Consider the following 459,244-nt stretch of genomic DNA (forward strand, 5'->3'; position numbering starts at 1 on the left):
TTGAATTCCTGCATCAGGAAATCGAGTTTGCGACCAACCGGGCTGCCTTGGGCAATCAATCCGCGTGCGGCCTCAACATGGGCGCGCAGCCGGTCCAGTTCTTCCATCACATCCGCTTTCACCGCCAATATGGCCAGCTCTTGCGCCACCCGGGTTTCATCCGCACCTTCGGTGTTTTCCAGCACCCGCGCCAAATTGCTGCGCAACGCATCGGCACTCTCTGCCCGCCGCGCTTCCGCCGCCGTCGCGGCCTGCGACGTCAGCGCATCGATTTGCGCCAACTGGTCAAGCAGCACCGTTTGAAGCGCTTGTCCTTCTTGCTGGCGCATGGCCGTAAAACTTTCAAGCAACGCAGGCACCTCTGCCATCAAAGCCGTCAAAAGCGCCTTTGTGTCGGTGTCCTCAGAGGTGGTTTCCATCATGCCACGCAACCCCAAGAGATCGCTCGCTTTAGAGGGCGCCAAAGCGACACCTGCGTCTGCCGCCTGTGCTTCCGCCGCCTTGATCGCCCCCAGCACCGCGGCCAGTTGGCCAGCATTCACCGACAAAGTGCTCTGTTCCTCATTGCGCTGAATACGCAATGACAGGTTCACACTGCCCCGTGCCAGCGCTTTGGACAGCGCCGCTCGCAAAGCAGGCTCAAGCCCCTCAATCCAGTCAGGGAGACGCAGGCGCAGATCCAGCCCCTTCGCATTCACACTGCGCAGATCCCACGTCCAGCTGTGCCCCAGTGCATCACCCTTATGTGACGCGTATCCAGTCATCGACTCCAGCATCTGCACCCTCCTGCGGCTAAGCTGTTGACGCAGCTAAATCTATTCTACTGCGAAGCGCAATGTTAACGCGTTAAAGCGTTAACCATTTCTCGCATTTTTTAGCGCAAACAAAATAAAATATGACATAAGTGATTTACGAGTTGTAAACACTCTCTGTATCGTCAGATAAAATATAGCGAACGAGAGCTTCTACGTACGAGTGCAGACCAATACGAAGGTTTACGGGGAGAAGGTTGTGAGAATTTTTGGAGACGGGAAATCAGGCGCGGCCAAAGTGCACAGCATTGAGGTCATGCAAGAGGTGAAAACCTACTGGGAAAGCCTGCGCAACGGCCACCCAATTCCTTACCGCAGCGATGTGGACCCACGCCGCATTCAGAAGCTTTTGAAACATGCTTTCATTCTGGAACGCATCGCACCGGGCATGGCACGCCTGCGTGTCTCCTGCAACACCCTGTCTGATGTGATGGACATAGACATGCGCGGCATGCCGATGTCTGCGCTGATCAATGGCGCCTCCAGAGACAGCTTTGCCGAGGTGCTGGAGCGCGTCTTCTCCGCCCCTGCGGTTGGACGCGTGGAGCTGACAACACGCCGCAGCTTTGGCCGCTCGGGCCTTCAGGGTGAAATGATGCTCCTGCCGCTGCGCAGCGACTCTGGCGAAGTGAACCGCATTCTGGGCGCAATCACGATTGATGGTGAGCCGACACGCAGCCCACAGCGCTTTGATATGGAAGGCAGCTTCTTGCGCCGCATCGAAATGGGCAGCGAAAAGGCATCGGATCCGATCGCAACAATCTTGCGCCCACAGAAAGTCTCGATGCCGAAATTCGATCCAGCCACGCATTTTGCGCAGGCAGACGAAACACCAACGAAAACAACTTTGGAACCCACCAAACATGCCCATCTGCGGCTGGTGGTCTCCAACACCTAAATCAGAACAAACCGCAGGAGAGCGCTCCTGAGGTTACGGAAAAGGCGGGGTCTACTGGTCATGGCACCTCGCCTTTTTTCGTGTTTTACCCAGAAGAAAACTGCCAAATTCGTCCGCGAAAACCGCAGGTTCATGTAGGTCGAGTGTCGGTTGGGCCTTAGCCCTCCAGATGCAAATACACCCGCCGGTTCTGCCGCCCTTTTTTCTCGATCTTCCCAATCCGCACACGCCCAATCTCGGCGGTGCTTGCCACATGGGTGCCGCCACAAGGTTGCAGATCGACCTGCTCATCGTTTGAGCCAATCCGCACCAGACGCACACGACCCGCACCTTTGGGCGGGGCAACAGACATGGTTTTCACAAGCCCCGGATTGGCCTCAAGCTCCGCATCGCTGATCCAGCTTTCCGAAATCGCAAAATCCTGATCAATCAGCGCATTCAATGCCTCGGTCAGCGCCTCTTTGTCTTCAGGCGCCTCTGGCATGTCAAAATCAAGCCGCCCTTTCTCCGTGCCGATAGAACCGCCCGTGACAGGCAAAGGGATCACCACGGACAGCAGATGCAGTGCCGTATGGACTCGCATGTGACGATGACGGCGCGGCCAGTCGAGCACCTGCATCACCTGCGCCCCAACCGGCGGCAGTTCAGAGGGCTCCGAAGGCACTAGTGCAATGCCGCCTTCCGGCACTTTCACTGCGGTGGCAATCTTCAGGCTTTTGCCATCCCAGCGCAACATGCCGCTGTCACCGGGTTGGCCTCCGCTGGTTGCGTAAAACAGCGTGCCATCCAGCAACACCCCACCCTCAGGTGTGTGCCCCACCACCTCTGCAGATGCCTCTTTCAAATAGGCATCTTTCAAAAACAGCAGCTCGCTCATCGTGCATCTCCCCCATCTGCATCGCCATCCGCATCCAGATCTTCGAAATCAGGTGGTGTCGGTGACGGAATGTCCTGTCCCTTGGGGAGAGCCGCCGCCGTTTCGGGCGATTTGGGTGCGTCACTCTGCAGAACCTCAGGGTTGCGCAACCAAACATCACGCTGCGCAAAGGGAATTTCGATCCCTTCCTCGGCAAACCGCCGCGCGATTTCATGATTCATATCGCTCTTGACGGTCAACACCCAGTTTACATCCCGCAGGATCGCACGGATCTCAAAATCAAGCGAGTCCGCACCAAAACCCTGAAACACCACCGCAGGGCCGGGATTGGCCAGCACCATTGGGTGGGCTTCTGCAATCTCGCGCAAAATGCCCTCAACCCAACGCGTATCCGTGCCATAGGCCACACCAACCGGCACAATCACACGCCCAACCGTGTTGCCGCGTGTGTAATTGGTGACCGTGTTGGACACGAGGTCGGAGTTTGGCACCACAACATCTGTGCGATCAAAGGTTTCAATGCGCGTTGCCCGCACCGAAATATCGCGCACATAGCCCATCTGGCCGTTGACCTCGATCCAGTCCCCTTCGCTCACAGGGCGCTCAATCAACAAAATGATGCCACTGACAAAGTTGGACACAATGGTCTGCAACCCAAAACCAATGCCGACAGACAGCGCCCCGGCAAACAGCGCAATGTTGCTCAGGTTGATGCCAGCAACGCTCAAAGCAACCAAAGCCGCAAGGAAGATACCGACATAGCCCGCTCCAGACACAACTGCGGTCTGGCCGCCGACATCAAGCCTCGTCTTCGGCAGCACATTGTCGCGCAGAAAGCTCTGGATCAGTCGCGTGATCGTATGACCAATCGCATAGACAATGATCAGCAACAGAATGGTTTTTGGGGCCAGCACCAAGTCGCCAAAGGCAAATCCTGTGGTCAGCGCCTCCCAGCCCTGCCGCAAATGCGTGATTTGCGCACCCCAACACAGGGCAAACACAGGTAGCGACAAAATCGAAAGTGCTACGCCCGTCAGCACCGAGCCAAGGGAGCCCTCGTCATCGGAATCTCGTCCACTCAGTGCGGCAAATATTTTCTGGATAACGCGTTGTGCCACCAACAGAAACGCCACCAGAAATACCGAGCGCACACTGGAAAACACAATGTAGCTCGCCCCACGTGTCAGACCACCAAGCGACAGCAATGTCCCGGCAATTGAGACCAGGATCATGTAACGGCTCAGCATATAGATGAGCTGCCCAACGGCGGACAGCGGTGCATCCTCTTCCTTGCGCATCGTTCGGGCATGCCGCGACACCAGAATGGCCAACCGAGACAGAAACAAACCAGCGGCAATGGTGAACAGACAGAACACAACCGCCTCAGTTCCAGCCGTCCAGTTCTCATAACGTGACAGCTGTTGCAGCATTGTGCTCAACGCCAGAATGGCCCCAAGGCCGACACTCGCACGCCGCCCCTTCGCTTTGTCCGCGGCGGTCAGGTTCAATGAGAGCAGCGGGTGCTCAACACGGGAGAAAACACGCTCTCCCAACCACCGCGCTGTCAGCAACTCAAAGGTCATGATCGGCAGGTTCGCCAAAATCACATCGCCTCTCAGCCCAGGCAAATCCGTCGCATAAACCGCTTTTGAAAACGCAAAAACGCCAAGCATCGGCAAAACGACCTGCCCATAAGACAGCAGGAACGCAAAAACCCAGCGCATCGCCGACAGCTCCGGGCGCTGGCGCATCACCAAATTCAGGGCGGCATCGGTCCATTTTGTGCCACGCGACAACAGCACGAAACTGATCGCCAGATAGAACAGCATGGTCGGCAATGAGTGTCTCAACTCATGGCTTTGGCGCTCATGTCGCCAGCCCGACTGAAATTCCAGTGCAACAACCCGGAATGTGTCCAGCACCTGATCTAAGGCAGGCCACCACAATTGCGGATTCAAAGGAATTGGACCAAGCTCCAGCAACATCGCAGCCTGGCGCCCCCTAAGGAGCACATCAATCGATCGGATCAGCTGTTCCGCCTCGCTTGAGGCCAACTCTGCCCGTCGCACAGGCGCTTGAGCCGATGACAGATCCAGCTGCAATTGCCGTCGTTCATCTGCAATATCGTCGGCTTCGCCGCCTTCAGGCACCGGGCCAAGTCGATTGAGTTGTGCTTCAAGCGTGGAGACGGAAATGCGGGTCCGCGAACTCTCCGAATTAAAGGTATCGCGCCACCCGACCAATTGTTCGCGCAGCGTATCCATCGCCGCTTCAGAGGCGCGGTCATTGTCGATCGCCTCTGTGGCGCGGTCCACGACCTTGCGCCACGCATCGTAATCCGGCTCTTGCGCGCCCTGCGCCCAAGCCATTGAAACAAAAAGCGACAGACAGGTCAGCGCTATTGCAAAGTATCGGCTCAGTGCGCGCATGTGCTTATTACGCTCTTAAACGTCTTCAAATACACCCGGAATGCTGGAAGGGCCTGTGTTGCCCAGCCATTCCGGTGTTGGCAGACCTTTTTCTTTCAGGAACGCCGGGTTGAACAACTTGGACTGATAGCGTGTGCCATAGTCACAAAGGATCGTCACAATGGTGTGGCCCGGGCCCATCTCTTTGGCCATGCGCACCGCGCCCGCGATGTTCACACCAGAGGAACCGCCAAGGCACAGCCCTTCTTCCTGAAGCAGATCAAACACATAAGGCAGCGCTTCCTCATCAGAGATCTGATAGCTCATGTCCGGCGTGAAGCCTTCGAGGTTCGCGGTGATACGTCCCTGACCGATGCCTTCGGTGATAGATCCTCCTTCGGATTTCAGCTCACCAGATGTGTAGAAGCTGTGCAGCGCGGCACCCATCGGATCTGCCAGACCGATTTTCACGCCTTTGCCCTGAATGGCTTCCGCCACACCGGCCAATGTGCCGCCTGACCCAACTGCGCAGATAAAGCCATCCACCTTGCCTTCGGTCTGGGTCCAGATCTCAGGCCCAGTGGTCTCGACGTGCGCCTGACGGTTGGCGACATTGTCAAACTGGTTCGCCCAGATCGCGCCATTTGGCTCCGTCTTGGCCAGCTCCGCCGCCAGACGCCCGGAATACCGCACATAGTTGTTGGGGTTGCGATAGGGCGCGGCTGGCACCTGCACCAATTCCGCACCTGCAAGGCGCAGCATGTCTTTCTTTTCCTGAGATTGCGTCTCTGGGATCACGATTACGGTTTTGAACCCCATTGACGCACCAACAAGCGCAAGGCCGATGCCGGTGTTGCCCGCCGTGCCTTCCACAATGGTGCCGCCCGGCTTCAGATCGCCGCGCGCCAGCGCATCTTTGATGATATACAGCGCCGCGCGGTCTTTCACCGACTGGCCAGGATTCATGAATTCCGCCTTGCCGTAAATCTCACAACCGGTCGCCTCGCTCACCTTGTTGAGACGGATCAAAGGGGTGTTGCCGATTGCTTGGGCAAGATCACGGGCAATATGCATGTTGCGCGGTCCTCTTATGGATGTTTGAGAACCTGTGTAGGCAAGGCCGCGCCGGAACTCAAGCGGTCCCGCGCAGGCGATCACGATGCCGTGCCAGCCAAAGCGCCGCCAGCACCAAAGGCGTGTTCACCAATTGCATGGTGTCGACCATCTGCATCAGTTCCTCATAGCTGAAGAGAAACGAGCGGATGTCCTCGGCCTCATGCGCCAGACCTGACACACCCGTGACGTCATCAGGCAGATCTGCAATACCGACATAGATGTCATAAAACTCCGTCGTACACCCGGGCGAGGCGTAGGCATGCGCAACCTCATGTATTTCACCAATCGTCAGCCCCGCTTCTTCCTCCGCCTCCCGCCGCGCCGTATCCTCCGCGGTTTCCGCCGCATCAATCCGCCCTGCAATCGGCTCAAGCTGCCAGGGCAAGGCATCCCCCCGCAAAAACGGCCCCATGCGGAATTGCTCGATCAGCAAAACCCGGTCGCGCACCGGATCATAGGGCAGCAGGATCACCGCATCAGTGGCCACAAAAACCGCACGTTCTACCGGTTCGCTAAAGCTGCCATCGTAGCGCCGAAAGCGCAGGTCCACCTCTTCCAGCGCAAAATACTTGGCATAAGGACGCCGCAGGGACACATCGGTCACATCCGTGCGGTGCATGCCGCCCGGGCTCAGCGCCGTATTGCGGGCCTGTGCGGCCGCCTTCGCCATCGCCCGCGCGCGGATCATTGGCAACATGCGGTCCACTTCGGCCCGGCCGCGCGTGCCAAAATAGCTCATTTCCTCCACCGCGCCAAAAACCGCGGCAACGCCATAGGTGTTCTGCCAATCTGCCAGCGACCACGGCCCATCTGGCGCCCATGCGCTGTCTTCGCTCTTAAACACCTCAGCCGGCTTCAGCACCGCCGCCCCCTCAAGGGTGACATGCACAGGCGCAAGGTCATAGTCAAAGCCGCCTTCGTAATACTCAAGCCGCGCCACATCCGCCTCTGTCAAACCACCCAGCCACAGCCCCTCCGCCGCACTGCCTGCCTTTGATTTGATGATTGGAAAATCCTGCCCCTGCACCGCATAGACCGCGTGGTCCCGCAGGATTGCCGGCGCAATCTGCAAAGCGTCAGAAGGTTTCCCCAGCACAGCCTCAAGCAAAGGCACGTGTCGCAACGTACCATAAACAAAAAGATTTTTCATATGTCAGCCCCAGCGTCGATGCGCAAAATTTGTAAGATATCCACTCACGATCGCCCCAACCACAAGTGTGATCAAAATTGGCGTCGCGCTCAAATACAGCCCATAGTCCAGCGCAATCGTGACCACAGCCTCCATCGCCTCAACAGGCTCATCAAAATGGCGGCGCAGCGCCAGCCGCAACATTTCGATCAATCCAAACAGCGCAAGTCCCCAGAACACGAGCCAGAACACGCCAAGGATACCAAGTTCCAGAGAGCCAACCCTGCCCGCACGGCGCCCCATGATCCGCCATCCAACCAAAACACCAACAGCGGCAGCAATCAGGGTCATATGGCCCGGGTCAGATCCTTCGGGCATCTGAGGCTTTACGAATTCGGCCACCAGCCCGCCAATGAAGGCAAGGCAGATGGCCGCAATCAGTTTGTTAGATGTTGTCATGTACTCGGTTTGGAAATTGTGATCTGTGTTACGTCACAACTTCCACTGTGAAACGCCGCCGCACAAGAGGTTAGATAAAAATTCCACATCCGGCGGAACCTGTCATCAAACCCCATGGGCTGAATGCGATCCCATTGCGCATTAAACGTGTCATACCAGCGCCGCAGCGTTTGACTGTAGCTTTCACCAAACTCAATCGACCCTGACAGAAGAAGCCCCGCCTTGCGCACCTCTTCCTTAAGCGCGGTTGGACTTGGCAACATGCCGCCCGGAAAGATGTATTTCTGAATGAAATCAACACCTTTTCTGTACTCTTCAAAACGGCTTTCGGTGATTGTGATGATCTGCAAAGTCGCCTTTGCACCGGGCTTCAGACGGTCGCGCACCGTTTGAAAATAGACCGGCCAGTACTTCTCTCCGACGGCTTCAAACATTTCGATGCTGGCAATACCATCATAGTGCGCGGTTTCATCGCGATAGTCTTGCAGCTTGAAATCCACCAGATGTGACAGCCCCGCCTTTTCAATGCGCTCCTGCGCATATTTCAGCTGCTCTTCTGATATTGTCAGCCCGGTCACACGCAGCCCGCGCTCCTTGGCGGCATATTCCGCAAAACCGCCCCAGCCACAGCCAATTTCAAGCACATGATCGCCGGGTTTGACGCCCATCTGATCCACCATAGACGCATATTTGGCAATCTGCGCCGCCTCCATGCTCTCTTGCCCGGTTTCAAAGATCGCAGAGCTATAGGTCATCGTGTCGTCCAGCCAGAGCCGATAGAACTCGTTGCCCAGATCGTAGTGATAGCTGATGTTTTTCTTGGCCTGAGATTTGGAATTGTTGTTCATCCAATGGCGCATGCGCTCATAAGCACGCACGAAGAACATACCGGGAAACCCATCATAAAGTGCGTCATTGTCCGCGCGCAGAAAATCGAAAAACGCCTGCAGATCCGGACTGCTCCACCAGCCTTCCAGATAAGCTTCAGAAAACCCAAGTTCCCCCTCGCGCATCAGGCGGCCAAAGGTATCTCCGTTGTGAACATGCATCTCACAAACCGGCCCGGGTTTGGGGCCCTCTGCGCGGAACACGCGGCCATCCTCCAAAACAAAATCAATCCGGCCGTGATTGATCTTTTGCGCCGTGGCAAAAACGGCTGAAAAATAGCGCGGTAAGTTGGCCTCACCTTGTGTCGAAGTCAGGATCATCGTTCCCCCTCCCCTTTTGTGTAGTCTGAATCCTAGGCGCAGAAACCGCCTAGCGGCAAGAAATTATTGAGTTTTGAAAGCCTCATACGCGGCCAAGGCGCGCGCACGCCCTTCGGGCAGGCTGACGATCGGTTGCATCTGTGGGCGCGTAAAACTGGCTTCCCAGCTGACGGGCATGGCCTGAAAAAACGTCTGCGCTGTAGCGCTGCCTTCACCGTCTTTGTGGCTGAACCAACGCCTGCGATAGGTCTTCTCAGGATCAAACTTGTCTGCCTGCGTGTCAGGGTTGAAGATCCGAAAATAAGGCGCTGCATCGGGCCCACAGCCCGCAACCCACTGCCACCCCATCGCGTTTGACGCAGGATCCCAATCGATCAAGCACTCGGCAAACCACTTGAGGCCAAGCTTCCAATGCATCCGCAAGTGCTTTGTCAGATAGCTGGCCACAATCATCCGTGCGCGATTGTGCATCTTTCCGGTGATGTAGAGCTCACGCATGGCTGCGTCCACCACAGCCACGCCTGTACGGCCCCGGCACCAGGCCTGAAAATGCGGATGATCGGGATCCTCAGACCATTCAAACTGATCCCAGCCATCGCGCCAATTTGCATGCGGAAGCTGCGGAAAATGCCACAACAAGTGCCAGGCGAATTCGCGCCAAACCACTTCTTTGAGGAAATGTTCCGCCCCTACTGCCCCCTGCTGCATCGCCCGGTGCCCACCATGCCAGAGCTGCGCAGGGCTGACCTCGCCAAATGTCAGCGCATCTGACAAATCCGAGGTCGCCGCACGATCCAGAAAATCTCGTGCCACTTGATACGCGGCGACCTTTTCTTCCAGAAACGTCGAGAGTTTGGCCTGCGCGGCGGCTTCCCCAGCCTGCACATGCGCCGCCACAACCGCAGCACCACGTCGCATGTCTTTTGACAAACCCCACGCGCTCAGGGTCTCACTCTGCGGCCAAACCGATGGTGCCTTCAGATCAGGGGCACGCAATGGCGCGTCCACCACACGGCTGCGCACGGCCTTCCAAAATGGCGTATACACCCGATAGGGCATGCCCTGACCTGTCTGGACCGTCCACGGCTCAAACAGAAGGGTCCCTTCAAAACTCTCAGCTGACAGACCTGCCTGTTTGAGCGCGGCTTTCACCTCGGTGTCACGCGCCACCCAATCAGGTGCATAGGCGCGGCTCCAGTGTACTGATTTTGCGCCCACCTCTTGGGCAAGCTGCAACAGAACGTCGGTCGCGCGCCCACGGCGCAGGATGAGCTGCATCCCACGCGTTTCCAGATCCGCGGCCAGCGCTTCTAGTGACATCTCAAGCCGCTGCTTGGAAGCCGCGCCGAGCCCGCGCACCTCGTCATCCAGCACAAACACTGGCACCACAGGCCCCCGTTCCGCCGCGGCTGTCAAAGCGCGGTTGTCACTCAGTCGCAAATCGCGTCGAAACCAGTGAATCGTTGCCGTGTCTTGGGTGTGGTTCTGCGCCAAAGTCTTGAGGTCCTGTCCTGTATTCTTCTGATTTTACGGGACATTACCAAAGTCAGATCACACTTTGGATCACAAAATCGCGTCCAATGCCTCAATCAGCTGCGCCACTTCTTCTTCTGTGGTGTAATGCACAAAACTGACCCGCAGCACGCCGTGCTCTGCATCCACATTCATACCCTTCAGCGCCCGCACCGCGTAAAAGTCTCCGCCCCCAGCCATAATACTGTGCTGCGCCAGACGCTCTGCCAGAGCCGCACCCGGTGCCTGCGCCACCAACGCAACAGTGGGCGCCCGGTCTGCTGCAACATCCGGCCCCAGCAGACGCACAGAGTTGCGCGCCGATGCAAAGTCCAACAAAGGCTGCAAAAGTTTGGTCTCATGGCTGCGCATCAACCCATGCACCGCTGCCCCGGTTGCCGCCATCGTCTCGCCCAGCACACCATGATGCGCCGCAAGTGCTTCAAAATAGTCCACCATACCGGCGCAGGCCGCAACCTGCGCATGATCGGGACCGGCCGGTGTGAATTTCTTATAAAGCGTATCGGCGTTGAAGTAATGCGCCTGATTGGGCAACAGCTCCCCAAGGCTGCGCCGCATCACCATGATCCCCTGATGAGGGCCATAGGTCTTATAGCTGGAAAACAGATAAATATCAGCGCCCAACGCCCCCACATCTGGCAAGCCATGCGGCGCATAACTCACGCCATCCACGCAGACAAAAGCACCAGCCGCATGGGCCAGCGCCGTGATCTCCGCCACCGGATTGATCTCTCCAATCACATTGGAGCAATGCGGAAAACACACCAGTCGCACCCGGTCATCCAGCAGCTCTGCCAGCGCCTCAAGATCCAGATGCCCGGTCTCAGGATCCACACGCCATTCGCGCACGTCGATCCCCTCGTCCGCCAGCCTGCGCCAGGGGCCACTGTTGGCCTCATGATCTTGATTGGTCACAACGATGGCATCGCCGGGATCCATCCATTTGCGAAATGCCTGCGCTAAAACATAGGTGTTCTGCGTGGTTGAGGGCCCGAAAGACACTTCATCGGTGCCAACCCCCATCAGGCCCGCAAGACGGCTGCGCGCCTCATCCATCTCTGCCCCAGCAAGCTCAGAGGCGCGGTATGGCGCATAGGGTTGCACTTTGCGCTCGCGGTAGAACCGCGTCAGACGCTCAATCACCGGGGCACAGGTATAGCTGCCCCCGGCGTTCTCAAAAAATGCCTGACCGCGCAGGGTTTCCTCAGAAAACGCCGGGAATTGGCCGCGCACAAAATCGATATCAAGCATCTGTTGTCTCCTCCATCACTTAGGGCGGAGAAGAGCGCTGATGTAAGGCGAGGTCAAGCGTGGAAACACACGCAATGGCGTCGCTTAGGCCAAGGCTGCCCGGATCTTGTCTGCCTGCGCCTTCAGCACGTCAAAATCCGCCATCGTGCCAGGCGGGCGCAAGCCCACACCCTCATGACGCGGCAACACGTGGTAATGCAGGTGGAACACCTCCTGCCCACCGGCGGCTTCATTGAACTGCTGCACCGTGACCCCTTCGGCGTCAAACGCCTTCATCACCGCATGTCCCATCTTCTGCACCGTGTTCAGACAGGCCGACAGCTGCGCAGGCGTCGCATCCAGCATATTGCGGCAAGGCGTCTTGGGGATCACCAAGCAATGGCCATCCGCGCGTGGCATGATGTCCATGAACACATAGGTGTCTTCATCCTCATAGAGTTTCTCGCTTGGGATCTCGCCCCGCAGGATCTTCGCAAAAATATTGTCGGTGTCATAAGCCATGGCCACGCCGCTCCGCTGTGGTGGTGTTCGTCGGCCGCCAAGGTGCCTTTGCCATTCCCGGAGTGCAAGCCGAATTGCAGCGACCTGCACCGCCGGATCTGGTCCGTTTGTCACGCCCGATGGTCAGAAACTCATCCGAGCATCCGCCGCCATCATCGCCGCCGCCATCGCACCGGGTTTGGCCACACCAACCCCCTCCAGAAGGATCTCCGGCCCCTGCCCCCGTCCGGGCAGATACAGGGCGCAGACCTCAACCCTTGCACCGGGCATGGTCATGATCTTTTGCATCAGCCCCTGCGGGCTCACATCCATCGGCGGTTGCCCCGCTGTGGCGCTCTTCGGCGCATCTTTCAGCGCCAAATCGCCCCCGGCATCACACAACAGCACATGCGGAGCTGCCCCCTGTTGCGCCGCCTGCAACGTCAACACCATCGCCATCAACTGCGTCTGCGGTGCGGCCTCTGTCAGAATCGTCACCAGCTTGGGCGCCTCCTGCGCTGAAACAGCCCCGGCACAGAGGCAGAGCGCAGCGGCAGTATTGGCGAGTATGGTTTTCAATCGGGTCACAATGGCATCCTTTCATCCATAAATCAGATAGAGGCCCGCAGCGGAATGTTGCGGTGGCCTCTCTGGATGTCACAGCACCACAGGGCGATCTCAGCGCCTTTGATCCAAATCATATACATTCACTTAAGTGAATATGATTCTCCCTAAAAAAGAAAAGGCACCCCCGAAGGGATGCCCAAAATGATCAAACTTCGCGTGTGTTAGGCGTTTACGTCCACCACGACACGACCCTGAACCTGACCTTTCAGAATATCTGCGCCCAATTGCGGCAGATCCGACAGGGTTGCAGGCTTCACCATCGCTTCCAGCTTCTCCATCGGCAGATCGCTGGCAATCCGCTGCCAGGCGCGCACGCGGTCTTCATAAGGGCGCATCACAGAGTCGATGCCCAAGAGGTTCACACCGCGCAGCAGGAAGGGGATCACGGTTGCAGGCAGACCTGCGCCACCAGCAAGACCCACAGCAGCAACCGAGCCGCCATATTTCATCTGGCCCAGCACCCGCGCAAGCATTTCGCCCCCAACGGCGTCAACACACCCGGCCCATGTCTCTGTTTCCAGCGGGCGTTTCACGGTTTCATTTAGCTCTTCGCGGGCCACAATCTGGCTCACGCCCAGCGATTTCAGATAGTCAGCTGTTTCCGGACGCCCGGTGACACCGGCCACCTCATAGCCGAGGTTGGCCAAAATCGCGACCGCCACAGAGCCAACGCCGCCCGCCGCACCGGTCACCAGAACCGGGCCTTTGTCTGGGCTGACCCCATGATCTTCCAGCGCCATCACCGATAGCATGGAGGTAAAGCCAGCGGTGCCCACAGCCATGGCCTGTTTGGTGCTCAACCCTTCAGGCAGCGGCACCAGCCAATCCGCTTTTACACGGGCTTTCTGGCCATAGCCGCCCCAGTGCACTTCGCCCACGCGCCAGCCGGTCAACACCACCTTGTCGCCAGGCTTGTAGCGATCATCCTCAGAGCTCTCCACAGTGCCTGCAAAGTCAATGCCCGGCACATGCGGATAGTTGCGCACCAGCCCGCCACCTTTGGCTGACAGGCACAGCCCGTCTTTGTAGTTCACCGTGGAATATTCCACCGCAACCGTCACATCGCCGGCTGGCAGCTGGCTCTCGTCCATTTCCTGAATGGCACCGCTTGCAAGGCCATCTTCGCCCTGTGTCATCACCAATGCTTTAAACATCTCATCTCTCCTAACGTTCACATCAAGCGCCCAAGGCGCATGTCATTTCCGGTTTCTCATTCTCAAAATATCCCCGCCGGAGGCATCTTTCCCCGCCGCGGGCGTCAGTTCCAGAAGGCTTCCCAGACGGTTGCCGCGCGCACCCCATCCGGCGTCACAACATCCAGTTCCGTGCCACTGTTCCAATGGGTCATGCGGATCATGCCAATGGCCACATTGGTGTTGAAATCAGGCGACCAGGCTGCACTGCTGATATTGCCGACATGCTGATCTCCATCCATCACCGGCCAAAGCTGATCACACCGTGCCACGGCATCACCGTGAATTTCCACCGGTCGGATCTGGCGCACCGGCCCTTCCTGCGCCACCCGCAACAGCGCATCACGCCCGACACAGCCAATCGCGGTGTTGGTGTTACAGAACCGCCCAAGCCCACATTCATGGGGCGTGTTGTCGTCCGTCATGTCATTGCCATAACTCAGCAATCCGCCCTCAATCCGCTCAATCAGATTGGGACAGCCCGCATGCACATCCAGATCTTTGCCCGCTTCCATCAGGGCGTTCCACAGCGGCATGCCGATGTCGCTGCCGTCGACGTAGATTTCAAAGCCGCCCTGTTTGGAGTAACCCGAACGTGCCACCACCAGATTGCGGCCCTGAAAATCAAACCAGCCAAAACGGAAGAATTTCACGTCGCGGATCTTGTCGCCAAACACCCGCGCCATCAGCTCTTCAGCCTTGGGACCTTGCACCGCCAGCGGGCTCACATCTGGCTCATCCACCAGCACATCCAGACGATAGCCATAGGCAATGCCCTTGACCCAGAACAGCAGATCGCTGTCCGCAATCGAAATCCACCAGCGGTCCTCGGCCAGCTTGACCGCCACCGGATCATTGAGCATGCCACCGGTTTCATCCACGATTGGAACATAGAAACACTGCCCCGGCAGCATCGCCCGCAAGTCGCGCGGGGTCAGCATCTGCATCAGGCGACCGGCATCCGGCCCACGCAGCTCCACCTGACGCTCACAAGCCACATCCCAGACCTGCACAGCCGTCTTCAGGTGACGATAATCTTCCTCAACGGAGCGAAACACCGTCGGCAGCAACATCCGATTGTACACCGTATAGGCTTTGACTCCAGCGGCCTCGACGCCTTCAGAAAACGGTGTGCGGCGCAAGCGCCGAGATGGGGAAATCAAAGCCATGCCGCACCCTCCGGCAACAACGCCACATCTGTATCGCCAGGATCATGTCCAATGCTGGTCAGCATGGCATGGATTTGGCCACGGTGATGGGTCTGATGGTTGAAAAGCTGCACCACACATTGTGCAACCGGTTTTTGCATATCCGCATTCAGCATCTGTGCATGCCATTTCAGATCGCCTTCCAGATCCTCCGCGCGCAGCGCCTCGGCCCACGCGGCGATCCGCCGGTCCACGGCCAATCGCTCCTCAGACCAAAGTACATAGGTCGCGCAGAGCTCTGCATGCTGCTTGGCAGCCACTTTGGGCCCTGCGCCCCCATCCAGACGGCTGATCCACAGAGTGTCAGCCCACAGGATGTGGTTCAGCGTCGCCATGATCGAGCCAAAAAATGCCCCGCGATCCTGACGCAGCTCTGCATCGCTCAATCTGTCGCAAACACCGCGCAGCTGACTGTTTTGCCAAGCATTATAACGCGCCATCATCTGACAGTACGCAGGCGCAATCATTACCGCGGGCCTTTCCAGTCAATCGGGCAGATCTCTGCGGATTTGCCGCCAAAGTCCCAGACCCGACCAAAGTCACGCACCTTTGATTTCGTGCCCACAGCGGCAATGATGTCTGGCCCCATCCAGTATTTGGAGTTGGAAATCATCACCGGATGATCCGGGCTCGCGCCCTCCAGCATCTCCACCTCGCCCTGAATTTTGCGCCCCACATAAAGCGCGCGCTTTTTGCCGTCTCGAACGATGTCGACCTTTTCACGCTCCGCCGAGAAAATATCGCTCACCAGCATTGTAAACAGCCCCGTAGTGCCGCCCGCTTGCCCCGAGAAAATCTGCAGCAGGCCATTGTAGGCCTTGCCGCTCGCGCGCTCATCCACATAAGCCGCGACCCGCCAGTCGCCTTCCGCCATCTTGCCGGGAATATAGACCATCAGGCCCACATTCAGCCCGCTCAGGTCTTCGCCCTCATAATGCCCCTCATCAATGGCAATCGCCATCCAGGCCTTACAGTCGCCTTCGGTGGGCGGATGCTGGCCCAGCGACACCACGCAGGGGCAGAACACGGTGCAGGAACAATTCAGGATCAACTCGCCTTTGATCGCCCATTCCGTCGGCGTCATCTTGCGCCGCTTGGGGTTGCTCATCCGGTTGTCGATCCGCTGTGACACCGGCAGTTTCTCTGCGTCAGGTCTGCGTTCCAAAGCCATGATTATCCTCCATAAAACAAGCTTGGCATGACGATCAAAACGCCACCCCCGGCAATCAGCGCCACCCCCATCGGTTTGGTCACCCGATGGCCAATCTGTGGCAGTTTCTCCAGCACCATAAACAACGTGGCCAGCCCCATCCAAAGAAGGCTCATCACGCCACCGACAAATCCCAGCGCCATAAAGCCCCAGCAGCACCCGACGCAAAAGGCGCCCAGTCCCAGCCCCATGCGCAGTCCACCACCAAAACCGGTGCGCCAATGGCCCAGAAAATAGGTCATCGGGCTGTGACACACTCCATGACACACTTCTTTGGCACGGGTGAACTGAAACGCGCCCACCACAATCAGCAGGCCGCCAGACACCCAGGGGCTCTTGGCAATGCCAAGCATATCCACCACGCCGCCAAACAGCAGCGCAAGTTGAACCCCGGTGATCACCGCCGCAAAGGCCACCCAAACGATCAGATAGCCGAGCAAAACGCCAACCCAGCCGCCCCAGCTGCCATCCGCAGAACTCATCAGACGCTGATAATTGGTCAGTGTGGGCACCATGGTTGGCAGCATCATCGCCGCCATCATCACCGCCCACATCACAAACAGCGGGCCGAAATTGGCCATCGGCATATACATCGGCATGCGTGGATCCATCGCTGCCATACGCGCGCCCATCTCGCCCGGGCGCCCGATCAGATCCACATCCATAGACATGGCCATGTCATACATCATCCACCACGCGCCAAGGATCGCGGCAAAGAAACTCAGCCACAAAAGGCTTCTTATGGAAAGAAAATCAAAGCGCGACATCTCCCCTCCCTTGGCGACTCGTGCATTTCCCTATTTAATGTCAGACAATTGAAGGTGCAGCAAACATTAAATGTCAGACAAATGAAAATTGACCCAAAGAGCTCCGCCGATCTTTCGGCCCAGATTGCCAAGGCAATCAGAGATGCGATCATTTCCGGCGATTTGATCGTGGATGAGCGCCTGCCCTCTGAGTCTGAGCTGGCCGACCAGTTTCAAGTCTCCCGTCCCACGGTGCGCGAAGCGCTCAAACGTCTGGCCGCACAGAACCTGATCCGCACACAACGGGGCGCGTCTGGTGGGGCTTTCGTGCGCCGCCTCAGCTATGATGAGGCCGCAAGCCAACACATCACCACCAGCACGCTTTTGCTGTCCATGAACGCGGTGGATTTTGAGACCGCCTGCGAGGCACGTTTTGCGCTCGAACGCGCCTGTGCGCCGCTGTCCGCCAAACGCCGCACCCCCGATCATCTCGCCACCATGCGCGCCGAGATCCATCGCCAAGCCCAACCGGGCCTGTCTGATGAACGCTTCTGTGAGTCTGATGTGGCCTTTCACCGCGCGCTTGTGGACGGGGCCGCAAATCCGGTGCTGTCTTATCAGCTTGCCGGCGCGGTGGAGGCCATGCAACCGCTGATGAATATGATCACCTTCACCCAGCGCAACCGCGACGTCATCATCGGTCTGCACACCCGCATCGCCAACGCGCTCGACGCACAGGACAGCGCCGCCGCCGACACAGCGCTGGCCGAACTCACCGCCTACACGCTGACGCTTGGCGAAGAGGCCATGGCCGCTCGCGCCGCTGCCAAGGCGCAATCAGAACGATAGACCTTTTCTAGCTCCCTTTTAAGGCGCCCCGAGATCGCTCACGAATTTGTGTGCACTGCCCTTACAAGGCTGTGGCACACTTTCGACGACCGCACCTGTTCTTTCCGGGAAAGGAGCCACCTCATGTTTACCCCCTCTTACAGCCGTCGTCGTTTTATCGTCGGGGCTGGTCTCACCGGCACCGCACTGGCGACAGGCCTAGTGTCCCCTGCGCAAGCCGCAGGGTTGAAGCCCACTCAAACCATGCGCGGTGGCTCCAACAACTATCGCCCCAACGCACCGATGGTTGACCGCCTCGGCACGGGTTTCTTTGTACACGGTACGGTCCTGCGCGCAGGCTCGGGCGCGCCCATTGCCAACACCCGCATTCAAATCTGGGCGGCAACCACACTTGGCGGCGAACGTGAGCCACGCAATCATGGCTCGGTGCTGACCCGCGCGGATGGCACCTACAGTCTGGAGATGGAGCAGATCGTGCCAAACTTCGGTCAGCCCCATGCCCATCTCGCCTATGACGATGGCGCTTACAAAACCCTGTTTCTGCGCCCAGTGATGCCAAGCGCTCGCGATACCTCGCTCCAGGTTGATTTTGTCCTCGCCCCCGCATGAAGCCATGGCCGTGACAGAGCGTAGTGCATCACAGCCCAACAAAACCGCGCTTGTCTGGGGCGCGCTCGCGCTTTTGATGCTCGCCCCTCTGCTGATCGCCTCTCAAAGCCCCTACCTCGCCTATCGCAACCTTGCCTATATTCTTGCCGGGTTTGCAGGCATCATCGCGCTGCTGCTTTTGTTTGTGCAGCCTCTTCTCGCCGCGGGCCACCTGCCCGGTCTACGCCCGCGCACGTCGCGCCTTTGGCACCGCGCCACCGGGAGCCTGATCCTCATTGCCGTGGCGGTCCATATCGGCGGGCTCTATCTCACAAGCCCGCCTGACACTCTGGATACGCTCCTGCTGGTGGCTCCGACGCCTTTCTCTGTCTACGGCGCCATCGCGTGCTACGGGCTGGTCATCACAGCCCTGCTCGTCACGCTGCGGCAACGCCTGCCTCTGCGCTATCTGCACTGGTCAATTTTGCACAACACACTGGCCTTGCTCATCGTGATCTCCACCGTAATGCACGCCTTGCTGATAGAGGGCACCATGGGCCCGCTGTCCAAATGGCTCACCTGCGGCGCTGTGCTTTTGGTCACGTCCTGGGTGCTCTGGGACATACGCGTGCGCCGCCCGCGTTGAACTTCCTGAAACCTGCTTGAAGTTTTTGTCCGCAAAGGTTTTTCTCCGCGCAACTTGCCTCTGGTCGCAGACAGCCGTCAAACCAGAAGGCCAACCCGTTAGGAGAGAGACCATGCGCCCAACTGACCATCTGCGCGACCTTGCTGGCGAAGACTGGATCGCAGCCACAACCCACCCGTTCTGCACCGAACTGGCGGACGGCACCCTGCCGTTGGACAAAATGCGCTGGTATCTTGCGCAGGATTATCAGTTTGTCGGCAACTTCGTTCGGCTGTTGGCAAGCGCCATCGCCCACGCCCCAACCCTGGCAGATTCTGTGCCAGCCGCGCAGTTCCTCGCGGTGGTCACTGGACCTGAGAACACATACTTCCTGCGCTCCTTTGAAGCGCTGGGCATGGACGCCGCCGCGCAAACGCCGCCAGCCGCATCTCCAACCGAGGGCTTCAACGCACTGATGGCAGAGGCCGCCTCATCAGGCCGCTATGAATTGATGTTGGCCGTGCTGGTTGTGGCAGAGTGGGTCTATCTCAGCTGGGCAACCCCAGTGAACCCACCCAAAGAAGACCTGCCGTTTTATTTTGCAGAATGGATCACCCTGCATGCGGGCGAAGGCTTTGAGGGCGTCGTCGCCTATCTGCGCAGCCAGCTTGATGCCGTTTGGCCCGATCTGTCTGACGCCGCGAAGTCAGAAGTCGAGGCAATGTTCCTGCGTGCCGCAAAGCTGGAGCGGCAATTCTGGGATGCCGCATACGCGTCCTGATCACCAACACCTGAACGCAACGCGCGGTTGGATAACACATTTCAGCCGCGCGAAAATGACACCGCCGCAATACCGTCGCATTACAGACGCAATACCGACGTGCAAAAAACCGGTTAACATCGACTTGCACCCGCAACACTTGCAGACTATCTATAACCTGTCTCTTCGGGGACTATGGACATAAACGCGCTTGTAATAAACGGATCGGACCCGGGGGCGGTACCCGGCGTCTCCACCAAACATCCTTCATTTGGGGATCATGGGGACGAAATAGGATCGACGGACGTCTAAAGAAGTTAGCTTTGTCTCGGCTGTCTGCCACCGTTATCGGCGAAAATAGTACAATTGCAAATGACAATCGTGCACCGGTAGCAGTCGCTGCGTAAGCAGTGCCTAACACCGAATCTTAAGCCCTGACGCTTGCAGCTTCAGGCGGGGTTCGCAGGTACCTGGCAACAGAAACCTGCACTTCCTTAACGTTAATACTTAGCGTCCATGAGTGGGCATACGCGTTAATTTCCGCCCAAAATTGGTTAACACATCTACCTGAACGCGAACTCACTAATTAATTAGTTCGCAAAACAATACCTAAGTGCCAAAAAACACAATTCCGACAAGATTTGACCTTATTTTTTAACCTTTCACTTACTCTTTCAGACATAGCTTGCTCGTGGGGATGACAACAAGGAAATGAACAATGACTGTGGATAAGCAGCAAATCATCGAGGACTGGTTTCGGCGCGTATGGGTCGAACAGGACATGGACGCAATTGATGAAATGTTCCGCCCAGACAGCAAAGCCGAAGGCGTTCTGCCCGGTTTTGGCGTTGGGCCTGAGGATTTTCGCGAAATGGCAACCATGTATCTCGCACTTGTCGAAGACCCGATGGTTTGCGTAGAAAAAGTAATGGTCGATGGCGATTGGGCCGCCGCACTTTGGACAATGAGTATTCTCAATCCACTTAACAACGAACGGATCACTGGTTTTGGCCAACTCTTCGTGCGGTTTGATGGGAACATCATGGTCGAAGCCTACAACAACTTCGACATGGTGAGTTTCTTCCAACAACTGGGGCTCCTGCCTGAACAAACGATGGCGCTCTGTCTCACCGGCCAAAAAGTGGCCTGACCGGCCCCGAATCTCTTGCAAATGAGACATGCTGCGATAGCCATGAGCACATGTCTCAAACGCCACATATTTCTGAGCTTTTTCGCGTATTTGGACGCATCGGACTGCTGTCGTTTGGCGGCCCCGCCGCCCAAATAGGCTTGATGCATCAAGAACTTGTCGAACGTCGACCTTGGCTGAAAGAGAAAGAGTTTCTCGGCGCCCTATCTTTTTGCATGTTGTTGCCGGGCCCCGAAGCAATGCAACTGGCAACGTTTTGCGGCTGGAAACTGCGCGGCACACTTGGTGGAATCATAGCAGGCACACTCTTCGTACTGCCTGGCGCCGCTCTTATCTTCTGCCTTGCAGCAGGCTATGCAACCTATGGCAACCTCCCTTTGGTGTCAGCGGCGTTTGTCGGCGTAAAGGCGGCTGTGGTCGCGATCATCTTGCAAGCCTTGATCGGACTGTCGCGCAAGGTGCTGACAAACAACATCAATATGCTTATTGCCGCTATCAGCTTCGTGGCGCTGTATTCCGACACGCTCGCATTTCCTGTAGTAATACTGCTGGCTGGTATCTTCGGACTGGTTTTTCAGGGGTCCGACAGCACACCAGCTTTAGAGGATCAACCAGCGCAAACACCCAATCCGCTCAGCTATTCATTCAAGGCCATTTTCATCTGGGGCGCGCTCTGGGCGATACCGGTTGTCTTGTTGCTGAGGCAAGGCGGTTTTCTCAGCGACGTCGCATTGTTTTTTTCCAAGCTGGCCATCGTCAGTTTTGGCGGCGCCTACGCATTGCTGGCCTATATGGTGCAAACCGTTGTGCAAGATTTCGGTTGGCTTTCCACAGATCAAATGATGGATGCGCTTGGGCTGGCTGAAACCACGCCGGGCCCCCTCATCCTGGTCACACAATTTGTCGCCACATTGTCAGGCGCTCTGCAAGGCGGCCCATGGCTGGCCCTCGCAGCGGGTGTTACGGCGCTTTGGTGCACATTTATTCCCTGCTTTTTGTGGATCTTTGCGGGCGCACCCCATGTCGCACGTATCCTGTCGTCACCTCGGCTCAATCACGCACTCCGTTCAATCGCAGCGGCCGTTTTCGGCGTCATTCTGAATCTGAGCGTCTGGTTTATGCTCAACTTGCTCTTTGAACAGACACAAACAACAGCATTTGGCGCCCTCCCCGTTCTTTCAAGCTTCGACTGGCGCGCCGGCTTCCTCTGTGCGGCTACAATCCTTGCCCTCCTCACCTTAAGGTTGCCACTCTTGGCGACACTGTTTATCAGCGCGTCAACCGCGGCAATTTTGGGGGCGATGTGATGCAATTTTTGAGCCGCATCATCTTTCGTTTCCTGCGCAATAAGCTATTGTCAGAAGTGTAGACTATCGGAGCAAGCTCATGTCTGGAACCATCGACTACGGAAACTTGATGCACCGCGCCATGCGCAGTCTGATCCAGACCGTTCTAACAGACGTGCAAACCAATGGATTGCCCGGCGAGCATCATTTCTTCATCACGTTTGACACACAGCACCCTGATGTCGAAATCGCCGAATGGCTGGCAGATCGATATCCCGGTGAAATGACTGTTGTGATGCAGCATTGGTATGACAATCTGACCGTTACAAATGAGGGTTTTGCCGTCACGCTGAATTTCGGAGATTCTCCAGAGCCGCTGTACATTCCATACAACGCCATCAAAACCTTTGTTGATCCCTCAGTTGAATTTGGCCTGCGCTTTGAAACGCAGGAGGACGAACTTGACGAAGAAGCGCTTGAAGATCTCCCAGAGGAAATCAACCTCGAAGAGATCGTAGAAGAGCCGCGCAAAGACGCCGAAGTGGTCTCTCTGGACAGCTTCCGTAAGTAGAAAATTCATCAATCGGCGCAAAGCGGTGTATGCGACATACATCGCTTCCGGGTCTCTACTTCATGGCTGTTAGCGGTATCCCACGGTATACTGTATTGCACTTTGGCCCCAGTCCGTTATGACACTCCTGACATATTTTACCGGAGGTCACGATGGCAGATACCCGCACCGAAACCGACAGCTTTGGCCCGCTGGAAGTTCCTTCAGATAAGTATTGGGGCGCACAAACTCAGCGTTCGATCATGAACTTCCCGATCGGTTGGGAAAAGCAGCCCGTCGCCATCGTGCGTGCGCTCGGCGTGATCAAACAAGCCTGCGCCATGCAGAACAAAGCCACTGGCAAGTTGGACGCTAAAATCGCGGATGCGGTCATCCAAGCTGCATCCGAAGTGGTCGCAGGCAAATTTGACGACAATTTCCCGCTGGTTGTCTGGCAAACCGGTTCTGGCACCCAGTCCAACATGAACTCCAATGAGGTGATTGCAAACCGCGCGATCGAAATCCTCGGCGGTGTGATTGGCTCCAAAGATCCGGTGCACCCCAACGATCATTGCAACATGGGTCAGTCTTCCAACGACACTTTCCCAACCGCGATGCACATTGCGGCCGCGATGACCGTGCGCGATGTACTGCTGCCCGGCCTGACAAAACTTGCAGAAGGTCTTGAGGCAAAAGCCGAAGAGTTCAAAGACATCATCAAGATCGGCCGTACCCACACCCAGGATGCGACTCCGCTCACTCTGGGTCAGGAGTTTGGCGGCTATGCACACCAGATCCGTCAGGGCATCGCGCGTGTTGAAGCAGCCCTTCCCGGCATCTATGAGCTGGCACAAGGCGGCACCGCCGTTGGCACCGGCCTGAACACCCAGAAAGGCTGGGGCGAAGCTGTGGCCGCAAACATGGCCGAAATCACGGGCCTGCCCTTCGTGACTGCGCCCAACAAATTCGAAGCACTGGCGGCGCATGACGCCATGGTCTTCATGTCCGGCGCACTCGCAACTGTTGCTGGCGCAATGTACAAAATCGCCAACGACATCCGCTTCCTCGGCTCTGGCCCACGCTCCGGTCTCGGAGAGCTGATCTTGCCGGAGAACGAGCCAGGCTCTTCCATCATGCCGGGCAAAGTGAACCCAACACAGGCCGAAGCGATGACTCAAGTTGCCGCACACGTGATGGGCAACAACGCTGCGATGACCTTCGCTGGCTCTCAGGGCCACTTTGAACTCAACGTCTATAACCCGATGATGAGCTACAACCTGCTGCAATCCATGCAGCTTCTGGGCGATGTGGCCGACAGCTTCACCGAACGTATGCTCAACGGCATCAAAGCCAATGAGCCACGCATCGACAAGCTGATGAAAGAGAGCCTCATGCTGGTGACCGCTCTGGCGCCAACCATCGGTTATGACAACGCCACCACCGTTGCCAAAACCGCGCATAAAAACGGCACCACCCTCAAAGAAGAGGCCATCGCGCTTGGCTTTGTGGACGCGGAAACCTTTGATGCCGTTGTGCGCCCAGAGCAGATGATCGGCCCCAAAGACTGATCTCCCAGACCTAGCAACATCAAGGCGGTCCATTTTGGGCCGCCTTTTCTTTTGCAAGAAGTCAAATATCAGCGACGGAGTTCATAGTCTCATCCGTATCAGCTTCATATCCTGACCAACGAGTGCCCTATGAAACGTCAATTTCTTCCCCCACTGTTTCTGCTGATCATCTTTGTGCTTGGCGGGCTGTCCCTCGCCTCTTCGCCGGTCTTTGCTAACGATGGCGGCTTGGCTTGCGCAAAATCTCTCGAAGTGATGATCCTCTGATAGGCTCGCAAAAAGCGTTTCGGATCAAATGCAAAGGCCTCTATGCAAATCAAGCACACCGCGATACCTTGGGGTCATGGCAGAGATCATCAATCTGAACAAATTCCGCAAAGCGCGTGCACGCGCCGACGAAAAAGCACAGGCAGAAGAGAACGCCGTGAAATTCGGACGCACCAAAGCGCAGAAGAAATTGGAAGCGGCCCAAACGGAGAAATCTGAGCGGGATCTGGACGGCAAAGAACGCAGCAAAGATCCGGAATGAGCCGCCCTCAAAAACGCTCTCTGACCCTGCGCGGGCATCGTACAAGTGTGTCCTTAGAAGACGAGTTCTGGCGCGCCTTTCGCGATATTGCAGAGGAAAAATCAATTCCAATCAACGAATTGGCAGCGCAAATTGATGCAGCGCGCGACCTTGACGCCGGGCTGGCCACTGCCATTCGCCTGTTTGTACTCCGCCACTATCGCGACAAAGCGCACGAGGGCGCAAACGAGCGCCAAACCTTCCTCTTGCCGTAAATATCCCCGCCGGAGGCAACGCCCCATCGGGCGTTTCACAAGGTGTGATCAGGCGGTTTCGCTGGCAACCAGACGTATGCGCTCAATCATGGCCCGCAATCCATTTGAGCGCTGCGATGAAAGATGTTCATTCAACCCCAGGCGCTCCAATTCCGCCCGCGCATCCACCGCCAGAACCTCTGCAAGTGACAGCCCGTTGTAGAGTCTGCGCAACACAGCAATCAGCCCACTCACGATCATCGCATCGCTCGCGCCTTCAAAACTGAACACGCCGTTGTCGATTGTGGGATGCAGCCAAACCTGGCTCGCGCACCCGTCAACCTTGGTGGCTGGCACACGCAGCGCTTCATCCAAAACGGGCATATCTTTGCCCTGCTCAATCACATAACGATAGCGGTCTTCCCAGTCCTCGATAAACTCAAAGTCTTCGACAATCTCTTCAAACGCCTGCGCAGCCATGGTTTCGGCTCTCCTTTTGTGTCCACTCCACCTAAGCAGGCCTGCAGCAAACGTCCACCCCGCGATCGGCGCTTTTCAACTTCATACGAATAGGATAACTCAAAGGCACAACGAATGAGGCTTTCCGATGCGCACTTCCGTCCTGATCTTGTTGACCTCCACCCTGGCGCTGTCAGCCTGCCAATCCCGCGTGAACCCGGTGAATTGGTTCGGAAATGATCGGGCAGATGCCGTGATCACAGATAGCAATCCTCTAATTCCTGAAGAAACCGACGCGGGCCGTTCCTTTTTTGCACAGGAACAGGCGGTTGCCTTTGTCGGGCTGCCGATTTCAAAGGTCACCAACCTTGAGGTGCACACTGTGACGGAAGGCCAGCTGGTTGTTGCGGTTGGTGTGTCTGCCGTGCACGGAACCCACGATGCACGTCTTGTGGCCCGTGGGCCCGCGGAAAACGGAGTTTTGACGCTTGATTTCATGGCAATTCCCCCAGCAGATCCCATCACCGGTGGTTCAGACCTGACACGCGAGATCACCGCAGCCTCAGTCCTGACGGACCAGCAAACGGCCGGGGTGCGGACCATTCGCGTTGCCGCCTCAGGCAACACCTTGGAGCGGCGCGCGCGCTGAAAATCCGGCGCGATACAGGGCTTTGATCACAGCTTGAATTGCGGCGTAGACGTCTGCGATTGCGCGCAGATACATCACGTCTGCACACTGGTTTATTCAGCGCAGAAACAGTTGGTCAGGCCGCAAGTAGCCAGATCTTGACATGCATAGAAAGTGTTTGGCGGAAGATGGTAGGCCCGGCAGGATTTGAACCCGCAACCAAAGCGTTATGAGCGCTCTGCTCTAACCGTTGAGCTACAGGCCCGCCTGACGCTTGGTTATGAAATGCTGCTGATGGCGTCAAGCGGTCAGTGCGCGATTTCTGTCGCAAATAGTACTAAGTTTCCACACCAGCACTCTTGCTGTATAGTACATTGGAGCAAAAACATTTTATGCGGGGCAGCAGCGCTGCCGTCAAAGGGCTCTCCCCCCGAACTCCCTCGAAGACGTCCCTTTTAAGCATTTAGACTGCAAACCCGCAGCTCCCAACGGCTTTTTCAAGTAGCTGTCAGTAACAAAAAGTATATGGTTCAAGGGTTTAAAAATTGAAAAATGCTATCATCGATGTCGTTGATCGTTTTGTCGGCGTTGCTTCCAATCAACGCACTTGGGAGCTTGCCGAAGCGTCCGCTTCCGACTGCGGTTTTGACCATCTGTTGGTGGCCAAAGTCTCCACCGCGACACGCGATATCGACTGGGTCAACACAAATATGCCCGACTGCTGGATGCAAGAATATCTTGTTGAAGATTACATTAGTTCCGACCCAATTATCAGCCTGTTGGAAAGTCATGTGGGAAGTCTGTTGTATCACGCTGGAATGATGCGTGCGGACGAAATAACCGATCAAAAGGCCTACGCGGTGAGTCATGGTCTGAGGCAGCACGGCATGTCTCACCTTCATTGCTCACGCTTTGAGTCTCATAAAAACAACAGCGTTTTTGTTACCTTGTGTTCTGAAAATGAGGCGCATTCAATTCTGAAATCGCCTGACATCGAAGCCGACGTTTTTGCGGCGTTTTTGGCAACGGTGATAACCTCCGCCGCAGATGTCTATTCCAATCGACGCCTAGGGCACGTCTTCCTATCCCAGAGGCAACGGGAAGTGCTTTCCCTTCTCGCCGAAGGTCATCAAACAGGCAGGATTGCAGAGAAACTCTGTATATCTGAGGCCACCGTTAGCAAGCACTTTTCTGAAGCAAGGCTGCGACTGGGGGCCAGCACACGGGAGGAAGCGCTGGCAGTCGCTCTCCTACGCGAACTCATTGAGCTGTAAAGGTAGCAATCTTAGCACCTTCAAATTTCGCGACCGAGCGCGCTAGAAAATTCAGCGTGAAGTGTAATACGTCCTTCAGCCAATTGTATTATTAAAGAGTCTAAGGATAAAACCATGAAAACAATGTCAGCCATTGCGATTATTCTCTTTGCTATTCCCCTGACAGCACATGCTGCGACATGGGAACGTATCAAAACCAAAACACAGCTACTCGAAGTGGTCGCAGGAAAACAGTTTTCGACCAAGAATGGTTCGTGGGAAATACGCTCAGACGGGTCCATGGTTGGTGTCTTGAAAGGTGACGAGTTGCGCGGTGCCTGGAAATGGCACAAAGGTGCATGGTGCCGAAATTATGTCTTCAAGGGCAAAGAAAAGAAAACCAACTGCCAACACGTCTGGAGCAGCGGCAACCAGGTCCGCTTTAAGAAAGACCGAGGACAAGGGGACGAAGACATTCAAACTCTGGTGGCGAAGTAGTCAAAGAGACCTCCGAAGCAAACAGGCTACTGAACTCTGTCGCCCAGAAATTTTGCATTTACGGAATGCACTGACTTAGGAACAGCGCAGTTAGCTGAGGCGCGAAGCTTGTCGCTGCCTACAGTTATCTTTCCGCAGACGGTGCAATCCATGGTTCCCTTTGGTGAAACGATCCTTTAAGCAACGCGCCAAGCATTGATTAAGAGGACACGCCCCATGAGCGACGGCAAAAACGGCATCACTTACGCGGATGCAGGTGTGGACATCGACGCAGGAAACGAACTCGTTGAGCGCATCAAACCTGCTGCCAAGCGCACCACGCGCTCAGGCGTTATGGCTGGTCTGGGTGGATTTGGCGCATTGTTTGATCTCAAAGATGCAGGCTACACCGATCCTATTCTCGTCGCGGCGACCGATGGTGTGGGCACCAAGCTGCGCATCGCCATTGACACTGGCAACGTAGACGGCGTTGGCATTGATCTTGTTGCCATGTGTGTGAACGATCTGGTCTGTCAGGGCGCTGAACCTCTGTTCTTCCTCGACTATTTTGCCACCGGCAAGCTTGAGACCGAAACCGCGGCACGCATCATCGAAGGCATCGCCGAGGGCTGCTACCAGTCTGGCTGCGCTCTGATCGGCGGCGAAACCGCAGAAATGCCTGGCATGTATGAAGCGGGCGATTTTGACCTCGCGGGCTTCTCCGTTGGTGCAATGGAGCGCGGTGCCGATCTCCCTGCTGGTGTGAAAGAAGGTGACGTACTGTTGGGGCTCTCTTCAAACGGCGTGCACTCCAACGGCTACAGCCTTGTGCGCAAACTGGTTGAGGTGTCCGGCCTTGGTTGGGATGACACCTGCCCATGGGATGACAGCCAGACCCTCGGCGCAGCCCTGCTCGCCCCGACCCGTCTTTATGTGAAACAGGCGCTGGCCGCCGTGCGCGCAGGTGGCGTACATGCGCTGGCCCATATCACCGGTGGCGGCCTCACTGAAAACCTGCCGCGGGTGCTTCCTGAAGGCCACGCTGGCGCGATTGATCTGTCCTCATGGGAGCTGCCTCCTGTGTTCCAATGGCTCGCCCAAACCGGTGGCATGGATCAAGCGGAGCTGCTGAAAACCTTTAACTGCGGTGTCGGCATGATCCTGTCGGTTGAGGCAGAAAAGGCTGATGAGCTGGCGGCGTTGCTTCGTGAACAAGGTGAAACCGTCTACACACTCGGCACCGTGACCAAAGGCGAAGGCGTCACCTACGCCGGATCCCTTCTGTGAAGAAACGCGTTGCGATTTTCATTTCGGGAGGCGGATCCAACATGGTCCGCCTGCTGGAGGACATGGCCGCTCCCGGTCATGAGGCAGAGCCGGTTCTGGTGCTTGCCAACAGTGCAGATGCTGGCGGGCTTGCCAAAGCTGCGGCAATGGGCGTGGCCACTGTTTCCGTGGACCACCGTCCTTTCAAAGGCGATCGCACCGCATTTGAGGCCGCCCTGCAGGCGGAACTCGACAAGGTTCAACCTGATATTCTGTGCCTTGCCGGTTTCATGCGGGTTCTGACAGAGGGTTTTGTCGCGCCATGGGAAGGTCGGATGCTCAACATTCATCCGTCCCTACTGCCCAAATACAAGGGGCTTCACACCCATGCCCGCGCCCTTGAAGCTGGCGATGCAGAACACGGCTGTACCGTGCACATGGTCACACCTCTGCTGGATGACGGCCCCATTCTCGGCCAGGCCCGCGTGCCTGTTCTCACAGATGACACGCCAGATACCCTTGCCGCGCGCGTTCTGGAGCAAGAACACCGCCTTTACCCAGCCGCTTTACGCCGGTTTGCCGCCGGAAATACCACACCCTTCACGCTTTAAGGGTTGGTGAATTGCTTTCCCTTATGTTTGTGCGTAGTGCTGATATCACCAAAACGTCACAACGGACGAAGAAGACACGCCACCTATGAAGACCCTCACAACCACCGAAGAGCTCGCGCAGTTTTGCGCCATGGCAAGTAATGCCCCTTATGTCACCATAGACACAGAGTTTTTGCGGGAACGCACCTATTACTCCAAACTGTGTCTTGTGCAATTGGCGGTGCCAAGCGAGATGCCCGGTGAGGAAGAGGATAAGGCCGTTCTGGTGGACCCGCTTGTTGATGGGATCTCTTTGGAGCCACTTTATGACCTCTTCCGTGATACCGCTGTGGTCAAGGTTTTCCATGCGGCCCGTCAGGATCTGGAAATCTTCTTTGTAGAGGCAGGCGTCTTCCCAACACCGCTGTTTGACACACAAGTGGCTGCGATGGTCTGTGGTTTTGGTGAGCAGGTTGGCTATGAAACGCTGGTGCGCAAGATCGCCAAACAAGGTCTGGACAAAAGCTCCCGCTTTACCGACTGGTCCCGCCGTCCGCTGACGGACGCCCAGAAAACCTATGCGCTGGCGGATGTCACGCATCTGCGCAAAATTTATGAGTTCCTCGCCGCAAAGCTCAAAGAAACCGGTCGCGCCCATTGGGTCGAAGAGGAGCTTGAAATGCTCACGCGACCGGAAACCTATATCATTGATCCAGAGCACGCATGGAAACGGGTCAAAACCCGCACAACCTCTCCGAAGTTTCTCGCGATTGTGCGCGAACTTGCCAAATTTCGCGAAGCCTATGCGCAAGAGCGCAACGTGCCACGCAACCGCGTGTTCAAGGACGACGCGTTGGTGGAACTGGCCTCGACCAAACCGGGCAATATGCAGGATCTGGGCCGCTCTCGTCTGCTGCTGCGCGAAGCGCGCAAAGGCGACATAGCAGATGGCATTCTTACGGCTGTGAAAGCGGGGGTCTCCTGCCCCTCTGAAGATATGCCCCGTCTGCCCAAACGCGATGATAAGCAGCAGGTCAACCCGGCCTTGGCTGATCTTCTGAGGGTTCTGCTGAAAGCGAAAACTGAAAGCTCAGGTGTGGCGCCAAAACTCATCGCCACCTCTGCAGATCTTGACACTTTGGCCTCCGGCGGACGCGACGTGGCCGCACTCCATGGTTGGCGTCATGAAGTGTTTGGTGCGGACGCCCTACGCCTGTGCGCCGGCGAAGTCGCCCTTGCGGCGAAAGGATCCTCAATAAAGATTGTGAAGCTCTGATCCCTGATTTTCATTGCGGCCGCAGTGATTTATCTATGGCATCACTTTTCAGGAGAAACCGGACAATTTGTTCGGTTTCCTTTTTTTGCGCTCAGCGCAGTGGTCATTCCGCGCTCAAGATTTAAACAAATCCATCGAAAAGGGCATGATTTTGCCTCAAAGCGCTCGCTTTGCCTGCGCAAAATGCGGTGACGGTAGAGTCTGTTTACGCACGTGCTGATCATGGGATCACAGGCACAACCGCAAGATCAAAGGAGCAGGACAATGGCAACCGCAAAACCAGAGCCGCTGGAACACACGCCAGCAAACGCAGCGCAGCCACAAAACGCCAAGCCACCATCACAACAAGCACCAGTAAATGATCCAAAATTCACGGATTGGGCAATGATCTGAAATCCCGACTTGTTCACGATTTGGTCCCACCCTATGCTGGGGCCATGTCGAGTCCGATTTCATCCATCCGCAACCTAGGCCCCGCCTATGAAGAAGCCTGTGCACGCGCAGGCATTCACACCGCAGAGGAGCTGCGTGACCTAGGGCCTGATGAGACCTATGCGCGCCTCCTGAAAACGGGCACAAAACCGCACTTTATTGGCTACTATGTACTGGTGATGGGCCTGCAAGGTCGCCCGTGGAACGACTGCAAAGGCAAGGAAAAGGACGCCTTGCGCGTTCGCTTTGACGCCCTCAAGGCCCGCGCGCATGACAAAGGCCGCTCCGAGCTCGAAGATATGCTGAACAAAATTGGCGTGATCGAAAAACGCTAAAGTCGTAGACGCGCCATGCCCCAGGCAGCCACATGATGGATCACAGCCAGATCACCCGCCATCATCGCATGATCAAGGTCTTCTGCTGTCCAGAACTCTTCCTGCATGTCTTCAAGGTCACCGGCATTGGGCTCTGCCACTCTCCTGCATCCATGGGCCAAAAAGTAATGCCCTTCACAGCCGCGTTGATTGCCGTTATCCACAAAGCGCCCCATCGGCTCAAGCGATTGCGCCTCAACGCCCGTTTCCTCCATAAGCTCCCGACGGGCTGCAACGTCCGGCGCTTCACCCGGATCGATGAAACCAGCTGGAAACGTCACCGAAACTCTGCGTGGCCCATGTTTGTACTGGCGCAACATCAGGATTTCACCGTTTTCCATCACCGGCACCACCAAAGCAAAAGAGCGCAGATCAACCTGATAGAAATCCTCGATCAACCGCCCATCAGGCAGCTCTACAGTCTCTTTTGAAACACTCACAAAAGGCGCGGCTTCAAAAATCGTCTCACGCGCCCGTGTCTTCCAGATATCCATGTATCACCTCAACAAAAAAATGGGCCCCGGAAATCCCGAGACCCATCCATGATATCACTGTGGCGAAGTTTCCTTCGCAGGGCAATGCTTAGCCCACCAGCTCCAGACCGGAGAAGAAGTATGCGATTTCTACCGCTGCGGTTTCTGGTGCGTCAGAACCGTGTACGGAGTTTTCGCCTACAGATTCTGCGAACTCGGCGCGGATGGTGCCAGGTGCTGCGTCTGCTGGGTTGGTTGCGCCCATAACTTCGCGGTTTTTCGCGATTGCGCCTTCACCTTCCAGAACCTGAGCCACGATTGGCGCAGATGCCATGAATTCGCACAGTTCGTCGTAGAAAGGACGCTCTGCGTGCACAGCGTAGAACACACCGGCCTGCTCTTTGGTCAGGTGGATGCGCTTTTGCGCAACGATGCGCAGGCCAGCTTCTTCGAATTTGGCGTTGATTGCGCCGGTCAGGTTGCGGCGGGTGGCATCAGGCTTGATGATCGAGAAGGTGCGTTCCAGAGCCATGTCTCTTTTCTCCATGTAAGATTGGGGCCAGCACCACGCTCGCCCCGTATTCGAATTGTCGCTCCGATACCATGCGCATACCGACTTGAAAAGCGATGATTGACGCCGATGCAATACTGGGCCAAACCCGCTTCATGCTAAAGATCTCAGACATCTCTTATTCCGTCGAAGGCCGCCCTCTGTTTGAAGGGGCCTCCGCGACAATTCCCACCGGCCACAAAGTGGGTTTGATTGGCCGCAACGGGGCCGGGAAAACCACCCTGTTCCGCTTGATCCGCGGAGAGCTGTCTCTCGAAGGCGGCAGCATCACCCTGCCCAACCGCGCCCGCATCGGCGGCGTGGCGCAGGAAGTACCCTCCAATGAGGTGTCGCTGATCGACACGGTTCTGGCCGCTGATACCGAACGCGCCGCTTTGCTGGCGGAATCTGAAACCGCGACCGACTCAAATCGCATTGCCGAAATTCAAACCCGTCTCAGCGATATTGACGCCTGGAGTGCCGAAGCCCGTGCGGCCTCCATCCTCAAGGGTCTTGGCTTTGATCACGAAGATCAACTGCGCCCCTGTTCGGACTATTCCGGTGGCTGGCGCATGCGAGTCGCCCTGGCCGCCGTGCTGTTTTCACAGCCGGATTACCTGCTGCTGGACGAGCCGACCAACTACCTCGATCTTGAAGGCGCGCTGTGGCTGGAAAACTATCTGGTCAAATATCCGCACACTGTTCTGATTATCTCGCACGACCGCGAATTGCTGAACCGCTCAGTGGGCGCGATCTTGCATCTGGATGAACGCAAACTGGCCTATTACACTGGGCCATATGATCAATTTGCCCGCCAGCGCGCCGAACAACGCGCGGTTCAGGCCGCCGCCGCCAAGAAACAACAGGCGCAGCGTGAACATCTGCAAGCCTTTGTGGATCGTTTTAAGGCCAAAGCCTCTAAGGCCAAACAGGCGCAAAGCCGTGTGAAAATGCTGGAGAAGATGACCCCAATCACAGCGCCTGAGGATGCGGCGCGCGTGGTGTTCACTTTCCCAAAACCAGAAGAGCTGTCGCCCCCGATCATCGCAATTGAGGGCGGCTCAACCGGTTATGACGACAAGGTGGTTCTCAAAAACCTCAACCTGCGCATTGATCAGGATGACCGCATCGCCCTTCTGGGCAAAAACGGTCAGGGCAAATCCACGCTCGCAAAACTCCTGTCCAGCCGTCTGCAGCCTATGGGTGGCAAATTCACCACCTCCTCCAAACTGCGCATCGGCTTCTTCGCCCAGCATCAGGTTGACGAGCTTTACGTCGACGAAACCCCAATTCAGCACCTGATGCGCGAACGGCCTGCAGAAGGTCAGGCGCGTCTGCGTGCACGCCTCGCCGGGTTTGGCCTTGGCGCCGCACAGGCAGAAACCGAAGTGGGCCGTCTGTCAGGCGGTCAAAAAGCGCGCCTGTCACTGCTGCTTGCCACGCTCGATGCGCCGCATCTTCTGATCCTTGACGAACCGACCAACCACCTCGACATCGAAAGCCGCGAAGCCCTGGTTGAGGCGCTGACCGCCTACACCGGCGCAGTCATTCTGGTCAGCCACGACATGCACCTGCTCACCTTGGTGGCCGATCGCCTCTGGCTGGTCAAAGACGGCACAGTGAAGCCTTATGAGGATGACCTTCAGGCCTATCGCAAACTTTTGCTGACAGCAGACAAACCTGTTGGGGCGAAACCCAAAGCCAAACCCGTCGCCAAAAAGGCCAGCCGTGATGATATTCTGGCCCTGCGCGCTGAAGTGCGTAAATCAGAACAGCGGGTCGAGAAACTCAATGAAATGGCGGACAAGCTCGCAACAAAGCTGGCAGATCCGGCCTTTTATGAGGGTGAAAAACTTGGCGAGATGGAAGTCTGGCAAAAGAAATACGCCGAAGTCCGCGATGCCCAAGACCGCGCAGAAGATCTCTGGATGAAAGCGTTGGAAAAACTGGAAAAGGCCGAAGGCTGACCCTAGCCTAGGATCCACCAAGAGGGAGCCCCAAAACCATGGACAGCGCCGCCTTCATCACGGCCTTTGTGACGCTTTTTGTCATCATCGACCCGATTGGCCTCTTCCCAATCTATGTGTCGCTCACGCAGGGCGTTCCCGCACGCGAGCGCCGCGCGATTGCCATTCGCGCCTGTGTCACCGCGTTCGTAATCCTCGCGGTCTTCGCCTTCTTGGGTGAGGCCGTGCTCGGCGGCATTGGCATCTCTATGCCTGCGTTCCGAATTGCCGGCGGTATCCTGTTGTTTCTGACTGCACTGGACATGCTTTTTGAACGCCGCACAAAGCGCCGCGAAGATCAGGCAGAAGAAGCCGAAGAAGACTACCCGGATCCCTCAATTTTTCCGCTGGCCATCCCGCTGCTTGCAGGTCCCGGCGCGATCACATCCGTGATCCTTCTTGCCGGACAGGACAGCGGCGTACAGTCCACACTCGCGGTGCTTGGTGTGGCGCTTCTGGTGCTGATCATCGTCTTTGGCCTGTTTCTGACCGCAGGCTATCTGGAGCGTCTACTTGGCCGTACCGGTATCACAGTGATCACCCGGCTGTTGGGCATGCTGCTGGCCGCGCTTGCTGTGCAGTTTATCCTTGATGGCCTGAAAGATTTTGGGCTTGCTGGATAAGTCATCACTTCAGGAGACCTCCACACATGAGCGAATTTGAGATCGGCCACTTGGCATATCTAAGCCTGCTCTTGGTCATGGTTTTGATGTGGTACATCTCCTCCGGTCGTATCGCGCTTGGCCAAACACTGCGCAATGCGGCTATTTGGGTTTTGATCTTTCTCGGCGCCATTGCCGTGGCCGGTATGTGGGATGATATCCGCACCAGTGTGCGCCCTATGCAGACCGTACTTGAAGACGGCAATCGCATCGAAATTCCCCGAAGCAGCGATGGCCACTACCACGCCACGCTCTCGCTCAACGGTGCCGATGTCGCGTTCATCGTCGACACAGGGGCCTCCGAAATTGTGCTCTCGAAAGAGGACGCACGGCGCGCCGGACTGGATCCTGACAACTTGGCCTATTGGGGCCGCGCCATGACGGCCAATGGCGAAGTGCGCATTGCCCCTGTCTGGATCGAGGAAATCTCCTTGGGTGGTTTCACGGATCGCGATGTCCGCGCCACCGTCAACGAAGGCGAGATGCCGCAGTCGCTGCTCGGCATGTCCTACCTTCAGCGGTTTGAACAGATCACCATCGCAGGAAACCGTTTGATCCTAACACGTTAGGATCCGCCACTTTCGGCCTTTTTCTGCCAGACGCCCGTCTCTTCAGACCAGTACTGCGCTGCACAGCCCGCATCGGTCAGCGCTTTCCACTGTCCACGTGCATGCTGAACCGCTTCCGGGTCATGTCCGTCAAATAAAATACAGACGCGTTCGGCGGCTGTGACTTCTTCGGCGCTCACCTCGGCCCCGTCCACCGTCATAATGCAGGTCGCTTTGTTTGGTGCATCCTGCGCAGTGGTCAGCAAAATGGGCTGCAAATCATCGTGTGGCCCGCCGGCCACCCCATGCGGCAAAAAACTATCGTCTCCCAGAAGCCACAGCCTCTGATCCAGCCAGTCCATGCGTGCAGGATCTACCCCCCGCACCGCAATGGCCCATCCAGCCCCGCGCGCCTTCTCCAGAAGGCGCGGCAAGGTGGTATCAAGCGGCGCTTGTGTCAGGTGATAGAAATAGGCCGCACCCAAGGGCTTATACCTCGAAGTTGTCCGCAACAAGGCGGCTGAGCGCGCTTACGCCCCAACCTGTCGCCCCTGCAGGTGCCAAAGCAGTTTCAGACTTCACACTGGCCACCCCGGCAATGTCGAGGTGAATCCAAGGCGTGCCCTCTTGCACAAAACGCTGTAGGAATTCCGCTGCGGTGATCGATCCCGCTGGACGGCCACCCACGTTTTTGACATCTGCGATGCGCGATTTCAGTTGTTTTGCATAGCCCTTGCCCAGTGGCATCCGCCAGGCGCCCTCGCCCTCTGCATCAGCCGCTTTCAGGAAGGCATTGCACAGCATGTCGTCATTGGAGAAAACGCCGGCATTTTCATGGCCAAGACCGATGATGATCGCCCCTGTCAGTGTGGCCAGATCAATCATGCCCGCTGGTTTGAAACGGTCTTGCGCGTAGTGCATCACGTCGCACAACACCAAACGCCCTTCCGCGTCAGTGTTGATCACCTCAATGGTGTCGCCTTTCATAGAGGTCACCACATCGCCCGGACGGGTCGCTCGGCCCGATGGCATGTTTTCAACCAAGCCGACAAGGCCCACAACATTGGCTTTGGCCTTGCGCAGTGCCAGCGCCTTCATGGTGCCGGCCACAACGCCTGCGCCGCCCATATCCATGGTCATGTCTTCCATGCCCGCAGCAGGCTTCAGCGAAATACCGCCTGTATCAAACACAACGCCTTTGCCAACAAGCGCCAACGGAGGCGCAGCTTTGTCACCGCCGTTCCATTGCATCACCACCACTTTCGACGGGCTTTCGGACCCCTCGCCCACAGACAACAAAGCGCCCATGCCAAGCTCTTTCAGCTGGTCTTCTTCCAGCACCTCCACCTCAAGACCGATCTCTTGAAGTGCCACCAATCGGTCCGCAAACTCTGTCGTGGTCAGCACATTGGCAGGTTCATTCACCAGATCACGGGTGAAAAACGCGCCATCCGCGACAGCCAGCAAAGGTGCAGCCGCGGCTTCTACTTCAGCAGGTTTGCTGACCATCATGCGCACCGCCCGCGCGTCTTCCTTCGCATTCGCGGTCTTATGATCGTCAAACCCATAGTCACGCATCGCAATGCCAAAAGCGATCTGCGCCGCCTTGGGATGGGTGCCCGCCAGAACCGTCAAAGCTGCATTGCCACGCGCCTTGCCAAGCGCGGCCCCGGCTTTGCGTGCCTCTTCAATACTGCAGCGACGCGGCAGAATGACCACATCCACTGCCTCAGCGGCCAATCCAGTCGGAAATGCCAGCGTGACCAATGTGCCGTTAGCAGCATCTGCCCCTTTGTCTTCACGCAAACGCTCCACCGCGCCACGGGTCATCCGGTTGATGCGCCGCGCGCCCTGATCAAGATTTCCTTCCTGCGGTATAAAGATTGCAATCCGCCCCTCTGCTTTTGCAATTTCATCCAATTGAGTTTCTTCAAAAGCAAACTGCACAGGGCGCATATGTCGATCTCCATTTTAATGCTGCCAAACACCTAGCGCGCCCAATCTTGCTTGACCAGTGGCCATCGCCAGTTTGCAGTTTCACCGCCCCACCAATTCCACTAAACTGCGCGCAAAGAACAAGAACTTGAAGGGATCCAAGGCGTGAGCAGATTCGACAGATACATCCTGTCGCAGTTTCTAACTCTGTTTGGCTTCTTCGCACTGATCCTCGTATCGGTCTATTGGGTCAACCAAGCGGTGTCACTGTTTGATCAGTTGATCGCAAGCGGACAGAACGTGGCCGTTTTCCTTGAGCTTTCGTTGCTTATGCTTCCCAGCGTGATCCGTCGCGTGCTGCCAATCGCAGTGTTTGCGGGCACGGTTTACGTCACAAATCGCTTGTCAAACGAAAGTGAACTGACCGTCATGCAGGCCACCGGCTTCAGCCCCTGGAGGCTCGCCCGACCGGTTGCCGTATTCGGAGTGATAACAGCCCTCATGATGAGTGCCCTCACCCATTTTCTCGTGCCCACTTCAGCCAAGGAGTTAAGCGAGAGACAAAAAGAGATCAGCCAAAACATCACCGCGCGTTTGCTGACCGATGGCACCTTTATGCATCCAGCTGATGGAGTGACATTCTACATCCGCGAAATCAGCGCAAATGGCGTGCTCAAAGACGTGCTTATGGCGGACAGCCGAAACCCGGACGGCACAACACTGCACACCGCATCTGAGGCCTATCTGGTACAAGATGAAAACGGCCCTAAGCTTGTGATGGTCGATGGTCTCATGCAGTTCAATCCAGCGGACACCGACCGCCTCATGACCACGAATTTCGCGGATTTTTCATATGACATCAGTGGTTTGGTCGATCCTGAAGCGATCAATCGCGGATCCGTAAACTATTTGCCAACCTGGGACATTTTCGGTGATCTCCCTTCTGCTGCGGCTATCACAGGCGAAAGTCTGGGCAATGTCACCGAAGAGTTTCATGCCCGCTTCACCCAACCCATCATGTGTGTAATCTTTGCCTTGGTTGGCTTTGGCATGCTGATCATAGGTAGCTTCAGCCGATTTGGTGTTTGGCGTCAAATTTTGTTTGCCTTTGGCATTCTTGTGGTGCTTGAGGCCCTCAAAAACGTGGTTTCCGACCCCGTGCTCGATGCGCCAGAGCTCTGGCCGCTGCTTTATGTGCCCGTTGCCTTGGGCGGCGTTATCGCATTTGTGCTGCTATATCTCGCGTCAAACCCAATTCGTTTGCGACGGAGGTCTGTCGCATGACAAGCCATCTCTATTTTGCGCGCAAGTTTTTCTGGATGCTGCTGAGCATTTTCGCCGTCTTCTTCGTGCTGACCATTCTGCTCGACATGATGGAGCAACTGCGCAAATTTGATGTGGAACAGGTGGGCTTTTATCGTGTGATCGGTCTCACCTTTTTACGCGCACCTCAGGGGCTTTATCAACTTCTGCCATTGATTGTGATCCTGGCAACTGTGGCTTTGTTTATCGGCCTGGCGCGCACATCAGAACTTGTCGTGGTGCGCGCGGCTGGGCGCTCTGCGATTGTGGCTGTGATTTCCCCTATGGTGTTGGCGCTGCTTGTTGGGGTGGCTGCTGTTACAATCATCAATCCACTCGTGGCGAAAACATCCGTTGAATACGACAAACAAAGCGACGCATTGCGCAACAACGGTGGGAACGCGCTATCCTTGTCAGATGAGGGAATATGGCTGCGTCAAGGCGGGCGGGAAGGGCATGCCGTCATCCATGCCGAACGCACCAACGCTGATGCCAGCAAATTTATCAATCTCAGCATCATCACTTATCGCGAAAACGGCGGCCCGCAGTCCCGGATTCAAGCCGATACCGCTGAATTGCGAGACGATGGCTGGCAACTCACAAATGCACGGGTCTGGTCCCTCAACCGGGGCGTCTCAGAGGGTACAGCCGCGCTTCATCATGACACGCTGACATTGCCCAGCAACCTGACACCTGATCGCATTAGAGATCGTTTCGGCAGCCCGTCCGCAATTTCTGTGTGGCAATTGCCAAAGTTCATCCAAGAACTTGATGAAGCTGGTTTTTCCTCGCGTCGCCATACTGTGTGGTTACATATGGAACTTGCGCAGCCGCTGTTCCTGATGGCGATGGTTCTTGTCGGCGCCGCCTTCACAATGCGCCACACGCGCTTTGGCAACACTGGGATTGCAGTGCTGTTTGCCATTCTCATCGGTTTTAGCCTCTATTTCATCCGAAACTTCGCGCAGATCTTAGGGGAAAATGGCCAAATTCCTGTCCTGCTCGCAGCCTGGGCACCGCCGGCCGCAAGTGTGTTATTGGCACTCGGACTGTTGTTGCATATGGAGGACGGATGACGAACTTGCTCTTCCGCCTTATGACGGCCACTGCACTTTCCTGCGCCCTCGCCCCAATGGTGCAGGCCGAGACGGCTCAGGTACCTTCAGAACAATCTGAAGCTGCAAAGCCAATTTCACAGAATGTGGTACTGATCGCAGACAATGTCGAACTGGTTGGCACGTCTACACTGCGTGCACACGGCAATGTAGAAGCCGTTTCTGGCGAAACTCGGCTGCAGGCACGCGAAGTTATCTATGACAATGAAACCGGTGAAATAACCCTTCTGGGGCCAATACGGATCACTGAAGGCGACTCAGTCTCAATCGTCGCCGACTCAGCGGATTTGAACGCAGACTTTCAATCTGGCTTGATCCGAAGCGCGCGTTTGGTACTCGCAGATCAAGTGCAGTTGGCCGCGCAGCAGCTCGACCGTATCGGCGGTCGTTTCAATGTATTGACAAAAACCACGGTATCGTCGTGCCGTATCTGCGAAACCGGTGAAGCCCCACTCTGGCAGATCCGCGCAAAACGCGTCGTTCACGATCAAGCCGAACGACAAATCTACTTCGACGAAGCGAGCTTCCTTATTCGCGACGTACCGGTGTTCTATTTTCCTCATCTGCGGATGCCGGATCCGACACTGAAACGCAGCAAAGGTTTCCTGTTTCCCAACTTCCGGCGCACCTCGCTTTTGGGCAATGGCATCAAGCTTCCGTACTTTTTTCCGATCGGAGACGACAAAGACCTCACGCTCACGCCCTATATCTCAACAAACACACGCACGCTTGAGTTCCGGTATCGTCAGGCTTTCGAAAATGGCGGCATTGAACTCGATGGCGCTATCTCAGACGATGACCTGCGCCCCAACGAGACGCGTGGATATCTGTTCGCCGACGGTCTGTTTCAATTAGAGCGTAATTACAAACTTACCTTTGACATTAAGGCCGTCAGCGATGATGCCTATATCTCAGATTATGACTACTCAGACCTTGATCGTCTCAATAGCAATATCAGAGTAGAACGCGCTTCTCGCTACGAAAATACCAGCTTCGGAGTGTATCATTTTCGCTCGCTGCGGGATGACGAAGACAACGACACGTTGCCAACCTTGGTGTTCCAGGCCGAGACCGAACGGCGCTACTTTCCGACGTCGATTGGCGGAGAGCTGCGCACCCGTCTTGAAGCGCACTCTCATAAACGTGACTCTGGCCTAAATGGCGATGACGGTCGGGATGTTGCACGCACGAACGCTTCGGTGGAATGGCTGCGCAACTGGACACTGGCAACAGGCTTGCGTCTCGGCGTAAACGGAGGGCTCGCATTTGACGCCTATAAAACCGACGACGACACAACAGTCAGCTCATTTGACAGCGGCTTCACGCCTGCGGCAGCGATAAACCTGCGCTATCCGCTGGTAAAGCGCGGCTCGGACGGCGCCACCTATCTGCTGGAGCCGGTTGCACAAGTGGGCTGGACTGGTGGCTCAAACCTTGACGTCGCAAATGATGAAAGCACACGTGCCGAATTTGATGAAGGCAACCTGTTGTCGCTTTCCCGCTTTCCGTCACATGACCGTCGCGAGCGTGGCCTGGCTGCGGCACTCGGGATGAACTGGTCACGCGTCACATCAGAAGGCTGGGAAGGCCACTTCACCGTGGGTCAGGTATTCCGCGACCAATCCCAAAGCGATTTTTCCGCAACATCAGGTTTGGCAGGAAAAACATCTGATCTGCTCTTGGCGGGTCAGTTCAACAATCAAAACGGTCTGGTCATGTCCGCTCGCGGTCTGCTGGATTCAGGCGGCACTCTGAACAAAGCCGCTGCGCGTCTCGGTTGGAGCAATCCAAGCTTGATGGTGGATGCGAGCTATATCTGGCTGGCGCGAGACCCCGACGAAGATCGTGCAGAGCGTATTTCGGAATGGACGCTGGACAGCAGCTATCGCTTCTCCCGGCATTGGACCGGTCTGATTGACTGGCGCTACGATGCGGTCGCAGGCAAATCGGCACGCGCAGGCATTGGCATGCAATATCGTAACGAATGCGTGCAGGTCGAACTTTCGCTATCGCGCCGCTTCTCCACATCCGATACCGTTCAATCCAGCAACACCTTTGGCATCAACGTGGCCCTGCTTGGATTCTCGGTCAATTCAAACGATAAGAGCTATAGCCGCACCTGTGGCTGAATTACAGGAAGACGACACTCTCATGACGCGACGCCCTTTCATCCGCTCCCTTCTGCGCAGCTGCGCCTCTCTCACCAGCGCAATTGCGGCAGTGACAGTTCTCAACAATGCGGCCGTTGCACAAAGTGCTTTCAGCCCCGCAATTTTGGTGAATGACTCTGCAGTCAGCTACTACGAATTAGATCAGCGCGCGCGCCTCTTGACCATCATGAACGCCCCGGGAGATCCTGGAAAGCTGGCGCGCGAACAGTTGATCGAGGACCGCCTGAAACTCCAGGCTGCACGCCTCACCGGCATTGCCGCGTCAGATGAGGGTATTCAGAACGGCCTTGATGCCTTTGCAGCCCGCGTCAACATGGAAGCCGGCGATCTCATTGAGGCACTTGTCGGCGCCGGCATCGACGAAGAGACCCTGCGCGATTTCATCATTTCGAACATCACCTGGCGCGGCGTCATCCAGTCTCGGTTTGGCGGCAACGCACAGGTCAGCGAAGAAGAAATCGATCGCGCTATCGCTCAAAACAGCGGCTCTGGCGGTGTGCGCGTGCTGCTCAATGAAATCATCATCCCCGTCACACCGCAAAATCAACGACAGGTACTTGGCTTGGCGGAGCAACTCTCCGAAATTCGCAGCTTTGAGAGTTTTGAAAACGCCGCGCGTACCTATTCTGCATCTGCCACCAAAGAGAGTGGTGGTCGCGTTGACTGGATGAATGTGACCAATCTGCCCGCCGAACTGCGGCCAGTGGTCACCGCGCTGCGGCCGGGAGAAGTGACCCGCCCCTTGCCATTGCAAAACGCGGTCGCCCTGTTCCAGTTGCGTGATGTGGCTGAAACCGGACGCTCCACGCCGACCTACTCGGCCATTGACTACATGATGTATTTCATTCCCGGTGGGCGCACAGAAGAAACCCTTGCGCAGGCCAACGAACTCGCGGGCAACCTTGATCGCTGCGACGATCTTTTTGCCATCGCACAGGACGAGCCTGCGGAATTTCTTGTCCGCGAAACCTTGCCGCCAAGTGACATCCCCAAAGATGTGGCCATCGAACTCGCCAAGCTTGACGACAACGAAGTGTCCACAAATCTGACCTCCGCAGACGGGCAGAACCTTATGGTGCTCATGCTCTGCGGGCGTACTGCGCAATTGGCCGAAGAGCTGTCGCGCGAAGATGTGGCGCAGGCGCTGCGCAACCAACGTCTGGAAAGCTACGCCAACAGCTATCTCAGCCAGCTGCGTGCGCAAGCGCGTATCATTGAAAAATGAACCAACGGGCACAATCTGCCCCCATCGCGCTCACCTGTGGTGAGCCCGGTGGTATTGGGCTGGAGATCGCAGAAAAGGCCTGGCTGGCACTCAAAGAGGAGCTGGCGTTTTTCCTGATCGCGGATCCAGATCATCTGCCGGGCACCGTGCCACATCAGATGATTGACGATCCGTCACAGGCAGGTGCCGTGCTGCCGGATGCCTTGCCCGTTTTCCCACACCCCTTTGGCGCGCCGCGCACCCCCGGTCAGGCCGATCCTGAAAACGCCGAAGGCGTGATCGACGTGATTTCACAAGCCGTTGATATGGCCATGTCTGGCAGCGCCAGCGCGGTTTGCACTTTGCCAATTCACAAGAAGGCGCTCAAAGACGGCGCTGATTTTGCCTATCCCGGCCACACCGAGTTTCTGGCGGATCTTGGTGGCGTGAACGATGTGGTGATGATGCTGGCCTCTGACATGCTGCGCGTTGTGCCCACCACCATCCATATTCCGGTCTCCGAAGTGCCTGCCGCGCTCACGCCAGAATTGCTCGAAGAGACCATTCGCATCACTGCCAAAGGTCTTTCAAATCAGTTTGGCCTCACCGCGCCTCGGATCGCCGTGGCAGGTCTTAACCCACACGCGGGCGAAGGCGGCGCAATGGGCCATGAAGACGCCAGCGTGATTGCGCCTGTTCTGGAAAAACTGCGTACTGAAGGCTTTGACATTGCGGGCCCTCTGCCTGCGGACACCATGTTCCACGCTGATGCCCGTGCGCGCTATGATGTGGCAATCTGCGCCTACCACGATCAGGCGCTGATCCCGATCAAGACGTTGGATTTTGATGGCGGCGTGAATGTCACCCTTGGCCTGCCTTTTATCCGCACCTCGCCGGATCATGGCACAGCTTTTGACATCGCAGGCACCGGTCAGGCCAATCCATCCAGCACCATCGCCGCGCTGCGCATGGCGGCGCGCATGGCTGAAAGCGCCCCACAAAGCGCTTGACGCGTCACAGGGGGAAACATATCCCCGCCCAAGGCCAAACTCGCGGCACGTCCGCGCAACCAAACAGGTGATGAGCCATGAGCGCCATTGATGATCTTCCTCCGCTGCGTCAGGTGATCGACACCCACGGTCTGTCTGCGCGCAAATCACTGGGGCAGAATTTTCTTCTGGATCTCAACCTCACCGCCAAAATTGCGCGCCGTGCTGGGGATCTCACCGAATGCGACGTGCTGGAAATTGGCCCCGGCCCCGGTGGCCTCACACGCGGCCTGCTGGCCGAGGGCGCGCGCCGTGTCCTCGCGATTGAGAAAGATGATCGCTGCATCCCCGCGCTTGCCGAGATCGAAGCCGCCTACCCCGGCCAACTTCAGGTGATCAATGGCGATGCACTTGAAATCGATCCTCTGGCGCATCTGACCCCCCCCATTCGCGTGGCGGCCAACCTGCCCTACAATGTAGGAACCGAACTTTTAGTGCGCTGGCTTACGCCCAAGGAATGGCCACCTTTTTGGCAAAGCCTCACCCTGATGTTTCAGCGCGAAGTGGCCGAACGGATCACGGCTCAACCGGGCTCCAAAGCCTACGGTCGTCTTGCCATCCTTGCCCAGTGGCGCGCCAACGCCAATATCGTGATGTCTTTGCCGCCCGGCGCGTTTTCACCGCCACCAAAAGTGCACTCCGCCGTGGTGCATCTGACCGCGCTGGAAGAGCCGCGTTACCCTGCCGACGCAGACATGCTGTCACGCATTGTGGCCGCTGCTTTCAATCAGCGGCGTAAAATGCTGCGTGCCGCGCTCAAGGGTCAGGCCCCTGATATCGAAGATCGTCTGCTCGCAGCAGGCATCCAGCCAACCGAACGTGCCGAACAGGTCTCCCTAGAGCAGTTCTGCGCCCTCGCACGCGTGATGAAGGAAAGCTGAGCCAACCACGCGGGCTTGCCCCTGTACATGCAGATAGACACCTGCAAGCGGGAACTGCTGGGAAAGCCCCTCTGCATATTGCACACCCCGCGCCAAAGCCTCCGCAACATCCGTTGCTGGTAACGGCGCAACGCCCACAGTGACAAGACGAGCGCCCAGATCGCTCCCCTCACGCACATCACAGGCAGGCGCACGCCGCACCAGCGGATGGCGCGGAACATCCACGTGATTGGCGATCAGTGTTGCCGCCACATCCGCTTCCGCTGCCGTGCGCGACAGAACCGTCACCGCATCCGCGACTCCCAGCGACAGGCTGCGCCCCCGCCACCCAGACGTTGCCACCCCTCGGATCGGATCATCCGCATGAATGGTCACCTCCGCATCTGCCCCTGCCACCGTCGCGCGTAGGCTTTGCCCCTCTGTCAACACCAGCGCCACATCGCCACCATTGTTCACATAGGCACGGGACACATCCGGCACCTCAGCAATCACGCGGGCAATTTCATCCGCCACAGCTCCGGCAACCGCGGCCATAGGGGTCACAAAATCTGGCATGCCCATCCGCGCAGCGCTCTGCATCTTTTGCGCCATTCGCCCAGTGAAACAGCTATACGGCTCAACAGGCCGGCGCAGTTTCGGCAGCTCATCCACCAATTCCTGCAAAACCGTTTCAAAACGTAGCGCCGCCGCACGAAAGCCCTGCGCACGCCCGTCCCCCCAAATTTCAAGGATCAAATCAATGGGCCCGTGGTGCATATGCAGCCGCCGTCCATCGGGCAACCATGTGACCTGCGGTCCATCCATCATTGCTTGCGCTCTTGCGGAAAAATCACCTGACTGTCCCGCGCATAAAACCCGCCGCTTTGCAAAATATCGATCACATCGCGCACCGCCTCCGTATGCCCGCCAAGTGCCTCATACTCTTGTTTTAAAACGGTAAACTCCAACGGCGCGACAATCGCAGGCGTGGGCACCATGCCAAATGCCCCTTTTGGCGTCTGCATCACATCCGCCATAAGGGTGATCCCGCCCCCCGGCCAAACATAAGACTTTGCCCCGCCCACCGTCACCTCGGCGCGTCCGGCCTGCACGGCTTCTGTCAGCTTCACCGGATTGCGCGTGACGCCTGAACGCAATGAGCCACCCGCACCGCCCATGAACATCACCGTGCAAAGGGCAGGTTCACAATTCTCCGCAATCAACGCCACCGACGGCTTTATCCGCGCCGGCATCGGCCTTTCTTGCGGCACCAATTGCGCGTCGAGTTCATAATACGCGGCATGTTCTCCCGTTGTGGAAACCATCAACAATGTCAGCCCCTCACGCGCTCCTTTCTTCGCCAGCCACGGCCCAAGGATCGACAGTGGGTCCTCTATATCTGTCCCACCCCAACCGCGCCCAGGCTCTGCCACCTGAAAATAGCGCCCCGGGGTGCTCCGCCGCCCTTTGATACGAATGCCCGTGTCAGGCCAGCCCAGCACCTTGCCCGCCTGATGCTCACTGACGACGCCAGTAATGTGGTCATCCACCACCACCACTTCATCCACCAGGCCGTACCATTGGCTCGCGAACATCCCTATGGTGGCAGAGCCGCAGCCCACTCGCATTCGCTCTTCGCGCAGCCCATCCACAATCGGCGCTTTGCCAGCCTGCACCACAATCTCCGCACCATCCTCCACTGTCAGTGTGACAGCCTCTCGATTGAGCAGCCGCAACAGCACATCACAGGTCACGCGACCTTCCGCCTTGCTGCCTCCGGTCAGATGATCCACACCGCCAAGGCTCATCATCTGAGAGCCATATTCGCTGGTGATCATCAGCCCCACAGCCTCGCCCTGATGGCGGATCACAGCCCCCTCACGCCCCAAGTGTCGATCTGTGTCGATCTTCACCTTGACGCCGCAATAGGAAAAAATCGCCTCCGTCACCACGGTCACAAAATCCGCGCCATCCACTTCGCGGCTCGCCAGAAACGGTGCGGGCTTATAGTCGGGATAGGTGGTGCCCGCACCAACGGCAGTGACAAATAGATCCTCGGTAGACAGCCCATCATGCCAGTCACGCCCCAGAAACGGGCGCACATCTCCACCCTGCGCCACCGTCCGATCCAGCACCGTCAACGGATCACAGCGCACGATTTCACCGCCATGATTGGCATAGCGGTCACAAGCGCCAATCTTGCCCTCTCCGATATAACACATCACCGGGCAGGCATCGCAGCGGATCTTTTGCTCCCGCACACGTCCTGCTTTGCCCGATGCCTGTGTCATCCTATCCTCCGTGTCTGCGCGCCGCCTTGATCGCCGCCAAAACCCGATCTGGTCTGGCAGGCAATTTCGTGATCCGCGCCCCACAGGCATCCGTAATCGCGTTTAAAATCGCCGGTGCCGTCGGGATCAGAACATGTTCGCCCAACCCCTTTGCCCCCATCGGCCCTTCTGGGTCCGGCACCTCAATCAGGTGAGACACCACCTCCGGCATGTCACCGATGGTCGGAATCAGATAATCGTGCAGATTTTCCGTGCGCCCCGGCACAAACTCTTCCATCAACGCCATGCCCAGACCCTGCGCGATCCCGCCTTCGATCTGCCCTTCAGCAAGCAATGGATTGATCACGCGCCCCAGATCGTGTGCCGCCGTGATCTTCCGCACCTGCACCGTGCCAAGCGCCAAGTCTACTTCAACTTCTGCCAGCTGCGCGCCATAGCCATAAACCGCATAAGGCACGCCCTGCCCGTTTTCATCGAGCGCCGCCGTGGGCGGATCATAGGTTTCCTGCACCATGAGCACATAGCCTTCCGCCCCGACCGGCAATGCGGAAAGATCAATCGCCCGCACCTCGCCCGCTTCAGCGATGCGCAACTGCCCCGCCGCCAATGTCAGACTGGCACCTGACCCCATATTGGCCATCTGCAAAATCTGAGTGCGCAGCGCCTGCCCCGCCAATAGCGCCGCTTTGCCGCTCACCACGGTTTGCCGACTTGCAGAGGTTTTGCCACAATCCGGCGTCAGCGCGGTATCTGCATCTACCAGATCCAACTGATGCACCGGCAGCCCGACAGCATCGGCCGCAATCTGTGCAATCACCGTATTGGACCCCTGCCCAATATCCATCGCCCCCTGATGCAGGCGAATACGCCCCTCCGCCGTGATCCCAATGCGCATGGTCGAAGGGTTCGGCAGCGCCGTGTTCCCGCAGCCATACCAGCAGCTGGCAACGCCGATACCCCGCTTCGTGCCAGCGTTGCGCGCATTGAAATCAGCAACCTCGATCTGCGCCGCATCCCAGCGTGGCTGCAGCGACGCGAGGCATGCACCAATTCCCACGCCCTGCACTGTTTGCCCACAAACAGTCAGGTCCGACTCACGCAATGCGTTCTTCCGCCTGATTGCGAGCCGATCCATTGCCAACTTGCGCGCCAAATCGTCCAGCAAGGTCTCCTGCAAAACCGCCGCCTGCGGCACACCAAAGCCGCGAAACGCCCCAGCAATCGGCCCATTGGTGTGGATTGCCCGGGCCTCTGCGGCGTAGTTTGGCACCGCATAAGGCCCACTGGCATGCACCGGCACACGCACCGCAACGGTCGGCCCCCAGCTTGCATAGGCGCCCGTGTCAAAATCGCCATCAAACAACATACCGGTCAGCCGCCCCTCTGCATCCGCAGCCAGCGAGGCCCCCATCTGCGCGGGATGGCGCTTTGTCGACGCGCGCATGCTTTCTGCCCGGCTATAGACCATCACGCTTGGCTTCCCCGTCAGCAGCGTCACCAACCCGATCAGGGGCTGCACAGACAAATCAAGCTTTGCGCCAAAACCGCCACCGGTCGCCGCTGGCCTTATGCGCAGCTTTTCTTCCGCCAGCCCCAAAATCTTCGCGGTCTCATCGCGGTCCAAAACCGGTGCCTGCGTGCAGGCGCGAATGTTCAGGACATCGCCCTCCATCCAGGCCACACCAGCCTCAGGCTCAATATAGGCATGTTCCACGTGGCTGGTTACAAAGGATCCAGAGACGACATGTGCAGCATCCGAAACCGCCTGAGCCGCATCACCGCACCGTACAGCCCCCGCAATCAGCAAATTGTCAGGCCGCCTCTCATGAAGCTGCGCAGCACCCTCTGCGCGCGCCTTCTGCACCTCCAACAGCGCGCTGCCAGGCGTCCAGCGCACAGGCGCTTTGGCAAAATCCAGCGCCAGCACCGCCTCACGCCTACCCGCAACCAAGGCGACCGCCTCACCGGTAAAACGCACCCGCCCTTCCGCCAGTGCAGGCTGATCCACAAACGCAGGGATCACCCCAGTCTCATTGCGGCCCGGAATATCTGCAGCAGTAAACACCTGAACGTCATGGGCTGCCGCCCAAGCTTCCAGATCGCCGAACGCAAACTCGGCCGCTGCATGAGGGCTGCGGATTGCCCGCACCCAAAGCGCATCTTGCGGCAGATCATCTGCGCCAAAGCGCTCCGATCCCAGCACCTTTGCCACGCCATCAAGCCGCTCCACACGCGCCCCAACAGACGCCGCCGCATCCGGCTCAGGCCCCGCGCCACTCCCGGCGGCATCCAGCACAGCATCCACGATCTTGGCGTAGCCCGTGCATCGGCACAAAACCCCGCCAAGCGCGGTCTCTACCGCGCGCCGATCCGGGCGGCTGTCTTTGCGCAACAGCGCTTCTGCCGCCATCACCATGCCAGGGGTGCAAATGCCACATTGCGCCGCGCCATGTCGTAAAAATGCGCGCTGCAAGGCACTTGGCCCCGGTCTCTGCATCCCCTCTATGGTTTCAATTTGGCGCCCCAGCGTCTGCGCAACCGGGGTCAGACAGGCACAAACCGCTTTCCCATCGAGCAAAACCGTGCAAGCGCCGCAATCGCCTGCATCGCAGCCCACTTTGGTTCCGATCAGCGCCAAATCATTGCGCAACACATCCGAAAGGCGCTGCCCGGGGGCGGCAACCACCTCATGCGCCACGCCGTTCACCTTAAGTCGGATCATTGCAAAGGCCCCGACGCCGCCGCAAGCACCGCCCGGCGCACCAATTCTGGCACCGCCTCCAAACGATAGGCCGCGCTGCCTCGAATGTCCGAGATAGGCTGCAAAATATCTGCGAAATCACTGTCGCTTATCGCCCGCGACAAATCCGCAATCGGCGCACCGATCAGCGCGGCCTCAAGCAATGGCAGCCGCATCGCAACCGGGCTACAGGCCCCCACTGCAACAGCTGCACCGGCAACATGGCCCTCAGATATCTCTAGACGCGCTGCAACCATCGCAACCGAAATCACCAAATGGCTCCGGCTGCCAAGCTTTTCAAATGCACTTGCCCCGGTCGCACTGCAATGCGGCACCAAGATAGCGCTGACCAGCTCATCTCCTTTGCGCGCAGTTGCACGCGGCCCCGTCACAAAATCCACCAAAGCCATACGTCGAACACCACCCGGCCGCAAAAGCTCGACTTCCGCGTCCAGTGCCAAGAGCGGAGGGATGCCATCAGCCGCCGGGGAGGCATTGCAAATATTGCCCACAACAGTTCCGGCGTTTTGAACCTGAACGCCCCCGACCTGACGGGCGGCTTGCTTTAACATGTCAAATGCAGCGGGCAAAGGTGTCGCAACCACATCGCTCCAACTGGCACCCGCGCCGATCCGCCACCCTTTCGCAACCTGCTGAATGCCTCTAAATTCACTCAAGCCGGTCACATCCAAAATGACTTCATCAGGCCCAGTGCCAAGCGCCTGCGCTTGGGTTGCCGCAAAAAGATCTGTACAGCCCGCTGCTATGATCACCCGACCGTCTTCAAGCAACGCAAGCGCATCTTTCAACTTGTCTGGGCGGTGATAAATCCCCATTCTGTCCTCTCAAACCTCAGGGCACGGCACGCAAAATCTTGTTGGTATACAAACAGATTTTGCGCCATGATCGGTCGCTGTGTCAATAAAACCGAAAGGGTGCCGCTTTTTGCACCCCAAGTGATAGGCCGCGTTCATGCCCGCATCTGACACGTCTTTACCGCCTCTCACGGCCGCTGAAACCTATGATCTTGACGAACAGGTTGGATTTCTTTTGCGCCGCGCCACGCAACGCCATTTGGCCATTTTCGCACAAGGCATCACCGATCTGACGCCCACTCAATTTGCGGCGCTCGCCAAACTTTGTGCCTTGGGCGCGGTCTCGCAAAACGCTCTTGGACGCGCAACGGCGATGGACGCAGCAACGATCAAAGGTGTGGTGGATCGGCTGCGCACCAAAGCCCTCGTGATCAGCGCACCTGACCCCGAAGATCAACGACGCGTGTTGCTGAAACCCACAGCCAAAGGATGGGACCTCTACGAAGCGCTGGCACCAATGGCGACACAAATCACCGAGGACACACTCGCACCTCTGAACGACGCTGAAAAAACGATTTTCACCTTGCTCTTGAAGAAACTGGTATAGGCCGACAACACACCGTCGCGATACCAACGCAATACCGACGTGATGCCGACAGTGTATTTGCCTTCGCCTCAAAGCGCTCAAACCCCCAGATGACGCGCCAAAATGGTGGGATCATCGCGCAGCGCCTCTCCGGAAACAACGCCACGCATCCGCCCATTTTCCAACAATGCTGCGCGATCGGCCAAAGCCAAGATCGCTTCCACCCGCTGTTCCACCAGAACCACAGCAACCCCTTGATCGCGCAGCGTTTCTGTCACATCACGAATGGCGGCAATCATCGAAGGCTGTAACCCTTCAGTTGGTTCATCCAACAACACCACACTGGGCCGCAGGCTCAGCGCACGGCCCATGGCAAGCATCTGCTGCTCTCCGCCACTCAACGTGTTTGCCCGTTGCGCATATCGCTCCCTAAGCCTTGGAAAAAGTTGAAGTATTTCTTCCAGAGTGCTCTCACTTTCGCATTGTGAAAACCGTCCAACCTCCAGATTCTGACCCACTGTCAGATCCCCAAACAGCCGCCGCCCCTGCGGCACATAGCCCACGCCGTGCCGCGGCACCACATGCGCTGGCAGATCTGACAACACTGTCTTCCCCAGCCGCACAGCGCCACTCATCAAAGGCAACACCCCCATGATCGCTTTCATTGTGGTGGTCTTACCAGCGCCATTGCGGCCCAGAAGACAGGTGATTTCACCTGCTTGCGCCTCAAAAGAGACATCGCGCAACACCTGCGCTCTGCCGTACCCGGCATTGACCGCCTCAAGCTTCAGCATCCGCACCTCCCAAGTACGCAGATTGCACAGCGGAACTTGCCTGAACCTGTTCAGGTGTGCCTTCAAACAGGACCTTTCCGAAGTTTAAAACTGTAATAAAATCTGCGACTTCCATAACGACATTCATGTTATGTTCAATCAGCAACACAGTGGTATGTCCACGTAGGTCATTGATCAGCTTGTTAAAGGCGACAACCTCTCCATCTGCGAGACCCTGTGTCGGTTCATCCAAAATCAGCAGCTTAGGCGCCTGCGCCAGCCCCATGGCGATTTCAAGAAGCCGCTGATGCCCATAACTCAAATCACCTGCGTCTTCGTGCGCGCGCTCCAGCAGGCTCACACGGTGCAGTGCAGCAACGACCCTCTCTTCCGCTTCTTTGGGGTCTGAGAACACACGTCTCGCCCCAAGCGCGACGTTTTCATGCACCGACAAACTCGGAAAAATTGATGTGATTTGAAAGGTATAAGCCATGCCAGAGGCGATGCGCTTGTGAGCCGGGAGCGATGTGACGTCACGTTCATCAAAAGAAATCCGCCCGCTGCTGCAGGCCAGCCGTCCCGACAACAGGCCCACCAGCGTGGTTTTACCCGCGCCATTTGGGCCAATCAGCGCACGTACCTGTCCTTTCGGAACCTCAAGTGTCACATCATCAACGGCTCTCAAGCCGTTGAATTGTTTGGTGAGCCCCTCAGCATTCAGAAAACTCATGGAAGCCATCTCCAAAAACGGTTGCGCAGCTCGCCCATAAGACCCTGTGGCGCAAAAAGTGTGAGACACACAAGTACAATGCCAGCAATGAGCATATAGGCGGTGGTCACACCCGAGCTTAAGTCTATGAGATAGAACATAAAGATGGTTCCCACCAACGGCCCCAGCATCGTGCCCGCGCCACCAAGCAGGACCCACAACAGCGGAAAGATCGAGTATTGCACAGACGCAAAACTCGCCCCCACATACCCAAACAACACCCCATAAGCTGCGCCCGCCAGCGCCGAAACCCCGGCAGAGAGCACAACAGCGCCCCACTTATATCGCTGGACATCATATCCAAGCATCATCGCGCGTTCTTCATTTTCACGGATCGCAATCAAAACGTGACCAAAACGCGAACGCAGCACCCACATCAACACAACAAACGCTGCGTAAAATATTGATAATGCTGCAAAATACCGAACCGTGGGATCAGAAAGATCGAGCCCAGCAACCAACCGATCTGCCTGTTGTATCACAAAGCCTTCGTCGCCACGCGTGTAGCTTCCGAAGTAAAGAATGATCAGATACCCAGCCTGTGCAAACATCAAAGTGACGATCATAAACGCCACCCCTTCCGTCCGAAGTGCCAAAGCCCCAATCAACGCACCGATACCCGCTCCCGCCACTACGCCAAGCACCACGGCTGCGCCCGCGCCCAAACCGAATTGGGTCATGCCAAGCCCCATTCCATAAAGGCCAGCCGCGAAGAAAAGCGCATGTCCAAGGCTCAGCAACCCCGTATAGCCAAACAGCAAATTGTAGCCCATCGCATAGGTTGCCAAGACCATAATCCGCGCGAGATTTCCGTGATGATAGGCAGGCAGAAAGAACTGCGCAGCGAAAAGGATTACAAGAACAGCGCCATGCAACCCTATGATTTTCCTCAGATCTGCTGTCATGCGCGACGGGCTCCAAACAGACCCTGTGGTCGAAACACCAGCACAAGAGCCACAAGCAGTGTCGCCAAGATTTTCGCCAAGGTGGGCGAGAAAAATACCGAGATGATCCCGTCAGACAACCCAATCAACAGCGCAGCGAGCACGGTGCCTGGCAGGCTGCCAAGTCCTCCGATAATCACCACGATGAAACTCAACAAGAGAGGATCGCCGCCCATCAGGTAGTGCGCCTGTTGAATGGGCACAATCAACACCGCAGCCAAGGCAGCAAGCCCTGCGCCCAGACCAAAAACCAACGCATAGACACGCTCCACAGGGATGCCAAAGGCAAGCGCCATTTCGCGATCCTGCTCCGTTGCGCGCATCATCAGCCCAAGTTTGCTGCGCGTCATCACAATCCACAAAGCAAGCAATATCACTGTCGCAGCCGCTATAACTGCGAGTTTATAGCTGGTTATGCTGAGTCCCCATGGCCAATACAGGCTCAGCCCTGTCTCGGTCATTTCCACCCATGGCAGCGCCAATCGCGTATTGAACGGTGGTGTCACCGGCCGGGCATCCGGGCCGTAGGTCATAAGTGTAACCTGCTGTAAAATATACAGAATACCAATGGTCGCAACGATGGTACGTTCCGGGTCGTAAGACAGGCGTTTCAAAACGGTCACATCCGCCAAGGCCGCCAAGGCCCCAACAATCAGCGGCACGGTCAGTATCGCAAACGCAAATCCAAACGCCGCTGCCCCTTCGAACCAGCTCGTCACCCACCATGCAAGAACCGCGCCAAGCATAAAAAATTCACCATGGGCAACGTTCACAACACGCATCACACCAAACACCAGCGCGAGGCCACTGGCCGTGAGCGCAAGCACAGCTGCCGTCACCGCGCCCTCAAGTGTGGCCAGCATCAAATAGGGTCCAAAATCCATGACTGCTCCTGCCGGATCTTATACTTGGGTGCGCCACGTGATTGGCGCACCACAGTTTTTTTCAGATCAGAGAGTTTTTAAGATCAGAGCGGCTGCGTGGTGTAATCCACCTCATCCGGATAATAAGTGTCTTCAATAGATGTCGTATGAACCAAAAGCAGCTTTCCATCCGTCACTTTGGAAATGTACTGATGCCCAAACACTTGGTGGGTTTTGCCATTAAACACCTTTGCGCCTTGTGGATGCGCATTGGAGTGCGGCAAATCTGTCATCGCCTCCACCGCTTCAATCAGTTTGGCGCGATCCGCCGTGGTTTGATACCCAGCCGCTTCCATACCCGCCTTAACAATATGCAGCGTTTCCCAGCAGCCAAACATATGCGCATAGGTCGATACATCCTTGGGATCATTCACCGAAGCACCATTGGAATCGACACCCACTTTCTCGCGGAAAAACGCGTCATAGGGAGACTGATCCGCCTGCGCATAGCGCGGATTGCCTTCCCAGAAGTAGGTCCCTTCCAGAAACTCAAGCCCTGGGCTGCCAATATCGACTGCCTCAAGACTGTCGATAAATCCAAATATTTCAGGCCGCTGTGGGCCAAAAAACTCGCCAAGCTCTTTCACAAAAGTCAAAACCGCAGGCCCAACCATCACGTGATAGATGACTTCGGTGTCGCGTGGGATTTTCGGGAAGTACTTGGTGAAAGAGGTTTCCGTCGGTGGGATGGCAATCTGCTCCAGCACTTCGCCGCCCTGCGCTTCGATGGCAGCGGTGAAGAAGTCGCGATGATCATGACCAAAGGCAAAATCCGGGAAGATCATGGTGACCTTTTTGCCCAGATTGCTGGCCACAAACGGCGCCATGGCCTGCACTTGGCTTTTCACATCCGTGATGCCCGGCTGCAGCGTATAGCGGTTTAGCATCCCACTCGCCACATGGTGACCTTCGCTGACCACAAAGTATGGCAACTTCAACTCACCCGCACGCGGTGCCGATCCAATCACCACATGCGAAAACAGCGTGCCAAAGCCAATGTCGCAATTGTGCTGCGTCGCAAATTTCTCAATCACCTCTGCGCCGCGTTTGGGATCAGTCCCGTCGTCCTCTGCCACGATTTCAACTGGGCGCCCATTGATGCCGCCTTGGTCATTGATCAATGCTGCCGCTGCCTGCGTGGTACGGTCATACCAACGCCCATATGCTGCACCAATGCCAGTACGGTGCACCTGAAAACCAACCTTGATGGGTGCTGCAGTTTGCGCCCCAGCATAACGCGCCCAAAGCGGCAGCGTCGCGGCCGCGGTCCCGCCAAGCGCCAGAGTTTTCAGCGCACCGCGCCGCGTCGTTTGTGTGGAAACTGGCTTGATAGTCTTGGATTTGGTCATCGTGTGTCCCCCTGTGTTCACATGGTGTTGTGACCGTAAATTCCGCAATCAGTATGCTTGTTAGAGTGCAAATGAATGCCGGTTCTGTCTAGAGGCGAGCGGTTTTGTCAGAAGCCGCGCGGCGATGCAAGCAGCCAAAGTCCAAGAAACGTGCAATAAATCATAAAGATAGCGACAGGCGCCTGCGTAAGCGCAACGCGCGTTCTGGTCGCGCGCAAAGCCACCGCATGGGCCAACAACAGTGCAACGACATGTCCAATCACCACGCCGCCCGCCTGACAAAGCCACAAAAGGCGGACACTTTCCTGAGTGTTGAAAAAACCGGTTGAGACATAAAAGGTCCCCAACCCCAACAGATCTTGCCCCCGTGCCCAGGGGTCACTCGCTGCCGCAAGCGCGTATTGGGACTGTACCAGAAAACTCGTGAAGTAATGGGCAAAATGATAGCCCAATGCGATGGGCAGAACCGTCGGCGCAAACACGCAGAACGCTTGGCGCAATGCCATGTCGACACGCCCCAGTTTCAACCCAAGCCAAAGCGCCCCGACAAAGCAGCACACCAAAATGACATTGGCCACCACCAGACCGCCAAGCGTTTGCCAAACCACAGCGGATCGTCCGGGAAACTCCAGAGGGTTCAACCCCAAGAGATCAAGCCACCAGAAGGTTTCATTCAGGCCATCAAAGATCCCGCTGCCCAATATCAACAGGCTCAACAAGGCGGGGCCAAAGCCAAGCCTGCGCCCATGCAACAGCTTCCAGCCGTTCAATCCAATGGCAACGCGCCCGCCTTTATGTCCGAACATGCCAACGCGCGCATAAAGTGTCAGCATCATCGACACACCATCCGCGCGCAGGCGCCAGCGCGGGCCAAATACCATCATCCCCGCAAAGGTCAGCCCCCAATACAGTGCCACAACGCGCGCAAGCCGCGCGGGATCAGACGGGGCAACATCGGCCAGAACAAACCCGACCAATGCAAGAAAACTAAAAATCCCAACCCAATGTCCAAGCCAGCTGGGATAGCGCACACCAATGCTGCCGCCGATCAGCCAGCGAAACAGCCACACCGGCCCACTCCAGGGGTTCACCCAACGCCAAAGATCCCCAAACAGCCCTTGTATCGCTACAAAACCGATCCACCAAAGCGTCCAAACCGTCAGTGGCAACGGATTTGCCAAAGGATCTCGGGGCCCTTCAAGACCAACATAGATCAGCCAAGCGAGACAGATGGCCGACAGTAAACTCGTGGCGTTTCTGATCCATGGCTTTGCCCCAGACTGCCACAAACGCTTGTAGCAGAAAGACGACGTAACCGCCCGTTCAGGCAGGATCAGCAGCATTGCAACCGTCAACGCCACCGCCAGCACACCGGATCCGATGTACAGATCAGTTGGCAGCAACAGCACAAAGCCGCCTTCAGAGGTATGCGCACGCGCACTCCCAGCAGAAAGCGCCACCACGCCCAGAACACGCCCCCCCTTTGCGACCGTGCGAATGACGGATAAAATGAATGAGAGGATCTGACAGCACATGCGCGGATCATACTGAGAGGATACCATGATGAAAGCGCGAAAAATCATAGGGCTATGTTTGGTCGCGCTCTGTGCGTCTGGCGCATCATGGGCGCTGATGCGACCAGACCGAACCACGGACGTTTTGCTGACAAATGCAACAGCAAGCCCTTTGTTGGCTCAGCCAAACACAATCGCCGTGTTTTTGGACATCGCCAATAGCGGCGCGCCCGACAGATTGATGTCGGTCACCTCTCCAGAGGCGACCGTCGCCCAATTTAGCGGCACAGACAGCCGTCGTGCGATCCCCGCAGACAGCAGTGTCGCCTTGGCCGCCGACGGTATGTTTGTGGCCCTCTCTGGTATTTCAGGCGCTTTGGACGACGGGCGCACATTGCCTGTTGCCCTGACGTTTGAGAACGCAGGCACCGTTCACACCCGCGCACGCATTGTTGCCCCTAGAGAAACAGGAGATGCCCCAGATTATGGCCTGTTTGGGATTGGCGACATCTGTCAGGTCGGCGAAGGCGAACCTGCACCAAACATCGAACTCTTGGCCGAAAAATCCGGCGATGGCTGGCTCGTGCAGGTGCTGTCTGACGAATTTGAATTCACACCCCATCTTGTCGATGGCCCACATGTTCCGGGCACTGGACATGGGCATATCTATCTGAATGGCGTAAAGCTCGGGCGCCTTTATGAGCCCTCCACCACAATTGGCGCTCTGCCTCCCGGCGCGCATGACATTCGCGTCACATTATCCACCAATGATCACCGCGCCTACGTTGTGGGAGACCAACCCATCACCGCATCGATTCGGATTCTCGCCGATTGACAGGCCCCAACCTCGCCCTCCATCATTTGCATACAAACGAATTTGCCGTGCAAATGACACCGGAGGATGATCCATGTCCGACACTTCCCAAAGGCCCAAAGCCGCTGTGGCAGGGATCGACGTGGGCGGTACTTTCACGGATCTGGTGGCATTGGATGCAGAGGGAGCAATCAAACTCGCCAAAGTGCCAAGCACACTTCAAAACCAGGCACATGGTGTTCTGAACGCACTGGCCGCGGCAGACTGCAAACCATCCGAGCTGTCACTGATCGTGCATGGGACCACAACAACCACAAACGCCTTGCTAGAGCGTAACCTAGCCCGCACAGGATTGATCACCACCGCCGGTTTTCGCGACGTGTTGGAACTTGGCCGCCGCACCCGCCCGCAGGCCTACGGCATGCACGGCCGTTTTGTCCCGCTCATTCCCCGAGATCTCAGGCTTGAGGTGGCAGAGAGGATGGACAGCGATGGAAACGTTCTTGTTCCTCTGGATAAAACCGCCCTGCGCGCCGCGGCACGACAGCTCCGCGATGCGGGCTGCGAAGCAATTGTCGTGCATTTCCTGCACGCCTACGCCAATCCCCGCCATGAGCTTGAAGCCATTGCCGAACTTCAGACGCTTTGGCCCAATGATCACATCACGGCCGGTCATCAGGTGCTGTCAGAAAACCGCGAATACGAACGCGGGGTGACGGCGACTGTAAATGCCTGCGTGCAACCTCTTCTTCAACGCTATGTGCAAAGCCTGTCTGACACACTCGCCACACAAGGCTATCCCGGCGACCTTCTTGTAATGAATGGCAATGGCGGCATGGTCAGCGCGCGCCATGTGGCCAAGGAAGCGGCCAAAACCGTAATGTCGGGGCCCGCCTCCGGTGTCATGGCGGCCGCCTATACCGCTCGCCGCGCAGGCATTCCAAACGTCATCACTTACGACATGGGCGGCACCTCCACCGATGTGGCGCTGATCCGCGATGCAAGCCCTTCGGTGTCCAATGAAATAGAGGTGGAATACGGGATGCCAATTCACGTCCCCATGGTGGACGTGCGCACCGTTGGTGCCGGTGGTGGCTCCATCGCCAGAATCAACAGCGGCGGCCTGCTCGACATCGGCCCACAAAGCGCAGGCGCAACCCCCGGGCCCATTTGCTACGGCTTGGGCGGCACGGATCCCACAATATCTGACGCCAACATGTTGCTGGGGCGGCTTGATCCCAAAGGCGTCAGCGCGTCGAGCGGCGGCACCGAAAACAAGGTTCAGCACATCGTTGAAACGCAAATTGGCAAGCCTCTTGATCTGACAGCAACCGAAGCGGCGGCGGCCATCCTTCAGGTGGCCAATACCAAGATGGCAGGTGCAATTCGCATGGTCTCTCTCTCGCTTGGCGCGGATCCACGTGACTTTGCACTTTTTGCCTTTGGCGGCGCTGGCCCCCTGCATGCCTGCGCGCTTGCAAAAGAACTCAACATACCGCGTGTCCTTGTGCCTGCCCGTCCGGGCCTAACCAACGCGCTGGGCTGCGTGGTTGCGGACCTGCGCCACGATTTCGTTCAAACGATCAACGCGCCGCTACAAACACTCAAGCCAACCCAAATAGCCGAAATTTTTACCGCGCAAGAGGCGCAGGGCAAACACCTGATAAGCAATGAAAACATCCCCACCACAGAGATCGAGAACCACTATTCCCTTGATATGCAATTTGTGGGCCAAACCCATCTGTTGCGCGTGCCACTCACAAAGCCCACGACCTCACCAGAGGATCTGCAAGCCCTGTTTGAAGCCGTCTATCGCAAGCGCTTTCATGTGGACTTAAACGAGGTTCAGGCGGCAGTGGTCAACGTCAATTGCTCCGTCATTGGCCGGCGCGAAACGCTCGACCTGGGCCAGCTCTTTGACCCCCACAAACGCAAAACCACGCTTAAAGACGCCCAGACCCGCACCCGCGATGTGTTCTTTGACACCAAATGGCATCCAACGCCTGTCTATGCGCGCGACTCCCTGCCCGAAACCTTCACCCTGATCGGTCCCGCCATCATCGAACAGCTCGACACCACGATTGTGGTGCCCCCCGGTGACCATGTGACACCAGATCATGACGGCAATCTGATCATCACCATTGCAGGTGCCACATGAACGTTGATCCCATCACTCTCACCGTCATTCAGGCCGGGCTTCAGCAGGTCTGTGACGAAATGGACCTCACCTTTTCTCGAGCGGCCTTTTCCCCTGTGATCGCGGAAGCCAATGACCGCTCAGATGGCATCTACGCCGCAGAGGATGGCGCCCTGATCGCACAAGGCAACGCCGGACTGCCCGTGTTTGTGGGCACAATGCAATATTCCACCCGCACGCTGATCGCGATGATCGCATCTGGCGAGGTATCATCGCCAGAGCCCGGCGACATCTACATCGTCAACGACCCTTATCTGGGCGGCACGCACCTGATGGACGTGCGCTTTGCCACGCCTTTCTTTCGGGATGGCAAAATCTTCTGCTGGCTCTCCAACACCGGCCATTGGCCCGATACAGGCGGCGCTGTGCCGGGCGGCTTTTCCGCCTCTGCCACAGCGGTGGAGCAAGAGGGCCTGCGTCTTCCTCCTGTTAAACTCTTCAAACGGGGCCAGCTGGATCAGGAGATCTTTGCCATCATCAAATCCAATATCCGCGTGGCCGAGCAACGCATCGGCGATGTTCAGGCTCAAGCCGCCGCACTTCTGGTTGGTCAGGAGCGTCTTACGGCGCTTCTGGATCGCTATGGCGACGCGCAAGTGTCTGAGGCCATCGCTGAGCTGCGCAGCCGTGCCAAAACACAAATGCTGGCCTGCCTGACAGAAATCGCCCCCGGCACCTACCCCGCGACCGCCTATGTCGACAGCGATGGCGTGGTGAACACACCTCTGACCATCGCGCTGACCGTGACCAAAGATGAGATGGGTCTGACGTTTGATTTCTCAGGCAGCAGCAAGCCCTGTTTGGGGCCGATGAATTCCGTGCGCGCCACCACGCTCAGCGCGGTCTATCTCGCCATGCGTCACATCTTCCCCGAGGTGCCGATGAACGCAGGCGCCTTTGCGCCGCTCACTGTGATTGGCATTGAAAACACATTTCTGGATGCGCAGTACCCCCGGCCGGTCTCTGGCTGTGCCGCCGAAGTATCACAACGCATTGCTGAAGCGGTCTTCGCCGCGCTGGTCACAGCGCTGCCAGAGCGTGTTACCGCAGCCCCAGCTGGCACCAGCGGCAATTTCGCGCTGGGCGGCCATGACCCGTCAAAGGGGCGCGACTACGTGATGTATCAGATCTCCGGCGGTGGATATGGCGGCAACGCTGATCACGATGGTCTGACCAATGGCTGTTCCACCATCGGCATCTCCAAGGCACCACCGATTGAAATCATGGAACAGGCCTATCCGGTGCTCTACCACCGCTATGCCTTACATGAGGGCTCCGGCGGCGCTGGCGCGCAGCGTGGCGGCTTTGGGCTGGACTATGAAATCGAGCTGCGCCGCGGCCATGCCAAAGCCAGCTTTGTGATGGACCACGGCCGTTTTGGCCCGCAAGGCGCACTGGGCGGGGGCGATGGTGCGGTCAACCGCGTCACTGTCTGGCGCGACGGGGTCGCCCACACGCCCGAGCACCTCTCAAAGGAACAAGACATCCCATTGTTGCCCGGTGACCGCGTACATGTACAAACACCGGGTGGTGGCGGCTATCGCGATCCCCTGTCGCGCAGCCCTGATCTAGTGGCCGAAGATGTGCGTCTCGGTCGCTACACACGCAACCAAGCGGCGGAGTTGTTTGGTGTCGTTTTGGAAGACGCAGCCCCAACGCCAGACAACGACCAAACACAAACGCTGCGCGAGGAAAAGCGCGCCACCCAAAAGTAGCGCGCCTTAACTTCTCCGATTAACAAATTGTTAATTATTAGAAAAACGCCTGCAAGCCTGTCTGCGCACGACCAAGGATCAGCGCATGCACATCATGGGTGCCTTCATAGGTGTTCACCGTCTCAAGGTTGATCATGTGGCGGATCACACCAAATTCCAGGCTGATGCCATTGCCGCCATGCATGTCCCGCGACATGCGTGCGATATCCAGCGCCTTGCCGCAGTTATTGCGCTTGATCAGCGAAATCATTTCGGGTGCAGCTTCCGCCTCATCCATCAAGCGACCCACGCGCAGCGCCGCCTGCAGACCCAGCGTGATCTCTGTTTGCATATTCGCCAGTTTCAGCTGGAACAGCTGCGTCTGCGCAAGCGGCTTGTTGAACTGCTTGCGGTCAAGCCCATACTGACGCGCGGCATGCCAGCAATACTCTGCGGCCCCCATCGCGCCCCAAGCGATGCCATAACGCGCACGGTTCAAACAGCCAAACGGGCCTTTCAGACCTTCCACATTCGGCAGTAGCGCATCCTCTGACACTTCCACATTGTCGAGCACGATCTCACCGGTGATGGAGGCACGCAGGCTGGCCTTATGGCCGATCTTTGGCGCGCTCAAACCTTTGGTGCCTTTGTCCAGAACAAAGCCACGGATCTTGCCACCATGCGCTTCAGATTTGGCCCAAACCACAAAGACATCCGCAATCGGGGAATTGGAAATCCACATCTTGGAGCCATGCAACACATAGCCGCCATCCACCTTTTTGGCGGTGGTTTTCATGCCCGCAGGATCAGACCCCGCATCCGGCTCCGTCAGGCCAAAACAGCCAATCCATTCGCCAGAGGCAAGCTTAGGCAAATACTTTTGACGTTGCTCCTCACTGCCATAAGCATAGATCGGATACATCACGAGCGAGCTTTGCACCGACATCATAGAGCGATAGCCACTGTCGACGCGCTCAACCTCACGCGCCACGAGCCCGTAGGTGACATAGCTGGATCCGATCCCGCCGTATTCTTCAGGGATGGTCGTGCCCAAAAGCCCCATCGCGCCCATTTCCGCAAAAATCGCGGGATCTGTTTCTTCGTTTTCAAAGGCAGAAGTCACCCGCGGCATTAGCTTTTCGTCGCAATAAGCACGTGCGGCATCGCGCACCATGCGTTCATCTTCCAAAAGCTGGCTTTCGATCAGAAATGGATCTTCCCAATTGAACGATCCCAACTCTGGTTTGGACTGCGGCGCCAGATCTTTGGCCATGTGATCTCCTTCCTCGCGCCCGGATTACAGACGCTTCTGACTGTCTTTGTTGGGGCACACAATGCGCCGCCGTGTCCCAAGGTCAAGCCGACGCGCGCAAAAAGCCGCGACGTCGCGAAAATTCTTGGACGTTGCCTTGTCAGCCGGTCTGCGCATTGTAAGGTCCCAACATCGCCGCAAATGCGGCATTTCCAGCCAGTCTACCACAGATCGGTCCTGAATAATAAAGGCGCCCCATGACCCCACTACACGGTCTCAAAGTTGTTGAACTTGCACGCATTCTTGCTGGTCCCTGGATTGGCCAATCGCTCGCCGATCTCGGCGCAGAGGTGATCAAAGTCGAAGCACCACAGGGCGATGACACACGCACATGGGGCCCGCCCTTCATCGAACGCGACGGCGACACAACCGCCGCTTACTTCTACGCTGCCAACCGGGGCAAGACGTCGGTGGTCGCCGATTTCCGCACCGAGGAAGGCCGCGCGCAGGTGCTTGATCTCATCAAAGATGCCGATATTCTGATCGAGAATTTCAAAGTTGGCGGTCTGCAGAAATACGGGCTGGACTACGACAGCCTCGCCAAGATCAATCCGCGCCTGATCTATTGCTCTATAACCGGATTTGGCCAGACCGGCCCCTACGCCAGCCGCGCGGGCTATGACTTCATGATTCAAGGCATGTCCGGCCTTATGTCCATCACCGGCGAACCGGAGCGTCAGCCGCAAAAGGTGGGCGTTGCGGTCACCGATGTGGTCACCGGGCTTTATGGTACGATCGGCATTCTCGCCGCTGTGGAGCAACGCCACACCACCGGGCGTGGCCAGCATATTGATATGTCCCTGCTCGATTGTGCAACCGCGCTTCTGGCCAATCAGGCGATGAATTACCTTGCCACCGGCGAAAGCCCGACGCGCAAAGGCAACGCCCACCCCAACATCGCGCCCTATCAGGTGGTGCCCACATCAGATGGCCACATCATCATTGCCGTAGGCAATGACGGGCAGTTCCAAAGGCTTTGTGGTGTGCTCAGCCGAGGCGACCTTGGCGACAACCCGGCCTATGCCACCAACCAGCTGCGGGTCGCAAATCGCGATGCCCTAACACTGGAAATTGAGGCTGAAACCGCCAAGTGGTCCGCGGCAGACCTGCTTGCTGCACTTGAGGCCGCAACCGTGCCCGCAGGCCCGATCAACGCAGTGGCCGACACACTCAACGATCCACAGATCCAAGCGCGCGGGATGGTGATCGAAGCCGACGGCGTCAAAGGTGTGCGTGGTCCCTGGACCTTCTCCGATGCAGAGCTGGCCACAGATCGTAGCGCGCCTGTGCTGCCCAAATCCGTCGCAGACAAATAACGCGATCTGTAGATACGGGCACATGGACAACCTGCCATGTGCCCGTGATTTCAAGATTTTTCTTGTACTACACGCCGAGGTAGCGATCGGTTTCTTCCGGACCCAACGCTTCAAAGGCGCCACTCCAAACCGTGCGCCCTTTTTCAAGGATTACGGCACGATCCGCCACCTGCCCCAACTCGCGCAGCGACTTGTCGATCGCAATGATCGCCATGCCGGTTTCTGCCTTGAGTTTCGCAATTGCCGCCCAAATTTCCTGACGGATCACAGGCGCAAGCCCTTCTGTCGCCTCATCCAGAATGAGCAGCCGGGGATTGGTCATCAGCGCGCGCCCGATGGCCAGCATCTGCTGTTCACCGCCCGAAAGAGAGGCCGAGGATTGTTCACGCCGTTCTTCCAAGCGTGGGAACAATTCGCAAACCGCACCAAAATCCCACGCACCTTTGCGCGCCGCCGCGATCAGATTTTCATACACGGTCAGGTTCGCAAAACAGCGCCGCCCTTCCGGCACCAGCCCGATCCCCAGCCGTGCAGCCTTGTGCGAAGGCAATGCCCCAATATTCTGGCCTGCAAAATGAACCTCGCCCTGCGCATGCGCCAGCATCCGGCAGATCACTTTCACTGTGGTGCTTTTGCCCATCCCATTGCGCCCCATCAGCGCAACCACCTCGCCCTCGCCAACCTCAAGCGTGACATCAAACAAAGCCTGACTTGGGCCATAAAACGCAGCGATTTCATTCAGTTGCAACAGGCTCATGCGGGCACCTCGTCACCCAGATAGGCACGCCGTATCTCTGGATTCACCTTGATTTCCTCGGGGGTTCCGGTGGCAATGATCTCGCCATAAACCAACACACTGATCCGATCGGCAAGCGCAAAAACCGCATCCATGTCATGCTCAATCAGCAGGATCGGGGCAGCTTGGCGCAGATCTTTGAGCAATCTAATCATCTGCTGCGCGCCCTCAAGCCCCAGCCCCGCCATCGGCTCGTCCATCAGAAACACTTTGGGTTTCAACGTCAGCGCCACAGCCACCTCCAGCTGCCGCCGTTGCCCATGGCTCAGATCCGCTGTGCGTGTGCTGGCAAACGCGGACAGCCCCACCTGCCCCAATGCCTCCTGTGCGACCGCCAGCAAGGATTTGTCCTTCATCACCGGCGCGAAAAACCGCATCACGGTGCCCCGCTGCCCAAGCGCGCCCAGCACCGCATTTTGCAAAACCGTATGCTCCATCGCCAATGCGCTGATCTGAAACGTCCGCCCCAGTCCCAACTGCGCGCGCTGCGCTGGCCCAAGCCCAGTCAGCGGCGTGCCCAAAAGTTCGACGACACCACTGTCAGAGGCCAAATGCCCCGTGATCTGCTGAATCAACGTGGATTTCCCAGCCCCATTCGGGCCGATCAGCGCGTGGATCTCCCCTTTGCGCAAATCCAGCGACACATCGTTGGTCGCTTTCAACGCGCCAAAGCTCTTGAACAGCCGCTCCGTGCGCAACACCACCTCAGTCATGTGCTTTCTCCCGCCCCGCAATCGCGCCAATCACACCACCTTTGGCAAACAGCACGATGCCAAGCAGCAGCGCGCCCAGATAGACATGCCAAAACTCAGATAGCCCGCCCAATGTATGCTCCAGCAGGATAAACACCATCGCGCCGATCACCGGGCCAAACAGGCGACCAACCCCGCCGATGATGATGAAAATCATGATCTCACCAGACATCTGCCAACTCAGCATCGTTGGGCTGACAAAACGGTTCAAATCGGCAAACAACGCGCCCGCCAGCCCGGTGATCGCACCAGAGATCACAAAAGCCACCAATCGCAGACGATAGGGCATCATGCCCACCGACAGCACCCGCGTCTCATTCTGCCGCGCCGCACTTAATGCGAGCCCAAAGGCGGAATTCTGCACAGCACGCATCAACACCAAGACGCCACATAGGATCACAAAACACAGGCCAAAGAACTGAATCGGATCCAGTGTATTGAGCCCCGGAAAGCCATTACGCACATAGATCGACAGCCCGTCCTCGCCGCCATAGGCAGGCCAGCTGATCGCGAAATAATAGATCATCTGCCCAAAGGCCAATGTGATCATGATGAAATAGACACCTGAGGTGCGCAGGCTCAACGCCCCGATGGCCAGCGCCGCCAGCGCGCTTGCGATCACCGCCACAAGCCAGATCACCGGCATGGATTTCGTGCCCTCAATCAGGAACGGCCATTCGGCCATCGGCGCATAAGCCTGCGCATGGCTTGCCAAAATGCCCATGGCATAGCCGCCGATCCCGAAAAACGCCGCATGGCCAAGGCTCACCAGTCCACCAAGCCCCAGTGCAAGGTTCAGCCCCACACCTGCCAGCGCAAAGATTGCGGCGCGTGTTGCCAGCGTGATGATAAACGGCTCATCCGCCACATAGGCCCACAGAGGCACCCCAGCCAAAACAGCCAATGCTGCAAAGTTGGTCCAGCTCTCTCGCGTCATCTCATGCCACCCCATAAAGTCCGCGCGGGCGGAAGATCAAAACAACAGCCATCAAGATGTAGATCAACATTGATGCCAGCGCGGACCCCACGGACACCGCCGCCGAGGGCTCAAGGATCAGGCCGAACATCTGCGGCAGCAGAAAACGCCCCAGCGTGTCCGTCAGGCCAACCAAAAGCGCGCCAACAAAGGCGCCTTTGATCGAGCCGATGCCGCCAATCACGATCACCACAAAGGCCAGGATCAGCACAGGCTCTCCCATGCCCACCTGCACCGACTGGATCGCGCCCACAAGCGCGCCGGCAAAGCCCGCCAAAGCCGCGCCAAGGGCAAAGACAAAGGTGTAAAGTTTGGCAATATCGACCCCAAGCGCGGCGATCATCTCCCGATCCGCCTCACCTGCGCGAATGCGAATGCCCACCCGCGTGCGGTTGATCAGCGCAAACATGCCCACCGCCACCGCCAGCCCCACCAGAATGATGGTCAAACGATAGGCCGGATACTGAATACCGCCGGGCAAGGTGACCGGCCCCGAAAGCGCTGCAGGCACATCCAGAAACAGCGGAAAAGAGCCAAACAGCCAGCGCGTGCCTTCCGAGAAAATCAGGATCAGCGCAAAGGTCGCAAGCACCTGATCCAGATGGTCCCGATCATAAAGCCGCCGGATAATCGTCAGCTCAATCAGCGCGCCTGCCAGTGACGCCGCGGCCAAGGATGCCATAAGCGCGAGCAGGAAAGATCCCGTCGCCGCCGCCACAGCAGCTGCCGCAAAGGCCCCGATCATGTAAAGCGAGCCGTGCGCCAAATTGATCAGCCCCATCACGCCAAACACCAGCGTCAGCCCCGCGCTCATCAAAAACAGCATCACGCCAAACTGAAGCCCGTTCAGCAGCTGTTCTATGAAAAGAAGAGTTGTCATTGCCCCACCCCGCACCGCCGTCAGGTGCGCCTCTGCTGTCAGCAGAAAGTCATCATGTCAGAAGGTTACCAAACACTGCGCGCAGTCAGTCATACGCGCGAAACGTCATAGGGGGAGGCGCAAAACCCTCCCCCAGATCATCTTACATCTTGCACTCAGCCGCATAGGCATCCGCATGATCAGACAGGCCGGTCGCGATGATCTTGTTCGTGAACAAATCACCTTCCTTGATCACTTCGCGCACATAGATGTCCTGAATCGGATGGTGGTTGTCGCCAAAGGCAAAATCACCACGCACAGAGTCAAACTCCGCCGCCTTCAGCGCCGCACGGAACGCGTCTGCATCCGCAACATCCGCTTTGTCCATCGCTGAGAACAACAGGTTCGCCGTATCAAAGCCCTGGCTCGCATAGAGCGAAGGCAGGCGCCCGTATTCCGCCTGGAAAGTCTCCACAAAGGCCGCGTTGGCCGCATTGTCGATGTCTTTGTTCCACTGGCTGGTGTTTTTCACACCCATTGCCGCGTCGCCAACCGCCTGCAGAATGCCCTGATCAAAGCTGAAAGCTGGACCAACCAAAGGCAGATCCACGCCGCTTGCGGCATATTGCTTCAGGAAGGAAATCCCCATGCCGCCGGGCAGGAAAAAATACACGCTGTCCGCGCCACTCGCCCGGATTTGCGCAATCTCTGCCGCATAGTCGGTCTGGCCCAGTTTAGTATAAAGCTCGCCAGCCAACTCGCCGCCAAACAAGCGTTTGTAGCCGGTCAGCGCGTCTTTGCCCGCAGGGTAGTTCGGAGCCAGAATAAAGCTGTTCTTCAGACCCGCATCATTGGCATAGGCCCCGGCCGCTTCATGCAGGTTGTCATTCTGCCAAGCCACGTTGAAGTAATTCGGGTGACAGCCCTTGCCCGCCAATGGCGATGGGCCCGCATTTGGCGACAGATAGAATTTGCCCTGCGCCGTGGCCGCTGGCACCACGGCCATCGCGAGGTTGGACCAGATAATTCCGGTCAGCACATCAACCTTCTCAGACTGGATCATCTTATCCGCCAGCTGCACCGCCACATCCGGCTTGCGCTGGTCATCCTCGATCACAACTTCCAGATCGTCACGCCCTGCTTGTTTGACTGCCAGCATGAAACCGTCGCGCACATCAATACCAAGCCCAGCCCCGCCACCGGACAAAGTTGTGATCATACCGACTTTCACATCCGCTTGCGCCATGGCGCCCAAGAGGGCCGTCGACGCGGCCAAAACCGCCGTCCTTAAAAACATCGCTTCGCTCCCTATCGCTTTTTATCCTGTTACCAAACCTTGTGCGCTGAGGCCCCTTTCCGTCAATAAGCAGACGAAATTTTTTTCAAGCTTGAAATATCGAAGCCTAAAAAAGAGGTTTCACGCATCAATTCAGCACCTTGGCGATCAAAGCTCACATAAAGTCAAAGCGCAATCCAAAAAGAAAACGCCGGGGCGAACCCCGGCGTCTCTCAATTATCAGCCTCGTGACCACCAGCCACGCCGCTTTGGCTTGGGTGGTGCAGCAGGCTCTGGAGCCACCTCAACCACAGCTGGTTCGGTCTCAGGTGTGGCTTCCGGTGCAGGCGCTTCCGCCACCTCTTCCACAACGGTTTCAACAACTGGCTCAGCAGTCTCTTCAACCACAGGAGCAGCTTCCTCAGCTGGCTCTTCAGCAGGTGCTGGCGCCGCTTCGGCGGTTTCAACAGCCTCAGCTTCCGGCGCCTCTGCCTCAGCCGCGCCGGCCTCTACCACGGGATCAGCAGATGCTTCCACTTCAGCCTCAGTCTCAGCTTCTACCGGCGCAGCTTCCTCAGCGGATGCCTCTTCAGCTGGCGCTTCGGCGTCTGCGTTGGTCTCTGCATCCGCCTTCTTGCCACGGGAGCGGCTGCGACGGTTGCGGGAGCGCTTCTTAGGCTTCTCTTCCGCCTCTGCATCCTCTGCAGGCGCTTCGTCGGTTTTCGCCTCAGCATCCGCGTTGTCGGAAGACTCTGCATTTTCGTCCGATGCGTTGTCGTTGCCGTTCGCTTCGCCATCCGCGTTGTCAGACCCGCCGCGACGACGGCGACGACGACGGCGGCGCTTCTTCGGTTTGGCCTCCCCATCCTCTGGTGCGGTCTCCTCAGCGGCAGTCTTCGCCTCTTCGGCCTCTTCAACCTCAGCTTCGTCAATTGCGTCCATGATGGACATATCGGCAGAGACAACCGGCGCGCTTGGCTCAGGCACCACACGGGTCGCGGTCTTGAACTTCTCGATTGTGAAGTCCGGAGACACCAGCGCAGGATCCCCTTCCACACGCACGGACAGGCCATAGCGCGCTTCGATCTGCGCAATATGCTCACGCTTCTGGTTCATCAGATAGTTGGCAATCGCCACCGGCGCTTTCACCAGCACCTCGCGAGAGCGGCCACGGGTGCCCTCTTCTTCCAGCTGACGCAGGATCGACAGCGCGAGGTTGTCATCAGAGCGGATCAAACCTGTGCCATGACAATGCGGACACGGCTGTGTCGTCGCCTCGATCATACCCGGACGCAGACGCTGACGGGACATCTCCAAAAGACCGAAGCCCGAGATACGGCCCACCTGAATGCGCGCACGGTCGGTTTTCAGCTTGTCTTTCAGACGCTTCTCAACCGCAGTGTTGTTCTTGCGCTCATCCATGTCGATGAAGTCGATCACGATCAGACCGGCCAGATCGCGCAAACGCAGCTGACGTGCCACTTCTTCCGCGGCCTCAAGGTTGGTCTTCAGCGCGGTCTCTTCAATCGAGCCTTCTTTGGTAGCCCGGCCGGAGTTCACGTCAATCGCCACCAGCGCTTCCGTGACACCAATCACGATATAACCGCCAGATTTCAGCTGCACTGTCGGGTTGAACATGCCCGACAGGTAGCTTTCCACCTGATAGCGCGCAAACAGCGGCAGCGCGTCCTGATACTGTTTCACGTTCTTGGCGTGGGACGGCATGATCATTTTCATGAAGTCCTTGGCGATGCGATAGCCGCGCTCACCTTCCACCAGAACCTCGTCGATCTCACGTGAATAGAGATCACGGATCGAGCGTTTGATCAGGTCGCCCTCTTCATAGATTTTCGCAGGCGCAATGGATTTCAGCGTCAGTTCGCGGATCTGCTCCCACAGGCGTTGCAGATATTCATAGTCACGCTTGATCTCGCTCTTAGTGCGTTTCGCACCGGCTGTGCGCACGATCAGGCCCGCGCCCTGCGGCACGTCGATCTCGCTCGCGATCTCTTTCAGCTTCTTGCGGTCTGCGGCGTTCGTGATCTTACGCGAAATGCCACCACCACGCGCAGTGTTTGGCATCAGCACGCAATAGCGGCCTGCCAGCGACAGATAGGTCGTCAGCGCCGCGCCTTTGTTGCCGCGCTCTTCTTTCACCACTTGCACCAGCATGATCTGGCGCACTTTGATCACTTCCTGGATCTTGTAGCGACGAGGGCGTGGCTTGCGCGGTGGGCGAATGTCATCGCTGTCATCGTCATCCGCAACGGATTCGATGTTCTCGTCTTTTTCTGCCGCATCAGAGCGCTTGCCGCGACGGCGGGACCGACGACGACCGTTTTTCTTGCCGTTGTCTTCGTTGTCCTCGTCGTCATCCTCTGCAGAAGGCTCATCGCCCTCTGCTTCAGCCTCTTCCGAAGCCTCATCAGCGGTCTCCGCGTCAGATGCCGCTTCAGCTGCCGCCTCTGGTGCGTCAGCCTCGGCTGTCTCTTCCGCGCTTTCTGCAGCGGCCTCTTCAGCCGGAGCCTCTCCAGCGCTTTCTTGCGCTGGGGTGTCTTCCGCAGCAACCTCTTCAGCTGCATCCGCTTCAACGGTCTCAGCTTCAGCCACTTCGGCCTCAGGCGCCTCTGCCTCTACAGCGTCGGCTTCAACGGTCTCAACAGCCGCCTCTTCTGCCTCAGCAGCGGGCGTATCTTCAGCCGCGTCTTCACCAGTGCTGGCTTCGCTCTCGGTTTCCTCACCTGTTTCAGGATCTTTGGAAACAACCGCGTCTTCGCCTTCGGTGTTGGCAGCCATGGTCTTGCCACCGCTGTCTTTGCCAGCCTCGTCTGTTTCTGCCGCGCCAGCTTCGGTCTGGTCTGTGCTCTCGCTCTCAGACGTTTCAGCAGTCTCTTCGGCTACGTCCTCAGAAACCTTTTTCTCAGCAGTCGCCTCAGCGTCTTCCGCTGGTGCGTCTTCGACCGCGTCGCTTGCTTCTGCTTCTTCCACGGGCGCATCTGCACCTGCATCCTCTGCCGCATCAGACGCCTCGGTCGGCTCCTCAACAGGTGTGTCTTCAACCAACTCCATCGGAGACAGACCCTCTTCAGGGTCCCCCCCGGCATCTTCGACCAGATCGATGGTCTCCATGCCGGAGATCTCCGCCAAAGGCGCTTCAGCAGCGGCCTCTACAGGCGTTTCCGGCTCAACAGCGGCCGCGTTGGTCTCTGTGGTCTGCGTCTCACCGGAAACCTGATCCTCGCCCTTCTTGCGGCGGGAGCGGCTCCGCGAACGCGAGCGGGACTTCGGCTTTTCCTCATCCTCATCGCGCGCCTTCATCGCCTCAGCATAGGCGCGCTCTTCTTCCAGCAGCGCCTCGCGGTCAGCCACTGGGATCTGGTAATAGTCTGGATGGATTTCCGAGAACGCGAGGAAGCCATGACGGTTTCCGCCATAGTCCACAAAGGCCGCCTGAAGCGACGGCTCAACCCGTGTTACTTTTGCAAGATAGATGTTGCCGGCGAGCTGCCGTTTGTTTTCGGATTCAAAGTCGAACTCCTCAACCTTGTTTCCGTCAACCACCACGACGCGGGTCTCTTCCGCGTGGGTGGCATCGATGAGCATTTTCTTAGCCATGTTTTCCGTTTGCACCCACACAAGCGCCGTGACCCTCCCGGAGGATCAGGCCAGTAACGTTGCAGGGGGTGTCTTGTCAGAGCGAGGGGATGCGCGCCGCCGATGGTGCCGCTTGCGGCCCCCACTCGGTCTCTCAAATCAATCGCGCGCTTCATCGCGTTTCTTCTCCGACGCATCGGGCAATGGTTGCCGCGTCTGCGCCTGTTCTAAGCCCTCCGCAATCGCGGTGCGGGCATCTCTAATGATCTGTCTCCAGATCCAATCGGTCTGTCTGATGCGTTGATCCCGTGCCTCTTCGGCTTTGCAGATCATTTGAAACACGCCAAACAGCGAAACTCATGCGGCGATAAAAGTGCTACCTGCCGTCCGTCTACATAAAACCAAGCCTGACCAGATTACAATGGGCAATCGCGCCACGCTGTGGATATCTCTCCGCTTTGGGCTAAAATCCTTTAATAACTGTTTATTTTAAATGCGACGGATCCGCAGAAACGGCCACAGTTTGGCGACAATCCGTAGGACACAAGATAAAGTTATCCACAGGTAGTGTGTCGCCGACTCGGCGGTCAGGCAAACGTCAACCGCAGCGCAGAAATCTGCCTTGCGGCTTCACCAAGGTCGTTCACGATCACCTGCCCCAGTGCGGGAAACGCCTGATTTTCGGGGCGCAAGTCTGGCACCTGAAACGTGAAACATCCCGCCCGCATGGCTGACGTGGTCCCGAAATCACTATCCTCAAAGGCCACACAATCCTGCGCGGACACGCCAAGACGTCGTGCCGCTTCTAGATAAGGGGCTGGATCAGGTTTGTTGGCGGAAACTTCATCACCGGCACAGACCGTCTGGAAATAGGCCAATAACCCAGCATCCTGCAAATGGTGATGTGCTGGGTCTGCAAACGTAGACGTCACCACCGCCATTGGAATGCCGGCCACCTGAATGGCCTGCAACAGGTCTTGGGCATGTTTCTTGACGGGAACACCTGACGTTCTGTTGCGCGCATGCAGGTCTCTCCACTCCTGATCAAACGCGTTGAAGTCAACCTGCTTTGGTAAAAAGTCACGCAAACGCGCCGTTGTTTGCTCTTTAGAGGAACCAACCAAAGTGGCAAAAAACGCCTCAGCCTCATGCGTCGCAATTCCAAGATCTGACGTCAAAGTCACAAACGCCTGCATGAACATGCGCTCGGTGTCCAAAAGCAGCCCATCCATATCAAAAAGGAAAGCTGCAGGATGTTTCAAAACCTCTATCATACGCAAATCTCGAATATGTCTCGTAAGTGGAAAACTGCGCAATCAGTTGCAAACAAAAGAAAACGCCACAATCCCTATTCGGTCATGTGGCGTTCAATATTCTCAACACTGTGCAACAATGCTTACAGATAATCCGCCCGCTGCAGCCCGTACTTGGCCATCTTCTCGTTCAACGTCCGGCGCGGCAGGCACAGCTCTTCCATGACACCGGCGATCGAGCCGCGATGCCGTCGCATGGTGTTGTCAATCAGCATGCGTTCAAAGGCTTCCACGTATTCCTTCAGCGGCTTACCTTCGGTGGTCACCACCGGCTGCATCTCTTCATGATCATTCATCAGAAGCGAGGCAATCGTGCCCCCGCCACGGCGGCTCTGCAGCACCGCACGTTCCGCCAGATTGATCAGCTGACGCACATTGCCCGGCCAAGGGGCCTGCAACAACTGCGCCGCTTCCTGCGCGCTCACCTTTGGCGCGTCACAGCCATATTCCTCGCTGAACTGCTCAGACAGACGTGTGAACAGCGTCAGTATGTCTTCGCCCCGCTGCCGCAGTGGCGGCACAGTGATGCGCAGCGCGGCCAGCCGATAGAACAGGTCTGGACGCAACGCATCTTCGCAGGTGCGGTCCTGTTCCTGCATGTTGCAGATCGCGATGATCCGCGTCTCCGCTGGTGTGCCTTGTTCATTGATAACGTTCAACAACTTAGCCTGCAGACTGTCACTCAGGCTCTCAATATCTTCCAAAACAAGCGTGCCACCGCGCGCCTCTTCAATGGCAGGCAGCTGACTGTCCTCGGGGTTCATCGGCCCAAACAAGCGTCGCGCCAGCGCCTCTTCTTCAAACGCGCCACAGCTCACCAACACAAACTTGCGCCCACCGCGGCTGCCAACAGCATGCAGCGCATGCGCCACCAGCGTTTTACCTGTGCCGGTTTCGCCATCAATTAGCACATGGCCATCCGCCAGACCGAGATCGAGAATATCCTCTTTCAGCCGCGTCATCACCGGGCTTGCGCCGATCAGCTTGCCCATGATCTGCTCGCCGTCGCTCAACTCGCGGCGCAGCGCCCGCGCATCCAGCGTCAGGCGGCGCGCATTGGTTGCCTTTTTGGCAAGCTGCGTCATGCGATCAGGGTTGAACGGTTTTTCCAGAAAATCAAACGCCCCAACACGCATCGCTTCCACCGCCATCGGCACATCACCATGTCCGGTGATCATGATCACCGGCAGCGCGCTGTCCGTGCCCATCAACTTCTTGAGGAACTGCATCCCGTCCATGCCGGGCATCTTGATGTCGCTGATCACAATTCCCGGATAGTCCGCCCCAAGCGATTTAAGCGCGTCTTCGGCACTGCCAAAAGTTTCCGTGTCATAGCCGGACAACGCCAACCATTGGCTGATGGACTGGCGCATGTCCTGTTCATCATCCACAATCGCTATTTTCATTCCTTGAGCCACGCGTTCACTCCGCTGCTTCGATATCTTCACTTAAAATAGGCAACTGCACCTCAAATACAGCCCCACGTGTTTCGCCATTGCGCGCGGTCAGCCGCCCGCCAAGGTCATTCACAATGCCAGATGAAATCGCCAGCCCCAGCCCCACACCATCGCCCGGTTGCTTGGTGGTGAAAAACGGCTCAAACAGACTGTCCAGATTATCAATGCCGGGCCCATTGTCGCGCACCGTCAAAGTCGCTGTTTCACCCGCAGCCAGAAGGATCTCGATTTCCGGATCCGTGACCGCCTCAGTGGCATCCAGCGCATTGCGCAGCAGGTTGATCATCACCTGTTCAAGCCGTACGCGATCGCCCATCACTTTCACCGTTTCAGACGGCACAATCTTGCTGATCTGAACCTTCCGCTGGCGCAGTTGCGGCTCCATCATCGACAGCGCAGAGGCCACCGCCTCGCCCATGTCCACAGGATGGAGCTCATCCCCGCCTTTGCGTGCATAGGATTTCAGCTGCTTGGTGATCGCCCCCATACGCGCAATCAAATCATCAATGCGCTGAAAAGAGGTCAGCGCTTCTTCCGGCCGATTGCGCTGCACCAACAGGCGCGCGCCCGCCAGATAGGTTTTCATCGCCGCCAAAGGCTGGTTGAGTTCGTGACTGACAGCCGCCGACATTTCCCCAAGCGCCGCGAGCTTTGAACTCTGAGCCAAACTCTGCTCAGCGACTTCAAGACTCAACTGCATCCGCTCGCGCTCGGCAATCTCGCGTTGCAAACGCTGGTTCAGGCGGCGCAACTCCACGCTTTCGCGCTGGAAAAACACCATGCGCGACGCGCTCTTGCGCCCAAGCACATAAAATCCAACCGCCAGCAAGATCGCAAACCCCATGATTTCCAGCGCAAGAACCGCATTCACCTTCTCGCGCACGCTGGCATAGGGCGTAAAGCTTGCCATCTGCCAGCCACGGAAAGGGATCCGCGCGCCCATGCGCATCACCGCTTCGCCTTGCAAATAGGCATCGGCCGGCACCTGCGTCCAATCAGATGTCACTTTAAATGCGCGCTCTATTGCGCCAAGTGCGGGTTGTCGCGCGAGGGCTTCCACCTCGGTCGTGCCGCGCCAGCGGGGTTCGCTTGCTAAGATGATCACACCCTCGCTGTCTGTCACAAGCACCGCATCAGAAATTCCAGCCCAGGCACGTTCAAACTTCTGCAAGTCGACTTCAACCGCAATCACACCAAGCGTCGTGCCCTGACTCTCAAGCCGACGTGAATAAATGAATCGATTGGCGCCGGTGTCTTCTCGGGCTGTGGTGAACAGCGTCGCATTGGAACGCAGCGCATTGACGAAAAACTGCTGATCCCGATAGAGCGTGCCAAGACGTGTGCGATCCGTGGCGGCGACAGTGCGCCCGCCTTCGTCCAGCAACAGCAAAGAGGCCGCACCAATCTCATCTACGAAACTGATCAGACGGGCGGTAGAGCTGGAAAAATCCTGAGATTCCAGCGCCCCAATCAATTCCGGATCTTTCGCAAGCAGTTGCGGCACAATCGCATTGCGGCGCAATTCACTCAGCAAATTGCCGGAATACAACGCCAGACGCAGCTCCGCGCGGTTGCGGGTGTTTTCTGTAAACCGATCCGTGAGAAAGCTGTTTGTAATCCAGATCGTGATCGCCGCAACCACCACAATACAGATCAAAACAATCCGTGCGCGCCACCCAACTGGGGTGGCATGCACCATGTCATAAGGTTGAGAGGTCTGCAGCGTCATTGCGCCACACTACGCGTCTCAAAGGTTGGCCTCAAGTCAGGCTAACACGAACTGCTCCGCCAACGCGCGGAACATTGCCACCCCATCGGTGCCACCATGGCCGATATCCGCCGCCCGCTCTGGGTGCGGCATCATGCCAAGCACGCGCCGGTTCTTGCTGACAACGCCCGCGATGTCCGCAACAGACCCATTCGGGTTGTCGGTGTAGGTGAACGCAATGCGATCTTCGTCACGCAGCTCAGCAAGTTTTTCGTCTGTCACGAAATAATTGCCGTCGTGGTGCGCGATTGGCACGTTGACCACATCACCCTTGCTGTAGCCTGCCGTGAAAGCCGTGTCAGCTGTAGCAACTTCCAGACCAACCGTGCGGCAGATGTATTTCAAGCCAGCATTGCGGCGCAGCGCACCGGGCAACAGGCCGGTTTCCGTGAGGATCTGAAATCCGTTACATACGCCAAGTGCATAGCCGCCGCGTTCCGCGTGCTGGATCAGCGATTGGCAAATCGGAGAGTTGGCCGCAATCGCGCCACAGCGCAGATAGTCGCCAAAGCTGAAACCACCCGGCACACCGACAATATCGATGCCTTCAGGCAACGCGGTGTCCTTGTGCCACACCATGGTGACATCGGCACCAGCCTGCTCAAACGCCACCGCAAGATCGCGGTCACAGTTGGAGCCTGGAAAAACAATGACCGCTGCTTTCATCAGCCCATCTCCACCCGGTAGCTTTCAATCACCGTGTTGGCGAGCAGCTTTTCACACATCTCATTCACGGTGGCCTCGGTGGTGCCTTCCGCAAGATCCAGCTCTATCACCTTTCCTTGGCGCACACCTTCCACGCCATCAAACCCAAGGCTCCCAAGCGCGTGGCGCACGGCCTCACCTTGCGGGTCCAAAACGCCGTTTTTCAACATGACATATACGCGGGCTTTCATCTGGTCTTTCTCCGGTTGGGCAAAGGCGGGACGGCCCCGCTTTTTCTTGCCAAAATTTCTTTCCCCGGCGCCCACAACCGGGCGCAGGGCCTGTTGCTGGCGCGTTCAGTTCACCAAGGTCGGCTTTTGCGGCCCGGTGCCTTTGGGCAGAACGCCGAGACGACGTGCCACTTCCGCGTAGGCATCGGTCAGGCTGCCCAGATCGCGACGGAAAACGTCTTTGTCGAGCTTCTGACCACTTTCAATATCCCACAGGCGGCAGCTGTCTGGGCTGATTTCATCGGCCACAACCAAGCGCTGGAAATCGCCTTCATACACGCGTCCAATTTCGATCTTGAAATCAATCAGACGAATGCCAACGCCATACATAACGCCACTCAGGTAATCATTCACCCGCAGCGCAAGGCCCAGAATGTCATCCATATCCTGCTGGCTTGCCCAACCAAAGGCCGCGATATGCTCTTCAGAAACCAGCGGATCCCCAAGGCTGTCATCTTTGTAGCAATATTCCACAATTGGGCGCGGCAGCTGTGTGCCCTCTTCGATGCCCAGACGCTTACTCATGGAGCCCGCTGCAAAATTGCGCACGATCACTTCCAAAGGAATGATCTCGCAATTGCGCACCAGTTGCTCGCGCATGTTGAGGCGTTTCAAGAAATGTGTCGGCACACCAATCTGTGTCAGCCCGGTCATGAAATATTCGCTCAGGCGGTTGTTCAGCACGCCTTTGCCATCAATCACGTCTTTCTTCTCGGCATTAAAGGCCGTCGCGTCATCTTTGAAGTATTGCACAATCGTGCCTGGCTCCGGTCCTTCAAACAGGATTTTTGCTTTGCCTTCGTAGATTTTTTTGCCGCGCGCCATCGCTACACCCCTTTTTTCCGGAAGAGAGTCCCGGATTCATGGCCCTCTTAATCCAAGGGCGTAATTGTCGCAAGCATGCCAAGCGCTCTTGCGCTAAACTCCTGCGATGCGCATATATTTGAGACATTAGTTAGAGGCTTATGAGGACAGTCAGATATGACCACCTTTGATGACCGCGAAAACGCCTTTGAGGCAAAATTTGCGCATGATGAGGAAACCAAATTCAAGGCAGAGGCACGCGCCAACAAATACCTTGGGCTTTGGGCCGCTGATCTGCAGGATAAATTTGGCGACGATGCCGAAGCCTATGCCCTCACCGTGATCCGCGCCGACTTCGAAGAAGCGGGGCATGACGATGTGATCCGCAAGGTTGTCGCTGACCTAGAAGGCATTGCCGCCGAAGAAGAGATCCGCGCCAAACGCCGGGAATGTCTGCTCACTGCGCAGCAAGAGTTGATGAGCGAAGGTTGATTTCCCCCTTCCTTGCAAGATAAGCGCGCGGCACACGCCGCGCGTTTTTTATCTTCAATTGCAGATATTAAGCGCCCAGAAACCCTCTTCCCTGTACCGCTTGGGTGGTGGATTTAGAATGATTTGGGCAGGAAACGCGAAAATGGTCAGTTTGTCAGTTGTCAAGAAAGTGCTGCGACACGCATGGCCGTTCACGCTTGGCGCGATCTGCTGTGTGATCCTGGCGCGCCAACTCAACGGGCTTGATCTTTCTGCACTCTGGTCAGCCGTGATGGGCGTGTCCCCCCTGCAATGGGCCCTCGCGCTCGGCGCCACAGCTGTCAGCTTCCTCGCGGTGTCCCGTTATGATGTCATCGCACTGCGTCACTTCCAGATGATGCGCGCCTCCTCAGAAGCCATGGCCGTGGGCGCAACCGCGATCGGTCTGGGTCAAACCCTTGGCGCTGGGGCCGTCGTCGGGGCCTTTGTGCGCTGGCGCATGATGCCCGACCTGTCTCTCAAAGATTCTGCGCGCATAACCGCATTTGTCACCGTCACCTTTTTGGCCGCCTTGGCCGTGACCATCGCGATTGCGGCGCTCATTTTGCCAACACCGCATATTCCTGCTGCACTGCCATATTGTACGCTCACCGTTGCCTTGGCGGTCGCTGTGCTGGCATTTGTTTTCCCCGTGCTTGCGCGTCAGGGACGGATGCTCAGCTTTCCCACCGTGTCTGCCATGGTCAGCCTGCTGTGCCTCTGCGTTATTGACACGTTCTTCGCCGGGCTTGCGCTGTATATTCTGTTGCCACCTGACGTTTCGGTTGGTTTCGCAACCCTGTTGCCAGTGTTCCTAATCGCACTTGGTGCCGCGATTTTCTCTGGCACTCCCGGCGGTGTCGGCCCGTTTGAATTGACGCTGCTCGCGCTGTTGCCGCACCAACCGGAACCGGCGTTGCTCGGCGCGGTACTGGCTTTCCGCGCAATCTACTACGCTGTGCCTGCGCTGTTGGCCGGTCTTGTCTTCATGCGCCATCTTTTGCGCCCACGCCCTGCCCCAACGCCGCGTCACATCCGTGCGTTTCAACCGCTCGAAGATGCGCCCCTGTCTCCCATCAGCCGCGCTGAACTTGGTGTCATCCGTCAAAACGGCGGCGCGCTTCTGTCTTGCGATGCCGGCCGCTATGGCGCTGTGCGCACCGGTCAGACTTTGGTCGCCCTGTTTGACCCCATCGAAGGAGATGCCAACACGCTGGCACGCCCGCTGCGTCTGGCTGCGCGTGCGCAAAACCGGATCGCCTGCAAATACAAGATCTCTGCCCGTCAGGCCGTGCGCGCCCGCGCCGCGGGCTGGGCAGTGATGCATATCTCAGATGAGGCAGTCCTGCGCCCAACCGAACACAACACCCAAGGCTCAAGCTATCGCCAGCTGCGCCGCAAATTGCGTCATGCCGAGAAAGCCCAAGTGCAGGTCTCTGCCGCGCAAAGCCATCTGCCTCTGACCGACATGGCCCGCGTATCAGCAGCTTGGGAAGCGCAACACGGTGTGCCGCGCGGGCTGACCATGGGGCGGTTTGATGACCTCTATGTGGGCCATCAGAAAGTGTTTCTCGCCTATCAGGATGCGCGCCTTGTCGGTTTTGTAAGCTTCCACGCCACAGCCCATGAATGGTGCCTCGATCTCATGCGCGTGCTGCCTGACGCCCCGGATGGCACCATGCATCTGTTGGTGCAAAACGCGATCGAAACCGCCGCACAGATGGATGTGGACAGCCTATCTCTTGCCGCCGCCCCAGCCTTGCCCACCGGCCGCAGCCGTTTGGAACGCTTTCTGCGCAGCAAACATTTTCAGCATGGCGGCGGGGCTGGCCTGCGCCAGTTCAAAGCCTGCTTTGCACCCCGCTGGCAGCCACTTTTCATGGCGGCACCCGGACCCATGCAGCTTGGCATCGCGACAATTGATATGATCCGCGCCGTAAATCTGCGCAGCGCCCCGGCCACGCCCATTGCATGTTTGCCTACAAATCAGGCACTTGCGACCACTCCATCATCGGTTATGAAACGCGCCTCATAATAGTCTTGCACCAAATGAAGTTGTGCTCATGTCATCCCCATGGCACATCCGGCTCAAACATCACGCGCGCGTGAACCGCGCCGCTAGGAGAGTCCCATGACCAACGCTCTATCCAAGCTTCTGGAAACCCGTGACTGGCTGATGGCAGATGGTGCCACCGGCACAAATCTGTTCAACATGGGCCTCAGTTCTGGCGACGCACCAGAAATCTGGAACGCAACCCATCCAGAAAACATCAAAAAACTCTACAGCCTCGCTGTGGACAATGGGTCCGATATCTTTCTGACCAACTCCTTTGGCGGCAACGCCTCACGCCTGAAACTGCATGATGCGCAGGGCCGTGTGCACGAGCTGAACCGTCTGGCTGCCGAAATCGGCCGCGAGGTTGCGGATGCAGCGGGCCGCCCCGTTGTCGTTGCAGGCTCCGTTGGCCCCACAGGCGACATCATGGAACCTGTCGGAGAGCTGAGCCATGCGCGCGCCGTGGAAATGTTCCACGAACAAGCGGAAGGCCTGAAAGACGGCGGCGCAGACGTGCTCTGGCTCGAAACCATCTCCGCACCCGAAGAATACAAAGCCGCCGCAGAAGCCTTCGCGCTGGCAGACATGCCATGGGTTGGCACCATGAGCTTTGACACTGCTGGTCGCACCATGATGGGGGTCACCTCCGCTGACATGGTGCAGATGGTCAACGCGCTGCCCAATGCGCCCATCGGCTTTGGCGCAAACTGCGGCGTTGGCGCGGCGGATCTGCTGCGCACAGTGCTTGGCTTTTCAGCCCAGGGCACCGAAACCCCGATCATCGCCAAAGGCAACGCCGGCATCCCAAAATACCACGATGGTCACATCCACTATGATGGCACGCCAGAATTGATGGCAGAATACGCGGTGATGGCACGTGACTGTGGCGCAACCATCATTGGCGGCTGCTGTGGCACCATGCCGGAACACCTCAACGCGATGCGCGCCGCGCTGGAAAGCCGCCCCCGTGGTGCCCGTCCGTCGCTGGAACAGGTGACCGAAACCCTCGGTGGCTTCTCCTCCGCGACAGATGGCACGGACAACGACAACGAAGCACCCGCGCGTGAGCGCCGCGGCCGCCGCCGTCGCAGCGCCTAAGTCAGATAAGATCTCGCAAAAAGCCCGGTCATTTTGGCCGGGCTTTTTCTATGGCGATCCGCGCTTTAGGACTCATCTCCATCGGTATCGCCCACGCCCCGCGCACCGCCAAACGTGATGCCGCTCTGGGACGGCCCCGTCAGCGGCCACCGCGCGCCCAGAATACGATCCCGCGGGAAGCGCTTGATGTTCACCGCGTTGCTCTGATTGCCGCCCAGACAATGGACACCGCGACTGTCTTCGCCCGCATAAAAGCCCACATGCCCTTTCCAGGACGCACGGCTATCCCGCCAGAACACAATCACCGCTCCCAACTGCGGCTCACACGCCTCGCCAAATCCCAGCCACTTGCGCGCCCCAAGCGGGGAATTGGGCAAAGGCTCAGACGGCATTGTTGACCCGATACAATGGGCCACAAACAGGCCGCACCACGCAACATCATCGCCCTCATAGTCGATATCCAGATCATCAGCCCATCGCATGATGGCAGGATTATTGCCCGATCCAGCAACCTCTCGGGTGCCCATCAGGCGGTTGGCCTCGTCAAACCAGGGCAAAGTGTCAAAACTGGGCACAGAGGCACCCGTGGCCTCGCCAAACAGCGCTTCATAGGTCAGGGGGCCAACGATGCCATCCGGCACGAGCCCCTGAGACCGTTGGAAATTCTTGATCGCACCGATGGTCATCCTGCCGCGAATGCCGTCCACCGGACCCGGATTGAAGCCTAATAAAATCAATCGCTTTTGGACCTTGGTCCATTCACTTGGAGTCATGGAAGTACTCCTTTTCACACAATACAAAAAACAAAGAGCGTCACATCAACGCCGTTCTCACCATAGCACAAATCTCAGAAAGGCAGAAAAAGCGCATCGTCCGCAGGAATTACAGAGCGGCAACACCGCGTGGCCAAAGCCGCCACGTCTCAAAACGAAGAGAACGCGCAGTCTACCTTTTAAAACAAGGCCAACTGCCCGTCCCGCGCCAGCGGCACCTCAAACAGATCGGTCCGCAACTTTGCCAAATCTTTGCTCAAACCAAAGCGTTTGCGCGCCGCTTCAAACCGTTGCGCAATCATCTGCGCATAGACCCCGTCGCCACGCATACGTTTGCCCCACTCCGCCGAATAAGCTTCGCCATCATGCATTTCCCGCACCCGCGCCATCACCTTGGCCGCGCGTCCCGGATAGGCCTCCTCAAGCCATTCCACAAACAGGGGGGCCACCTCGCGTGGCAGCCGCAGCATGACCCAGCTCGCCGCCTGTGCGCCCGCCTCTGCCCCCGCCTGCAGCAGCCGCTCGACCTCATGATCGCTCAGTCCGGGCACCACAGGCGATACCATCACCCGCACAGGCACACCGGCCGCACTGAGTTTTCGAATTATGTCGACACGCCGCCCCGGCAAAGGGCAGCGCGGCTCCATCGCCCGTGACAGGTCTGCGTCCATGGTGGTCAGCGAAATCCCCACCTGCGCCAGCCCTTTCGCAGCCATTCGCGCCAGAATGTCGACGTCGCGCTCAATCAATGTGCCTTTGGTCACAATCGCCACAGGATGATTGAACCGCTCCAGCACCTCCAAAACCGCCCGCATCACCCGATAGCGCCGCTCAATCGGCTGATACGGATCCGTATTGGTCCCAATCGCCAGCACATCGGCCCGATAGCCCCGTCGGCTCAACTCTTTTTCAAGCACCTCAGCCGCCTTGGGCCGCGCCACCAACTTGGTTTCAAAATCCAATCCCGGCGACAGCCCCAGATACGCATGGGTCGGGCGCGCAAAGCAGTAGATGCAGCCATGCTCACACCCGCGATACGGATTGAGCGACCGATCAAACGAAATATCAGGGGACTGATTGCGCGTTATCACACTGCGCGGGCGTTCCTCGCGCACGTCGGTCAGAAAACGGTCACGCACCTCTTCTATATCCCAGCCGTCATTTATGTCTTCACGCTGGGTCTCAAACCGGCTCGCATGATTGCTCACAGCTCCGCGTGCACGCCGGCGATCACGGTCGATTTTGGGCAAAAAATCCTCTGACATCGGCTATAATTAGAACAAAACACGAACAAATGCAACAAAACCCATGATCTGGATGAAAAACTTTCATCGCCGCATAGGTTTTTCTGCCTACACGTCGCACGCGGCCTTGGCTATGTCGTTAATCAGACAGTCTGTCGCACCAAAAAGTCCGACACCTGTCTTAACAATAAGCAACCGCCGCCCGCACATGGGCCGCGCCAAGGTATGGGAAAACGCGCATGTCAGAAGAAGAAGACATCATCCTGTCCGAGCTGGACGACGAAGAGCTTGTCCAACAGATGTTTGACGACCTCTACGATGGCCTCAAAGAGGAAATCGAAGAAGGCGTGAACATCCTTCTGGAGCGCGGCTGGGCCCCCTACCGCATCCTGACCGAAGCACTGGTTGGTGGCATGACCATCGTTGGCGCTGACTTCCGCGACGGCATCCTGTTCGTGCCGGAAGTGCTACTGGCGGCCAACGCGATGAAGGGCGGCATGGCCATCCTGAAGCCGCTGCTGGCAGAAACCGGCGCACCGCGCATGGGCTCCATGGTGATCGGCACCGTAAAGGGCGACATCCACGACATCGGCAAAAACCTCGTCTCCATGATGATGGAAGGCGCAGGCTTTGAAGTGGTCGATCTGGGCATCAACAACCCGGTTGAAAACTACATCGAAGCTCTGGAAGAGCACAAACCAGACATCCTCGGCATGTCCGCTCTGCTGACCACCACCATGCCTTACATGAAGGTCGTGATCGACACGATGGTCGAGCAAGGCCTGCGTGATGAATACATCGTTCTGGTTGGCGGCGCGCCCCTGAACGAAGAGTTCGGCAAAGCCATCGGTGCAGACGGATACTGCCGTGACGCAGCTGTCGCTGTGGAAATGGCAAAGGACTTTGTGGCCCGCAAGCACAATCAAATGGCTGCAGGCTAACCCCGAATAACACTCCCACCGCGCGAGCGGACCTGGCCCGCCTTCTTAGGCGGGCCTTTTTGTAACTGGGTATCGCTGACAACACTGCGCGCTCACTGATCGCGATGATCAACCAAAACTGTGAAGAAGTCGGTTGGGTGAGCCGCAAACTGCGATAAAGTGAAGCTATGTCTGGTCTTTATTCTCCTGATCTTGCCCGCATTCACGCCGAAGGCTTCACTGCAACTTTTGCGCAGTCTTTCGATTGGCTCGCCGAAACCCTCCAACACGGCCCAACGCCGCCCAAGCTGTTTGATGTCGGATGTGGCGACGGCGCTTGGCTTGACGCAGCGCGCTCACGTGGCGTGATGGGCGCGGGCATTGATCTTTCTCCGGCTTTTGTTGCGCGCGCACGTCAGCGTGGTCTTGATGTGTGCGAGGGCAACGCCGCGAACGCAAGTATTCCTTCAGGCACAACTGCGATCACCTGCCTTGGCGAAGTACTCAGTTACATTGATCCGGCCACCGGCCATGACACACTTGTCCCCTTTGCGCAGACCGCCTTTGACGCACTGCCATCGGGCGGCCTTGTGCTGGCAGACCTGATCGGCCACCGCTGTCTGCCACAAGCAGCGCGTCACAGCGGCGATGACTGGGCGGTGCGTGTCGAAGTCACCGTGGGTGGCAGTCGGCTCTCCCGCCGCATCGAAACCCAGGTCGCCGACCGCATCGACTGGGTCACCCACCATCAAACCCGCCGCGCGCCTCAGGCCACCAAAGCCGCGCTTGAGGCCATCGGCTGGCGCTGCGACATCCTACAATCCTACGGCCCGGCGCCGCTGCTGCCGGGACATTTTGCCATTCACCTGATCAAACCGTGACCCAGCCATGAAAACGCCAAGTCCCCTCCCAGATGACACAACGCTCACAACAACTGGCCTCGCGCCAACCGGCGATACCGGCCGTGTTCTGCTGCTGGCTTGCGGCGCACTGGCACGCGAAATTCTCGACCTGATCAAGCTCAATCAATGGTCGCATATGGATCTCACCTGCCTGCCAGCAATCTATCACGTGCAGCCAGAGAAAATCGCCCCGGCCGTGCGCGAAGCTGTCGCCAAACATCGCAACACCCACAGCCAGATCTTTGTGGTCTACGCCGATTGCGGCACCGGTGGCCAACTCGAACAAACCTGTCAGGAACTCGGCGTCGAAATGATCGCGGGGCCCCATTGCTACAGCTTCTTTGAGGGCAACACCCGGTTCGCGGAAATCGCAGAAGACGAATTCACCGCCTTCTACCTCACCGACTTTCTCGTTCGCCAGTTTGACGCCTTTGTCATCAAACCCATGGGGCTCGACCGCCACCCGGAACTGCGCGACATGTATTTTGGCAACTATGAAAAACTGGTCTATCAGGCACAGACCGATGATCCTGAGCTGACAGAGAAGGCCAAAGACTGCGCCGACCGCCTCGGCCTCGCCTTTGAGCGGCGCTACACGGGATATGGCGATCTGGAAGTCGCGCTGCGCAGCAAAAGCTAACTCAGATCCAAGTGCCACTTCGGCCTAGCTCTCTGAAATCTAACTCAAAAGTTGCCCCCGCTGCGCCAAAGGCTTAAAAAGCCAAAATGATTCAGCGGCAGCTCCGATATAGACCTTTGCTCAAATACCTCCTGCCTGTCGCAGTGTTTTCTGTGCTTGCGGCATGCGACTCCACGGGCGGAAGCTTCAATTCAAAGGCCACACGTATGGGCGATTTTGACGTGCGCTACATTGCGCTCAGAAATGAGGAAGTGGCCAACACTGGCCCGCTCACGCCACTGCTTTTCACCTTCAGCTATGCAGGTTTCAGCCCTGCAAACGGCGTCACGCAAGCGGATCTGAAAGCCGAAGCCAAACGCCTCGGCCTCGACATGAACACCATGCGCATCATTTATGGCAGCAACCCCTACAAGTCTGAGGATGGCACATTGCATGTCTGCACGGTTGAGGCCATTCGCCAACGCCTATGCAAAGCCGCGCCAACCTTGCCGCTTGAGCAGCGCATCTCCTATGCCAAAACACTGCTCGCAAGCGACAACCGCTGTTCTTGGGTTGAATTTGACCCGGCTTACAACAAGAAAGCCACCTTCTCGCTTGGCGGTGATGATCAGACGCTCAACATCAAGGCTGACTGCTGAAGCCGCCGCCATGTCACGGGGCATCCCATGCGCCAAAAGCTTTGCTCTGGTGAACCTCACGCCTTACGCGTCAATCCGCAGGCGCAACATACCTACACCAGTGACGTCACCCACAGGATCGTCGCATCTTCATCGCTCACCGACACAACATTGTGGCCCATCGCACCATCGTAATAGGCACTGTCGCCCCGCCGCATTTCCACCGGTTCATAATACTCTGTGTAGAGCGTGATCACCCCGGTCAGCACATAGAGAAATTCTTCGCCGTCATGGCGCACCCAGCCGTCAAACTCATCCATCGAGCGCGCCCGCACCCGAGCGCGATATGGCAGCATCGCTTTCTTGCGCAGCCCCTCGGCAAGCAGCTCATGCTCATATGTCGTTGTGACCTGCTGCGCACCCTCGCCAAATTTCACCACCGACATGCGGCCCGTGATCTGATCTTTCTGCGGCGCGGTGAACAGCTGTGGCACGGAGATCTCCAGTCCCACCGCCAGTTTCTTCACCGCGTCATAGGTCGGCGACATCTGACCGTTTTCAATCTTAGAAAGCGTGGAACGCGCCAGCCCCGCCTGATTGGCCGCCTGTTCCAACGTCCAATTGCGCGCCTTGCGCAACTCGCGCACGCGCTGGCCAAGGTCAAGCGGTTCCACATGGTCCTGCTCGCCATTTTCACGGGCAATACGGATGAGCGATTTGGGGTCTTTTGCTGTCATAGCCGCGCTTCTAGCCTGCCTGCCCCCTTGCCTGCAACCGCCACGTCGCGCTTGCACTGCGCTCCCGGGCTGCTTACCCCATCCCTATGACACCGCTGACCATATCGCTCTTTGATCAGGGCCCGCCCGCTGCCTGCCCCAAGCCGTTCAACATGGCCGCGCATGTGCTGCGCCATGCCGACGCGCTTTCAGAGAAACCCGCGCTGGAAGTGCTCTCTGAAACGGGCGCGCACGTCTGGACTTACGGCGCTCTGAAATCTGCCATTCTTGGCACGGCGGCAGGTCTTCTGCATGCAGGTTTCAAACCCGGCGACCCTCTCCTTATGCGGCTCGGCAACACAGTGGACTTCCCCATTGCCTATCTCGCGGCCATTGCCGTCGGCCTGATCCCAGTGCCAACCTCCGCTCAACTGACCGCACCCGAGGTCGCCCGCATCATCGACACACTCGCCCCAGCGGCCGTTCTGCATGACCCAGCCGTCGCCACCGCTGAGACCGCAACGGCCAAAAACATCTCAACCGCAGACCTGCACGACATGCGCAACCTGCCGCCTGCAGACTTTGCCATGGGCGACCCCAATCGCCCAGCATACATCATCTACACCTCCGGCACCTCGGGCCAACCGCGCGCTGTGGTGCATGCCCACCGCGCCATCTGGGCACGCCAGATGATGTTTGACGGCTGGTATGGCCTGCGTCGTGATGATCGCCTGCTGCACGCGGGTGCCTTCAACTGGACCTTCACCCTTGGCACCGGCCTAATGGATCCCTGGACCATCGGCGCCACCGCCCTCATCCCCGAAGCAGACACACCACCGGCGGCCCTGCCAAACCTGCTGCACCAGCATCAGGCGACGCTCTTTGCCGCCGCGCCGGGGGTGTACCGCAAAATGCTGGACACACCCGAAGACCCGGCGCTGCCGACCCTGCGCCATGGGCTCTGCGCGGGCGAAAAACTCTCAGAGCCTCTGCGCCAACGCTGGCAGGAGGCCACCGGTACCGCGCTGTATGAGGCTTTCGGCATGTCGGAATGCTCCACCTTCATCTCCGCCAGCCCGACTGCACCCGCCCCAGCCAGCACACTGGGCCAACCCCAATCGGGCCGCCGCATCGCGATCCTCAAAGATGGCCAGCCTGCGCCGCTCAACACACCGGGTGTGATTGCGATCCACAAGTCTGATGCGGGCCTCATGCGCGGCTATTTCAACGCCCCAGAAGAGACCGCCGCGCGCTTTGACGGAGAATGGTTCCTCACCGGCGATCTCGGCGCCATGGATGCGCAGGGCCACATTACCTACATGGGTCGGGCCGATGATATGATGAACGCAGGCGGCTTTCGCCTCTCCCCGCTGGAGGTCGAAGCCGCGCTCGCCACCCACCCGGATCTCGCCACAATCGCTGTCACCGATGTCGAGATCAAAGCCGACACCCGTGTCATTGCCGCCTTCTATACCGCCGATCACGATCTCGTGGAGGCCGATCTGAAAGCCTTTGCGGCCGCCCGCCTGGCGCGCTACAAGCAGCCACGGCTCTATATCCGCCTGCCCGTTCTGCCCACCAATGCAAACGGCAAACTCAACCGCCGCGCCCTGCGCACAGAACTTAACGCACAAACCCTCAAGGCCAAACCATGATCAAACTCGACATCATCTCCGACCCGATCTGCCCGTGGTGCTACATCGGAAAGACCCGCCTTGAGAAAGCCCTCGCAGAGGCCGAAGACCACCCGTTTGTCATCGAATGGCACCCTTTCCAGCTCAACCCGGACATGCCTGCCGCTGGTATGGACCGCCGCGAATATCTGGAAACCAAGTTTGGCGGCAAAGAAAACGCCGTGCGCGTCTATGGCGAAATCGAACAACACGCCCGCGATGAAGGGCTGGAAATCGATTTTGCCGCAATGAAGCGCACCCCCAACACGATCAACGCCCACCGCCTGATCCACTGGGCCGGGATTGAGCAAAAACAAAACGCGGTGGTGGATGCGCTCTTTGCCGCCTATTTCAACGAAGGTCGCGACATTGGCGACATTGACGTGCTGGCAGATATTGCCGACAGCGCCGGGATGGACGCCGCCGTGGTGCGCAAACTGCTGGAGTCCGACGCCGATGTCGAAGACATCCGCGCCCGCGATGCCCACAGCCGAAAAATGGGTGTGAATTCTGTACCCACCTTCATTGTGGCCAACCAACACGCGGTTCCGGGTGCCCAGCCAGTCGAACTCTGGCTCAAAGTGATTGCTGATCTGAAAGCGCAAACAGCGGCTGAATAGTCGTTCACCTTTCCGCTTGTGACCCTCCCAACACCGGGGTAAGCTGCGCCAAGTCCGCAGCCCATTGGTGCTGTCTGGCACAGTCACGCACAACACCCCAACTGGTGTGGGCCAGCATGTCTCGCCGTACCGCGCTTGCGGTCTGGCTGCAGTCCCGCATCGCGCAATCGGCAATGGAGCCCGTCATGACCAAAGACAATCTGCCCATGACGCAGGTCGAATTCATCGCGCTCTGCGCCATGATGTTTTCCACCATTGCCTTCTCCATTGATGCCATGTTGCCCGCATTGCCGGAAATCGCGGCGGAGCTGAGCCCCGACGCCCCAACACGGGCCACGCTCATCATCACCTCCTTTGTGATGGGTATGGGGCTCGGCACATTTTTCACAGGCCCTCTATCTGATCGCTTTGGTCGCAAGCCCGTTCTGATCGGTGGCGCTCTGTTGTTTTCCCTATGTGCTTTCATCGGCTGGCAAAGCCAGACCTTGGAGCTTGTGCTGCTTGCACGCTTTTTTCAGGGTGTCGGAGCCGCTGGACCGCGCATTGCCACTCTGGCCATTGTGCGTGATCTCTTTGCTGGCCGGGAAATGGCGCGCATTATGTCATTTTCCATGATGATCTTCACACTGGTGCCAGCAGTCGCGCCAGCCATGGGGGCCCTGATCATTGATCTGTCGTCCTGGCGCGGAATTTTTGCCGCCTTCATCGTCTTTTCTGTGATTTCCATGCTGTGGGTGGGCCTGCGCTTGCCAGAACCGCTGGCCGTCGAAAATCGTCGCCCTTTCAGCTTTGCCAATCTGATGTCTGGCGTGCGCGAAATGTGGGCAATTCCTGCGGTGCGCACCTCTATGCTGGTGCAGTCCCTGATCTTTGCCGCGCTGTTTGCCATGATCAGCTCTGTGCAGCCAATCTACGCCCAAACTTTTGACCGCGCAGATCAATTCCCAATTTGGTTCGCCGCCATTGCCCTGTTTTCTGGCTCCGCCAGTTTCATTAATGCAAAACTCGTCATGGTATTAGGGATGCGCTATCTGGTCACCGTGGCCATTGCAGCACAGGCTGTGTTTGCGCTGGTGATGATCGCGGCAAGCACAACACCTGATATCAGCATTCAGTTCACAGCCTTTGTCATCTGGCAATCCGGGGTGTTTTTCACCATTGGCATGACCATCGGAAATCTAAACGCCATGGCGATGGAACCGCTTGGACATATGGCCGGCACTGCGGCCTCTGTCATGGGCGCGATCTCCACCATCCTCGGCGGCTTGCTGGCCACCCCAATCGGCCTTGCCTTTGACGGCACCCCGTTCCCTATGGCAATCGCCCTCTTTGCACTTGCGGTCGTCAGCTTTGCAATGATGCTACACATGCGCCGACTTGAAGCGCAGCCCGCGTAACACACGTAAAAATTGCAGTTGGGCGTACACTGTGAAAGAGTTGCGCCATGCAAACACCCCTTCTGATCCGCAATCGCAATTACCGCCTGCTCTTTGCCTCAGGCGCATTGACCAATCTTGGCGATGGCGTTGTAGTTCTGGCCTTGCCCTGGCTGGCGACATTACTCACGAAAGACCCATTTGCCATCGCCTGCGTCGCCGCGGCAGGCCGTCTGCCTTGGCTGCTGTTTGCCCTGCCCGCAGGGGTGATCGCCGATCAGATTGACCGCCGCAAACTCATCGCACGTGCGGATCTGCTGCGCGCCGCTCTTGTGGCTGCCATTCTCTGGCTCGCGCTGAGCACACCCAGCTCCGGTGCCATCTGGCTACTGACCGGCCTTGCCTTCCTGCTTGGCTCTGCCGAAGTGATGCGCGACAACGCAGCGCAAACGCTTCTGCCTGATATTGTCAGCCCTGGAGATCTGGAAACCGCCAACGGCCAGATGTGGAGCATCGAACAACTCACCGGTCAATTCATCGGCCCACCCTTGGCCGGGCTGCTGATTGCCTCCTCCATCGCCCTGCCCTTTGGCCTCGATATCGCCGCGCTGGTGCTCGCAGCCGGGCTGGTCTGGCTGATTTCATTGGCACCCCGCAGTGTGCCCAAGCAAAACTTCCTCACTGCATTGCAAGAAGGCATCGCCTTCATGCGCACAGACCCGGTGCTGCTGCGTCTCGCAATCGTGCTCGGCTGTGCCAATTTCATCGCCATGGCCACACTGACAGTGCAAACGCTTTTTGCACAAGACGTGCTCGACCTGTCAGCCTCTCACTACGGGGTTGTGCTCTCCGTGGCGGCCCTTGGGGCAATCACTGGCAGCCTGCTTGCCCCGTGGATCACACGCCACTTAGGCATTGGGATCTGCCTCTATCTCTCCATTGCAGGCTGGGCCATCGGCTATGGCACCATTGGGCTCAGCACCAGCAGCATCGCAATGGCCCTTGCCCTCTTTGGCGTGATGGCCTGCGCAATGCTATGGAACGTCATCACCGTGTCATGGCGCCAGCGCCGCATCCCGACCGCCCTTCTAGGCCGCGTCAACAGCATTTATCGCTTCTTTGGCTGGGGCAGCATGCCTTTGGGTGCGCTTGCGGGTGGCGCCACCGTTGCCCTGCTCGAAGGCCCTTTCCCGCGTGAACTCGCGCTGCGCGCACCCTTCCTGATCGCAGCTGCGCTCTGCCTGATCCTGTTGCTCTACGCAGCCCTGCGCCTGCGGCTCGACTGAACCGCTATCAAAGGCGCCCAACAGCACGAGGTAGGCAGCGCCCCTGACTACTTCGCCGCCTTCGCCTTTGCGCGTTTTTTCTCGTTCACAACCTTCTGGGCCAGATCACGGGCAATCGCAAAAGCGCCTTTGATCTTGTCTGAAGATTTCGCCCAATCACGTCGTACAACAATCTTGTTGTCTTTGACCTTGGCGAGCCCCTTCTGATCCTGAATGAACTCCACCAACCCCTGCGGGGAGGCAAACTTGTCATTGTGGAACTGGATCGTCGCGCCTTTTGGTCCGCCATCAAGCTTGGCAATCCCGGCTTTCTTGCACATCTCTTTGATGCGCACGATCAGCAGCAACGTATTGACCTCTTTGGGCAATTTCCCAAACCGGTCGATCAGCTCCGCCGCAAAGCCTTCAAGCTCCACCTTGCCCTGCAACCCGCTCAGGCGGCGATACAGCCCAAGACGTACGTCCAGATCCGGCACATAATCTTCCGGGATCAACACAGGCACACCCAGATTGATCTGCGGCGCCCATTGGTCATCGGCATCGCTCAAACCTTCCAGCTCACCTGCCTTGATCTTGGCAATCGCCTCCTCAAGCATCGACTGATAGAGCTCATAGCCCACATCCCGCATCTGCCCGGATTGCTCTTCGCCCAAGAGGTTCCCCGCCCCGCGAATATCAAGGTCTTGCGAGGCCAGCGTAAAGCCTGCCCCCAGCGTATCCAGCGAACCAAGCACCCGCAGACGTTTCTCTGCCGCAGGCGTCAGTTTGGCTCGCGGTTTGGTGGTCAGATAGGCATAAGCCCGTGTTTTGGAGCGCCCGACCCGGCCCCGGATCTGATACAGCTGCGCGAGGCCAAACATATCGGCGCGGTGCACAATCATCGTGTTCGCCGTCGGAATATCCAACCCGCTTTCCACAATCGTGGTCGCCAACAGCACATCATATTTGCCGTCATAAAACGCGTTCATCCGGTCATCGAGCTCACCCGCCGCCATTTGCCCATGGGCGGTGACAACACTCACCTCTGGCACATGGTCGCGCAAAAACTCTTCGATTTCCGGCAGATCGCTCACCCGTGGCACCACATAGAAGCTCTGCCCGCCGCGATAATGCTCGCGCAGCAGCGCCTCACGCACAGTCACCGCGTCAAAGCTGCTCACATAGGTGCGGATCGCCAGACGATCCACGGGCGGCGTGCCAATGATCGACAGATCACGCACACCTGACAGGCTCAGCTGCAGCGTCCGCGGGATCGGCGTCGCCGTGAGCGTCAGCACATGCACATCGCTGCGCATCTGTTTCAGCCGCTCTTTATGCGCCACACCAAAATGCTGCTCTTCATCGATGATCAGCAGCCCAAGGTTCTTGAACCGCGTGTTCTTGGCCAGCAACGCATGGGTGCCCACCACGATATCCACCGTGCCATGGGCCATGCCATCACGGGTCTTTTCGGCTTCTTTGGCCGAAACAAAGCGTGACAAGGCTCTGACTTCCAAAGGAAATCCACGGAACCTCTCAGCAAACCCCTTGGCATGCTGACGCGCCAAAAGCGTGGTCGGCGCAATCACCGCCACCTGCTGACCTGACATCGCCGCCACAAAGGCCGCGCGCATCGCGACCTCGGTCTTGCCAAAGCCCACATCGCCACAGACCAGCCGATCCATCGGGCGCCCCGAGGCCAGATCGTCAATCACATCGCCAATCGCGCGCAGCTGATCATCGGTCTCCTGATAGGGGAAGCGCGCCGCAAACTCTTCCCACGCATGATGCTGCGCTTCCAGCACAGGGGCTGAGCGCAATTCCCGCTCCGCCGCCACCCGGATCAACCGATCCGCCATCTCGCGGATACGCTCTTTCAGCTTGGCTTTCTTGGCCTGCCAAGCGCCGCCCCCGAGCCGATCCAGCAAGCCCTCGTCATGGCCGTATTTGGAAAGCAGCTCGATGTTCTCAACCGGCAGGTAAAGCTTTGCACCCTCAGCATATTCCAGCAGGATGCATTCATGCGCGGCCCCTGCCGCTGTAACCACCTCAAGCCCGTGATAGCGCCCAATCCCGTGGTCCACATGCACCACCAGATCGCCGGGGCTCAACGATTGTGTTTCGGTCAGGAAATTCTCAGCGCGTTTCTTTTTGCGCGGCGCGCGGATCAGGCGATCCCCCAGCACATCCTGCTCAGAAATCACCGTCATACCCGGCGTTTCAAACCCGTGTTCCAGCGCCCAGACCACAAGATACAGCCCGGTCTTGCCGATCCGGCTTGCGTCTTTCACCAGAATGGTTTCCGCAAGGCCCTCATCTTCGATCAGCCCGCTAAGACGTTCGCGCGCGCCTTCCGAATAGCTCGCAACCACCACCGGTCCAGCCGGTAACTTCTTGTTAATATGATCCGCCAAGGCCCCGAAAAGGCTTATGTTTTCCTGTTGGCGCTCAGGCGAGAAATTGCGTCCAATACGGCCACCTGCATCAATGGTGCCCGGCCCCGACGCCTGCGGCAGAGCTGCGAAGTGCAACATACGACGCCCCGCGACCGCCTTCTCCCAGGCCGCATCATCCAGATACAGCAGCCCCGGCGGTACAGGTTTGTAAACCGTGTCCATCCGCGCCTTCTGGGCCATCGCGTGCTGACGGGTTTCATACTGATCGGCAATCGCTTCCCAACGTGCAAGGCGCGCTGCATCTGTTTGATCATCCACGGAAATTGACGCATCAGGCAGATAGTCAAACAGCGTTTCCAGCTCTGCGTGGAAAAACGGCAACCAGTGCTCTACACCCTGATGTTTGCGCCCCGCGCTGATCGCCTCATAAAGCGGATCATCCGTGCCCGCTGCACCAAACTCGATCCGGTAATTCTGCCGGAACCGCGTGATCGCCGCCTCATCCAGAATGACTTCACTGACCGGGGCAAGTTCAATCGCATCCAGCTTTTCTGTGGTGCGCTGCGTCGCGGGATCAAACCGGCGCGCGCCGTCCAGCACATCGCCAAAGAAATCAAGCCGCACCGGCCCGCTGTCACCGGGCGGATAGATATCAATGATGCCGCCACGAATGGCATAGTCGCCCGGCTCCATCACCGTTGGCGCTTGCGAAAAGCCCATACGGACAAGGAAGTTACGGAGCGCCTCTTCATCCACACGTGCATCCACCTGCGCCCGAAACGCGGCCTCTTTCAGCACATGGCGCGCTGGCACACGTTGGGTGGCCGCATTGAGTGTCGTGAGTAGAACAAAGCGCTCAGGCATACCATGCACGAGCCCCGCCAGCGTCGCCATGCGCGTCGCGGAAATATCGGCATTGGGCGACACACGGTCATAGGGCAAGCAGTCCCAGCCCGGAAAGACAATGACCGGCATATCCGGTTGAAAGAAGTTCAGCGCCGCCTTTGTGGCCACCATGCGCTTGTCGTCGCGCGCCACATGGATCACGGGGCCGCCCCGCTTGGCCACCTCATTTAGAATGAGCTGTGCGTCAAAGCCTTCTGGCGCCCCACCAACGGAAATGTGCTGCGCGTCGTTCATCACTCTTTTCTCACATTTTCAAAGGCATACGCCCAAAAATTAACCCAGCGGTGACACCACAAGGTTCTGATACATGCCCCACAGCGAGGTCACAAAAATAGAAATCATCCCAATGACCTGAACGCCGAGCCTGTGGCGTGCCAAACGCTTACGCAGCCCATCACCTTCCAGATCACTGCCTTGGATGTGACGCGAGGTGCGCACGCTCAAAGCGCCGACAAAACTCATCGGAAAGGCAATCAAAAACACCGCCTGCGCGAATTCCACCGAATACCCAAAGCCCATCACCGCCAGCCCGGTCAGAACAAAACTCACAATGCCAACCAACCACATGCCAGCAATATCAACAGTATACAGGATGCGGTTTACGTTGATGGCCACCAGCGCTTGAAAGTCCTTTTCAAGCTGCCCACCCTTGCGTTTTGCGCGTAAGGCCAGATCCCAAGGCACCCCCAGCACCCAATGGCTGGCAGACGACCAAACAACGGCAATCGCAATCCAGTACCAAAGATTTGAAAAACTTCGGAAGTCGATGAGTTCTAGTACGGTATGGCTCAGGTCCAAAGGTCACACTGCCCTTTAAATTTTTAACCGACATACCCTGCCACTGCGGCAATTCCTAGCCTTGAGATAAGGGAATTTCCGTGGCACCTAACAGGGCAACACAAGCTGGAGCCAAACATGCCCATTTCCCCTACTGCTTTCCCTGCCGCACGCCTGCGCCGCACCCGTCAATCCGCTGCGGTGCGCGGTCTTGTACGTGAAAACACGCTGACTGTGGATGATCTGATCTGGCCTGTGTTTGTGCGCGATGGCGAAGACGTCGAAGAACCCGTTGCCTCCATGCCCGGCGTGGTCCGCCGCTCCGTCGACAAAATTGTTGAAGCCGCCCGGGAAGCGGCCGATCTTGGCATTCCAGTGATCTGCCTATTTCCCTACACCGATCCTGCGCTCAAAACCGAGGACTGCGCCGAGGCTTGGAATCCAAACAACCTTTCCAACCGGGCCACACGTGCGATCAAGGCGGCTGTCCCTGAAATCTCCATCATGACTGATGTGGCGCTTGATCCCTACAACATCCACGGCCACGACGGCTTTTGGAAAGACGGAGAAATCCTGAACGACGCAACAGTCGAAGCGCTGGTCAAGCAAGCCCTGTCTCAGGCCGAAGCAGGCGCAGACATCATTGGCCCATCTGACATGATGGACGGTCGCATCGGCGCGATCCGCACAGCGCTGGAGGCCGGCGGACACCACAATGTCATGCTGATGAGCTACGCCGCCAAATACGCCTCCGCCTTTTACGGCCCATTCCGCGATGCGGTTGGCGCGTCCGGCGCGCTCAAGGGCGACAAATCCACCTATCAGATGGATCCAGCCAATTCTGATGAGGCCCTGCGCCTTGTCGCCCGCGATCTTGATGAAGGCGCCGATATGGTGATGGTCAAACCTGGCATGCCCTATCTGGATATCTGCCGCCGCGTGAAAGATGGCTTTGGCGTGCCCACCTTTGCCTATCAGGTTTCCGGCGAATACGCGATGATCCAGGCAGCCGCCCAAAACGGATGGATTGACGGTGACCGCGCGATGGTCGAGAGCCTTATGGCCTTCAAACGCGCCGGGTGTGACGGTATTTTGACCTATTTCGCCCCGGAAGTGGCCCGCAAAATCAGGTAGCCCCCTGCAGATCTAGTGACAGGGCGGCACCACTCGTCTATATTGGCGGAAAGCCGGGCCAAAACCGGTGAACTGAGCAGACTTCAACAAACACAGGCTAAAACCATGACCAATTTCACCCGACGCGGTTTCGCGCTCACCGGCCTCGCTGCCGCGGGCGTCACTGCTGCATGTGGCAACGGTGTAGGCTCCAACGGCGCTTCTGAAATTGACGCGCGCGTAGATTCCACCCTGAGCTACCTTTACAACGAATATCCCAACACCACCGATCTGCGCGACAAGGCAGCCGGCATTCTTGTGATGCCATTGGTGACCGAGGCCGGCTTTGGCTTTGGCGGCGGCTACGGGCGCGGTGCTCTGCGCGTCAACGATGTGACTGTAGACTACTACTCCGCCACCAAAGGCAGCGTGGGCCTACAGATCGGCGCGCAACAGCACGCCCATGTTCTGTTCTTCATGACCGAAGGTGCCTTGGCAGATTTCCGCAGCTCCAGTGGCTGGGCCGCCGGTGCCGGCGCACAATATGTGGTCGCCAACGAAGGCGGCAATCTGAGCGCCGAAACCACCAACCTCCTTGCCCCGGTGATCGCCGTGATCTTTGGGCAGGCAGGCCTGAAAATCGGCGCAACGCTCGAAGGCATCAAATACAACCGCATCATTCCATAAGCGGTTTGTGATCCAAAGAAAAAGCGCGGGCCACACCCCGCGCTTTTTTGTGTCTGACGGATCTGTAAATCAATCCAGTGCGCGCAGACGCTTGATCAGGCTGGAGGTATCCCAACGCCCGCCGCCCAGCTTCTGCACATCTTTGTAAAATTGATCGACCAGCGCGGTCACTGGCAGGCTCGCGCCAATCTCATCGCCTGTGGACAGGACAATGCCCAGATCTTTGCGCATCCAGTCCACCGCAAAACCGTGGTCAAATTCATCGTCAATCATGGTTTCATAGCGGTTTTGCATCTGCCAGCTGCCCGCCGCACCGCCCGCGATCACATCGACCACCGCGCGGCCATCCAGCCCGGCTTTTTCCGCAAAATGAAGCCCTTCAGACAGCCCCTGCACCAAACCGGCAATACAGATCTGATTGACCATTTTGGTCAGCTGGCCAGCCCCGCTTTCGCCCAGCCGTTTGATCGAACGTCCGTAGGCCTGCATCATCGGCTCCGCCGCATCATAGGCCGCCTGATCGCCGCCACACATGATCGACAGAATACCGTTTTCCGCCCCCGCCTGACCGCCAGACACCGGCGCGTCGACAAAGGCGATACCGGCTGCTTTGCCCGCGGCGTAAAGCTCCGCCGTCACTTTGGCTGACACCGTGGTGTGGTCCACAAAGGTGCTGCCCGCAGCCATCCCGGCAAAGGCCCCATCCTCGCCCAGACAGACAGAGCGCAGATCATCGTCATTGCCAACGCAGCACATCACAAATTCCGCGCCCGCGGCGGCCTCTTTCGGCGTTGCGGCAAAGCCTGCGCCATACTCTTTCGCCCAGGCCTCCGCCTTGGCCGTGGTGCGGTTGTAAACCGTCACCTCATGGCCCGCTTTCACCAGATATCCCGCCATCGGATATCCCATCACTCCCAAGCCCAAAAACGCAACTTTTGCCATTGGCTTTCCCCTTGCTTTTATTCGTCGTAATACTTGTCTCGCCTGCGCAAGCAGAAGGCAAGGACTATAAGAGGCAGACCAATGGCGGTATTTTTTAGGTGGCTTTTGCGGATCGCCAGTGGCTTGGTGATTCTCACCGTATTGACGGTGACGCTCGTGTATTTCCTCGCCTCGCGCAGTCTGCCTGACTATGACAAAACCATTGCGGCCGCCGGGGTGAACGCGCCGCTGGAAATTGTGCGCAACAACGCCAATGTGCCGCATATTTTTGGCGAAACGGACGAGGATGTGTTCTTCGGCCTCGGCTACGCCCATGCGCAGGATCGCCTCTGGCAAATGCTGACGATGCGGCGCACAGCCCAAGGCCGCCTCTCTGAGGTTTTTGGCCCACGCACCGTTGATATCGACAAACTTATGCGCCGCCTTGATCTCGCAGGTGCGGCGCGCCAATCCGTGTCTTCCCAAGATCTCGAAGTGCTCGCCGCTTTGCAGGCCTACGCCCGTGGCGTCAACGCCCGCATTGACGAGGTCAATCGCGAGGCTCTGGGCCGGGGTGCCCCCGAACTGTTCCTCTTCAAACAAGCCTTCGCCCCCTGGCAGCCGGCCGACACCATCGCGCTGCAAAAGCTGATGGCGCTGCAACTCACAGGACAGATGCAATCCGAAGTGCTGCGGGCACGCACCTCCCTTGCGCTGAATGACATCAACCGCCTGTCTGACATTCTGCCCGATGCCCCCGGCACGGGTGTGGCCGCACTGCCGGAATACGCCAGTCTTGTGCCCGGCGCGCCGCGCTATGCCGCAAGCAAACCGCTGCCCACACACCCGCTGTCCCCATTCAAAACGCCAGCGTTGTCAGGGGCTTCAAATGCCTGGGCCGCCGCCCCCAGCCGCAGCGCCTCTGGCGGCACATTGCTGGCCAATGATCCACACCTCGGCCTGACAGCCCCCTCGATCTGGTATCTCGCCCGTCTGGAGCTGCAAAGCGGCGGCGTAATCGGCGCCACCATTCCGGGCGTTCCCGTGGTGCTGTCGGGCCGCAGCGAGGCTCTGGGCTGGGGCATCACCGCCGCCTATGTCGATGATCAGGATCTCTACATCGAAGAGCTTGATCCCAATAACGCAGAGCGCTACCGCACCCCGGATGGGTTCAAACCGTTTGAAACCCGCAAATCCATCATCACCATCAAAGACCACAGCCCGGTCACACTGACCCTGCGCTGGACGGAAAACGGCCCTGTGCTGCCCGGCAGTGATTTCAATCTTGCCGCCATCACACCTCCGGGCCATGTCACCGCCCTACGCTGGACCGCGCTCAGCCCGAATGACCGCTCAACCACCGCGCTCATGGATCTGATGTTTGCTGATTCCGTGAGCCGCGCAATTGAGGTCACACAACAGCATGTGGCCCCCGGCCTCACGCTCACCCTGGCAGACAAAGACAACATCGCCATGGCTTTGATCGGTGCTTTGCCGCGCCGTGACAACGCGCACCAAAGCCGGGGCCGCCTGCCTTCGCTTGGCTGGCGTGCAGAGAACCGCTGGCAGGGCGTGTTTGATCCCGCTGACAACCCCGCGTTCATTGCACCCGCCGGTGGCATTGTCGGCAACACCAACAACAAGCTGATCGACCGCCCCTTCCCAGAGCATATCTCCTATCTCTGGGGCGACAGCCAGCGCATCCAACGGTGGCAGCGCCTGATGCAGGGCCGCCGCGTTCATACGCGTGACAGCTTTATCGAGGCACAGCTCGACACAGTCAGCTTTTCCGCACGCTCGCTCCTGCCTCTGATTGGTGCAGAGCTGTGGTACACCGCCGAAGCCGCCCCCGAAGGCAGCCGCGACCGCCAACGCCAGCGCGCGCTTGCATTGCTGTCAGAATGGAACGGCGAAATGAACGAGCACCTGCCAGAGCCCCTGATCTACGCCGCATGGGTGCGCGCCCTGCAAGACCGACTGATCCATGATGACCTCGGCCCGCTCGCCAGTGAATTCACACATGTGGAACCGCTGTTCATTGAACGGGTGTTCCGCGACGTTGATGGCGCCGCCGCATGGTGTGACATCCGCCAAAGCGCGCCACAGGAAACCTGCGCCGATATGGCCAAGCTTGCGCTCGATGATGCGCTCATCACGATCGAAGAACGCTACGGCCAACAGCTGGAATCCCTGCGCTGGGGCGATGTGCATCAGGCCACCCATGACCATCAGGCGCTTGGAGAGGTGCCCCTGCTGCGTTTCTTTGTGAACATCCGCCAATCCACCTCAGGCGGCGACAACACGCTGCAACGTGGCAAAACAAGTGGCACCGGGGAAAACCCTTATCTCAACGTGCACGCGGCTGGCTATCGTGGGGTCTATGACTTTGCTGACCCTGACAGCTCGGTCTTTATCATCTCAACCGGCCAGTCCGGCCATTTCCTGTCGCGTTTCTATGATGATATGGCCCAGCTTTGGCGCCGCGGCGAGTATATCCCAATGTCTCTGGACGAAGAGCTGGCCCGCGCCGCCGCCGTCGGCGTCACCCGGATTGAGCCGATGGCGCAGTAACCCACCCTGCGCCATCGCATTCTCAGAGAACTGTCTGAAACTTAAAGGCTTTCGAACTGCGCGCGCTGCTTGGCGCTCCACAGCACGGTGATTTCAAAGCCCTCTTCGGTCTGGGCTTCGTCTTCCACGATACCCTCCTTAAAGAGCCAAGCCCGCGCCTTACCTTGCGCAAAGCCAAGCTTGAGGGTCTCGCGGCTTTTCTCGCTGGCCAAAGCCTGCTGAATCGCCGCAAACATCTCATCAAGGCCCTGACCGCTCACAGCTGAGACCGCAAAGATATCTTCTTCGCGCTCCGCCTTGGCGACCATCGCAGCGCGATCATCGGCACTCAGCAGGTCAATCTTGTTCCAGACCTCAATCTGCGGCGTGTCCTCATTGAGCCCAAGGGTCTCAAGAATGGTGCGCACGTCCTCAGACTGATGCTCGGTTTCCGGATGCGCAATGTCACGCACATGCAGCACCAGATCCGCCGCCAACACCTCTTCCAGCGTCGCCCGGAAGGCGGCCACAAGCTGCGTTGGCAGATCACTGATGAAGCCCACCGTGTCTGACAGGATCACCTCAGGCCCATTGTTGGGCAGCTCCACCGCGCGCATGGTCGGGTCCAGCGTGGCAAAAAGCATGTCTTTCGCCATCACATCCGCACCGGTCACACGGTTGAAAAGCGTGGATTTTCCGGCGTTGGTATAGCCAACAAGCGCCACAATCGGGAACGGCACTTTCGCCCGCGCCTTGCGATGCAGCTCACGGGTTTTCACAACCTTCGCCAACTGCCGCCGCAACCGCACAAGCTGGTCGTCAATCGCCCGCCGGTCCGCCTCGATCTGGGTCTCACCGGGACCACCCACAAAGCCAAGCCCGCCCCGCTGACGCTCAAGGTGGGTCCAGGCCCGAACCAGGCGGGTGCGCTGATACGACAGCGCTGCCATCTCCACCTGCAACACACCCTCACGGGTGCGCGCCCGATCCGAGAAGATCTCCAAAATCAACCCGGTCCGGTCCAGCAGTTTGACCTTCCACTCTTTTTCCAGATTGCGCTGCTGCACAGGGGTGACTGGCCCGTCAATCAGGACAAGCTCCACCTCATTGGCCTTAAACAGCGCTTTCAGCTCTTCGATTTTCCCGCTGCCAAACAGCTTGCCGGGCTGGGCTTTGGGCAAGCGCACGACGTTTGAGCCCACCACCTCCAACTCCGGCAATGCGGCCGCAAGAGAAATAGCCTCTTCCAAAGCGAAAGAGGCCTCGCGCCGCTGATCAGCGCCAGTGATATCGGGATGCAGGACCCAAGCGCGGGTAACCTGCGTATCATGCTCCATCAAGAGGCGTCTTCACCTTCATAAAGAGAGATTGGTTGCGCCGGCATGATTGTCGAGATCGCGTGTTTGTAAACCAGCTGGCTCTGCCCATCGCGGCGCAGCAGCACACAAAAGTTGTCAAACCAGGTGATCACACCCTGCAGTTTCACACCGTTGATCAGAAAAATAGTCACCGGAACTTTGGTTTTCCGGACGTGGTTCAAAAATGCATCTTGGAGATTCTGTCGATCCGAAGCCATGTCGTGCTTGCCTTTGTTCTTGTTGTGCATCGGTATTGGTATGCAGTGGCGAGTATGGAGCGCACATTCTTGACTTACCAGCCTAAAATGACGCCTTTTTAATGCGGTACGCCTCCGACCGCATCATTTCTGCCACAAGTCCGGCGAAATCAACGCGATGACAGCCAAGGCCTCAAGCCGCCCAACGATCATCGCTGCACAAATAATAAGCTTTTCGGTTGCCCCCAACGAAGAAATCGCAATTGGGAACTCGCCCGCCACCTGCGTCAGTGGCCCCGTGGTGGTCAGTGCAGACACCGCCAGAATGATCGCCTCTTCAAAGCTGTTGCCCGCCAAGGCCAGCAGCAGCGAAACCACCGCAATGGAGAGCGCAAACAGCATAAAAAACACCCAGGCAATCACCGCACCGCGCCGTCTCAGCCCACGCGCGCCCGCGCGCTTGCGCCCCAAAACCACATTGGGGTGCACCAGCCGCTCCATTTCCCCCAAGCCCTGCACATAAAGCGCATAGACGCGCAACAGTTTCACGCCCCCCGCAGTGGTGGCAACGCCGCCCCCCACCATGGCCAGCGCCAGCAGGATCATCCCCGGGGTCTGTAGTCCGCTCCAGTCGCGTGCCAGCAGCCATTCCGAACTTTCCACCCCGGTGGTGGTGAGAAAGCTCATCACCATGAACATCGCCCCCCACAGGGCTTTGATGGCGGCCAACGGATCGCTCACCTCATCTTCGCTCAACGCACCGAACCAATGACGGGCAAACAGCATGCTTGGCACGATCACAACAATCAGAAACCCAAGCCGCAGCTCCGGATCCTGCAACAGGCTGTTGCGCCGCACGGCCCCTGTGTCAGAACTGAAGGTGCCCCGCGACAACGCAAACAACATGAATAGAAAGATGATCATTTCGCCCGCAATGCCAGAGTTGCTGTCTTGCACCCCGACACCGCTGGTGATCCCGCTTGTAGACAGCGTCGCCATAGCGTTCATCAACCCGACAATCGGGCGATCACCCAGCACCACCAACATAATCCACAGCGCGACGGTCAATCCGATATAAATCGGCAACAAGGCCCGTGCCGCCCGGCTCCAGCGTTTCATCGGACGCGCGCGTTGCACATGCCCCTGCCCGGCGCTCACCTGCCCCGGCTCGCCCATCGCCGTCACCTCAAACCCGCCAAGGCTCAGCGGCGCCAAAACCGCCGCGGCCGCGATCCACATCAACAGGCCCCCGATCCAGCCCACAATGCCACGCCACAGATGTACAGCATCCGTCAGCATACTGGCGGGTTCATAGGTGGTCATGCCTGTGGTCGTGATGCTGCTGACCATCTCAAAGTAAACATCGACATAGGGCACAACCCCAAGGGTCTCATACATCGGCAGCGCCAATACCGCTGGCAACACCCCCAGCGCCATTAACAGCGCCTTCAGATTGTCGATGGTTCTAACTCGTCCCTGCGTGCCGTAGATCGCCATCGCAATCAATGTGCAGGCAAAGAGAACAAGCGTGCCGGAATAAAAGAAACTGCGAGAGACAAAATGGTCATCCTGCGCCAACGCAACCGCCGCCGGCACATACATCAAGGCCCCACAAAGCAGGACCATCTGCACAAACAACGGTATCTGAGACAGGCGCAGCTTCATCGGCTCAGAAGAAATCGATGGAGACCTGCAACAGCTGCTCCACACGTGGCACATCAGCCGACAGTGCAAACAGCGCAATCACATCCCCTTCGTCAATCCGCGTACTGCCTTTGGGTTTCACCACCTCTTTGCCCTTGCGGATCGCCCCAATCAGAACGCCTTCAGGAAAGTCCACATCGCGCACCATCTGGCCAGCAATCGGCGAGGTCGACAAAACCTCAGCCTCGATGATCTCCGCCTCCGTGTCGCCCACGGAATACACCTCGCGCACCCGACCATGCCGGATATGGCGCAAAATCGAGCTCACCGTCGTGGCCCGCGGGTTGATAAAGGCATCAATGCCCAGCGGTGGCATCAATGGCGCCAAGGTCGGATCGTTGATCAAGGCAATCGCCAATGGACACCCCGCCGATTTGGAGCGCACAGAGGCCAGCATGTTGGTTTTATCGTCATCGGTCACGGCCAAAATCGCATCGGCGCGATCCACACCCGCCTCCGCCAGCAGCGTCGCATCCATGCCATCCCCATTCAGAACGATGGTCCGCTCCAGCGACTCTGCTGCGCGTTCTGCCACTTTGCGATCCCGCTCAATGATCTTTGTGCGGATGCGATGCGCGCTTTTTTCAAGCCGCTGCGCCACCATCAGGCCAACATTGCCACCGCCCACGATCACCGCACGCTCTTGTTTCTTCTGGACCTTGCCAAACACTTCCATCGTGCGGCTCACATCCTCAACGAATGTGAACACATAGACTTCGTCCCCCACAAAAAGCTGATCGCCCGGTTCCGGCGCAAACAACGAGCCATGGCGGCGCACCCCAACCACAACCGCACTCAGCGTGGAAAACAAATCGGTCAGCTGGCGCAACGGCGTGTTCACCACCGGGCAGTCTTCTTCCAGCAAAAGGCCGAGCATTTGCACCTTCCCATCAAGGAAGGTCTCCGTATCAAACGCACTTGGCGCCGTCAGTCGTTTGAGCGCCGCGTCCGCAACTTCAAGCTCCGGTGAAATCACCACGTCGATCGGCATGTGATCGCGCCGGTACAAATCGGAATACAGAACATCCAGATAAGACTGGCTCCGCAAACGCGCAATTTTGCGCGGCACTGCAAACACAGAATGGGCCACCTGACAGGTGACCATGTTGACCTCGTCAGAATAGGTGGCGGCAATCAACATGTCCGCATCGCGCGCCCCCGCCCGATCCAACACGTCAGGATAGCTCGCAAACCCCGCGATGCCCTGCACATCCAATGTGTCGGTTGCGCGGCGCACCAGTTCGGGGTTGTTGTCAACCACGGTGACGTCGTTGTTTTCACCGGACAAATGGCGTGCAATTTGCCATCCAACCTGACCGGCGCCACAGATAATGACCTTCATAAGCATCCCTCAAGGGTTTGTCCGACCGACATGCCAGAGCAGGCCATTTAGGTCAATTGTTACCATTGACGCCAGTCCCGTTTGGGTTTTTGCTAAAGACAGACATTAAATTACAAAGTGAGATATGAAGATGCGGCAAACACTTATGGCATTTGCGGCTCTTACAACGGTTCTGGCGAGCTGCGCGCCGACCTCATACTCAGGCTACGCCAAATCCGGGGTGACTCGGGAAACAGCTGCACTTGATGACACAGCCTGTTCTGTAGAAGCCAATAAACTTTTTCCTGCGGCCACATTCACAACAACCGTCTATTCCGGCTACCACGGCGGATACGGCGGCTATGCTGGGGGCTATTGGGGCGGCTACCCCGGATATTGGGGCGGCAGCCACGTGCAGGTTCGAGATGCCAACGCAAGCATGCGCGCCGAACATCGCGCCGATTGCATGACGCTGAAGGGCTACGCTGCGGTAAGCCACCCCATTTGTACCGACGACCAGATTTCTGGCCGCAAATACGCACCGATCGCCGGAGCGCCAAAACCTGCCCCCAACATCTGTGCCCTGCGCGCCAAAGGCGGCGGCGTCGCACTTATTGATCTCAACAAACCATTGTGAGGGTAGACTGTGCCACTTCTGAAACACGCCACTTTGGCAACCTCACTTCTTCTGGTGCTCAGCAGCTGCACTGAATTTGGCACCTACTACAAAGAAGGTGTCACCAAGTCACAGCTGAACATCGATCGCGGTCAGTGCAACCGCGCGGCGGCGGATGCCTATCCCCCCCGCATCGTCACCGACTGGTGGCCGATCTATGATCGCAACGGGCGCATCGTGGGCCAGCGCCCGGAGCAATATGACATCAACGAAGGCGCCCGCCATACAGCGGTGCGCGAATGCATGGCCGCCAATGGCTATGAACGGGTCAAAATCCCATTCTGCAAAGACGACCAACTTGGCGACAATCACTATGCCAAAATCGAGGTCGCCCCAGAGCTGACCCCAAGCATCTGTGGACTGAAAACCGAAAACGGAGGCCGTGTGCTGATCGATCTCAGCAAACCGATTTCCTCCAAGTCCAGCGGCTAAAAGCCCAAACGCGCGGGCGTTAAGGCCCGCGCGTTTTGCATTTTGTGAATCGACCCTGCCACCTTATTCGGCAGCTTCGCTTTCCCCTTCGGGCACATGCGCCACCCGCGCGCCCGCCTTGTTGGAGGTCACTACCCCCAGCGATTTCAGCTTGCGATGCAGCGCGCTGCGCTCCATGCCAACAAAGCTCGCGGTGCGGCTGATATTGCCACCAAACCGGTTGATTTGAGTCAGCAAATACTCCCGCTCAAACGCCTCACGTGCTTCCCGCAGCGGCAAAGTCGCCAGCGTGCCAGACAGCACCACACGCCCTTCCTCGGAGGGCGCGTCACTTTCACCGGGCAGCTCACGGCTCTCAATCGGCCCCTGCCCGTCCCCCAGAATCAGCACCCGTTCAATCATGTTCTTCAGCTGGCGCACATTGCCCGGCCATACCATTGTCTGCATCAAGGCAATTGCATCCCCGCTCAGCTCCCGCAATGGCAGCCCCTGGCTCTCATGCAGCTGCGCAAGGAAATAACTTGCAAGCGCCGGAATGTCTTCGCGCCGTTCCTCCAAAGATGGCACCGCAATCGGCACAACATTCAAACGGTGATACAGCTCTTCGCGGAACGTGCCCTCCGCAATCGCCTGCGCCAGATCCTGATTGGTTGAGGAAATCACCCGCAGATCCACGCGCAGCTTTTTGGAGCCCCCCACGCGCGTAAACTGTTGATCTACCAGCACCCGCAAAATCTTGCTCTGCGCGGCCAGCGGCATGTCCGCCACCTCGTCAAAATAGATGATCCCGCCATTGGCCTGCTCCAGCAAACCGGTCTCAATACCCCGATCAGCGCTCTCGCGCCCAAACAGAATCTCTTCAACCCGATCCGGGTCCATCCCGGCGCAAGACACGGTCACAAACGGCGCGCTTGCCCGGTTGGAGTTGGCGTGGATATAACGCGCCGCCACATCCTTGCCGACACCCGCAGGCCCCGTCAGCATCACCCGCCCGTTGGAGCGCGTCACCTTATCAAGCTGCGAAATCATCGCACGATAGGCCGCGCTGTCACCAATCAGCTCTGCGGGTTTGTTGTCCTGACGCTTAAGCTCGGTGTTTTCGCGCCGCAGGCGGCTGGTTTCCATCGCCCGTTTGATCACCACCATCAACTGGTCGATGTTAAACGGCTTCTCGATGAAATCATACGCGCCCTGCTTGATGGCAGCGACCGCAATCTCGATGTTGCCGTGGCCCGAAATGATCACCACCGGCACTTCAGGGTAGTCGTTTTTCACAGCCTTCAGGATGTCGATACCATCCATATTGCTGTCTTTCAGCCAGATATCGAGGATCATCAGCGCCGGTTGTTCACTTGTGACCTGCGCCATCGCCTCGTCTGAATTTCCAGCAAGCCGTGTCGAGAACCCCTCATCTTTCAAGATGTCCGAAATCAGCTCCCGAATGTCGCGCTCGTCATCAACGATCAGAATATCACTCATAGTACTCGCTCGCTCTCTTTTACCGTCTCGACAGGGGCCGCACCCGCAGGTGCCAGCGGCAATTGGATTTCCGCCATCGCCCCGGCATGAGACGCAGGTTCAAACACAGGCGCATCCAACAATGTCAGCTGACCGCCATGTTCCTCGATGATCTTTTTCACAATGGGCAGACCAAGCCCCGTGCCCTTGTCGCGTGTCGTGACATAGGGCTCAAACAGCCGTGCGCGGTCGGTCGGCAGACCGATGCCATTGTCGGCAATCTGCAAAATCGCGTGATCCGCCTCAGTCCGAAGTGACACACGTATCTCCGGGATCAGCGCCACATCAGGGTTTTTCTCCTGACGGGTCTCAATCGCCTCCCCGGCGTTCTTAATCAGATTGGTCAGCGCCTGCGAAATCATTGTGGCGTCAAGATCCGCCATGACCGCATCTACACTGATGTCTTTCACAAACCGCACATCCGGTTGCCCGGCTTCCTGCAACATCACCGCCGCCTGTGTCAGCTCCACCAGATCCACCGCCTTGCGCTCCGGTTCCGGCATACGCGCAAATTTGGAGAACTCATCGACAATGCGGCGCAGATCATTGGTCTGGCGCACAATCACATCTGTCATCTGCTCAAGCGTGTCACTGTCCTCGCCCAACCGGCTCGCAAACTTGCGCCGAATGCGCTCGGCAGACAGCTGAATCGGAGTCAGCGGGTTCTTGATCTCATGGGCAATGCGGCGCGCGACATCGCCCCAGGCCGCTGTACGCTGCGCCGTCACCAGATTGGTCACATCGTCAAAGGCCACCACATAGCCCTCAAGCGTGTCATCATCGCGCCGCCGCCGCGACATACGCACCAGCAAATGTTCAAGACGCCCCGCACGCACCACTTTGATCTCTTCTTGAGCGACCTCTTTTCCGCTTTCGATCAGCGTCTCAAACACCGGACCAAACTCCGGCACAGCGACCGAAAGTGGCATCGCCTGGTGGTCATCGGCCCAGGCCAGCAACCGCTCTGCAGATCGGTTCACAAAGGAGACCTTGCCCTCCGCATCAAGCCCCACAACCCCAGAGGTCACCGAACTCAACACGCTGTCAAACAACCGACGGCGCCGGTCAATCTGGCGCGTGTTGTCCAGCAGTGTCTCACGCTGCCCTTTCAACTGGCGCGTCATCTGGTTGAAATAGCGCCCCAGCATGGCGATTTCGTCATCGCCTTCTTCTTCACGCACCTTAACGTCCAGATCACCGGCACCAACACGCTGCGCCGCCTGCATCAGCCGCCCAACCGGGCGGGACAGTCGCTCCGCCATCCACATGCCCATCCAGATCGCCGCCAAAACGAGAATCAGCGCAAATCCGAGGTACAGCAAGCCAAATTCAAACAGCCGTTGACCACGCTCATTTTCCAGCTGTGCGTAAAGTTGCGCACTGGCCTGCGTATCATCCAGCAACTGAAAGATTTCCGCATCAACATCCCGACTGATGTAAAGGTAGCGATCCACAAACGCATCAAGGCGCACCAACGCGCGCATCTCATTGCTCTCCAGATCGCGAATGATTGCATAGCCTTCTTCTGCGGCCTGCTGCATTTCCGCATCTGTCGGCTGCTCAAAATCAAACAGATACGAACGGTCGCCCCGCGCCCGAAGCTCCCCCGTGCCATCAATCACAAAGGCCTCTTTCAACCCGCGCTGGATCTGCACCTGACCAGCCGCCAGCAACACCCGCAGCTCGCCCGAATCCATGAAAAACGTGGCCCGACGCCGGGTGTTGAGAAACTCCGCCAATGCACCGGCGTCTTCGGTCAGCGCCTCTATGTGCTCATTTTCATAAGCCTGTGCCGCAGACAGTGAATTGCCCACCACTTGGCGCACACGCTCGCTGAACCAGCCTTCAAGGCCAATGTTCAGCGTCAACCCCGCAAACACCGCCACTGTCACCGCCGGGACAACCGCCAGAACCGCGAAAGCCCCCGTCAGGCGCAGATGCAGCCGCGATCCAGCCGATTGCGCCCGCCGCGAGGCAATCGCGCGCACCACATTTTGCAGAACCAGCGCCGCCACGATGAGCACATAGGCAAAGTCAGCAAGCAAGATCGCGCGCAACGTGTTGGAAGAAACGCCAAGGTCAAAGGGACCAAGCGCCAAATAGGTTGCTAGTGCCAAACTCGGCGCCAGCACCACCAGCGTAAAAGCTGCGGCATTCTGGACACGCCTTTGACTGCGCAGACGCTGAAACCGCGCCCAGTGACTCATCATTGTCCGGCTCGACACCCGACTTCCCCAATTGATGTGGTAGCGCTTTCGCGTCCCACCGCCATATCCAGTGGTGCATTCTATGGGCCGCATCTTTTTTCGGGACTGCGACCCTGGCACCACATTTATGTGGCCTTTTTACATCAATTTGCGGCGGCGTGTCACGTGAATATCCAGATCTGTGATCTTTTTCCGCAGGGTATTGCGGTTAATTCCAAGCAAATCAGCACATTTTGCCTGATTTCCACCAGTCGCATCCAATGCGATTTCGATCAATGGCAGTTCGATTTCGCGCAGAATCCGTGTGTAGAGCCCCGCAGGTGGCAACATATTGCCGTGCAGATCAAAGTAGCGGCGCAGATGCCGTGCAACGCTCGCGGAAAGCTTTTCGTTGTCCTCGCCACCAAGCAGCGGCCCGGCCTGAGGCGCCGTGCCCAGCACCATTTCTGCTTCGGTTTTGGTCACCTCTTCAGCTTGCGCCGTGAGAACAAGGCGGCGCACCGCATTTTCCAACTGGCGCACATTGCCCGGCCAACTGTAAGTGCGGAACATCTCCATCGCATCTTCTGAGAACACTCGCATCGGCGCGCCCTCGCGTTCTGCGCGGTGCAGGAAATGCTCCACCAGCAGCGGAATGTCGTCCACCCGCTCCCGCAACGCCGGCACATGGATCGCCGCACCATTGAGGCGATAGTAGAGATCCTGCCGCACGGTGCCGTTCTCCATGGCGGTGTTCAGGTTCACCTGACTGGTCGCCATAAAGCGCGGATTCTGGTCGCCCGGCGTGTCAATCATGCGCACAATACGCGCCTGCACCTCGTCTTCAATGTCGCCGATCTCATCAAACAGGATCGTGCCACCCTTGGCTTTGGCCAGCACACGCGCCGGGCCCTCCAGATCGCTCAAGTCCGCGGCATTGACCACCACAAACGGCAGATTACGCCGATCAGAGAAGTCATGAATTTCTTTTGCAATCAGAGATTTACCTGTGCCACTTTCACCTGAAATCAACACCGGCAAATCGGTGTTCATCACCCGCGCCACAAGGCGGTAAAGCGCCTGCATCGCCGGCGTACGCCCCACCAGCGGCAGCTCATCGGGGCGCTCTTCCTCGACAGCAGGCGCAGCTGGCGCACGGCGCTTCTGCTCCAGCGCCTTGCCGGTGCGCTTCATCAGATCAGGCAGGTCAAACGGCTTTGGCAAATAGTCATAGGCTTCAGCTTCCGCCGCCTGAATCGCCGTCATGATGGTGTTCTGCGCGGAAATCACGATCACCGGCAGGCCGGGGCGGTCCTCAGATATCTTGGGCAGCATCTCAAGGCCATTGCCATCGGGCATCATCACATCGGTGATCACCACATCGCCCTTGCCTTCACCGACCCACCGCATCAGCGTGGTCAGCGAAGAGGTGGCATGCACCTTACAGCCCGCCCGCGTCAGCGCTTGCGTCAATACTGTGCGGATTGTGCGATCGTCATCTGCGACCAGAACCGTGCCATCCATCAGAGGCTCTCCTCATATGTCTTGAGAGTTTCTTTGCTCGCCCGTGGCAGCGACAGCTTGAACACCGTGCGCCCCGGCACGCTGTCCACTGTGATCAGACCGCCATGATCCGAAATGATTTTGCTCACCAGCGCGAGGCCCAGCCCCGTGCCGTTCTCCCGTCCTGAAACAAAGGGATCAAACACATCGCCCTCCAGCCCCTGCGGCAGCCCCGGCCCATCGTCGATGATCTCGATCTGCAAGGGCAAAGGTTGGCCAGACCCATCCGCCCGCCGCATGCGAAACGAGTGTTCATAGTAGGTCTTAATACGAATTTTACCTTTTTCTCCCGCCGCTTCCGAGGCGTTCTTGAGCAGGTTCAACACCACCTGCAACAGCTGGTCCGCATCCCCTTCGGCTGGTGGCAGAGAGGGATCATACTCTTCCACGATCTCCATATGCGCCCCATAGCTCACAAGAGCTGAGCGGCGCGCGCGGTCCAACACATCGTGGATATTGACCGGCTTCCTCTGTGGCAGCGACAGGTTGCCAAACTGCTCCACCTGCTCCAGTAACTTCACGATCCGGCGGCTTTCGGCGACAATCAGATCTGTCAGCTCCAAGTCTTCGGCGCTCAGGTTCATCGACAAAAGCTGCGCCGCGCCCGTGATCCCGGCAAGCGGGTTCTTGATCTCATGCGCCAGCATTTCAGCCATGCCAATCGCGCTCTTGGCCGAGGATTTCACCCCATGGCTGCGTGTCATCCGACCAGCCAGCTCCCGGCTGGAAATCAGAAACAGCATCTCGCCCGGCGCATCGGCCAGCGGTGCGATCTGCAAGTTGCACTGCACCGGCGGCGCATTGCCGGTGCCCAGATCCGCATCATTCACAAACAGCGGCGTGCCATGCTCGCGCGCCCTCTGAAACGCCTCTTCCAGCGGCGCATCCACCATGATCTTGTCCCAGATCGGCTGCCCCACCATGGATTTTGCCGACGCGTTCAGAAACGTTTCCGCCGCCGGGTTGATGCGCAAGATCTTATCATCTGCGTCGACCACCAGGCCTGGCACAGGCAGGGAATTCCATATGGGGCTTTGAACGCTCATGCGGCCTCTTTGTTGTTGGGCGCATCATCACCCGAGGGCATCAACGCCTCCGAAAGCAGCGCCATCACTTCTTCTGTATCCCGGCTGGTCTGCACCCGACGGCGCAACGCCGCCTCCGTGCCCACAGTGTCCATGTACCAACCCAAATGTTTGCGCGCGACGCGCAGGCCCAGATCGGTGCCATAAAAAGACAGCATTGCGGCGTAGTGCCCCTGCACCAGCTCCACCAGCGCCGAGCCCGTGGGCACGTCCGGCGCCTCTGTGCCAAAAATCTCCGCCGCAATCTGCGCCAGCAACCAGGGTTTGCCCTGCGCCCCGCGCCCCACCATCACGCCATCCGCGCCAGAGGCCGCCATCGCCGCCTTTGCCGTATCGGCATCCACAATGTCGCCATTGGCAATCACCGGGATCGACACCACGTCTTTCACGCCCCGGATTGCCGCCCAATCGGCGGACCCTTTGTAAAACTGACAGCGCGTGCGCCCGTGGATGGTCAGCATCTGAACGCCCGCATCCTCTGCCCGCTTGGCAAGCTCTGGCGCGTTTAGCATGTTGTCATCCCACCCCAGCCGCGTTTTCAGCGTCACCGGAATGTCCACTGCTCCGACCACGGCCTCAATCAGCGTCAGCGCGTGATCCAGATCTTTCATCAGAGCCGAGCCGCTGGCGCCCGCGCCGCTGGCACTGGTCACCTTCTTGGCCGGGCAGCCCATGTTGATGTCAATCAGCGTGGCGCCATTGGCCTCCACCTGACGCGCGGCCTCCGCCATCCAATGCGCCTCACGGCCTGCGAGCTGCACCGAGGTGGTCGCATCACCGAATCCCAGCTCCGCCCGTTCACGCACGCCGGGCTTGGCCTGCACCATCTCTTGGCTTGCCACCATCTCGCTCACCACCAGCCCAGCCCCAAACTGGCTCACCAGATCCCGATACGGGCGATCGGTGATCCCGGCCAGCGGCGCCAGAAAAACGGGCGGTGTCAGTGAAAGATGTGCGACTTGAACGGTCACGTGCCTAATCCTTGTGCAGTGCTTTCGGGGTATCTGACCCATTGGTCAAACTCAATGAAAGCGTGGTGATTTTTTCGGCAGAAAAATGCATATGCTTATTTTTTAAGCATCCACACCCGACGTGCTGCCAGTTTGACGTGCGGCTTCTATATAGGGATCACCGACCGAAGCGCACGTCCAGATTGGCTCACCCGCACGCCTCAGCGCCCATTCGCCGCTTGCAAAGGGACACGAAGCCACGAATAACAGGGCAAATCGCAGACCGTTCCAAACACAGGACTTAACATGAGCACCCTAATCGCGACCTTTTTTGGCGTTGGCCGCCTGCCTTTTGCCCCCGGCACGTGGGGCTCTCTTGCCGCGCTTCTGATTGGTTGGGCGGCGGAACGCTACGTCGGTCTCTGGCTCCTGATTGTCCTGACTGTTCTTGCCGTTCTGGCCGGGTTCTGGGCCTGCCAGCGCGAACTGGCTGACAGACCCACCGAAGACCCCTCAGAAATCGTCATTGATGAAGTCGCGGGCATGTGGATCGCCCTGCTCTTCCCCGCCATCGCCTTTGCCAGCCGCGACATGTCCATGATCTGGCCCGGGCCAATCGCCGCCTTCTTCTTCTTCCGTCTGTTTGACATCCGCAAGCCCTGGCTCGTGGGCCGCGCCGATCGCCGCCATGATCCCATCGGGGTCATGCTGGATGATCTCTGGGCCGGTGTCTTTGCGGGCGTGGCAACGCTCGCCGCGGCGGCCTTCTATCATGTGGTGCTGATGTAATGGTTGATGTTGCTGCCCTCCTCGCCAATTGCCGTGCGGCAGATCTACAGATCGCCACCGCCGAAAGCTGCACCGGCGGCATGGTTGCGGCAGCCCTCACCGACATTCCCGGCTCTTCCGCCACCTTTGAGCGTGGCTTTGTGACTTATACAAATCAGGCCAAAATCGAAATGCTCGGCGTGTCCAGCGCCACGCTGGAGGCCGTGGGCGCGGTCTCCGAAGAGGTCGCGGGCGAAATGGCGCTTGGCGCACTCGCCAACTCATCTGCAAAGCTTGCGGTCTCCATCACCGGCATCGCAGGCCCCGGCGGCTCAGACTTCAAACCCGAAGGCCGCGTCTGTTTTGGCATCGCTACCTCAGATGGCTGCAGAACCGAAACCATCGAGTTCGGCGCGCTTGGCCGAGAAAACGTGCGTGAAGCGGCGCGGAATCATGCGTTGGCGCTCCTTTTTAAGGCATCTTGCGCAAACTGACGCACATTTGCACAAATTGCTGCATTTGACGCCCATTTTTTAATCACATTGCAAAACGCCCCCTTTTAAGGCGCCTTGCACAGACTTCAGCCTTTGTTCACAGCCGCTTTTCCGCTTTTTGCCCAGAAAACCACCACTCATGGGACTAAAGGGGAAGAAAATGAACGGAGCGGACACCGCATGGATCATCGTGGCGACAGCCTTGGTCCTGTTCATGACATTGCCGGGGCTGGCCTTATTTTACGGCGGCCTCGTGCGCGCACGCAATGTGCTCAGCGTGTTTATGCAAACCTACGCCATTGCCTGTTTGATGAGCGTTTTGTGGCTGATGTTTGGCTACTCCATCGCGTTTGGCAATGACGGCGGCGCAAGCTCTCTCTGGGGCGGGCTTGGCAAAATGTTCCTTGCAGGCGTCACCGCCGACAGCCTCTCTGGCACCCTGCCCGAAGTGCTGTTCTTCGCCTTCCAGATGACCTTCGCCATCATCACGCCTGCGCTGATTGTCGGCGCGTATGTGGAGCGCATCGGCTTTGGCTTTGTTCTGCTCTTCTCCGGTCTCTGGATGCTTCTGTGCTATGCGCCGGTGGTCCACTGGATCTGGGGCGGCGGCATGATGGCGGATGGCGGCATCTTTGGCGAAATTGGCGTGCGTGACTTTGCAGGCGGCATTGTGGTGCATGAAACCGCAGGTCTCGCCGCATTGGTGATTGCCGTGATGCTGGGCGCGCGCCGCCACCGCACCACGCCACCACATGCTCCTTGGATGGTGATGATCGGCGCAGCCATGCTCTGGGTCGGCTGGTTCGGCTTTAACGGCGGCAGCCAGCTCGCCGCAGACGGCGGTGCCGCCATGGCCCTCACCGTCACTCACATCTCCGCCGCCACAGCCTCGCTCACATGGGCACTATGGGAGCGCATCAAATACGGCAAAGCCTCGCTTGTGGGTCTTGTCACCGGCACCATCGCCGGTCTGGCCTCCATCACCCCTGCGTCGGGCTTTGTCGGCCCGGTCGAAGCGCTCATCATCGGGGCCATCGCAGGCGTGCTCTGTCAGGAAGCGGTCAACCTCGTGCGCAACGGCCTGAAAATCGACGACACGCTGGATGTCTTCGCCGTACACGGCGTGGGCGGTATCTTCGGCACCATCATGATTGCGGTCTTTGGCCAAGGCAGCTGGGTCGCGCAGCTTGGCGGCCTCGCGGTTGTCGGCATCTTCACACTGGTTGTAACCGTGGTGCTTGTGAAAGTCGTGAGCCTCATCACCCCACTGCGCGTGGATGAGGAAACCGAAGTCAACGGTCTGGATCTCGCAGTCCACGGCGAGCGCGCCTACGACACCGCATCTTAACGAAACACTCAGGGATCACTCCCGGAACTTGGGCGGCCGCCACGTTAGGCCGCCCTTTTTTGCGGCCCAGCCTCAGCCGTAAAGCGTTTTCGCCCGCGCCTCAAAAGCGGCCACAATCCGGTTCATCGCCTCAAAGAACACAAGCCCAATCGCCTTTTGCAAGATGATGTTCTTGAACTCAAAATCCACAAAGAACTTCACCTCAACACCGCCATCCACATCCGCAAAATCCCAGGTGGACTTCATATATTTGAACGGCCCGTCCAGATATTCCGTGTCGATGTGCTTGCTGTCAGGATATAGCCCCACCCGGCTGCCAAACCGCTCCCGAAACACTTTGAACGAAATCACCAGATCCGCGAGCATCTCCTCGCCCACCCCATGCGCCGTTTCAATCGGCGTGACCGAGCGCACCCGCGCCGCCGCGCACCAGGGCAGAAACTTTGGATAGGTCGCCACATCGGCCACAAGGTCATACATTTGCTGAGCTGTGTAAGGCAGCGTGCGTGTCTCAGAGTGCGTCGGCATGTGGTTCCAGTCAGCTGCCCATTTTAACGTGACAGTGTTTCGCGTCCCCGCTATGCACTGTGCTGCTCGCGCTCATATCTATTCTGCGGGCGAAAAATCAAGAGGGTCTCATGTCAGAGCGTCCATATGTCATCGATCAAATGATCTCAGCCAAGTCCATTGCCGCCCGGATCGAAGAGCTGTCACGCGAAATTCAATCCGAATACGCTGGCACTGATAAGCTGATTGTGGTGGGCCTGCTGCGCGGCTCTTTTGTCTTCATCGCCGATCTGGTGCGTGAACTGGAACTGCCGGTTGAGGTCGATTTTCTCGAAGCCTCCTCCTATGGCAACGCCATGGAAAGCAGTCGAGAAGTGCGCATTTTCAAAGACTTGCGCGGCGAGATCGAAGGCCGCGACGTGCTGGTGGTCGAAGACATCGTAGACACCGGCCACACCCTGACCCACGTGCTGCACCTGCTGAAGGCGCGTAACCCGGCCAAGATCAAAACCATCGCACTGCTGGACAAACCCAGCCGTCGCGAAGCCGACATCGCCGCTGATTGGATCGGCTTTTCAATTCCTGATGAATTTGTCGTGGGTTACGGCATCGACTTTGCCCAACGCAACCGAAACCTGCCTTTCATCGGCAAAGTGCGCTTTACAGAAGACAACTAAGCGACGCGCCTGCACAGGAAGGCGCAGCCTGCGCCTTCCATTTGCGTCCGCGCAAAACCTCAGGCATTCTCATTCTCCAACGATCCAAATACGTCAGCAGCCCCGCAGATGAACTTTCGCCACTTGTTCCGCATGAGCCAATGGGCGCGCAACCCGCCTTCTGAAAAACGGGTCAAGCTTGTGTTTGGCGTGATTCTGGCCTGTCTGGTCCTTGTGTTGATCGAGCGTTTCGTGGGCTGGCCTGACGCGCTCACCCTCGACCCCAAATCCCGGCTGACCGTAAACTTCTGAACCGCTAGACCAGCATCGCATCCAGCTTGGCGGCACAGATGAAATCATTCTCAGACAACCGTCCCAATTCGTGGGATGTGTAGATGATCTCACAATAACCCCAGCCAAAGCGCACATCCGCATGGTGGCCTTCCTTGTCACTGACAAACGCTGCGAGGTTGGCGGCATAAACCGCCTTGGCATAGGCCTTGAAAACCAGCTTGCGTTGCAGCGAATTGCCATCTTCCGCAATGGTCCAGTCTGGATGCAGCTTGCTTTTCAGCGCAGCCAAATCCGCGTCACTCAAGGGGGGCACCCAGCCTTCACAGGCGGCACAGGATTTGCTCGCCAATTCTTCCACCATCATGCCGCCTCCGGTTTCGGCGGAAACACCGGCTTATGCAGCCCCAGCGCCTGCGCCTTTTTGATGTCGACCAAAAGATCCCGTTCCGAGGCTTCCAAAAGCTGCTCGACGTCATCCAACACAAAATAGATCGGCTGATTGATGTCGATCCGATACGGCGTGCGCAGAATATCAATCACATCAAACGGCTTGCGGATCACGCTTGGGCCAAAGATGGAATGGGAAAGCTCCCCAGGCGAAGACGCCAGGCCAGACCCAAGCGCTTTGATCTGCTCCCCTTCCCGGATCAGCCCAAACTCCACCGTGAACCAATACAGCCGGATCAACCATGAATAGTCAGCCGGGTCAGACGCCAGCCCTGTCTCCCCAATTCTTTGTGAAAACTTGGCAAACCGCGGATCCGTCAGCAGTGGCGTATGCCCATAGATTTCATGAAAGATGTCCGGCTCTTCGATGTAATCAAAGCTTTCGCGATCCCGAATGAACGAGGCCGCAGGAAAGGTTTTCTCCGACAACATCTTAAAAAAGCGCCCAAAGCCAATCAGCGCAGGCACCGGGGCCACGCGCCAGCCGGTCAGATCCTCCAGAACCTCAGACACCTCCACACATTGTGGCACGCGATCCACCGGCAAGTTCAGGCAGCGCTGACCAGTCAGAAAAGGCGCGGCAGCCAGTCTCTCTACATTGGGCTGTTGCTGGGCAACCAGATCCCGCCAGACCGCATTCTCTTGCGCTGTGTAGTGGATCACACCGTCCGCATCCGGGACCTTGGCGACATATTTGGTGGTTTTGGGCATTGGTTTATCCTCCTCGCAAGACCATGCTAGGCCGCAAATCGGACAAATATTTTTCTGTTCTCCCCACAATCACTTATTTTGAGGTAAAATTCACCTACCAATCGCAAATGTGAGGCAAGATATGCTCGATCACTTCGAACGGCTGATCCTAAAACTACTCCAGCGCAATGGCCGCGCCAGCACGCAAGAGCTGTCAGACACGGTTGGGCTTTCTCCGTCTCCCTGCTGGCGGCGTGTGAAACGGCTGGAAGAGGACGGCTTCATCCTGCGCTATGCAGCTATTCTGGATGGCAAGAAACTGGGGCTCAATGCCTTCGCCTATGTCCAGATCTCTCTGATTGATCACAGCGAAGAATCAATCGACACATTTCAAAGCTTCATCGCCCAAAACGAACAGGTGCTCGAATGTGCCTCGATCACCGGCGACTTTGATTTTGTCCTGAAGGTTGTGGCCCGCGATCCTGAGATGCTGGAACAATTCATCATGAAAGAAATTCTGCGCCTTGGCGTTGTGCGCACAACCACCACGAACTTCATCATGCGACAGCTCAAAACCGCAGGCAGCCTGCCAATTGAGGTCTAAAAACGTTGCGTATGGTGCCTCTTGTACGCACGCTTTGTTAATGGTGGAAAACCCGCGAAATGCACCTCCGCAATACCGTTGGGATACCGACGCAATACCGACGTAAAATTCTGGGCAAAAAGGGGCGTTAACCTTTGAGTCGTTCGCCCCTCAGAAAGATCAGTTTATGGTTTGGAAAGTCGCTGAAATCGGCGCCATCGCCACCGTCCCTGCCCGATCCTGAAGCGCCCAGAGCAGCAGCGCAGAAATGGTCTCATCGCGCAGGCGCCCCACCATAACCACGCCATCTTCTTGACCTGCCTTAAACGCCGCATTGTCAAGGAAACGGCGCATCACAACAGCTGTCTGACCAGCATCATCAAAGTCTCGGAACACACTGACAGAGGGCACGCCCTCCTTTGCTGCAAGCTTCTGTGCCGTATTTAAACCATTGGGAAACATCAGCAATCCGTGTCCGCTTCCCAACAGAGCCTGAGCGACCTGATCGCTCACGACCTTACTGCCTTGCAGCCCATCCGTCAGACCTTCCATGATGCCGACAAACCCATCAGAAACCGACAAATGCGCCTGCATGGCCTGCTCAACATCTGACGCGCTCGCCTCTGCAGGCATGTCTACCATGGCCAGCACTTCAAACCCGCGCAAACGATAGTTTGCCGCCTTTTCAGTGACTTGCGGATCAAGTGTGCTCACCGCAATGCTCAACGGATATGGAAAGCTCTCTAAGGCTTCCATGTCAAAACTATGTTCCCCGGTATCCACCAGAACAATCGACATCACCGGTTTATTCTCTGTGTTTTCAAAGCCTTCCGCGTTTGCCTCGACAGGCCGCAGACTGGTGGACGCCGCAGGTGCCGCCACGGTCGCACCCTCTGCCGCATCATCACCAACAGAGGGCAAACGGGAGGATTTCAGCTGCGGATAGGTCTCGTTCAAGTTGCCAGCAGGTTTCAGCAACGACGCTGTCGCGCTTTCATCTTCCAGCACCTCTTCCGCCTCTGCTCGAGGGGACAGATCCTCCGCAACAGGGCTTGGCACCGCCTCAGACACCAGCGAGGATTGTTCTTCGTTTTCAGCGTCTTCTGGCAATTCATCCAGCACAATCACGCGTTCCGAATTACCCTCGACTGCCTCTGCAATCTGGTCAACAGCCTGATCCTCTGTGCCTTGCCGCGCGCCAGTTTCAGCGTCAACAGAGGCCGCCTCCGTTGGTGCGTCAGCCTCATCTGGCACCTCAATCACGACCTCTGCTGTGGGTGCCTCTGCGCCTCCTACATCTTCATCTGCCAAAACCGGCGCTGCAGGTGTTTCAAAGGCTTCCCCAGACAATGGCGCAGGCGCTGCGGGCTGCGCCGGATTGGTTGAAATGGACAACTCCGTTTCCGCCACAGGCGCCGCTGGCGTTTGCGATTGAGGGTTGGGCAAAACCGGAGATTCTTCTTCAATTTCAACAGCTCCGCTCCCATCAATCTGCGCGGGCGCAGCCAGTTCAGCATCCGGTGTCTCTGGTTCTGGCTTTGGTGCAGAATCGGTGATCGCCAAAGGAGGCCCATCCTCTGCCTCAACTTCAGGAACCGCAGCCCCCGGCGCGCCCTCAACCGTTGAGTCCCGCTGAGAAGTGGTATCCAATGCTGTAGCGGGCACCGACACCTTCTGCCCGTCTTGTGGTGCCACCGCTGTGGTCTGTGGCTGTACCGTCGCCGGTAAAGGAGACAGCAAAGACGCCGCCGCAAGCACGCCACCAATCAGGACCACGCCCCAGAACACACCAGCCAAAAATCCGCGCAACATCGCTCTCTGCCCTTCTTTCTATCATTTTCCGGGGCGAACCTGCCTGTGCCCCTCTTGACCCTCTGCGCCAAGCCTGAGCATGTATACCGCGAGCAGGCCCTTCGCCTCCACCCCTTTCGCATCTTTAGGATAAGAACCGACAAAATGCTGCTTCTGATCGATAATTACGACAGTTTCACCTACAATCTTGTGCATTATCTGGGCGAGTTGGGCGCAGATGTGCAGGTCTGGCGAAACGACGCGCTGACGGTACAGGACGCGATGGGCATGAACCCTTCGGGCATTTTGCTGTCTCCCGGCCCCTGTGATCCCGATCAGGCAGGCATTTGCCTTGCCCTGACCGAAGCAGCCGCAGAAACCCGCACCCCGCTTATGGGTGTGTGTCTGGGCCATCAGACCATCGGTCAGGCCTTTGGCGGCAACGTCGTGCGCTGTCATGAGATCGTGCATGGCAAAATGGGCACCATGAAGCACACCGGCAAAGGCGTGTTCGCGGGTCTGCCCAGCCCGTTTGAGGCCACCCGCTATCATTCACTGGTGGTGGATCGCGAAACCTTCCCGGACTGTCTTGAAATCACAGCAGAACTTGCAGATGGCACCATCATGGGCCTGCAACACAAAGAACTGCCTATTCAAGGCGTGCAGTTCCATCCGGAGTCCATCGCCTCTGAGCACGGCCACGCCATGCTCAAAAACTTTCTGGACATGATGCCTTCCCCAAAAGGGGCCGCCGCATGAGCCATGATATCAAGACGCTGATCGGCGCGGCCGCGGATCGCCCCCTGTCGCGTGATGAAGCCGAGGCCGCTTTCTCCCTTCTGTTTGAAGGCGAAGCAACACCCAGCCAGATGGGCGGCCTGCTGATGGCGCTGCGCACCCGTGGTGAAACGGTGGATGAATATGCCGCCGCCGCCGCAGTCATGCGCGCCAAATGCAATCCGGTGACAGCCCCCGCTGGTGCCATCGACATCGTTGGCACCGGGGGCGACGGCAAGCACACGCTCAACATCTCCACCGCCACAGCCTTCGTTGTGGCCGGTGCTGGCGTGCCCGTGGCCAAACATGGCAACCGCAATCTCAGCTCCAAATCCGGCACTGCGGACGTGCAAACCCAGATGGGCATCAACGTAATGGTCGGACCGGAAGTGGTTGAAAAGGCGCTGGAAAGCTGCGGCATCGCCTTCATGATGGCACCGATGCACCACCCGGCGATTGCCCATGTGATGCCAACCCGTGCAGAGCTCGGCACCCGCACGATCTTCAACATTCTTGGCCCACTCACCAACCCGGCAGGCGTCAAACGCCAACTGACCGGCGCTTTCACCCGCGACCTCATTCGCCCCATGGCCGAAACGCTTGGCCAATTGGGCAGCGAGCGTGCTTGGCTTGTTCATGGCTCTGACGGCACCGATGAGCTGACCATCACCGGCGTGAGCTGGGTTTCCGCACTTGAGACCGACGGCACTGTAAAAGACGTTGAGTTGCACCCCGAAGACGCCGGTCTGCCGGTGCATCCTTTTGAGGCCATTGTAGGCGGCACGCCAGAGGACAACGCCAATGCCTTCCGCGCGCTTCTGGATGGCGCGCAAAACGCGTATCGCGATGCGGTCTTGTTGAACGCGGCAGCTGCGCTTGTGGTGGCAGACGCAGCGCGCGACCTGAAAGAAGGGGTTGAAAAAGCACGCGAAAGCATCGACAGCGGTGCAGCCAAAGGCAAAGTCGCTGCATTGGCCAAAGTCACCTCTGCCGCGTGAACCGCGCGGTGCAATTACAGACAACACCAACGCCCATGCGGGAGACAGAATGATGGACACTCCCATTCCTTCCGCTTGGGCGCACTTGCCGTTCTTTGAGGCAGATTGGCCGCGTATCAGGCAAACCATCGCCGAAGACCCGCGCGACATCCTACCTCCCTCCGATCAGCGTTTTGCCGCGCTTGAGGCCCTGCGCCCGGATCAGGTGCGGGTGGTCATTCTTGGACAGGATCCCTACCCCACACCCGGCCATGCGCACGGCTTGGCCTTCTCTGTGGAGCCAGACGTGCGCCCACTGCCACGATCGCTCAACAACATCTTCAAAGAGATGATCGCCGATATCGGCGCTGCCCCTCTGACAGGCGATCTGCGCCATTGGACCAGCCAAGGTGTTCTGCTGCTCAACACCGTGCTCACCGTCCCTGCGGGAGAGGCGAACGGACATAAGTCGTTGGGCTTTCAGGCGCTTGCACATCAGGTTCTTTCGGAGGTCTCTGTTCGGCCATGTGCTTTTGTTCTTTGGGGAAAACAGGCACAAGCTCTTGCAACACACATCCAAGCGCCTAAAGATGGCAGCCAACATCTGATGATCGAAACGGCGCATCCTTCGCCTCTGTCTGCGCGACGCGGATTCTTTGGCACTCGCCCGTTTTCGACAATAAACAACTGGCTCACGCAACGCGGCGAGCCTCTTATCGACTGGACGCACGCATGACCGAAACCGTACTCGACAAGATCAAAGCCTATAAACTGGAAGAAGTGGCGGCAGATAAGGCGTCTAAATCGCTTGAGGCCGTCGAAGCGGAGGCGCGTGAAGCCAGCCCAACGCGTGGGTTCGCGGATGCGCTGCAAAAGGCGAGCCGCTCAGGCTACGGTCTGATTGCCGAGGTCAAGAAAGCGTCTCCTTCCAAAGGGCTGATCCGCGAAGACTTCAACCCACCTCTGCTGGCCAAAGCCTATGAGGACGGCGGCGCAACCTGCCTGTCGGTGCTGACCGACACGCCAAGCTTTCAGGGGCAGAAATCCTTCCTGACCGAGGCGCGTGAGGCCACCAATCTGCCCGCGCTGCGCAAGGACTTCATGTATGACACCTATCAGGTGGCCGAAGCCCGCGCACTGGGAGCGGACTGCATTCTGATCATCCTGGCTTCGGTGAGCGACAGTCAGGCGCAAGAGCTTGAGGCCTGTGCTTTTGAATGGGGCATGGATGTCCTGCTCGAAGTGCATGACGCCGAAGAACTGGAGCGCGCAAGCCAGCTCAAATCCCCGCTGATGGGCATCAACAACCGCAATCTCAAAACCTTTGAGACCACGCTCGACACCACGCGCCAGCTTTCCAAACTGGTGCCCGAAGACCGCCTGATCGTTTGTGAAAGCGGGCTCAACACCCCGGCCGAACTCGCCGATATGGCACGCTATGGCGCACGCACCTTCCTGATCGGTGAAAGCCTGATGCGTCAGGACGATGTCGCCAGCGCCACCCGCACGCTTTTGGCCAATCCGCTCAACGCCATGGGTGGCATGTGATGAGCAGCAACAGCTCTGGCCTCACCCATTTTGACGGCAAAGGTGACGCCCATATGGTGGACGTCTCTGAGAAGGCTGTGACCTCCCGCATTGCGACGGCTGAGGGCTGGGTCAAGATGGCACCTGCCACCTATGACATCATCGCCGAAGGCCGCGCCAAGAAAGGCGATGTGCTTGGGGTTGCTCGCCTCGCAGGCATCATGGGCGCAAAAAAATGTGCCGACCTGATCCCTCTATGTCATCCGCTGCCGATCACCAAAGTCGCTGTGGAGCTGACGCCGGATGCCGACTTGCCCGGCGTGCGCATTGAAGCCACCGTAAAGACCACCGGACAGACCGGTGTGGAGATGGAAGCTCTCACCGCGGTGAATATTGCCGCGCTTACAGTCTATGACATGTCCAAAGCCGTGGACAAAGATATGGAAATCGGCGGCATCCGCGTCATTTTGAAAGACGGCGGAAAATCAGGACGTTACGAAGCGAAATGATTTCAGTCAGCGAAGCGCTCTCCAACCTATTTGCCCTTACCCCAACCCTGAACACCGAGCTTGTCCCGCTGTCAGAGGCCAATGGCCGCGTGCTGGCTGCACCCGTCTCGGCCAAACGTGACCAGCCGCCGTTTTCCGCCTCCGCGATGGACGGCTACGGGGTGGCTGCCGAAGGGGTTATGCCTGGCGCGCAGTATCAGGTGATCGGAGAGGCCGCTGCAGGCCACGCCTTTGATGGCAGTGTGGGCGCGGGCGAAGCCGTGCGGATTTTCACCGGCGCGCCCGTACCCGAAGGTGTCACGCGCGTAATCATCCAAGAGGATGTCACCCGCAACGGCGACACCATCACCCTGTCTGAAAACCTCGACAAAGGGTCTCACATCCGCCCCTTGGGTGGCGATTTCAAAGTTGGGCAAACCATCGACGCGCCCCGCGTACTGCGCCCATCTGACATCGCACTCATGGCGTCGATGAACATCGCCACCGTGCCTGTCACTCCCCGCCCCAAAGTGGCGATCCTCTCCACCGGCGACGAGCTGGTGATGCCGGGCGAAACACCCGGCCCCGATCAGATCATCGCCTCCAACAGCTTCGGCCTTCAGGCCATGCTGCGCGACGCGGGTGCCGAAGCGCGCCTTCTGCCTATCGCACGGGACACCGAAGCCTCTCTCAAGGCAGCCTTCGCTTTGGTGGATGATGCCGATCTTCTGATCACCATTGGCGGCGCGTCTGTGGGCGATCATGATCTCGTGGGCAAAGTGGCGCAGGATCTGGGCATGCAGCGCAGTTTTTACAAGATTGCCATGCGTCCGGGCAAACCGCTGATGGCGGGCACCATGGGCAATGGCGCGATGATGATCGGCCTGCCAGGCAATCCGGTCTCTGCTATGGTCTGCGGCCATGTCTTTGTGCTTCCGGTGATCCGGGCCATGCTCGGGCTTGGCCAAGCCCCCACGCCGCATCAGACCACCACGCTCGCAGCACCCGCTCCGGCCAATGGCCCCCGCGAACACTACATGCGCGCCCATGTCAGCCCGCGCGGCCTTGTGACCTTTGATAACCAAGACAGCTCGCTGCTTTCCATTCTGTCTGACGCAAACGCTCTGCTGATTTGCCAGCCAAACAGCCCGGAACTGCCCGCCGGAACAGAGGTGTCCTACCTCCCGCTCTGACATAACCACCTGATCAGCCGTGTCTTTTTAGCATGTGTTTCCGCTATGTTCTCAAAAGGTTTTGACACAAAACGAGAACATGCGTAGAACAAGCTTAAGACACTTTGTAAAAGGGGGTCGTCGAGCATGTTAACCAAAAAGCAACTGGATCTGCTGGAGTTCATTCACACCCGTCTGCAACGCGACGGGGTGCCACCCAGCTTTGACGAAATGAAGGATGCGCTCGATCTGCGCTCCAAGTCCGGCATCCACCGGCTGATCACCGCACTGGAAGAACGCGGCTTTATCCGCCGTCTCGCCCATCGCGCCCGCGCCATTGAGATTGTAAAACTGCCCGAAAGCATGGGTGGCATGCCATTAGCCCCCACTTCGAGCTTCCAACCCAAGGTGATTGATGGGCCACACCCATCACCGACCGTGCCTGCAAACCTGAGCCCAGATGCGGTGATGTTGGCTGCGCGTGAGCTGCCGGTGATGGGCAAGATTGCAGCCGGTGTGCCAATTGAAGCCATTAGTCACGTAGATCACCATGTGGCGGTTCCGGGGCAGATGCTTGCTGCTGGCGCAAGCCACTACGCGCTGGAAGTCAAAGGTGACTCCATGATCAACGCGGGCATCAATGACGGAGATATCGTGATCATTTCTGAGACATCGACAGCGGACAACGGTGACATCGTTGTGGCACTGGTAGAAGATCAGGAGGCAACGCTAAAAACCTTTCACCGCAATGGCAGCTCCATCGCGTTGGAAGCGGCAAACCCTGCGTATGAAACGCGCGTTTACCCTGACAACAAGGTGAAAGTGCAGGGCAAACTTGTGGGCCTGATCCGCACCTATTGAGCGCTGTGCACGTGTTTGCGTATGCGCGCATCGTTCCAAATTCTGCGGCCTGCGATTTCGCGGGCCGTTACGCGTTTTGCCTCTGCGCCATTCAGGTAGACGGCAATGGCGCCGCTTTCTTGAAGCTCTTGCGCATCTGTATACTGGCAAGGCAGTTCGCCCTCAAAGTCCTCTGAAAAAACGATAAAGTCGTTTTCGATGCACCCAACAAATGCGGCGAGCCCGCGCTTACCCTGGGCATGAATCACGTTCAGCGAACCTCTTGCCACACCTGTTGCGTTCCAGTTTTCCGCAGCCGCATCTTGAGTGCGCATATCGCCATCATTTTCGAGCCAGTTGCGCGCCACAAAACCCTGCCCTTTGGCTTTTGACAGCGCGCGCCCCGCCGGTGTCATCACCCCGACCAACCCACCTGTGTCTGAAACCAATATGTCCGGACGCGGGGTTGCATGCCATGCCCAAATCGCGATTGCCACCAACACCATACCGAACCACCGTGCATGTCCCTGCCACAGTAAGAGTGTTACGCCACCAAGCGAGAGCAAAGGCAGCACCCACGCACCTCCCGTCTTCACCGAGCCGCGCGCGCCCTCCAATCCGCTTACAAAATCCGCGACAGTCACGATCCAATGTAATCCCTGTGCCATCACCCAGAGCGGAATTTGCTCCAGTCCAAGCGGTGCAAACACGGCCGCAACAGCCGCAGAGGGCATCACAATGGCCCCCATCACCGGAACCGCAAGCACATTGGCCAATAGCCCGTAGTGGGCGATGTGATTGAAATGGAACGCCGCGAACGGCGCCGTTGCGATCCCTGCGACAAATGAAGACAAAACCACCGCAAAGACAGATGACACCCAGCGCGGACCACGCGGGAGCTTTGTGTGCCGGAGCCAGCCAAACACCCCAATCAAAGCAGCTGTCGCAGCAAACGACATTTGAAAGCCCGGGCCAAGCAGTGCTTCCGGCCTGAGCAACAAAACAACAATCGCAGCCACTGCGACTGCCCGCAAAGTGAATGCACGCCTGTCCAACAACGCAGCAGTCAAGACGACGGCCGTCATCACAAAGGCCCGTTCGGTTGAGACGCTGCCGCCTGACAGCACAAGATAGCCTGCTGCGGCAAGGAGCGCACAAATCGCTGCGACTTTCTTTGTGTTTAGTCGCAACGCCATGTAGGGCACCAATGCAAACCCAAAACGGATTGCACCAAACACAAATCCAGCCAGCAATCCCATATGAAGCCCTGAAATCGCCAGCAGATGCGCAAGATTGGCGCCACGCAAGACCTCTGTGGTTTCTTTGGGTATGGCAGACCGATCCCCGGTGGTGATGGCCGCAGCGACACCTGCCACATTCTGGGGCATTCTGATCTGAATGGCTTTGGACAATTGCATGCGAAAGCCATAGATGCCACCGCGCACGCGGTCGGGTGCCAGCCGGACAACCGGAACACGGGTGTAGCCTACAGCGCCTATTTTTTGAAACCACGCGTGGCGTTGAAAGTCAAATCCTCCCGGTTCGACCGGCCCTGATGGCGGGGAAAGGTGGCCTGTTGTACCAACGAGCATGCCGGGTTTGGCAAGGACACCTGCTTCTCTGCTGTGTAAAGAAATTCTGACACGCGTTGGTGTGCGCTCTGGCGCTACTCGCGCCAAACGAACCTGTTCCAAAGTCAGTCGCACCGCATCGGAGGCTGAACGATCTATTGCAACAACACGTCCTTCGATGGGACCGTAGTAGCGAAACCCCAGCACAGGGCCTGCCACCCAATGCGCGCGCGCGCCCGCTACGGCAAACCCCATTGCGATCATGACTGCGCCCCACAGACAGGCGGACACATCCGCTTCTTGTTTTCGTGTAAAGAGCGCGAGACACCCAGCAATCAACGCCGCAGCCAAAAGAAACCATCCCGCCGGCTCTACAGGCAGGGAAAAATACAGACTGATGCCAACCGCCAACCCTACGGGCACCCAACAAAACAGGCGCCCGCGCTGCTGCAGTACCGATTGGCGCAGCGGCGTAAACATGAGCAAGCCTTGTTCTCTCCCAGCCGTGTCGCTAGACAGTGCCAAACACGCTAAATCACACATGGTTACTGAAAGGTTAAGCCCGCTATGACAGGCCAGGTCGTCACCCGTTTCGCCCCCTCTCCCACTGGATTTTTGCACATTGGCGGCGCGCGTACGGCGCTGTTCAATTGGCTCTATGCCCGCGGCCGCGGGGGCAAATTCCTTCTGCGTATTGAAGACACCGACCGCGAGCGTTCCACACCGGAAGCGACCACAGCCATTTTGGATGGTCTGTCCTGGTTGGGGTTGGATCACGATGGCGACGTTGCAAGCCAGTTTGAAGCTGCGAGCCGCCACGCAGAGGTTGCACTACAATTGCTTTCTGAGGGCAAAGCCTACAAGTGTTTTGCCACACAGGACGAAATCGCCACCTTCCGTGAAGAGGCCCGCGCCGCCGGGAAATCTACGCTCTATCAAAGCCCTTGGCGGGACGCCGCGCCGGAAAGCCACCCCGACGCACCTTATGTGGTGCGCATCAAAGCGCCCCGTGACGGCAACACAGTGATCCGCGATCAGGTTCAGGGCGATGTGACCATACGTAACGACCAGCTTGATGACATGGTTCTGTTACGTTCGGATGGCACGCCGGTCTACATGTTGGCAGTTGTTGTTGATGACCACGACATGGGCGTGACCCATGTGATCCGCGGGGATGATCACCTCAACAATGCCGCACGCCAGATGATGATCTATGAGGCCATGGGCTGGGACGTGCCGGTCTGGGCACATATCCCCTTGATCCATGGTCAGGACGGTAAAAAAATGTCTAAACGCCATGGGGCAACGGGGGCGCACGAATATCAAGCATTGGGGTATCCAGCCGCTGGCATGCGCAACTATCTTGCGCGCTTGGGCTGGAGCCATGGAGATGATGAGTTCTTTAGCGACGCTCAGGCCAAAGAATGGTTCGATTTGGACGGAATTGGCAAAAGTCCCGCCCGATTTGACACCAAGAAACTGGAAAACATCTGCGGCCAACACATCGCGGTTTCAGACGATGCTGCATTGCTGCAAGAAATCATCGAATTTCGTGCCGCCGCGGGGCTGCCTCCGCTGACAGACGCCCAAACCGTATTACTACGGGAGGCGATGTATTGCTTGAAAGATCGGGCCAAAACTTTCCCAGATCTCCTTGAAAAAGCGCAATTTGCGCTGGCGTCACGCCCGCTTGACGTAGAGGAAAAGGCATCAAAAAATCTTGATCCAGTATCCCGTGGTATACTGAAAGAATTGACGCCGCAGCTGCAAAATGCTAGCTGGACGCGTGAAGGGCTTGAGGCTGTAACGAGCAGCTTTTCTGAAGCCAAAGAAATCAAGTTCGGCAAGATGGCCGGCCCGCTTCGGGCTGCGCTGGCTGGCCGTGCAGCGACCCCCAGCGTGTTTGACATGATGCTGGTCTTGGGACGCGAGGAAACGCTCGCGCGTCTGTCTGACGTCGCCGAATAAAGGTGGAGGGTTTTGCGCCATTAACCGCGCATTAATCCACCACGAAGACAAAGCTGCTGGGATCGCTTTGCGGTCCCGGCTCGATAAGAAGGGAAACAGCCATGTCCGAGACAAAGAAAACCGCGACGCTAACGATTGATGATGCGTCTTACGACTTGCCGGTACATTCTCCAACGTCCGGTCCGGATGTGCTGGATATCCGTAAACTTTATGCGCAAGCTGGTGTCTTTACATACGATCCTGGCTTCACTTCGACAGCCTCTTGTGAGTCCACAATCACATATATTGACGGCGAAGAAGGTGTACTCACCCATCGCGGCTATGCGATCGGTGACTTAGCTGGCAAGTCACACTACCTAGAAGTGTGCTACCTGCTGCTTTACGGCACATTGCCGACGACGACTGAATTGGAAGAATTCGAAAACACCATCACGCATCACACCATGTTGCACGAGCAGATGGTGAATTTCTTCCGCGGCTTCCGTCGCGATGCCCACCCCATGGCGATCATGGTTGGTGTGGTTGGGGCCATGTCTGCCTTCTACCACGACAGCACCGACATCAACGATCCACGCCAGCGTGAAATTGCGTCCCACCGTCTGATCGCAAAGATGCCAACCATCGCGGCGATGGCGTATAAATACACCATCGGTCAGCCTTTTGTGTCCCCACGCAACGATCTGGACTACGCCTCCAACTTCCTGCGCATGTGCTTTGCCGTGCCTGCCGAAGACTATGAGGTGAACCCGATCCTCTCGCGCGCGATGGACCGTATCTTTACCTTGCATGCCGACCACGAACAGAACGCCTCGACCTCTACCGTGCGTCTGGCCTCCTCTTCCGGTGCAAACCCATTCGCCTGTATCGCAGCGGGCATCGCCTGCCTTTGGGGCCCTGCACATGGCGGCGCAAACCAAGCCTGCCTGGAAATGCTCAAAGAAATTGGTTCTGTGGATCGCATCCCAGAATATATCGCCCGCGCCAAAGACAAGAACGATCCGTTCCGTCTGATGGGCTTTGGCCACCGTGTTTACAAAAACATGGACCCACGCGCGACCGTGATGAAAGAAAGTGCAGACGAGGTACTGGAGCTCCTGGGCGTCGAAGATAACCCGCTGCTGCAAGTTGCCAAAGAGCTGGAGCAGATCGCTCTGAACGACCCCTACTTCAAGGACAAAAAGCTCTTCCCGAATGTGGATTTCTACTCTGGGATCATTCTGGAGGCGATGGGCTTCCCGACCTCCATGTTCACTCCAATTTTCGCCCTGTCCCGCACCGTGGGCTGGATTTCCCAGTGGAAGGAACAGCTTTCTGATCCGGCGCACAAGATCGGTCGTCCACGCCAGCTTTACCTGGGCGAAGACGTTCGCGAGTATGTGGACATCGAAAACCGCTAAGCGTAGCATCAGTCAGACATTTTCAAACGCGCCGATCCTTTTCGGCGCGTTTTCTTTTTGCATCAACGGCTTACTGAGATCGCCTTATGGGTGTGAGAAATTAAATTTCGAGACAAAGTTCTGACACGTTTAACGTGCAATGTATGCTTCTAGAGATATTTGATTTGGAACATTTTGAGTCGCCACCACTGCCCTTTGCCATATTCAGAACAATCGGTTGAAAAGTTCACGGTTACTGGTGATTTCAGAAACAGCGGTCGCGCGCCCAATCCAAGTCAAAGCAAATTTGTCGCCTGCTAGGCGCACAACGTACTGAATGGAGTAAGTGGAATGTGGATGTTTGGCCTTCTTCTCGTCGGGCTGGCTGCTGGCGGATTAATCAGCGACGACGATGATGGTGATGAAGCGGTTTCTGACACCCCAATTCGTGTGACCGAAGGCGAAGATGAGGGTGAAACCGGCCTGCTGCGCGAGGGCAACGATAGCGACAACGCAATTTCGGGCACATCAGGGCACGATATCCTCTCGGGTGAAGGCGGTAATGACACGCTCAATGGCGGTGAAGGTCGAGATTTCCTGTTCGGCTTCACCGGAGATGACACCCTGCGCGGCGACTTGGACGACGACGTTCTAGCCGGAGGCGAAGGCGACGACCTCCTGAGCGGTGGCGAGGGCAATGACACTCTTCGCGGGTATTCTGGAAACGATACACTCAACGGTGGCGCGGGCAATGACGTACTCATAGGCGCCGACATCTCGAACCGCGAAATCGAGATTGGCGATGTCTACAGAGATCGTGCCGCTTCAGGTCCGCTCGAGTTCGAGGAGCCAACGGAAGACGAAGCCAACGTGCTGGACGGCGGCGGTGGCAACGACGAGCTTTTGCTCGGCGAAGGGGATACCGCAACCGGTGGCGAAGGAATGGACCTGTTTCAAATCGGGCATTGGATTGACGAGGATGCCCCTCTGATCACCGATTTTGACGCAAACGAAGATGTCCTCTCAGTCTTATATGAAGACAATCAACCGTCACCGACGATCACCCTTGAGCGCACTGGAGGTGAAACCCAGGTTCTGGCCAATGGTGTGGTGATGGCACGTATCGCAGGCGATGCGGCAGGCTTGGACGCATCCGATGTGCTTCTAACCATAGCCTAACAGGCTCCCAACCAAACCAGCAGGCCGCAGGGAACCTCTTGCGGTCTGCCACGCGCAAAACCCGTTGCATGCGTTTGGTGCGATGACTAGTGTGGCGTCAGGGTCCGCAGTTCACCCAGGCGCCGCCGGTCAGTCTGACTTTGCTAAACCTGCGATTTTTTGAGCCGACAGCATGCTTTTGCGCGTGTCGTCGACAAGGGCGGCCATCGACCCCGGCTTGGGCTTTTTGCCTCTCGGGACACACGCCAGCCAAAAGGATGCGCTCATGTCCAAAGACGTGACCCCGCTATATGTGGCCGATGTTTCGGCCTTCACCAAACAGCTGCGCCGTTCTCTTGCAGGGCAAGACGCCCTGCCCGGCCACGCGGCCATGATGGGACTGGTGGCCAAGGCCGCCGGATTTCAGAACCATCAGCACCTGCGCAACGCTGCCGCCAAAGCGCCGCCTGCGCTGGACGAACTGGCCCTCAAACGCGCCCTGCGGGTGTTTGACGAAAACGGCAGAATGTTTCGCTGGCCCAAATGGACCAAGGTGCAGGGTCTTTGCCTCTGGCCCTTCTGGGCGCGCATGCCCGCCCATCAGGATCTCAGCGAAAAGGAGGTCAACGCCGTCCTAAAAGACGGGCTGGCCTTTGACGATCACGTGCTGCTGCGCCGCTCCCTGATCGACCACAAGCTTGCAGAGCGCACCATCGATGGCCGCATCTACCGCCGCATAGAACAAAGGCCAACGCCCGAAGCGCTGGCCCTGATGAAACAGCTCAAACAGCTTTGATCGCCTCAGCGCCCCTCGTAGCTCGCGGGGCGCTTTTCTAGAAAGGCAACCACACCCTCTTGGAAATCGCGGGTTTTGCCAAGCTTGCCCTGGCGCTTTGATTCTTGCTCCATTTGAGCAGTCCAGTCATTGCCATAGCTTTCTTGAATCGCGCGTTTGATTTCTTTGTATGCAAGCGTCGGACCCTCGGCCAAATGACGTGCACGCGCGTGCCATTGCTTTTCAAATTCGGCGTCAGGCACTGCTTCCCAAATCATGCCCCAGTCATCCGCCTGTTTGGCAGAAATCTTATCAGCAAAAAGCGCCGCGCCCATCGCTTTGGCCGCTCCCATCGCGCGCGGCAGCTCATAGGTCCCCCCTGCGTCTGGCATCAGGCCAATTCTTGAAAAGGCTTGCATGAAATAAGCACTTTCCGTTGCAATCACCACATCCGCAGCCAAGGCAAGGTTTGCGCCGGCGCCCGCAGCGGGGCCGTTCACGGCACAAATCGTTGGGATCCGCAGCTCGCGAAGAGCACGGATCATTGGCATATACTCGTCTCGAAGTGTCCGTTCCAGGTCGAGATTGGCAGCGTTTGAACTGTCCCCGAGATCTTGGCCCGAACAAAACGCCTTCCCCGCTCCAGTCAAAACCATGACACGCGCTTCTCTGCCCGCCGCGAGAACAGCGTCTGTAATTTCTGCACGCATTTGTTGTGTCAGGGCGTTTAGTGTTTCAGGTCGGTTGAGCGTGATTAACGCCACGCCATCCTGAAGCGAATAGGTGAGTGTTTGATAGTCCATGAGGTCCCTCCAAGTCCCTCATATTACATCTTAGCTTCCCCACCATATACAAGAGGAATGCTACGTCACTTTTTGAGAATCTCTTGCAAGCGCGCGGTTTCATCCGCAGTTAACTTACTCTCTGAGGTCGTGGCCGCAACAGAACGCCGGCGCGCGTAGGACAGGCCGACAAAAAGGGCAATGATCAGCATGACTGGACCAGCCAAATATAGCACCAGATTGCTACCAGACGTGCGCGGGCGCAGCAGTACGTATTCGCCGTAGCGGTCAACCACGAAGTCCACAACACCTGCATTGCTGTCTCCGGCCACCAGGCGCTCACGCACCAACAGACGCAAATCGCGTGCCAGCTGCGCATTGCTCTCATCAATGCTTTCATTGCGGCAAACAAGGCAGCGCAGGTCCCTGGAAATCTCACGCGCACGCTCTTCCAGAACGGGATCGGCCAGTACCTCATCAGGTTGAACAGCCGCGCTTGGTCCTGCCATCAGGAACGCCACGGTCAGGGCGGCTCCAAATCTGCGTAAAGCGTTCAACATCTCAAACCTCATTCCGCCGGCACACCGCCGCTTGGCGCTTTGCGCGCGCCTGCAGCCACACGGTAACGCCGGTCACTCAGGCTCAAACAGCCACCGAGCGCCATCAGGAGCGACCCCATCCAGATCCAGTTGGTCAGGGGCTTGATGTAGGTTCGCACCGTATAGGCGCCGCCCGGCTGCTCATCGCCTAGCGCCAGATACACATCGCGCAGCACACGATAGTCAATTGCCGCCTCTGTGGTGGGCATTCCCGCAATCGGATAAACGCGTTTTTCCGGATGCAGCATGGCGATTTCACGGCCACCGCTGCGCACGCGAATGTCCGCCATAGTACTCAGGTAGTTCGGCCCTTCCACCTCACGCACATTCTCAAGGGTGATCTCAAACGCGCCGACGGTATATGGCTCATTCAGTTGCGCCACACGAATGTCTTCCTGCTCCCAGGCCATCAGACCGGCAACGCCAAACATGGTCACGCCAAGCCCCGCATGGGCCACCGCCTTGCCCCAATCCGCACGCGGCAGCCGCGTCATCCGGCCCAACCGTGCCCTCAGATCGCCCCGTCCTGTGCGCGACAGCAGATCCGTGGCGGCACCAAAGACCAGCCATGCGCCGAGGAACAGCCCAACCGGCCCCAGAAGCGACCGTCCGCTCTGCATCGCCCAAGCCAGCCCGGCCAGCGCAATCGCCAGCATCAATGCAGGCACCAGCGGCTTCAACGCCTTACCAAGCTTGGCCCGCTTCCACGGCAGCATCGCGCCAATCGGCAAGATCGCGCCAAGCAGCACCATGAAAGGCGTAAACGCCATATTGAAGAAGGGTGGGCCCACGCTCAACTTACGGGCAAAGGCAAGCTCGCTCACCAGCGGCCAGATGGTGCCGATAAAGACCACAAAACAGGACACCGCCAGCAGGATATTGTTGAGCACAAGCGCGGTTTCCCGGCTGACCACACCAAACACGCCTTTGGCCTCCATCGCCCCGGCGCGCGCCGCAAACAGGGTCAGTCCGCCGCCGGTGAACACCGCCAGAATGGCCAGAATGAACACACCGCGCTCCGGATCATTGGCAAAGGCATGCACGGAGGTGATCACACCAGAGCGTACAATGAAAGTCCCGATCAGGGAGAAGCTGAACGCCATGATCGCCAGCAGGATCGTCCAGCTTTTCAGGGATTCACGTTTTTCCACCACAATAGCGGAGTGCAACAGCGCGGCCGCCAGAAGCCATGGCATGAAGGAGGCGTTTTCCACCGGATCCCAGAACCAGAAGCCGCCCCAGCCCAGTTCGTAATAGGCCCACCAGGAGCCAAGCGCGATGCCGATGGTCAGAAACACCCAGGCCGCCAGCGTCCAGGGCCGCACCCAGCGCCCCCAGGCGGCATCCACACGGCCCTCCAACAGCGCGGCAATCGCAAAAGAGAACGCCATGCTCAGCCCCACATAGCCCAGATAGAGGAACGGCGGGTGCAGCGCGAGCCCCACATCCTGCAACAGCGGGTTCAGATCGCCGCCGTCAAACGGCACCACATCCATCCGCAAAAACGGGTTGGAGGTCAGAAGGATAAAGGCAAAAAACGCAACAGAAACGGAAGCTTGCACCGCCAAAGCGCGGGCGCGCAGCGTTGCTGGCAGATTGCCGCCAAACCACGCCAGACAAGCACCAAAGATGGTCAGGATAAACACCCAGAGCAGCATGGACCCTTCATGATTCCCCCAGACACCGCTCACTTTGTAGAGCATTGGCTTCAGCGTGTGGGAGTTGCTCACCACCAGCTGCACGGAGAAATCAGACACCACAAAGGCATAGGTCAGCGCTGCAAAAGAGAAGCCTGTGAACAGGAACTGCAAGCCCGCAGCTGGTTCGGCCACGGCCATCCAACCGGGCCATCGTTTATGCGCGCCAACAAGAGGAACGATTGCCTGCACCAAGGCGGTGACGGCGGCTAGGATCAGTGCAAAATGGCCGAGCTCTACTATCATGGCGTCTATATAGACCTGCCTCAACGAAGGGCCAATGCAATTCGGCGTGAATCTCAGTCCAGATTGTCGCGCCCTCAGCCTGCCGTTTTGCGCCAATCATCTAGGACAGGGTTCTTCACGCCTTCCGGCCCCTCTGCACCCTCCCCTGGCGGACGGGCGTCTGCCCGCGCGTCCGCGCCTGCATCAACCTCTCTTGTCTGGATGTTTTCCAAGGTCTCAATGGCCTCCACAACCTGAGGCACCAGCTTCAGGTTCTGCGACATACTACGTTGAAATTCCTGCCCTTTCGCCTGATGCCGCGCGCCAAAATAGAAACTCACAATTACGCCCAGCAGCCACCACATCGGGTCAGGCACCAGCGCAATGCCGGTGATACGCGCCGCAAACCACACCGGATCCACCATGGCCGCCACAAACAGTGCCAGACAGCCAATCGCCATAGCCGGGCGCGGCAGGCGGTTGACCCCGTCCATCAGCCGGTCAAACACACCGCGGTCAACCTGCCGGAACTCTTCCGCATGGCTCTGCATCGCCGCGATCTGCACATCCTGCGCCCGCTGCGCCCCCGCTTCTGCGTTCTCCCGAAACACCTCGGCGGTCTCTGCAATCACATTGCGCCCGCCGCCAAACACAAAGGACAGCGCCCGTTCAATCAACCCCATGAGGCCACCCGTTTCTGAAACTCATCAACACTCAGGTGATATCGAGGCGAGATGAATTCCTCCGCCCGCCTGATCCACCCGCCTTTATGACCCGCCCGCGTGCGCGCAAATTTGCGCGATTTGGGGCGCAGGTCCGCCAGCCGGAAATAATAGTTCCGCCGTGCCACCCCGTAAGCATCGGCAAGATGATGTGGCGCCAGCACGGCAGCCGCCTCACAGGCAGCGATGGTATGCGGGCCGATCTGCCCGTCCACCGTGACCTGCTGTCCCATCTGCACAAGCAACCGCTGCAGGATTTTCACCGCATTGCCGCCTGCATTGACATACATGTCAAACACAGAGGCTTGCAAAACCTCCGGCAAACCGTTGATCCCCGGAGCTTCATAGTAATGTTTCAGAAAAACCCGCTCCGCATCTTCCCGCGTAAGCGCCCGGATGTCGGCCGTATCTACATCCCCGTCACCGTCTTTGTCCAATCCCAGCCGCCGGGCCGTATGGATGGTCACGCCAAATTTGGTCGCCCCGCCGGGGTCATCCGGATCAACTACAAAACTCCCTTCGCGGGCCACGATCTCCCGCGCGATTTGCTGCACATTCAACATTCTGTCGCCCTCCTGTGCCTGACACAGCCAAGCTGGCACGCCTACGTTAAGCTCCTCCAAGCCCGCCGCACGCTGCTGTTGCACGCATAGAAAAACCCGCAAGCCGTCAGACCTGCGGGTTCAAATCTCTGTTGAAAGGGGCTGCGGTCAGCCTTCGCTCTCAGGTTCCTGATACACGCCCTGCTCTTTCAGCGCGTCCACAACCTCTTTGGGCATATAAGTCTCATCGTGTTTGGCGAGGATTTCTGTGGCCACAAACACCCCGTCCACATAAGAGCCTGTGCCCACCATGCCTTCGTTCTCTTTGAACAGATCCGGCAGGATGCCGGTGAAGGTCACAGGCACCGACGCGCCGCCATCTGTTACGGAAAACCGCACGGTTTCGCCGTCAGCCCGCACCAAGGTGCCATCCTCAACCAACCCGCCAATGCGAAAGACTTCGTTGGCCGCGGGAGGCTCTTCAAGCACCTGAGAAGGTGAGCGGAAGAAATTGATCCCATCTCGCATCGCATAGCCGATCAAGGCGGTGGATACGATCATGGCTACGAAGGTCAGGATGATCACCTGGATCCGACGTTGCTTTTTCAGGCTCTTCATTTTTAGTCTCCCGCGCCACAGCGCATTTTACGGGAAGCAAGGCGCCAGCATCAGGCCGGCGGTTTCCTCTTCTCCCAACATCAGGTTGGCGTTTTGCAACGCCTGCCCGCTGGACCCTTTGGTCAGGTTGTCCAGCGCCGCAATCACAATCGCGCGCCCCTCGATCCGGTCTCCGGTCACGCCGATATGGCAGAAGTTGGAGCCCCGCACATGGCGCGTGCTCGGCGCTTCGCCAAAGGGCAGAACCTCGATGAACGGCTCATCACCATAGGCCGCTGCGAGGGTCGCATGGATCTCTGCCGCATCCCCCTGCACGTAAACCGTCGCCAGAATGCCCCGGTTGGCAGGCACCAGATGCGGGGTGAACTGTACCTTAACCTCGCGCCCCGCAATCTTGGAGAATTCCTGATCGAACTCGCCCAGATGCCGGTGTGTGCCGCCAATGGCATAGGCATGGTAGCCTTCGCTTAGCTCCGCATGCAGCAGGTTCTCTTTCAAGGATCGCCCTGCGCCGGATACTGCACATTTCAGGTCCAGAATGATCTGATCGAGATCAATCACACCGGCTTCAATCAGCGGACGCAGCGCAAACTGCCCCGTTGCTGCGTTACAGCCTGTCCCAGCCACAACCCGCGCTGCCTTGATCTCTTCGCGATAAAATTCGGTGAGGCCATAGACAGCCTCTTGCTGAATTTCGAGCGCATCATGCTGCCCGCCATACCATTTGGCGTATTCCTCTGGGTCGCGCAGACGGAAATCCGCGCTCAGGTCGACAACCTTAACGTCAGAAGGCAAAGCCTTGATAACCTTCTGAGAGGTCGCGTGCGGTAAGGCGCAGAAACACAGATCCACATCGGCAAAATCAATCTCGTCGATCTTGCAAAGGGTCGGCAATTCCAGATGGCGCAGATGCGGGAACACAGCAGACATCTCCATGCCTGCCTTGCGATCTGCGGACAGGGCCACAATCTCCATGCTCGGATGGGTGGCGATCAAACGCACCAATTCGGCTCCGGTATAGCCACTGGCGCCAAGAATTGCGATTTTATGGGTCATCTCAAAGACCTCTTTCCTGTTGTTGGCCGCAGCTGTTCAGCCGGCCACCCCGTCACCTGCGGGGTAAATAATCAAAATTTGGGAGTTTTGCGAGAGCCTGCGCCCGCAGGTCGCATGTGGCTCTCTTCACGATCGGGTGTTAGGCCGATTCAAAGGTAATTCGTCGTCGCAAAAACTGCGTCGCCCGGTCAGAGACCTTGCGCACGTCGCCTGTGGTCAGGAACATATTTTTTTCGCCCGTCCCGATCATGGTTGGGTGCCGCTCCAAATAATCCGCCAGTGATTCTGCCACCAGATTTGCCTGACTATACACTTTTACCCCTACGCCCAAAGCGTCTTGGAAGGTGTCATGCATAATCGGGTAATGGGTGCAGCCCAAGATCGCCGCCTGCGGCTCGGGCATTTTTCGCTTGAGGGCATCAACGTGACTGCGCACCAGCGCTTCGGCCAGGATCATATCGCCATCTTCAATGGCATCCACCACGCCACCACAGGCCTGTGCCTCCACATCCACGCCAATCGCGCGGAACGCCAGCTCGCGCTGAAACGCGCGGCTCGCCACGGTGGCCGGTGTCGCAAACAGCGCCACATGCTGCACATCCACTTCGCGCGGCGGAGAGTTATCGCCCCAGCTGCGCTCGGTCAGCGCCTCAATCAGCGGCACAAAAACGCCCAGCACCCGCTTGTCGGTCGGCACCCAGCTTTCCTGCATTCGGCGCAGCGCGGCCGCGCTTGCGGTGTTACAGGCGAGGATCACCAGATCACAGCCCGCGTCCCACATCCGCTCCACCGCCTTGGTGGTCAGATCATACACATCATCTGCATCGCGCACCCCGTAAGGCGCATGCGCATTATCGCCGAAATACACAATCGGCACCTCCGGCAAGCGCTTGCTCACCGCGTCATAAACGGTCAGACCGCCCAGACCACTGTCAAAAATCCCAACTGCCACAAAACACCTCTATCCGCGATCAGGCGCGGTATTTTTCTTCAAACTCAAATCCATAGCCAAAATTGGCAATGGGCTTGGGAGAAAGAGAATAAGTGCTGTCTCGCAGAAAGTCCATGAGCGCCTTGGTGTCTTTGGCGCGGCTGTTGATCGCATTGCGGTCAATCGGCTCGCCAATCACCACGCGCACCGGCGTATCCACCCGCTTTTTGAACTCCCGGATCAGAAAGCCCATGCGCAGCGTGTAATGCAAATGGCTGGCGATCTGAAACAGGCGGCTGGTGTGCCCGTCAAAGAACACAGGCACCACGGTGGCCTCCGATTTCGCCACCATCCGCGCGGTAAACCCACGCCAGCCCGGATCAAGCGGCGTGCCAAAAGGTGTCTCCGCCGTGCTGACCGTGCCACCAGGGAAAATACCAATGGCCCCGCCATCTTTCAGGTAATTCAGCGCGGTCTTGCGGGTTTCCAGATTCTGTTTCACCGCCTCTTTTGTCTCATCAAAGCTGACCGGCAGAATAACGCGGTTGAGGTCTTCGGCCTTGCGGAACACCTGATGCGCCAGAATGCGGAAATCGCCGCGCGTCTGGCTCAGGATATTGCCCATCATCAGCCCGTCCAGGATCCCGTAGGGATGGTTGGCGATCATGATCAGCGGGCCGGTTTTAGGGATATTGTCAAGGCTCCCGCCCACCACATCCAACGACAGCCCATAACGCTCGCGCATCACCGCCCAGAAATCCCGCCCAGCTGCCACTTCCGTCTCGTAGCCCTCAGCGCGCTTGATCAGGCGCAGTCGCCCTGTGGCGTTCTCCATCACACGGATCATGGCACGACCGCTGCGGGTCTGAGCGGAGTAGGCATAACTGATGTCGCGGGCAACTTGGTGTTTGGACGGCATGGGTCTTCTCTGGTCTCTGTGTCCCCTGAGCATATGACATAAATGCAAAAGTTTTTTAACCAAGTGCCTCGTTTCTAGCTGAAATGGTCCAGCGCGCAAAATGCCCGCTGCATCAGCGGCGGGCATCTGAACTACTACACTTATCAAGCGGAACCTATTCTGCTGCCGCCTTCACGTGATTGCCATCCCGCAGCGCGGACAGAAGCTCCTCTCGACGCTTCGCCGCTTTGGCTTCATTGTCCTGCTTCACGGGTCCAAAGCCGCGGATTTGCAAGGGCAATTCCGCCAGGGCCACAGCCGCTTCATGCGCATTGTCGCCGTGCTCTGAGATCACTTTTGCCATATCAGTTTCATATTGCTTGATCAGCGCACGCTCCATCTTGCGCTCTTCTGTTCGGCCAAACAGATCCAGTGGCGTACCGCGCAAGCCTTTGAGCTTCGCCAGCACCTTAAAGAGACCCAGAGTTTTCGGGCCAAACTCCGATTTTTCTGGCCGGCCATTGGCGCCCATCTTGGCCCGTGTGGGCGGCGACAGGTGGAATTTCATGGTGAAATCCCCCTCAAACACCTCTTCAGCCTTAGCGCGGCTCTCCAGATGCAGGCGCGCCACCTCATATTCGTCCTTATAAGACAGCAGCTTGTGATAGCCCTTTGCCACCGCTTCCTTCAGACGTTTGTCAGACACGCTGTCCACCAGCTTACGGTATCGCTTCGCGAGGCGCTTGTTTTGGTATTTCACCAGATGATCCGCGCGGAAGGCGATTTTTTCCTCAAGGCTCTTGGGCATCTGCACCACTTTCGGGGTCAACAGCGCCTCAGCGTCTTCAGGGTAAAGCACCGCCCAACGCCCCACCTCAAAAGCGCGCTGGTTTTTCTCAACCGCCGCCCCGTTCAGTTCAATTGCAGACGTGATTGCCTCATGGCTCAGCGGCACCAGACCCTTCTGCCAGGCTGCGCCAAAGATCATCATGTTGGAGAAGATCCCATCCCCCAGCACAACCCGCGCCAATTCCGAGGCATCAAACATGCTCAGCTGTTCGCGCAGCCGCGCCTGAAGCGCCACCTCAAGTCGCCCGCTGGGTAGTTTGAACTCAGTGTTCTGCGTGAAATCACCGGTGATGATCTCATGGCTGTTCACCACGGCCCCGGTGCGCCCGGCGCTGGTCAAACCAAGGGTTTTTGCCCCCGCACTCACCACCAGATCCCCGCCGATCAGCGCATCACATTCCCCCGTGGCCACGCGCACGGCACTAATATCGTCGCTGCTCTCAGCAATCCGGCAATGGATATGCACCGCGCCGCCCTTCTGGGCCAGCCCAGCCATCTCCATCATCGCAGCCGCCTTGCCGTCGATCTGTGCTGCCTGTGACAGGATCGCACCGATGGTCACCACGCCCGTGCCGCCAACGCCAGTGATCACCACATTATGGGTGCCGTTGATCTGCGCGAGCTTTGGTGTCGGCATCTCCGGCAGATCCACCGCCGTGGTCGCCGCCTTGCGGATTTTTGCGCCTTCCACGGTCACAAAAGACGGGCAGAATCCATTGAGACAGCTGAAATCTTTGTTGCAGCTGGATTGATTGATCTTGCGCTTGCGCCCGAGTTCCGTTTCCACCGGCTCAATCGAGATACAGTTGGATTGCACCCCGCAATCCCCGCAGCCTTCGCAGACATCGGTGTTGATGAACACCCGCCGATCCGGATCCGGGAACGCACCGCGTTTGCGGCGGCGACGCTTTTCGCTGGCGCAGGTCTGCACGTAAACAATAGCTGTAACGCCACTAATCTCACGGAACTTCTTCTCAACCGTTTTAAGATCAGCTCGTTCATGAAAGCTGATACCAGTTGGGAACAGGCTCTGATCCACCTCTTCCTTTTCATCATAGACCACAGCCAGATCTTTGATCCCAATCGCGCGCAGCTCATTGGCAATGCGCTGTGGGCTCAAGTCACCTTCGTTGGTCTGGCCTCCGGTCATGGCTACGGCATCATTAAAGAGCACCTTGTAAGTGATGTTGGTGCCCGCCGCCATGGCCGCACGGATGGCCTGAATGCCGGAGTGGTTATAGGTGCCATCCCCAAGGTTCTGAAAAACATGTTGCGTCTTGGAAAACGGCGCCTCACCGATCCAATTCGCCCCCTCGCCTCCCATGTGGGTAAAACCGCTGGTTTCGCGATCCATCCATTGCACCATGTAGTGACACCCGATCCCCGCGTAGGCGCGACTGCCTTCCGGAACTTTCGTAGAGGTGTTGTGCGGACACCCCGAACAGAACCACGGCGTGCGCACGGCAATTTCTTCGGCATTGTCAGAGCGCTTGGCCTCGAGCAGCGTGTTCATTCCGGCCTTCACCCCATCGGTGCCGCGGCCTTCCTCAATCAGGATCTCGCCCAGCTTCTCGGCGATCATGATCGGGTCCAGAGCGCCGCGTGTCGGGAACAGCTCTTCGCGCCCCATCAGGCCCGCACCGCCTTTGTACCAACCATACACCCGACGCCCACGTCGATCATCGAAGATCGCCTCTTTGATCTGGATCTCAATCAGCTTGCGCTTTTCTTCCACAACCACAATGAGTTCGAGCCCTTCGGCCCATTCGTTGAAGGTGGTCATATCCATCGGGAAGGTCTGCCCCACCTTATAGGTGGTGATCCCCAACCGTTCGGCCTCCTCCTCGTTGATGCCCAGAAGCTGCAGCGCATGCACCAGGTCAAGCCAGTTCTTGCCCGCAGCCACAAAGCCGATCTTCGCACCCGGCTTGCCCCAAACACGCTTGTCCATGCGGTTGGCCCGGCTGAAGGCCTCCGCGGCAAAGCGTTTGTAGTCGATCATCCGCGCTTCCTGCGCGTGTGGCGTGTCCCCTAGCCGGATATTGAGACCACCCTCAGGCATATCAAACTCCGGCTCCACAAAGCTCAGCCGATGCGGGTCCCCATTCACCACAGCCGTTGCCTCAATCGTATCTTTCATGGTCTTCAAACCAACCCAGACGCCGGCAAATCGGCTTAGAGCGATCCCGTAGAGGCCATAGTCCATCACTTCCTGCACACCCGCCGGGGACACAACCGGCATATAGGCATCCACCATCGCCCATTCCGACTGGTGCAGCACGGTCGAGCTCTCGCCCGTGTGGTCATCCCCCATCGCCATCAGCACACCACCGTGTTTGGAGGTGCCCGCCATATTGGCATGGCGCATCACATCCCCGGTGCGATCCACCCCCGGGCCCTTGCCGTACCAAAGACCATAAACCCCGTCGAATTTGCCTTCCCCACGCAGCTCGGCCTGCTGGCTCCCCCACAATGCGGTGGCCGCCAAATCCTCGTTCAACCCGGCCTGAAACAGCACGTCGGAGTCCCGTAGCACCTTCTCAGCCTTCATCATCTGGCTGTCGACCGCCCCAAGCGGTGAGCCCCGATACCCGGTCACATGCCCGGCCGTGTTTAGCCCCGCCTCCGCATCACGCGCCTTCTGCATCAGCATCAAACGCACCAAAGCCTGCGTGCCATTGAGCATCACACTGTCTTTGGACAGGTCAAATCGGTCGTTTAAGGATACTTTTTGGATACTCATCTTGCGCTCCCCTCGCTGGACGGTCTCTTCCAATATAGGTGTTATAATAAGTCGTAATTACTGACCTATGTAAACATTTTTTTGAACAAGCGTTCTTTTCCTTTCCCTATGGAAGATAGTACGCAAAGCAAGCAATCTGGATCAAAGAAAACTTAATTCGCCTCTCCGACCACAGATCTTTTTGAATTGAAGATACCCTCTAGCGCAATTGGCACCGACAGGACGGCTAAAACGTCCCAAGTGCCACCATCGCCAACGCCACGTTCCCATATGGCGCAGTAAAGTGCTCCAAGGTTATGAAAGTTAGTCAAAACTTCGCTTTTCATTGCATCTTATAGAGCGTAAGGCGACGATCTCAGCGTTGGTTCAAGCCCACAAAATCTTTGACTGACAAACAACCACATGACACAAAACAACAAAATGGAGCCGTCATGGATTGGGACAAACTTAGGATTTTTCACGCAGTTGCCGATGCTGGCAGCTTGACCCATGCGGGTGATGTGCTTCATCTTTCGCAATCCGCCGTGTCGCGTCAAATCAGGGCACTTGAAGAGTCTCTTAACACGACATTGTTCCACCGACATGCCCGCGGTTTGATTTTGACAGAGCAAGGCGAACTGCTTTTCGACGCCACAGCGGCGATGAACAAACGGTTAGACGCCGCAGCCGCGCGCATTCGTGACAGCGAAGAAGAGGTTTTTGGCGAACTGCGAGTCACTACCGCGATCGGTTTTGGTACTCTCTGGCTCGCACCGCGCCTCACAAAGCTCTATGAGAAGTACCCAGATTTGAACATCGACTTGATGCTAGAGGAGCGTGTATTGGATCTGCCAATGCGTGAAGCGGATGTCGCGATCCGCATGAAAGAGCCGAGCCAAGCGGATCTGATCCGCAAACGCCTAATGAGCGTGCGCATGCGGCTCTACGCGTCACGCAAGTACCTTGACCAGCATGGCGAACCAGCGTCGATCAGTGATCTCGCAAAGCACCGTTTGATTTGTCAAAACGTAAACTCAGAACAGGTGGGCGCTGGGGCAAGCTTTGTTACGAGCCTTTTGGCAAATGACGTCACCAAAATGCTCTATGTCAACAACTACTACGGCGTGCTGCAAGCTGTCCGAAATGATCTGGGGATTGGCGTTTTGCCAAACTACCTGAAACAAGACTTCCCAGACCTTGTCAGAGTATTTGAGGACGTTGAGTCCAGCGAAGTGCCCGTATACCTCGCCTACCCAGAAGAATTGCGACAATCAAAACGCATCGCTGCGTTTCGCGATTTTGTGCAAGAAGAGATCATTTCTCATCGTAAGCAGCTGCGCGACAAGGAAAATCAATAAGACATGCAAATGACGCATGGCAGCCATGACAGACTGGTGATGCAAAAAGTCTTGAAGGTTTTCAAACTGACTACTAATTGATCAATCGAAGACGATGATTGCTTAGATGCACATCATCTTCACCTCCCTGTTGGACTAAGGCCGAGCTTATTGCTCGGCCCTTTTTTTTGCCAAAATACCATATAGCTTGCGCGTATGGTCTTTCCCTCCTTGACCTTTAGCGGGAAAACGGGCCTTTTTAGCACTGACGTTTATGACCACAGAGAATTCTATGAAACAGATTGTTTCGGGGCTTTTTATGGCGCTGCTCATCAGTGTCATGTCCCTTTCCGTTGCAGACGCTCAGATGCTGCCAACGACGACAACGACCTCGACTGCAACCGACAATGCGGACGTCTCGCTCGATGAGATGTCCCCAGAAGCGATAAATGCGATGGTCGCGCGCATGTCTGACGACGAAGTCCGTGCTGTCCTTCTGGATCGCCTGGACGCTGTCGCGGCCGCCACGACCAGCGAAGAGGCCCCACGCACCCTAATTGAGCAAGCAACACTCCTTTGGAACGCTTTTTCTCAACCGGTCTTGGATGCGGTCCGAAAAACTCCGGGGCTTTTCCCCTCACAGTTTGAAGCCTTTCAAAACTTTGGCACCAATCATGGTGGCCTAGGCGGCGTCCTTACGCTCATCGGCCTCACAGCGTTGGTCTTGGCGATTGGCTTAGGTGTCGAATACATTGTTCGCACTTGGCTGATAAAGATCCGTAATCCCGAAGCCAACCAAGGGCACGCCTCTCTCCGAGAGTCGATTGTGTTCTTGTTCAAGCGTTTTCTTCGCGAAATCTTCGGCTTGGTGATTTTCTACATCACAATCCGCATCGTTGGACGCAACATTCTTGATGCACAGCAAGTGACGTTTGTGGCGCCCTTCATCGGTTACATGATCTGGATGCCACGTATTGCCGCTGCGTTTTCTCGTTTCTTGATGGCGCCCAACCGACCTGACTTGCGTTTGGTGAATGTCAGCGATCGTTGGGCAGGTTTCATCCACCGCCACCTGATTGGCATCGTCGTACTGGGGGGCGCAACGATCTTCGTCGTTGACTTCAATGTGCTGAACGGCATTCCAGCGGGTGAGACGCGCATTGGTTTCTGGATTGATACGATGGTCTACGTCTACGTCGGCTATGTCGTATGGACCGCGCGCGAGGGTTTCAGCGACATGATGCGCGGCGATGACCCCAATCGCACTGACTTTGATGAAGCACTGGGCAAAGCCTATCCATATTTTGCGTTGGCTGTTGCCGGATGTACCTGGGTGCTTGTCTCCACAATGATTGGCCTGGGTAAAGTCCAGCTACTGCTCGCAGGAGCGCATTACGCAACCATGTTCTGGCTGCTGATCGCGCCAGTGATCGACACCGGGATCCGTGGCTTGGTACGTCATCTTGTGCCGCCAATGCAGGGTGAAGGCAAAGTTGCCGAAGACGCTTATATCTCCACCAAACGCAGCTATGTGCGCATTGGCCGTGTGATTGCGGTTGGGGCGGTGCTGGCCTTGATCGCGCGCACCTGGAATGTATCTTTGCTTGATCTTTTGCAAAACCGAGAGGGGATTGGCGACAACCTCTTCAGTTTCGCCATGACGGCAATCGTCGGCTATGTGGTGTATGAAGGTGTAAGCCTTTACATCAACCGACGCTTGGCAGCTGAGATGACTGCTTTGGGCATGTCTCAGGAAGATGCAGACAACGAAATGGGCGGCGGCGGCGGTTCGCGACTGTCCACGGTTTTGCCGCTTCTTCTTGTGACAGCACAGGGTACAATCATCGTGATCTTTGGTTTGCTTTCCATCGGCAACCTTGGCGTGGATATCACCCCATTGCTTGCAGGTGCTGGTATCGCTGGCCTTGCCATCGGTTTTGGCGCGCAAAAGCTGGTGACGGATGTTGTTTCCGGTGTCTTCTTCCTGGTTGATGACGCATTCCGTGTTGGAGACTACGTTGAAATCGACGGCACTATGGGCGCCGTCGAAAAGATCTCAATCCGGTCTATGCAACTGCGTCACCACCGGGGTCCGGTGCATACCATTCCCTATGGCGAGATCCCAAAACTGACCAACTATTCACGTGACTGGGTGATCATGAAGCTCAAATTCACTGTGCCGTTTGATGCCGACCCAAATCGGATCAAAAAGATCTTCAAAAAGATCGGTGCTGAAATGCTTCAGGAAGAGCTCTACAAAGACGATTTCCTGCAGCCCTTCAAGTCGCAGGGCGTGTTTGACTTCGATGATGTAGGCATGATTATCCGCGGCAAGTTCATGGCGAAACCTGGGAAGCAGTTCATGATCCGAAAAGAGATCTACAACCGCGTGAAAGCTGAGTTCAAAGCCAATGGCATCGATTTTGCGCGTCGCGAAGTTCGGGTCGCATTGCCGGACAATGTTTCGGAACTGCCAAAACAAGACCAGGCAGCCGTTGCCGCCGCAGCAGCAGCTGCAGCGCAACAACAGCAGCAAGAAGGCGAAACCCCTGCCGCCAAAGGGCCGGATTGATCGCAAATGGTCCACCCCATACAACACACATTCTGGCGGCAAGCGTTTAAAACGCTTGCCGCCTTTTCTAAGGCAACTGTTCTGGCATGCCTTTACTGCAGTCATGCCCTCTCCGTGTATGCAGATCCGATTGAACAGAACCCGATGTCCAGCTCATTGGATTCAGCCGCAAAAGAAGAGGTCTACGGCTTTCGCGAAGGATCTGTCGTTGTCGCTCCGATCCCCTTTAAGAACGTCCTGATAGGGACAGGTCTTGTGCTCGGGGCCGGGTACTTGTTTCAGACTGACGCGAACAGCGACACATCCATCTTTGGTCTCGCAGCCATGCGCAGTGACAACGGGTCGAACGCTTTTGGAATTGGTGGCAGTGTCGCGCTTGCCGACAACCGTTGGCAAGTCAGCGTTTCCGCGGCAGAGGCAGATGTACTTTATGATCTGTTTGTTGGTCAGATCCCGGTACCTGTGCGCCAAACCGGGAAACTTATAGACGGTGAACTTCTCTATGGTCTCAATCCAGATTTACGTGTCGGGGGTGGATTACGCTATCTTGAAACCACGTTGGGATATGGCAGTGCCTCAGGTGGCCCCCCTCTGCCAGAGGCAGAACTGGATTTGGCAACCCTCAGACTAATTGCGAAATGGGACACAAGAAATGACACATTGTCCGCCCGAGATGGTCACCTACTTGAGGCAGACCTAATTTATGGCAATGTTGTGAGCGCTGAAGACCGAGATTACTTCAAAGGGTCCGTTGCGTTCACCTATCATCATTCTATAAGCGAGCGAGGAACGCTCGCGGCGCATGTTGTCGGGTGTTCTGTTTCAGACTCAGCCCCCTTTTTCAGCAAGTGTTCTCTTGGCGGCACAGACAATTTTCGAGGCTACAGCCCCGCTGAGTTTCTGAACAACGCACTTCTATCTGCACAGGTTGAATACCGACAGGACGTGACAAACCGGTTTGGCGTGGTCGGTTTCATAGGCGCAGGGAATGCCGCATCCTCGTTCACCGCCTTGGGAGAACAAGATCTCAAATACGCAGGTGGTTTGGGGGTGCGCTACCAACTCTCAGAAAAGTTCAACGCGGTGATTTCTGCAGATGTATCCCTCAATGATCGAAACGAAGATCTCTTATACATTTATGTTGGGCAACGGTTCTGAGTCCCGTTTGTGTCATCCGTATTGAACCGGTTTCCAGCCGAAACTGAAGATGCATGTCCGCCAGTTTGGCGACGCTCTCTACAGCAAAGCCACACCGGCAAGCAGACCAAACGCTTTTGGCTTCCCCTTTGGCCTCTCCTGCCCTAAAAGCCCCTCAAACGCTATCAACTTGGGGACCCTCGCCACATGCAGGAACCGGCCATCACCACCGATCTCATCGAAGCCCATGGACTGAAACCTGACGAATACGAGCTGATCCTAGAGATCATTGGTCGCGAACCCACGTTCACCGAGCTGGGCATCTTCTCGGCGATGTGGAACGAACACTGCTCTTACAAATCCTCCAAGAAATGGCTGCGCACCCTGCCCACCGATGGCCCTCAGGTCATCTGCGGCCCCGGCGAAAACGCGGGCATCGTCGACATCGGCGACGGCGACGCAGTTGTTTTCAAAATGGAAAGCCACAACCACCCCTCCTACATCGAGCCCTATCAGGGCGCAGCAACCGGCGTGGGTGGCATTCTGCGTGACGTCTTCACCATGGGCGCCCGCCCCATCGCAGCGATGAACTCTCTCTCCTTTGGCGAAACCGGCCATCACAAGACCAAACAGCTGGTCAACGGCGTGGTCGAAGGCGTCGGCGGCTACGGCAACTGTTTCGGCGTGCCAACTGTGGGCGGCGAAGTGCGCTTCCACCCGGCCTATAACGGCAACTGTCTTGTGAATGCGTTCGCCGCCGGTCTCGCCAAGACCGACGGCATTTTTTATTCCGCAGCCTCCGGCGTCGGCATGCCTGTTGTATACTTGGGCGCAAAAACCGGCCGTGATGGTGTGGGTGGCGCAACTATGGCGTCTGCAGAATTTGACGACACCATCGAAGAAAAGCGCCCCACCGTTCAGGTTGGCGACCCCTTCACCGAAAAACGCCTGATGGAAGCCACGCTGGAGCTGATGCAGACCGGCGCCGTGATCTCCATTCAGGACATGGGCGCCGCAGGCCTCACCTGCTCCGCCGTGGAAATGGGCGACAAAGGCCAGCTTGGCGTGAAGCTCAACCTCGAAGATGTGCCACAGCGCGAAGACAACATGACAGCCTATGAAATGATGCTGTCTGAGTCTCAGGAACGCATGCTCATGGTGCTCAAGCCAGAGCTTGAGTCTGAGGCACGCGCCGTGTTTGAGAAATGGGATCTCGACTTTGCCATCGTTGGCGAAACCATCGCAGAAGACCGCTTCTTGATCCTGCACAACGGCGAAGTCAAAGCCGACCTGCCGCTGTCTCCACTCTCTGGCCGGGCGCCGGAATATGACCGCCCATGGGTGGAAACCCCGGCAGCAGAAGAGCTGGCCGAGGTGCCGCAGATCGACGGCATCGACGGCCTCAAGGCGCTGATCAGCTCGCCAAACTACGCGGGTAAACAGTGGGTCTATGAGCAATATGACACCACCGTCATGGGCGACACCGCGCAGCGCCCCGGCACGGGCTCCGGCGTGATCCGCGTGCATGGCACCGACAAGAAACTGGCCTTCACCTCTGACGTGACCCCACGCTACGTGAAAGCCAACCCGGTTGAGGGTGGCAAACAGGCGGTGGCCGAAGCCTTCCGCAACCTCTCAGCTGTGGGCGCCAAGCCTCTGGCAACAACAGACAATCTGAACTTCGGCAACCCCGAAAAGCCAGAGATCATGGGCCAGTTTGTGGGCGCCATCAAAGGTATCGGCGAGGCTGTGGCAGCACTCGATATGCCCATCGTGTCCGGCAACGTCAGCCTTTATAACGAGACCGACGGCTCCGCGATCCTGCCAACACCCACCATCGGTGCGGTTGGCCTCATCGCTGCAAACGAAGAGCCGATCCTTGGCGAAGTGCGCGACGGTCACGTGGCGCTTCTGATCGGGGACACCACTGGTCACCTCGGCCAATCCGCCCTGCTTGCCGAAGTCTTCAACCGCGAAGATGGCGACGCCCCACATGTGGATCTGGCAGCTGAGCGTAAGAACGGTGAATTCATCCGCGAAAACCGTGACTGGATCAAAGCTTGCACAGACCTCGCGGACGGCGGCCTCGCGCTGGCCGCCTTTGAACTGGCCGAAGGTGCAGGCGTCGGTGTTCAACTGGATGTGGACGACACCCCAACCCTCTTTGGCGAAGATCAGGCCCGCTATCTGGTGGCCTGCAACTTCGATCAGGCCGAAGCGCTGATGATCAATGCCTCCAAGGCTGGCATCACCATCACCACCGTTGGCAAATTTGGCGGCGACACCGTGAAATTCGGCGGCTCAGAAGCCACACTGGCAGAGCTGTCCGACACCTTCCGCAACAGCTTCGCTGCCGCCGTTGCCTGATCTCATGGAGGGCGGGCGCCCCACGCTTCCGCCCCTCACGGATGACTGTGCAAGCTGCGCAGCGCTTTGCTGCGTGGCTTACCCCTTTGATGCGAATGAAGATTTCGCCCTCATCAAACGCGCAGACGATCCATGCCCCAATCTCTCCGAAAGCTGTTTCAACTGCACGATCCACGCCGATCTGATCCCGCGCGGCTTTGGCGGTTGCGTCGCCTATTCCTGCGCAGGGGCTGGCCAGCGTGTCACGCAGGAGCTGTTTGACGGGGAGCACTGGCGCGAAGATCCCGACCTTCTTGGCCATATGACTTATGCGCTGCGCGTCATGCGCCCCATTCACGAAGCGCTCCTGCTTCTGCAGCAGGCCGCCCAGATCCCTGTCCCTGCAAGCGTTTCTGCACAGCGCGAAGCCCTTGTTGCCGCACTTTGCCCTGAGGATCCGAGATCCATCTACGACTTTGAGGAGCCAGAGGTGCAGGACGCCCTCGCCGATGTTCCCGCCTTTCTGCAATCGCTCGCACCGTTTGTTTAAAAGCTCCCGCCGAAACCGACTTGCAGAGCATTCGGCCAAGCCCTACATTTTTTCTGAACAAGACAAAGGAACGCCTCCATGCCAATGACAGCTCACCAAATTGAGGAACTGCTGCGCGAGACCTTTCCAGATGCCGAAATCCAAGTCGGCGGCTCGGACGGTGTGCATATGTCCGCCATGGTGGTTGACGAAAGCTTCCGCGGTAAGAACCGCGTGCAACAACAGCGTGCCGTCTATGCCGCCCTCAAGGGCAAGATGGACGGACCATCCGGCGAGTTGCACGCGCTGGCGCTGACCACAAAGGCACCTGAGTAATGCCGCTCAGTGGGCTGGCCGGTGGGCTGCTCTTTGCGGTTTGCGCCATGGGGGCGCTCGTCGCATGGTATAGCCGAAATCGCAGCCCACTTGAACAGGATCGAGACGATCCAGACTATCACCACCTACGCTCAGACTATCAATCCGGGGTTGGTGGTGGCAACGTGCGCACGTGGAAAGTCCCCAAAGACCCACAGGAATACGCCCGCCTGTTTGTCCCAGAAGACACGACAGACAGCGACGCCTCCAAATAGCCCTGCCTTGCACCCGGCGAAACACAAGCTACCCATTGGCATCTCGCAATCGGCTGACCTATATGTAAGCCAACAGGAACGTGGCCAACGCCAAAAGGAAATGAAAATGACCGACGTTAAAGACCGTATTGACGAAACCGTGAAAGCCAGCGATGTGGTGCTCTTCATGAAAGGCACCAAAGACATGCCTCAGTGTGGCTTCTCTTCCCGCGTGGCTGGCGTTCTGAACTACATGGGTGTGGATTACGCTGATGTAAATGTGCTCGCCGACGAAGAGGTGCGTCAGGGTATCAAGGATTATTCCGACTGGCCGACCATTCCACAGCTCTATGTCAAAGGCGAGTTCGTAGGCGGATGCGACATCATCACCGAAATGACCCTGTCTGGCGAGCTGGACACCATGTTTGACGACAACGGTGTGAGCTACGACAAAGACGCCGCAGACAAAATCCGCGAAGCCAACGCATAAGATCCGGCAGATTTCTTGTTTGAAAAGCCCCACCAAATCGGCGGGGCTTTTTTGTTAAAGACACATTGCGGCGGGCCTGCTCAGCGCGCGTCGCTGACGTAGCCCGGAATTCTGCCTTCTACGTGATAAACTTCCAAGCGCGCATCACGGCTCAATCCGGCAGGATGTGAGCCCGCAGCACCTTCCGGCACCTCTCGCCCAACCTCGGCATAATGCGCCACCCAATCTTCCAGCAAAGCACCACTCTGTACATCGCGAAAACTCAATGGCGTGTTGGGGAACACTGCCACCCCATTGTTGGCATGGCGAAACATCTCAAGGATCAGCTCGCTGCAATAAAGCGACTCGGGGCTGCTGCTGTAATAAGGATCATAAGGCACCCCCAGTCGAGACAGCCCAAAAGTCAGAGCGGCCGGGATCAACGGGCGATAAGCTGCGCTCAGACGCGCAAACATCAAACGGGGCCGCGCTTCGGCGCAATGGCTGCGCTCAGCGTATTCTTGTAATGAAGTTAGTCTGACTGCCGGATCAATCGCTTCTAAAACGGAGAGCGCCCCATTCTGGAAAACAACGATGCCAACATGATTGATCCGTGCTCCACGGTGGCCTTCCACCACCGCAGAAATCAGATTGTCTTCCTCACCCAAGGCGGCAAAAATCAAATCACCCGGGGCCAGTTGCGGCACGGATGGCTTAGTCACCCAGCAGCTTTCTCTTCGACGAGATCAGCCAGTGCTTCTGCACGTGCCGTCATTTCTGCCAATGTTTGTGTAACAGAGTCAGGAATGACAGGCACTTCGATACGCTCCGGTGCAGGGGCCGGTGCATTCTTGAGCGCTGAGATCTCTTCATCGCATGCTGCCAACTTTGCCTCAGCATTGCGCAGCTGATCTTCAAGGCCAGCCGTTTTATCTGCCAGCATCAAGCCAGCCATCAGCAACATCCGGGGCTCAGGGATACGCCCGGCCTGTGCAATCAGAGCTTTGGCTTGTTCGTCCAGCATCTGCGCAGCTGCACGCAAGAAATGTTGCTCTCCATCTTGGCAAGCAACTTCAAAAACGCGTCCGCCAATTTCGATCTGTACCTCAGGCATCAAGCTTCTCCTGTCTCATCTGCCATGGCCGGAGCCACCTCATCGCTCGCAGCTTGCGGAGCATCCTGTGCGGTGACCCCTTGCACCAATGGGCGCAGCTCGGCGAGGATCAATGCCGTTTCAGTCATCTCCGCTTCGCGCAATGCCGTGAGCGTTGCAAGATCGGCCTTCAAGGCGTCATTGACGGCTGATGGATCCACCATTTCGCCCTTTTCAACCTGATCGCGCAGCACCTGGTTGGTGGTCCGTTCCCGCCGGGCCATCTGACGCAAACGCCGCAGGCGTTTCGCCAACTCATCAAGCAGGGCACGATTGGCATCTGTCTCGGTATTACCACCAGACGCAGCACTCTCGTTTTCAGATGACGCCTGTGTCGCCGCGGCATCTGCAGCTGCGGCGGCGGCTGTCTCTGCTGCCTCCGCACGCGCTTCTGCCGCGAGCAAAGCCTGTGCAGCTTCTTCTTTTGCGCTCTCCGCAGCCTTGATGGTTTCTTCGGCAGCTGAGCGTGCGTCTTTCTCTGCCGCGAGTTCAGCTTCCAAATCAGACTTGCTTGCTGTTAACGCACGTACGCGCTCTTCCATTTGCGCGGTGACCAACGCCTCATTTTCAAGGGCACGTCTCAAGGCTTGAATGTCTTCGCCTGTGTCAGGCTCAGCAACCACGGCCTGCATCGCATCAACGCCGCGTCCAATCCGCTCCAGCGCAGCACTCAGCCTGCTCTCTAGTTCGCTGATGTCACTCATTTGCCTCGTCCTTTCTGATCCGGTTCTTGTTGACCCGTTTGTCGCGCTCGCACAGTTAACGTGGCCACGAATCGCCGCCAAGCGCATTATGTCGCGATCTTATCCAATGGACAGGCAAAATGCGCCCCCCATCGCATCGAAATCCTAGGTTGTGCGTTCAGCGAACCAAGCACACAAATAGCCCTTAAAAAGTGGCGATTCAGCCGCCACCAATGTTGCTATTGGCCATAATCCTGCTATTGACCCAGCAACCAAAACCCCAACCCAGAGGAGCGCAAGACGTGGACATCGCCGCCCTGCGTGAAAAGAACCCTGAACATTGGATGAAAGCCTCCGCAATTCGTGCTCTGACACTGGATGCGGTTGCCGCTGCAAACTCCGGTCACTCTGGCATGCCCATGGGCATGGCGGATGTGGCAACTGTGCTGTTTGAAAAGCACATGAAGTTTGACGTTGCCGCGCCAAACTGGCCGGACCGCGACCGTTTCATCCTGTCTGCTGGCCACGGCTCCATGCTGATCTATTCGCTGCTCTATCTCATGGGTGACAAGCAGGTCACGCTGGAGCAGGTTAAGAACTTCCGCCAGATGGGTGCGCTCACCGCGGGCCACCCGGAAAACTTCCTGATCGACGCCGTGGAAACCACCACAGGCCCGCTTGGTCAGGGCATCTCCAACGCCGTGGGCTTTGCCATGGCCGAAGAGATTCAGCGCGCGCAATATGGCCGCAAGCTGGTGGATCACTACACCTATGTGATCGCAGGCGACGGCTGCCTGATGGAAGGCATCTCCCAAGAAGCCATCGGCCTTGCGGGGCGCCACAGCCTCGGCCATCTGATCGTGCTCTGGGACAACAACAACATCACCATCGATGGCACTGTTGAGCTTTCTGACCGCACCGATCAGGTCAAACGCTTCAAAGCCTCCGGCTGGCATGTGCTGGAGATCGACGGCCATGATCCAGAAGCGATCGACGCCGCGATTGAAGCTGCCAAGAAAACCAAGAAACCGTCCATGATTGCGTGCAAAACACACATCGCAATCGGCCACGCGGCACAGGACACCTCCAAAGGCCACGGCGCCCTGACTGACGCAGAGCAGCTTGCCGCCGCCAAAGAAGTCTACGGCTGGACCGGTGGTGCCTTTGAAGTCCCTGCCGACATCAAATCCCAGTGGGAAGCCATCGGCGCACGCGGTGCAGAAGAGCGCGCCGCATGGGAAGGCCGCTTTGCCGAAGCCTCCAAGCAGAAGCAGGACCGTTTCAACCGCGCCTACGCTCTGGAAGCCCCGAAAAAGCTCTCCGCAACCGTTAAGGCACTGAAAAAGCAGATCTCTGAAGATCAGCCGTCCGTCGCCACCCGGAAATCTTCCGAAATGGCGCTGGCAGCGATCAACCCGATCATGCCGGAAACCGTGGGCGGCTCTGCTGACCTGACCGGTTCCAACAACACCAAGACCGGCGATCTGGGCGTGTTTGACACCGACAACCGCAAGGGTCGCTATGTCTACTGGGGCATCCGTGAGCACGGCATGGCCGCCGCGATGAACGGCATGGCGCTGCACGGCGGCATCCGCCCCTACGGCGGCACCTTCTTCTGCTTCACCGACTATGCGCGCCCTTCCATGCGTCTGGCCGCTCTGAGCAAAATCCCTACCGTGTTCGTGATGACCCACGATTCCATCGGTGTGGGCGAAGATGGCCCAACCCACCAGCCGGTCGAACACCTCGCAATCTGCCGCGCGACCCCGAACACCTATGTGTTCCGTCCAGCGGACTCCGTGGAAACCGCAGAGGCCTGGGAAATCGCGCTGACCAGCAAAGAGACCCCTTCCGTCATGGCCCTGACCCGTCAGAACCTGCCAACCGTGCGCACCGAGCACAAACTGGCAAACCTGACCGAGAAAGGCGCTTATGTGCTCGCCGAGGCCGAGGGCAAACGTCAGGTGATCCTGATCGCCACTGGCTCTGAAGTCTCCACCGCGATGGAAGCCAAGGCGCTTCTGGAAGCGGACGGCATCGGCACCCGCGTGGTCTCCATGCCCTGCATGGAGCTCTTCGCGCAGCAGGACGAAGCCTACCGCCGCAAGGTTCTGCCAGCCGGTGCAGCCGTGCGTGTAGGTGTCGAGGCCGCCGTGCGCGCAGGTGGCTGGGATCAGTGGCTGCTGGGTGAACGCGCCCGCGCAGGCAAATCCGACTTCGTCGGCATGTCGAGCTTCGGTGCCTCCGCCCCGGCGGGCGAGCTGTTTGAGAAATTCGGCATCACCGCAGCCAATGTGGCGGAAAAAGCCAAAGCGCTGCTGTAATAGCAGCTCGATCCAAAAAGAGAAAAGGCGCTCCATCGGGAGCGCCTTTTTTATTGGTCCATCTCATAACGAGACGATCAAACCGATGCGGATTGCCTCATCCCAAACGCGGCGAACATCCAGCCGCGCCTCACTGCGCCTGAGCGCGTTTGCGATCCCCGTCCTGCAATAGGTAGAGCGCAATCAGAGTGACAACGACACCAGACAGCAAATATAGCGCCGCAGCCCAAAGCCCAAACGTAGAAGCAAGGAACAAGCCTGTCAGGGGTGCAAAAGCCGCCCCCAAGAGCCACGACAGGTTGGTCGACATAGCTGACCCAGAATACTGATGTTCCACCTTAAAGCGGTTGGGTACGATAGAGCTTGATTGCCCGTAAGACAGACCAAGCACAACGAAGCCCAAAAGAATGTAGATCGCAGGCATTGTCTCCAGGGTGGCGATACTCAAGCAGAGCACAAGTGTCAGAAGGCTGCTGATAAACAGCACGATCCGGCGTGACAACATGTCCGCCAATGCACCAGAAACCATCACAGATCCGATCGCGAGCGTGCCGCCGAGAAGCTGCAACAACAGGATCTCGGTGATGTCACGACCAGAGAAAAGCAATGCATAGCTCAGCGGGAACACCGTCACCATGTGGAACAAAGCGTAGCTCGACAGCGGCAACAGCGCTGACAAAAGGATCGTGCGCCATTCGGTCTTGATCAACTGAGGCAACGGCGCGGACTGCAGCAGTCTTGCATCATCGCTGCCAAAGTTTGTTGTCAGCAGACGCAGCCGTGCGAAAAGCGACACTACATTTACCGCCATGACCGCAAAGAAGGCAAAACGCCAGCCGTAGGTCAGGAACTCTTCTTCTGTGAGGAAGCCGGTCAATACATAAAACAGCGCTGCTGCAACACAGAAACCAATCGGGCCACCAAGCTGCGCAACCATGCTATAGCGCCCTTCCCGGCCCTCTGGTGCCGCAGATTTCAGCTGAAGCGTTATGCCATCCCATGCGCCCCCCAGTCCAAGTCCTTGGACAAAACGAAGCACCCCCAACATCACAGGTGCAGCAATTCCCCAAGTCTGATATCCTGGCAACAGCCCAATCGCCACTGTTGACGATCCCAAGATCATGAGTGCCAGGGTAATTTTGCCTGGTCTCCCGATTTTATACTGAATGCTGCGCGCAAGCATACTCGCGATCGGGCGCGCAATGAATGCAAGTGAAAACAAGCCGAACGACCACAAGGTTCCGCTCAGCGGATCCAAGTGCGGAAAGAACACGGTAGGAAAAACGAGGGCTGACGCTATGGCATAAACAAAGAACCCGAAAAAGTCCGTTACTCGCGCCATCACCACAGTGATGACCACGTCATCCAGTGTGACATTATGTTGCACCGCAGATTCAGATATTGCCATATTTCAGCCTCCCATGTGTCTGAACGGGCCTTTGATGCGTTCCTCCTACGCATCGTGGGCCTCTTGACCGCACCGCCTCTGTAAAAATGACGCAGTGCAGCATCTTGCAACTCAAGCCTACTGACGATATGCGGCGCGGGCAAGGTTCTAACAGTGAGAAATCACTGTGAATCCCAGTGAAACAAATCCAGAAACGAAAAGAAGAATGCCATGCTGCTGAAACGCGTTGGTTTGTTCGTGCTCCCGCTGTTGTTGTTATCAGGGTGCCAGCTTACAGTCCTCAATCCGTCGGGCGACATTGCTGCGCAACAAGGTGATCTGATCATCTATGCCACAATCTTGATGCTCATCGTGATTGTCCCCGTTATGGTTCTGACGGTCTTTTTTGCGCTGAAATATCGCGCCTCCAACAAAGAGGCGGAATATGAACCCGATTGGGATCACTCGGTCACGCTTGAAGTTATCGTTTGGTCAGTCCCATTGGCGATCATCATTTGTCTTGCCGGTCTTACATGGGTCGCGACACACCGTCTTGAACCCTATGATGATCTCAAGCGTATTTCGGTTGATCAGCCGATCGACCCTTCGGTCAAACCGATGGAGGTGCAGGTCGTTGCGCTCGATTGGAAATGGCTCTTCATCTACCCTGAATATGGCATCGCAACTGTCAACGAAGCTGCAGCAATTGTTGATCGTCCGGTAGAATTCAAAATCACATCTGCAACTGTGATGAATGCCTTCTACATTCCTGAAATGGCCGGCATGATCTACGCGATGGGCGGCATGGAAACCGAATTGAACGCCGTGATCAACGCGCCTGGCGAATTTGAGGGTTTCTCTGCAAACTACAGCGGCAATGGCTTCTCCCACATGCGCTTTGATTTCCACGCCCTTGACCAGGCTGGATTTGATGCTTGGGTCGAAAAGGTCCGCGAAGCTCCCTTGGCGCTTGACCAAGATGCCTATGTCGCGCTTGAACCGCAAAGCACCGCGCATCCAGTGACCTATTACTCCTCCGTTGAAGAAGGCATCTGGGACAAGATCCTTAACATGTGCGCTGGCGTTGACGACCTTTGCCTGAATGACATGATGATGGCTGACGCATTGGGCGGTGGCGGCATCGAAGGGCTCTACAACCGGGAGCTTTTCCGCGGCCTCTGCGCAGCAGATGATCCTCAGGGTCTGTTTGACATCTTGCGCCCAGATCTCGCCGATCGTCGTGACGAGATCATCCACGCAATGCTGAGTGACGACACTCTTCTTCCTTCTTCTAAAGCACAGGCGAACTGACACATGGCGAGTCCAACCGCAGCCGTCGAGCACGGCACAGATATCGTCAATTCTGCCCATTGGTTCTGGGGCAAATTGGGATGGGACATCTTCCCATTTTACGATCCAATCATTTTCGGCACCTTCATCGGCACCTGTCTCCTCGGGTTGGCTGTCGTGGGCGCTGTGACTTACTTCCGTCTCTGGGGATATCTCTGGAACGAGTGGTTCACGTCGATTGACCACAAGAAAATCGGGATCATGTATATGATCCTCGGCGTCATCATGTTGGTGCGCGGATTTGCTGACGCTTTGCTGATGCGTTTGCATCAGGCCTTGGCCTCAGCTGGATATGTCGGATTTCTTCCCGCCTATCACTACGATCAGGTCTTTACCGTTCACGGTGTGATCATGATCTTCTTCGTCGCAATGCCGTTTGTGACCGGTTTCATGAACTACGTGATGCCGCTCCAGATTGGTGCGCGCGACGTAGCCTTTCCGTTCCTCAATAACTTCAGCTTCTGGCTGACAGTTTCCGGCGCTATCCTGATCATGATTTCCCTGTTTGTCGGTGAATTCGCGGCAACGGGTTGGCTGGCCTATCCACCACTTTCCGGGCTGACCTTTAGCCCTGGCGTTGGGATGGACTACTATCTGTGGTCGCTCAACATCGCAGGTATCGGCACAACACTGTCAGGCATCAACCTGGTTGTGACCATCGTCAAGATGCGTGCACCGGGGATGACATGGATGAAAATGCCCGTTTTCACCTGGACGGCACTTTGCACAAACATCTTGATTGTAGCCACCTTCCCGGTTTTGACAGCAACTCTCGCGCTGCTGACCGCTGACCGGTACCTTGGCACCCATTTCTTCACCAATGAAATGGGCGGAAGCCCGATGATGTATGTGAACCTGATCTGGATCTGGGGTCACCCTGAGGTATACATTCTGATGTTGCCGATTTTCGGTGTCTTCTCCGAGGTCGTATCAACCTTCTGCTCCAAGCGTCTGTTTGGGTATACGTCCATGGTTTACGCAACCTGCGTGATCATGATCCTCAGCTACATTGTTTGGCTGCACCACTTCTTCACCATGGGGGCAGGTGCAAATGTGAACTCCTTCTTCGGGATCAGTACGATGATTATTTCGATCCCGACGGGCGCCAAGCTCTTCAACTGGCTGTTCACCATGTACAAAGGCCGCATTCGTTTTGAATTGCCAATGATGTGGACAGTTGCCTTCATGCTGACCTTTGTGATTGGCGGCCTGACAGGTGTGCTGTTGGCAATCCCGCCAGCGGACTACGTCCTGCACAACTCTTTGTTCCTGGTGGCGCACTTCCACAATGTGATCATCGGTGGCGTGGTGTTTGGTATCTTCGCAGGCATCAACTTCTGGTGGCCTAAGGCCTTTGGCTTCAAGCTGGACCCATTCTGGGGCAAGATCAGCTTCTGGGGCTGGGTTGTCGGCTTCTGGTTTGCCTTCATGCCACTTTACATCATGGGCCTCATGGGCGTGACGCGCCGCCTGAGCCAGTTTGAAGACACCTTCTATGCGGGTTACTTCTTTGTGGCTCTGCTCGGCGCACTCATGATCGCAATTGGGGTTCTGGCATTTGTGGTGCAAATCGCAGTCAGCATTCTGAAGCGTGAAGAGCTGAAGGTAGATGGCGATCCTTGGGGTGGCCGCACACTTGAGTGGGCCACCACGTCCCCTCCGCCTTACTACAACTTTGCCTTCAACATCCGGGTTCATGCACTCGATGCGTGGCAGCATATGAAAGACAACGGCTATAAAAAGCCAACCGAAGGGTTCACCCCGATTCATATGCCGCACTACACATCCAGCGGGATCATTATATCCGGCTTCATGACTGTCATGGGCTTCGCGCTGATCTGGCACGTGTGGTGGTTGGCGGCTGTGACCTTCTTTGCCTCCTTGGTTTGGGGCATCGGCCACACCTTCAATTACAACCGTGACTACTACATCCCTGCCGATGAGGTCCAAGCGATCGAAAATGGCAAGGCACCAACAATGAGCCCAGCGGAGTAACTCAAATGTCATCAGCTACCGTTGAAACGCCGAAAGGCGGCTTTGAATTCATCGTTCATGACGATCATCATCACGACGATGGAGACCATCACCACGAAACCGGAACAATGCTCGGTTTCTGGATCTACCTGATGAGCGATTGCCTGATCTTTGGCATCCTCTTTGCGATCTATGCAGTTGTGGGCCAGAACTATGCGGCTGGCCCCGCTCCACTCGATCTCTTTGAACTCGATAAGATCGCTTGGGCAACAGCATGGTTGTTGTTGTCTTCGATCACCTACGGGTTCTCCGTGATCAAAATGCATGAGAACAACAAGAACATGATGATGTTCTGGCTCATCATCACAGGCATCTTCGGCGCGGGGTTCTTGTATCTCTCGGTCGAAGAATTCATGCACCTCTGGCACATCGGTGCCGGGCCAGGCGCATCTGCGTTCCTGTCTGCCTTCTGGTTCTTGGTTGGCACCCACGGTGTACACGTGGCCTGTGGTGCGCTTTGGTTGGTTGTTTTGCTTGTGCAGGTTCAGATTCATGGCCTGACTCATGAAAACAAACGCCGGATCTTGTGCCTGAGCTTGTTCTGGCACTTCCTCGATCTGATCTGGATCGGGGTGTTCTCTTTCGTCTATCTCACAGGGGTTCTGCTATGAGCGCTGAAACGCACGACTCAGCCAAAGCCTATCGCGACTATCTCAAAGGCTTTATCTTCTCCGTGATCTTGACGGTCATCCCGTTCTACTGCGTGATGAGCGGCGCGGTTACAGATGTGCCTACACTGATTGCGATCATCTTCGGTCTTGGCGCGATTCAAATGGCCGTGCATGTGGTCTACTTCCTGCACTTGACTGTGAGCGCAGAAGACGGCTGGCAAGCCATGTCCATCGCCTTCACTCTTATGCTTGTCATCATTGTGTTGGTTGGCTCGGTCTGGGTCATGACCCACCTGCATGAAAACATGATGCCTGCACACGAGCAGATTGAACGGATCAAAAATCTGCCATGACGGTCAACTCAACCCGCGTGAAACGTCCTCTCTGGGTCGATGTCACCCTCTTGCTTTTGTCTGCCGTGCTCTTCACCTCAATGGTGGCACTCGGCAACTGGCAGGTGCGGAGACTGGGCGAAAAGTTGGATCTTATCTCGCGGGTTGAAACCTATGCGTATGGGGCTCCGGTCCCTGCGCCTCTGAATGAAACGCCCCCCGAATATCTTCGCGTAGAGCTTTCCGGCACTTACGATCACCAAAACTCGATCCTCGTCAAAGCGGTTACCGACCTTGGCCCAGGGCATTGGGTCATGTCTCCGTTGCACACAGATAACCTTGCCATCTGGATCAACCGTGGTTTTGTTCCAACCGGCAAAGACAGAGACGCTTGGTTCCAACCTGAGGGACGTCAAACCGTCACTGGTCTGGCAAGACCAAGTAAACCGGGTGGCACGCTGCTCGAAGAAAACCTGCCTGAACAAAATCGATGGGTCTCTCCAGATCTGAACGCGATGTCTGAGCACATCGGACTCAGCAATACGCTGGACTACTACATCGCGGCCGACCATAGTGGCGCAGCTGAAGACTGGCCACGCGGTGGTTTGACGAAACTGGTTTTCAGCAACTCTCACCTCAGCTACGCGCTGACGTGGTATGCGATGGCCGCCCTGTTTTTTGCAGCGATGGCCTATGTGATCTGGGATCGCAAAAGAGTGCGCGACTAACCCGCACATTTTCCCGACAGTGGTCGGTTAGCGCACAAACGTCCCCCCCTGCAGACAACACAGCGAAAGCAATCTCATGTGATCGCACGCAATCACGCCAGATCAACCGCGTCTGACACGGCGCTGCTTACAGCCTCCCCCCCCCGAAAACAGCACATTTGTCAAACGCCCCGATAATTCGGCTGCCCATCTCTGCCAGCTGATCACTCGGATCTAGGCAGTCCAGAGGATACGAATTTTCAGCACCGCACAGGCTTTTCGCCTTGCGGTGCCATCGTGATTGGGCAATCACGCATTTGTCTCAAAGCGTGCGGTCAGCGCGCCTAAAGTCCTGCTCACGAGCCAGCTCGCTCACACCAACACAACAACACGAAAGAAATACGCTCAATGTCTGCACTTGAAGACAAAGATGGTGCGATCACATCATCAGAAACTGACTACAAATTCGGCCCCCAACAGGCCCTTGCCGGTGCACAGATGCTCTTTGTCGCCTTTGGTGCATTGGTCCTCGTCCCGATCCTCACTGGGCTCAACGCAAGCGTGGCTTTGTTCACAGCGGGCCTAGGCACACTGATCTTTCAAATCGTAACACGCGGTCAAGTGCCGGTGTTTTTGGCCTCCTCTTTCGCCTTTATTGCCCCCATCATCTATGGAGTTCAGACATGGGGACTGGCAGCGACGACCGGTGGCCTCGCCGCCGCAGGCTTGCTTTATGTTGCGCTCAGCTTCGCCGTGCGGATCTGGGGAAGTGGCTTTTTGCACAAATACCTACCACCCGTAGTGGTTGGCCCAGTGATCATGATCATCGGCCTTTCGCTCGCCCCTGTTGCGATCAACATGGCCACAGGGCTCGCTGGTGAAACGCAGATCATGCCGCGCGGCATCGCCATGCTGCTGGCGGCAATTTCTCTGGGCACCACAATGCTCACAGCCATCTTGGGCCGTGGCATCATGAAAATCGTGCCGATCCTCGCGGGAATTGTCGCTGGCTATCTCGCGGCGATTGTGATCGGTCTGGTGACAGGCGAAAGTCTGATCAACACGTCCGGTCTGGTAGACGCGCCTTGGTTTGCCATCCCAGAGTTTGTGCGACCAGAATTCAACCTCGCTGCCATCTTGTTCATCCTGCCGGTCGCCATCGCACCTGCAATCGAACACTTCGGCGACATTCTGGCCATCGGCAATGTCACCAAGAAAGACTACCTGAAAAAACCCGGCATTCAGAACACGATGCTTGGCGACGGTCTCGCAACAACAGCGGCCGGTCTCTTGGGCGGCCCTCCCAACACCACATATTCGGAGGTCACAGGCGCCGTTACCCTCACACGAGCGTTCAATCCCGCGATCATGACCTGGGCCGCAATCTTTGCGATTGCCCTGTCGTTTGTTGGCAAACTGGGCGGCTTCCTCGGCACCATTCCGATGCCTGTCATGGGTGGCATCATGATTTTGCTATTCGGCATGGTGACCGTCGTGGGCATGAGTGTTGTGGCAAAAATCGGCGAAGAACTACACGATCCCCGCAACATGGTGATCGCATCGACAATTCTGGTGCTTGGCCTTGGAGGTTTGACCCTGTCCTTTGGTGAAGGCTTCTCCCTCGCAGGCATCGGGCTCGCAGGTGTTGCTGGTCTTGTGCTCAACCTTGTCCTTCCTAAAACACGCAACGACTGACGTCTCTGACAACGAGCGTGGCCGCTTATCTGTTTGGCCACGCTCCCCAATACCCCCATTGATGTGGGTATCCTCACTTACATCCGAACAAGTCTGCCAAGACGCTTCGACACCGCTTTGATTTCGTAAAGTTGGTTTTCCGGGAGTTGTTATCCCCCAGCAGGCATGAAGCGGCCTAAACGCGAAACGGATCGCATCTGATCTGGCATCACGGTGCGTCTGATCAAAATATGTGGGAACTTGGTAAGTTATGGCGGAGAGACAGGGATTCGAACCCTGGAGACGGTTTCCCGCCTACACACTTTCCAGGCGTGCGCCTTCGACCACTCGGCCACCTCTCCGCAACAGAGTGTCGATGTTGCCATCGTCTCTGTGAGGCGGTGTTTAGCTCTATCCACCGGGGGGATGCAAGAGGCAAAATGCGGGTTTTTTTGGTTTTCTCAACAAAAAAGAGCCGCGCATTTGCGCGGCTCTTTTCAATCCTTTCGAAAGCCTTATCAAACGGCTTCGGCAGCCCGTGGGCGATCTCTGTTTGACAGCTCTTCCGCCACCAAGAATGCCAGTTCAAGAGACTGGCTTGCGTTCAGGCGAGGGTCACATGCTGTGTGGTACCGTGCAGAGAGGTCTTCTTCGGTCACTGCACGTACACCACCGGTGCACTCTGTCACATCCTGGCCAGTCATCTCAAAATGCACGCCGCCCGGAATGGTGCCTTCCGCCTTATGCACAGCGAAGAACTCACGCACTTCGCGCAGCACGCTGTCAAACGGACGCGTTTTGTAACCCGTTGCAGACTTGATGGTGTTGCCGTGCATCGGATCACAAGTCCAGAGCACATTCGCCCCCTCTTCTTGTACAGCCTTAACCAGACGCGGCAGGTGGTCGCCTACGCTGCCTGCACCAAAACGTGCAATCAGGGTCAGACGGCCTGCTTCGTTCTCTGGGTTCAGCTTTTCCATGAGAACCTTCAGGTCCTCTGCAGTGGTTGTTGGGCCACATTTCAAACCAATCGGGTTCTGCACACCACGAGCGAACTCGACATGCGCACCGTCAGGCTGACGGGTGCGATCACCGATCCAAATCATATGGCCGGACCCTGCAAGCCACTTGCCAGAGGTCGAATCAAGACGTGTCAACGCCTCTTCGTATTCCAGCAGAAGCGACTCATGGCTGGTGTAGAAATCTACGGTCTGCAACGTGTGCAAACGATCAGAGGTCACGCCCGCCGCTTTCATGAAATCAAGCGTGTCGCTGATACGGTTCGCCATATCACGATACTTTTCAGCGTTGCCACCTTCAGTGAAGCCCAACGTCCAGGCATGCACCTGATGCACATCTGCGTATCCACCTGTGGAAAACGCACGCAGCAGGTTCAACGTGGCGGCTGCCTGCGTGTAGGCCTGCAGCATCTTGCTTGGTGCGGGAATGCGTGACTCGGGGGTGAAGGCCAGATCGTTGATGATATCACCGCGATAGCTTGGCAGTTCCACACCATCTACAGTCTCAGTGGGGGCAGAGCGCGGCTTGGCAAATTGCCCCGCCATCCGGCCAACTTTCACGACCGGGACCTTGGCGCCATAGGTCAGCACCATTGCCATCTGCAGCATCACCTTAAAGGTGTCGCGGATCCCGTCAGCGCTGAATTGTTCAAAGCTTTCGGCGCAGTCTCCCCCCTGCAGCAAAAAGGCCTCACCGCGAGAAGCGGCCCCAAGCTGTGCTTTCAGGCGGCGCGCTTCGCCGGCAAAGACCAACGGCGGATAGCTTGCGAGCTTGGCTTCGACTGCCTTAAGCTCTGCTTCATCCGTATATTCAGGCATCTGAACACGAGGCTTTGCGCGCCAGTCAGATTTTTGCCATTCTGCCATTGTCTTTACTCCAATTAGACAGGTTAAAGGCACCTTATACAAAAGCTCTTGTGATAGGGCCATAGATGAAATATCCGACTTTGACGGGTGCGTCACTTACCCCGTCATATCCACACAATTGAGGCGCATTCAAAGCGCCCGAACAACAGGGAAAAGGAAACGATGTCAATGACTTCGACCATCGCTCCTGAGCTTGACGACGGAAAAAACCGGCATTTTGTTTTTGTGCTCCTTGAGAACTTTACATTGCTGTCATTTGCTTCAGCAATCGACTGTTTGCGACTGGCAAACCGTCGACTGGGCAAAGAACATTACACATGGATTCTGTGTGGTGAAAACGGCGAGTCTGTGAATTGCTCAACCGGAACAGGACTAAAACTCGATGGCGACCTGCAAGAGCTGCACAGAGATGACACGATTGTGTTGTGCGGCGGGGAAGAGATCCAAAAGGCCACAACAAAGCGACTACTGAACTGGCTGCGTCGTGAAGCACGACGTGGTCCTGCAATCATAGGCATTTGCACAGCATCATACACTATGGCGAAAGCTGGATTGCTTGATGGCAAGCGCGCCACCATCCACTGGGAAAATCAGGACAGTTTTGCTGAAGAGTTTGAAGAAGTCGAACTCTCCAAAGCCGTTTTTACCGCCGATGGAAACCGCATGACCACCGCAGGCGGGACCTCTTCGATCGATTTGTTTCTCAAACTGATCGCTCAGGATCAGGGCGAAGACGTCGCCAATTGGGTCGCTGATCAGCAAATTTACAATTCCATCCGCACCGATCAAGACACACAACGCTTGTCGGTCCCAACGCGTATTGGTGTGCGCCACCCGAAACTGTCTCTGGTCATTCAGATGATGGAAACAAATATCGAAGAACCGATCAGCCCCTCAATTCTTGCCAAAGACGTGGGCATGTCCACACGCCAGCTGGAACGTTTGTTCCGCCGGTATCTCAACCGCTCTCCAAAGCGCTACTATATGGAGTTGCGCCTGCAAAAGGCACGTAACCTGTTGATGCAGACAGATATGAGCGTGATCAACGTGGCACTCGCCTGTGGATTTGCTTCCCCAAGCCATTTCTCAAAATGCTACCGCGCGCATTATGAGACCACCCCATACCGTGAACGCGGCTCGCAAAGCACCCGACTTTCGGTCTGATCACACCCGCGCTCCCCTTGCGCACTGCGAGGGTGGCGCTAGTCCGCCGGCATCATTTCGCAGGCATCATTCGGAACAACGTCCCTCTTTCGACGGACAAAAACCAAATTCCCCCATTTGGCCCTTCCCTGACATCGCGCACGCGTCCCGTACTCGCCCCGCGTATTTTTTCGACCTCTTGCAACGGCGAGCCGCTCAATCGACTTATGTAGTCAAACTTGAGACTACCGACGAAGAAATGCCCTCTCCATGCAGGCCACAGCTTGCCTGAGTAGATCATCATGCCGGATGGGGCAATTGACGGATCCCAATAGAAAGCGGGCTGCTCCAAGCCCTCTTTGGCGGAGCCTTCGCCTATCTTTGCGCCAGAATAATGCCGACCATAGGAAATCACTGGCCAACCAAAGTTTGCGCCTTTGCGGATCAGATTGATCTCATCGCCGCCTTTTGCCCCATGTTCAACGACCCACAGGCGCCCCTCTTCATCAAGGGCTGCGCCTTGCGGATTTCTGTGTCCATAGGACCAAATCTCTGGCAGAGCGCCGGTTTGCTGCCGAAACGGATTGTCCGAAGGGGCGCCACCACTCCGCGCTATGCGCACCACAGACCCTTCATGGCGCGACAAATCCTGCGCTAAAGGGCGGTCGCCGCGTTCGCCAATGGTCACAAAAAGCGTCCCATCTCGCGCCTCAACGATGCGACTGCCAAAATGCCGCCCACCCTGGCTTCCTGCTGCCATTTCAAAGATCTTTGTGACCTTGTTTAACTGAGCCCCGTCCTTGGAAAGAACGCCACGATAAACCGCTGTTCCCGCGCCTCTGGCCTGTGACACTGCAAGGCTCATAAACACCTCACGAGATCGTTCAAAATCGCGGGCGACAATAACATCCAGCAGCCCACCCTGCCCTTGAACATGCGCTTTAGGCACTCCAGTGAGAGGTGCCTTAATACCCTCTTCAGAAACATACCAAAGCCGGCCAGCGCGCTCAGTGATCAACAGCGCTCCCCCGGGCAAAAAGGCAAAGCCCCAAGGATTCTCCAGATCCTCAACAACGGCATCAACTTTGATGCGGCCTTGAGAGGTCTGAACACTCTGAGCGTCAGCAACAGAGCTTACACAAAACACCAAAGCACATGCTAGCAGCATGACAAATCGCATATAAAACACCATTTTCGTTCAGGTTTTCCCAATTAGGCACTGCGGCCCCATATCGGCAATTCGCTGATTAAAAATCAGTCAACACCCTCTTTCCTTTTAATTTTAGCCCGCATAGGCTCCAAACCGGAACAACAAAATGTTACTTGGGAGTAAGAACATGAAAAAGCTGCTTATGGCCTCTGCCGCTGGCGCATTGCTGGCCGGAGCTGCGTCCGCAGAAGACATCAAACTGGGCGTGATCCTCGGCTTTACTGGACCGATTGAATCCCTCACCCCAGCTATGGCGGCCGGTGCTGAAATCGCGATGGAAGAAGTCACCAAGAGCGGCAAACTGCTCGATGGCTCCAGCGTCTCCGCTGTACGCGCTGACTCCACCTGTGTTGACTCCGCCGCCGCCACCGCTGCGGCCGAACGCCTGATCACCTCTGATGGCGTCAAAGGTATCATGGGTGCGGACTGCTCTGGCGTGACTGGCGCTGTTCTGGCCAATGTGGCTGTACCAAACGGCATGGTCATGATCTCTCCTTCGGCAACCTCGCCAGCTTTGTCTGAAGCAGAGGACAACGGCCTGTTCTTCCGCACCGCGCCATCAGACGCGCGTCAGGGCCAGGTTCTCGCTAACGTATTGATCGAACGTGGTTTCCAATCCGCTGCGATCACCTACACCAACAACGACTACGGCAAAGGTTTGGCTGACAGCATCGAGGCTGCCTATAAGGCCGCTGGCGGCGAAATCACCGCATCTTCCGCACATGAAGATGGCAAGGCCGACTACTCCGCAGAAGTTGCCGCGCTGGCATCGGCTGGCGGCGATATTCTGATCGTAGCAGGCTACGTTGATCAGGGTGGCCCCGGCATGATCCGTGCGGCATTGGATACGGGTGCGTTTGATGTATTCGCTCTGCCTGACGGCATGATCGGTACAGCCCTGGAAAACACCTTTGGCGACGAAATCGAAGGCTCTGTTGGCACACTTCCGGGCAGTGAAGCGGCGGATCCTTCTTTTGTTCTGGAAGCGGCGGCTGCCACTGGTGCGGATGCGTCCGGCCCCTACATCGGCGAAAGCTATGACGCAGCAGCCTTGATCATGCTGGCCATGCAAGCGGCGGGTTCGAGTGATCCGGCAGCCTATTCTGCCAAGATCGAAGATGTGGCCAATGCACCAGGCGAGCCGATCGCAGCAGGTGAGCTGGACAAAGCCCTCGAAATCCTTGCTGCTGGCGGTGATATCGACTATGTCGGCGCGACTGCTGTTGAACTGATCAATGGTGGCGAAGCTGCTGGCGGCTATCGCGAGATCATCATTGAAGGCGGCAAAATCACATCGGCCAACTTCCGCTAAGTGCGGTCAAAAAAACAGAAAAATGAGCAGCCCGGTCAAGTGCCGGGCTTCTTCGAATGTAAAGCACGCGCAGTCGTGTGAACGGGGGATAGCATATGATCGTCGCAGAAGACGTTCACAAACATTTCGGAGGGTTTCGCGCAGTAGATGGTGCGACGCTTCGGATTGAGCCAGGCTCGATCACTGGGCTGATTGGCCCAAATGGCGCTGGAAAAAGCACCATCTTCAACGTGATCGCCGGTGTCCTGAAGCCGACCTCTGGTCGGGTCTTGATGGACGGAGAAGATATCACCGGCCTGCCGCCGCACGAGCTGTTTCACAAAGGTCTGCTGCGCACCTTCCAGATCGCCCATGAGTTCAGTTCCATGAGCTGTCGCGAGAACCTGATGATGGTGCCAGGCCAGCAGTCTGGCGAAACGCTGTGGAACACTTGGTTTGGGCGCAAACGTATTGCTGATGAAGAGCGAGCCCTGCGCGCGAAGGCCGACGAAGTGCTTGAATTCCTTACGATTGAGCATCTTTCCGATCACAAAGCCGGGCAAATCTCTGGTGGTCAGAAAAAGTTGCTTGAGCTGGGCCGCACCATGATGGTGGATGCCAAAATCGTCTTTCTGGATGAGGTCGGCGCAGGTGTGAACCGCACCCTGCTGAACACCATTGGCGATGCGATTATCCGCCTGAACAAAGAGCGCAATTACACCTTTGTGGTGATCGAACACGACATGGATTTCATTGGCCGACTGTGTGATCCGGTGATCTGCATGGCCGAAGGCAAAGTGCTGGCCGAAGGCACTTTGGAAGAGATCAAAGCCAATGAACAGGTGATCGAGGCCTACCTCGGCACCGGGCTCAAAAACAAGGAACAGCTGAGCGCATAAGACGTCGGTATTGCGTCTGTATCGCGGCGGTATCGCAGCGGTATCACGACAGTGCATTGACGGTATTTTGCGCCCTCAGCGAGGAGAGTTGGGATGACGGGGAACCCCTATCAGGATGATCGTGGCAACAAAGATGCCTCAATCACCAACCCGAAGGGCGGCGGCGAACTGGTGAGTTCGGTCGGCACCGGGAAAGAGATGAACACCACAGATGCCTTTCTGGTCGGCGACAGCATGACCGGCGGCTATGGCAAAGACGGGCCGGACATTCTGCATGACTGCACAATCGCCGTGAACCCGGGCGAGATTGCCGTGATCGTGGGGCCCAATGGTGCCGGCAAATCCACCGGCATGAAAGCGGTCTTTGGCATGCTCAATCTGCGTCAGGGATCTGTGCGGCTGGATGGTGAAGACATCACCAACCTCACACCACAGGATCGCGTAGCGAAAGGCATGGGCTTTGTGCCGCAGGTGAACAATATCTTCACCTCCATGACGGTGGAAGAAAACCTCGAAATGGGGGCGTTCATCCGCAAGGACGATTTCAGGGATACGATGGAGCAGGTCTATGGCCTTTTCCCGATCCTGAAGGAGAAACGCAACCAACCTGCGGGCGAACTGTCTGGCGGTCAGCGTCAGCAGGTGGCCGTGGGCCGTGCGCTGATGACCCAGCCCAAAGTGCTGATGCTCGATGAACCCACTGCAGGTGTGTCGCCCATCGTCATGGACGAGCTGTTTGACCGCATCATTGAGGTGAGCCGCACGGGCATTCCCATTCTGATGGTTGAGCAAAACGCCCGTCAGGCGCTGGAGATTGCCGACAAAGGCTATGTGCTGGTGCAAGGCCGCAACGCCTATACTGGCACCGGCAAAGACCTTCTTGCGGATGAAGAAGTGCGCAAAGCATTCTTGGGGGGCTGAGGATGACTTTATCGAAAGCTAATGCGCGCAGGTTGTTGAGCAATGCGCTAGCTAATCTGGCCAGTATAACGATGTTTGCAGGCGTTTCGCTCGCGGCCAGCAACCACGGAGAAAACAGTGGCCAGACCAACGAATTGCCTCAAGTGTTTTCAGTAGATTGCTCATGGAGCGAGACGACATCGACCTTTGAGATCGACAAGACTGGGGCATTAGTTACGCGTGCCTTTAGTTCAGCTAACGCCCCCCAAAAGGTTCTGCTCAAATCTCATCTCGGATGGGTAGAATTAGCTGGAATGGGGGGAGAGCGACACTTTGTAATGCCTTCAACAGGTAGCCTGCTCGGCGGTCAAATGCTTACGGTCATGATGGACGGTCGAGCGACAAGAACCCAAACGACAATGTTCAAAGACGAAATTCGTGTATCCGCGGAAATTGGTCATTGTGAGGTGATCGAATAATGGACTTCCTCAACGCCATTGTGGCGCTTTCTAACTTTGTTCTGATCCCCGCGATTGCTTATGGCAGTCAGCTGGCGCTGGGTGCGCTTGGGGTGACGCTGATCTACGGCATCCTGCGGTTTTCCAACTTTGCCCATGGCGACACCATGGCCTTTGGCGCGATGATTGCGGTGCTGGTCACCTGGCTGCTCCAATCCATGGGGGTGAGCTTTGGCCCGTTGCCAACCGCATTGTTGGCCCTGCCCTTCGCCATTCTGGGCACCATGGCGCTGGTGCTGATCACCGACCGCGTGGTCTATCGTTTCTATCGTGAACAAAAGGCCAAGCCGGTGATCCTTGTGATCGTGTCGATGGGCGTGATGTTCATCATGAACGGTCTGGTGCGTTTCATCATCGGTCCAAATGATCAGAAGTTTGCCGATGGTGAACGCTTCATCATTTCCGTGCGTGAATTCAAAGCCATGACCGGCCTGCGCGAAGGTCTGGCGATCAAAACCACTCAGGGCATCACCGTTGTCGTGGCCGTGATCTGTGTGGTTCTGCTGTTCTGGTTCCTCAACCGCACCCGCACCGGCAAATCCATGCGCGCCTATTCTGACAATGAAGATCTGGCGCTGCTGTCGGGCATCAACCCGGAACGTGTGGTGATGTACACATGGCTGATCGTGGCGGCACTGGCGACCACCGCGGGCGTGCTCTATGGGCTCGATAAAACTTTCAAACCCTTTGTCTATTTCCAGTTGCTGCTGCCGATCTTTGCCTCCGCCATCGTTGGCGGCCTTGGCAGCCCTATTGGCGCCATAGCGGGTGGGTTTGTGATCGCCTTTAGCGAAGTCACGATCACCTACGCCTGGAAAAAAGTGCTGAAATACATGCTGCCAGAACAGCTCGAGCCATCGGGTCTCGTGCAGCTTCTGAGCACAGACTATAAATTCGCCGTCAGCTTTGTGATCCTGATTGTGGTTCTGCTGTTTAAGCCGACCGGCCTGTTCAAGGGGAAATCGGTATGATTTGGGGAATTCTTGGTTCTGCTGTAGTGCCAATTCTCGCAATGCTCGCAGCTGGATCGGTTGGCCTGATCACCGCTATTGCCGAAGTGGCCTTAGCTTGGTTGTATTGGCACGGCGTCAGGACAAAAAACGAAAACCTGTCGAACTCAGCACTTTTTGGGATCTTAGCAGTTCTAATCTTGGCAACCGGTTTTTCCCAAAGCTGGAACGTGGCGCTGCTGATCCTGAACATGGGTCTGATCTCTGCAATCATGGCGCTTGGCGTGAACCTGCAATGGGGCTTTGCCGGGCTGTTCAACGTGGGTGTCATGGGCTTTGTCGCCCTTGGCGGCCTCGCCGTGGTGCTGACCTCTGCATCCCCTGTGGAAGGCGCCTGGAGCGCGGGTGGCTGGCGAATTGTGATTGCGCTGCTCGCCGGTGCTGGCACCATCGTGGCCACCGTCATGGTGCGTCAGAAGATGCCTGTGGGCCGTCTGCGCAATCTGCTGACAGCTGCCATTCTGATCGGCGGCTTCTTCCTCTATCGCGGCATTTTCGACCCCGGTGTGGCCGCCGTCGAAGAGATCAACCCAGCACTTCAGGGCAATCTGGGCGGTCTGAACCTGCCGGTTCTGCTGGCCTGGCCCATGGGCGGTTTGCTGGCGGCGGGCGTGGCCTGGCTGATTGGCAAAACCGCGCTTGGGCTGCGCTCTGACTATCTGGCGATTGCGACCCTCGGCATTGCGGAAATCATCATTGCGGTGATGAAAAACGAAGACTGGCTGGCGCGCGGCGTGAAAAACGTCGTCGGGCTTGATCGTCCTGTGCCTTATGAAATCGACCTGCAGAACTCCTCATCCTTCATCAACCGCGCCGAGGGGCTCGGTATGGATGTGGCGACGGCGTCGTCCCTGTTTGTGAAGCTCAACTATTCGCTGCTGTTTGCGGCGGTGCTGATCGTGATCTTCGTGATGGCGCAGCTCGCACTGAACAGCCCTTGGGGCCGTATGATGCGCGCGATCCGCGACAATGAAGTGGCGGCAGAGGCGATGGGCAAAGATGTGACCAATCGCCATTTGCAGATCTTTGTGATCGGCTCGGCAATCTGTGGCATTGCCGGGGCGATGATGACCACCTTGGACGGTCAGTTGACACCGGGCACCTATCAGCCACTGCGCTATACCTTCCTGATCTGGGTGATGGTGATTGTGGGCGGCTCTGGCAACAACCTTGGCGCGGTGCTCGGCGGTTTCCTGATCTGGTTCCTCTGGGTACAGGTGGAGCCGATGGGGCTGTGGCTGATGCAGACCATCACCGCAGGCATGGCAGAAGACAGCGCATTGCGGGATCATCTGATCGACAGCGCCGCACATATGCGGCTGTTGACCATGGGGGTTGTCCTGCTGTTGGTGCTCAGGTTCAGCCCGCGTGGTTTGATCCCTGAAAAATAATAAAAAAGGCGCTCCTTCGGGAGCGCCTTTTGCCTTCGGCGAGGATATTTTCAGAATGAGAAAACGCCGGATCAGCGGCCTTTGAACAGCCCGCCCAGAATGCCGCGCACAATGCGGCGGCCGGTGGTGCCGGTGAGCTCTTTCATCACCATTTTGCCCATCGCAGTGCCAAAACTGTCATCAGCGCGGAAGCGCATGGAGCGCGCGCTGGAGCGGCTGACACGGCCCCCGCTGTAACGGCGTGCGGCGTTAAACTCCCGCTGTGCCACTGAATGCTCTTCTTCACGCGCTTCCACCTCTTCGGCGGCCTTGGCCGCGCTTGCCGCTCGGTCGCGCAGCATTTCGTAAGCGGAATGGCGGTCTTTGGCGGTGTCGTATTTTCCGGCCACCGGGGAGTTGGCTAAGACCTGCGTACGTGTGGCTTGGTCGATGGGACCAAGCTGGGACGATGGCGGGCGGATCAGCGTGCGCTCCACAATGCCCGGTATGCCCTTTTTCATCAGCATGGAGGTCACCGCCTCCCCCACGCCAACTTCGCGAATGGCAGCCTCGGTTTCAAACCGTGGATTTGGGCGATAGGTTTCTGCCGCAAGCCGCAGCGCTTTTTTGTCCCGCGCCGTGAAGGCACGCAACGCGTGCTGCACGCGATTGCCAAGCTGGCCAAGGATGTCCTCGGGAATGTCGTCCGGGTTCTGGGTGACAAAATAGACGCCCACCCCTTTGGATCGGATCAGGCGGGCGACCTGCTCCACCTTATCGATCAACGCTTTGGGCGCCCCATCAAACAACAGATGCGCCTCATCAAAGAAGAAGACCAGTTTGGGTTTGTCGGGGTCGCCGACTTCTGGCAGGGATTCAAACAACTCAGAGAGGAGCCACAACAAGAAGGTCGCATAAAGACGCGGCGCGCCCATGAGCTTGTCTGAGGCAAGGATATTGATGCGCCCGCGCCCCTCTGCATCGCACTGCATGAGATCGGAGAGATCAAGCGCGGGCTCACCAAACAGTTTGTTGGCCCCCTGATTTTCCAGCACCAGCAAGCGGCGCTGGATCGCACCGATGGAATTGACCGAGATATTGCCATAGCGCAGAGCGAGCTCAGCCCGGTTTTCGCCAACCCAGACCAGCAGCGCCTGAAGATCTTTCAGATCCAGCAGAGGCAGCCCCTCCTCATCCGCCAGCCGGAACGCAATGTTCAGAATACCCTCCTGCGCCTCGCTCAGTTCCATCAAACGCGCAAGCAGCAATGGCCCCATCTCCGCAACTGTGGTGCGCACCGGATGGCCCTGCTCGCCAAAGAGATCCCAGAACGTCACCGGAAACGCCGAATAGCCATAGTCCTGAAGCCCGATCTTCTGCGCGCGTGCCGTAAAGGCATCGTGCAGCTTAAAATCTGAGCGGCCAGCGGCAGCAAGCCCTGACAGATCGCCTTTCACGTCAGATAGGAACACAGGCACCCCCGCAGCGGAGAATCCTTCTGCAAGAATCTGCAGAGTCACGGTCTTTCCTGTGCCTGTTGCCCCCGCAATCAGCCCATGGCGGTTGGCGTATTTCAGAGTGAGACCTTGTTTTACGCCAAAATCAGGGCCGCCACCGCCCAAAAAAATATTTCCGTCCATCAGGGACTTACCTCGTGATCGCGTTGAAATCTTATTGGTTAACCGAATGTCACATCTATTGTTAACCTTTTTGCCCCATTTTCAAAGGTGTTCCAGACCAAAGCTTAACGGTTTTGGGAACGAACTCCTCCCTGTTGAGTACTGGCCGCACGCAATGTGCGGCCTTTTTTTTGAACAATTCCAAGACCAAAGAATCTTTTTTTCCTGTTGACCACACCGCTTTTTGCTCGTAGCGTTTTGGCAATGAATAAGTCGGCCAGTCCGACGGGGAGTGAAAATTTTGCAAAAGGGCCTGTAACTGGGCCCTTTTGTTTCGTTTTCCCCCCCTGCAAGCGCCTCACTTAAGCTGGCATCCGCGCGATCCAAACTCGCCAAAACCTGCTTCTGCCAACATCAACCGATGCGAAAACTATGAAGGGGCATCTGCCCTGCAGCCGTTTGTTCGTGTTTTCATCAAGCGTGACCTGACAATCATATTCTGGCGTGCTAAGCGACAGCGGACGACATGAGAACAATCAGGAAATCACATGCTCAAACTTCCAACTCTTTTTGCCGCGTTGCCTGCAATGCTCGTGGCGAGCCAGCTCTCTGCCCAGAGCGTGCCATCCCTGTCTGACGGATCGCTGGCGATGGGGGAAGCCGTGGCCGGTCAAGGTGAAGCCCAGATCCCGCAAAACCCAAACGAAGATATAACCACTGAAACCATCGGCGACTGGGAACTTCAGTGCGCGGCCACTGGCCCCGAACCACGTCCGTGTCGCATGTATCAACTTCTGCGTGATGAGACCGGCAACCCAATTTCTGAGGTAACCCTGTTCAAACTGCCGCAAGCTGATGGCCAGGCGGTAGCGGGTGCAACGTTGATTGTCCCACTAGAAACCCTCCTGACAGCACAGTTGACGATGGCGGTCGATGGCAACAATGCGCGGCGCTATCCCTTTGCCTTCTGTAATCAAGCAGGCTGCATCGCACGGATCGGCTTCAGCCAGGCAGATATCTCGAATTTCAAATCTGGTAACGAGGCGAAAATCAGCATTGTGCCGGCTTTGGCACCTGATCAGACTGTGACGGTCTCTATGTCGCTGGCTGGTTTCACCAAGGCGTTTGACACTGCTGGAAGCGCTGGTGAATAACCACATCGCTTAAATGGGTTCGCCGTCCTTCTGCTGAGGGGCGGCGATTTTTTTGTCAAACACGTCTGAGCGCCAGAACCGCGTTCAAGCCCCCAAACGCAAACGCATTGGAAAGTGCGACATCCACTTTCGCCTCGCGGGCCTCGTTTGGCACCACATCCATGGCACATTCTGGATCTGCTTCTTCGTAGCCTATTGTGGGCGCAATGATCCCATCGCGCAGTGCCATGATACAGGCCAGAAGCTCCACGGCCCCTGTCCCACCGATCAAATGACCATGCATCGACTTGGTCGACGAAATCATCAGCTTGTCGGCATGGGGCCCAAACACATCGGCAACCGCGCTGCATTCAGTTTTGTCATTCGCAGCGGTGCCGGTACCGTGCGCGTTGATGTAGCCCACCTCTTCACGATCGAGTCTGGCATCCGCCAGTGCGCCGGAAATCGCGCGTGACGCGCCCTGTCGTGAGGGCATGACAATGTCGGCGGCATCTGACGTCATTGCAAAGCCGACAACTTCGGCGAGGATCTCCGCACCACGTGCCTTGGCATGATCCATTTCTTCAAAGACAAACACCCCCGCGCCCTCGCCCTGAACCATGCCATTGCGTGTCGCAGAAAACGGGCGGCATGCGTCTTTGGACATCACACGCAACCCTTCCCAGGCTTTGACGCCGCCAAAACACAACATGGATTCGGCCCCGCCCGTGATCATCACAGGAGACATTCCGTGGCGCACCATTTGAAAAGCTTGGGCCATGGCGTGGTTGGAACTTGCGCAGGCGGAAGCAACCGTGAAGCTCGGCCCCTTCAGATTGAATTCCATGCTAATGTGGCTTGCCGCCGCATTGTTCATCAACTTGGGAACGACAAACGGATGTACCCGATTTTTGCCGTCTTCGTATACGGTGCGATAGTTTTCATCGAGCGTCTGCATACCGCCGCCGGAGTTGCCAAACACAACACCAGATTTTGCAGATAACTCACCCGAAAACTCCAGACCGGATTGAGCCAGCGCTTCGCGCGCCGCAACCAGTGCAAATTGGGTGAAGCGGTCATAGAGCGACAATTGCTGCCGATTGAAGATGCCCTCAGGCTCAAATCCATGAACCTGCGCGCCGATTTTGACCCCAAGACGCTCCACATCACGCATTTCAAGCGCGCCAATACCACAGCGCCCTTCGCGCATGGATTTGAGAGTTTGTGGCACATCATGGCCCAAAGCGTTGATGGTACCGGCCCCAGTGATGACGACGCGTTTCATGTGCTTATTGCCTTACATATGAAGCGATCTGTGGCTTAGCTTTTGGCCAGCTTTTCGATGCCAGCAATGATTGTTGCCACGGAAGAGATATCAAAATCGCTCTTCTCAGGCTCATTTGCATTGAACGGGATCGAAATATCGAATGCTTCTTCGATTGCAAAGATGCTTTCAACAAGCCCAAGGCTATCAATGCCAAGGCTTTCCAGAGTGCTGTCCATTGAGATGTCTGAAGGATCAAGAACCGCTTGTTCGGCAATGATTTCAATGACTTTGTCTTTGATGTTCATTTTTCTTCCTTTCCCGAAGAGGTCGGGTTTTAGGACTTAGACCCCAGCTTCGAAACAGTTTTTTGAAGATCGGAAAATTGCTTTGCCAATCTCGGCAGCCGTCTCAAAGCTTTGTACATTTCCAGATTCATATCCATCTTAACCGCGGGGTAACCCAGCACGACTTGCCCCGGGGCAACTTTGCTCATGAGCTTGCTGCCACCCCCTGCGATCACGTTGTCACCAACGGTGGTGTTGTCTGTAACGCCAACTTGGCCGCCCATCACCACATTGTTGCCAATGCGCGTAGATCCCGCGATGCCAACCTGCCCAGCAAGCAGACAATCATCGCCAATGACCACATTGTGGGCAATGTGGACAAGGTTGTCGATTTTACATCCATTGCCGATTTTCGTGTCCCGGACCGTGCCATAATCCACGCAGGAATTGGCGCCGATTTCCACATCATTTCCGATGGTTACCGCACCTAGTGAATGTATGCGTGCCCAGGCCTGCTCTTTCACTTCGCCCTGATCGCCCAAAGACGCGCGTGCTTTTTCCACGCCGCTGGCCTCGGGTGTGACAAATGACATGCCATCTGCACCAATGCGCGCGCCAGGCTGGGCCCAGAAGCGATCACCAATGGTGACACGGGCGCCAATGGAGACATGATCGCGCAGCATCGCTGCGGTGCCGACCCGCGCATCCGCGCCAATGTGGCAGAATGGGCCAATCACACTGCCGGCACCGATCTGCGCGCGGGGCCCAACCACCGTGTACGGGCCGATTGTCACATCATCTGCAATGGTGGCGGTGTCATCAATACACGCTGTCGGGTGGATGCCGGCAGGATAACCCTGCCCCGGATCCATCATGCGCGACAGACCAGACATGGCGTATCGACCACGCTTTGCCGTAATGGCGGCTTCAAGCCCCATGGCTTCCCAGTCCGCCCCGTCCCAAAGCAGCGCAACCTTTGCCTGCCCCTGAGCCAGACCTTCGGCAAATTTCGGATTGGTCAAAAGCGCCAGATCTTGTGGGCCCGCCATGGCAGGTTCCGCAACCCGCTCGACAGTCAAACCGGTGTTGCCATGTGCCTCAGCATCAAGTGCCGCAGCAATCTCCTGAACCGTAAACGCCATGCCAAACCTCCGGATGATATCGGAGGCGTGTTTATCCTTGATAGGAGGTTAAGGCCACCCCTTCATTTTCCAGCGCTTTCCAGATTTTCCCATCCCGGCCATAGACATCGCGGCGAAATTGCACCGGACCTTTGGCCTCTGTGTAGGCGGTGCGGTAGATGATATGCACCGGAATATCCTGTTTCAGATCAACGTGAGTTTCCCGCCCGGTTTTAAGGCGAGACTGGAAAAAGGCCTTGGGATTGTCTTCCTGTTTGGCCAGCAAAGCATAGGCAAATTCAAAGGGCTGTTGCAGACGGATACATCCGTGGCTGTAGGCGCGCACTTCGCGTTTGAACAGCGCCTTTTGCGGGGTGTCGTGCAGATAGATATTGTGGCGGTTGGGGAACATGAATTTCACCAGCCCCAGCGCATTGCGGTTGCCCGGGGACTGTTTCATGTCAAACGGGAAGTTGCGCGTTGTGAACTGAGAAAAATCAACGGCGCTGCGATCCACAGTCTGACCCCGTCCGTTCACCAAACGCAGATAGCTTACCGCATTGGGGTTTTTCTTGAGCATCGGCAGATACTCTTTGGTGGCAATAGAGCGCGGCACATTCCAAGTCGGGTTGATCACCATGTGCTCCATGGTGTCAGAAAACTCCGGGCTGCGGCGATCGCTTTGGTTTTTGCCAACCACAGACCGAGTGCGGAAGGTCAGCTTGCCATCATCAATGATCTTGGCGGTGAAGTCCGTGAGGTTCACGAGAATTTCGCGCCCTTCGGTTTCCCGGTCCAGCCAGCGTTCGCGCTCCATGGCCACCATGATGGATTTCAGGCGCGTTTCGGCCGGTACGTTGATCTCTGTAATGGTGCCCTTGCCTGCCACACCATCGATTTCAAGGCCATGTGCCGTCTGAAAGGCGCGCACGGCGTTTTCGACATCGCTGTCAAAAGATGCGGTTGCAGAACGATCCATAAAGCCCATACGGATCAGACGATCTCGCAGCGCAATCACGGCATTGCCACGATCCCCCGACTCCAACTTTGCAACAGGAACCGTCGCGCCCCACCCTCCGTCAGAGATCAGACGCTGAAGCCGCAGCTTCTCTTTCATCAGGCGGGTGTATTCTGGTGTCTGAGGGGCCAGCCCGCGCAAGAACGCTTTCGGGTTTTCCGCAGCAAGGAAACTCTGCATCAGCTCCGTGCGGTCCCTGCGTGCAATCTCGCGCACGATCTCATCATCAATGCGCGAGGGCACCAACATGCCGGAGGTCAAATCGCGCGCATATTTCAAATAGGCTTTGCTCAGCGCTACCTCGACAAGGCCCAGATCGCGGGCACTGCGGGCGCTGGCCATCTGGGCAACCAACCCATCAACATCGTAGCGCGCAGCCGGGAGCGCATGGTCTTCAACGCGCGACAAAGCCGCAATCAGTGCTTTGCGTCGTGCTAAAAAAATTTCGCCCTGTCCGGTCCAAATCGGATCGAAGTCCGCGCCGCGATAGTAAGCCGCTATTGCGTCATCTCTGGCCGCTGTTTCAGCGACGGCCTGTTTGAACGCCGGAAAGGCCTGCGCCTCGGGTGTCAGCAGAGAAGCCGCAAGCACCGCCGCAGCAACAGACCCCAAAAGAGAGCGCGAAATACGAGGAGCGCGGAAACGTAGCAACATAAGAACTTCCAATAGTCAGGACCAAATCAAACGTAGAGTCTCTCCGTAGTCTGTGAACTGTCCAATCACAAGTTCGCCAAAGGGGGCACATATATCCAATTTGTTGCACCGGTGCAGCGACGCCACAGCGGTCAATTTCAACCGCTGGCCGATGCCTGGAAACTCTTTGTTCATCAATTAAGCAAAATTTTGCCTAAAACGTGCCCTCTGCAAGTCAACGCCAAAAAGAAACCTTGGTGAACAAAACCTGCTGTGCCATAAAAATCGCACATCTGAGGGGATGAGATGAAACAACAGCCACGTAACATCGTGGCGGCAGGTAAGCGACGGGACAGGCGCTGAAACTATGAACGAACCGAACGACGGCTCTTTGAGCATGACGCGGCGCGGCTTGCTGTGCGCGTTTGCGGCAACTGCAATGGCAGCGGCTCCGACATACTCCAACGCAGCAGGCTTTTTGCGTGGCGGTGGCGACATCCGCCGAATTCGCATGTATTCAGGCCGCACAGGCGAGCGCATCGACACAATTTACTGGGTCGAAGGCAAGTACATCAAAGAAGCGGTGAACGAGATCAACGCCTTCATGCGCGACTGGCGCACGAACGACGTGATCGGCATTGATACTCGCACAATCGACATTATGGCCGCAGCACATAATCTTATGGATACCAGCGATCCCTACATGCTGCTATCGGGGTACCGCAGCCCAAAAACCAACGCGATGCTGCGTTCCCGCTCGCGTGGCGTGGCGAAAAATTCCCTGCACATGAAAGGCCAGGCGGCAGATCTGCGTCTCTCGTCTCGTTCTGTCAGCCAAATGGCGCGTGCAGCAGCGGCGTGTCGAGCCGGTGGCGTTGGCCGCTACTCCGGTTCAAACTTCGTCCACATGGATTGCGGTCCTGTGCGTACTTGGGGCCGCTGAGGGACGCTGACAAACGCTTTGCGACCTGAGTTGCTGACAAAGACCTTCAAGTGAATGGCGCCCGATGTGGCGCCTTTTCTTTTATGTCACGTGTCTTTGCGGCCATCATAGCGCCATGCACCGTGCTGTGCCTTGAGCTCTTCTTCCCCTGGCAAAAGGGTGCCCAGCTTCACATTGCCTGCTGATTGCCCGTGAGCCGCCGGCGATGCTTGCGGCGCCTCCTGATCGTGAGGGCTCATCTCTGCCTCTCCTTCAGGCGCTGGTGTCCCGTTCGAAGGCAGGCTCTGATCACGCGGTGTGTCAGATTGCGCCTGCTGCACGTGTTCTTCAACCATCTGATCGCCGCCTTGGGCGCGTTGAACAAATGTGAGCGCCCCAAACGCAAGAACCGCCAAAGCAAAGGACAAGAGCAGATTCAGGCCTAAAAAGAGCAGCGCAACCAAGAAAACAACAACCGCCAGCACTATTCCAGTGACCGGCCTTCCATTCGCATTTTGCTCTGACATAACATTCCTCCTCGAAATGGCACACAGGCTACACCAGCCGTGCAGGATCCACCTACGCAAATCGTGCCTGTCCGCTGTTCACAACCATGCGTAGCGCCCCGCGCGCGGATCACCGCCCCGTTCGCGGTGTTCTTTTTCGCGGGTCCATAGAACGGGGTTCGCCGAGAGGTTTTGACGCTCTCTGAACAACGACCCCGGTAACCTGTAGCCGCACCCAATGCTGGATGCGGCTTTGAATGCTTATCAGAGTGTCACATCGATATCGGAATTGAGCAGAATTTCGTCAAAGACCGTGATCGTGGTCGCGCCGAATTCGATGATGGAGTTCCCGGATCCTGTGATCGTGAGCGTGAAGGCCGCATTGCCAAACAGTTCAATGCTGTCCACGCCTGACACAAAATCAAAGATCCGATCATCGCCGTCGTCCAGATCGAAGTGGAACTCATCGCCTCCCAGCGCACCGGCGGTTCTGTCCCCAGCGATATCGCCGAACATGACATCATTGCCATCCCCACCGGTTAGCGTATCAGCTCCCAGCCCACCATACAGCCGGTCATTGTCTGCCCCACCGTTCATCACATCCATACCCGTGCCGCCGTCAATCCGGTCTCGGTCACCTTCACCACTGAGCACATCATCGCCGTCGTCGCCAAAGAGCCTGTCATTGCCATCCCCTCCGTTGACAATGTCAGCCGCTGCGCCTGCGCGCACCAGATCATTGCCGCCCAGCGCGTCAAAGTTTTCGCGCGCCGCAGTGCCGATCAGGCGATCATTGCCCACCGTGCCCATCACATTCAAGCTGCCGACAGAAATTGTCACTGTGGCCTGCGCAGCAAGCCCGCTGGCCCCGGTGACCGTGTAGGTAAAGCTGTCGCTGCCAACAAACCCTGCGTTGGGCGTGTAAGTGATCGTGTCATCTGTTGTATCCAACGCGGTGCCATTGGTGTTGATACCCACGGCACCGTTTGACGCGGTCCCCACCGTGGCCAGACCAGGCAAACCACCAAGGCCATCATCATCATTGTTGAGAACATCGACAATAACAGCGGTATCCAGATCGGTTGTCGCGTGATCATCCTGCGCAGAGGGCGCAGGCAGAGGTGGCATCTGCGCCACATCGCTGGATGTCACATTCGCATTGAAGAATGTCACAACAGTCGTGCCGTAGGTCATCACAGTGTCGCCCGTTGACGCGTTGAAGGCAAAGCTTGCCACCCCACCATCCAGAAGCTGCACCCGGTCGATCCCCGCCGCGAAGTCAAACACCCGGTCAACACCGTCATCCATGTCAAAGGCAAAGAGATCCGCACCCATAGCGCCATCAAGACCAGAGCCTGTCAGATCGCCATAGAAGACATCATTGCCGTCGCCGCCATTCAGGGTGTCATTGCCCTGACCACCGGTCAGACGGTCATCGCCCTGATCACCGATCAACTCATCATCACCGTCTCCACCGGTGAGCTTGTCGTTGTCTGCGCCGCCATCAAGGATGTCGTTTTCTTCCTTGCCGACCAATGTGTCGTTGCCCGCAAGACCGCTGATCTGATCCGCCTGTGGCGTGCCCACCAGACGGTCATTGCCAGCGGTCCCGACAATGCCCGGTAGATTTGGCGTGACCGTCACCATGATCGTGCCAACATCTGTCGTCGTCCCATCAGAGATTTCATAGGTGATGGTGTCCATCCCGGTGAAACCTGCCGTTGGCTGATAGAGGATCCGATCGTCAGAGGTATCAAGCGGCGTGCCGCGGTCATCCACACTCAACGTCAGCGCATTCAGCGCACTGAGTGAGACAATCGAGAGGGTGTCGCCTTCAGCATCCGAAGCCAGCGCAAGCACGTCGATGGTGGTCGACGTATCTTGCAGCAGGCTCGCAGTTGTGTCCGCTGCCACCGGCGCATCATTCACTCCGTTTATTGTGACAGTGGCTGTCGCTGTACTGGTGCCGCCGTTGCCGTCATCAATGGTGTAGGTGAAGCTGTCGGTATCAGTATCACCTGCGCCGAGACTCTCAAACTGGCCGTTTGGATCATAGTCAAACGTGCCATCCGCATTGAGGGTCAGCAGAGCACCAGACGCCAGAGCGATCTGCACACCCACGCTGGCGGCCATGCCATTCACCGCAGAGACAGAGAAGCTGTCCGTCGCATCGACATCGCTGTCAGCACCACTGCCATTATCGGCAAACACAGTGCCCTGTACAGCGGTGTCCTCATCCGTGCTGATCGCATCATCCGCAGCAACTGGCGCATCGTTTACACCATCAATGGTGATGGTCGCCGTGGCAGTGTCTGTGCCGCCTTGCCCATCACTGATGGTGTAGGTGAAGCTATCACTGTCGCTTTCACCCACCGCAAGGCTCTCAAACTGACCATTGGGGTCATAGTCAAAGGTGCCATCGCTGTTCAGCGTCAGAAGCGCACCAGACGGCAGCGTGATCTGCGTGCCAACACTGGCCCCCTGCCCGTTCACCTCGGTGACGGTCAGAACAGTACCGGCATCAACATCGCTGTCCGCGCCATTGCCATTGTCGTTTAGGACATTGCCCTGCAACAGCGTGTCTTCGTCCGTGCTCAGACTGTCATCCGCGGCCTCTGGTGCATCATTCACACCCGCCACATTGATCGTCACTGTTGCCGTGTCGCTGCCACCCTGGCCATCGCTCACATCATAGCTGACCGTGAACATCGCCGCATCGCCCAGCGCAAGCGCTTCAAAATCACCCGCTGGGTCATAGGTGCCAGTGCCATCCGTTGCCACAGTCAGCGTGCCGCCTTCGGGCAAGGCAGTCGCCACACCAAACGGGATAATCGCCCCGCCACTGTCGCGCACCTCAGTCAGAGTGAGCGTGCCGCCATCGCTGTCACTGTCATTGCTCAACAACGCGACCGGGGCAGAATTGTCCTCATCAGTGTTGATCGTGTCATTCACAGCGTTTGGTGGCACATTGCCCGGCCCCGCCACTGTGATGGTCAGACGCGCGGTATCCGTCCCCCCGTTGCCATCAGAGATCGTGTAATCAATCTCCACCGGTCCAGAGAAGCCCGCATTCGGCGTGAACTGAATGCGGTCATCCGCCAAAAGCACAGCCGTGCCCGCGCCTTCGCTCACCAAAAGGATGCCTGTCACATCCGGCGTGCCATCACTGGTGTCCACATCTGTGTCATTTGCCAGCACATCCACAGTGATCTGTGTCTGGAACGGCGTTGTGACACTGTCATCGTTTGCAACAGGTGCATCATTCACCCCGTCAATGGTGACAGTTGCGGTGGCGGTATCTGTGCCTCCGTTGCCGTCATCAATGGTGTAAGTGAAGCTGTCAGTGTCACTCTCTCCCACTGCAAGGCTTTCAAACTGACCATTGGGGTCATAGGAGAAAGTGCCATCGCTGTTCAACGTCAACAGCGCGCCAGAGGGAAGCGTGATCTGAGTGCCCACATCGCCCGCATTGCCGTTCACTTCCGACACAACAAAGCTGTCGCTTGCATCCACATCGCTGTCTGCACCACTGCCATTATCGGCAAAGACATCTCCAAGAACCAGATTGTCCTCATCTGTGGAAATCGCATCATCCGCCGCAACCGGTGCATCATTCACACCGTTGATCGTGACAGTTGCTGTCGCCGTATCTGTGCCGCCATTGCCATCATCAATGGTGTACGTGAAGCTGTCAGTGTCACTCTCTCCCACAGCGAGGCTTTCAAACTGGCCATTTGGATCATAGTCAAATGTGCCATCGCTGTTGAGCGTCAGAAGCGCGCCTGAGGGGAGCGTGATCTGGGTGCCCACATCGCCCGCATTGCCGTTCACCTCTGTGACAGAGAAGGTATCCGCCCCGTCAACGTCGCTATCAACACCACTGCCATTGTCGGTAAAGACATCGCCTTGCACCGCATTGTCTTCGTCGGTCGTGATCGCATCATCCGCCGCCACCGGCGCGTCGTTCACACCGTTGATGGTGATGCCGACCGTTGCGCTATCTGTGCCACCATTGCCGTCGCTGATGGTGTAGGTGAAGCTGTCCGCCCCGGTCTGACCCACAGACAGCGTTTCAAACGCGCCGTTTGGATCATAGTCAAAGGTGCCATCCGCATTCACCGTCAACAGCGCACCAGAGCTGAGCGTGGTCTGGCTGCCCACATTGGCCGCGACCCCGTTCACTTCGCTGATGGTCAGCGTGTCACTGCTATCAACGTCGCTGTCCGCGCCGCTGCCATTGTCCGCAAACAGATCACCAAGCAATGCGCTGTCTTCGTCAGTCGTAAGACTGTCATCCACCGCATCTGGCGCATCATTCACGCCGTTGATTGTGATGGTCACCGTTTCAGTGTCCGTGCCCCCGTTGCCATCACTCACGGTGTAGGTGAAGCTGTCGGTCGCACTCTCCCCAACGGCGAGGCTCTCAAATTGACTGTTGGGATCATAGTCAAAGGTGCCATCGCCATTGTTGGTGACTGACCCAGTTGTCCCTGTGGTGTCGAAACTGCTCACTGTGAGCGTATCGGTTACATTCGGGTCACTGTCATTGGCCAGAACAGAGGCCGTGGCGAAGGCCGTGTCCTCATCGGTTGCAAAACCAACCCCGCTGTCAGGTTGCGCCACAGGCGGCTGGTTGTTGCCGCCAATGGTCACGGTCACCGTGGCGGTATCTGTGCCGCCATTGCCATCGCTGATGGTGTAGTCAAACGTGTCTGTTGCAGACTGCGTGGCACCCAGCCCCGCAAAGGCACCGTTCTGATCATAGCTGAACGTGCCATCATTGTTGAGCGTCAGCAGCGCGCCGGAGGTCAGCGTAATCTGCGTACCCACATCCCCAGACTGTCCATTGACCGCAATCACGCCAAAGCTGTCGAGCTGATCCGGGTCACTGTCCGGCCCATTGCCGTTGTCATCAAACACATTGCCATTCAGCGCCGCGCCCACCGCAACCGAAAGCCCATCATCCACCGCATCCGGCGCATCATTCACGCCCGCGATGTTGATCTGAACATTGCCCGTGTCTGTGCCGCCATTGCCATCGTCGATGGTGTACGTGAAGGTCTCAGTCCCAGTCTGGCCCGCAGACAGGGAATTGAACACCCCATTCAGATCATAGCTGGCAGAACCATCTGCATTCACGGTGAGCAAAGCACCAGACCCCAATGTGATCTGCGTGCCCACATTCGCGGATTGGCCATTCACTTCGGTGATGGTGAACAGATCTCCGGCATCTATGTCAGAGTCGACGCCACCGCCGTTGTTGATGAAGAGATCCAATCCAGGGATCAATCCGCTGTCTTCATTGGTGTTGAAGGTGTCATCGCCCGTCACAGGCGCGTCATTCACACCGGTGATGAAAACAGTGGCCGTGCTGCTGCCCGTGCCACCACGCCCATCGCTCACGGTGTAGTTGAAGGTGTCAATGGCGCTGTCACCTGAAGCGAGGGTTTCAAATTGGTCGTTCGGATCATAGTCAAAGCTGCCGTCAGGATTGAGCGTCAGCAAGGCACCTGAGGGGAGCGTGATCTGGCTACCCACATCGCCGGACTCTCCATTGACCGCGCTGACCGTCAGCGTATCGCCATCCGCATCGGAGTCATTGTCCAGCACATTGCCGCTGACAGAGTGGTCTTCATTCGTGGTCGCGTTGTCCGCAATCGCAATCGGCTGGTCGTCATTGCCGTTGATCGTAATGGTGACACTCGCTGTGTCCGTCGCCCCGCTGCCATCCTGTATCGTATAGGTGAAAACCTCATCGGTAGACTGGCCCACAGTGAGCGTCTGATAGGCACCATTGGTGTCAAAGGTGAAAGTGCCGGAGCCATTCACCGTCAGCAGCGCACCAGAGGAGAGCGTGATCTGCTGCCCAGCGAGGTAATCCATCCCCCCCAGACTGATCAGAGAGACAAACGGAATATCACCTGTGTCTGGGTCAAGATCCGGCCCATTGCCATTGTCGACCGTCAGATCCCCGAGCAGGATCGCATCTTCCCCAACCGTGAGCTGATCATCCTGAGCAACCGGCGCATCGTTCACCCCGTTGACAGTGATGGTCAGCTGCCCAGTGTCGCTGCCACCATTGTCGTCGGTTACAGTGTAGCCAATAGAGTCAACCCCTGTCTGCCCAGCGCGCAAACTGTTGAATGCACTGCCCGGATCATAGGTGTAGGTGCCATCGGAGCTGATGACAAAAGTGCCGCCACCTGATCCGGTCACAGATGTGCCCGGTGCAAGGCTTGAGCCATCCACCTCCGACACCCGCAGTGTATCGGAGGTATCCGCATCGCTGTCATTGTCGAGCACCGAAGCGCCCATGGAGCTCAGCGGGGTATCCTCATCGGTGATGTTTGTATCATTGCCCGCAACAGGTGCGTCATTCACCCCTGCAATGGTGATCGTCGCGGTGGCTGTATCGGTGCCGCCGGTGCCATCACTGATTGTATAGGTGAAACTCTCTGTGGCGTCTTCACCGACAGCAAGGTCTTCATACCCCCCGTTCGGGTTGAACGTATAAGCACCAGTTGACTGCACGGTCACCGTGCCGCCACCTGAAAGAGCAATGACGTTGCCGACATTTGCGGCATTGCCATTCACCTCAGTCACCGTCAGCGGATCGCTATTTGGGTCGCTGTCAGCCCCATTGCCATTGTCCGCCAGAACAGAGCCGTTGCTGATCGTGTCCTCATCCGCAGACAGGCTGTCATCCTGTGCCACAGGCGGTTGGATGGTGCTCAGAATATTGAGCGTGACCGTGGCCGTATCCGTGCCGCCACGTCCGTCACTCAGGGTGTAGTCAAACGTGTCTGTGCCACCTGCTGGGAACTGACCATTGGAGTCATAGGTGAAGGTGCCATCGCTGTTGAGCGTCAGCAGCGCGCCGGAACTCAGCGTGACCTGAACACCAATGTCAGCGGCCTCTCCGTCAAGCGCGGTTACCGTCAGCGTGTTTGAGGCGTCGACATCGCTGTCTGCACCATTGCCATTGTCATCCAGCACATTGCCATTTGTCGTCGTTGTGTCGCTGGCCGCAATGGCATCATCTTGCGCTGTCGGGTCGTCGTTTTGCCCATCAATCGAGATGGTCACCGTTGCCGTGTCACTCAGCCCGCCATCATCAGTGATGGTATAGGTGAAACTGTCAGACGCATTCTGGAAGTCCGGCAGGCTCTCAAACTGGCCGTTGGGATCATAGATAAAGTCTCCCCCCGCGGTGAAGGTCAGGATTGCACCAGAGGGCAGCGTTATTGGGTTGTTGAAGTTGGCATCGCTGCTGTCCACACCGGCCACATTGGTCACGGTTATTGGATCACCGCCCGGATCGCTGTCATTGCCCAGCGGATCCGCCAGCGTGGTCGCGCCGTCATCTTCGCTGACAAACCGAGTGTCATTAACCGCATTTGGTGCCGCATTCTCAACCGTCACCGTGAAGGTGTCCGTTTCCATCGAATTGGCGGCGCCTGCGCCATCATCCACCATCACGGTGACGGTATACGTCCCTTCCGCCGCATAGGCATTGCTGATTGAGGGAGACAACAGATCGCTGTTGAAACTGGCCATGTTGCCATCACCAAAATCAACCGTATAGCTGCGCGTCTGCACATCTGGATCCGTGAGCGTCAGCGTGCGATTGAGAGATGCCCCCTCTGCCAGCGTGATATCCGCCCCGGCTTCAAGCCCCGGCGCGTCGTTCACGGGATTGACGGTGATGTTTGCCGCCACCGATGGATCCGTGGAAAACGCCAGACCGTCAGAGCCCGTCCAGAGGAAGCTATCAGAGCCGTTGTAGTCCTGATTGCCCGTATAGACGAGGTTGCCAGCCAACAGATCGGCCCGACTGATCTCCTGACCAGCTGTTACCGGCGTGCCATTCAGCGCCAGAGTGCCGTTTGTTGGGAAGGTATCAATGCGGATCGCCTGTAATGTGTTGCCATCAGGATCGCTGAAGCCCGCATCAAACACGGCCGCATCCAGAACAATGGCCGTGTCCTCATCCCCGCTTGCCGAGACAGGCGAAATCGATGGGGTGTCATTGCCATAAACCTGGATCATGACAGACCCGTTCCAGCCCACAATAAAGCCGCCACCGGGCAGACCTTCGACTGCTGGCTGGTTCTGCGTGCCACTGGTGGTAGTGTTCACAAGGAACTGGCTGTCCACCCGCGCGCCATCTGCACTGTATTGCTGCGCAAAGACGCCCTGCCCGCTGCCATCCGTGCCATTGTTGTCCGTCCAGGCAATCACAAACCCGCCTGTATCAAGGGACGCGACAACAGGATCAAATTGCCCGCCAATGCGCTGGTCGTTCACGCGGAATTCCTCGACAACAGTGGTTCCATCCGGCGCAATCACAGTGGCGAACACCCCGTCGCCACTCAGATCGGCAACGTTATCTGTCCAAACAGCCACCACATTGCCATTGTCGAGCACCGTCAGCTCAACATCAGTCTGGTTTGACAGGGTGCTTGTGTTGATCCGGAATTCGCCGCCAACGGCAGCGCCGCTGGCATCATAGCGCTGGGCAAACACGCCAAAGCCATCCACATCCCCAGTCGAAGACTCCCAAGCGATCAAAAACCCACCGTCGTTCAGCGCGGTGACGGACGGATCATCCTGTGTCGACGCGGTGTTGGTATTGACCACAAACTGCGCTCCAAAAGCGGTGCCGTCGCTGTTAAACACGCGCGCAAGCACACCAAAGCCGTTGCCGTCGCCCGCGCCGCCGCTGGATCCGCTGTCCCATGTGACAACAAACTTGTCATCACTCAGTACGGTGATGGCGGGGCTGTCTTGATCAAAGGTTGTACCGGTATTGGCGACCGTCTCACCACCAGCCGGGGTGCCATCTTCGTTAAACCTCTGGAACACAATGCCTTGGCTGCTGCCATCCAAAGAGTCGTCAGTCCAGACAGCCACCCAGCTGCCATCAGAGAAGGCCGCAAGTTGAGGCTCAAACTGATCCTGCGTTGTGGTGGTGTTCAGGCGGAATTCATCGGACTGACCGCTGGCAAGCCCGGACCCGTCGCGCGCAAGTTTATTGCCCTGAACATCAAACCGCTGCGCATAGATGCCATCGCCAGCGCCATCGGTTGGATTGAGCTCATAGACCGCTATGAAATCACCACCTGTGCCGGGCAGCTGAACCAGCTCAATGTTGTCCGCATCATCGAGTGCATCATTCACGGTCACCTCGCCACCGCGAGGCTGAGCGGCATCTGGCGTCGGAGTGATGCTCACCGTCACCACAACAGGCTCTGATGCGCCCCCGTCCCCATCTGTCACCTGAATGCGCAAGACGCGCTCTGGCAGCGGATCATCAGAGATGTTGCGATAAGTGAGGTTTTCGACCAGCAACTCCACGATCGCAGCCGTTGCTGCTGTGTTCAGGCTCAACTCAAAGGCACGGCCGTCCTGCCCATCCTGCACAATGGTCGCAACCGGTGTGCCATCCACCGACACAGTGGTGCCTGAAATCGTGATCTGGCTGCCCTGACGCAGGCCAAGCTGATCTTGTGTCAAATCATCAGGCGCATTGATCTGGTCGATCAATGGTGCAGAAGACACCACCTGTGACACAAGGATAGAGCCGCCATCAAAATCAGCGCTGTCCGGATCAGACACAGCCGCAGCGCCATTTGCGTCGATCAACTGTGGGATCCCATTCACCGTATTTTCGTCATAGGTGACGGTTTCGTTGATCCCTTCCAGAACCGGCGCTCCACCGATCGAGAAATCGGCTGGATCGCCCAGAATTTGATGGAAGATCCCATCGCCACTGCCATCGCCCTCAGCCCCCGCAGCATTGGAGGAAAAGGAGACGACAAAATTGCCATTCGCCAGCGCGGCCACAGCAGAGTCGCCTTGGGTGTTTGAGAACGCCGAATTGACTTGCAACGCGCCATCCACACGATGTCCGTTGGCGTCATACTGCTGCGCAAACACGCCTTGCCCGTTGCCGTCAGTGCCGCTGTTGTCTGTGAAGGTCACAACGAAGCCACCACCGGTCAGGCCGACAACATCGGAGTCAAACTGAGAACTGTCCACAACTTCGTTGACTAGGAAGTTGTCCCCAACAGGGTTACCTGCCCCATCAAACCGCTGGGCATAAACGCCCAAGTTAAACGTCGCTGCGCCATCATCTCCACCTGAGGAGGTGTAGGTGACAACATAGCCGCCATCTTCCGTTGCTGCGATGCGGCTGTCGGACTGGGTAGAGCGCACATTTTGCGTGTTGACCTGAATAGGCCCACCCACTTGGCTGCCATCTGCGGCAAACCGCTGAACAAACACGCCTTCAGCAGAGGCCAACGTGCCGGTTTCCAAGCCGTTTGACGTGAAAGACACCATAAAGGTGCCATCACTTTGAACAGCAACATCGGCATCAAATGCGCTCTCGCCCCCGATTGGGGAAATGATGCTGGGCAGGCCATCGGTGCCGCCCTGATCATTGTAGCGCTGCACAACGATATTGGTCTGAAAGGCTGCGCTCTCATTGCGCGCCTCATAGACCTGCACAAAATCACCGTCCCCAAAGGCATCCAGCGCAACGCGGGTGTCAGCGCTTGTGAAGACATCCCCAACGTCAGGCGCCGCAACTTCCCCGCCAACTTTTGCACCGTTGGCGTCATAGACCTGAGTGACAATCTCGGCCGTGCCTGAAAGCATGTTCAGGCGCGAACTGTCATCGCGCCAACTGACGGCAAACCCACCTGTGGAAAGCCCCACAACTTCTGCAAATGTCTGACCACCTTGAGCGTTGGTGTTGACCTGGAATTCGCCCCCCACAGGCGCACCTGTGCTGTCGTAGCGCTGCGCGAACACACCGGTGTTGTTGTCCCCGGTGGCGTCCTGGTTGGTGGACGTCCAGACAATAACATAGCCACCGTCTGCCAGCTCGGCGACATGGCTCATAGACTGTGACCCGGTGGTGAAGGAGTTTGTCTGCACCTCTGTGCCGACACGTTCCGCGCCATCTTGCTGTGGTGTGATGGTCACTTCCAGTGTCTCGCGCGCAGACCCGCCATCGCCATCATTGACGGTGATGGAAATCAGTCGCGCTGTTTCAGGATCATCAGAGTCATTGGCGTAGGTCGCGTTGCGGATCAGAGTCTGCAACCGATCCGGGGTCGCATCGGCGTTGAGCGTGACCACCAAATCAGCGCCATCTGCGCCATCAGACACAAGTGTGCCGATCGCGGTGCCATCAACCGAAACCGTTGTGCCCGCGATGGACACCGCGCCGCTTAGATCAAAGGACAAGTGATCCTGCGTCAGATCATCGGGTGCCGCAAACTGTGGCTGCCCCGTGTCATTCAGCACCATGCCGATGATCAGTTCGCCACCATCAAAATTGGCACTGTCAAAATCACCAAGTCCAAGTGTCGGGGCAAAAATTTGACCGCCAGCGTTTACGTCTGCTTCGTCAAAACTCACATCGCTCAGGCTGTTCAGAATTGGGTTTCCCGCCCCCGGCACAGACGCTGAGGCCTCAAAGAGCCGCTGGAAGACGCCGGTTCCGCTGCCGTCTCCGTCAGACCCGCTTGCGGCCGAGACCCAAACTGCGGTGAAGCCCCCCCCCGGCAGAGAGACCAGCGCAACTTGATTTTGCGAACCGCTGGTTTGTTCATTCACAAGGAAACTGCCATCCACACGGCTGCCATCTGCGGCATAGACCTGGGCGCGCACAGCTTCGCCAGAACCATCCGACCCGCTGAAATCGCTGAACGCAACAACCCAGCCGCCCCCATCAAGGGCAACCACATCAGGGACTGTTTGCCACGAAGAGGTGACATCATTCACGAGCACTTCACCGCCAACCGGATTGCCATCCACGTCAAAGCGTTGCTGATAAATCGCGTCTCCGTTGCCATCGCCCGCGAAGTTTTCATAGACCACAACAAAGCCGCCGTCAGACAAGGCCGCTACTTTTGCCATCTCCTGTCGATTAACGACATTGGTGTTCACTTGGAATTCCGTGCCAACCGGCGTGCCATCCGCCTCAAACAGGCGCGCAAACACGCCGTTGTCGTCTCCGTCTCCTGCAGATGCAGACGTCGCCGACGTCCAGGTCACGACAATGCGGCCACCTGTCAGAATGGTTACGGCAGCATCGTCTTGCGTGCTTGAGGTTTCTGTATTGACCTGCACAGAGGCGCCAAGCGCCGTGCCACTGTCATCAAAACGCCGCATGAAGATACCAGTCCCACTGCCATCCGCGCCGCTGTCGTCACTGTAGAGCGCAATGATTGTCCCGTCAGAGGCTGCAGCAAACGCCGCATCCCGCTGCGAGGAACTGACCACATCATTCACCAGGAACGTCGCCCCCTGTGGGGCACCGGTGTGATCATAAATCTGTGCAAACACACCGGTGTTGTTTTCTCCAACACCGACACCGGCCGGGTGGGCACCACTGCCGTCCGTCCAGCCGACGACAAACCCGCCAGTGGGCAGCCCGGTAACGGTTGGCTCAGATTGCGAAGACTCCGTATGCGTGTTCACCAGGAACTCACTGCCCTGTGGTGTTCCCTCCAGATCATAGATTTGGCCAAAAATCCCGGTAGAGGAATCCTGTGTTCTATCTTGATTGCTACTATCCCAGACCACCACATAGCCGATCTGAACGCCGCTGGCGTCAAATATGGCCGAGGTCGCCGGATCGATTTGGTTGGAGGGCGTGAATGTATTGACCTGTTCTTCGCCGCTCGTGGCCGACAGCGTCAGATCCTCGTCTGCCGTCACGGTGACGGTGATGATATTGTTGCCAGAGGAGCCACCATCGCCATCCAGCAGCTGAACACTGAACTGCCGTACGGCCTCCGGATCATCAGAAACGTTGGCATAGCCCAGCTGTGCCAGAACAGCCTCCACCGCCTCCGGTGTCGCGCCAACGCCGCTCAGAGAAATCTCCAAAGGCGCGCCGTCAACGCCGTCCTGAACGATCGTGCCGATCGCGGTGCCGTCAACAGACACTGTGTTGCCTGCAAGCGTGACGCCATTCCCCTGAACAATGCTCAGTTGATCCTCAAAGGCGCCCTCACTTGCACCACGCTGTGTTTCGTTCCCGTCCTGATCACCAACAAGGCGCTGCACAAGCAAGGTGCCACCGTCTAAATCAACACTGTCCGCATCCGTGATCGACAGAGCGCCGTCTTGATTCAAAAGCTGCGGCGCGGCATTCACGGTGTTTTCGCCAAAGGTCACCGAGTCTTCAAATCCTTCGATGACGGGCGCCCCTGCGCCAGCAGGCACCGCGGCCGCATCCAGAATGGTCTGGAACACGCCGCTGCCAGAGCCATCCCCAGCTTCACCAGAGGTAACAGAGCGCCAGACCGTCACAATGCCGCCATTGTTCAACAGGGCAAGATCAGGTTGATCCTGTGTGCTTGAGGTCTGTTGATTGATCACAAACATCGGGCCATCACGCGAGCCATCCGCATTAAACCGCTGGCCAAGAACGCCCTCGCCACTGCCATCAGCAGCCCCGAAATCGTTGATCGCAACAATGAACCCACCGTTCGGCGTGCCAACCACAACCGGATCCCATTGATCAGAACTGGTAAAGGTGTTCACTTGGAATTCCGCGCCCTGCGGTGTGCCATCCACATCATAAATGCGGGCAAAAATACCGGAACTGCTTGTGTCTGGGCTCGTGAAAACAACAACAAACCCGCCATTTGGCAGTGCCGCGCTTGGCGCAAGAAAGGCAATATCTGGCTGCAGTTGATTGCCCGTTGTGACCGTATTGATCTGCACTTCGGCCCCGGCTGGCGCAAGCGCTGTGCCGTCAAAGGTCACCAGGTTGCCATTTGTGTCCACACGTTGGGCGAAAACACCATTGCTGTTTGCATCCGGTCCTTCCCAGACAACCATCACATCTGTGGACCCTGGCAGTTCGGTCACTTGTGGTCTGTTCTGGTTGCCAGATGTGGTCTGATTTATCTGGAATTCCCCTGCCTCAGGTGTGCCCGTTGCATCAAACGTGCGGCCAAAAATTCCGTTCGAGCTGCCATCGCCCGCACCTGCAGAGGATGCTGAGGACCAGACAACCATGAAGCGCCCGGCGCCAAGATCCACAATTTCTGACTGCGTCTGTGTTGAAGAGGTCTGTTCATTTACCTGAAAGCTGCCGCCAAGCGGTGTGCCATCATTATCGAACACTTGGCCAAAGATACCTTGTCCGGACCCGTCAGCACCGCTGCTATCACGCCAGGTGACGACAAAGGTGTCATTGGACAACCCTTCGACGCGGGCCTGCCGCTGCGCGTTTCCTGGCAGGTCATTGACCTGAAACTCCGCCCCCAGCTCCTGCCCTTGTGCATTGTAACGCTGCGCAAAAATACCGTCGCTGCTCGGCGCATCCTGATTGTTGGACACCCAGGTCACGACATAGGAGCCATCACTGAGTTCAGCGACACGCGGCGAAAACTGCCCCCCTTCGCTAAAGCTGTTGACCTGAGTTTCCTCAGTCGCGCTGTCGGCGACAACAACCAGATCACGCACAAGAGCCTGAGAAGACCTCAGGAAGCTGTTCTGAGACCCATTACCGTTGTTCACAGTGAGATCAAAACCAAGTGTCGTGTTGTTCAGATTACTCGTAATCTCAAACGTCAGCGCCTCAACCAGCGCCTCGACCGATTCAGCCGTAGCCGACGCATTCAAATTGATACGCAGCGCTGCGCCATTAACGCCGTCTTGACTGCCATCAACAGTCCCAATGGCAGTTCCTTCATAGCTGACAGTCGTGCCGCTCAGCCCGATCTCTCCTGCTCCAGTGCCTTGATCCTGAACGGAAATTTGTTTTCCGCCTGTGGAGTTGAATACCTCCTGAACCTGCACAAAGCCGCCATCAAAGCCGACGCCCGCGTTGTCATCCAAATCAATGTCAGCGTCGATCAGTTGCGGCGTGTTCAAGAAGTCGGACTCAAAGACGATCTCGCGGTCACGCCCCCCCCTCTGCGACTCTGGGCGCAGGAAATCGTCAACGACGATGTTGGGGAGTGTCGTGGCGCTGGTGGTGATGTTGACGAATACAGAGTCAGGCTGCGTTTGCCGCCCGCTTGCATCTGTAATCGTGATCCCGATGCCACGTTCCGTGAACTGAACATTCGCAGCGCTGTCAGTGGATTCATAAGAAATCCGTTCCACCAGTGCCTTGATCGCTGCATCGGTGGCATTGGCGTTGAAGTTGATCAACAGCCCATTGCCGTTGGCCCCATCAAGCGTGCCATCAATCGTGCCAATCACCAAACCGTCAAAGCTCAGATCATTGGAGCTGAGGGATATCACCGCATCGGTTGCGATACTGAGCTGATCAAAGGCAGTTTCGCCCTCAGTGTAGTAAAGCTCAAGAGATCCGCCCGCAAACCCGCCACTTGTCGGGCCTTCAAACGCAACCTGATCATCCAGTATAAGGCTTCCGCTGGTCACATCCGTTGCGTTGACGGTCAGCGCGCGTTCAAAATCGCTGAGCTTCGGTCCATTTTGAACCGTTGCAACCTCTGTGAATGTGCGCATCTGAATAGAGTTGCTGCTGCCATCGCCAGCCGCATTGCTGGTGGGAGAGGTCCAAACCGCAGCAAAACCGGTGCCAAAGCTTGTGACGCTTGGAGCCGTCTGGGTGCTGTCGATCAGTTCATTGACTTGGAATTCCCCATCCACACGCGTGCCACTGGCATCAAAACGTTGTGCAACGATCCCGGTGCTGGACCCATCCTGACCGTCTGAATCCCAACTGACAAGGAACCCTCCATCCGCAAGCGCCGTGACATCCGCCATGTCCTGTGCGTTGATTGTTGTGACATTCACGCGGAATTCAGAGCCCAAGGGCGTTCCGCTGTTGTCAAAGCGCTGGCCAAACACACCGTTTGAGCCACCATCAAGGCCATCGCTGTCCGTCCAGACGACAACAAAGCCACCCCCGATCAGCCCTACAACAGACGCGTCAAACTGGCTGCCTGTCGTTGAGGTATTGACCTGCACATCCGCACCAAGGGCTGCACCAGACGCATCAAACACACGCAAGAACAGGCCAGCACCATTGCCATCCCCGTCATTGGCCGTGTTTGGCGCGGTGAACACAATCACATGACCTGCGTTGCTCGCGCCATTCACAAGCGTCGCCACAGCTGGATCGGATTGATCTCCCTCCGTGTTGTCCACATTGACCGTGATCTCTGCCCCAACCGTGTTGGCGGTGGCATCAAAGCGCTGGCTCAGAATGGCGTCTTGATTGCCATCCCCATTGTCGGAGCGATAGGTGACAACAAAGCCCCCATCCACAAATGCTGAAATGGCGGGTTCAAACTGCGTGCCAGCTGTGGCGGTGTTTACAACGAACTCTCCCCCCTGCGCCACACCGCTGGCATCGAACCGTTGCCCGATAATGCCGCTATCAAAACTACCAGGCGCGTCTTGGTTGTTGCCAACCCAAACCACCGTAAAACCACCGTCCGCCGTGGCGGCCACTGCTGGGCGTGATTGCGAGCCTGCAGTCGTAGAGTTCACAGCAATTTCATTGCCGATCGGCGCACCATTGGCATCATAGAGCTGGGCAAAAACGCCTTGACTGCCATCCAGGTTGTCTTGGCCGGACGACTCCCAAACCACAACGACGCCACCGCCTGTCAGCTCTGCCACATCGGCAGAGGATTGACTGTTCTCTGTATGCGCGTTCACCCGCTCTTCCCGGTTGCCGACCAACGGCAGGTCCGTATCTTGCGAGACCGTCACATTGATAAACTGTGTTTGCGCAGATGCGCCATCACCGTCTGACAGGTCCACACTCAGGCGCCGCACCGGCGCGGGTGCGCTGGAAGTGTTTGAATAGGCAATATTGCCCAGTACCGCCTCAACCGCTTCGACAGAGGCATCGCTGTTGAACGTGATTGAGAAACTGTTTCCGACGCTTGTGACCGTGCCCACAACCGTGCCGCCCACCGATACCGTGCCACCAATAGAATAGGCGCTCAAAGTCACATTGCCGTTGCCGACATCGCCGTTCACAAGACCAACAAGATCCTGCGCTTCCCCGGACTCTCCCCCCAATTGCGCAATCTGATTGAAGGTTTCATCCACCTCAACGGTCAAGACACCGCCATCAAAGTCAGGAGAATCAAGATCGCCAAGGGCAACGGTCGCATCGGCATCCAGACGCAGGAAGCCTCCGTTTACGTCATCCTCGGAAAAGGCTGCATCCGTGGTCATCCCCTGGATCAACGGTGCTTCGGAGGGCGTGAAATCCGCTGGATCGCCGAAAATCTGTTGGTAAACAGACGTTCCTGATCCATCACCCTGCGTGCCAGAGTTTACAAAATTCGTGAATGTGGCGACAAAGTTGCCACTCGGCAAAGCGGCCAACTCTGGCTGACCCTGAGAGCTTAACGTAATTTCGTCATTGATCACAAATTGACTGTCGATCCGCTCTCCGGCTGCGGAATACAGCTGCCCCACAACCGAGGCCCCACTGCCATCAAGACTGTTTGAGTTGTCCGTCCAGGCCACAACAAACCGGCCATCTGTGAGGCCGATCACATCCGGCGCAACTTGCGAGCCAGACGTGACTTCATTCACAATAAAGCTGTTGCCGACAGGCACCCCGTTCGCATCAAAGCGCTGGGCCTCAATCCCCACACCAGATCCATCGCGCCCCTGATTGTCTTGCCAGGCAACCACAAAACCACCACCAGCCAGCGCCGTGATAGAGGCAACTGTGCCACTGTCTTCGATCTGCAAGTCCGCAACCGCCTGCGTGCCATCTGGGTTCAAGAAACGCACATAAATGTCATCGCCATTGTCAAAATAGGTGAAGCCAATCAAACCGGACGCATTTATTGCAATTTCTGGGCTGTTCTGGGTGCCAGATGTGACTCCATTCGCTACGATTTCCCCACCAACCGGCGTGCCATCCGTCTCAAAACGGCGCAACAACAAGCTGTCGCCTGATCCGTCTCCGCTGTCAGAGAAATAGGCGACCACATAGCCGCCATTGGGGAACCCCGTCGTGCCAGAAGCAATGGTTGCCAGAGATGGGTCAGATTGCGTCGCCGAGGTCGTGATATTAACAAGCGACTCACTGCCGACCGGTGCCCCGTTCACATCGTAAAGTTGGCTGACAACTCCAAAATCACTGCTGCTGCCGTCCACGTTGTCAGAGGCCCAGGCAATAACAAACCCACCGTTTTCAAGCGCGGTGACAGTCGCATCCTGCTGCCGCCCTTGCTCGGTGGTGTTGACCTGAAACTCTCCACCGACTCTCACACCTTCGGAGTCAAATCTCTGCGCAAAGATCCCTGTGCTTTGCGTATCTTGTTGACTGGATGTCCAAACGACCACCCAGCCTCCGTCATTGAGCGTTGCCACATGCTGGTTTTCTTGATTTTCCGGCGCAAAGGCGTTCACCAACACCTCCTGCCCCACAGCCTGCGGCGTGTTTGCCTCCGCTTCGCCAATCACGCGCAGCTCAAATGACAACGGCTGGGTCAGACCGCCATCACCGTCCTCAATTCTGAGAGAATAGGTGCGTGTGTCCCGAGGATCATCGCTGTCATTGGTAAAGGTCAGCGCATTCAGCAGCGCCTCAATCCGCGCAACTGTGGACCCCGCCAAGAGGTCGACCGTCAGGTTCGCCCCATCTGCGCCATCTGACACGATCGTGCCAACATCGACACCATCCACCCGTAGCGTTGCACCGGCCTGCGTCACGCGCCCACCAGTGGCAAAGGACAAATTGTCCTGTGTTGCATTGTCTGGCGCATTAAACTCGTCAGCAATAGGTTCCGTGACAATGCGGGAAATACGGATTTGACCGCCATCAAAATCCGCGGAATCCGAGTCAGACAAAGAAAGCGCACCTGTCGCAATCAGCTGTGCACCAACCTCTGCATCTCCCTCATTTACGGAAATACTCTGTTCAAGCCCGACCAATGTCGGCGCAGCAGATTGAGAGATTTCCGCCGGATCTCCGACAATCTGATGGAAGATACCGCCGCTGCTGCCATCTCCTGCGGTGTCGCTGGTTGCAGAACGCCACTGCACCACGTAGTTGCCATCTGGCAAAGCGGCCATCGCTGCACCATTTTGGGTGCCGCTGACTTCGGTGTTGACACGAAGCTCGCTGTCAATGCGCGTGCCATCCGCATCAAAGACCTGCACGAAGACGTCAGCGCCGCTGCCCGGCGCAGGGGTGGACGTGTCGACCCAGGACACCACAAATCCGCCAGTATCCAGCGCGATAATATCCTGAATTTCCTGACTTCCACTCGTACTGTCATTCACGCGCACTTCAGGGCCCACCGGCACGCCCTGATCCGTGAAACGCTGATAATAGACACCCGTAGAGGATCCATCCTGATTGGCGCTGTTCCAGGCAACCACAATGTCTCCAGTGTCCAACGTCGCAATATGGCTGGAGCTTTGTGCGCCTGGGGAGAAGCTGTTAACCTGAATGTCCCCACCTTCCGGTACGCCGGCATCATCAAACAGCCTCATATTGATAGAGCTACTGGACCCGTCGCCATTGGCGGAATCATTCTCGCGCCAGGTGACGGCAAACCGCCCATTTTGCAGCGCAGTGACCTGAGGTTGATCTTGACTGCCAGTGGTCTGCTGGTTGACCACAATCTCCGTGCCCACACGCGCACCCGCCGCGTTGTAAAGCTGGGCGATCACACCATTGGAACTGCCATCCCCCGCAGACCCGAAGTTGGTGGACACCCAAACAACGACATATCCGCCGTTGCTCAGCCCGACGACCTGTGGGCTAAATTGGTTCGAAGAGCTGTTGGTCTCCACCTGCTCTTCCGTAACAACAAGCGCGCCATTGGCATCATAGCGATTCAGCCGCACACCTGAGATGGTGTCATCATCCCAGACAACCACCCAGCCGCCATCTGTCAGCCCTGCAACGGAGGCATCAAATTGCGAGCTGGTCACCGTGGTGTTGATCTGAAATTCACTGCCAACCGCCACACCGCGGTCATCAAAGCGCTGGCCAAACACACCACTGTCGTTGTCGCCCGTGTTGTCCTGATTGAATGACGTCCAAACAGAGATATAGCCGCCATCCGTCAAACCGGCGATCTGGGCATCGGTTTGCTCCCCGACGGTCACGGTGTTGGTCTGCCGCTCTCCACCAAGCAAGCCATCCCCATCTGTCTCCGGCGTGACATTCACGGTGATCACCACAGGCGCAGAGGTCGCACCATCGCCGTCTTCCACCTGCAACTGCAGCAGGGTTTGCGCACGCGGATCATCAGACACGTTGGCAAAAGTCAGGTTTTCAAGCAACACCTCAACCGCCGCAGCATCCGCATTTGCGTTCAATGTTATGATCAGGTTTGCACCGTTCTGTCCGTCGGAACTCAGCGTGCCAACCACCGTTCCCCCGACAGAAACCTGTGCACCGCTCACACCAACTGTGCCCGATGTATCCAGCCCCAACTGCACCTGCTCATCTGCATCTTGCGGCAGGAAGCCATCCTCAGCCACGGTCTGGGCAACAGTGCCGAGGATAATGCGACCGCCATCAAAATCAGCGCTGTCCGCGTCTGAAACAGCCACCGCGCCATCCAAGTCGATCTTTTGCGGCGTGCCGTTGACGGTGTCTTCTGCAAAGGTCACCGTTGTTGAAACAGCCTCAACCTCCGGGCTGGCGGAGGGCACCGGCGCCACCAAAGGATCGCCAAACAGGCGCAAGAACACCCCATTGCTGTCGCCATCCCCAGCGGATCCACTGTTCGCAGAGGTCCAGACACCAACAAAAGCGCCATTTGCGAGCGCCGCAATATCTGGCTGGTTCTGGGTCGAAGAGATTTCTTCGTTAACCTGAAACTCGCCAGTCTGCGCCACCCCATCCGCATCAAAGCGCCGTGCAAAGACGCCCTGACCGCTGCCGTCACCCGCGGATCCAAAAGCACTCGACGTCCAGATGACGGCAAACCCACCATCATCCAATGCCGTCACTTCAGGGTCAGACTGTGAGGAGGACGTTTCGACATTGATCTGAAACTCAGAGCCAACAGCTGTTCCGTCGCCTTCATAGACCTGCGCAAAAATGCCATTACTGCTGCCATCGGCGCCGCTTTGATCTTGCCATGTCACGACAAATCGGCCGCCGGTTAGCCCAACCACCGACGGATCGTCCTGCGTTGATACGGTTGTCGTGTTAACAATAAACTCAGCACCCAGCGGCGTGCCATCAGGCGCATATCGTTGTGCCAGAATGTCACTTCCAGACCCCAGCGCGCCAGAAAAGTCCCGATACACGACCACCAGTCCACCTGTTGCAAGACCACCAGCGCCGGCGCTTGGCTGAATAGCCGCCACCGCAGCCTGATCTTGCGTCGAGGAGGTTGTGGAATTGACCTGGAAATCCGTTCCAAGCGGTGTCCCAGCTGCATCAAAAAGGCGCATACGTACGCCAACGTTGAAATTCGCATCACCATTGTCGTCCGTATAAACAACAGCGAACCCGCCGCCAGGTACACCAGCGACCTCAGCGTCATGTTGGGTGCGGCTGAAATTGGTGTCGTTGACCTGAAACTCGTCACCTACGGGGTTTCCTGCAGCGTCAAACCGCTGACCAAAAACACCGAAATCAAAATCACCTGGATTGTCTTGGTTACTTGCCTGCCAGACAACAACATATCCGCCATCCTCTGTCGCCGCGACCTGCGCGTTGTTTTGAGTGTCCACCCCTGTGGTGTTCACCACCGTCGGAAGGCCGAGCTCCTCACCTTCAGCAGAATAGCGTTGGGCAATGATTCCGTCTGAATCGCCGTCCTGACCAAATGAGTCCCAGACAACCACAAAACTGCCGTCCAATAGTGTTGTAACTGACGGATTATCCTGGCTGCCAACAGTGATGGAATTAACGAGAGTCTCCGGACCAAGCGGCTGATTCATAATAACTTCCCTCAAAAAACGACCGTGAGGCACAAAACGAACGCGACGCCGCAGAAAAGGCGACGCATGTAAAATTAAACCGATGTCTTTCAATTAATTAGGCGACACCGATCAGCTAAAAACGATACGCAAAATAAAACGCAATCACGCATCACACATACATGTGCAAATTTATTAAAATCTAAGCTTTTCGAAACTGACCAATGAGTCAAGACGACGCGCACGTAAAGCGTGGTAAGGTTTCCCCGACCCAATGAATTCCGCCGCAAAAATCAGAGAAAATTTGAAATCATAAAGTGATTTAATTTTCGACATTTAGAGAAAATCAACACGCTCAAATCGAAATACGATGCAAGATCAAAAATAATCGAAACAGGATCGGAGATTCACAACACATTAATAATAGGATCGCTTACGCCACCCCAATAAGTGCATCGCGAGAATTGACGTAACCAATAGGGAGAAACAAAAAACGCACCGCCAAATATCAAAAATTCAGACTGTATTTGTGCCCCGAAAATCAGCCGAAACGCACGCACAAAACGACCAGTGTCCGCTCGAATCTTCAGAATTAATTCTCAGAAAGGAGTCTTAATAACAGACACAAGAAAGTCTGTTACTGGTGCGGGTGGAGGGACTTGAACCCCCACGCCTCGCGGCGCCAGAACCTAAATCTGGTGCGTCTACCAATTCCGCCACACCCGCACAGTCCGCGCTTCCTAGCAAAGCTTGAAACGGGATGCGAGAGGAAAAATGCGTCCGACGCGAAGGTTTTTTCATTTTCTTCAAAGCAGCAGATTTTGCAAAACAAAACGTCTGACATCGGAGCGTCACACACCCTGCCCTTTGGCACATAGAGAGCCTTGAAAAACCTGCTCTCCTTCAGCGTCCAGATCCGCCCTCAGCGATCAAGCCGCGCAGCACCTGTGGCAAGGTCTCCGGCAAGTCTTCTGCAATCAACCCCGGACCAAAAGCACGTGCACACTCCACATGCAGCCAGGCCGCCATTTCAGTTGCCTGCTGCGGCGCAAGCCCCCTTGCCAAGAGCCCTGTGATGAATCCCGCAAGCACATCCCCCGATCCAGCCGTCGCCAACCAAGGCGCGCTGCGCTCATACACTGCCGCGTTCACGCTACACATGCCATTGGGCGAGGCAATCACCGTATCCGGCCCCTTGAACAAAACCGTGCACCCTGCCCGCACCGCGGCTTCGCGCGTGGCATCCACTTTGGAGCAAGCTGGGCCTTTGATGGGCGGCGCGGCCAGGCGTTCGGCAATATCCGGAAACAGCCGCGCAAATTCGCCCGCATGCGGGGTAAGCACAACACGCTCATGCAGAATCTCAAAAAGCCGCTCTGGTTCCTCGGCAAACGCGCTCAACGCATCAGCGTCCAAAACTGTCGCGCGCTTTGTCTTCAACGCCACCGGTACAAGAGCCCGCGCACGCTCCTGTCCCAACCCCGGCCCAAGGCAAAGCGCATTGATCCGCGAATCTTTCAACACCTCTGCAAAGCCTTCAGCATCTGCCACCCGCTGCAACATCAACGCCGTGATCTGACAGGCCACCTCCTGCTGCGCCGCTGGCGGCACCCCAAGTGTCACCAACCCCGCCCCAATCCGAAGCGCGGCACGCGCCGAGAGCCGCGCAGCACCGGTTTTGCCAGCCTCGCCAGAAAGGATGAGCGCATGACCATGAGAGAATTTGTGGTGAGGCGCCTCTTTGTTCAAATAATCAAAGGCTACGCTTGCCTCTCGCACAGGTTTTTCAGCTGGAACCACTTGGCTATGCCTCTCAAGCAGGCCGATGTCTTTGACAGTTACGGCTTCACAAAAGGCCGGCCCGTCTTTTAGAACATGCCCGAGCTTCTTGCGGTGAAAAGACACGGTCAGGTCCGCCGCGATACAGCTCCCCAACACCGCGCCGCTGTCGCTGCACAGCCCGGTCGGAACATCGACCGCCACCACCTTACAGCCCCTCTCCGCCATAATGCTGCGCAGGTGAGGATCGGCAAAGAAGGAAAACACCGACTGAAATGGGCGGCTCAGTCCCGTGCCAAACAGCGCATCGACAACAAGATCGCATTGGCCCTTAATGTGTAAACTGTCGTCCACCAGCGGCGGGGGATTAATGGCACGCGCGGTCACCGTCCCCAAATCACACCAACGCTCGTAGTTCACCCGCGCATCTGGCGGCAATTTCTCCGCATCCCCGTAAAGAAACACATCCAGCTCCCAGCCAAGCTGATGCAAGAGCCGCGCCACCACAAAACCGTCCCCGCCATTGTTGCCCGGCCCACAAAGCACAACCGCCCGCTTTCTCTTTCCTGAAGTATCCCGGGGGCATGGGGGCTGCCCCCCATCAAAAGCTGCGTTTGGGGGCTGACCGCCTTCCAAACCATCCTCTCGGAGCGGCTTGTCCTGCAAAGCGCCAGCATCGCCCAACGCTGGCCAGCGCTCAAAAAAAGCCTCAACCACGCCCTGCCCGGCCCGCTCCATCAGCTCCAGACCCGTCACGTCACCCGACTCAATTGCGGTTCGCTCAATGGCGCGCATTTGGGCAGCCGTCAAAATTTCGCTCATTCTCAATGCATCCCGCGATTCAATTTCGCCCATTTACGCGCCTAACTGCCTATTTTTTAATCACACAGCATGTTTCCGATAGGCGCATTCACCTCCTGTTACCCTATCCAATTGTGAGCCCCAATCGAAAGTGGTCTGTCATCAATCAAGAACGCACCTGAGGAGGAGCCTCCACATGAAAAAGATCGAAGCCATCATCAAGCCGTTCAAGCTTGATGAAGTCAAAGAAGCCCTTCAGGATTTTGGCATCCAGGGTCTGAGCGTTGTCGAAGTCAAAGGCTTCGGTCGTCAGAAAGGCCACACAGAACTTTATCGTGGCGCGGAATATGTTGTGGACTTCCTGCCCAAGGTGAAAATCGAAGTTGTGCTTGAGGCCGATCAGGTCGACGGCGCAATCGAAGCCATTGTGAATGCCGCCAAAACCGACAAGATCGGCGACGGCAAGATCTTCGTCTCCCCCGTGGAGCAAGCCATTCGTATCCGTACCGGCGAGTCCGGCGCGGACGCGCTTTAAAACACCAGAAATTTTACTCAATCAGAAGGACAAAGGGAATGAGCGCAGACGCAGTTCTCCAGCTGATCAAAGACGAAGATGCGGCCTATGTCGACATCCGCTTCACCGACACACGCGGCAAGCTGCAGCACGTGACCGTGGACGTAGACCTCGTTGACGAAGACTTCCTCGAAGAAGGCTTCATGTTTGACGGGTCCTCCATCGCTGGCTGGAAATCCATCGAAAACTCCGACATGAAACTGATCCCAGACACCACCTCTGCGTATGTGGATCCGTTCTATGCTGAGAAAACCATCTGCATCCACTGCTCCATCGTTGAGCCTGACACCGGCGAAGCTTATGAGCGTGACCCACGCGGCACCGCCGAAAAAGCAGAAGCATATCTGAAGTCCTCCGGCATCGGTGATGTGGCTTACATGGGCCCAGAAGCGGAATTCTTCCTGTTCGACGACGTTCGTTTTGAAAACAAAATCAACAAAGTATCCTACGAAGTTGATGCGATCGACGGGTCCTGGAACACCGACACCGAATACGAAATGGGCAACATGGGCCACCGCCCTGGCGTCAAAGGCGGCTACTTCCCAGTAAACCCAACCGACGACAGCCACGACCTGCGCTCCGAGATGCTCTCCACCATGAAGCGTCTGGGCATGAAAACAGACAAGCACCACCACGAAGTGGCGTCCTGTCAGCACGAGCTGGGTCTGATCTTTGACAGCCTGACCAAGCAAGCGGACGAGCTGCAGAAGTACAAATACGTGATCCACAACGTGGCTGCGTCCTACGGCAAATCCGCCACCTTCATGCCAAAGCCGATCTACGGCGACAACGGTACCGGCATGCACGTGAACATGTCCATCTGGAAAGACGGCAAGCCGCTCTTTGCAGGCGACAAATACGCGGACCTGTCTGACGAAGCTCTGTACTTCATCGGCGGCATCCTGAAGCACGCAAAAACTCTGAACGCCTTCACCAACCCATCGACCAACTCCTACAAGCGTCTGATCCCGGGTTTTGAAGCACCAGTTCTGCGCGCCTACTCCGCACGCAACCGCTCCGGCTGTGTCCGTATCCCATGGACCGAAAGCCCAAAAGCCAAGCGTGTTGAAGCCCGCTTCCCAGATCCATCCGCCAACCCATACCTGTGCTTCGCAGCGCTGCTGATGGCTGGCCTGGACGGCATCAAGAACAAAATCCACCCTGGCGAAGCCATGGACAAGAACCTCTATGATCTTCCTGCGGAAGAGCTGGCCGGTATCCCAACCGTCTGTGGCTCCCTGCGCGAAGCTCTGGACGCTCTGGAAGCAGATCACGAATTCCTGCTGGCAGGTGACGTGTTCACCAAAGACCAGATCGAAGGCTACATCGAGCTGAAGATGGAAGAGGTGGAGCACTATGAGCACACCCCGCACCCCGTCGAATTCGGCATGTACTACAGCTGCTAAGCTTTAGTGGGACAGTGATAAGAAAGGGCGCTCCTCGGGGCGCCCTTTTTGTTGTTTACCCCATAGCGTATTGTCCTAAGAGCTTCCTGAAAGGCTGCAACGCAAATGACCCGAGACTTCGCGCATTCCTGGCGTCCACACAATTCCATCAGAGTAAAAGCGCTTGGCCTTCATTGGCGTGAGAACCGCCTTCTGGCCGCCCGTGTGTTTGATGACAGTGGCAAACTCAAAGGTGTCCGCCCCCTTGGCGGAACCATCGAGTTTGGAGAAACGGCTCAGAACGCCCTCTTGCGCGAATTTCACGAAGAACTCGATCTGCAAGATGGGCCAAAGCTCTTCCCCGAAGGCTTGAAAGACAGACTCCTTCAAGGTCGCGCCAGTTTGACGGGTTAGCGCACCCCCTCGCGCCCCTTATCCACCCGGTAATACGCCCACAGCAGCCGCGCCGCCACGCTCCTCCACGGCGACCACGCCTCGGCCATCTCCCGCAACGCCCGCTCTTTGGGCCGATCCGACAAGTCAAACAGCATCCGCGCACTCTCCTGTAGCGCGAGATCACCCGGCGCAAACACATCTGCGCGGCCCAGCGAAAACATCGCGTAAATCTCCGCCGTCCAGATGCCAATGCCACTCACTTTGGTGAGGGTTTTGAAAACCACCTCATTTGGAGCCTCGCGCAGCGCATCAAAATCAATTCCCTCGGCCGCCAACGCCCGCGCATAACGCATCTTCTGACGGCTCAGGCCCACGGCCTTCAAGTCCTCTTCGCTCGCAGCCATCACAGCCTCTGGCGTCACCAGCCGTGCCTCCTGCATCCGTCCCCAGATCGCCGCCGCAGAGGCCACGCTCACCTGCTGACTGACAATGGCGCTCAGAAGCTGGTCAAACCCATCAGGTCGCAGCCGCAGCGGCAAGTCCCCGGTCAGCGCCAGCGCGCGCTCAAACCGCGCATCCTGCGCCGCAAGCCAGGCGGCACCTTCTGCGACACAGGCATCTGTTCTGATAATCCGACCAACTGTCAAAGCCCGCCTCCCTTTTTCTGCACCTTCAGCTTTAGGGGCATGCGCCGCGCCGCTCAACACCCCAAACCGATCCCCCCCCGCCTAGCCTGCGCAGCATCGCGCGCAACCCGTTTCCTGCGCAATCGATATTGGGAATGCACACATTCAAAAATCGTGATCCGTATATGTGTTCGCAATGCTGGACGCGCGGTCGTGAAGAAGCTAACGATTGGCGCATGAGCACACTTGTAGACGACTCCCGCGCCCGCCGTACCGTTTTCATTCTGGTTCTGGCGCAAGCCTTCCTTGGCGCACAAATGCCGATGATCTTCACCATTGGCGGCCTCGCCGGGCAATCGCTGGCGTCAAACCTGTGCTTTGCGACGCTCCCAATTTCGCTGATCGTTCTGGGCTCCATGCTGTCTGCGGCGCCGATCTCCAACATCATGCAAAAATATGGCCGCCGCGTCGGCTTCATGATTGGTGCGCTTGGCGGCGCCCTTGGCGGGGCAATTGGCGCCTATGGTCTCTACCTAAACTCCTTCCCTGTGTTCCTGATCGGGTCCTTCCTGACCGGCGTCTATATGTCTGCACAGGGATTTTACCGCTTTGCCGCTGCGGATACCGCCTCCGATGAGTTTCGCCCCAAGGCGATTTCTTACGTCATGGCAGGTGGGCTGCTCTCCGCCATCATCGGCCCTCAGCTGGTGAAGGTGACCTCAGATGCGATGATCATCCCCTTCATGGGCACCTACATCGGTGTGATTGCGCTGAACGTCATCGGCTCGCTTTTGTTCCTCTTCATCGACATCCCAACGCCTGAAGCGCCCAAAGAGGATGCCCCGCAGGGCCGCACCCGCTGGGAGCTGATCACAACACCCCGCATCGCGGTGGCCGTGATCTGTGCCATGGTGTCTTATGCGCTGATGAACCTCGTGATGACCTCCACGCCACTGGCCGTGGTTGGCTGCGGCTTTGAACAAAACGACGCAGCCGATATTGTCACCGCCCACGTGCTCGCTATGTTTGCGCCCTCCTTCTTCACCGGCCACCTAATCGCACGCTTTGGGGTTGAGAAAATCCTCGCACTTGGCCTGCTGATCCTCGCGGGTGCCGGGGCTGTGGCGCTTCAGGGCGTGGCGCTTGAAAACTTCTTCATCGCGCTCATCCTGCTGGGCCTTGGTTGGAACTTCGGCTTCATTGGCGCCACCACCATGCTGGCCGGCGCACATGAGCCAAGCGAACGCGGCCGCATGCAGGGCATGAACGACTTCATCGTCTTTGGTGGCGTGACCGTGGCATCGCTCGCTTCCGGGGGCCTGATGAATTGTTCCGGTGGCAGCGCCGTGGCCGGCTGGACCAGCGTCAACCTCGCCATGGCGCCCTTCCTGATGCTGGCCGGTGGCGCGTTGATCTGGCTCGTGATGCGGCCCCAAGAAGAGGCCGCCTAAACACTATAATGCGGCGCGCTTACCAGCGTCCGCTGAGCGCCCGCCACATCAGGCCCGCGCGTTTGCCAAATTCACTTATGCCCAGCGCACCGGCGGCAACACGTGCGGGCTCTTGGGCGGCTTGCCGTAAAATCGCCTCCGCCTGCCAAGCAGCCAGAAACGCCTGCCCCGCGCCAGCCGTCACATCTTTGCGCCGTGCTCTAGCCGCACGCAGCCGTGCAAGCCCTGCCTCTGCCAATGCCGCCACCGCCTCTGGCCGCCCGTCGACCAGCGGCACACGTTTGGCCTCTTCCAGCGCAGGGATAGCCTGCAACCAATTGGCCAGCCCCAGCACATACCCCACATCTCGCGCCACCTGCGGCGGACACGCTCCCAATGCCTGCGCAGCCACCTGCATCAACCCACCTGCAGTCGCCTCGATATACCGCTCAAAATGCGCCGCATCTTCAAACGGGTCGCGATAGATGTCCCAACGCCGCGCTTCGATCAGCTGATCGAGAACCTCAGTCCCTGCAGCGTCCAGCACCAGCGCCAAAGGCGTGACCACCTCATGGCGCCGCACCACGTCCCCTGCGCGGATCTCCTCCAGCGCATCGCGCCACCATTGCAGGCGCATCTCTGCAATCATGCTTTCCTGCGTCACCCAGGGCGCACGCGCAACTTCGGCGTTAAACGCATAGATCGGCAAAAGTTTCTCACGCGCGTTTGGGTCAGTCGCCATGGTTGCGGCAAAGCGATCCGGATCGGCGCGCTGCACCAACGCAGCACAGGCCGCCAGATCATCTGCCGCCTCCCCATTCACGATGACGCGCCCTCCGTCATCCCCGTGCGACCTCTGTGCCCTCATGCACAAGCTTCCAGTTCAGCGCATCCAACAGAGCGCCAAAGCTCGCATCCACGATGTTGGAGGATACCCCCACGGTCGCCCAGTGCCGTCCCTTGCTGTCCTCAAAATCTATGATCACGCGCGTCACAGCTTCGGTGCCCCCATTGGTGATACGCACCTTAAAATCCACCAGCCGCACATCGTCAATGATCCCCTGATAGGGGCCAAGATCAGACTTCAGCGCCTGCCAGAGTGCGTTCACCGGCCCTTCATCACTCAGATCATCGGCATGATCGTTTTTGAAAAAGCTTGTGGTCTTGGCCCCATTGGGCAGCTGCACGGTGACCACCGCTTCGCTTTCCACCACAGTTGCCCCACGCGCATTGCGCCGCCGCTCAGAAATCACACGGTAGCGTTCCACATCAAAGTAGGTCGCCCCAAGCCCCAGCGCCTCCCGCGCGAGCAACTCAAAACTCGCCTGCGCCGTGTCATAGCTATAGCCTTTGGCCTCAGCCACTTTGATCCGCTCTAGGATCTCGCCCAACGCCGGGTTGCCCTTCTCGACACTCAGCCCCGCGTCGCTCAGCCGTTTGCGCAGATTGCTCTGCCCCGCTTGGTTGGACATCGGAATGATGCGCTCGTTGCCAACCACCGCCGGGTCGATATGCTCATAAGTGCTGGGATCTTTCAGGATCGCACTGGCATGCAGCCCCGCCTTATGCGCGAAAGCGCTCGCCCCCACATAAGCTGCCTGCCGCATCGGCACGCGGTTCAGAATATCATCCAACATCCGGCTCGCCCGTGTCAGCCCGGAAAGCCCCTCTTTGCTTACACCAATCTCAAACTGGCTGGCATATGGCTCTTTGAGCAGCAGTGTCGGGATCAGCGTGGTCAGATTGGCATTGCCGCAGCGTTCTCCCAGCCCGTTGAGGGTGCCCTGAATATGGCGCGCGCCCGCATCAATCGCGGCCAGCGAGTTCGCCACCGCATGCTCGGTGTCATTATGGGTGTGAATGCCCAGATGATCGCCGGGAATGCCCGCTGCAATCACCGCTTTGGTGATCTCATAGATCTCACGTGGCAAAGCCCCACCATTGGTGTCACACAGCACAATCCAACGCGCCCCGGCCTCGTAGGCCGCTTTCACAGCCTCCAGCGCATAGTCCGGATTGGCCTTATAGCCATCAAAGAAATGTTCGGCATCAAACAGCGCCTCACGCCCCTGCGCAACCATATGCGCCATGGATTTTGCGATGTTTTCGGTGTTTTCCGCCAGCGTGATGCCCAGCGCCTTGGTCACATGAAAATCATGGCTCTTGCCGACCAGACAGACCGCCTCCGTGCCCGCATTCAATACGGCGGCCAGCACATCGTCATTTTCCGCCGACATGCCCGCCCGTTTGGTCATGCCAAATGCGGTGAAAGTCGCGGCCAGCTTGGGCTTGGTGTCAAAGAACGCACTGTCGGTGGGGTTCGCGCCGGGCCAACCGCCCTCGATGTAATCCACACCAAGCGCATCCAGCGCCGCCGCAATCTGCGTTTTGTCCTCGGTGGAGAATTGCACACCCTGTGTCTGCTGCCCGTCGCGCAGCGTCGTGTCATAAAGATAGAGGCGCTCTTTGGTCATTGCTCGCTCCCGCTGGCCCGTCTTTTTCTTGGTATCAAAATCTCAGTCGGGCCGTTTGCGGCCCGACCAGCGCGTGACCAACGTCACAGCAGCCCTTCCAGTTTGGCCGCATCAAAGCCAGCCGCTGCCAGCAACTCTACTCCAGCCTTGCTCATGCGCACCTCGACCCCGGCCTCTGTCAGCACCGTCTTGATCCGGTCCACATCAGAGAAATCCTTGGTCTCCATAGCCGTCGCCCGCGCATCTGCCAGAAGTGTTTCATAGGCCGACAGATCAACACCTTCAGCCCAGGCGCCCATCTCCTCGGTCAACAAACCCAAGAACTGCGCCCCCGCCAACAGCGACGCCGCATCGCCCGCACTCGCGAACTGATGCAAAGCGGTAATCGCGCCTGCGGTGTTCAGATCATCCGCCACAGGCTGCAACACCTCTGCGGGCACGCTGGTCGCAGGCTCGATGCCTGCGGTCAGCGTCCGCCACTTGCGCAACGTCGCCTCGGCCTCCGCCGCCTTCTTGGCGGTCCAGTCCATCGGCTTGCCATAATGGGTGGACAGGAACACAAAGCGGATCACCTCCCCGGGCACACCCGGGTTGCCATCATGCCCGTCCAGCAAATCGCGCACGGTGAAGAAGTTGCCCAAGGACTTGGACATCTTCTTGCCCTCCACCTGCAGCATCTCGTTGTGCAGCCAATAGTTGGCCATCGGCGCGCCTTTGTTGGCACAGCAGCTTTGCGCGATCTCATTTTCATGGTGCGGGAACATCAGATCATTGCCGCCGCCGTGAATGTCAAAAGACGCGCCCAGAATTTCATAAGACATCGCCGAGCACTCAATGTGCCAGCCCGGACGCCCCCGCCCCCATGGGCTGTCCCAACCGGGCAGATCCTCGCTTGAAGGCTTCCAGAGCACAAAATCCATCGGATCTTCTTTGTAGCTCGCCACCTCAACCCGCGCGCCCGCGATCATATCATCCACCGAGCGGCCGGAGAGCTTGCCGTAGTCGTCATATTTGCGCACCCGGAATAGTACATGCCCGTCATGGGCATAGGCAAACCCATCCGCGATCAGCGTTTCGATCATGGTGATCATCTGCGCGATGTACTGCGTCGCGCGGGGCATGTGGTTTGGCTCCATCGCCCCCAAAGCCCCCATATCATCGAGATACCATTGGGTGGTTTCAGCTGTGATTTCCCCAATCGCACGCCCGCTTTCGGCTGCACGCGCGTTGATCTTGTCATCCACGTCGGTGAAGTTGCGCACATAGGTCACAGCATCCTTGCCATAGACCTCCCGCAACAGGCGGTAAAGCACGTCAAACACCACCACAGGCCGCGCATTGCCAATATGGGCGCGATCATAAACCGTCGGCCCACAGACATACATCCGCACATCATCTGCTTTGATTGGCGTAAAAATCTCTTTCTTACGGCTCAGAGTGTTGTGCAGCGTGATCTCAGTTCGGATCTCAGTCATAAGTGGCTCCTCAGCACACGGGTTTCGCGTGGCGGGCTTACCAACTCTGTCTCATTTTTGAAAGTGAAGACCGGCCCGCGTGACGATGTCAGCAGGTAATGCAGCAGCAAATAATGGTGGCGCATACGGTGTTCATAGCGGCGACCCTAGGCGGCACACGTCTATGCGTCAAGGCGTGAAACGGCAGCAGCAAAACAAAACCCCACCGCACCATAGGTCGGGTGCGATGGGGCAATGCGTTTCACCTGCAAACAGGTGTCAGCAATGTGCGAAAGCGTCAGACAAACATCAGGTCTGTTTCAGTTTCCACAGTCAGCAGGTTGAACCCACCGGTGGTATCAACAAAGCCAAAGGTTGTCGCACCGCCCGCAGACGGGAACGCGAAGTTTGCAGCAGAGGCAAGATCGCCCACGTTGTCAAAGCTCTGCGCCCCAAAACCGAGATCAATGGTGATTGTGTCATCACCGCGACCAAAGTCCTTGATCACGTCGTTGCCGCCGTTGAAAATGAACTCATCCGCGCCGCTGCCGCCGATCATTGTGTCATTGCCGGCGCCACCATCCAGAACATCATCGCCCTGGTTGCCAAACAGAATATCGTTACCCTCGCCGCCAAACAGCTGGTCATTCATGTTGGCGCGCGCGCCTTGCAGCTTCTCGTGACGCGCTGAGTCAGAATAATCACCATAGATCAGGTCATTGCCCGCGCCGCCATAAACAAAATCGTTGCCAGCGCCAGCTTTAACGAAATCATTGCCACCCTCAGCAAAAACAAAGTCATCGCCTGTGTTGCTGGCGATCACATCATCGTCCTGACCACCGATCAAACGGTCATTGCCACGGCCACCGGTTGCCAGAATTGGCGCCTGACCGGCCTGCTCCGCTTGCTGGGCACCACCGTTGGTGATCACACCCGTGACGTCCAGCGCATTAAAGGAGTCGTCTGCGCCGCCAAAGGCACGCACATTGTTCTCAACGGACACAGTGTCATCATTTACTGCATCAGTCTCAAACGACACGAGGCCCTTCTTCATGGCTTTCGCAGTGCCACGAATGTTCAGCGTCACCACATCGCCGGTGTAGTCCACACCGTCCGCGTTCAGACGAGTGGAGCCAAATAGCTGGCCCGGGTTTGCGCTGGCCGAAACCGCACCGGTCAACGCCCCATACCAGGCAGATTGTCCCTGGAACCATGTTTCAAAAATCGTGCTGCCATTAAAATCAAGAGAGGTAGTAGCCATTAGATTACTCAAGTTAGAATTGTACGATCGTCTTTCTACATTGAATAAAATTTTCTGCAACATGACGCGGGAATTTAATTAACATATAGTTAATTTTAATATTTAGGGGCGGATTGGTCTGAATTGCAATAAAGTACCCCAAGGCGCAGTATGTTCAGGATACCTAGTTTTCATGTTTAACTACATAACCTTAACTCGATTTAGTTTAGGTTCCTCATAGCAATAGCAGCTGGTGCCAATCCGCGCACGCGTCTTACGCCCCAATGGCATCGGCAGTTTCATCGTTCGAAGACCGCCACCTTGTGAATACACGCTAAAGGATATTCCAACCACTGTAGTTGCCGCCCCAATCCAGCTCACCGGGCCATAACGCTCCCCCAGCAGCGCCACACCAACAACCAGCCCAACCGCCGCCGCTACATAACCGATCTGGCTCAACAGCACGGGGCCACCCAGCTTTTGCAGCCGGAAGTACGCCGGGAAGGTCAGCGCCGCCGCGAGCGCCTGCACGCCAGCGGCCCAGGGCACCGCTGAAAGCGTCGCCAAAGGCACCCCGTCGCCCTGCCAGAGCATCGCCGCCACCAGCGCCACAATCGCAACCCCATGGCTCCAGAACGCCAGCGCCATCGGATGCGCGCCAGCTGGCCAATCCAGCGTGCGATAAACGTTGCCCGCCGCCAAAATCAGCGGAATCGCCAACCCGGCAAGCGACCACCAGAGCGTGCCTTCCACACCGCCCCGTCCAAAGGCGACCAGCAACGCGCCGATCAGGCCCATTCCAATGCCCCAAAGCCCCAAACGTCCGGGGGCTTTCATGCCAAACAGGACAGACAGAGCAAGCGTCGCGACCGGAGAGAGGGCAAACATCATGCCCACCTGCCCCGCGCCAAGCTTGGGCACCAGAGCAAAGATCATCAGGTTGATCCCGGCAAAACTCACCAAGCCGGAAATCACCACATAGCGCAGCATTCGCCCACGCGGCAGTCGCAACAAACCACGCACGCCCAGCACCGGCAGCAAACTCAGGCTCGCCCCCATCGACACAAGCAACGCCCACATCATGGGGGACACTCCCGCAGCAAAGGAAACTTTGCTCAGTGGAAACCCAACGCCCAGCAGCGTCCCGCACCAGATCAACAGCCCCACCGGCCCGAGGCTCACATCCCTACGCATAGCTGATCACCTCATATTCGATGTCATCCGGCCCATCGAAATAAAACCGCTTTCCCGGCTCGTAGTCTGCATGGCTGGTCGGCTCAAACCCTGCCGCCTTCACCCGTGCCTCAATCAGGTCGAGATCGCGCACCACGATCCCCACATGGTTCAGCCCACCGGCGCGGTAATAGCTGTTTTCCGCGTTCTGAATATCCACGGGCGGCGCATAGAGCGCGAGATAGCTTTCTGCCTCTCCGACATGCACGCTATAGCCCCCATGAATGGACTCCCCTTCCCAGCGCACCGTCCAGTCAAACAGATCACACAGGACCGCTGCAGTTGCCTTTGGATCGCGCACCGTCAGGTTCACATGCTCAAGTTTCATCTCTCTGGTCCTTTCTCAAATTCAACGATGGACTCAGCGTAATTCTTCAAGTTAACTTGAACTCAAGAAGTTTTTATCATTTAAAAACAATGGTCACATGAAACAGAAGCCCGCCCTTCGCCTGCGCCCCACCGGTTTGACGATTGGTCAGATTGCCGAACGGACCGGTCTCGCCCCCTCCGCGATCCGCTTTTATGAGGAACAGGGCATCGTGTTTCCACATCGCACCGACACCGGCCAACGCCGCTATGAACGTGCAGACATCCGCCGCCTGTCCTTTGTGATGATTTCTCAATCAATGGGCTTTTCGATCACGGAAATCCGCGAAGCCCTCGCCACATTGCCGGAAAATCGCACGCCCACAAAAGCGGATTGGGCGGCGATTTCCGAAACCTTCCGAAACGCGCTGGATGCGCGCATTGCACAAATGCAGGCGCTGCGGGATCGGCTCGATGGGTGCATCGGCTGTGGCTGCCTCAGCCTGTCCAACTGCAAGCTTTACAACCCCGAAGACCGTGCGCGCACGCGAGGCACCGGGCCACGTTATCTGTTGGGCGACACGCCCTCAGATTTATAAGCGCACTCTCATGACCGCCAGAGTGTCGCAACGCAGGCAGCTGCAAGTGCCCAAAAGGGGCGCGCAAACACGCGCCCACAGTGAAAGAATGCCCCCCATCACAACTTAGAATTTGACATTCCCACCAGCCCCAAGCCACCACTTTCGCAACAAGACGATAGGGGAGCGCATCATGAAACTGTCTGAGCGACTAACAGGCATCACCGGCGGTGGATCTGACGGATGGGATGTATTTTATAAAGCGCGTCGCATGGTAGCCGACGGCATCAATGTCACCGAACTCACCATTGGTGAGCACGACATTCGCACCGATCCGGTTATTCTGTCTGCGATGGATCAATCCGCGCGCGGTGGCCACACCGGCTATGCCATGGTGCCCGGCACACAAGAGCTGCGCGAAGCTGTGGCCGCGCGACTGACCGAACGCACCGGTGTGCCGACCACATATAAAAACATTCTGATCACCCCCGGCGGTCAGGCTGCACTCTTTGCGGCGCACACGGCCACCTGTTCTGCCGGGGATCGCGCGCTGTTCATTGACCCTTATTATGCCACCTACCCCGGCACATTGCGCGGTGTCGGCGCGGTGCCGGTCCCGATCCAAACCCATGCGGCCAATGCGTTCAAACCGCAGCCAGAAGAGATCGCAGCCGAAGCGGCCAAAGGCGCCGCTTCCCTGCTGATCAACACCCCAAACAACCCAACCGGCACAGTCTACGGCCGAGACACCCTCGAGGGGATCGCCCAGGTCTGTATCGCCCATGATCTCTGGCTGATTTCTGATGAGGTGTATGACACGCAGGTCTGGGACGGCACCCATATCAGCCCTCGCGCTCTGCCCGGCATGGCGGAACGCACGCTGGTGGTGGGCTCCATGTCCAAAAGTCACGCCATGACCGGCAGTCGCATCGGCTGGATTGCTGGCCCCGAGGAAGCGATTGAGCACCTCATCAATCTGGCCACCCACACCACCTATGGCGTGCCCGGCTTCATTCAGGATGCCGCCGTATTTGCGCTGGCACAGGGCACACCGCTAGAAGAAGAGGTTTCCGCCCCCTTTGAACGTCGCCGCGCTCTGGCAAAATCCATTCTCGCAGATCAAAGCACGGTCGGCCTGATCCCGGCACAGGGGGCGATGTACATCATGCTGGATGTGCGCAAAACCGGCCTATCTGGCGAAGACTTTGCCAACTCTCTGCTTGATGCGCACCACATTGCCACCATGCCCGGTGAAAGCTTTGGCCAATCGGCCCATGGCCACATCCGCGTGGCCATGACAGTGGCAGATGACCGATTTGAATCCGCGCTCAAAACCTTGGTGGCGCACGCAGAAAAACTTGCGGAACAGGTCCCAGCCTAACGCGAAAATCGTCGCCTCAAGTCTCAAAAACGACAAATGTCGCGAACAGACAGGACGACGGAGTCGCGCACTTACACACTGCCTTGCAATGGAGGAGCCATTGCAAGGCGTACGCAGCAAGATCAAACTGGTCAGTCGCACCATCGGGGCCAACCGTGGTCGCGCGGCACGCGGCCGCCCGTAAGACGTTGTGAAATAAAACTTTCCACACAACACTTACAGGACTGAAGCCCCATGAATGCACCTGCAACCCGCCGCTCCGGCGGCCGTGCCGCCCGTCGCGCTTCCCGCGCAGCGCCTCTGACACAGGACATCCGCCCCATCCGCCCCGGTATGGAGGGCGGACAATATAAACCTCTGTCAGACCGCGACATGCAACGCATCCACGAAACCGCGCTGGACGCGCTGGAACAGATCGGCCTAGCCGATGCTCCGCAAAGTGGCATCGACATCATGACCGCCGCGGGCGCGATCCTTGGGGAGGATGGTCGGCTGCGTTTCCCCCGCGCACTGGTCGAAGACATGCTGGCCAAAGCCTGCAAAGACATCGCTTTGCACGGCCGCGACCCGCAATATGATCTCCAGCTGGCAGGCAATCGCGTGCATTTTGGCACCGCCGGTGCTGCCGTGCACATGGTGGATGTCGACGGCAAAGAGTATCGCGACAGCACGCTCCAAGATCTGCACGACGCTGCCCGCATCGCCGATCAGCTGGAAAACATCCACTTCCTGCAACGCCCCATGGTGGCGCGCGATGTGACCGACAACCGCGAGCTTGATTACAACACCATCTACGCCTGCTGCGCGGGCACCAAGAAACACATCGGTGTCAACTTTACCGAGCCTGATTATGTCGCCGACGGGCTGGAGCTTCTGCACATGATTGCCGGTGGCGAAGACGCCTGGCGCGCGCGTCCCTTTGTCAGCAACACCAACTGCTTTGTGGTGCCGCCGATGAAGTTCGCCACTGAAAGCTGCGAGGTCATGGAAGCCTGCATTCGCGGCGGCATGCCTGTGCTGCTGCTCTCTGCTGGCATGGCAGGGGCCACCGCCCCCTCAACCGTTGCCGGTGCCATCGTTCAAGCCACCGCCGAATGTCTGGCGGGCATTGTCTATGTGAACGCCATCGCCCCCGGTCATCCCGCGATCTTTGGCACCTGGCCCTTTGGTCTCGATCTGCGCAGCGGCGCGATGACCGTCGGCTCCGGCGAACAGGCCCTGCTCTCAGCGGGCTGCGCCCAGATGCACAAATTCTACGGCCTGCCCGGCGGCGCGGCAGCAGGGGCGAGCGATGCCAAACTTCCCGACATGCAAGCCGGATGGGAACAGATGTGTTCCAACGTCATGGCAGGGCTTTCAGGTCTCAACATGGTCTATGAGGCGGCTGGCATGCATGCGTCCCTCTTGGGCTTCTGCCATGAAAGCCTGATCTTGGGCGATGATCTGATCGGTCAGGCCCTGCGCTGTGTGCGCGGCATTGAGGTAGATGAAGAAACCCTGGCACTGGAGCAGATCCGCGAAGTCTGCATTGGCGGACCGGGGCATTATCTGGGGACCGACGCCACCCTGTCACGCATGCAGAAAGACCACGTCTACCCCACCTTTGGCGACCGCACCTCGCCCAAGGAATGGGCCGAAGTGGGCAAGCCAGACCTGATTGAAACCGCCAAAAAGCGCAAAGAGGAGATCCTCGCCACAACAGCTTCTGCACGGTTTGACCTTAAGCTGGATCAGGCCATCCGCGCTCGCTTCAACATCCACCTCTCGCAATAACACCTTCCCCAATAACAAAAGGCGCCCGACAGATCGCGGCGCCTTTCCTCTTGCCCTAAATATCCTTGGGGGGATCACAGCTTGGCTGTGATTGGGGGCAAAGCCCCCTCTCCCTTGCGTAACAGCGTTCAGCCTTTGGCCAGCTGCGCCTCACGCGCATCGCGCAGGCGCGCGAAATCGTCCCCCGCGTGATATGACGAGCGCGTCAAAGGCGTGGCAGACACCATCAGGAAGCCTTTGCCATAGGCGGCTTTCTCATAGCTTTCAAACTCTTCCGGCGTCACAAAACGATCCACGCCATGGTGTTTCGGCGTTGGCTGCAGGTACTGGCCAATGGTCAGGAAATCCACATCTGCGGCGCGCATGTCATCCATCACCTGTTTGACCTCAGGCGCTTTCTCGCCCAGCCCGACCATGATGCCGGATTTGGTGAAGATCGACGGATCCAGCTCTTTCACCCGCTGCAGCAAACGCAGGGAGTGGAAATAGCGCGCGCCCGGACGGACTTCGAGATAGAGCCCCGGCACGGTTTCCAGATTGTGGTTGAACACGTCGGGTTTGGCTTCCACGACGGTTTCCAGCGCGCCCGGCTTGGCTTTCAGGAAGTCCGGCGTCAGAATTTCAATGGTGGTCTTGGGCGAGCGATGCCGCACCGCGCGGATGGTCTGGGCAAAATGCTCCGCCCCGCCGTCATCCAGATCGTCGCGATCCACCGACGTGATCACCACGTGGTTCAGCCCAAGCTTCTGCACCGCCATGGCAACCCGGCCCGGCTCAAACGCATCAAGCCCATCAGGCTTACCCGTCGCGATGTTGCAGAAGGTACAGCCACGGGTACAGATCTCACCCATGATCATCATGGTGGCGTGACCCTGGCTCCAGCATTCCCCTGCGTTCGGACAACCCGCCTCTTCACACACGGTGACAAGCTTGTTTTCCCGCATGATCTTCTTGGTCGCGTTATAGCCCTCGCCCGTCGGCGCTTTGACGCGAATCCATTTAGGCTTTTTGGGCTGAGCATTGTCCTTGCGGTGCGCCTTTTCAGGGTGGCGCTGCTCTGGCAGCTTCAGATCACGCAATTCTGGGTCCTCCCGACCATCTGGGTTTGCAGTTTGTACCATACGTCAATCTGTCGGCCACTACCAGAAGCGCATGCCTGCTATGCATCTGACGCGACACTAAGCAACCATAGCGTTAATATCACGTGGCAAACCATGTTTCGCAAATGCAGCATTGCACCCAAAATTAGAATCGTTATAGATCACATAAATCTGATTTTCTGTGAGGAACCGATCAATGCAAGTTGGCGCAAAAGTCCCTAACGTCGTCTTCAAAACCCGCGTACGCGATGAAGCTGTGGGCGGCACAAACCCGTTCCGCTGGCAGGACATGTCCAGCGATGACTATTTCAAAGGCAAGCGCGTGATCCTGTTCTCGCTGCCGGGTGCCTTCACACCAACATGCTCCACCTACCAACTGCCTGGTTTTGAAGAAAACTTCGGCAAGTTTCAGGAACTGGGTGTGGAAAACATCTACTGCATGTCCGTCAACGACAGCTTTGTGATGAACAAATGGGCCGAAGCACAAGACGTGAAAAACGTTGACGTGATTCCTGATGGCTCCGGAGAATTCACCCGCAAAGTTGGCATGCTCGTGCGCAAAGACAACCTTGGCTTTGGCCTGCGCTCTTGGCGTTACGCCGCCATCATCAACGACGGTGTTGTTGAAGCATGGTTCGAAGAGCCAGGTCTCGAAGACAACCACGGCGAAGACCCGTATGGCGAGAGCTCCCCAGAAAACCTGCTGAAGTATCTGGAAGCCGCAAATGTTGAAACCGCTGCCTGATCAGCGCCGTTTCTGAACATTCCGAAGGGTCGGTGCAGCGCTGCACCGGCCTTTTTCTTTGACAGAACCCAGTGAGCATCCGCCAAAGAGGCTAGCCGATATAATCGCCCGCGCCCCCGGCATTGGCCGCATAAAAATCCCGCAGGCGCATCAAAGCGATCCGCAACACAATCTTGCCAGACCGCGCAGACCAGCCAAGGCGCTTCTCAGCCGCTTCAAGCCCCTCCAAATAACAGCAACAGCGCAGCGCAATATCTCCGAGGCCCACGCCAAGATCTGTCAGCGCGTCTGCCACTCTCTGGCGTGCAAGTACGGCCCCCTGTGCCACATCGTCATTCGGTTGTTCACGTCCCCCATCGGCGCCCCGCAGAAACCGCTCCCAGTTCTTGCCGGATTGTGGCCCGATCTGCGCAAGCTCAAAGTCTTCCCGCAACCGCTCCCCTGCGGAAACCAGATCTTCACTCAGAAAGAAATTGCCTTCTTTGTCCTTGCGCCTCGCCAGCGCGGCCAAGGGGCTCTCGACCAGATTGAACCGCACCTGACGCGCCCGGCCGCCGCGGTGCCGTGACCGCCCGCCAAACGGTTGTGCACCTGGATCTAGCCCAGCCTGAACCTGTGCAATATACTGCGCAGAGTTTTCTGCTTCAGCCATCATTTCACGCAACGTCGCCCGGCCGGCTTGTGTGATCACATACCGAGAGATCCGCCCAACCTGCGTCGCAGAAATCCAGTTCTGCAAAGCCATTGCCTGAACAATCTGACGTGACACCACCGCTGCGCGTGTACCCTCTTTGCGCATGACAACGGCCGTTTCCATATCGCTTGCAACCGCCAAGACAGCCCCCGCTTCACACAGCCTTCGCAAGACCCGCGCCCCCTCGCGGCGCAATACATCCTCCCCCGGCACCTCCGTCTCTGCCCCCTCTCCGATTGGCAACGACGCCGCGCCCGTCAGTGTGTCCCCTCGCTGCAGCCGTGTCAGCGCCGCATCCACCAACGGATCTTCACGCATCGTTTCAAGCTTTCGGATCTGGCGCAGCACCGTGGAGGCATGACAGCCGTCACGCCGCGCCAATTCACGAATAGAAACCCCACACTCCGTATGCGCCACATAGCGCACCACATTGCTTGGCACCCAATCAGGAAATTCCGTGATTGCTTGATCTTTCGGCATAACTCACTCCTTACCAAGTCACTTAAGTCAATTTCACTGCCGTGTTTTTCCACAGACTTATGCGCCATTTTTGCACAGGCGATGTCCGCCGTGCAGGCGACACAAAATTGCCGTCGCTTGGTCAGAATGATTTCAAAATGATGAACAGGCCCATGCGGGTCCGTGCGCTGCGTAAGAGGTCACGCAACACCCGATAGAGTTGTGATCTGCTGTGCAAATCTATCGTGAGAGGTTGATTCTATGCAGGACACCCTAAGCCAACTGGCAACGCTACGACGCCCCCGCCTGCTCATCAGAGCAGCACGTGCAGGAACTCAGGACTATACGCGAAATCAGCATCTTAAGCGCGTTCTAGGCGTCACTCAGACACCGCGCAATCTAGAGGCGCTGACCCGATTAATGACGTTGGAGGCTGAACTGAACGAAGAGAGACGCAAAAACGCTGCGTCTTACTCGATCGTGCGTCATGTCGACCTGATGATCGCCATGATGGGGGAGGCCCAGCTGTTGCAGGCCTCCCGCCAAAATTAACTGTGTTTAGACAAAAGCGTCCGGCATGGAGGCTTTCTTCTCGGCCACATAGGCGCGCAACTTGGCTTCGATCTCCGGATCAAGCGCCGGTTGCTGATACGCCCCCAGCAGCTCTTCCACCCGCGCCGCAGCCAGCGCTTGGGTGTCGCGCGCGCCTTCGTCGGCCCAGGTTTCAAACGGCTTATAATCAAGCAGCTCAGAGCGCCAGAAAGCGGATTTGAAGTTTGCCTGTGTGTGAGCACAGCCGAGATAGTGACCACCTGGCCCCACTTCGCGCACCGCATCCATCGCCTGCGCATTCTCATCATAGGCCACGCCTTCAGCCATCTTGTGCAGAACACCCAGCTGATCGGCATCCATCACGAACTTCTCAAAGCTCGACACAAGGCCACCTTCCAGCCAGCCACAGCTGTGCAGCATGAAGTTCACACCACCGGTCAGCGCCGCGTTGTGGGTGTGTGCGGTCTCATAGGCTGCCTGCGCATCCGGGAGTTTGGAGCCACAGAGGCCACCACCAGAACGGAACGGCAGCCCCAGACGACGTGCCAGCTGGCCCGCGCCGGACAGGATCTGGCTCGCTTCAGGCGTGCCAAAGGTCGGCGCACCGGAGTTCATGTCGATGGAGGTCACAAACGCCCCAAAGATCACCGGTGCCCCTTTGCGGATCAACTGGCTGAAGGCGATACCGGCGGTCACTTCCGCCAACACCTGCGTCAACGTGCCAACCACGCTCACTGGTGCCATCGCACCGCCCACGATGAACGGCGAGATGATGCAGGCCTGGTTGTTCTTTGCGTAAACTTCCAGCGCGCCCATCATGATGTCGTCAAACGTCATCGGGGAGTTGATGTTGATGAGCGAGGTCATCACGGTGTTTTCCTGCACGAACTCTTTACCAAAGAGGATTTCGCACATTTCCACGCTGTCCTGCGCCCGGCTTGGCTCTGTCACAGAGCCCATGAACGGCTTGTCGCTCAAGGTCATATGCGCCAGCAGCATGTCGAGGTGACGCTTGTTCACCGCCACATCGGTTGGCTCACATACGGTACCACCAGAGTGGTGCAGCCACTTGGACATATAGCCCAGCTTCACGAATTTCTCGAAATCCGCCATGGTCGCATAACGACGGCCACCTTCTGCGTCCCGCACAAAGGGAGGGCCATAAACCGGGGCGCACACCAGCGTATTACCACCGATTTCAACCGATTTCTCTGGATTGCGCGCGTGTTGGGTGATGCGCGACGGTGCTGTCTTGCACAGCTCACGCGCCATGCCACGTGGAATGCGCACGCGCTCCGCTTCATAGTCTACGTTCGCGCCTGCTTCTTTCCAGATGTCCAGCGCCGCTTTGTTGTTCACAAAGTTGACGCCCACCTCTTCCAGAAGGATGTCGGCATTGGTTTCAATGATCTCAAGCGCTTCTTCATTCAGCACTTCAAACAAGGGAATGTTGCGCTCAATGAACTTTGCGGTCTCGATTTTTACGCCAGTACGCTCCGCGCGCCGTGCGGCTCCGCCGCCCCCGCGCCCACGCCGCCGTGTCGCTGCTTCTGCCATGTCTCATCCTCGCAGGCTTTTGGTCTGTCCCCATTTTTGTAGCCCGTGCCTGCACACACAAGCGGCTGATTAACGGCCTTTGACAAAAGAATGCGACATGCGAGACGGTTTTAAACGACCTCTTGGCGCGCGACGGAGGCGTCAATCCCGCTGGTATCAAGCCCCATCAGCAGCTTCCCAACTCGCCTTTGAAATGCGGGGATCCAGCATCAAGGGGCGCAACAGTTTGCCCACTTCCGCCGTGCTACGCTCCTCAATGGTCAGCAAAATCTCCAACACAGCCGTGTCACCACCGCTGTCATTGCGCGCCATTTCCGTAACGATCACCCCAGCCTGTGTCAGCGCCTTTAACGCAAGCGCCCGCACGTCCTGATCATTTTGCGCAGGATACTGAATTTGCACCTCAAATTCCTGATTGAGCGGCACCCCGGCCCGGGTTTTGCGCTTCAGCCACTTCACCAAGGGTCGCAGCCCCAGATTGACAAACACCACCAATGCGGTGGCCAGCGCCGCAAAAGCAGGTGCCCCAGCCCCAGCCATCAATCCTACCGCTGCCGAACACCAAAGCGTCGCCGCCGTGTTCAGACCATGCACCGTAAACCCCTGACGAAAAATGATCCCTGCCCCTAGAAAACCAATGCCAGACACCACTTGCGCCGCCACCCGGGTGGGGCTCACCTCGTCCGGAAACAACGAAGCAAACACCACATAGCTCGCCGCCCCCAGCGCCACCAACGCATTGGTGCGCAACCCAGCCATACGCTGGCGCACCTGGCGCTCTGATCCGATCAGCGCCCCGCAGAAAACCGCCAGCGCCAGATTGAGTGCCGCATCTTGCAATGGCCCATTCAACAGCTCGATCATGTATATACCTTCAATATACTTTTTCCTGTCTTGAACCATGTCAGACACCAGAGACGCAAGCGAAAATCCGACCAAACGGTCCAAATCAGAGAGCGAAAACCCTGCGCGAAGGCGCCGCAGGGGCACGCGTCCGCGCTACAGGGACTTGCGCGAAAGCCTTGCATGGCCTATGCGGCGCACATGTCCGATATTTCTCATGACCGCCTCCTCATCATCGACTTCGGCAGCCAGGTAACACAGCTGATTGCCCGCCGCCTGCGCGAGCTGAATGTCTATTGCGAAATCCACCCTTATCAGAATGTGACAATGGATTTTGTGCGCAGCTTTGCGCCAAAGGCCGTGATCTTCTCCGGTGGCCCCGACAGCGTGACCCGCGAAGGCTCCCCCCGCGCGCCGCAAGAGATTTTTGACTACGGCGTGCCGATCCTTGGCATCTGCTACGGTCAGCAGACCATGATGACCCAGCTGGGCGGCAAAGTGGAAAGCGGCCATGGCACCGCCGAATTTGGCCGCGCCTATGTGACTCCGCAAAACAGCCTCGACATTCTGGATGGCTGGTTTGCCGAGGGCGACGAGCAGGTCTGGATGAGCCACGGCGATCACGTCAGCGAAATTGCACCGGGCTTTGAGGTCTATGGCACCTCGCCCAATGCACCTTTTGCCATCACCGCAGACACCTCGCGTCACTTCTACGCCGTGCAATTCCACCCCGAGGTGCACCACACGCCAAATGGCGCGAAACTCTATGAGAACTTTGTCAAAATCGCGGGCTTCTCCGGCGACTGGACCATGGGCGCCTACCGCGAGCAGATGGTTGAGGCGATCCGCGCACAGGTTGGCGACAAGAAAGTCATCTGCGGTCTCTCCGGCGGCGTCGACAGCTCTGTCGCGGCCGTGCTCATTCACGAAGCCATCGGCGATCAGCTCACCTGTGTGTTTGTCGACCACGGCCTGCTGCGCAAAGGCGAGGCCGAGGAAGTTGTCACCATGTTCCGCGACAACTACAACATGCAGCTTATCCACGCCGACGAGCAGGAGCTCTTCCTTGGCGAGCTCGACGGCCAGTCCGATCCGGAAACCAAGCGCAAAATCATCGGCAAACTCTTCATCGATGTGTTCCAGAAACACGCCGACACCATCGAAGGTGCCGAGTTCCTCGCTCAGGGCACGCTTTACCCTGACGTGATCGAAAGCGTCAGCTTCTCCGGTGGTCCTTCCGTGACCATCAAGAGCCACCACAACGTGGGCGGCCTGCCAGAGAAAATGGGCCTCAAACTGGTTGAGCCACTGCGCGAGCTCTTTAAGGATGAAGTCCGCGCTCTGGGTCGTGAACTGGGCCTGCCGCAAAGCTTCATTGGCCGCCATCCCTTCCCGGGACCGGGCCTTGCCATCCGCTGCCCCGGCGAGATCACCCGCGAAAAACTCGACATCCTGCGCGAAGCCGATGCGATCTACATCGACCAGATCCGCAAGCACGGTCTCTATGATGAGATCTGGCAGGCCTTCGTGGCCATTCTGCCTGTGCGCACCGTTGGCGTGATGGGCGACGGCCGCACCTATGACTACGCCTGCGCCCTGCGCGCGGTGACCTCTGTGGACGGCATGACAGCGGATTACTATCCGTTCAGCCACGAGTTCCTCGGCGAAACCGCCACACGGATCATCAACGAAGTCAAAGGCATCAACCGCTGCACCTACGACATCACATCGAAACCTCCTGGCACGATTGAGTGGGAGTGAGGCACGCCGCCTTATATCTTCAACAGCCTACGCCGCTCCCAACCGGGGCGGCGTTTTCTTTTGCCCACACCAAGTTTCCCCTTCCATGTGCGCCCAAGCTGCGCAACAACTTCGCAGGGAGGAACCGTTATGAAGTTAACAACTGCGATCATCGCGAGCACCCTGCTCTGCCCGCTTTCAGCATTGGCGCAAAACGCGCCACTGGCCTGTGAAGGCATCAACGGCAACATTTTCCTCGGCATCGCGGGCCCGTCTGCGCAAATCTGGGGACGGGATGACACCCGCATCCAAGGCGTCGCCGTTCAGATGGATCAGGAGCACGAGGGTTTCCCCGCCGCTTGGGCGCTCAGCATCACGGGCACGCAGGCCACATTGGTTGTTCAAGAGGCGTCCTGCAGCTCATCTGGTGGTGACTTCCCACTGTCCTTTGTCATGCTCACCAACGAACAGCTCACCCACGGCTGCTGCACCATCGCTGAATGAGATTCCTATGACCACGCCCCAGATCCGCCTCACCGGCCATATAGACATCCCCACAGACCGCCAGAGCGCAGTCGCCGCTGCTTTGCCCGCACACATCGCCCTGACCCGCGCAGAGCCCGGCTGCCTTTCCTTCGACGTCACCCCAGACCCAAACAAAGAAGGCCGCTATCAGGTCGCCGAGCTGTTCACAGATCGGGCCGCCTTTGACGCCCATCAAGCCCGTGCCGCTGCCTCTGACTGGGCGAAAGTCACCGCTGGCATACCGCGCCACTATCAAATCACCGAGGTCCCCGCGTGAGTGATACCCTCAAAGCCGCGCTTTGGATGAGTGGCGCAATCTTCTCTTTCACCTCCATGGCCATCGCAGGCCGCGCCGTGTCTCTGGAGCTCGATACCTTCGAGATCATGATGTACCGCAGCTTCATCGGCATCATCATCGTCGTCAGCGTTGCAACCATCGCGGGCACTATGCAGGAAATCACCAGTCGCAATCTAGGATTGCATTTCATTCGAAACGCCAGCCATTTTGCGGGCCAAAATCTTTGGTTTTACGCGATCACCGCAATCCCGCTCGCACAGGTCTTTGCGCTCGAATTCACCTCCCCGATATGGGCCATCTTACTGTCCCCGCTCATCTTAGGCGAACGCTTGCGCCCGATCGGCCTTCTTGCCGCGCTGATCGGCTTTGTCGGCATCCTCATTGTCGCCCGCCCCTCGCCTGAAACCGCTGACATTGGCCAGCTTGCCGCAGCCACTGCGGCCATCGGTTTTGCCCTCTCAGCGCTCTTCACACGCAAGCTCACGCGCAGCGAAACCATCACCTGTATTCTGTTTTACCTGACCATCATGCAGGCGGCACTTGGCCTGCTTTTTGCTGGTTTTGACGGGGACATCGCGCTGCCGTCGCTCACCAGTTTACCTTGGGTCATATTGATCAGCTGCGCCGGGTTGGTCGCCCACTACTGCCTCACCACAGCCCTTCGACTCGCTCCCGCTGCGGTGGTGATGCCCATCGATTTTATCCGATTACCGTTGATCGCTGTTGTAGGAATGACACTCTACAGCGAAAAACTCGATATTTGGGTGATGTTGGGTGCACTGCTGATTTTTGCAGGGAATTACTTGAACATACTCATCGAAGTGCGTCGCAAATCTGCGACAGGTTGACGCGAAGTCACGGGTATTTTACCCGATCGGCTAAGTTGACTTGGATAAAGATGCGCGAATAGCTTTGGCAGAGAAATAAAATAACTCAGGACTATACGGGACACGCATCACATGAAGAAAATGCTTATGGGAGCCACCGCACTCGCGATGGTTGGAGGAGCATCTTACGCTGGAGGCATCGACCGCTCAGGCCAAGGTGTCAACATTCTGTTTGAGGACGGGGACTACGCACAGTTCACCTACCGCTTCGCGAATCCAAATGTGAACGGCAGAGCGGCACCTGCTGCGCCAGGGCTATTCACCGGAGCAACCGATGTGGCTGAGTCCTTCAGCAACATTTCCTTCGGCTACAAACACGAGATAAACGACAATCTCGATATCGCCTTGATCTACGACCAACCGTTTGGCGCGCATATCAACTATATTGATGGACCATTCGCGGCAGTGAACAGCCCACTTCCCTACAATGGTCTTGCTGAAATTGACAGCGATGCGCTGACGGCATTGCTTCAGTATAACTTCGGCAATGGCTTCAGCGTTCACGGTGGTGTGCGTGCTCTGTCCGTAAATGGCGTAATTCAGTCCGGCGATGGTATTTTGAATGCCGATAGTGATTATGACTTCGGCGGCGTCTTAGGTGTCGCTTACGAAAAGCCTGAAATCGCTTTGCGCATTGCACTTACATATGCTTCCGCGATCGACAGCGGCTTCGAAGGCCAGCATACTGCGCCAAATCTGGCAGCCACTCTGGATCGTACTTTCGACGTAGAATTTCCTGAGAGCGTCAACCTTGATTTCCAAACTGGTATTGCGGCCAACACTCTCCTATTCGGTTCGGTCCGTTGGGTTGGTTGGGGGGGCTTCAGCCTCGTCACAGACTCCTTCACGGCCCCTCAAGCAGAATGGGTGAACTTTGACGATGATACCATCACCTACAATCTCGGTGTCGGTCGTCAGATCAACGACAAACTCTCACTCGCACTTCAGTTTGGCTATGAAAGCGCGGGCACAAGACCGTCAACTACGGCCCTAGCACCGACCACTGGATCCCGGAGTATTGGTTTAGGCGCGACCTATCAAATCAATGAAAAGCTCTCTATCTCAGGTGCTCTGACCTATGCAAAGCCGGGCGATCAAGCGGTAAACGTAAGTGCTCCGGGTGCTGGACAGATTGGTACGCTCGAGTTTGACGACAACGAAGCATGGGGCGGCGGCATCCGCATCGGTTACCGCTTCTAAGCGCGCACACAGATCACAACAAAGCCCCGCCCATCCGGCGGGGCTTTTCTTTTGCGCAGGTTTCGGAGTGCGCGAGCCACTGCCAAACATTAGTCTGCCCCCATGACCGCAACCGTTCAAAAATCCCTGTCCCCGCGCGCCTGGGCCGAGCTCTTCCTGCTCGCCGCCCTCTGGGGCGCCGTGTTCTTCACCAACCGCATCGCGCTTGATGAGATCGGCCCAATCACTCTTGTGGCCCATCGCACTTTCTGGGCGGCGCTCCTGCTCTGGGCGCTGATCCTGATCAGAGGCACCCCCCTTCCCAAAAGCGCGCGGCTCTGGGGGGCGTTTCTCATCATGGGGCTTTTGAACAACCTCATCCCTTTCAGCCTGCTCAACTTCGCACAGCTCACCATCGAGAGCGGTCTCGCCTCCATCTTCAACGCCGCCACGGCCTTCTTTGGCGTGCTGCTGGCAGCAGCCTTTCTGCCGGATGAACGCCTGACGTGGCCCAAAGCCCTTGGCGTCGCGATCGGTTTTTTGGGCGTGGCAACGGCCATTGGCCTCAAACATCTGATCACCATCGATCCCCGCTCGCTGGCGCAAATGGCGGCCCTGCTCGCCACGCTCTCTTATGGGTTTGCCGGGATCTGGGCACGCAAGCACCTTGCGGGCTGCAGCCCAACTGTGGCGGCCGCTGGCATGCTCACATGCTCAGCGCTCATGTCCCTGCCCCTTGCTCACGTCGTCGAAGCCCCGCTCTCCCTGCACCTCACCGCCGCTACTTGGGCTTCCATTGCCTACGGCGCCGCTCTGGGCACCGCTGGCGCCTATCTGCTCTACTACCGCCTGCTGGCCGCCGCAGGCAGCGGCAACCTGCTTCTGGTCACGCTTCTTGTGCCGCCCTTTGCCATTCTGCTTGGCACCCTGTTTCTGGGAGAAACCCTGCATCCGCGCGCCTTCACGGGCTTTGCCCTGCTCGCCTTGGGGCTGCTGGTGCTCGATGGTCGCCTTTGGCACCGCCTGCGCAACAGACCGTCGCGTATTTAACACATTGCCGCCTTGCCAAGTCCCGCGCGGCTTGGCACGGTCAGTCCTAAGCAAGACCACACGCGGAGGGCAGCATGGCAAAAGGATATTGGATCGGACGTGTCGACGTCGAAGATGCCGAAGGCTACAAAAAATACATAGAGGCCAACGCCAAGCCCTTCGCGGAGTACGGCGCGCGCTTTCTCATCCGGGGCGGCCAGTTTGAAAACCCCGAAGGCTCCGCCCGCAGCCGCAATGTGGTGATTGAATTTCCCTCCTATGAGGCCGCTCTGGCCTGCTATCATTCCGAGGACTACCAATATGCCAAGTCCCTGCGCGAGCCTGTCAGCACAGGCGACATTGTGATCGTGGAGGGCTATGACGCATGATCTGGGACCAGCTTCTCCACCGCCTGCGTGGAACGCCAGACACCCCGCCTCTGCCTGAGCCGGATGAAAAGCTCGCCCTCGGCGCGCTGCTGGTGCGGGTGGCCAAATCAGACAACCACTATGACGTGGAAGAAATCGGCGCGATCGACAAGATCCTTGCCGCGTCTTTTGACCTCAACCCGATTGAGGCCGCCAAACTGCGCGCAACCTGCGAAAAGCTCGAACACGCCGCCCCCGGCACACCGGATTTTGCCACTTTGATCCGCGAAACGGTGGATTATCCGCATCGTCTGGAAGTCGTGCAAAAGCTCGTTTCGGTGATCGAAGCCGACGGCGAACACGCGCCCGAAGAAGACGCAAGCCTGCACGAAATCGAGGCCATGCTCGGCATCAAACCAGAGGACAGCCCTGTCGGCTGATCTAAAACATCGCCCTGAAATCTTGAAACGCTTGGTCTCCACCAGCGCTCAGGAGGCGAAGCCGACCAGCCCCCGACCCTCCCCATGGGAGGGGGCTTTCACCCCCACCCAGGGCCGGGGGCTGGCCTATGTGAGTGGCTTCAGGCTTGGTCAATGTATTGGACGGTTCCCTAGGCCAGACTTGGCAACCACAGCACAATCGAAGGGAAGGCCACCAACAAGGCAATCGTCACAGCATCCGCGATGAAGAACGGTGTCACGCCTTTGAACACATCCTGCACGCTCAAATCATCGCGCACACCGGCCACCACAAAACAGTTGAGGCCAATCGGCGGGGTGATCAGACAGAACTCCGCCATCTTCACCACCAGAATGCCAAACCAGATCGCACACATCGTGCCACTCATCCCAAAGGTGCTGTCCGCCGCAGCCACGGTCTCACCGCCGTTCAGCGCCATCACAGCCGGGTACACCACCGGCAAGGTCAACAGCAGCATGCCAATCGCGTCCATGAACATGCCAAGCACCGCATAGGCCAGCAGGATACAGATCAGGATCAGCCACGGCGACATCTGAAGGCTTGTGATCCAGTCCGAAAACGCGCCCGGCAGATCTGCAAACCCAAGAAAGCGCACATAGATCAGCACCCCCCAGATGATGGTGAAAATCATCACCGTCAGCTTGGCCGTGTCCAAAAGGGCAGACTTCAGCTCTGGCCAACGCATCCCGCGCACCAGCGCCAGCAGGAAGACGATAAACGCCCCCACGGCCCCACCCTCTGTCGGCGTGCCCCAGGCATCGCCAAACGGGTTGTAGACAAAGAAGATGATGATCACGACCACCGCCACAATCGGCAAGGCCGGCGGCAGCGCGGCAAAACGCTCACGCCATGTAAAGCCGCTCACCGGCGGACCGACGGTTTTGAAGATCATGGCAATGCCCACAATCATCGCGCCGTAAACCACAGCGGAAAACGCACCGGGGATAAAGCCCGCCAGCAACAGCTTGCCCACGTCCTGCTCTACGATGATGGCATAGATCACAAGGATCGCAGAGGGCGGGATCAGCGAGGCCAAAGTGCCTCCGGCCGCCACAACGCCCGCAGCGAACTGCTTGTTGTAGCCCACCTTCAGCATCTCCGGGATCGCAATGCGCGCAAACACCGCCGCTGTCGCCACCGACGCGCCGGAGACCGCCGCAAAACCCGCGGTCGCAAACACGGTCGACACCGCCAGCCCACCCGGCACCCAGGCAATCCACTTTTTGGCCGCATCAAACAGCGCCGTGGTCAGCTTGGCGTAATAGGCCAGATAGCCAATCAGAATGAAGGTCGGAATGAGGCTCAGCGCCTGTGACGACACTTTGGAATGCGGCACCGATCCGGCAATCGCGATGGATTTGCCCAACGCCCCGTCCCAGATCTCCCGCCGCTCATTCCAATACAGAAACTTTTCCGGCGCATAGCCGGATTTCGCCCAGAAAATCCAGACGATCCCGATAAAGCCAGCCAACGCAGCGGCAAAAGCCACCCGCATCCCCAGCACCACAAGCAGGAGCATCCCGCCCGTGACCCACAGGCCAATCGTAATGTTATCCATTGTCAGCATCCCCAAGCTGATCGACCTCTGCACGGGCCTGTTCTTCGATGGATTGCACCAGCGGCACCGCCACCGGGCTTGGCAGGTTCAGCAAAAACGCCCGTCCATAGCCCCAGACCTGCAGCGCCAGCCGCAGACACATCACCGAAAATGCCACCGGCACAACCAGCTTGGAGGGCCAGATCGGCAGGCCAATATCTATCGAGCTGTCGCGCGAACACAGCGGACGCGCGCAATCAAAAGAGCGCTCAAAATGCGCCCAGCTGCCCATGGTCAGCGCAATCATCAGCCCCAGGATCAGGATCACAGACAGCAGCTCTGCCCCCCAGAGCGCGCGACCCTTGAGCTTGCCAATCACCATATCCATGCGGATGTGGCTACCATCGCGCTGCACATAGGCGATCCCCATCACCGCAATCAATGGCATCAGCGCTTCGATATAATCCACATATCCCGACAGCGGCGACGCAAAGAACTTGCGCCCGCCCACCGAATAGGCGGCCAAAAACATCAGGCTGAACACGGCAAGACCGCTCAGCAATGCAAAAAACTGTTCCAGCTTGAGCAGGTGACGATCCAGTCTGCTGAGCACACTGTCGTCTTCAAGCACGGCAGAGGCACCGGCCATATCCTTCCCCCTTCTACCTGACACACGTCAGATACAAAACGGCCTCGGAACTCACCGAGGCCGCAATTTTAATTATTTTTATCAGTTGGTTGCGCGGTGATCTTCAAGAGTTTTCACAACCAGATCATAGAGCTCCTGACCCGGAATGCCCTGCGCTTCCATGTCTTTGATCCAGGCATCACGGATTGGGTCTGCCGCTTTGGCGCGGAACTCCGCGATCACAGCATCGTCGATCTCAACCTTGGCCACGCCCTTCTCTTCCAGAACGCTGTCCCACTTCTCCAGAAGTGTGCCGTAGTTCGCCACATAGTGATCCAGCGATTCCTGAACAGAGCTGTCCAGCGCCGCGCGGTGTTCATCAGACAGATCTTCATAGGCGTCGATGTTCACCACAACCGGGCAGTTCACAGTGCCGGGGTTCAGGTTGGCTGTCCACCAGTCCGCTTGGTTGATGGTGCCAAACGACAGGTGCGCGTGCTGCGCAAAGGCCACAGTGTCCACCACGCCGCTTTCCATCGCCTGATAGGCTTCGGTCGCGGTCACAGAGGTCGGCACGCCGCCCACGGCTTCAAAGGCTTTGCCCAGACCGCCGGTGGCACGCACGCGCATGCCGTCAAAGTCCGCCAGCGTGTCGCGTGGCTCGCCGGTGCCCACAAGGTTGTACTGCGGCATGGGCGAGGTCATCAGCAGCTTTGCGTTCCACTGCTCCATCTCTTCCGCTGCGGCCGGGTGGCCGTAAACAGCCGCAGACACTGCCAGCTCTTCCTGCAAATTCGCCACCCCAAGGAACGGCAGCTCCAAAACGGTGATCACACGGTTTTTGTCACGGTGATAGCCCGCACAGAACTGCGCCATTTCAAACGCGCCAATGGAAATCCCATCGAGGTTTTCGCGGTTCTTGGACAGGCCGCCATAGCTGATGTTCATGGTGAACTCGCCGCCGGTCTTTTCGCTCACCAATTCCGCCAGTTTCTCAACATGCTCGGTGAAGGCGCGGCGCTTGCCCCAGACAGAGACATTCCACTCGGTGGCCATTGCTTCGGTGACAAATGCCATAGACAGGGCCGCCACGGCGGTCCGGCTCATCAATTTACGCATAATTTCCTCCCGATTGCGTAAGTTTTATGTTCCTACCATGACGAAGCTCTCGGCAGATGCCAATGAAGGAATTCGCATGGCTGATCTTCGCTGCCCTGCGGATTTCCGCAGGGCAAAAGGACAGGTGCGTTTTGTGTCAGCGCGTGACTTTACGCCGCTGCCACTGGCAAACGCATCACCATCCCCGCCATTTCATCCAGATCTTCAGACGACACCGCGCAGGCTGCGTTCTGCGACATGCCGTGGTTGGCGTCGTTTTTCATCTCTGCAGCCAGCGCCGCAACGGTCAGACCGGCGCATTCAGCCGGCAGTTCTGCCGGGATCTCACAGGCCCGCATCAAGGCTGACAGCGCGCCAGGCAGCGCCGCAGCATCGCGTTCTGCGCCAAGGGCTTCCGCCGCCAGTGCGTAATTCTCTGCGCCCTCTGGGCGCGCCACGAGCCACGGAAGGCTGACCTCAAGCCCCAGCCCGGTCACCAGCCCATGATGCACGCGCGCCAAAGAGCCAAGTGAATGGCTGATGTTGTGGCCCATGTGCGTGTTGCAATTGTGGAGCGCCAGCCCCGCCACCAAACTGCCCCAAAGCACATGACCACGCGCCTCGATATCACTGCCATCTGCCACCGCTTTTGGCAAATGCTTCGAAAGTATGCGCAGCGCCTCCAATCCATAAAGCTGCCCCGCCGGGTTGGTCGCACGCGCGGTTGCGCCCTCCAGCGCATGCGCCACCGCATCAATGCCCGTCCACGCGGTGAGATTGGCAGGCAAACTGAGCGTCAACTCTGGATCAAGCACGGCCTGATCAAACATCAGCTCCTCACCCCAATACCATGTTTTCCAACCATTTTCCAACGACACAACCGAGGTCCGCGTGACCTCAGACCCGGTGCCTGCCGTTGTCGGGATGGCAATCGACCGCAAACCATTTTTCGGCAAAGGCCGCGTCGCAAGCGCATAGGTGCTGGCCGGGTCTCCGCTCGGCGCAATAGCAGCAACCAATTTTGCCGCATCCATCGCCGCACCGCCGCCAAGGCCGATCACCAGCCGCGCCTCAACCGCGCGTGCCTGCGCGCACAGCGCATCCACCAGCGCTTGCTTTGGCTCGCCAGCGACCGTCGCAGCCACCTCAAATGCGATGCCTTTTCCCGCCAGTATCTCCCCCAGCCGTTCTGTCACGCCAAGTTCCGCCAAAATCGCGTCCGCCACGATCAAAACCGGACCGCCTCCAAGACGCGATACAATCGCTGGAACCTTTGCCAGCCGACCGGGACCAAAAGTCACCGGTGGCACGCCTCCCATATTAAACGCTGACATGTTGCTCTTATCCTCTGTCCAAGCTGCAGAGCCGCCCGCTCCTCACGCGCCACTCATACGTCAGACAAATGCTTCCTCAGACAGTTGCCCCATTGCAAGCGCAATATTTCGCCTCAGCGACACTCAGAACACCTATAAATTGAAATTGACTTAATTACAGTAACTTACGTTATGTTTCTAAAATGCGACGTTGCGTCAATCTGGCGTGTCAGATCACACCACCGCTAAAGCAGGGCCTCCTTGTTCAAACCCAACTTCACGATCTTCTCGTTCAACGTCCGTCGCCCGATCCCAAGGGTTTCTGCCGCCGCGTCCATGCGGCCCTCATGAGCTTTGATCGCCTTGCCGATCAACTCTCGCTCAAAGGCCGCCACGGCCTCACGCAGGGTTTCTGGCACCTCTTCAAGACTTGGCGTCTGTGCCATGGCTGCGGTCATGGTGCCACCGCCCCGACGCGCCAGCATCACCCGGCGCGCGCACACGTTGCGCAACTCCCGCACATTGCCCGGCCAGTCATGTGCCATCAGTGTGGCCACATCTTCATGATCAAGCTCCGGCACGGCCACCTCATGCACGCGTGCATAGTCATCCAGAAAATGCGCAGCCAACAACATCACGTCATCTAGACGCTGTCGAAGTGGTGGAAGTATCATCACAAAGGTGTTGATACGAAACAATAAATCCTGACGCATCCGCCCCTCATCCACGGCCAGATCCACATCTTCATTGGTGGCACATATGATCCGCAAATCCACCGCATCCGGCCGCGCCGCTCCCACGGGAAACACCTGCTGATCCTCAATCACCCGCAGAAGTTTGGCCTGCACCGCCAAGGGACAGGCCCCGATTTCATCCAGAAACAGCGTCCCGCCAGAGGCCGCCTGCAAACGCCCCTTGCCTCCCTCCGCGGTGCCAAACATCTCTGCCTCAAAACTGTCCGGATGCAACGCGGCACAGTTGATGGCCAAAAACGGTTGCTCTGCACGCGGCCCAAGGTCATGCAGGGCCCGCGCTACCAACTCTTTTCCTGTGCCCGTCTCCCCTTGGATCAGCACCGCTTCTTCCATCGGAGCAAGGTCCAGCACCTCTTCGCGCAGATGGGCCACCGCCTGCGTCTGCCCCAGAAGGATGCGATCCAATCCCGAAAGCTCATAAAGCCTTGCCTTCAGGCGTTTGTTGCTCGCCCGCATCCGGCTCTGTTCAGCGGCATGGGTCAGAATGCTCAGCAAACGGCGCGGCTCATAAGGCTTTTCTACAAAACTATAGGCCCCAGCCTGCATCGCCTCCACCGCCATGGGAATGTCCCCATGCGCCGAAATCAACACCAGAGGCGGTGCCAGCTGCGGCTGCAGCGCGGCAAGCAACTCAAGTCCGGTCATCCCCGGCATACGCACATCCGACAAAATCACGTCAGGCACCATAGTGGTCAGCCGCTCAAGCGCCTTGTCGCCGCGCGAAACCGCCTCCGACTTCCAGCCCGCCGCGGCCATCAACGCCAGCAAAGACTGCCGCATGGCTTTGTCATCATCCACAATCAGCAGGCTGTAGGTTGGCGCTTCACTCATCTGCTAAGTCCTTTCATTGCGCTGCAAACGCGCCGCGCCCAGTTGCCGCCTCAGCAAGCGGTAACGTGACGCGAAACACCGCACCCTGCGCAGAATCTGCCGCCCTGTCCTGCGCTGTCATATGACCGCCATGGTCTTTCACAATGGTCGCAGAAATCGCCAGGCCAAGCCCCATTCCTCGCCCACTTTCTCTTGTAGTAACAAAGGGTTCCTGAAGGTTTTGCAAGTTATCATCACCCAAACCATGCCCCGTATCCGCCACCTCAAATGCCGCGCAATCTTTCTCCGCCCAAACGCGCACCGTCAGCACCGCCGACCCCGGCTCATCCTCCATCGCGTCACAGGCGTTGCGCAGAATATTGGTCATCACCTGCTCCATCCGCAGCCGGTTGCCGCGCACCGTAACAGGCGCTTTTGCCATATCGCGCATCACAGTCACGCCCCCCGCCTCAAGGTTGGGCGCAACCAACCCAAGGGCCGAGTCCATCGCGCTTTGCAGCGCAAACACCTCAAAGCGCTCGTTGCCGCTGGTGGCAAAAAACTTCAGCTGCCGCGTGATGCCTTCCATGCGCGCCACCAATCCATTCAGATCCGCACCCAGCCCCGCCGCCCCTTTCGGGTTGAGTTCCGCCGCCGCCAGATGGTTGCGCATGGCCGCAATAGGCTGTCCCAGCTCATGGGTCACAGAGGCCGAAAGCTGCCCCAGCGCGGCCAATCGGCTCGCCTGCGACAGCTCTTTCTGCGTCGCCTGTAGCTGTGCCTGCGCGGTCTTGCGCTCCGCAATCTCCACCGCCAGCTGTGCGTTGGTTTGGCGCAATTGCGCCTCTTCCCGCTCTGCCCGACGCAAAGCGCGGCCAATCCGCCGCGCCCGTTGCACCTGAAACAAAACCAACGCCGACCCAGCCAGCAAGACCACCACGGCGGTTGCCAGCCACGCCCGCGCCACGGCCCGCTCATTATTGGCAAAGTAATGCAGCTCCCACCCATCAGGCAGATCCTGCGCCACCAGATGCAAACGCGGCGCGCCCGCAATCTCTGCCTGACCGTCGCCTGTTGGCGTCCAGGCCAACGGCTCCAGCGGTTGCCCCAGAAACTGCCGCGCGGCGATGATGTCCTGCTTTTGCGCTGCACTCAACGGCGACAACACCCGATAGCGCCACGTTGGCTCTGACGCCAACAACACCACCCCATCGCGATTGGCCAAAATCACCTGCTCTCCGGCATTGGCCCAACTTGTCTCCAGATCTCCAAAACTCTTTTTCAGGGCGATCACCCCCTGCGTTTCCGCCCCCTTCTCGCGCACCGCATCCGCAATGAAATACCCCGGCTCTCCCGTTGTGGTCCCAATCGCATAAAACCGCCCCTGCACCCCAGCCAAAGCTTCCTGAAAATAGGGCCGAAATGCATAGCTTTGCCCGATAAACGAATGGGGTTTGTCGTGGTTTGACGCCGCAATCGTGATGCCCGATGCATCCATCAGGTAAATCGCGTCCAGACCGGCCCTTGCGGCAAAATCAGCCAAACGGGCGTTCAGCGCACCGGTGTCCGCCCCAGCCAATGCCGCCATCACAAAACTGTCCTGCGCCAGAACGTGGGTGAGGTGGCTGTGCCGCTCAAGCTCTGCCACCACCGTGCTGCGATAAAGCGAGAGTTGGCCTTCGGACTTTTCAAGTTCTTCTGCCAGAAACAGGTCAAGCGCCACGCGCTGCACAACAAACCCCACACAAAGTGTGGCGACGAGCGACAGGATCAAAGACAGGCGTGCCATTGCAAAAAGCCCATGAGGAACAGTGGCAGGCAAGCTAGTGCATGCTGCCGAAACTGCAAATGGGATTTTGGGGCGACCTTCGATATGGGGCTGCGCCCCGGTTGCGGCGGGATCAGTGACGCATGAGAAACAGAACTTGCCGCCCCCGCCCTGCAGTCTTACATCTTCGCCTATGTTTGCAGATTTCCTGAAACGCCTGACGGCGCCCGCCCCTGAGCCCCTCTCTGATATGGATGCCCGCTTGGCGCTGAGCGCGCTGTTGGTGCGCATCGCCCGCGCAGATGGCAGCTATGATCCAGATGAGGCCGCCCGCATCGAACGCATTCTGGCTGAGCGGTACAGCTTGTCCCCTTTTGAGGCCACCGCGCTGCGCAAAGAGGCGGAAACGCTGGAATCCGAGGCGCCGGACACCGTACGCTTCACCCGCGCCATCAAAGACGCTGTGCCGCTGGAAGAGCGCGTCTCGGTGATCGAAGCGATGTGGCAGGTTGTGATGGTTGATGGGGAGCGCGACAGCCGCGAGGATGCGCTTTTGCGACTGGCGGCCAATCTCTTGGGCATTTCTGATGTGGACAGCGCCCGCGCACGCCAACGTGTGATTGCCCGCGGATGATTGTGGCGCTGCCGATGTATGACCGCCCCGAAGTCGCGGCGGTCCATGATCGGCTTTGTCAGTTGTTTGTGGAGGCCTACGGTGATGGGCCGCAAAGGCGCACAGATCCCAAAGATCTCTGGGCGCTGTGGCAAAACCCTGAACTGCTGCTTTCACAGACATGCGGCTATCCGCTCCGCAGATATCTGAAAGGCAAGGTTGCGCTGATTGGCGCGCCTGATCACGGCATTTCAGAAGTGCCAGCGGGGCATTATTGCTCTGTGATCGTCACGCACACATCCCATATTGCGGCCCAAATTGCGGCTCAGTCGGACAACCCGATTGCGGCGCTTGATGGTGCGCGTATGGCCTACAATGAAGCGCTGTCGCAATCCGGCTGGGCCGCCCCCTGGCAGCACTTCAAACAAGCCTCCGTCCGAATCGGGCCACGTCTGCAAAGCGGCTCCCATCGAATATCCGCTCAAATGGTTGCTCGGGGCGACGCCGATTTTGCGGCTCTCGATGTTATCAGTTGGAAGTTGATGCAACGTCATGATGCTTTCGCCAGCGCGCTCGTGGCCGTGGCACAGACCGCGCCAACACCAGCTTTACCATTTATCTCCGCCGCTTACAGAGACGTCAGCCCTATATTTTTCGCACTAGACAAGGCGATTGCGGCGCTTTCGCCCTCAGAGCAGGCGGAATTGATGCTCAAAGGGCTGGTGAACATCGCGCAAAGCTCTTATGACGCTGTGCCAAATCCGCCCAGTCCATGACCAAATGGTCAGCTGTGCGGTACAAAACGTCAGCCATGGCGTCTCAACCGTCCTTTTGGAAGTTGCATTTGCGCAAATTTTCATTCCTATTGGGGCACCAAGATCAACCCGATACTGATGGGGACACTGTGAGCGAAGCCACGCCCGTTCTGCAAATCCGCGACCTGCACAAAGCCTACGCCAATCTCGAAGTGATCAAAGGCGTGGATATCACCGCCCATCGCGGCGATGTGGTGTCTCTGATCGGCTCTTCCGGGTCTGGCAAATCCACCATTTTGCGCTGCGCCAACCTGCTTGAGCACAGCCAGCAAGGTGACATCCTTTTTAAAGGAGAGCCCGTCAGCTGGAAAGGCGACGGCCACGCCCGCCAGCCCGCCGATCCCAAACAGGTGCTGCGCATTCGCACCAACCTGTCCATGGTGTTTCAGCAATTCAATCTCTGGTCTCACATGACCATCCTGCAAAACGTGATGGAAGCACCAATCACCGTGCTCGGCCGTGACCGCGCAGAGGTTGAAGAGGCCGCACATGCCTATCTCAACAAGGTGGGCATTGCGGACAAACATGACGCCTACCCCGCGCAGCTGTCCGGCGGCCAGCAACAGCGCGCCGCCATTGCCCGCGCGCTGGCGATGGAGCCCGAAGCGCTGCTGTTTGACGAACCCACCTCTGCACTTGACCCAGAGCTTGAGCAGGAAGTTGTGCGCGTGATCAAAGCCCTGGCCGAAGAAGGCCGCACCATGATGATCGTGACCCACGACATGAAAATGGCCCGCGACGTGTCAGACCACGTGGTGTTCCTGCATCAGGGGCTGATCGAAGAACAAGGCGCGCCAGACGAGTTGTTTGGCAATCCGAAATCCGAACGGTTGAAACAGTTTTTGTCTTCAACCGCGGCATAATCAATCAACAAAGATCAACTATCCATAGGGAGCAACACTATGAACAAACTGATCCTGAGCACCGCCGCACTGGCGCTGACCGCAGGCTTCGCCATGGCGGACACCGTTCGTCTGGGTACCGAGGGCGCCTACCCTCCCTACAACTTCATCAACGATGCCGGTGAAATCGACGGCTTTGAGCGTGAGTTGGGCGACGAGCTCTGCGCACGTGCAGAGCTGACATGCGAGTGGGTCACCAACGACTGGGACAGCATCATCCCGAACCTGCAGTCCGGCAACTACGACGCCATCATTGCGGGCATGTCCATCACCGATGAGCGCGAAGAAACCATGGACTTCACCCAGGGCTACACCCAGCCTTCGCCCTCCTCCTACGCCGCACTCTCTGCGGATGTGGATGTGAAGACTGCCGTTGTCGCGGCCCAGACCGGCACCATTCAGTCCGATCACGTGGCCACCACTGGTGCCACTCTGGTGGAATTCCCAACTCCTGATGAAACCGTCGCAGCTGTGAACGCAGGCGAAGTGGACGCGGTTCTCGCGGACAAAGACTACCTCGCGCCAATCGTGGGTGAAACCGACCTGACCTTCATCGAAGACGTCTACCTCGGCGGCGGCATCGGCATGGCGTTCCGTGAATCTGATGACGAGCTGCGCGGCAAGTTTGACGCGGCCATCGCCACCATGAAAGCCGACGGCACGCTCAACGCGCTGCTTGAGAAATGGGAAATCGAAGGCCAGTTCTAAGCCTCCTGTTTCATCTAAAACACGAAGGGGGGCGGCTGCCCCCCTTTTCCAATCCCGCACAAAGAGAGCCACAGGCCCTCTTTTGCTAGAACCAAATGAGGCCAGCCATTTTTGCCTTTTGCTCAGATCCCTCTGTCCTAGACAGTCTGCCCTGGCTCAGCTGCTATCTCACCACCGGGAAGCACATGGCCTTTTACGCCTCTTTTGGCACCGTCCTCTTGCTGCTCGCTGTGACCGCGCCCACCGCGCTGGCCTTTGGTCTAGGGGGCGCCATGGCCGCCCGCGCGCGCTTCTTCCTGCTGCGCTGGTTTGGCAAAGCCTATATCGCGATTGTGCGCGGCGTGCCGGACATTGCCTTCTTCCTGTTCTTCGTGATTGCTCTGGATCAGGGCATCGAATGGCTGCGCCACAAGGTGAAATGCCCCGACTGGTCCGAACCGATCCGCCAAGGAAACGAGTTCCTGGTCTGTGACATCGCCAAAATGCCGCTCAGCACCTCGCCGCAATGGGTGCATGAGATTTACGGCTTCTGGGTCGCGGTCTTCACCTTTGCCATCGTCTTTGGTGCTTTTGCCGCCAATGTGCTGTTTGGCGCCATGAACGCCGTCCCGCGCCCGCAGCTGGAAACCGCAGAGGCCTATGGCATGACCCCGCGCCAGACCTTCTGGCGCATCCTGCTGCCACAAATGTGGATCTACGCCCTGCCCGGTCTGTCCAACCTATGGATGGTGCTGATCAAGGCCACGCCACTCCTGTTCCTGCTCGGTGTCGAAGACATCGTCTACTGGGCCCGTGATCTGGGGGCGTCCAAAACCGCCCGCTTCACCGACTACCCGCATGGCGACTGGCGGATGTGGTATTTCCTCGCGCTCCTGATCTTCTACCTCCTGTTCACGCGGGTCTCTGAAATCGCCCTGGGCCGCCTAACCAAACGCCTCTCCCACGGCCAGGCCACATTGGATGGCGAAGCCCAACGCAAAGCAGGGAGCGCCGCATGAGCTGTATTGAAACCATTCAGGCCTATGCCTTCCGCTCTCTTGGCTATGGCGAGCGCCTGCTGCCGCGCAGCGATTTCACCTTGTGTGAACACTTCACGCTGATCGGCTCCGGCATGATCTGGAATGTCTACTACGGCGTTCTGGCGGTGATGTCCGGCTTCCTCTTTGCCAACCTCTTGGCGGTGGCGAAGAACTCCGACAACAGACTGGCCCGCAAACCGGCGGAATGGTTCATCTTCCTCTTCCGGGGCAGCCCGCTGTTCATCCAATTCTTCTTTGGCTACTTCCTGTTTTTGTCGCTGAAAGGGGTTTCGCCCGTTTTCAACCCGCTGTCCTCTGCGGCACTGGGCGCGCTGATCGTGCTGTTCCTGAACACCTCCGCCTACTCGGCAGAGATCTTCTACGGCGCGCTCCGCTCCATCCCCAAGGGCGATGTGGAGGCGGCAGACGCCTATGGCTTCACCGGTTGGTACCGGTACCGCCGGATCATGTTCCCAACCATGATGCGTCTGGCGTGGCCCGCCTACACCAACGAGGCGATCTTTCTGTTCCATGCCACAACGCTGGTGTTCTTCTCCGGCTTCCCAGCATGGCGGCAACAAGGCGATGCGCTTTATTACGCGAACTACTTCGCAGACAAGACCTACAACCCCTTCGTGCCCTACCCCATTCTGGCGCTCTACTTCATCCTGCTGACGCTGGTGATCATCTGGGGCTTTGGTATCGTCAATCGCCGCCTGAATCGGCACCTGCCACAAAATGCGGCACCAAAGCTGCGCATCCGGCCAAACCTCATTCGCTGAGTCGCCCGCGCGCCTTTTGCAAAAATCCCGTTGCGCCCGCCCCTTATAAGGCGGGCGTTGCTGTATTTTCTCCACCGTCGTGTTACAGACGCAATACCGACGCGATACCGACACCACGAGAAATCGCTGGACAAGCCGCGCAACGGCAAAGATAATTTGATCAAATTATCCAAGCAGGTACTCCATGGACAGCGCGCTCCCTTCCACTCTTCGCATTGCCGCCATCGATCTGAACGGTCAATTACGTGGCAAACGCATCCCTTCGGAGCATGAAGCCAAACTTGCCAAAGGCGGCGCACGTCTGCCGATTTCGGCCCTCAACCTCGACATCTGGGGCTGTGACATCGACGACAGCCCATTGGTGTTTGAAAGCGGCGATCAGGATGGCATCCTAACCCCAAGCACACGTGGTGCAGTGCCCATGCCTTGGCTCTCCACCGCCTCTTCCCTTACACTGATGCAAATGCTGCAAGAGGACGGCGCGCCATATCTCGGCGAACCGATGGCCGCCCTATCAGAGGTCCTGTCCCGCTTTGATGCCCGCGGCTGGACGGTGATGGCAGCCACGGAAATGGAATTTACACTGGTGGATGACAAGGGGGAGGCCCTGCACCCGCCCCACAGCCCGCGCGACAGTCGTCGTCTGGCAGCCAGCGAAGTGCTGTCCGTGGATGAACTCGACAGTTTTGACGCGCTGTTCAGCGAAATCTACAACGGCGCAACCGCCATGGGCATCCCCTTGCAGACCATGACCTGCGAAAGTGGCATCGGCCAGTTTGAGGTCACGCTCAACCACCAGCCCGCCATGAAGGCCGCACAGGACGCCTTGCTGATCAAGCAACTGATCCGCGCAACCGCCAGAAAACATGGGGTTGCCGCCACTTTCATGGCCAAACCCTATGCTGACGACGCCGGAAATGGCATGCATGTCCATTTCTCCGTTGTGGATAAAACAGGCGCCAATGTGTTTGACGATGGCAGCGCCGAAGGATCAGACCTCTTGCGCCATGCCGTCGCCGGTTGTCTCGCCGCGATGCGCGCCTCAACCCTGATCTTCGCGCCTCATGGCCCCTCTTATGACCGCTTTGCGCCGGGTGCGCATGCGCCCACCTCGGTCTGCTGGGGCTATGAAAACCGCACCGCCGCGCTGCGCATTCCCGGTGGTTCCCCTGCGGCCCGGCGCATCGAACATCGCGTTGCAGGCGGGGATGTGAACCCTGTCCTGATGCTGGCCTCGGTGCTCTCCGCAGCATTCGTCGGCATCGAAGAGAGCATGACCCCACCGGCTCCTGTGGTCGGCAACGCATACGCCCAAGAGCAACCGCAGCTGGCTGAAAGCTGGGAGGCAGCCATCGACCTCTTTGAACAGGATGCCTTCATCGCCCGATGCCTGCCTGCCGAGCTGATACGCAATCTGGTGATGACCAAGCGCCAGGAACTGCGCAAGCTCGCCGACATCCCCACAGAGCAACACTGGCAAACCTATCTGGAACGTGTATGACAGGCTTGCGCGACGCCCATGGCGACGCTACGGTAAATTTGATCAAATTTGGTGACCCATGAAAATCGGCATTTTGCTCACCGGACACACTCCCGATGAGCTCGCACCCCACTACGGCAACTACATCGAGATGTTCAAAACCCTGCTCTCCGGACAGGATTTTGAGTTCGCAGGCTACAAAGTGGTCGATGGTGAATTTCCCGCATCGGTTGAAGAGTGCGACGGCTGGCTGATCACCGGATCCAAACACGGAGTCTATGAAGATCACGATTGGATTCCCCCGCTGGAGGATTTCATTCGCGAGGCGGTCACGCTCAATATTCCCATGGTCGGCGTCTGCTTCGGCCATCAAATCATTGCACAAGCACTGGGTGGGAAAGTCGAGAAATTTGAAGGCGGCTGGGCCGTTGGCCGCCAGACCTATGACTTCGCAGGAACAGATATCCCACTGAATGCCTGGCATCAGGATCAGGTGGTCGAGCTTGCGCCCGGCGCTGTGACCATTGCCACCAATGATTTCTGCAAACATGCGGCCATCCTCTATGGCGACCGCGCTCTGACCGTGCAGGCACACCCTGAGTTTTCCGCGGATTTTGTGGACGGACTGATCAACACACGCGGCCGTGGCGTGGTGCCAGAAGAGGTGCTCGAAGCCGCCATCGACGAGCTCGATGAACCCACGGCCAGCCAAACAATCGCAGATCAATTCGCTGACTTCTTCCGCCAAGAGAGACCCCGATGACAGACTGGCTTTCCAAAACCCCTGATGCCGCCCGCGCCTATCTCGAAGGCCACCGGCTCGACGAAGTCGAATGTATCATCTCTGACCTTCCCGGCATCGCGCGCGGGAAGGCCGTTCCGGCCAGCAAATTTGCCCGCCAAGACTATTTTCACCTACCAGATTCCGTTTTTTATCAAACAATCACAGGGGATTGGGGCGAGGCTGCCGGCGACGAAGGTTTCATTGAGAAAGACATGATCCTGCGTCCCGATTGGGACACCGCCACCGCCGCCCCCTGGACCGGGGATTGGACGCTTCAGGTCATTCACGACGCTTACAACACCGATGGCACGCCCGTGCCCTTCAGCCCGCGTAACGTGTTGAAAAGGGTGGTGGATCTCTACCACGCCAAGGGCTGGGAGCCGGTGGTCGCACCGGAAATGGAATTCTTTCTGGTCGCGCGGAATACGGATCCGGCGCAAAGCATCAAGCCTATGATGGGCCGCTCCGGCCGCCCTGCTGCTGCTCGTCAGGCTTACTCGATGACGGCTGTGGACGAATTCGGCCCGGTGATTGATGACATCTACGACTTTGCCGAAGCGCAGGGTTTTGAGATCGACGGCATCACGCAGGAAGGCGGCGCCGGCCAGCTTGAAATCAACATGGTCCACGGCGATCCAGTCAAACTGGCGGATGAGGTTTTCTACTTCAAACGCCTGATCCGCGAAGCGGCCCTGCGCCATGATTGCTACGCCACTTTTATGGCAAAGCCGATCGCCGATGAGCCCGGCAGCGCCATGCACATCCACCATTCTGTGCTGGATAGAGAAACCGGTCAGAATATCTTTTCGGGGCCACAGGGCGGCGACACAGACGCCTTCTTTCACTTCATCGCTGGCATGCAGAACCATCTGCCCGCCGCCATCGCCGTGCTTGCGCCCTATGTGAACTCCTACCGCCGCTACGTGCGCGATCACGCCGCGCCCATCAATCTGGAATGGGCCCGCGACAACCGCACCACCGGCATCCGTGTCCCGCTCTCCAGCCCCGAGGCCCGCCGCGTCGAAAACCGCATCGCCGGCATGGACTGCAACCCCTATCTCGGCATCGCTGCCTCCCTCGCCTGCGGATACCTGGGGTTGATCGAGCAGGAGCGCCCAGACAAGCAATTCAAGGGCGACGCCTATGACGGCGAAGAAGCGATTCCGCGCATTCTCGGCGGCGCACTGGACCTTTTTGACGAAGCAACCGCGTTGCATGACGTGCTTGGGCCAGAATTCGCACGGGTCTATTCCATCGTGAAACGCACAGAATACGAAGAGTTCCTCGCCGTAATCTCGCCATGGGAACGCGAGCACCTGCTTCTAAACGTATGATTTTAACGCCGCCTGAAAGGCGGCATTGCCTCCGGCGGGGATATTTAAGGCAAGAGGAAACAGACACGACATGTCGATGAACCTGCTCTACGCCAATGATCGCAAGGGCATATATCCCGAGAGTTGGTACGCCGCCACGGCCACGCCCCCCCCTCCATTTGCTTCGCTAAAAGGCGAAATCCGCGCCGATGTCTGTGTGATTGGCGGAGGCTTTACCGGACTATCAACCGCGCTGCACCTCGCAGAAATGGGCCGCAAAGTCGTGCTCCTGGAAGCCCACCGCGTTGGATTTGGAGCATCTGGACGCAATGGCGGACAGCTCGGCAGCGGCCAGCGCATGGAACAAGACAGCTTAGAACGTCTGGTGGGTTCAGACGACGCACACAAGCTTTGGAACCTGGCCGAAGAGGCCAAAACGCTGGTGAAAACACGCATCACCCAACACGAGATTGCCTGCCACTATCAGCCCGGCATCGCGCATGCTTGCTTCTCGGACCGCGAGGTTAAGACAGAGCATAACTACGTGTCGCACCTGCAAGAAAAATACAATCATAACGAGATTAAGCCGCTTGACCGCGACGCCATGCAAGCGCTCTGCCCATCGCCGAAATATGTGGGCGGCTCGCTTGATATGAGCGCAGGCCATCTGCACCCGCTCGCCTTTGCATTTGGCCTCGCCAAAGCCGCCGCATCTGCGGGTGCCACCCTTCATGAAACAAGCGAAGTCACAAAAATAAACCGCGGCCCCCAGATCACTGTCCAGACCCAAGAAGGCAAAGTCATCGCAGATCAATTGGTTCTGGCCTGCAATGGCTATCTCGGCGGGTTGGAGCCCAAAGTTGCCAGCCGTGTGATGCCCATAAATAATTTTATCGTTGCAACAGAACCCCTTGGCGCGCATGCGGCAGAGGTGCTGACACAGGACATAGCGGTGGCGGACAGCAAATTCGTGGTCAACTACTTCCGACTGAGCCATGATAAGCGTCTGCTGTTTGGTGGTGGCGAAAGTTATGGCTACCGTTTTCCTGCCGATATTGCGGCCACCGTACGCAAACCCATGGAGGAGATCTTCCCCCTTCTGAAAGACGTGCGCATCGACCACGCCTGGGGCGGCACGCTTGCGATCACCATGAAACGCATGCCGTATTTGCGGCAACTGGCACCAAATATCCTCACCGCATCCGGCTATAGCGGCCACGGTGTCGGAACAGCGACACACGCCGGACAATTGATAGCCCTCGCTTTGGCGGGGCAAAGCGAAGGGTTTGACACCATGGCCCGCGTGCCCGCCACGCCCTTCCCCGGAGGCCCGCGCCTGCGCAGCCCCCTGCTCGCGCTTGCGATGACCTGGTACGCCTTGCGCGATCGCCTCGGCATATAGCCGCGCACCACGGTCCCTGTCATCAAATGATCACATGCTGACAGTGCGTTTTCGCTGGCTTGGTCCTCAGCATTGTTTTATATTTTTGAAAACCGGACTTAAGAAAGTTGAAAACTATGACATTGCCACCCAATGTTTATGACGCTGAGCCCATTCCAGACTCCGCACGTGCAGAGATCGAGCGCCTGCTGCAAACCGGGGATCTGTTCCGGTATACAGCGGCTGAGAACGCCCCAGTTGCTCTGCTCGAAGCAGAATTTGCCGAACTGCTGGGCAGCAAATACGCACTCGCAGTGTCTTCCTGCTCGGCGGCGCTTTTCTTATCTCTGAAAGCCCTCGATCTGCCACGTGATGCCCGCGTGCTCCTTCCCGGCTTTACTTTTGCGGCTGTTCCCTCCTCGGTGGTGCATGCCGACTGCATCCCAGTGCTCTGTGAAGTGGGTGACAACTACCGCATTGATCTGGCAGACTTTGAGGCCAAACTGGATGGCACCATCTCTGCCGTCATCATCAGCCACATGCGTGGCCACACCTCTGATATGGACGCGATCATGGCCCTGTGTGAGGCGCGCAATATCCCGGTGATCGAAGACGCGGCCCACAGCCTTGGCACCACTTGGCATGGTCGCAACATCGGCACAATTGGCCGGGTTGGCTGCTTCTCCTTCCAATCCTACAAGCTCGTGAACTCTGGCGAAGGCGGTATCATGGTGTCCGACGACGCCGATCTGATTGCCCGAGCTGTGATCATGTCCGGTGCCTATGAGCACAACTGGAAAAAACACAAAGCGCGTGAAGGTGACAACACAGGTGAGTTGGCCGAAGCCTTTGGCCGCTGGCAGAACCAACTGCCGCTCTACAACCTGCGCCTGTCCAACCTCGCTGCCGCGATCATTCGTCCGCAACTGAATGAAGTGCCCCGCCGCGTGCGTGATGGCCGCGCCAACCACGACTATGTGGCGGGTCTGCTGAATGCCTCCCCATGGCTGCAGGTCCCTGAAAAGCTTGCACCGGAAGAGCGCGCGCCGGATTCCATCCAGTTCAATCTGGAGGGCATGAGCAACGATGAAATTCTAGCCTTCCAGGAAGCGGCCAATGCGCGCGGCGTGAAAGTGCAAGTGTTTGGACAATCCACCGACAATGCGCGCGCCTATTGGAACTGGCAGTTCATGCCGGAAATGCCAGAGCTGCCGCAAACCCGCGCCATGCTGATGTCTGCCTGTGACGTGCGTTTGCCCGCCCGTCTGAAGACAGAAGAGCTGGACGTGATTGCAGGCGCGCTGACTGGCGCAGCACAGGATGTGATGGGCAATCTACGCGCGTTTGGCACCTGATCTGCGTAGCAAAGCGACTTTAGAAAGAGCGGGCACAATGTCCGCTCTTTTTGTTTGCGCATTCAAAGACGCTGCACACGCGCCCTACAACTACTTCAAAACAAACGGTTGGCGCATCCAACTGCGTAGAGCTGCCGTAACGGCGCCGGGGTTCTCCAGAACTGGCAGGTGCCCAGCCTCCGGTATGACCTCTAGTTTAGCATAGGGGATAAGCTCCGCCATAAAGCTATGCCGCTTGACCGGGGTCAAACCATCGTGTTCGCCACACAGCACAAGCGCCGGGCATTTGCATTTACGCAAAACGCTTTGCTGGTCGCGCCGGCGCTGTAGGGCGCGCGCCTGCCGCACAAACACGTCTGCCCCCAATGTCAGGCCCATCTCTTTAACCTGCTTCAGCACCTCAGTACGTGCGACGCCCGGCGCAAGATACTCAGGGCGCATGAAATCACTCAGCACTTCCTCAAGCCGCCCGGCACGTGCGCCAACAATCCAAGGTTCATAAGCAGCCGCACTGGTTGGGGATTCCGCCAGTGGATTTGTGTCCATCAAGGCAACACGCGTGACCCGCTCCGGCGCTTTGCGCAGGATCTCCATGGCCACAATGCCCCCCATGCTCAGCCCCACCAAAGCAAACTTCGCAGGCAACACGGGCAAGAGCGCCGAGGCAATCTCGCTGATCCGTTCCCCTTGGGTGATCGGCGCCACCATCACTGCGTGATCTTGAGACAAGTCCGAAATCTGATGCGCATAGAGCCGCGCATCACACATCATTCCCGGCAACAGCACAATCGGCTCTTGCATTCCTGCCCCCTGCTCTTCTTTTTGTTGCGTGCAAATGTGCCAAAGCGGCACCGTAGGTCAAGCGCTCAATACCCTCCCCAGCGGAATGCGCCCTCTTTGGACAATTCCGAAAACGGGTTGTGGGCAATTTCCCACACATGGCCATCCAGATCAGCAAAATACCCGATGTAGCCACCCCAGAAGACCTCTCCAGCAGGGCGAAGGATGCGCCCTCCCGCCGTTTCCGCCGCAGCCAACAGTGGTGCAACTTCATCTTTGCTGCGCACATTATGCGCCAATGTGATGCCGGAGAACCCGCCAATCGCCTCCTCAGGGATCCCCAAATCCTCTGCCAGGCCACTGCGCGGGTAGAGCCCTAGGGTTTGCCCCAAAAGGTTGAAAGCAATAACACCTTCATTCCCAGGCTCTCGTTCCCAGCCAAGCGCTTCATAAAACGCGGCCGAAGCCTCCAGATCCTTCACGGCCAGCGTGATCAAACTCACCCGTGGTGCCATCTTTGGATTGGTCATATCTTCACCTACAAATCGTTGATAAAATTCACGAAAGCTTCCACCGTGCGCGCAGTCTCGCCAGGAGACATGATGTCCCCCGCAATCACATGCGCGTCGGGATCGGCATCTGCCCCCAGACTTTGCGCCGCCACAACAACGTCACCGCCCCAACGCGCAGCAATCGCCCTTGTTTTCCTTGGATCCACCACCGTGTCGTCATCAGAAAACCAGAACAAGGCCGGCGTGATCACGCCCGAATAATCCTTGCCAACAACCTCTTTGACCAGCGCCGCCATCTGCAATACTGCGGTGGTCGGATAGTGTGTCGTCCAGTAAGTTGCCTGCGCTTCGTTCGCAGGTGCAAACGAACGCTCTTTGCCAGCCAGAAAAGGCACCCAATGACGTGCAGCGGGCCAGGTTAGCAATCCAGCAACGGAGGAATTGATCCCAAAATTTGGCGCAACAAAAATCATGGCTTTGACCTGCGCCATCACGTCGCTTTGGTCTGCCATACCTGCCACCAAAGTGCCGCCTGTGGAGGTTGAAATCACCACAACCTCCTCTCCGACCCGCCGCGCCACGATAAGCGCCTCCGCCAGATCATTGGCCCAGTCCTGCACCGTCGCCGCATCCAGCGCCGCACCATCGCGGCCATGGCCAGCAAGCCGCGTGTAGACCAGATTGGCCCCAAGCGCCGCAGCCACCTGATCTGGCACCGGACGGATCTCCTCAGAGGTTGCTGAAAACCCATGCACATAAAGGATGCTCAATGGTGTGGGCACACCAGTGTCCCCGTGCCAAACAACCCGCTTTTGCACACCCGGGGTCAGATCATCAAATTGCGCCTCGCTTGCCGCAAAATGCGCGTCCACATCCGCCCCTACATCGGCATCTGTGATCTGCGGAGTGAGCGAGATCTGCTCGTAGGGCCCAAGGAAATAGAGCGCCGCTCCAATCAAGATCAGACACAGCAGAACACGCCACAAGATCCGCCCAAATCGGCGCATCACCCCTGCGTCGGTGCCGCCAGCACCTCCTCCACCTTCGCTTCAATCAGCTTCAGGCAAGCCTCATCAGAAAACCGATGGTCCTTGCCCTTGACCATTAATAGCTGAATGTCTGCGCCCTCGGCGTGATCCAACAAGCGATAGGCCACATCCGCGCGCACGGCCTCATCTTCGGTGCCTTGCAAAAACCGCGTCGGGAAAGGCAGGTCCAATTCCGAACGCAACACCAGACGGCTGCGCCCGTCTTCGATCATGCGTTTGGTGACGATGTAGGGATCCATATAATCTGACGGCAGCTCCACATGCCCCACGCGCTCAAGTTCGGCTTTCTGCGCGTCAGAAAACCCAGCCCAATAGCTGTCTTCGGTGAAATCCGGCGCAGCGGCGATGGTCACCATCCCATGAATGCGGTCCGGACAGGCTTTGGCCAAGAGCAGCGCCTGCCACCCGCCCATCGAAGAACCAACAATCACCAAAGGCCCCTCGATCAGCGCATCCAGCGTGGCCAGTGTGTCCTCATGCCAGTCACCAATGCAGCCCTCTTCAAATGTGCCGCTACTTTCGCCGTGGCCCGAATAATCAAACCGCAGAAAGCTCTGCCCGCGCGCCTTGGCCCAAGCCTCCAGATGCACCGCCTTGGTGCCTTCCATGTCAGATTTCAGCCCCCCCAGAAACACCACTGTCGGCCCAGTGCCTTCGGTCTTGTGGTAGGCAATACGGCGGCCCTGCGGGCTGTCAAAAAAATGCGTGGTGCTCATCGGGATCCTCTTAAGGTTTTCGCAAACATTACCGTTGCAAATCGCGGCTGTTAACCCCGCTTGACTTGGTCTGCCGCAAAGTCCATGAAAGCGACGAACCATATACCCGCAACCGGGCGTTCCGTGGGCGCCAAACTGACGAGGAGCTAGAAGCCAATGGCTGATATTTCTCTTACATTTCCTGATGGTAACGCGCGATCTTACAACGCAGGCATCACCCCTGCCGAAGTCGCGAGCTCCATCTCTACATCGCTTGGCAAAAAAGCGATTTCTGCCACTGTGGATGGCAAACACTGGGATATGCAATGGCCGATTGAGGCAGATGCCTCCATCGCGATCAACACCATCAAAGACAATGACGCAGAAGCGCTGGAGCTGATCCGGCACGACTGCGCGCACGTCATGGCGCGCGCTGTGCAAGAAATCTGGCCCGATGTGAAAGTCACCATCGGCCCGGTGATCGAGCACGGCTGGTACTATGACTTTGATCGCGAAGAGCCATTCACACCCGAAGATCTCGGCCTCATCGAAAAGAAGATGAAAGAGATCATCAACAAGCGCGAGCCTGTGACCACCGAAGTTTGGGAGCGCGACCGCGCCATCAAGCATTACACCTCCAACAATGAGCCCTACAAAGTAGAGCTGATTGAGAGCATCCCCGGTGATGAACCGCTGCGCATGTATTGGCACGGCCACTGGCAGGATCTCTGCCGCGGGCCGCACCTTCAGCACACCGGTCAAATCCCGGCAGACGCGTTCAAACTGATGAGCGTGGCCGGGGCTTACTGGCGTGGCGACTCCGATCGCGCGATGTTGCAGCGTATCTATGGCGTGGCCTTCAAGAACAAAGAAGACCTCAAAGCGCACCTGCACATGCTCGAAGAGGCCGAAAAGCGCGATCACCGCCGTCTGGGCCGCGAGATGGATCTCTTCCACATGCAGGAAGAAGCACCCGGCCAGATTTTCTGGCACCCCAATGGCTGGCGCATCTACACCACGCTGCAAGACTACATGCGCCGCATGCAGAACCGCGATGGCTATCAGGAGGTCAACACGCCTCAGGTGGTGGATCGCAAACTCTGGGAAGCCTCCGGTCACTGGGACAAATATCAGGAAAACATGTTCATCGTCGAAGTGGACGAGGATCATGCCCGCGAGAAAGCAATCAACGCGCTGAAGCCCATGAACTGCCCCTGCCACGTGCAGGTGTTCAATCAGGGCCTTAAGTCTTATCGCGATCTGCCGCTGCGCCTTGCCGAGTTTGGATCCTGTAACCGCTATGAACCGTCAGGAGCGCTGCACGGCATCATGCGTGTGCGTGGCTTTACACAGGATGATGGGCACATCTTCTGTGGCATGGATCAGATCGAATCCGAAACCAAGAAGTTCATCTCCTTCCTGGCCAAAGTCTATGCGGATCTCGGCTTTGAAAGCTGGACAGTAAAGCTTTCAACACGCCCAGAGCAGCGCCTAGGCAGCGATGAGACATGGGACATTCTTGAAACCTCTTTGGGCGACGCCTGTAAAGCGGCCGGCTATGATTTTGAGATCCTGCCCGGCGAAGGGGCGTTTTATGGTCCAAAGCTGGAGTTCACGCTGACCGACGCAATCGGCCGAAACTGGCAGTGCGGCACATTGCAGGTGGACACCAATATGCCGGAGCGCCTTGGGGCGACCTATATCGGTCAGGATGGCGCAAAACATATGCCCGTCATGCTGCACCGTGCAACGCTCGGCTCCTTTGAGCGCTTCATCGGCATTCTGATCGAAGAGCACGCCGGCAAGCTGCCCTTCTGGCTCGCCCCACGTCAGGTGGTTGTGGCTGCGATTGTGTCAGATGCGGATGACTACTGCCTTGAAGTTGTCGAGGCGCTGCGCGCAGCAGGTGTTCAGGCCGAAGCGGATCTGCGCAACGAAAAGATCAACTACAAGGTCCGTGAGCACTCTGTTGGCAAAGTGCCTGTGATCCTCGCGATCGGTAAGAAAGAAGTCGAAGAACGCACAGTGTCGACCCGTCGTCTGGGCGAAAAGCAAAGCAAAGTGCAGGCGCTCGACGAAATCGTCGCACAACTCGCAGCAGAGGCGACACCGCCCGACATGCAGTAAGTTGAAACAATCTAACCTTGAATGCGGCGCCCCGGGTGCCGCATTTTTTTTGAAAACAGCATTGCGCGCCAATTGCACTGCCAAAACTGTAACAATTCAGCTGTTGTCAGCCTTGGCCCGCGCCTCTTCCTCCAAACAGACGCCAACCGCATTGTAACATTTGCCCCCAGCACCGCCAAAAGTCACACGCGTTCCCATCGTGGAATTTACGCGCAAGCACGCAAACCTTCTTCCCTGCTCCCTGAAGTTCCCCCAGCGTTCATAGGGGATTCACCAACACTTACAGTTCTTTGCCCCCTGTGTCGCACGAGTGTTACACCCGATAACATCGCCGTGGCACACAGCCGTGTGATTGGTAAGTGACCCCCACGACGACCTATGTTTTACTCATGCCAAGGCGCAAACGCAGCGTTTGGCCGAATTGAATGTATCAAAAGGGAAGAGATACGATGTCCACGACCGTAAAAACTCTCGCCGTTGCAGGCGCCGTCGCAGCAGCTCTGAGCGCGCATGCAACCACCGCAACCGCAGCTGAAAAAGAGAAATGCTACGGTGTGTCCCTGGCTGGCCAGAACGACTGCGCCGCTGGCCCTGGCACAACCTGCGCCGGCACCTCCACCGTAGACTACCAAGGCAACGCCTGGAAGCTAGTCGATGCTGGCACCTGTGTCGACATGGAACTGCCTGCACTGGCAGACGGCACACCACGTGTTGGCTCTCTGGAAGTTCTGGAACGCGACCTGCCTGCGAGCTAAGCCATAGTTTTCTCGTGCAAAGCCCGGCAAGCTTGGGCTTTGCACCCCATTCCGTAGATTGGGGATCTGAAAACTGCCATACTGCATCAGACGCACCTCTCAGATCGGTTTCGGATGCAGTATCATGGACCAAAGCAATGGCGTATTTTGCCACTTCTTTTCTAATACCGTTTGTTATGCCAATCGCTGGCGATGCACATCCCAGCCGAAAGCCACCACTCCGCAAAGACCCGCACTGAGAATTTGCTCCACAACACCTGACACAAGAATACGGTGACGCGATGTTTGACTCTCAATCGACCCCCAGCAAGCTGCCCAACCGTCCTGGTGTGGGCTACAAGCCGCAGCACTACGCCGATCTGATCGAAGATCCCGGCACCGTGAGCTGGCTTGAGATTCACGCAGAAAACTACATGGGGGACGGTGGCCGCCCGATTGCACAGCTGCGTCAGCTGTCAGAGCGTTTTCCGATTTCAGTTCACGGCGTCGGTCTGTCGATCGGCGGTGAAGGCGCGCTTGACGCCGATCACCTCGCTCGCCTGAAGCATCTGGTTGACTGGCTCAACCCCACTGTCTTCTCTGAGCACCTCGCCTGGAGCACCCATGACGGCGCGTTTTTGAACGATCTTTTGCCCCTGCCTTACACCGACGCCACGCTGCAACGCGTCTGCGACCACATCAATCAGCTGCAAGACACCATCAACCGGCAGATGATGCTGGAAAATCCCTCCAGCTACCTTGCCTTTGACGAAAGCACCTGGAGCGAGCCTGACTTCCTGCGTGAAGTGGCCAGCCGCACGGGCTGTGGCCTGTTGCTTGATGTGAACAACGTCTTCGTGTCTGCCACCAATCTCAACTACGATCCGCGCGCATACATCAACGAGTACCCGCTTGAATGCGTGGGCGAAATTCACTTGGGCGGGCATGACGAAGACGAAGATGACCACGGCAAACCACTGCTGATTGACAGCCACGGCGCTCCCATTGTGGATCCCGTCTGGGCGCTGCTTGACCACACGCTTTCGCTGTCAGGTGAGAAACCCATTCTGATTGAATGGGACACCGATGTGCCAGACTGGGCAACACTGCATGATGAGGCCCTGCGCGCGGATGCAGCGCTCGCCAAAATCGCCACCGGAGTCGCAGCATGAGCGTCACTCAAAGCGACTTTCGCGGGGCAATCATGGATGGCGGAAAAGACCGCCCTGAAGGATTGTCTGACGCCAAGGGCCACCCTGCAGGCCGTCGGTTTGATGTTTATCGCAACAATGTTGCGGTATCTCTGACCGACGCATTGGCCACAGGGTTCCCCACCATTGCCAAACTCATTGGCACCGAAAATTTCAACGCAATCGCGGGTGTATTCCTGCGCCAGTCACCGCCCTCCTCCCCAATGATGATGCACTACGGCGAAGGCTTCCCCGAGTTTCTCGAAGGGTTTGAGCCCCTCGCCCACCTTGGCTATCTCGCAGATGTCGCGCGCCTGGAGCTGGCGATGCGGCGCGCCTACCACGCCGCGGATGCAGAGCCTATCAATCCTGACGCTCTGTCAGCTTTGCCCCCGGAACGGCTCACAGAGTTGGTGATGACCTTCGCACCTGCCGTTTCTTTGCTACGGTCGCCCTGGCCCATACACGCCATCTGGGCTTTCAACATGCAAGATGGGCCCAAGCCGCAGGGCATTTCACAGGATGTGATCATTCTACGGCCTGGCTTTGATCCGGAACCCCATGCTCTCAATGCCGGGGCCTATGAATTCATCACTGCTCTCATGGCGGGGGGCACGCTTGGCGCTGCCGCCGCTGTGGCCACCGACGATGCCCCAAACTTTGACCTCAGCGCAACCCTGGGCCTGCTCCTCACTGGCAACGCCCTGAACTCTATCGATTTACCATCCTAATTGAGGATCGCATGACACGCATACTGGACCTTTACACCGACCTTCTCGACCGGCTTGACCGATTGGATTGGCTTGTGCCCACTCTGGCACGCCTGAGTTTTCTCGCCGTCCTGTTCTTCTATTTCTGGAACTCTGCGATGCTCAAAATCGATGGGTCGATCTTCTCACCGTCATCTGGCGCGTTTGGACAGATCTTCCCGAAAGCAGCCGAAGCTGTGCTTTGGGACGTATCTCAGATGAGCTTCTTCCAGCGCATCGTCATTCTGGCTGGTACCATTGCCGAATTTGTCCTGCCAATTCTGATTGTCGTTGGGCTTTTTACACGCTTCGCAGCCGTTGCGATGATTGGCTTCATCGCCGTTCAAACGCTTGTTGACGTTACCGGTCATGGCGTCGCCCTTGGTGGTCTGTTTGACAGTGGTCAGGGTCTGATTGACCAGCGGATTATGTGGGCCATGCTGTTTGCCGTGCTCATTTTCAAAGGCGCCGGCCCAATTTCCATCGACGCGCTTTTCCGCAAGCGTTCTCAAGACTGACGCCTAAGCTACCGCAGAGCTTTACTCTGAAACTAAAATCAAAAAGCCCATGTTGATTACGTGGGCTTTTTTGTCAGAGAAGTGCAGCCTGCACATCCTTTGACCAACCGAGATAATAAACGCCATCACGGTCTATCAGTGGGCGCTTCATCAAAGTCGGATGCGCTTTCAAAAGAACAAGCGGTGCCTGAGCACGATCTTCTTCGCTCAAATTTCTCCATTTAGTTGATTTTCTATTTAACAAAGCATCTTTAAATTGTTCAAATGCCTTTTCAAGCACCAGATCGGGAACCCCCTCTTGCCGCACATCAACAAACACAACTTCTCCTAATGATTTCATTGCCTTGCGGCACGTATCACAGTTTTTCAACCCATAAAGCTTTGTCATATTTGTATCCTCACAAACTCTTTGCGACGGTATAATCCAGTTGTTTTCAGGTTTCACGTTGGTTTTTCTTGATTTTTATCCACACCGTGTAATCCTCAGAGCGGCGCATCAGTTTGAATTATCCGTAATCGTGCAATCGGATTTTTAGATTTTTGTGCTGTCGGCTATTTTTGCCGTCATTGACTAAAAGTGAATATAGAGGAGAACGGTATGCCACGCGGTACCGTAAAGTGGTTTAACACCACCAAAGGCTTCGGTTTCATTGAGCCCGAAGAAGGCGGCAAAGATGTCTTTGTCCATATTTCAGTTGTTGAACGATCCGGCCTCAAGGGATTGTCTGACAACCAGAAAGTTGAATTTGAAATGACGCAAGGACGGGACGGCCGCGACATGGCGGGCGAACTTAAACTGCTTTAAATGGATCGGGGCGCCATTAGCGCCCCATCCGATCTTCAGCGACTGTTCAGGAATACCGAGCCCCCTCCTCGGAATTTATGAACATCCCTTTGTACCTGGCGCACAATAGGGCGCATGTCTGTGACCGCCAGAGCCATTGTAATAACGCTCTGTGGTGTTTGGCACACCACAGGAAATCATGCCTCCAACTGTGACCGGCTGCAGCCCTGTCCCGCAATAATGTGTCTTGCTTGGATACGGGTGTATCAAAACACCCTCTGGCTGATTGACCGGGCCAATCTCAGGGGCATTGCTGCTCCACGTTTGCGCCGCAAGTGGCGGCGCCACGATCAGAGCAACAACAGTGGCGAAAGAGAATTTTTTCATGAAACACAGGCTCCAATTGCCATCAAAAACTTAGTGAAGTTAAGCTAAAGTACGGCAGGATAAGTGAAACTGTCAAATTTCCATATCAAAAACACATCGTTTCTGATTGTGTTTCAATCGCCCTATGCCCCGTCCACGATCGTGAGATACTCGCACACCTCACAAGCCGGAGATGCTCCCTCAAGAGGTCTGCGCGTGATCAGCTCCCATTGGGTCGGATCAAACGCCGGGAAAAACGTGTCTGCATCCTCAATCTCTGCATCAACCTCCGTGATCAGCAGGCGATGTGCGGACTTCAGCATCTCTTTGTAGATACCGGCTCCGCCAATGCCATAGATCCGATCATAGCCCTGAGCGGTCGCCAAACGCACCGCCTCTTGAACGGATGGCACAACGATTTCTGCGGCATCAGGCCGCGAGGAGACAACGATATTGAGGCGCTTCGCCAATGGCTTCACTGGCAGGCTGTCCCATGTGTTTCGGCCCATGATCACTGCACCACCGGTGGTCTCACGCTGAAACAGTTTGAAGTCCTGCGGGATGCGCCATGGGATATCACCATCGCGTCCAATGGCGCCATTGCGGGCACGTGCAACAACAAGTGATATCATGGGCTACACCGCCACTGGCGCAGGAATGGCAGGATCAGGGTCATAACCGACAATTTCAAAGTCCTCGAAGGTAAAGTCAAAAATCGACGCCACATCTCTTTTTATGACCAGTTTGGGCAAAGTCTTGGGCGTCCGCGACAGCTGCAGCTGCACCTGTTCCATATGATTTGAATAGATATGCGCGTCACCGATCGAGTGCACAAAGTCGCCAACCTCATAGCCCGTCACATGCGCCAGCATATGCTGTAACAATGCATAAGACGCAATATTGAACGGCACCCCCAAAAACATATCCGCAGAGCGTTGATAGAGCTGCAAATGCAACTTTCCATTCAACACCCGCACCTGCCACATCGTATGGCAAGGCGGCAGTGCCATATCCGGCACATCCTGAGGGTTCCAGGCGGAGACAATCAACCGACGGCTGTCCGGCGATGTCTTGATCATATCAACCAGCGTCGCGATCTGATCGACACCGCCAAAATCACGCCATTGCTTGCCATAAACGGGGCCAAGATCACCCTGTTCATCGGCCCATTCATCCCAAATGGTCACACGGTTCTCTTGCAGATACCGAATGTTGGTGTCCCCAGCGAGGAACCACAGCAACTCATGAATGATCCCACGCAGATAGAGTTTTTTGGTGGTGACCAACGGAAAGCCGTCTTCCAGTCGGTAGCGTGTCTGCATCCCAAAATAGGAGCGCGTCCCCGTGCCCGTCCGGTCACCGGAATCTTCGCCGCACTCCAAAATGGTTTTTAAAGCCTCGTGATACTGTTGCACGCCCCGCCTCATTTGCTGAAAGCTGCCGCCCATCCGCCTGCAAACCTAGAGGTTCGCACGCGTTGACGACTCAGAAATCTGATCTCATAGCGACTATATCTTGTGGCCTGCAAACAGGGAACCGCAGGATTGGCACGAAGTGGCGTAAACTGTCTGGCCAATCACACCGGTTGCGTGTTCAATGCCCAAAAACCCCAATTCAAAGGAATCCCACATGCATGTGAAATACCTGCACACCATGGTGCGTGTCTCAGATCTGGAAGCGTCCATGGCGTTTTATGCGCTGTTCGGCCTGAAAGAGATCAAGCGCTATGACAGCGAACAAGGGCGCTTCACACTGGTCTATCTGGCGGCAGATGGAGACCACGACGCGCCACTGGAGCTGACCTACAACTGGGATGGCGACGATGGGCTGCCCTCAGACAGTCGCCATTTCGGTCACCTCGCCTATGAAGTCGGCAACATTTACGAAATGTGCCAGCATCTCGCGGACAATGGCGTTGTCATCAACCGTCCGCCGCGTGACGGGCGCATGGCCTTTGTGCGCTCCCCTGACAACATCTCAATCGAGTTGCTGCAACAGGGCGAAGCACTCGCCCCAGCAGAGCCTTGGGTCAGCATGGAGAGCACCGGCCATTGGTAAGATCTGCGGCCCATATCGCCGCAATCGGGGTGGCGGCTCTCGCCACCCCAACCCTCGCTTCGGACTGCCGTATGGCCCTGTTGCTCGCGCTGGATGTCAGCTCATCGGTGGACAGCGAAGAAGACGCGCTCCAGCGCCTCGGCCTCGCTGCCGCCCTCACCGCCCCAGAAATTCAAGCTGCCTTTCTCAGTGCCCCCGCATCGGTCGCGCTGTCTGTTTATGAATGGAGTGGTCGGCACAAACAGCATACGCTGCTGGATTGGACGCTGATTGACAGCCAAAAAACGCTGACCCAAAGCGCCGCAAAACTTGGGCTGTCCAAACGCGAAACATCGGAGTTCCCTACCGCGCTGGGGCACGCTGTCGGCCACGCAGCCAGCCTGTTTCGCCAAGCGCCCAGATGTGATGTGCAGGTGCTTGATGTGAGCGGCGATGGTGAAAACAACGATGGATTTGCGCCGCGACATGCCTATGCCGCTTTTCCTCTGGACGATGTCATCGTGAATGCTTTGGCAATCGAGACCTTCGGGGTTAAGGCCGCGGACTTCGCTGCCCGCCCGGGTGACATGACAGAATATTATCGCCGCGAACTGATCAAAGGGCCGGACGCGTTTGTCGAAACGGCAAAGGGATTTGAGGATTTTGAGAATGCTATGCGCAGAAAACTGGCGCGCGAGCTTTCTGTCACGGTGATTGGACAGCTCGCACCAACCGACCAAGACAACCAGTGAATCGTATTCAATATCAATTACTTGAGAATCAAACCTAAAGTAAACAACCCGACAAAAAGATACACGCACCATGCCCCTTCTGAGGCAGGTGCGCAAAAGCTACGGAATCCCCGTTCTGGGGCAACCTGTCTACTTCAGTAGATGTAGCGGATCTGATCTGTCCAATACCGTTCCACACGACGCAGCGCGTGGGTGATTTGTTCGATACCGTCTTCGCCAAGCACACCTTTGGACTGAAGGCCCTCAGCATGGCGCGCAAACAATGCGGAAATCACATCGCGAATCTCGCGGCCCTTTTCGGTCAGGCGCACGCGCACAGAGCGGCGGTCAATCTCGCAGCGCTGGTGGTGCATATATCCCGCATCCACGAGTTTCTTCAGGTTGTAGCTCACATTGGAGCCCTGATAGTACCCGCGGCTTTTGAGTTCGCCTGCCGTCACTTCATTGTCGCCAATGTTAAACAGCAAAAGCGCCTGAACAGCGTTGATTTCTATCACACCTACACGTTCAAACTCGTCTTTAATCACGTCCAGCAACAAGCGGTGCAACCGCTCTACAAGCGCCAGCGAGTCCAGATAGTCAGCCATAAAGCTCTGTTCTGTCCCGCTGGGCATCGATGAATGAAAGCTCATTCTTGGTCTCCGTCAGCTTATCTAGCGATCACAGTGACGGAAAAAGCCCAACAAGAGGTTAAACAGCGCAAAAGATGTTACAAATTCGCGTCAATTTGCGCCGCTGATCGTGACAGAGATACGTGCAATCAGGTCTGTGAAAGGTTCCGGCGTTGGCTTCTGCCCCGTAACCCATTGATACAAATCCTGATCATTCTCACACAGCAGCGCGTCATACAGATCAAGCCCGGCGGTATCCATCTTTGCCAGATTTTCGTCGGCAAACCGCGCAAGGATGATATCCATCTCTTTGATGCCACGCCGCATCGACCGCATTTTCATCCGCTTCAGTCGATTCTCCAGAGTTTCTGCGCCACTGTTGGCACGCTCTTTGGGGGCGTCAGTCATTCTCAAACCTTTTTGCGGAGCGCTTTTTCCAACCGGGCCAGCCGATCCAAATCGCTTTTCATACGGGTGCGGATATCGCGGATGTCTTTCAGAATGGCAAGAAGACCTGCCTCTGCACTTTCCCCTTCACCTTCGAGGTCCACACCCACGCCCTCTCCCGTCAGCAGCCAGCCAACGGAAACATTCAAAAGCCCTGCCATCATCGACAGACGATTGGCGCGCGGCTCGCTCAAATCATCTTCCCAGGCAGCCACCGTGGATTTCTTCACGCCGAGGCGTTTGGCGAACTCGCCACGCTTCATCCCTGCTGCGTCACGCGCCGCCGCAAGACGATCTCCAAAAGTCGCCACATCTTCGCCATACCAATCCTCTTGTGGCATCGCTTCCAATTGATCTTGAGGCATTCTTATCTCCTTGGCGCTTCGGCCTTGATCGGCATTCTCGCGCACCCTAAGACATAGGTCGACTGATTACAAATGAGGCCAAGCCATGTCTTTCCTGTCTGAGACCCTTTCGCGCGTCAAACCTTCTCCGACCATCGCCATGACAGCAAAGACCGCCGAACTGAAAGCAGCAGGCCGTGACGTCATCGGCCTGAGTGCTGGCGAGCCCGATTTTGACACGCCCCAAAATATCAAAGATGCCGCAGTGGCCGCAATCGCAGCAGGTAAGACAAAATACACTGCCCCCGATGGCATCCCAGAGCTGAAACAAGCGGTCTGTTCCAAAATGAAGCGCGATCACGGTCTGGACTACACCCCAGCTCAGGTCTCCGTTGGCACGGGCGGCAAACAGACGCTCTACAATGCCCTGATGGCTACGCTCAATCCAGGCGACGAAGTTGTCATCCCAGCCCCCTACTGGGTCAGCTATCCAGACATGGTGCTTCTGGCGGGCGGCACACCTGTGGTGGCGGAAACCTCTCTGCAGACCAACTTCAAACTGACGGCGGATCAACTTGAAGCGGCGATCACCCCGAAGACAAAATGGTTTATCTTCAACTCGCCCTCCAATCCAACCGGCGCAGGATATTCGCGCGAAGAACTCAAAGAGTTGACCGATGTGCTGATGCGTCACCCCCATGTCTGGGTGATGTCTGACGACATGTATGAACACCTCGCCTATGACGGTTTTGAATTCTGCACGCCAGCGCAGGTGGAGCCCGGCCTCTATGAGCGCACGCTCACCTGTAATGGCGTGTCCAAAGCCTATGCCATGACCGGCTGGCGCATTGGCTACGCCGCTGGCCCTGTGGAATTGATCGGCGCGATGCGCAAAATCCAGAGCCAAAGCACGTCCAACCCCTGCTCTGTCAGCCAGTGGGCCGCTGTGGAAGCGCTGAACGGCACGCAAGATTTCCTTGCCCCAAACAACGAAGCGTTCAAACGCCGCCGCGATCTGGTGATCTCTATGTTGAGTGAGATCGAAGGCATCTCCTGCCCGACGCCGGAGGGTGCTTTCTATGTTTACCCTTCTATCGCTGGGCTGATTGGCAAGACAACGCCTGCAGGCACTGTCATAGAAAATGACGAAATTTTCGCCAATGCCCTCCTGGAAGAAGCTGATGTGGCTGTGGTTTTTGGCGCTGCCTTCGGGCTTTCGCCAAACTTCCGTGTCAGCTACGCTACCTCTGACGAGGCGCTGACCAAGGCGTGTCAACGCATTCAGGCGTTCTGTGCCTCTCTGACCTGAAGCCCGGCAAAAGGGCATAAACTGGAGGCAAAGATGAGCGGCGATCTTCCTGACTATTATTTTCGCGTGCGCGAAAACGGCGCGGCGGTGTTTCGTGTAGATACCGAAAACCGCCATCGCCGGATCGAAATGGATCAGATTGCCGTTCTCAACATCAAAAACGGTGAGGTCAAACCGCACGGTGATCGCACGCTTTCAAGCGAAGACGAGGCTGCGATCTCGCAGTGGATGGAGGAACGGCGTGCGCTTTTGGCGGCCCGCGATCTGGACGATATCTTCCGCACGGTGGATCACCTCAACCTCACCACGCAATGGGCCCAGTCCAAAGCCAGCCCGGAGCAGCTGGAAGACATCACCGACACGCTGCTGCTGACCATGCACGACCTGCGCTCCGTCTTGGTGCGCAAAAAAGCAGATCGCCTACTCAAAGGGAAATAGAGCAGGCTTATGTGGCCCGCGCTGTGTCCGCCTTGAGGTGTCGAGCTTAGCTCTTTGCGTTTTGAGCGAACTTTTCGCGCAGCCGGGACAGATCTGTCCGCCAGAACCGATACATCAGCATAATCGCAGCCGCCGTCAGGCCAAGCACAAGGCCCAGCCAGATGCCCACGCCGCCTAACTCCAGCTTAAAGCCAAGCACATAGGCACAGGACACCCCAAGCAGCCAGTAGCTGATCGCAGCAATCACCATCGGGCCGCGCGTGTCCTGCACCCCCCGGAGCAATCCGAGCGCCATAACCTGTGCGCCATCCACAACCTGAAACAACGCCGCGACATAAAGCAGGCTCACGCCAATGGCCAAAATCGCGTCCCGCTCAGTTTCATCCGCATCGATGAACAGCCCGAGCAAATACTCAGGAAACAGCAGAAATAGAATAACGGTGACACAGGCCATGCCAAAAGACATCACAATTGCCACAATCGCGCCGCGGGCCATATGGTCTGCATCCTTGCGCCCCATGGCGTTGCCTACCCGCACGGTGGCGGCATTAGACAATCCCAGATGCACCATAAAGGCCAGACTGGCCAGTTGCAGCGCAATGCCATGCGCCGCCAACGGGATCTTGCCGAGCCAGCCCATCATAGTGGCGGAGGCGGCAAACAGACCAACCTCAGCCAGATTGGTCAACCCAATCGGCAACCCCAGTTTAAACACCTGCGCAAACACATCCCAGTCAGGCCGCCAGATCCGCGCAAACAACGCATGCTGCGGCAGAGCCCGCAGCGCATAGATCACCACGCCAAACAGCGACACAAACTGCACCATGATCGAGGCAATCGCCGCCCCACGCACGCCCATCTCCGGCAGGCCAAAGTTGCCAAAGATCAGGCCATAGTTCACCAAAGCATTGACAGGCACCGCCGCAACGGTGACCCAGAACACCACGCGCGTGTGCTCAAGTGCGGCGAGATAGGACTTCAACACCATCACCAAAAGCGCTGGCACCAATCCAAACCCGGCAATGCGCAAATACGCCTGCGCCAGCTCGGACACATCCGCTTCTTGCAGCAACACAGCCTGCAACACTCCGCCAGACAGCAAGAAAAGCGGCTGCACAACCACACCGAATATCAACGATAGCCACAGCCCCATACGCGTGACCCGGCGCAAGGCAGTTTCATCGCCTTCTGCATCCGCTTCCGCAACCAGCGGCATCACCGCAATCGCAAAGCCAGAGCCCAAAATAAACAGCACAAAGAAAAACGTGCTGCCCAAAACAACCGCCGCCAACGCGTCAACAGAGTAGCGCCCCAGCATGATGGTATCGGTCAGACCAATGGCAAACTGCGCCACATGACCGCCAATCAAAGGCACCCCAAGGCGCAAAAGCGCGCGCACGTGCTCGCGTGTTGGCATCGGGGACTTGGGGGGTATGCTGCTGACTGTGCTCATTCCTCAGCCATATGCCTGTTATCTGAACAGAGCAAGCCGCCTCTTTGCATGGTCTTTCAATCAGGGGGCCACAAACGCAAAAGGCGACCTCACGCCTGAGATCGCCTGGGTCTTTGACACGTCAGGCTTGCGCACAAAACGTGCTGAAATCCGCGTTACTTCCGGCTATCTGGATGCAGCGCCGTGCCAAGAATATGCTCGGATTTGTGGATCACATGGCTCGCCGTGTTTGCAATCAGCGGGTCTGCTGGCTGTGCAATCTTGGGGTCTTTGCCCGGATAATCCAATGTGCTCAGGAAGTGGCGCATACAGTTCAGGCGCGCACGTTTCTTGTCATTGGATTTGATAACCGTCCAGGGCGCATCTGCGGTGTCCGTATAAAAGAACATCGCCTCTTTGGCCTCTGTGTAGTCGTCCCATTTGCTCAGAGACGCCTTGTCAATCGGGCTGAGTTTCCACTGCTTCAGAGGATCGGTCTCCCGGCTTTCAAACCGGCGTTTCTGTTCGTCCTGAGTCACGGAGAACCAGTACTTGTAGAGCCGGATACCAGAGCGGACAAGCATGCGCTCCAGATCCGGTGTCTGGCGCATGAATTCCAGATATTCATTTGGCTCACAAAAGCCCATCACCCGCTCAACACCCGCGCGGTTGTACCAGCTGCGATCATAAAGCACGATCTCACCCGCAGTCGGCAGATGCTCAATATAGCGCTGGAAATACCACTGTCCGCGCTCTTCGTCCGTTGGCTTATTGAGCGCCACAACGCGCGCCGTACGTGGATTCAAATGCTCGGTGAAGCGTTTGATCGTGCCGCCTTTGCCCGCCGCATCCCGGCCCTCAAACAGCATCACGAACTTCTGGCCGGTCTCCTGCGCCCAAAGCTGCACTTTCAAAAGCTCCGCCTGCAACTTGGCTTTCTGCGCCTCATAACTGCGGCGCGACAGCTTCGAGGGATAGGGATACTCGCCACGCTCAAAGGCACGTCGCACGTCATCCATGGTGGCCTTGTCGACGCTTGATGTGGTCTCTGTGGCCTGCGGTGTTTCAATTGTTTCCAACGCCAGATCTCCCTCGAATGTGTCTTGCTCAAATTGCTTTTCCAACGGCTTTTCCCTCTACTGAAATTCTTCGGCAGAACCCTACCATTGGGCGTGCGGCTTGACTTTGACACACGTCAATTTGGAGGAATAAGCGCGCTGATTTGAAACCAAAAAAACTGCGCCGTACCTCCCCCGTCAAAGCCGCCAATCAAGAATTCGCAACAGGTAAGCGCCACTCGATGGCGCAGCACCTTCAAAAAAACTGAAATAGGTTTCACAAAGACCAAAGCATGTAAGACTTGCTTAAGACTCCTATTCCTAGGCTACCCCCGGTACTTAGGAGGACTTTAAAAAATGAAGCTAATCGCCACGTTTTGGGCCGCCACCTCTCTCACATGTGTGGCCGCACCGGTATTTGCAGACACAATCACGATCATGGCCGCTGACCTGCCGCCGATGGTATATGCGGACGGCACTGGCCGCGAAGCGGAGATTGTTAAAACCGTCATGGGGCACTGCGGCCATGACGTGAAGTTTGAAGTGCAACCCTTCACCCGTCACTGGGCAACCTACGAAAGCGGCTCTGGTGATGCGGTCATGACGGTCCCGCTTGGCATGCCCATGGAAGGCAGCCAAAGCGCACCCTACATCGCCTACCAAAATGGTGTGTCTTTCCTTGCCGGATCGGGCAATGACTACACCGCGCTCAGCGATCTCGCTGGCCTTAGCATTGCGGCGTTTCAGGGCGCGTCAAACATTCTGCCAGGACTTGCAGATGCCTCTGGCAGCTTTGGATCTTATCGCGAAATGACAGATCAGGAGACACAGTCCAAACTGCTCTTCGGAGGCCGTGTAGATGGCATTTTGGGTGATGGTATGCTGTTTGCTGCCTACACCGAGTCACTGCGCGACGCAGGGGACAAGTCCGGCATTGACGCGTCCTTGCCAGTTGAGTTCCGCGCAATCTTTGAACCCTCAAGCTATGCGATGAACTTTCGCGACGCAGCGCTGTCGGCTGACTTTGACCGCTGTTTTGCAGAACTTGACGCAAATGGCACAATCGCAGCGATCAACACAAAATGGATCGACAAATACCGCGATACACTGGGAACAAACTACCTGTCGATGTGATCGCAGCCAAATCGGCAAGCGCAGAGGCACGATCACAGCATCAGCGTTTGCCGCACAGTTCGGTGTTCAATCACAAAATCGCCCCTGCACCTCATAGCGTGCGAACGGGATCTTATCTGGCCTCTCTGGCCGGTCACGCCGCTCTGGCGGGCCAATCACATAATCCTCTGGATTGCGGGTTCCGCGTAGGCTGTCTGGATCCACCGCGCGGCGGTCACATGTGGCCAAGCTGCGGATCGTGATGGCCTCTGGCGTGCGCAAATCGATCAGATACCCTTCTCGTCGCGTGGCCGTCGCAACAAAACGCAGCGGGGGCTCCAACTGAAAAGCGTCGGTGTCTGTGCCAAACAGCAGGGTTTCGCCTTGCCACTCCCGCCCAGAGGCAAAGATCAGCTCATAAACACCCGGCGGCACCAAAACTCGGAAAAAGTCGCCACCCCGGATATAGGCGGCCAACGCCATTTCTCCGCTGTCTAGACCACGCAGCCGCAATAAGTAATCCGCCGTATCCGTGGTTTTGATTTGCAATGGGATGGTCGCCGGCAAGCCACTGCGGTTCCAAAGCAAGCCCTGTGGGCGCTCAAGCGCTGTGGCCTGCGCGCCAAAAGCCAATGCAACCAAAATAGACAAACCCAAGCGCCGCACCGCTTTCACTCCATATTTACTACGTAAGCCTACCGCGCCAACGGATCGGACAGCCATCTAATTTTGCGTGATCTCCCTGCGTCATCGCTTCATCCCGTCTCTGCGCGTTCTTCCTCTTCCCCCTGCCGCGCTCCCCTGCCATAATGCGGCTCAAGCAACACCAACAAGAGCAGCCCACGAATGCCCAACGATCTTCTGGCCGACAGCCAGCCGACTGATTACGACGCCTCCTCCATCGAAGTCCTTGAGGGCCTCGAACCCGTGCGCAAACGCCCGGGCATGTATATTGGCGGCACGGACGAACGCGCGCTGCACCATATGGTGGCAGAAATCCTCGATAACTCCATGGACGAAGCGGTGGCCGGTCATGCCAACCGCATCGAGGTGGAGCTGCATGAAGACTATTCGCTGACCGTGCGCGACAACGGGCGCGGCATTCCTGTGGATCCCCACCCCAAATTTCCCGACAAGTCCGCGCTGGAGGTCATCCTCTGCACCCTGCACGCGGGCGGCAAATTCTCCGGCAAAGCCTATCAGACTTCGGGCGGTCTGCATGGGGTTGGTGCCTCCGTGGTGAACGCGCTGTCCGATCTGATGGTTGTGCAGGTTGCGCGCAACAAAGAGCTCTATGAACAGCGCTTTTCGCGCGGCATCCCGCAAGGCAAAGTCGAGAAAATCGGCGCCGCGCCAAACCGTCGCGGCACCACTGTGACCTTCCACGCGGATGAGCAAATCTTTGGCTCCCACCGCTTCAAGCCCGCGCGCCTCTTCAAATCCATCCGCTCCAAAGCCTACCTCTTCTCTGGTGTCGAAATCCGCTGGAAAACCGCCATTGATGACGGCGAAACCCCAACAGAGGCCACCTTCCACTTCCCCGGCGGTCTGGCGGATTACCTCAAAGAAACCATGGCCAAGGCGACCACCTACGCCGAACAGCCTTTTGCGGGCACCGTGGATTTTCAGGAGCGGTTCAACACACCGGGCAAGGTCGAATGGGCCATCAACTGGACCCCGTCCCGCGACGGCTTCATCCAGTCTTACTGTAACACCGTCCCCACCCCTGAGGGCGGCACGCATGTCTCTGGCTTCTGGGCCGCCGTGCTCAAGGGCATCAAGGCTTACGGCGAGCTGGTGAACAACAAAAAAGCCGCCCAGATCACCCGCGACGATCTCATTACGGGAGGCTGCGCGCTGGTCTCCTGTTTTATCCGCGAGCCCGAATTTGTCGGCCAGACCAAAGACCGCCTCGCCACGGTGGAGGCCCAGCGACTGGTGGAAAACGCCGTGCGCGACCACTTTGACAACTGGCTCGCCGCCGACACCAAATCCGCCGGCGCGATCCTTGATTTCCTCGTGCTGCGCGCTGAGGAGCGTCTGCGCCGCCGTCAGGAAAAGGAAACCGCTCGTAAAACCGCCACCAAAAAGCTCCGCCTGCCCGGCAAGCTGGTGGATTGTTCCGCCACCAACCGCGAGGGCACCGAGCTGTTCATTGTGGAGGGTGACTCCGCGGGCGGCTCCGCCAAAATGGCGCGCGACCGCAAGAAACAGGCCCTGCTGCCCCTGCGCGGTAAAATCCTCAACGTGCTTGGCGCGGCCAGCTCCAAGATCGGCACCAATCAGGAAATCAACGACCTGACCCAGGCGCTTGGCGTCGGGCTTGGCACCAAATTCAACGTCGATGATCTGCGCTATGACAAGATCATCATCATGACCGACGCGGATGTGGACGGCGCCCACATCGCCGCACTGCTGATGACCTTCTTCTACACCCAAATGCGCCCAATGATCGACGCGGGCCACCTCTACATGGCCTGCCCCCCGCTCTTCCGCCTCACCCAGGGCGCAAAACGCATCTACTGCGTGGACGAAGCGGAAAAAGACATGTGGCTGGAAAAAGGCCTCGGCGGCAAAGGGCGCATCGACGTCTCCCGCTTCAAAGGTCTTGGCGAAATGGACGCCAAAGACCTCAAAGAGACCACGATGGATCCGAACTCCCGCAAACTGATCCGCGTGACGATTGACGAGGACGAACCCGGCGAAACCGACGCGCTGGTGGGCGATCTGATGGGCAAAAAGCCCGAGAAACGCTTCCAGTACATTCAGGAGAACGCGCGGTTTGTGGAGGAGTTGGATGTTTGAGGCCTAGCTAAACAATGAGCCGCCATAATCGCCTTCTTCGGAATCAGTTTCAATCCTCCCTAGGGTGGCGGTGAGCGCGTTATCATCAAGTGGCTTGCCCATTGAAACGCCATTGAAGCTAATTACGCGCAGCACCGTGTTTCCTCTGGGGCGACCGTTGACCAAACGTGTCGCAAGCTGAACACCCATTCGATCATCCTCTGCAAAGGTTACTTCAAGAGAATGCACTTTGCGCCAAAACTCTCTATCTTCAACATTGAACAGAATAGCCTTGTTGCTTCCAGTTCTTCCCTTCCATTTGCGAGGCTGGTCGTCTTCATCCAGATTGGGTGAGGTAACAACTATTTCTTCATTCCGAACCCGCCAAGACTTTTCATCCTCGTCCTTGTCTTTTAGTTTCGCAGGCCGAATTGCGCGCTCCGGAAACTGATTTCGAGGAATTGGTTCATATTTCGAGTTTTCAAAAGTAACACCACTGATCGTCTTGTCCTCAATACACTGCTCAAACATATCCGATTGAGCATCTGAAAGCTTGAATGTAGCTTCGTCGGACATTGGAAGGCGATTGAGAACATCACGGCTCGCCGCTAATGCTCCGCTTGTGGTGCCTGTGAGTATACCCTCTACCTCGCGGCACAACTGCTCGATTGCCTCTTGTTCCAATTCTTTCGCTGCTTTTTCATTAGCAGCCTCTTCTCTTTTTGTTTTGTAGTCTCGCGCAATACGTCTGGCAATTTCGGCTGGAGTGTCTCCAGTCAATTCTTCAACGACGCCCATCGCGATTTCTGTTTCGAGAACCTGAACAACAGACCAAAAACCCGCCCATGTTGTTCCACTTACGACCACACCAATCTTGCCAAGCTTAACGATAACTTTCAAAACTTGACGCAAGCTACCTTGCTGCGGAGCTGCGACGACTAGCTGAACATCAAAAATTCCATCAAACAATTCGTCATTGAGCGTGGCGATTGCTGTTTCCGCAGCCCGCGCTGAGGCGACAAAGGCGGAGACGCTTACTTGATGATCCGGAACATCAAACAGAATTTTTAGTTCTTGCAAAATTGTTTATCCAATATTTCAGCCTCTAGCTCAATTAACTACCAGATTACGTTACTTTAAAGTGAAAACAGCGCCTGACCCGAGGGTGGGTGCGGAACGCGCCCTCCCATGGGGGAGGGTCGGGCGCGGCGGAATGCTATGCATTCCGAACAAGATCAACTCCCAAGCCTCAGTGACAATGCAGCGGCTGCTTGCCTGCATGGCAGCATTGCCCCGGAGGAGAGCTTTTACGGCAGCCGCCACTGTGCTGCACAGTGCTCTCTGTTGTCAGGGGTTGGGTGAAAACGGGGGCCAAAGCATAGCTCGGCGCGGGTGTCGCAAGGATCGCTGCGATCACGATGGTCAAAGTCTTCAAATTCATATTCCTATGTTTCAACAACACCACTTAAAGTAGATCCACCCACCAAAATACAATCAAAAAATAAAGCTGCGACATTAAGCATCAAAGGCACACCTACGAAACCGTCCCCGTAGGGTGCGCATTCACTGCGCACCACCTTTCCGATAAACCACGCCCCCAAAAACACCCAAAAAAAACCGGTGCGCATAAATGCGCACCCTACGGCTTGTCCTTGCACTGCCCCCCTGCCAAACTCCGCCCATGCGCTTCATCCTGATCCTCGCCTTCCTGCTCCCCACCTCCGCCCTCGCCCAGGCCCGCGCGGACAGCGAGCGTTATCAAAACAACCACATGTCGCCGCAAAGCCAACAGGCGCAGCGCCCGCGCCAATGGTCGCAGAACACCCCGCGCACAGCGGATTTCTGCGACCGATACGCCCGCGACGTCTCCCGCCCCTCAGGCCACAACACAACCGCCAATCTTGCCCGCAATCTTGGCTACATCGGCACGCGCGATGGCAAACAGGCGGATGCCTTTGGCATGATCGGCGGGGCCATCAGCGGACACCCCCAAGCGCAACAAACACCCCAACAGGCGCAAAACCTTTACCAGCTGCACTATCGGGACTGTCTGGAGGGCAAACCGCTGCGCCCGTCCCCACAGTGAAGGGGCATTAACCGACACACGCCTGACCCACCTGTGAACCCTGTTTCAATGGAAACCCGCTAAGGTCGCCGCATGGTCGATTTTATTCACATCTATCAACTGCCTCTGATCCTGCTGTTTTTTGTGATCGGCAGCATTGGCGCGCTGTTGCTGTTCAAATACGCCCACCGCTCCAAAGCGTGGGAGCTGGCCGATGTGATCTGGGTCGCGCTTGGCGGACTTGGCGCGGTGGTGGCGATTGCGGTGGGCATCTATCAGGAAGACAGCAGCGCGCTCAATCGTCAGGTGACGGTGGCCTATACCGCCAGCCGCGCCTTTGATGCGGATGCCGCCCGCTTCCGCCTGCGCTATTGCACCAATGTCGATGCGGATGATCTGCAAAAGCTCTGTGAAAAGGTGGAATACCTCTCGGCCAGCTCCGCCAGCAACACCGCCTTGCCGCTCTTTGTCTCTGTGACAGAGCGCACCGCCCCACTCGAAGGCTTCACCCTGCTGTTCAAAAACCGCGATGATATGGACACCATGAAAAAGGCCGCCGCCGAACTGGAAGAGGCGGAGTTCCTCGCCTTTGACACACGCGACGTGCCCACCGTCATGGCGCTCAAAGACATCGCGCCAACCCGGCCCGACATCGCCGCGGATTATCGCGTGCTGGCCCTCACCTATGATGCGCTGATCGAAGATGTCAGCGCCCTGCGAGAAGCATGGGAGGTGCTGCAATCCGGCCGCGCCCTGTTGATTTTGCAATTTGTCGCCATTTGCCTCGTGGCCTTTGCCGCGCCTTTCAGGCTGGGGCGCACGATTGACGGGTTGATCTGAGCGTCATGGCGCGACTTCGGCCTTGTCCGCTCAGGCCGCTTTGCTAATCTCGCCCCATGCACCGCCTGCTTTGTCTCCTTTCGCTCACATTGATTTCCTGCTCCCGCCCCCTGACGGAGTCAGAGGCCGCCTTTGCACGCGATGTGCATGGCGCAGGTCTGGACACCGCGCGTGTGCGCATCACCCGCGACGTGCCGCTCGGTGTGGCCACTTTTGAATATAAAAAACGCCCGCGTCTGGCCTGTCGCGAACGCATCAATCCCGAGCCCAAAGAAGAGCTCATCACCGCCTCCCCCGCAGGCGTTGTGCTGTTCAATCGGCTTTTCACGACAGAGGGCTGGTCCGTGCCAAATTATGTGCCCGACTATCCCGAAAAACTGCACATGAGCGCCGCGCTGTTCTTTGCCCATGAAATGACCCACATCTGGCAATGGCAAAACCGCGAGATCACCGGCTACTCGCCGCGCCGCGCCGCCAGCGAGCACAAACGCGGCGTGGATCCTTATCAATTTGAAACCGCCTCTGCTGAGACATTTCTGGACTATGGCTATGAGCAGCAAGCAGCGGTGGTCGAGGAATATCTCTGTTGCGCGATCCTCGATCCCGAGGCGCCGCGCACCACACGGCTGCGTGCGCTGCTCGATGATCACTTCCCGGTCGAAGATCTGCCTCGGCTGGAGTCTGTGATCCTGCCGTGGGACGGTGCCGAGATTGAGGGTATTTGCCGCTGATCACCCCGCGATTTTGCACCGACGTGATACCGACGCAATACCGTAGCGATACCGACGCAATACCGATGTGTTTCCCCGCACAAAAAAGGGGCCATCGGCCCCTTCTGTGCATTTACGCCTATTTGTAACCGAAGGCGCTGTCTGGGATCAGCTGCCTCTTTCCCCCCGGTGGCGTCCACTCACTTTCAAAACAGGCAGTGCCTTCTTTCTGGAAATACAACACCTTAATGTCATACCAGCCCGCCTTGGGCACATTCACCTGCGGCCGCCCCGCGCTGGCACAGGCCGTAATGCCATCCAGCTTGCCCACAGTCTGCCCGCTGATCCAGATCTGAGCGCCATCATTTGTATAAAATTCAATACCATAGACCCCAGCAGCCGGGAACTTGATGTAGCCCTTAACCTCGGCTGAAACCAGTTCAGCGCGACCGGATGTCATCACTGGCGCACCTTTGCCCTTGTCAGGGAAATTCAAACCCGGCAGCGGCTCACCCGCCTCACCAAAGCGCTCAATCCGTCGTTGCGCAGGATGCAGATTGCGCACATTCCGATCATTGACCGCATAGACCACCGACAACCCGGTCTTGAGACCCTTCGGTTGCGGGTTGGCAGGTGTCAACTCAATCACCTGCGCCGAAAGTGCGCCCCCCAACAGCACAGAAACAGCTGTCAACGCACTGAAAACAATAGACTTCATTTTGCAACCTCCCTCGTGTCGCAGACTTCTTTGGCAGCCTAAAACCTTTGCCGCCTTCAGGGCAAGTCACAGTTCAGAAACTGCGAGACCTATCTGGCATTCAGCCTGCACTACGGCGCAACCCTGCCGCGTCCAAGAGCTCGCTCCAATGAGAAAAGGCCACATCATGAGAAATCTCGGCTACAGCGGACTTTCGATACCCTTCGGTAAACAAGGCGAAAGTCACCCCAGCGTTTGACGCAGTATCCGCATCCACTTCGCTATCCCCGACATAAAGCACGTCACTTTTCTGGACATCGCCCATCGCTGCCAACAACGGTTTTGGATCAGGTTTGCGCACCGACAAACTGTCCCCACCAATCACAGCCTCAAAAAAGCCGGCCAGCCCCAAACCGTCCAGGACATGCCGAGCAGGCTCCACAGGTTTGTTTGTGCACACAGCCAAGGTTAACCCTTGTTCCTGCAGATACTTCAGCGTGTCGAGCACACCATCATAGACCACCGACTTGTCAGAGTTTGAAGCGTTGTAGATCGCCAGAACACGCGCATGGATCCGATCGAACTCTACCTCTTCAATGTTGCGGGCCGCCATGACCCGTTCCACCAAAGTTGGCAAACCGTTTCCGATGAACTGGATGGTGGTAGGAAGGTCGAGCGGCCCGAGCCCCTCCTCTTCCAGCATCACATTTACGGATGCCTGAATGTCTGGTGCGCTATCTACCAGCGTGCCATCCAGATCGAAAATCACTGCCTTGACCATCTTCACCGCTCCCTTGCGTTTGGCGCAAAGAAACAAGGTTTTAGACCAATGGCAAGCGCCCCGGTCAGCTTCCTGCTGCGCGGTACCAGGAAATGATCGCCTGCCGCTCTTCTAGCTCCATCCAGCTTACATTGGCCGGGGGCATCGCATGGCTCACGCCCGATTGAAGGTAGATTTCACGCGCCATCGCGGCGACTTCTGTTGGCGTTTCAAGCAAAACGTTCTTTGGCGCTCGATGGATGCCATCATAAAACGGCTCACGTGCATGGCACATGGAACACCGTCCCAAAACGATATCAGTAACATCTTCAAAACCACTTGCAGAGGCAAACACCTGCTCGGCAGGCGTGAGGTCACGCGCCTCCTCTTCCTCAAGCGGGGTGTGCGCCATCGGAGCCGTTGACAACCACATGATGAGCACAAACAGGATCGCAGTCACTGCCCATGTCCAATACGGCATACCTTTGCGCGCATGCATGGTGTTGAAGAAATGCCGGATTGTGACCCCCATCAAGAACACGAGCGCCGCAATGATCCAATTGTACTCGGTGGCGAAGGCCAGCGGGTAGTGATTGGACAACATCAGGAACACGACCGGCAAGGTCAGATAGTTGTTGTGGGTCGAGCGCAGCTTGGCAATTTTGCCGTACTTCGGATCGGGCGTGCGACCTTCTTGCAAGTCTTTCACCACGATACGCTGGTTCGGCATAATGATAAAAAACACGTTTGCGGTCATGATCGTTGCGGTAAATGCCCCAAGGTGCAGCATCATTGCGCGACCAGTGAACACCTGAGTGTATCCCCAGCCCATCACAACAAGCAGAGCAAAAAGCAGAACCATCAAAACCGTTGGAAATTCACCCAACTTGGATTTGCAGAGAAAATCATACACCAACCAGCCAACGCCAAGCGAGAGCGCTGAGATCACAATGCCTTGCCAAAGTACGAGATCAGATTTGGTCTGATCCACGAGGTAAAGTTCGCCGCCCACCCAATAGACGACCATCAAAAGTGCCGCACCGCTGAGCCAAGTGGAATAGCTCTCCCATTTGAACCAGGTCAGATGCTCTGGCATCGCCTCGGGGGCCACGAGGAATTTGCGGATGTGATAAAACCCACCGCCATGCACCTGCCATTCTTCGCCATGCGCTCCGACAGGCAGATTGGGCGCTTTGCGCAGCCCCAAATCCAATGCGATGAAGTAGAAAGATGAGCCAATCCAGGCAATCGCGGTGATCACGTGCAGCCAACGCACGGCAAATTCCAGCCAATCCCATATGATCGCGAACTCGTTCATGGTTTTCTCTCTTTTTGTCGTCGCAGTAAGCTAGCGCGCCTTCGTTTTCTTCTCTATCGTGAAAAACTCCGAACAGCTTCAAGAAAATCCTGAAGATCACATGTCTTACATCGACAACATTCGCACATTTGTGCGCGTTTATGAACTTGGCAGCATGTCAGCCGCCGCGCGGGATCAGCGTATTTCAGCAGCGGTGGCCTCATCGCGCATCTCACAATTAGAAGAATATCTAAGCGTTCGACTGTTCCACCGCACGACACGTCAGCTCAATCCAACGGAGCAAGGCAACACCTTCTATGACGGAGCCTGCAAGATTCTGGAGGCCATTGACGAAGCTGAAGCCGCGGTTAACTCCATAACGCAAAGCCCGCGTGGATTGCTGCACATCGCGGCACCTCTCGGCGTTGGCCGCCGCCTGATTGCACCTTTAGTGCCTGAATTCAAAAAAGAATATCCTTTGATAGATCTGCGATTGCGTCTCTCAGACCGCAAGCTCGATCTCACCGCTGAAGGTCTGGATGTGGCCTTCTTTCTTGGCGTGCCCGAAGATAGCACTCTGCGCATTCGCAAAATCGCCGACTGCCCTCGCGTGCTCTGCGCCGCGCCCACATACCTTTCCGAACGCGGCGTGCCGGAACACCCTGAGGCGCTCACGAACGGCGCCCACGATTGTCTGAACTTACGATACCCTGGGGCACCGGAGTTTCAGTGGCCACTGGAGACAGAGACCGGAACCCGCCGCTTCGCTGTCAGAGGGCCCTTTGAATCTGACGATGGGGATGTGCTCACAAATTGGGCGCTTGAGGGCTTTGGCATCACCCTCAAGCCCGTGTTTGAAATTGCTGAGCATCTCAAATCCGGTGCCTTGGTCCCAGTGCTTCAAGATACGCCCCCGATCCCCATTCAAATGGCGCTCTTGTACACGCACAGGCGCCATCAAGACCCCAAAACGCGCCTTTTGATCGACTTCATGACCCCGCGCGTGCAGGCCGCGCTCAAAGGAACACTGTCAATCTCAGATCCTTAGCTGCCCCGATAGGTGGAATAGCCATAGGGGGACAGCAAAAGGGGCACGTGATAGTGCGCAGCGGCATCAGACATGCCAAACCGGATTGGGACGTCATCCAAAAACAGCGGATCATCACCCTCCTGCCCTGTCTCACGCAGATAGTCTCCACAATGGAAGATCAACTCGTAAGACCCGGTCTGGAATTTGTCTTCCGGCAAAATCGGCGCATCGGTGCGGCCATCATCATTGGTGATGGTCTCGGCAATCTTACGGTGAGAGTTGCCGCTCACCTTGTATAGCGAAATACGAATGCCCTTTGCCGGCACCCCACGCGCAGTGTCCAAAACATGTGTTGTCAGAAAACCAGCCATGACTATCCCTCATATATTCTGTGCCTTGTCTATCGCCGATGATGAAACCGCGCGCAAAGTCAGAGTGCCAACAACTCTTTCATGAATAAAGAGAAAGTCTTGGGCATTTTCACGCGTTAGAACATAATGACAAAAATGTGAGGGAGCCGACCACATGACTCGTTACGTCCGGAACATGCGGGGCTATGGCCCAAATCCACCCAAAGCCGCCTGGCCCAACGACGCTAAAGTCGCCGTTCAGTTTGTGCTGAACTACGAAGAAGGTGGCGAAAACTGTGTCCTGCATGGAGATGCAGCCTCAGAGGCGTTTCTGTCGGATATCCCGGGCGCCGCCCAATGGCCCGGCCAGCGTCATTGGAATATGGAGTCGATCTACGAATACGGCGCACGGGCCGGGTTCTGGCGCTTGCACCGCCTGTTCACCGGAGCCGACATCCCCGTCACAATCTATGGCGTGGCCACTGCCCTCGCGCGCAGCCCCGAACAGGTTGCCGCCATGAAAAGCGCAGGCTGGGAGATTGCCAGCCATGGCTTGAAGTGGGTTGAACACAAAGACATGCCGGAGGATGAAGAGCGCGCTTCGATCGCAGAAGCAATCCGGCTTCACACCGAAGTCGTCGGGGAGCGCCCGCGCGGTTGGTACACAGGCCGCTGTTCAGAAAACACGGTGCGTCTGGTCGCAGAGGAAGGCGGCTTTGACTACATTTCAGACACTTATGACGATGACTTGCCTTATTGGATAGAGCTTGAAGACCGTGATCAGCTGATCATCCCCTACACGCTTGAGGCCAACGACATGCGTTTTGCCACCGCGCCGGGATGGGTCACCGGGCAAGATTTCTATACCTATTTGAAAGATGCATTCGACGTCCTTTATGCCGAAGGCTGCGACGGCGCGCCCAAGATGCTGTCCATCGGTCTGCATTGTCGCTTGGTGGGACGTCCTGGTAAGCTTGCGGCCCTCAAACAGTTTATAGACTACATCCAGAGCTTCGAAGGAGTCTGGACGCCGCGGCGTATTGAAATTGCCGAACACTGGCAATCAAACCACCCGCATCGCCGCATCGAACGCCCCAGCCAAATGAGCAAAGACCGCTTTGTTGACTGCTATGGCGGGATCTTTGAGCACTCTCCCTGGGTGGCCGATTTGGCTCACGATCTGGAACTTGGGCCAGCCCATGACTGCGCAGCGGGTGTGCACAATGTGCTGTGCCGTGCGTTCCGCCGCGCACCGAAAGACGCGCGCCTTAAAGTTCTGCGTGCCCACCCTGATCTGGCAGGAAAACTGGCCGCAGCGGGGCGTTTGACCGAAGAAAGCACATCAGAGCAGGCCAGCGCAGGGCTTGATATGTTGACTGACGGTGAACGCACCCGTTTCACCCAGCTCAACACCGATTACGTCGCAAAGCATGGGTTTCCGTTCATTATCGCGGTGCGCGATCACAACAAAGCGTCGATCATGGCGGCTTTTGAGCGCCGAATCGGCAACGACAGCGAAACTGAATTTGCCGAGGCCTGCCGCCAGGTTGAGCGGATCGCGGAATTCAGATTACAGGATCTTCTGCCGTGAAACAGATCATCGCGCGCCCGCTGTCCGCAGAAGGTTTTGCGCCATTTGGCGATGTCATCGAGCTGAAAGACACACCCGACAAAATCATCAATCAGGGCATGTGCGGCCGCCATCACGATCTGGCGAACATGGATTTCGGGCCAGACGGGCGCGCTGGCATTTCATTGTTCAACGCCACGCCGCGCGCGCTCCCATACACCGTCGATATGGTGGAGCGTCACCCCGAAGGCTCCCAGGCTTTCATACCGATGACAGAACACGCGTTTTTGGTGATCGTTGCCAAAGATTTAGGCGGATCGCCAGATGCACCGCTGGCCTTTCTCACAGCACCGGGACAAGCGATCAATTTTCATCGCAATACGTGGCACGGTGTCCTGACTCCGCTTTCAAACCCCGGCCTCTTTGCTGTGGTGGATCGCATTGGAGACACTGCCAATCTTGAAGAATTTTGGTTCGACACACCCTATCAGGTTGTGGAGGAGCAAAGCCCTCGATCAGGTCCGCCCTGATCTTATCGCTCCAAGTGGCTCACCTAACGAAGCTGCGGGGCACAACGACCGACAGGAGAAGACAACATGGCTGAAACCACAGCTACGAATACACAGAGTTTGGGACAGTACTCTGACCCAAACGTCACGCCACCTCTTGGCCAAGCGATCCCGCTGGGCTTTCAACACGTTTTGGCGATGTTTGCCTCAAACGTAACCCCCTCCATCATCGTGGCCGGGGCGGCTGGGCTCGCCTTTGGCGGGCCTGAGCAAATTTACCTCATTCAGATGGCGATGCTGTTTGCCGGGATTGCAACACTGTTTCAGACCGTGGGCATAGGCCCAATCGGCGCCCGCCTTCCCATTATGCAGGGCACGAGCTTTGCCTTTGTGGGCGTACTGGCAGGTGTTGCAGCCACTCAGGGCCTTAGTGTTGCGCTCACAGCCTGCATCATTGGCGGTGTGATCCACTTTGCGCTCGGCTCTGTGATTGGCAAATTGCGCTGGCTGTTCCCCCCATTGGTCACTGGCCTCGTGATCCTTGCGATTGGCCTCTACCTGATCCCAGTGGCCATCAAATATGCGGCAGGCGGGGCGGCACCAATTCAAATGGAGGCGGAAAGTTTTGGCTCGCTCAAGCACTGGTCCGTGGCGCTGACCGTTGTTATCGTCGCGCTGGCATTGAAGTTCTACACCAAAGGCGTGTTGTCCAACGCCGCTATACTGGTGGGCCTGCTTGCAGGCTATGTGCTGGCATTTGCGCTTGGCATGGTCAGCTTTGCAGCGGTGGGCAAAGCCTCGTGGATAACAGGCATCACCCCCCTACCCTACGGCTTTGAATTCAGCCTTGGTGCGATCATTGCCGTCACGCTGGTGTCGGTTGTGTCTGCAATTGAGACGGTGGGCGATGCCTCTGCCACGGCCAAAGCAGGTGCAGGACGTGACGCAACCGACGCAGAAATTCAAGGCGCGACCTACGCTGATGGTCTCGGCACGGCAGTTGCGGGTGTCTTTGGCGGATTGCCAAACACCTCGTTCAGCCAGAACGTCGGCATTGTCGGTATGACCGGTGTCATGAGCCGTCATGTTGTGACCATCGGCGGCATCGTTCTAATCATCTGTGGCCTGCTGCCAAAAATCGGTGCGGTCATCGCATCCATGCCTCTCCCCGTGCTTGGTGGTGGTGTGATCGTGATGTTTGGTATGGTGGCCTCTGCGGGTCTCAACGTGCTGACCGAGGTGAATATGAACCGCCGCAATATGGTGATCATTGCAGTCTCGCTCGCCGCGGGCCTGGGGCTTAACTTGGTGCCAACAGCGGTTCAATATCTGCCAGGTGTCGTCAAAACGCTGATGACCTCAGCAGTCGCCCCAACAGCGCTCTGCGCAATTGTTTTGAACTTGGTGCTGCCACAAGAAGACAACTGATAACACCTAAGCACTGGCGAAAGGGGCGCGCGCGCCCCTTTTTTTATGCCTAAATCTAGGCCAACATCTCCGCATCAAATATACATACTTAGTATTTATCAGTCATGACGCCTGCGCATGGGAGCCATGCACAGGCCCCACTAGCAGAATGGTTTAATATTAAACTATAAAGGCTGAAACGCGGATTTCAGTGGAGGAGACGCCGCATGGCGAACGAGATTTCTGACATCGACCCGGTCGAATCCCAAGAATGGCAAGACGCAATCGAAGATGTGATTGCACGGGATGGACCGGACAGAGCCCACTACTTGCTCGACAAAGCTGTACAACAAGCCCGTGCGGCCGGGGCCACTTTGCCCTTCTCAGCAACCACACCTTACCAGAACACCATTCCAACGGATGATCAGGAAGACTTCCCTGGTGATCTGGACATGGAATGGCGTATTCGCACCATCAACCGCTGGAACGCGATGGCGACCGTGGTGCGCCGCAACAAGGAAAGCAGCGAGTACGGCGGGCATATCGCCTCCTTCGCCTCTTCTGCGGTGATGTATGACATCGGCCTCAACCACTTCTGGCGCAGCAAATCTGCGATCCATGGCGGTGACCTTGTCTTCTTCCAGGGCCACGTGATCCCAGGTATCTACGCGCGCTCCTTTATGGAAGGCCGCCTGACCGAAGAGCAGCTGGAAAACTTCCGCTCCGAGGTGAACGGCAAAGGCCTTTCCTCTTACCCGCACCCATGGTTGATGCCCGACTATTGGCAGTTCCCAACAGTCTCCATGGGCCTCGGCCCGCTGATGGCGATCTACCAAGCGCGGTTCATGAAATACATGCACAACCGCGGCCTCATCGACATGGCAGACCGCAAGGTCTGGTGCTTCCTCGGCGATGGTGAGATGGACGAGCCGGAAAGCCGTGGCGCCATCGACCTCGCGGTACGCGAAGGCCTCGACAACCTGATCTTCGTGGTGAATTGCAACCTGCAACGTCTGGATGGCCCTGTGCGTGGCAACCACAAAATCGTGCAGGAACTCGAAGGCGACTTCCGCGGTGCAGGCTGGAACGTCATCAAGCTGCTTTGGGGCAAAGGCTGGGATGAACTGCTGGAAAAAGACACCTCCGGCAAGCTGCGGCAGCTGATGGATGAAACCGTTGACGGTGACTATCAGACCTTCAAATCCAAAGATGGCGCATACATTCGCGAGCATTTCTTTGGCAAATACCCAGAAACGGCGGAACTGGTCAAAGACTGGACAGATGAACAGATCTTCGCCCTGCGCCGTGGTGGCCATGACCCGCAAAAGGTTTACACCGCATTCAAACGCGCCACAGACACCAAAGGAATGCCAACCTGCCTGCTGATCAAGACGGTCAAAGGTTACGGGATGGGCAGTGCTGGCGAAGGCCAGAACACCACGCACCAGCAGAAGAAAATGGCCGAAGATCAGCTGCGCGCCTTCCGGGATCGCTTTGAGATCCCTGTGAGCGACGAAGATCTGCCCAAAGCGCCATTTGTGAAGCTCAACAACGCGCAGAAAGCCTATCTCGCAGATCGCCGTAAGGCACTTGGCGGCGAATTCCCAAAACGGGAAACCAAGTCTGCCAAAATGGAGATCCCTGCCCTCGATAAGTTTGCGGCGCAGCTGAAAGGCACTGGTGAGCGTGAAATCTCTACCACGATGGCCTTTGTGCGTATCCTGACCACACTCTTGCGCGACAAGCAGATCGGCAAAAACGTGGTGCCCATCGTGCCTGACGAAAGCCGCACATTCGGTATGGAAGGCCTGTTCCGCTCCGTGGGGATCTATAACCCTGAAGGGCAGAAATACACGCCCGAAGACGCGGATCAGATGATGTACTACAAGGAATCGACCTCTGGTCAGGTTCTGCAGGAAGGCATCAACGAAGCCGGTGCGATGGCAGATTGGATTGCGGCAGCGACCTCCTATTCCAACCATGGCGTTCCGATGATCCCCTTCTTCATCTACTACTCCATGTTTGGCTTCCAGCGGATCGGCGATCTGGCATGGGCCGCAGGCGACAGCCGTGCACGTGGCTTTATGCTGGGTGGCACCGCAGGGCGTACGACTCTGAACGGTGAAGGTCTGCAGCATGAGGACGGCCACAGCCATATCCTCGCAGGCACCATCCCGAACTGCGTGAGCTACGATCCGACCTTCCAATACGAGGTTGCAGTGATCGTTCAGCATGGCCTGAAGCGCATGTATGAAGATCAGGAAGACGTGTTCTTCTACCTCACTCTGATGAACGAAAACTACGCCCATCCGGATATGCCAATGGGTGTGGAAGATGAGATCATCAAAGGTCTCTATCGCTTCCAAGAGGTGAAGAAACCGACCAAGAAGCATGTGACGCTGATGGGCTCCGGCACCATTCTGGTGCAGGTCATGAAAGCGGCTGAAATGCTGAAAGAAGACTTCGGTGTCACATCCGAAATCTGGTCCGCGACCAGCTTTAATGAGCTGGCACGTGACTGTCAGGACGCAGCACGCCACAACCGCCTGAACCCACTGGCTGAGCCAAAAGTGCCTTTTGTGTCTGAGCAGCTCGCAAAGGCCACCGGCCCTGTGATTGCCGCAACAGACTACATGAAGAACTACGCAGAACAGATCCGCGCCTGTGTGCCGGGCCGCTACACCGTGCTCGGAACCGACGGGTTTGGACGCTCTGACAGCCGAGTGAACCTGCGCCGTTTCTTTGAGGTGGACGCAAATCACATCGCCGCAGCCGCCATGGTGGATCTCTACCGTGAGGGCGCTGTGACCAAGAAAGACCTTGAGGCCGCATTGGCCAAATATGACATCGACGGCGCCAAGCCGAACCCGCGCCTGGTGTGATCGGGAAAAGAGGAGATTTTAGACATGGCAATTGAAGTCAAAGTTCCCGACATCGGTGATTTCACTGACGTTCCAGTGGTTTCCGTCTTGGTCAGCCCGGGCGACCTGATCGCCGCAGAAGATCCATTGATCGAAGTCGAAAGCGACAAAGCCACCATGGAAGTGCCGTCTCCAGCGGCTGGCAAAGTTGTCGAAATCAAAGTGGCTGAAGGCGACAAGGTTTCCGAAGGCTCTGTGGTTCTTCTGCTTGAGGCAGAAGACGCCGCAGAAGCGGCTCCGGCTGCAAAGACGGAAACAGCGCCAGCTGCGGCCCCTGCCGCAGCACCTGCACCTGCAGCACCTGCTTCAGCTCCAGCAGCTGTGACAGACGCCGGCTTTGGCAAAGCGCATGCATCGCCTTCTGTGCGTGCATTTGCACGTCAGCTTGATGTTGATCTTGCCAAAGTGAACGGCTCCGGCCGCAAGGGTCGCATTTTGCGTGAAGACGTGACCGCCTTCTTGAAATCCACCACCGCAACAGCCGCACCTGCTGCTGGCGCTGCTCAGGGTGGCATGGGCATTCCGCCCATTCCAGCCGTCGACTTCTCCAAGTTTGGCCCGGTCGAAGATGTGGATATGCCTCGGATCAAAAAGATCTCTGGCCCGGCTCTGCATCGCAGCTGGCTCAACATCCCGCACGTCACCCATAACGACGAAGCGGACATCACCGATCTGGACAAGTACCGCAAAGAAATGGACACGATGGCCAAAGAAGACGGCTATCGCGTGACATTGCTTTCCTTCGTAATCAAAGCCTCGGTGTCGGCCCTGAAACAACATTGGGAAGTGAACTCTTCGATCCACCCCGATGGCGACAAGCTGATCAAGAAAGACTACTACAACATCGGCTTCGCAGCAGACACGCCAAACGGTCTTGTGGTGCCGGTGATCAAAGACGCGGACCGCAAAGGCATTGTGGAAATCTCCAAAGATCTCATGGAGTTGTCCGGCAAAGCCCGCGCGGGTGAGCTGAAAGGTCCGGATATGCAGGGCGCAACTTTCACCATCTCCAGCCTTGGCGGCATTGGCGGCACTTCCTTCACCCCGATTGTGAACGCACCTGAGGTCGCAATCCTTGGCCTGACCCGCTCAAAAATGGCGCCGGTTTGGAATGGCGAAGAGTTTGTTCCACGTCTGATGCAGCCGCTGTCGCTGTCATATGACCACCGCGCCATTGATGGGGCCTTGGCTGCACGGTTTACCGTGACGTTGAAAACCCTGCTGGGCGATATGCGCAAGTTGATGTGGTAAGGAGAACAGAGATGGACGTCAAAGTACCTGATATTGGTGACTTTTCTGAAGTTCCCGTTGTCTCCATTCTGGTCTCTGTCGGCGACACAGTCGCTGCAGAAGACCCGCTGATCGAGCTAGAAAGCGACAAGGCTACGATGGAGGTTCCTTCCCCCGCCGCTGGTGTGGTGAAGGAGATCAAAGTGGCCGAGGGCGACAAGGTTGCCGAAGGTAGCCTGATCGTTGTGCTGGAAGCTGAAGGTGCCGCTGAGGCGCCCAAGGCCGCCGCTCCTGAAGCGCCTGCCGCACCGCAAGCTGTGGCCGCTACTGGCACCGCTACAGGCGCAGGTGACGTGCATGCGGAAGTTGTGGTTCTGGGCTCAGGCCCCGGCGGCTACACCGCAGCTTTCCGCGCCGCAGACCTTGGCAAAAAGGTTGTGCTGATCGAAAAAGACAGCTCCCTTGGTGGTGTCTGCCTCAACGTCGGCTGTATCCCCTCCAAAGCGCTGCTGCACTCTGCGAAAGTGATCACCGAAGCCGAGGAAATGGCCGATCACGGCATCAGCTTTGCCAAGCCGGAGATTGATCTCGACAAGCTGCGCGGTTGGAAAGAAAGCGTTGTTAATCAACTGACTGGCGGTCTTGGCGGACTGGCCAAGGCACGCAAAGTGCAGGTTGTGAACGGCTATGGCACCTTCACCGGCCCCAACATGATTGAGGTCGATAATGACGGCGAGAAATCCACCGTCAGCTTTGATCAATGTGTGATCGCAGCCGGCTCTGAGCCTGTCACCCTGCCCTTCATTCCACATGATGATCCGCGCGTGATCGACAGCACCGGTGCGCTGGAGCTGGAAGACGTGCCAGAGCGCCTGCTCGTGCTCGGCGGCGGCATCATTGGCCTTGAAATGGCGACCGTCTATGACGCGCTTGGTTCCAAAGTGACCATCGTTGAATTCATGGACCAAATCATTCCGGGTGCGGACAAGGATGTGGTCAAACCGCTGCATAAACGCATCGATTCGCGCTATGAGGCGATCCTGACGCAGACAAAGGTCACAGCGGTTAACGCTACGGACGCGGGCCTTGAGGTCACCATGGAAGGCCCGAAGGGCGAAGTGGTTGATACCTTTGACAAAGTGCTTGTTGCGGTGGGACGTCGCCCAAATGGGGCGAAAGTCAACGCAACGGCGGCAGGTGTGGCCGTGGATGAGCGCGGCTTTATTGCGGTCGACAGCCAGCAACGCACTGGCGTGCCTCACATTTTTGCCATTGGTGATGTGGTTGGCCAACCAATGCTTGCCCACAAGGCCGTGCATGAAGGCAAAGTGGCCGCAGAGGTTGCAGCCGGGCACAAACGTCACTTTGATGCGCGGGTGATCCCATCGGTGGCCTACACCGATCCAGAGGTCGCCTGGGTGGGTGTCACCGAAAACCAAGCCAAGGCCGAAGGGCTCAAGATTGGCAAAGGTGTGTTCCCGTGGGCCGCGTCCGGTCGTTCCCTCAGCCTGGGGCGCTCTGAAGGGCTTACCAAGTTGATTTTTGACGAAGATTCCGAGCGAGTGATTGGCGCAGGGATCGTTGGACCCAACGCCGGTGACCTGATTGCCGAGGTGGCGCTGGCCATTGAAATGGGCGCGGATGCGGTGGATCTGGGACACACGATTCACCCTCACCCAACCCTGAGCGAGACAGTGAATTTCGCTGCGGAAATGTTTGAAGGCACAATCACTGACCTGATGCCGCCCCGCAAAAAGAAATAAGAAAACCACCCGTTTTCTGTCAAAGCGCGCCTTCGCTGAAGGCGCGCTTTTTCAATTAAGGAAGGTTAAGCCAGTTCAGATGGCAAAAACCCTCTTCGGTATTGCGTCTGTTTCGCGTCGGTATTGCGGCGGTGTTAATAGGTGTCACACACGCGCAAGGAGAGGTGAACAAAGCGCACGTCGCCTGCCCTGTTTGCGCAACAGCCCGCCGGAATAGCGGGCGGCGCTCAGAGCGGCCAGAAGAACGGGATCAGCAGCGAGGCCAGAAGTCCAATCGACAGGTTCAGCGGAATGCCGACACGCATGAAATCGGTGAACTTGTACCCCCCAGGGCCAAACACCAGCATGTTGGTCTGATAACCGATGGGCGTGGCAAAACTTGCCGAGGCCGCAATCATCACCGCCACCACCAGCGGACGTGGATCGACGCCAATGGCCTGCGCCAAGCCCACCGCGATGGGTGTGACAACCACTGCAACCGCATTGTTGGAGACAAGCTCTGTCAGCACAGAGGTCAGCAAATAGATTGCCCAGACCAACAGGAAAGGTGGCAGGTTTTCTAGCGCAGGGGCCAGAGCTGTGACGATCAGAGACACCGCTCCCGACGAAGACAGCGCCGCCCCAATGGCGAGCATGGCAAAGATCAGCGACAGCAATCGCCCATCCACGAAGGAGAACGCTTCGTCGGCGTCAATACAGCGGGTCAAAAGCACCACCGCCACCGCAAGCAGAGAGAGCAGCAGGATGGGGGCCACGCCAAGCCCTGCGAGGATCACAATGCCCGCCATCGCCCCAAGCGCAATGGGGGCGTGACCACGGCGGTACTCACGCTCTGAAGGTTGGGAGACATCCACCATATCCATGTCCGCAGACAGGCGCTGAATGTCTTCGGGCGCGCCTTCGAGCAGGAGCGTGTCCCCCACACGTACCACCAGTTGGTCGAGTTGCTGGCCGATGTTCTGGTTGCGACGGTGAACGGCGAGCGGGTAGACGCCATAACGGCGGCGCAGACGCAGGGAGCCAAGGCGGCGGCCCACCATACGACAGCCCGGCGTGATCAGGGCCTCTACCGTGGTGGTTTCCACCGCACCCACCTGATCCAGCCGTTTGAGTGATTTGTTGCGTTGCAGGCTGAGCAGTTCGGTCATCTTGGTGCGCAGCACCACGCGGTCGCCCACCTGCAGCGTCACCTCTTTCAAATTGCGGCGCAGCGAGGTGTCGCCCCGGATCACGTCAATCAGGCGCACGCCATCGCGTTTGAAAAGCTGAACACCGGTGACTTCGCGCCCGACAAGGTTGCTTTCTGGGGGGATCACCGCTTCGGTGAAAAATTTCATCTGGCTGCGGTTGGACAGCAGGTCTGCCATGCTGGCGCGATCGGGCAGCAGGCGGCGGCCTATCAGGTAGAGGTAAAGCATGCCCCAGGCGACAATGATCAGGCCCAGCGGTGTGACCTCAAAAATCGAGAATGGCGCGAGCCCCTGATCGCGGGCAACCCCATCCACCAGAAGGTTGGTTGAGGTGCCAATCAGCGTGAGTGTGCCGCCCATAATCGCAGCATAGCTGAGTGGTATCAAAAGCTTAGAGGCCGAAGTTCCCAGAGTGCGTGCCAGCTGTGTGAACACGGGGATCATCACCACAACAACCGGTGTGTTGGAGACAAAGGCCGAGGCGACAATCACAAAGGCAAGCAGCATGATGATGGCCAGCGCGGGGTTCTTTTTGGCCTGCCCATCTGCGAGCTGCGTGAAGGTAGAGAGCGCGCCGGTGCGCACCAAGGCGCCCATCACAATGAACATGGCGGCAATGGTCCAGGGCGCGGGATTGGAGAGCACATTGAGGGCCGCGTCATAGGGCAGCACCCCCAGAAACAGCAGCACCGCAACACCGCCAATGGCCACCACTTCGGTGGGGTAGACCTCTTTCAAAAACAGCACAAACATGCCCGCCACGGTCAGCAGTGCGAGCACCGCCTGGGTGGTTTGAGAAAACGCGAAAAGATCCATATGTGTCCTGCCCTTGTCAGCGGACAAGTTTTACCATGGCGCCAAGGTCGGACAAGCGATTTTCGCGCTCGGACACTGGCAATTGCGCCATCTTGGGGGCCAGCCCCCACACCCCCGGGATATTTTGGGCAAGAGGAAGGCAGATCCGGGTGCGCGCAAGGCAACGGGGCCTCTTTGTCCGCCATGGAGATTCGGCGGCATTGCAGGCGGTTGCCGATGAACTGGCGGGCAGCAGGTCGGTCTGCTGCGTTCAATCTGTCTGTTGGGTGCGGGGACGCACAAGTGTCATGCCAAGCAGGATCAGAGCCAGAGCTGCCCAGACCCAGAGCGAATAGCGTTCAGACAGCAGGATCATCGCCCAGAGCACGCCTGTGCCTGTCACCACATAGGCGACCTGTGCGGCAAAAACCGCCCCGGCGCGCGACACGAGCCAGACATAGGTGGTGTAGACACAGACATGGATCAGCGAGCCGAGCACCAGCGCAAACTCTGGTGCGTTCCAGTGGGTGCGCGGATCAATGAACTGATCTGTCGCCAGCGCAAGCGGCAGTGCCAGTACAGCGCCGATGACACAGGCCCCATATAGCACCTGCCCTGCGCCAAGCCCGTGCATGCCCCATTTGGACACGACGTTGCCTTCCAACGCGTAGCAAATGGGCGCGATGACCGCGATGGGCAGCCAGAGCGCCATCGCCGGATCCGGCAGAGCTTCGGGTTCGGACAGGATCACCACGCCGCCAAGCCCTGCGATCAGCCCGGCCAGACGGCCCCAGCCGAAGCGATCCACCCGAAAGAGCAGCGCCATTGGGAAAGCGACAATCGGCACCAGAGAAATCACAATGGACATCACGCCAGAGGGCAATTCCGCGGCGGCACGGTAGGAAAAGCTGTTGGGAATGAGCGTGCCAAGCGCGGCGATCAGAAGAAAGAACCACAGCTTGTCGCGTGGCAACGCGATTGACTTACCGGTGCAGAGCCGCAGCAGGAACAGAACCAGCGCGCCAATTAAGAGTTGCCAGAAAATCAGGCCAAGCGGTTGATAGCCTTCAGAAACCGCGATTTTTGTCAGAGGTTGTGTGAGCCCCCAGCCGGTGCCGACAGCCAGCAGGATTGCGGTGAAATGCAGGGGCGTCATGCAAAAACCGCTGCGTCAGCTGGGGCCGGACTGGCTGAGCCTGCCGCCCTGACGCACCATCTCGATGCGGGTGGCGGCGCCGGTGCGGTCATCGGTTTCCACATAGACGCCGGAGAGCGTCGCCTCCCCCAGCGCCGGGGTGAAGCGTGCCTTTGGCATGCCAGTGACAAAGCGGCGCATGGGCTCTTCTTTCTCCATGCCAATGACGGAATTGTAGTCACCACACATGCCGGCATCGGCCTGAAAGGCGGTGCCTTTGGGCAGGATCTGGGTGTCGGCGGTGGGCACATGGGTGTGGGTGCCGACAACAAGGCTGACCCGGCCGTCGCAGAAATGCCCCATGCCCATTTTCTCCGAGGTGGCCTCGCAGTGTATGTCGACGATGGCGGCCTGCACCATGCCGCCGCGCGGATGGGCGCGCAGCACCTGATCGATGGCGGAGAACGGATCGGCGTAGGGCTGTTTCATAAAGACCTGCCCCAGCGCCTGCGTGACCAGCACCTTGCGCCCGCCGCGCGCGTCAAACACCCGGAAGCCTTTGCCCGGCACATCGCCGCGTGCGATGTTGAGCGGGCGGATGATGCGCGGTTCCGACTGGATGAACTGCATCATCTCTTTCTGATCAAAGGCGTGATCGCCCAGCGTGAGGCAGTCGGCACCGGCATCAAGCAGCGCTTTGGCATGGGCACCAGAAAGCCCCATGCCGTTGGAGGCGTTTTCGCCGTTCACCACGACAAAATCGAGCCGCCAGTCTTCCCGCAGTTTGGGAAGGCGTTCCACCACAGCCGCGCGTCCGGCGCGACCCATCACATCACCGAGAAAGAGCATTTTCATGGGGGATGGTCCTAGGCGGCGGGGGCGCGGATGGCAAGTCTGATGGGAGCGATTTGTCAGAGTGACGCAGCGCAGACGGTGCCTTGCTGTGCAGATGTGCACATTAGAAGGAGGTTGCGCGCGCGCGTGGTCGCGTTATCGTTGCAAGAGAGATTTTAACAAACAGGTGAATTATGAAAGCCGTTCTTGCCCTGACCGCCGCTGCTGGCACTCTGACCCTCGCGGCATGTGTCGAACCCTATCCAAATGATGCGACCAACCTCGCCAATCCGGCAGCAACCTTCTGTGTTGATCAGGGCAACCAATATGAGGTGCGTCAGGATGCGGCGGGCAATGCCGTGGGCTATTGCATTCAGCCAAACGGCACTGAGGTCGATGCCTGGGAGTATTTCCGCGTCAACGCAACCTGAGCGCCGCCCCCTCCTCTGACGGGGCAGGCATGTTTATGAAAATTCGATCACCCGGTTTTGGGTGATCATCATATCCAGAGGCTGATCGGTGGCTTCCAGCGGCAGGGCCTCGGCCATCTGTTCTTCAAACGCAAAACCGATTGCCAGCGTGGCCCGATGGCTGCGCAGAAGCTCCAGCGTGCGGTCGTAAAAGCCACCGCCATAGCCCAGACGCCCGCCTTTGAGATCAAAGCCCACCAGTGGCACGATCACGATCTCTGGCTCAAAAAAGTCATCCACTTCAGGCACTTTTGCGCCAAAAGGGCCATCACGCAGCGCGCCCTCTGGCTCCCAGCGGGAAAATTTGAGCGGCATGGCCTCGCCCTGAATGACGGGCACGCCAACAGGCCCATAGGCGGCGGCCTCAGCCATTGCAGCGAGGGGCGAAATTTCGGTGCGGATGGGCATATAGCCCGCAATCGGCACCCCACGATAGCCTGCCAGCACCTCTGATAAATGGCCCGCCTGACCGGGGCCTGCCATGGCAAAGGCCGCCTTGCGGCGCGCAAAGGCCGCTTTGCGGGCGGCGGCTTTCTGTTCGTTCAACGTCATCTCTGTGCTCATGGTCAGTCGCTCACAAAAGAACCTGGGCCGCGAGGCCGAGGAAGAGGAAGAAGCCCACAACATCGGTCACCGTGGTGACAAACGGGCCAGAGGCCAGCGCGGGGTCGATGTGCATGCGATCCAGCGCCATGGGAATAAGGATGCCGCCCAGCGCAGCAGCGATTTGAGTGAGCAGCATCGCCACACCAATCACCACAGCCAGCATCGGTACGCCAAACCAGGCGCCTGCCACCAGCGCCATGATAAAGCCGAAGAGTGCACCATTGAGCGCCCCCACCGACAGCTCGCGCCGGATCACGCGCATAGCGTTCTGCGCGGTGAGGTCTTTGGTGGCGAGCGCGCGCACCGTGACTGTCATGGTTTGGGTGCCGGCGTTGCCGCCCATGGAAGCGACAATGGGCATCAGAACCGCAAGCGCCACCATTTGATCCACCGTGTCGGCAAAGAGATTGATCACACCGGAGGCCAGAATGGCGGTCAGCAGGTTTACAAACAGCCAAGTGGCGCGGCCCTTGGCGGCGCTGAAAATCGTGTCTGAAAGGCTGGCCTCATCACTCACACCGGCGAGGCGCAGAATGTCCTCTTCGTGCTCCTCATCAAGTACCGCCATGGCGTCATCAATGGTGATCACGCCGACCAGACGCTCATCCTCATCCACCACCGGAGCAGAGATCAAGTGGTACTGGTTGAAGGCATAGGCCACATCCTCTTCGTCCTGCGTGACGGGGATGATCTGAAACACCTCTTCGACCAAAGTGGCCATCGGCAATTCGCGGCGTGATGACATGAGCTTGCCAAGGGTGACATTGCCCACAGGTTTCATGCGCGGATCCACAAGGATCACGTGGTAAAACTGTTCTGGCAGTTCCTCGGCGTTGCGCAGAAAGTCGATGGCTTCGCCCACTGTCCAATGCTCTGGCGCAAACACCGTTTCGCGCTGCATCAGACGACCAGCGGTGTTTTCCGGATAGCTCAGCGCCTGCTCCACCGCGACACGGTCGGCATCCTCAAGCTGATCCAGAATGGCTTCCTGCTGCGGCTCATCGAGATCTTCGACCAGATCAACGATGTCGTCGCTTTCCAGCTCGCGCACCGCTTCTGCCAGAACATCCGGGCGCAGGATGTTCATCACCTCTTCGCGCAGGCCCTCATCCAGTTCTGAGAGGATTTCGCCGTCAAATTCCGCGCCATAAAGCTGCACAAGGCGGCGGCGATCAAAGGCGTTGATCTGTTCCAGAAGGTCGGCGATGTCCGCAGCATGCAGCGGGGCCATGAGTTCAAGCAGTGTGTCGCGATCCCCGGCTTCAATCGCATAAAGCACGCCTGCGGCCAGTTTTGGGTTCAGGGCGTAATCGTCCTGCTCCTCAGCGTCAGCGATGATGTCTGCGGTCTGATCGATGGCTTGGGTCATGACACCTGCTCTCTCGTTCTGCCGCTGGGAAGCCGCCAGCAAGACCGGCTGCTCTGGGGCGTTTGCTCTGACATGCTTGCCTGCTTGGCAAGGCTTGGACTTGGCCCGGACCATAGGTTAAAGCAGAGAGGAAACTCAATGGGATGCGACGGATTTGCGCTCAAAAAAGGCCTGCTGCGCGCAGGCTTTGCGCTTTGCGTGACAACTGCGCCCTGAAACCTGCGGAGCCTGCCTTGATGCCCCCATCTGTTTTGCTGCTTGGTCAAACCCTGTCTTTTTTGAAAAGCCCGTTTGAGGCCCCGCTTGAAAGCGCGGTGCGCCATCTGACCCACGGTGGGGTTTTGATGTCGGATGGCAAAATTGTTGCGGTGGAAGATGGGGCCACGTTGAAGGCCGCGCATCCGGACGCGCAGGTGGTGGATTATGGCGACAAGCTGATTTGTGCCGGGTTTGTGGATGCGCATGTGCATTACCCGCAGACCGGCATCATCGCGAGTTGGGGCAAGCGGCTGATTGACTGGCTGAACAGCTATACCTTTCCCGAAGAAATGCGGTTTGGCGAGCGGGCCTATGCGGATGAGATCGCCAAGACCTATCTGGATCTGACCGCCCGGCATGGCGTCACCACCATGGCGAGTTACGGCACCATCCATCCGGAATCAGTGGAGGCGTTTTTCAGCGAAGCCCAGCGCCGGGGGCAGCGGGTTGTGGCGGGCAAGACCTGTATGGATCGCAATGCGCCTGATGGGCTGAGCGACACGCCGCAAAGCGCCTATGACGACAGCAAGGCCCTGATTGAGGCATGGCACGACGTGGACCGGATCACCTATGCGATCACGCCGCGATTTTCGCCGACCTCGACACCCGCGCAGCTGGAGGCGCTTGGCGCGCTGTGGGCAGACCATCCGGATTGCCTGATGCAGACCCATCTGAGCGAGCAGACCGATGAGATCGCCTGGGTGCGCGAGCTGTTTCCTGAGGCGCGGGATTATCTTGATACCTATGAGCAGTTTGGCCTCTTGGGCGCGCGGGGGCTCTATGGCCATGCGATCCATCTGGAACCGCGTGAGAAAGACCGGCTGCGCGAGGTGGGGGCTGGGTTGATCCACTGCCCCACCTCTAACACCTTTATCGGGTCTGGGCTGTTTGACATGGCTGGGCTGATGGCGGAAGGGCAGCGGATTGGCCTTGCGACAGATACCGGGGGTGGGTCGAGCTTTTCGATGCTGCGCACCATGGCGACGGCCTATGAGGTGGCGCAGCTGCGTCATCACCCGCTGCATGCGGCAGAGTTGATGTGGCTGGCCACGCAGGGCTCTGCGCAGACGCTGCATATGGCCGATCAGATCGGCAACTTGGCTGCGGACATGGAGGCGGATCTTGTGGTGCTGGATCTCGCCAGCACGCCGGAGATCGCGCAACGGGCCGCACGGGCGGAAGATCTTTGGGAGGCGCTGTTTCCCACCATCATGATGGGTGATGATCGCGCGATTGCAGCAACGTGGATTGCGGGGCGGCAGGTTTAGCCGCCCGTGTTGCCGAAGGCGTTAGAACGCCTTGAACGTCAGCGTTGTCAGCGTGCGCTCAATGTTGGGGATGTCGAGCATGTGGCTGTTGATGAATTTGCCCACGTCTTCGCCTTCGGGAATGTAGAGCTTCATCAGAAGGTCATAGTCGCCGCTGGTGGAGTGCAGCTCGGAATGGATTTCCTTCAGCGCAATGTCTTCGGCGACGCGGTAGGTGGTGCCGGGTTTGCAGCGGATCTGGATAAAGACGCAGGTGGTCATGAAGGCCCTCATTTGGTTTGGCCTCAAACTGGCACAAATGCCACCCGGCTCACAATCTGAAAATCCGCCCTCTTGGCCTGCCCCCTGCCCGCCCCTATAAGAGCGCGGCAAGACTGATCAAAGGACGTCCCCATGCGCAAGGCAAGCGTGACCCGCGCCACCGCGGAAACCAACATCACCGTGGACATCAATCTGGATGGCACCGGCCACTATGACAACAAGACCGGCGTGGGGTTTTTTGACCATATGCTGGACCAGCTGTCGCGCCACAGCCTGATTGACATGACGATCCGTGCAGAGGGCGACTATCACATTGATGACCACCACACGGTGGAGGATGTGGGCATTTCGCTGGGTCAGGCGCTGACGCAGGCGTTGGGCGACAAGAAAGGCATCCGCCGTTATGCCACCTGCCACCTGCCGATGGATGATGCGCAGGTGCGGGCCTCGCTGGATCTGTCTGCCCGCCCCTTCCTGATCTGGAACCTTGAGATGCCAACCCAGAAGATCGGCACCTTTGACACAGAGCTGGTGCGCGAGTTCTTCCAAGGATTTGCGACCCATGGCGGCATCACCCTGCATGTGGATCAGATCCACGGGTTCAACAGCCACCATATCGCCGAAGCCGCCTTCAAAGCGGTGGCGCGTGCGCTGCGCGAAGCGGTGGAAGTCGATCCGCGCAAGGCGGATGCGATCCCTTCGACCAAAGGGGCGCTCTGAGAGCGCACCCTACAGTTACGACCAGTCAAGACTTTCAGAGGATCCGCTTATGCTGACAGCGATCATCGACTATGAATCCGGCAACCTACATTCTGCCGAGAAAGCCTTTCAGCGCATGGCGACGGAAGTAGACGGCGGCGAGGTTGTGGTGACCTCTGACGCCGAGGTGGTGGCCAAGGCAGACCGTCTGGTGCTGCCCGGCGACGGGGCCTTTCCCGCCTGTGCGGCAGAGCTGCGCGGCCATAAGGGCATTTATGACGCCATGGTGGAAGCGGTCGAAGCCAAGGGCCGTCCGTTTCTGGGCATCTGCGTTGGTATGCAACTCATGGCCAGCCGGGGCCATGAGTATGAGCTGACCGAAGGGCTGGGCTGGATCGAGGGTGATGTGAAACGCATCACGCCAGAAGACAGCACCCTGAAAGTGCCGCATATGGGCTGGAACAATCTGGTGATTGACCACCCCCATGCGCTGCTTGACGGGATCAAGAGCGGCGATCACACTTATTTTGTGCACTCCTACCAGTTCCATGTGACCAAGGCGGAAGAACGTCTGGCGCATGTGGACTATGGCGGAGACGTGACCGCGATCATTGGGCGGGACACCATGGTGGGCATGCAGTTCCACCCGGAGAAAAGTCAGGACATCGGACTGCGGATGATTGGCAACTTCCTTAAGTGGGCGCCGTAAGGTTCAAGAAATGTAAACGTCACAAGGCTCAGGGGATCAACTGCGCACCAGGGGCCAGCCCCTCTTGGCCCCTTGGGCCAATTCACCCCGGGATATTGAAAGAATGAGAAGCGCTTTTCCAGTGCGCGCCTTATGCCGCGCGCAGGCTTGAGGGGGCAGCGCCATGCGCCTTGCGAAAAGCGCGGGTGAAGCTTTCGGGACTGGCATAGGCGTAGCGATGCGCCACCGCCTCCACCCGGTCGCCGCGCAGAATATCCTGATGCGCCAAAATCAGACGCCAGCGTCGCAAGTACCCCATGGGGGTTTCTCCAACCGTGGCGGCAAACAGCTCTGAAAAGCGAGACAGTGACAGACCGGCCTGCGCCGCAAGATCCCCGTTGCTCCAGAGATGGCCGGGTTGATCGTGCATGGCCACGATGGCGCGGGACAGGCGCGGATCTGCCAGCCCTGCGAGCAGGCCCACCTCTGCGGTGCCCTGACTGATCTGATCGCGCAACAGGCGCACCATCAGCGCCTCCCCCAGACGGTTGACCACCGATTGCGCGCCACAACGGTTGCCTGCGGTTTCTTCGGCCATCAAACGCACCAAGGCGCGGCTGTCGCCTTCGTCGCGCAGATTGTAGCGCACCTCATCCGGCAACGATGCCAACAGCGGATTGGACAAACCCATCCAATCAACCTCTGCCGTAAAGAGCGCAGGAGCATCCATCGCGGCCTCCCACCGCCCCCGGGGCAAAAACACCACCTCCGATGGCGCGCCGTCAGCGTCCCCAAAAGCAATAAGATTTGCCCACTCCAAAGGTGCGTGGCTTACGCTAAGGTGGAATTTCTCCACCAATGTGGTCAATCGATCCATCTGTCTCTGCGCTCTCAATTTCGGATTTCATGCACGACAATTCGGAATTATTGTGCAGAGAACCCTGACAAAAGGCAAGTCAACGCAATATAGAACAGGAGCAACCTATGCTGATTCCCCGCCAGAAGACCCCGAACCTGACTCTGCCACTTGTGGGTGGTGGCACTTTTGATCTGTCCAAAGAGGGCTCTGAACGCGGCACCGTTGTGTGTTTTTACCGCGGTCTGCACTGCCCGATCTGCGCCAACTACCTGACCGAGCTGGAAAAGCTGGTGGATGCTTTTGCTGAGCGCGGTGTGAGCTGTGTGGCGGTCAGCAGCGACGGGGAAGACCGCGCGGCAGAGATGGTCAAAAAGATCGACGCAAAGGGCCTGCGCTTTGCCTATGATCTGCCTTTGTCTGTTGCCAAGGAGTGGGGGCTCTATATCTCTACCTCACGTGGCAAGACCTCCATTGGCATCGAAGAGCCTGCGCTGTTCTCTGAACCCGGCCTGTTCATGGTGAGCCCGGAGCAGTCGCTGTACTACGGTTCTGTGCAGACCATGCCGTTTGTGCGGCCGCATTTCTCTGAACTGGTTGGTGCATTGGATTTTGCCATTGCCAACAACTATCCAGCGCGTGGCGAATACACTGGCGAGGTTTGAGCCTGCGCCCGGCAGATGGGAAAATTCAAGCTCCCGGCGTGTGCCATGTCCCCCCGGAAAACGGCACCTGCCAAACGAAAAGGCGCGGATCGCTCCGCGCCTTTTTTGTGGTCTCATGCAAGTTGCGAGACCACCCAGATCAGTTGACGCGTGTCCAATCCTGACCGCGGCAAATCACGGCAACGCAGCCTTTCACAGTGAGTGTGCTGCCTTTCAGAGTCATTTTGGAATTGTAGGTTTTATCCGCATCTGGTGCCCAGATTTTGCCGCCGGAATAGGCCCCGCCGCCATCTGCGCCCATATCCCAGAGCATTTTCTTGCCTTGATGCTCATAATTGCTGACCACCTGGCCGTTTGCATCAAAGGCTTTGTCGATATTGCCGCAGATCGCGCTGCCGCAACTGGCAATTTTCACATGTAGATAACCGCCCGTGTCCCCCGGCTGGGTTTTCCAAGTGCCCTCGACCGGATCGGCAAGCGCAGCAGTTGCGCCGGCACACATCAGGCCCGCACATGTCAGCGCGGTGGCCAAAGCTCTTTTCATCATCGTGTCCTCCCATGGCTTTGCGCAAAACCCTGCGTCAGTGGATGATTCCGATCAACCGTGACTTTGGGTCAGCCTTAAGTGGCCGTAAAACGCCGCTGCGTTGCAATTTGACCAAGACCGTGCCACACCCTGCGCCAACAGACACAGCGACAAAACAGGGCCGTCACTATGATCCTCTACCCCGCCATCGACCTCAAAGACGGCAATGCCGTGCGCCTTCTGCATGGCGACATGGACAAAGAGACCGTCTTCAATGAAAACCCGGCCGCGCAGGCGATGGAGTTTGTCAACGCGGGCTGTGAGTGGCTGCATCTGGTGGATCTGAACGGGGCTTTTGCGGGCGAGCCAGTGAATGCTACGCCGGTGGAAGAAATTCTGAAACAGACCAATGTGCCCGCGCAGCTGGGCGGTGGCATCCGCGACATGGCCACCATTGCACGCTGGATCGACAAGGGTCTGAGCCGGGTGATTTTGGGCACGGTTGCCGTCGAAAACCCCGATCTGGTGCGCGAAGCGGCCAAGGAATTCCCTGGCAAAGTGGCTGTGGGCATTGATGCGCGCAATGGCAAAGTGGCGACCAAGGGCTGGGCTGAGGAAACCGATGTGATGGTGACAGACCTTGCCAAGTCCTTTGAGGATGCAGGCGTGGCCGCGATCATTTACACCGACATCATGCGCGATGGCGCGATGAAAGGCCCCAACGTGGAGGCGACTGCCGCATTGGCCAAAGCTGTCTCCATCCCGGTGATTGCCTCAGGCGGGGTGAGCTCGATTGCCGATCTTCAGGCGCTGAAGGACTGTGGCGCTTCGCTAAACGGGGCGATTTCAGGCCGTGCGCTTTATGACGGGGCAATCGATCTGGCCGAAGCGCTGGCTGTTTTGAAAGCATGAGCCTGCGCCGTCGGATCCTCTATGCGATTTTGGGCCTGACCCTGGCTCTGTCGCTTGTTCCGGCGGGATTGGTTTACTGGGCGCATGCCACGGCGCAAAAACATGGCTGTGCTTTTGGCATGGCCATGCATGAAAACGGATGCTGGGTGGCGGGCGAAAACATCGCCAGCCAGTTGAACGCGGCCTATGCCAAAGCGGCTTTGATGATCGTGAGCCTGCCGATTGGGTTTGTTGCGATGCTCGCGCTGATCGGAATGATCGCGGTTGATCTGCGCCGACGCGCCGCCCAGCAAGACTAACCTGCTTCTAGTTGCCAGCCGCTGCGCTGGTGAGTTTGCCAAGAGCACCGGTCATGGCCGCCAGAAACGGAGCATCCGCGGGGATATCGAGAGCGCCCAGCATCTCTGCAGGGTCTTCATAGGCCAGCCAGACTTGACCGTCAGCATCCTGATAGACCAGCACTTTGAGCGGCAGGAACAATCCGGCGCGCGGGTCTGCCTGCATGGCCGGGGTGCCAATTTTTGGGTTGCCAAAGACCAAGAGCTCGGATGGGGCCAGCTCCTGATCAATGCTTGCGGCGCCCGCACCATGATTTACACGCGCAAACACGCGTGCGCCTGCGTTCACCACTGCGCTTTCAAGGGCGTCCATCGTATCTGGAACCGGTTGGTTCGCTGCAATCTTTTTCAAAGGTCTCTCCATAGCCTGCGCAGCGCCGGTCAGGCCCAGCACCACGACAAAAGTCACAAAAAGTCTTTTCATAGCAAACTCCACCACTCACAAATCAATTATCCGTAGGGCTGGCGCGTTGAAGCGTTTCCCTATAGCTACCCACTGAGATAATCTTAAACGGGCTTCCCCCATGCTGAAAACCCGCATTATTCCGTGTTTGGATGTTGCTGATGGCCGTGTGGTCAAAGGTGTGAACTTTGTTGGTCTGCGTGATGCAGGTGATCCAGTGGAGGCGGCACGCGCCTATGATGCTGCGGGCGCCGACGAAATCTGCTTTCTGGACATCCATGCCACCCATGACAACCGTGGTGTGATGATCGACATGGTGCAGCGCTGTGCCGAGCAGTGTTTTGTGCCACTGACGGTTGGCGGCGGGGTGCGCACCGTGGCCGATGTGCGGCGTCTGCTGCTCGCGGGGGCGGACAAGGTGAGCTTCAACTCCGCTGCCGTGGCCAACCCGGATGTGATTGCCGAAGCCTCCGCGCAGTTTGGCAGCCAGTGCATTGTCTGCGCCATTGACGCCAAGACCATCGGCCATGATGAAAACGGCGTGCCGAACCAATGGGGGATTTTCACCCATGGCGGACGCAAAGCCGCGCTGGATCAGGACGGCAACCCAATTGACGCGGTGGAATTTGCCAAGCTGGTGGTGGCCAAAGGCGCGGGGGAAATTCTGCTGACCTCGATGGATCGCGACGGCACAAAGGCGGGCTTTAACCTGCCCCTGACCCGCGCGATCAGCGATGCAGTCAACGTGCCGGTGATCGCCTCTGGCGGCGTGGGCAATCTCGACCACCTTGTCGAAGGTGTGACCAAAGGCGGCGCAAGTGCTGTGCTGGCGGCGTCTATTTTCCACTTTGGCGAATACACCGTTGGGGAAGCCAAGCAATATATGCATGACGCCGGTATTCCGATGAGGCTGACATGAGTGTTTTAAACGATCTTGCGGCCACTATTGCCGAGCGCGCGAAGGCAGATCCCGACAGCAGCTGGACCGCGAAACTTCTGGCCAAAGGCCCGGAGAAATGCGCCGAGAAATTTGGCGAAGAGGCCATTGAAGCGGTGATTGAAGCCGTGAAAGGCGACCGGGAAAAGCTGACCTATGAGGCGGCGGATGTGCTGTTTCACCTGCTGGTGATGCTTGAGGCACGGGATGTGGCGTTGGACGATGTGCTGGCAGAGCTAGCCCGGCGCCAAGGGGTGAGCGGGATTGCCGAAAAAGCGGCCCGCACCAAATCTTGAGCAGGGTGCGATTGCCAAGGGCCGGGTATTTTCCATAGGTTTTTCATTGTGGACCAAAGCGTTTGAGGCAAAAGGCATGACATCACGGATGCAGGTAATCTGGGCCATGGTTGCGGGCCTCTTTCTGGTCGCTTGTGGTGCGGTGCCTGATGACGTGCGCGCGCCCGATCAGCCGGGCCTTGCGCGCGCCATCGCAGCATTGGATCCAGAGGTCGCGCCAGAGGAAGCGCAGCGTGTGGCGCGCATCGCCTATGCATATCCGCTGGAGCTGCGCGCTGCCTGGAATGTCACCGATGGGCCACTTGTGCATAACACCAAGGTCAATCAAGGGCGGCGGCCACGGGGGCTCTGCTGGCATTGGGCGGATGATCTGGAGGCGCGGCTGCGCCTAGAGGGCTTAGAAAGCCTGAGCTTGCATCGCGCGATTGCCAATCACGACAACATTCGCATTGAGCACAGCACCGTGATTGTGAGTGCCAAAGGTGACGCGTGGGATGAGGGCATCGTGCTCGACCCGTGGCGCTATGGCGGATACCTGTTCTGGGCGCCCGTGCTGGAAGATGAACGCTACGGTTGGGAAGAACGCAGCCGGGTGTTTGAGATCAAAGCGGCCAGAACCGCCGCACAGTAAGCACGCCCCATATCGCCTTAGAGCTTGGAAGAAATCACACCGGTGGCAAAGCCCCCCATGCGCAACTCTCCGAACAGGCGTTGATACTCGATTTTGGGGCAACGGTTCTGGATCACATCCACCCCCTGCCCTTCTGCCTTGGCGGCGGCGTCTGCGTTTTCCACACCAATCTGCATCCAGATGGTTTTCAGTGCAGGAAACGCAGCGAGTGCCCCGTCCACAATGGGCGGCACCGCGTCAGAGCGGCGAAAAACATCCACCATATCAACGGAGGCGGTGATGTCAGACAAAGACGCCACCACGGTTTCGCCAAACAGCTTTTTGCCCGCATGACCCGGATTGACCGGAATGACCCGATAGCCCTTCAGCGACAGATAGCGCGTGACATAGTAACTGGGGCGCACCTCGTTCATCGACACGCCCACCACAGCGATCACTTTGGTGCGTTTGAGAATCGTGCGGAGATGATCGTCTGTGTAGGTCATGGCCGCAGGCTAGTGCATCGACTCTGAAATGCGCAATATCCTCGCAGCATTGATCGGGGAGGATCTTTGATTGTTGCGCGGCTGTGGCAGACAAAAAAACGCCCAAGGTGAGACCCTGGGCGCAGGTTCGGAACGAGGGACAGTGAAGTGAAACACAGAAGCTCCGATGCCTGTGTTTCCTGTTAGTCTACGTAGGTACGCATAATTGGATGTAAAGACTGGATCAGATTGATGTGAAGATCGCGTTACTTTTTTAGGAGCAATTCCGCTCAATCAAAAATATCCTCGATCACATCAAACGCCTCTTTCAGAAACCAGCGCATGGTGGATTTCTTTTTCTTGGCCGGGCGCTTTTTGTATTTCTCTGACTTTTTGCCCGCCGCCTTTTCGGGGCTGGCCCCATAGGCCGCATAGCTCACCGGCTTGGATTTGCGCGGTTTGTCGCGTTTGTCACGCTTGTCCTTGGATTTTGGGCGGTGCGCAGGGGCCTGTTGCGCAGGAGGTGCGACACGCAGGTGTTTGAGATCATGCAAAGGCGCGCCGCAATTTGCACAGGACAGTTCGTGGCGGGCCTCTACGCGCAACACCAGCGCGGCGCGGGTGCCGCAATAACAGCAGGTGGCGATTTTGGATGCGTGTGCGATGGGCCCCTCCTTTGGTGTTTGTCGCGCCTGCCTTACCTATGCATTGCACCGCAGGCTTTGGAGCCTCCGGCGGGGATATTTTTGGCAAGAGGAAGGCGCGCGACGTCTTTTTCAGCCTTGGGCGCTTTGTGGCAGCGAGGCATAGAGCGCCACGGCGGCGGCATTGGAGACATTGAGCGAACCAAAAGCGCCTGCAAAGTTGATCTTCACCAACTGATCGACCGTTTCCTTGGTTTTTTGGCGCAGACCCGGCCCTTCAGCACCGAGCACCAGCGCGATGGGCATATCGCGTTTGTTTTCAAGCGCCTGCTCTATCGTGTGCTCCGCTTCGCCATCCATGCCCAGCACCAGATAGCCCATGTTTTGCAGAGCTGTGATGGTGTCGGCCAGATTGCGTTCACGCAGATACGGCTGACGCTCCAGCGCGCCGCTGGCGGTTTTCGCCAAAGCGCCGGTTTCAGGCGCGGAATTGTGGCGGGTGCCGATAACAGCGAGTGCGCCAAACACTTCGGCAGAGCGCAGAATCGCGCCCACATTGTGCGGGTCTGTCACCCGGTCGAGCAGAATCAGACGTTGCGGACGGTCGTCAGAGGCAATCGCCACATCAGCCAGACGCCCCCAATTGAGCGGTTTCACTTCAAGCACTGCGCCCTGATGCACAGATTGCGGATCAATCGGCGCTTTGAATTTGCGCGGATCGACCACTTCCGGGGTCATGCCCGAAGCGGCGATGGCATCCGCCAGTTTGTCAGCGGCATTTTTTGTCACGATCAGGCGCAATTTTTCGCGCGCGGGATTCGCCAAAGCGTCTCTCACGGCGTGCAGACCGAACAACCATACGGTTTCCGCCGCTTCTTTGCGCTTGGCCTGTTCTTTTTCCACGACCCACTTGGGTTTTTTCATCGCTCTGACACCTTCAAAATAAAGAGGTTTCACCAATGGGGAAAAGAAGCGCGCCGTGCAACCATTTTTCTGGTTGACGCCCCCTGCGCATCACAGTAATCACCCCCCACACCACGAGGCACAGCGCCTCAGGAGAGTGGGCGACAGGCCGCAAGGTGTGGCAGGGGACTGTAACTCCCTCGCGGAGACGCACGCTTGGTTCGATTCCAAGGTCGCCCACCACTTTCCATCTTATCAGTGACTTAGCAGATGATTGGGCCCGGTGCGCCGCACAGGTGAGACACATATGCGTCCTGCAAGTTACCTCAGCACGTCCCGTCACGGCGTCTTCTACCTCCGCCTTCCGATCCCGCGTTCGGCCCATCCGGAGCGTCGTAGGACCGATCTCAAGGTCTCTCTGGCGACCCGGGCCTTTTAGAAAAAAGGCTGCAGCTTACAAGCAAACAATGAGCATGGCATCTGGAAGGTGTGTCGCGCAATCCCGCAACACCCATGAATGAGCAATGAATTGTCGAAACAACCATTTGGTTAATTTGGCACTTAACCTGTATAGAAGTTGAATATTTGATTCTTTATTCTTTGGGTGATGTGCGATGACTTCTGTTGATGACCTAAATGCGCGGATATCTGTGCTGGAAGCTCGACTCAGGCACTATTCTCAAGTTGTTGCCGTTTTAGATGGGCGCCGTGCGGCGGTGGAAACCACGATGTATCGCCTATTTGCGAATTTGACCCTTCGTGGGGATCTGACGGCGCAGGATTTGCATGCCGTTTTTGCGGAGAACGCCTCCGACAAAGGCGGCAAAGCGGCCAACAACGACAGTTACACAGATGGGTTTGCGCTTGGCCGACTGGCGCAAAACAAACAGCTTCAGGAAGTGGTGCTGCCAGCATTACTGGCGCATCTTCCGAACCCACAGCAGACAACCTCTAACGCGTCATAACTGCCCAACACTCACGGCACCACCCAGCCTCGGACCTCGGTCCTGGCTGGGTTTTTATTGGGTGCGCGCAAGGCGCCCATCCGCGCCGCGCAGGTGGTCGATGAACAGGCGCAACGGCATCATGCTTCGGTATTCTTGCGGGAAGTACAGAAACAGACCGGCGGTTTCTGGCATGTCTGCGTCCAGAACAGCTTCCAGAGCACCGGCCGCTACATCCTGCGTGCAATAGTCCCGAAATGTGTAGGTAAGCCCCACGCCCTGACGGGCCAAATCGACGGATGCAGGCAAGGCGTTGCTGATGAGCGGACCTGTGACATCGACGGAATAGAGACCCTCCTCCGAGGTGAATTCCCAGAGCGCCATACGGCCCGAAGAGGGGAAACGGTAGCGAATGCAGCTGTGCGCCAGCAGGTCGCGCGGGGTTTCGGGGCGGCCGTGCGCAGCGAAATAGGCCGGGCTGCCAAAAACTGCGAGCGGCTGGCGTGGGGTCAGGCGTACGGCAACCATATCCGGCGCGATGCGATCGCCAAGGCGGAACCCCGCGTGCAGCCCCTCCCCCAGAATATCGGAGTAGGCATCTGTCATCAGAAATTCGACTTCGATCTCCGGATAGGCCCGACTGAAGGCGGCGATCTTTGGGGCAACCACCATGTGGTAGGCAGATTCCGACAGGGCCAGTTTGAGCGTGCCGCGTGCCGCGTGGCCACTGGACCGGGCGCTGTCTACTGCCGCAGACAGCTGCTCAAAGGCGGGGCCAGCACCACGCATAAGCGCACGGCCCGCTTCCGTCAGGCTGACCGATCTTGTGGTGCGAATGAACAGCGCTGTTCCCAGTTGCGCCTCCAGCGTTTTGAGCTGGTGACTGACAGTTGAGGGTTTGATGCCCAGCGCATCGGCGGCGGCCCGCAGGCTGCCGTGTTCTGCAATTGCGGTGAACACTTCCAGTGTGGCGAGAGGCAGGCGCATCACAGTCTCCAAATCCCATTCATAGATACAATACATGAATAAGATGAAGAATGGGGTAATTATCGAAATTTGATACAGCTCCTAAGTTCGGATCACACCTTCAGCGCATGATCCGAGAGGAGCCCCCATGACCCGCATCACCCTGCAAAAGACCAAAACCAACGCCACTGTGGAGACACGCTCCGTTTCTTTTGACAGCGGTACCGCCACACTCAAAGGCGTGCTTTATCTGCCAAAGGCTGCAAAATCCCTCCTGCCCGCCGCAATTGTCACCGGGGCATGGACCACCGTGAAAGAACAGATGGCAGGCACCTATGCACGCGAGCTGGCCGCGCGCGGCATTGCGGCGCTCGCCTTTGATTTCACCGGTTGGGGCGAAAGCACTGGCGCGCCGCGCTATGTGGAAGATCCTGCCGTGAAAACAGCAGATATTCGCGCGGCGGCACAATTTCTGGCAAATCTGCCTGAGATCGACGCAACGCAAGTTTCCGGCCTTGGGATCTGCGCCTCCTCTGGCTACATGGCGGCCGCTGTGGCGGATGACGCCGCCTTACAGAAAGTCGCTTTGGTTGCGCCATGGCTGCATGATCCGGCACTGGCTGAAGTGATTTATGGCGGTGCTGAGACGGCGGCAAAGCTGATTGCCGCGAGTGAAGCCGAAGATGCTGCCGATACTGTCCTGCTTGGGGCGTCTGCCACCGATGCCACCGCAGTCATGTTTCAGGCGCCATACTACACCGAGGAAGATCGCGGGCTGATCGCGGCCTATGACAACAAGTTTTCTCTCGCCTCCTGGAAGCCGTGGCTGACCTATGACGCTCAGGTTTCTGCTGATCGTCTGAGCAAGCCGATGCTGATGGTGGGCTCGCCTTCGATTGCCCTTCCTGCCGGTGCAGAGGCCTATGAAAACCGCACCAAAGCACCGCTGGAAAAGCTGTGGCTTGGTGAGGATGTGACCCAGTTTGATTTCTACGACCGCAAAGACGCGGTGACAGCGGCGGCGGATGCAGTGGCGGACTTCCTCAAAGCCTAACCACAGGGAGAAAATACATTTCAAATCAAGACCTCACACATCGCCGTGCCTTGCTGACCGGGGGCGGCCAGCCCGCCTGATCGGCGCTTTTTTGAAAGGAAGATCCAATGAAAACCCTCCTCAGATCCCTAACCGCAGGTGCCGTTATGACCCTCAGCACAGCCGCGATGGCGGCCTCACCAGAAGACAATATGAAAGTTGTGCAGGATTTCTTTGCCGCCTATGGCACCGAAGATCTGGACGGCATTGCCAAGGTGATGGACGAGAATGTGCGCTGGCATATTCCGGGGCGGCATCCGCTGTCTGGTACCAAAAATGGCCGTGAAGAAGTTTTGGCGTTTTTTGCTCAGCTGGGTGCCGCTGGTTTCAAAGCAGAGCCGATCTATTTTGGCGCAGATGACACCCATGTGGTGGACATCCATCGCGGCTGGTCCAACGCAGAGGGCAAGCCTAATGTCGATACGCTCTGGGCCCTGCTTTACCGCATTGAAAACGGCAAGATTGTCGAGGCGACCAATCTGTCCGCAGATCAGGATGCTGCCAACACCTTCTTCTGGTCGCAGTACCAACTCGCCCCGGTGCCAGAGCGGCTGGCGGACTGACAGCCGCCCCCGCGCTTCCCTAGACCTTCCCCAAGACACAAAGGATGAATGATATGAAAAAGATACTTGCGAGTGCTGCGCTGGCTGCGAGTGCGACCACGGCGATTGCCGAGATTTCAGATGAACGCGCGGTTCTGAATGCCATCAACAACGTGGGCTATTATGCTGATCTCGGCGATTGGGATCAGGTGGCCGCGCAGTTTCATCCAGAGGGTGCGGTGCTCGATTACACCTCTTATGCCAATGCCTCTGCCGGGACGGAACAGGCGCTGCCCACACTTCTGCCTGCAGAGATTGTGGCCGCCTGGCAAACCGTGTTGCCGGGATATGACCGCACCCACCACCTGATGGGGACAGAAAGCGTGCAGATTGACGGAGATCGCGCGACCACAACGGCCAATATCTATGCGACCCATATTCTGGCCAATGACGGCGAGGACACCTGGGTCTTTATCGGTGACTACCAGCATGAGCTGACGAAAACCGAAGATGGCTGGAAGATCACCTTCATGCGCGCAAATCTGCGGGCGCAACTTGGCAATGAAAACCTGCCCGCACTGGCCGCAGAGCGTGTGAAAGCTGCGAGTCAGTAGCCCCCGCCTCTCATAGAAACATCCACTCCTGAGGTTCCCATATGAAAACCCTCGTCCTGACCGCCCACCCAGATCTGGGCAAATCCCGTATCAACAGGCTTTGGTTTGATGCGCTCTCTGACGTGGAATGCGTTACCACCCGCGATCTGACAGCCATTGGCGGCGCAACCTTCACTTTTGATATCGAAGCAGAGCAGGCGCTGTTGCTGGCCCATGACCGGATCGTGTTTCAGTTTCCGTTTTACTGGTATTCCGCCCCGCCGGTTCTGAAGGCTTGGATGGATCAGGTGCTGTCTTACGGGTTTGCTTATGGACCGGGCGGACACAAATTAGCTGGCCGTGAGTTCCTGATCCTGGTCTCAACCGGTGGCCCGGCTGATAGTTATCACGCGGGCGGGTACAACAACTACGCGATGGATGAGTTCCTCAAGCCGTTTCAGCAGACGGCAAACCTCACCGGGATGACTTATCTGCGGCCCTTTGTGGCGCATGGGATGGCGGTGGCGGATGCTGCCAAGCTGGAGGCGACAGTGCCGTGTATGCTGGCCCATCTGACGGACCCTGCGCTCGACCCAAAGATCAAGCAAGCGCGGATCAACAAAGCGCTGGCGGAGGATCCAAGCAAGGCGGCTGCCGTCAGTTAATCGGGTTTGCCGCGTACCATGCGCGCCATGACCCATTGATACAGGGTTGGCGACAGGCGGGTGAGCAGATGCGCAATCTTCGCCACCCGCCCTACCGGCACAAAGTCTTTGCCTTTGTTCAGACCACGCAGAATTTCTTTGGCGGCCTGATCTGCTGTCATGGCGTCAAAGGCATCAGGGGCGCTGCCCGGCGGTGTCAGCCCGTTTGGATCCGTCGTCGCCGCAGGATTGGTTGCAACAAAAGAGGGCGCGGCGATGCAAACCTGCACGCCATGGGCCTCTTCCTCAGCCCGCAACGATCCAAAAAAGCCGGCCATGGCGTGTTTGGAGGCGGCATAAGCGGCGCGTTGCCTAAGCGGCGCAAACCCCGCGACAGAGGTGAGCACCAGATGCGTGCCCTGCGTTTGGCGCAGCGCCCCCTGAAAGGCCTGCGCCATGGTTGCGGCGGCAAAGTAATTGATTTCAAAGAGCTGTCTGTGGGCGGCGTCTGTGAGATCGGAAACTGGGCCGATCGTCGTCACGCCTGCGCTGTAGATCACCAAAGCAATGCGCGCATGGTCTGCGCAGATCTGTGCACAACAGCTTGCAAGCTGCTCAGGATCGGTCAGGTCGCATTGCATGGGCTGCTGGCTGTCTGACACCGCAAGTGTTGCAATGTCACGATCAAGCAACACCACGCGCCAGCCTTGATCCTGCAAGCGTTCAGACAGCGCCGTACCGAGCCCCCCTGCGCCACCTGAAATCACTGCCGTTTTACGCTCTCCCCCCTTTGTGGATGTCACGGCGACAGGCTCCGCTTCCAGAATTCAAACACTTCTCGGCTGGATTTTTCGGGCGTGTAGCCGAAATCCCGTTTGAGTGCGGCATTGGAAAGCACCGGGCGGTATTGCAAAAACCGCACCTGTTCGGGGCCGTACTGGCTGAGCCCCAATGGCCGGGCAACACAAAGGGCGACGCGCAGAAGCCAAGCAGGCAAGCGCAACACCGGCTTGCCCATGATTTCAGACAGGTCATCCACGCTGAGGGCGCCATCGCCTGCCACGTTGAAAATGCCCTCCGGGCCATCTGTGGCAGCGCGCAACAGAATGCGCGCCAGATCACAATTCCAGACAAACACAAAGGGGCTGTCGCTGCCCTGCACCGCCAGCAGCCGCGGCTTGTGAAAGAGATCAGTGATTTGATTGTCTGTGCCGCGCCCCAGAACGGTGCCGACCCGCAGCACCACCTGCTCCAGCTGAGGCGCGTTTTCGCGCACATCAGACAGAAACTCCTCCACCAGACGTTTGTGGTGGGCGTAGGCGAACCCCTTATTGCCGCGGATCGCATCACATTCCCGAAGCGGCACCGGGTTGTCGGCGTGATAGCCATAGGCCGCGCCCGAAGAGGTGACCACAAGCCGTTTGGTGCCTGCCGCGAGGGCGGCGGTGACCACAGAGCGTGTGCCACCCACATCAACCGCATAGGCCAGATCGCGCGTGCTGTCTTTGGGTGGGGTCACAACAGAGGCCAAATGCACGATCACTTCCGGCTGGTAGCGCGCGATCACCCGCAGCGGGGCATCTGTTGTCACGTCCATTGGATGGAAACGCGCATTGGCAGGCAGGTTGTCCGGCGCCATCACATCACAGGCGATCACATCATGAGATGTCTTGGCCAATTCCGTCAAAAGCGCGCTGCCGACCATGCCAGCGGCTCCTGTGATAAGAATGCGGGTCATCTTGCTGCCTCTGTTCGGTTCATAAGAGAGGCCAAACCAAGGCCCGTAATCGCATGCCAAATACCCCAAAACGCGGCGACGACGGCCATGCCGCCAAGCCCACCAAAAAAGCCAAAAATAAGGATCAGACCGAGGCCTGAATTCTGAATACCGGTTTCAATTGTGATGGCGCGCCGATCATAGGCGGAAAGCCCCATCACGCTGGCGATGCTGAAGCCGGTGGTCAATGCCAGGGCGTTGTGCAACAGCACAAGGGCGGCCACAGCTGTCGCGAATTGCAAAAAATAGTCCCAGTTTGAAATCAGCGCCAAGACAATAAAGGCAATGAAAATGCCCATCGCCACATTTTGCAAAGGGCGGCGCAGGCGCGCTGTCAGGTCGGGGCGTGTGCTGTTCAGCGACACCCCAAGCACCAGCGGCAGCACCAGCATAAGCCCCACCGTGATCGCAACAGACACCGGATCAATCACTGTCGCCTGCAAAATCTCGCGCGTTGGCCCATAAAGCGCGCCCCAAAAAGCGATGTTGAGCGGAGTCATCAGGATGGCGCCCACTGTGGCAAAAGCCGTCATCGACACCGACAGGGCCGCGTTGCCGCCCGCGCGATGGGTGATGTAGTTGGAGATATTGCCACCCGGGCAAGCCGCCACCAGAATGAGCCCCAAGGCGATGGACGGCTGCGGCTGAGTGAGCAAGACCAGCCCAAAGGTCACAGCGGGCAGCAGCAGAAACTGTGAGACAAGCCCGGTGATGAGCGCGCGTGGCGACTGCAGCAGGCGACGGAAGTCAGCCAGCGACAGATCGATCGCGATGGCAAACATCACGACAGCCAGAACCGCATTGAGCACGGTCAAGGACGATGCGCTGAAATTCAGCACAACCGCATCCAAATTGGCCTGTGTCATTAGGGTTGCTCCGCCTCAAGCGCTTTGATCCAGCGCGTTACCGCACCACGGTATGTGGCCTTGTCAACGTAGTAGGCCATGCGTGGCAGTTCGAGGTAAGACATTCCACCAGTGGCGCGCACGAAGCCGTTCTGCTTGGTGCGTTTGAGTTTCTGGGCGGCGGGACTGCCCGCACGCAACCCGTTTATGTAGCGCGCGACCATCTCTGCCTGCTCGTGCCGCCCCTGCCAGCCGAGACCTGCGGCTTCGACCATACCCAGCACAAAAATATCGTCGCGCTCCGGGTGCATCGCATTCAGATAGAGATGCGGTGCGTCATTGCGCCAATTGAGCAGCGCCTGGTCAATAAAAGGATAGTCGAGCTTGTAACCCGTGGCGGCAAGGATCAGATCATACTCGCCCTGCGATCCATCGGCAAATGAGACGGTTTTCCCAGATATATCAGATATATCCGCGCGGATTTTCAAGTCCCCATGCCCCGCATGATAGAGCACCAGCGAATTCACCACTGGGTGGCTTTCGTAAAGTTTGTAGTCCGGTTTGGGAAAACCGTATTTCTGAGGGTTTCCAACAAACCACTTCAGGATCAGACCATCCACATGACGCTTCAGCCACATCGGAAGTTTGATCGCTCCGCCCATGGTGTCAGCGGGTTTGCCAAAGACGTATTTGGGCACGAAATAATAGCCGCGCCGCATCGACAAATCGCAACTGGCTGCATGGTGCACCGCATCCACAGCGATGTCGCAGCCGGAGTTACCCGCCCCAACCACAAGCACGCGTTTGCCTGCAAATTGTTCAGGATGGCGATACTGCGCCGCATGGATCAGCTCGCCGTCAAACTGCCCCGGAAACTGCGGCATGTTTGGGGTGCTGAGCGTGCCATTTGCGATCATAACGCCCGCATAGACGGCGCTATGCGTTTGCCCTCCCTGTCGCCAAATGACACGCCAGCCCGCACCGTTGTCCCCAACCGGCGCCAGCTCTTTGATCTCCGCCCCGAAACGAAAATGCGGGCGCAGATCAAAGAAATCCGCGAAGTCGCGAAAGTAGTGGGCCATCTCTCGGTGAGAGGGATATTCGGCCACATCCTCGCGCATCGGAAAGTCGGCAAACTCTGTCATCGTCTTTGATGAGATCAGATGTGCGCTTTCATACATTGTGGACCGTGGCCCCTCGATATCCCACAGCCCGCCAACATCTGAATGCAGCTCAAACCCATCAAAGGCGATGCCCTGTTGGCGCAAAACCTTGGCCATGGCCAAACCCATGGGCCCCGCCCCCAAGAGGGCGAATTTTGCGCGCGTTTCTGACATTCCTAACTCCTTAGATCGCCATTTAGATTGAACATTCATTAAAAATAAGACAAGCTGTTTTTATGAGCCGTGAATTCCTGGAAGAAAAACAAAGACAAAGGGCCCCCTCTCAGAGGGCGTTGGAGACGCGGGCGCGCATCTTTGACGCAGCGGAAAGGGTGTTTTCACGCGCAGGGTTTGACGCCGCATCGATTCGCGACATTGCCGAGGAAGCCGAGGTTCAGGGCGCGCTGGTGAACCACCATGGCGGCAGCAAAGAAGCGCTTTTCTGGCGCGTGGTTGCCCGCCGTGCCGAGATCCTCAGCACAGCCCGACTTGATGCGCTTGCCGCGCGCAAAGCAGAAGGCGCCCTGTCGCTCACCGCAGTACTGACCTGTTACTTTGAGCCCTATCTGTCGCGCGCCGAATGCGGCGATGTGCAATGGCTCGCCTATGCGCGGCTTGTGGCGATTGTCTCGTCTGACACGCGCTGGCAAGAATTGGCCGCGACCTGCTTTGACCCAACCGCCACGCGGTTTGTCGAAGAAATCGCTGCGCTGTATCCGCCCAAGGCACAGGGAGCTGTTGCTGCGGCCTTTATCTATTCTGTTGCGGCGCTGCTCGCATTGCTGACGGCTCAGTGGCGGATGGTGGCCATGGGGGATGGGCGCACAGATGCCAGCAGCCATCTGGACGAGTTGGTGGCGTTTTGCGCCGCCGGCATTGAGGCCAGCGTCGCAAGAGCAAGCTAGTCAAAGCGACAGGATTTCGCGAAAAAGTGGAATGTGCGCTTTTGCAAGCCGCCTGCCGCGCTTATAGTTGGCAAAACAAACCGGCAGAGCAGCAACACATATGGCAAAGACGCCTTTGAAATCAGACAGTTTTAACGTGGTGGTGGTGGGCCAGAACGGGCGCCTGCAATATGAGGCCGCGCTGTTTGCCGCCTCGTTGCGCGCCAAATCCCCCCATTTCAAGGGGCGCCTGTTTGTGGCAGAGCCGCAGCCCGGGCCACGCTGGGAAAAAGATGTGCGGATCGGCAATCCGCAAGTGCGGGAGCTGCTTGAGGCGCTGGATGCGGAGATCCTGCCGTTTGAAAGCCGTGCCTTTGGCGACGATTATCCCTATGGCAACAAGATTGAGCTGCTGCGTGCCTTGCCTGAGGGCGAGCCGTTTGTGTTTTTTGACAGCGATACGCTAATCCTTGATGAGCTGAGCGATGTGCCGTTTGACTTTGCGCGCCCCTCTGCGAGCCTGCGCGTGGAGGGCACATGGCCTGTGCCACCGCTTTATGGTCCGGGCTACAGTGGGATCTGGAAAGCGCTTTATGACCGCTTTGGGCTGGAGTTTGAAAGCTCGCTGGATCTGAGCCAGCCCGATGAATACTGGCGGCGGTATCTCTATTTTAACGCGGGCTTTTTCTACTACAAATGTCCAAAGATGTTTGGGGATCGCTTTCTGGAGTATGCGACCAGCATCCAGAATGACCCACCTGATGCGCTGGCCTCGCAAACTCTGCGCCCTTGGCTCGATCAGATCGCCCTGCCCCTTGTGATCCATGGCCTTGGCGGTTCACGTGATGCGCTGCCTGCCGGGCTGTTGGATGGGTCGGTGAGTTGTCACTATCGCCTGATGCCGCTGCTTTATGCGCGAGAGGCGGATGTGGTTGTTGAAGCGCTGGAAGAAATTGCCGCCCCCAATCGGATCAAAAAAGTGCTTAAACAATATGAGCCGTTCAAACGGATGATCTATCAAAAGCGGGGCCATAAAGCGCGGGCGCTGTTTGATCGTGACCATCTGCCACGCCGGGAACAGGCCATTCGCAACACCCTGAAAAAGCATGGATACTGGCTGCGATAATTCTGCCCTGAAACAGGTGCCGCAGGCCGCCCGCATTTTGAGACTGAGCAGTCCGTGACAGACCTCAAACCGACGCATGAGTTTGTTCTTTATTTTAGCGCTTTTTCAGTGACTTGATCCAAGAGCATACATGTTTAGAGAACAGCTCTTCTCAATTCATGATGCCGGGCCGAATTTGCCCTGGGTTGAATGGACTTCATCACAAAGTTGTGCGTTGTTCTGTTGCGCGGTAGCCGACAGCCCCCTATCACTTTGGCGAGACTTTTTCAGGGAGACACATAATGACCGACGGACCCACCTACGGTTTTGATACATTGCAAATTCACGCAGGCGCGCGGCCCGATCCGGCAACGGGCGCACGGCAGACCCCGATTTATCAATCCACTGCTTATGTGTTCCGCGATGCAGAGCATGCGGCGGCGCTGTTTAACCTGCAGGAAGTGGGCTACATCTATTCGCGCCTGACCAACCCGACCGTTGCTGTGCTGCAGGAACGGATCGCCACGCTTGAGGGCGGTGTTGGTGCGGTGTGCTGCTCCTCTGGTCATGCGGCACAGATCATGGCGCTGTTCCCACTGATGCAGCCGGGCTGCAATGTGGTGGCCTCGAGCCGGCTCTATGGCGGCACGGTCACGCAGTTCAGCCAGACCATCAAACGTTTTGGCTGGTCCGCGAAATTTGTCGACACCGATGATCTGGACGCGGTGAAAGCGGCGGTGGATGAAAACACCCGCGCGGTGTTCTGTGAATCCGTGGCAAACCCCGGTGGCTATATCACCGACATCGAAGCGCTTGCCGCGATTGCGGATGGTGCGGGTGTGCCGCTGATTGTCGACAACACCTCGGCCACGCCATATCTGTGTAACCCGATCAGCCTTGGCGCCACATTGGTTGTGCATTCCACCACCAAATATCTGACAGGCAACGGCACCGTGACCGGCGGCTGTATCGTGGACAGCGGCAAGTTTGACTGGTCTGCCAGCGACAAGTTCCCCTCCATGAGCCAACCGGAGCCGGCCTACCACGGGCTGAAGTTTCATGAGACCTTTGGCCCGCTGGCCTTCACCTTTCACGGGATTGCCGTAGGGCTACGGGATCTGGGCATGACGATGAACCCACAGGCCGCACATTACACGCTGATGGGCATTGAAACCCTGAGCCTGCGCATGGAGCGCCACGTGCAGAACGCCAAAGAGATTGCGGGCTGGCTCGAAACACATGACAGCGTGGACTATGTGACCTATGCCGGTCTGGAAAGCTCACCCTATCATGACCGTGTGGAGCGGATCTGCCCGAAAGGCGCAGGCGGGCTGTTCACTGTGGCGCTGAAAGGTGGCTATGAAGCCTGTGTGAAGTTTGTTGAAAACCTCGAAATCTTCTCTCACGTGGCCAATCTTGGCGATGCGCGCAGTCTAGTGATCCACTCGGCCTCCACCACCCACCGCCAGCTGACACCAGAGCAGCAAGAGGCGGCCGGTGCCGGGCCAAATGTGGTGCGGATTTCGATTGGGATCGAAAACGCGGCAGATTTGATTGCGGATCTGGATCAGGCTTTGAAGAAAGCCCACCGCTAAGCGCCGCAGACCAACCAAACGGACTCAGATGGAAGCGCCTCAAGCCCTGGCTTTGGGGCGTTTTCTTTCCTAAGTGGCACCGGAGCACAAAACAGAGGGGCGCATAAAACACAGGCGATCCGCTGGCTTTGCGCCAAGTGTTTGCTTCCCCTTCGGCGATAACTTGCTATAAATTTGGCAACTTCGCAGGAACACGCGCATCCTGCACAACACCATGCTAGGGCTGTCCTATGACCACGGATCTTGCGCTCACCCTGTCTTATCAAGGCATTAGCCTGCTTTCCCGCGTGGATGGTGGGTGGCATCTTTTGGGCGAGGTCGCCCTTGATGATGAGGACCTTCCTGCTGCCCTGACCGCATTGCGTGATCAGGCGGTTTTTGCAGGTGGGCCTGAGTTTGAAACAACGCTGGTTTTGCCAAATGACCAGATCAAATTTCTCTCCCTGCCGCTCGACGCGGCTGCTGAAGGGGCGCTTCTAGGACAGGTTCAAGAAGCACTCGAGGCCTCGACGCCCTACAGCGCCGATGAGCTGGTCTTTGACGTATATGAACGCGATGGTTTCGCGCAGGTGGCTGCCGTGGCCCGCGAAACGCTGGCAGAAGCCGAAGGATTCGCCAGCGAGCATGATTTCAACCCGGTCCGTTTTACGGCGATCCCAAACCCGGCAGATTTTGCGCAAGCGCCAAATTTTGGCGCAACGCGGGGTGCGGAGGCGACGGGCGGTCTTACAGAGGCCGATCCTGTACCAATCAAAGTGATCGGTGAAGGCCTGCCCGAAATACAGCCTGATCCGCCCGCGGAACCTGATACCCGCGCAGATGCGGTTGCCGAGCCGTCAGACGAGATACAGACAGAGACCGCAGAACCAGATCCCGCCCTGTCCGCTGCGCTGGCAGACGAAAACGCGACATTTGATCTGGGCGAAGAAAGCGCGGACACACAGGTTGCTTTCGCATTCAAAGAGCCCGAAGCGCCAACCGAGACAGATGCCGACCCGCATGCTGAAGATGAGGTTGCTGCCCGCCCCACCGCGCGCGCAGAGGCAGAGGCCGAAAAAGAGACCGCTACCCCTTTTGCCTCCATCCGTGCGCAACGCGGTGCCGGCACCGGTGATACCGCGCCGCAGCTGAGTGGCGTCTCACGTGGGGTGCATGGCACCAATGCTCCAAGCATTCCGCCAGAAAGCCAAGATGACGCCACGCATGAACTGCGGTTTGACCCGGCCAAAGCCGTGGCAGGCCTGACGGCAGATCGCACAGAGGCCGCGCCGTCTGATGCGCGCGCGGAACAGGTCGAAGGGCAACTGACGGACGCAGACTCTGGCACCTTTGCCAGTGCGCGCAACAAAACAAAGATCGCTGGGCCTCCACCGCGTGTTGCAAAGAACGATCCCACCTTTCAGGAGAAATCGGCAGCCCCCTCCGAGCGCCAGAAAGGGGCTTTTGGGACGGCCCGTGCGGCTGAGGTCGGCGGCAAGCCAAAGCATCTTGGGCTGATCCTCACCACCTTGTTGCTGGTGTTTTTGGGATTGGTCGCCCTGTGGGCCACACTGTTCACGGAGGATGGTGTTGCCGGACTGATCGACCGCGACACGCCAGCAGAAAGCGCGCCAATCGAAAACACCGCCCAGCTGGATGAACAGCCTGAAACAACTGAGGTTGCTGTGGGGGATGGGCAAACCGATGCGGATTTGGCGCAAGATGCGCCTGCCGTACCCGCCCCCACATCTGAACCAGCACCAGAGGCTTCTCACGTTGCGACAACAGCGCAAGAGCCTGCAACTGACGCAGATACGGATGCGGCGGCACCCAACGGCGCTATTGCGCTGACCGTGCCAGACGGGCTGCAGATCGAAGGGGAAAGCACGGATACGCAGACCGCCCTGCTCGAAGAGATCGCCCCAGAGGAACTGGCTGAAAGCCTTTCTGGCACACCTGAGCAGGCCGCGCCTGCCGTGCTTAGTCAAGACGAGGCTGAGACGCGCTATGCGGTAACCGGTGTCTGGCAACGTGCGCCAGACGCTGCGACCGCGCCTGAACTCAGCAATGACGAAGATGTTTTTGTCCCTGCGATCGACCGACTGAGTTTTGCACTTGATGCGGTCGCGCTGCCTTCTGCAGCAACGTATACAACCGACACTGCATTTGCGGCGCAAGTGAATCCCCCTTCAGCGACCACCGCCTTTGATCTTGATGAGCGCGGCCTTGTGGTCGCCACCGCCGAAGGTGCGGTGAATGCGGAAGGGGTGATGGTCTATGCGGGGCGCCCCCCTGTGGTGCCTGCATCTTACCCGAAACGCATCGTTGTGGCCGAAGCCCTGCAGGAACAAGCCGCAAGTCGGTTGGCCAATCTTCGCCCCAAGCCGCGGCCCAGCGACTTGTTGGAACAGAATGAGCGCGCCACGCTCGGTGGGTTGACCCGCGCAGAACTGGCTCGCATTCGTCCGCGTCCACGCCCGGAAAGCGCGCAAGATGTGGCCTCCGCAAATCAGGCGCCAACGGCACTTGCTGTCTCTGCATCGCTGCGCCCCCGCCTGAAGCCCGCGAACATAGCGCAGCTTGCCGCCCGCGCCACACCGAGTGAGACAGCCCCAAAAACCACCGCGGCAGCGGCCCCGGCAGCGACTGTCATACCGGCAATCCCAACCACGGCCTCTGTCGCGCGACAGGCCACGATCCAAAATGCAATCAACCTGAAAAAGGCGAGTTTGATCGGAATTTATGGCACATCCTCCAACCGGCGTGCGCTGGTGAGATTGCCATCTGGACGCTATAAGAAGGTGCAGGTTGGGGACAGGATCGATGGCGGCAAAGTGGCCGCGATTGGGGAAAGCGAGCTGCGCTACGTCAAAAGTGGACGCAACCTTGTGCTGAAGATGCCAAAAGACGGCTAACCCCCTGTTTCACAAACTTTTTGAACGGGCCCTCTCGCACCTGATTTGATGCGAGCGTCACACAATAAAAACGCCACACGCAATGCTGCGTGTGGCGTTCTCCTCCCCTTCCCGATCTACGCCGGGCCCCACAAACGGCTGAGCATTTACTCCGCCGCCTGAATCTCACCATTGTTGATCTGTTCCTGTTCGATGGATTCAAACAGAGCTTTGAAATTGCCCTCTCCAAAGCCATCGTCGCCCTTACGTTGGATGAACTCAAAAAAGATTGGGCCGATCACGGTTTTGGAAAAGATCTGCAGCAGGATTTTGGTTTCACCGCCGTTCACCACACCTTCGCCATCAATCAGGATGCCGTGCTTTTTCATACGTTCGAGCGGTTCATCGTGCCCCGCGACACGTGTCTTTGACAGGTCATAATAGGCATCAGGCGGGCCCGGCATGAATTTGATGCCCTTGTCCGCGATTGCGTCGGTGGAGGCGTAGATATCATTGGATCCCACTGCGATGTGTTGAATGCCCTCGCCGTTGTACTTTTTCAGGTACGCCACAATCTGGCCGGTCTCGCCACGGTCCTCGTTGATCGGGATGCGGATCTTGCCGCAGGGCGATGTCAGCGCGCGGGAGAAGAGGCCCGTGAACTTGCCCTCTATGTCAAAGAAGCGGATTTCGCGGAAGTTGAAGAGATCGCCGTAGAACTTGAACCACTTGTCCATGTTGCCTTTGAAGACGTTGTGGGTCAGGTGATCGAGGTAGAAGAAACCATCGCCCTCAGGCTTGGACGTCACCAGCCAGTCAAACTCTTCGTTGAAGGGTGAGGTGTCATAATACTGGTCGGTGAAATAGATCAGCGAGCCGCCGATGCCTTTGATCGCGGGCCAACTCAGCGTTTTGTCATCCGCGTCATAAGGTTCAGCGCCCTTGGAAACCGCATGTTCATAGGCCTGCTGCGCATCGACAACACGCCAGCCCATAGACGGTGCACAGGGGCCATGCTCTTCCACAAAGCGCGCGGCAAAGCTGCCGGGCTCCATGTTGAGGATGTAGGTCACATCCCCCTGCTGCCACAGCTCAATCGCTTTGGTCTTGTGGTTGGCCACATGGGTATAGCCCATTTTAGCAAAGAGCGTGCGCAGCTCCTGCGGCTCGGGATGGGCGAATTCGACAAACTCAAATCCGTCTGTGCCTGCTGGGTTGAAATCAGAAATCTCTGCGCGCGGTGCATCGTGGGGGAAAGGGCCCATGGTGCGTCTCCTCTTTTGGTAAGCCTTTCGGCATATGCCTGTTCACATTCAAAAATAAGGCGCAGATGCTGCGTAAACACCGCAAAGTGACGTGCAAAATTTACAATTGGCGCGTATATTGACCGTAAAATAGAAAGATGATGCAGAAAATCCGCATATGATAGATGAAACCGACATGCGCCTGCTGACCGCGTTGCAGCGCAATGCCCATCTCACCGCGCAGGAATTGGGTGAGGTTCTGAACCTGTCGCCCAGTCAGGCTGGGCGGCGGCGGCAAAGGTTGGAAGCAGAAGGCTACATCGAAGGCTATGTTGCGCGGCTCAGCCCGACGCATCTTGGCCTGTCGGTTCAAGCCTTTGTGCAGGTGCAATTGGGCACCCATGGGCCAGAACAGTCGCAGAGTTTTGCGACACTTATCAGCACCCGCGCCGAAATTGTCAGCGCTTGGACCCTGACAGGTGATGCCGACTATCTTTTGCGCACCTATTGTGAAGATCTGGCTGCACTGAACCGATTGATTCATGAAGTGCTGCTGCCGCATCCAGCCGTGAGCCGCGTGCAAAGTCAGATTGTCATGGATCAATTGAAACGCGACGCCCCTCTGCCAACATAAACGCCCCTATTTCAGAAAGCCCGGACGACCCGTATGGAAGAAGCCCTCTACACTGCCACGATTTTCCTGATGACCACAGTAATTGCTGTGCCTATTTCTGCGCGGCTGGGATTGGGCTCTGTGCTGGGCTATCTGGCCGCTGGCATTCTTATCGGTCCTGTTCTGGGGCTGGTGGGCACCCATGAGGCTGACGAGCTGCTGCATTATGCGGAATTTGGTGTGGTGATGATGCTGTTCATCATCGGATTGGAACTTGATCCGCGCGCCCTGTGGGCGATGCGGGACAAGTTGGTTGGGCTGGGTGGGCTGCAAGTGCTGCTCACTGGGCTGGCGGTCTTTACGCTCGCTGTGATCCTGAACCGTCCGATCAATGTGGCGATTGCTTGCGGCATGATCTTTGCGCTCTCCTCCACCGCGATTGTGCTGCAAACCCTGACCGAAAAGGGGCTCATGCAAACCAGTGGGGGGCGATCCACCTTTGCTGTGCTGCTGACCCAAGACATCGCGGTGATCCCGATGCTGGTGATCCTACCCCTGCTGGCGGGGGCGACACTTCCACATGTGATGGCAGACGGGTCGATTTCGGTTGGCGCGCATGAAAAAGCGGCGCATGGCCTTTCTCTGGTGGACGGGCTGCCCGGTTGGGGCATGGCGCTGGTCACCTTGGGCGCGGTTGCGGCCATTATTGTGGGCGGGCGCTATCTCACCCGGCCTGTGTTCCGATTTATTCATGCGGCGCACCTGCCGGAGATGTATACGGCGCTGGCGCTGCTGATCGTGGTGGGCATTGCTTTCCTCATGCATCTGGTAGGGCTGTCCCCGGCGCTTGGCACGTTTCTGGCGGGCGTGTTGCTTGCAAACTCTGAATTCCGGCACGAGCTGGAAAGCGACATCGCGCCCTTCAAAGGGCTGTTGCTCGGGCTGTTTTTCATCACAGTCGGCGCGCAGATTGATCTGGATATTTTCTTTGCTGCCCCCGGTGACATTCTAGGGCTTACGCTGGCCGTCATGTTGCTTAAGGCCGTGGTTCTTTATGGTATTGGCCGCGCCTTTGGCCTGCGCCGTCGCGCGCTCTGGCTGTTTACACTCGGGCTGGCACAAGCCGGGGAATTCGGCTTTGTGCTGATCACAACCGCGCTCAGCCAGAACGTGTTGCCCCATACGCTGGCTGAACGCCTGCTGCTGATCGTGGCCCTGAGTATGCTGATCACGCCGCTGTTGTTTATTCTTTATGACCAGATCTCCAAACGGTTTGGCGAAAAGGAAGAAGAACGGCGGGAGCCCGACACCATCGACCGAACAGGGCCCGTGATCATCGCAGGCATTGGCCGGTTTGGGCAGATTGTGAACCGCCTTGTGCGCGCTTCAGGCTTTGACACGGTGGTGCTGGACCACAACATTCAGGCGATCGAAACCATGCGCCATTTTGGTGTGAAGGGCTTCTTTGGAGATCCCACACGACCTGAAATGCTGCATGCGGCAGGGCTGTCTAACGCCTCTGTGTTGGTGGTTGCAGTGGATGATCCGGCGGCGGCGATCAAACTGACAAAATTTGCGCGCCGTGAACGGCCTGACCTGCACATCATTGCCCGCGCGAACAACCGCGGCACGGTGTATCAGCTGTATAACGCCGGAGCGAATGACATTGTGCGGGAGATGTTTGACAGCTCGCTTCGGGCTGGGCGCTATGTGCTGGAGAACATCGGCCTTAGCGAATACGAGGCCGCGCAGGCGGAACAGGCGTTTTACAAACATGACCGCTATGCGGTGCAGGAGCTGGCCGAGGTCTGGAAAGAGGGTGTCCCGAGCACTCAAAATGCCGAATACATCAAACGGGCCAAAGAGTTAGAGAGCGAACTTGAAGCAACTCTCCTCGCCCAGCTTCAAGAGAAACCGCGCGAGGAGGCGTGATCGAACAGACGGGATCAGCCGTCTGAAACCCCCGCTTCAGCGAAAGTGGCCATGCCAGAGTGGCAGGCCACAGCCGCTTTCAGGATATTGATTGCCACTGCGGCACCTGAGCCTTCGCCAAGGCGCATGTTGAGGCTGAGGATCGGCTCTTTGCCGATTTTTGCCAGCACCGCACCATGCGCCGCTTCGGCGCTGACGTGGCCGGCGATCACGTGGTCCAACGCGCCGTCCTGCGCATCTGCCAGAGTGGCGGCCGCTGCGGAGGCAATGAACCCATCGAGAATCACCGGAATGCGCAGGCTGCGTGCGCGGGCAATCGCGCCAACCATGCCAGCGAGCTCGCGCCCACCAAGACAGCGCAGCGCCTCCAGCCCTTTGGGGGTGTGGTTTGCGGCAACCCCTTCACGCACCACGCGCGCCTTGTTGGCCAGACCTGCGTCATCCACACCTGTTCCACGGCCGATCCAATCTTCCGCAACACCGCCGTAAAGCGTATGAGCGATCGCAGCCCCGCTCGTGGTGTTGCCAATTCCCATTTCACCAACCACCAGAAGGTCAGAGCTCGTTTTCACCGCATTCCAGCCTGCTGCCAGTGCCGCCACAACTTCGGCTTCGCTCATGGCAGCACCCTGAGTGAAATCGGCCGTTGGCGTATCAAGGCTGAGCGCGATGACATTGAGATCAGCCCCTGCTGCGCGGCTCAGCTGATTGATGGCTGCGCCGCCATGCTCAAAGTTCATGACCATCTGCTGGGTGACTTCTGCCGGGAAGGCGGAGACGCCTTGGGTGGTGATGCCATGGTTGCCTGCAAAAATAATGACCTGAGGCGCCTCGATGCTGGGACGCGGATTTCCACGCCAGCCCGCATACCAGATCGCCATATCTTCAAGGCGGCCAAGGGCGCCCGGCGGTTTGGTCAACTGGCCATTGCGGGCCTCTGCCTCGCCCATAGCTTGTTGATCCACAGCGGGGGCCTCTGCCAGAAGAGATTGAAACGCGGCCAAAGTGGAAAAATCTGCAGACATCGGCGGGGCTCCTGTTGAATTCTTAACGCATGGGCTGTTTATCTCATTGCCAGGCCCCGGCAATACAGGAAAAAGACGCAGACATGCCCGCTACCGACACGTCACCGTTTCGTCCGCGTGATATCAACACCGCCATTGCCCTTTTAACGCGACTGCCTGTGCGTGCAGATTTCAGCAGAGGGGCGCGCGCAGCCTGGGCCTATGGGCTGGCCGGGGCGGTTCTGGCCTTGCTTGCCGCTTTGCCCACCGCTGCGGCGCTTTGGGTGGGATTGCCACCTGTGCTGGCCGCCGTAATCTGGCTCACCGGCATGGTGGTGATGAGCGGGGCCATGCATGAGGACGGGTTGGCGGATACGGCTGATGGCTTCTGGGGCGGCTGGGAGCCGGCACGGCGGCTTGAGATCATGAAAGACAGCCGTATAGGGGCCTATGGCGTGATTGCCCTGTGTCTGTCACTGGCGGCGCGCTGGGGCGCGATCACGCTGCTGCTGGAGGCGGATGTCTGGTTGTTTGGCATGCTTGCGGTGGCGATGCTGTCACGCAGCGCCATGGTGCTGGTGATGAGCGCCCTGCCCCATGCCCGGGCAAATGGGCTGAGCCATGCACAGGGCCGCGCCCCAAGAGGCGGCGCGATCACGGGCTTTGCTTTGGCAGCCGTCGTAGCCTTCGGTTGCGCCGGTATCCCGGGCATCGTCATGACCGGCGTGGCCTTTGTCATGGCGGCGCTGTGTTCGGCCACCGCGAAAGTCAAAATTGGGGGACAGACCGGCGATGTGCTGGGCGCAACACAACAAGTGACCGAGATCGCCCTGCTGTTCACCCTGGTTGCGGCAGCGCAGTTTAGCTGGCCTCTCTGACGGCTTATCCGCCTTCGGTTTCAATGCAAATCAGCGTACCACAGTGTTTGCAGTGCACCGCATCCGGCTCATGACGCAGAAGCCCACAGCTTTGGCATTTATGGCGCACTTTTTGCGGTCGAATGACCGCTTGCGCCAGCTGCACAAACAGAGCGACGCCCCCAACCATCACGCAGATGGAAAACACCTTGCCGCCCGGTGTTTGTAAGGTGATGTCGCCGTAGCCCGTCGTGGTGAGTGTCGCGACCGTAAAATACATCGCATCAATGAACGGATGCGTCGATTGAGAGGTGTCGATGAAGAAGACCAGTGAGGTCGCGGAGGTCACCATCACAAAGACAAACAGGTTGATGCTGGCAATCACCGTGTCTTCGTGCTGTCGAAACCACGCGCTGTCATGGCGCAGATCATACAGCAAATGATACGAGTGAATCAGCCGCAAGCCACGCAAGACGCGTAAGAAAGCAAGATCACCCTGAAGCCAGGGATCGACAAACAAAGAGACGATCACCGCCACATCGGCCAAGGTGTAGATGCGGGTCAGGAAATGGCGTCGGTCTTCGGCAATCCACCAGCGCGCCAGAAAATCCAACGCAATCACAACCCCGGCCAAACGGCTGAGCAAGACCAACTCTGCGCTATGGGGCGCATGCGCGATGGCGACAAAAAACAAAATCGTGGCAAAATCAAAGACAATCAGGGCATAGCGAAATCGCACAGCACCACGCGAATGCGCGGTGTACAGCACTTGCAGATTGGCCTTTAGTGCATCCATGGCGGCTCCTTCGTGTCGAGTAAACGCCATGGCCTATGGTTATGCAATGGTTTGCTTTTTTTACGCATCTCACGCGGATCGCCCCTGCGTGAGGTAAGCCTGCGCGTCTTTGCAACGGGCTTGCAGAACAAAAAAGGCCGCGCAATTGCGCGGCCCCTATTTTAGCGTATGTGGCTTCAATCACGCAGCGCGCGACACCAGCACATCGTCAACCTGCTTGGCGGCGGCAACCTCATCGCCGCCAGCCACAGCGGCGACTTCACGGGTCAGACGCTCAAGCGCGGCTTCATAAAGCTGACGCTCAGAATAGCTCTGCTCGCGCTGATCGTCGGTGCGGTGCAAATCACGCACCACTTCCGCGATCGCAATCAGATCACCGGAGTTGATTTTCTGTTCATATTCCTGCGCACGGCGAGACCACATGGCACGTTTGACCTTGGCTTTGCCCTTCAGGGTCTTCATCGCCTGATCAATCACGTCAGGAGAGCTCAGACCGCGCATGCCAAAATGGGTGGCTTTGTTGGTCGGCACCCGCAGTGTCATCTTGTCTTTTTCAAACGAGATCACGAAAAGCTCCAGCTGCATCCCCGCAACTTCCTGCTCTTCGATGGAAATGATCTGCCCAACGCCATGTGCTGGATAAACAACATATTCGTTTGGGCTGAACTCGTTCTTCTTCGCTTTGCTCATGCAGTACTTCCTTTGTAGGCCCCAGTCCTGCCAGACAAAAAATTTCGCTCGAGAAAGGCGCTTTCCCGAAACGGAATGTGCTCTGGTAGAAAAAGCCACCCTCGGCGGATACGCGGGGATGGCTCTCAGGCAGTTATGTCCTCTATGAGACGATCATAACACAAAATACGCCCCCTTTAAAGCGCGACAGGCTTAAAAAGGTGCTTTCCGTAATAGTGTCAGAGCCTTAGGCCAAATTTGTTCAAAGTCAGCGTCCCCATTTGGCAGATGGAACGACGAATCGCTCTGACAATGACAGCTTAGCCGCCTTCTCCCGGTGCCTCAGAGAAATATTTCTCCAATTTGTTCGGCTCACCGTCTTTTTCTTCGTGCCCTGGCATCGGATCTTTTTTGGTGATGATCACCGGCCAGATTTCGGAATACTTACGATTGAATTCGACCCACTGCTCCATGTCAGGTTCCGTGTCCGGACGGATCGCATCCGCTGGGCACTCAGGCTCACATACACCGCAGTCGATACATTCATCCGGATGGATGACCAGCGTGTTTTCACCTTCATAAAAACAGTCAACCGGGCATACCTCTACGCAGTCCGTATACTTGCATGCAATGCAGTTGTCGGTCACAACATAGGTCATTTTGGGTTAGCTCACTTATCGTCAGATTAGGAAACTGACTAAATCAGCATTGCTCAATCTTCAAGGCGCGAAGAGATTATAAGGTCGAGATTGCGCCGATCCTTCTTCGTGGGACGCCCTTTTCCGTCTGAACCCGGCGCGCGTGGAACAGGTTTCTCTTCCGGGGTCAAATCTTCGTATAATGTTTGCGCCTCGGTGGCTGGTCCCCGGCGCTCACCAAGGGCTGCGACCTTGATCACACGCACACGGCGTGCCTGTGGGAAGGTCAGCACATCACCAATGGTGACGCCATGGCTGGCCTTCCCAATTTTTTGTCCGTTCACCCGCAAATGCCCGCCTGTCACAAGTTTGGCTGACAGGCTGCGGGTCTTGAAGAACCGCGCCTGCCAGAGCCATTTGTCGACCCGCAGTTTGGGGGACGGCGCGCTCACGCGTCAGTCCTTGCCTTTCAGCCCCATAAGCGCCGCAGCGAAGGGGTTGTCCGGATCAATCGCCTTCTCCTTTTTGGGAGGGCGCGACTGGAACTGTTTCGGGCCATTGTCGCGGCGTGGGCCTTTGCCTTTGGGCTTGCCACCTTTGCCGCGCGGCTTGTCACCGCCCTGCGTGTCATTGCGGCGCTTGTTGCCGCCCTGAGCGTTGCCACCACGACGCTGACCGCCGCGATTGCCACCCTGACGACCGGCCCATGTGAAGGTGTAAAACACTTCCAGTTCAGGCGCTTGCGCCTCGGCTTCTGCGTCAGCATCAGGTGCGGGAGCCGCTTCTGCAGCAGACTCGGCTTCCGGTGCTTCGGCAACGGCCACTTCAGCTGTCGCCTCTGCCACGGCTTCCTCGGCATTGGCGTCTGCCGCTGCGGCCTCTTCAACTGGCGCTTCGCTCGCTTCGGCTTCAGGTGCGGCGGCGGGCGCGGCTTCGGCTTTCACCTTCTCGCGTTCGCCTTTTTCCGCAGCATAGCCTAGACCCTGCATCAGGTCGGCAAACTGCTCGAGCGTCATGCCGGTGATCGACAGCATGTCAGCCTTGGCTTCAAAGCCGCCACGGCTGTCTTCGGCGCGCAGCATATCTGCCAGACGCTCAAGCATATCGATACGGATCGCACGCTCACCTGCGGCACGGTAGCCCGCCATGGCATGGTAGCCGCGTGGCAGGCTGTTGCCCGCCGGAACCGTCACCAGGCCGGGAGGCGGTGCTTCTGGGAATTCCTGCAAACCTTGCGCCAAGGACCACAGCACCAGACGCAAACGGGTTGGTGCGGGCTTCAGCAGCAGCGGCATGAAGATGGTGAACTGACCAAAGCGAATGCCATGTTTGCGCAGCGCGCCACGGGCGTCCTGATCCAGTTCTTTCACCTCGGTGGCCACGTCGCCACGTGGGATGATGCCCAGCGCCTCGACCATGCGGAACGCAAAGCCACGGGCCAGACCCGTCAGCTCTTCGTCACGGCTGAGGTTCAAGAGCGGCTCAAACAACGCAGCAATCTTGCGATCGATGAAGTGCTGCAGGCGGCGCTCAACCTTCTGAGCAACCTCGGCACCGGCTTCATCATCCACAAACACGGTGATGCCAGGTTTGAGCGGATCGTCACCGGCAACCATTTTGCCGACTGCATGCTCGCCCCACATGAGGCCACCCTGCTCGGTGAAGTCGATCTCCGTATCCGGCGCGTTATAGAAGCGATCCGCGCGCAGATGGAACTGCGGCGCCAGAGCTTGCAAGCTCGCCTGTTTCAGCGTCTTGGCTTCTTGCCCGCTGGCTTCTTTGTCCGCGATGAAACGGAACCCTTCAAGACGGCCGACGAATTCACCCTCGACGGTCACCTCACCTTTATCATTCACTTCGGCCAAAAGGGCCTCCTTCTGCTTGAGCCGGCGCAAAAGCACTGATGTGCGCCGATCCACAAATCTCTGCGTCAAACGCTCGTGCAAAGCATCTGACAGGCGATCTTCTACCGCGCGCGTTTCCCCACGCCAATGGTTTTCGTCACTGACCCAGTTATTGCGCTGTGCGACATAAGTCCACGTCCGGATAAAGGCCAGACGTTTCGACAATGTGTCAATGTCGCCATCTGTCCGATCCAGCCGCTTGACCTGCCGCGCCAACCAATCATCTGGCACACGCCCGCTTTCATGCAGAAAACCGAAGATTCGTTCAATCATCTGCGCGTGTTCGGCGTGGCTGATGCCCCGAAAATCAGGGATGCGGCACACATCCCACAACAGACGCACGGATTTGCCATCGCTGGCGCGCGCCTGAATTTCCGCCTCTGCTGCCACTGTTTTCAGCGCTCTGAGGTCATCTGCCTCGCGCGCTTTGAGCAACAGCGGATCATCCGGCGCCTCTTCCAGAGAGCGGATCAAGGCATCCACTTTGCCAAACTCCAGCCGCGCATTGCGCCAGTTGAGTTTCTGCACCGGGGTAAAGCGATGTTCCATGATCGCTTCGGCCACGCCTTCGTCCAAGGGCGGCGCTTCGCCGGTCACCCCAAAAGTGCCGTGGCTCATCCCGCGCCCTGCCCGGCCCGCGATTTGAGCCAGCTCGTTTGGCGCCAAAGGGCGCATGCGGCGGCCGTCAAATTTGGTGGTGGAGGCAAAGGCGACATGATCAATGTCAAGGTTCAGGCCCATGCCTATCGCATCGGTCGCTACCAGATAATCCACATCGCCATTCTGATAGAGCGCGACCTGCGCATTGCGGGTGCGTGGGCTGAGTGCGCCCATCACCACAGCCGCCCCCCCTTTCTGACGGCGGATCAGCTCGGCAATGGCGTAGACGCTATCAACCGAAAATCCGACAATGGCGGAGCGTGGCTGCATCCGGCTGATCTTGCGACTGCCTGAATAGCTGAGCGTCGACATGCGTTCGCGCCGCATGAACTGCGCCTCAGGCACCAGTTCTGCAATGGTGCCACGCATCGTGTCGCTGCCCATAAACAGGGTTTCCTGCGTGCCGCGCATCCGAAGCAGGCGATCGGTGAACACATGGCCCCGTTCGGGATCAGCACACAGCTGGATCTCGTCAATCGCCACAAAATCCGCGCCAAGACCTTCTGGCATGGCCTCGACTGTGGCAACCCAATACTGCGCGCGTGGCGGCACGATACGTTCCTCGCCAGTGACAAGCGCCACCACAGAGGGCCCGCGTGCAGCGACAATGCGGTCATAAACCTCCCGCGCCAAAAGGCGCAGCGGCAAACCAATGACACCTGTGCGATAGCCCAGCATGCGCTCGATGGCATAATGCGTCTTGCCTGTATTGGTGGGACCCAACACTGCGGTGATCCGCCGATCTGCGGCCATATCTCTGCCTAGCTCTTCGTCGTGGTCGTCTGGTCGTGCTTACAGCGTTTTGCCGCGCACCTGCGGGGCGAGTCGCTCCAAAGCCTCTGTTAGGCCCGCCTGATGGGGATGTATAGCCTTGACCTGCAGGTAAGCCTCATAGGCATCCTCAGCCCGCCCCATCTGATCCAGCATCACGGCCAAGCCCATGATCGCGTCAAAATGCTGCGGATTGAGCGCCAGCACATGTTCCAGATCGCTGAGCGCAGGGCCGTACAAATCAAGCGCATAGAATGTGCGCGCGCGTTCGGCCCAGCCTTGCGCAAATTCCGGCGCATGGTCAATCAAGGCGGTGGCATGTTCCAGCGCCGCCTGCATCTCTTCTGCTTCGATAGCTTTGCGGGTCCGGCGCAGCAGGTAATCCGCGCTCGCAGATCCAGACGCATCCCAGCGATGGCGAATTTGTCCCGCCAGACGCTCTGCCTCTGCTGGGTCTGCCGAGGAAAGCGCCGCAAGCAGGCTGTTCAGGTCCTGCGCACCGACAGGCCCCTGCATCGCTGTTTCAGGCGCATCCTGTGCATGGGCGCTGCCAGTGGCAATCGCCGGTTGCAAAATCCCCATTGCGAGGGGAAGTGCCGCAACGATAGGTTTGAGACGACTCATTAAGTTGACCATAACGTAAATCATTGTACCCCTTGCACATGCGATTCCCAAGATGTGCACAACAAAGTGAAGGATCAAGCAGATGAGCGATATCATTTCTGCCGCAGTGACCGCCCTGACCGAGAAACTGGGTGGCGAGAGCTTTGACGGCTCCGCAAAGTTTGCCATCGAAGGCGAAGGCGCCATCATCATTGACGCGGACGGTGTGCGCGCAGGTGACGAAGACGCGGATGTGACCATGTCCGCAGATGTGGAAACCTTCCAAGCGATCCTCGAAGGCGAGCTGAACCCAACCGCGGCCTTCATGTCTGGCAAGCTGGCCATTGACGGTGACATGGGCGCAGCCATGAAGCTCGGCGGCGTTCTGTCCTAATGGGCTTGCAGCGCGCCCCGTTCTATCACGACGTTGCCGAAGGCCCTGAGGCAGACGCCTATTGGATCACGGCAGATGATGGGGTGCGACTGCGCCTTGCCCATTGGCGGCACGACACAGACACCGGACCAAGCAAAGGCACCGTCCTGCTGTTTCCGGGCCGCACCGAATATGTTGAAAAATATGGCCGCGCGGCTGCAGATTTTGGCGCGCGCGGTTATGAAATGGTCGCCATCGACTGGCGCGGACAGGGCCTTGCTGATCGGCTGATCAAAAATCCCGGCGCAGGCTATGTTGGCCATTTTGACGATTTCCAGCGCGATGTCAGAGCAGTGATGGGCGCGCTAGAAACGCTTCCCCTGCCACAGCCTTTTCACCTGATCGGGCACTCCATGGGCGGCTGTATTGGACTGCGCGCGCTTTATGACGGTCTGCCTGTCGCCTCTGTGGTGTTTTCCGGCCCGATGTGGGGGATCCATCTGTCCCCGATCATGCGGCCCGCGGCCTGGACGCTGAGCTATCTGTCCAAAAACATCGGCTTTGACGAAATGCTCGCCCCTGGCACCAGCGCAACAACCTATGTGTTGGATCAAGAGTTTACCGACAATGCGCTGACCAAAGACCCGGATATGTACGCTTACATGCAACGCCAAATGACCGATCACCCGGATCTGTCGCTGGCCGGCCCCAGCCTGCGCTGGGTGCATGAAGCACTCATGGAGTGTCGTCGGCTGGAAGGGCGCCCTTCGCCCGACACACCCTGCCTGACGTTCCTAGGGGCGGACGAGCAGATTGTGGACACATCGGCCATTCATGATCGTATGGCACGCTGGCCCAATGGCACGCTTGATCTGGTGGACGCAGGTGAACATGAGGTGCTGATGGAAGTGCCCGGCACCCGCAATCGCATCTTTGACGACTGCGCCGCCTTCTTTGCCGAACACAGCTAAACGCCAACCAGCCTTTTCTCATTCGCAAAATATCCCGGGGTGAATGGCACAGCTTGCTGTGACAGAGGGGCTGGCCCCTCTCTCTTTGCGGGCGTCGTAAACACGCATCCATCGCGGCTGCCCCTTGAACCTCCCCCGCCGCTCTGCCTATCTGAGCGACAACAGAGTTTTCAACACAGGGTGCTTTCATGCTGAACCTTCCGTTTCCCGTCCGTGATGCCAATGCCTCTTCTGGCACGCAAGAGTTCGGCGATCTGCCCGAATGGGATCTGAGCGATCTTTATGCGGGAGACGACGCGCCAGAGCTGGTCGCGGATCTGGAGTGGCTGGAAGGCGAATGCGCGGCCTTTGCTGCGGATTACGAAGGCAAGCTTGCCGGGCTTTCTGCAGCTGACCTTCTGACCTGTGTGCAGCGCAATGAGAAAATCTCTCAGATCTCCGGGCGCATCATGTCTTATGCGGGTCTGCGCTACTACCAGCTGACCACCGATGCAGAACGCGCGCAGTTTATGGCCAACATGCAGGAGAAGCTGACCAATTTCTCCACCCCGCTGGTGTTCTTTACACTGGAACTCAACCGCATCGAAGATGACACACTGGCCGCAGCCTTTGCAGAAAACGCAGAGCTGGCGCGCTATGAGCCTGTCTTCCGCCGCATTCGCGCAATGAAGCCGCATCAGCTGTCTGATGAGCTGGAAAAGTTCCTGCACGATCTTGGCGTTGTGGGCGACGCTTGGGAGCGCCTGTTTGATGAAACCATCGCCGGGCTGACCTTTGAGGTGAAGGGCGAAGAGTATAACATCGAAGGCACGCTGAACTTCCTGACCGATCCGGATCGCGAAAAGCGGGAAGCCGCCGCGCATGAGCTGGCACGGGTTTTCAACGACAACATCAAAATCTTCTCCCGTGTGCATAACACCGCCGCCAAGGAGAAAGAAGTGCTCGACCGTTGGCGCAACATGCCCAGCGCGCAGACCGGCCGTCACCTCTCCAATGATGTGGAGCCCGAGGTGGTTGAAGCGCTGCGCGACGCGGTTGTGGCCGCATACCCCAAACTGTCCCATCGCTATTATGAGCTGAAGCGCAAATGGCTGGGTCTGGACCGCATGCAGGTCTGGGACCGCAACGCGCCGCTGCCGATGGAAGATCCTTCCACCGTGGATTGGGCCACCGCGCAGAAAACCGTGATGGATGCCTATAACGCGTTTGATCCGCGCATGGGTGAGCTGGCAGAGCCGTTTTTCACCAAAGGCTGGATTGATGCAGGCGTGAAGCCAGGAAAAGCGCCGGGCGCGTTTGCACATCCCACTGTGACCAGCGTGCACCCCTATGTGATGCTGAACTATCTCGGTAAACCGCGCGATGTGATGACGCTGGCACATGAGCTGGGCCATGGCGTGCATCAGGTGCTGGCGGCAGAACAGGGTGAAATGCTCTCCTCCACGCCTTTGACGCTCGCGGAAACTGCCTCTGTGTTTGGCGAAATGCTGACCTTCCGCGCGATGCTTGATAAGGCCGAAACCCAGGAGCAGCGCAAGATCCTGCTGGCGGGCAAGGTTGAGGACATGATCAACACGGTTGTGCGCCAGATTGCGTTTTATGACTTTGAATGCAAACTGCATGCCGCACGCCGTGAGAGCGAGCTGACCCCGGAAGACATCAACGCGATCTGGATGTCGGTACAGGCGGAAAGCCTTGGTGAAGCCTTTGACTTCATGGAAGGTTATGAGACCTTCTGGGCCTATATCCCGCACTTCGTGCATTCGCCCTTCTATGTTTATGCCTATGCCTTTGGCGACGGCCTCGTAAACGCGCTTTATGCAGTTTACGCGGAAGGGGACGCAGGTTTTGAGGACAAGTATTTCGAGATGCTCAAGGCAGGTGGCTCCAAACACCACAAAGAGCTGCTGGCGCCGTTCGGTCTGGACGCCTCTGATCCCAAGTTCTGGGACAAAGGCCTGTCGATGATTTCTGACATGATCGACGAGCTGGAAGCGATGGAGTGAGCAACTTACCGGGGCTTTGCCCCGGCATTCGCTCCAGTGGAGCGCATGTGTTGCGAACGGGCGGAGCCCCAAATTGACCCAGGCGTAGCCCTAAAGCGTGCTGAGAAACCGGAGCCCCTGCTCCGGTTTTTTTCGTTTTAAAGCATCGTCCTGAAAATCTGAAACGCTTGGCTTCCACCAAAGCGCAGCAGGCGAAGCCGACCAGCCCCCGACCCTCCCCCAAGGGAGGGGGCTTCACCCCCACCCAGGGTCGGGAGCCGGTCTATGCGACCTGATACAGTCGCTGCAGATTTGTTGGACGATGATCTAGACCGCCGCCAGGATCGTGCTGACGATCAGGTCTTTCATGCTGTTCATCAGATGTTTGATGCGCGCCCGCGCGATGCCCTTCGCCGATATGGCCAGAAGCTCGGCATTGTCGGTTTTCATCTTCATCAGGAACTTCAGCTCAAACTGCGAGAGTTTCCCCTCCGCAAAAAGCTTCGCATACCGACGGATGTCTTCCTCAGACTCTTTGACAAAAGCTTTGAGATCGCGCTCCGCCTCGTTGGAAAATGTCTTGGCGGCGTTTTTGATAAGATCGGTCAAACCCTCTTCGATGGCGCTTAATACGGCGTCTGTGTCCATAGTTTCTCTCCTAAACAGCCCCTGTTATCCCGCCACATCCGCGCAGGAGGTGGCCTGGCCTTTGTTGGCTTCCAGACAGATCAGCCGATCAAAACTGAAGGTGATGTTTTTCTTGAACTCCTCAATAAAGACGCTGTTTGCACTGACCCCGCCGGGAAATTCAGTGCGCCATGCGCTCAGAAAACCGCCCACCAGATTGCCATCGGGATCACGCAATTTGTCCCAAATTTCAGCGGCTTCTTCGTTGTTTTCAATGCCCGCGGCGAACTCATAAGCCACGTCCATATCCAGCAACAAAGCCTCTGCTGCGGCGCGGTTGGCGCTGTAGCTGCCGTTGGCCTTACTGACCAGCTTGAGCGTTTTGGCCTTCGCCTCAGTTGCGTAGGTATAGGCCTGTAAGGAATAGGCCGCATAATTGGCACAGGCGCTGAGCATCAGCGCGACAACCAACATCAATGCCTTTTTCGGGAATGCTGTGAAAACCATACTCAATATCCCTCAAACAAATAAAGGCCACCTTACACCAAAGGCGATGTTTCACCAAATCGCGCCGCCAGGCCCGCGCAACGCCCAAGCGCAGCAACACCAGCGCGCGGGCCGTTGTCCTATTGCGCTCGCAAAGACAGACAGTAAGGTGCCCACAACCTGAAAGGGCACAGCAGAGGGCACGGTATAATCACGATGGCAGAGCAACTTGATATCAAATCCCGCAACGCCTCCCGACTGCTGGCAGGGCCAGACAGCGCTGCGCCTTTTACCGAGATCCCGGTGATCAGCATCGCGGCACTGTTTGGAGATAATGTGGCGTCCAAACAGGAGGTTGCGGAGGCCATCCGCGCTGCCTGTATGCAGGTTGGCTTCTTTCAAGTGACCGATCATCAGGTGGACATGTCCGCGCAGGCAGAGGCTTTTGCAGCCGCGAAACGTTTTTTTGCCCAGCCCGAGGCAGAAAAACGCAAAGTGTCTTTGCAGAACTCGCCCCTGCTTCGTGGCTATGGCGGCTTGCTGGAAGAAAACACGGACCCGGACAACGACGGGGACCTGCATGAACATTTTGATCTGGCACTGGATCTTGGCCCGGACGATCCGGACACGCTGGCAGGCACCTATGGTTGCGGCCCAAATCAATGGCCCGATCTGGAGAATTTTCGCGACCCTGTGATGGCCTATCATCGCGAGATGGTCACACTGAGCGCAGTGTTGTTTCGCGGTTTTGCCCTGTCTCTGGAGCTGCCGGAAACCTTTTTCGACCCGCATATCACCAAACCCATCGCTGAGCTGCGGCTGGCGCATTATCCGCCGCAAACGCCCCAGCATGACCCGGATAAAATCATGGGGATTGGCGCGCATTCGGATTATGATGCTTTCACGGTGGTTGCCACCGGCGAAGTTCCGGCACTAGAGGTTCAAAACGCAGCTGATGACTGGATCGCCGTGCCGCCCATGCCGGAGGCCTTTGTGGTCAATGTGGGTGATCTTCTGCAACGCTGGACCAACGATCTTTATCGCTCCACTTTCCACCGGGTGGTCAACCGGACCGGGCTGGAACGGTACTCGCTGCCGTTCTTTGCGAGCACCAACCCACTTTGGGAATTGGGTGTGCTGGAAAACTGCCAGTCACCAGAACGCCCAGCGCGCTATGAACCGATCAGCGCCGCAGACTATATTGGCACCTTGATGCGGGAATCCTACGGAATGTAGCCGGGACGGCCGCGCCCATCTCAGAACATCCCCATCGCCAACCCTGCCGCCAAGGCCGCGCCCAGCTCAGCACACGGCTCCAGCTGCTCTGCCGTGAGCACCTTCGGCGCGAGTATCGCCTCTGGCGTTTGCGCATGGGTGCAGATGATCAGCGGGGGCTGCACTTCTTTTAGGCGCCAGCCTGTGGCGATGCGCGCAAGTTGCCGCGCTGCCCCTTCCCCATCAGATCCCGCACAAATCATCTGCGCATAAGGGCGCCCTTCCAGTTGTCCCAACACGGGGTAATAGCAGCGGTCAAAAAACTCCTTCATCGCGCCAGACAATGTTGCGAGGTTTTCGGGGGCGCAGAACAGGTAGCCTGCGGCCTGTCGCAAACCATCAACATCCGCGACCTCCGCAGACACCAAACGCGCCACACCTTCGGCCTGAGCCGCGGCAAATGCCGCCTCTGCCATCTGGCGACTGCCCCCCGTTCGGGAATGATAAATGATCAGCAATTCGGCCATACCGCTTCTTTCCCCTGACACACAGTCTGGCACCGCTGCTTTGAGCGGCCGCCAGCACACCAATGCTGCGTTGAAGCGCAACACAAGCTGTACTACCCTTGGCTGTAGCCACACACGGCTTCAAGTGCCTTCGCATAGTATCACGGGAGTATGCCAAACTATGAAAGTCCTTTTCTGCACCTGCGCTCTGATTTGTGCCACCGCGACAGGCAGCATGGCCCAATCCTTGATCGGTACATGGACCTGCGCACGAGAGTCCGTTGACAATTCGGCCATTTCCAATGTCACATTCGATACCGATGGACGTTTGAACGCCTTGGTCAACCTAACGTTTTTGGGGCTGGACCAAGAGGTGTTTGCTCAGGCACGTTATCAATCCGACTATCGCTTTGAAAACGGCCAGCTGGCAGACACGCCAGTCCGCGCAACCCTGAACGCCTTTACCGTGGACGGTGCAGACGCGCGCCAATCAGAGCACGCCACGCGCTTGCGCAACAGCCTGCTGCAGGGCGCGGACGGTGCAGCACCGGTGACCTTCCCCTCAGAAACACGTATGGTGATCAGCCCCGATGGCGGCGCGATCAACTGTGTTCGGATGGACGGATAAACCCGACTTCTCCCTACGTCACCCTTTGTGAATGCGGGCGCCGCTTCTAGGCTGCACAGGAACGTAAGACGCGAGGGAGGTCATATGCGCACTTTCGGAAAATGGCTGGGCCGGCTTTTGCTGCTGTTGGTCTCTGCGGTCGCTGCATTTTTGATTTTTGCCCCAGGTCATGTAGAGAAGTCGCGCAACGCCATCACCAGCGACGGCGGCTTTCCGGTCAGCGAGGCGGCGCGCAACCTGCATGATGGACTGATCATTGGCGATTGGCATGCGGACACATTGCTGTGGAAGCGCGATGTGCTGGACCGGGCAGAGCGTGGCCACGTGGACCTGCCCCGCCTGATCGAAGGTAATGTGGCACTTCAGGTGTTCACCGCCGTCACCAAATCGCCAGCAGGGCAGAATTATGAAGCCAATTCCGCTGATGCGCGTGACAACATCACCTTGCTGGCTGTTGGGCAACTGTGGCCAGCGCGCACATGGGATTCGATCTTTGAGCGCGCGGTATATCAGGCCGAGCGGCTGCATAAGGCCGAAGCAGAGTCCGGTGGGCAGTTGCGCATCCTGCGCAGCAGTGCCGACATTGACGCCCTTCTGGTAGACCGCGCGGCGGGTCAAACCGTGGTTGGCGGAATGCTCGGCATCGAAGGGGCGCACCCGCTTGAGGGCGACCTCGCCAATCTGCAAAGACTGCAGGATGAAGGCTACCGCGTGATCGGCCTGCAGCACTTTTTTGACAACGCGCTTGGCGGCTCTTTGCATGGGCTTGGCAACAAAGGGCTGACCGATTTTGGCCGCGAGGTGGTCAGCGCCATCACGGAACGCAATCTGGTTTTGGACTTGGCGCACTCAAGTCCCAAAGTGGCGGAAGAGGTCATCGCGTTGACCGACATTCCTCTGATCGTCAGCCACACTGGCATTTATGGCAATTGTCCGGTGAAACGAAACTATCCAGATGCGTTGATGCAGGCGATTGTGGCCAACGGTGCAAGCGACGGCGGTGGTGTGGTTGGCATTGGCTATTGGGCCGATGTGACCTGCGATGACACCCCTGCCGGGGTGGCCAAAACCGTAAAAGCCGCCGTTGATCTTCTGGGGGAAGACCATGTGTCGCTGGGGTCAGACTATGACGGCTCCGTCGCAACCGCTTTTGACACATCAGAGCTGGCCGCGCTGACCCATGCGCTGATAGAGGCCGGGCTCACAGAGCGGCAAATCCGCAAAGTTATGGGGGAAAACATGCTGCGCGTCCTGAAGGCGCGACTGGGATAACACAGGCTGTCCCAAAACAAGAAAAAGCGGCCCCAAAAGGCCGCTTTCCTTATGCCTGTATCGCTTGACCCTTAGCCGTCAAAGTCAACTTCTTCGACAAGCTTCAACGCTTCACCACGGTGGCCTGCAAGGGTCATCAGGTTCACGTCATCTGGCGTGAATTCGCCCCAGCTCTGAACCAGCGGGTCGGCTTCCATGCCCGGTGCAATTGGGTACTCAAAGTTGGCGGAGGCATAGACTTCCTGCGCTTTGGAACCGGTCAGGAACTCCATCATCTTGATGGCATTTTCTTTGTTGGGCGCCGCTTTGGTGAGCGCGATGCCAGAAATATTCACGTGTGTGCCGCCATCCTCAAAGGTCGGGAACACGATGTTCACACTGTCGGCCCAGGCTTGCTGCTCTTTGTCTTTGAGCATCTTGCCCATGTAGTAGGTGTTGCCCACAGCAATGTCACATTCCCCGGCCCAGATCGCTTTCACCTGAGCGCGGTCGTTGCCCTGTGGCTTGCGTGCGAGGTTGTTTTTCACGCCTTCCAGCCAGGTTTTGGCCTCCGCCTCGCCGTGATGTTCGATCACAGCGGAGGTCAGCGCGACGTTATAGGCATGGGTTCCAGAACGGGTACAGATGCGGCCTTCCCATTTCGGATCAGCCAGATCTTCGTAGGTGGTGACTTCGCCCTCTGCCACGCGATCTTTGGAGGCATAAACAATGCGCGCACGGGTAGTCAGGCCAAACCAGTGGCCTGCTGGATCGCGGTAAGCCTCTGGAATGTTGGCACTGATGACATCGCTGACCACTGGCTGGGTCACACCCGCCTCGACCACGGCGTTCAGGCGGGAAATATCCACGGTCAAAACCAGATCAGCAGGAGAGCGATCGCCTTCGGCCTGCAGGCGCTCGACCATGCCTTTGTTCAGATAGGCAACATTGACCTTGATCCCGGTTTCTTCGGTGAAGGCATCGGTCAGCGGTTTGATAAGCTCCGGCTGACGATAGGAATATACATTCACTTCTTCGGCAAGGACCGGGGCTGCGACAGCAGCGGCAGCGAGAGCAAAAATAGAGGTGGAAAGCGCTTTGGTCATGTCATCCCTCACGGTGTCATGGTTTCGATGCACTGCGTTAAATTTAACTTTTGAGGGCGGGTCAATACCTGAACAATTTATTCAGGTTTGAATTTTAGGTGAACGGCTCCGTACCACATGCACAAACACCGATTCCCCGCCCATAGAAAAGCTTGTGTCGCCTCCCTGTTATCCCTTCGTTTTTGCCGCTTTTTCTTCTGCTTTCACCACATCCCACAGCGCATCCATCTCAGCCAGATCACTGTCTTCGGGCCGTTTATTCCGCTCGGCAAGTTTGGCCTCAACAGCATCAAAACGCCGCACAAATTTGGCATTCGCCGCGCGCAGCGCCGCTTCTGGTTCTATGTTCAGATGGCGCGCCAGATTGGCCATCACAAACAGCAGATCGCCAAATTCTTCTTCGATCTCTTCCTGTGGCAGAGAGGCCCGCGCCTCTGCCAGTTCGCCGGCCTCCTCGACGATCTTGTCCACCACATGCGTGATATCTGGCCAATCAAACCCGACCCGCGCCGCCCGTTTCTGCAGCTTCACCGCCCGCAAAAGCGCGGGCAAGCCCAGCGCTACGCCATCGAGTGTGCCTTGCTGTGCCTTGCTGGCCCGTTCGGCGGCTTTCACCGTCTCCCAATCGCGGGTCTGCTGCTCGGCGGATTTCTCGCGGTTTTCATCCCCAAACACATGCGGATGGCGCGCGACCATCTTGTCAGACATGGTGTCGGCCACCTGATCGAAGGTGAACAGCCCTTTCTCACTCGCCATTTGCGCATGAAACACCGACTGAAACAGCAGATCGCCCAACTCGCCTTTCAGCTCATCCCAGGCCTCGCGCTCAATCGCATCGGCCACCTCATAGGCCTCTTCAATCGTGTAAGGCGCGATGGTCGCAAAATCCTGCTCAATGTCCCAGGGACAGCCGTTTTCAGGGTCCCGCAGACGCCGCATAATCTCAAGGAGGCGCGGCATCCCGCCATTGGGGTCCAGAATAAGGGGGTCTTCGGCCATTGCGCTATGCTCCAGTCTTTGGTTTGGAGGCATCTGAGCCAATTGCGTCAGGGGAGTCCAGACATGCCAATCGTAAATCGTATCGCTGATTACGCGGAAGAGATGAAAACATGGCGGCGGCACCTGCACGCCCACCCGGAGTTGGAATTTGACTGTGTGGAAACCGCGGCCTTTGTGGTGGAGCGCCTGAAAGAATTTGGTGTCGATGAAATCCACGAAGGCATTGCCAAAACCGGGGTGGTCGCGATCATCAACGGACAGGGCGATGGCGAAACCATTGGCCTGCGCGCCGATATGGACGCGCTGCCGATGGATGAAATCACCGGCGCGGACTATGCCAGCACGATCGCAGGCAAAATGCATGCCTGTGGCCATGACGGACACACAACCATGCTGCTGGGTGCGGCGAAATATCTGGCCGAAACCCGCAATTTCTCTGGCCGTGTGGCGCTGATTTTCCAACCCGCCGAAGAAGAAGGCGGCGGTGGCAATATCATGGTGCAGGAAGGTATGATGGAGCGCTTTGATGTCAAAGAGGTCTATGCGCTGCACAATGTGCCGGGCCAGCCTCTGGGCAGTTTCCATACCACGCCTGGGCCGATTATGGCGGCGGTGGATACATTCACCATCCACATTCAGGGCAAAGGCGGCCATGGGGCCTATCCGCAGGACACGGTTGACCCAGTGGTGGCGGCTGTCGCCATGGTCAATGCGATTCAGACCATCGTGAGCCGCAATCATGACACCCGCCAGCAGGCGGTGGTCTCTGTCACCCAGATCCACGCGGGCAGCGCCAACAATGTGATCCCGGATGGCGGGTTCATCAACGGCACCATCCGCACCTTTGACAAAGACGTGCAAGCCATGATCCACCGCCGCCTTGAAGAGATTTCCAAAGGCACAGCCGCCGCTTACGGGCTGGAGGCCACGCTGGAGCTGGATGTGGACTACCCTGCAACGGTGAACCACCCCAAACAGACCCATTTTGCCGCCGATGTGGCCCGCGAGATCGCTGGGGAGGCCAATGTGGACGCCAATCAGTGGATGGAAATGGGCGCGGAAGATTTCTCCTACATGCTGGAAGCGCGCCCCGGGGCCTACCTCTTCCTTGGTGCGGGCGACGGCGCCGGGCTGCACCACCCCGCTTTTGATTTCAACGATGAGATCAGCCCGATTGGCGCATCGTTTTTTGCCAAGCTCATTGAGACCGCCCTGCCCCGCTGAACACGTAAGCAGGTAGGTACAGGATTTTCCAAACAAGCCCTCCTCTGCGCAGGAGGGCTTGACCTTTTTGGCGCCCCGGACAAAATTTGATCAAATTTTGACAGCGAGGACTCTCCATGGCGCTCGAAGATGCCAAAACACAGGTTGATAACGCCTTCACGCGCAAAGCACCGCACGGTTTGAGCTTTGAAAACACTTTTGGCGGGGCCACCTCGTTTCTACGCCGACGGTATTCCAAAGAGCTAAGCGGAGTGGATATTGCCGTCACCGGCGTGCCTTTTGACATGGCTGTCACGAACCGCCCGGGCACCCGCCTTGGCCCGCGCGCGATCCGTGAGGCAAGCGCCATTCAGGCTTTTGATCCGCCTTATGGCTGGGGCTATGACCCGATGACCGAGCTGAGCATTGTGGACTACGGCGATCTGGCCTTTGACTATGCGCGGGTGATGGAGTTCCCCGATGCGCTGACCGCCCACATTCGCGGCATTCTGGAAACAGACACAGCCAGCATCGCTCTGGGCGGGGATCACTACATCACCTACCCCATCCTGAAAGCCTATGCCGAGAAATTCGGCCCCATGAGCCTTTTGCAATTTGACGCGCATACAGACACTTGGGCCGATGACGAACCCAACCGCATCGACCATGGCACCATGCTTTATAAGGCTGTGAAAGATGGATTGGTGGATCCATCGCGCTCGGTTCAGGTTGGTATCCGCACAGAAAACCCCGACACGCTTGGCTTTAACATCATTGATGCGCGCGAAGTGCATGTGAATGGCCCTGTGGCCGTTGCTGAAAAGATCAAAAGCATTCTGGGGGACCACCCCACCTATCTCACCTTTGACATTGACGGGCTAGACCCGGCATTCGCCCCCGGCACCGGCACACCGGTCTGGGGCGGGCTGTCCAGTGGACAGGCCAGCATCATCCTGCGCGACATTGCTGGCATCAATATGGTGGGCGGTGATGTGGTGGAGGTCTCTCCCCCGTTTGACACCACCGGCGCCACCGCCGTGGCAGGCGCGCATGTGGCGCTGGAGTTGATCTGTCTCTGGGGATGGACGCGGCGGAAGGCTTGACGCCAGCGTGGCCTCGTTCAATCGTGATCCATGATGTCGGTGCGCGCGTAGTCTGATAAATGCAGGCGAAGCCACTGCCGACAATAGGAAAATGCCTTTGATGGGGACGCGCGGTATGATGTTTTTCTTGGTGATCCTAGCGGTGCTCGCCCTTCTGGCCGTCTATGTGCGCGTGGCCCCAAGTGATCCAGCCAAATGGCATATTGCGGCTCCTTTTGATCAAAACAGTGATGGGGAGAACAGCGCGCGCCGCATTGTGCAAACCGGGCCGGATGGTCTCAACCGACTGCATGAGATCGCGCGGCGTACGCCACGTACCACTGTACTGGCCGGATCGCTGGAAGATCAGATGATCACCTATGTCACCCGCTCCCAACTTCTGTCCTATCCAGACTACACCACCGTTCAACAGAGCGGCGACACGTTGAAAATCAATGCCCGTTCACGATTTGGCAAAAAAGACTTCGGCGTCAACGCCAAGCGAGTCGAGGCTTGGATCCGGGCTCTGGAGGGGCGCTAGGCGTGAGCTGAGGCAACCGGGCGACACCTCTCGCCACATTGGTACATTCAGCGACATCTGACATTGCGCCATGAACATGCGCCCATCCACCTGCAAACAAATGGTTTCGCCGATTTCAATGCGCTGGCCCTGCTTGTCCGTACAGTAGCAATCCACCGGCACGCCGTTGATCATCCCATCCGCCATCACAGGCAGCGGGGTCAAACAAACCATCATCAAAGCAAACACAGGTTTCATAGTGGCCAGCCTACACCAAAAGGCGGCTCTTGACCAAACCCCGAGATTGTCCCACTTAGCGTCATGGTTCCGATAGAGCGATTACATCAGATCACCCAGCGTTTTGAGTTTCTTGAAGCGCAGATGGCCGAGGGCGGCGGCGATATTGCCGCACTGGCCAAGGAATATGCCGAGCTGAAGCCGGTGGTCGAACAGATCACCGCCTATCAGCGCCTGCTGGCCGACATCGAAGAAGCTGAGGAGATGCTCAGCGACCCGGATATGAAAGCGCTGGCCGAAGAAGAGCTGCCAGAGTTGCGCGCCGCTGTGCCAGAGGCAGAGCACGCGCTGCAGCTCGCGCTTTTGCCCAAGGATGCGGCAGATGCGCGCCCCGCGATTCTTGAAATCCGTCCCGGCACCGGTGGGGATGAGGCCGCGCTTTTTGCGGGCGATTTACTGCGCATGTATCAGCGCTACGCCGAAACGCGTGGCTGGAAACTCGAAATCCTAGAGGAAAACGCCACCGAACTGGGCGGCATCAAAGAGGTTGTGGCGCATATCAAAGGCGAAAACGTCTTTGCGCGGATGAAGTTTGAGTCCGGCGTACACCGGGTGCAGCGTGTGCCGACCACCGAAAGCGGCGGGCGCATCCACACCTCTGCGGCGACCGTGGCCGTGCTGCCAGAGGCCGAAGACGTGGACATCCAGATCGATGCAAATGACATCCGCATCGACACCATGCGCGCGTCGGGGTCTGGCGGTCAGCACGTGAACACCACCGACTCCGCGGTGCGCATCACCCACCTGCCCACCGGCATTATCGTGACCAGCTCGGAGAAATCCCAGCACCGCAACCGAGAGATCGCCATGCAGGTGCTCAAAACCCGCCTGTTTGATCTGGAACGCCAACGCATCGCAGATGAACGCGCCGCCGATCGAGCGGGGCAAGTGGGCTCTGGCGATCGCTCAGAGCGCATTCGCACCTACAACTTCCCGCAAGGCCGGATGACCGATCACCGCATCAACCTCACGCTTTACAAGCTGGAGCAGGTGATGGCCGGCGATCTGGATGAGACCATCGACGCGCTGCGGGCAGATGCGCAGGCCACAGCCCTGGCGGAGATGGAAGGGTGAGCCTGACCATCGCGGACCTACTCAAACAGGCGCAAACTTCGTTGACGGCAGGTGACATAGACAGCGCAGCCCGTGATGCGCGCTTTCTGGTTGCCAAAGCTGTCGGCCTTCCCGCAGACCGCCTCACGCTGGAGGCCCGCAGCGAAGCGACAGCGGCGCAGCAGACCGCCCTTCTTGGCCTTGTGGCCCGCCGCCTGTCGCGAGAGCCTCTTTCCCATATTCTGGGCCAGCGCGCCTTTTTCAATCACAGCTTTGCGGTCACATCCGCCACGCTGGATCCGCGCCCAGAAACCGAAGCGCTGGTGCTGGAGGCGCTCAAACGGCCCTTCAAATCACTGCTCGATTTGGGCACGGGCACCGGGGCGATCGCCATTTCGCTCCTCGCTGAGCGGCCAGAGGCGCGCGGCACGGCGACAGACATTTCAGCCGACGCGCTGGCGATTGCCCGCCAAAATGCTGAGGTCATCGGCGTGGCTGACCGGCTCACGCTGACAGAAAGCAACTGGTTTGCCGCGATCGACAGCACCTTTGACCTCATCGTGTCCAACCCCCCTTATATCGCTTTGGTTGAAATGGACGCGCTTGCGCCAGAGCTGTCCTATGAGCCGCGCATCGCACTAACAGACGAAGCAGACGGCCTCACTGCCTACCGCGCGATCACCGCAGGCGCGCCTGAACATCTTGCGCCAGACGGGTGGCTGATGGTCGAAATCGGCTGGCAGCAAGGACCAGAGGTCGCGGCGCTGTTTGAAGCGGCTGATCTACAGAAAGTTGCTGTACTGCCGGATTTGGACGGCCGAGATCGTGTCGTCATTGGTCAGAAATGCCCCCAATAAACAGATATTTTTGCAATTGAAGGCATTCTCTAAAGAAAACCTCTTGTGCGATTGCAAAATGCGCCATATCAAGAACAGGTCCTTTTGCTGGATGCCCTATTTTCAGGGCCGTCCCGAATGGACACCAAGCCAAAAATTGTCGCCCCCGGAAGACAGAGCGCACGAGGCGTGAAACGGGATGAGCGACTGCCATGGACCAAGGCTGGATTGCTGATAAAATGAGATCTTCGAAGTCACGTTCGCGGAATAAATCGAACCGCAACCGTCCCTCGGGCAATATCGTCAACCGTGTGTTTGACAGTTCCGGCCCAGAAGGCAAAGTGCGCGGCACCCCTCAACAGGTGATCGACAAGTACAACCAGCTTGCGCGCGACAGCCAGCTTGCCAATGACCGCGTTGCAACGGAAAACTTCCAGCAGCACGCCGAGCATTACCAGCGCATGCTGAACGAAGCGCAGCGCGAGCAAGAGGCGCGCCGCGAAGAGCAGGAACGCCAGAACCGCGAGCGGCAGGCCGAGCGGGATCGCGAACGCCGCGAGCGCATGGAACGTCAGGAGCGCGAAGCCAACGGGGCGGAAGGCAAAGCGCAGCCGCAATCGGAGGATGCGCTTGCAACGGTTGACCCATCTGAGGCCGAACAGCCCGATCTGATCGTGGATGTGGCTGAAGAAAGCACGCTGGTGGAAACACCTGAGGCACAGCCCGAAGCGCCTAAGCCTGCACCAAAGAAAGCCCCGCGCAAACGCGCCCCCCGCAAAAAAGCACCGGCTGCGGAAGAGGCGCCAGCAGAGGTCGCTGAAAAAGCCCCTGCCCCCGCAGAGGAAAGCAACGACGCAGCCGAATAAACAGGCTGCCGCGACAGAATGTAAAAGCCCTCAGTGGAAGCGCTCCACCGAGGGCTTTTTCTTTTCTCTGGTCAACTCTTACAGTCCAAACATCACGCTGTGGCGAGCACCTGGTCAACCATGGCCTGCGTGCCGCGCGCTTGCTCGAGTGGCCACCCGTAGGGATCCCCTGTGCGCATCGCATGCCCAAAGGCTTCCACCTGCAGAACATATTGATTCACTGCCGGAAACCGCTCTACCCGGCGGCTGTGATCTGGCAGCGACAGCACAAGTTCCGCCTGATCAAACACGCCTGCATTGAACGGGCACGTCAGGGTGATCACCCCGGCGTCACCATGAAAATGCACCTCCTGACGCGGACCAATGCGAGTCGCAGTGTAGCCCTGATAGGTGAATCCGGGAAACGTGAAGCTCATGTCGGCGAACACATCCACACCGTTGTGCATTTCCAGCCGCGTGTGATCGAGCGAGACCGGCTCCTGCCCTGTGGCGTAGCGTGCGCCCCCCAGCACATAACAACCAATGTCACGCAGCCCGCCGCCGCCGATATCTGCTTGATTGCGAATGTTGCCGGGATCATCGTTGAAATAGGAAAACACCGCATTCACATGGCGCAGCGTCCCGATTGCCCCTTCTTCCAGCAAGGCTTTGGCACGCTGCCACTGTGGGTGGTGCACAATCATAAAGGCTTCTGCCGCCAGAACGCCGGCCTTATCGCGCGCCGCAATCAATGTATCGATCTCAGCCACATCCATGCCGACGGGCTTTTCACACAGCACCGCCTTGCCCGCCGCAATCGCCTTTATCGACCACGGAACATGCAGATGATTGGGCAGCGGGATGTAGACCGCATCAATCTCTGGATCGTTAAGCAGCGCCTCATAGCTTACGTGATGGCGCAGCCCCGGTGCAAACTCCGAAAACGCGGCGACCTTTTCCGCACTGCTGCTCGCCACAGCCACAAGCTCTGCGCCTTTGGCCGCATGAATCGCAGGACCCATATGTTTCAGCGCAAAATTCGCAGCGCCCAAAATGCCCCAACGGATGGTTTTCTCAGTCATGTTAGCGCTCCCTCCCTAGATGGGGCGAGCCTAGTGCTGCCACGGCGCAGAAACAACCATCTCACACAGGGGGTGCGGTCACAGGCAGGTGACCCTGAGGTGCCGCACAAAAAAACGCCGGTCCCATAAGGACCGGCGCTTTTGTTCCTAGCGACGTTTTATTTAGTGAGCCGCCAGCATGCCCCGGCTGGAGGCCAGCTCGCGCATGCGCTTTTGCAGCTTTTCAAAGGCGCGCACTTCAATCTGACGGATGCGCTCGCGGCTCACGTCATACTGACCACTCAGATCCTCCAGCGTCACCGCCTTTTCGGCCAGACGGCGCTGGGTGAGAATGTCTTTCTCGCGGTCATTGAGTACATCCATGGCCTCAACCAGTAGCTCACGGCGCGCCTCAAGCTCGTCTTTGGCTTCATAATCTGCGGCCTGATTGGCGGTTTCATCCTCCAGCCAATCCTGCCACTCCATGGTGCCTTCACCTTCGGAGCCAACCTGCGCGTTCAGCGAAGCGTCCCCACCCGACAAACGACGGTTCATCGAGATCACTTCTTCCTCGGTCACGCCAAGGTCGGTCGCAATGCGCTCCACGTTTTCGGGCAGCATATCGCCCTCTTCCAGCGCCCCGATACGGGCCTTGGCCTTGCGCAGGTTGAAGAACAGCTTCTTCTGCGCACTGGTGGTGCCAAGTTTCACCATGGACCAGCTGCGCAACACATATTCCTGAATGCTCGCGCGGATCCACCACATGGCATAGGTCGCCAGACGGAAGCCTTTTTCCGGGTCAAACTTTTTGACCGCCTGCATCAGGCCCACATTGGCCTCAGAAATCACTTCGGCCTGCGGCAGACCATAGCCGCGATAGCCCATCGCGATCTTTGCTGCCAGACGCAGGTGTGAGGTCACCATTTTATGGGCGGCTGTCGCGTCCTGTTCCTCAACCCAGCGTTTGGCCAGCATGTATTCTTCTTCCGGCTCAAGGAGCGGGAACTTGCGAATTTCCTGTAGGTAACGGTTCAGCCCGCCCTCTGGTGTCGGTGCGGGCAGGTTTGCATAATTTGCCATAAGTCTTGCCTCCCAATCGTATGTTTATCTGCTTAACATTGATCTAGGTCGCCGAAAGCGTGTTTCAATAGGCAGATGTCAATTTCTGACTTTCAGAGTAAGAATTCCTACGCAGGTTCACCAGCTTTAGACCAGTGTTTCACACGCATTTGCGCTTTGTTACAGGCGCATGGCTGCGCATAAGGCGAGGTTCAAACGCCGCCCAGATCAGCGATCAGCTGCGCCATATCCGCAGGCAAAGGTGCCTCAAAGCGTAAGTTTTCACCTGTAACGGGATGCTCAAAGCCCAAAACAGCCGCATGCAGCGCCTGACGGTCAAAGCTGCGCGCCGCTGCCGCGCCTGTCACCCCAATCGCCTTTTCCGCCAGCTTGCGCCGCCCGCCATAGACTGGATCACCAATCAGCCCATGGCCTGCATGCGCCATATGCACGCGAATCTGGTGGGTACGGCCGGTTTCCAGCCAGCACTCGACCAGACAGGCCACAGCCGGATTGCCAAAAGGCTCTACAATCCGCACCCGTGTGACCGCATGTCGCCCGCCTTCAAACAGCACCGCCTGCCGCTGACGATCGGTTTTGTGCCGCGCCAGATGGGTGGTGATTTTCATGATGTTGCCAGATTCAAAATTCACACCGCGTACGCCGCGCAGACGCGGATCATTGGCATCTGGCACCCCGTAACAGACCGCGCGGTAATAGCGCTCCACCGTATGGGCCTCAAACTGAGCGGCCAGTCCCTGATGCGCGGCATCTGTTTTGGCCACCACCAACAGCCCGCTGGTTTCCTTGTCGATGCGGTGCACAATACCGGGCCGCTTCATGCCGCCCACACCGGAAAGCGTGTCGCCACAGTGATGCAGCAGCGCATTCACCAAGGTGCCATTGGGCGTGCCCGGCGCCGGATGCACCACCATGCCCGCAGGTTTGTTGATCACGATCAGATCGTCATCTTCCCAGATCACCTCCAGCGGAATGTCTTCGGGGCCAATGTGGCTGTCCTCAGCCACAGGCACAGTGATGACGACGGCATCGCCCTCTGCCACCTTGTGCTTGGGGTCGGACACTGCCACGCCATTAAGCGCCACACCGCCCTCGGCAATCAGCTTGGCCAGCCGCGTGCGGCTCAGGCTGGCTTCCACTGGCACATCACGCGAAAGCGCCTTATCAAGACGCTTGGGCGGGTCTTCCGCGATCACAAATTCTACAAGGGTTTCCGCCATGGAAGAGTCTCCGGAACCAATTGAGCCAACCAACCTACGCTTTTTGCGCCTGCTGGTCACGGGCCTGACTGTGGTGATGATGGTGGGGCTTGTAACGGTGGTTGCACTGATTGTCATGCGCTTCCGTGACGATGGCCCGATCCTGCCGGAAAATCTGTCTCTTGATGCCGGTGTTCAGGCGCAGGCGGTCACCATGGGCGATGGCTGGGTGGCCATTGTCACCAGTGACAACCGCATTCTGGTGCATGACCGGATCACCGGCGCGCTGCGTCAGGAGATCGCCCTCACACCCGGTGCCTTTGGGCAAAACTAAGTCCAAAGCGCGCCCCCGCTCCACAATTCACAGAACAAGCGCCAAAAACCAAAAAAGCTCTCAGCCGATCTGGCTAAGAGCTTTTTATGGTACCGCCTCCCCGGTTTGAACGGGGGACCTCTGGATCCACAATCCAGCGCTCTAACCAACTGAGCTAAGGCGGCACTGTGAGGGGCGGTTTACAGATACCTTTCAGGGGATGCAAGCACCTAAAACACGATTTCCCAGGTTTGTTCGACAAGATCACAACCAAAGCTGTGGACATCTCGCTCATCGACACAGCGCCAGCCGTTTTTGGCATATAAGGCACAGGCGGCCTCGTGGCTTTTGTGGGTCCAAAGGATCATCCCGTCATAGCCAACGCCCCGTGCAAACCCCATGCACCGATCCAGCAAACGCTGCCCAAGGCCAAAGCCGCGCGCCTCTGGCAGCACCAGAAACAGGCGCAACTTGGCGAATCCCACACGATCAGCCCGCACACAGAAAATGCTCCCAAGCCGATTCCCCTCGTGCTCTGCGATCCAGCCTGATTCTGCCGCAACCTCGTGATAGACAAGAAAACTGCGCGCAATCTCGGCCACCAGCGACCCAAAGCTGTCATCAAACCCCGCCTCACGCGCATAGAGTGTAGCGTGGCTTTCCACCAGCCAGTCCAGATCCGTCGCCGCAAATTTCCGAAAGGTGATTCCATCGTCCAACATACCCATCTCCACACCACCACACTGTGCTTCACCCTGCGCTGCCCCGGCCAGATGCTCTGCACAGCTTGCCTTTGGCGCAAGTTCAGGCTACCGCAATCGGCACAACATGGAACCCCCAAGAGAGAGCCCAAGGAGATCCCCATGGGAATCAACACCGAACGCGACATCGAAGCCAACATGCAAATTGGCCCCACCGATCAGGGCTTTGTGCGCATCTTTATCGAAGCGGGTGGCATGGAAATACCGATGGATTTTGACCCGGAAGAGGCCGAAGAGATCGCCGAAGAGATCCGCGCCGCCGCGGCCACTGCGCGTCAGGTGAAGTAAAATTGGTTAGGGGCTCTGCCCCTGCCCCCGCAAGCGGGGACCACCCCGGGATATTTAGAAAATGAGAAGCCTGAGCGACGTCAGAAGCTTCAGTTGAGGATTTCTCCCGGGCCTTTGAGTTCAAAAGCTTTGATCTCAAACTCATAAAACCCATTGCGCCCCCCGCTCCGCCCGCGCAATCAACGCGCCTTCCGGATTGTGAAACACGGCTTGCACCGTGTGCAATGCGCGGTAACACCAATCCCCATCCGGGTAATAAAAAACTTCACCATCATCACTTGCCCCTCCTCTGAAGTGTTTTTTGCGGCGTATCAGGCGCCCTCATTCGTTTCCTCTGGCAAAGGGGACAATTTGGGATCGCGAAAGCGCTGCAGGCGCCGCGCCGCATCCATGGCAAATTTCTGTATCATCTTTTTGCGGCGCGCCGGGGCAAGTTTTTCCTCTGGCGCCATGCGGATGATCTCCGCATCATAGGCATCCGCAAAAATGAGCCCGGTGCCTTCTGGCAAAAGATCGGTTGGAAACTCCGTATCCACCGCCCAGAAATAGCGATCCCCCCACTCCAGATAGCCCTGCCATTTTTTGTCGGTCTGAAAATCCTCGCGGCTGGATTTACATTCAATCACCCAAAGCTCGCCCTTGGGGCCCAACGCCATCACGTCCACACGCAGGCCACGCGTGGGCACAAATTCCTCAACAGAGACAAAGCCGTGACTGCGCAAATGGCGGCTGACACCGCGCGCAAGGCGCTGTCCGGGTTGCAAATTCTCATCCATAGGCACAGCGTGAACATAAAGGGAACAAAATATCAAGCACTGATTTGCGCGCGCCAGCACCTGCTGCCCCTTGTCATTGATCAAGTGCAGGCATAGATAGGTCAGCGGCGGGTGCTGCCCTTCTCGTGATACGGTTGCATTCCGGTGGCCTTAAGCAATTCCGAGGGAGCTGGCTCTGTCCTGGTCCTGGCCTGGTTACCTGGCGCCCACCTGTATATACAGGTCCTCGGGAATGAGATAACCCCACGGCTGCGTTTGCGGGCCCGCCACTTTACCCCCATCCAACCCTGCCCTGCGGTGTTCGAAATGCGCCCGACAACAGGGCGCTTTACACAAAAAAGCCCCGGAGTTCATCTCTCGGGGCTTTGGAATTGAAGGTCTGTAAATCGGGACTCAGCGGCGGATCTGACGCTGCTGAGGTGTGCGGCGATCCACTTTGACCGGCACCGGCTCTGCCAGCATCACCGGCATCATCTGGCGCTTGCCACCACCGAGGTGATCGTCGTCTTTCAAGCGCATGATGGCAATGCCGAACTGCACGCCCGCAAACACGATGCCATTCAGCACCCACATCACAACGACAGCCAGGATACCCTCAGAGCTGCTGCTCACCAGATGCCAAAGATTGGCGACGTTGAAATACATCAGCATCCCGACAAACACCGCGGACAGGGCAAACCCGATCGCAACCTGACGAATGTAAAGAGAGATAAGCTTTGGCATGACAGTGCCTCCTTTCGCTCATTAAACGACAGCCGATCGAAAACGGCAAGCCCGGCACGCGCGACATTTCGCCTAACGCGATTGTAGGAATACCTACGCTGCATCACGCGCGCCAGATCACCTTGGCGCGCGAAGGTTAACAGCCGATTAACGATTAAAAAGAGAGGGTCGAGGCGTCTAGAACGCCTCTGGTTTGGCCTCACGTGCCATGTGATCCAGCACAGCGTTCACAAAACGCGATTCTTTCCCGTCCGGGAAAAACGCCGCCGCAATGCCCACATATTCTGCGATCGCTACCTTGGCTGGCGTGTCACTTTGCAAAAGCTCCGCACCCGCCGCACGAAACAGTGCACGCAGGGTGGGGTCGATCCGGTCAATCGGCCATTTTGCCACCAGTGCACGGTCGGTCATCTGGTCGATTGGCGCCTGATAGTTCACCGCATCCTCAAGGGTTTTGCGAAACAGTTCCGCATCGCCTTCGATCATGTCGGTGCCATCATCCACTTCGGCGCCAAACCGGTGGTCCAGAAACTCAACCCGCACCTGATCAACCGTCTGATGAGAGCTTTCCATTTGAAACAACGCCTGCACCGCATAAAGCCGGGAGGCAGATTTCATCTTACGTTTCTGGTTACCTGAAAGGGTCATGCCGTTGGATTGTCCTTGAGTTGACCAGCGAATTTGAGTTCTTCGGAGTCCGGCAGAAACCCGACTCCTTTGCGCTGAGCGCCCCACTTACGGCCCAACGCAACAAGATGCAAGGCCGCAGCGGCCGCACCGCCGCCTTTGTTCTGATCTTCCGGATCGGCGCGCACTTCGGCCTGCTTGCGGTTTTCCACCGTCAGGATGCCATTGCCGATGCACAGCCCCTGCAGCCCCAGAAGCTGAATCGCGCGGCTGCTGTCGTTACAGACAGTTTCATAATGCGTGGTCTCGCCCCGGATCACACAGCCCAGCGCCACATAGCCATCAAAATTGCTCATGCGCTCGGCAATGCCAATCGCCGTTGGGATCTCCAGCGCGCCGGGCACTTCGACCACCTCATAGGTGCCGCCCACCGCTTCAATCTCCGCCACAGCGCCCGCCAGCATATTGTCGGCGATGTCCTTGTAGTAAGGCGACATCACGATGGCGAGTTTGACCGGCTTGTCGAACTCTGCGCGCGGCATGATGTAGTGTTTTTCTGCGCCTGCCATGGTCTTATCCTTCTGAGAGAATGGGGCGTGTGCCCACGATGGACAGCCCATAGGCGTCCAGTCCGAGATATTTTGTTTCCGGGCTGTCGGTCAGCAGGATCAGCTCCTTGCAACCGAGGTTGGAGAGGATCTGAGCCCCCAGTCCCGTACGTTTCACAATGCGTGGGCCTTCGTCTTCATCGGCGTAGAGGCTGTGGCGTACTTCGCGGAACAGGCAGACCACACCGCGGCCTTCCTCTGCAATCTTGCGCATGGCGGTGGGCAGCTCGTTGACCGATTTGGGCCCAAGACCCAGCACATCTCCTGCCTCATGCAGCGCATGGGTGCGCGACAGAACCGGCTCAGGCGTCGTGATATCGCCCTTGATCATCACCACATGCTCGATGCCGTGGATCTGATCAGTGAAGATGCGCATCTCCCAATCGCCGCCATATTCCGAGGTCACGGTTTCACGGGAGGTTTCCACCACTTCATTGTCCACACGGGAACGATAGGCAATCAGGTCGCTGATCGTGCCGATCTTCAGATCGTGTTTTTGGGCGAATGCCACCAGTTCTGGCAGGCGGGACATTGTGCCGTCTTCGTTCATGATCTCACAGATCACGGCACTTGGATGGCAGCCTGCAAGGCGAGAAATATCCACGGAGGCTTCGGTATGGCCCGCCCGTACCAGAACCCCACCGCGTTTTGCGCGCAGAGGGAAGACATGCCCCGGCGTGGCAATCGCCGCCATGGTGTTCTGTTCATTGATCGCGGTGGCAATGGTCAGCGCACGATCCGCCGCCGAAATCCCCGTGCTGACGCCCTCACGCGCTTCAATCGAAACCGTAAACGCTGTTTCGTGACGGCTGGAGTTGTTCACCGCCATCATTGGCAGCCCAAGATCGTCAATGCGCTCAGCTGTCATTGGCAGGCAGATCAGTCCACGCCCATGTGTGGCCATGAAGTTCACAGCCGCCGCATCGGCAAACTCGGCCGGGATGATCAGATCCCCTTCATTTTCGCGATCCTCGTGATCGACCAAGATATACATCTTGCCTGCACGTGCATCCGCGATGATCTCTTCAATCGGGCTGATCGCCGCGCGCAGGCTCTGTTCTACGGGGCCGGGCTGTTCAAAAGACATCTGTCATCTCCGCGTTGTTGCGGCTCAGATAGACCATGCGCGGCACGATTGAAAGTGCGGGAACGTCACCCTGATGTGCAAAAGCGCAGAGCATGCACCCTGCTCTGCGCCCAAATTCCATGCGTGGCCAACAGCAGCCTGCGCTAAAAACTCAGCGTTCCATCTCTGCAAGGCGCGCCACATATCGCGCCAGAGTGTCGATCTCGAGGTTTATGAGATCACCTTCTTTCGCGTCGCTCCAGGTTGTGACTTCTTTGGTGTGCGGAATGATGTTCACGCCAAAATTGCACCCATCGACCTCATTGACAGTCAAAGAAGTGCCATTCAGGGCCACCGACCCTTTCGGTGCGATAAACTTTGCAAGGGCTTCTGGTGCTGCGAAGGTAAAGCGGGTGCTGTCACCCTCTTCGGTGATCGACACAATCTTGGCGACGCCATCGACGTGACCGGAGACAATGTGCCCACCCAGTTCATCGCCCACCTTAAGCGCACGCTCCAGGTTCACGCGACGACCGGTTTCCCACGCGGCGAGATTGGTTTTGGAAACCGTCTCTGCGCTGATTTCAACATCATACCAGTCTTCGCCCGTGGCAATCACTGTCAGGCACACACCATCGCTGGCAATCGACGCCCCCAGTTCAATGTCACTGGTGTCATTGCCTGTGCTGATGCGCGCCCGCAGGTCGCCGCGCTGTTCAAGGTCTGCAATTTTGCCAACGTGGGTGATGATTCCGGTAAACACAAGCCGCTCCAATCCTCTGAATTGGCTAAGACCTAAGCCGCAGCGTGCGACAACACAAGCAGCAGCAGCGCCAAACGGCCATATCCAGCCGCGCGCGCACCACAATTTTGCCACGCCAAAAGGGTAACATTTACTTAAATTCCCGCGTATAGGGTTGAACACGATGGAGAATACCACTGGTGTAGATAGGACCTTCCTGTTTTTGCAGGGACCGCACGGCCCGTTTTTTGCGGCGCTGGGGCGTATGCTGTGCCGCTCTGGGGCTGAGGTCTGGCGCGTGGGATTCAATGCCGGTGATCACGCGTTCTGGCGACCACGCAACCGGTATATCCCGTTTCGGGACACGCTTGAAAACTGGCCATCCAAATTCGAAACAATCCTGACGGAAAAGGCGGTTACCGATATCGTGCTCTATGGGGACACACGCCCCATCCATGCGCTCGCCGTCAAGATCGCGCAGTCACGTGGCGTAAATATTCATGTTTTTGAGGAAGGCTACCTGCGCCCCTATTGGGTCACTTATGAGCGTGGCGGCTCCAACGGCAATTCCCGCCTTATGGACATGACCATCGCAGAGATGGAGCGCGCACTAGAGCTGTCTGATATGGAGGCCCCCCTGCCGCCAGCCCATTGGGGGGACACGCGTCACCATGTGTTTTACGGTGCGCTCTACCATTGGTTTGTGATGTTTACGAACCAAGCGTACCGAAATTTCCGCCCCCATCGCGCTTTGCCGGTCACGCGGGAATTCAGGCTTTACCTCCAGCGCCTGCTGATGATGCCGGCACACGCGCTGGAGCGGCGTCTTGCGACTTTGCGCATCCGCTATGGTGGGTTCCCCTACCATCTGGCGCTGCTGCAACTGGAGCACGACAGCAGCTTTCAGGCCCACTCACCTTTTGACAGCATGACAGATTTCCTGACGCTGGTGATTGAAAACTTTGCCGCCGGCGCCCCCCAGCACCACCACCTTGTCTTCAAGGCTCATCCTTTGGAAGACGGGCGCGTGCCTTTGCGGCGGGAAATTCGCAGGCTGGCGCGCCTGCACAAAGTCGCAGATCGCGTGCACTATGTGCGCGGCGGAAAATTGGCCCAGCTCTTGAATGACGCGCGCTCAGCGGTGACCGTGAATTCCACAGCTGCGCAACAGGTTTTGTGGCGTGGCATCCCGCTGAAGGCATTTGGCAGCGCGGTCTATGATCAGCCAGAGTTCGTCAGCAAACAGCCGCTTGCAGATTTTTTTGCCGGGGCCAGTCGCCCTGACAATCGCGCCTATAAAACGTACCGCCGCTACCTGCTGGAAACCAGCCAGGTGCCAGGCGGCTTTTATTCTGCGCGCGCCCGCCGACAGCTGTTGCGGCAAGTTGTGGATATGATGCTGTCTCCTGACGATCCCTACAAAGCACTGGCCTCTGGTACAGCGGCACCACGGCAACAGTTGCGGCTCGTGAGCGACTGACCCCTAAGTCTAGCGCTGGATTTTTGGTTTCAATTTCGATAAGTTGTCTCAAAAACCTGAGGCAGAATAAAACAGGTCGAGGAGACCGAGCAGTGAAAGTCCTTGCAACCCGTATGGGTAAATGCGCCACATTGGTCGCGATGGCGGCTCTTGTGGCTTCTTGCAGTTTGGTGCCGCGTTCTGGCCCCAACAAGAAAGAAATCTACGCTGGGTCCGTACAGCGTGAAGGCGACGCCTTTATTGTGGAGGTGAATGACCGAGTTTCACGCGCCACCGCTATCGTACCAGCGCTTGGTTTCGGTGACAGTTTCCAAAATGCCGGTCAGCTTGGCTCTGACACCATTCGTCCGGGGGATGTGCTGGCTCTGACCATCTGGGAAAACGTCGACAAACCGCTCTTGGGACCAGAGGGCCAGGTTGCCGCGATTCTCGAAGAGGTTCAGGTTGACGGCGCAGGGTTCATCTTTGTGCCCTACGCGGGGCGCATCCGCGCAGCTGGCAACACGCCAGAGAGCATCCGCCGCATCATTTCCTCGAAACTCGAAGAGCAAACCCCCGACCCACAGGTCGAAGTGCGCCGCGCGGCCGGTGATGGCGCGACGGTTTCACTGGTTGGCGCCGTCGGGGCGCAGGGCGTTTATCCGATTGAACGCCCCACACGCACCCTGTCCACGATGTTGGCACAAGCAGGCGGTGTGACCATTGTTCCGGAAATCGCCCAGATCACGGTGTTGCGCGGCAGCGCCAGCGGGCAAATCTGGTTCCAAGATCTGTATGACGATCCAAGCCTTGATATCGCGCTGCGTGGCGGCGACCGCATCTTGGTAGAAGAAGACACCCGTGCTTTCACCGCACTGGGTGCGACCGGCACACAAAGCCGGGTGAACTTCTTCTCCAAAGACCTCTCCGCCATCGAAGCGCTGGCACAAGTGGGCGGCCTTACCCCCACCAACAGTGACCCAACGGGCGTATTCGTGTTCCGCAACGAAGCCGACGTGATCGCCAACAGCGTTCTGGGCCGTCAGGATCTGAACGGTGCACAGCGTATGGTCTATGTGCTTGATCTGACCAAACCCAACGGCATGTTCATGGCGCGCGATTTTGTCATTCGCGATGGGGACACGCTGTACGTCACAGAAGCACCGATCACGACATGGGACAAAACCATTTCCGCGATCACAGGCACCCTGTCCTCTGCTGATACGCTCAGCAGCCTCGGTAGCCTCTAAACGTGCACGATATATATGAAAACCAAGCCGCCGGGAGCAGTGATCCCCGGCGGCTTTTTGCATTCAACGGCGGGTTCTTCCTTCAAAAACGTCTGCGTCGCATCCTAAACCTCGCAGGTTACAGCCTCCATCTCGGTCGCCCCACAGACACTGATCTGATTGCCATCTGGGGCAACAGCCCAACGGCGCATCGCGGGCGCAAGATGTCAGATCGTACAGGTGCGCCTTGTCTTTATGTGGAAGATGCTTTTCTGCGCTCTCTCTTTCCCGGTCGGATCCGTAAAGAGCCGCCAATTGGCCTGCTGATCGACAGCGTCGGACCGCACTTTGATCCAAGCGAACCCTCTGATCTGGAAAAGCTACTCAAGCACCATCCGCTGGATGACACTGTTCTGCTCGACCGCGCGCGCGGCGCGATGGCCCGGCTGAAAGAAAGCCATCTCACCAAATACGCTGCAACGGATGAAACACTCAGGCCACCTGATCCCGGCTACGTGCTGGTGATTGATCAAACACGGGATGACGCCGCCGTTCGCGCCAGCGGCGCCAATGACGCCCGCTTTCAGGAAATGCTGATCCTTGCACAGGAAGAAAACCCGGGCGCGCGCGTTCTGATAAAGACGCACCCGGAAACCCGTGAAGGCGCGCGCGCGGGTTACTTCGGTGCGCAGCACATTACAGACCGCGTCAGCCTTTGCGATGAGAACCACAGCCCTTGGGCGCTTCTGGATGGGGCGATCGCGGTCTATACCGTGTCATCCCAGATGGGATTTGAGGCGATATTGGCCGGTCACAAGCCGCGTGTTTTTGGCCAACCCTTCTATGCTGGCTGGGATCTGACAGAGGATGAATTTCCACTCTATCGTCGGCAACGCCGCCTGACCCGCGCGCAATTGTTCGCTGCTGCGATGATCCTGTATCCAACCTGGTACAATCCCTGCACGGATCAACTTTGTGAACTGGAAGACGCGCTGGAACAACTGGCCGCCCAAACACGCGCCTGGCGTGAAGACCGGCACGGCTGGAATGGCCACGGCATGCGACTGTGGAAGCGCAAACCTTTGCAGCGTTTCTTCGGCGCACACAAAGCGATGGTGTTTGAACGCAAGACTTCAGACGCGCGCGATATGGTTTGGGCCAGCAAACAAGGGCCAAAGGGTGCAGTGCGGCTGGAAGACGGGTTCCTACGCTCCCGCGGGCTGGGCGCTGAACTGGTGCCGCCGCTCTCGCTGGTCTGTGATGATCTGGGGATCTACTACGACCCCACACAGGAAAGCCGACTGGAACGCCTGATTGCAGCGCGTGAAACGCTGCGTCCGGATCAAGAGCGACGCGCCCTCTCGTTGATCAAAGCGATCCGCAAGGCACACGTCAGTAAATACAATCTCGGTGGCGCACAGCCCGCGTTGCCAGAGGGCCATCGCATTCTGGTGCCGGGACAAGTTGAAGATGACGCTTCCATTCTGACAGGTGCGGGAGAGGTCCGCAGCAATCTGGATCTTCTGCGTGCCGCGCGGCGTGCAAACCCGGACGCATGCATTCTGTTCAAACCCCACCCGGATGTAGAGGCTGGCCTGCGTAGAGGGCGCATACAACCTGAGGCCACGGCAAAGCTTGCGGATGTGGTGCTTGAACAGGCGGATATGGCCTATCTGCTGGATCACGTACAAGAGGTCTGGACAATGACCTCTCTGACAGGCTTTGAGGCCCTGCTACGTGGCTGTAAAGTGACCACATTGGGCACACCATTCTACGCGGGCTGGGGTCTCACAACTGATTTGGGGACACAACCAACGCGGCGTAGCGCAAAACCCAGCCTCGCGGGCCTCACACATGCCGCACTGATTGATTATCCGCGGTATCACGATCCGGTCAGCGGCCTGCCCTGCTCTGTGGAAACAGCCCTGCTACGGCTTTCAATCGGTCAAATACCGCACCCTGGTCTGGGCAATCGGCTGCTGTCCAAGCTGCAAGGGCGGTTTGCCAGCTATCAGGCGCTCTGGAGACGCTAATGCGAGTAGCGCGGATCCCGCTGAGCTTCGACGCGATGCCATGTGCACATCATGTCATGCCCAACCGCACGGTGATCCACCAGCTCAAATCTTGGCGCTTCCGCAAGCCGTGCAAGACCCATCGCCCCAATCGCCGGATAGCCCTCAGCCCCGATCACCGCACCGGCTGAAAAGGTGATCAACTCATCCACCATATCAGCTGCCAAAAGCGACGCTGCCAGCGCCCCACCGCCTTCGCAAAACACCCGTGTCAGCCCGCGCTTGCCCAAAGCCTGAAGCAGAGATGTGGCTGACAGCTGCGCCCCCTCAAGCGCGCAGGGCAAAAGCTCTGCACCAATATCGCGCCAGGTCTGCATGAGGGTTGGATCTGCATCTTCACCATGCGCTATCCATACCGGAACATCTTTGGCTGTCCGCGCCAAAGTGCTCATCAGCGGAAGATCAAGGCGGCGAGAGGCCACCACGCGCACCGGCTGCTGAGAGGCCCCAAGGTCACGCACTGTCAGCGAAGGGTCATCCGCCCGCGCTGTGCCACCGCCGACCATCACGGCGTCATGGCGCATACGCATGCCATGTACCGCACGCCGCGCTTCAGGCCCGGTGATCCATTTGCTTTCTCCAGAGGCCGTGGCAATGCGGCCATCCAGCGTGGTTGCAAGCTTCAGCGTCAGGAAAGGACGCCCCAGATCGGTCTTCAGGAAAAAGCCCTGCAGGTCGCGTGCGGCCTCGTCAGCCAGCACGCCCATGGTGATCTCAATGCCAGCCTCCCGCAGCATCGCAATCCCGCGCCCCGACACCCGTGCGTCGCTGTCTTCGACAGCGATCACCACGCGCGCGACCTTGGCTGCGATCAAAGCTTCGGCGCAAGGAGGGGTTTTCCCGTGATGCGCACAGGGTTCCAGCGTCACATAAGCCGTGGCCCCTTGCGCGGCCGCGCCAGCCTGCGCCAACGCCACAGGCTCAGCATGAGGCCGTCCGCCCGGTTGCGTCCAGCCTCGCCCGACAACACGCCCGTCTTTCACGATAACGCAGCCGACCGCCGGGTTGGGCCAGCACGCACCTTGACCGCGCCGCCCCAAACTAAGGGCCAGCGCCATGAAACGGCGATCAGTCACAATTATTCCTCAGAAGCAGGATCGGGACGCAGTTCACTGACAAATTTATCAAAGTCATCCGCAGCCTGGAAGTTCTTATAGACACTGGCAAAGCGCACATACGCCACCGTATCGATCCGCGCGAGCGCTTCCATGACAATTTCGCCGATGGTCTTGGAGGGAATATCCGTCTCCCCCATGCTTTCCAGTCGACGCACGATGCCAGAAATCATCTGATCAATACGCTCTGGCTCAACTGGGCGCTTCTGCATAGAAATTCGGATCGAGCGTTCCAGTTTGTCGCGATCAAAGTCCTCGCGACGGCCATTGGATTTCACCACAACCAGATCTCGCAGTTGCACGCGCTCATAGGTGGTAAAGCGACCGCCACAGGCGGGGCAAAAACGACGCCGACGAATCGAAACGTGATCCTCTGCCGGGCGTGAATCTTTCACCTGAGTGTCGATATTTCCACAGAACGGACAGCGCATAGACTTCCCCTTGATTCAGCTGCTCTAACCTTGCCCGCTTACCGATGGGACTTGGCTTGGGTGATTTTTCAACTTATCCACAGCCACTATAGGGGAGCTACAAATCTTTGGGTAGTGGCAAAAACACACCCCAACATCAGCCACAGGCGAAAATGGGAATTTTCTTTCCCCCTGCACAACTTAATGCACTGTGCTATAGTACCTGAGAGGCAAAATGAGCTGATCCAATCATGCACTGAAATGCGCCGACACACATCTGATGTGCGGCGCATTTCTATGTTCAAACAGGTAGATCCCCTGCCACGTTCCCAAAACCATCGCTCCCCGACTGACCGGGATCGTGAGCGACACAGGCATCATGGCCGCCTTGATATGGGCGGGCATGTCATCAGGCCCTTCGTAGGTATGGGTGAGATATTGCATCGACGGATCGGTTGTCGGTGGCACGAGCCGATGAAAAAATGCACGCAGATCGCTCTGCACCTCTGGATCTGCATTTTCCTGAATGAGCAGACTACAGGAGGTATGGCGCACAAAAAGCGTCAAAAGCCCTTGGCCACCATGCGCAGACAGCCCGCTGATCCAACGGGTTACGTCATGGGTAAACTCATAAAGCCCCTGCCCCCGTGTCGATATCTCAAACTCGGTCTGCGGCATGCGCGCCTCCTTAGGTTTTGCGCCAGCCTGTGGCGAGATATGCGGTCACGCTCAATCGTCCGAGCTGGTTGCCAAATCTCGGCAACTTCGCCGCGCCTGCCCAACCGATGTGGCGGCACCGACGTCGGGCCCCCAAGATCCTGCCCTGCCGGTTGCGCCAGACACCTCCGACGGGGGTTTCAGCGAAAACTGTGCGGCATCCGGGGTGTTTGCGGTCACCCCCGGCCCAGCCCCACCGACGACATACACAAGCGCTGTGTCTGGCGCATCCAAGGCGCGGCGAGCGTAGTGCCCTGCGCCACACCAAAAGTCAGACGCACGCCCAGCAGGCCGTGCCAGCACCTCAAACACATCGGCATTGACCGGGTTCACCCGAACGCCGTTGCTGGTCACGAAAACACTGCCTGCCCCCTCACAAGCCATCAGCACAAAGGGCACCAAAACCATCGTGTAGCGCATGCGAAATCTCCACATCTGTGTCTGTTTCCGTTCAGTCAGATCAACGTGGCCTGATCACCATCACCACTGGGCACCGCCACGTCTTTTAGAAAGGGAAGTCAAATTCATCACGGCCACAGCGCCCTCGGGCATCTGCCACAAACATGGATTGCCCCAAACGTGGCCCCCATCTTGTGTCACGCTCCGTTGCCCCCGTCACCTGAGACGGTGGCTTCAGCGAGAACTGTGCACCGTTGGGCGACTCCATCGTCACCGCAGCACCAGCCCCACCAACGACATACACATTTGCCCCCGGAGACGCACCAAGAGCCCGATGTGCATATTCCCCCGCCCCGCACCAGAACTGGTTGTTTTCATTTCTGGGGCGGGCAACCACCTCAAACACATCCGCATTCACAGGATTGACCCGTGTTCCTCCTGCGGTCACAAAGCCTCCGTCACCGAGATCTGTGCACGCCGCGAGGCCAAGACACAGAATGGAAAGGCGTTTGATCATATAGATATCCCTTTATTTTTTCAGAACTTTACCGCGAACCTATTCAATTTCCAACACGATCCGCTGGACCGCTGCGCTTCTGGCGCACAATCCTGCGTTTGCATTGTCTAAGACAGCAAACGTCCGCCGATATAGTTCAGATTAACCCGCGAAGAAGTCAGTGCGGCGCATACAACGGTATCTGGCATCGCCAACAAATTCATCTTCGCCCAGATCTGGCCCCCACGTGCCCTCTCTGCCGCTGGCACCGCTGGCTTGGCCTGGTGGCAACAGCGAAAACTGCATCGCATTGGGTGAATCGACAACGGTACCCCGGCCAGCTTCGCCGACCACATAGACCCGCGCATTGTTGGGGGCGCCAAGCACACGGCTTGCGTATTCGCCGGCACCACACCAAAATTGATTGATTTCGTTGTTTGGACGCGCTGTGACTTCAAACACATCCGCGCTCACCGGGTAAACACGCGCGCCATTTGCTGTCGCGAAGGCACCGTCACCGGGTGCAGTTTCACATGCCGCCAAAGCGGCAACCATCACTAAAGAAAAACGTTTCATTTCAATCTCTGAAAGCAACGCCCACTCACAATAGCAGGCCAGATCAGAGTAGCGCGGCAAGAGGGAAGTGAAAAGACCGCCGGAAAGCTCCGACGGTCACATCCCCGTAGTGCAACGGAATTGACACGTGATGCCATGCGGCATCTTCAAGTCAGAATGATCTTAAAACAGGTGATCGCCCATCTGGTCGATCATCTGCTTGGCCTTATTGACGGACGCCTCTTTGGCCTCTTTCTCATCGCGCAAAACATCCGCTCGAATGAGCGTATGTGTCTTGTCTTCGCCGTTCACCGTCTTCTCGATACGCGCAGAAATTCTGAACTGCCCGCCCTCAGAGATCGGCATCGGGGTGATTAGAAAGCCTTTGTATTCTGTGTGTTCGGGCGCAGCGGGCGGTTGGTCCGCCTTTGCCGCGCCGCCAAACAGTTTCTTCAGCAACGACACGGTTACTGATCCAGGAAGGAGCGCAGTTTGCGCGAGCGGCTTGGGTGCTTCAGCTTGCGCAGCGCTTTCGCCTCAATCTGACGGATACGCTCACGAGTCACGCTGAACTGCTGACCCACCTCTTCCAGCGTGTGGTCGGTGTTCATGCCAATGCCAAAGCGCATCCGCAGAACACGCTCCTCACGTGGGGTGAGGCTTGCCAGGACGCGAGTGGTGGTTTCCTTGAGGTTTTCCTGAATGGCGCTGTCGAGCGGCAGCACAGCATTCTTATCCTCAATGAAGTCACCCAGCTGGCTGTCTTCCTCATCCCCGATCGGGGTTTCCAGAGATATCGGCTCCTTGGCGATCTTCATCACCTTGCGCACTTTCTCAAGCGGCATCTGCAGCTTCTCGGCCAGCTCTTCCGGGGTTGGCTCGCGGCCAATCTCGTGCAGCATCTGACGGGAGGTCCGCACCAGTTTGTTGATCGTTTCGATCATATGCACCGGAATACGGATGGTGCGCGCCTGATCCGCAATGGAGCGGGTGATCGCCTGACGGATCCACCAGGTTGCATAGGTGGAGAACTTATAGCCGCGGCGGTATTCAAACTTGTCCACCGCCTTCATCAGGCCAATGTTGCCTTCCTGAATAAGATCAAGGAACTGCAGGCCACGATTGGTGTATTTCTTGGCAATTGAGATCACCAGACGCAGGTTGGCCTCGACCATTTCTTTCTTGGCCTGACGCGCCTCTTTCTCACCTTTTTGCACCTGCTGAACGATGCGACGGAATTCGGAGATATCCAAACCAACATACTGACCCACCTGGGCCATGTCGTTGCGCAGCTCCATCACTTTGTCAGAGGAGCGCTCCATGAACATCTGCCAGCCTCGGCCGGACTTTTCGGACATATCCTCAAGCCACGTCGGATCGAGCTCGCGGCCACGGTAAGCATCGATGAATTCACGGCGGTTGATGCGCGCCTGATCCGCCAGCTTCACCATGGAGCTGTCGATCTGCATCACACGGCGGTTGATGCCGTAAAGCTGGTCAATCAGCGCTTCAATACGGTTGTTGTGCAGGTGAAGTTCGTTCACCAGCAGCACGATTTCTGCACGCAGTTTCTGATAAGTGCTCTCATCTGCATCGGAGAAAGAGCCGTCTTCGTTCAGCGTCGCAGAGATACGCGCGTCTTGCATGTCGCTGAGCTGCGCAAAGTCACGGGCAATGATGTCCAACGTTTCAAGAACGCGAGGCTTCAGGGCCGCTTCCATCGCCGCAAGCGACATGTTGGCCTGTTCGTCCTCGTCATCATCATCGTCTTTGGCAATCGGATTGCCGTCCGCATCCAGCTCCTGCTCCGCTTCCTGTTTAGGTGCGGTGGTCACATTGGCGGCTTCGGCTACAGGTGCCTCTTCCTCTTCGTCATCATCGCCCATCTGGTTGCCGAATGTGGTCTCCAGGTCGATCACATCACGCAGAAGAATGTCTTCGGACAGAAGTTCGTCACGCCAAATGGTGATCGCCTGGAATGTCAGTGGGCTTTCACACAGCCCGGCAATCATTGTGTTGCGGCCAGCCTCGATACGCTTGGCAATCGCAATCTCGCCTTCGCGGCTGAGAAGCTCAACAGAGCCCATCTCGCGCAGATACATGCGCACCGGATCGTCGGTGCGGTCGAGCTTTTCGTTACCGCCACCCGCGAGCGCAACTCCACGGTTGGCCGAAGAGGTGTCCACAACAGCGGTGGACTTCGCCTCTTCTTCTTCGGCTTCTTCATCCTCAATGATGTTGATGCCCATCTCAGACAACATCGACATCACGTCTTCGATCTGCTCAGAGCTCACCTGATCAGGCGGCAGAACTTGGTTCAGCTGATCGTAGGTGATGTAGCCCTTCTCGCGGGCCTCGGCGATCATCTTCTTGACGGCGGCCTGGCTCATATCGAGCGAGATTTCGGCGTCCTGATCGGCGGGCTTCTGGTCGTCGGTGTCTTTGGCGGCCATTAAGTGCTCCTGCAAGTTCGGGCTGAAGGTGATTCGCTAGCGTCGAATCAATCCTTACACGGGGTGATTCGCAACCCCACAAAGCCCGTTTTCTTCATCTGTTGCTCACAAGGGCGCTTTGACCGCTTTTCCGGCGCTCATTATCCGCGCCGTGGTGGTCGCCCGCCCCGTGAAAAATCTATGTTTTCGGCAAGCGCATCAAGCGCTGCGCGTTCCTCTTTGTCGATCGGCGCACCATTGGACCCAACCGCAAAATCGCCGCCTTCTTCGTCTTGGCTAGAGAGTTTGGCCTTGTTGCTGTCCTCTGCGGCCTGTCCCAATCGCCACGTTACCGTTTCATCATTCAAAGAATGCGCTTCTTCTTCCGCCTCTGCGATCTCTTGGCGTAGGCCACGTTCTGCCTTCAGCTTATTGAGCTCTTCTCTCAGCGTTTTTCGCGCAAGCGCGGTGTCGCCCGCCCGAAGAACCGCAGGGGTAATCGCCACATGGGGTTGGCGCAGCAGGTTTTCAACCGCTTCATGGCCAAGATACCCCTCTATGTTGGCGCGCGGGTCCGGGCTGTTGGCAAACCGCAAAAGCGCATCCCGCATCAAGGCGTTGTCCTGGTCCAAGCAATCCATGCTTTCAATTTCATACTCAAAGTCATCCAGAATCTCTGGTGTCTTGAGGGCCACCGCCAGAACAACCGCTTCGCGCACGCGTTGCTCAACAGCGCCTTCGCTGGCGGCCAACATCGAGACTTTGGTCCGCGCTTGCACCGGGGGCTGCACATTCCAGCGCCCGCGCTGGAAACCACCGCGCTTGCCGCCAGCGCCCCGCTGTGGGCGGAAGAGCTGGAACCGCAGCTCTTTGATGGCATCACCATAATGACTGCGGATCGACGGATCTTGAATCAGTTTGATTTTGGCGCGCAATGTCTTGTCCAGCGCCGCTTTCCGCTCAGGGCTGTCAAAAATCTTTCCCTCAATCTCCCGCTGCCACAGCAGATTGACCATCGGCATCGCCCCATCCAGCACCTTCTGAACTGCGCTAGACCCTTTGGCGCGGATCAGATCATCGGGGTCCTGCCCTTCCGGCATGATCGCAAAACGTAGGCTTTTGCCGGCTTCCAGCAAAGGCAGCGCCAGATCGACCACCCGCATCGCCGCCCGCAGGCCCGCCTTATCGCCATCAAGCGCAATGATCGGCTCATCAGAGATGCGCCACAAAAGCTGCAACTGGTTTTCCGTGACCGCCGTACCCAGCGGCGCGACAGAGGCCCCAAATCCCGCTTCACTCAGCGCGATCACATCCATATAGCCCTCAGCCACAATCAGCGCCTGACCTTTGCCAGCTGCCTCGCGCGCGGGCCCGTGATTGTAGAGGCTGCGCCCCTTGTCAAAAAGCTCAGTCTCTGGTGAGTTCAGATACTTCGCGTTGTCATTGGGATCCATGGCGCGACCACCAAAAGCAATACATTTGCCCCGAGCATCGCGAATAGGAAACATGATCCGGTTGCGGAACGTATCATAGGGCTTGCCGCCTTTGGCAGAAGGCTTCGCAAGTCCTGCCGCAAGGATCAGATCAGGCGCAACGCCCTTACCTGTCAGATGATCCCAAAGCCCCTGCCAGCCCTCCGGCGCAAAGCCGATGCCAAACCGATCCCTTGCGTCTTGCGACAGCCCGCGCCCATCCAGATAGGCCCGCGCAGCGCTCCCAGCCCCAGCATTCAGCATCAGGCGAAAGTGCTGCGTAGCCATTTCCATGACCTCTGCCAACAGCGTGCGCCGATCTGCCTTTTGCTGCGCTTGTGGATCGCGTTTCGGCATTTGCATCCCGGCCTCTTCGGCCAGGATCTCCACCGCCTCCATGAAGCTCACGTTTTCTGTTTCGGTGACAAACTTCAGGGCATCGCCTTTGGCGTGACAGCCAAAGCAATAATAATACCCCTTACGGTCATCCACATGAAAAGACGCGGTTTTTTCATGATGAAATGGGCATGGCGCCCACATGTCGCCTTTGCCCTGATTGGATTTGCGCTGATCCCACATGACCTTGCGCCCAACCACCTGTGTGATGGAGGTACGGCTGCGAAGCTCATCAAGGAATCCGGGTGGCAAAGACATGGGTCAGATCACATCACACAGAAGGTCAGTTGGAAACGGACTTCTGCATTTCTTGAATCTTGTCCCAATTGTCCAGACACTGCTGCGTAATCTGTGCGCCCAAATCGACGTTTTTCAGATCTTTGCGCTTGGCGGCATAAACAATGGGGGCAAATTGCTGAATGGCAACCTTGTAGCTGTCTGGCCATCCCGGATTGTTCTCCAGAAGGTGCGCCTCGAGCTTGCTCTCACGCACACGATCCAAACGCGCTTCCTGAATGGCGCTCATCACCGTGCCCTGCTGACTGCAGACTTCTTCTCTGTTGTCTGCTGCCTGAGCCAATGTACCCATCAAAGCAAAAGCCAAAACATAACGGATCATCCGCACTCTCCTGAATCACTTCTAATCCAGAGAGATTACCGCCGCGCCGCCAAGCTTTCCATCGCTGTTGTGATGTCATGCACCAGCGTTTTTGCCCTGTGATGGAAACAAACGGGTTTGAGTGGGCCGCAGCTCACCAACAAGAACGCTTTAGGAAGGCGTCGCTGCTTTACGCTCCTCTTTGCTTAACACGCGCGGCACAACAATAGGTTTGCCAGACGTGTCAAACAGGGGTGTTTGCTTCACCTGCCCGCGCATCAATGCGCCGAAATGGCGCGCAAGCACCTGAAAACCCGCGCGATTGAAGCCATATTCACGCAGCCGCTCAGAGCCGATGGGGGCCTCTTGCGTGCGCACAACGGCAATCACCTTACCGATGGCTTTGTCCACAGCTTCGCCCTGCAACGCAGGCACCCAAATGCCAACAAACGCGAGCTTTGTATGTGGCAGACAATTGAACAGCGGCGTGTCACAGCATCCCGCATACCAGCGCATCAACCCTTTGGGTGACAACCGCAGGCACGCCAGATGCTCTTGCCCATTGGTGATCTGCAGATGCGCAGGGGTGGTTTGAAAAATGTCGCTGCCGCCACGCGGCAACAACTGTTCTTCAGCGCCCAGAACACGGGCGGCGGTCTGACAGTCGGTACAATGACACTGCACATGTGAGCCCATTGCTGGGCTCACATCTTTGAGTACGGCACCAAACTGCCCGCAACGGCACCCGATCTGAAGGTCTACAGGCGCCGCCATTGGCTTACAGGCCTTTCGCGCGGTAGCTTGCCGCGACCTTTTCGATCGACACCAGATAGGCAGCTGTGCGCAGGTCTTCGACGTCGTCGCGCGAATGCCACACGTCACGCATCGACTGATAGGCAATCCGCATCGTGTCATCGAGCCCGGAGCGTACCAGCTCCAGCTCGCCCGCGCCCCGCAGATACTTCTGCTTGAAGCCGTCGGTGAGCTTGTACTGGCCACCCAGCGCGGCGCTGATCTGTTCCAGCTCATCCACCACCAGCTGGTGGCGCGCCTCTTCCTGACGACGCTGCATCCGGCCAAAGCGGATGTGGCTCAGGTTTTTGACCCATTCAAAGTAGGACACGGTCACACCGCCAGCGTTGGCATACATGTCCGGAATGATCACAGTGCCTTTCTTGCGCAGGATGTTATCCGCACCCGCAGTGATCGGGCCGTTTGCGGCCTCGATGATCAAAGGTGCTTTGATATTGTCTGCGTTGCCAAGGTTGATCACCCCTTCCAGTGCCGCTGGGATCAGGATGTCGCAATCCTCTTCCAGAATGGCCGCCCCGTTTTCGGTGTAAGTCGCATCCGGGAAACCAGACACGCCGCCATTTTTGGCCAGCCACTGCTGCACAGCATCCACATCAATGCCATCCGGGCTGAACAGCGCACCGTCCCGCTCAATGACACCAATGATCTTGCAACCATCTTCCTCGCTCAGGAACTTCGCAGCGTGGTAGCCCACATTGCCCAGCCCCTGAACAATCACACGCTTGCCATCCAGAGAGCCTGACAGGCCCGCTTTCTGAATGTCCAGCGGTTCACGGAAAAACTCCTGCAAGGCGTACTGCACGCCACGACCTGTTGCCTCAACGCGGCCAGCGATGCCGCCCGCATTCAACGGCTTGCCCGTCACACAGGCGCGCGCATTGATATCTGTGGTGTTCATCCGCGCATATTGATCCGCCATCCAGGCCATCTCGCGCTCACCAGTGCCCATATCCGGCGCTGGCACGTTCTGTGACGGGTGGATCAGATCTCGCTTGGCCAGCTCATACGCGAAACGGCGTGTAATCCGCTCCAACTCATGCTCATCATACTGACGCGGATCAATCCGCAAGCCACCCTTAGAGCCCCCAAATGGCGCTTCGACCAACGCACATTTATAGGTCATCAGCGCAGCAAGCGCCTCAACCTCATCTTGGTTCACACCCATCGCAAAGCGGATGCCGCCCTTGACCGGCTCCATATGCTCGCTGTGCACAGAGCGATAGCCCGTGAAGGTTTTGATCTCGCCGCGCAGGCGCACACCAAAACGCACAGTATATGTGGCGTTACAAACTCGAATTTTCTCTTCCAGCCCCGGTGGGAGATCCATCAGAGCGACCGCTCTGTTGAACATCAGATCGACACTTTCCCGAAAACTCGGCTCTTTTATCGTGCTCATCTCTTACCCTCCGACAAGCGAATTGTTGCGACTCACTGTCACATCGACCGAACTAACGTAGAGTTAGGCCAATTAACGGATGATGACGATAGGTGAAACACAGCAACTGTTTGTGAGATTTTCGTTTTCGGTATGGAAACAGAACCTCACGAAATCAGATGACTGTCGACAAGACTTTGCAAACGAACGGAAAAATGGGCCCAAGCGCCGCATGAATCGCCTCGTTCTGCCCCATTTGCGCCGCAATCCAACGAAATAAATCCTGTGGCGCAAACCGTTTCTGCGGTGGGAAAGACTTCGCGCGTCCAGACGAGGTGAGTAACATGAACGAATTTCTAGTCCGCCCAAGGCGTACCTTAAAACCCCGCCAATCAAAGGCGCATCTGGGGCTGATTTCCCGCTTCCGCAAAGAAGAAGACGGTGTGATGGTCGCCTTTGCAGTGATCCTGGTCATTATGATGATTGCGATCGGGGGCATTGGCGCTGACATGATGAAAGCCGAGATGGAGCGCACCCGCCTGCAACATACGCTGGACAGGGCCGTTCTGGCCGCTGCCGACCTCGATCAGGAGCGCACACCAACTGCGGTGGTCGAGGACTATTTCCAAAAGTCCGGCGTGGATGTGGACACCGTCACCACAGACTCCGAAACCATCCCGATTTTTGAGGGAGGTCCCCCGATTTATAGACGCGTTAGCGCCGTGGCTGACGCTCAATCCACATTCCGTGCCAGCGAAACCGCAGCGCGTTTCCGCCACGCATGGCGCGGCGACATCGAAGACCGCGAACTTGTAGAGAAAGTCAACATTCGTGCGGCAGGCACGGCGATCGAAAGCATCGGCAATGTCGAAATTTCGCTTGTGCTCGATGTCTCTGGCTCAATGAACAGCAACAGCCGCCTGTCCAATCTGAAGATTGCGGCACGCGAGTTCATTGACACCATGGACGACAATACAATTGACGGAACTTTGTCCGTTTCTGTTGTGCCTTACGCAACCCAAGTTGCCGTTCCGGACAATCTGTTTGGTCAGCTGACCACCACCGGTGAAAATGCCTACTCAAACTGCATCAACTTCAGGGGTTCTGATTTTTCGAACACCCAGATCTCGACCCACTCGCCTTACCAGCGCACGATGCATTTTGACCCTTGGTATCGGTACGACAATCGCGACAGCTCTCCCTCACCCGTCAACCAGATGCCCGTGTGCGAATTTGACAGCCGCCGCGAAGCGATGGTGATGGAAAGCGACCGCAGCACGCTGAAGAACTACATCAACAACCTGACAGCGCGCGGAAACACATCCATCGATGTGGGCATGAAATGGGGAACCGCTCTGGTTGATCCCACATTTGAACCCATCGCGGCCAATCTGATCAAAAGCGGCGACGTTTCCTCTGATTTCGCAGACCGCCCCTACGCTTACGGCACCAACGACTCTATGAAAGTTGTTGTCTTGATGACGGACGGCCAAAACACAAGCCAATACTACATCCGTGATGATTTCCGCTCTGGCGAGTCCAACGTTTGGTATAACGAACAACAGGACTTCTATTCCATCTACGTTGGCCAAGACGAATACGACCAGGACTACGACGGCAATACCAGTGAGCCGCTGTACTACTGGCCGTCCACCTCACAGTGGAAGAACTGGGCCTATGGTGAAGGCGTTTATGAAACAACGGAAAGCAGCTGGGAGTGTAAGTCCTATCGCCGCAACGGATCTTGCAAACGCTACCGGAAAGTCACCAAAACGGTCACAGTTGACGAGCCCGGCTCAGCAGAAGTCATCACCTATCCAAATCTGTGGGCCTATACCACCAGCTCCTGGATTGCCGATTATCTGTACCGCCCCTTCATGGGCTACGACGCGGCTTACAACGACTGGCACTATGGCGTACGCAGCTCCTTCCAGAGAACTGAAAAAGACGCCCGCACGCGTCAGATCTGTCAGGCAGCAAAAGATGCAGGTGTCATCGTATTCACCATCGGTTTTGAAGCTCCCTACTCCGGACAGACGGTCCTGAAGGACTGCGCCAGCTCCGACAGCCACTACTTTGATGTGGATGGGCTCGAAATCCGCAACGCCTTTGCCACCATTGCAACGTCCATCCGCCAACTGAGGTTGACCCAATGATCCGTAAATTTGCAAAACTCCCCCGCGTTTTCAGACGCGACGAAGAAGGCACAGTTACGGTTGAATTCGTCATCATGGTGCCCTTCTTCCTCGGGCTGTTCCTCTCCTCAGTGGAACTTGGCTTGATGTCGCTGCGCTATTCCTATCTGGAGCGTTCGCTGGATCTGGCGGTGCGAGACATTCGCCTGACCACCGGGTTCACACCGAACCACGATGAATTGGTGACCAAAATTTGCGACAAGGCGGCCGTAATTCCAAACTGCGAAGACAACTTGCTGCTGGAAATGGTGACACGGGATCCCCGCAACTACGTGGAACTTGGGGACAACACCCTCTGCACGAACCGGCTAAACGACGCTCAGCCCGTCACCCGGTTTGAAGATGGCTCAGAAAACGATCTGATGATCTTGCGCGCCTGCGCCAAGGTCACTCCCATCTTTCCAACATCTGCTTTTGGTGCCGGTCTCGCCAAGGACACCTCTGGTGACTATGCCATTGTCGTGATGAACGCCTTTGTTCAGGAGCCTCGTTAAACCATGCTTATTCAACCTTTCAAAAGCATCATCCGCCGGTTTCGCAACGACACGCGTGGCTCGGTTTCCGTAGAAGCTGCAATTATGTTCCCCGGCCTGTTTTTTGCTCTGATAGCGACAGCGATTATGTTTGACGTCTATCGCGCACGCTCCACGACAGAAAAAGCAGCCTTCGCAATTTCCGATATGCTCGCACGGGAAACCGCAGCGGTGGATCAGGATTACATCGATGGCATGCACAAACTGTTTGGAGAGATTTCAACGCTGCGCAGCGAGCATGATCTTGTCGTAAGCTTGGTGTCCTGGGATCTGAACACAAACGACTACCGACTGGAATGGTCGCACGCGGCAGGCGGTATTTCTGGCCATACCTCCGCCAGCCTTCCTGACCTCGCAGACAAACTGCCAACATTGGTGCCTGGCGAAAGCCTGATCGTTGTGCAGTCACTCAGCGTTTATGATCCGCCTGTGAAAATTCTGAAAAGTTGGTGGGGCGACTGGGGCCAGCACCAATGGACGGGCCTGAACATGAACACCTTTGTATTCACGCGGCCACGCTTTGTGTCCACGCTGGCATGGGCCGATACCTAGGGCCCCGCATATCAAAACTAAAAGCGGCTCAGAACTCTGAGCCGCTTTTTTCTACGAGAAGCGCTTCAATGAATTGCGCCATTGCCTTCGCCTCTGATCCGGGTGTCACACCGCCAATGCCAACCCGACGGCCAACAGCCCACCAAAGGCCGGGCTGCCACCTACGCGCGCGAGGTTTGTGCAAAACAACCGTGAACCCATTGGAAGGTTTCAGATCAAACATGCCCCGTTTGATCGCGGCGATGTTTTCAATCGCCGCAATTTCTTCGCCCGCGTCGGTTGCAATACCCGCCCGCGTCAGCTGTACCGTGCTTTCCGTGGCCCGCCGGGTGCGTTCTGCCAGCCAGAGCGCACCCGCGCCGATCACGAACAAAAACACCTGCCAAAGAGGCGCCGGACTCGTCGCAAGCGCAAGATAGATCAGCAAGCCGCCAAGCAACGCCAATGTCCCAATGCCAAACACCCGACGTGGGCCAGATGCCCGTATGGTTGCCAGCACCTCTTGCGCGCCTGCTTCAGAAGTCATCTTATCAGTCATCCTTTTCGCGGCCCCTTAGAACGGCATTGGGTGTGCACGGTTCGCAGCGTTGATCTCTGCCAACACTTCGTTGCTCAACTTGACCTCAGCCCCCTGCAGCAAATGCTCCAGCTGGCTCACTGTCGTGGCACCGAAAATAGACGAACACATAAATGGGCGCTGCACCGTGAAGGCCATTGCCATATGCACCGGATCCAGCCCGTTTTTGCTGGCAATATCCAGATAAGCCTGCACCGCATCGAACACACCGGGGCTGACCCGCCCGCCCAAGTCCCCATTGATCGCTTTACGCGAGCCGTCAGGGGTTTGCCCGTTCTGATACTTCCCGGTCAGCAACCCTGTCGCGAGAGGCGAAAAGGCCAGCAGACCCACTTCTTCGTTCAGGCAAAGCTCTGCCAGATCCGTATCAAACATGCGGCACAGCAGAGAGTATTCGTTCTGGATCGAGGCCACACGCGGCAACCCCTTCTCCTCGGAGAGCCGCAGCCATTGCGCCGTGCCCCAGGCGCTTTCGTTTGACAGACCAAAGGCGCCAATGGTGCCGCGATCCACCTCCCCCTGCAGCGCCTCAAGCACCTCTTCCATGTTGGCGAGCGTCTCAGCCTTGTTCTGCGAAGAAGGGTCATACTCCCAGTTTTGCCGGAACATATAGGAGCCACGGTTTGGCCAGTGCAGCTGATACAGATCGATATGCTCAGTCTGAAGACGCTTCAGAGACCCCTCAACAGCGTCCCGCACGGTGCTGGCGGTGATTGGCGCACCACCGCGAATATGCTGTACCCCCGCACCGCTGTGTTTGGTTGCCAAAACCCATTCATTGCGCCTGCCTGTCTTGGCAAACCAACTGCCAAGATAGGCTTCCGTGCGCCCCTGCGTTTCTGCAGTGATGGGGTTGACCGGGTACATTTCAGCCGCGTCAATAAAATTGATGCCATGATCCAGCGCCATGTCCATCTGCGCATGTGCATCAGCTTCGCTTGTTTGGGTGCCAAAAGTCATGGTGCCCAGGCAGTATTCGGAAACAGAGCGGCCCGTCCGGCCAAGCGGGTTCATTTTCATGGGAGAGTCCTGTAGGAAATCGCGTTGGCGTGACATTAAGCTTTGTCACACGGGTTGCAAGTGCCGCAGCCAGATGCCGCAGCATGCCCCTCTCACAGAGAACAACATTTCCCCAAAAGACGACCCCAGCTTAAAATGCTAGGCAACCGCACTTTGCGCAGTGTTGCGGAATTTTGGCGTTCCCTCGCGGTTCATCTGCTCCAAAATGGCAGGGATAAGCGACTTTTTGTTCACCGGCTTTGAAATATGGGCATCGCACCCTGCGTCTTCGGCCTGTTTGACATGCTCTCGCATCGCGTTGGCAGACAGCATCAAAATCGGCAGGCGCGCCTTCCGGGTCTGACGTTCACGGATCCGTATTTCCCGCGTCGCTTCCAAACCATTCATTTCCGGCATCATCATATCCATCAGCACCAGATCAGGCTTCCAAGAGTGACACAAATCAATCGCTTCCTTGCCATTATTGGCAAAAGCCGTCTCACACCCGGTTCCTTTCAGAAGCAGCGCTACAATTTTCTGGTTGGCTTTGATGTCTTCGGCAATCAGGACCTTTCGCCCTTTCAGGCTGCCCACAAAACTGAGTGGCGGTTGCGTTGAATTGGCCGTCGCGGATACCGCGGCCTGCGCCTTGCGTAACGGCAAATCCAGATGGAAGGTGCTGCCCTGACCGGGTGCAGACACAACAGACAGACGCCCGCCCATCTGGCGGGCCAAAGACGAACTGATCGCGAGCCCCAACCCAGTACCGGCATAGCCTTCGGCACTGCTGCGCCCTTTTTGGTCAAACCGGTCAAATTCGTCGGTCTGCGTGGCTTTTGGAAAGCCAACGCCCGTGTCAACAAACGTGATCCGCAACGCGGCTGTATCACATTCCTCAACACAGCTCATCCGCGTCGTAATAGATCCTGCGGCGGTAAATTTCACAGCGTTGGACGCAAGATTTGAAACAATCTGGCGCACCCGCATGTCATCCCCCATCACGAGTAGCGACGCTGCAGGTTCAATTTCAACGTGGTACTCCACGCCTTTGGCCTTGGCCCCTTCTACATGGGGAGCCACCGCCTGCTTCAGCATCTCGGAGGGAGAGAACGGCTGGTATTCAAGCTCACTCTTACCTGCATCAATCTTGGAAAAATCAAGCACATCAGACATTTGGCGCTCAAGCACCTTACCGCTGTCAAAAATCATCTGAATGAGATTTTTGTCTTCCGCAGAAAGGCTCGACTTATCCAGCAAAGCGTCAGCAACGCCCACAATAGCGTTCAGCGGCGTGCGAATTTCGTGGCTCATGTTTGCCAAAAACGCTGATTTGGAGAGGCTCGCTTCTTCGGCAGCACGCTTCGCTTCCTTCAGCGCGTCCACACGTTCAACTTCGCCCGTCAGGTCGTGACCTGACGCAAAAATCAAGGTTCCAAATGTGCGCGTCCGCCATTCAGTGTGGCGCACCTGCCCATCGGCATCGATCAAGCGAAACCTGACCGGTTTCGAATGTGTCACCACTTCGTCGGGTCGCCAAGCATTCGAAAACGCCTCATGGTCATCAGCCACAATAAAATCGCGGGCGTCGCGCCCAACCAGATCTTGCTCTGAGTAGTGCAGCATCGCGCAACAGGCACCGTTGACTTGCTGCAGGCGTCCGAACTTATCAAAAATGCAGTGCGGCGCCATCGACATGTCAAAGAAGTTGGTGACAAGCTTGGAGGCCTCTACCCGTTCAGTCACATCAAACCGAATGGAAAGATATTTCTCAACGCGACCACGCATATCCAGGATGGGGTAGATCATCGTATCCACCCAATAGAGCCGGCCATCTTTACGGCGGTTGCAGATCTCACCCCGCCAGATTTGACCGCGGCCAATGGTCCGCCAAAGATCGGCAAAAAATTCTTTAGCGTGTTCGCCAGAATTCAAAATGTTATGGTCTGCACCGATGAGTTCGGCTTCCGAATAGCCAGAAATATCAAGCAGTTTCTGGTTCACGCTGGTAATCTTGCCATGCAGATCAGCGGTGGTCACAATCGCCGCCTCGTTCAAGGCAAGCGACGCATGCTGCAAATCGGAAACGCTCTCCTCACTTTGTGAAGAGATCGCACGCGTGTTTTTGTCTACGTGCCAGTCTTTGGAAATATCCCGAAAAGAGCCGGCAAGAGCGACGATCTTATCGCCCGCATACACAGGCGCACCAACGGCTTGCACCCAAAGCCGCCGTTTTTTGGCGGTTTGAATTTGCAGCTCTTCGTTCCACGCGACTCCTTCGGTCATAGCCAAGTCTACGGCTTGCAATATACGCTCCCGATACTCAGGAACGTAGCAATCGATCGCTGTGTTCAAATGTGGCTGATAGTCCGGTTCAACCTCATGAATTTCTTTGGTCTTTTCACTCCACCAAAGTTCGCTCGACTGGAGGTCCAGACACCAGTATCCCACGCCAGTCGCCTGCTCCATTGCCTGCATCTGCACCTTTTGCATCTGCACCAGAACAGCCGTGTCGCCGCCTTGTTTTGCACAAAAATCTTCCATGGGATGTCTCTACCGCTCAGTCTTTTTTGCTCAGCCGAATTGGTGAGGCGGCGACTTAACGCAACCCACGGAGTAAGTAAACAAATTCCTGACATTTTTATGTAGCTTTGAAAAAACCAGGCGCCGTTTCGATGTCGCCTTGCACGCGGTCAAATTCACCGGCCCAAAGGCGCAACACCTTAGAAGATACGCGCCCCACAAAATAAGCACTTCATAGGTGGCCCTACGCTCTAAATCGCTGCGTGAGATCCACGTTCAGCAAAGACAAAACCCAAAAAATTCAATAGTATCTGAGCTGCCAAAATCGCGGTCGAGCCGCTCTGGTCATAGTCCGGCGCAACCTCCACGAGATCAATGCCCACCACCTCATGGCGTTTGGCAACATGCTGCAACATCTCCAACACATCATAGTACAGAAAACCACCGTGACTTGGCGTGCCGGTGCCCGGCGCAATCGAGGGGCAAAACGCGTCAATATCAATCGTCACATACACCCGTGCCCCCTCAGGTATATGCGCGATGGTGCCCTCTGGCCCAAGCTTGCGGGCCTGACGCACACTCAGGATAGTGCTGCCCATCGCGCGCGCATCGGCATAGCCTTCCTTGGCAGTCGAACTCACATTGCGAATGCCAACCTGCGTCATCCCGGTCACATAAGGCTTTTCCGCCGCCCGGCGCATCGGATTGCCATGCCCAAAGCGCACGCCGTGACGTTCATCCACAAAGTCCAAATGCGCATCAATCTGCAACACATGGATATCGCCCTGATCGTCAAATGCGTTGATGCAGGGAATGTTGATCGAATGATCCCCGCCAATCGTCACCGGCAGCGCGCCGGCTTTCAATGCGGCGCGCACGCCTGCTTCGATGTTCGCGTGGCTCTGGGCCGTATCGGTGTGCACGATATCTGCGTCCCCCATATCCACAATGCGCACGCTGGCGGGCAGATAGGTCTCATCATCTTCATGGTCATAAGCCCCCGCATGACCAAAGCTGAACAATGTCGAGGCCTCCCGCACCGCGCGCGGGCCAAAACGCGCGCCGCTGCGCCATTGAGTTCCAAAATCAAACGGCGCGCCCAGCACAGCCACGTCGGCCTCAAGCGCCTCCCAATCAGCCACATAAGGCCGCTTGCCAAAGGTCGAAATCCCCACAAACGGCAAATCCAGCCGCCCGCTGTCATAGCCATGTCCTGCCATGTCACGCTCCCCATCCATTTTTTGAGAGCGTGGCGACTTTTCTCATCCGCGTAAAGAAAAAGGGGCACAGCCATGCTGCACCCCTTTTAGAAATCCTAAGGTTTAGGCGTCAGGCCGCGTCGGTCTTGACCCACTCCCAAGGGCGCGTGAAGTCGCCAAGCACCTTGCCGATCTCTTCGTCACTGACGTCACCGGTGCGTTTCACCTGTGCCACAAGCCCACGCTTTTTGTCGTCGAGCACATGATCGATCTGCGCGGCCACACCGGCTTTGGTCAGTGCCGCATCATAGATCCGCGTGATCGCAGCCTTGCGCAGATCAGGCTTGAAGATTTTGCCCACCGCCGTCTTGGGCAGTTCTGGCATGATCTCTACATATTTTGGATGCGCAGCGCGCTCATGCACATGCACCTTGGCATGCTCCATCAACGCATCTTTGGACACGCTCGCCCCATCCACCAGTTCCACATAGACGCAAGGCACCTCGCCTGCGTGCGCGTCCGGCTGACCAATCGCCCCGGCGAACGCCACATCGTGGTGCGCCAGCAGCGCCTCCTCGATCTCTGCCGGATCGATGTTGTGACCACCGCGAATGATCAAATCCTTGGCCCGCCCCGTGATCCAGAGATAGCCATCCTCATCAATCCGACCCAGGTCCCCCGTGCGCAGATATTTTTCGTGGTGATAGAGATCCGCGTTCTTGTCCGCTTCGGTATAGGTGTTGCCTGCAAAAACCCCAGGGTTGGAGATACAGATCTCTCCGACCTCATCATTTGCACAGTCCACCGGCCCCTCAGCCGTGTTTTTGATGATCCGCACATCGGTGTAGGGCAAAGGCACGCCAACTGAGCCGACCTTCTTGTCACCGGTGGGTGGGTTACAGGACACAAGACAGGTGGCTTCGGTCAGGCCATATCCTTCCACAATGTCCACGCCACAGGTGCTCTCAAAACGTTTGAACAGCTCCATCGGCATGGGCGCAGATCCTGAAAACGCGGTCTTTACCGAGGAAATATCGGCGTCCACCGGACGCTGCATCAGCGCAGACACAGCTGTCGGCACCGTGATGATGAAAGAAATCTGCCAGCGTTCAATCAGCTTCCAGAAGTTGTCAAACACCCCATCACCACGGTAGCCCTGCGGCGTCGGGAACACCACATGCGCCCCAGAGCTGATCGCCGCCTGCATGATCACGTGCACAGCAAAGACATGGAACAGCGGCAGCGGACACATGATGTTGTCTTCTTCAGTGAACAACAGACGATCGCCAAGCCAGCCGTTGTAGATCATGCCGGAATACAGATGCTGCGCCACTTTGGGCATGCCCGTGGTGCCACCGGTGTGGAAATAGGCCCCCACGCGATCCACCTTGCTGTCTTCAAAGTCGAGCGTGGTGTTGTGCTTTGCGAGTTCTTTGTTGAAGTCCTTGAAGTCCGCATGATGCGGGCCGCTCACCTTCGGGCGGATCAATGGCACGATCCAGCTCTTGGGTGGGGTCAGATATTTGTTCAGATCAATTTCCAAAACCGTGTGCACGCGCGGCGCATGACGCACAGCTTCGGCCACTTTCTGGGCCACATCCGTCTTGGGGAAGCCCTTGAGTGTGACCACCACCTTCGCGTCCGTTTCGCGCAGGATCGCAGAGATCTGCTCGGGCTCAAGCAGCGGGTTGATCGGGTTCGCAATCCCGGCAACCATACCGCCCAGTAGGGTGATCAGCGTCTCGTTACAGTTCGGCAGCACATAGGCCACGGTGTCTTTCTCGCCCACGCCCAAGTCGCGGAACATATTGGCCGCCTGCGCCGTCTTCGCATGCAGCTCCGCCCATGTGAGGGTTTCCGCCTTGTCTTTGGGCCCAGAAAAAATCTGATAACTCACCGCCGGGCGGTTGGGAAACTTCTGCTTGGTACGGGTCAGCATCTCAAAGATCGTGATCGGCACATCGCGCGCGTCCCACGGCTTCTCTTGTTCGATTGCCTTCAGATCTGCCAAAGACTCAAAGCTCATATTCTCAGTCTCCCCCCTGGTTTGGGCTGTGCCACATGTTCCCCACAGGTGGCGTTCCTTCCTCTCGGTCCACACACAAACACTCAGCACCCACACTGAGGCCAGTCGAACGTAAGGTAAGCCTGCGACAAAACGTTACGTCATAGTCACCCTATGCGAATGACCGAAAAGCGCAACTCCACCTATCGGAGCACCCCCTTCGAACCAACCTCTGCAGGGTAAACCTAAGCTGCGCCAGACGTAAATTGAAGCCTTGCAAGTTTGGCGTACAATCCGCCCTGCGCCACCAGATCGTCATGCCGACCCTGTGCCACGATACGGCCTGCATCCATCACAACAATCCGGTCGGCCTTTTTCACAGTTGCCAGACGGTGCGCCACAATCAGTGTGGTGCGGCTTTGCGCCAACTCATCCACCGCTGCCTGAACAAGGCGCTCACTTTCCGCATCAAGTGCCGAAGTCGCCTCATCCAGCAGCAGCACAGGCGCGTCGCGCAAGATGGCGCGGGCAATTGCGATACGTTGCTTTTGCCCACCAGAGATCATCACACCCCGCTCGCCCAGCTGGCTGTCATAGCCTTCCGGCAATGCTGTGATAAATTCATGCGCCGCAGCGGCCTTGGCAGCGGCTTCAACCTCCGCATCCGTGGCTTCTGGGCGACCAAAACGAATGTTTTCCCGCGCGCTGTTGGCAAAAATCACAGGATCCTGCGGCACCAATGCCATATGCTGTCGGAACGCGTCCCGGTCCATATCGGTCAATGCGATACCGTCCAACGCCACGCGGCCCTCATTGGGGTCATAAAACCTTTGGATCATCTGGATGATCGTGGTTTTTCCTGCCCCGGATGGGCCGACAAATGCCACGGTTTCACCGGGTGCAATGGTCAGGTCGACAGCATCGAGCGCCGATACATTGGGCCGGGACGGATATTGGAAAGACACATTTTCAAAAGAAATCTCTCCACGCACCGGCGATGGCAAGGCGACAGGCGTCTCTGGGTCATGCACCGTGTCGTTGGCAAACAACAGCTCAACCAGCCGTTCGGTTGCCCCGGCCGCGCGTTGCAGCTCACTCCAAATTTCAGAGAGTGCCCCGACGGCACCGGCAACCATGACCGAATAGATCACAAACTGCACAAGCACTCCCACACTCATGCCCCCTGCCCGCACATCGCGCGCGCCCATCCACAGCACTATCACAACCCCTGTGAAGATCAGGAAAATCACAATCATGGTCAGCAACGCACGCGTGTTGATGCGCCGCATCGCGGCCTCAAGTGACAAGTTGGTCACCCGGTCAAAGCTGCTGCGGGATTGCGCCTCATGGGTAAAGGCCTGCACGGTTTGCACAGACAGCAGCGCCTCCGAAGCGTTGCCAGAGCTTTCCGCAATCCAATCCTGATTTTCCCGGCTCAGCTTGCGCAGGCGGCGCCCCAAAACCAAGATGGGCACAATCACCATAGGCACCACCAAAAGCACCATCAGAGTGAGTTTGGTGGACGTGAACAGCATCAACACAAGCCCACCCAAGAACAGCATCATATTGCGCAAGGCAATCGATACCGACGAACCAATCACCGACTGAATGACGGTGGTGTCCGTGGTGATACGGCTCAGCACTTCACCTGTCATGATGGTCTCGTAAAATGCAGGACTCATGCCAATCACGCGCCCAAACACCGCTTTGCGAATGTCGGTCACAACCAGTTCACCGAGCCGCGTCACCAGCAGATAGCGCAGTGCCGTTCCCACAGCGAGCAGCGCTGCAAAGCCCAAAGCCGCGAGGAAGTACTTATCCAGAAGAGCGTCGCTTTCCGTGCCGAAGTTGTCCACCACGCGACGCACCGCCACCGGCAGCATAAGTGACACAGACGCAGTCAATGTCAGCGCACAAAAGGCAAAGAAGGCAAGCACACGGTACGGCCGCACAAATGGCCCCAAACCACGCAGCGCTCCGATGTTTCTGCTCTTCTCGCGATCTTGCTCGCTCTGTGCGCTCTTGGGCTGTCGTGCCATGCTTTGCTCTTACCTTGGCTGTGGTCTTAAGCGTTAGTGACCAAGCCGCGCGTTGGGGTCAAGCGGACAAAAGCGCCACCGACGCAATACAGTCGTGATACCGACGCAATACCGACATCGTTTCAGGGTTTTGCATTGATGTGGGATGACCTTGGAGCGGGTAGCGGGAATCGAACCCGCACCTTAAGCTTGGAAGGCTCTTATGATACCATTTCACCATACCCGCCCGAGGTCCGGTTGATGTATTTCAGCGATTTGGGGAGGTCAAGAGACTTCCCCCCAACAAACTGAAATTATCGCAGATTTTTTCCTAGGCGGGGCGTACATGCGCGGTCGCTTCGATCTCCAGAAGTGCCTCGTCCTCCAAAAGATCGGCCACCACCACCAATGACATGGCTGGAAAATGGCGCCCCATCACAGAGCGATAGGCCGCGCCAATCTCTTTCTGGTGCGCCATGTACTCCGCTTTGCTTTTGACAAACCAAGTCAGCCGCCCAATGTCACTGGGCGTGCCTCCTGCAGCCTCAACAATAGTGCGAATATTGCTCAGAATCTGGGTCATTTGGCCAATGAAATCGTGGCTTTCAAAAACCTTCTGACTGTTCCACCCAATCTGCCCGCCAATGTGCAACGTGCCATCGTCAGACAGCATCCCATTGGCATAGCCCAACGCCGGGGCCCAACCCTCTGGATGTATCTCCTTAAGTGCCATGCTCCCCCCTTAGGTCACGCGTGAACGCGTTTGGTATTTTTCATTTTTCCACAATTGGTTAGACATGACATCTTCAATCACTTTTGCGGCAGAAATGATGTCTTGCTCATCCAGATAAAGTGGCGTGAATCCAAAGCGCATGATGTTGGGGGCACGGAAGTCACCGATCACCCCGTGATCGATCAACGCCTGCATCGCGGGATAGCCATGCTCAAACGCAAAAGACACCTGTGAACCACGCAGTTCCGGGGCCCGCGGGCTCGCCAGCTCCAGTTCAGGACAACGCGCCTCCACTTCTGCAATAAACAGCTCTGACAAACGTATCGACGCGGCCCGAAGATCCGCCATGTCGACCCCTTCCCAAGCCTTCAGCGCTTCCTGCAATACTGCGAGTTGCAGAATGGGCGGCGTGCCCACGCGCATGCGCTCTGTCGCGGCGGCTGGGCGGTAATTCAGCTCCATAGCAAAGGGCGCATCATGCCCCAACCACCCCGACAGCGCCGGATCAATGCCCTCAACAATATCTGGCCTGACATAGATAAATGCCGGTGCCCCGGGGCCACCATTCAAATATTTATAGCTGCAACCTACGGCGAATTCCGCACCACAGGCGGCAATCTCAACCGGCACCGCCCCGGCAGAATGCGCCAGATCCCAAATCATCACCGCCCCAACCTCATGCGCGCGCTTGGTGATTGCTGCCATATCGTGCATTCGCCCAGACCGATAGTCGACCTGTGTGAGCATCACGACAGCCACCTCTTCCGTTATCGCCTCGGCCACCTCTTCAGGTGCAGGGGTGCGCAATTCGTAACCTTGATCCAACGTCCTGATCAGACCTTCCGCCATATAAAGATCGGACGGGAAGTTACCGTTATCGCTCAATATTACCTTTCTGTCAGGCCGCATCTTCAGCGCCGCCGCCAGCGCCTGATAGACTTTGATCGAGAGTGTATCACCGGTAGCGACAGACCCGGCTGGCGCACCGATCAGCCCCGCGATCTGATCCCCGACCACTTGAGGCAACGCCATCCAGCCCGCCGCATTCCACGCGCGAATGAGCTGGGCGCCCCACTCCTCGGTGATGGTCTTCTGCGCGCGTTCGGCAGCCCCTTTGGGCAGCACGCCCAGCGAGTTGCCATCCAAATAGATCACGCCCTCAGGCACATCAAAAAGCTCTTTTCTGGGAAGCGAAACGCCCATCGTCATAAGTCTCCGCGCAGATGCCAAAGTTCCGGGAACAGCTCCACATCCAGCATCCTGCGCAGATACTGCACGCCCGAGGTGCCACCCGTGCCGCGTTTGAACCCAATCACACGCTCAACGGTGGTAACATGATTGAATCTCCATCGGCGAAAATAGTCTTCCAGATCAACCAGTTTCTCGCCCAGCTCATAAAGCCGCCAATGCGTGTCCACATCCTCATAAACGATCTTCCAGCGCGCCTGCACCTCCGCCTCGGCCTGATGCGGTTGCGTCAATTGCGGCACGGGCATCTTGGCGGCGTCACCATCCAGTTCCTCAAACAAAAAGCGGATCACCTCGTCATAAAAACTCGGCTGCGCCAGCTCGGCCTCCAGCACAGCTTTGGCCTCCGGCACATGCGCATGGGGTTTCACCATATTTGGATTGCGGTTGCCCAGCACATATTCGATCAGCCGATACTGATGGCTCTGAAATCCGGAGGACGGCCCCAGCGCCTCGCGAAATGTGGTGTAATCCGCCGGTGTCATGGTGCGCAGCACATCCCAGGCCGAATTGAGCTGCTCAAAAATCCGGCTGACCCGCGCCAGCATCTTGAACATCGGCGCCAGATCCCGCGCCCTCAAGGCTTCACGCGCAGCACTCAGCTCATGCAACGCCAGCTTCATCCACAACTCACTGGTCTGATGCTGAATGATGAAAAGCATCTCGTCATGCGCATCGCTCTGGGGGTGCTGCTGGCTCAGAATGCCATCCAGATGCAAATAGTCCCCATAGGACATCGCATCCGCAAATCCCATTTTCGCCCCATCCGCTGCCGGATCGTAAGCCTTTGGTGTCATGTGTTTTCTTTCAGTCTGAACCGTTGAATTTTTCCGGTTTCCGTCTTGGGCAGCGCCGTGGTGAACACCACAGAGCGCGGATATTTGTAAGGCGCGATCGCTGCCTTCACATGAGTTTGCAACGCCTCTGCCAAAGCCGCATCCCCCGCAAAACCCTCCGCCAGCACCACATGCGCCTGCACAACCTCACCGCGCGCCTCATCGGCCACGCCAATCACCGCGCATTCCGCCACAGCCTCATGGCCGAGCAGCGCCGCCTCCACCTCAGGCCCTGCAATATTGTAGCCCGAGGAGATGATCATATCGTCGTTGCGCGCAGCAAAATGGAAATAGCCATCCTCATCCTGCCAAAACGCATCACCTGTGATGTTCCAGCCGTCCTTCACATAGTCCGCCTGACGGTCCCCTCGCAGATAGCGGCAACCGGTTGGACCACGTACCGCCAGCCGCCCAACCTCGCCACGTGGCAACGTCGCACCATCCGGCCCGATCACCTTCGCCTCATAGCCGGTCACAGGCTTGCCGGTGCAGGCTGGGCGATGGTCGTCAAAGCGGTTGGAGAGGAAGATATGCAGCATTTCCGTCGCCCCGATGCCATCCAGCATCGGCTTTCCGGTCTTCTCCATCCAGGCGTCATAGACCGGCGCGGGCAAGGTCTCCCCCGCACTCACAGCGGCGCGCAGGCTAGAGAGATCCGCGCCTTCTTCCATGGCCGCCAGCATCGCGCGATAAGCCGTGGGCGCTGTGAAACACACGGTCGCCTTATAGGTCTCGATAATCTCGATCATATTTGGGGGCGTGGCCTGCTCCAACAGCGTCGCCGCCGCCCCAAAACGCAGTGGGAAAATCGCCAGCCCGCCCAGTCCGAAGGTAAAGGCCAGCGGAGGGGAGCCGACAAACACATCGCTTGGCTTTACATCCAGCACTTCACGGGCATAGCCATCCGCAATGATCATCAGATCGCGGTGAAAATGAATCGTCCCTTTGGGCTGTCCGGTGCTGCCCGAAGTAAACCCGATCAGCGCCACATCATCCGCACTGGTGGCAACCGTTTCAAACATCACAGGTTTTTCCAGCGCCAGACGGTCCAGCTCCGCATCATGATTGGCGGAGCCGTCAAAGCCGATCACCCGCAGCCCGTCACATTGCGCAGCGCAGGCCTCCATCTCTTCCATCAGGCGGGTGTCACAAATCGCATGGCTGATCTCTGCGGTCTGCACATATTTGGTCAGCTCCACCGCGCGCAGCATGGGCATGGTGTTCACCACCACCGCCCCAGCCTTGGTCGCCGCCAGCCAGCAGGCCACCATGGCCGGATTGTTGGCTGAGCGGATCAGCACCCGATTGCCAGGCTTCACGCCCAGATCTTCGACCAGCACATGCGCCAGCCGGTTGGTCCAATCGGTCAGCTCCTTATAGGTCCGCCGCCGTCCATTCCCGATCAGCGCAGTGTGATCGCCAAACCCTTTGGCCACCATCCCATCGGTCAGTTCCCAGCCCGCATTAAGCTGTTCCGGATAGTCAAATCCTGCCAGCAGAAGCTCGGGCCAGAGCGCTTCGTCCGGCAGGTTGTCCCGCGTGAAGGTGTCCTGATGTGCCGATGGTCCCAACATGTTCAAACACCTCCTGCCGCATGTGCCGCCAATGTCTGACGCGCGATCACCACGCGCTGCACATCGCTGGCCCCCTCATAGATCCGAAGCGCGCGGATCTCGCGATAGAGCCGCTCCACCACCTCGCCGGATTTCACCCCGTCCCCACCAAACAGTTGCACCGCCTTGTCGACTACCTGCTGCGCCTGATCGGTGGCAAAGAGCTTGGCCATGGCGGCCTCGCGCGTCACGCGCGGGGCGCCGCTGTCTTTGGTCCAGGCCGCGCGGTAAATCAGCAGGGCAGCGGCATCCACATCCAGCGCCATATCCGCGATATGGCCCTGCACCATCTGCAATTCACTCAGCGGCGCGCCCTGCACCTTGCGCGCCTGCACCCGCGCCAAAGCTTCATCCAGCGCCCGCCGCGCAAAGCCCAGCGCTGCGGCGGCAACGGTGGAGCGGAATACATCCAGTACCGACATCGCAATGCGAAACCCCTGCCCCGGCGCGCCAATTAGGGCCTCCGCCGGGATGCGGCAATTGTCAAAACGCAAAGTGGCCAGCGGATGCGGCGCAATGGTTTCAAGCCGCGCCACCACCGACAGCCCCGGCGTGTCCGCTGGCACCACAAAGGCGCTCAGCCCCTTGGCGCCCTCGCCTTCACCGGTGCGGGCAAACACAGTGTAGACATCTGCAATCCCACCGTTGGAAATCCAGGTTTTCTCGCCATTCAGAACAAACCAATCACCATCGCGCGTTGCCGTCATCGTGCTGTTGGCCACATCTGATCCCGACTGCGGCTCCGTCAGCGCAAAGGCTGCAAGCGCCTCTCCCGCACGGGTCTTTGGCAGCCACGCCGCTTTCTGCGCCTCGGTGCCAAACAGCGAAATCGCGCCGGTCCCCAGCCCCTGCATGGCAAAGGCAAAATCCGCCAGACCATCATGCCGCGCCAGAATTTCCCGGCTCAGGCAGAGGCTGCGCACATCGAGCGTGCCATCCATCGACGCCGTGGCGTTCAGCAAACCCGCCTGCCCCATCTGCGCGACCAGATCACGACAGCTCTGATCCACATCGCCATGTTCCACAGCCCCAAGCGCCTCAGCCGCCCAGGCCTCCACCTCACGCGCCCGCGCGCGATGGGCCTCCTCAAAGAAAGGCCAGTCCAAAAACGTCTGATCCGCCAAATCAAAGCCTCCTCTGCTTCCTCTTGCCCTAAATATTCCGGGGGTTTGGGGGCTGGCCCCCACTTAAGCCTGCGCGCAGCTCAATCCCCCACAAACACCGGCCGTTCCTTGGCCACAAAAGCCTCATAGGCCCGCCGGAAATCCTGCCCCTGCATACAGATCGCCTGCGCCTGCGCCTCCGCCTCAATCGCCTGCTCAATCGACATGGCCCATTCCTGCGCCAGCATGGTCTTGGTCATCATATTGGCAAAACCCGGCCCCGCTGCGATCCGCTGCGCCATGGTCTGTGCTGTGGCGTAGAGCTCTTCTGCGGCCACCAGCCGATTAAAAAAGCCCCAGCGCTCGCCTTCCTCAGCCGTCATGGCACGGCCCATATACAGCAGCTCTGCCGCGCGGCCCTGCCCGATGATCCGCGGCAGGATCGCACAGGCGCCCATGTCACAGCCCGCAAGCCCCACACGGTTGAACAGAAACGCGGTCTTGGCCTCAGGTGTGCCGATGCGCAGATCGCTCGCCATGGCGATGATCGCCCCGGCCCCGGCGCACACGCCATCCACCGCCGCGATGATCGGCTTGCCGCAGTTCACCATCGCTTTGACCAGATCCCCGGTCATCCGGGTGAAGGCCAGCAGCTCTTTCATGTTCATCTCTGTGAGCGGCCCGATGATCTCATGCACATCGCCACCAGAGCTGAAATTGCCGCCATTGGGGGCAAAGACCACCGCCTTCACCTCATCATCATAGGCCAGATCGCGAAACCAGTCGCGCAGCTCGGCATAGCTGTCAAAGGTCAGCGGGTTTTTCCGCTCCGGCCGATTCAGCTGCACCGTCGCAATGCCATCCACAACCGTGCAAAGAAAATGCTCTACATCTGTGCGCATCGCTCAGATCTCCCTGTCTTCCAAAGTCTCAATCAGACGCTCAAGCCGCGTGGCCATGCCGTCCACATCCTCCGCGCTAAGCCCGCCCAGCATCTCGTCAATCCAGCTTTCATGAGTGTCCGCATGCGCAGCAAAGGCCGCGATACCTTTCTCGGTCAGCTTCACCTTTGCCGCCCGCCGATCGCCGGGAACCGCCACCCGCTGCGCCAAACCTTCTTCCGATAGCTTGTCGACAATGCCCGTGACATTGCCATTAGAAACGCGCAGCAAATCGCTGATCTCACTCATCTTTTTTCCTTCAGGGAAACGCGCAAGAACGCTCATCACATCAAAGCGCGGCAGGGTGCTGTCAAACTCCCGGCGCAGACGGCGGCGCACCTCGTCCTCAATCATGCCCGAGGCCTTCAAAAGCTTCAGCCACAACCGCAGCCGCGCTTTGCTCAGCTCACTCATATCTCGCCTCCCGACAGGCTCATCGCCGTCCCGTTGACCGAGCGCGCGGCCTCGCTGCAGAGCCACAGCGCCGCGCCTGCCACCTCATCGACCTCAATAAACCGCTTCTGCGGATTGCCCCGCATAAGGCTGGCGCGCGCTTTCTCCGCATCCATTCCGGTCTTTTCCATGATATTGGCCACCGAGCGGTCCAGCATCGGCGTGTCCACAAATCCCGGGCAGATTGCATTCGCGGTGATCCCGCTCTCCGCCATCTCCAACGCCACCGCGCGGGTCAGCCCCACAACCCCGTGTTTCGCCGCGCAATAGCCGCTCACATAGGGGTAGCCTTTCAGCCCGGCGGTCGAGGCCACCGCAATCAGCCGCCCCCAGCCCGCGCTCTGCATATCGCCCAGCGCCGCCTGCCAGCTGTTCATCACACCGAGCAGGTTCACCTCCAGCATGTCCCGCATCTGATCGGGCTGCATTTTGGCAAAAGGCACGCTTTCTGCCGCTCCCGCATTGGCCACCGCCACCGCGACGGGTCCGGACAACGCGCGCGCCTCTGACAGTGCGCTGCCCAGCGCAGCTGCGTCGGTCACATCCGCCACTTTCCAGCCAATGAACCGGTGTTTGCCGGCGACTTCGCGAAGCGGCCCTTCGCGTCTGCCCACAACGGTGACCCTAGCACCGGCGTGCGCCATCGCTTCGGCAATCGCCGCGCCGACGCCGGTGCCACCGCCCGTGACCACCACATGTTTGCCCTCAACACTCATACCCGGATCATCTCCGCTTCTCGGTCGGCCAGTCGCCAGGCCTGATCGCGCCCGGCCTCATAAGGCAGCGGCCAATTTGCGTGCCGATCCCCAATCCGCGCGGCCTCATGCAGCGTCCAGTAAGGATCGGCCAGATGCGGGCGTCCAACCGCCACCAGATCAGCGCGCCCCGCCATCAGAATGGAATTGGCGTGATCAGCCTCATAGATATTGCCCACAGCCATGGTCCCGATAGCGGCCTCATTTCGGATGCGATCCGAAAACGGCGTCTGGAACATGCGCCCATAGACGGGTTTGGCCTCAGTACTGGTCTGCCCCGCGCTCACATCAATGATGTCAGCCCCTGCCGCTTTGAACGCCTTGGCAATCTCCACCGCCTCCAGCGGTGTTACCCCATCCTCACCGAGCCAGTCATTGGCCGAAATCCGCACCGACATCGGTTTTGCCGCAGGCCAGACCGCCCGCATCGCCGCAAACACCTCCAGCGGATAGCGCAACCGGTTCTCCAGACTGCCGCCATAGTCGTCTTTGCGCTGATTGCTCACCGGAGAGATGAAGCTCGACAGCAGATAGCCATGGGCCGCGTGCAGCTCGATCATGTCAAAGCCCGCGCGCTCTGCCATCTGCGTAGCCGCCACAAACTGATCCCGGATCATGTCCATGTCGGCCCGCGTGGCTTCGCGAGGCACCGCATTCTGCCCGCTCCATGGGATCGCTGAGGCAGAGATCAGCTCCCAATTGCCGCTCTCCAAAGGTGCATCCATCTCTTCCCAGCCCACTTGGGTGGAGCCTTTGCGCCCCGAATGGCCTATCTGGCAACAGATCTTCGCATACGTCTCCTGATGCACAAAATCCGTGAGCCGCGCCCAGGCCGCCTCATGCTCTGGCGCATAAAGCCCCGGACAACCCGGCGTGATCCGCCCCTCCGCACTCACGCAAGTCATCTCGGTGAAGACCAGCCCTGCCCCGCCTTTGGCCCGCTCGCCATAGTGGATCAGATGCCAGTCGGTCGGACAGCCCTCCACCGCTTTATATTGCGCCATAGGCGACACAACGATGCGGTTTTGCAGGTCCATCTCGCGCAGTTTATACGGCGCAAACATAGGCGCCCGCACCGGCGCCTCATCGGCGCCCGCCTGTGCCTGAAACCAAGCCTCCGCGCTCTCAAGCCAATCTGCATCGCGCAGGCGCAGGTTTTCATGACTGATCCGCTGGCTGCGCGTCAGCAGCGCATAGTTGAACTGCACCGGATCAAGATCCAGATAACGCTCAACCTCCTCAAACCACTCCAGCGAATTGCGCGCCGCCGATTGCAGCCGCAACACATCGAGCCGCCGCTCGTCCTGGTAGCGCTCAAACGCCGCCGCCATGGTTGACTCACTGTGCAAAAACTCCGCCAGCGCTATAGCACTGTCAAAGGCCAACCTTGTGCCGGACCCAATGGAAAAATGCGCCGTGGCTGAGGCATCCCCCAACAGCACCACATTCTCATGATGCCAGGTCTCACAGAGCACACGTGGGAAGTTCATGAACACCGCCGAGCCCCGCAAATGCGCGGCATTGCTCATCAGTTCATGCCCACCAAGGTGATCGGCAAAGACCACACAGCAAGTCTCCACAATCTCTTCTTTGGACATGCCTTCAAACCCGAAGCTGTCCCAGGTCTCCTGCCCGCACTCCACAATGAAGGTCGCTGTGTCCTCATCAAACTGATACACATGCGCCCAGATCCAGCCATGCGCGGTTTTCTCAAAGATGAAGGTGAAGGCGTCGTCAAATTTCTGATGCGTGCCCAGCCAGACAAATTTGCAGGCCCGCACGTCGATCTCAGGCTTGAAGTGTTCGGCATAGGCCTCCCGCACCCGGCTGTTTAGCCCATCACAGCCCACCACCAGATCATACTCCGCGCGGATCGCCTCCACATCGTCAAACTCCGCCTCAAAGCGCAGCTCAACCCCCAGCTCCCGCGCACGGTCCTGCAGCAGGATCAGCATCTGCCGCCGGCCAATCCCGGCAAATCCATGCCCGCCAGAGACCGTCCGCACCCCGTCATGCACCACTGCAATGTCATCCCAATAGGCAAAGTGATCGCGGATCATCTGCGCGCTTTTGGGATCATTTTGGGAGAGGTTCTCCAGCGCGTCATCTGACAGCACCACACCCCAGCCAAAGGTGTCATAGGCGCGGTTGCGCTCAAACACCGTGATCTCATGCGACGGGTCGCGCAGCTTCATGGAAATGGCAAAGTACAGCCCGGCGGGACCGCCGCCCAAACACGCAATACGCATACACCCCTCCTGATGCGTCTTTCGCGAGGCCCAAACGCCCCGTCAATAATCAGGCTAGGGTGAGTCGGAATTTACTTCAAGCTTGAAATTTCAAACTTAAATATTTCTCTTCAACGGGATTTCTTGGCCCCCACCGCTGAAAATCCGTTGCACCGCGCCCACGCCCATGGTTCGATCCAAGTCCCAAAACGCAAAGGACACGCCATGACTCTTCCCGCCACAATGTCTGCCATGATCCTCACCGGCCACGGAGATATGGACAAATATGAATGGCGCACCGACTGGCCCGTGCCACAGCCGGGGGGCGGCGAAGTGCTTGTGCGCGTGCGGGCCTGCGGCATGAACAACACCGATGTGAACACCCGCGCGGGTTGGTACTCCAAGGCGGTCACCGGCGCGACATCAGGTGCCACCGAAGAAACACCTGACGGCGAAGACCCCAGCTGGGGTGGCAAACCGCTCGCCTTCCCCCGCATCCAAGGCGCAGACATCTGCGGCGAAGTGGTGGCCGTAGGCGAAGGTGTCAACGCTTCGCGCATTGGCGAGCGCATCATCACCGATTGCTGGGTGCGCGACCCGGAAGACCTGACTGACAAAACCAAAACCGGCTATGTAGGTTCCGAGATTGATGGCGGCTTTGCGGAATACTGCGTCCTGCCCGCCCGCAATGCGCTCAAAGTGGTCTCTGACCTCTCAGATGCCGAGCTCGCCACTTTCTCCTGCTCCTACTCCACCGCCGAAGGCATGTTGACCCGCGCGCAGGTCACAGCCGCTGACACGGTGCTCGTGCCCGGCGCATCCGGCGGCGTTGGCGGCGCGTTGATCCAACTCGCCAAACGGCGCGGCGCGCGGGTGATTGCCATGGCCAGCGAAGCCAAACACGCCGCTGTAGCCGAACTCGGACCCGACCGCATCCTGCCCCGCGCGCCAGAGAACCTGCGCGCCGCACTCGGCGCTGAGAAAATCACCGTGGTCGCAGACGTTGTGGGCGGCCCCTACTGGGCCGAGCTCATCGACATTCTGGATCGCGGCGGGCGCTACACCTGCTCCGGTGCCATTGCCGGGCCGATGGTGGATCTGGACCTGCGCACGCTTTACTTGCGCGACCTCACCTTCACCGGCTCCACCGTGATTGATCTGGAGGTCATGCCCAACCTGATCCGCTACATCGAGGCCGGCGAAATCAAGCCAGCGCTTGCCGCCACCTATCCGCTCTCGGAGCTCAAGGCGGCGCAATCTGCCTTTATCGCCAAAGAGCACACAGGAAACATCGTGGTCACGCCCTGAGCATGTCTGTTGACGCCTATTTCGCCGCGCTCCCCGAAGCCCCACGCGCCCAGCTCACTGCGGTGCGTGCGGTGCTGCATGGCGCGGCACAGGCGGAAAACATCCCGCTCAGCGAATGCCTGAAATGGGGGCAGCCCAGCTTCGCGCCGCCCCGCAAACTGGGCACCCCCGTGCGCCTGTCATGGTCCGAGAAAGCCCCAGACCATTGCGCGTTTCTTGTGCATTGCCAGACGACTTTGGTGGAAAGGTGGCGCCATATGTTTGGTGATCACTTCAGCTACGAAGGCAACCGCGCCGTGCACCTCCCGCTTGCGTCAAGCTTGCCCGAAGATGCCCTGCACCAGATGGCTTCGATGGCCTTCACCTATCACGCGCGCAAAGCCTAGGCCTTCTGCGCCGCCCCTGCCACATAGGTCTGGGCCACCGCACGATCATCGCCCATCATCATCAGAACAAACAGCTCCTCAGCCAGCGTCTCGGCGGCCTCCATCCGAAGCGCCATCGCTGAGGTCGCCCGCGCATCAAGCACCACAACATCCGCCGCGCTGCCCGCATCCAGCGTGCCTATTTCATTGGTCATGCCAAGCGTCTGCGCATTGCCGCGCGTGATCCAGTGAAACGCCTGATAAGGATGCAGCGCCTGCCCCTGAAGCTGCAACACCTTGTAGCCTTCATTCAGCGTCTGCAGCATCGAATAGCTCGTGCCTGCGCCGATGTCCGTGGCGATCCCGCTCTGAATGCCCCGCGCCTTCAGCCCTCCCTGATCAAACAGGCCGGAGCCGAGAAACAGATTGGAGGTCGGGCAAAACACCGGATGTGCCCCGGTTTCTGCCAGCGCGTCAATCTCACGCGACTCCAGATGGATTGCATGGCCTAAAAACAGCTTTTCGGTCACCAAACCGGCCCGTTGATAGACATCCAGATAGTCCCGCGCGGCCGGATAAAGCTCCTTGGTGAAGGCGATCTCGGCTTTGTTTTCGCTCAGATGTGTCTGCACAAAACACTCGGGATGCTCCGCAACCAACGCGCCAGACATCTCCAGCTGTTCCGGGGTGGAGGTGATCGCAAAACGCGGGGTGATGGCATAGCGCGCACGGCCCTGACCATGCCATTTGGCAATGAGCCGCTTGGTCGCGTCATAGCCCTCCTGCGCGGTGTCCATCAGGCCCTCAGGTGCATTGCGGTCCATCATGGTTTTGCCGCCGATCATGCACATGCCGCGCCGCGCGGCCTCAGCAAAGAAAGCCTCAGCGGAGGTTTCATGCACGGAACAAAACGCCATCGCGGTTGTGGTGCCATGACCGGTCAGCTGGTCATAAAACGCAGCCGCCATCCGCTCCGCATGGTTGGCATCCGCAAAGCCCTGCTCGGCGGGGAATGTGTAGTTGTTGAGCCAATCCAGCAGCTGTGAGCCCCAGCTGGCAATCACCTGCACCTGCGGGAAATGCAGATGCATGTCAATGAACCCCGGCATCAGCAGATGCGGACGGTGATCCACCACCTCCGCACTCTGCGCCTTGGCCACCACATCGGCGTGCTCCCCCATGGCGATGATCCGGCCACCCTCGATCAGGATCGCGCCATCCTCAAGATATCGAAAGCTTGCCACATCTTCGGGCCCCTGCGGCTCCGCCACAAAGTTCAACACGCGTCCGCGCAACAGTTTTTGCACCATTCTTTGACCTCTCTAAGGCCGCCTCACATGGTGGGTGAGACAACCGGTTCTGCGGCAGGTTCAGAGGTCAATGCCGCGATCACATCTGCCACAACGAGGGCTGCAATCACGGACGGCCGCTTGTCGCGGCTACCGCGCACCCCCGGGACCATCCCGATGGGGCAATTCAGTGGTTCCGTGCTTTGCCCCTCACAATGCGTGCGGGCAAAACTCTCAAATTTTGCACGTTTGGTGGCGGATCCGATCATGCCCACCCAACATGCGTTTCCTTTTGCAAGCGCTTCAGATGTCAGCAGAAAATCCAAAGCGTGATCATGCGTCAGAACAATGAACGCACTGCTGTGAGGTGCGCTGCGCACCTCAGATTCCGGCAATGCGGTCAGGCGCTTTTCAACAGAAGCACCTGCCATGTCAAGTTCCTCTGCGCGGCTGTCCACCAGCATACAGCGCACGGGCAAATGCTGGAACTGATCCGCCAACGCGCGGCCCACGTGGCCCGCGCCAAAGACATAGACATGGGGCAGTGCCGCCTCAGAGCGCGTGACTTGAGCCACCGCCTCTTCCCGCGCGACCGCGTCCATCATGGTCAGTGTCAGCTCCACGCGCCCGCCGCAGCACTGGCCGATCTCCGGCCCCAGCGGCACATCCATGTGACCGGCCTCCGCGCCAAGGCGCAGCAGTTTGCGCGCCTCATCCAGCGCCATATACTCAAGCTGCCCGCCCCCGATGGTGCCGATCATAGCTTGGGGCGCGACAAACATCACAGCGCCTTCTTCGCGAGGCGAACTGCCCCGCACGCGGGTGATCTCCACCCGCATCACCGCGGGTTCGCGGTCCAGAAATTCTATGAGGTCTGCCGCTTTCATCCGCGCATCCGCTCCACCGCCATCAGCACACGCTCCGGCGTGGCCGGCGCATCCAGACGCGGGCATTTGGCGTAATCCGCAACTGAGGCCACCGCCATGCCCAAGGCTTCAAACACACAGATCGGCAACATAAACGGCGGCTCGCCCACCGCTTTGGAGCGTTTGATGGTCAGCTCGCGGTTTTCGGACCAATCCGCCAGATTGACGTTGAATTCGCGCGGAATGTCCCCGGCCAGCGGGATCTTGTAAGTGCTTGGCGCATGGGTCTTCAGCTGGCCTTTCTGGTCCCACCAAAGCTCCTCGGTGGTGAGCCAGCCCATGCCCTGCACAAAGGCGCCCTCAACCTGCCCTTTGTCCAGAACAGGGTTCAACGACTTGCCCACATCATGCAGCACATCGGCACGATCCACCGTGTACTCCCCGGTCAACGTATCCACCGAAACCTCGGCCACTGCCGCACCGTAGGCATAGTAATAGAACGGCCGCCCCTGCCCTTTTTCGCGATCCCAATGGATCTTCGGCGTTTTGTAAAACCCCGCCGCCCAAAGCTGCACCCGCGCCATATAGGCCTGTTTGATGAACTCCCCAAAGGTGAACACCTGATCGCCCACATGCACCTCATTGGGCGCAAACTTCACAAGCAGAGCATCCACACCGAAGTGATCACAGGCCCAGCGGATCAGCCGCTCCTTGATCTGATCACAGGCGTTCAGCGCCGCCATACCGTTCAGATCGGTGCCGGAACTCGCCGCCGTGGCGGAGGTATTGGGCACTTTTTCGGTGGTGGTTTTGGTGATCTTGATGTGATCAATATCCACCTGAAACGCCTCGGCCACCACCTGTGCAATCTTGGTGTTCAGCCCTTGCCCCATCTCTGTGCCGCCATGGTTCAGCATGATGGAGCCGTCATTGTAGATATGCACCAGCGCCCCGGCCTGATTGTACCAGGTGGCGGTAAAGCTGATCCCGAATTTCACCGGCGTCAGCGAGATCCCTTTGCGGATGACCCCGCCCTTGGCGTTATGCGCCAGCACCGCTGCACGACGCGCCTGATAGTCTGAACTCTGCTCCAGCTCTTCCACCAGCCGCGGCAGGACATTGTCCTCCACCGTCTGGTGATAGGGCGTCACATTGCGATCCGTCGTGCCATAGAAATTCGCCTTGCGCACCTCCAGAGGGTCTTTGCCAAGCTTATAGGCGATCTCCTCGATCATCCGTTCTGCCGCGACAACACCCTGCGGCCCGCCAAAGCCGCGAAAGGCGGTGTTGGAGACCGTGTTGGTCTTCATCGGGCGACTTTGCAGCTTCACATGCGGATAGAAATAGGCGTTATCGGCGTGAAACAGCGCCCTATCCGTCACCGGGCCAGAGAGGTCAGAGGTCCAGCCACAGCGCGCGGCAAAGACATTGTCCACCGCCTCGATCCGGCCCGTATCATCAAAGGCCACATCATAGTCGACGACAAAATCATGACGCTTGCCGGTGCTCTCCATGTCCTGATCGCGGTCAGGGCGGATTTTGACCGCGCGGTTCCACTTCTTCGCGGCCAGCGCCGCCACAGCGGCAAACTGGTTCATCTGGCTTTCCTTGCCGCCAAACCCGCCGCCCATGCGCCGCACATTCACCACCACAGCATTGTTGGGCACGCCCAGAACATGGGCCACCATATGCTGCGCTTCACTTGGGTGCTGGGTGGAGGAATGCACAATCACATCGTCATCTTCACCCGGCATGGCAAAGGCAATATGCCCTTCCAGATACATGTGATCCTGCCCGCCAATGCGCATCTGCCCCTGAATGCGATGGGCCGCGCCCGCCTGCCCCTCGGCCACATCCCCACGCTGCAGGGTCATCGGATCGGTCACATGCGGATAGCCTTTGGCCACCGCCTCATCCGCTTCAATCACATGATCCAGAGGCGCATACTCGATCTGCGCCAGTTCCACCGCGCGGCGGGCAATGTCGCGGCTTTCGGCCACCACGGCAAAGAGCACCTGCCCCCAGAACTCGACCTTCTCGGTGGCAAAGAGCGGCTCATCATGCCGCCCCGTGGGGCTCACATCATTCACGCCCGGCACATCCTCAGCGGTCAGCACGCCCACCACACCGGGGGCCGCGCGCACCGCGCTCAGATCCATCGATACAATCTTCGCATGCGCCACTTTTGCGGTGCCGAAGTAAGCGTGCAGCGTGCCCACAGGCTCTGCGATGTCATCACAGTAATCCGCTCCACCAGACACATGTTTGATCGCGCTGTCATGAATGAGGTCGGTGTGCGCCGCGCCGCGGATAGAGACATTCTGTTTCATCGTTCTCTCCTCACGCGCGCGCCAGACGGGCATCTTCACCCTGCTGCTCCAGCCAGAACCGACGGAACAGGTTCTGCGCCACTTTCATCCGGTAATCCGCTGTCGCACGCATATCGCTCAGCGGTTGGAAATCCTCGGGCAGTTTCGCCGCCGCCGCCAAAAGGCTCGCCTCACTCCAGGGCTGGCCAACCAAAGCCGCCTCTGCCGCCGCCGCCCGTTTGGGCGTGGCTGCCATGCCACCAAAGGTCAGCACCGCTTGAGTGATGATACCATTTTCAACGGTCACATTCATCCCAACCGCTACGGAGGAGATATCCTCCTCGCGCCGCTTTGAAATCTTATAGGCTGCGTGATGTCCCGCAGAGACGCGCGGAATGGTGATGCTCTCCACAAATTCACCGGCGGCGCGGTCCTGCTTGCCATAGGCGATAAAAAACGCTTCCAGCGGCATCACCCGCTGCACATCGCCCTTGCGCAGGGTGATCGACGCGCCAAGCGCAATCAGCACCGGTGGCGTGTCACCGATCGGGCTGCCGTTGGCGATATTGCCGCCAATCGTGCCCATATTGCGCACCTGCCAACCGGCAATACGATCCCAGTAGTCCACCAGATGCGGATAGTGCTGCGCAATCACACCCTGCGCCTCAGTGTAGGTCACCCCGGCGCCCAGCGTCACCGTATCTTCGGTCACGGCGATTTCCTTAAGTCCATCCAGATGGCCAATGAAAACCGCAGGCGAAATGCGCTTTAGAAACTTCGTTACCCAAAGTCCAACATCCGTGGACCCCGCCACAATCGTCGCCTCTGGCTCGGCCTCAAGAACCGCGGCCAGATCATCCACGTTCGCAGGCAGGATCGCGCGGCTGTCGCCTTTGGCCACGTCCACCCGCGCACCATCTTTCAGTGCCGTCAGTTTTGCCGCCACCGCCTCACGTTCCGCCGCCAGATGTTCGGCAGAAGCTGTACCGTATTCCGTCACCGCCTGCGCAGCGCGGATGATCGGCGCATAGCCGGTGCAACGGCACAGATTGCCCTGCAGCGCGGTTTCCACCTGCTTCACGGTTGGGTGCGCATGCGCCATCCACAGCGCATAAAGTGACATCACAATCCCCGGTGTGCAGAAGCCACATTGGCTGCCATGATGTTCCACCATCGCCTGCTGCACCGGCGACAAACGCCCATTGGGGCCGCCAAGATATTCGATTGTCACCACATGACAGCCATCCAGCGTCGCCAGAAAGCGAATACAGGCATTCACTGTCTCATAGTGCAGCCCCTGCGCGCTCAGCCGCCCGACCATCACGGTACAGGCGCCACAATCGCCCTCCGCACAGCCTTCTTTACTGCCCGTAAGGCGCTGATCAATCCGCAAAAAATCCAGAAGCGTGTCATCCGCTCCCACATCAGAAAGGGCGACCTGACGGCCATTGAGTAAAAAGCGTATTTCGCTGCGGTGCTGCATCCTGACCTCTTGCTGGGAGTCGGCACATTTGTGGCCACAGAATAGTTTAGCCGCCTCCGCGCCTTCAATGAAATGGGGGTTTTGGCAAATCTATTTCAATGAATTGTTGAAAATCATCGCCAACTCGCCAATAAATCACGCAAAATAAAGGGAACACCCTATGCCATATCTGGAAAGCCTGCGCGTTTTTGTTCGCGTGGTGGAACTCGGTTCTATCACCTCCGGCGGGCGGGACCTGCGCCTCACCCCTGCAGTGGCATCCAATCGCATCAAAGAGCTGGAATCCCGCCTTGGCGTGCGCCTGTTCAATCGGACCACCCGCAATCTCTCTCCCACAGAAGTTGGGCAAGTGTTTTACGATCACGCGCGAAAAGTCATTGAAACCCTGGACGAGGCGGAGGCTGTGGTCGCCGGTTTCTCTGACACGCCGCGTGGCACCATTCGCGTCACCGCCCCGCTTGGCGTGGGCCGGCGCATCGTTGCGCCGTTGATCCCTTCTTTCACAGATCAACACCCCAATGTGGACGTCCGCCTGCGCCTGTCTGATCGCAAGGTCGACATGTTTGAAGACGGGCTCGATGTGGCATTTGTGTTGGGAGAGCTCAAAGACAGCAATCTCAAGCTGCGCAAAATTGCGGATTGCGATCGTGTGTTGGTGGCATCCCCCGACTATCTGGCTCGCGCAGGCACGCCGCAAACCCCTCAAGATTTGATCACCGATCACAACTGTCTGCTGCTGCGGTTTCCCCGGTCTCCAGAGTATTTCTGGACCCTACAAACTCCCACTGGACCGCTGAAAATTGAGGCCAAAGGTCGGTTTGACGCAGACGATGGCGATGTGCTGACCCAATGGGCGCTTGAAGGCGCAGGTATCGCCAACAAACCCCGCTTTGATGTGGCCGCCGAATTGGCCAGCGGCGCATTGGTCGAGGTCTTACCCGAAACACCGCCCCTGCCCGCGGCTTTTGGGTGCCTGTACCCCCACCGCAAACTGCAAGACCCCAAAGTCAGGCTGTTTGTAGACTACATCGCCACCGAAATCCGGGCCCGCATGTCAGAACTGTAGACAACAAAAGCGCCTTCTGCCTCAACAGAAAAGGCGGATGCGCAATCAAGCCCGCCTTAAGAGCCCACCGCAAGCGGGCCCTTTTGACGCAGTTCAGGCTTATACAGCGTGAATGTCGACCGCCCGTCGTGTTTGGAGGCATAAAGCGCAAGATCGGCGTCATCCATCAATTGCTCAACAGTCGCCTCACCTTCACCTTTGTGAATGGAAATGCCGACACTGGCTGAAACCTGACACATCGTATCTTTGTAAGGCACCGGTGTTTCCACCTCTTTGATGATGCGCTGACAAATCCGGCCCAGCACCTCTTCGTCGATGGTGCCATTGATCACCAACACAAATTCATCGCCGCCCACACGTGCCACAACATCTGCGTCCCGGCTGCTTTCCACCAGCACACGAGCCACGTGCTGCAAAACCACGTCCCCAGCGGCATGGCCTTTGGTGTCATTAACTTCTTTGAAGAAATCCAAATCGACATGCAAAAGCCCGAAAGGCTTACACTCTTCCACAAGACGCGGCAGGATCACGTCAAGGGCGCGACGGTTTTTCAAGCCGGTCAACGTGTCGGTGTAGGCCTGTTCTTCTGCTGCGACTTTGGCACCCTGCAGGCGTTGGTTCAGTTTTCGGCTGGCTTCCATGGCCGCAGATTTGGCTTCCACAAGATAGAGCATCTCAATGGTCAAATCCGTCGCGGCAAAATCTGCTGCGTTCAAGGAATAATCGCGCACCGCATCCAAGATCGAGATCCCGAAACTCAAATTCACAACCGCGCCACCTTGCCCGGCCGGCATCAACACGCCTTTCAGACCCGTTTCTGGCGCACTTCGTTTTTTGAGGCGCAGCTTCTGGCCCGCTGTTGCCAGCAAACAGTCCATCGACGTCACCGAATGCGGACGCATCAATTCAAACACTTCCAGAAAGCGCCCGCCGACAAGCTCCTGATCCGGAAAAATCTTGGCCAACGTTGGCCCGGCATGGGAAATACGCCCCACATTGTCGAGCTGAACATGCATCGGGCACATCACGTCCAAAGCATCTGTCATGTCACAGACTTGATCGATCTCGCTCACTCGGCCCTCGCTCCCAACTCAAACTCTCGCCCACTTGCAAAGGCGTTCACAACCAAAGTGATGTCGATCACCTCGGTATCCCCATTTGTCCCTCTGTGTTCCAAAAACACAAGCGCCCCATAATCATCCGCCATGGTACGTAGGATGCCGATCAACACATGTCCAAAACCAGCCTGTGGATGGCGACAGGTCAGGCTAAAACGGTCAGGCGCATGTTCGCGCACTTCCATGCTCGGCAGGACCAGATCATCCACCGCCAATCTGGCGCGATCGGGCAATTCGTCCAAGGAATGCAGGAATTCAACAAAGTCCACCCCACCAAATCGCAACAGGCGCCGAAGCGCTTCCACATTTGGATGGGTCACAAGGTAGGTACCGATGTCTTCAAGCACGGTTTCCCAAGGGGCTCCGATCACGTCGGCAGCGGCTTTGATTAAATTTTCCGTCGCGCTGTCATCATAGTGCAGCATGGCTTCGAAATCGGTGGTTTCCACACCGGCAAGACGAGTCACTTCGATCCAGCGCGGCTGCCCATAGCTGTCGCGGACAAAGCATTGAATCGCTCTGTTGATCAACCCGTGCATGTATTCACCTCTCCTACCGTGCCCATAAGAGCAGACCGATGTTAAGATTTCCCCAACGCCCTCACAGGTCGGGCACAAGTTCCATGGCCCCAATCCAAAGCGAGCGGTGGCTGCTGGGCGCAACCTCATAGTCACCCGCCAGTATATCCCTCAGTTGCGCAACGGTCACCTGATCCCCATCTGAACCGATGGTTTTTGCACCTATAAAGAGCATTTCACCAAACTCACGCACGCTAAACACATCAACCTGCCGCGCATTCAAGGGCAAAAAGACAAAACCCATTCTTTCTTTTTGGGACGGAACGAAATCGCCGAAAACCAAAACACAACCGGGATCTTGTGCTCGTTCACAAATATCGACCCAATCCTGAAGGCGATACAGTGGCATGTTGCGGAACGCCTGCGCGTCAATGCCTTCGCCCGCAGGAAGCATCGTCATCAGCTGTGCCAGTCTTTCCGCAGGCTCCAGGCGCGCGCGCCCATGCAATTGTCTTGCGATATCCAGATGTTCCTCCGGATTTTGCACCGCCGCGATCGCTTCTTGCCATGCGGGGTTATCTGTCGCAAAATCCGCGCTCAACGCGGCCAGCCCGGCACGCCCAGCATGCCCCCATTCCGTGTGCATTTCCCACAGCGCGGCATCCTCTGGCGCAACAGCACCCGAAAGAATACGCGCAGTCTGCGACTGGGTCGAAATACGCTCCGCCTGCAGCACCGGAGTCTGCCAAAGCGCCAACAAAATGAGCATGCCAACGGCGATCTTGATATTGGCTTGACGAATGCGCCCCATCCAATCGCCGCGCAGCAAAACAGAGGTCGCATAGCAAACCGCATGTGTCCCCACGACCAGCACCATACAGGCCGTCGCCAAGCGCGCAGGCGTCCAGCCATACTGCCCAACCCGCACCCACAGCGCAAAGGCCGCCAAACCGGTCAACACAGGCAACAAAAGCGCCAAAGCAGCCGTTGCCGCCCGCATCCAGACATTCTGCACCGCATCCAGATCACTGCGATCCAACGCAACGCTGATCAAGGTGATCATGCCAACCGCCACCCCCAAGAGCGTGGTCGCCTGGCTCAGATTGCCAAACATTTCCCCCGGAGCCTGCAAGATCGTAGCACCGACAAAGATCAGCACCACCCCCAATATCACGGGCACCAAAAGCCGCAGCAGGCGCATGATCAGGAAGGGCGAAATGTAGTCGCGCAGCTCATGTACAACTGAAAGGCCAAGCCCCAAGCCAACGCCCGATACCACAAATGCGGCCCCCTCAACGTCAAGAAGATCCGCAATCAGGGTAAGACCAACAATTTGCAACAGCGCATCACTCAGAAACACAACCGCCCAGATCAAAGCCACAAACAGCCACGCTGCCGAGTAGCGCACCAATATGCCCCAACTCACATCAAAGAGATGGCCATAGTCCCGCAGGCTGTGACGGTCGCGAAGCGTGGCCCCAACAAACGGCGTTCCAATCATCAGAAAAAGCGCCCAAGCCACAATTGGGTGCTGGGCAGCGGCAAATGCCTCAAGCGTGTCAAACCGCAGACCGCACCATGTCAGCAACGCCGCGGCCACAGCTGACAGCCCAAGCGCCGGCAACGCTGCACGCCCGATGCGATGTGGTCCGCTCAATCCAAGCAAAACAGCAAAAAAACCAGAGACAAATCCAGTCAGCACCAAATAGGCCAGCGGATGGCTGACAACCTCATGCGCTTTTTCGATCAACGCCCAGACGGACACACCGGCCAAACCGCCAACAATCGCCATCTCTGCACGCCCCGCAGCCGCGTAGCTTTCCTGCGTGTGCATGCTCACCTCCAGTATCACTTATGGTGTTTTCTATAGCCGGTTGGTGATAAAAAACAATGTCTTGAAACCGTGACCTTGAACTGACCGCAAGATGCGCAAAACTTCGCCCACACTGCTCAGAAATCGGTTGGTGCGCCGCCTTCTTCTTTGCGCCGCGCCACAAAGGCCGCCAGCTCTTCGTGGATGGCGGGGTCCATCGGCGGCGCCTCATATTGAACAAGGGCCTCTTTGGCAATGTGATGGGCACGCTCAGCAGTCCAGACACCGCCTGCGGCCTCAAAAGCCTCAAAGTTGCGCCAGTCAGATGCAATGGGCTGATAGAACGCTGTCGTATAGCGATCTTGTGTGTGATCGATCCCAAAAAAGTGTCCGTCCGAGCCCACCGATCGAATGGCATCAAGCGCGATTTCGTCATCCCCAGTTGCCCAGACCTCCGGCTCCAAATAGCGCTGGATCATCTGGATCACCTCGCAATCCATGACAAATTTCTCCGGACTTGCGATCAGCCCTCCCTCAAGCCAGCCCGCGCCGTGATACACCATATTCGTGCCGGACTGCACAGCACTCCACAAACTGTTGGAGGTCTCCCACATGGCTTGGCCATCTGGCACATTCGCCGCGCAGACCCCGCTCGCGCGCATCGGCAGCCCATAAAATCGCGCCATTTGCCCCGTCATTTGTGTCGCACGCATATATTCCGGTGTCCCAAAGGCAGGGGCTCCAGACTTCATATCAACATTCGAGGTAAACGTGCCAATCGCACAGGCAACACCGGGACGGATATATTGTGCGAGTGCCACAGCGCTTAGGGCCTCAGCCAACGACTGCGCCACCGCGCCGGCCAGTGTCACCGGGGCCATGGCCCCTGCAAGCGTGAACGGCGTCACCACCAGCGCCTGATTGCGCCGCGCCAGCCGCATCCAGCCATCAATCATCGGTTCATCATGTTTAAGCGGCGAAGTGGAATTGATATTGGTAAAGATATGCGGTCGCGCGTCGAAAGCTTCTTCAGACAGCCCCGCCGCGATTCGCACCATTTCCATCGCGTCTTCCACACGCTCTTTACCCAACGAATAGGTGTGCACAACCTTATCTGTCAGGGTCAGCGTGTCATACAGGACATCCAGATGGCGAATGGAAGCGTGAATGTCCTGCGGCTCAACAGGGTAGCCGCCAATGAAGTGGATACAGTTGAAAAACTGCGACAGCCGCAGAAGGTCTGCACATTGCGCACGCGTGCCCGGAACCTTCCGCCCCAGTGCCAGATCCCAATAATTTGGCGGGCTGGAAACATTGCCAAACAGAATATGGCCCTTCCCCATGGTCAACTGGCGGTCCGGGTTGCGCGGGGTCAAGGTCCAGCTTGAAGGCGCTTTGCTGACCATCTCCATGACAAACGTGCGATCCATAAAGATGCGATCTTCAACCACACGACAGCCCGCTTCTTTCAAGATCTTGCGCGCCTCGGCGTGAAAGAACTGAATGCCAATCTCTTCCAGAATGCGCATCGCACCATCATGCAGCCGCGCAACACTCTCCTCGGTCAATGGCTCTGTCGGTCTGTCGGTGTTCACAGGCAACCGCCACGACATCTGCTCCAGCCCCAATGTGCGCCCTCTGCGGGCTGCGCGGCCTCCACTCCGTTTGGCTCTCCGGGAAGTTTCTGATGACACTGACATGACGCCCCTCCTCGCTGTCTCACCAGAAAACGCCTCCTTCCAGCATCATACTGCGCATTTTCGACATAATACGTCGCTTTTAGCACGTAACTTCCATGCTCAGGCTGGTTTTAGCGCATAAAAATACCCCCGAGCGCAAACGGCACGGGGGTATCAGACGGAGTAATCCGATGGTCCCGGCTGAGATCAGCCGCGCAACCACTCCGGCAAATGACCAATATTGGGCAGCACGACATCCGCCAAAGGTGCAAGCTCAGCTTCCCCTGCAACCCCCGTCAAAACCGCGACCGTCTGCATGCCTGCCCGGCGCCCGGCCAGCAAATCATGGCTGCTGTCTCCCACCATCGCGATACGCGCCGGATCAAGAGAGACATGTTGCGCAAACGCCAAAAGCGGATCCGGATCAGGCTTGGCGCCAAAGCCACTGTCAAACCCCGCAATGAAGTGAAACCGGTCCACAACCCCGGCCTCTTGCAAATGGGCCCGCGCGCCATATTCCGTGTCGTTCGTCATCACGCCGATTTTGAGCCCCTGCGCGATAAATCCATCCATCAAAGGCGCCAGAGGCACCGCCGGTGCCAACGAGGCTTCCGCCGCCGCCAGCATCAAGGTGCGTTCAATCGCATCCACATCGCTCTGCGGCACAACGCTGGCGACGGCCTCAGCCGCCTCGCGATTGGTGCCCGCAATCACAAAGCTCTCTGGTAGAAAAACACCAGCGCTCAGATCAAACTGCAAGGCCTCCGCAATGCGCGCGGCCAGACCATCGTCTCCTTCGGCAAACCCCGTGATCATTTGCGCAGCCCACCCGTTCCAGGTTGCGCCAAAATCAAACAGCGTGCCGTCTTTATCAAACAATAGCCCGTCTACCCGCATCATCTCGCCTTTGCTGAAGTCATTGGGGCCCGCCCCATGTCGCACGCACCCTGCCCCGCCGGCCACAAGCGTGCAAGGAAAACAAAACACCTAGGTCCAATGCGCCCGCGCCTCACCCAAAAGCATATTGGCAGCCATCAGAGGCACGTCATAGGCGAGCTCATTGGCATCACAAAATGAAACCACCCAAGCGTCATCCATTGTTAAGAACTCCAGCACCGAGCCGAGGAAATCAGAATCACCCGCCCGCGCTCTCAGGTCTTCAACAGAGGCACCCGTAGCCCCCATAAAGACGCCAACCACCTCATCTTGGGTCACCAACCAACCCAAAGCCTTAATTGCAACGGTTTCCGCCACTTCTTGAGAAAGTCTCATTTGCCCAGACTTTCGAAAGGGTTTGTTAACCAATGATAAGCCATTATGAACGCGTCCCGTTTCCACAGTTTTCAGGTTTTCTTATGGCAGCTCGTGTCTTGATCGTCGACAGTATCTCGGCGAACCGTATCTTGTTGAAAGTCAAACTGACTGGCGCCTTTGCTCATGTTGAGCAATCCGCCAGCGCAGGGGAAGCTTTGGATCTGCTTCACGCAGAAACACCAGACCTATTGGTACTGGGCGGAGATCTTGTAGACATGTCTGCGCTGAAGCTATGCAAGCTGGTGAAAGAAGACCCAGCCTTTGCCCATCTTCCAATCTTGATCGCAAATACAGAAGGCACGCGCACGGATCGCATTGAGGCGCTCAGAGCCGGGGCGGATGACGCATTTGATATGTCCGTCAGCACGGATGCCCTGCTTGCGCGCATTCGCAGCATCATCCGCGCGCGCAGCTCTTACGAAGAATTGCGCCTGCGCGAGCAGACAAGTCAGATTCCCGGGCTGGCGGAGTCCTTTGCTGGTTTTGACGGCCCCGCACAGGTTTTGCTTGCGTCCTGGAACGCTGCCGAAGGGCTGTTGTGGAGTGCGCAACTGCAACACGAAGTGCCATACGGTGTGCGCCATCAGCCAGTGGCTCAAATCATGCAGAACATGTCACTCTTTGCGCCTCCGGACGCAATCGTCATCTCATTACGCACCGCCACGCCAGACGAGTCACTGCGCCTGTTGGCAGAAGTGCGGGCGCGGGCCGCAACACGGCAGGCGGCCGTTTTGGTTGTGCTGGATGCAGAGGACGATGCGGCACGGATCAACGCGCTTGATCTCGGCGCCAATGACGTTCTGATTGATGGTTTTGACGCAGAAGAGGCCAGCCTGCGCCTGGCCGCAATGATTGCGCGCAAACGTCTGACCGATCGTCTGCGCAAGCGCGTGGAAGACGGGTTGACCGCAGCAGTAACCGACCCGCTCACCGGCCTGTTCAATCGCCGCTATGCGATGCCGCACCTGAACAAACTCGCTCAGCGTGCGCACACTCAAAGAGGCGATTTTGCGGTGATGCTGGCCGATCTCGATCACTTCAAGGACGTCAATGACCGGTTTGGTCATGCAGCGGGCGACATCGTGCTGGCTGAAATTGCCCGCCGGATGCGCCGTTGCCTGTCACAAGCGGATTTGATTGCGCGCATGGGCGGCGAAGAGTTCATGATCGTTGTCCCTGTAGAGGATGTGGCCGCAGCAGAGCAAATCGCCCAACGTCTGTGTGATGTGGTGCGCTCTGAGCCCGTCTACCTGCGCGGCAGAGATATCCAAATTCCGGTCACCGTCAGCATTGGCGTGGCTCTCGGCAGTGATCTGATCAAGGCCTCCAGTGATGCGGCGCCCACGTCACACCTACGCGTTGCCGCAAATGATGGCATCGCCTCCGCACTGATCGATCGCGCCGATCAGGCCCTCTATGGCGCCAAAGCTGAAGGACGTGACAAAGTCACTCTCAGCTGCCCCGCAGCTTGACCGCAAACTCTATTATTTTTTGCCTAGAAAACGCCCAATCGCGTCATCCGTACCCACCACCGCGCGCCCGAACCGACATATTTTCTTGGTGTTTTTGGGGTCGACACCTCGTTCTGAAAGCGTTGAATCGCCTTGAGCATTTAGCCATGCCGTCTTGCCATAAAAGAGCGACTTTAGGACCTTTTGCCGCCGCAAACCCTCTTGCGTCTTGGCAATCGTGCCCGCCTCTTGCGCGCTGGAAACGGTAAATTCGTCGCAATTGGTAACCACATGCGCTGCGGCCATATACTGTCCAACAAACACATCGTATTTGCTTTGTGCCAACGCCGGAGACCCGATGCTGACAACACCAAGGCCGACAGCAAAAACAAATCGTAATTTCATCACACTGCGCCCGTTCTGCTTAACTTTCACGCAAGCTATCAGGCGCATCAAGCACGTCAAGGCGGGCGATTTCCTAGGGCTATACGCCTCTCCTGATCACTCTGACTTGTGCTTTTTCTTTGATTTGCCATCGCGATGTCCACCTTTGTGGCCGCGCTTCAGCTCCTCTTCCAGCCGATCTGCATAGGCTGCGCGCTCCGCATCACTCATGCTGGAAATACGTTTCAGATAGCTCTCGCGCGCGATCTCGCGGCGATTAATGCCCGTCTGATCCAGCGTCTCCATCGTCGCCTTCATCGCAGGCGCATTAAACGGGGTCTCGCGCAGCAGATCCAGCACGTCAAGATACAGCACATCATCCGCCCGTCGATCCACGGAGGCCGACCGAAAACCGCGACGGATCTCACGCCCGACTTCGCGTTTGTCCTCATGGCTCAGCGCCCGCACAAACGGCGCGGTAAATCGGTCACCAACCGGCGATGGCCCGTCGTGCTTTTTGAAGCTGAATACAGCACCGACAACCAGACCGACGATCACAACATTCAGTGTGAGAGATCCAATCAACAAAACCCGCCCGACAAGGCGTTTTCGGGATTTTGGCGAACCCACGTTCGGGGTTTCAGGTGCACCGGTGTCTTGAGTCATCATTCTTCCTCCACGCCCAGCGACAGGGCGTAGCTCACGTCCAAATCAGAGAGGTATGTTTGTGCGTTCTGGCCATAAAGATCGAGCCCCAAAGTGTTCTGCATCAAGGCGGTTCCTGAAGACACGCCAATCCACACGCCCGCCGCGCCGGCAATTGCAACACCACTGACAGACGGCCATCCGCCCAGCGCCTGCAATACAGCACGGAACAAGCCTCCTTCTGCACGCGGCGCCACATCGGCACTCTGTTGTGTGCCCCGCTGCTCAGCCTGAAGTGTCTCCGCGCTTTCAAGCACACGCGCCAAAAGCTCTGCGGATGGATCCATGCGCGCATCACTCTTGGCAGAGGCAAACAGATCCTCCAGCGCTGCATCATCAAACATGTCATCGTCAAACTTATCAGCCATCGGTATACCCCAGTGCCTCGCGCTGGCTGGCCAATGCCTTGGCCAGCGTTCGTTTGCCGCGCGAAGTCAGGCTTTCCACTGCCTCCACGCTGATCTCCATGATGTCGGCAATTTCAGGATTGCCCAACCCTTCTATGTGGCGCAACACCACTGCCATACGTTGACGTTCTGGCAAAGTGTTCAGGGCGCACTGCAGGGCATCGTTGCGCGCCTGATCCTGCATCTGCTGTGCCGCCGATTTCGCTTCGTCCTCCGGCTCTGGCACCGCATCGAGCGCCACACCACGTGTCTTGCGCAGCCGATCGGTACACAGGTTGGCCACAACGCGATAAAGCCACGTCGTGACTTTGGCCTCCCCTTGCCGCCACTCAGGCGCTTGCCTGAAAAGACGGATCATCGCCTCTTGCGCCACATCCTCGGCCTCAGCTCTGTCACTCAACATGCGAAACGCCTGCGCAAAGGCACGCGGGGTCAGCCGCAGTGTCAAAATGCGCGCAGCTGCCCCATCTCCATTGGCATAGAGCACCAACAAAGCATCATCGGGCATTTCATCCTGTTGATCGTATGGCATCGTCATTGTCTCAAGGGCTAACCGCTCCGCCAATGCTGCGCAATTGCCTGAATGACACCTTGCGCAGCAGGCCGTTACCGGATCAGTTTTCTTCTGTCGCAGGAACGCCTTTCTTCATGCCACCACGCGCCTCTTTGGCCGCATCCCATTCTGCTTTGCTGATGCTGCCGTCACCATCGGTATCGAGCGCCTTGAACATCTTTGCCTTGCGCTCAGCCTTACGCGCGGCGCGTTTGTCTTTCATCGCGTCATATTCTGCCTTGCTGATCTGACCATCACCATCGCTGTCCAAACGCTCCAGCATTTTGCCGATACGATCTTCTTTGGGCTTCATTTCTTCGGCAGACAGCTGGCCATCGCCATTGGCATCCATGCGATCAAACATCCGGTCCAGCCCCTTGAGCTTGCGATCCTGGCCCGCAGCCTCTGCCTGCGCCCGCAGCTCATCGCGCGAGATCAGATCATCATCATTGGCATCCAACCCATCAAAACGCGCCTGTGCCTGAGCTTCCAGCTCTGCGCGCGTGACCACACCGTCGCCGTTGGTATCCAACTGCTCAAACGCAGGCATATGGTGGCCCCGGTGATGGCGATGTTTGCCACCTTCTTTGGCAGAGGCCCCCACGGCGGTCACGCCCAGGGCTGCAATCACAACTGCGCTGATCATCAATTTGCTCTTCATCTTGGTCACTCCTTTTCGGCTCCGTCCAAGCTGGCTCATTGCCTGTTTGGTGCTGATAGAACGCACCACCCGCAGGTTTCCGTCGCTAGGGTCTCACGTTTTTTTGCGCCCTTGAAACAGCGCGCTTTGCGACATCGCGCCGCAAGGCACTTTGCCCTCTTTAATCTGCGCGCAACGCACCTCATTTTGGGCGGATCGAACGCGAGGACATGTGATGAGTGAAACAACAGCGGCACTGGAAGACAGACCCTTAAAGCCAGCTCTGCTGCGCGGCTTTCGGCGGAAATGCCCAAATTGCGGCGATGGCCCCATTCTGAAAGGCTATCTCAAGGTGCGCGATCATTGCCCGGTGTGCAAACAAGAGTTCCATCACCATCGCGCCGATGATGGCCCCGCCTATCTTACCATTCTGATTGTGGGCCACTTGATGGCGCCATTGCTGCATGTGGTATTTGTGCATTGGCGCCCGGAACCTCTGATCCTGTTTACAATTTTTGCGGTTGGCTCGGTGGCGCTGTCCCTCTACCTTCTGCCAAGATTGAAGGGGGCAGTTGTTGCGTTTCAATGGGCGCGACGCATGCACGGATTCTAAACATCCGGCTCAGATCCCTTGATGCATGAGGGGAGCATCCGCCAGTGACCGAAGACAAAACCGCCATCCGGAATGCCGCGACAGTGATTGTGCTGCGTGATCGCGACACAAACCCGCGCATCCTCATGGGACAGCGCGGGGCCAAAGCCGCCTTCATGCCAAATAAAGTGGTGTTTCCAGGCGGCGCTGTTGATGCTGGCGACGCCGACATCGCATTGGCAACGCCGATCTCAGAATTTTGTGCCACCCGACTGCGCCAGGACAGCGCGCAGGATTTGACCCACAGCCTATGTGTCGCGGCAATCCGCGAACTCTGGGAAGAAACCGGCCTGATCCTCGGTCAAAAGAATGTCTGGTCCGCCCCCCCGGCACCGGATTGGGAAAGCTTCGCCGCCACCGGCCACATCCCCACCGCCCAAGCGCTGCAATTTGTCTTCCGCGCGATCACACCGCCGGGCCGTCCACGCCGATTTGATGCGCGCTTCTTTCTGTTGGACGCAGATGAGATTGCCACAGATCTGGATGATTTCTCCGCCGCCTGCGAAGAGCTGTCCCATCTTCAGTGGATTCCGCTCAGCGAGGTACGCGCGTTTGATCTGCCTTTCATCACCGAAGTGGTGCTCGCCGAAATCGAGGCGCGCGTGACAGATCGCAATCCCCCGACCTCTGTGCCTTTCTTTAAGAACAACGACGAGGCCAGCCTGTTCATGCAACTGCACGGCCGCGCACAGGATCGCTAAATCAGGCGAGCAGAATCAGACCAACAATCGAAGCCGCCAAAAGCGCCATACCAAAATATTCACGCTTGCTGATGGTTTCGCGGAAAATCAGCACCGTGCCCAGAATGCCAAACACCAGCTCGATCTGCCCCACTGTCTTTACATAAGCTGCGTTTTGCAGCGTGAAGGCCGTGAACCAGCAGAACGTGCCAGCCATGCTGGTCAAGCCAATGAACCCGGCAGTCCGCCATGCACTCAGCACCCTGCGGACTTCGCCCGGCTCACGCAACTTTAGCCACAGCCACATCCCGACCATCTGCATCGTTGTCACCGCTGCCAAGGTCACCAAGGCGCGTTGCATCGGCGCCTCAAGCGGCACCTCAAGTGACGCCCCACGGTAACAAACAGCCGAAACGCCAAACAAAGCCCCTGCAAGCAGCCCAAGCGCCGCCGAAGGACTCAGCATCCGTCGCCAGCCTTGCTGATTTGCCTCAATCGGGCCTGACAGCACCAATACCCCCGCGACGCCAATCGAAATCGCCAGCATCCCCAGAGGTGAAACCGCCTCCCCCAGCACCAGAATGCCGATCAACACGGTCAACAGCACTTCGGTTTTGATAAACGCCATGCCAACGGCAAAGTTGCGTCGCCCAAACAACATCACGGTGCACACCGTCGCCGTGATCTGCGCCGCTCCGCCAACAATGCCATAGCCCCAGAACGGCAACGCCAGCTTTGGCAGCTGTATTTGGCCCAAAGCCACCAGCGTTGCCAAAATCGCACCTGCAATCGGCGCCGAATAGACAAACCGCGCAAAAGTCGCTCCAGCCGCGGAAAGTTTCACCTGCGCGAGGTGTTTCTGCAGCATGAACCGAACGGTCTGAAACGCAGCGGCGGCGAGAGAGGCAATGATCCAAAGTTCCATGCCGCCCTAGATGCACGGCTTAGATGCGCTTGTCACGCCCAAGCTGTCCCCTAACCGCACCCACTCCCGCTACAGGCGCCCCCAGTGGACCCGCGCCCAGACGCGTTCGTAGATGACGTAACAGCACAGCCCGACCCCGGTGTTGATCAACGCAAGCTTGCCCCCCAACGCCAATGATCCCGTTGCCAAAAGCCCAACCAATGCCATTGAAGCCAAGCCAATCACGTTCCAGATCACTGCTTTCACAATTGAGCGTTTCGGGGTTTCTGTTGCCATGCCTCATATCCTTCTGGTCGTCCCTCACGCTTTCGTGAGCATAACGGACACTTATCCTGAGGCGCTGCGTTTCATAATTCCGAATATGATTAACAAAAATCGTCATTGGTGATATTAATCAACTTATGATCGAAAATATCGACAAACGTCTCCGCGCCAACCGCTTCCGCCAACGGCTTGCCACCGCCATGCAGACCAGCGCGATGTCACAGGCAGCGCTCGCGCGTGCCATCGGCGTGGATCGCTCCACCATCAGCCAATTGCTCAATGACGACGGCGCCCGATTGCCAAATGCGCAGGTTGTGGGCGAATGCGCGGCTGCACTCGGAGTGTCGGCTGATTGGCTCCTTTCGCTCACAGATCGCCCGGAAAACACCGCCGATATTCTGGCAAACGCCCTCACGGTCACCAAAGCGCCCCGTGCCCTTGTGGATGAACAGATTTTTGCATGGCATCAGGAGGCCGCTGGCTACAAAATTCGCCATGTGCCCGCAGCATTGCCTGACATGCTCAAAACCGACGACATGCTGAGTTGGGAGTACTCCCCGCATCTTGGCCGCACCACGGAACAAGCGATCAACGCATCCCGTGACCGGCTGAACCTGATGCGTGCGGCCCAATCAGACTATGAAATCGCGCTTCCGCGGCACGACATGGAATCTTTTGCCCGCGGCGAGGGCTACTATCGTGGCCTTCCCACAGAAACACGCGCACGACAACTTGATCACTTCGCGACCCTGTCTGCGCAACTCTATCCGCGCATGCGCCTCTATCTTTTCGACGCGCGCCGCCTTTACTCCAGCCCGATCACTGTTTTTGGGCCCTTGCTTGCCGTCCTCTATCTCGGGCGCAACTATCTTGCGTTCCGAGACACCGAGCGCGTGACCTCGTTTACAGAGCATTTTGACAATCTCGTGCGCCAGGCCGATGTGACTGCACGCGAAATTCCGGCGTACATCGAACAGCTCAGATCCGACTTATAGGGCAAGATACCGCCATTAAGCACGCAACAGACTTGTGTAAAAAGCCTATGGCTTCGTCACATCATGACTGTAAATCCAATCAAACTGCCCCATCAGTTTTTTGGGCGCAAAGGTGGTCGCCAATCGCATGCCCATATGCGCGGCCGTGCGCACGACTGGATTGGCCAGGTGATACTTCCAGGCGTTCTTGCTGGCGGCATCTACCACCCGTTTGACACGCTCCTCTCGCCGCGTTTGATAGGCCGCGAGCCCCTCAGAAAGGGTGCCCGCGCGCTCAAGCGCATCTCTTAGGACCCAGGCATCTTCCATCGCCATAGAAGCCCCCTGCGCCATAAACGGCAAAGTGGGATGCGCCGCATCACCCAGAATGGCGCAGTTTCCTTGATGCCAAACCGGCGCGACAGGGTGACGGAACAGCCCCCACCGGCTGACCTCTGTGACTTCACCAAGCAACGCGCGCGCGTCGCCTCCGAAATCGTTAAAAACACGGCGCAGGTTTTGCGGATCGTCGGTGTGATGCCAGCCCTCTTCGGCCCAGCCTGCCTGCTCCTGCACAGCAACCAAATTGACCATCGTGCCACCCCGCAAAGGGTAGCTCACCAAATGCCGATGCGGCCCCATATGGACCTGTACCAAATTGCCATGGCGCATGGTGTTGGGGACAATGGCCCGCCAGGCGACCTGTCGCGTGAAAAACGGCGCAACCGTGCCATTCAACACCCCCCGCAACCGCGAATGCAGACCATCCCCGCCAATAACAAGATCGGCGCGCATTTCTGAGCCGTTGGACATCACCACCCGCGCCCGCTCACCGCCGCGACCTGGATGCACTGTCTCCACGTTCTGCAGCAACAGTATTTTGATCCCCGCCGCCCGCACGGCCTGTGCCAGCAGATCAATCAAATCCGCACGATGCACGAAATGATAAGGCGTTCCCGCTTTGATCAATCCAAGATCAAGATGGGCAACCAGCCGTCCAGCGGCATAATCTCGCAACTCAACAGCCTGTGCCTTCACCGAGCGCGCCTCAAGATGGCTCGCCAGACCAAGCCCACGCAAAACCGCCAAACCATTGGGGCTGACCTGCAGGCCGGCGCCCACTTCCTTGATTGCCTCTGCCTGCTCCAGCACACAGACCCGTGCGCCCAGCTGCCGCAAAGCCAGCGCAGCTGTCAGTCCACCGATACCAGCGCCAATGACGCAAACTTTCTGTTCACTCAGATCCATCGTCGCCATATCTACAAAAAAACGCCGAGGCAAAAGCCCCGGCGCGATGTTTTTTTGAGCAATTTGAAAAAATCAGTCGTCGCGATGTACTTTTTCGCGGCGTTCATGCCGTTCTTGCGCTTCAAGGCTCATCGTCGCAATTGGGCGCGCATCCAGACGGCGCAGCGAAATCGGCTCTCCGGTCACTTCGCAGTAGCCGTATTCACCTTCATCAATGCGGCGCAATGCGCTGTCGATTTTCAGAACGAGTTTGCGTTGGCGATCCCGGGTGCGCAATTCTAGGGCGCGGTCGGTTTCTTCGCTGGCGCGGTCTGCAACATCAGGAATGTTGCGTGTGCTGTCTTGTAGGCCTTCAATGGTGTCGCGGCTGCCTGCCAGAAGCTCCTCTTTCCAGTTCAGCAGTTTGCGACGGAAGTACTCAACTTGCCGGTCATTCATGAACGGCTCATCCTCTGCAGGACGGTAGTCGTCCGGCAGGAAAGTTTCTGCTTTCATTTGTGCTCCCTTACCGTGGTCAACGTCCGTGGTGCTATTCAAGTCAGACATGCCACCCCCTTCTCTATTGCCAGCAAATACTCTCTTGGAGCGAGAATGTCACTACCTGTTAATGGTACATTGCGGACAAAATATGTTCACGATAGGCTGCCGCGAAAAATTGATGTACGGGCGGAGAAATTTTATGCAGTTTTCAGGCACCAAAGACTATGTGGCCACAGACGATCTGACAGTGGCTGTAAACGCCGCGGTGGCGCTTGAACGCCCCTTGTTGGTCAAGGGCGAGCCGGGCACAGGCAAGACCGAACTGGCGCTGCAAGTGGCGCGCGGCCTTGGCCTGAAAATGATTGAGTGGAACGTCAAATCCACCACCAAGGCACAGCAGGGTCTCTACGAATATGACGCCGTGTCTCGCCTTCGCGATAGTCAACTAGGAGATGCACGCGTCCACGATATCTCCAACTACATCAAACGCGGAAAACTCTGGGAAGCCTTTGAGAGTGATGAAAAAGTTGTGCTGTTGATTGATGAGATTGACAAGGCCGACATCGAGTTTCCAAACGACCTTCTCCAAGAACTCGACAAGATGGCGTTCCACGTCTACGAGACCGGAGAAACCGTCAGCGCCAAACACCGCCCGATCATCATCATCACCTCCAACAACGAAAAAGAACTGCCCGACGCCTTCCTGCGTCGCTGCTTTTTCCATTACATCCGCTTCCCGGATATGGACACACTGAAAAAAATCGTCGAAGTGCACCATCCGGGCATCAAAGAGGCGCTTCTAACCACCGCACTCACGCAGTTCTTTGAAATCCGCGACACCGCCGGGCTGAAGAAAAAACCTTCCACCTCCGAAGTGATTGACTGGCTGAAGCTGCTTTTGGCCGAAGATCTCTCTCCAGAGGACTTGAAGCGAGATGGCGCCAATGCGCTGCCAAAACTGCACGGGGCGCTTCTGAAAAACGAGCAAGATGTCCATCTTTTTGAACGCCTCGCCTTCATGGCGCGCTCTGGCCGCTGAGCAACCGCTGCGCATTTGCCGCAAAACAGAGGATCGCATGCCATAGGTGGCAAATAAAACGTGGCGCACAACAGTTTTTTGCGCCACGCCCCCGTTCTTGGCGTAACCTGAACCATAGGCGTCAGTCAGCATCCTGCATTCTGCAGCGCATAAGGAGCAAACCAGGCCCATGATCACAGCCCAAGCCACCGACTTGCGCATTCGTCCGCTCGAACGCTCTGACCAAGCCGACTGGCGCAGGCTCTGGACAGCCTATCTCGCCTTTTATGAAAGCACGGTCTCAGATGAGGTCTATGCCACCACATTTGAGCGGCTTCTGGGGGATGACGCTCAGGATTTTTCCTGCCTTGTGGCTGAAAAAGACGGCGCCCTGGTTGGCCTCACCCACTACCTGTTCCATCGCCATGCCTGGCGTGTGGAAAATGTCTGCTACCTTCAGGATCTCTACGCCGACCCACAGGTGCGCGGCACAGGGGTTGGGCGCAAACTGATTGAAGCTGTGTATGAAGCGGCAGATGCCCAAGGGGCTCCAAATGTCTATTGGCTGACGCAAGAGTTCAACACGACGGCGCGGCAACTGTATGATCGTGTTGGCAAACACACCCCATTTGTTAAGTACCAAAGGCCCTGATGTTTCGTTTTTTTCTTCCTGTCGTTTCGGTTTTGGGCGCGCTCGCTTTGGGGGCCTGCACCCCGCTAAACCAAAGTAACACCTCTACACGCGCCGCAGTGGCCGACACCACGCTGCCGCCCGTTAAGGGGTTTGCCACACCACGGCCCAAAGCTCCGGCGCGGTCCAACCGCGATATTGCGCGAGATTTCCTGGACCTCACATTTGAGTTGGAAAGCGGGCGCAAACTGGAGCGCCTGACACGGTTTGAGGGCCCAATCACTGTACGTGTCACAGGCACACCGCCCCCCGGCATGATGACCGACCTGCGCGCTCTGCTCGCGCGCCTGCGCTCCGAAGCGCGCATCAACATCAGCCTGAACAACACGCCAAACGCAAATATCACCATTCAGGCCGTATCCCGCAAAGACATCCGCAAGGCGCTGCCACAGGCGGCTTGCTTTGTTGTGCCCAATATTTCGTCCCTCAGCCAATATCGCGGCGCGCGGCGCAGCGGTGCGGCCAACTGGGCCCTACTGGAAAATCGCGAGAAAATCGCGATCTTCCTGCCCAATGACACCAGCCCACAGGAAACCCGCGACTGCCTGCACGAAGAATTGGCGCAAGCGCTCGGTCCCCTCAATGACCTTTACCGCCTGCCGGACAGTGTCTTTAACGATGATAACATCCATGCGGTGCTGACCGGTTTTGACATGACCATACTGCGTGCATTTTATGATCCGATGCTCGCCAACGGCATGAGTCGCAATCAAGTTGCCAATCGTCTGCCCGCCATCTTGAGCCGGATCAATCCGCGCGGGGATCAGCTGTCGTCAAATCCCCTGCCCGCCACACCGCGCAGCTGGATTGACGCGGTGCAAACCGCCCTTGGTCCCGGAACCACACCCGCCGGTCGCCGTGTCGCGGCACGCCAGGCGCTCTTGATTGCCCAATCTGAGGGCTGGCGCGACCACAGGTTGGGCTTTTCCCACTACGCGCTCGGGCGTCTGTTGCAGTCCCAAGACATCAGCGCCGCCCTGTCGGAATTCCGCGCAGCCGATCGCGCCTATCGCAGCACCGATGGTCTGGGCCCGCACCGCGCCTTTGTCGCCACCCAGCTCTCTGCCTACGCGATCAGCGCAGGCCAAAGCCGCGAGGCCCTCAAAATCATCAGCCCTCAGCTCACCACGGCCGCCGAATTTGAAAACGCGGCACTGCTGTCTACCCTCATGCTGCTTCAAGCCGAAGCTCTGGACATGGAAGGCCAATTGGAAGATGCGGCCAACCTGCGTCTGGACAGTCTCGGGTGGGCACGCTACGGATTTGGGCCGGATTGGGCCGTGCGCGCAAAACTGCGCGAAATTGCAACGCTCAGCCCGATCAAAGGGGGATCATAAGACAAGATGTTCGTGATTATTGGGGCGCTTTTGGGCGCAGTGCTTGGCGGTGCCATTGCCAAAAAACGTGGCGGCAAACGGCTGGATATTTTGCAATATTGCGCTGTTTACGCGATGATTTTTGCTATGCTTGGCCTGTTCGCAACCTTAGCTATCCACCGTATGGCATTGTAAAAAAACATGTTTCTTCCCTTCTTCGAAAATCTCCGTACTGCCCGCGTGCCCGTGTCGCTGCGCGAGTTTTTAGGCTTTCTAGAAGGATTAAAGGCCGGGCTCGCCACCTATGATGTGGAAAGTTTCTACTATCTGGCCCGCACGATCATGGTGAAAGACGAGCGCAACATCGACAAATTTGACCGGGCCTTTGCCATGACCTTTGATGGCCTGGCAGAGATCAGCGCAGAGGCCGTTCTGGAAGCTGTGGACATTCCCGAGGAATGGCTGCGCAAGATGGCCGAAAAACACCTCAGCGCCGAAGAAATGGCCGAGATCGAGGCCATGGGTGGCTTTGACAAGCTGATGGAGACGCTGCAGGAGCGCCTGAAAGAACAAGAAGGCCGCCATCAGGGGGGCAACAAATGGATCGGCACTGCGGGCACCAGCCCGTTTGGCGCTTATGGCTACAACCCCGAGGGCGTGCGCATCGGCCAGAAAGAAAGCCGCCACCGCCGCGCGGTGAAGGTCTGGGACAAGCGCGAGTTCCGCAATTTTGACGACACGGTCGAGCTCGGCACCCGCAACATCAAGGTGGCGCTCAAACGCCTGCGTCGCTGGGCACGCGAAGGCGCGGCAGACGAGCTTGATCTCAATGGCACCATTCGCGCCACCGCAGAGCACGGCTATCTGGATGTCAAAACCCGCCCCGAACGCCATAACGCTGTAAAAGTACTGCTGTTTCTCGATGTCGGCGGCTCGATGGATCCGCATATCAAGGTCGTGGAAGAGCTGTTCTCCGCCGCCCGTGCGGAGTTCAAACATCTGGAATATTACTACTTCCACAACTGCCTTTATGAAGGCGTGTGGCGCAACAACCAGCGCCGCTGGAACGACCAGACGCCCACCCACGAGGTGCTGCGCACCTATGGGCCGGATTACAAATGCATTTTTGTCGGGGACGCCTCCATGTCCCCTTATGAAATCGCCTATGCAGGTGGGGCCAATGAACATTGGAACCAAGAGCCCGGCCAGGTCTGGCTGGAACGCGCCCGCGATCAGTGGCGCGACAATCTCTGGATCAATCCGGTGCCAGAAGCACAGTGGCAATACACCCACTCCATCAGCATGATCCGCGAGATTTTCGAGGACCGCATGGTGCCAATGACACTGCAGGGGCTAGAGCGGGGCATGCGCGAGCTGACCCGCTGATCCCGGCCCTCAGGGCGTTTTTGCCTCCAACGCAGCCCAGGTGGCAGGCCCAACAACGCCATCCACACCCAACCCATTGTCACGCTGAAAATTCATCACCGCGCGCTTGGTCGCGGGACCAAAATCGCCATCAATCAAAACGCCATGGCCCGCGCGCCGCAGCAGCAGCTGTAACTCTCGCACCGCTTCCCCCAAGGCACCCGTGCGCAACACCAGTTCATCTGGTTCCGCCACCTCCCCAGACCCGCCGAACGCCGCATAGGCGCGGGCCATCTTAATGTCATATTTGTTTACCTTGTAGCCCGGCCCATTGTACTGGCGCGCAAACGCCGCCCAGTTGAGCGCCTGCAGCTCATCCACCAGCCCAGCGCGGCGAATGAAATTGGCCATGACCTGCACCTGCCCCGCCGCACCAGACACCGCATCCGCCACCAGCGCATGTACATCTTGATAGCCAATCCACTCGGCATTGGCCCCCATCACCTGCCCCAGCCCCCAAGAGCAACTGCGCAAGGCGGCCACCTCATGCAGCTTCTTGGCCCGCGCCAGCAGATTGTAGCGCACCTGTTGTGAACTGGAGTTTTTCACGCCGCCCACCACGGTTGAGGCCAGCCCAGCCCGCACCGCTTTCTTACGCAACGCCACAGGCAGTTCGCGATGAAAGTAATGCCCTTCCCAACGGATCAACGGCATGTCTTTGCCATCCACCGTGGCAAACACCCGCCCGCCACTTTCAACCTGCGCCACAGCCAACAAGGCCGCAGGCTCCACAGTCAGTTCTTCAGCAATCTTGGAAATTTCTTCAACAACATCGGGCGCAAACATCCGCCACACTCCTCACCTGAAACAAAACTGCGGTTATGACACCCTGTGGCACATGAAGCTGTCAATGCAGTTGCACCTTACCTTTGTGCGCCCCATATCTTGGTCATGATCAAATTCATGCCCATACTTCTCGCCCTGATCATGGGGATCGTGTCTTTCAAATTCTCTGCCTGGCGCACCACCAAGGAGCTGAAAGCCCGCTCAACAGAGCTGGCAGATCCCCGCCTCATGCCGCTGATCAAAGATATGGCCAAAGCCCTCGATTTGCCGCGCATCCGGGTGCACATCTACGAAATCGAGCCGGTGAATGGCCTCGCCGCACCAGATGGCAAAATCTATCTCACCCGCGGCTTTTATGAACGCTACCGTCAGGGCTCGGTCAGCGCCGAAGAAATGGCCAGTGTGATCGCCCATGAACTCGGTCATGTGGCCCTCGGCCACTCGCGCCGTCGTATGATCGACTTCTCCGGCCAGAATGCGCTGCGCACGGCGCTGGCCATGGTGCTCAACCGCTTTTTGCCCGGTCTTGGTGCGGTGATCTCCGGCGCGGCCCTATCGCTGTTGATGGCACGACTGTCGCGCTCTGATGAATTTGAAGCCGATGCCTATGCCGCCGCCCTGCTTGTAAAATCCGGCATTGGCACAGCGCCGCAGAAATCCCTGTTTGAAAAACTCAGCCACCTCACAGGCGCCCATGGGGCCAGCACACCCGCATGGCTGCTCAGCCACCCCAAAACAGAAGAGCGTATCAAAGCGATTGAAAAGCTCGAAACCGACTGGGGCCTCACGCAAGCCTGAGCACGCTTCTCATTCGTCAAATGTCCCGGGGGAGTCATATCCCTGATATGACGGGGGCAGTGCCCCCATGGCTGCTTAACGGCTCACAGCTTTGGCCAGCTTGGGCAGGCGTGCCTTTTTGAGCAGCGCACGCATCTCCCAAGGCTCCCCACTCAGCCGTTCTGCCTCACGGCGCACGGCCTCACACGCCTGCGCCACGCCTTCGGGATCTTCTTCCCAGCATTTGCGCAACAGCTCATCCGGCCCGATGCGCGCCACGCCTTCTTCCGCCAAAATATGGCGCGGGAAATCCTTCACATTCATCGTGACAATGGCGTCAGCCGAGCCCGCAATCGCTGCCGCCAGAACATGAGTGTCGTTCTCATCCGGCAGGTAGAGACGGTCCTGCAAACCTTGGGGCCAAGTCACCTCTGCCTTGGGCCAGTCGGCGCGGATCAGCGCAATTTCGCTGCGCGCCTGCGGCTCCCCTGTGGGGCCGATCTTGCGCGCCGCCCGTGCCCATTCTTCCAGAATGCGCGCCGACCATTGCGGTTGAAACGCTCCGGTCTTGGCGACACCCAAAAGCACTTCCCGCATCACTGTCGGATAGAGCACGCAAGCATCGAGCAAGAGCCGTTTCAAAGCGCGCGCCTCACAGGCGGAAAATCAGCGATTTGAGATATCCGCTTTCCGCCAGTTGCGGCATCAGCGGGTGATCTGGCCCGGCAAAACCTGTGTGCAAGAGCTGCGCCTGACGCCCTGCCCGGCCAATTCCGCGCAGGCTTGCGCCCCGGAATCGCGCCACATCCGCAGCATGGGAGCAGGAACAGAGGCCCAGATACCCACCGTCTGCCACCAACGGTGCGGCCAGTCGCGCCACACGTTCATAAGCCCGCAGGCCCTTTTCCAGCGCAGGCTTGGACGGCGCAAAAGCTGGCGGATCACAGATCACCACATCAAATTGCGCGCCTTCTTCCGCCAAAGCGGTCAGCACGTCAAAGGCATCGCCTTTGCGGGTGGAGAAACGATCTGCCACGCCAGCAGCTGCGGCGCCAGCTTGCGCCAGTTCCAACGCAGCGGCAGAGCCATCCACCGCCAGGGCTTCAGATGCGCCGCCTGCCAGCGCGGCCAGCGAGAAGCCCCCGACGTGAGAAAACACATCGAGCACTTTCGCATCTTTGCAGAGCCCGGCCACAAAGCCGTGGTTGGGGCGCTGGTCATAAAACAAACCCGTCTTCTGCCCACCGGTCAGATCCGCCATATAGGTCGCGCCGTTCATCACCACAGGGACAGGTGCATCCGGGGCTGTGCCCAGCATCACGGCGCTGTGCTCTTCCAGTCCTTCCAGGCTGCGCGCACGGCCAGAGCCATTCATCAGGATCGTGCTGACCCCGGTAACTTTGGCCAATGCGGCCACCATCATATCAAGGCGCGCATCCGCCCAAGCCGCATTGGGCTGGATTACCGCAATATCGCCAAAACGGTCCACCACAACGCCGGGCAGCCCGTCCGCTTCGGCGTGGATCAGACGGTAATAGGGCGTTGCGTAGAGCCGCTCCCGCATCGCCAGAGCATAGGCAAATTTGGCCTCAAACCACGCCTGATCCACAACGGTTGTGACATCGCGCGAGATCATCCGGCAGAAGATCTTGCTCTGGCTGTTGGTCGCCACCAACCCGATAGGCGCGCGGTTGTCGTCTTCCAGAATAGCCAATGTGCCCGGTGTCAGCGCTTTGGTGCGCCGGTCGGTCACAAGCTCATTGCCATAGACCCAGGGAAAGCCATGGCGGATCGCACGAGCATTGGCTTTGGGCTTAAGGCGGACAACCGGCAGATCACCGGCGGCGGAAACGGAAGAGGACGGCATAGACATGCCGCCCTCCTACTGTGTTCTTTGGGATGTGAAAAGCCCTCTCAGGCTCAGTTCAGCTCTGCCGTGGTCAGAGCGCTTGCCTCTGTCCCGATTGGCGCAAGCGGCTGAACCGTCTTGCTGGCGCCCCGGCTTGGTCCAACAAACCCTTGTGCTTTGGTCAGCTCTTCACGCACCACATAGGCAAGGTGGTGGGTGATGCGGTACTTCTGGGTCAGGCCACGGGCCTCAGCGGCCAGTGCTTTTTGCCCCCCATACCCGGTCAAGCTTGCCTTAATTGGCTTGGGCCCACGCAGCACAGCGCCGCTTTGCGCATCCACAATTGTCATCGTGAATTCAATCGCATGCACACCGCCTACGCTGTACCGCGTCTTCTCGGTCAGCGCATGAAAGCGGCTCACTTCAATCTGCACATGCACCGGGCGCGCACCTACGAGCGGCCCGCCACCAAGGCGCACCCCCTCTTCAAACATCGCTTTGACTTGTTCATATCGATCGCCATAGGCGTCCCCGCGCCACACGATATCTCCACCCGGGTAGTAGGTGTTGGCCTCAGACACCCGCAGGCTGCGCGGCACTGTGACTTCAAATCCAGCCATCTGGTACGACGGCGCCGGAGCTGCAATCTCGGTGGAGGCCACATCAAACGGCGCGTTCCGGCTGGCAGTATCCACAGAGGCACAGGCACTCACGCCAAGGCCCAAAACCATTGCTGCAACAACACGCATAAGTGACATGATCGACTCCTTCGGCGGATTTCGCCTTTTATTTCTGTCGATCAAGATGCCCCCCAATTTGGGCGCGATTGCGGCGGGGGTCGGACCTTTTCAGGGGAATTGAGTCAAACCGACAACCCCCTAAAATCAATACGGATTGTCAGTCCCGCGGACGGCTCCGCCACCCGCCCCGACGCCGTGGCGCGGTCATTTGAACCTGGCCGTCCCGCAGCACCTCGCTCATTGGGTGGTCAGGAAACTCCGCGCCATAATGCGCAAGCAAAGCGTCAATCGCCGCTTGCGTATCACTGTCCTGCGGCAAAGAAAGCGCCCAATCCAGAAAGATCGAGCGACATTCCGGCAACGCAATGCCGTCAATCTGATAGCTTTCCCGGATCAGCCCCTTGGGGTCAAACTGCGAAAGATCCATGTCACGCCTCCCTTTTGGCGATCAGGTTTGTCTGTGCCAGCGCCGCGTCGATGCTTGTTGCTGCCGCATCACACGCGATGTGCATCTGTGTTTGCAGCGCCTCTATGTCTGCAGCCCCCGTCTCACGCAATAGAAATGCGCGTCCACCTTCGCCAATTTGTTGCGGATCAATGGTCTGACCCGACAGCAATTTGGACGCAAGCTGCACCTGCCAACAAAGCCGATAAGTGGCCGCCAGCTCTGTCACATTGTCGGCGTTCAGCCACCCAATTGCGACCCCCGCCTGCAAACCCTGGGTAACGGCACGGCGCGGGCTCCCCGCGAGCAAGGCCGCCGTCTGACTTAACAGCTCAATGTCCTGCAGTCGTCCAGCGCCGATCTTGGCATCCCAAGCCCCATCCGGCGCCTTCGCAGCGGCGATCCGGGCGCGCATCTCCTCCACATCCGCCGCGACCTTGGCTGGTGTCTTGGGCTGCGTCAAAAGCTCCTGCCGGAAAGCTTCCACCTCCGCCATCAACTCTGGCGCTCCGGTCACAGGCCGCGCCCGGGTGAGCGCCAGATGTTCCCAGGTCCAGGCTTCGGTCTGCTGATAGTTCTTAAAGGACGCCAGCGAGGTCGCCACCGGCCCCTGCGTGCCTGAAGGCCGCAAGCGCATGTCCACTTCATAGAGCCGCCCCTGCGCCATCGGCGCGCTCAGCGCGGTCACCAAAGCCTGCGTAAAGCGCGCATAATAGGGCCGTGTCGCCAAGGGGCGTCGCCCTTCTGATCCCTCAACCCCATCCGCATCATAAATCACGATCAGATCCAGATCGGAGGTCGCATTCAGGCGGCGCGCGCCAAGAGAGCCCATCCCAAGCACCATAGCCCCCCGCCCCGGCATCGGCCCATGCTTGGCGGCAAATTGGTCGGCAACGGGCTGCCACAGGGCGCCCAGCACAGCATCGGCCAGATCGGCATATTGCTGCCCCGCCTCCTCGGCCCCCATGAGTCCGCGCAGGTGATGCACCCCAATTCGGAACTGCCATTCTTTGGCCCAACGCCGAGTGCTGTCCAGCTGCGCCTCATAGTCGCTTTCCTGCGCCAGCCGTTCAGAAAGCTCAGCCGTCAGCGCGGCCTGTCCCGGCCATGGCGCAAAGAAGCCACCGCCGATCACCGCGTCAAACACCCCGGAATTGCGCGACAGATGCTGCGCCAGCGCAGGAGCCGTACCCACAATATCAATCAGCAGGTCGATCAGTTGCGGATTGGCCTCAAACAGGGAAAACAGCTGCACCCCCGCGGGCAACCCGCGCAGGAACCCATCCATTGCCAACACCGCCTCATCCGGGCGCGGGGTCTGCGCCAGACGGCGCAAAATCTCAGGACGCAGCCGCTTCCAGATTTCAGTGGCCCGCGCGCTGCGCAGGGCGGGATAGGTCTGCCAGCGGCCAAGAACAGCCGGATCAAACGCATGTTCCACCGCCTCAGAGGCCGCCGCATCTGGCGCAAAGAACCCCTCGGTCATATCATGGACTTCAGTCAGCCGCGCACGCAGCTCCTGTTGTAGATCATCAATGTCGCGCCCCATCAAACCAGCAATCCGGCCCCAGCCTTCGGCCCCCTGTGGCAACCGGTGAGTCTGCGCATCAGCCACCATCTGCACCCGGTGCTCCACCTCGCGGTGAAAGCGATAGTGGTCGCTCAGCGCCTCTGCCACCTCATCAGGCACCCAGCCTTTGGAGGCCAGCTTGCGCAAGCCCGGCACCGTATGACGGTCACGCAAGTAAGGATCGCGCCCGCCTGCGATCAACTGCCGTGTCTGCGTGAAAAACTCGATCTCCCGGATGCCGCCCCGGCCCAGCTTCATATCGTGGCCATCCAGTGAAATCTCACCGCCCAGCCCCTTGTGCTCGCGAATGCGCAGGCGCATGTCGTGGGCGTCCTGAATGGCGGCAAAATCCAGATGCCGACGCCAGACAAAGGGCGTCAGCGTTTTCAGAAACCGCGCCCCGGCCTCCAGATCCCCTGCCGAAGGCCGCGCCTTGATATAGGCCGCCCGCTCCCAGGTGCGCCCCAGACTTTCATAATAGCGCTCCGCTGTTTCCATCGCGATACACACCGGGGTCACCGCCGGATCGGGCCGCAGCCTCAGATCGGTGCGAAACACGTAACCCTCGCCGGTGATGTCATTCAGCATGGCCGCCATCTTGCGCGTCGCCCGAATGAAACTGGCGCGCGCATCGTGATAATCATCTGGGTCAAACCGCGTTTCATCAAACAGGCAGATCAGGTCAATATCAGAGCTGTAGTTCAGCTCATGTGCCCCCATTTTCCCCATTGCCAGCGTGACCATGCCCCCGGCTGTCGGGATATCATCCTCTGTGGCACCGGGCAGCTTGCCGCGCCGGATCTCTGCCCCGATGGTGGCCTCCAGCGCCAGCTGGCTCGCCAAATCGGCAAAATCGGTCAGCGTTCCGGTGACTTTTTCAAGCGACCACGCCCCGGACAGATCCGCCAAAGCGGTCAGCAGTGCGACCTTGCGCTTGGCCGCACGCAACACTGTGGCGCGCTGATCGGGCGCGCTCTCTTTCAGCGCCGCAAAAAGCTGCGCCAGCGCGGCGTCTGCATCCAACAGCGCTTCTGGCAACCAATCTGCCTCTTTGTGGATCAGCCCTTTCAGGTAAGGGCTAGAGCCTGCGGTGCCCGTGATCAGCTTGGCCAGATCGCCGGACAGCCCCGGCACGGCGGCGCAGGCCTCCGCCCCAAGATCAGCATCATAGGCATGTGGCAAGCGGGTGATTTGGGATGCAAAAGTCATGGGGGGGACTTTGAAACCCACAAGCCGCGAAGGTCAATGCGGCGTGATGGCAAAAGGGGCGCCCCCCTTGCCACAGCTGCGATGTGGCTCGCCCGGGATACTCGCCGAATGAGAGACGCTTAGGGAACTGGGACATCCGTAAGCGGGGTGTCTTGGCTGAAACTGTTGCGCCATGCGCCATCCGTTGCGCGCTGCCAAAGTGAACTGATCAACATGGCCTCCCAGTCGGTGCTGCCAACCCGAAGGTAATCCGCCCGGTACACCAGCAAGCCTCCATCTGCCGAGACCGCTCGAAACGTCATCTCAGACAGCCGAAAATCCGCAATCGTCGGGCCCTCAGCCAGCTGTCCCACGTGGTCGGCCTTGCTGCCGAACCCACTGGGGTACACTCCAAGAAAATCCGCCGACAAAAGAGCAGCGTCAGCCGCTGGATCCCCCTTGACCAATGCGGTCCACACGCGGCCCTCCAGAGCTGCAATCTTGGCTTTCAAATCGTTTTCTATTTTCATGGCCCTTCCGTGCCCTATGCTGCCCCAGACATCAACCCAAACAGGATTCATGAGAGATGAGCAAAAGCCTCAAACGTGTACGCGCCGCGCTCGAAGCGGCCGGTGCCGCCGTCGATATCCGCGAAACCGATGGCGCACGTACCGCAGAAATGGCGGCAAAGGCCGTCAATTGCCATGTGGATCAAATCGCAAAATCCATCATCTTTCAGGCGCAGGACAGCGAGACTGTGGTGCTCTTTCTGACGGCCGGTGGCAGGCAGGTTGATCTGGCAGCCGCCTCCGCGCTGGCGGGTCTGGCGTTGCAACGTGCGGATGCGACAGTGGTGCGCAATCAAACCGGCTTTGCAATTGGCGGGGTCAGCCCGGTGGGCCACCTCTCCCCCATCCGTGTGTTTATGGATGAACACCTGATGGCATTTGAACAGATCTGGGCCGCAGCAGGCACACCACATCACGTTTTTTGCATCGAACCAAAAGAGTTGTGCGCCCTGACCCGGGCTGAGATTGGCGCTTTCAGCCTGTAGCTTTGCTTTTTTAGACAGATAAAAACATTCAAAAACAATATCTTATCACCAAAATGTAAAAACTATTCACATTCTGGCTTGCAATCAAAGCCTGCAGTGCCAATCTAGGTAATGTGAAAGGGATTTACATACCCAATCACAGCGTAGCTAGAAACACCAACTTCGGAGACCCCAATGACCCCTGCCGCAACCGCACATACCGCCGACACCCGCCACCTTGGCTGGTTTGGCAGAAGCGAGGCTTGGCTTGACAGCAAAGGCAAAGGTGCCTGGATCGCCGCCATGGTGCTTGGTTTTGTGTTCTTCTGGCCCGTCGGTCTGGCCCTTCTGTTTTACATGATCTGGAGCAAGGATATGTTCAAGAAATCTCACCGCAGCCGCAGCTGTTCGCGTCGGATGCATGTCATGACCCCAACCGGCAACAGCGCCTTTGACGCCTACCGCGACGAAACCCTGCGCCGTCTGGAAGACGAACAGAAGAGCTTTGAAGAATTCCTGCAGCGTTTGCGCGATGCCAAGGACAAAGCCGAATTTGACCAATTCATGGACGAACGCGCCACCAAAGCGGCCGACGCGCCCAAAGAAACCGAAGACGCGTAAGCCCTCACAACTTGTTAAGATGTGGCGCGGAAGCCCCCTTCCGCGCTGCTTCGCTTTGAAAAAACACACATCACACTCACCCCGGAGGGAGGGCCATGAGCCACCACGACACGCACCACCGCAGCTACACTTTGCCTGATCCAGACACACAGGCTGAGTTCTATCAGGATGTGACGTTCAAGCGGCTTTTGGCTTGGTTCATCGACACCGCCGTGATCTTTGTGATCTGTGTGCTGGTGCTGCCTTTTACGGCCTTCACCGGCATCCTGTTCTTTGGCGCACTGCTGTTTGTGTTTGGCTTTGCCTATCGCGTGGTGACCATCACCACCGGCTCCGCCACCTGGGGCATGCGCCTGATGTCGCTTCAGATGCGCCAATCAAACGGCGCCCGCTTCGATCTTGGCGCGGCCTTCCTGCACACATTGGGCTTCACCATCTCTGTGGCCTTCCCGATCCTGCAGATCATCTCGATTGTGCTGATGCTCACCACCGATCGCAAACAGGGCCTGACCGATCTTGTCATGGGCTCTGTGATGATCAACCGCGCGGCGCGCTACTGAACGCCGCACCACGTCACAAACGAAAAACGGGGGCCAGATGGCCCCCGTTTCTGTGTCTTAGATCTCTATACTCAGCCGCCGAGCAGATCCGGCAGGATCGTCACGATGGAGGGGAAGTACCAAAGGATCGCCAGACCAACGACCTGGATGAGCACAAAGGGAATAATGCCCTTATAGATGTGCCCGGTCGTGACCTCCTTGGGTGCAACGCCTCTGAGATAGAAGAGCGCAAAGCCAAAGGGCGGCGTCAGGAACGAGGTCTGCAGGTTCACCGCGATCATGATGGTCACCCACTTGGGATCAAAGGTGCCGCCATAGATGACCGGGCCGACAATTGGGATCACGATGTAAATGATCTCCAGGAAGTCGAGCACAAAGCCCATCACAAACAGCACCAGCATCACGATCAGGAAGACTTTGAACTCATTGTCAAAGGACTGCAGGAACTGCTGGATATAGTGTTCCCCACCAAAGCTGATCACCACCAGATTGAGCAGCTGGGAGCCGATCAGAATGGTAAAGACCATGGAGGTCACCTTGGCCGTTTCGCGCACGATCGGGGTCAGCACCTTACCGCGGAACAGCACCCAGCAGCCGTAAAGCAGACCGAACATGGCAAAGAGATACGCCCCTTTGGCCGCGAAGAAGGCGAGGTAGTTCTCGACCTCAACTTCAGCCTGATTCACGCGCAGATCAAAGTTCACACCAACGAGGATCATGATGATCACCGCAAATGTGGCCCAGATGATGATCGCGCCAGAACGCTCCTGATCCTGCAGCTTGCGATAAGCCGCCAGCATGATCGCACCACCTGCGCCCAGCGCCGCTGCGGGCGTCGGGTTGGTGATGCCGCCAAGGATCGAGCCCAGCACCGCAATGATCAGCACGAGCGGTGGAAACACCACGCGCAGCAGATCGTTTTTGCCAAGCAGCCCCGCCGCATAGCGCACACCATAAAGCGTCATCGCCAATGGGATCGCCATATAGATCAGCGTCCAGCCCGGCGTGGTGACCGGCGAGATCAGGACAATATCCACCAGCAACGCCAGCGCCACACCTGCACCGCCAACAATCAGCGGTGTGCGGTCCGCACTTGGCGAAACCCCACGCGCAGTGGTGATCACCAGTGCCAGCAGCAGGAAGCCAATCGCAATGCCAGAGCCGATAGGCGCTGCCGCCGCGATCTTCGCGGCACGTGCATCAGCGCGTTCCTCGTCGGTCAGCGCGCGGGCTTCTGCCACACCGCCGGCCTCATCAATCGCCGCCTGCTCAGCCACGGCGGTATCCCACGCCAGCTGCCCATGCAGATCAATCATAGAGGCACGACACTCTTCGCTCACATTGGTGCGCAAGCTTGCGGTTTTGCCCGCATCAGAGAAGCTGTCGACCGTCACATTCTGGCTACCGATGAAGTTCACCTGACCCAGCAGGATCACACCTGCAATCAGACCCGCAGGCACCGCAAGGAACCATGTCAGGCTTTCACCACGGGTGACAGCTTCCCCACCAGAGGCACCAAGCTCAACAGCTGGGGCTTCTTTCGGGTTAAACAGCGCATATCCAAAGGCATAAAGACCATAAAGCACCGCTAGCATGATGCCGGGGATCAGCGCCGCCTGGAACAATGTGCCCACAGAAACAACCGCCGGTTCGCCAAGGAAGGTCAACGCATCAGAACAGCCTGCCACCTGCGCACGGTTTTCCTGTGCCGCAGAGTAGAGGTCGCCTGCAAGCGTGCCGAGCAGAACGATCACGATGGATGGTGGAATGATCTGACCCAGCGTCCCAGACGCCGCAATCACACCTGTTGCCAGCTTCGGATTATAGCCGTGCTTCAGCATGGTTGGCAGCGACAGAAGGCCCATGGTCACAACCGTTGCGCCCACAATACCGGTAGACGCTGCAAGGAAAGCGCCCACAACCACAACCGACACCGCCAGACCGCCGGGCAGCGGGCCAAAGACGCGCGCCATGGTGGTCAGCAGATCGTTTGCGATCTTGGAGCGTTCCAGCGTGATGCCCATCAGAACAAACATCACAACCGCCAGCAGCGTTTCAATCGACTGACCGGCAAGCACACGCTCGTTCATCCGGTTCACGATAAAGCTGATGTTGCGGTCCATCGCTTGCTCCCAACCGCCCGCAAACACCGGCTCTGCATAGCGTGGCAGATCCGGGTATCGGAAGATTGAGATTGTATCCGCTTTGACCCCCTGTGCGATCAAATCGGCATACATCGCCGAACTGGTGTCAATCGCTTGGTGAATAAGGATCCCGGCACTGTCGAGCGCCGCAATGATCCCGAAAGAAATCACCCCTGCCCCACCAATAGCAAAAGCCACCGGAAAGCCGGAGAGAATGCCCCCAAAGAGGCAGAGGAAGACGATAATCAGGCCGACTTCGACCCCATCAAGTCCAAATAGCATAAGTTCTGCCCCTTAGATCAGTGTGTGCCTTCATAGGCTTCTTCACCTTCACCCAGCGTATCGCGGTCAAGGTATTTGCCTGCACTTGCTGCGCCTTCTTTGAATTCAAGGAAGGAGCGATAGAAGAAGGCGATGGCTTGCAAAAAGACCATGCCAGCGAAAAGCACCAGCAGCACTTTGAACAGGAAGTAGGCGTTAAACCCGTTTGGCGAGAAGCCGATGGTTTCCACGTTCCACTTCAAAATGCGCGCTTTTTTCTCCAGCAGAGACAGCTTGTCAGAGGCCGAAACCTTCGGTGTCACAAGGTGACGCCACATGAAGTACCAGCCGTACATCCACGTCAGCACAGCCGCTGGCATCATAAAGATCAGCGACCCCAGCATATCGACCACGCGCTTCGCACGGTGGCTGATGGTGGAGTAGATCAAGTCAACCCGAACATGGCCGCCCTGCACAAAGGTGTAGGTCGCACACAGGCAGACGATCATCGCATTATATAGCTTCAGCTCTTCGGCCCACCAGCTCACATCCGCCGTCAGCCAGTCCACTTTCCAGATCAGCGAAATCTCTGCCACGGTGAAAATCCGCTGCATGAAAACGATGACGATCTGCTGAAGCACCATCAACAGGCCCGCCCACGCAAAGAAACGGCCCACCGTGTTGGCAAAGCCCTCCAGAACGCGCACGCAGCCCCACATGAAAGAGTTGCGCCAGATCCCGATCGCCGTTGCGATCAGAAACAGCGTAAACACCACAAAGAAAAACTCGACCGAGCCACCATAGTAAACAAACCGCATCAACGCTTGTTTGTCCTCGGTGGTCTCAAGGCCGCCTATCCAGCTCAGCCAGCTGTTTGGATGTGTCACCGCATAAGCGGCATTCACAAAAGCTTGGCCAATGTTGGAAAACAACCAGACCAGACCGTCCAGCATGTCCCCTCATCCCCTTTTTGTTCGTACAGACGGCACCGCCAGACCGTCGGGCATTTTTAGCAAAAGACCCCTCGGAAAGCTTCCCGAGGGGTCTATGGCTTTAGCGATCGGTGCGCTTAGCCCAAGATGCGGTCACGCTGGGCGCGGTACACACCTTCAGATTTCACAAGCCAGCCGGAAGAGGCACGCATGCTGTCTTCAACCGAGTTGCGGATCTTGGCGAACAGCTCATCATCCATGTAGCTGTCCAGAGTCTCTTTAGACGCTGCACCCATCGCATCCCAAACAGTGTCAGGGAACTCAAGGGTTTTCACGCCGCCCGCCTGCAGACGCTGAAGTGCGGCACCGTTGTTGTTGAGGAACTGAGCAAGGTTCCACTGGTGCGCTGCGGCTGCTGCGGTTTCGATGATCTTCTGGTGCGCAGGAGACAGGCTGTCAAAGACTTCGCGGTTGGTCGCCAGCGACAGACCCGCACCTGGCTCGTGGAAGCCTGCGGTGTAGTAGAATTTGGTGATTTCCTGGAAACCAGCTTTTTCATCTGCCCATGGGCCGATCCACTCGGTGCCGTCGATCGCACCGGATGCCAGCGCTTGATACACCTCGGAACCTGGAAGGTTCTGAACGGAAGCACCCATTTTGCCCAGCGCCTGGCCACCCAGACCTGGCATGCGGAACTTGAGGCCCTGGAAGTCTTCTGGGCCGTTGATCTCTTTGGAGAACCAGCCACCTGCCTGCGCGCCGGTGTTGCCCGCGAGGAAGGATTTCAGACCAAAGATTTCGCCCAGCTCATCGTGCAGCGCGTGGCCTTCACCGTGGTAGTACCAGTTCACCAGTTCCTGTGCGGTCATGCCGAACGGAACAGCGGTGTAATAGGCGTAACCTGGGTGCTGGCTTACGAAGTAGTAGTCCGCCGCGTGGTACATGTCGGCCTGACCCGCGGTCACGGCGTCAAACACTTCAAACGCGCCAACCAGTTCGCCAGCCGCTTTGATTTCCACGGTCAGGTCACCGCCAGACATCGCAGTGATGGTGTCTGCTGCGTATTGTGCCGCATCAAACACGCCTGCCAGACCACGACCCCAAGAGGTCACCATGGTCAGAGTACGCTTGCCTTGTGCATATGCAGGTGCGGCCAGAGTGGTTGCCGCGGCTGCAGTGCCGCCCAGAGCAGAAGTTTTCAGAAAAGAACGACGATCCATGTAGGTTTTCCTCCCAGAAATTTGTTCGGCCCGGGCCTCCCTTCAGAGAGTCCGGGCGGATCGTTGAAGTAGGGCGAGCCTAGCGTTGCCCCTACGTAGAAGAAATACCCACTACCGCGTAGAAAGCGGGCAAATGGCAAAAAAACCCGACCAATTCAGGTATTAAGCCTCTGCTGCGCTTGTGATGGGAGCGCCTGTGCCACGAATCTTCTCTTTGATTCGCCATGAAATTTCCGTAACGAATCAGATATGCAAAACCTCTTCTCCATCCTGCGCCTGTCTTACGGACAGAAGCTCTTCCTGCTCGCCACCCTCCCTTTGATCTTGGCGGTGGCCGCAATCTCAATGCTGGTGGCCAATCAATCCCGCCAACTGGCAGAGCGGGAAATCCGCGCCTTGGAGGCACAGCTGATCGAAGCAAAGAAAGCGGAACTGAAAAACTACATTTCGATTGCCCGCACAGCTTTCATCAATATCTACGGCCGCGCCGCGCCGGATGATGAGGCCGCAAAACTCGCTGTCACCCAAATTCTGTCCTCCATGCTCTATGGCCCGGATGGCTACTTCTTTGTGTTTGATTATGAGGGCAACAACCTCGTCAGCCCACGTCAGACCTATCTGATTGGCAAAAACTGGCGCGGCATGACCGATCTCAACGGCACAGAAATCACCGACCCGCTGATCCAGATCGCGCGCTCTGGCGGTGGCTATCACAGCTTTGACTGGACAAAACCCAGCACCAATGAAACCGCGCGCATGGTCACCTACTCCGTCGGCTTGCAGGATTGGCAATGGGTCGTCGGCACCGGCATCTTTATCGACGATGTGCTCGAAAGCGTCGCCGCCGCCCGCGCCGATGTGGAGGAGCGTGTGCAACGCACCTCCGTCTATATCCTTGGCATCACCTTCGCCGCGCTGCTTCTGGTGTTTGCCTCAGGCTTTGTCATCACCGTACGTGAACGACGCCTCGCAGACACAAAACTCAAAGCGCTGACACAGCGGGTGTTTGACGCCCAAGAAGAAGAGCGCGGACGCGTGGCCCGCGAGCTGCATGACGGCATCTCCCAATTGCTTGTGGGCGTGCGCTATGCGCTCGATAGCGCCCGCAGGCGGGTCAACGCCGGAGACGAACGCGGCCTGCAATCGCTCGACAAAGGCATCGACCACCTGTCGAGCGCCATTCAAGAGGTGCGCCGCATTTCCCGCGATCTGCGCCCCGGTGTGCTGGATGATCTGGGGCTCGGCCCGGCGCTCAAGGTGCTGACCGATGAATATGCGGCGCGCACCGGCATTCACGTCGCCTTCAAGACCGTTGTGTTCCGCAACCGGCTCGATCAGGAATCCAAAATCGCGCTTTATCGCATCGCACAGGAAGCGCTCACCAATATCGAACGCCACTCCGGCGCCACCGAAGTCACGATGGACTTGCGCGGCCACAAGCGCGGCGCGACGCTGCGCATCGCCGACAACGGCCATGGCCTGCCACAAGACAATGCACCAGCTGAACGCGTCGGTCTTGGATTGCGCAACATGCAAGAACGGGTCGAGCAGCTCGATGGCACCCTGCGCATATTCTCATCTCGCTCTGGCACGGTGATTGTGGCAGAAGTCCCGCTGAGCCACATTCTGACCCCGGAAACCGAAGGATCGGACAAAAGTAGAAAGGCGCGCGCATGACAGCCCCAGCGGACACCCCCACCATCAAAGTCATGATTGTGGACGATCATCCGATGGTCGCCGAAGGCATCGAAAGCATTCTGGAAAGCTATGATGACATCACGGTCGTTGGCACATTGTCCAACGGGCGCGAGGCGGTGGACCAAATGACAGCGCTTGCGCCCGACGTTGTGCTAATGGATCTCAATATGCCTGAGATTGGCGGGCTGACAGCCACCGAAATGCTGCTCGAGATGAACCCAGAGCTCCGCGTGCTGATCCTCTCGATGCACGACAGCCCAGAGTATATCTCCACGGCCCTCAGCCATGGCGCCATGGGCTATGTGCTCAAAGACGTGCCCACCGAAGAAATCAAAACCGCCATCGACGCGGTGATGCAGGGGGAGCGGTATCTCTGCACCGGGGCCGCAGGATCACTCTCTCCTGGCGATCAAAACGACCGCGAGCCGCTGACCAGCCGCGAGCAGACCGTGCTGCTGCAACTTGCGCAGGGCAAGTCCAACAAACAGGTCGCCATTGATCTCGATATTTCTGTGCGCACCGTGGAAACCCACCGCAAAAACATCAAACGCAAGCTTGGCATTTCCTCCACCGCCGGCCTGACCCGCTACGCGATGGAACACGGTGTTCTGCAAGGCACTGGCGTGCGCCTCTGACGACAGCCGACCGGCCAAAACGCAGCCGTTCAGGCACCGATCAGCCCGCTATCGTCTCACCAAAAAACACCAGCGTGCAGTCCTCGTCTTTCACATGAAATTCGCGCTGACCGTAGTCTTGATCAAAAGGCGCCCGCACGCGGGCTGCAGGCAAGCGATCCAGCTGAGGCCGCAAATGCGCATACAGCGCGTCGATCCCCGACACATCAATATAGAAAGATGTCTCGCAACCTGACAGGTCCGCACCAGCGTCCACTTCGATCAGCCGAATGGCCACCTCCCCTGCCTTCATGAAAGCATAATTGTCAGCCTGAAAGCCCAGTTCAAAGCCCAGCACGTCCCGGTAGAAGCCGATTTGAGACGCCAAGTCGCGACAAGGGACGAAGGGCGTGATCTGTTTCAATTGGAATTCACCCATGATTTTTCCTCAAATTTCACAAAGACCCACAATCCGCGCAACAAATGCAAAGATTTTCATCCAAAAATGTGCTTTCCACATCTCATTCCCTGTTGACGCCGCTGTGCAGCACACATAAGGTCCGGTTCGAACACAATGGAACCCAACTTGAGGACGGACGCAATGCAACAGCTAGTCGTCATTCTAAGAAATTGGCGCATGGGCCGGTAACGGACACCATAATGGTACCCCATGCGCCCTCGCCAAAAGCGAGGGTTTTTTTGTGCGCAACGAATGTGAAATGACGTCGGTAACGGAGAGAGTGATGACACGTCAGATGACCGGAGCAAAAATGGTTGTTCAAGCCCTGAAGGATCAGGGTGTGGACACAGTCTTTGGCTATCCGGGGGGAGCCGTCCTACCGATCTACGATGAGATTTTTCAGCAAAATGACATCCGCCACATCCTCGTGCGTCACGAGCAGGGCGCGGTGCATGCGGCAGAGGGCTATGCCCGCTCCACCGGCAAGGTCGGCGTGGCGCTGGTGACATCCGGCCCCGGCGCAACCAATGCCGTCACCGGCCTCACCGATGCTTTGCTGGATTCCATTCCAATCGTTGTGCTCACCGGACAGGTGCCAACCTTCATGATCGGCTCTGACGCCTTTCAGGAAGCAGATACCGTGGGCATCACCCGCCCCTGCACCAAACACAACTGGCTCGCGAAAGAGACTGAAACCCTGAGCGAAACCCTGCATCAGGCTTTCCACGTGGCGCGCTCTGGCCGCCCCGGCCCTGTGCTGATCGACATCCCCAAAGACGTGCAGTTCGCTTCTGGCACCTACACCGCACCGGAGAAGTCGGACACCACAATTTATGAGCCACAGACCAAAGGTGACATCACCGCGATCAACGAATTGGTTGAGGCGATGGAAAAGGCTGAACGCCCGGTGTTTTACACCGGCGGCGGCGTGATCAACTCGGGCCCCAAGGCCTCGCAGCTGCTGCGCGAACTGGTGGATGCCACCGGCATTCCGATCACCTCCACCCTGATGGGTCTGGGTGCCTATCCGGCGTCCGGTGAGAACTGGCTCGGCATGCTGGGCATGCACGGACTTTATGAAGCCAACATGGCGATGCATGACTGCGATCTGATGATCAACATCGGCGCGCGTTTTGACGACCGTATCACCGGCCTGATTTCGGCCTTCTCGCCGAACTCCATCAAGGCGCACATCGACATTGACCCCTCCTCGATCAACAAGGTGATCAAGGCGGACATCCCGATTGTCGGCGATGTGGAAAGCGTGCTGACCGACATTCTGAAAGTCTGGAAAGCGCGCGGCCGCAATTTGAACCGCGAGGCGATTGCCAACTGGCAGAGCAAGATCAGCGAATGGCGCAAGGTTGAGTGCCTGAAATACACGCAGGAAGGCAAGGTCATCAAACCTCAATACGCGCTGGAGCGTCTTGAGGCCCTGACCAAAGACCACGACCGCTACATCACCACAGAGGTGGGCCAGCACCAGATGTGGGCCGCGCAATACCTCGGCTTTGAAGATCCCAACCGCTGGATGACCTCCGGTGGCCTCGGCACCATGGGCTATGGCACCCCCGCCTCCATCGGCGTGCAGGTGGCGCATCCCGAAAGCCTCGTGATCAACGTGGCTGGCGAAGCCAGCTGGCTGATGAACATGCAGGAAATGGGCACCGCGGTCCAATTCCGCCTGCCGGTGAAACAGTTCATCCTCAACAACGAGCGCCTCGGCATGGTGCGCCAGTGGCAGGAGCTGCTGCACGGCGAACGCTACAGCCACAGCTGGTCTGAGGCGCTGCCTGATTTTGTGAAGCTCGCCGAAGCCTTTGGCGCCAAAGGCATCATCTGCTCCGATCCAGACGATCTGGACGAGGCGATCATGGAAATGATCAACTACGATGGCCCGGTGATCTTCGACTGTCTGGTGGAAAAACACGAGAACTGCTTCCCGATGATCCCATCAGGCAAGCCGCACAATGAAATGCTTCTGGGAGAAGCCAGCACGCAGGGCGCAATCGAAGCCGGCGGCGCGGTACTGGTGTGATGCGAATTATACCTAGGTCCGCGCTCGTAACCTTAGTGGCCGCACTATCATTAAGCGCATGCAGCTCCTCACTGACAGGAAGCACATCAGCTACAGAGCTGGAAATTCAAAGCTCTGTAGGCGTTTCAGGGAAAGCGGTTGGTGCGTTTGACGAGTTCAAACAGCGCAATCGTGCGTATGGTGCATTCTATGTTACCCGTTCAGGTAAAGGCGGATGGGGAAGCAGTGACAACGCCTACACAGTGGAAGACGCCAAAGCTGTAGGGGAGGCTTTTTGCAAGGCGCATAACGAAGGCCGCCCTTGCCGGCTTTATGCGACACTTTCCCCAAAGAACCCAGAAGCCACACGCGGCATGTCCCCGACGATGTATAAGCGCGTTACTGAAGTAGAGCGCGAAACAACCAATGGCAATTGGGGCGCAATTTTTGCGACTCCTAACAAGCAATCAGGTTGGAGTACCAACTACCAAAGCAAAAAAGACGCCGAGGATAGTGCTCGCCGCGAGTGTGAAGAAGTCGCAAGCGAAGCGTTTAAAGAGGCCACACCAGTTCAGAAGCGCGTCCATGAGATGGTCGGTCTGTATGACTGCAAGCTCATCGGCTTTTATCGGTAATGTAATTGAGGAACAGATCATCATGGCTGCTCTAAAAATCAAGAAAGGCTCCACGAGCCACTCTGCTTACAACCTACGTCCCAATTTCTCGGACACGCAAGAAGCCCACACGCTGGCGGTTCTGGTCGACAACGAGCCGGGCGTATTGGCGCGTGTGATTGGCCTGTTTTCCGGCCGTGGCTACAACATCGAAAGCCTCACCGTGGCGGAAGTGGATCACACCGGCAAGCTGTCGCGCATCACCGTTGTGACCACCGGCACACCGCAGGTTATCGAACAGATCAAAGCACAGCTGGGCCGCATTGTGCCGGTGCATGACGTACATGACCTGACTGTCGAAGGCCCCTCTGTTGAGCGCGAACTTGCTCTCTTCAAAGTGGCAGGCACGGGCGACAAACGTGTGGAGGCCCTGCGTCTGGCAGATATCTTCCGCGCCAATGCCGTGGACAGCACGCTGGAAAGCTTTGTCTTTGAACTGACCGGCGCGCCTGAGAAAATCGACGCCTTTGCCGATCTCATGCGCCCGCTCGGCCTGATCGAGGTAGCGCGCACCGGCGTGGCGGCCCTCTCTCGCGGCTCCGAATAAACAGCTCATGAAACAATGAAAAGGGAGGCCACAGGCCTCCCTTTTTTGGTTTAAGACAGGCCACAGCGGGCCACATCTTTTCTGTTTAGGGTCTTCCCCTCAACACTGCCCCGTGCTGAGGGCTTAGAAACCAGACCACGTCTGACACGACCAACGCGCAGCCGTGCTATCCGTGCTCCAAGCTCTCCAAGTCAGTTGCCGAAGCTTTTGCGCACCGTTCTGACGGAAAGCGTATAACATTGTCACTCTCCGTCTTCATCACAGGCTGAAAGGGCAGAGATTCGCCTCCAAGGGCCAACCGACTCGCCGTCTTCAGCATGTCGATCAAATCATCCGCATCCCTATGCGCGAACAGACGAATGTTGGTTGCACGCCGCAGCTGCTCGCTGTGACAAATATCAAACACCAACAGATCGCCCACACGTGGTACAATTGGCGTGTCCCGTCCACCAATTGTTGTGTTTTCGCTGTCCTGCGTCCCGTCAAAAAATGCGAGATCTTTCTGATCTTCGCACCAAATCAGGGCCTTACGGCGCTTTGGATCACTCCAAAGTACCAAACCGAGCATTCCATACTCCCCAAAAGTCTACCTTACCCGTGCAATACAACACCTTTCTTTCGCCCTGGCGGGGGCTTGCGCAAACGCGGCCCCCCTTTAAAACTGCCTACTGGCGGACAGGGTCTTTGTTTCGCACCGTTCTGGCGCTCCTGACGCTAAAGAGCATCATCGCTCTATAGTTAGCGCCTGTCGTTGGGTAAAATCCAGCGAAAATTGAATATGTGTGGTTCTCGTATATGTATGATTTCTTCAACGATCAAAGAGCGCGCAGTGAAAACTTCAGAGTCTCAAAACAACCTGGAACTTTCCCCGAAGGAGCTGCGTGAAACCTTCAGTCGAAATCTGCGCGAACTGACAAAGCCTTATCGGTCGATTTCCAGCCTATGCCGCGATCTTGGCATCAACCGAACCCAGTTTAATCGCTACTTGGCCGGAGAAAGCTTTCCGCGCCCGGAAATCATCGCCCAGATCTGCAGCTTCTTTGAAGTAGACGCCCGCATCTTGCTTGGCCCACTCGCCGCAAGCGCCGACAGCGGTCCCGGTCACACGCACCCCTTTCTTGATGGGTTTGTCGGCCCCAAACCCGGCTGCATCAGCGAAGAACGTTTCCCCCCCGGCTTCTATCGGTTTTCTCGACAAAGCTTTTTGCACACGGACTTGGTTATTCACGGGCTGGTTTATGTGTTCCGCAGTGACGGGTTCACGCTACTACGCGGTTACGCCAGCCGCAGCGCCATGCGCGAAGTGTCCTTGCCAACCGACAGCGCCCTGCGCGAATTTCGCGCCGTGATCACCCCGCAAGAAGACGACCTCTACTTTATGCAATCGCACCGCAACAACATTGCCAGCGTGTTCAACTACCTCACCCGCGTCAGCGACTCCCCGACCCAGCTCTGGGTTGGATTTGCGGCCCGCCCGGACCGTGAGGACGCCACAAAACGGCGCATCACGCGGCTTGTTTTTGAGCGTTTGACCGGCGGGCTCTCAGACGCCCGCGCTGTGGCCGCCATGACAGGCTATCTGCCTCTCAGCGACCTGCCCCAAAGCCATCAGGACCATCTGCGCGTCGACCAACCTTTCGCGTGACGCCCCGAAAGGTGGCTTAGGGTGCAGTGGGGCACAGACGCTAAGCGCCCGACCCAAACACCACCTGACACGAGTTAAAGCGCCGCGCGCGCCTCCTCTTCTACCCCGGCAGCTTTGATCTGCGCATAGAGATGCCAACTCGCGTGGCCCAGCACGGGAAAGATCACAAACAGGCCCAGAAACCCCGGCACCATCGCTGCAAAGGTCAGCCCGGAAACCGTGGCCGCCCAAATCAGCATCACCCCAAGGTGTGCCTGCACATATTGAAAGCTCGCAATCATCGCCGTGACAAAATCCAGCTCGCGGTCCAGCAGCAAAGGCAGGGCAAGCACCGTGATCATGTACAGCAGCATCGCAAACAGAAAACCGACCACAGAGCCAACCCCGAGCATCATTAGCCCGTTTGCGGTGGTATAGACCTCCAGAGAACTGGAAATATTCGTCATCACCGACAGCCCCAGAAACAGGGCAAAAATCATGTGCCCCAGAAAAAACCAGAACAAGAACACGATGATGACAACCGCACAGATCGACGGCAACTGCCGCTTGCTCTGGCGCAGCACCACACCTGCAATCAAGGGCCAGTCCATGCGCCAGCCCCGCTCAAGCCGCAAAGACACCTCATAGAGCCCCACAGCTGCAAAAGGCCCCAATAGTGGAAATCCAATCGCCGCAAACGTCAGCCAATAACTCTGCCCGCTCGCCAAGGTGAGCCAGACCATGGCCCAGCCTCCAAGTACATAAAACATTGCGAATCCAAGTCCATAGACGGGCTTCTTCATGAAGTCTCGCAGCCCAAGCCGCAGGGCCTGTGCCAGCATATCCACCCGCACGTGACCCAGCGTGGGCACCCCATGTGCCCGCGCACCATCTGCCGCTCGCGCCGCTGAAAACCGGGTGTGAGCCTGCGCATCTGCCTCGGCGACACGCGATGCCCCCTCTGTCTTCTCCGGAATGCGCCCTGCTACATTACCTTGTATGCTCTCCTCAGACATGCGCCCTCCCCGCGCCTGTTCCTCCAGAGACCATGAAAGCGGCTTTGGCGCGTCAAATCAACCGATGGACAGCTTTGGCGCATGCGCCTGCGGCCAATGGGTGGCACTATGGTAGGCCTGCGCGATCTCCAAAATCTTTCGATCCGCCCCTTTGGCACCGATAATCTGCATCCCCATCGGCAGACCACGGGCATCAAACCCGACAGGCACACTGATCGCAGGCAATCCCAACAGACTTGCAGGCACCATCACCTGCATCCAACGGTGGTAGCTATCCATCGCTTGCCCCGCGATGTCCTTGGGCCAGTCCCATTCCGCCGGGAACGGGAAACACTGCGCCACAGGCAAGACCACCGCGTCAAACTGCGCAAACATCTCAGCTGCAGCCACATACCAGGCCGAGCGCACCCGACTTGCCTGGTGCAACCCCATGGCATCCATCTCAATGCCCCGGCGCACTTCCCACTGCACCTCCGGCTTCAGCCGCTCCCGTGTCTGCACATCCTGATACAGCGGCGCAAGCTCCCCCGCCAAGGCAAAGGCACGCAGCCTGCTCCAGCTCTGAAACATCGCCTCTGCATCAAACGGAGGCTCCAGCGCCACAACCTCGGCTCCAAGATCCGCAAGCACCGTCAACCCCGCCTCACAGAGTGGCAGAATGCCCTCCTCCATCGGCATTGCGCCGCCCCAGTCACCCAGCCAGCCGATGCGCAACCCCTCTGCATTGCAGTGCTCCGGCACGTCCCAGTCCTGCGTTGGCATGTTAAACGGCACGCCCGCCTCCGCCTGCGCCATCACCCGCAGCAGCAAGGCGCAGTCTCTTGGGCTGCGCGCCATGGGTCCAATCGTGGACAGCTGCTGCCAGAAACTCTCTGCGCCCACCTCCCGCGGCACCACCCCCCAACTGGGGCGAAAGCCGTACACATTGTTCCATCCGGCCGGATTGCGCAGTGACCCCATCATGTCGCTGCCATCCGCCAACGTCACCAGCCCCAGCGCCAGTGCAGCCCCAGCGCCCCCAGAGCTGCCCCCAGCTGTACGTGCGGCGTCAAACGGGTTGCGTGTGACCCCATGCACCGGGTTGTAGCTGTGGCTGCCCAGCCCGAACTCCGGCACATTGGTTTTGCCAATGAATATCGCTCCCGCTGCACGCATCCGCGCGACAAAGGCGCTGTCAGCCTCTGAAATCCGGTCGGCAAACAAGGGGCTGCCTTCAGTGTTGCGCGTGTCTTTGACATGCGCAAGCGCTTTGATCGCCATGGGCATGCCGTGCAACGCGCCCCGCGCCTCATAGGGCACCGCATCCGCCGCGCGTGCCTCTGCCAGCAAGACCTCTGCCGCCCGCAGATCCACAATCGCATTCACCGCCCCGTTGCGCGCTGCTATCCGCGCCAATGTGGCTGTCATGACAGCCTCCGCCGTCAGCCGCCCCTCGCGCAACGCCGCAATCAGAACCCCTGCATCCCAGTCCAGAAAATCGCTCATCTGCTGTCACCCTCCACGGCAATCGCAGCACGATCCGCCCACAACCGCAAGCCTCAATAGCGCAAATGGCGCG

Annotated in this window: 432 protein-coding genes, 6 tRNA genes and 1 other RNA gene (1 of these 439 running past the window's edge); 207 read left to right on the forward strand and 232 right to left on the reverse strand. The window is 57.7% G+C overall.

Annotated features, from left to right (window positions below; all coding sequences use genetic code 11):
* Positions 1–776, reverse strand: the 5' portion of a protein-coding gene (locus J7413_RS01595; RefSeq protein ID WP_209095732.1) for a YicC/YloC family endoribonuclease. The gene continues 115 nt to the left of window position 1, outside the view; the window shows 776 of its 891 coding nt (coding positions 1–776); the start codon lies at positions 774–776; its stop codon lies off the left edge, out of view.
* Between the two features lie 235 nt (positions 777–1,011).
* Here J7413_RS01595 and J7413_RS01600 point away from each other — a divergent pair, with 235 nt between their 5' ends.
* Positions 1,012–1,710, forward strand: coding sequence for a PAS domain-containing protein (locus tag J7413_RS01600; RefSeq protein WP_209095733.1), 699 nt, complete (start codon positions 1,012–1,014; stop codon positions 1,708–1,710).
* Between the two features lie 157 nt (positions 1,711–1,867).
* On the opposite strand, the gene J7413_RS01605 is transcribed toward J7413_RS01600, so the two are convergent.
* From J7413_RS01605 to J7413_RS01675, 15 genes are all read right to left on the reverse strand, one after another.
* The gene (locus J7413_RS01605; RefSeq protein WP_209095735.1) at positions 1,868–2,587 is read right to left on the reverse strand and encodes an alanyl-tRNA editing protein; all 720 of its coding nucleotides are present in this window, start codon (positions 2,585–2,587) and stop codon (positions 1,868–1,870) included.
* A complete protein-coding gene (locus tag J7413_RS01610) occupies positions 2,584–5,016 on the reverse strand; it encodes a DUF3772 domain-containing protein (protein ID WP_209095737.1) in 2,433 nt (810 codons plus the stop codon). The genes J7413_RS01605 and J7413_RS01610 overlap by 4 nt, the downstream gene beginning before the upstream one ends.
* Before the next feature lie 15 nt (positions 5,017–5,031).
* The gene (locus J7413_RS01615; protein WP_209095739.1) at positions 5,032–6,069 is read right to left on the reverse strand and encodes a cysteine synthase A; all 1,038 of its coding nucleotides are present in this window, start codon (positions 6,067–6,069) and stop codon (positions 5,032–5,034) included.
* 58 nt (positions 6,070–6,127) lie between these two features.
* Positions 6,128–7,261 carry an NUDIX domain-containing protein gene (locus J7413_RS01620; protein ID WP_209095741.1) on the reverse strand — a complete coding sequence of 378 codons (1,134 nt, stop codon included), beginning with the start codon at positions 7,259–7,261 and terminating at the stop codon, positions 6,128–6,130.
* Between the two features lie 3 nt (positions 7,262–7,264).
* Positions 7,265–7,699, reverse strand: a complete 435-nt coding sequence (locus tag J7413_RS01625) for a TrgA family protein (RefSeq protein ID WP_209095743.1) — start codon at positions 7,697–7,699, stop codon at positions 7,265–7,267.
* On the reverse strand, positions 7,696–8,907 hold the full coding sequence (locus J7413_RS01630) for a cyclopropane-fatty-acyl-phospholipid synthase family protein (protein WP_209095745.1): 1,212 nt from the start codon (positions 8,905–8,907) through the stop codon (positions 7,696–7,698). Before J7413_RS01630 ends, J7413_RS01625 begins: the two co-directional genes overlap by 4 nt.
* Positions 8,908–8,970: 63 nt before the next feature.
* Positions 8,971–10,401 carry a deoxyribodipyrimidine photo-lyase gene (locus J7413_RS01635; RefSeq protein WP_209095747.1) on the reverse strand — a complete coding sequence of 477 codons (1,431 nt, stop codon included), beginning with the start codon at positions 10,399–10,401 and terminating at the stop codon, positions 8,971–8,973.
* 69 nt (positions 10,402–10,470) lie between these two features.
* A complete protein-coding gene (locus J7413_RS01640; protein WP_209095749.1) occupies positions 10,471–11,691 on the reverse strand; it encodes an aminotransferase class V-fold PLP-dependent enzyme in 1,221 nt (406 codons plus the stop codon).
* Positions 11,692–11,775: 84 nt separating this feature from the next.
* Entirely contained in the window at positions 11,776–12,192 is a 417-nt protein-coding gene (locus tag J7413_RS01645) for an HIT family protein (protein ID WP_209095751.1), read from the reverse strand.
* A 123-nt stretch (positions 12,193–12,315) separates the two neighbouring features.
* A complete protein-coding gene (locus J7413_RS01650; RefSeq protein WP_348538711.1) occupies positions 12,316–12,759 on the reverse strand; it encodes a hypothetical protein in 444 nt (147 codons plus the stop codon).
* 200 nt (positions 12,760–12,959) lie between these two features.
* Positions 12,960–13,952: an acryloyl-CoA reductase gene (gene acuI, locus J7413_RS01655; RefSeq protein WP_209095753.1), complete on the reverse strand. Its 993-nt coding sequence runs from the start codon at positions 13,950–13,952 to the stop codon at positions 12,960–12,962.
* A gap of 104 nt (positions 13,953–14,056) precedes the next feature.
* Positions 14,057–15,160 (reverse strand): dimethylsulfoniopropionate demethylase, encoded by a 1,104-nt coding sequence (locus J7413_RS01660; RefSeq protein WP_209095754.1) that lies wholly within the window; start codon positions 15,158–15,160, stop codon positions 14,057–14,059.
* The gene (locus J7413_RS01665; protein WP_209095755.1) at positions 15,151–15,666 is read right to left on the reverse strand and encodes a DinB family protein; all 516 of its coding nucleotides are present in this window, start codon (positions 15,664–15,666) and stop codon (positions 15,151–15,153) included. Before J7413_RS01665 ends, J7413_RS01660 begins: the two co-directional genes overlap by 10 nt.
* Positions 15,666–16,370 carry a DUF1326 domain-containing protein gene (locus J7413_RS01670; protein ID WP_209095756.1) on the reverse strand — a complete coding sequence of 235 codons (705 nt, stop codon included), beginning with the start codon at positions 16,368–16,370 and terminating at the stop codon, positions 15,666–15,668. Before J7413_RS01670 ends, J7413_RS01665 begins: the two co-directional genes overlap by 1 nt.
* Positions 16,371–16,372: 2 nt before the next feature.
* The gene (locus J7413_RS01675) at positions 16,373–17,176 is read right to left on the reverse strand and encodes a DUF2182 domain-containing protein (protein WP_209095757.1); all 804 of its coding nucleotides are present in this window, start codon (positions 17,174–17,176) and stop codon (positions 16,373–16,375) included.
* Positions 17,177–17,257: 81 nt separating this feature from the next.
* On the opposite strand from J7413_RS01675, the gene J7413_RS01680 reads away from it, so the two are divergent.
* The 12 genes from J7413_RS01680 to J7413_RS01735 all read left to right on the forward strand — a co-directional run bounded on the left by J7413_RS01680 (position 17,258) and on the right by J7413_RS01735 (position 25,314).
* Positions 17,258–18,004, forward strand: coding sequence for a GntR family transcriptional regulator (locus tag J7413_RS01680; protein WP_209095758.1), 747 nt, complete (start codon positions 17,258–17,260; stop codon positions 18,002–18,004).
* A 123-nt stretch (positions 18,005–18,127) separates the two neighbouring features.
* Positions 18,128–18,613 (forward strand): twin-arginine translocation signal domain-containing protein, encoded by a 486-nt coding sequence (locus tag J7413_RS01685; RefSeq protein ID WP_209095759.1) that lies wholly within the window; start codon positions 18,128–18,130, stop codon positions 18,611–18,613.
* Between the two features lie 10 nt (positions 18,614–18,623).
* Positions 18,624–19,238 carry a ferric reductase-like transmembrane domain-containing protein gene (locus tag J7413_RS01690; RefSeq protein ID WP_247743278.1) on the forward strand — a complete coding sequence of 205 codons (615 nt, stop codon included), beginning with the start codon at positions 18,624–18,626 and terminating at the stop codon, positions 19,236–19,238.
* 112 nt (positions 19,239–19,350) lie between these two features.
* Positions 19,351–19,998, forward strand: coding sequence for a TenA family protein (locus tag J7413_RS01695; protein WP_209095763.1), 648 nt, complete (start codon positions 19,351–19,353; stop codon positions 19,996–19,998).
* Between the two features lie 120 nt (positions 19,999–20,118).
* Positions 20,119–20,468, forward strand: a transfer-messenger RNA (tmRNA) gene (gene ssrA / locus J7413_RS01700).
* A 227-nt stretch (positions 20,469–20,695) separates the two neighbouring features.
* Positions 20,696–21,127, forward strand: a complete 432-nt coding sequence (locus tag J7413_RS01705) for a nuclear transport factor 2 family protein (RefSeq protein WP_209095765.1) — start codon at positions 20,696–20,698, stop codon at positions 21,125–21,127.
* Positions 21,128–21,177: 50 nt separating this feature from the next.
* On the forward strand, positions 21,178–22,434 hold the full coding sequence (chrA, locus tag J7413_RS01710; RefSeq protein WP_209095767.1) for a chromate efflux transporter: 1,257 nt from the start codon (positions 21,178–21,180) through the stop codon (positions 22,432–22,434).
* A gap of 79 nt (positions 22,435–22,513) precedes the next feature.
* Positions 22,514–22,984 (forward strand): ClpXP protease specificity-enhancing factor SspB, encoded by a 471-nt coding sequence (locus tag J7413_RS01715; RefSeq protein ID WP_209095770.1) that lies wholly within the window; start codon positions 22,514–22,516, stop codon positions 22,982–22,984.
* 152 nt (positions 22,985–23,136) lie between these two features.
* Positions 23,137–24,531 (forward strand): class II fumarate hydratase, encoded by a 1,395-nt coding sequence (gene fumC / locus J7413_RS01720; RefSeq protein ID WP_209095772.1) that lies wholly within the window; start codon positions 23,137–23,139, stop codon positions 24,529–24,531.
* A 129-nt stretch (positions 24,532–24,660) separates the two neighbouring features.
* Positions 24,661–24,798, forward strand: a complete 138-nt coding sequence (locus J7413_RS01725) for a hypothetical protein (protein ID WP_209095773.1) — start codon at positions 24,661–24,663, stop codon at positions 24,796–24,798.
* 76 nt (positions 24,799–24,874) lie between these two features.
* The gene (locus J7413_RS01730) at positions 24,875–25,060 is read left to right on the forward strand and encodes a DUF4169 family protein (protein WP_209095775.1); all 186 of its coding nucleotides are present in this window, start codon (positions 24,875–24,877) and stop codon (positions 25,058–25,060) included.
* Positions 25,057–25,314, forward strand: coding sequence for a ribbon-helix-helix domain-containing protein (locus J7413_RS01735; RefSeq protein WP_209095777.1), 258 nt, complete (start codon positions 25,057–25,059; stop codon positions 25,312–25,314). Before J7413_RS01730 ends, J7413_RS01735 begins: the two co-directional genes overlap by 4 nt.
* 48 nt (positions 25,315–25,362) lie before the next feature.
* Here J7413_RS01735 and J7413_RS01740 read toward each other — a convergent pair whose 3' ends face one another.
* The gene (locus J7413_RS01740; RefSeq protein WP_209095779.1) at positions 25,363–25,773 is read right to left on the reverse strand and encodes a SufE family protein; all 411 of its coding nucleotides are present in this window, start codon (positions 25,771–25,773) and stop codon (positions 25,363–25,365) included.
* 127 nt (positions 25,774–25,900) lie between these two features.
* On the opposite strand from J7413_RS01740, the gene J7413_RS01745 reads away from it, so the two are divergent.
* Positions 25,901–26,401 (forward strand): hypothetical protein, encoded by a 501-nt coding sequence (locus J7413_RS01745; RefSeq protein WP_209095781.1) that lies wholly within the window; start codon positions 25,901–25,903, stop codon positions 26,399–26,401.
* 168 nt (positions 26,402–26,569) lie between these two features.
* Here J7413_RS01745 and J7413_RS01750 read toward each other — a convergent pair.
* Positions 26,570–26,645, reverse strand: a tRNA-Ile gene (locus tag J7413_RS01750).
* Positions 26,646–26,925: 280 nt separating this feature from the next.
* Between J7413_RS01750 and J7413_RS01755 the strand changes: the two genes are divergently transcribed.
* From J7413_RS01755 to J7413_RS01780, 7 genes are all read left to right on the forward strand, one after another.
* Positions 26,926–27,654, forward strand: a complete 729-nt coding sequence (locus J7413_RS01755; protein WP_209095783.1) for a LuxR C-terminal-related transcriptional regulator — start codon at positions 26,926–26,928, stop codon at positions 27,652–27,654.
* 114 nt (positions 27,655–27,768) lie between these two features.
* On the forward strand, positions 27,769–28,131 hold the full coding sequence (locus J7413_RS01760; protein ID WP_209095786.1) for a hypothetical protein: 363 nt from the start codon (positions 27,769–27,771) through the stop codon (positions 28,129–28,131).
* Positions 28,132–28,347: 216 nt separating this feature from the next.
* Positions 28,348–29,397, forward strand: coding sequence for a phosphoribosylformylglycinamidine cyclo-ligase (purM, locus tag J7413_RS01765; RefSeq protein WP_209095788.1), 1,050 nt, complete (start codon positions 28,348–28,350; stop codon positions 29,395–29,397).
* Complete coding sequence (purN, locus tag J7413_RS01770) at positions 29,394–29,987, forward strand: phosphoribosylglycinamide formyltransferase (protein WP_209095790.1); 594 nt, start codon at positions 29,394–29,396, stop codon at positions 29,985–29,987. The genes purM and purN overlap by 4 nt, the downstream gene beginning before the upstream one ends.
* Before the next feature lie 85 nt (positions 29,988–30,072).
* Positions 30,073–31,242: a ribonuclease D gene (rnd, locus tag J7413_RS01775; RefSeq protein ID WP_209095792.1), complete on the forward strand. Its 1,170-nt coding sequence runs from the start codon at positions 30,073–30,075 to the stop codon at positions 31,240–31,242.
* A 264-nt stretch (positions 31,243–31,506) separates the two neighbouring features.
* A complete protein-coding gene (locus J7413_RS20630) occupies positions 31,507–31,635 on the forward strand; it encodes a hypothetical protein (protein WP_280636470.1) in 129 nt (42 codons plus the stop codon).
* 44 nt (positions 31,636–31,679) lie between these two features.
* Complete coding sequence (locus tag J7413_RS01780) at positions 31,680–32,009, forward strand: TfoX/Sxy family DNA transformation protein (RefSeq protein ID WP_209095794.1); 330 nt, start codon at positions 31,680–31,682, stop codon at positions 32,007–32,009.
* Here J7413_RS01780 and J7413_RS01785 read toward each other — a convergent pair.
* On the reverse strand, positions 32,006–32,542 hold the full coding sequence (locus J7413_RS01785; RefSeq protein ID WP_209095796.1) for an NUDIX hydrolase: 537 nt from the start codon (positions 32,540–32,542) through the stop codon (positions 32,006–32,008). The genes J7413_RS01780 and J7413_RS01785 overlap by 4 nt on opposite strands.
* A gap of 88 nt (positions 32,543–32,630) precedes the next feature.
* The gene (gene ndk, locus J7413_RS01790) at positions 32,631–33,053 is read right to left on the reverse strand and encodes a nucleoside-diphosphate kinase (RefSeq protein ID WP_209062611.1); all 423 of its coding nucleotides are present in this window, start codon (positions 33,051–33,053) and stop codon (positions 32,631–32,633) included.
* A gap of 134 nt (positions 33,054–33,187) precedes the next feature.
* Between ndk and J7413_RS01795 the strand changes: the two genes are divergently transcribed.
* From J7413_RS01795 to J7413_RS01805, 3 genes are read left to right on the forward strand one after another with little or no spacing between them, the layout of a single operon-like run.
* Complete coding sequence (locus J7413_RS01795) at positions 33,188–35,038, forward strand: ATP-binding cassette domain-containing protein (protein WP_209096719.1); 1,851 nt, start codon at positions 33,188–33,190, stop codon at positions 35,036–35,038.
* 38 nt (positions 35,039–35,076) lie between these two features.
* Positions 35,077–35,700 carry a MarC family protein gene (locus tag J7413_RS01800; protein WP_209095798.1) on the forward strand — a complete coding sequence of 208 codons (624 nt, stop codon included), beginning with the start codon at positions 35,077–35,079 and terminating at the stop codon, positions 35,698–35,700.
* 26 nt (positions 35,701–35,726) lie between these two features.
* Positions 35,727–36,308 (forward strand): TIGR02281 family clan AA aspartic protease, encoded by a 582-nt coding sequence (locus J7413_RS01805; protein ID WP_209095800.1) that lies wholly within the window; start codon positions 35,727–35,729, stop codon positions 36,306–36,308.
* Here J7413_RS01805 and J7413_RS01810 read toward each other — a convergent pair.
* Entirely contained in the window at positions 36,305–36,772 is a 468-nt protein-coding gene (locus J7413_RS01810; protein ID WP_209095808.1) for a DNA polymerase III subunit chi, read from the reverse strand. The genes J7413_RS01805 and J7413_RS01810 overlap by 4 nt on opposite strands.
* 4 nt (positions 36,773–36,776) lie before the next feature.
* On the reverse strand, positions 36,777–38,243 hold the full coding sequence (locus tag J7413_RS01815) for a leucyl aminopeptidase (protein WP_209095810.1): 1,467 nt from the start codon (positions 38,241–38,243) through the stop codon (positions 36,777–36,779).
* Positions 38,244–38,387: 144 nt separating this feature from the next.
* Between J7413_RS01815 and lptF the strand changes: the two genes are divergently transcribed.
* The 6 genes from lptF to rsmA all read left to right on the forward strand — a co-directional run bounded on the left by lptF (position 38,388) and on the right by rsmA (position 45,944).
* Positions 38,388–39,506 (forward strand): LPS export ABC transporter permease LptF, encoded by a 1,119-nt coding sequence (lptF, locus tag J7413_RS01820; RefSeq protein ID WP_209095812.1) that lies wholly within the window; start codon positions 38,388–38,390, stop codon positions 39,504–39,506.
* Positions 39,503–40,600 (forward strand): LPS export ABC transporter permease LptG, encoded by a 1,098-nt coding sequence (gene lptG, locus J7413_RS01825; RefSeq protein WP_209095814.1) that lies wholly within the window; start codon positions 39,503–39,505, stop codon positions 40,598–40,600. The genes lptF and lptG overlap by 4 nt, the downstream gene beginning before the upstream one ends.
* Positions 40,597–42,768 carry an LPS assembly protein LptD gene (gene lptD / locus J7413_RS01830; protein WP_209095816.1) on the forward strand — a complete coding sequence of 724 codons (2,172 nt, stop codon included), beginning with the start codon at positions 40,597–40,599 and terminating at the stop codon, positions 42,766–42,768. The genes lptG and lptD overlap by 4 nt, the downstream gene beginning before the upstream one ends.
* Positions 42,769–42,790: 22 nt before the next feature.
* Positions 42,791–44,035, forward strand: coding sequence for a peptidylprolyl isomerase (locus tag J7413_RS01835; protein WP_209095818.1), 1,245 nt, complete (start codon positions 42,791–42,793; stop codon positions 44,033–44,035).
* Positions 44,032–45,024 (forward strand): 4-hydroxythreonine-4-phosphate dehydrogenase PdxA, encoded by a 993-nt coding sequence (pdxA, locus tag J7413_RS01840; protein ID WP_209095819.1) that lies wholly within the window; start codon positions 44,032–44,034, stop codon positions 45,022–45,024. Before J7413_RS01835 ends, pdxA begins: the two co-directional genes overlap by 4 nt.
* A 77-nt stretch (positions 45,025–45,101) precedes the next feature.
* Positions 45,102–45,944, forward strand: a complete 843-nt coding sequence (gene rsmA / locus J7413_RS01845) for a 16S rRNA (adenine(1518)-N(6)/adenine(1519)-N(6))-dimethyltransferase RsmA (protein WP_209095821.1) — start codon at positions 45,102–45,104, stop codon at positions 45,942–45,944.
* Here the strand turns inward: rsmA and J7413_RS01850 are convergent.
* From J7413_RS01850 to J7413_RS01865, 4 genes are read right to left on the reverse strand one after another with little or no spacing between them, the layout of a single operon-like run.
* On the reverse strand, positions 45,900–46,751 hold the full coding sequence (locus tag J7413_RS01850) for a UPF0280 family protein (RefSeq protein WP_247743280.1): 852 nt from the start codon (positions 46,749–46,751) through the stop codon (positions 45,900–45,902). The two genes, rsmA and J7413_RS01850, sit on opposite strands and share 45 nt — an antisense overlap.
* Complete coding sequence (locus tag J7413_RS01855) at positions 46,748–48,214, reverse strand: 6-hydroxynicotinate reductase (RefSeq protein WP_209095823.1); 1,467 nt, start codon at positions 48,212–48,214, stop codon at positions 46,748–46,750. Before J7413_RS01855 ends, J7413_RS01850 begins: the two co-directional genes overlap by 4 nt.
* Position 48,215: 1 nt before the next feature.
* Positions 48,216–50,936, reverse strand: coding sequence for a molybdopterin cofactor-binding domain-containing protein (locus tag J7413_RS01860; protein ID WP_209095827.1), 2,721 nt, complete (start codon positions 50,934–50,936; stop codon positions 48,216–48,218).
* Positions 50,933–51,790, reverse strand: a complete 858-nt coding sequence (locus J7413_RS01865; RefSeq protein ID WP_209095828.1) for an FAD binding domain-containing protein — start codon at positions 51,788–51,790, stop codon at positions 50,933–50,935. Before J7413_RS01865 ends, J7413_RS01860 begins: the two co-directional genes overlap by 4 nt.
* A 136-nt stretch (positions 51,791–51,926) precedes the next feature.
* On the opposite strand from J7413_RS01865, the gene J7413_RS01870 reads away from it, so the two are divergent.
* Positions 51,927–52,376 carry a MarR family transcriptional regulator gene (locus tag J7413_RS01870; RefSeq protein WP_209095829.1) on the forward strand — a complete coding sequence of 150 codons (450 nt, stop codon included), beginning with the start codon at positions 51,927–51,929 and terminating at the stop codon, positions 52,374–52,376.
* A 77-nt stretch (positions 52,377–52,453) separates the two neighbouring features.
* Here the strand turns inward: J7413_RS01870 and J7413_RS01875 are convergent, their stop codons facing one another.
* The 6 genes from J7413_RS01875 to J7413_RS01900 all read right to left on the reverse strand — a co-directional run bounded on the left by J7413_RS01875 (position 52,454) and on the right by J7413_RS01900 (position 58,696).
* Entirely contained in the window at positions 52,454–53,149 is a 696-nt protein-coding gene (locus J7413_RS01875; RefSeq protein ID WP_209095832.1) for an ABC transporter ATP-binding protein, read from the reverse strand.
* Positions 53,136–53,858: an ABC transporter ATP-binding protein gene (locus J7413_RS01880; RefSeq protein WP_209095834.1), complete on the reverse strand. Its 723-nt coding sequence runs from the start codon at positions 53,856–53,858 to the stop codon at positions 53,136–53,138. The genes J7413_RS01875 and J7413_RS01880 overlap by 14 nt, the downstream gene beginning before the upstream one ends.
* On the reverse strand, positions 53,855–54,802 hold the full coding sequence (locus J7413_RS01885; protein WP_209095835.1) for a branched-chain amino acid ABC transporter permease: 948 nt from the start codon (positions 54,800–54,802) through the stop codon (positions 53,855–53,857). The genes J7413_RS01880 and J7413_RS01885 overlap by 4 nt, the downstream gene beginning before the upstream one ends.
* A complete protein-coding gene (locus tag J7413_RS01890; protein WP_209095836.1) occupies positions 54,799–55,725 on the reverse strand; it encodes a branched-chain amino acid ABC transporter permease in 927 nt (308 codons plus the stop codon). Before J7413_RS01890 ends, J7413_RS01885 begins: the two co-directional genes overlap by 4 nt.
* Positions 55,726–55,808: 83 nt before the next feature.
* The gene (locus J7413_RS01895) at positions 55,809–57,113 is read right to left on the reverse strand and encodes an ABC transporter substrate-binding protein (protein ID WP_209095837.1); all 1,305 of its coding nucleotides are present in this window, start codon (positions 57,111–57,113) and stop codon (positions 55,809–55,811) included.
* Positions 57,114–57,220: 107 nt separating this feature from the next.
* Complete coding sequence (locus tag J7413_RS01900; RefSeq protein WP_247743281.1) at positions 57,221–58,696, reverse strand: hypothetical protein; 1,476 nt, start codon at positions 58,694–58,696, stop codon at positions 57,221–57,223.
* Between the two features lie 49 nt (positions 58,697–58,745).
* Between J7413_RS01900 and J7413_RS01905 the strand changes: the two genes are divergently transcribed.
* From J7413_RS01905 to J7413_RS01915, 3 genes are all read left to right on the forward strand, one after another.
* A complete protein-coding gene (locus J7413_RS01905) occupies positions 58,746–59,462 on the forward strand; it encodes a copper chaperone PCu(A)C (protein ID WP_209095838.1) in 717 nt (238 codons plus the stop codon).
* A 73-nt stretch (positions 59,463–59,535) separates the two neighbouring features.
* Positions 59,536–61,599 carry a hydantoinase/oxoprolinase family protein gene (locus J7413_RS01910; protein ID WP_209095839.1) on the forward strand — a complete coding sequence of 688 codons (2,064 nt, stop codon included), beginning with the start codon at positions 59,536–59,538 and terminating at the stop codon, positions 61,597–61,599.
* Positions 61,596–63,353: a hydantoinase B/oxoprolinase family protein gene (locus tag J7413_RS01915; RefSeq protein WP_209095840.1), complete on the forward strand. Its 1,758-nt coding sequence runs from the start codon at positions 61,596–61,598 to the stop codon at positions 63,351–63,353. Before J7413_RS01910 ends, J7413_RS01915 begins: the two co-directional genes overlap by 4 nt.
* A 37-nt stretch (positions 63,354–63,390) precedes the next feature.
* On the opposite strand, the gene J7413_RS01920 is transcribed toward J7413_RS01915, so the two are convergent.
* Positions 63,391–64,605, reverse strand: a complete 1,215-nt coding sequence (locus tag J7413_RS01920; protein ID WP_209095841.1) for an acyl-CoA dehydrogenase — start codon at positions 64,603–64,605, stop codon at positions 63,391–63,393.
* Positions 64,606–64,841: 236 nt separating this feature from the next.
* Between J7413_RS01920 and J7413_RS01925 the strand changes: the two genes are divergently transcribed.
* Entirely contained in the window at positions 64,842–65,960 is a 1,119-nt protein-coding gene (locus J7413_RS01925; RefSeq protein WP_209095843.1) for a CaiB/BaiF CoA-transferase family protein, read from the forward strand.
* A 67-nt stretch (positions 65,961–66,027) separates the two neighbouring features.
* Here J7413_RS01925 and J7413_RS01930 read toward each other — a convergent pair whose 3' ends face one another.
* The 13 genes from J7413_RS01930 to purC form a co-directional block, all read right to left on the reverse strand.
* On the reverse strand, positions 66,028–66,717 hold the full coding sequence (locus J7413_RS01930) for an ABC transporter ATP-binding protein (protein ID WP_209095845.1): 690 nt from the start codon (positions 66,715–66,717) through the stop codon (positions 66,028–66,030).
* Complete coding sequence (locus tag J7413_RS01935) at positions 66,714–67,469, reverse strand: ABC transporter ATP-binding protein (protein ID WP_209095847.1); 756 nt, start codon at positions 67,467–67,469, stop codon at positions 66,714–66,716. Before J7413_RS01935 ends, J7413_RS01930 begins: the two co-directional genes overlap by 4 nt.
* A complete protein-coding gene (locus tag J7413_RS01940; RefSeq protein WP_209095849.1) occupies positions 67,462–68,445 on the reverse strand; it encodes a branched-chain amino acid ABC transporter permease in 984 nt (327 codons plus the stop codon). Before J7413_RS01940 ends, J7413_RS01935 begins: the two co-directional genes overlap by 8 nt.
* 1 nt (position 68,446) lies before the next feature.
* The gene (locus J7413_RS01945) at positions 68,447–69,364 is read right to left on the reverse strand and encodes a branched-chain amino acid ABC transporter permease (protein WP_209095851.1); all 918 of its coding nucleotides are present in this window, start codon (positions 69,362–69,364) and stop codon (positions 68,447–68,449) included.
* Between the two features lie 142 nt (positions 69,365–69,506).
* Positions 69,507–70,640, reverse strand: a complete 1,134-nt coding sequence (locus J7413_RS01950) for an ABC transporter substrate-binding protein (protein ID WP_209095853.1) — start codon at positions 70,638–70,640, stop codon at positions 69,507–69,509.
* A 219-nt stretch (positions 70,641–70,859) separates the two neighbouring features.
* On the reverse strand, positions 70,860–74,234 hold the full coding sequence (locus J7413_RS01955; RefSeq protein ID WP_247743282.1) for a ribonuclease E/G: 3,375 nt from the start codon (positions 74,232–74,234) through the stop codon (positions 70,860–70,862).
* A gap of 138 nt (positions 74,235–74,372) precedes the next feature.
* Positions 74,373–74,546, reverse strand: coding sequence for a hypothetical protein (locus J7413_RS01960; protein WP_209095855.1), 174 nt, complete (start codon positions 74,544–74,546; stop codon positions 74,373–74,375).
* A 254-nt stretch (positions 74,547–74,800) separates the two neighbouring features.
* A complete protein-coding gene (locus J7413_RS01965; protein ID WP_209095857.1) occupies positions 74,801–75,475 on the reverse strand; it encodes an HAD family phosphatase in 675 nt (224 codons plus the stop codon).
* Positions 75,476–75,609: 134 nt separating this feature from the next.
* Positions 75,610–76,944: a sigma-54 dependent transcriptional regulator gene (locus J7413_RS01970; protein WP_209095859.1), complete on the reverse strand. Its 1,335-nt coding sequence runs from the start codon at positions 76,942–76,944 to the stop codon at positions 75,610–75,612.
* A 4-nt stretch (positions 76,945–76,948) separates the two neighbouring features.
* Positions 76,949–78,682, reverse strand: a complete 1,734-nt coding sequence (locus J7413_RS01975) for an ATP-binding protein (RefSeq protein WP_209096723.1) — start codon at positions 78,680–78,682, stop codon at positions 76,949–76,951.
* A 66-nt stretch (positions 78,683–78,748) separates the two neighbouring features.
* Complete coding sequence (purQ, locus tag J7413_RS01980; RefSeq protein ID WP_209095861.1) at positions 78,749–79,417, reverse strand: phosphoribosylformylglycinamidine synthase subunit PurQ; 669 nt, start codon at positions 79,415–79,417, stop codon at positions 78,749–78,751.
* On the reverse strand, positions 79,417–79,647 hold the full coding sequence (purS, locus tag J7413_RS01985; RefSeq protein ID WP_209095863.1) for a phosphoribosylformylglycinamidine synthase subunit PurS: 231 nt from the start codon (positions 79,645–79,647) through the stop codon (positions 79,417–79,419). The genes purQ and purS overlap by 1 nt, the downstream gene beginning before the upstream one ends.
* A gap of 105 nt (positions 79,648–79,752) precedes the next feature.
* Positions 79,753–80,511, reverse strand: coding sequence for a phosphoribosylaminoimidazolesuccinocarboxamide synthase (gene purC, locus J7413_RS01990; RefSeq protein WP_209095865.1), 759 nt, complete (start codon positions 80,509–80,511; stop codon positions 79,753–79,755).
* A 156-nt stretch (positions 80,512–80,667) separates the two neighbouring features.
* On the opposite strand from purC, the gene J7413_RS01995 reads away from it, so the two are divergent.
* From J7413_RS01995 to bmt, 3 genes are all read left to right on the forward strand, one after another.
* Positions 80,668–80,982: a DUF1476 domain-containing protein gene (locus J7413_RS01995; protein WP_209095867.1), complete on the forward strand. Its 315-nt coding sequence runs from the start codon at positions 80,668–80,670 to the stop codon at positions 80,980–80,982.
* A gap of 142 nt (positions 80,983–81,124) precedes the next feature.
* Positions 81,125–83,035, forward strand: a complete 1,911-nt coding sequence (locus J7413_RS02000; protein WP_209095869.1) for a phosphatidylglycerol lysyltransferase domain-containing protein — start codon at positions 81,125–81,127, stop codon at positions 83,033–83,035.
* Positions 83,036–83,131: 96 nt separating this feature from the next.
* Positions 83,132–84,154 (forward strand): betaine--homocysteine S-methyltransferase, encoded by a 1,023-nt coding sequence (gene bmt / locus J7413_RS02005; protein WP_209095871.1) that lies wholly within the window; start codon positions 83,132–83,134, stop codon positions 84,152–84,154.
* A gap of 65 nt (positions 84,155–84,219) precedes the next feature.
* Here bmt and J7413_RS02010 read toward each other — a convergent pair whose 3' ends face one another.
* Together J7413_RS02010 and J7413_RS02015 are read right to left on the reverse strand one after the other, a co-directional pair.
* Positions 84,220–84,927 (reverse strand): TIGR02594 family protein, encoded by a 708-nt coding sequence (locus J7413_RS02010; RefSeq protein ID WP_209095873.1) that lies wholly within the window; start codon positions 84,925–84,927, stop codon positions 84,220–84,222.
* A 179-nt stretch (positions 84,928–85,106) separates the two neighbouring features.
* Complete coding sequence (locus J7413_RS02015) at positions 85,107–86,192, reverse strand: PA0069 family radical SAM protein (RefSeq protein ID WP_209095875.1); 1,086 nt, start codon at positions 86,190–86,192, stop codon at positions 85,107–85,109.
* Between the two features lie 218 nt (positions 86,193–86,410).
* Between J7413_RS02015 and J7413_RS02020 the strand changes: the two genes are divergently transcribed.
* From J7413_RS02020 to J7413_RS02035, 4 genes are all read left to right on the forward strand, one after another.
* Positions 86,411–87,112 carry a B12-binding domain-containing protein gene (locus J7413_RS02020; protein WP_209095877.1) on the forward strand — a complete coding sequence of 234 codons (702 nt, stop codon included), beginning with the start codon at positions 86,411–86,413 and terminating at the stop codon, positions 87,110–87,112.
* A gap of 167 nt (positions 87,113–87,279) precedes the next feature.
* Positions 87,280–87,972, forward strand: a complete 693-nt coding sequence (locus tag J7413_RS02025) for a methyltransferase domain-containing protein (RefSeq protein ID WP_209095879.1) — start codon at positions 87,280–87,282, stop codon at positions 87,970–87,972.
* A 7-nt stretch (positions 87,973–87,979) separates the two neighbouring features.
* Complete coding sequence (locus tag J7413_RS02030; RefSeq protein WP_209095881.1) at positions 87,980–88,633, forward strand: DUF1638 domain-containing protein; 654 nt, start codon at positions 87,980–87,982, stop codon at positions 88,631–88,633.
* Positions 88,634–88,839: 206 nt separating this feature from the next.
* Positions 88,840–89,271, forward strand: coding sequence for a hypothetical protein (locus J7413_RS02035; protein ID WP_209095883.1), 432 nt, complete (start codon positions 88,840–88,842; stop codon positions 89,269–89,271).
* A gap of 92 nt (positions 89,272–89,363) precedes the next feature.
* On the opposite strand, the gene J7413_RS02040 is transcribed toward J7413_RS02035, so the two are convergent.
* Positions 89,364–89,987 (reverse strand): XRE family transcriptional regulator, encoded by a 624-nt coding sequence (locus J7413_RS02040; RefSeq protein WP_209095885.1) that lies wholly within the window; start codon positions 89,985–89,987, stop codon positions 89,364–89,366.
* 86 nt (positions 89,988–90,073) lie between these two features.
* Here J7413_RS02040 and J7413_RS02045 point away from each other — a divergent pair, with 86 nt between their 5' ends.
* The 4 genes from J7413_RS02045 to J7413_RS02060 all read left to right on the forward strand — a co-directional run bounded on the left by J7413_RS02045 (position 90,074) and on the right by J7413_RS02060 (position 94,921).
* Positions 90,074–91,621, forward strand: a complete 1,548-nt coding sequence (locus tag J7413_RS02045) for a class I adenylate-forming enzyme family protein (protein ID WP_209095887.1) — start codon at positions 90,074–90,076, stop codon at positions 91,619–91,621.
* The gene (locus J7413_RS02050; protein WP_209095889.1) at positions 91,618–92,259 is read left to right on the forward strand and encodes a DsbA family oxidoreductase; all 642 of its coding nucleotides are present in this window, start codon (positions 91,618–91,620) and stop codon (positions 92,257–92,259) included. The genes J7413_RS02045 and J7413_RS02050 overlap by 4 nt, the downstream gene beginning before the upstream one ends.
* A 116-nt stretch (positions 92,260–92,375) precedes the next feature.
* Positions 92,376–93,656: a multidrug effflux MFS transporter gene (locus J7413_RS02055; RefSeq protein ID WP_348538712.1), complete on the forward strand. Its 1,281-nt coding sequence runs from the start codon at positions 92,376–92,378 to the stop codon at positions 93,654–93,656.
* A 47-nt stretch (positions 93,657–93,703) separates the two neighbouring features.
* Positions 93,704–94,921 (forward strand): MFS transporter, encoded by a 1,218-nt coding sequence (locus J7413_RS02060; RefSeq protein ID WP_209095891.1) that lies wholly within the window; start codon positions 93,704–93,706, stop codon positions 94,919–94,921.
* Between the two features lie 47 nt (positions 94,922–94,968).
* On the opposite strand, the gene mfd is transcribed toward J7413_RS02060, so the two are convergent.
* Positions 94,969–98,436: a transcription-repair coupling factor gene (mfd, locus tag J7413_RS02065; protein WP_209095893.1), complete on the reverse strand. Its 3,468-nt coding sequence runs from the start codon at positions 98,434–98,436 to the stop codon at positions 94,969–94,971.
* Between the two features lie 39 nt (positions 98,437–98,475).
* Positions 98,476–99,000, reverse strand: a complete 525-nt coding sequence (locus J7413_RS02070) for a component of SufBCD complex (RefSeq protein WP_209095895.1) — start codon at positions 98,998–99,000, stop codon at positions 98,476–98,478.
* A 117-nt stretch (positions 99,001–99,117) separates the two neighbouring features.
* Here J7413_RS02070 and hemB point away from each other — a divergent pair, with 117 nt between their 5' ends.
* On the forward strand, positions 99,118–100,113 hold the full coding sequence (gene hemB / locus J7413_RS02075; protein ID WP_209095896.1) for a porphobilinogen synthase: 996 nt from the start codon (positions 99,118–99,120) through the stop codon (positions 100,111–100,113).
* A 105-nt stretch (positions 100,114–100,218) separates the two neighbouring features.
* Complete coding sequence (locus J7413_RS02080) at positions 100,219–100,779, forward strand: YSC84-related protein (RefSeq protein ID WP_209095897.1); 561 nt, start codon at positions 100,219–100,221, stop codon at positions 100,777–100,779.
* Between the two features lie 69 nt (positions 100,780–100,848).
* Here the strand turns inward: J7413_RS02080 and J7413_RS02085 are convergent, their stop codons facing one another.
* Positions 100,849–101,721: an NAD(P)-dependent oxidoreductase gene (locus J7413_RS02085; protein WP_209095898.1), complete on the reverse strand. Its 873-nt coding sequence runs from the start codon at positions 101,719–101,721 to the stop codon at positions 100,849–100,851.
* Between the two features lie 81 nt (positions 101,722–101,802).
* On the opposite strand from J7413_RS02085, the gene J7413_RS02090 reads away from it, so the two are divergent.
* Positions 101,803–104,271 (forward strand): penicillin acylase family protein, encoded by a 2,469-nt coding sequence (locus tag J7413_RS02090; protein ID WP_209095899.1) that lies wholly within the window; start codon positions 101,803–101,805, stop codon positions 104,269–104,271.
* Positions 104,272–104,312: 41 nt separating this feature from the next.
* Here J7413_RS02090 and hflX read toward each other — a convergent pair whose 3' ends face one another.
* The 4 genes from hflX to trkA form a co-directional block, all read right to left on the reverse strand.
* Complete coding sequence (hflX, locus tag J7413_RS02095) at positions 104,313–105,587, reverse strand: GTPase HflX (RefSeq protein ID WP_209095900.1); 1,275 nt, start codon at positions 105,585–105,587, stop codon at positions 104,313–104,315.
* On the reverse strand, positions 105,587–105,826 hold the full coding sequence (gene hfq / locus J7413_RS02100) for an RNA chaperone Hfq (RefSeq protein WP_008204623.1): 240 nt from the start codon (positions 105,824–105,826) through the stop codon (positions 105,587–105,589). Before hfq ends, hflX begins: the two co-directional genes overlap by 1 nt.
* A 123-nt stretch (positions 105,827–105,949) precedes the next feature.
* On the reverse strand, positions 105,950–107,407 hold the full coding sequence (locus J7413_RS02105) for a potassium transporter TrkG (protein WP_247743284.1): 1,458 nt from the start codon (positions 107,405–107,407) through the stop codon (positions 105,950–105,952).
* A gap of 67 nt (positions 107,408–107,474) precedes the next feature.
* Positions 107,475–108,851, reverse strand: coding sequence for a Trk system potassium transporter TrkA (trkA, locus tag J7413_RS02110; protein ID WP_209095903.1), 1,377 nt, complete (start codon positions 108,849–108,851; stop codon positions 107,475–107,477).
* 130 nt (positions 108,852–108,981) lie between these two features.
* On the opposite strand from trkA, the gene J7413_RS02115 reads away from it, so the two are divergent.
* Together J7413_RS02115 and J7413_RS02120 are read left to right on the forward strand one after the other, a co-directional pair.
* The gene (locus J7413_RS02115; protein WP_209095905.1) at positions 108,982–109,467 is read left to right on the forward strand and encodes a hypothetical protein; all 486 of its coding nucleotides are present in this window, start codon (positions 108,982–108,984) and stop codon (positions 109,465–109,467) included.
* A 9-nt stretch (positions 109,468–109,476) separates the two neighbouring features.
* On the forward strand, positions 109,477–109,938 hold the full coding sequence (locus tag J7413_RS02120; protein WP_209095907.1) for a hypothetical protein: 462 nt from the start codon (positions 109,477–109,479) through the stop codon (positions 109,936–109,938).
* Positions 109,939–110,001: 63 nt separating this feature from the next.
* On the opposite strand, the gene J7413_RS02125 is transcribed toward J7413_RS02120, so the two are convergent.
* The 5 genes from J7413_RS02125 to dusB form a co-directional block, all read right to left on the reverse strand.
* Positions 110,002–111,417, reverse strand: coding sequence for a sigma-54 dependent transcriptional regulator (locus tag J7413_RS02125; protein ID WP_209095909.1), 1,416 nt, complete (start codon positions 111,415–111,417; stop codon positions 110,002–110,004).
* Positions 111,414–113,666 (reverse strand): PAS domain-containing sensor histidine kinase, encoded by a 2,253-nt coding sequence (locus J7413_RS02130; protein ID WP_209095911.1) that lies wholly within the window; start codon positions 113,664–113,666, stop codon positions 111,414–111,416. Before J7413_RS02130 ends, J7413_RS02125 begins: the two co-directional genes overlap by 4 nt.
* Positions 113,667–113,801: 135 nt before the next feature.
* A complete protein-coding gene (locus tag J7413_RS02135) occupies positions 113,802–115,166 on the reverse strand; it encodes a response regulator (protein ID WP_209095912.1) in 1,365 nt (454 codons plus the stop codon).
* On the reverse strand, positions 115,166–116,251 hold the full coding sequence (locus J7413_RS02140; protein WP_209095914.1) for an ATP-binding protein: 1,086 nt from the start codon (positions 116,249–116,251) through the stop codon (positions 115,166–115,168). The genes J7413_RS02135 and J7413_RS02140 overlap by 1 nt, the downstream gene beginning before the upstream one ends.
* Positions 116,248–117,261: a tRNA dihydrouridine synthase DusB gene (dusB, locus tag J7413_RS02145; RefSeq protein ID WP_348538713.1), complete on the reverse strand. Its 1,014-nt coding sequence runs from the start codon at positions 117,259–117,261 to the stop codon at positions 116,248–116,250. The genes J7413_RS02140 and dusB overlap by 4 nt, the downstream gene beginning before the upstream one ends.
* 285 nt (positions 117,262–117,546) lie before the next feature.
* Here dusB and J7413_RS02150 point away from each other — a divergent pair, with 285 nt between their 5' ends.
* From J7413_RS02150 to J7413_RS02160, 3 genes are all read left to right on the forward strand, one after another.
* A complete protein-coding gene (locus tag J7413_RS02150) occupies positions 117,547–118,029 on the forward strand; it encodes a phosphatidylglycerophosphatase A (RefSeq protein ID WP_209095918.1) in 483 nt (160 codons plus the stop codon).
* On the forward strand, positions 118,029–118,502 hold the full coding sequence (locus J7413_RS02155; protein ID WP_209095920.1) for a CinA family protein: 474 nt from the start codon (positions 118,029–118,031) through the stop codon (positions 118,500–118,502). The genes J7413_RS02150 and J7413_RS02155 overlap by 1 nt, the downstream gene beginning before the upstream one ends.
* A 160-nt stretch (positions 118,503–118,662) precedes the next feature.
* Positions 118,663–119,850 (forward strand): ammonium transporter, encoded by a 1,188-nt coding sequence (locus J7413_RS02160; protein ID WP_209095922.1) that lies wholly within the window; start codon positions 118,663–118,665, stop codon positions 119,848–119,850.
* Positions 119,851–119,922: 72 nt separating this feature from the next.
* On the opposite strand, the gene J7413_RS02165 is transcribed toward J7413_RS02160, so the two are convergent.
* The gene (locus J7413_RS02165; protein WP_209095924.1) at positions 119,923–120,378 is read right to left on the reverse strand and encodes a type II toxin-antitoxin system RatA family toxin; all 456 of its coding nucleotides are present in this window, start codon (positions 120,376–120,378) and stop codon (positions 119,923–119,925) included.
* Positions 120,379–120,488: 110 nt separating this feature from the next.
* Here J7413_RS02165 and hpt point away from each other — a divergent pair, with 110 nt between their 5' ends.
* Together hpt and J7413_RS02175 are read left to right on the forward strand one after the other, a co-directional pair.
* Positions 120,489–121,034, forward strand: coding sequence for a hypoxanthine phosphoribosyltransferase (hpt, locus tag J7413_RS02170; protein ID WP_209095925.1), 546 nt, complete (start codon positions 120,489–120,491; stop codon positions 121,032–121,034).
* A 108-nt stretch (positions 121,035–121,142) separates the two neighbouring features.
* The gene (locus J7413_RS02175) at positions 121,143–121,325 is read left to right on the forward strand and encodes a hypothetical protein (RefSeq protein WP_209095926.1); all 183 of its coding nucleotides are present in this window, start codon (positions 121,143–121,145) and stop codon (positions 121,323–121,325) included.
* A 4-nt stretch (positions 121,326–121,329) separates the two neighbouring features.
* On the opposite strand, the gene J7413_RS02180 is transcribed toward J7413_RS02175, so the two are convergent.
* Complete coding sequence (locus J7413_RS02180; protein ID WP_209095927.1) at positions 121,330–121,671, reverse strand: 4a-hydroxytetrahydrobiopterin dehydratase; 342 nt, start codon at positions 121,669–121,671, stop codon at positions 121,330–121,332.
* A complete protein-coding gene (locus J7413_RS02185) occupies positions 121,668–122,465 on the reverse strand; it encodes a phenylalanine 4-monooxygenase (protein ID WP_209095928.1) in 798 nt (265 codons plus the stop codon). The genes J7413_RS02180 and J7413_RS02185 overlap by 4 nt, the downstream gene beginning before the upstream one ends.
* Before the next feature lie 121 nt (positions 122,466–122,586).
* Here J7413_RS02185 and J7413_RS02190 point away from each other — a divergent pair, with 121 nt between their 5' ends.
* A complete protein-coding gene (locus J7413_RS02190; RefSeq protein ID WP_209095929.1) occupies positions 122,587–123,048 on the forward strand; it encodes an Lrp/AsnC family transcriptional regulator in 462 nt (153 codons plus the stop codon).
* 159 nt (positions 123,049–123,207) lie between these two features.
* Here the strand turns inward: J7413_RS02190 and J7413_RS02195 are convergent, their stop codons facing one another.
* Positions 123,208–124,839 carry a divergent polysaccharide deacetylase family protein gene (locus tag J7413_RS02195; protein ID WP_209095930.1) on the reverse strand — a complete coding sequence of 544 codons (1,632 nt, stop codon included), beginning with the start codon at positions 124,837–124,839 and terminating at the stop codon, positions 123,208–123,210.
* A 144-nt stretch (positions 124,840–124,983) separates the two neighbouring features.
* On the opposite strand from J7413_RS02195, the gene J7413_RS02200 reads away from it, so the two are divergent.
* The 7 genes from J7413_RS02200 (at position 124,984) to lexA (ending at position 130,620) form a co-directional block, all read left to right on the forward strand.
* The gene (locus J7413_RS02200; protein WP_209095932.1) at positions 124,984–125,577 is read left to right on the forward strand and encodes an aminodeoxychorismate/anthranilate synthase component II; all 594 of its coding nucleotides are present in this window, start codon (positions 124,984–124,986) and stop codon (positions 125,575–125,577) included.
* On the forward strand, positions 125,574–126,593 hold the full coding sequence (gene trpD, locus J7413_RS02205; protein ID WP_209095934.1) for an anthranilate phosphoribosyltransferase: 1,020 nt from the start codon (positions 125,574–125,576) through the stop codon (positions 126,591–126,593). The genes J7413_RS02200 and trpD overlap by 4 nt, the downstream gene beginning before the upstream one ends.
* A 49-nt stretch (positions 126,594–126,642) precedes the next feature.
* A complete protein-coding gene (locus tag J7413_RS02210) occupies positions 126,643–127,308 on the forward strand; it encodes a uracil-DNA glycosylase (RefSeq protein ID WP_209095936.1) in 666 nt (221 codons plus the stop codon).
* Entirely contained in the window at positions 127,305–128,120 is an 816-nt protein-coding gene (trpC, locus tag J7413_RS02215; RefSeq protein ID WP_209095945.1) for an indole-3-glycerol phosphate synthase TrpC, read from the forward strand. The genes J7413_RS02210 and trpC overlap by 4 nt, the downstream gene beginning before the upstream one ends.
* The gene (moaC, locus tag J7413_RS02220; RefSeq protein WP_209095947.1) at positions 128,120–128,608 is read left to right on the forward strand and encodes a cyclic pyranopterin monophosphate synthase MoaC; all 489 of its coding nucleotides are present in this window, start codon (positions 128,120–128,122) and stop codon (positions 128,606–128,608) included. Before trpC ends, moaC begins: the two co-directional genes overlap by 1 nt.
* Positions 128,605–129,780 carry a gephyrin-like molybdotransferase Glp gene (glp, locus tag J7413_RS02225; RefSeq protein WP_209095949.1) on the forward strand — a complete coding sequence of 392 codons (1,176 nt, stop codon included), beginning with the start codon at positions 128,605–128,607 and terminating at the stop codon, positions 129,778–129,780. Before moaC ends, glp begins: the two co-directional genes overlap by 4 nt.
* 126 nt (positions 129,781–129,906) lie before the next feature.
* Positions 129,907–130,620 carry a transcriptional repressor LexA gene (gene lexA, locus J7413_RS02230; RefSeq protein WP_209095951.1) on the forward strand — a complete coding sequence of 238 codons (714 nt, stop codon included), beginning with the start codon at positions 129,907–129,909 and terminating at the stop codon, positions 130,618–130,620.
* Here the strand turns inward: lexA and J7413_RS02235 are convergent.
* On the reverse strand, positions 130,614–132,650 hold the full coding sequence (locus J7413_RS02235) for a ComEC/Rec2 family competence protein (RefSeq protein WP_209096725.1): 2,037 nt from the start codon (positions 132,648–132,650) through the stop codon (positions 130,614–130,616). The two genes, lexA and J7413_RS02235, sit on opposite strands and share 7 nt — an antisense overlap.
* A gap of 87 nt (positions 132,651–132,737) precedes the next feature.
* Between J7413_RS02235 and gltX the strand changes: the two genes are divergently transcribed.
* The 4 genes from gltX (at position 132,738) to J7413_RS02255 (ending at position 137,468) form a co-directional block, all read left to right on the forward strand.
* The gene (gltX, locus tag J7413_RS02240; RefSeq protein WP_209095953.1) at positions 132,738–134,138 is read left to right on the forward strand and encodes a glutamate--tRNA ligase; all 1,401 of its coding nucleotides are present in this window, start codon (positions 132,738–132,740) and stop codon (positions 134,136–134,138) included.
* A gap of 101 nt (positions 134,139–134,239) precedes the next feature.
* Positions 134,240–135,535, forward strand: coding sequence for a citrate synthase (gene gltA / locus J7413_RS02245; RefSeq protein WP_209095955.1), 1,296 nt, complete (start codon positions 134,240–134,242; stop codon positions 135,533–135,535).
* Positions 135,536–135,871: 336 nt separating this feature from the next.
* Positions 135,872–136,693: a calcium-binding protein gene (locus tag J7413_RS02250; RefSeq protein WP_209095957.1), complete on the forward strand. Its 822-nt coding sequence runs from the start codon at positions 135,872–135,874 to the stop codon at positions 136,691–136,693.
* A gap of 265 nt (positions 136,694–136,958) precedes the next feature.
* Complete coding sequence (locus J7413_RS02255) at positions 136,959–137,468, forward strand: DUF2087 domain-containing protein (RefSeq protein ID WP_209095959.1); 510 nt, start codon at positions 136,959–136,961, stop codon at positions 137,466–137,468.
* A 5-nt stretch (positions 137,469–137,473) separates the two neighbouring features.
* On the opposite strand, the gene J7413_RS02260 is transcribed toward J7413_RS02255, so the two are convergent.
* The 10 genes from J7413_RS02260 to J7413_RS02305 all read right to left on the reverse strand — a co-directional run bounded on the left by J7413_RS02260 (position 137,474) and on the right by J7413_RS02305 (position 149,109).
* On the reverse strand, positions 137,474–138,250 hold the full coding sequence (locus J7413_RS02260) for an enoyl-CoA hydratase-related protein (protein WP_209095961.1): 777 nt from the start codon (positions 138,248–138,250) through the stop codon (positions 137,474–137,476).
* Between the two features lie 65 nt (positions 138,251–138,315).
* Positions 138,316–138,789 (reverse strand): cytochrome c-type biogenesis protein, encoded by a 474-nt coding sequence (locus J7413_RS02265; protein ID WP_209095963.1) that lies wholly within the window; start codon positions 138,787–138,789, stop codon positions 138,316–138,318.
* An 8-nt stretch (positions 138,790–138,797) separates the two neighbouring features.
* The gene (locus J7413_RS02270) at positions 138,798–140,771 is read right to left on the reverse strand and encodes a heme lyase CcmF/NrfE family subunit (protein ID WP_209095965.1); all 1,974 of its coding nucleotides are present in this window, start codon (positions 140,769–140,771) and stop codon (positions 138,798–138,800) included.
* Between the two features lie 74 nt (positions 140,772–140,845).
* Entirely contained in the window at positions 140,846–141,433 is a 588-nt protein-coding gene (locus tag J7413_RS02275; RefSeq protein WP_209095967.1) for a holin family protein, read from the reverse strand.
* Positions 141,424–142,035 carry a holin-associated N-acetylmuramidase gene (locus J7413_RS02280; protein WP_209095969.1) on the reverse strand — a complete coding sequence of 204 codons (612 nt, stop codon included), beginning with the start codon at positions 142,033–142,035 and terminating at the stop codon, positions 141,424–141,426. Before J7413_RS02280 ends, J7413_RS02275 begins: the two co-directional genes overlap by 10 nt.
* 147 nt (positions 142,036–142,182) lie before the next feature.
* Positions 142,183–142,632, reverse strand: a complete 450-nt coding sequence (gene ccmE / locus J7413_RS02285) for a cytochrome c maturation protein CcmE (RefSeq protein ID WP_209062379.1) — start codon at positions 142,630–142,632, stop codon at positions 142,183–142,185.
* Between the two features lie 27 nt (positions 142,633–142,659).
* On the reverse strand, positions 142,660–143,688 hold the full coding sequence (gene argC, locus J7413_RS02290; RefSeq protein ID WP_209095971.1) for an N-acetyl-gamma-glutamyl-phosphate reductase: 1,029 nt from the start codon (positions 143,686–143,688) through the stop codon (positions 142,660–142,662).
* A 139-nt stretch (positions 143,689–143,827) separates the two neighbouring features.
* Complete coding sequence (locus tag J7413_RS02295; RefSeq protein ID WP_209095973.1) at positions 143,828–144,640, reverse strand: aspartate/glutamate racemase family protein; 813 nt, start codon at positions 144,638–144,640, stop codon at positions 143,828–143,830.
* A gap of 19 nt (positions 144,641–144,659) precedes the next feature.
* Positions 144,660–145,538: a lysophospholipid acyltransferase family protein gene (locus J7413_RS02300; RefSeq protein ID WP_209095976.1), complete on the reverse strand. Its 879-nt coding sequence runs from the start codon at positions 145,536–145,538 to the stop codon at positions 144,660–144,662.
* 154 nt (positions 145,539–145,692) lie between these two features.
* A complete protein-coding gene (locus tag J7413_RS02305; RefSeq protein ID WP_209095977.1) occupies positions 145,693–149,109 on the reverse strand; it encodes an indolepyruvate ferredoxin oxidoreductase family protein in 3,417 nt (1,138 codons plus the stop codon).
* Positions 149,110–149,540: 431 nt separating this feature from the next.
* Between J7413_RS02305 and J7413_RS02310 the strand changes: the two genes are divergently transcribed.
* The 8 genes from J7413_RS02310 (at position 149,541) to grxD (ending at position 158,068) form a co-directional block, all read left to right on the forward strand.
* Positions 149,541–150,446, forward strand: a complete 906-nt coding sequence (locus J7413_RS02310; RefSeq protein WP_209095979.1) for a LysR family transcriptional regulator — start codon at positions 149,541–149,543, stop codon at positions 150,444–150,446.
* Between the two features lie 271 nt (positions 150,447–150,717).
* The gene (locus tag J7413_RS02315) at positions 150,718–152,997 is read left to right on the forward strand and encodes a mechanosensitive ion channel family protein (RefSeq protein WP_209095981.1); all 2,280 of its coding nucleotides are present in this window, start codon (positions 150,718–150,720) and stop codon (positions 152,995–152,997) included.
* Between the two features lie 144 nt (positions 152,998–153,141).
* Positions 153,142–154,155, forward strand: coding sequence for a BamA/TamA family outer membrane protein (locus J7413_RS02320; RefSeq protein WP_209095983.1), 1,014 nt, complete (start codon positions 153,142–153,144; stop codon positions 154,153–154,155).
* 186 nt (positions 154,156–154,341) lie between these two features.
* Positions 154,342–156,501, forward strand: a complete 2,160-nt coding sequence (gene purL / locus J7413_RS02325) for a phosphoribosylformylglycinamidine synthase subunit PurL (protein ID WP_209095985.1) — start codon at positions 154,342–154,344, stop codon at positions 156,499–156,501.
* 73 nt (positions 156,502–156,574) lie between these two features.
* Positions 156,575–157,030, forward strand: a complete 456-nt coding sequence (locus tag J7413_RS02330; protein WP_209095987.1) for a hypothetical protein — start codon at positions 156,575–156,577, stop codon at positions 157,028–157,030.
* Between the two features lie 78 nt (positions 157,031–157,108).
* On the forward strand, positions 157,109–157,345 hold the full coding sequence (locus J7413_RS02335; RefSeq protein WP_209062359.1) for a BolA/IbaG family iron-sulfur metabolism protein: 237 nt from the start codon (positions 157,109–157,111) through the stop codon (positions 157,343–157,345).
* Positions 157,345–157,599, forward strand: a complete 255-nt coding sequence (locus tag J7413_RS02340) for a hypothetical protein (protein ID WP_247743285.1) — start codon at positions 157,345–157,347, stop codon at positions 157,597–157,599. Before J7413_RS02335 ends, J7413_RS02340 begins: the two co-directional genes overlap by 1 nt.
* Before the next feature lie 106 nt (positions 157,600–157,705).
* Positions 157,706–158,068: a Grx4 family monothiol glutaredoxin gene (gene grxD / locus J7413_RS02345; protein WP_209095989.1), complete on the forward strand. Its 363-nt coding sequence runs from the start codon at positions 157,706–157,708 to the stop codon at positions 158,066–158,068.
* Positions 158,069–158,148: 80 nt separating this feature from the next.
* On the opposite strand, the gene J7413_RS02350 is transcribed toward grxD, so the two are convergent.
* Genes J7413_RS02350 through J7413_RS02360 form a run of 3 tightly spaced genes read right to left on the reverse strand, consistent with a single transcriptional unit; the run spans position 158,149 to position 159,904 of the window.
* Positions 158,149–158,769 carry a YiiX/YebB-like N1pC/P60 family cysteine hydrolase gene (locus tag J7413_RS02350; protein WP_209095991.1) on the reverse strand — a complete coding sequence of 207 codons (621 nt, stop codon included), beginning with the start codon at positions 158,767–158,769 and terminating at the stop codon, positions 158,149–158,151.
* Positions 158,766–159,161: a cell division protein ZapA gene (locus J7413_RS02355; RefSeq protein WP_209095993.1), complete on the reverse strand. Its 396-nt coding sequence runs from the start codon at positions 159,159–159,161 to the stop codon at positions 158,766–158,768. Before J7413_RS02355 ends, J7413_RS02350 begins: the two co-directional genes overlap by 4 nt.
* Positions 159,161–159,904 carry a hypothetical protein gene (locus J7413_RS02360; RefSeq protein ID WP_209095995.1) on the reverse strand — a complete coding sequence of 248 codons (744 nt, stop codon included), beginning with the start codon at positions 159,902–159,904 and terminating at the stop codon, positions 159,161–159,163. The genes J7413_RS02355 and J7413_RS02360 overlap by 1 nt, the downstream gene beginning before the upstream one ends.
* 281 nt (positions 159,905–160,185) lie before the next feature.
* Here J7413_RS02360 and tkt point away from each other — a divergent pair, with 281 nt between their 5' ends.
* Positions 160,186–162,207, forward strand: a complete 2,022-nt coding sequence (gene tkt, locus J7413_RS02365; protein ID WP_209095997.1) for a transketolase — start codon at positions 160,186–160,188, stop codon at positions 162,205–162,207.
* A 130-nt stretch (positions 162,208–162,337) separates the two neighbouring features.
* Here the strand turns inward: tkt and J7413_RS02370 are convergent, their stop codons facing one another.
* Entirely contained in the window at positions 162,338–163,615 is a 1,278-nt protein-coding gene (locus J7413_RS02370) for an MFS transporter (protein ID WP_209095999.1), read from the reverse strand.
* 210 nt (positions 163,616–163,825) lie between these two features.
* On the opposite strand from J7413_RS02370, the gene cyoA reads away from it, so the two are divergent.
* The 6 genes from cyoA to J7413_RS02400 all read left to right on the forward strand — a co-directional run bounded on the left by cyoA (position 163,826) and on the right by J7413_RS02400 (position 170,323).
* On the forward strand, positions 163,826–164,905 hold the full coding sequence (gene cyoA, locus J7413_RS02375) for a ubiquinol oxidase subunit II (RefSeq protein ID WP_209096001.1): 1,080 nt from the start codon (positions 163,826–163,828) through the stop codon (positions 164,903–164,905).
* 3 nt (positions 164,906–164,908) lie between these two features.
* On the forward strand, positions 164,909–166,939 hold the full coding sequence (gene cyoB, locus J7413_RS02380) for a cytochrome o ubiquinol oxidase subunit I (protein ID WP_209096004.1): 2,031 nt from the start codon (positions 164,909–164,911) through the stop codon (positions 166,937–166,939).
* A gap of 5 nt (positions 166,940–166,944) precedes the next feature.
* Positions 166,945–167,589, forward strand: coding sequence for a cytochrome o ubiquinol oxidase subunit III (cyoC, locus tag J7413_RS02385; RefSeq protein WP_209096006.1), 645 nt, complete (start codon positions 166,945–166,947; stop codon positions 167,587–167,589).
* On the forward strand, positions 167,586–167,942 hold the full coding sequence (gene cyoD / locus J7413_RS02390) for a cytochrome o ubiquinol oxidase subunit IV (protein WP_209096008.1): 357 nt from the start codon (positions 167,586–167,588) through the stop codon (positions 167,940–167,942). Before cyoC ends, cyoD begins: the two co-directional genes overlap by 4 nt.
* Positions 167,939–168,649 (forward strand): SURF1 family cytochrome oxidase biogenesis protein, encoded by a 711-nt coding sequence (locus J7413_RS02395; protein ID WP_247743286.1) that lies wholly within the window; start codon positions 167,939–167,941, stop codon positions 168,647–168,649. The genes cyoD and J7413_RS02395 overlap by 4 nt, the downstream gene beginning before the upstream one ends.
* A 387-nt stretch (positions 168,650–169,036) precedes the next feature.
* Positions 169,037–170,323 carry a uracil-xanthine permease family protein gene (locus J7413_RS02400; protein ID WP_209096010.1) on the forward strand — a complete coding sequence of 429 codons (1,287 nt, stop codon included), beginning with the start codon at positions 169,037–169,039 and terminating at the stop codon, positions 170,321–170,323.
* A 251-nt stretch (positions 170,324–170,574) separates the two neighbouring features.
* Here the strand turns inward: J7413_RS02400 and J7413_RS02405 are convergent.
* Both J7413_RS02405 and J7413_RS02410 read right to left on the reverse strand, forming a co-directional pair.
* A tRNA-Ser gene (locus tag J7413_RS02405) sits at positions 170,575–170,664 on the reverse strand.
* Positions 170,665–170,820: 156 nt separating this feature from the next.
* A complete protein-coding gene (locus J7413_RS02410) occupies positions 170,821–172,188 on the reverse strand; it encodes a 3-deoxy-7-phosphoheptulonate synthase class II (RefSeq protein ID WP_209096012.1) in 1,368 nt (455 codons plus the stop codon).
* Between the two features lie 168 nt (positions 172,189–172,356).
* Between J7413_RS02410 and J7413_RS02415 the strand changes: the two genes are divergently transcribed.
* On the forward strand, positions 172,357–173,352 hold the full coding sequence (locus tag J7413_RS02415) for a GlxA family transcriptional regulator (RefSeq protein WP_247743287.1): 996 nt from the start codon (positions 172,357–172,359) through the stop codon (positions 173,350–173,352).
* Positions 173,353–173,404: 52 nt separating this feature from the next.
* On the opposite strand, the gene J7413_RS02420 is transcribed toward J7413_RS02415, so the two are convergent.
* Positions 173,405–174,499, reverse strand: a complete 1,095-nt coding sequence (locus J7413_RS02420) for a PQQ-dependent sugar dehydrogenase (protein WP_247743288.1) — start codon at positions 174,497–174,499, stop codon at positions 173,405–173,407.
* Between the two features lie 169 nt (positions 174,500–174,668).
* Between J7413_RS02420 and J7413_RS02425 the strand changes: the two genes are divergently transcribed.
* The 6 genes from J7413_RS02425 (at position 174,669) to J7413_RS02450 (ending at position 180,550) form a co-directional block, all read left to right on the forward strand.
* Entirely contained in the window at positions 174,669–175,853 is a 1,185-nt protein-coding gene (locus J7413_RS02425; RefSeq protein ID WP_209096018.1) for an ABC transporter substrate-binding protein, read from the forward strand.
* Positions 175,854–175,948: 95 nt separating this feature from the next.
* Positions 175,949–176,731: an ABC transporter ATP-binding protein gene (locus tag J7413_RS02430; RefSeq protein WP_209096020.1), complete on the forward strand. Its 783-nt coding sequence runs from the start codon at positions 175,949–175,951 to the stop codon at positions 176,729–176,731.
* Positions 176,732–176,824: 93 nt separating this feature from the next.
* Positions 176,825–177,652, forward strand: coding sequence for an ABC transporter ATP-binding protein (locus J7413_RS02435; protein WP_209096021.1), 828 nt, complete (start codon positions 176,825–176,827; stop codon positions 177,650–177,652).
* A 2-nt stretch (positions 177,653–177,654) separates the two neighbouring features.
* Complete coding sequence (locus tag J7413_RS02440) at positions 177,655–178,110, forward strand: hypothetical protein (protein WP_209096024.1); 456 nt, start codon at positions 177,655–177,657, stop codon at positions 178,108–178,110.
* A complete protein-coding gene (locus tag J7413_RS02445) occupies positions 178,110–179,120 on the forward strand; it encodes a branched-chain amino acid ABC transporter permease (protein ID WP_209096026.1) in 1,011 nt (336 codons plus the stop codon). Before J7413_RS02440 ends, J7413_RS02445 begins: the two co-directional genes overlap by 1 nt.
* Positions 179,117–180,550, forward strand: coding sequence for a branched-chain amino acid ABC transporter permease (locus J7413_RS02450; RefSeq protein ID WP_247743289.1), 1,434 nt, complete (start codon positions 179,117–179,119; stop codon positions 180,548–180,550). Before J7413_RS02445 ends, J7413_RS02450 begins: the two co-directional genes overlap by 4 nt.
* A gap of 71 nt (positions 180,551–180,621) precedes the next feature.
* Here the strand turns inward: J7413_RS02450 and J7413_RS02455 are convergent, their stop codons facing one another.
* Entirely contained in the window at positions 180,622–182,169 is a 1,548-nt protein-coding gene (locus J7413_RS02455) for a helicase HerA-like domain-containing protein (RefSeq protein ID WP_209096028.1), read from the reverse strand.
* A 527-nt stretch (positions 182,170–182,696) separates the two neighbouring features.
* On the opposite strand from J7413_RS02455, the gene J7413_RS02460 reads away from it, so the two are divergent.
* Complete coding sequence (locus tag J7413_RS02460; RefSeq protein ID WP_209096030.1) at positions 182,697–183,302, forward strand: invasion associated locus B family protein; 606 nt, start codon at positions 182,697–182,699, stop codon at positions 183,300–183,302.
* Between the two features lie 55 nt (positions 183,303–183,357).
* Here the strand turns inward: J7413_RS02460 and J7413_RS02465 are convergent, their stop codons facing one another.
* The 4 genes from J7413_RS02465 to J7413_RS02480 are packed head-to-tail and all read right to left on the reverse strand — an operon-like array spanning position 183,358 to position 187,625.
* On the reverse strand, positions 183,358–184,566 hold the full coding sequence (locus J7413_RS02465; protein WP_209096032.1) for a beta-ketoacyl-[acyl-carrier-protein] synthase family protein: 1,209 nt from the start codon (positions 184,564–184,566) through the stop codon (positions 183,358–183,360).
* A gap of 35 nt (positions 184,567–184,601) precedes the next feature.
* The gene (locus J7413_RS02470; protein ID WP_209096034.1) at positions 184,602–184,853 is read right to left on the reverse strand and encodes a phosphopantetheine-binding protein; all 252 of its coding nucleotides are present in this window, start codon (positions 184,851–184,853) and stop codon (positions 184,602–184,604) included.
* A 29-nt stretch (positions 184,854–184,882) separates the two neighbouring features.
* Positions 184,883–185,974 carry a UDP-3-O-(3-hydroxymyristoyl)glucosamine N-acyltransferase gene (gene lpxD, locus J7413_RS02475; RefSeq protein WP_209096036.1) on the reverse strand — a complete coding sequence of 364 codons (1,092 nt, stop codon included), beginning with the start codon at positions 185,972–185,974 and terminating at the stop codon, positions 184,883–184,885.
* Positions 185,975–186,005: 31 nt separating this feature from the next.
* The gene (locus J7413_RS02480) at positions 186,006–187,625 is read right to left on the reverse strand and encodes a L,D-transpeptidase family protein (protein WP_209096038.1); all 1,620 of its coding nucleotides are present in this window, start codon (positions 187,623–187,625) and stop codon (positions 186,006–186,008) included.
* A gap of 346 nt (positions 187,626–187,971) precedes the next feature.
* Here J7413_RS02480 and J7413_RS02485 point away from each other — a divergent pair, with 346 nt between their 5' ends.
* Complete coding sequence (locus J7413_RS02485) at positions 187,972–188,547, forward strand: DUF882 domain-containing protein (protein WP_209096041.1); 576 nt, start codon at positions 187,972–187,974, stop codon at positions 188,545–188,547.
* An 86-nt stretch (positions 188,548–188,633) separates the two neighbouring features.
* Here the strand turns inward: J7413_RS02485 and J7413_RS02490 are convergent, their stop codons facing one another.
* From J7413_RS02490 to J7413_RS02505, 4 genes are all read right to left on the reverse strand, one after another.
* The gene (locus tag J7413_RS02490; RefSeq protein WP_209096043.1) at positions 188,634–189,053 is read right to left on the reverse strand and encodes a hypothetical protein; all 420 of its coding nucleotides are present in this window, start codon (positions 189,051–189,053) and stop codon (positions 188,634–188,636) included.
* Between the two features lie 243 nt (positions 189,054–189,296).
* Positions 189,297–210,929: an Ig-like domain-containing protein gene (locus J7413_RS02495; protein WP_209096045.1), complete on the reverse strand. Its 21,633-nt coding sequence runs from the start codon at positions 210,927–210,929 to the stop codon at positions 189,297–189,299.
* Between the two features lie 620 nt (positions 210,930–211,549).
* Positions 211,550–211,634, reverse strand: a tRNA-Leu gene (locus J7413_RS02500).
* Positions 211,635–211,811: 177 nt separating this feature from the next.
* On the reverse strand, positions 211,812–213,509 hold the full coding sequence (locus tag J7413_RS02505; protein WP_209096047.1) for an NAD(P)H-hydrate dehydratase: 1,698 nt from the start codon (positions 213,507–213,509) through the stop codon (positions 211,812–211,814).
* Positions 213,510–213,684: 175 nt separating this feature from the next.
* Between J7413_RS02505 and J7413_RS02510 the strand changes: the two genes are divergently transcribed.
* The 3 genes from J7413_RS02510 (at position 213,685) to J7413_RS02520 (ending at position 215,861) form a co-directional block, all read left to right on the forward strand.
* Complete coding sequence (locus J7413_RS02510) at positions 213,685–214,023, forward strand: P-II family nitrogen regulator (protein WP_209096049.1); 339 nt, start codon at positions 213,685–213,687, stop codon at positions 214,021–214,023.
* Between the two features lie 38 nt (positions 214,024–214,061).
* On the forward strand, positions 214,062–215,468 hold the full coding sequence (glnA, locus tag J7413_RS02515; protein ID WP_209096051.1) for a type I glutamate--ammonia ligase: 1,407 nt from the start codon (positions 214,062–214,064) through the stop codon (positions 215,466–215,468).
* 105 nt (positions 215,469–215,573) lie between these two features.
* Positions 215,574–215,861, forward strand: a complete 288-nt coding sequence (locus tag J7413_RS02520) for an NUDIX domain-containing protein (protein ID WP_209096053.1) — start codon at positions 215,574–215,576, stop codon at positions 215,859–215,861.
* On the opposite strand, the gene J7413_RS02525 is transcribed toward J7413_RS02520, so the two are convergent.
* The gene (locus tag J7413_RS02525) at positions 215,858–216,490 is read right to left on the reverse strand and encodes a DNA-3-methyladenine glycosylase 2 family protein (RefSeq protein WP_209096055.1); all 633 of its coding nucleotides are present in this window, start codon (positions 216,488–216,490) and stop codon (positions 215,858–215,860) included. The two genes, J7413_RS02520 and J7413_RS02525, sit on opposite strands and share 4 nt — an antisense overlap.
* Positions 216,491–216,705: 215 nt before the next feature.
* On the opposite strand from J7413_RS02525, the gene J7413_RS02530 reads away from it, so the two are divergent.
* Complete coding sequence (locus tag J7413_RS02530; RefSeq protein WP_209096057.1) at positions 216,706–217,920, forward strand: MFS transporter; 1,215 nt, start codon at positions 216,706–216,708, stop codon at positions 217,918–217,920.
* A 19-nt stretch (positions 217,921–217,939) separates the two neighbouring features.
* Here the strand turns inward: J7413_RS02530 and J7413_RS02535 are convergent, their stop codons facing one another.
* From J7413_RS02535 to J7413_RS02560, 6 genes are all read right to left on the reverse strand, one after another.
* Complete coding sequence (locus tag J7413_RS02535; protein ID WP_209096066.1) at positions 217,940–218,767, reverse strand: squalene/phytoene synthase family protein; 828 nt, start codon at positions 218,765–218,767, stop codon at positions 217,940–217,942.
* Positions 218,739–220,373, reverse strand: a complete 1,635-nt coding sequence (cimA, locus tag J7413_RS02540; protein ID WP_209096068.1) for a citramalate synthase — start codon at positions 220,371–220,373, stop codon at positions 218,739–218,741. The genes J7413_RS02535 and cimA overlap by 29 nt, the downstream gene beginning before the upstream one ends.
* Before the next feature lie 83 nt (positions 220,374–220,456).
* The gene (gene cysS, locus J7413_RS02545) at positions 220,457–221,848 is read right to left on the reverse strand and encodes a cysteine--tRNA ligase (RefSeq protein ID WP_209096070.1); all 1,392 of its coding nucleotides are present in this window, start codon (positions 221,846–221,848) and stop codon (positions 220,457–220,459) included.
* Positions 221,849–222,125: 277 nt separating this feature from the next.
* Entirely contained in the window at positions 222,126–223,088 is a 963-nt protein-coding gene (locus J7413_RS02550) for a calcium-binding protein (protein ID WP_209096072.1), read from the reverse strand.
* A 180-nt stretch (positions 223,089–223,268) separates the two neighbouring features.
* On the reverse strand, positions 223,269–224,261 hold the full coding sequence (locus J7413_RS02555) for a DMT family transporter (RefSeq protein ID WP_209096074.1): 993 nt from the start codon (positions 224,259–224,261) through the stop codon (positions 223,269–223,271).
* A complete protein-coding gene (locus J7413_RS02560; RefSeq protein ID WP_209096076.1) occupies positions 224,254–224,628 on the reverse strand; it encodes a VOC family protein in 375 nt (124 codons plus the stop codon). Before J7413_RS02560 ends, J7413_RS02555 begins: the two co-directional genes overlap by 8 nt.
* A 97-nt stretch (positions 224,629–224,725) precedes the next feature.
* Here J7413_RS02560 and soxR point away from each other — a divergent pair, with 97 nt between their 5' ends.
* From soxR to J7413_RS02575, 3 genes are all read left to right on the forward strand, one after another.
* On the forward strand, positions 224,726–225,205 hold the full coding sequence (soxR, locus tag J7413_RS02565; RefSeq protein WP_209096078.1) for a redox-sensitive transcriptional activator SoxR: 480 nt from the start codon (positions 224,726–224,728) through the stop codon (positions 225,203–225,205).
* A gap of 172 nt (positions 225,206–225,377) precedes the next feature.
* Positions 225,378–226,565: a pyridoxal phosphate-dependent aminotransferase gene (locus J7413_RS02570; RefSeq protein ID WP_209096080.1), complete on the forward strand. Its 1,188-nt coding sequence runs from the start codon at positions 225,378–225,380 to the stop codon at positions 226,563–226,565.
* Between the two features lie 234 nt (positions 226,566–226,799).
* Positions 226,800–228,338 carry a trimethylamine methyltransferase family protein gene (locus J7413_RS02575; protein WP_209096083.1) on the forward strand — a complete coding sequence of 513 codons (1,539 nt, stop codon included), beginning with the start codon at positions 226,800–226,802 and terminating at the stop codon, positions 228,336–228,338.
* Positions 228,339–228,466: 128 nt separating this feature from the next.
* On the opposite strand, the gene lipA is transcribed toward J7413_RS02575, so the two are convergent.
* Positions 228,467–229,417 carry a lipoyl synthase gene (gene lipA / locus J7413_RS02580; protein ID WP_209096729.1) on the reverse strand — a complete coding sequence of 317 codons (951 nt, stop codon included), beginning with the start codon at positions 229,415–229,417 and terminating at the stop codon, positions 228,467–228,469.
* Positions 229,418–229,634: 217 nt separating this feature from the next.
* Between lipA and J7413_RS02585 the strand changes: the two genes are divergently transcribed.
* Positions 229,635–230,183: a peroxiredoxin gene (locus tag J7413_RS02585; RefSeq protein WP_209096085.1), complete on the forward strand. Its 549-nt coding sequence runs from the start codon at positions 229,635–229,637 to the stop codon at positions 230,181–230,183.
* Positions 230,184–230,274: 91 nt separating this feature from the next.
* Here J7413_RS02585 and J7413_RS02590 read toward each other — a convergent pair whose 3' ends face one another.
* The gene (locus tag J7413_RS02590; RefSeq protein WP_209096087.1) at positions 230,275–231,357 is read right to left on the reverse strand and encodes a DUF6456 domain-containing protein; all 1,083 of its coding nucleotides are present in this window, start codon (positions 231,355–231,357) and stop codon (positions 230,275–230,277) included.
* Between the two features lie 240 nt (positions 231,358–231,597).
* On the opposite strand from J7413_RS02590, the gene J7413_RS02595 reads away from it, so the two are divergent.
* Positions 231,598–231,888 carry a DUF6477 family protein gene (locus tag J7413_RS02595; RefSeq protein ID WP_209096089.1) on the forward strand — a complete coding sequence of 97 codons (291 nt, stop codon included), beginning with the start codon at positions 231,598–231,600 and terminating at the stop codon, positions 231,886–231,888.
* Positions 231,889–231,894: 6 nt separating this feature from the next.
* Here J7413_RS02595 and J7413_RS02600 read toward each other — a convergent pair whose 3' ends face one another.
* Complete coding sequence (locus J7413_RS02600; RefSeq protein ID WP_209096091.1) at positions 231,895–233,445, reverse strand: trimethylamine methyltransferase family protein; 1,551 nt, start codon at positions 233,443–233,445, stop codon at positions 231,895–231,897.
* 156 nt (positions 233,446–233,601) lie between these two features.
* A complete protein-coding gene (locus tag J7413_RS02605) occupies positions 233,602–234,309 on the reverse strand; it encodes an MgtC/SapB family protein (protein ID WP_209096093.1) in 708 nt (235 codons plus the stop codon).
* Between the two features lie 180 nt (positions 234,310–234,489).
* Between J7413_RS02605 and guaA the strand changes: the two genes are divergently transcribed.
* The 8 genes from guaA to J7413_RS02645 all read left to right on the forward strand — a co-directional run bounded on the left by guaA (position 234,490) and on the right by J7413_RS02645 (position 240,754).
* Positions 234,490–236,049, forward strand: a complete 1,560-nt coding sequence (guaA, locus tag J7413_RS02610) for a glutamine-hydrolyzing GMP synthase (RefSeq protein ID WP_209096095.1) — start codon at positions 234,490–234,492, stop codon at positions 236,047–236,049.
* Positions 236,050–236,178: 129 nt separating this feature from the next.
* A complete protein-coding gene (locus J7413_RS02615; protein ID WP_209096097.1) occupies positions 236,179–236,532 on the forward strand; it encodes a hypothetical protein in 354 nt (117 codons plus the stop codon).
* Positions 236,533–236,539: 7 nt separating this feature from the next.
* On the forward strand, positions 236,540–236,830 hold the full coding sequence (locus J7413_RS02620; protein WP_209096099.1) for a putative quinol monooxygenase: 291 nt from the start codon (positions 236,540–236,542) through the stop codon (positions 236,828–236,830).
* On the forward strand, positions 236,827–237,699 hold the full coding sequence (locus tag J7413_RS02625; RefSeq protein WP_209096101.1) for a DMT family transporter: 873 nt from the start codon (positions 236,827–236,829) through the stop codon (positions 237,697–237,699). The genes J7413_RS02620 and J7413_RS02625 overlap by 4 nt, the downstream gene beginning before the upstream one ends.
* A 111-nt stretch (positions 237,700–237,810) precedes the next feature.
* Positions 237,811–238,938 (forward strand): outer membrane protein transport protein, encoded by a 1,128-nt coding sequence (locus tag J7413_RS02630; protein WP_209096110.1) that lies wholly within the window; start codon positions 237,811–237,813, stop codon positions 238,936–238,938.
* A gap of 102 nt (positions 238,939–239,040) precedes the next feature.
* Positions 239,041–239,967, forward strand: a complete 927-nt coding sequence (locus J7413_RS02635) for a DMT family transporter (RefSeq protein ID WP_209096112.1) — start codon at positions 239,041–239,043, stop codon at positions 239,965–239,967.
* 74 nt (positions 239,968–240,041) lie between these two features.
* Positions 240,042–240,335: a DUF1330 domain-containing protein gene (locus tag J7413_RS02640; protein WP_209096114.1), complete on the forward strand. Its 294-nt coding sequence runs from the start codon at positions 240,042–240,044 to the stop codon at positions 240,333–240,335.
* Positions 240,332–240,754 carry a TerB family tellurite resistance protein gene (locus J7413_RS02645; RefSeq protein WP_209060476.1) on the forward strand — a complete coding sequence of 141 codons (423 nt, stop codon included), beginning with the start codon at positions 240,332–240,334 and terminating at the stop codon, positions 240,752–240,754. Before J7413_RS02640 ends, J7413_RS02645 begins: the two co-directional genes overlap by 4 nt.
* A 170-nt stretch (positions 240,755–240,924) precedes the next feature.
* On the opposite strand, the gene J7413_RS02650 is transcribed toward J7413_RS02645, so the two are convergent.
* The 6 genes from J7413_RS02650 to J7413_RS02675 all read right to left on the reverse strand — a co-directional run bounded on the left by J7413_RS02650 (position 240,925) and on the right by J7413_RS02675 (position 248,724).
* Positions 240,925–242,352, reverse strand: a complete 1,428-nt coding sequence (locus J7413_RS02650; RefSeq protein ID WP_209096122.1) for a TRAP transporter large permease — start codon at positions 242,350–242,352, stop codon at positions 240,925–240,927.
* Positions 242,345–242,980 carry a TRAP transporter small permease gene (locus J7413_RS02655; protein ID WP_209096124.1) on the reverse strand — a complete coding sequence of 212 codons (636 nt, stop codon included), beginning with the start codon at positions 242,978–242,980 and terminating at the stop codon, positions 242,345–242,347. Before J7413_RS02655 ends, J7413_RS02650 begins: the two co-directional genes overlap by 8 nt.
* 81 nt (positions 242,981–243,061) lie before the next feature.
* A complete protein-coding gene (locus J7413_RS02660; protein ID WP_209096126.1) occupies positions 243,062–244,078 on the reverse strand; it encodes a C4-dicarboxylate TRAP transporter substrate-binding protein in 1,017 nt (338 codons plus the stop codon).
* 149 nt (positions 244,079–244,227) lie between these two features.
* Positions 244,228–245,391, reverse strand: coding sequence for an iron-containing alcohol dehydrogenase (locus tag J7413_RS02665; RefSeq protein ID WP_209096129.1), 1,164 nt, complete (start codon positions 245,389–245,391; stop codon positions 244,228–244,230).
* Positions 245,392–245,615: 224 nt separating this feature from the next.
* The gene (locus J7413_RS02670; RefSeq protein ID WP_209096130.1) at positions 245,616–246,956 is read right to left on the reverse strand and encodes a sigma-54 dependent transcriptional regulator; all 1,341 of its coding nucleotides are present in this window, start codon (positions 246,954–246,956) and stop codon (positions 245,616–245,618) included.
* A 13-nt stretch (positions 246,957–246,969) separates the two neighbouring features.
* On the reverse strand, positions 246,970–248,724 hold the full coding sequence (locus tag J7413_RS02675) for an ATP-binding protein (protein ID WP_209096132.1): 1,755 nt from the start codon (positions 248,722–248,724) through the stop codon (positions 246,970–246,972).
* A 172-nt stretch (positions 248,725–248,896) separates the two neighbouring features.
* Here J7413_RS02675 and J7413_RS02680 point away from each other — a divergent pair, with 172 nt between their 5' ends.
* From J7413_RS02680 to J7413_RS02730, 11 genes are all read left to right on the forward strand, one after another.
* Positions 248,897–249,337: a TerB family tellurite resistance protein gene (locus tag J7413_RS02680; RefSeq protein ID WP_209096134.1), complete on the forward strand. Its 441-nt coding sequence runs from the start codon at positions 248,897–248,899 to the stop codon at positions 249,335–249,337.
* Complete coding sequence (locus J7413_RS02685) at positions 249,334–250,092, forward strand: PhnD/SsuA/transferrin family substrate-binding protein (RefSeq protein ID WP_209096136.1); 759 nt, start codon at positions 249,334–249,336, stop codon at positions 250,090–250,092. The genes J7413_RS02680 and J7413_RS02685 overlap by 4 nt, the downstream gene beginning before the upstream one ends.
* A 128-nt stretch (positions 250,093–250,220) precedes the next feature.
* Positions 250,221–250,994 carry an ATP-binding cassette domain-containing protein gene (locus tag J7413_RS02690; protein ID WP_271308980.1) on the forward strand — a complete coding sequence of 258 codons (774 nt, stop codon included), beginning with the start codon at positions 250,221–250,223 and terminating at the stop codon, positions 250,992–250,994.
* 39 nt (positions 250,995–251,033) lie between these two features.
* Entirely contained in the window at positions 251,034–251,741 is a 708-nt protein-coding gene (locus J7413_RS02695) for a transporter substrate-binding domain-containing protein (RefSeq protein ID WP_209096141.1), read from the forward strand.
* A 107-nt stretch (positions 251,742–251,848) separates the two neighbouring features.
* Positions 251,849–252,739 (forward strand): ABC transporter permease subunit, encoded by an 891-nt coding sequence (locus J7413_RS02700; protein WP_209096730.1) that lies wholly within the window; start codon positions 251,849–251,851, stop codon positions 252,737–252,739.
* A complete protein-coding gene (locus J7413_RS02705) occupies positions 252,736–253,542 on the forward strand; it encodes an ABC transporter permease subunit (protein ID WP_209096143.1) in 807 nt (268 codons plus the stop codon). The genes J7413_RS02700 and J7413_RS02705 overlap by 4 nt, the downstream gene beginning before the upstream one ends.
* 184 nt (positions 253,543–253,726) lie before the next feature.
* Positions 253,727–255,043, forward strand: coding sequence for a glutamine synthetase family protein (locus tag J7413_RS02710; protein WP_209096145.1), 1,317 nt, complete (start codon positions 253,727–253,729; stop codon positions 255,041–255,043).
* A 58-nt stretch (positions 255,044–255,101) separates the two neighbouring features.
* Entirely contained in the window at positions 255,102–255,785 is a 684-nt protein-coding gene (locus J7413_RS02715; protein ID WP_209096147.1) for a type 1 glutamine amidotransferase, read from the forward strand.
* Positions 255,782–257,140 (forward strand): glutamine synthetase family protein, encoded by a 1,359-nt coding sequence (locus tag J7413_RS02720; RefSeq protein WP_209096149.1) that lies wholly within the window; start codon positions 255,782–255,784, stop codon positions 257,138–257,140. The genes J7413_RS02715 and J7413_RS02720 overlap by 4 nt, the downstream gene beginning before the upstream one ends.
* Positions 257,141–257,210: 70 nt before the next feature.
* The gene (locus tag J7413_RS02725) at positions 257,211–258,521 is read left to right on the forward strand and encodes an FAD-binding oxidoreductase (RefSeq protein WP_209096151.1); all 1,311 of its coding nucleotides are present in this window, start codon (positions 257,211–257,213) and stop codon (positions 258,519–258,521) included.
* Positions 258,522–258,637: 116 nt separating this feature from the next.
* Positions 258,638–259,855 carry an aminotransferase class I/II-fold pyridoxal phosphate-dependent enzyme gene (locus J7413_RS02730; protein ID WP_209096153.1) on the forward strand — a complete coding sequence of 406 codons (1,218 nt, stop codon included), beginning with the start codon at positions 258,638–258,640 and terminating at the stop codon, positions 259,853–259,855.
* A gap of 90 nt (positions 259,856–259,945) precedes the next feature.
* Here J7413_RS02730 and J7413_RS02735 read toward each other — a convergent pair whose 3' ends face one another.
* From J7413_RS02735 to J7413_RS02750, 4 genes are all read right to left on the reverse strand, one after another.
* Positions 259,946–260,656, reverse strand: coding sequence for an alpha/beta hydrolase (locus tag J7413_RS02735; protein WP_209096155.1), 711 nt, complete (start codon positions 260,654–260,656; stop codon positions 259,946–259,948).
* A 65-nt stretch (positions 260,657–260,721) separates the two neighbouring features.
* The gene (locus J7413_RS02740) at positions 260,722–261,150 is read right to left on the reverse strand and encodes a VOC family protein (RefSeq protein WP_209096731.1); all 429 of its coding nucleotides are present in this window, start codon (positions 261,148–261,150) and stop codon (positions 260,722–260,724) included.
* Positions 261,151–261,173: 23 nt separating this feature from the next.
* A complete protein-coding gene (locus tag J7413_RS02745) occupies positions 261,174–262,154 on the reverse strand; it encodes an alpha/beta hydrolase (protein WP_209096157.1) in 981 nt (326 codons plus the stop codon).
* Positions 262,154–262,912 carry an alpha/beta hydrolase gene (locus J7413_RS02750; protein WP_209096159.1) on the reverse strand — a complete coding sequence of 253 codons (759 nt, stop codon included), beginning with the start codon at positions 262,910–262,912 and terminating at the stop codon, positions 262,154–262,156. Before J7413_RS02750 ends, J7413_RS02745 begins: the two co-directional genes overlap by 1 nt.
* A 156-nt stretch (positions 262,913–263,068) precedes the next feature.
* On the opposite strand from J7413_RS02750, the gene thrS reads away from it, so the two are divergent.
* The 5 genes from thrS (at position 263,069) to J7413_RS02775 (ending at position 268,209) form a co-directional block, all read left to right on the forward strand.
* Positions 263,069–265,018 (forward strand): threonine--tRNA ligase, encoded by a 1,950-nt coding sequence (thrS, locus tag J7413_RS02755; protein ID WP_209096161.1) that lies wholly within the window; start codon positions 263,069–263,071, stop codon positions 265,016–265,018.
* Positions 265,019–265,467: 449 nt separating this feature from the next.
* A complete protein-coding gene (locus J7413_RS02760; protein WP_209096163.1) occupies positions 265,468–265,773 on the forward strand; it encodes a DUF2282 domain-containing protein in 306 nt (101 codons plus the stop codon).
* Positions 265,774–266,054: 281 nt separating this feature from the next.
* A complete protein-coding gene (locus J7413_RS02765) occupies positions 266,055–266,924 on the forward strand; it encodes a DUF692 domain-containing protein (protein WP_209096165.1) in 870 nt (289 codons plus the stop codon).
* Positions 266,921–267,673, forward strand: coding sequence for a DNA-binding domain-containing protein (locus J7413_RS02770; protein WP_209096167.1), 753 nt, complete (start codon positions 266,921–266,923; stop codon positions 267,671–267,673). Before J7413_RS02765 ends, J7413_RS02770 begins: the two co-directional genes overlap by 4 nt.
* Positions 267,674–267,684: 11 nt before the next feature.
* Positions 267,685–268,209, forward strand: a complete 525-nt coding sequence (locus tag J7413_RS02775) for a DoxX family protein (RefSeq protein ID WP_209096169.1) — start codon at positions 267,685–267,687, stop codon at positions 268,207–268,209.
* Positions 268,210–268,282: 73 nt separating this feature from the next.
* Here the strand turns inward: J7413_RS02775 and J7413_RS02780 are convergent, their stop codons facing one another.
* Positions 268,283–268,597 carry an ArsC/Spx/MgsR family protein gene (locus J7413_RS02780; protein ID WP_209096171.1) on the reverse strand — a complete coding sequence of 105 codons (315 nt, stop codon included), beginning with the start codon at positions 268,595–268,597 and terminating at the stop codon, positions 268,283–268,285.
* A gap of 210 nt (positions 268,598–268,807) precedes the next feature.
* On the opposite strand from J7413_RS02780, the gene J7413_RS02785 reads away from it, so the two are divergent.
* Positions 268,808–269,014, forward strand: coding sequence for a cold-shock protein (locus tag J7413_RS02785; RefSeq protein WP_058240518.1), 207 nt, complete (start codon positions 268,808–268,810; stop codon positions 269,012–269,014).
* Positions 269,015–269,089: 75 nt separating this feature from the next.
* Here the strand turns inward: J7413_RS02785 and J7413_RS02790 are convergent, their stop codons facing one another.
* The 3 genes from J7413_RS02790 to J7413_RS02800 form a co-directional block, all read right to left on the reverse strand.
* Entirely contained in the window at positions 269,090–269,380 is a 291-nt protein-coding gene (locus J7413_RS02790; protein WP_209096173.1) for a hypothetical protein, read from the reverse strand.
* Positions 269,381–269,502: 122 nt separating this feature from the next.
* Entirely contained in the window at positions 269,503–269,991 is a 489-nt protein-coding gene (locus tag J7413_RS02795; protein ID WP_209096175.1) for a dihydrofolate reductase, read from the reverse strand.
* Between the two features lie 3 nt (positions 269,992–269,994).
* Positions 269,995–270,774, reverse strand: coding sequence for a thymidylate synthase (locus J7413_RS02800; RefSeq protein ID WP_348538714.1), 780 nt, complete (start codon positions 270,772–270,774; stop codon positions 269,995–269,997).
* A 214-nt stretch (positions 270,775–270,988) separates the two neighbouring features.
* On the opposite strand from J7413_RS02800, the gene J7413_RS02805 reads away from it, so the two are divergent.
* Positions 270,989–271,417 carry a VOC family protein gene (locus J7413_RS02805; protein ID WP_209096178.1) on the forward strand — a complete coding sequence of 143 codons (429 nt, stop codon included), beginning with the start codon at positions 270,989–270,991 and terminating at the stop codon, positions 271,415–271,417.
* Positions 271,411–272,148, forward strand: a complete 738-nt coding sequence (locus J7413_RS02810) for a DUF1194 domain-containing protein (protein ID WP_209096180.1) — start codon at positions 271,411–271,413, stop codon at positions 272,146–272,148. Before J7413_RS02805 ends, J7413_RS02810 begins: the two co-directional genes overlap by 7 nt.
* Positions 272,149–272,282: 134 nt before the next feature.
* Here the strand turns inward: J7413_RS02810 and J7413_RS02815 are convergent, their stop codons facing one another.
* The 3 genes from J7413_RS02815 to J7413_RS02825 all read right to left on the reverse strand — a co-directional run bounded on the left by J7413_RS02815 (position 272,283) and on the right by J7413_RS02825 (position 273,571).
* The gene (locus J7413_RS02815; RefSeq protein ID WP_209096182.1) at positions 272,283–272,780 is read right to left on the reverse strand and encodes a winged helix DNA-binding protein; all 498 of its coding nucleotides are present in this window, start codon (positions 272,778–272,780) and stop codon (positions 272,283–272,285) included.
* Positions 272,781–272,870: 90 nt separating this feature from the next.
* The gene (locus J7413_RS02820; protein WP_209096184.1) at positions 272,871–273,167 is read right to left on the reverse strand and encodes a succinate dehydrogenase assembly factor 2; all 297 of its coding nucleotides are present in this window, start codon (positions 273,165–273,167) and stop codon (positions 272,871–272,873) included.
* 2 nt (positions 273,168–273,169) lie between these two features.
* On the reverse strand, positions 273,170–273,571 hold the full coding sequence (locus J7413_RS02825; RefSeq protein WP_247743291.1) for a helix-turn-helix transcriptional regulator: 402 nt from the start codon (positions 273,569–273,571) through the stop codon (positions 273,170–273,172).
* Positions 273,572–273,656: 85 nt separating this feature from the next.
* Between J7413_RS02825 and J7413_RS02830 the strand changes: the two genes are divergently transcribed.
* Together J7413_RS02830 and J7413_RS02835 are read left to right on the forward strand one after the other, a co-directional pair.
* Complete coding sequence (locus J7413_RS02830) at positions 273,657–274,859, forward strand: pyridoxal phosphate-dependent aminotransferase (protein ID WP_209096186.1); 1,203 nt, start codon at positions 273,657–273,659, stop codon at positions 274,857–274,859.
* Between the two features lie 33 nt (positions 274,860–274,892).
* On the forward strand, positions 274,893–275,297 hold the full coding sequence (locus tag J7413_RS02835; protein WP_209096188.1) for a hypothetical protein: 405 nt from the start codon (positions 274,893–274,895) through the stop codon (positions 275,295–275,297).
* Positions 275,298–275,343: 46 nt separating this feature from the next.
* Here the strand turns inward: J7413_RS02835 and J7413_RS02840 are convergent, their stop codons facing one another.
* Together J7413_RS02840 and ppk2 are read right to left on the reverse strand one after the other, a co-directional pair.
* Positions 275,344–276,750: an MATE family efflux transporter gene (locus J7413_RS02840; RefSeq protein WP_247743292.1), complete on the reverse strand. Its 1,407-nt coding sequence runs from the start codon at positions 276,748–276,750 to the stop codon at positions 275,344–275,346.
* A 155-nt stretch (positions 276,751–276,905) separates the two neighbouring features.
* Positions 276,906–277,799, reverse strand: coding sequence for a polyphosphate kinase 2 (gene ppk2 / locus J7413_RS02845; protein ID WP_348538720.1), 894 nt, complete (start codon positions 277,797–277,799; stop codon positions 276,906–276,908).
* 345 nt (positions 277,800–278,144) lie between these two features.
* Between ppk2 and J7413_RS02850 the strand changes: the two genes are divergently transcribed.
* Positions 278,145–278,921 carry a transporter substrate-binding domain-containing protein gene (locus J7413_RS02850; protein ID WP_209096190.1) on the forward strand — a complete coding sequence of 259 codons (777 nt, stop codon included), beginning with the start codon at positions 278,145–278,147 and terminating at the stop codon, positions 278,919–278,921.
* 66 nt (positions 278,922–278,987) lie between these two features.
* Here the strand turns inward: J7413_RS02850 and J7413_RS02855 are convergent, their stop codons facing one another.
* Positions 278,988–279,551: a hypothetical protein gene (locus tag J7413_RS02855; protein ID WP_209096192.1), complete on the reverse strand. Its 564-nt coding sequence runs from the start codon at positions 279,549–279,551 to the stop codon at positions 278,988–278,990.
* Between the two features lie 195 nt (positions 279,552–279,746).
* On the opposite strand from J7413_RS02855, the gene parE reads away from it, so the two are divergent.
* The gene (gene parE, locus J7413_RS02860) at positions 279,747–281,705 is read left to right on the forward strand and encodes a DNA topoisomerase IV subunit B (RefSeq protein WP_209096194.1); all 1,959 of its coding nucleotides are present in this window, start codon (positions 279,747–279,749) and stop codon (positions 281,703–281,705) included.
* Between the two features lie 3 nt (positions 281,706–281,708).
* On the opposite strand, the gene J7413_RS02865 is transcribed toward parE, so the two are convergent.
* Entirely contained in the window at positions 281,709–282,764 is a 1,056-nt protein-coding gene (locus tag J7413_RS02865; protein WP_209096196.1) for a hypothetical protein, read from the reverse strand.
* Positions 282,765–283,129: 365 nt separating this feature from the next.
* Complete coding sequence (locus J7413_RS02870) at positions 283,130–283,312, reverse strand: hypothetical protein (protein WP_209096198.1); 183 nt, start codon at positions 283,310–283,312, stop codon at positions 283,130–283,132.
* Between the two features lie 2 nt (positions 283,313–283,314).
* On the opposite strand from J7413_RS02870, the gene J7413_RS02875 reads away from it, so the two are divergent.
* The 3 genes from J7413_RS02875 to J7413_RS02885 all read left to right on the forward strand — a co-directional run bounded on the left by J7413_RS02875 (position 283,315) and on the right by J7413_RS02885 (position 285,320).
* Positions 283,315–283,770, forward strand: a complete 456-nt coding sequence (locus J7413_RS02875; protein ID WP_209096200.1) for a hypothetical protein — start codon at positions 283,315–283,317, stop codon at positions 283,768–283,770.
* 72 nt (positions 283,771–283,842) lie between these two features.
* Positions 283,843–284,589: a hypothetical protein gene (locus J7413_RS02880; protein WP_209096202.1), complete on the forward strand. Its 747-nt coding sequence runs from the start codon at positions 283,843–283,845 to the stop codon at positions 284,587–284,589.
* Between the two features lie 56 nt (positions 284,590–284,645).
* Positions 284,646–285,320: a hypothetical protein gene (locus tag J7413_RS02885; protein WP_209096204.1), complete on the forward strand. Its 675-nt coding sequence runs from the start codon at positions 284,646–284,648 to the stop codon at positions 285,318–285,320.
* A gap of 118 nt (positions 285,321–285,438) precedes the next feature.
* Here J7413_RS02885 and J7413_RS02890 read toward each other — a convergent pair whose 3' ends face one another.
* The 3 genes from J7413_RS02890 to J7413_RS02900 form a co-directional block, all read right to left on the reverse strand.
* Positions 285,439–286,017 carry a PA14 domain-containing protein gene (locus J7413_RS02890; RefSeq protein ID WP_209096206.1) on the reverse strand — a complete coding sequence of 193 codons (579 nt, stop codon included), beginning with the start codon at positions 286,015–286,017 and terminating at the stop codon, positions 285,439–285,441.
* Between the two features lie 100 nt (positions 286,018–286,117).
* Positions 286,118–286,777, reverse strand: a complete 660-nt coding sequence (gene gph / locus J7413_RS02895; protein ID WP_209096208.1) for a phosphoglycolate phosphatase — start codon at positions 286,775–286,777, stop codon at positions 286,118–286,120.
* A gap of 64 nt (positions 286,778–286,841) precedes the next feature.
* Entirely contained in the window at positions 286,842–288,074 is a 1,233-nt protein-coding gene (locus J7413_RS02900; protein WP_209096210.1) for a urate hydroxylase PuuD, read from the reverse strand.
* Positions 288,075–288,174: 100 nt separating this feature from the next.
* On the opposite strand from J7413_RS02900, the gene J7413_RS02905 reads away from it, so the two are divergent.
* Positions 288,175–289,101 carry a LysR family transcriptional regulator gene (locus J7413_RS02905; protein ID WP_209096212.1) on the forward strand — a complete coding sequence of 309 codons (927 nt, stop codon included), beginning with the start codon at positions 288,175–288,177 and terminating at the stop codon, positions 289,099–289,101.
* Here J7413_RS02905 and uraH read toward each other — a convergent pair.
* On the reverse strand, positions 289,098–289,454 hold the full coding sequence (uraH, locus tag J7413_RS02910) for a hydroxyisourate hydrolase (protein ID WP_209096214.1): 357 nt from the start codon (positions 289,452–289,454) through the stop codon (positions 289,098–289,100). The two genes, J7413_RS02905 and uraH, sit on opposite strands and share 4 nt — an antisense overlap.
* Before the next feature lie 154 nt (positions 289,455–289,608).
* Between uraH and puuE the strand changes: the two genes are divergently transcribed.
* The 6 genes from puuE (at position 289,609) to lpdA (ending at position 298,833) form a co-directional block, all read left to right on the forward strand.
* Positions 289,609–291,024, forward strand: coding sequence for an allantoinase PuuE (gene puuE / locus J7413_RS02915; RefSeq protein ID WP_209096216.1), 1,416 nt, complete (start codon positions 289,609–289,611; stop codon positions 291,022–291,024).
* A complete protein-coding gene (locus tag J7413_RS02920) occupies positions 291,021–291,533 on the forward strand; it encodes an ureidoglycolate lyase (protein WP_209096218.1) in 513 nt (170 codons plus the stop codon). Before puuE ends, J7413_RS02920 begins: the two co-directional genes overlap by 4 nt.
* Positions 291,534–291,599: 66 nt before the next feature.
* The gene (locus J7413_RS02925) at positions 291,600–292,940 is read left to right on the forward strand and encodes a nucleobase:cation symporter-2 family protein (RefSeq protein ID WP_209096220.1); all 1,341 of its coding nucleotides are present in this window, start codon (positions 291,600–291,602) and stop codon (positions 292,938–292,940) included.
* Between the two features lie 206 nt (positions 292,941–293,146).
* On the forward strand, positions 293,147–295,801 hold the full coding sequence (gene aceE, locus J7413_RS02930) for a pyruvate dehydrogenase (acetyl-transferring), homodimeric type (RefSeq protein WP_209096222.1): 2,655 nt from the start codon (positions 293,147–293,149) through the stop codon (positions 295,799–295,801).
* Positions 295,802–295,825: 24 nt separating this feature from the next.
* On the forward strand, positions 295,826–297,091 hold the full coding sequence (gene aceF / locus J7413_RS02935; RefSeq protein WP_209096223.1) for a dihydrolipoyllysine-residue acetyltransferase: 1,266 nt from the start codon (positions 295,826–295,828) through the stop codon (positions 297,089–297,091).
* Positions 297,092–297,102: 11 nt separating this feature from the next.
* Positions 297,103–298,833: a dihydrolipoyl dehydrogenase gene (lpdA, locus tag J7413_RS02940; RefSeq protein ID WP_209096225.1), complete on the forward strand. Its 1,731-nt coding sequence runs from the start codon at positions 297,103–297,105 to the stop codon at positions 298,831–298,833.
* A 227-nt stretch (positions 298,834–299,060) separates the two neighbouring features.
* On the opposite strand, the gene J7413_RS02945 is transcribed toward lpdA, so the two are convergent.
* The 3 genes from J7413_RS02945 to J7413_RS02955 all read right to left on the reverse strand — a co-directional run bounded on the left by J7413_RS02945 (position 299,061) and on the right by J7413_RS02955 (position 302,808).
* The gene (locus tag J7413_RS02945; RefSeq protein ID WP_209096227.1) at positions 299,061–300,839 is read right to left on the reverse strand and encodes an SLC13 family permease; all 1,779 of its coding nucleotides are present in this window, start codon (positions 300,837–300,839) and stop codon (positions 299,061–299,063) included.
* A 250-nt stretch (positions 300,840–301,089) separates the two neighbouring features.
* Positions 301,090–301,974, reverse strand: coding sequence for a DMT family transporter (locus J7413_RS02950; RefSeq protein WP_209096229.1), 885 nt, complete (start codon positions 301,972–301,974; stop codon positions 301,090–301,092).
* 15 nt (positions 301,975–301,989) lie between these two features.
* Positions 301,990–302,808 carry a TIGR00282 family metallophosphoesterase gene (locus tag J7413_RS02955; protein WP_209096232.1) on the reverse strand — a complete coding sequence of 273 codons (819 nt, stop codon included), beginning with the start codon at positions 302,806–302,808 and terminating at the stop codon, positions 301,990–301,992.
* Positions 302,809–302,981: 173 nt separating this feature from the next.
* On the opposite strand from J7413_RS02955, the gene J7413_RS02960 reads away from it, so the two are divergent.
* Positions 302,982–303,218 (forward strand): DUF333 domain-containing protein, encoded by a 237-nt coding sequence (locus J7413_RS02960; protein WP_209096234.1) that lies wholly within the window; start codon positions 302,982–302,984, stop codon positions 303,216–303,218.
* Between the two features lie 33 nt (positions 303,219–303,251).
* Here J7413_RS02960 and J7413_RS02965 read toward each other — a convergent pair whose 3' ends face one another.
* The gene (locus J7413_RS02965; protein ID WP_247743293.1) at positions 303,252–303,821 is read right to left on the reverse strand and encodes a 5-formyltetrahydrofolate cyclo-ligase; all 570 of its coding nucleotides are present in this window, start codon (positions 303,819–303,821) and stop codon (positions 303,252–303,254) included.
* Between the two features lie 10 nt (positions 303,822–303,831).
* Positions 303,832–305,232 (reverse strand): magnesium transporter, encoded by a 1,401-nt coding sequence (gene mgtE, locus J7413_RS02970; RefSeq protein ID WP_209096236.1) that lies wholly within the window; start codon positions 305,230–305,232, stop codon positions 303,832–303,834.
* Between the two features lie 236 nt (positions 305,233–305,468).
* Here mgtE and guaD (J7413_RS02975) point away from each other — a divergent pair, with 236 nt between their 5' ends.
* Positions 305,469–306,758, forward strand: coding sequence for a guanine deaminase (gene guaD / locus J7413_RS02975; RefSeq protein WP_209096238.1), 1,290 nt, complete (start codon positions 305,469–305,471; stop codon positions 306,756–306,758).
* A 21-nt stretch (positions 306,759–306,779) separates the two neighbouring features.
* Here guaD (J7413_RS02975) and J7413_RS02980 read toward each other — a convergent pair whose 3' ends face one another.
* On the reverse strand, positions 306,780–307,019 hold the full coding sequence (locus J7413_RS02980; protein WP_209096240.1) for an Lrp/AsnC ligand binding domain-containing protein: 240 nt from the start codon (positions 307,017–307,019) through the stop codon (positions 306,780–306,782).
* A 132-nt stretch (positions 307,020–307,151) separates the two neighbouring features.
* Between J7413_RS02980 and hisB the strand changes: the two genes are divergently transcribed.
* Both hisB and hisH read left to right on the forward strand, forming a co-directional pair.
* Complete coding sequence (gene hisB, locus J7413_RS02985; protein WP_209096242.1) at positions 307,152–307,739, forward strand: imidazoleglycerol-phosphate dehydratase HisB; 588 nt, start codon at positions 307,152–307,154, stop codon at positions 307,737–307,739.
* Positions 307,740–307,788: 49 nt separating this feature from the next.
* Positions 307,789–308,427 (forward strand): imidazole glycerol phosphate synthase subunit HisH, encoded by a 639-nt coding sequence (hisH, locus tag J7413_RS02990; RefSeq protein WP_209096243.1) that lies wholly within the window; start codon positions 307,789–307,791, stop codon positions 308,425–308,427.
* Between the two features lie 130 nt (positions 308,428–308,557).
* Here hisH and J7413_RS02995 read toward each other — a convergent pair whose 3' ends face one another.
* Positions 308,558–309,283, reverse strand: a complete 726-nt coding sequence (locus tag J7413_RS02995) for an AraC family transcriptional regulator (protein ID WP_209096245.1) — start codon at positions 309,281–309,283, stop codon at positions 308,558–308,560.
* A 107-nt stretch (positions 309,284–309,390) separates the two neighbouring features.
* On the opposite strand from J7413_RS02995, the gene J7413_RS03000 reads away from it, so the two are divergent.
* Positions 309,391–309,927: a peroxiredoxin-like family protein gene (locus J7413_RS03000; RefSeq protein ID WP_209096247.1), complete on the forward strand. Its 537-nt coding sequence runs from the start codon at positions 309,391–309,393 to the stop codon at positions 309,925–309,927.
* Between the two features lie 139 nt (positions 309,928–310,066).
* On the opposite strand, the gene J7413_RS03005 is transcribed toward J7413_RS03000, so the two are convergent.
* Complete coding sequence (locus J7413_RS03005; RefSeq protein WP_209096736.1) at positions 310,067–310,471, reverse strand: DUF2147 domain-containing protein; 405 nt, start codon at positions 310,469–310,471, stop codon at positions 310,067–310,069.
* 171 nt (positions 310,472–310,642) lie between these two features.
* On the opposite strand from J7413_RS03005, the gene hisA reads away from it, so the two are divergent.
* Together hisA and J7413_RS03015 are read left to right on the forward strand one after the other, a co-directional pair.
* Positions 310,643–311,365, forward strand: a complete 723-nt coding sequence (hisA, locus tag J7413_RS03010) for a 1-(5-phosphoribosyl)-5-[(5-phosphoribosylamino)methylideneamino]imidazole-4-carboxamide isomerase (RefSeq protein ID WP_209096249.1) — start codon at positions 310,643–310,645, stop codon at positions 311,363–311,365.
* The gene (locus tag J7413_RS03015; protein WP_209096251.1) at positions 311,362–311,664 is read left to right on the forward strand and encodes a hypothetical protein; all 303 of its coding nucleotides are present in this window, start codon (positions 311,362–311,364) and stop codon (positions 311,662–311,664) included. The genes hisA and J7413_RS03015 overlap by 4 nt, the downstream gene beginning before the upstream one ends.
* A gap of 7 nt (positions 311,665–311,671) precedes the next feature.
* On the opposite strand, the gene J7413_RS03020 is transcribed toward J7413_RS03015, so the two are convergent.
* Positions 311,672–312,067, reverse strand: a complete 396-nt coding sequence (locus tag J7413_RS03020) for a DUF302 domain-containing protein (RefSeq protein ID WP_209096737.1) — start codon at positions 312,065–312,067, stop codon at positions 311,672–311,674.
* A gap of 160 nt (positions 312,068–312,227) precedes the next feature.
* Between J7413_RS03020 and hisF the strand changes: the two genes are divergently transcribed.
* From hisF to J7413_RS03035, 3 genes are all read left to right on the forward strand, one after another.
* Entirely contained in the window at positions 312,228–313,025 is a 798-nt protein-coding gene (gene hisF, locus J7413_RS03025; RefSeq protein WP_209096253.1) for an imidazole glycerol phosphate synthase subunit HisF, read from the forward strand.
* Positions 313,022–313,339, forward strand: a complete 318-nt coding sequence (locus tag J7413_RS03030) for a phosphoribosyl-ATP diphosphatase (protein WP_209096261.1) — start codon at positions 313,022–313,024, stop codon at positions 313,337–313,339. Before hisF ends, J7413_RS03030 begins: the two co-directional genes overlap by 4 nt.
* A 76-nt stretch (positions 313,340–313,415) precedes the next feature.
* Positions 313,416–313,970, forward strand: coding sequence for a hypothetical protein (locus tag J7413_RS03035; protein WP_247743294.1), 555 nt, complete (start codon positions 313,416–313,418; stop codon positions 313,968–313,970).
* 17 nt (positions 313,971–313,987) lie between these two features.
* On the opposite strand, the gene J7413_RS03040 is transcribed toward J7413_RS03035, so the two are convergent.
* The 3 genes from J7413_RS03040 to rlmB form a co-directional block, all read right to left on the reverse strand.
* Entirely contained in the window at positions 313,988–314,455 is a 468-nt protein-coding gene (locus J7413_RS03040) for a CoA-binding protein (RefSeq protein WP_209096263.1), read from the reverse strand.
* A gap of 269 nt (positions 314,456–314,724) precedes the next feature.
* Positions 314,725–315,099: a hypothetical protein gene (locus tag J7413_RS03045; protein WP_209096739.1), complete on the reverse strand. Its 375-nt coding sequence runs from the start codon at positions 315,097–315,099 to the stop codon at positions 314,725–314,727.
* Positions 315,100–315,210: 111 nt separating this feature from the next.
* The gene (gene rlmB / locus J7413_RS03050) at positions 315,211–316,002 is read right to left on the reverse strand and encodes a 23S rRNA (guanosine(2251)-2'-O)-methyltransferase RlmB (protein ID WP_209096265.1); all 792 of its coding nucleotides are present in this window, start codon (positions 316,000–316,002) and stop codon (positions 315,211–315,213) included.
* A 138-nt stretch (positions 316,003–316,140) separates the two neighbouring features.
* Between rlmB and J7413_RS03055 the strand changes: the two genes are divergently transcribed.
* Together J7413_RS03055 and J7413_RS03060 are read left to right on the forward strand one after the other, a co-directional pair.
* A tRNA-Tyr gene (locus tag J7413_RS03055) sits at positions 316,141–316,224 on the forward strand.
* A 371-nt stretch (positions 316,225–316,595) separates the two neighbouring features.
* A complete protein-coding gene (locus tag J7413_RS03060; RefSeq protein WP_209096267.1) occupies positions 316,596–316,946 on the forward strand; it encodes a hypothetical protein in 351 nt (116 codons plus the stop codon).
* Positions 316,947–317,000: 54 nt separating this feature from the next.
* Here the strand turns inward: J7413_RS03060 and J7413_RS03065 are convergent, their stop codons facing one another.
* Positions 317,001–317,912 (reverse strand): LysR family transcriptional regulator, encoded by a 912-nt coding sequence (locus J7413_RS03065; RefSeq protein ID WP_209096269.1) that lies wholly within the window; start codon positions 317,910–317,912, stop codon positions 317,001–317,003.
* Positions 317,913–318,039: 127 nt separating this feature from the next.
* Between J7413_RS03065 and J7413_RS03070 the strand changes: the two genes are divergently transcribed.
* From J7413_RS03070 to J7413_RS03085, 4 genes are all read left to right on the forward strand, one after another.
* Positions 318,040–318,945, forward strand: coding sequence for an alpha/beta hydrolase (locus J7413_RS03070; protein ID WP_209096271.1), 906 nt, complete (start codon positions 318,040–318,042; stop codon positions 318,943–318,945).
* A gap of 107 nt (positions 318,946–319,052) precedes the next feature.
* Positions 319,053–319,547, forward strand: coding sequence for a nuclear transport factor 2 family protein (locus tag J7413_RS03075; protein ID WP_247743295.1), 495 nt, complete (start codon positions 319,053–319,055; stop codon positions 319,545–319,547).
* A 53-nt stretch (positions 319,548–319,600) separates the two neighbouring features.
* The gene (locus J7413_RS03080) at positions 319,601–320,140 is read left to right on the forward strand and encodes a nuclear transport factor 2 family protein (RefSeq protein ID WP_209096273.1); all 540 of its coding nucleotides are present in this window, start codon (positions 319,601–319,603) and stop codon (positions 320,138–320,140) included.
* A 41-nt stretch (positions 320,141–320,181) separates the two neighbouring features.
* Entirely contained in the window at positions 320,182–320,784 is a 603-nt protein-coding gene (locus tag J7413_RS03085; RefSeq protein WP_209096275.1) for an NAD(P)H-dependent oxidoreductase, read from the forward strand.
* Here the strand turns inward: J7413_RS03085 and J7413_RS03090 are convergent.
* Genes J7413_RS03090 through J7413_RS03105 form a run of 4 tightly spaced genes read right to left on the reverse strand, consistent with a single transcriptional unit; the run spans position 320,781 to position 324,722 of the window.
* Positions 320,781–321,566, reverse strand: coding sequence for an SDR family NAD(P)-dependent oxidoreductase (locus tag J7413_RS03090; protein WP_209096281.1), 786 nt, complete (start codon positions 321,564–321,566; stop codon positions 320,781–320,783). The genes J7413_RS03085 and J7413_RS03090 overlap by 4 nt on opposite strands.
* Complete coding sequence (locus tag J7413_RS03095) at positions 321,563–322,501, reverse strand: SDR family oxidoreductase (RefSeq protein ID WP_209096282.1); 939 nt, start codon at positions 322,499–322,501, stop codon at positions 321,563–321,565. Before J7413_RS03095 ends, J7413_RS03090 begins: the two co-directional genes overlap by 4 nt.
* Positions 322,498–323,406, reverse strand: coding sequence for a bile acid:sodium symporter (locus tag J7413_RS03100; RefSeq protein WP_209096283.1), 909 nt, complete (start codon positions 323,404–323,406; stop codon positions 322,498–322,500). The genes J7413_RS03095 and J7413_RS03100 overlap by 4 nt, the downstream gene beginning before the upstream one ends.
* Positions 323,406–324,722 carry an NAD(P)-binding domain-containing protein gene (locus tag J7413_RS03105; RefSeq protein WP_209096284.1) on the reverse strand — a complete coding sequence of 439 codons (1,317 nt, stop codon included), beginning with the start codon at positions 324,720–324,722 and terminating at the stop codon, positions 323,406–323,408. The genes J7413_RS03100 and J7413_RS03105 overlap by 1 nt, the downstream gene beginning before the upstream one ends.
* Before the next feature lie 62 nt (positions 324,723–324,784).
* On the opposite strand from J7413_RS03105, the gene J7413_RS03110 reads away from it, so the two are divergent.
* The 4 genes from J7413_RS03110 to J7413_RS03125 all read left to right on the forward strand — a co-directional run bounded on the left by J7413_RS03110 (position 324,785) and on the right by J7413_RS03125 (position 331,026).
* Entirely contained in the window at positions 324,785–325,453 is a 669-nt protein-coding gene (locus tag J7413_RS03110) for a TetR/AcrR family transcriptional regulator (protein ID WP_209096285.1), read from the forward strand.
* Positions 325,454–325,553: 100 nt separating this feature from the next.
* Positions 325,554–326,558 carry a hypothetical protein gene (locus J7413_RS03115; RefSeq protein ID WP_209096286.1) on the forward strand — a complete coding sequence of 335 codons (1,005 nt, stop codon included), beginning with the start codon at positions 325,554–325,556 and terminating at the stop codon, positions 326,556–326,558.
* 281 nt (positions 326,559–326,839) lie between these two features.
* Entirely contained in the window at positions 326,840–328,132 is a 1,293-nt protein-coding gene (locus J7413_RS03120) for an O-acetylhomoserine aminocarboxypropyltransferase/cysteine synthase family protein (RefSeq protein WP_209096287.1), read from the forward strand.
* A gap of 230 nt (positions 328,133–328,362) precedes the next feature.
* On the forward strand, positions 328,363–331,026 hold the full coding sequence (locus tag J7413_RS03125) for a hypothetical protein (protein ID WP_209096288.1): 2,664 nt from the start codon (positions 328,363–328,365) through the stop codon (positions 331,024–331,026).
* A 146-nt stretch (positions 331,027–331,172) separates the two neighbouring features.
* Here J7413_RS03125 and hppD read toward each other — a convergent pair whose 3' ends face one another.
* Positions 331,173–332,270, reverse strand: coding sequence for a 4-hydroxyphenylpyruvate dioxygenase (gene hppD / locus J7413_RS03130; RefSeq protein WP_209096290.1), 1,098 nt, complete (start codon positions 332,268–332,270; stop codon positions 331,173–331,175).
* A 157-nt stretch (positions 332,271–332,427) separates the two neighbouring features.
* Here hppD and J7413_RS03135 point away from each other — a divergent pair, with 157 nt between their 5' ends.
* Both J7413_RS03135 and J7413_RS03140 read left to right on the forward strand, forming a co-directional pair.
* Positions 332,428–332,883, forward strand: coding sequence for an Lrp/AsnC family transcriptional regulator (locus J7413_RS03135; protein ID WP_209096292.1), 456 nt, complete (start codon positions 332,428–332,430; stop codon positions 332,881–332,883).
* A gap of 33 nt (positions 332,884–332,916) precedes the next feature.
* Entirely contained in the window at positions 332,917–334,794 is a 1,878-nt protein-coding gene (locus tag J7413_RS03140; RefSeq protein ID WP_209096294.1) for a cation:proton antiporter, read from the forward strand.
* 14 nt (positions 334,795–334,808) lie between these two features.
* On the opposite strand, the gene cobT is transcribed toward J7413_RS03140, so the two are convergent.
* The gene (cobT, locus tag J7413_RS03145) at positions 334,809–335,819 is read right to left on the reverse strand and encodes a nicotinate-nucleotide--dimethylbenzimidazole phosphoribosyltransferase (protein WP_209096304.1); all 1,011 of its coding nucleotides are present in this window, start codon (positions 335,817–335,819) and stop codon (positions 334,809–334,811) included.
* Between the two features lie 83 nt (positions 335,820–335,902).
* On the opposite strand from cobT, the gene cobS reads away from it, so the two are divergent.
* Entirely contained in the window at positions 335,903–336,676 is a 774-nt protein-coding gene (gene cobS, locus J7413_RS03150) for an adenosylcobinamide-GDP ribazoletransferase (protein ID WP_209096306.1), read from the forward strand.
* Positions 336,677–336,680: 4 nt separating this feature from the next.
* On the opposite strand, the gene J7413_RS03155 is transcribed toward cobS, so the two are convergent.
* The 6 genes from J7413_RS03155 to J7413_RS03180 form a co-directional block, all read right to left on the reverse strand.
* Positions 336,681–337,451, reverse strand: a complete 771-nt coding sequence (locus J7413_RS03155; RefSeq protein WP_209096308.1) for a potassium channel family protein — start codon at positions 337,449–337,451, stop codon at positions 336,681–336,683.
* A 180-nt stretch (positions 337,452–337,631) separates the two neighbouring features.
* Positions 337,632–338,141 carry a CarD family transcriptional regulator gene (locus J7413_RS03160; protein ID WP_209096310.1) on the reverse strand — a complete coding sequence of 170 codons (510 nt, stop codon included), beginning with the start codon at positions 338,139–338,141 and terminating at the stop codon, positions 337,632–337,634.
* A gap of 299 nt (positions 338,142–338,440) precedes the next feature.
* Entirely contained in the window at positions 338,441–338,779 is a 339-nt protein-coding gene (gene fdxA / locus J7413_RS03165) for a ferredoxin FdxA (protein ID WP_209096312.1), read from the reverse strand.
* Positions 338,780–338,832: 53 nt separating this feature from the next.
* Positions 338,833–339,210, reverse strand: a complete 378-nt coding sequence (locus tag J7413_RS03170; protein WP_209096313.1) for an RNA-binding S4 domain-containing protein — start codon at positions 339,208–339,210, stop codon at positions 338,833–338,835.
* A 3-nt stretch (positions 339,211–339,213) separates the two neighbouring features.
* Positions 339,214–342,075, reverse strand: a complete 2,862-nt coding sequence (locus tag J7413_RS03175) for a helicase-related protein (protein ID WP_209096316.1) — start codon at positions 342,073–342,075, stop codon at positions 339,214–339,216.
* A gap of 39 nt (positions 342,076–342,114) precedes the next feature.
* Positions 342,115–342,717: a tetratricopeptide repeat protein gene (locus J7413_RS03180; protein WP_247743296.1), complete on the reverse strand. Its 603-nt coding sequence runs from the start codon at positions 342,715–342,717 to the stop codon at positions 342,115–342,117.
* Positions 342,718–342,799: 82 nt separating this feature from the next.
* On the opposite strand from J7413_RS03180, the gene J7413_RS03185 reads away from it, so the two are divergent.
* From J7413_RS03185 to J7413_RS03195, 3 genes are all read left to right on the forward strand, one after another.
* Positions 342,800–343,090, forward strand: coding sequence for an SCP2 sterol-binding domain-containing protein (locus J7413_RS03185; protein ID WP_209096318.1), 291 nt, complete (start codon positions 342,800–342,802; stop codon positions 343,088–343,090).
* A complete protein-coding gene (locus J7413_RS03190; protein ID WP_209096320.1) occupies positions 343,090–344,040 on the forward strand; it encodes an alpha/beta hydrolase in 951 nt (316 codons plus the stop codon). Before J7413_RS03185 ends, J7413_RS03190 begins: the two co-directional genes overlap by 1 nt.
* Before the next feature lie 188 nt (positions 344,041–344,228).
* Positions 344,229–346,046, forward strand: coding sequence for a M3 family oligoendopeptidase (locus J7413_RS03195; RefSeq protein WP_209096322.1), 1,818 nt, complete (start codon positions 344,229–344,231; stop codon positions 346,044–346,046).
* Between the two features lie 306 nt (positions 346,047–346,352).
* Here J7413_RS03195 and J7413_RS03200 read toward each other — a convergent pair whose 3' ends face one another.
* Complete coding sequence (locus tag J7413_RS03200) at positions 346,353–346,673, reverse strand: hypothetical protein (RefSeq protein ID WP_209096324.1); 321 nt, start codon at positions 346,671–346,673, stop codon at positions 346,353–346,355.
* A 24-nt stretch (positions 346,674–346,697) separates the two neighbouring features.
* Entirely contained in the window at positions 346,698–347,159 is a 462-nt protein-coding gene (locus tag J7413_RS03205; RefSeq protein ID WP_209096326.1) for a hypothetical protein, read from the reverse strand.
* A 195-nt stretch (positions 347,160–347,354) separates the two neighbouring features.
* On the opposite strand from J7413_RS03205, the gene J7413_RS03210 reads away from it, so the two are divergent.
* Positions 347,355–348,374 carry an isopenicillin N synthase family oxygenase gene (locus J7413_RS03210; protein WP_209096328.1) on the forward strand — a complete coding sequence of 340 codons (1,020 nt, stop codon included), beginning with the start codon at positions 347,355–347,357 and terminating at the stop codon, positions 348,372–348,374.
* Positions 348,375–348,394: 20 nt separating this feature from the next.
* Here J7413_RS03210 and J7413_RS03215 read toward each other — a convergent pair whose 3' ends face one another.
* Positions 348,395–348,880 (reverse strand): NAD(P)H-dependent oxidoreductase, encoded by a 486-nt coding sequence (locus J7413_RS03215; protein WP_209096330.1) that lies wholly within the window; start codon positions 348,878–348,880, stop codon positions 348,395–348,397.
* A 160-nt stretch (positions 348,881–349,040) separates the two neighbouring features.
* Here J7413_RS03215 and J7413_RS03220 point away from each other — a divergent pair, with 160 nt between their 5' ends.
* Positions 349,041–349,487 (forward strand): hypothetical protein, encoded by a 447-nt coding sequence (locus J7413_RS03220; protein WP_209096332.1) that lies wholly within the window; start codon positions 349,041–349,043, stop codon positions 349,485–349,487.
* An 84-nt stretch (positions 349,488–349,571) separates the two neighbouring features.
* Positions 349,572–350,759, forward strand: coding sequence for a membrane dipeptidase (locus J7413_RS03225; RefSeq protein WP_209096334.1), 1,188 nt, complete (start codon positions 349,572–349,574; stop codon positions 350,757–350,759).
* Positions 350,760–350,830: 71 nt separating this feature from the next.
* Here J7413_RS03225 and J7413_RS03230 read toward each other — a convergent pair whose 3' ends face one another.
* Positions 350,831–351,844: a Fe(3+) ABC transporter substrate-binding protein gene (locus tag J7413_RS03230; RefSeq protein WP_209096342.1), complete on the reverse strand. Its 1,014-nt coding sequence runs from the start codon at positions 351,842–351,844 to the stop codon at positions 350,831–350,833.
* Positions 351,845–352,012: 168 nt separating this feature from the next.
* On the reverse strand, positions 352,013–352,843 hold the full coding sequence (gene mazG / locus J7413_RS03235) for a nucleoside triphosphate pyrophosphohydrolase (RefSeq protein ID WP_209096344.1): 831 nt from the start codon (positions 352,841–352,843) through the stop codon (positions 352,013–352,015).
* Between the two features lie 63 nt (positions 352,844–352,906).
* Here mazG and J7413_RS03240 point away from each other — a divergent pair, with 63 nt between their 5' ends.
* The 3 genes from J7413_RS03240 to J7413_RS03250 all read left to right on the forward strand — a co-directional run bounded on the left by J7413_RS03240 (position 352,907) and on the right by J7413_RS03250 (position 355,669).
* Positions 352,907–354,067, forward strand: coding sequence for a M20 aminoacylase family protein (locus tag J7413_RS03240; RefSeq protein WP_209096346.1), 1,161 nt, complete (start codon positions 352,907–352,909; stop codon positions 354,065–354,067).
* Positions 354,068–354,183: 116 nt separating this feature from the next.
* Positions 354,184–355,149, forward strand: coding sequence for an agmatinase (gene speB, locus J7413_RS03245; RefSeq protein ID WP_209096348.1), 966 nt, complete (start codon positions 354,184–354,186; stop codon positions 355,147–355,149).
* Between the two features lie 115 nt (positions 355,150–355,264).
* Entirely contained in the window at positions 355,265–355,669 is a 405-nt protein-coding gene (locus tag J7413_RS03250) for a DUF1499 domain-containing protein (protein ID WP_247743297.1), read from the forward strand.
* Here the strand turns inward: J7413_RS03250 and J7413_RS20455 are convergent.
* Complete coding sequence (locus J7413_RS20455; protein WP_247743328.1) at positions 355,592–355,885, reverse strand: hypothetical protein; 294 nt, start codon at positions 355,883–355,885, stop codon at positions 355,592–355,594. The genes J7413_RS03250 and J7413_RS20455 overlap by 78 nt on opposite strands.
* A gap of 84 nt (positions 355,886–355,969) precedes the next feature.
* Here J7413_RS20455 and prfA point away from each other — a divergent pair, with 84 nt between their 5' ends.
* The 3 genes from prfA (at position 355,970) to J7413_RS03265 (ending at position 358,700) form a co-directional block, all read left to right on the forward strand.
* The gene (prfA, locus tag J7413_RS03255) at positions 355,970–357,019 is read left to right on the forward strand and encodes a peptide chain release factor 1 (protein ID WP_209096352.1); all 1,050 of its coding nucleotides are present in this window, start codon (positions 355,970–355,972) and stop codon (positions 357,017–357,019) included.
* A 2-nt stretch (positions 357,020–357,021) separates the two neighbouring features.
* Positions 357,022–357,855 (forward strand): peptide chain release factor N(5)-glutamine methyltransferase, encoded by an 834-nt coding sequence (prmC, locus tag J7413_RS03260; RefSeq protein ID WP_209096742.1) that lies wholly within the window; start codon positions 357,022–357,024, stop codon positions 357,853–357,855.
* A gap of 218 nt (positions 357,856–358,073) precedes the next feature.
* Entirely contained in the window at positions 358,074–358,700 is a 627-nt protein-coding gene (locus J7413_RS03265; RefSeq protein ID WP_209096354.1) for a DUF4167 domain-containing protein, read from the forward strand.
* Positions 358,701–358,792: 92 nt separating this feature from the next.
* On the opposite strand, the gene J7413_RS03270 is transcribed toward J7413_RS03265, so the two are convergent.
* The 3 genes from J7413_RS03270 to J7413_RS03280 form a co-directional block, all read right to left on the reverse strand.
* Positions 358,793–359,761, reverse strand: a complete 969-nt coding sequence (locus J7413_RS03270) for a Gfo/Idh/MocA family oxidoreductase (RefSeq protein ID WP_209096356.1) — start codon at positions 359,759–359,761, stop codon at positions 358,793–358,795.
* A 162-nt stretch (positions 359,762–359,923) separates the two neighbouring features.
* Complete coding sequence (rpoH, locus tag J7413_RS03275) at positions 359,924–360,820, reverse strand: RNA polymerase sigma factor RpoH (protein ID WP_209096358.1); 897 nt, start codon at positions 360,818–360,820, stop codon at positions 359,924–359,926.
* Between the two features lie 191 nt (positions 360,821–361,011).
* On the reverse strand, positions 361,012–362,040 hold the full coding sequence (locus tag J7413_RS03280) for an RluA family pseudouridine synthase (RefSeq protein ID WP_209096360.1): 1,029 nt from the start codon (positions 362,038–362,040) through the stop codon (positions 361,012–361,014).
* On the opposite strand from J7413_RS03280, the gene J7413_RS03285 reads away from it, so the two are divergent.
* Positions 362,039–362,353, forward strand: a complete 315-nt coding sequence (locus J7413_RS03285; protein WP_209096362.1) for a DUF6476 family protein — start codon at positions 362,039–362,041, stop codon at positions 362,351–362,353. The genes J7413_RS03280 and J7413_RS03285 overlap by 2 nt on opposite strands.
* Positions 362,354–362,440: 87 nt before the next feature.
* Here the strand turns inward: J7413_RS03285 and J7413_RS03290 are convergent.
* A tRNA-His gene (locus tag J7413_RS03290) sits at positions 362,441–362,517 on the reverse strand.
* A 45-nt stretch (positions 362,518–362,562) separates the two neighbouring features.
* A complete protein-coding gene (locus J7413_RS03295) occupies positions 362,563–363,054 on the reverse strand; it encodes a GNAT family N-acetyltransferase (protein WP_209096364.1) in 492 nt (163 codons plus the stop codon).
* Between the two features lie 141 nt (positions 363,055–363,195).
* Between J7413_RS03295 and J7413_RS03300 the strand changes: the two genes are divergently transcribed.
* The gene (locus J7413_RS03300; protein ID WP_209096366.1) at positions 363,196–363,381 is read left to right on the forward strand and encodes a DUF6324 family protein; all 186 of its coding nucleotides are present in this window, start codon (positions 363,196–363,198) and stop codon (positions 363,379–363,381) included.
* 311 nt (positions 363,382–363,692) lie between these two features.
* On the opposite strand, the gene J7413_RS03305 is transcribed toward J7413_RS03300, so the two are convergent.
* The 6 genes from J7413_RS03305 to J7413_RS03330 all read right to left on the reverse strand — a co-directional run bounded on the left by J7413_RS03305 (position 363,693) and on the right by J7413_RS03330 (position 367,944).
* The gene (locus J7413_RS03305) at positions 363,693–364,157 is read right to left on the reverse strand and encodes an MmcB family DNA repair protein (protein WP_209096369.1); all 465 of its coding nucleotides are present in this window, start codon (positions 364,155–364,157) and stop codon (positions 363,693–363,695) included.
* Between the two features lie 393 nt (positions 364,158–364,550).
* Entirely contained in the window at positions 364,551–364,880 is a 330-nt protein-coding gene (locus J7413_RS03310) for a hypothetical protein (RefSeq protein WP_209096371.1), read from the reverse strand.
* 177 nt (positions 364,881–365,057) lie between these two features.
* Positions 365,058–365,528 carry a transcription antitermination factor NusB gene (gene nusB / locus J7413_RS03315; protein WP_209096373.1) on the reverse strand — a complete coding sequence of 157 codons (471 nt, stop codon included), beginning with the start codon at positions 365,526–365,528 and terminating at the stop codon, positions 365,058–365,060.
* Complete coding sequence (locus tag J7413_RS03320) at positions 365,525–366,076, reverse strand: 6,7-dimethyl-8-ribityllumazine synthase (protein WP_209096375.1); 552 nt, start codon at positions 366,074–366,076, stop codon at positions 365,525–365,527. The genes nusB and J7413_RS03320 overlap by 4 nt, the downstream gene beginning before the upstream one ends.
* Before the next feature lie 4 nt (positions 366,077–366,080).
* On the reverse strand, positions 366,081–367,202 hold the full coding sequence (gene ribB, locus J7413_RS03325) for a 3,4-dihydroxy-2-butanone-4-phosphate synthase (RefSeq protein WP_209096378.1): 1,122 nt from the start codon (positions 367,200–367,202) through the stop codon (positions 366,081–366,083).
* Positions 367,203–367,353: 151 nt separating this feature from the next.
* Complete coding sequence (locus J7413_RS03330; protein ID WP_209096380.1) at positions 367,354–367,944, reverse strand: riboflavin synthase; 591 nt, start codon at positions 367,942–367,944, stop codon at positions 367,354–367,356.
* Positions 367,945–368,107: 163 nt separating this feature from the next.
* On the opposite strand from J7413_RS03330, the gene J7413_RS03335 reads away from it, so the two are divergent.
* The 3 genes from J7413_RS03335 to J7413_RS03345 all read left to right on the forward strand — a co-directional run bounded on the left by J7413_RS03335 (position 368,108) and on the right by J7413_RS03345 (position 372,644).
* Positions 368,108–369,403: a capsular biosynthesis protein gene (locus J7413_RS03335; protein WP_209096382.1), complete on the forward strand. Its 1,296-nt coding sequence runs from the start codon at positions 368,108–368,110 to the stop codon at positions 369,401–369,403.
* 113 nt (positions 369,404–369,516) lie between these two features.
* Positions 369,517–370,632 (forward strand): polysaccharide biosynthesis/export family protein, encoded by a 1,116-nt coding sequence (locus J7413_RS03340; RefSeq protein ID WP_209096743.1) that lies wholly within the window; start codon positions 369,517–369,519, stop codon positions 370,630–370,632.
* Positions 370,633–370,634: 2 nt separating this feature from the next.
* Positions 370,635–372,644, forward strand: a complete 2,010-nt coding sequence (locus J7413_RS03345; protein ID WP_209096387.1) for a capsular polysaccharide biosynthesis protein — start codon at positions 370,635–370,637, stop codon at positions 372,642–372,644.
* Here the strand turns inward: J7413_RS03345 and ribD are convergent.
* The 12 genes from ribD to J7413_RS03405 form a co-directional block, all read right to left on the reverse strand.
* Entirely contained in the window at positions 372,641–373,765 is a 1,125-nt protein-coding gene (ribD, locus tag J7413_RS03350; protein WP_348538721.1) for a bifunctional diaminohydroxyphosphoribosylaminopyrimidine deaminase/5-amino-6-(5-phosphoribosylamino)uracil reductase RibD, read from the reverse strand. The genes J7413_RS03345 and ribD overlap by 4 nt on opposite strands.
* Positions 373,762–374,229, reverse strand: a complete 468-nt coding sequence (gene nrdR, locus J7413_RS03355) for a transcriptional regulator NrdR (RefSeq protein WP_209096389.1) — start codon at positions 374,227–374,229, stop codon at positions 373,762–373,764. Before nrdR ends, ribD begins: the two co-directional genes overlap by 4 nt.
* A gap of 228 nt (positions 374,230–374,457) precedes the next feature.
* Entirely contained in the window at positions 374,458–374,886 is a 429-nt protein-coding gene (locus J7413_RS03360; protein WP_209096392.1) for a secondary thiamine-phosphate synthase enzyme YjbQ, read from the reverse strand.
* Positions 374,887–374,937: 51 nt separating this feature from the next.
* Positions 374,938–375,345 carry a hypothetical protein gene (locus J7413_RS03365; protein WP_209096400.1) on the reverse strand — a complete coding sequence of 136 codons (408 nt, stop codon included), beginning with the start codon at positions 375,343–375,345 and terminating at the stop codon, positions 374,938–374,940.
* Positions 375,346–375,430: 85 nt separating this feature from the next.
* Complete coding sequence (locus J7413_RS03370; RefSeq protein WP_209096402.1) at positions 375,431–375,841, reverse strand: hypothetical protein; 411 nt, start codon at positions 375,839–375,841, stop codon at positions 375,431–375,433.
* 141 nt (positions 375,842–375,982) lie between these two features.
* Positions 375,983–376,396 (reverse strand): hypothetical protein, encoded by a 414-nt coding sequence (locus J7413_RS03375; protein ID WP_209096404.1) that lies wholly within the window; start codon positions 376,394–376,396, stop codon positions 375,983–375,985.
* Positions 376,397–376,558: 162 nt separating this feature from the next.
* On the reverse strand, positions 376,559–376,840 hold the full coding sequence (locus J7413_RS03380; RefSeq protein ID WP_209096405.1) for an HlyU family transcriptional regulator: 282 nt from the start codon (positions 376,838–376,840) through the stop codon (positions 376,559–376,561).
* A 2-nt stretch (positions 376,841–376,842) separates the two neighbouring features.
* On the reverse strand, positions 376,843–378,828 hold the full coding sequence (gene rpoD, locus J7413_RS03385) for an RNA polymerase sigma factor RpoD (protein WP_209096406.1): 1,986 nt from the start codon (positions 378,826–378,828) through the stop codon (positions 376,843–376,845).
* A 140-nt stretch (positions 378,829–378,968) separates the two neighbouring features.
* Positions 378,969–380,933 (reverse strand): DNA primase, encoded by a 1,965-nt coding sequence (dnaG, locus tag J7413_RS03390; protein ID WP_209096408.1) that lies wholly within the window; start codon positions 380,931–380,933, stop codon positions 378,969–378,971.
* Positions 380,934–380,958: 25 nt separating this feature from the next.
* Complete coding sequence (locus tag J7413_RS03395) at positions 380,959–381,294, reverse strand: hypothetical protein (RefSeq protein ID WP_209096410.1); 336 nt, start codon at positions 381,292–381,294, stop codon at positions 380,959–380,961.
* A 150-nt stretch (positions 381,295–381,444) separates the two neighbouring features.
* A complete protein-coding gene (locus J7413_RS03400; protein ID WP_209096412.1) occupies positions 381,445–382,047 on the reverse strand; it encodes a DUF6151 family protein in 603 nt (200 codons plus the stop codon).
* A gap of 4 nt (positions 382,048–382,051) precedes the next feature.
* A complete protein-coding gene (locus J7413_RS03405) occupies positions 382,052–383,482 on the reverse strand; it encodes a Glu/Leu/Phe/Val dehydrogenase (protein ID WP_209096414.1) in 1,431 nt (476 codons plus the stop codon).
* A 323-nt stretch (positions 383,483–383,805) separates the two neighbouring features.
* Between J7413_RS03405 and J7413_RS03410 the strand changes: the two genes are divergently transcribed.
* From J7413_RS03410 to J7413_RS03420, 3 genes are read left to right on the forward strand one after another with little or no spacing between them, the layout of a single operon-like run.
* Positions 383,806–385,617, forward strand: coding sequence for a TadE/TadG family type IV pilus assembly protein (locus J7413_RS03410; protein ID WP_247743298.1), 1,812 nt, complete (start codon positions 383,806–383,808; stop codon positions 385,615–385,617).
* The gene (locus tag J7413_RS03415; RefSeq protein WP_209096416.1) at positions 385,614–386,150 is read left to right on the forward strand and encodes a TadE/TadG family type IV pilus assembly protein; all 537 of its coding nucleotides are present in this window, start codon (positions 385,614–385,616) and stop codon (positions 386,148–386,150) included. Before J7413_RS03410 ends, J7413_RS03415 begins: the two co-directional genes overlap by 4 nt.
* A 3-nt stretch (positions 386,151–386,153) precedes the next feature.
* Positions 386,154–386,741, forward strand: coding sequence for a hypothetical protein (locus tag J7413_RS03420; RefSeq protein ID WP_209096418.1), 588 nt, complete (start codon positions 386,154–386,156; stop codon positions 386,739–386,741).
* A 28-nt stretch (positions 386,742–386,769) separates the two neighbouring features.
* Here J7413_RS03420 and J7413_RS03425 read toward each other — a convergent pair whose 3' ends face one another.
* The 16 genes from J7413_RS03425 to J7413_RS03500 form a co-directional block, all read right to left on the reverse strand.
* Positions 386,770–387,279: a hypothetical protein gene (locus J7413_RS03425; RefSeq protein WP_247743299.1), complete on the reverse strand. Its 510-nt coding sequence runs from the start codon at positions 387,277–387,279 to the stop codon at positions 386,770–386,772.
* Positions 387,280–387,294: 15 nt separating this feature from the next.
* Positions 387,295–388,338 (reverse strand): aldo/keto reductase, encoded by a 1,044-nt coding sequence (locus J7413_RS03430; protein ID WP_209096420.1) that lies wholly within the window; start codon positions 388,336–388,338, stop codon positions 387,295–387,297.
* 138 nt (positions 388,339–388,476) lie between these two features.
* On the reverse strand, positions 388,477–390,858 hold the full coding sequence (locus J7413_RS03435) for a PAS domain S-box protein (protein ID WP_209096422.1): 2,382 nt from the start codon (positions 390,856–390,858) through the stop codon (positions 388,477–388,479).
* A 230-nt stretch (positions 390,859–391,088) separates the two neighbouring features.
* Positions 391,089–392,057: an agmatinase gene (gene speB, locus J7413_RS03440; protein WP_209096423.1), complete on the reverse strand. Its 969-nt coding sequence runs from the start codon at positions 392,055–392,057 to the stop codon at positions 391,089–391,091.
* 109 nt (positions 392,058–392,166) lie between these two features.
* Positions 392,167–394,062 (reverse strand): acyl-CoA synthetase, encoded by a 1,896-nt coding sequence (locus J7413_RS03445; RefSeq protein ID WP_209096424.1) that lies wholly within the window; start codon positions 394,060–394,062, stop codon positions 392,167–392,169.
* 224 nt (positions 394,063–394,286) lie between these two features.
* The gene (locus J7413_RS03450) at positions 394,287–396,080 is read right to left on the reverse strand and encodes an ABC transporter transmembrane domain-containing protein (protein ID WP_209096425.1); all 1,794 of its coding nucleotides are present in this window, start codon (positions 396,078–396,080) and stop codon (positions 394,287–394,289) included.
* Positions 396,081–396,232: 152 nt separating this feature from the next.
* Positions 396,233–396,306 (reverse strand) — tRNA-Gly (locus tag J7413_RS03455).
* Positions 396,307–396,390: 84 nt separating this feature from the next.
* On the reverse strand, positions 396,391–396,792 hold the full coding sequence (locus tag J7413_RS03460) for a RidA family protein (protein WP_209096426.1): 402 nt from the start codon (positions 396,790–396,792) through the stop codon (positions 396,391–396,393).
* A 9-nt stretch (positions 396,793–396,801) separates the two neighbouring features.
* Positions 396,802–398,001 (reverse strand): kynureninase, encoded by a 1,200-nt coding sequence (gene kynU, locus J7413_RS03465; protein ID WP_209096427.1) that lies wholly within the window; start codon positions 397,999–398,001, stop codon positions 396,802–396,804.
* Positions 397,998–398,837 carry a tryptophan 2,3-dioxygenase family protein gene (locus J7413_RS03470; protein WP_209096428.1) on the reverse strand — a complete coding sequence of 280 codons (840 nt, stop codon included), beginning with the start codon at positions 398,835–398,837 and terminating at the stop codon, positions 397,998–398,000. Before J7413_RS03470 ends, kynU begins: the two co-directional genes overlap by 4 nt.
* Complete coding sequence (locus tag J7413_RS03475; RefSeq protein WP_209096429.1) at positions 398,834–400,450, reverse strand: AMP-binding protein; 1,617 nt, start codon at positions 400,448–400,450, stop codon at positions 398,834–398,836. Before J7413_RS03475 ends, J7413_RS03470 begins: the two co-directional genes overlap by 4 nt.
* A 2-nt stretch (positions 400,451–400,452) precedes the next feature.
* Positions 400,453–401,613, reverse strand: coding sequence for an acyl-CoA dehydrogenase family protein (locus tag J7413_RS03480; RefSeq protein WP_209096431.1), 1,161 nt, complete (start codon positions 401,611–401,613; stop codon positions 400,453–400,455).
* 80 nt (positions 401,614–401,693) lie between these two features.
* On the reverse strand, positions 401,694–402,494 hold the full coding sequence (locus tag J7413_RS03485; protein ID WP_209096432.1) for an enoyl-CoA hydratase family protein: 801 nt from the start codon (positions 402,492–402,494) through the stop codon (positions 401,694–401,696).
* Between the two features lie 3 nt (positions 402,495–402,497).
* The gene (locus J7413_RS03490; RefSeq protein ID WP_209096434.1) at positions 402,498–402,947 is read right to left on the reverse strand and encodes a MarR family transcriptional regulator; all 450 of its coding nucleotides are present in this window, start codon (positions 402,945–402,947) and stop codon (positions 402,498–402,500) included.
* The gene (locus tag J7413_RS03495; RefSeq protein WP_209096436.1) at positions 402,944–403,702 is read right to left on the reverse strand and encodes an SDR family NAD(P)-dependent oxidoreductase; all 759 of its coding nucleotides are present in this window, start codon (positions 403,700–403,702) and stop codon (positions 402,944–402,946) included. Before J7413_RS03495 ends, J7413_RS03490 begins: the two co-directional genes overlap by 4 nt.
* Positions 403,699–405,990: a bifunctional salicylyl-CoA 5-hydroxylase/oxidoreductase gene (locus J7413_RS03500; protein WP_209096438.1), complete on the reverse strand. Its 2,292-nt coding sequence runs from the start codon at positions 405,988–405,990 to the stop codon at positions 403,699–403,701. Before J7413_RS03500 ends, J7413_RS03495 begins: the two co-directional genes overlap by 4 nt.
* A 204-nt stretch (positions 405,991–406,194) precedes the next feature.
* Here J7413_RS03500 and J7413_RS03505 point away from each other — a divergent pair, with 204 nt between their 5' ends.
* Positions 406,195–407,277 (forward strand): alcohol dehydrogenase family protein, encoded by a 1,083-nt coding sequence (locus J7413_RS03505; protein WP_247743300.1) that lies wholly within the window; start codon positions 406,195–406,197, stop codon positions 407,275–407,277.
* 2 nt (positions 407,278–407,279) lie between these two features.
* Positions 407,280–407,663: a DUF1801 domain-containing protein gene (locus J7413_RS03510; RefSeq protein WP_209096440.1), complete on the forward strand. Its 384-nt coding sequence runs from the start codon at positions 407,280–407,282 to the stop codon at positions 407,661–407,663.
* Here J7413_RS03510 and guaD (J7413_RS03515) read toward each other — a convergent pair.
* Genes guaD (J7413_RS03515) through xdhA form a run of 4 tightly spaced genes read right to left on the reverse strand, consistent with a single transcriptional unit; the run spans position 407,660 to position 413,589 of the window.
* The gene (gene guaD / locus J7413_RS03515) at positions 407,660–408,952 is read right to left on the reverse strand and encodes a guanine deaminase (RefSeq protein WP_209096442.1); all 1,293 of its coding nucleotides are present in this window, start codon (positions 408,950–408,952) and stop codon (positions 407,660–407,662) included. The two genes, J7413_RS03510 and guaD (J7413_RS03515), sit on opposite strands and share 4 nt — an antisense overlap.
* 23 nt (positions 408,953–408,975) lie before the next feature.
* Positions 408,976–409,818: a xanthine dehydrogenase accessory protein XdhC gene (gene xdhC, locus J7413_RS03520; protein WP_209096444.1), complete on the reverse strand. Its 843-nt coding sequence runs from the start codon at positions 409,816–409,818 to the stop codon at positions 408,976–408,978.
* Positions 409,815–412,127 (reverse strand): xanthine dehydrogenase molybdopterin binding subunit, encoded by a 2,313-nt coding sequence (gene xdhB, locus J7413_RS03525; RefSeq protein ID WP_209096446.1) that lies wholly within the window; start codon positions 412,125–412,127, stop codon positions 409,815–409,817. Before xdhB ends, xdhC begins: the two co-directional genes overlap by 4 nt.
* Before the next feature lie 10 nt (positions 412,128–412,137).
* The gene (xdhA, locus tag J7413_RS03530; RefSeq protein WP_209096448.1) at positions 412,138–413,589 is read right to left on the reverse strand and encodes a xanthine dehydrogenase small subunit; all 1,452 of its coding nucleotides are present in this window, start codon (positions 413,587–413,589) and stop codon (positions 412,138–412,140) included.
* 160 nt (positions 413,590–413,749) lie between these two features.
* Here xdhA and J7413_RS03535 point away from each other — a divergent pair, with 160 nt between their 5' ends.
* Positions 413,750–414,655: a LysR family transcriptional regulator gene (locus J7413_RS03535; RefSeq protein ID WP_209096450.1), complete on the forward strand. Its 906-nt coding sequence runs from the start codon at positions 413,750–413,752 to the stop codon at positions 414,653–414,655.
* Positions 414,656–414,711: 56 nt separating this feature from the next.
* Here the strand turns inward: J7413_RS03535 and J7413_RS03540 are convergent, their stop codons facing one another.
* The 6 genes from J7413_RS03540 to J7413_RS03565 all read right to left on the reverse strand — a co-directional run bounded on the left by J7413_RS03540 (position 414,712) and on the right by J7413_RS03565 (position 421,055).
* Positions 414,712–415,728: a diguanylate cyclase gene (locus tag J7413_RS03540; RefSeq protein WP_348538715.1), complete on the reverse strand. Its 1,017-nt coding sequence runs from the start codon at positions 415,726–415,728 to the stop codon at positions 414,712–414,714.
* A complete protein-coding gene (locus J7413_RS03545; RefSeq protein WP_209096452.1) occupies positions 415,725–416,312 on the reverse strand; it encodes a heme NO-binding domain-containing protein in 588 nt (195 codons plus the stop codon). Before J7413_RS03545 ends, J7413_RS03540 begins: the two co-directional genes overlap by 4 nt.
* A 61-nt stretch (positions 416,313–416,373) precedes the next feature.
* Positions 416,374–418,125 carry a DUF4153 domain-containing protein gene (locus tag J7413_RS03550; protein WP_209096454.1) on the reverse strand — a complete coding sequence of 584 codons (1,752 nt, stop codon included), beginning with the start codon at positions 418,123–418,125 and terminating at the stop codon, positions 416,374–416,376.
* 116 nt (positions 418,126–418,241) lie between these two features.
* Complete coding sequence (locus J7413_RS03555; protein WP_209096456.1) at positions 418,242–419,804, reverse strand: trimethylamine methyltransferase family protein; 1,563 nt, start codon at positions 419,802–419,804, stop codon at positions 418,242–418,244.
* A 186-nt stretch (positions 419,805–419,990) separates the two neighbouring features.
* Positions 419,991–420,680: an HAD family hydrolase gene (locus J7413_RS03560; RefSeq protein ID WP_209096749.1), complete on the reverse strand. Its 690-nt coding sequence runs from the start codon at positions 420,678–420,680 to the stop codon at positions 419,991–419,993.
* A 90-nt stretch (positions 420,681–420,770) separates the two neighbouring features.
* Positions 420,771–421,055, reverse strand: coding sequence for a DUF3572 domain-containing protein (locus J7413_RS03565; RefSeq protein WP_209096459.1), 285 nt, complete (start codon positions 421,053–421,055; stop codon positions 420,771–420,773).
* Between the two features lie 83 nt (positions 421,056–421,138).
* Here J7413_RS03565 and J7413_RS03570 point away from each other — a divergent pair, with 83 nt between their 5' ends.
* Positions 421,139–422,569, forward strand: a complete 1,431-nt coding sequence (locus J7413_RS03570; protein WP_209096461.1) for a diguanylate cyclase — start codon at positions 421,139–421,141, stop codon at positions 422,567–422,569.
* Between the two features lie 12 nt (positions 422,570–422,581).
* On the opposite strand, the gene J7413_RS03575 is transcribed toward J7413_RS03570, so the two are convergent.
* The 5 genes from J7413_RS03575 to J7413_RS03595 all read right to left on the reverse strand — a co-directional run bounded on the left by J7413_RS03575 (position 422,582) and on the right by J7413_RS03595 (position 425,258).
* Complete coding sequence (locus J7413_RS03575) at positions 422,582–422,953, reverse strand: DUF5333 family protein (protein WP_209096463.1); 372 nt, start codon at positions 422,951–422,953, stop codon at positions 422,582–422,584.
* A 96-nt stretch (positions 422,954–423,049) separates the two neighbouring features.
* Positions 423,050–423,601 (reverse strand): periplasmic heavy metal sensor, encoded by a 552-nt coding sequence (locus J7413_RS03580; protein ID WP_209096465.1) that lies wholly within the window; start codon positions 423,599–423,601, stop codon positions 423,050–423,052.
* On the reverse strand, positions 423,598–424,005 hold the full coding sequence (locus J7413_RS03585) for a hypothetical protein (RefSeq protein WP_209096467.1): 408 nt from the start codon (positions 424,003–424,005) through the stop codon (positions 423,598–423,600). Before J7413_RS03585 ends, J7413_RS03580 begins: the two co-directional genes overlap by 4 nt.
* The gene (locus J7413_RS03590; RefSeq protein ID WP_209096469.1) at positions 423,998–424,582 is read right to left on the reverse strand and encodes an RNA polymerase sigma factor; all 585 of its coding nucleotides are present in this window, start codon (positions 424,580–424,582) and stop codon (positions 423,998–424,000) included. Before J7413_RS03590 ends, J7413_RS03585 begins: the two co-directional genes overlap by 8 nt.
* A 76-nt stretch (positions 424,583–424,658) precedes the next feature.
* Positions 424,659–425,258: an EF-hand domain-containing protein gene (locus tag J7413_RS03595; protein ID WP_209096471.1), complete on the reverse strand. Its 600-nt coding sequence runs from the start codon at positions 425,256–425,258 to the stop codon at positions 424,659–424,661.
* Positions 425,259–425,472: 214 nt separating this feature from the next.
* Between J7413_RS03595 and J7413_RS03600 the strand changes: the two genes are divergently transcribed.
* Entirely contained in the window at positions 425,473–425,850 is a 378-nt protein-coding gene (locus J7413_RS03600) for a DUF983 domain-containing protein (RefSeq protein WP_209096473.1), read from the forward strand.
* A gap of 44 nt (positions 425,851–425,894) precedes the next feature.
* Positions 425,895–426,590 carry an NUDIX hydrolase gene (locus J7413_RS03605; protein WP_209096475.1) on the forward strand — a complete coding sequence of 232 codons (696 nt, stop codon included), beginning with the start codon at positions 425,895–425,897 and terminating at the stop codon, positions 426,588–426,590.
* Position 426,591: 1 nt separating this feature from the next.
* Here the strand turns inward: J7413_RS03605 and J7413_RS03610 are convergent, their stop codons facing one another.
* Both J7413_RS03610 and J7413_RS03615 read right to left on the reverse strand, forming a co-directional pair.
* Entirely contained in the window at positions 426,592–427,494 is a 903-nt protein-coding gene (locus tag J7413_RS03610; protein ID WP_209096477.1) for a DMT family transporter, read from the reverse strand.
* Positions 427,495–427,563: 69 nt separating this feature from the next.
* Positions 427,564–427,770 carry a DUF2061 domain-containing protein gene (locus J7413_RS03615; protein ID WP_209096479.1) on the reverse strand — a complete coding sequence of 69 codons (207 nt, stop codon included), beginning with the start codon at positions 427,768–427,770 and terminating at the stop codon, positions 427,564–427,566.
* A 125-nt stretch (positions 427,771–427,895) separates the two neighbouring features.
* Here J7413_RS03615 and J7413_RS03620 point away from each other — a divergent pair, with 125 nt between their 5' ends.
* Positions 427,896–428,753, forward strand: a complete 858-nt coding sequence (locus J7413_RS03620; RefSeq protein WP_209096481.1) for a helix-turn-helix transcriptional regulator — start codon at positions 427,896–427,898, stop codon at positions 428,751–428,753.
* 45 nt (positions 428,754–428,798) lie between these two features.
* Here J7413_RS03620 and J7413_RS03625 read toward each other — a convergent pair whose 3' ends face one another.
* Together J7413_RS03625 and dksA are read right to left on the reverse strand one after the other, a co-directional pair.
* Positions 428,799–429,980 (reverse strand): FAD-dependent monooxygenase, encoded by a 1,182-nt coding sequence (locus J7413_RS03625; RefSeq protein WP_209096483.1) that lies wholly within the window; start codon positions 429,978–429,980, stop codon positions 428,799–428,801.
* A 72-nt stretch (positions 429,981–430,052) separates the two neighbouring features.
* Positions 430,053–430,475, reverse strand: coding sequence for an RNA polymerase-binding protein DksA (gene dksA, locus J7413_RS03630; RefSeq protein ID WP_209096484.1), 423 nt, complete (start codon positions 430,473–430,475; stop codon positions 430,053–430,055).
* Positions 430,476–430,659: 184 nt separating this feature from the next.
* Here dksA and J7413_RS03635 point away from each other — a divergent pair, with 184 nt between their 5' ends.
* From J7413_RS03635 to J7413_RS03655, 5 genes are all read left to right on the forward strand, one after another.
* Positions 430,660–431,499 (forward strand): MoxR family ATPase, encoded by an 840-nt coding sequence (locus tag J7413_RS03635; protein ID WP_209096485.1) that lies wholly within the window; start codon positions 430,660–430,662, stop codon positions 431,497–431,499.
* A 169-nt stretch (positions 431,500–431,668) separates the two neighbouring features.
* A complete protein-coding gene (locus J7413_RS03640; RefSeq protein WP_209096486.1) occupies positions 431,669–432,130 on the forward strand; it encodes a GNAT family N-acetyltransferase in 462 nt (153 codons plus the stop codon).
* Entirely contained in the window at positions 432,130–433,506 is a 1,377-nt protein-coding gene (locus tag J7413_RS03645; RefSeq protein ID WP_209096487.1) for a DUF2927 domain-containing protein, read from the forward strand. The genes J7413_RS03640 and J7413_RS03645 overlap by 1 nt, the downstream gene beginning before the upstream one ends.
* 6 nt (positions 433,507–433,512) lie before the next feature.
* Complete coding sequence (locus J7413_RS03650; protein ID WP_209096488.1) at positions 433,513–433,680, forward strand: hypothetical protein; 168 nt, start codon at positions 433,513–433,515, stop codon at positions 433,678–433,680.
* Positions 433,681–433,686: 6 nt separating this feature from the next.
* Positions 433,687–434,871 (forward strand): VWA domain-containing protein, encoded by a 1,185-nt coding sequence (locus J7413_RS03655; protein ID WP_209096489.1) that lies wholly within the window; start codon positions 433,687–433,689, stop codon positions 434,869–434,871.
* Positions 434,872–434,880: 9 nt separating this feature from the next.
* On the opposite strand, the gene J7413_RS03660 is transcribed toward J7413_RS03655, so the two are convergent.
* A complete protein-coding gene (locus J7413_RS03660; RefSeq protein WP_209096495.1) occupies positions 434,881–435,696 on the reverse strand; it encodes an N-acetylmuramidase domain-containing protein in 816 nt (271 codons plus the stop codon).
* 105 nt (positions 435,697–435,801) lie between these two features.
* Between J7413_RS03660 and J7413_RS03665 the strand changes: the two genes are divergently transcribed.
* Positions 435,802–436,494: a M48 family metallopeptidase gene (locus J7413_RS03665; RefSeq protein WP_209096750.1), complete on the forward strand. Its 693-nt coding sequence runs from the start codon at positions 435,802–435,804 to the stop codon at positions 436,492–436,494.
* 75 nt (positions 436,495–436,569) lie between these two features.
* Here the strand turns inward: J7413_RS03665 and J7413_RS03670 are convergent, their stop codons facing one another.
* From J7413_RS03670 to J7413_RS03695, 6 genes are all read right to left on the reverse strand, one after another.
* Positions 436,570–437,115, reverse strand: a complete 546-nt coding sequence (locus tag J7413_RS03670) for a PIN domain-containing protein (protein WP_280636487.1) — start codon at positions 437,113–437,115, stop codon at positions 436,570–436,572.
* A 10-nt stretch (positions 437,116–437,125) separates the two neighbouring features.
* Positions 437,126–438,346, reverse strand: a complete 1,221-nt coding sequence (locus J7413_RS03675; protein WP_209096497.1) for a class I SAM-dependent rRNA methyltransferase — start codon at positions 438,344–438,346, stop codon at positions 437,126–437,128.
* 47 nt (positions 438,347–438,393) lie between these two features.
* Entirely contained in the window at positions 438,394–439,080 is a 687-nt protein-coding gene (locus J7413_RS03680; protein WP_209096499.1) for a DUF6778 family protein, read from the reverse strand.
* A gap of 139 nt (positions 439,081–439,219) precedes the next feature.
* The gene (locus tag J7413_RS03685) at positions 439,220–439,489 is read right to left on the reverse strand and encodes a hypothetical protein (RefSeq protein ID WP_209096501.1); all 270 of its coding nucleotides are present in this window, start codon (positions 439,487–439,489) and stop codon (positions 439,220–439,222) included.
* Position 439,490: 1 nt separating this feature from the next.
* The gene (locus tag J7413_RS03690; protein WP_209096503.1) at positions 439,491–442,286 is read right to left on the reverse strand and encodes a glutamine-synthetase adenylyltransferase; all 2,796 of its coding nucleotides are present in this window, start codon (positions 442,284–442,286) and stop codon (positions 439,491–439,493) included.
* A gap of 119 nt (positions 442,287–442,405) precedes the next feature.
* Entirely contained in the window at positions 442,406–442,795 is a 390-nt protein-coding gene (locus J7413_RS03695) for a nuclear transport factor 2 family protein (RefSeq protein WP_209096505.1), read from the reverse strand.
* A 56-nt stretch (positions 442,796–442,851) separates the two neighbouring features.
* On the opposite strand from J7413_RS03695, the gene J7413_RS03700 reads away from it, so the two are divergent.
* From J7413_RS03700 to J7413_RS03710, 3 genes are all read left to right on the forward strand, one after another.
* Positions 442,852–443,319, forward strand: a complete 468-nt coding sequence (locus J7413_RS03700; RefSeq protein ID WP_209096507.1) for a YbaK/EbsC family protein — start codon at positions 442,852–442,854, stop codon at positions 443,317–443,319.
* Between the two features lie 174 nt (positions 443,320–443,493).
* The gene (locus J7413_RS03705; RefSeq protein WP_209096509.1) at positions 443,494–443,919 is read left to right on the forward strand and encodes a DUF2852 domain-containing protein; all 426 of its coding nucleotides are present in this window, start codon (positions 443,494–443,496) and stop codon (positions 443,917–443,919) included.
* Positions 443,920–444,014: 95 nt separating this feature from the next.
* Positions 444,015–444,479 (forward strand): RDD family protein, encoded by a 465-nt coding sequence (locus J7413_RS03710; RefSeq protein ID WP_209096511.1) that lies wholly within the window; start codon positions 444,015–444,017, stop codon positions 444,477–444,479.
* A gap of 71 nt (positions 444,480–444,550) precedes the next feature.
* Here the strand turns inward: J7413_RS03710 and J7413_RS03715 are convergent, their stop codons facing one another.
* The 3 genes from J7413_RS03715 to J7413_RS03725 all read right to left on the reverse strand — a co-directional run bounded on the left by J7413_RS03715 (position 444,551) and on the right by J7413_RS03725 (position 449,036).
* Positions 444,551–446,905, reverse strand: a complete 2,355-nt coding sequence (locus J7413_RS03715) for a TRAP transporter large permease subunit (RefSeq protein WP_209096519.1) — start codon at positions 446,903–446,905, stop codon at positions 444,551–444,553.
* A gap of 17 nt (positions 446,906–446,922) precedes the next feature.
* Entirely contained in the window at positions 446,923–447,837 is a 915-nt protein-coding gene (locus J7413_RS03720; RefSeq protein ID WP_209096520.1) for a TRAP transporter small permease subunit, read from the reverse strand.
* 116 nt (positions 447,838–447,953) lie between these two features.
* On the reverse strand, positions 447,954–449,036 hold the full coding sequence (locus tag J7413_RS03725) for a TRAP transporter substrate-binding protein (RefSeq protein WP_209096521.1): 1,083 nt from the start codon (positions 449,034–449,036) through the stop codon (positions 447,954–447,956).
* Positions 449,037–449,285: 249 nt separating this feature from the next.
* Between J7413_RS03725 and J7413_RS03730 the strand changes: the two genes are divergently transcribed.
* Both J7413_RS03730 and J7413_RS03735 read left to right on the forward strand, forming a co-directional pair.
* Complete coding sequence (locus tag J7413_RS03730) at positions 449,286–450,713, forward strand: cache domain-containing protein (protein WP_209096522.1); 1,428 nt, start codon at positions 449,286–449,288, stop codon at positions 450,711–450,713.
* Complete coding sequence (locus tag J7413_RS03735) at positions 450,710–451,369, forward strand: response regulator transcription factor (protein WP_209096523.1); 660 nt, start codon at positions 450,710–450,712, stop codon at positions 451,367–451,369. Before J7413_RS03730 ends, J7413_RS03735 begins: the two co-directional genes overlap by 4 nt.
* A 40-nt stretch (positions 451,370–451,409) precedes the next feature.
* Here J7413_RS03735 and J7413_RS03740 read toward each other — a convergent pair whose 3' ends face one another.
* A complete protein-coding gene (locus tag J7413_RS03740; RefSeq protein WP_209096524.1) occupies positions 451,410–451,787 on the reverse strand; it encodes a VOC family protein in 378 nt (125 codons plus the stop codon).
* Between the two features lie 304 nt (positions 451,788–452,091).
* Between J7413_RS03740 and J7413_RS03745 the strand changes: the two genes are divergently transcribed.
* Genes J7413_RS03745 through ilvN form a run of 3 tightly spaced genes read left to right on the forward strand, consistent with a single transcriptional unit; the run spans position 452,092 to position 455,046 of the window.
* Complete coding sequence (locus J7413_RS03745) at positions 452,092–453,846, forward strand: acetolactate synthase 3 large subunit (RefSeq protein WP_209096526.1); 1,755 nt, start codon at positions 452,092–452,094, stop codon at positions 453,844–453,846.
* A 35-nt stretch (positions 453,847–453,881) separates the two neighbouring features.
* Positions 453,882–454,460 (forward strand): hypothetical protein, encoded by a 579-nt coding sequence (locus tag J7413_RS03750; RefSeq protein ID WP_209096528.1) that lies wholly within the window; start codon positions 453,882–453,884, stop codon positions 454,458–454,460.
* Positions 454,461–454,482: 22 nt separating this feature from the next.
* On the forward strand, positions 454,483–455,046 hold the full coding sequence (gene ilvN / locus J7413_RS03755) for an acetolactate synthase small subunit (protein WP_209096534.1): 564 nt from the start codon (positions 454,483–454,485) through the stop codon (positions 455,044–455,046).
* Positions 455,047–455,212: 166 nt separating this feature from the next.
* On the opposite strand, the gene J7413_RS03760 is transcribed toward ilvN, so the two are convergent.
* Entirely contained in the window at positions 455,213–455,614 is a 402-nt protein-coding gene (locus J7413_RS03760) for a hypothetical protein (protein ID WP_209096536.1), read from the reverse strand.
* Between the two features lie 261 nt (positions 455,615–455,875).
* Here J7413_RS03760 and J7413_RS03765 point away from each other — a divergent pair, with 261 nt between their 5' ends.
* A complete protein-coding gene (locus J7413_RS03765) occupies positions 455,876–456,691 on the forward strand; it encodes a helix-turn-helix transcriptional regulator (protein WP_209096538.1) in 816 nt (271 codons plus the stop codon).
* 74 nt (positions 456,692–456,765) lie between these two features.
* Here the strand turns inward: J7413_RS03765 and J7413_RS03770 are convergent, their stop codons facing one another.
* Together J7413_RS03770 and J7413_RS03775 are read right to left on the reverse strand one after the other, a co-directional pair.
* A complete protein-coding gene (locus J7413_RS03770) occupies positions 456,766–457,512 on the reverse strand; it encodes a DUF2189 domain-containing protein (protein WP_209096752.1) in 747 nt (248 codons plus the stop codon).
* 231 nt (positions 457,513–457,743) lie between these two features.
* Entirely contained in the window at positions 457,744–459,171 is a 1,428-nt protein-coding gene (locus tag J7413_RS03775; protein ID WP_209096539.1) for an amidase, read from the reverse strand.
* Positions 459,172–459,244: the final 73 nt, after the last annotated feature.

This window comes from Shimia sp. R10_1 (assembly GCF_017744095.1).
Classification (GTDB): domain Bacteria; phylum Pseudomonadota; class Alphaproteobacteria; order Rhodobacterales; family Rhodobacteraceae; genus Shimia.

What these genes read in the sequence shown, in the direction of transcription:
- J7413_RS01605 (WP_209095735.1), bottom strand. Translation starts at nt 2,587, where the DNA reads ATGAGCGAGCTGCTGTTTTTGAAAGATGCCTATTTGAAAGAGGCATCT.
- J7413_RS01610 (WP_209095737.1), bottom strand. Translation starts at nt 5,016, where the DNA reads ATGCGCGCACTGAGCCGATACTTTGCAATAGCGCTGACCTGTCTGTCG.
- J7413_RS01615 (WP_209095739.1), bottom strand. Translation starts at nt 6,069, where the DNA reads ATGCATATTGCCCGTGATCTTGCCCAAGCAATCGGCAACACCCCTTTG.
- J7413_RS01620 (WP_209095741.1), bottom strand. Translation starts at nt 7,261, where the DNA reads ATGAAAAATCTTTTTGTTTATGGTACGTTGCGACACGTGCCTTTGCTT.
- J7413_RS01625 (WP_209095743.1), bottom strand. Translation starts at nt 7,699, where the DNA reads ATGACAACATCTAACAAACTGATTGCGGCCATCTGCCTTGCCTTCATT.
- J7413_RS01630 (WP_209095745.1), bottom strand. Translation starts at nt 8,907, where the DNA reads ATGATCCTGACTTCGACACAAGGTGAGGCCAACTTACCGCGCTATTTT.
- J7413_RS01640 (WP_209095749.1), bottom strand. Translation starts at nt 11,691, where the DNA reads ATGCTTGATATCGATTTTGTGCGCGGCCAATTCCCGGCGTTTTCTGAG.
- J7413_RS01645 (WP_209095751.1), bottom strand. Translation starts at nt 12,192, where the DNA reads ATGGCTTATGACACCGACAATATTTTTGCGAAGATCCTGCGGGGCGAG.
- acuI (WP_209095753.1), bottom strand. Translation starts at nt 13,952, where the DNA reads ATGTTTAAAGCATTGGTGATGACACAGGGCGAAGATGGCCTTGCAAGC.
- J7413_RS01660 (WP_209095754.1), bottom strand. Translation starts at nt 15,160, where the DNA reads ATGGCTTTGATTTCCCCATCTCGGCGCTTGCGCCGCACACCGTTTTCT.
- J7413_RS01665 (WP_209095755.1), bottom strand. Translation starts at nt 15,666, where the DNA reads ATGATTGCGCCTGCGTACTGTCAGATGATGGCGCGTTATAATGCTTGG.
- J7413_RS01670 (WP_209095756.1), bottom strand. Translation starts at nt 16,370, where the DNA reads ATGGCTTTGGAACGCAGACCTGACGCAGAGAAACTGCCGGTGTCACAG.
- J7413_RS01675 (WP_209095757.1), bottom strand. Translation starts at nt 17,176, where the DNA reads ATGTCGCGCTTTGATTTTCTTTCCATAAGAAGCCTTTTGTGGCTGAGT.
- J7413_RS01680 (WP_209095758.1), top strand. Translation starts at nt 17,258, where the DNA reads ATGAAAATTGACCCAAAGAGCTCCGCCGATCTTTCGGCCCAGATTGCC.
- J7413_RS01685 (WP_209095759.1), top strand. Translation starts at nt 18,128, where the DNA reads ATGTTTACCCCCTCTTACAGCCGTCGTCGTTTTATCGTCGGGGCTGGT.
- J7413_RS01695 (WP_209095763.1), top strand. Translation starts at nt 19,351, where the DNA reads ATGCGCCCAACTGACCATCTGCGCGACCTTGCTGGCGAAGACTGGATC.
- J7413_RS01705 (WP_209095765.1), top strand. Translation starts at nt 20,696, where the DNA reads ATGACTGTGGATAAGCAGCAAATCATCGAGGACTGGTTTCGGCGCGTA.
- chrA (WP_209095767.1), top strand. Translation starts at nt 21,178, where the DNA reads ATGTCTCAAACGCCACATATTTCTGAGCTTTTTCGCGTATTTGGACGC.
- J7413_RS01715 (WP_209095770.1), top strand. Translation starts at nt 22,514, where the DNA reads ATGTCTGGAACCATCGACTACGGAAACTTGATGCACCGCGCCATGCGC.
- fumC (WP_209095772.1), top strand. Translation starts at nt 23,137, where the DNA reads ATGGCAGATACCCGCACCGAAACCGACAGCTTTGGCCCGCTGGAAGTT.
- J7413_RS01725 (WP_209095773.1), top strand. Translation starts at nt 24,661, where the DNA reads ATGAAACGTCAATTTCTTCCCCCACTGTTTCTGCTGATCATCTTTGTG.
- J7413_RS01730 (WP_209095775.1), top strand. Translation starts at nt 24,875, where the DNA reads ATGGCAGAGATCATCAATCTGAACAAATTCCGCAAAGCGCGTGCACGC.
- J7413_RS01735 (WP_209095777.1), top strand. Translation starts at nt 25,057, where the DNA reads ATGAGCCGCCCTCAAAAACGCTCTCTGACCCTGCGCGGGCATCGTACA.
- J7413_RS01740 (WP_209095779.1), bottom strand. Translation starts at nt 25,773, where the DNA reads ATGGCTGCGCAGGCGTTTGAAGAGATTGTCGAAGACTTTGAGTTTATC.
- J7413_RS01745 (WP_209095781.1), top strand. Translation starts at nt 25,901, where the DNA reads ATGCGCACTTCCGTCCTGATCTTGTTGACCTCCACCCTGGCGCTGTCA.
- J7413_RS01760 (WP_209095786.1), top strand. Translation starts at nt 27,769, where the DNA reads ATGAAAACAATGTCAGCCATTGCGATTATTCTCTTTGCTATTCCCCTG.
- purM (WP_209095788.1), top strand. Translation starts at nt 28,348, where the DNA reads ATGAGCGACGGCAAAAACGGCATCACTTACGCGGATGCAGGTGTGGAC.
- rnd (WP_209095792.1), top strand. Translation starts at nt 30,073, where the DNA reads ATGAAGACCCTCACAACCACCGAAGAGCTCGCGCAGTTTTGCGCCATG.
- J7413_RS20630 (WP_280636470.1), top strand. Translation starts at nt 31,507, where the DNA reads ATGGCAACCGCAAAACCAGAGCCGCTGGAACACACGCCAGCAAACGCA.
- J7413_RS01780 (WP_209095794.1), top strand. Translation starts at nt 31,680, where the DNA reads ATGTCGAGTCCGATTTCATCCATCCGCAACCTAGGCCCCGCCTATGAA.
- J7413_RS01785 (WP_209095796.1), bottom strand. Translation starts at nt 32,542, where the DNA reads ATGGATATCTGGAAGACACGGGCGCGTGAGACGATTTTTGAAGCCGCG.
- ndk (WP_209062611.1), bottom strand. Translation starts at nt 33,053, where the DNA reads ATGGCTCTGGAACGCACCTTCTCGATCATCAAGCCTGATGCCACCCGC.
- J7413_RS01795 (WP_209096719.1), top strand. Translation starts at nt 33,188, where the DNA reads ATGCTAAAGATCTCAGACATCTCTTATTCCGTCGAAGGCCGCCCTCTG.
- J7413_RS01800 (WP_209095798.1), top strand. Translation starts at nt 35,077, where the DNA reads ATGGACAGCGCCGCCTTCATCACGGCCTTTGTGACGCTTTTTGTCATC.
- J7413_RS01805 (WP_209095800.1), top strand. Translation starts at nt 35,727, where the DNA reads ATGAGCGAATTTGAGATCGGCCACTTGGCATATCTAAGCCTGCTCTTG.
- J7413_RS01815 (WP_209095810.1), bottom strand. Translation starts at nt 38,243, where the DNA reads ATGCGCCCTGTGCAGTTTGCTTTTGAAGAAACTCAATTGGATGAAATT.
- lptG (WP_209095814.1), top strand. Translation starts at nt 39,503, where the DNA reads ATGACAAGCCATCTCTATTTTGCGCGCAAGTTTTTCTGGATGCTGCTG.
- lptD (WP_209095816.1), top strand. Translation starts at nt 40,597, where the DNA reads ATGACGAACTTGCTCTTCCGCCTTATGACGGCCACTGCACTTTCCTGC.
- J7413_RS01835 (WP_209095818.1), top strand. Translation starts at nt 42,791, where the DNA reads ATGACGCGACGCCCTTTCATCCGCTCCCTTCTGCGCAGCTGCGCCTCT.
- pdxA (WP_209095819.1), top strand. Translation starts at nt 44,032, where the DNA reads ATGAACCAACGGGCACAATCTGCCCCCATCGCGCTCACCTGTGGTGAG.
- rsmA (WP_209095821.1), top strand. Translation starts at nt 45,102, where the DNA reads ATGAGCGCCATTGATGATCTTCCTCCGCTGCGTCAGGTGATCGACACC.
- J7413_RS01850 (WP_247743280.1), bottom strand. Translation starts at nt 46,751, where the DNA reads ATGATGGATGGACCGCAGGTCACATGGTTGCCCGATGGACGGCGGCTG.
- J7413_RS01855 (WP_209095823.1), bottom strand. Translation starts at nt 48,214, where the DNA reads ATGACACAGGCATCGGGCAAAGCAGGACGTGTGCGGGAGCAAAAGATC.
- J7413_RS01860 (WP_209095827.1), bottom strand. Translation starts at nt 50,936, where the DNA reads ATGATCCGACTTAAGGTGAACGGCGTGGCGCATGAGGTGGTTGCCGCC.
- J7413_RS01865 (WP_209095828.1), bottom strand. Translation starts at nt 51,790, where the DNA reads ATGGGGATTTATCACCGCCCAGACAAGTTGAAAGATGCGCTTGCGTTG.
- J7413_RS01870 (WP_209095829.1), top strand. Translation starts at nt 51,927, where the DNA reads ATGCCCGCATCTGACACGTCTTTACCGCCTCTCACGGCCGCTGAAACC.
- J7413_RS01875 (WP_209095832.1), bottom strand. Translation starts at nt 53,149, where the DNA reads ATGCTGAAGCTTGAGGCGGTCAATGCCGGGTACGGCAGAGCGCAGGTG.
- J7413_RS01880 (WP_209095834.1), bottom strand. Translation starts at nt 53,858, where the DNA reads ATGAGTTTTCTGAATGCTGAGGGGCTCACCAAACAATTCAACGGCTTG.
- J7413_RS01885 (WP_209095835.1), bottom strand. Translation starts at nt 54,802, where the DNA reads ATGACAGCAGATCTGAGGAAAATCATAGGGTTGCATGGCGCTGTTCTT.
- J7413_RS01890 (WP_209095836.1), bottom strand. Translation starts at nt 55,725, where the DNA reads ATGGATTTTGGACCCTATTTGATGCTGGCCACACTTGAGGGCGCGGTG.
- J7413_RS01895 (WP_209095837.1), bottom strand. Translation starts at nt 57,113, where the DNA reads ATGACCAAATCCAAGACTATCAAGCCAGTTTCCACACAAACGACGCGG.
- J7413_RS01900 (WP_247743281.1), bottom strand. Translation starts at nt 58,696, where the DNA reads ATGATTTTTCGCGCTTTCATCATGGTATCCTCTCAGTATGATCCGCGC.
- J7413_RS01905 (WP_209095838.1), top strand. Translation starts at nt 58,746, where the DNA reads ATGCGACCAGACCGAACCACGGACGTTTTGCTGACAAATGCAACAGCA.
- J7413_RS01910 (WP_209095839.1), top strand. Translation starts at nt 59,536, where the DNA reads ATGTCCGACACTTCCCAAAGGCCCAAAGCCGCTGTGGCAGGGATCGAC.
- J7413_RS01915 (WP_209095840.1), top strand. Translation starts at nt 61,596, where the DNA reads ATGAACGTTGATCCCATCACTCTCACCGTCATTCAGGCCGGGCTTCAG.
- J7413_RS01920 (WP_209095841.1), bottom strand. Translation starts at nt 64,605, where the DNA reads ATGGCCAAAGATCTGGCGCCGCAGTCCAAACCAGAGTTGGGATCGTTC.
- J7413_RS01925 (WP_209095843.1), top strand. Translation starts at nt 64,842, where the DNA reads ATGACCCCACTACACGGTCTCAAAGTTGTTGAACTTGCACGCATTCTT.
- J7413_RS01930 (WP_209095845.1), bottom strand. Translation starts at nt 66,717, where the DNA reads ATGAGCCTGTTGCAACTGAATGAAATCGCTGCGTTTTATGGCCCAAGT.
- J7413_RS01935 (WP_209095847.1), bottom strand. Translation starts at nt 67,469, where the DNA reads ATGACTGAGGTGGTGTTGCGCACGGAGCGGCTGTTCAAGAGCTTTGGC.
- J7413_RS01940 (WP_209095849.1), bottom strand. Translation starts at nt 68,445, where the DNA reads ATGACGCGAGAGAGCTGGACCAACTTTGCAGCATTGGCTGTTTTGGCT.
- J7413_RS01945 (WP_209095851.1), bottom strand. Translation starts at nt 69,364, where the DNA reads ATGACAACTCTTCTTTTCATAGAACAGCTGCTGAACGGGCTTCAGTTT.
- J7413_RS01950 (WP_209095853.1), bottom strand. Translation starts at nt 70,640, where the DNA reads ATGTTTTTAAGGACGGCGGTTTTGGCCGCGTCGACGGCCCTCTTGGGC.
- J7413_RS01955 (WP_247743282.1), bottom strand. Translation starts at nt 74,234, where the DNA reads ATGGCTAAGAAAATGCTCATCGATGCCACCCACGCGGAAGAGACCCGC.
- J7413_RS01960 (WP_209095855.1), bottom strand. Translation starts at nt 74,546, where the DNA reads ATGATCTGCAAAGCCGAAGAGGCACGGGATCAACGCATCAGACAGACC.
- J7413_RS01975 (WP_209096723.1), bottom strand. Translation starts at nt 78,682, where the DNA reads ATGGTGCATGCCACCCCAGTTGGGTGGCGCGCACGGATTGTTTTGATC.
- purQ (WP_209095861.1), bottom strand. Translation starts at nt 79,417, where the DNA reads ATGAAAGCAGCGGTCATTGTTTTTCCAGGCTCCAACTGTGACCGCGAT.
- purS (WP_209095863.1), bottom strand. Translation starts at nt 79,647, where the DNA reads ATGAAAGCCCGCGTATATGTCATGTTGAAAAACGGCGTTTTGGACCCG.
- purC (WP_209095865.1), bottom strand. Translation starts at nt 80,511, where the DNA reads ATGGCGCGCGGCAAAAAAATCTACGAAGGCAAAGCAAAAATCCTGTTT.
- J7413_RS01995 (WP_209095867.1), top strand. Translation starts at nt 80,668, where the DNA reads ATGACCACCTTTGATGACCGCGAAAACGCCTTTGAGGCAAAATTTGCG.
- J7413_RS02000 (WP_209095869.1), top strand. Translation starts at nt 81,125, where the DNA reads ATGGTCAGTTTGTCAGTTGTCAAGAAAGTGCTGCGACACGCATGGCCG.
- bmt (WP_209095871.1), top strand. Translation starts at nt 83,132, where the DNA reads ATGACCAACGCTCTATCCAAGCTTCTGGAAACCCGTGACTGGCTGATG.
- J7413_RS02010 (WP_209095873.1), bottom strand. Translation starts at nt 84,927, where the DNA reads ATGACTCCAAGTGAATGGACCAAGGTCCAAAAGCGATTGATTTTATTA.
- J7413_RS02015 (WP_209095875.1), bottom strand. Translation starts at nt 86,192, where the DNA reads ATGTCAGAGGATTTTTTGCCCAAAATCGACCGTGATCGCCGGCGTGCA.
- J7413_RS02020 (WP_209095877.1), top strand. Translation starts at nt 86,411, where the DNA reads ATGTCAGAAGAAGAAGACATCATCCTGTCCGAGCTGGACGACGAAGAG.
- J7413_RS02025 (WP_209095879.1), top strand. Translation starts at nt 87,280, where the DNA reads ATGTCTGGTCTTTATTCTCCTGATCTTGCCCGCATTCACGCCGAAGGC.
- J7413_RS02030 (WP_209095881.1), top strand. Translation starts at nt 87,980, where the DNA reads ATGAAAACGCCAAGTCCCCTCCCAGATGACACAACGCTCACAACAACT.
- J7413_RS02035 (WP_209095883.1), top strand. Translation starts at nt 88,840, where the DNA reads ATGGGCGATTTTGACGTGCGCTACATTGCGCTCAGAAATGAGGAAGTG.
- J7413_RS02040 (WP_209095885.1), bottom strand. Translation starts at nt 89,987, where the DNA reads ATGACAGCAAAAGACCCCAAATCGCTCATCCGTATTGCCCGTGAAAAT.
- J7413_RS02045 (WP_209095887.1), top strand. Translation starts at nt 90,074, where the DNA reads ATGACACCGCTGACCATATCGCTCTTTGATCAGGGCCCGCCCGCTGCC.
- J7413_RS02050 (WP_209095889.1), top strand. Translation starts at nt 91,618, where the DNA reads ATGATCAAACTCGACATCATCTCCGACCCGATCTGCCCGTGGTGCTAC.
- J7413_RS02055 (WP_348538712.1), top strand. Translation starts at nt 92,376, where the DNA reads ATGTCTCGCCGTACCGCGCTTGCGGTCTGGCTGCAGTCCCGCATCGCG.
- J7413_RS02060 (WP_209095891.1), top strand. Translation starts at nt 93,704, where the DNA reads ATGCAAACACCCCTTCTGATCCGCAATCGCAATTACCGCCTGCTCTTT.
- mfd (WP_209095893.1), bottom strand. Translation starts at nt 98,436, where the DNA reads ATGAACGACGCGCAGCACATTTCCGTTGGTGGGGCGCCAGAAGGCTTT.
- hemB (WP_209095896.1), top strand. Translation starts at nt 99,118, where the DNA reads ATGCCCATTTCCCCTACTGCTTTCCCTGCCGCACGCCTGCGCCGCACC.
- J7413_RS02080 (WP_209095897.1), top strand. Translation starts at nt 100,219, where the DNA reads ATGACCAATTTCACCCGACGCGGTTTCGCGCTCACCGGCCTCGCTGCC.
- J7413_RS02085 (WP_209095898.1), bottom strand. Translation starts at nt 101,721, where the DNA reads ATGGCAAAAGTTGCGTTTTTGGGCTTGGGAGTGATGGGATATCCGATG.
- J7413_RS02090 (WP_209095899.1), top strand. Translation starts at nt 101,803, where the DNA reads ATGGCGGTATTTTTTAGGTGGCTTTTGCGGATCGCCAGTGGCTTGGTG.
- hflX (WP_209095900.1), bottom strand. Translation starts at nt 105,587, where the DNA reads ATGGAGCATGATACGCAGGTTACCCGCGCTTGGGTCCTGCATCCCGAT.
- hfq (WP_008204623.1), bottom strand. Translation starts at nt 105,826, where the DNA reads ATGGCTTCGGATCGACAGAATCTCCAAGATGCATTTTTGAACCACGTC.
- J7413_RS02105 (WP_247743284.1), bottom strand. Translation starts at nt 107,407, where the DNA reads ATGTATGTGCCGGCGGCGGTTGCGTTGGCGCAGGATGACCATTTTGTC.
- trkA (WP_209095903.1), bottom strand. Translation starts at nt 108,851, where the DNA reads ATGAAGGTCATTATCTGTGGCGCCGGTCAGGTTGGATGGCAAATTGCA.
- J7413_RS02115 (WP_209095905.1), top strand. Translation starts at nt 108,982, where the DNA reads ATGCGGCAAACACTTATGGCATTTGCGGCTCTTACAACGGTTCTGGCG.
- J7413_RS02125 (WP_209095909.1), bottom strand. Translation starts at nt 111,417, where the DNA reads ATGAGTGATATTCTGATCGTTGATGACGAGCGCGACATTCGGGAGCTG.
- J7413_RS02130 (WP_209095911.1), bottom strand. Translation starts at nt 113,666, where the DNA reads ATGATGAGTCACTGGGCGCGGTTTCAGCGTCTGCGCAGTCAAAGGCGT.
- J7413_RS02135 (WP_209095912.1), bottom strand. Translation starts at nt 115,166, where the DNA reads ATGGATGGCACGGTTCTGGTCGCAGATGACGATCGCACAATCCGCACA.
- J7413_RS02140 (WP_209095914.1), bottom strand. Translation starts at nt 116,251, where the DNA reads ATGAGCGTTCAAAGCCCCATATGGAATTCCCTGCCTGTGCCAGGCCTG.
- J7413_RS02150 (WP_209095918.1), top strand. Translation starts at nt 117,547, where the DNA reads ATGAGCACCCTAATCGCGACCTTTTTTGGCGTTGGCCGCCTGCCTTTT.
- J7413_RS02155 (WP_209095920.1), top strand. Translation starts at nt 118,029, where the DNA reads ATGGTTGATGTTGCTGCCCTCCTCGCCAATTGCCGTGCGGCAGATCTA.
- J7413_RS02160 (WP_209095922.1), top strand. Translation starts at nt 118,663, where the DNA reads ATGAACGGAGCGGACACCGCATGGATCATCGTGGCGACAGCCTTGGTC.
- J7413_RS02165 (WP_209095924.1), bottom strand. Translation starts at nt 120,378, where the DNA reads ATGCCGACGCACTCTGAGACACGCACGCTGCCTTACACAGCTCAGCAA.
- hpt (WP_209095925.1), top strand. Translation starts at nt 120,489, where the DNA reads ATGTCAGAGCGTCCATATGTCATCGATCAAATGATCTCAGCCAAGTCC.
- J7413_RS02175 (WP_209095926.1), top strand. Translation starts at nt 121,143, where the DNA reads ATGAACTTTCGCCACTTGTTCCGCATGAGCCAATGGGCGCGCAACCCG.
- J7413_RS02180 (WP_209095927.1), bottom strand. Translation starts at nt 121,671, where the DNA reads ATGATGGTGGAAGAATTGGCGAGCAAATCCTGTGCCGCCTGTGAAGGC.
- J7413_RS02185 (WP_209095928.1), bottom strand. Translation starts at nt 122,465, where the DNA reads ATGCCCAAAACCACCAAATATGTCGCCAAGGTCCCGGATGCGGACGGT.
- J7413_RS02190 (WP_209095929.1), top strand. Translation starts at nt 122,587, where the DNA reads ATGCTCGATCACTTCGAACGGCTGATCCTAAAACTACTCCAGCGCAAT.
- J7413_RS02195 (WP_209095930.1), bottom strand. Translation starts at nt 124,839, where the DNA reads ATGTTGCGCGGATTTTTGGCTGGTGTGTTCTGGGGCGTGGTCCTGATT.
- J7413_RS02200 (WP_209095932.1), top strand. Translation starts at nt 124,984, where the DNA reads ATGCTGCTTCTGATCGATAATTACGACAGTTTCACCTACAATCTTGTG.
- trpD (WP_209095934.1), top strand. Translation starts at nt 125,574, where the DNA reads ATGAGCCATGATATCAAGACGCTGATCGGCGCGGCCGCGGATCGCCCC.
- J7413_RS02210 (WP_209095936.1), top strand. Translation starts at nt 126,643, where the DNA reads ATGATGGACACTCCCATTCCTTCCGCTTGGGCGCACTTGCCGTTCTTT.
- trpC (WP_209095945.1), top strand. Translation starts at nt 127,305, where the DNA reads ATGACCGAAACCGTACTCGACAAGATCAAAGCCTATAAACTGGAAGAA.
- moaC (WP_209095947.1), top strand. Translation starts at nt 128,120, where the DNA reads ATGAGCAGCAACAGCTCTGGCCTCACCCATTTTGACGGCAAAGGTGAC.
- glp (WP_209095949.1), top strand. Translation starts at nt 128,605, where the DNA reads ATGATTTCAGTCAGCGAAGCGCTCTCCAACCTATTTGCCCTTACCCCA.
- lexA (WP_209095951.1), top strand. Translation starts at nt 129,907, where the DNA reads ATGTTAACCAAAAAGCAACTGGATCTGCTGGAGTTCATTCACACCCGT.
- J7413_RS02235 (WP_209096725.1), bottom strand. Translation starts at nt 132,650, where the DNA reads ATGTTTACGCCGCTGCGCCAATCGGTACTGCAGCAGCGCGGGCGCCTG.
- gltX (WP_209095953.1), top strand. Translation starts at nt 132,738, where the DNA reads ATGACAGGCCAGGTCGTCACCCGTTTCGCCCCCTCTCCCACTGGATTT.
- gltA (WP_209095955.1), top strand. Translation starts at nt 134,240, where the DNA reads ATGTCCGAGACAAAGAAAACCGCGACGCTAACGATTGATGATGCGTCT.
- J7413_RS02250 (WP_209095957.1), top strand. Translation starts at nt 135,872, where the DNA reads ATGTTTGGCCTTCTTCTCGTCGGGCTGGCTGCTGGCGGATTAATCAGC.
- J7413_RS02255 (WP_209095959.1), top strand. Translation starts at nt 136,959, where the DNA reads ATGTCCAAAGACGTGACCCCGCTATATGTGGCCGATGTTTCGGCCTTC.
- J7413_RS02260 (WP_209095961.1), bottom strand. Translation starts at nt 138,250, where the DNA reads ATGGACTATCAAACACTCACCTATTCGCTTCAGGATGGCGTGGCGTTA.
- J7413_RS02265 (WP_209095963.1), bottom strand. Translation starts at nt 138,789, where the DNA reads ATGTTGAACGCTTTACGCAGATTTGGAGCCGCCCTGACCGTGGCGTTC.
- J7413_RS02270 (WP_209095965.1), bottom strand. Translation starts at nt 140,771, where the DNA reads ATGATAGTAGAGCTCGGCCATTTTGCACTGATCCTAGCCGCCGTCACC.
- J7413_RS02275 (WP_209095967.1), bottom strand. Translation starts at nt 141,433, where the DNA reads ATGGGGTTGATTGAACGGGCGCTGTCCTTTGTGTTTGGCGGCGGGCGC.
- J7413_RS02280 (WP_209095969.1), bottom strand. Translation starts at nt 142,035, where the DNA reads ATGTTGAATGTGCAGCAAATCGCGCGGGAGATCGTGGCCCGCGAAGGG.
- ccmE (WP_209062379.1), bottom strand. Translation starts at nt 142,632, where the DNA reads ATGAAGAGCCTGAAAAAGCAACGTCGGATCCAGGTGATCATCCTGACC.
- argC (WP_209095971.1), bottom strand. Translation starts at nt 143,688, where the DNA reads ATGACCCATAAAATCGCAATTCTTGGCGCCAGTGGCTATACCGGAGCC.
- J7413_RS02300 (WP_209095976.1), bottom strand. Translation starts at nt 145,538, where the DNA reads ATGCCGTCCAAACACCAAGTTGCCCGCGACATCAGTTATGCCTACTCC.
- J7413_RS02305 (WP_209095977.1), bottom strand. Translation starts at nt 149,109, where the DNA reads ATGAGTATCCAAAAAGTATCCTTAAACGACCGATTTGACCTGTCCAAA.
- J7413_RS02310 (WP_209095979.1), top strand. Translation starts at nt 149,541, where the DNA reads ATGGATTGGGACAAACTTAGGATTTTTCACGCAGTTGCCGATGCTGGC.
- J7413_RS02315 (WP_209095981.1), top strand. Translation starts at nt 150,718, where the DNA reads ATGAAACAGATTGTTTCGGGGCTTTTTATGGCGCTGCTCATCAGTGTC.
- J7413_RS02320 (WP_209095983.1), top strand. Translation starts at nt 153,142, where the DNA reads ATGTCCAGCTCATTGGATTCAGCCGCAAAAGAAGAGGTCTACGGCTTT.
- purL (WP_209095985.1), top strand. Translation starts at nt 154,342, where the DNA reads ATGCAGGAACCGGCCATCACCACCGATCTCATCGAAGCCCATGGACTG.
- J7413_RS02335 (WP_209062359.1), top strand. Translation starts at nt 157,109, where the DNA reads ATGCCAATGACAGCTCACCAAATTGAGGAACTGCTGCGCGAGACCTTT.
- J7413_RS02340 (WP_247743285.1), top strand. Translation starts at nt 157,345, where the DNA reads ATGCCGCTCAGTGGGCTGGCCGGTGGGCTGCTCTTTGCGGTTTGCGCC.
- grxD (WP_209095989.1), top strand. Translation starts at nt 157,706, where the DNA reads ATGACCGACGTTAAAGACCGTATTGACGAAACCGTGAAAGCCAGCGAT.
- J7413_RS02355 (WP_209095993.1), bottom strand. Translation starts at nt 159,161, where the DNA reads ATGCCTGAGGTACAGATCGAAATTGGCGGACGCGTTTTTGAAGTTGCT.
- J7413_RS02360 (WP_209095995.1), bottom strand. Translation starts at nt 159,904, where the DNA reads ATGAGTGACATCAGCGAACTAGAGAGCAGGCTGAGTGCTGCGCTGGAG.
- J7413_RS02370 (WP_209095999.1), bottom strand. Translation starts at nt 163,615, where the DNA reads ATGGCAATATCTGAATCTGCGGTGCAACATAATGTCACACTGGATGAC.
- cyoA (WP_209096001.1), top strand. Translation starts at nt 163,826, where the DNA reads ATGCTGCTGAAACGCGTTGGTTTGTTCGTGCTCCCGCTGTTGTTGTTA.
- cyoB (WP_209096004.1), top strand. Translation starts at nt 164,909, where the DNA reads ATGGCGAGTCCAACCGCAGCCGTCGAGCACGGCACAGATATCGTCAAT.
- cyoC (WP_209096006.1), top strand. Translation starts at nt 166,945, where the DNA reads ATGTCATCAGCTACCGTTGAAACGCCGAAAGGCGGCTTTGAATTCATC.
- cyoD (WP_209096008.1), top strand. Translation starts at nt 167,586, where the DNA reads ATGAGCGCTGAAACGCACGACTCAGCCAAAGCCTATCGCGACTATCTC.
- J7413_RS02395 (WP_247743286.1), top strand. Translation starts at nt 167,939, where the DNA reads ATGACGGTCAACTCAACCCGCGTGAAACGTCCTCTCTGGGTCGATGTC.
- J7413_RS02400 (WP_209096010.1), top strand. Translation starts at nt 169,037, where the DNA reads ATGTCTGCACTTGAAGACAAAGATGGTGCGATCACATCATCAGAAACT.
- J7413_RS02410 (WP_209096012.1), bottom strand. Translation starts at nt 172,188, where the DNA reads ATGGCAGAATGGCAAAAATCTGACTGGCGCGCAAAGCCTCGTGTTCAG.
- J7413_RS02415 (WP_247743287.1), top strand. Translation starts at nt 172,357, where the DNA reads ATGACTTCGACCATCGCTCCTGAGCTTGACGACGGAAAAAACCGGCAT.
- J7413_RS02420 (WP_247743288.1), bottom strand. Translation starts at nt 174,499, where the DNA reads ATGCTGCTAGCATGTGCTTTGGTGTTTTGTGTAAGCTCTGTTGCTGAC.
- J7413_RS02425 (WP_209096018.1), top strand. Translation starts at nt 174,669, where the DNA reads ATGAAAAAGCTGCTTATGGCCTCTGCCGCTGGCGCATTGCTGGCCGGA.
- J7413_RS02430 (WP_209096020.1), top strand. Translation starts at nt 175,949, where the DNA reads ATGATCGTCGCAGAAGACGTTCACAAACATTTCGGAGGGTTTCGCGCA.
- J7413_RS02435 (WP_209096021.1), top strand. Translation starts at nt 176,825, where the DNA reads ATGACGGGGAACCCCTATCAGGATGATCGTGGCAACAAAGATGCCTCA.
- J7413_RS02440 (WP_209096024.1), top strand. Translation starts at nt 177,655, where the DNA reads ATGACTTTATCGAAAGCTAATGCGCGCAGGTTGTTGAGCAATGCGCTA.
- J7413_RS02445 (WP_209096026.1), top strand. Translation starts at nt 178,110, where the DNA reads ATGGACTTCCTCAACGCCATTGTGGCGCTTTCTAACTTTGTTCTGATC.
- J7413_RS02450 (WP_247743289.1), top strand. Translation starts at nt 179,117, where the DNA reads ATGATTTGGGGAATTCTTGGTTCTGCTGTAGTGCCAATTCTCGCAATG.
- J7413_RS02455 (WP_209096028.1), bottom strand. Translation starts at nt 182,169, where the DNA reads ATGGACGGAAATATTTTTTTGGGCGGTGGCGGCCCTGATTTTGGCGTA.
- J7413_RS02460 (WP_209096030.1), top strand. Translation starts at nt 182,697, where the DNA reads ATGCTCAAACTTCCAACTCTTTTTGCCGCGTTGCCTGCAATGCTCGTG.
- J7413_RS02465 (WP_209096032.1), bottom strand. Translation starts at nt 184,566, where the DNA reads ATGAAACGCGTCGTCATCACTGGGGCCGGTACCATCAACGCTTTGGGC.
- J7413_RS02470 (WP_209096034.1), bottom strand. Translation starts at nt 184,853, where the DNA reads ATGAACATCAAAGACAAAGTCATTGAAATCATTGCCGAACAAGCGGTT.
- lpxD (WP_209096036.1), bottom strand. Translation starts at nt 185,974, where the DNA reads ATGGCGTTTACGGTTCAGGAGATTGCTGCGGCACTTGATGCTGAGGCA.
- J7413_RS02480 (WP_209096038.1), bottom strand. Translation starts at nt 187,625, where the DNA reads ATGTTGCTACGTTTCCGCGCTCCTCGTATTTCGCGCTCTCTTTTGGGG.
- J7413_RS02485 (WP_209096041.1), top strand. Translation starts at nt 187,972, where the DNA reads ATGAACGAACCGAACGACGGCTCTTTGAGCATGACGCGGCGCGGCTTG.
- J7413_RS02490 (WP_209096043.1), bottom strand. Translation starts at nt 189,053, where the DNA reads ATGTCAGAGCAAAATGCGAATGGAAGGCCGGTCACTGGAATAGTGCTG.
- J7413_RS02495 (WP_209096045.1), bottom strand. Translation starts at nt 210,929, where the DNA reads ATGAATCAGCCGCTTGGTCCGGAGACTCTCGTTAATTCCATCACTGTT.
- J7413_RS02505 (WP_209096047.1), bottom strand. Translation starts at nt 213,509, where the DNA reads ATGAGCGAAATTTTGACGGCTGCCCAAATGCGCGCCATTGAGCGAACC.
- J7413_RS02510 (WP_209096049.1), top strand. Translation starts at nt 213,685, where the DNA reads ATGAAAAAGATCGAAGCCATCATCAAGCCGTTCAAGCTTGATGAAGTC.
- glnA (WP_209096051.1), top strand. Translation starts at nt 214,062, where the DNA reads ATGAGCGCAGACGCAGTTCTCCAGCTGATCAAAGACGAAGATGCGGCC.
- J7413_RS02520 (WP_209096053.1), top strand. Translation starts at nt 215,574, where the DNA reads ATGACCCGAGACTTCGCGCATTCCTGGCGTCCACACAATTCCATCAGA.
- J7413_RS02530 (WP_209096057.1), top strand. Translation starts at nt 216,706, where the DNA reads ATGAGCACACTTGTAGACGACTCCCGCGCCCGCCGTACCGTTTTCATT.
- J7413_RS02535 (WP_209096066.1), bottom strand. Translation starts at nt 218,767, where the DNA reads ATGAGGGCACAGAGGTCGCACGGGGATGACGGAGGGCGCGTCATCGTG.
- cimA (WP_209096068.1), bottom strand. Translation starts at nt 220,373, where the DNA reads ATGACCAAAGAGCGCCTCTATCTTTATGACACGACGCTGCGCGACGGG.
- cysS (WP_209096070.1), bottom strand. Translation starts at nt 221,848, where the DNA reads ATGACTGAGATCCGAACTGAGATCACGCTGCACAACACTCTGAGCCGT.
- J7413_RS02550 (WP_209096072.1), bottom strand. Translation starts at nt 223,088, where the DNA reads ATGGCTACTACCTCTCTTGATTTTAATGGCAGCACGATTTTTGAAACA.
- J7413_RS02555 (WP_209096074.1), bottom strand. Translation starts at nt 224,261, where the DNA reads ATGCGTAGGGATGTGAGCCTCGGGCCGGTGGGGCTGTTGATCTGGTGC.
- J7413_RS02560 (WP_209096076.1), bottom strand. Translation starts at nt 224,628, where the DNA reads ATGAAACTTGAGCATGTGAACCTGACGGTGCGCGATCCAAAGGCAACT.
- soxR (WP_209096078.1), top strand. Translation starts at nt 224,726, where the DNA reads ATGAAACAGAAGCCCGCCCTTCGCCTGCGCCCCACCGGTTTGACGATT.
- J7413_RS02570 (WP_209096080.1), top strand. Translation starts at nt 225,378, where the DNA reads ATGAAACTGTCTGAGCGACTAACAGGCATCACCGGCGGTGGATCTGAC.
- J7413_RS02575 (WP_209096083.1), top strand. Translation starts at nt 226,800, where the DNA reads ATGAATGCACCTGCAACCCGCCGCTCCGGCGGCCGTGCCGCCCGTCGC.
- J7413_RS02585 (WP_209096085.1), top strand. Translation starts at nt 229,635, where the DNA reads ATGCAAGTTGGCGCAAAAGTCCCTAACGTCGTCTTCAAAACCCGCGTA.
- J7413_RS02590 (WP_209096087.1), bottom strand. Translation starts at nt 231,357, where the DNA reads ATGCCGAAAGATCAAGCAATCACGGAATTTCCTGATTGGGTGCCAAGC.
- J7413_RS02595 (WP_209096089.1), top strand. Translation starts at nt 231,598, where the DNA reads ATGCAGGACACCCTAAGCCAACTGGCAACGCTACGACGCCCCCGCCTG.
- J7413_RS02600 (WP_209096091.1), bottom strand. Translation starts at nt 233,445, where the DNA reads ATGGCAGAAGCAGCGACACGGCGGCGTGGGCGCGGGGGCGGCGGAGCC.
- J7413_RS02605 (WP_209096093.1), bottom strand. Translation starts at nt 234,309, where the DNA reads ATGATCGAGCTGTTGAATGGGCCATTGCAAGATGCGGCACTCAATCTG.
- guaA (WP_209096095.1), top strand. Translation starts at nt 234,490, where the DNA reads ATGTCCGATATTTCTCATGACCGCCTCCTCATCATCGACTTCGGCAGC.
- J7413_RS02615 (WP_209096097.1), top strand. Translation starts at nt 236,179, where the DNA reads ATGAAGTTAACAACTGCGATCATCGCGAGCACCCTGCTCTGCCCGCTT.
- J7413_RS02620 (WP_209096099.1), top strand. Translation starts at nt 236,540, where the DNA reads ATGACCACGCCCCAGATCCGCCTCACCGGCCATATAGACATCCCCACA.
- J7413_RS02630 (WP_209096110.1), top strand. Translation starts at nt 237,811, where the DNA reads ATGAAGAAAATGCTTATGGGAGCCACCGCACTCGCGATGGTTGGAGGA.
- J7413_RS02635 (WP_209096112.1), top strand. Translation starts at nt 239,041, where the DNA reads ATGACCGCAACCGTTCAAAAATCCCTGTCCCCGCGCGCCTGGGCCGAG.
- J7413_RS02640 (WP_209096114.1), top strand. Translation starts at nt 240,042, where the DNA reads ATGGCAAAAGGATATTGGATCGGACGTGTCGACGTCGAAGATGCCGAA.
- J7413_RS02645 (WP_209060476.1), top strand. Translation starts at nt 240,332, where the DNA reads ATGATCTGGGACCAGCTTCTCCACCGCCTGCGTGGAACGCCAGACACC.
- J7413_RS02650 (WP_209096122.1), bottom strand. Translation starts at nt 242,352, where the DNA reads ATGGATAACATTACGATTGGCCTGTGGGTCACGGGCGGGATGCTCCTG.
- J7413_RS02655 (WP_209096124.1), bottom strand. Translation starts at nt 242,980, where the DNA reads ATGGCCGGTGCCTCTGCCGTGCTTGAAGACGACAGTGTGCTCAGCAGA.
- J7413_RS02660 (WP_209096126.1), bottom strand. Translation starts at nt 244,078, where the DNA reads ATGCGTAAATTGATGAGCCGGACCGCCGTGGCGGCCCTGTCTATGGCA.
- J7413_RS02665 (WP_209096129.1), bottom strand. Translation starts at nt 245,391, where the DNA reads ATGTCAGCGTTTAATATGGGAGGCGTGCCACCGGTGACTTTTGGTCCC.
- J7413_RS02670 (WP_209096130.1), bottom strand. Translation starts at nt 246,956, where the DNA reads ATGAGTGAAGCGCCAACCTACAGCCTGCTGATTGTGGATGATGACAAA.
- J7413_RS02675 (WP_209096132.1), bottom strand. Translation starts at nt 248,724, where the DNA reads ATGGCACGCCTGTCTTTGATCCTGTCGCTCGTCGCCACACTTTGTGTG.
- J7413_RS02680 (WP_209096134.1), top strand. Translation starts at nt 248,897, where the DNA reads ATGTTTGCAGATTTCCTGAAACGCCTGACGGCGCCCGCCCCTGAGCCC.
- J7413_RS02685 (WP_209096136.1), top strand. Translation starts at nt 249,334, where the DNA reads ATGATTGTGGCGCTGCCGATGTATGACCGCCCCGAAGTCGCGGCGGTC.
- J7413_RS02695 (WP_209096141.1), top strand. Translation starts at nt 251,034, where the DNA reads ATGAACAAACTGATCCTGAGCACCGCCGCACTGGCGCTGACCGCAGGC.
- J7413_RS02705 (WP_209096143.1), top strand. Translation starts at nt 252,736, where the DNA reads ATGAGCTGTATTGAAACCATTCAGGCCTATGCCTTCCGCTCTCTTGGC.
- J7413_RS02710 (WP_209096145.1), top strand. Translation starts at nt 253,727, where the DNA reads ATGGACAGCGCGCTCCCTTCCACTCTTCGCATTGCCGCCATCGATCTG.
- J7413_RS02715 (WP_209096147.1), top strand. Translation starts at nt 255,102, where the DNA reads ATGAAAATCGGCATTTTGCTCACCGGACACACTCCCGATGAGCTCGCA.
- J7413_RS02720 (WP_209096149.1), top strand. Translation starts at nt 255,782, where the DNA reads ATGACAGACTGGCTTTCCAAAACCCCTGATGCCGCCCGCGCCTATCTC.
- J7413_RS02725 (WP_209096151.1), top strand. Translation starts at nt 257,211, where the DNA reads ATGTCGATGAACCTGCTCTACGCCAATGATCGCAAGGGCATATATCCC.
- J7413_RS02730 (WP_209096153.1), top strand. Translation starts at nt 258,638, where the DNA reads ATGACATTGCCACCCAATGTTTATGACGCTGAGCCCATTCCAGACTCC.
- J7413_RS02735 (WP_209096155.1), bottom strand. Translation starts at nt 260,656, where the DNA reads ATGCAAGAGCCGATTGTGCTGTTGCCGGGAATGATGTGTGATGCGCGG.
- J7413_RS02740 (WP_209096731.1), bottom strand. Translation starts at nt 261,150, where the DNA reads ATGGCACCACGGGTGAGTTTGATCACGCTGGCCGTGAAGGATCTGGAG.
- J7413_RS02745 (WP_209096157.1), bottom strand. Translation starts at nt 262,154, where the DNA reads ATGCGCCGATTTGGGCGGATCTTGTGGCGTGTTCTGCTGTGTCTGATC.
- J7413_RS02750 (WP_209096159.1), bottom strand. Translation starts at nt 262,912, where the DNA reads ATGAGCACCACGCATTTTTTTGACAGCCCGCAGGGCCGCCGTATTGCC.
- thrS (WP_209096161.1), top strand. Translation starts at nt 263,069, where the DNA reads ATGGCTGATATTTCTCTTACATTTCCTGATGGTAACGCGCGATCTTAC.
- J7413_RS02760 (WP_209096163.1), top strand. Translation starts at nt 265,468, where the DNA reads ATGTCCACGACCGTAAAAACTCTCGCCGTTGCAGGCGCCGTCGCAGCA.
- J7413_RS02765 (WP_209096165.1), top strand. Translation starts at nt 266,055, where the DNA reads ATGTTTGACTCTCAATCGACCCCCAGCAAGCTGCCCAACCGTCCTGGT.
- J7413_RS02770 (WP_209096167.1), top strand. Translation starts at nt 266,921, where the DNA reads ATGAGCGTCACTCAAAGCGACTTTCGCGGGGCAATCATGGATGGCGGA.
- J7413_RS02775 (WP_209096169.1), top strand. Translation starts at nt 267,685, where the DNA reads ATGACACGCATACTGGACCTTTACACCGACCTTCTCGACCGGCTTGAC.
- J7413_RS02780 (WP_209096171.1), bottom strand. Translation starts at nt 268,597, where the DNA reads ATGACAAAGCTTTATGGGTTGAAAAACTGTGATACGTGCCGCAAGGCA.
- J7413_RS02785 (WP_058240518.1), top strand. Translation starts at nt 268,808, where the DNA reads ATGCCACGCGGTACCGTAAAGTGGTTTAACACCACCAAAGGCTTCGGT.
- J7413_RS02790 (WP_209096173.1), bottom strand. Translation starts at nt 269,380, where the DNA reads ATGAAAAAATTCTCTTTCGCCACTGTTGTTGCTCTGATCGTGGCGCCG.
- J7413_RS02795 (WP_209096175.1), bottom strand. Translation starts at nt 269,991, where the DNA reads ATGATATCACTTGTTGTTGCACGTGCCCGCAATGGCGCCATTGGACGC.
- J7413_RS02805 (WP_209096178.1), top strand. Translation starts at nt 270,989, where the DNA reads ATGCATGTGAAATACCTGCACACCATGGTGCGTGTCTCAGATCTGGAA.
- J7413_RS02815 (WP_209096182.1), bottom strand. Translation starts at nt 272,780, where the DNA reads ATGAGCTTTCATTCATCGATGCCCAGCGGGACAGAACAGAGCTTTATG.
- J7413_RS02820 (WP_209096184.1), bottom strand. Translation starts at nt 273,167, where the DNA reads ATGACTGACGCCCCCAAAGAGCGTGCCAACAGTGGCGCAGAAACTCTG.
- J7413_RS02825 (WP_247743291.1), bottom strand. Translation starts at nt 273,571, where the DNA reads ATGCCTCAAGATCAATTGGAAGCGATGCCACAAGAGGATTGGTATGGC.
- J7413_RS02830 (WP_209096186.1), top strand. Translation starts at nt 273,657, where the DNA reads ATGTCTTTCCTGTCTGAGACCCTTTCGCGCGTCAAACCTTCTCCGACC.
- J7413_RS02835 (WP_209096188.1), top strand. Translation starts at nt 274,893, where the DNA reads ATGAGCGGCGATCTTCCTGACTATTATTTTCGCGTGCGCGAAAACGGC.
- J7413_RS02840 (WP_247743292.1), bottom strand. Translation starts at nt 276,750, where the DNA reads ATGAGCACAGTCAGCAGCATACCCCCCAAGTCCCCGATGCCAACACGC.
- J7413_RS02850 (WP_209096190.1), top strand. Translation starts at nt 278,145, where the DNA reads ATGAAGCTAATCGCCACGTTTTGGGCCGCCACCTCTCTCACATGTGTG.
- parE (WP_209096194.1), top strand. Translation starts at nt 279,747, where the DNA reads ATGCCCAACGATCTTCTGGCCGACAGCCAGCCGACTGATTACGACGCC.
- J7413_RS02870 (WP_209096198.1), bottom strand. Translation starts at nt 283,312, where the DNA reads ATGCGCACCGGTTTTTTTTGGGTGTTTTTGGGGGCGTGGTTTATCGGA.
- J7413_RS02875 (WP_209096200.1), top strand. Translation starts at nt 283,315, where the DNA reads ATGCGCACCCTACGGCTTGTCCTTGCACTGCCCCCCTGCCAAACTCCG.
- J7413_RS02880 (WP_209096202.1), top strand. Translation starts at nt 283,843, where the DNA reads ATGGTCGATTTTATTCACATCTATCAACTGCCTCTGATCCTGCTGTTT.
- J7413_RS02885 (WP_209096204.1), top strand. Translation starts at nt 284,646, where the DNA reads ATGCACCGCCTGCTTTGTCTCCTTTCGCTCACATTGATTTCCTGCTCC.
- J7413_RS02890 (WP_209096206.1), bottom strand. Translation starts at nt 286,017, where the DNA reads ATGAAGTCTATTGTTTTCAGTGCGTTGACAGCTGTTTCTGTGCTGTTG.
- gph (WP_209096208.1), bottom strand. Translation starts at nt 286,777, where the DNA reads ATGGTCAAGGCAGTGATTTTCGATCTGGATGGCACGCTGGTAGATAGC.
- J7413_RS02900 (WP_209096210.1), bottom strand. Translation starts at nt 288,074, where the DNA reads ATGAACGAGTTCGCGATCATATGGGATTGGCTGGAATTTGCCGTGCGT.
- J7413_RS02905 (WP_209096212.1), top strand. Translation starts at nt 288,175, where the DNA reads ATGTCTTACATCGACAACATTCGCACATTTGTGCGCGTTTATGAACTT.
- uraH (WP_209096214.1), bottom strand. Translation starts at nt 289,454, where the DNA reads ATGGCTGGTTTTCTGACAACACATGTTTTGGACACTGCGCGTGGGGTG.
- puuE (WP_209096216.1), top strand. Translation starts at nt 289,609, where the DNA reads ATGACTCGTTACGTCCGGAACATGCGGGGCTATGGCCCAAATCCACCC.
- J7413_RS02925 (WP_209096220.1), top strand. Translation starts at nt 291,600, where the DNA reads ATGGCTGAAACCACAGCTACGAATACACAGAGTTTGGGACAGTACTCT.
- aceE (WP_209096222.1), top strand. Translation starts at nt 293,147, where the DNA reads ATGGCGAACGAGATTTCTGACATCGACCCGGTCGAATCCCAAGAATGG.
- aceF (WP_209096223.1), top strand. Translation starts at nt 295,826, where the DNA reads ATGGCAATTGAAGTCAAAGTTCCCGACATCGGTGATTTCACTGACGTT.
- lpdA (WP_209096225.1), top strand. Translation starts at nt 297,103, where the DNA reads ATGGACGTCAAAGTACCTGATATTGGTGACTTTTCTGAAGTTCCCGTT.
- J7413_RS02945 (WP_209096227.1), bottom strand. Translation starts at nt 300,839, where the DNA reads ATGGATCTTTTCGCGTTTTCTCAAACCACCCAGGCGGTGCTCGCACTG.
- J7413_RS02950 (WP_209096229.1), bottom strand. Translation starts at nt 301,974, where the DNA reads ATGACGCCCCTGCATTTCACCGCAATCCTGCTGGCTGTCGGCACCGGC.
- J7413_RS02955 (WP_209096232.1), bottom strand. Translation starts at nt 302,808, where the DNA reads ATGAAAATGCTCTTTCTCGGTGATGTGATGGGTCGCGCCGGACGCGCG.
- J7413_RS02960 (WP_209096234.1), top strand. Translation starts at nt 302,982, where the DNA reads ATGAAAGCCGTTCTTGCCCTGACCGCCGCTGCTGGCACTCTGACCCTC.
- J7413_RS02965 (WP_247743293.1), bottom strand. Translation starts at nt 303,821, where the DNA reads ATGAGCACAGAGATGACGTTGAACGAACAGAAAGCCGCCGCCCGCAAA.
- mgtE (WP_209096236.1), bottom strand. Translation starts at nt 305,232, where the DNA reads ATGACCCAAGCCATCGATCAGACCGCAGACATCATCGCTGACGCTGAG.
- guaD (WP_209096238.1), top strand. Translation starts at nt 305,469, where the DNA reads ATGCCCCCATCTGTTTTGCTGCTTGGTCAAACCCTGTCTTTTTTGAAA.
- J7413_RS02980 (WP_209096240.1), bottom strand. Translation starts at nt 307,019, where the DNA reads ATGACCACCTGCGTCTTTATCCAGATCCGCTGCAAACCCGGCACCACC.
- hisB (WP_209096242.1), top strand. Translation starts at nt 307,152, where the DNA reads ATGCGCAAGGCAAGCGTGACCCGCGCCACCGCGGAAACCAACATCACC.
- hisH (WP_209096243.1), top strand. Translation starts at nt 307,789, where the DNA reads ATGCTGACAGCGATCATCGACTATGAATCCGGCAACCTACATTCTGCC.
- J7413_RS02995 (WP_209096245.1), bottom strand. Translation starts at nt 309,283, where the DNA reads ATGGATCGATTGACCACATTGGTGGAGAAATTCCACCTTAGCGTAAGC.
- J7413_RS03000 (WP_209096247.1), top strand. Translation starts at nt 309,391, where the DNA reads ATGCTGATTCCCCGCCAGAAGACCCCGAACCTGACTCTGCCACTTGTG.
- J7413_RS03005 (WP_209096736.1), bottom strand. Translation starts at nt 310,471, where the DNA reads ATGAAAAGAGCTTTGGCCACCGCGCTGACATGTGCGGGCCTGATGTGT.
- hisA (WP_209096249.1), top strand. Translation starts at nt 310,643, where the DNA reads ATGATCCTCTACCCCGCCATCGACCTCAAAGACGGCAATGCCGTGCGC.
- J7413_RS03015 (WP_209096251.1), top strand. Translation starts at nt 311,362, where the DNA reads ATGAGCCTGCGCCGTCGGATCCTCTATGCGATTTTGGGCCTGACCCTG.
- J7413_RS03020 (WP_209096737.1), bottom strand. Translation starts at nt 312,067, where the DNA reads ATGGAGAGACCTTTGAAAAAGATTGCAGCGAACCAACCGGTTCCAGAT.
- hisF (WP_209096253.1), top strand. Translation starts at nt 312,228, where the DNA reads ATGCTGAAAACCCGCATTATTCCGTGTTTGGATGTTGCTGATGGCCGT.
- J7413_RS03030 (WP_209096261.1), top strand. Translation starts at nt 313,022, where the DNA reads ATGAGTGTTTTAAACGATCTTGCGGCCACTATTGCCGAGCGCGCGAAG.
- J7413_RS03035 (WP_247743294.1), top strand. Translation starts at nt 313,416, where the DNA reads ATGACATCACGGATGCAGGTAATCTGGGCCATGGTTGCGGGCCTCTTT.
- J7413_RS03040 (WP_209096263.1), bottom strand. Translation starts at nt 314,455, where the DNA reads ATGACCTACACAGACGATCATCTCCGCACGATTCTCAAACGCACCAAA.
- rlmB (WP_209096265.1), bottom strand. Translation starts at nt 316,002, where the DNA reads ATGAAAAAACCCAAGTGGGTCGTGGAAAAAGAACAGGCCAAGCGCAAA.
- J7413_RS03060 (WP_209096267.1), top strand. Translation starts at nt 316,596, where the DNA reads ATGACTTCTGTTGATGACCTAAATGCGCGGATATCTGTGCTGGAAGCT.
- J7413_RS03065 (WP_209096269.1), bottom strand. Translation starts at nt 317,912, where the DNA reads ATGCGCCTGCCTCTCGCCACACTGGAAGTGTTCACCGCAATTGCAGAA.
- J7413_RS03070 (WP_209096271.1), top strand. Translation starts at nt 318,040, where the DNA reads ATGACCCGCATCACCCTGCAAAAGACCAAAACCAACGCCACTGTGGAG.
- J7413_RS03075 (WP_247743295.1), top strand. Translation starts at nt 319,053, where the DNA reads ATGAAAACCCTCCTCAGATCCCTAACCGCAGGTGCCGTTATGACCCTC.
- J7413_RS03080 (WP_209096273.1), top strand. Translation starts at nt 319,601, where the DNA reads ATGAAAAAGATACTTGCGAGTGCTGCGCTGGCTGCGAGTGCGACCACG.
- J7413_RS03085 (WP_209096275.1), top strand. Translation starts at nt 320,182, where the DNA reads ATGAAAACCCTCGTCCTGACCGCCCACCCAGATCTGGGCAAATCCCGT.
- J7413_RS03095 (WP_209096282.1), bottom strand. Translation starts at nt 322,501, where the DNA reads ATGACCCGCATTCTTATCACAGGAGCCGCTGGCATGGTCGGCAGCGCG.
- J7413_RS03100 (WP_209096283.1), bottom strand. Translation starts at nt 323,406, where the DNA reads ATGACACAGGCCAATTTGGATGCGGTTGTGCTGAATTTCAGCGCATCG.
- J7413_RS03105 (WP_209096284.1), bottom strand. Translation starts at nt 324,722, where the DNA reads ATGTCAGAAACGCGCGCAAAATTCGCCCTCTTGGGGGCGGGGCCCATG.
- J7413_RS03110 (WP_209096285.1), top strand. Translation starts at nt 324,785, where the DNA reads ATGAGCCGTGAATTCCTGGAAGAAAAACAAAGACAAAGGGCCCCCTCT.
- J7413_RS03115 (WP_209096286.1), top strand. Translation starts at nt 325,554, where the DNA reads ATGGCAAAGACGCCTTTGAAATCAGACAGTTTTAACGTGGTGGTGGTG.
- J7413_RS03120 (WP_209096287.1), top strand. Translation starts at nt 326,840, where the DNA reads ATGACCGACGGACCCACCTACGGTTTTGATACATTGCAAATTCACGCA.
- J7413_RS03125 (WP_209096288.1), top strand. Translation starts at nt 328,363, where the DNA reads ATGACCACGGATCTTGCGCTCACCCTGTCTTATCAAGGCATTAGCCTG.
- hppD (WP_209096290.1), bottom strand. Translation starts at nt 332,270, where the DNA reads ATGGGCCCTTTCCCCCACGATGCACCGCGCGCAGAGATTTCTGATTTC.
- J7413_RS03135 (WP_209096292.1), top strand. Translation starts at nt 332,428, where the DNA reads ATGATAGATGAAACCGACATGCGCCTGCTGACCGCGTTGCAGCGCAAT.
- J7413_RS03140 (WP_209096294.1), top strand. Translation starts at nt 332,917, where the DNA reads ATGGAAGAAGCCCTCTACACTGCCACGATTTTCCTGATGACCACAGTA.
- cobT (WP_209096304.1), bottom strand. Translation starts at nt 335,819, where the DNA reads ATGTCTGCAGATTTTTCCACTTTGGCCGCGTTTCAATCTCTTCTGGCA.
- cobS (WP_209096306.1), top strand. Translation starts at nt 335,903, where the DNA reads ATGCCCGCTACCGACACGTCACCGTTTCGTCCGCGTGATATCAACACC.
- J7413_RS03155 (WP_209096308.1), bottom strand. Translation starts at nt 337,451, where the DNA reads ATGGATGCACTAAAGGCCAATCTGCAAGTGCTGTACACCGCGCATTCG.
- J7413_RS03160 (WP_209096310.1), bottom strand. Translation starts at nt 338,141, where the DNA reads ATGAGCAAAGCGAAGAAGAACGAGTTCAGCCCAAACGAATATGTTGTT.
- fdxA (WP_209096312.1), bottom strand. Translation starts at nt 338,779, where the DNA reads ATGACCTATGTTGTGACCGACAACTGCATTGCATGCAAGTATACGGAC.
- J7413_RS03175 (WP_209096316.1), bottom strand. Translation starts at nt 342,075, where the DNA reads ATGGCCGCAGATCGGCGGATCACCGCAGTGTTGGGTCCCACCAATACA.
- J7413_RS03180 (WP_247743296.1), bottom strand. Translation starts at nt 342,717, where the DNA reads ATGAGTCGTCTCAAACCTATCGTTGCGGCACTTCCCCTCGCAATGGGG.
- J7413_RS03185 (WP_209096318.1), top strand. Translation starts at nt 342,800, where the DNA reads ATGAGCGATATCATTTCTGCCGCAGTGACCGCCCTGACCGAGAAACTG.
- J7413_RS03190 (WP_209096320.1), top strand. Translation starts at nt 343,090, where the DNA reads ATGGGCTTGCAGCGCGCCCCGTTCTATCACGACGTTGCCGAAGGCCCT.
- J7413_RS03195 (WP_209096322.1), top strand. Translation starts at nt 344,229, where the DNA reads ATGCTGAACCTTCCGTTTCCCGTCCGTGATGCCAATGCCTCTTCTGGC.
- J7413_RS03200 (WP_209096324.1), bottom strand. Translation starts at nt 346,673, where the DNA reads ATGGACACAGACGCCGTATTAAGCGCCATCGAAGAGGGTTTGACCGAT.
- J7413_RS03205 (WP_209096326.1), bottom strand. Translation starts at nt 347,159, where the DNA reads ATGGTTTTCACAGCATTCCCGAAAAAGGCATTGATGTTGGTTGTCGCG.
- J7413_RS03210 (WP_209096328.1), top strand. Translation starts at nt 347,355, where the DNA reads ATGGCAGAGCAACTTGATATCAAATCCCGCAACGCCTCCCGACTGCTG.
- J7413_RS03215 (WP_209096330.1), bottom strand. Translation starts at nt 348,880, where the DNA reads ATGGCCGAATTGCTGATCATTTATCATTCCCGAACGGGGGGCAGTCGC.
- J7413_RS03220 (WP_209096332.1), top strand. Translation starts at nt 349,041, where the DNA reads ATGAAAGTCCTTTTCTGCACCTGCGCTCTGATTTGTGCCACCGCGACA.
- J7413_RS03225 (WP_209096334.1), top strand. Translation starts at nt 349,572, where the DNA reads ATGCGCACTTTCGGAAAATGGCTGGGCCGGCTTTTGCTGCTGTTGGTC.
- J7413_RS03230 (WP_209096342.1), bottom strand. Translation starts at nt 351,844, where the DNA reads ATGACCAAAGCGCTTTCCACCTCTATTTTTGCTCTCGCTGCCGCTGCT.
- mazG (WP_209096344.1), bottom strand. Translation starts at nt 352,843, where the DNA reads ATGGCCGAAGACCCCCTTATTCTGGACCCCAATGGCGGGATGCCGCGC.
- J7413_RS03240 (WP_209096346.1), top strand. Translation starts at nt 352,907, where the DNA reads ATGCCAATCGTAAATCGTATCGCTGATTACGCGGAAGAGATGAAAACA.
- speB (WP_209096348.1), top strand. Translation starts at nt 354,184, where the DNA reads ATGGCGCTCGAAGATGCCAAAACACAGGTTGATAACGCCTTCACGCGC.
- J7413_RS03250 (WP_247743297.1), top strand. Translation starts at nt 355,265, where the DNA reads ATGATGTTTTTCTTGGTGATCCTAGCGGTGCTCGCCCTTCTGGCCGTC.
- J7413_RS20455 (WP_247743328.1), bottom strand. Translation starts at nt 355,885, where the DNA reads ATGATGGTTTGTTTGACCCCGCTGCCTGTGATGGCGGATGGGATGATC.
- prfA (WP_209096352.1), top strand. Translation starts at nt 355,970, where the DNA reads ATGGTTCCGATAGAGCGATTACATCAGATCACCCAGCGTTTTGAGTTT.
- J7413_RS03265 (WP_209096354.1), top strand. Translation starts at nt 358,074, where the DNA reads ATGAGATCTTCGAAGTCACGTTCGCGGAATAAATCGAACCGCAACCGT.
- J7413_RS03270 (WP_209096356.1), bottom strand. Translation starts at nt 359,761, where the DNA reads ATGACTGAGAAAACCATCCGTTGGGGCATTTTGGGCGCTGCGAATTTT.
- rpoH (WP_209096358.1), bottom strand. Translation starts at nt 360,820, where the DNA reads ATGGCAAATTATGCAAACCTGCCCGCACCGACACCAGAGGGCGGGCTG.
- J7413_RS03285 (WP_209096362.1), top strand. Translation starts at nt 362,039, where the DNA reads ATGGAAGAGTCTCCGGAACCAATTGAGCCAACCAACCTACGCTTTTTG.
- J7413_RS03280 (WP_209096360.1), bottom strand. Translation starts at nt 362,040, where the DNA reads ATGGCGGAAACCCTTGTAGAATTTGTGATCGCGGAAGACCCGCCCAAG.
- J7413_RS03295 (WP_209096364.1), bottom strand. Translation starts at nt 363,054, where the DNA reads ATGTTGGACGATGGAATCACCTTTCGGAAATTTGCGGCGACGGATCTG.
- J7413_RS03300 (WP_209096366.1), top strand. Translation starts at nt 363,196, where the DNA reads ATGGGAATCAACACCGAACGCGACATCGAAGCCAACATGCAAATTGGC.
- J7413_RS03305 (WP_209096369.1), bottom strand. Translation starts at nt 364,157, where the DNA reads ATGGATGAGAATTTGCAACCCGGACAGCGCCTTGCGCGCGGTGTCAGC.
- J7413_RS03310 (WP_209096371.1), bottom strand. Translation starts at nt 364,880, where the DNA reads ATGCCAAAGCTTATCTCTCTTTACATTCGTCAGGTTGCGATCGGGTTT.
- nusB (WP_209096373.1), bottom strand. Translation starts at nt 365,528, where the DNA reads ATGACCCTTTCAGGTAACCAGAAACGTAAGATGAAATCTGCCTCCCGG.
- J7413_RS03320 (WP_209096375.1), bottom strand. Translation starts at nt 366,076, where the DNA reads ATGGCAGGCGCAGAAAAACACTACATCATGCCGCGCGCAGAGTTCGAC.
- ribB (WP_209096378.1), bottom strand. Translation starts at nt 367,202, where the DNA reads ATGTCTTTTGAACAGCCCGGCCCCGTAGAACAGAGCCTGCGCGCGGCG.
- J7413_RS03335 (WP_209096382.1), top strand. Translation starts at nt 368,108, where the DNA reads ATGGAGAATACCACTGGTGTAGATAGGACCTTCCTGTTTTTGCAGGGA.
- J7413_RS03340 (WP_209096743.1), top strand. Translation starts at nt 369,517, where the DNA reads ATGGGTAAATGCGCCACATTGGTCGCGATGGCGGCTCTTGTGGCTTCT.
- nrdR (WP_209096389.1), bottom strand. Translation starts at nt 374,229, where the DNA reads ATGCGCTGTCCGTTCTGTGGAAATATCGACACTCAGGTGAAAGATTCA.
- J7413_RS03360 (WP_209096392.1), bottom strand. Translation starts at nt 374,886, where the DNA reads ATGCCGCAGACCGAGTTTGAGATATCGACACGGGGGCAGGGGCTTTAT.
- J7413_RS03365 (WP_209096400.1), bottom strand. Translation starts at nt 375,345, where the DNA reads ATGCGCTACACGATGGTTTTGGTGCCCTTTGTGCTGATGGCTTGTGAG.
- J7413_RS03370 (WP_209096402.1), bottom strand. Translation starts at nt 375,841, where the DNA reads ATGATCAAACGCCTTTCCATTCTGTGTCTTGGCCTCGCGGCGTGCACA.
- J7413_RS03375 (WP_209096404.1), bottom strand. Translation starts at nt 376,396, where the DNA reads ATGAAACGTTTTTCTTTAGTGATGGTTGCCGCTTTGGCGGCATGTGAA.
- rpoD (WP_209096406.1), bottom strand. Translation starts at nt 378,828, where the DNA reads ATGGCCGCCAAAGACACCGACGACCAGAAGCCCGCCGATCAGGACGCC.
- dnaG (WP_209096408.1), bottom strand. Translation starts at nt 380,933, where the DNA reads ATGTCTTTGCCACCCGGATTCCTTGATGAGCTTCGCAGCCGTACCTCC.
- J7413_RS03395 (WP_209096410.1), bottom strand. Translation starts at nt 381,294, where the DNA reads ATGATCCGTTATGTTTTGGCTTTTGCTTTGATGGGTACATTGGCTCAG.
- J7413_RS03400 (WP_209096412.1), bottom strand. Translation starts at nt 382,047, where the DNA reads ATGGCGGCGCCTGTAGACCTTCAGATCGGGTGCCGTTGCGGGCAGTTT.
- J7413_RS03405 (WP_209096414.1), bottom strand. Translation starts at nt 383,482, where the DNA reads ATGAGCACGATAAAAGAGCCGAGTTTTCGGGAAAGTGTCGATCTGATG.
- J7413_RS03410 (WP_247743298.1), top strand. Translation starts at nt 383,806, where the DNA reads ATGAACGAATTTCTAGTCCGCCCAAGGCGTACCTTAAAACCCCGCCAA.
- J7413_RS03415 (WP_209096416.1), top strand. Translation starts at nt 385,614, where the DNA reads ATGATCCGTAAATTTGCAAAACTCCCCCGCGTTTTCAGACGCGACGAA.
- J7413_RS03420 (WP_209096418.1), top strand. Translation starts at nt 386,154, where the DNA reads ATGCTTATTCAACCTTTCAAAAGCATCATCCGCCGGTTTCGCAACGAC.
- J7413_RS03425 (WP_247743299.1), bottom strand. Translation starts at nt 387,279, where the DNA reads ATGACTGATAAGATGACTTCTGAAGCAGGCGCGCAAGAGGTGCTGGCA.
- J7413_RS03430 (WP_209096420.1), bottom strand. Translation starts at nt 388,338, where the DNA reads ATGAAAATGAACCCGCTTGGCCGGACGGGCCGCTCTGTTTCCGAATAC.
- J7413_RS03435 (WP_209096422.1), bottom strand. Translation starts at nt 390,858, where the DNA reads ATGGAAGATTTTTGTGCAAAACAAGGCGGCGACACGGCTGTTCTGGTG.
- speB (WP_209096423.1), bottom strand. Translation starts at nt 392,057, where the DNA reads ATGGCAGGACATGGCTATGACAGCGGGCGGCTGGATTTGCCGTTTGTG.
- J7413_RS03445 (WP_209096424.1), bottom strand. Translation starts at nt 394,062, where the DNA reads ATGAGCTTTGAGTCTTTGGCAGATCTGAAGGCAATCGAACAAGAGAAG.
- J7413_RS03450 (WP_209096425.1), bottom strand. Translation starts at nt 396,080, where the DNA reads ATGGCACGACAGCCCAAGAGCGCACAGAGCGAGCAAGATCGCGAGAAG.
- J7413_RS03460 (WP_209096426.1), bottom strand. Translation starts at nt 396,792, where the DNA reads ATGGCACTTAAGGAGATACATCCAGAGGGTTGGGCCCCGGCGTTGGGC.
- kynU (WP_209096427.1), bottom strand. Translation starts at nt 398,001, where the DNA reads ATGACGATGGGCGTTTCGCTTCCCAGAAAAGAGCTTTTTGATGTGCCT.
- J7413_RS03470 (WP_209096428.1), bottom strand. Translation starts at nt 398,837, where the DNA reads ATGACACCAAAGGCTTACGATCCGGCAGCGGATGGGGCGAAAATGGGA.
- J7413_RS03475 (WP_209096429.1), bottom strand. Translation starts at nt 400,450, where the DNA reads ATGTTGGGACCATCGGCACATCAGGACACCTTCACGCGGGACAACCTG.
- J7413_RS03485 (WP_209096432.1), bottom strand. Translation starts at nt 402,494, where the DNA reads ATGCGCACAGATGTAGAGCATTTTCTTTGCACGGTTGTGGATGGCATT.
- J7413_RS03490 (WP_209096434.1), bottom strand. Translation starts at nt 402,947, where the DNA reads ATGAGTGAGCTGAGCAAAGCGCGGCTGCGGTTGTGGCTGAAGCTTTTG.
- J7413_RS03495 (WP_209096436.1), bottom strand. Translation starts at nt 403,702, where the DNA reads ATGAGTGTTGAGGGCAAACATGTGGTGGTCACGGGCGGTGGCACCGGC.
- J7413_RS03500 (WP_209096438.1), bottom strand. Translation starts at nt 405,990, where the DNA reads ATGCGTATTGCGTGTTTGGGCGGCGGTCCCGCCGGGCTGTACTTTGCC.
- J7413_RS03505 (WP_247743300.1), top strand. Translation starts at nt 406,195, where the DNA reads ATGACTCTTCCCGCCACAATGTCTGCCATGATCCTCACCGGCCACGGA.
- J7413_RS03510 (WP_209096440.1), top strand. Translation starts at nt 407,280, where the DNA reads ATGTCTGTTGACGCCTATTTCGCCGCGCTCCCCGAAGCCCCACGCGCC.
- guaD (WP_209096442.1), bottom strand. Translation starts at nt 408,952, where the DNA reads ATGGTGCAAAAACTGTTGCGCGGACGCGTGTTGAACTTTGTGGCGGAG.
- xdhC (WP_209096444.1), bottom strand. Translation starts at nt 409,818, where the DNA reads ATGAAAGCGGCAGACCTCATAGAATTTCTGGACCGCGAACCCGCGGTG.
- xdhB (WP_209096446.1), bottom strand. Translation starts at nt 412,127, where the DNA reads ATGAAACAGAATGTCTCTATCCGCGGCGCGGCGCACACCGACCTCATT.
- xdhA (WP_209096448.1), bottom strand. Translation starts at nt 413,589, where the DNA reads ATGCAGCACCGCAGCGAAATACGCTTTTTACTCAATGGCCGTCAGGTC.
- J7413_RS03535 (WP_209096450.1), top strand. Translation starts at nt 413,750, where the DNA reads ATGCCATATCTGGAAAGCCTGCGCGTTTTTGTTCGCGTGGTGGAACTC.
- J7413_RS03545 (WP_209096452.1), bottom strand. Translation starts at nt 416,312, where the DNA reads ATGCACGGGTTGATCAACAGAGCGATTCAATGCTTTGTCCGCGACAGC.
- J7413_RS03550 (WP_209096454.1), bottom strand. Translation starts at nt 418,125, where the DNA reads ATGCACACGCAGGAAAGCTACGCGGCTGCGGGGCGTGCAGAGATGGCG.
- J7413_RS03555 (WP_209096456.1), bottom strand. Translation starts at nt 419,804, where the DNA reads ATGTCAGTGTCATCAGAAACTTCCCGGAGAGCCAAACGGAGTGGAGGC.
- J7413_RS03560 (WP_209096749.1), bottom strand. Translation starts at nt 420,680, where the DNA reads ATGCGGGTAGACGGGCTATTGTTTGATAAAGACGGCACGCTGTTTGAT.
- J7413_RS03565 (WP_209096459.1), bottom strand. Translation starts at nt 421,055, where the DNA reads ATGAGACTTTCTCAAGAAGTGGCGGAAACCGTTGCAATTAAGGCTTTG.
- J7413_RS03570 (WP_209096461.1), top strand. Translation starts at nt 421,139, where the DNA reads ATGGCAGCTCGTGTCTTGATCGTCGACAGTATCTCGGCGAACCGTATC.
- J7413_RS03575 (WP_209096463.1), bottom strand. Translation starts at nt 422,953, where the DNA reads ATGAAATTACGATTTGTTTTTGCTGTCGGCCTTGGTGTTGTCAGCATC.
- J7413_RS03580 (WP_209096465.1), bottom strand. Translation starts at nt 423,601, where the DNA reads ATGATGACTCAAGACACCGGTGCACCTGAAACCCCGAACGTGGGTTCG.
- J7413_RS03585 (WP_209096467.1), bottom strand. Translation starts at nt 424,005, where the DNA reads ATGGCTGATAAGTTTGACGATGACATGTTTGATGATGCAGCGCTGGAG.
- J7413_RS03590 (WP_209096469.1), bottom strand. Translation starts at nt 424,582, where the DNA reads ATGACGATGCCATACGATCAACAGGATGAAATGCCCGATGATGCTTTG.
- J7413_RS03595 (WP_209096471.1), bottom strand. Translation starts at nt 425,258, where the DNA reads ATGAAGAGCAAATTGATGATCAGCGCAGTTGTGATTGCAGCCCTGGGC.
- J7413_RS03600 (WP_209096473.1), top strand. Translation starts at nt 425,473, where the DNA reads ATGAGTGAAACAACAGCGGCACTGGAAGACAGACCCTTAAAGCCAGCT.
- J7413_RS03610 (WP_209096477.1), bottom strand. Translation starts at nt 427,494, where the DNA reads ATGGAACTTTGGATCATTGCCTCTCTCGCCGCCGCTGCGTTTCAGACC.
- J7413_RS03615 (WP_209096479.1), bottom strand. Translation starts at nt 427,770, where the DNA reads ATGGCAACAGAAACCCCGAAACGCTCAATTGTGAAAGCAGTGATCTGG.
- J7413_RS03620 (WP_209096481.1), top strand. Translation starts at nt 427,896, where the DNA reads ATGATCGAAAATATCGACAAACGTCTCCGCGCCAACCGCTTCCGCCAA.
- J7413_RS03625 (WP_209096483.1), bottom strand. Translation starts at nt 429,980, where the DNA reads ATGGATCTGAGTGAACAGAAAGTTTGCGTCATTGGCGCTGGTATCGGT.
- dksA (WP_209096484.1), bottom strand. Translation starts at nt 430,475, where the DNA reads ATGAAAGCAGAAACTTTCCTGCCGGACGACTACCGTCCTGCAGAGGAT.
- J7413_RS03635 (WP_209096485.1), top strand. Translation starts at nt 430,660, where the DNA reads ATGCAGTTTTCAGGCACCAAAGACTATGTGGCCACAGACGATCTGACA.
- J7413_RS03640 (WP_209096486.1), top strand. Translation starts at nt 431,669, where the DNA reads ATGATCACAGCCCAAGCCACCGACTTGCGCATTCGTCCGCTCGAACGC.
- J7413_RS03645 (WP_209096487.1), top strand. Translation starts at nt 432,130, where the DNA reads ATGTTTCGTTTTTTTCTTCCTGTCGTTTCGGTTTTGGGCGCGCTCGCT.
- J7413_RS03650 (WP_209096488.1), top strand. Translation starts at nt 433,513, where the DNA reads ATGTTCGTGATTATTGGGGCGCTTTTGGGCGCAGTGCTTGGCGGTGCC.
- J7413_RS03655 (WP_209096489.1), top strand. Translation starts at nt 433,687, where the DNA reads ATGTTTCTTCCCTTCTTCGAAAATCTCCGTACTGCCCGCGTGCCCGTG.
- J7413_RS03660 (WP_209096495.1), bottom strand. Translation starts at nt 435,696, where the DNA reads ATGTTTGCGCCCGATGTTGTTGAAGAAATTTCCAAGATTGCTGAAGAA.
- J7413_RS03665 (WP_209096750.1), top strand. Translation starts at nt 435,802, where the DNA reads ATGATCAAATTCATGCCCATACTTCTCGCCCTGATCATGGGGATCGTG.
- J7413_RS03675 (WP_209096497.1), bottom strand. Translation starts at nt 438,346, where the DNA reads ATGTCTATGCCGTCCTCTTCCGTTTCCGCCGCCGGTGATCTGCCGGTT.
- J7413_RS03680 (WP_209096499.1), bottom strand. Translation starts at nt 439,080, where the DNA reads ATGTCACTTATGCGTGTTGTTGCAGCAATGGTTTTGGGCCTTGGCGTG.
- J7413_RS03685 (WP_209096501.1), bottom strand. Translation starts at nt 439,489, where the DNA reads ATGGATCTTTCGCAGTTTGACCCCAAGGGGCTGATCCGGGAAAGCTAT.
- J7413_RS03690 (WP_209096503.1), bottom strand. Translation starts at nt 442,286, where the DNA reads ATGACTTTTGCATCCCAAATCACCCGCTTGCCACATGCCTATGATGCT.
- J7413_RS03695 (WP_209096505.1), bottom strand. Translation starts at nt 442,795, where the DNA reads ATGAAAATAGAAAACGATTTGAAAGCCAAGATTGCAGCTCTGGAGGGC.
- J7413_RS03700 (WP_209096507.1), top strand. Translation starts at nt 442,852, where the DNA reads ATGAGCAAAAGCCTCAAACGTGTACGCGCCGCGCTCGAAGCGGCCGGT.
- J7413_RS03705 (WP_209096509.1), top strand. Translation starts at nt 443,494, where the DNA reads ATGACCCCTGCCGCAACCGCACATACCGCCGACACCCGCCACCTTGGC.
- J7413_RS03710 (WP_209096511.1), top strand. Translation starts at nt 444,015, where the DNA reads ATGAGCCACCACGACACGCACCACCGCAGCTACACTTTGCCTGATCCA.
- J7413_RS03715 (WP_209096519.1), bottom strand. Translation starts at nt 446,905, where the DNA reads ATGCTATTTGGACTTGATGGGGTCGAAGTCGGCCTGATTATCGTCTTC.
- J7413_RS03720 (WP_209096520.1), bottom strand. Translation starts at nt 447,837, where the DNA reads ATGCTGGACGGTCTGGTCTGGTTGTTTTCCAACATTGGCCAAGCTTTT.
- J7413_RS03725 (WP_209096521.1), bottom strand. Translation starts at nt 449,036, where the DNA reads ATGGATCGTCGTTCTTTTCTGAAAACTTCTGCTCTGGGCGGCACTGCA.
- J7413_RS03730 (WP_209096522.1), top strand. Translation starts at nt 449,286, where the DNA reads ATGCAAAACCTCTTCTCCATCCTGCGCCTGTCTTACGGACAGAAGCTC.
- J7413_RS03735 (WP_209096523.1), top strand. Translation starts at nt 450,710, where the DNA reads ATGACAGCCCCAGCGGACACCCCCACCATCAAAGTCATGATTGTGGAC.
- J7413_RS03740 (WP_209096524.1), bottom strand. Translation starts at nt 451,787, where the DNA reads ATGGGTGAATTCCAATTGAAACAGATCACGCCCTTCGTCCCTTGTCGC.
- J7413_RS03745 (WP_209096526.1), top strand. Translation starts at nt 452,092, where the DNA reads ATGACACGTCAGATGACCGGAGCAAAAATGGTTGTTCAAGCCCTGAAG.
- ilvN (WP_209096534.1), top strand. Translation starts at nt 454,483, where the DNA reads ATGGCTGCTCTAAAAATCAAGAAAGGCTCCACGAGCCACTCTGCTTAC.
- J7413_RS03760 (WP_209096536.1), bottom strand. Translation starts at nt 455,614, where the DNA reads ATGCTCGGTTTGGTACTTTGGAGTGATCCAAAGCGCCGTAAGGCCCTG.
- J7413_RS03770 (WP_209096752.1), bottom strand. Translation starts at nt 457,512, where the DNA reads ATGCTGGCACAGGCCCTGCGGCTTGGGCTGCGAGACTTCATGAAGAAG.
- J7413_RS03775 (WP_209096539.1), bottom strand. Translation starts at nt 459,171, where the DNA reads ATGAGCGATTTTCTGGACTGGGATGCAGGGGTTCTGATTGCGGCGTTG.